We start from the raw sequence: 460,119 nt of genomic DNA, 5'->3' as shown, positions 1-460,119 counted from the left end.
GGGCGCGTCGCCGAGACGGTGAGCCGCCAGCGGACCTCGCCGGACGCCGGGACACGGGCCGTGTCCCCGTCACCGGCCGCCGCCAGGTCGAAGACCCGTCCGAGCATCGGTTCGACGCCGATGGAGCGGTACGGCGCGTTCTCGGGAAAGCCGCCGAGATTGCGCCACAGGGCGACGGAGACGGGCTGGCCTTCGGCCTCGACCGCCAGCCGCAGCACCTCGGGACCGTCCACCACGTGGACCTCGGCGGCGTCGACCACCGCCCCCAGGGCCGTACCGTCGTCCGGGCCGAGCCGGTCGAGCCGCACCCCGTCCGCCTCCGGCCAGGCGCCCGGGATCCAGCGCGCGCCGCCGTCCGGGTAGAGCCGGACCGCCGCGCCCTCGGCCATCCTGGCGCGTGCCCGCCCGGAGACCTCCAGCAGCGCGTGCGCCGCCCACAGGAAGCGGTAGCCGGGCGCGGCGGTGAGCCGGTAGTCGACGACGGTCCGGTGCGGGCTGTCCGTGTCGCGGCTGTCCGTGTGGGGGAGATCCGTGTCGGGGCTGTCCGTACGGATACGGCGCGTGAGACGGAAGTCCGGGCAGTCGACGGACTCCTCGTCGCCGTCGCGGCGCCAGGCCCTGGACCAGGCGTCGCCGTGGTCGGGGGTCCCGCGCACGGTGGGGACGCACTCCTCCAGGCCGCCCGCGTCGGCGAAGGCGTCGCCCGGCCGGACGCCGGCGCGGCGCGGCTCGTCGCGGTGCCACAGCCACTCCCGGCCGCCCGCGACCAGTGAGGTCCAGCGCCCGCCGTGCGCGAGGTCGGTGACAACGCGCGCGGGGTCGGTGACGACACGCGCGGGGTCGGTGACGACACGCGGGACAGGGCCGGGGCTCATCATCCCGCTCACCATTCCGCGAACGAGCCGTCCGCGTGCCGCCACACCGGGTTGCGCCACGCGTGCCCGGTGCGGTCGGCCGCCCGTACCGCCGCCTCGTCGACGGTGATACCGAGGCCCGGCAGCTCGGTCCTGCGCGCCTTTCCGTCGGTGAACCGGAACGGCTCGGTGTCGACGAGGTACGAGAGCAGGTCGGCGTCCCTGTTGTAGTGGATGCCTCTGCTCTGCTCCTGGATCAGGAAATTCGGCGTGCAGTAAGCCAGTTGGAGGCTGGCGGCCAGTGCGATCGGCCCGAGCGGGCAGTGCGGGGCGAGCTGCGCCCCGTACGTCTCGGCGAGCGAGGCGATCCGGTGGACCTCCGAGATGCCGCCCGCGTGCGAGAGGTCCGGCTGGGCGACGGCGATGCCGGCCGCCAGGGCGGGCAGGAACTCGGCCCGCCCGTAGAGCCGTTCGCCCGTCGCGATGGGCACGGGGCTCGCGGCGACCAGTCCGGCCAGCAGATGCCCCTGCTCCGGCAGGAGCGGCTCCTCCGCGAACAGCGGATGCAGCGGCGCGATCTCGGTGAGGACCCGGCGGGCGCTGGCCGGGCTGAACCGGCCGTGGAAGTCGACGGCCACATCCCGGTGCGGCCCGAGGGCCTCGCGCGCGGCGGCCACCCGCTCCACGACCGCCGCCGTCTCGGCGGGGGTGGTGATCGGGGACGTACGGCCCGCCGCGTTCATCTTGACCGCGGTGAAACCGGCCTCGACCTGCTCGGTGATCTCCTCGGCCAGCCGGCCCGGCTCGTCGCCGCCGACCCACGCGTAGACCCGGACCTCGTCCCGTACCGGCCCGCCGAGCAGGGCGTGCACCGGCGCTCCGTACGTCTTGCCCGCGATGTCCCACAGCGCCTGGTCGATACCGGCGACGGCGCTGGACAGGACGGGACCGCCCCGGTAGAAACCGCCCTTGCTGAGCACCTGCCAGTGGTCCTGGATCCGCAGCGGGTCCTGGCCGACGAGATACTCGGCGAGGACGCCGACGGCCGCGCGGACGACCTCGGCCCGCCCCTCGACGACCGGCTCGCCCCAGCCCACCACGCCCTCATCGGTCTCGACGCGGCAGAAGAGCCAGCGGGGCGGAACGAGGAACGTTTCGACGGATACGATCTTCACTTCGCCTGGACGCCTTTCGGGTGGGGGGTGCCATGGACCTTGTCGAGGTCGCGTACCGCCTGGTCGAGCAGGACGCGCATGGCGTGTTCCGCCGCGTCCTGGTCCTTGGCCCGTACGGCGTCGAGGACGGCCCGGTGGCTGGGCACCGGGTCCTCACCGTGCGGGGAGCTGTGCACGATCCGGTCGCGGTGGGCGAGCCCGGACTCGATGACCATCTCCATGCGTTCCAGCAGCTCGTTGTGGGTGGCGGCGAGGAGCGCGCGGTGGAAGGCGAGGTCGGCCTCGACCGCGTGGGCGGCGCCGCCGTCCCCCTCCCCCATCGCCGTCAGCGCCGCCTCCAGCGCGTCGAGATCGGCGTCGGTGCGGCGCTCGGCGGCCAGCCGGACGGCGGCCGGCTCGACGATGCCGCGCACCTCCCCGAGGTTGCGCAGCAGTCCGAGATCGGCGCCCGCGCTCGTGCCGCCGGCGAACTGCCAGCGCAGGACGTCCGCGTCCAGCAGATTCCAGTCCGCGCGGGGCCGGACGAACGTGCCGCGCTTCTGCCGCGCGTCGACCATCCCCTTGGCCGCGAGCACCTTCAGCGATTCGCGCAGAGCGGTCAGACTGACGTCCAACTCGCTCTGCAACGCCACGAGATCGAGTGTCGCCCCCTCGGGAATCTCCCCGCTGAGCACCCGGCGCGCGAGAGTCTCCACGGTCTGGCCGTGCACTCCGCGGCGCGCGTATGGCGTCATGTCGGTCTGCCTTTCTGCTGGTCGGTCCGGGTACGGCGATGGGGTGGCGTGGTGGTCAGGCCGAGGCCTTCACGACACTCCAGCCGCCGTCCACGAGCAGGCTCGATCCGGTGATGTACGAGGCTTCCCCGGCGGCGAGGAAGGCGATCGCGGCGGCGGCCTCCTCCGGGGTGCCGAAACGGCGTGCGGCGGTCTCGGCGACGCTGCGCTCCCGGTCCTCCTCCGGCACCCGGTCCCAGGCGGCGGTGAGGATCGGGCCCGGCAGTACGGCGTTGACCCGCACCTCGGGGCCGTACTCCACGGCGAGCTGTCCGCAGAGCGAGAGCAGCGCGCCCTTGGAGGCGGCGTAGGCCGGGTGTCCCGGGATGCCCTTGTGGGCGTGGACGGAGGAGGTCAGCACCACGGCGCCGCGCTCGGCGCGCAGATCGGGCAGGACGGCCTTGAAGCCGAGGAACGCGCCGGTGAGGTTGACGGCGAGCTGCCGCTCCCAGGAGGCGAGGGTCATCTCGTGCGCGGGGCTGACATCCACGGTGTAGGCGTTGCTGACGAGGACGCCCACGGGGCCGAAGACGTGTGCGGCGGCCACGATCCGGTCCCAGCCGCCCTGGTCCGTGACGTCCGCCGTGACGAACGTGGCCCGGCCGCCCTCCTCGCGGATGCGGGCGGCGACGGCTTCCCCGCGTTCCGCGGCGACATCGGCGAGCACGACACCGGCGCCTTCGGCGGCGAGGCGCCCGGCGGTGGCGGCGCCGATGCCCGAGGCGGCTCCGGTGACCACGGCGACGCGGTCGGTGAAGCGGGCGGCTGCGTTCATGGGGTGGTTCGACTCCTTGGGATGTGGGGGTGCTTTCTCGGCGTCCCGGGCGACTTTAGTGAGCGGGGGGCCGGGTGAGGCGGTGCTAGCGCCGGGTCAGGACGGTCAGCTCCGCGTCGTAGCCGCTGGTCCAGGCGAAGGGGAGGCCGGAGTGCGTCAGGTGGGCCCCGCTGTATTCCACGCCGGCCGCCGCGTCGGTGTAATGGGCCGTCAGGTCGAGCCCGCGGAGGCGCAGCCGGGCCGGGCGGCCCGGCACCAGGGGCGCCCCGTCGAGACGTCCGGTGTTCCAGGCGGTGACGACGACGCGGGCGCCGCCGGGCTCCTCGTACTGGATTCCGCAGGTCGCGTCGGCAGGCGTGTTCAGCAGCCGCACCTCGCCGTGGTGGACGACGTCGCGGATCTCCTTGTAGCGGGCGATCCACCCGGCGGCCTCGGCGCGCCGCTCCGTCGACCAGGTGCGGATGTCGGCCCCGATGCCCAACACCCCGGCCATCGCGTTGACGAAGCGGAAGCCGAGCGAGCGGGGGCGCGGGTCGAAGACGCCGGGCGCGTCGGTGACCCAGGAGCTCATGGTGTGCGGGGCGTGCGCGTGCAGGTAGCCGTACTGGATGGAGAGCCGGTCCAGCGGGGCGGTGTTGTCGCTGGGCCACACCACGTCCGTACGGGCGAGGGTGGCGTGCTCGATCCTGCCGCCGCCGCCCGCGCAGCCCTCCACGGTGACGTGCGGGTGGTGGGCGCGCAGATGGTCCAGGACGCGGAGATAGCCGGCGACGTGCGCGGCGTCGAGGTCCTGTTCCTCGACGGGGCCGCCGCCGGGACGGCCGCGTTCGGTGGGCGGGCGGTTCATGTCCCACTTGAGGTAGCTGATGTCGTGGTCGCCGAGGAGGCGGTCGAGGGTGCTGAGGACGAAGTCCTGGACGTCCGCGCGGCCGAGGTCGAGGAGCAGCTGGTTGCGTACGAGCGTGGCGGGGCGGCCCTCGACGCGGTAGACCCAGTCGGGGTGCGCGGCGTACAGGTCGGACTTCGGGCTGATGGCCTCGGGCTCGACCCAGAGGCCGAAGTCCATTCCCAGGGAACGGATATCGGCGATGAAGTGGTCGAACCCTTCGGGGAAGGACGCCGGGTCCGGATGCCAGTCGCCGAGGCCGCCGTTGTCGTCGGGGCGGCCGGGGAACCATCCGTCGTCGACGACGAACAGTTCGGCGCCCATCCCGGCGGCGATCCGGGCCAGTTCCCGCTGGCTCGCGGCGTCGACGTCGAAGCCGGTGGCCTCCCACGAGTTGTAGAGGACCTTGCGGGGGCGGTTCATCCGGTCGCCGGTGAGGTGGCGTTCGTAGCGGTGCCAGACCCGGGCGAGACCGTCGAGGCCGTCCGGGCTGAAGGCGCAGGCGAGCCGGGGGGTGGTGAGGGTGGCGCCGGGGGCGAGCCGGACCGCGCCTTCGTGGGGCAGGCGGCCCGCGCGGACCCGGAGCGCCCCGCCGGGCTCGGCGTCGGCGGTGATGTGCCAGTTCCCGGACCATTCCAGGGCGATGCCGTACGTGGCGGTGGCGCCCTCGGCGGGCTGCGCGGCGTCCTGGACGGCGAGCCAGGGGGCGTACGCGTGGCCGGGGACCGCCTGGGTGGAGGCCATCTCGAACCGGCCCCGGGTCAGGTCGATCTGGGTGCGCTGGAATTCCTGCGACCACTGGCCGGTGAGGTAGGTGAGGCGGGCGCCGGCCGCGACGGGGACGTTGACGGCGGCCGAGTCGAAGCGTTCCAGGCGCAGTTCGGCCGGCCCGGTGGCGGTCAGCTCGGTCCAGCGGAGGATCACGTCGGTGCCGGGGACGCTCTCGTAGCGGAGCGCCGCTTCCAGCCCAAGGGTCTCGTCGGTGAAGACCAGCCGCAGCGCCCGGTCCTCCTCGTGGGTGGCTCCGGTGAACCGCCACCAGACGCCGCGCTCCTCGCCGGGCCGCTGCGCGACCAGGTCGGCGCCGGTGAACGGCCTTAGCCCGTAAGGGATGTACTCGGCGGGCGCGGCGTCGGCCGGGGTGATGAAGTGCGTACGGCGCGACCAGTCGAGGGGCGACGGGCCGGTCTCGGCGCCGTGCGGCCCCCATGCGGTGAGCTCGGCCCACTGTCCGTCCCCGGCGAGGGCGACCGCGTAGGTGGTGTTCTCGGTACGCAGGATCCACCGGTCGCGCGGGACCGGTTCTTGCGGGGCCGGTTCGTGCGGGGCCCGGTCGTGCGGGGTCACTTGACTGCTCCCAGATTGAGTCCGGCCACGAAGTGCCGCTGGAACCTCAGGAATACGAGGACGGTCGGGGCCGCGGCGATGACCGATCCGGCCGCGATCACGTTCCACATGGACACGTACTGGCCCTGGAGTCCGATGAGCGACGCGGTGATGGGCATCTGGCTGTCCGTCCGCAGCACGGTGATGGCCCAGAGCAGGTCGTTGAAGATCCAGGTGAAGGAGAGGGCACTCAGCGCGGCGAGCGCGGGGGTGGCCAGCGGCATGATGACGCGCCGGTAGATCTGCCAGGGTCCCGCGCCGTCGATGACGGCGGCCTGCTGGATCTCGGGCGGGATGGACCGCATGAAGCCGTGCAGGACGAAGACGTAGAAGCCGACGCCGAAACCGACCTGGACGCCGATGAGCGCGTACAGGCTGTCGTACAGCCCCAGCAGCTCACTCAGCTTGGAGACCGGGATGAGCAGGATCTGCGGCGGCAGCAGATTGCCGCCGAGCATCACCAGGAGCAGCGTGCGACGTCCCGGCAGGTCGTAGCGGCTGAGCCCGAACGCGGCCATGGAGGCGAGGGCCAGGGACAGCAGCACGGTGGGGATGGTGACCAGGAGGCTGTTGATCAGCGCACGCTGCTGGCCGCCGTCCACCCACGCCTGGCGGAAGCCGTCCAGGGTGAAGGAGTGCGGCAGGCTGCCCAGCCCGTTGGCGGCGATGTCGTCGAAGGACCGGGTGCTGGTGACGAGCACGAGGGCGATCGGCAGCAGCCACAGCACGGAGAGGAGACCGGCGCTGAGGTGGAAGCCGGCGGTCGCCCACCTGCGGCGCCGCCCGGGACGGCCGCCGCCGGGGCGGACCGGAGCGGGAGCGGCCCGCCGCTTCTCGGCGGCCGGCGCGGAGGCGTGGGTGACGGCCATCAGTCGGCCTCCCGGAAGGCGCGGACGAGATAGGACGCGATGACCCCGAAGGCCAGCACGAAGATCACGACCGCGAGGGCGGAGCCGTATCCCAGCCGCAGCGACTGGAAGGCGGTGGAGTACATGTACGTGCTGAGCAGTTCGGAGGAGTGGTACGGGCCGCCGCGGGTGAGCGCCCAGACCACGTCGAAGGAGCGCAGCGAGTCGATGACGATGACCGACAGGACGACCGCGTTGACGCTGCTCAGCTGCGGCAGGGTGATGTGCCGGAACTGCTGCCGGCGGGAGGCGCCGTCGACCTTCGCCGCCTCGTACAGGACCGGGTCGATGCCCTTGAGCCCGGCGAGGTAGAGCACCATCACGTAGCCGATCTGGCGCCACAGGGCGGGCACGATCACCGCGTACAGGGCGGTGTCCTGGTCGGCGAGCCAGGCGTGGGTGAGGCTCCCGAGCCCGACACCTTCGAGCAGCTGGTTGATCAGACCGTCCGGCTGGTACATCGCCTGCCACACCAGCGCGGTGGCGACCAGCGAGAAGACGACCGGCAGGAAGAGCGCGGCCCGGTAGAAGCCGACCCCGCGCCGCTCCTGCTGGAGCAGGAGGGCGGCGCCGAGGCCGAGGATCGCGGAGAGACCGCCGAAGAGCAGCAGCCAGAGCACGGTGTCGGCGACGGCGGTACGGAAGACGCTGTCGCCGAGCATCTCGCGGAAGTTGGCGAGGCCGACGAACTCGGGGGCCGAGACGCCGTCCCAGTTGGTGAGGGAGAGGTAGAAGCCCTGGACGGCCGGCCAGAACACCCAGAACGCCTCGGCCAGCAGGGGGACGAGGACGAAGGCGAGGACCACGGGAGGGACCCGGGTGGCGCCCTTGCGCCGGGTCACCCCCCGGGGCCGCCGTCGCGTCGCGGTGAGGACCGCCATGTCACCGGCCCCAGATCTTCTGCGCTTCGCGCTGCCAGGTCGTGAGGATCGAACCGATCTCCTTGGGCTTGGCGAGATAGCGGGTGAGCGCGTTGTCCGCCGAGGGCTGGAGGGCGTCGCTGGAGTCGCGGTTGAAGAACTGGGTGACCTCGGCGGCGCCTTCGATCAGCGCACGGCCCTTCTTCACCAGGGCGGTGCCGCTGTCCTTGGCGTCGGGGTGGGTCGGCAGCGAGGTGCCGGAGGAGCCCTTGAGGTAGATCTCCTGCGCCTCGGCGGTGGCCAGGTAGCGCATCAGCTCCTTGACCTCGTCCGCGCGGTGCGTGCGGGCGCTGGCGAAGTAGCCGTCGGTGGGAGCCTCTTCGGCCGTCGGGACCTTCGGGTCGATGACCGGGAACGGGAAGAAGTCGATGTCGTCCAGCTGGTCCTTCGGGGCGGCGTCGGCGAAGAACGTGCCGATCAGCATCATGCCCGTACGGCCCTGGAGGAGTGCGGTGGTGGCGTCCTGGAAGGGCAGGGCCGTGCCGTTGGGGTCGAAGTACGGCAGGGCCTCGCTCCACCGGTCGAAGACCTTGTGGACCTCGGGGTCGTCGAAGCGGTGCTTTCCCGCGAGCAGCTCGCGGTGGTACTGAGCGCCGTTGATCCGGATGTTGAGGTAGTCGAACCAGGAGGAGGCCACCCAGGCGGTGTTGCCGCCGGCGCCGATCCCGATCGGCGCGACTCCCTTGGTCTTGAGCTTGTCGCACAGGTCGAGGAATTCGTCCCAGGTCTTGGGCTCCTGGACGCCCCACTTGGCGAAGTTCGACTTCCGGTAGAAGACGCCCCACCAGTAGTAGGCGGTGGGGACGAACACCTTCTGGCCGCCCGAGGAGGTGCAGAGCGACTTCAGCGCGTCCGAGTATCCGGAGAGTTCGGGCTTCGTCCAGATGTCGCTGACGTCGAGCAGCAGGTCCTTCCTGGCGTACGAGTCCGCGACGGAGCCGGGGTACCAGGTGAGCAGGTCCGGCGGATTGGCGGAGGTCAGGTAGGTCGGCAGCTGGGTGCGGAAGGTCTCGGAGGCGACGGTGTTGAGCTCGGCCGTCGCGCCGCCGCGCTTGTCGAACGCCGCGACGAGGTCTTCCATCGCCGACTTGGCCTGCGGCGAGGAAAGATTGGACTGCAGGGTGACCGGGCCGCCGCCACCCGACGTGCTCTTGCTGTCCGAGGTGGCGGTGACGCAGCCACTCATCAGCGCGGCGGCACCGACGGCGCCCGCGCCCGCGAGGAACCGGCGGCGGCTGGGTGGTGAGGTGATCATGGAATCTCCCTATACGCCCACGGAACGGAGCCCGGCCCCCTGACGGCCGGGCTCTCGTTCGGCGGATACAGACTGACGGGGCGCCGACCGCACCGTCAAGATTAATTACTAATTTATTTTCGCGGAGGTGCGGGGTGTCACCGTGCGGTCAGAGCCGGCTCTGGTGAACCTGGCCGTCCACCCCGCGGAAGGCCGCCAGCACAGCGCCACCAGGGCCTGCCGTCGCCCCGAGCGCGCCGTCGAAGACGCCGCTCACGTACTCCGTACGCGGGAACCAGCCGCCCCAGCCGTCCGTCCCGTCCGCCGCGTAGGACCGCTGCCAGAGGGTGTAGTCAGCGGCGCGCGCGTAGAGATGGACGGTGCCGCCCGAGGAGACGAGCGTCGGGCTGCCACTGACCGTGCCACCGAGCGAGGACCACGCCGACCAGCTGCCGGAGGTGTCACGGACCCGGGTCCACACGGCGTCGTCGGCGGTGCGTACGGCGAGGTGGGTGCGGCCCGCCGCGTCGGTGACGGCCGAGGGGCGCCCGTACACCGGCAGGCCCTCCGGAGCGCCCAGCGAGGTCCAGCCGCCGCGCGGGCCGCGCGAGGCGATGGTGCCGTCCTCACCCCGGGCGAAGAGCGTCCAGCTGTCCGGGCCTTCGAAGGCGACGCCCGGTGCGTCGGTGAGCGTCCCGCCGAGCTTCTGCCAGGAGCCCCAGCGGCCGCCGCTGAAGACGCGCCGGTACGCCGCGTCGTCCGTGCCCCGGACGAAGACGTCGATACGGCCGCCCGGTGAGGCGTACGCGGCGGGCTGGCCGAGGATCGCGCCGTGCGTCGGGCCGCCCAGGCCGGTGGTGCGGGACGACCAGTGGCCGTCCCGTCCGCTCTGCTCGCGCAGCGAACCGTCCGCACCCCGGGTGAACGCGGTCAGCCGGTCGCCGTCCCGCACCAGCGCGGGGCTCGCCGTGGAACGCGTGCCGAGCGCGGCACCCGGCGCGTCGTCCGTACCCGACAGGGTCAGGAAGGCCGTGCCGTGCGCGGGGACCGTGACCGTGTACGAGCCGGTACGTGTCCCCCGGCTCTTCCTGGCCCGCAGGTCGCGGACCGCGACCCGGCCCGTCAGTCCGGCGTCGGCGAACGTCACCGTGCGCTCCGCCGCCCGCTCGGAGCGGTTGAGGAGGACGACCGCGCGCTTGCCGGCGCCCTGGAGCACCTTGCTGTAGACGTCACCGGTGGCGTCGGTGGCGACCCGTACGCCCTGGATGGCCAGCGGGTCCTGGTCGACGGCGAGGATCTCGGGGTTGCGCAGGGTGTCGGTCATCGACGCCGACAGGGTGCGCGGGTCGGAGCCGATGACCAGCGGGGAAGCCATCTCGGCCCACATCACCAGCTGGGTCGTGGACTCCTCCTCGGTCAGCTCGTACGAGCCGTCCGCCAGCTCGCGGGTCGGGATGAGGTAGTCCGGGTCGTTGTAGTGGCCGGGGCCCTGGGCCTCCGGATGCCAGGCGTTGGCGTCCATGGCGCGCAGGATGTTGGGCCACTGGCCGGCCGTGGGGGTGCCCCAGGCGATGTCGGTGCCGGTGCGCCAGGAGTCGGCAGCCGTCGGCCCGTAGGTGTACGCGTTGTGCGCGTCCTGCGCCGGGGTGTGCGGCAGGCCCCAGTCGTCGGTGAGCGGGTTGCACAGATTGAGCAGCATCCGTCGGCCCGACTTCGCGACGGCGTCGCTGAATTCCTTGAACGCCGGTCCCGGATCGAGCTGTTCGGAGATCCCGCACAGGAAGTCGACCTTGATCGCGTCGATCTTCCAGCCCGCGAACTGCCGGGCGTCCTGCGCGTAGTGGCCACGGCTGCCGAGTCCACAGCTCTTGCCGCCGTCGTAGGTGCCCGCGTCGGTGTAGATGCCGGCCTTCAGACCGCGCTGGTGCAGGTACGTCACCAGCGCGGGGATGCCGGAGGGGAACCGGTCGGGGTGGGCGGTCAGCCGCCCCCCGGCGTCGCGCGGGGTGTCGGCCTGCCAGCCGCCGTCCAGCCAGACGATGTCGTAGCCGCTGTCCCTGAGGCCGCTGCTGACCAGGCGGTCGGCGACGCTCCTGACCTGGTCCTCCGTCGGGGCGCCGAGGCCGTAGTAGGTGTTCCAGCCCATGTACGGGGTGGGGGCGAGGCCGCTGTCGTAGGAGCGCGGGGCGCCCTGGTCGACGGTGCCGGACGGCGGCACGGACCGAACCGCTGCGGTGGCGTGTGCCGAGGGCACCGTCACCGCGACCAGCGCGGCGGCCCCGAGGACCGCCGCTGCCCGCTGGGCACGCACCATCCCTGCACGATGCGAAGTCACTGATGTCTCCCGAGAGTTGGGGTTCAGGAGCGCCGCCCGACCGACCCGAGATCGCGGCAGCGGCGCCACGACGAAGACTGTGACCGGGCGCCCGTACCCTGTCAACGATTATTACTAATTAACTTAAACAAGCCTGGTGGCCAGGTCGGACATGCCCGGTGGCCGGGTGGGAGTACCCCGACGCCTCCTCGGCCCGATGCCGATCACATAGGCTCGTCCGTGATATGAACACCAACCACACATCCCTCGGCCCCAAGGCCGACAAAGAGACGGTGCGCCGCCACAATCTGAGCCTTGTGCTGAGGGCGGTGCGGGACGAGGGCGAGGTGACCCGCGCGGGTGTGGCCGCGCGCGTGGGCCTGACCCGGGCGGCCGTGTCGTCGCTGGTCGAGCAGTTGCTGGAGAGCGGTTTCCTCTCCGAGTCGGGCAAGACGTTCAGCGGGCAGGCCGGGCGCCCCGGCACCGTGCTGAAGGTGACGCGGTCGGGCCCCGCCGGCATCGGCGTCGAGATCAACATCGACTACGTGTCGGTGTGCGTGGTCGACCTGTCCGGCACCGACCGGGTCCGGCTGACCGAACACATCGACAACCGTGGCGCCCAGCCCGGCGAAGTGCTGGCCCGTGGCGCCCGGATCGCCGCCCGCACCCTGGAGTCGGCCGCCGAGCAGGAACTGTTCCCGGTCGGCGTGCAACTCGCCCTGCCGGGGCTGGTGTCGGGCGGGTCGGTCCGGCAGGCGCCCAACCTCGGCTGGAACCGGGTCCCCGCCGAGGAGCTGTTCGCCCGGGCCATGGCCGAGCAGCGGCCCGATGTGGCTCCGCTGCCGGTGAGTTCGGAGAACGAGGCCAACCTGGCCGCCATGGCCGAGCTGTGGTTCGGCGGCCTCGGCACGCTCCGCAGCTTCCTCTATCTGACCGGCGAGATCGGGGTCGGCGGCGCCCTGGTGCTGAACGGCGAACTGCTGCGCGGAGCGCACGGATTCGCCGGCGAGATCGGCCATGTGGTGGTAGACGCGGCGGGCCCGCTGTGCCGGTGCGGTTCACGCGGCTGCCTGGAGCAGTACGCGGGGCAGAGCGCGCTGCTCCGCGCGGCCGGGATCGACGAGAACTCCGGCGTACCGGGCGTGGCCGAGCTGGAACACCGGGCGCGCGGCGGCGACGGGCGGGCGATCGCGGCCGTGGAGCAGGCCGGCGTCATGCTCGGCCGGGTGCTGTCGGGCGCGGTGAATCTCTTCGACCCGGACGCGGTCGTGCTGGGCGGGATCTACCGGGAGCTGATGCCCTGGCTGTCGCCCTCGGCCGACCGGGAGCTGACGGCCCGCGTGGTGTCCGGCCTGTGGCCGCGCGACAGCGGGCGGCTGCGCGCCTCCTCCTCGGCCGGGGACGCGGCGCGCGGCGCGGCGGCGCTGGTCGTACGGGCGGTACTGGCCGATCCGGTGGCATACGTACAGCGCGGGACGGGCTGACGGGCAGCCCGCCCCGCGCCGGGGACGTACGGGTCGTGCGGCCGGACGAGTGGTGCGGCAGCACAGGTGGTGCGGGTGGGGCGGGTCCTGCGGTCAGCGGGCGCCGAGGAGGTGGTCCATGGCGAGCTGGTCGAGCTGCTCGAACGCCATGCCGCGCTCGGCGGCCGCGTCCACGTCGAACTCCTCGAACGCGGTGGTGTCGGCCAGCAGCGAGGCCAGGCCGTCAGCGGCGGTCGGCTGGGCCAGCTGGTCCAGACGCGCGGCGCGCAGCGCCTCCTGGACCTGCGGGTCGGCGCGGAACGCGAGGGCGCGCTCCTTGAGGATCAGGTAGTTGCGCATGCCACCGGCCGCGGAGGCCCACACACCGTCGAAGTCCTCGGTGCGCGGCGGCTTGAAGTCGAAGTGCCGCGCGCCTTCCCAGCCGGAGCTCTCCAGCAGGTCGACGAGCCAGAAGGCGGAGCGCAGGTCGCCGGCGCCGAAGCGCAGGTCCTGGTCGTACTTGATGCCGTTCTGACCGTTGAGGTCGATGTGGTAGAGCTTGCCGGCCCACAGCGCCTGCGCGATGCCGTGCGGGAAGTTCAGCCCGGCCATCTGCTCGTGCCCGACCTCGGGGTTGACGCCGTACAGCTCCGGGCGCTCCAGGCGCTCGATGAAGGCCAGGGCGTGGCCGACGGTGGGCAGCAGGATGTCGCCGCGCGGCTCGTTCGGCTTGGGCTCGATCGCGAACTTGATGTCGTAGCCCTGCTCGACGACGTACTCGCCGAGGAGGTCGAAGGCTTCCTTCATCCGGTCGAGAGCGACCCGGACGTCCTTGGCGCCACCCGACTCGGCGCCTTCACGGCCGCCCCAGGCGACGAAGGTCTTGGCGCCCAGCTCGGCCGCGAGGTCGACATTGCGCAGGACCTTGCGCAGCGCGTAGCGGCGGACGTCGCGGTCGTTGGCGGTGAAGCCGCCGTCCTTGAAGACCGGGTGCGTGAAGAGGTTGGTGGTGACCATCTCGACGGTGATGTTGTTCTCGTCGGTGGCCTGGCGGAAACGCTTGATGTGCGCCTCGCGGTCCGCGTCGGACGAGCCGAACGGGATGAGGTCGTCGTCGTGGAAGGTCACGCCCCAGGCGCCCAGCTCGGCCAGGCGCTTCACGGACTCGACGGGGTCGAGAGCCGGGCGGGTGGCGTCACCGAAGGGGTCCCGGCCCTGCCAGCCCACGGTCCACAGACCGAAGCTGAACTTGTCCTCGGGGGTGGGAGTGTAGCGTTCCGTCATTGCTCTGGCCGCCTTCGATACCTCAGGTCAGCCACACGCCGACCTTTTTGTTTCCTGACATGACTAATAATGCACCCAGGCGCCCGTACAGGAAACCCCCGCGCCCGTCCCTCCGCAGCCGACCCGTCGGATACGGACGATTGCCTCCCGCACCTGATGCCGGGGCGGCCGATCAGGACCCCAGTTCCGGCGCGCGACAGCTTCGCGTAATTTGTTCATGAGACATCCAAAACTGCCGCCCGAAGCCGCTGACGGCGAGCAAACCAGGGAAGAGGTACTCCCCATGTCTACGAGTGTGCCGCACCACCCGGTCGTCATCGGCGTGGACAGTTCCACCCAGTCCACGAAGGCGGCGTTCACGGACGCCGTCACCGGCGAACTGCTCGCCGTGGGCCGCGCCCCGCACCGGGTCACCGGTGAGGGCGGTGCCCGTGAGACGGACCCCGAGGTGTGGTGGAACGCGCTGCGTGAGGCCGTCACCAGCGGGCTCAAGGAGTCGGGCGTCGATCCCGCGGCCGTGACCGGTATCGCGGTCGCCGGGCAGCAGCACGGCCTGGTGGTGCTGGACGGCACGGGCCGCCCACTGCGCCCGGCGATGCTGTGGAACGACACCCGCTCGGCCCCGCAGGCCGCCGGCCTCAGCGAGGCACTCGGCGGAAGCGACGCCTGGCTGCAGCGCACCGGCTCGGTGCCGGTGGCGTCCCTGACCGCCACGAAGTGGCAGTGGCTGCGGGAGAACGACCCCGCCGTCGCGGACGCCACGGTCGCGATCCGCCTCCCGCACGACTTCCTCACCGAGCGACTCTCGGGCGTCGCCGCCACCGACGCGGGCGACGCCTCGGGCACCGCCTGGTACTCGACGGCCACCGGCGCGTACGACCCCGAGCTGCTGACGCTGCTCGGCCTGGACGAGTCGATGCTGCCGGCCGTCGCCCCCACGGGCGGCACCCGGATCGGTTCCCTGACCGCCGGCGCCGCCGCCGAGCTCGGCCTGCCGGTGGGCATCGCCGTCGCCGCGGGGACCGGCGACAACATGGGTGCGGCCGTCGGCCTCGGTTTCGGCGCCGCCGGACTGCTGGACCACCCCGTCCTGAGCCTCGGCACCTCGGGCACGGTGTTCACCACCACGCGCACCCGCCCCGTCGCTCCCCTGCTCAACGGCTTCGCGGCGGCCGACGGGACGTACCTCCCACTGGGCTGCACGCTCAACTGCACGCTCGCCGTCGACAAAATCGCCGAGCTGTTCCGGCTGGACCGCCAGGACGCCGTGCCCGGCGGCGAGACCGTCATGCTGCCGTTCCTCGACGGTGAGCGCACCCCCGACCTGCCGACCGCGGCCGGACTGCTGACCGGCCTGCGCCACGACACCACCCCGCAGCAGATCCTCGGTGCCGCCTACGAAGGCGCGGCCGTCGCGATCCTGCGCGCACTGGACGAGGTGCTGCGTTCCAGCGGGCTCGACCCCGCCGACCCGGAGATCGCGAGCCGCCCGCTGCGGCTGGTCGGCGGCGGCGCGCAGGGCCGGGTGTGGGTGGAGACCGTACAGCGCCTCTCCGGCCGCGGCCTGATCATCCCCGAGAGCGGCGAACTGGTCGCGCTCGGCGCGGCGGCCCTCGCGGCGAGCGCCGCGACCGGCGAGGACGCGGTCGCCATCGCGACCTCCTGGCAGTCCGGCCAGGGCCCGGAGCTCCCGGCGGTGGAGCGGGACGTGGAGACCTGGGAGCGCGTGAGCTCGGTCCTCGACAAGGCGGCCCCGAGCCTGCTGAGCTGATCCGGCGGCCCGTGGTGGCCGGGGGCGTGTGCGCGAGTGGGAGTAAGTCCCGCTAACCGCGCCCGCGCGCACGCCCCGCGCACGCCGAGACGCGGTAGGCCCGGCTCTGTCCACCGGCACGACGGCCACGCCTGCCGCACCTGCCGCACCTGCCGCACCTGCCGCACCTGCCGCACCTGCCGCACCTGCCGCACCTGCCGCACCTGCCGCGACAAGGCTCTCCTTGTCCCCAGGATCTGTCCTGGTCGCGGCGACGAGCGCGCGCCTCCCGGCCTGCGGCCCGGCGACGGCAGACGGATCTGCTCAGACTGCGCGGACACACCCGGTCTCATGCCGGCGCCGCGTCCACCCCATCGGCACTGCCGTCCTGGAGCACCGTCGGCATCCCCTCCACCAACACCACCACCTCGGCCACATCCCCCGTCTGCGGAGCGCCCCACCCACACGGGGTAGGTACCGTCGCCGGTCGTCGCGAAGGCGACCAGCTCGCCGCCGGATGCCTCGTCCTGAGTACGCAGGAAGTACAGGGAATCGGGTATGTCCTCCCCGACACCCGACTCCCCCCGGACAAGGTGCCGCTCGAAGAGCCGATGGAGCGACTCCCAAGCCCCGGCATCGGCGAAGCATCCGGTCGCACCGTCGGTGGCGAAGCCGAAGATCTCGTCCTCCCCGAGCAGCCTGGGATCGCCATCCGGCCCAAGGCACATCTCCCACGACAAGGCGGGGGTCTCGCTGATGCGCAACCGGACCGCCGTGGTGTCCCTACGGGTCACCCAGCCCTGGCTCCACTCACACTCGTAGCCGAAGTGGACCTGTGCTTCTTCGAGTACGTACTCCCCCGGCGGGACAGGGACCGTGATGACGGGCCCTTCGCCGGAGAGGTTGTCCGGCCCGGAGACGGCCAGCAGTCCGCTCGGCACCCGCAGGGTCCCGGTCCGGCGCGGCTCCACGACGGTCATCTCGGGGTGGTACCCGTCGGTCACCCGCGTCCCGGGCCGGAACAGCGCGTCGAGCGGCCCGGGCTGCGCAGGGCGTGGCGGACGCCAGCAGGTGGCGGGGACCTCGGACGCGTCTCCGGACGTCTCCGCCGCGCCTGAGTCGAGCGCCGCCGCCTGGAGCGCCACCGGTCCCGGCAGCCCCCGTCCGCGCGCGGCGACCACCGGCCAGTCTTCGAACCCGGGGCGGACCTGCCAACGCCGTATATCGGCGTCGGGCACCGTGACGAGTTTCCGCCCGTGCTCGCCTTGGGGGCTCCCGCGTGATCGATCCCCTGCCGTCCGGGAACAGCTCTATCGCGGAGCGGGGGCACTCGTCGTCGAACTCCGCCATCTCCGGCCCGGTGTACTGCCACCTGCGGGTACGTCGCCTGAGCAGCCGACTCTGATCGTCCAGCAGCCGCAGGTCCAGTTCGTCGGCGCGGCGGCCCTGGTCGTCGTAGGCCCACAGACCGACGTAATGGTCCCGCCAGGAAACCAGCCGGACCTCCAGCGGAACCTCCCGCCCCGGGATCCGGTACACCACGACGTACGGCAGCCCCGCGACATCCCGCTCCCACGCCGCCCCGGCGGTCAGGGGACACCACAGCGCGCGGGCCTCCAGATCCCACGCGAGGGCGTACGCCACCTCGACGACCGTCCCCGGTCCCTGATCCCCACCCATACAGCCACCGCCCGCTCCGCCTGAACCTGGCAACACAGTGGACACCGCCACTGACAAGGGCCGTAACAGGCAACGTCCGCCCTGTTGGCAGGCGGTGGGTCGCCAAGACAGACTGCCCGGCATGGAGTTGATCGCACGGGGGCGGGACGCTGATGTGTTTGCCCTGGATGAATCCAGGGTGCTGCGACGGTATCGGCACGAGGGGCGGCCGACCGATCTGGAATCGCGCTTGATGGCTCACCTGACCGGGTGTGGGTATCCGGTGCCGAAGGTGTACGAGGTCACCGACACCGACATGGTTCTTGAGCGGCTGACCGGACCGACGCTGCTGGAAGCGTTGGCCCAGCGCCCGTGGCGGGTGCGTGACCTCGGCCGGATGCTGGGCGGCCTCCACGATCGACTCCACGGGCTGCCGGCACCGGCATGGCTGCCCAAGCGGTTCGGCACTGCGGGTGATGACCGGGTGCTGCACTTGGACTTGCATCCGGGCAACGTCATTCTGACCAGGCGCGGCCCCGTGGTGATCGACTGGAGCAATGCGGGCGCTGGCGATCCCGCTGCCGATGTGGCGATGACCATGGTGACCGTCGGCAGCGCCGATGTCCCCGGGCTCGCCGCACGTCTGGGACGGGGCCTGCTTCTGCGAGCTATCCAGGGCGGCTGCGGAACTGATCCCACCCCGCGGGTTCAGGAGGCGGTCAACGCCAAGCTGGCCGACCCGTATCTCACCGCCACAGAGGCAGCGTGGTTGCGGAACCGTGCTGCTGTCTCTGCGGCTCCCTGAGACCGCCCCGGATACGGGCGGTGGACGAGGCCGCCGTGTCCGGCGCTGACGCGATGGCTTGCCCACGGAGGGCCTGGCGCGGGCCGGGCGCATCGGCCAGTGCTACTGGTCCGTGGTTGAGTCCCGCTTCGAGATGGTCGCGCGGTGCGGCGGGCTCGGCACCGCCGCCAACTTGCGTACGTCGATGCGCCGCGCGACCGGCATCACGCCATCGCGTACAAGCGGCGGTTCGGGCCCGAGGCGAATCGATGGCAGGGCGTCCTCGTCCGGCGAGCGACGGGATGCGCCCCAGCGTCGGCCAACGCCAGGGACGAGGAGGCCGGCGACCTCGGCGATGGCCCCAGGGGAGCGCTTGACGCAGCGGCGGACGTTTCTTCGACTCCTTGTGCCGGGCCCCGCCCATCGGTATCGACAGCGACGCGCCCGCCTCGCTCGTGGTCCGCACCCCGTCCTCGACGGACACCCGGTAGCGCGCCCTACTTGGGTTCCTGGAAGCCGCCGATCTTCTGCTCGATCAGTTCGGCCAGTCGTAGTGGGGTGCGATCCTCGAACATCGGACCGATGAGTTGTACTCCCACGGGCAGACCCTCGGGAGACCGGCCCGCTGGTATGGCGGTGGCTGGCAGGCCGGGCATGGTGGCCAGACCGGCCCAGACGAGCTGGTCGAAATACGGGTACTCGACGCCGTCGATGTCGATCCGGCGTTCCCTCGGATCGGGGTTGTGGTCGTGCGGGAACGCGGGAGTGGGCGTGATCGGACACACCACGGCGTCGAACTCGGCGAAGAACTGTCGCCAGCCGTGGCGGTGGAGCTCGCGACGGCTGTTCGCCTCGATCCAGTCGCGGTGGCTGAACGCCATGCCGCGCAGCCGCGCCGCATCGAGACTCTGATCGTCCGCGCTCAGTCCGGCGGCGCGGGTCCGCAGCACCTCGTACGCTTCGACGGGAAAACGCGCGACGGAGCTCGAAAACAGCAACCGCGTGTAGAGCGTCGCGGCTTCGGTCAGATCGGGCAGCAGCGGACTGCGCCGTTCGACGCGGGCGCCGCCGTCGACAAGCGCGTCGGCCACCCGGTCCACGCCCGCCCGCACAGCGGCCCCGGTCGGAATGAGCGGATGCTCGTCGAGGACCAGGACCCGGAAGTCACAGAGCCGCTCGTGGCGCGCGGGCGGCAGACCGCCGACGACGGCGACGCGCGGCCGGATCGGTGTCGGCCCGGGAACTCAGGAGACCTTCATCGGACACCCACGCGTACTTCGAGAGGCTGGGTCCCCGCAGGGCGGGACTTCGACGCGCGGTCGTCGCCGGGACGGCCTGGCACCGGGTCGGCCCGGTCGCGGGAGCCGCCCGGCCTTCGCGGGAGCCGCCACGGCCTGCCAGGTGCCGGCGGCAGACAGGTGAGCAGGGCCGGTGAGCAGGGCCGGTGACCAGGGCCGGTGACCAGCGGAAGGGGCCGGATGCCCTCGGCGGGACCGCTCAGCCGGTCGTCAGGCCGCCCGCCGCCCGGGCCAGGGCGTCCAGGACCGGTCGGATCAGCGGATGGTCCTCGGCGCCCCGGCGTACCGCGGCGAAGACCCTGCGCGTGGCGGCCGGGCCCGCGACCGGGCGGACGACCGTGCCCTTGCCCTCCATGCCCCGCAGCGCGGAGCGCGGGACCAGGGCCACGCCGGCGCCCGCGCCCGCGAGGGCGACGACCGCGCGGAAGTCGTCCGAGGAGTGCACCTGACGCGGCTCGAAGCCCGCGCGTTCGCAGGCGAGCTGCATCACGTCGTGGCAGGGGTTACCGGGGTAGGGGCCGATCCAGTCGCTGTCGGCCAGCTCGGCGAGGGAGACCTCGGCGGCCAGGCCGAGGGGATGGCCCGCGGGCAGGACCGCGTCGAACGGCTCCGCGTAGAGCGGCACCCGGGAGAGCCGCAGGTCGTCCTCGCGCGGGGCGCCCCGGTACTCGACCGCGACGGCCACGTCCGCCTCTCCGTCGAGCACCATGGGCAGGCTCTCGTCGCCCTCGGCGTCCCGTACCCGTACCCGGATACCGGGGTGCGGTCCGGACAGCAGCCGGACGGCGGGAGCGAGCACTTCCGCGATCCCGGTGGCGAAGGCCGCGACCGTGACCTCGCCGGCCGCGCCGCCCGCGTAGGCCGCGAGCTCCGCCTCGGCCAGTTCCAGCTGGGCGAGGACGGTGTGCGCGTGGGTGAGCAGAATGTCGCCCGCCGCCGTGAGCTGTACGCCCCGGCCGCTGCGGGTCAGCAGGGCGTGGCCGGTCTCCTGCTCCAGCGCGGCGAGCTGCTGGGAGACGGCCGAGGGGGTGAGGTAGAGCGCGGCGGCCGCGGCGGTCACCGTACGGTGGTCCGCCACCGCCCGCAGGATGCGCAGCCGTCGAGGGTCGATCACCCAGCCATTTTGCCAGGTCGGAGGCGGATGCGGCGGCCGGGGCAGGTCGACGGGCCGGGCACGGGGCCCGGCCCGTCGGCCGCTCCCAGGGTCAGCCAGGGTCAGCCCCGGCGCGCCCCGGTCAGCTCTTCAGCGCCTCGCGCGCGTCGATGAACGCCGCGACCGCCCGCTCCACGTCCGCCGTGGAGTGCGCGGCGGACAGCTGGACCCGGATCCGCGCCTGGCCCATCGGGACGACGGGGTACGAGAAACCGATCACGTACACGCCGCGCTCCAGCAGCAGTTCCGCCATCCGGCCCGCCTCCGCCGCGTCGCCGATCATCACCGGCGCGATGGCGTGGTCGCCGGGCAGGATCTCGAAGCCCGCCTCGGTCATCTTCGTACGGAAGAGCTTGGTGTTGGCGTTCAGCCGGTCGCGCAGCTCGCCCGCGCTCTCCAGCAGGTCGAGGACCTTGATCGACGCGGCGGCGATGACCGGCGCGAGCGAGTTGGAGAAGAGGTACGGGCGGGAACGCTGGCGCAGCAGCGCGACGATCTCGGCGCGGGCCGCGACGTAGCCGCCGGACGCGCCGCCGAGCGCCTTGCCGAGGGTGCCGGTGATGATGTCGACGCGGTCCATCACGCCGTGCAGTTCGGGGGTACCACGGCCACCGGGACCGACGAAGCCGACAGCGTGCGAGTCGTCGACCATGACCATCGCGTCGTAACGGTCGGCGAGGTCACAGATCTCGGCGAGCGGCGCGACATAACCGTCCATGGAGAACACACCGTCGGTCACGATCAGCCGGCGACGGGCGTCCTGGGACTCCTTGAGCCTGGCCTCCAGGTCCGCGAGATCGCGGTTGGCGTAGCGCAGGCGGCGGGCCTTGGACAGCCGGATGCCGTCGATGATGCTGGCGTGGTTGAGGGCGTCGGAGATGACCGCGTCCTCCGGGCCGAGCAGCGTTTCGAAGACGCCGCCGTTGGCGTCGAAGCAGGAGGAGTAGAGGACCGTGTCCTCCTGGCCGAGGAACAAGGAGAGGCGCTGCTCCAGCTCCTTGTGGATCTCCTGAGTGCCGCAGATGAAGCGCACCGAGGCCATGCCGTAGCCCCAGCGGTCGAGCGCGTCCTTGGCGGCGGCGACGACGTCGGGGTGGTCGGCGAGACCGAGATAGTTGTTGGCGCAGAAGTTGAGTACGTCACCGGGGGTACCGCCCGTGGCGACGGAGACGGAGGCGTTCTGCGGGGTGGAGATCACACGCTCGGGCTTGAAGAGACCGGCGTCGCGGATCTCGTCAAGAGTGGCGCGGAGATCGTCCCGGACGGACGCGAACATAAAGGGGCTCCTTAAGGGGCGGACGAGGGGCGAGTGAGCCGAAGGGGCGCGCCGCTGTCGAGAAGGAGAGCGCGCACAGGTCGTGAGGGCTGTACCGACATGCGACTCCGCCGCGCGAGCGACCGAGCACGGTCGACCGTCGACAGTGGCACACAGCGCCCCGGAGGCGACCCGCGCCCCCGGGATCAGGCGGTCCAGTCGAGGATGATCTTGCCGCTGCGGGCCGTGGACGCCTCGTCGAACGCGGCGTCGAAGTCCTGGTAGCCGTAGCTGCCGGTGATGACGGGGGTCAGGTCGAGGCCGCCTTCGAGCAGGACGGTCATCGCGTACCACGTCTCGAACATCTCACGGCCGTAGATGCCCTTGACCGTGATCATGGAGGTGACGATCTTCGACCAGTCGACGGCGAACTCTTCGGCGGGCAGGCCGAGCATGGCGATCCGGCCGCCGTGCGTCATGTTGTCGATCATGTCGCGCATGGCCTCGGGGCGGCCGGACATCTCCAGGCCGATGTCGAAGCCTTCCTTGAGGCCGAGCTGCCGCTGCGCCTCGGCGATGTTGGTCTTCGAGACATCGAGAGCGAGCGTGGCGCCGACCTTGCGGGCGAGTTCGAGGCGGTCCGGGCTGACGTCGGTGATCACGACATTGCGCGCGCCGGCGTGCCGGGCGACGGCCGCGGCCATGATCCCGATCGGGCCCGCGCCGGTGATCAGCACGTCCTCGCCGACGAGCGGGAAGGAGAGCGCGGTGTGCACGGCGTTGCCGAAGGGGTCGAAGATGGCGGCGACGTCGAGGTTCACCTCGGTGCGGTGCACCCAGACGTTCGAGGCGGGCAGGGCGACGTACTCGGCGAACGCGCCGTCGCGGCCGACGCCGAGGCCGATGGTGCTGCGGCAGAGGTGGCGGCGGCCCGCGAGACAGTTGCGGCACTTGCCGCAGACGAGGTGGCCCTCGCCGCTGACGAGATCGCCGACGGCGATGTCCTCCACGCCCGCGCCGACGGCGGCGACCTCGCCGACGAATTCGTGGCCGAGGACGAGCGGGGTCTTGACGGCTTGCTGGGCCCAGCCATCCCACGCCCGGATGTGCAGATCGGTACCGCAGATGCCGGTGCGGAGCACCTTGATCAGTACGTCACCGGGCCCGATCTCCGGTTCCGGCACGTCCATGAGCCACAGCCCCGGCTCGGCCGTCTTCTTCACAAGTGCCTTCATGGGCGTGGCTCCCGGGTGCTGGTGCTGGTGCTCATCGATGACCACTGGTGGGTGGTCATGCACCAATTTGCCGAGCTCAGGCCGCTTACGTCCATCGAGGATTTCTTAAGCGACCCCACAGCACAGCTTCACGCGGCCGCGCGGCGCCGCCGTCTGCGTTGCCGGGGCCCGGGTGTGCGTGCCGGTGAGTCTCCGGCGAGGGCCAGCTCCGGGGCGGAAACCGGCACGTCCCAGATGGCCCCCGCTGATACGGCCAACCGGGTGACGCCCCGGGCCGGGGCGGCGGCCTCGGGTACGGCCGACAGCAACGCCCCCTGCGTGGATACGGCGGGGATCGGCGTGTCGGGCGCGCCCGCGCCGGCGGTCACGGAGTCAGGGGTGACGGCGTCCGGGGTGACGGCGTCCGGGGTGACCGCGTCCGGGGTGACCGCGTCCGGGCGCTGCGGCGGCACCGTACGCACGGCCGCCTCCAGGGGCAGCCCTGATGCCTGCGGTTGCGCCACGACCTGCGTCTGCGGCTTCGTCTGCGGCTGCGGCTGCGGCTGCGCCTGGGTCGCGGTCGTTCGGGTCAGCAGGACGACCCCTCGCGCCGCCACCACCGCGCCCACGATCGCGGCGGCGACACCGAGCGCACCGCCGTGCAGGCGTTCTCCCAGCAGCGCCAGTCCTATGGCCGACGCGGCGACCGGATTGGCGAGGGTCAGAACCGCGAGGGGGGCGCCGAGGCCGCCGCCTTGATAGGCCCTCTGCGACAGCAGCAGACCGCCCGAGGCGAAGCCCGCGACCAGCAGAGCGACGGCCGCGACCTGCCACAGCGGCAGTGCGCCCGTGCCGCGCGCCGTGGCGGCGACCGTGACCGTCTGGGTGAGGGCCGAGGCGACCCCTGAGGTGATCCCGGAGGACGCCGCGTGGCGCAGCCCGGGACGGGCTCCCGGCCTGGTCAGGAGAGCGACCAGAGCCATGGCCGCGCCCGCGACACCCAGGGCCTGTGGCAGCGTGAGTGTTTCGCTCGGGGCCGCACCCGCCGCCGTCAGCAGGATGACCGCGAGACCGATGAGGGTGAACGCCGTGCCGCGCCACTCACCCCTGCTGACCTGCCGCCCGGCTCGGCGCGCGCCGAGTGGAACGGCCGCGACCAGGGTGAGCGCGCCCAGCGGCTGGACCACGGTGAGCGACCCGTAGGTCAGCGCCGCGACGTGCAGCAGCGCGCCGGTCGCGTTCAGTCCGACGGCCCACCACCAGGCACCGTGGCCGAGCAGACTGATCAGTCCGCTCTTCGGCGCCGTGCGGGCGGCGAGCCGTTCCTGCGCCACGGCCGCCGAGGCGTACGCGACGGCGGAGACCAGGGACAGCGCGATGGCCACCGCTATCGCGCCGCTCACCGGGCCGCCCCTGTCGTGACGGCTCCGACGGCGAGCGACAGTTCAAGTACGAGGGACGGTCGGGCGGAAGACTGCGGCTTCCGTTCGGCGGGCCCCGTGCGGGCGTTCATCACCCGACCCCCTTGCGTGGACGACACGGCGTGCTGGGACGGCGTGGTGGTGCGGCGGCGCGGTCCGAACCGCGCCCTTTCGATACGCCAGTGTACCGATACGGGCTCGTATCGGTACACTGGCGTATCGGTACGTGGCCGTATCGATGCGGAAGACCTACCGGGGAGGATCGATGGGGGAAGGAGAGACGATGACACCGCAGCGCCGCTCCAAGATCACGCCGGAACGGGAGCTGGAGTTCTACGAGGCCGTCCTGGACCTGCTCAGGGAAGGCGGCTACGACACGCTGAGCATGGAGGGTGTCGCCGCTCGCACCCGTTGCGGAAAGTCCACGCTCTACCGCCAGTGGCGTACGAAGCCACAGCTGGTCGCGGCCGCTCTGCGGGGCACCCGCTGCGGCGGCAAGCTGGAGGATGTCGACACCGGCTCCCTCGCGGGGGACCTGCGCGCCGCGGCCCGTTCGATCGCGGCCGGCTCGGGGGACGACACCGCGCTGATGCACGCGCTGAGCCACGCGGCCCTGCAGAATCCGGACCTGCTGCGGGCATTGCGCGAGGCCCTGGTCGAGCCGGAGATCGCGGCGATCGACAGCATGATCCGCCGCTCCGTGGAACGCGGCGAAGTCGCGGCCGACAATCCGGCGACGGAGTTCGTGGCCGCCCAGCTGATCGGCGTCATGCGCGCCCGGCCGATCATGGAAGGCCGGTACGCGGACGAGGCGTATCTCGCGCGCTTCCTGGAGGCCGCCGTCCTCCCGGCACTCGGACTGCGAGCCACCTCGCCCTCATGACCGGCGGGCCGTCGTCCGAGCGGATGACGACGGCACGCCCGCGCCGCACCGTGGGGACGGGGGCGGCGCACCCCCGGCCGGTGGGCCCCTTCCGAGGAAGGGGCCCACCGGCATGTCCAGCCGGTTCGGCCACAGCGATCCGGACGGCGCCGGCGGGCGGTTCGGCCCGCCACCGGAGCACTTCGCGGATGAGCGGCCTCGCGGGGGCGGCGGACGGAAGGAGACACGAGCGGACGGAAACAGACGGAAGCGGCCGGAAGAAGACCCAGAAGCGCCGATCAAGAACTGACAAGCAGTCAATTTCAGCCACACAGTGGCCAATTGCTGAGATGTCGGCGAGCCAAGGTGGGCATATACGCTCCATCCGAACCGCACCGCCCCGCTTCGCGGCACGTCGTGCACCGCGGCACGTCCGCGCGCCGCGTCCGTCCCTCGCCGCACCAGGAGGCAGATCGTGACCTGTGTCTCGGAAAAGATCTCGGTCCAACAGCTTCCGGCTGTGCCCTTCTACTGCCCCGTCCCGTCAGCCAGGCATCCATCCGTCGACGTCCTGAACGATCTGACCGTACGGTGGATGCTCAAGCAGCGGCTCGATACCGACGAGCGCCAGCTCAAGCGCCTCGCCATCTGCGACTTCGGCGGTCTGACCGCCTCGACGATGCCGTACGGTCAGCTCGAACCGCTCACCCTGATGGCCAAGTTCCACGCCGTGCTCTTCTCGCTCGACGACGGGGTGTGCGACGAGTCCGGCGCCACGGCGGATCTGCTGGCGCAGGAGACCTCCCGCATCATGCGCGCCGTGGAGGCCCCGGCCGCGGGATCAGCCGGGGACTCCCCGCACGCGGCCGCGCTGCGCGGGCTCCGGCTGGAGCTGGAGCGGTTCGCCTCCCCCGGCCAGCTGCACCGGATGACGGACGCCATGCGTGTCTACACCTCCGGCCTGGTGTGGGAGGCGTCCTGGCGCCGCAACCCACGCCTTCCTTCGCTGGACGACTACATCACCCTGTGGATGCGCGCCATAGGGATGGCACCGTCCACCGCGATGATCGAGATTGTCGGTGGCTTCTCCGTGGCGGACGAGGACATGCAGGACCCCCGGGTCCGGGCCCTCACCGAGATCACCTGGACGCTGGTCAGCTGGGACAACGACCTCTACTCCCGCAACAAGGAACTGATGCGGGCCGACGACAACCTCAATCTGATCGACGTCATCTGCCAGGAGCAGGACTGCGACCCGCACCACGCACTCGTCCGGGCGGTGGCGATGCGGGACCGCGTCATGGTGCTCTTCGACCGGCTGGCCGGTCAGGTGCTCAAAGAGGCGGACGACGGGCTGCGCCGCTACGTCGAGGGACTCGGTCAGTTCGTCCGGGGGCACCTCGACTGGGCGTCGTCCTGCCCCCGCTACGCCGTACCGTCGGGGCCGAAGGCGACCCCTGGCGGATGGTGGAAGCAGCAGCCGGCCGACGACAGCGCGGAGCCGCTGCCGATTCCCACGATCGCCTGGTGGTGGGACCAACTGGACGCGGGCTGAACGGCGGTGTCCCCGGCTGTCCCGACCGCTCCTCTCCGCCGCACCCGACCCGGCGTCAGCCCCGTCCCGTCCGTCCCACTCGTCGGACCCCTCAGTCCCCCCGCCACCAGCGCGTCACCGCGCGCCAGGCCCGCTGCGGAGCCGCGCCCGTGCGCTGCGCCGGGATCACCGGGGCGGCGGGCGCCGGGACCGGAGGGGGCACGGCGGCCGACGCCGGGTCCGGTGCGGCGGCCGGATCGGTCGCGGAGCCCGGTACGGTTCCCCGCGCCACGGAGCCCGGCGGTACGGGTCCCGGCGGTACGGAGCCCGGCCGCGGCGACTCCACCCGCCACTGCGGCCGGGGCGCGGCGACCGTCGGACTCGGCGGCCCGGTGACGTCCTGCGGCGGGCGGGGAGCGAAGGTCACGGGCAGTTCCACCAGATGGCGCGACATCAGTGAACCGGTCCAGCGCAGTTCGTCCTCCTCCACGGCGAGCTGGAGGTCCGGCAGACGCAGCAGCAACGCGTCGATCCCGGTGTCGGCGATGGCCCGCCCGATGTCCTGCCCCGGGCACTCGTGCGGGCCGCCGCTGAAGGCCAGGTGGGAGCGGTTGCCCTGCATGGAGGCGTTCAGGTCGGGGCGTACCACCGGGTCCACGTTGGCCGCGGCGATGCCGACGACGAGCGCGTCACCGGCCTTGATGCGCTGACCGCCGAGTTCGGTGTCGCCCACCGCCCACCGGCCGAAGATCGTGGTGAACGGGGGCTCGTCCCACAGGGTCTGCTCGACCGCTTCCGGCAGGGTCATATGGCCGCCGCTCAGCTGAGCCCGGAACCGCGGATCGGTGAGTACCATGCGCAGCACGTTGGCGATGAGGTTGGCGGTGGTCTCGTACGCGGCGATCAGCACCAGCCGCAGGTGCTGGCTGACCTCGTCGTCGCTGAGGCCGGCCGGGTGCTCCACCAGCCAGGTCGCGAAGTCCTCCTCGGGCACGGCCCGGCGGCGGGTCACCAGTCTGCCCATCGCCCCCATCACGTACGCGTTGCTCTCGTTGGCCGTCGCGGTGCCCTTGATCATGTCGCGGGCGGCCTGCACCATGCGTTCGCTGTACTCCTCCGGCATGCCGAGGATCTGGGTCATCACCATCATCGGCAGATGCTCGGCGAAACGGCTGACCAGATCCGCCTTGCCGTCCAGGCAGAAGTCGTTGACCAGCCGGTTGCTGAACCGGTTGATGTAACGCCGGACGCCGCGGTGGTCGATGCGGGCGATCGAGTCCGTGACCGCGCCGCGCAGCCGTTCGTGGTCCGCGCCGTCGGCGAAGACGCAGATGGGCTGCCAGCTGAAGACGGGGGCGAGGGGATGGTCGGGCGGCGCGGTGCCGTCGTGGACCGCGCGCCAGCGCCGGGAGTCCCGGGAGAACTGCGACGGGGTACGCGTCATGTGCAGGTTGTCGCTGTGGCCGAGGACGAGCCAGGCCGGAACGTCGCCGTGGAGGAGCACGGGCGCGACGGAACCGTGTTCGGCGCGCAGCTTCTCGTACAGGCCCATCGGGTCGCTCTCGGCCTCGGGCCCGTACAGCCGCCGCAGCCCGTTGGGGCGCAGGCCGTCGGCGGCCGGGCTCTCGGCGGCCGGACTCTTCGAGCTGAGTCCGTTCACCGTGAGGCCGTGGGCCGGGCAGCCGGGGGGCGGTGCCGCGTGGTCGTCCGCCCCGGGGCGGTGGGAAAAGGGGGTCGTCACAGTCACTCCAGGAATGAGGCCGGAAGGTACGGGGACAGGCGCCGGTCAACGGGTCAGCCGGGCGGCGCGGCCAGCGAGTGCAGATAGCGCATCAGCGTCAGCAGGACATCGCGGCTGGACGCCCGCAGCCGTGCGTCGCAGTCCACCATCGGGACCTCGTCGGGCAGGTCCAGGGCGGTGCGGAGCGCCTCGACGGGATGGTGCGGCGCGTCCGGGAAGGTGTTGACGGCGACGACGAAGGGGACGCCACGCTCCTCCAGGCGTCCGATGACGTCGAAGCTGACTTCGAGGCGGCGGGTGTCGACCAGCACGACGGCGCCGAGGGCGCCCTCGAAGAGGCCGTTCCACAGGAACCAGAAGCGCTCCTGGCCGGGGGTGCCGAAGAGGTACAGCACCAGTTGATCGGTGATGCTGATCCGGCCGAAGTCCATGGCGACCGTGGTGGCGGTCTTGCTCTCCACCCCGGCGTTGTCGTCCACCCCCACCCCGGCCTGGGTCATGGTCTCCTCGGTGGTGAGCGGCCGGATCTCGCTGACCGAACCCACCATCGTCGTCTTACCGACCCCGAATCCGCCCACGATCACGATCTTCACGGCGGAGGTGGCCGTGGTGGGCAGGATGTCCTCGCTCCGGGGGCCCGCGATGGTGTCAGCGCTTCTAGAGTCTTTGAAGTCCATGCATCACCGCTTCGAGAAGGGACCGGTCGGGGAGTGCGGCGCGCACGATGGGCGCGCGCGATTCGACCAGCTCGGTCGCGAGCAGATCGGTCAGCAGCGCGGTCACCACGCTGAAGGGGAGGCTGAGGTAGGCCGAGAGTTCGGCCACGGACAGCGGTGCCTGGCACAGCCGGAGAATCGCGGCCTGTTCCGGCTGCACCGTGGGCGACGGTTCGTCCTTGGCCACGATCATGGTGACCAGGTCGAGCTCGGCCCGCTCGGCGCCGTCCGGGCCGCCGGTGATCACGTACAGCCGTTCCGGGTCGCCCACGTCCGCGTCGGGGCGCCGTCGTTCTCGTCGGGGGGTCGTCATCCGGCCTGCCCGTCATGGCGCGGCGGGCTCGTCAGATGGGCGCCGATACGGACCACCATGTCCCGCATCCGGGCCCCCACCAGTCCCGCGTCCACCGTCTCGTCGGCGAGGACCGCGAGATACGCGCCGTCGCCGGCCTCCATCAGGTAGAAGAAGCCGCCCCCGACCTCGATGACGACAAGCCGCATCCGCCCGTCGCTGGACGGGATTTCGGCCGCTACGGCGGCGGCCAGGCTCTGCAGTCCGGCGCAGGCCGCCGCGAGCCGGTCGGCGACGTCCGGGTCGCCGCCGTGCCGGGCGATTCTGAGACCGTCGGCGGAGAGCACCACGATCTGCTGGATCTGCGGTACGCCGTCGGCCAGTTCCTTCAGCATCCAGTCCAAGTTCGCGCGCTGCCCGATCACTTCAGATCTCCCTTGCCCCACGTGTCATCGGATTCGCCACGGTCGCCGGGCTGGGCCGGCGCCTCCCCTGCTCCGGTCGACGGCTCCTGCGGGGCGCCGTTGACCGCCTTGGTGAATGCTTCGAGCCAGATGCCGGGACCGGGCTTCCCGCCCGGGGCCTCGCCCTGGGCCCGGCCGTTGCCCGTCTCCCGGCCGTCCCCCGGGGGACGGCCGGGGACGCCACCGGACGTACCGCCGGGAGCACGGCCCTGGGTATCGGCCGGCACGCCGCTGCGTCGCCCGTTGGCCGGCGTGCGCGTCAGGTTGTGGGATCCGAGCGGAGCGCGGCCGCGGCTGCGCCGCTGCGGCAGTCCGTTCTCGGTCCACTCCGTGACCACCGGGACGTCGTCGCCCATGGCCGCCACGAGCGGGGCCGGCCGCTGGGGTCCGGTGACCGGCCAGGGCACGCGGTCGGCCGGGCGGAGCACATCCTTCGTCGGCAGTTCCATGCCGCTGCCCCGGGGCATCGCCGAGGCGCCGATGCCATGGGCGATACCGGGCGCGGGGCCGGTGGTGACGATGTCGCGGGGCACGACGAGGACGGCGCGGACGCCACCGTAAGCCGACTGACGCAGCGACACCTGGAGGTTGTACATCTGGCAGAGCCGGCCGACCACGGCCATCCCGAGCCGGGGCGTCTCGCCGAGGTCGTTGAGGTCGATACCGGCCTGGGCCTGCGCGAGCATGCGCTCGGCCCGGGTCCGCGCCTCCTCACTGAGGCTGACGCCGCCGTCCTCGATCTCGATGGCGATGCCCGTCTGCACCTCGACCGCCGTGACATGGACGCGGGTCTGCGGCGGGGAGTAGCGGGTGGCGTTGTCGAGGAGTTCCGCGCAGGCGTGGATGAGCGGTTCGACGGCCGTGCCGATGATGGCGACCTTGGCGATCGAGTGCAGGTCGACCCGCTGGTACTCCAGGATCCGGGACATGGCGCCACGCAGCACGCTGAACAGCGGCACGGGCTTGGGCCATTGGCGCCCGGGGCGGGCCTTCCCGAGGACGGCGATGCTGTCGGCGAGCCGGCCGATCAGCGCCGTGCCGTGGTCGATGCGCAGCAGGTCGTCGAAGACCTCGGGGTTGCGGCCGTGGTGCTCCTCCATCTCCCGCAGTTCGCTGGCCTGCTGGTGCACGATGGCCTGGACGCGGCGGGCGATGTTGACGAAGGAACGCTGCGCGGACTCGCGCATGGCTTCCTCGTTGTCGACGATCTCCAGTACGGAGCGGAGCAAGGAGCGCTGCGCGGCCGGGAGTTCTCGGTACCGCTCGTCGCCGTCCACGACGGCGCGCATCACCTCCAGCGGTGATTCGCCCTGCCGGAGACGGAAGATGGCGGCCGGCATCAGCTCCTTGCCGAGCCGTACGGTCTCCTCGTCGTGTTCGGCGATCCGCCGCTCCAGCAGCGCGACGCGGTAGGCGTAGTGCTCGTGGAGCGTACTGACGGCCCTGCTGCGGCGGGCCAGTTCCACGGCGCACCAGGTGACGACGACGGTGGCGACCGTGCCGTACAGCACCAGCGGTATGCGGGCGGCGTCCTCGACGGCGGCCACCACGACGGCCGTTACCGCCACCATCAGCACAGCGGGGAGTACGAGCGCGCGGACGACAGGGGAAGCCTGATCATTAGGGGGTGCTTCGACACGAACCATGTAAGCCCTCTGGCGGTTGTTTCAGGTCGGATAATTCGAACGTTCGAGACACCAGGGAACAAGTGCCTGATTACGTATCAACTCGGCGCGCTCCGCGAGAGCTTAGCCCGACCGGATCACCACATCGGCATATTCACGTAACCGCCTGCACGGACCGCCCCGGCGGGCATACACTCGCCCATTTGCACGGTGTGCGCCCGCGGTGGCACGAAGAGTGACGCCTCTGCCGGCGGCGGATGCCGGCCGGGTGCGGCGAGGCATGTCACGGCAGGTGCGCCGACATGACGACGGGGCCGCCCCGGTCAGGGACGGCCCCGCCTCCGGCCTCACATCCGGCCCGGGCCCCGCTCACCGTGAAGGCCGGTCCCCCTGGTCCATCGGGCGGGCCGTCGGCACACGCAGCCCCTGAGCACGTCGCTCCTCCCGGCGTCGGAAGCGGCGCCGGAAGGTCTCCGCCCATGTCCGTGGTCTCGCCGGGGAAGAACGCGGCTCCGGGTGGGTGAACGAACCGGAGTCCGAGGGCGGGAAGACCCGATCGACGAGCGCGGCGAGCAACCGGTCCAGGACGACGAGCATGTACTTCTCCGATCAGGTCCCGCAGGAGGCGCGGACGTACTTGCCCACCTCGTACGGTCCGCCATGGTCACCGCGGGTGTCCACCAGGTGGGTACGGACCTGGAGGTTGTAGTTGTAGGTGCCCCCACCGGGGCAGCCGATGGTCCAGAGCGTGTCGTTGACGCCTGTGGGCGAGTAGACGAAGCGGCTGTTCGTCCAGGAGGTGTACGCGCGCGGCCCCGACCAGGACGATCGCAGGAACTGGCCCCGCGTGTAGTGGTACAGGTAGCTGCCCGAGCAGAGCTCATGACTGGACGACGACAGATATCTCCCCTTCTTGGCGGTCGGCTTGGCCCAGGTCGAACACAGCCACCCGGCGGCGGCAGCCGACTTCCCGGCGGACCGGGGCAACTCCACTCCCGGCGGTGAGAAGTTCGCGGGGTCGTTGTTCTCCGGGACGGAGGCGTCGAGCACATCGCTCGTCCACTCCTTGCCGGAATCGTCGGCCCCCCAGTGGACGACCACGGAGCCCTCACCCCGGAAGCCCTCCGCCGCCGCGCCATGCGCCTCAGCGGCAGTGGGCGCCGGCGGGAAATCGGCAGCCGGGGCGGAGGCGGCGGTATCCGCGGAGGCTGTCGACAGGCCCACCGTCATGACGGCCGCGATGAGGACGGACAGGGGGCTGGCCATGCGCACGGTGATTCCCTCCCGTTGCTGAACATGTCTTCCGCAGGGCTTTGCTCGCCCTTGACTTGATTGTCGTCACGCGTCCCGTCCTGCGAACCACATGGCGTCAGAAGCCACCTGATAGGTGATTCTCAGCGGTTATCGTTGCCCGCACAGATGAGCGCGGTAAGCCAGAGCGAGGGGGCGGCGGTGGACGGGGGGCGGGCCGGGTGGATACGGGTGCCGGTGGGGGCCGACTCGGCCCGGTGGGCGACGCGGGGCCGCTGCCGCCTGGTGCTGCTCGTCGTGCACAACGTGACCTCGGCGACCCGGCTGCTGGACGTACTACCGCTCTTCCGCGACGACCTGCGCGTCCAACTGCTCGCGACCTGCACCGGATCCTCGCCGTTCCGCTCGGGGGTGGCCGAACTGCTGGCGGAGACCGGCGTACCGGTCGTGCCCTGGGAGCAGGCACGCGAACTCCCGGTCGATCTGGCGATCTCGGCCAGTTTCGGCGGCCAACTGCATCTGATTTCAGGCAAATTGACCGTTCTCTCACACGGCGTCGGGTACAATAAGAGGCTGGCAACACCGGACACCGGACACCGGACACCGGACACCGGACACCGGACACCCTTCGCCCGGCGCCGCACCACCTGTCTTCGGGCTCTCCCCCGAGTGGCTCCTGGTGGACGGCTCCCCCGTCGCGGACGCGATGGTGCTGTCCCATCCCGAACAACTGGACCGGCTGCGCGCAGCCTGCCCGGAGGCCGCACCCACCGCTGTCCTCGCCGGGGATCCCTGTTTCGACCGGCTGCTGGCCGCCGTGCCCTACCGGGAACGCTTCCGCAGGGCCCTCGGCGTGCGGCGCGGGCAGCGGCTCGTTCTGCTCAACTCGACCTGGAATCCGGATGCGCTCTTCGGGGACGGCGGCGGGGAGGACGTCCTGCCCTCGCTCCTGCCCCGGCTGACCGCTGAGCTGCCCGCGGACGAGTACCGGCCCGCCGCCGTACTGCACCCCAATATCTGGCACGGTCACGGCCCCGGACAGATCCGCGCCTGGCTGGACCGGGCCCGGCGGGGCGGCCTGGCTCTGGTGGATCCGCTGGAGGGCTGGCGCCAGGCGCTGATCGCGGCCGACGTGGTGATCGGGGACACCGGATCGGTCAGTTACTACGCCGCCGCGATCGGCAGGCCCGTACTGATAGGCGCGGCATCGCCGGACGGCCTCGACCCCGGGTCGCCGGTGGCCGCGTTCGTCCGGGAAGCGCCCCGGCTCTCGCCGGACGTCCCGCTGCGAACGCAGCTGGACGCGTTGCTGGCCGGGCACCGCCCGCTGCCGGGTCCGGCGGAGCTGGTCTCCTCGGCGCCGGGCGAATCGGCGGCTCTGCTGCGCCGCCACTTCTACCAGCTGATCGGCGTCCCCGAGCCCCCGGAGCCCGCTCTGCTGGACCCGCTACCGCTCCCGCCGTACGAGGGAGTGTCCCGAACGGCTCCCCTGCGCGTGGTGACCCGGCTGCTGGATTCGGGCGAGATCGAGGTGAGCCGGTACGCCGATCCCCGGTCCGAACCTGGTGGGGACGGAGACGCGCATACGGCTGTGCACGAGGACACCCTGGACCCGGGCCGGCTGGCCCTGGCGGATGTGATCTACCGGGACGGGGCAGCGGACGATCCCCGGTTCGGCACGCCCGCGCAGTGGACGGCGGAAGTACTGGCCCGCCGACCGGGCGCTGCCCTCGCGGCCTACGTGACCGGCCCCGGCAGTTGTACGGTCCGCACCCGGAACGGATCGCTCCTGCGGCTCTCCGCCGACCCTGGGGGCGCTGCCCCGGCCGGTCTCCCGGGGGACCCTTCGGCGTATGCCTCAGCTCTGTACGCCCGGCTGTGCGACGGGAAGGAGCCGGAAGAGCTGATGGCGGGCGAGATGGCCGTACGGACCGGTAGTTGGGTACACCGGGTATCGGTCACGCCGCTCGCCGCCGGTTCCACGGGCGGCCCGGTCACTCCTCCCGCGCCCTGAGGCAGCGCTCGCGCAGACCCCGCAGATGGATGAGGTGGTGGGCGGCCTTGTCCTTGTCGAGCGCGTCCATCGCCTCGTCGATCAACGGGAGCGCGGCAGCGGGATCCCCCGCGTCGAGGTAGGTCTCGGCGAGGTCGGTGAGTGTCCTGGCGGTGTTGTACGCCTCGGCGACGGAGCGGAAGAAGCTCAGCGCGGTCTCCAGGCGCTCCTGGGCCTCGGCGAAACGGCCCAGACCGCGCAGGGCCCGGCCGCGGTGCCTTTCCAGCAGGGCCCGGGCCCTGGGCAGATCGCGCTCCCCCTCGTCACCGGGGCCGATTCCGCCGAGGATGACGGATGCCTCGTCGAAGCAGGCGTACGCCTCACGGAAGCGCCACTGCCGGAGCCGCAGAAGGCCGAGCGACTCGACGGCCGAGGCGTGGCCGCGTAGATGCCCGGACAGCTTCTCCGCCTCCGCGGCGGCGGTCAGTTCGGACTCGGCCTCCTCGTACTGCCTCAACTCGACCAGGTCCAGCGCCAGCAGGGAGTGCATGCGTCCGGCCATCCGGGTGCCCCGGTGGCAGGCGTCGGCGACGCGCGCGCCCGCGCGCAGTGCGGGGAGGAGTTCGTCGTGGTGCCCCGCCTTGAGCTGCAGGGGCCAGAGGGCCTGGCAGAGCTGGTACACCGAGTCCGGCAGGCCGAACTCCTCGGCTGCGTAGATGGCTTGGACCAGATTGCCCAGCTCGGCCCGCAGCGCCGTCAGCGCCTCGCCCTCATTGCCGTACGGGCTCGGGGTATGGGCCAGCTCGTCGTAGAGCGGGCCGATCCCCCAGCTCTGCGGCAGGGCGGCGAGCCTGGCCCGGACGGCGAAGCGCAGATACCACCACACCGTGCGGGTCACGGCCGCCGCGCAACCCGCGATGCCCTCCTCCCGGAAGGCGGCTTCCTCGGCATGCGCGCGGACCGCCGGCCGGTAGCGGTAGCGATCGGTGCCGGTCTCCTCCAGCAGCTGCAGAGCGACCAGTTCGCCCAGGCAGCCTGCGGCCTCGGGGGCTGTCATGCCGGTGGTGTGGGCGACGGCAGCGGGGCCGAACGCGGGCCATTCGCGCAGCCCCATCAGCCGGTAGACCCGGGCGGGACCGGGCGCGAGCTCGCTGTACGTCTGCACGACGGCGGTACGGACGGGATCGCCTTCCGCGACGGGCACGGTGGGGGCCTCCTCCGGACGATGCGGATCGGACAGCCGCGGATCGGACAGCCGCGGGGCGGCCGCCCGCAGGGCGTACGGGGAACCGGCGCACCGCTCCAGGAGGCGCGGCAGGACTCCCGCGGCCGCGGCCACGGTCTGTTTCCCCGCGAGGTCGGTGAGCAGCAGGCGGGCGTCCTTGTCGGTCAGCGGTCCGACCGGAACCGGCACGGCGTCCAGCCCGGGCAGCGGACGGCGGGCCACCACCACCGTGAACACTCCGGGGGCGGCGGTGAGCAGCGGCTTGACCTGTGCGGACGAGTGGGCGTGGTCGAGGACGACCAGGAGCCGCCGGTCGGCGACACAGCGCCGGAACGCCTCGCGTCTGTCCGCCTCGGCGGGCGGCACGTCGTCCTGTTCCATCCCGAGCTGGACGAGGAGGCTCCGCAGCACGGTGGCGGTGTCGAGCGCGGTCCCCGGCGAGGCACCCCGCAGGTCGACGTACACCTGTCCGTCCGGGAACCGGTCGGATTTCATGCACCCCCACCGGATGGCGAGGGCGCTGGTACCGATGCCCTCCGGCCCGTGGATCAGCGCGATCCGCGGCAGTCCGTCAGCCTTGCGCGTCGCCTCCCGGTCCAGCCGCTTCATCGGTTCCTGACGGTCCGTGAAGAACCTTGCGGGCGCGGGCAGGGTCGGCCTGGCGTCCGCTCTGCCGGGGCCGGGGGCCGTACGGGCGAACGCCGTCCAGGCATGGGCGAGCGCGGGGTCGTGCCGCACACCGTCGTGGACGAGCCGCGCCACGGCGGCCAGCTCGGCCGGCCCGGTGGGCGCGGTCACCTCCCGGCCGGCGATACGGCGCACCAGGCCACCGGCCGATTCCCAGGCCCATTTCCCCGCCTCATTGGCCATTCCCGCGCCCACGGTGCCCAGCACCGCGGTGATCGCCGCCAGTGAAATGGGATCCAGCATGCCCGCTCCCCCCGCTCCCCGAACTGTCGGGATCCACCGTAGGGCGGATCCCGGCGGAACGGGGAGGGTTGGCGTCTACTCGCACAACCTCGGCGACCGCGCGTCCGGGTCGCGCGTCCGCTCCCCGGTCGGTCCCCGGTCGGTCTCCGGTCGGTCCCGGTCGGTCTCCGGTCGCTCCCCGGTCGGTCTCCGGTCGCTCTGCCGCCGTCCTGGTCGTCCTGCTCTCGTCCTGCTGTCGTCCTGCCGCTGTCCAGCTGCCGGCCTGATCTCGTCCTGTCTGCTCGCCGAGCGGTACCAGGCAGGCTCAGCCCCGCGCGCTGATACTGACTCCATGACCCGACACGGAGAGCTGGGCACGGCCCTGCATCGCTGGCGTGACCGGATCGCACCGGCCGAGGCCGGGCTGCCCGCGGGCGAGCCCCGCCGGGCGCCCGGACTGCGGCGTGAGGAGCTGGCCCAGCTGGCCGGTCTGTCCGTCGACTACATCGTCCGGCTGGAGCAAGGCCGGGCGACCTCGCCCTCGGTGCAGGTGCTCACGTCGCTGTCGCGCGCCCTGCGATTGTCCGACCCCGAGCGCCGGCATCTGTTCCTGCTGGCCGGGCAGTCACCGCCCGCCCTGGGGCAGGTCTCGGACCTCGTACCCGCGAGCGTGCAGCGCCTGCTCGACCAGCTGGCCGGGACGCCGGTCGGCGTCCACGACGCCGCCTGGAATCTGATCACCTGGAATCCGCTCTGGGCCGCGCTCCTCGGGGACCCGTCGGCGGTCTCCGGGCGCGGGCGCAATGCCGCGTGGCAGCACTTCACGGGGCAGCCCAGCCGGATCACGCACACGCCGGAGCAGGAGGCCCGGTACGAGGCGGCCATCGTCGCCGACCTGCGCGCCGCGTCGGTGAACTACCCCACCGATGTGCGTCTGCGCTTCCTCATCGGGGAGCTGCGCCGCGCCAGCAGCCGGTTCGCGGGGCTCTGGAACTCCCGTATCGCCGATTTCCACGACACCGACACCAGGACCGTCCATCACCCGGATGTCGGACCGGTGACGGTGGACTGCGACACCCTCACCGTGCCCGGGTGCGATCTCCGCATCGCGGCCTATTCCGCCGTGCCCGGCACCGCGGCCGCCGACAAGCTCATGCTGCTGGACGTCATCGGCACCCAGACGATGCCCGAACCCGCCCCGCCCCCCGGCGCGGAGCCCGGCCCTGGCGCGGGTCCCGGCACGGGTCCCGGCGCGGGTCCTGGTTCCGGTACCGGCTCCGGCCCCGCCGGGGCGCCCGCCGACCTGTGACCTCAGCTCTCCGGGCCGGCCGCGCGGCCGGCCCCACCGTCCACACCAGCGCGAGCATGTCGCTGGACGGCTATATCGCGGGCCCCGGTGGGTCCGGCTTCGACCGGCTCTTCGCTTGGTACGGCAACGGTGAGGTCCCCGTGCCGACCGCTCAGGACGACAGGACGTTCACGATGTCCCCGGTGAGTGCGGAGGCGTGGCACGCCACCGTCGCGCGCACCGGGGCGCTCGTCGTCGGCCGACGGCTCTTCGATCTCACCTCGGGGTGGGGCGGAAATCACCCGATCGGGTGCCCGGTCGTCGTCGTCACGCACAGCGTCCCGGCGGACTGGCCGCACCGGGACGCGCCGTTCACCTTCGTCACGGACGGCATCGAGAGCGCGGTCGAACGGGCCAAGGCGCTCGCGGGCGACAAGGCGGTCGGCGTCAACGGAGGCACCATCGCGAGCCAGTGCCTGAATGCCCGGCTCCTCGACGAGGTGTGGGTCGATCTCGTGCCCGTCCTGCTCGGTGGCGGAACGCCTTTGTTCGATCGGCTGACGCACGTACCGGTGGAGCTGGACGGTCCGCTGTCGATCGCCCAGGGCACCGGCGTCACCCATCTGCGCTATCGCGTCCGTTACCCGTGACGGTCGTGGGCCGGTCCGGCCGAGTCCGGGTGGCGGCCGGTCGGGGCGGAGATACATCCGGTCGGCTCACGCGCGGTGCGCGGGACGCGGTCCGTTCCTAAGTTGGCTGAATGATCATCAGATCCGCGACGCGCTCCGCGCTCTCCGGGACGGTGGCCCTCGCCACCGGCCTGCTGGTCCTGCTGCCGGCGCCCATCCCGGCCGCCGCCGACTCCCGAACCGATCCGGCCCATGGCGCGCTGCTGTACCGGTCGGGCACGCAGGTACGGCCCCATCCGGGCGCCCGGGCGCTCCCGGGCAATGTGTCCGCCCTGTCCTGGCTGGTCGCCGATGTGCGTACGGGTGAGGTGCTGGCCGCCCACAACGCGCACCGCCGACTGCCGCCGGCCAGCACCCTCAAGACGCTCTTCGCCGTCACCGCCCTGCCGCATCTGTCCGAGCGGGCCCAGCACACGGTCACCGAGGCCGAACTGGAGGGGATCGGTGAGGGCAGCAGTCTGGTGGGCATCGTCCCGGGCCAGTCGTACCACGTGGCCGATCTGTGGCGGGGCGTCTTCCTCAGCTCGGGCAACGACGCGGTGCGTGTGCTGGCCTCGATGAACGGCGGATGGGACGCGACGATCAGCCAGATGCGGGAGAAGGCGAGGCAGCTGGGCGCGAAGGACACCCATGTGGTCTCCCCGGACGGCTACGACGCCGCCGGGCAGGTCTCCTCGGCGTACGATCTGGCGGTCTTCGGCCGCGCGGGCCTGGCCTTCCCGGAGTTCGTCCGCTACACCTCGACCCCCGATGCCCAGTTCCCCGGCGACGGAAGCACCTTCGGCATCCAGAACACCAACCGGCTGCTGAGCGGCGCCGACGGGGTCGAGCGCTATCCGGGCCTGATCGGTGTCAAGAACGGCTACACCTCGGAAGCCGGCAACACCCTGATCGCCGCGGCCCGCAGGGGCGACCGCACCCTGCTGGTGACGGTGATGAATCCGCAGTCGGGCTCGTCCCACGCCGTGTACGAGGAGGCCAGGTCGCTGCTGGACTGGGGCTTCGCCGCCGACGGCCGGGTCACCGCGGTGGGCTCGCTCCAGCCCCCGGCCCCCGCGCGCCCCGTACCGCCGAGCCAGGCGGCCCAGGCGGGTCCGGCCGCGCGGTCCGGCCAGGTCCCCGGATCGGCCGCCGTGGCCCCGCGAGCGGCTCCCGGCGCCCGGGGAACCAGCGCCGCGCGCGCGAAGGACGACGACGGTGCGGGCTCCGGGAGTCTCCTGCCCGTCGCCCTCATCGGTGCGGCCGTTCTCACGGCGGCCGCACTCTTTCTCGTACGGCACACGGCCCGGCGCCACCCGGACGGACGGTGATCTCGGCGGCCCGCCACGGGGACCACCGGTGATCTCGGCGGCCCGCCACGGGACTGCCGGTGAGCCGGGCGGCCACCCACGGACTTACCGGTGAGCCGGGCTGCCCATCCAGGGACTTACCAGTGAGCGGGGCGGGTGAGGGAGGGCGGCAGCTTGGTGGCGGAGTCGCCCTTCGCCGCGTTGACCTGCGTCTGCGTGAGGAAAAGACTCCCGGTCAGATCGGCGCCCCGCAGATCGGCGTCCCGGAAGTCCGCCCCGATCAGATCGGCCAGCCGCAGATCGGCGCCGCGCAGATCAGCGGCGATCAGGTACGCCCCGCGCAGATCGGCACCTCGCAGGTCGGCGCCCTTGAGCCTCGCCCCGAAGAGATCAGCCCCTCTGCGGTTCTTCTTCCTGCCCCGGACCTGGGCGCGCGTCAGTTCACTCGTCCGCAGCAGCAGCGCGTTGACCTCACCCCGGTGTGCTGCCACATCCAGTTCCAGCAGGGCGTCGGGACCGGTCCGCGTGAGGCCTTCGATCACGTCCAGCGCGTCGCGGAGGCCGGCGTGCAGCTGCCGGGCCGGCTCCAGAGTCAGGGCCTCGGTCAGATAGCGGAGCAGTTCGTGGAGCTGCCGCATGACCGGGAGGACGGCGAACATCCGCTCCGCGCTGCCCGGGTCCCCCCGCCAGTCCCGCCCGCCGAAGGTGATCTGCGAGACCTTCTGGCCGGCGCCGAAGCAGTCGTACACCGTGCATCCCTGGAAGCCCTCCGTCCTGAGCCGGCGGTGAATGCCGCAGCGGAAGTCGGTCCGCAGGTGACGGCAGGGCTTCCCGGCCTCCTTGTCGACCGGGAAATCCGCCGAGGCCGAGAAGGTCAGTGCGACGCAGCACAGTCCGAAGCAGTTCTCGCAGTCGGCCCGCAGATCGAGGCGGGGGCCGGGGCCGTCCGCCCGGAGGGACGGGGACGGCGACGGAGACGGGGAACAGGACGGGGGCGCGGGTGCGGGGCCGTCCGTCCAGGTCGACCGTTCGGACCGGTCGGACCGGTCGAGCTTGTCGGACAAGAGTGCGGGTCTCCTGTTGCCTGGTACGGGGTGCGGGCCGTGCGGGGCGACCGTCGCGTCGAGCGTACCCCTCGGCGGACACCGGGCCAGGATCAGGAGCGCAGGTGGTCGGACTCCATCGCCCGGCGGGCCCGCGCCGCCACCCCGTCGGCGCCGCAGCTCTCGGCCAGCTCCAGACCGCAGGCCAGTTCGGCCGGGAAGCTCGCCGCGATGCCGTACTCGACGCGCGCGTAGGCGAGTTCGTACGCACAGGGCGACACTTCGAGATGGGCGACGGCCTGTGCCAGCAGCTCCGTCGCGGCCGGTCCCTCCTTCAGGGACGCCGCACAGCACAGGGCGACCCCGATCGCGCTGTGCGTACCGAAGCGTTCGGCCCGGTCGCGGGCGTACGAGGCGAGCTGGGCCGCGCGGCGCGGGTCCTCCTCGGCGAGCGCCCGTGCGAGGTCGCACGCCCAGGGTGCCATGACAACGTTGTGGCGTCCCCGGGCCGTCAACGCCTCCCCCGCCGCTTCGAGTTCGGTGACGGCCTCCTTCGTACGGCCGAGGGCGAGCAGCAACCGGCCGCGTACGGAGGGCGCGTCGGGGATGACTATCGAGGAGGAGTACGGCATGGCGAACGCGTAGCGCTCGACCGCTTCCTGGGCCTCGTCGACATGGCCTCGCGCGAGCAGGGTGTCGATGAGCATGCAGGCCGCGTCCCAGTGCATCGGCAGCCCGTTCCCGACCCGGTCGGCCAGGCGCAGGCTCTCGCGCAGATACTGCTCCGCCTCGATGAGACGGCCGCGCCTGCGATGGACGTATCCGACGAGGGCATGGGCGAAGGCCAGATGGCCACCGCTCCAGCCGGAGATCTCGAAGGCCCGCAGCGCCTCGTTGAACAGATCCTCCGCGCGGTCGAGCCGGTCGGCGAAGACGTAGGAGAGACCGAGCAGGGCGGACGGTTCGAAGCCCCACTCGGTGTCGGTCCAGCCGACACCGGGAGCCAGCCGGCCTCTCAGCAGCGCGCGTTCGCCGATCTGGACGATTTCCTCGGCGTTCTCGCCGCGCGCCGTGCCGTCGAAGGCGCGCAGCATCAGCAGGACGCGTTCGGTGTTGTCCCGTCCGGTGAGCCCGCCCGCCAGCTCGGCCAGCCGGCGCGAGCGTTCCGGACCGTCGTCCTCGACGGCCCGTACGCCCTCCCACAGGAAGTGCGCGGCCTGGAGCCGCATCCTGCCGGGCCCCTCGGGGGTGCGAGCGTTCTCGGCGGCCACCACCCTGGCGGCTTCCCCGGCCTGATTGTTGTGTGTCAGCGCCTGTGAGAGGCGGAACACCGCGTCCACGCGCAGGGTCTCGCCGAGTTTCCGGGTGTCGAGCGCGGCGCGGAGATGACGGACCGTGGTGGCCGGTGAGGTCAGCAGGGTGGCGCAGCCCAGCTCGTACAGCACATGGGCGCGCACGGTCGGCGTCGGCGGTTCCGCCAGAGCGCGTTCGAGGCAGCGGCGGGCGGCGTCCGGCGCCCCGACGGCGAGGTTCTCCGCCGCGGCCGAGCGCAGCTGGGCGACAAGCTCGGCTTCGCCGTCCGGGTGGACTTCGAGGAGGTGCGGTGCGGCCGCCGCCGCTCCCCGGCCGCTCTCGGTGATCGCCCAGGCGGCGACGCCGTGCAGTGCGGCGCGCATGCTCGGAGGGATGGACCGGTAGACGGCGCCGGCGATCAGCGGATGGACGAACTCCATCGGGTCCTTGCCGACGAGGATGCGGGCCGCCCGCAGCCGTTCCGCGCACTCGGCGGCCTGCGCCCTGCTCAGGTTCGACAGCCGGATCGCCAGATCAAGGGAGATGTCGGTGCCCAGTATCGCGGCGGCCCAGGCGAAGTGGGTGGTGTCGGTGCCGAGTTCCTCCAGTCGCGCGACCAGGCCCTTGCCGCGCGCCGAGGCACCGAGGGCGCGGAGTTCACCGGCGGATTCCTCGACGGGGTGGATATCGCTGTCCCGTACCTTGGCGAGCAGTTCGACGGTCTCGTAGGCGTTGCCGCCGGTCACCGCCCACACCTCGCGGCAGAACGGATCATCCGCGTGCTCACCGAGTGCCGCCCGGACGAGGTCGGCCGTGGCGTCGGAGGTGAGCGCGCTGAGCGTGACCACCAGCTTGGCCGCCGCCCCGAGTGTCCGCAGGTGTCCCTCGGTCTCGCCGACGGCCTCTTCGGTGCGGTACCCGACGACGACGAGGACGGGAAGCCCCCGGCCCGGACGCCCGGCGAAGGATGCCAGCCAGGCGAGGGTCTCCAGGTCGGCCCACTGCGCGTCGTCGACGAGGAGGACGAGCGGGCCATGGGTCTCGGCCAGCCGTTCGACCAGCGTGTCCAGACCGTCCCTGACACCCTGCGGGTCGGCGTGCTGCTCGCCGGGGGCCGTTATACCGAGCGCGGGCCCGACGATGTCGTACCGGTCGCCGAGCAGCTCACGCGCGTCGATGGGCTCACCGGCGGGATCCCCCACCGTCAGGGCGGGGGCGAGCAGTTGCCGCGCCACATGAAAGGGGACGGAGGTGAGGGTCTCGCCACCACGGGCGGACCACACCGTGGCGCGCCCGCCCGCGAGTCTGCGCACCTCGGAGAGCAGCGCCGTCTTGCCGAGTCCCGCCGCGCCCCGGTAGACGAGAAGCCCGCCGGTGGCCGGCTCCCCGCACAGTGTGTCGACGGCACGTGCGGCTGCCGCGATCTCGGAGTCACGCTCCAGCAGTGGGAGGGCTGACGACTGCTCAGGCCGTGGCACCGGCACCCCACTCCTCCTTCTCTCTTCTCTCACCGAATTCACTGAACTTCTCGGCCGTGCCGAAGCTTTCGCGGCTTCTGGACTGTCGAACAGCTCGCGGTCACAGGTGCAGAGCGTAGCCCCGAAGCATCCTGAGCGGATCCGATTCGGCACGAATTCGGCCGTTCGACTGCGAAGCTGCCCTCACCCGAGTAGAAACCGGGAAGCGGCGCGTCCACCAGCGCGTCCAGCGCGTCGAACGGCGTCGCGGGAGCGGAGGAGTGGCTTGACGAAGATGACGGATCCGGTGGTGGCGGCAGGAGCACTGGTCGGCGAACGCTTCCCGGACGCCCGCGCCGCCTTCCTCTGCGGCAGCGTGATCACGGATCGGCGTACGGCGTTCTCCGATCTGGACGTGGTCGTTCTGCTGGACGGCGATCCCGCGCCGTACCGGGAGAGCCTCCGCTTCGCCGGCTGGCCCGTCGAACTCCTCGTACACACCCGGGCGAGCTGGGACGGCTATGTGGAACGCGAGATCCCGGAGCGCCGCTCCCCCCTCCTCCTCATGACGGCGGGCGGCATCCCGCTGCTGGACCGGGACGGCGCGGCGGGCCGCCTGCGGACGCACGCGCGTCACCTGGTCGCGGCGGGGCCTCCGGAGGTGACGGCGGATGAACTGGACGACCGGCGCTACCCGTTGACGGATCTCCTGGACGACCTCGCGGGAACCACCGACCCGGGTGAGCGGCTGTACGTCGTGACCGAACTGGCCCGTCGCGCCGCCGAGTTCATCCTGCTCTCGAACGGATCCTGGCTGGGCTCGGGAAAGTGGCTCGCCCGCCGCCTCGACGAGATCCGTCCGGGTCTGCCCGCCCGCCTCGACACAGCGGTCCAGGAGGCCCTCACCGGCCGGCCCGGCGCGCTGGTCACCCTGGTGGACGAGGCCCTCGCTCCCAACGAATGTTCCCTATAGGTGTTATGGATTCTGTGCATAATCGGCCCCAGTTTGGGTCCAGGCCTGCCGCGCCGCGCGTCCCGACAGCGAACCCTCGCCAAGAGCGCCATGCGTCCACCAACCCGCCGTCCACCAACCCGCCGGAGCCGGTCCGCGCGGTCAGCGGCCAGGTGGTCGAGAAGCGTGAAAGCCGGCGCCGCTCCAGCGCCCTCCCCGGCGACCGGGGCTCCGCGGGTGCCCGGACCGGGCGAGTTCTTCCGGTCGAGCCCGTCCCGGCGACCACCATCTCCGACGGCGCTGCCCGTCTTCATCCGCGGGCCCAAAAACATCCGTTTTTACTGTAGTGAGCCGCGGTCCCGGCCGCAGCCGCAGTCGTCCCGGCCCAGGCCTCCGCCGAAGTGCTTACCCCGACCCGCGCACCGTCCCGTTCGGAGCCGCCCCGCTCCGCTGCGAGGCCTCCCACGTCGGTCTCCGGAGACCGACGCGAGCAGCCGCCCGCACCCGGGGCTCACTGGTCCCTCACACCCGGCAGCGGCACCACGGGCACAGGCGCACGGTGCGATCCCGCCACCGCCGCACGCAGCCGTACGAGCAACCGCGACTCGGCCTGCATTGCCTGGGCGGGAACACATTGCTGTGCGCGGAGGGCCGTCGGCACTCCAGCGGCCAATCCGCGAATCGGCGGCCTGGGCGCCCGACCCGCACCAGCAGCTCGCGGAAGACCCTGAACTTCCAACGGAGGAGTGGCTGATGAGGGTGCCCTGCTCGCCCAGCGTGGCAGGTGGCTGTCGTACTCGGTCGGCATGACCGTCACCGACGCCATCCATCAGGCCGTCCCCAACGTCCCGCCCGCCGCGTGGACGCCCGCTGTCGAACCCGAAGGCGAGATCCGCGAGCAGCGACAGCAGGGCTATAGGCCTGGCCACCACCAGCGCGAACAACCGAAACGGCCCGCCGAAGAAACCGACGGGCCGTCACGAACGATCGAGGCTGCACCGTACACGCCGTATCGATCTGACGATCAGAACGACAAGAGCCGTGGAACGGGAGATTGTTACGCACGGTTCTGTGAGAGCCGGGAGGTGAAATCCTCCTGACTGCTCAGCAGAGGAACTTCTCGCTTACCTGACTGCCCGCCGGACAGTCCGCTTCATGAAAGCGCGAGGCTAACCCGGACCGGCCAAGGGGCCGTTGGGCTGAGAGGCCGTAAAAATCGCCGCCCTGCTGATCTATGCGTCTCAGAGAGTTGTGGATGTTGCTCGATATATACGCTCCGCACTCTCCTGCGACTCCCGTACTCCCCACTGACTCCCCGGGAACCGCACCGAAACGGCCGTCGCCCCACCCCTCTGACCGGGGGCGACGGTTCACCTCACAGATCACGCGTGAATGTGACCCTCTGTTCAGTCATCCTCGGGAAAGAGAAATTCGTGGTCCTGCCGACGGTAAGGCGATGCAAGGCCGACCAGACGGTGTGCCGGCCAGAAATCGGAGCGCTCGCTCAGGCTCAGATCACCGCCTTGACGCAACAGCCAAACGTCTTCGTAGTCGACGTGCAGGGCCGCATCACCTGAAACCTGGGAGAGTAGCCCGGTCGCCAGCCGGACAATGGCGTCCTGCTGGGCGGAGATATCGGCCTCCTTGTCGAGGCGGAACACCACTGAGACCGTCGCGGCAAAAGCGCGACCGCCGATCATCGGGTCTCCCCACGGGAGCGGTTTGGCTGTCACCACCCGGATCCAGGTACCGTATGCCGTCACCGTCCCCACCCCAAGTAGCGTGTCCGGGGTCTCGGTCGCTGAGGCATCGAGCAACCGGAGCGACCGGGCGACCTCATTGAGCTTCTGTGCAACCTCAAGTGAGGTGAGCGGAGTTACGAGGTCGAGGCTGTAGGAAATCGCCATGTTGGCCGCCTTTCTCGGTTCGGTCAGGGGTAGAGGAGGATCACGTTGCCAGCTTTGTCGATCACCTTGACCTCCTTGAGGCCGTCGATCGGCCAGTCGTTCATCTGCTTTCGCATGGCGGCCATGTCGACGGGGCTGTCGGACATGTTCAGCACAATACGATCCGCCTGGCCATCGTCCACTTTCTTCTTGATCCCGCTGTAGATCTTGCGTGGGGTGTCGGCGGTGGGCGAGTAGCAGTCAAAGACCTCGCCCTCGATGCGATAGTCGGGATTTTTTGTCGTGCCGGGCACCTGTGGGTTCTGTTCGACCTGGTAGCCCTTCTTGGCCAGGATCTCGGCCGACTCGTTCTCCCGAGTGAACCCACGCACGGTCGTGGGGTCGGCCTTCTTCGGGATGTTGGTGGGGCGACCACCCGGTGTCGCGTTGGGGTCCACCGGCTTGGAGGGCTGAGTCTCGACGCTGGGAGAACTGCTGCCACCACTACCGCCGTTGCTCTCCATATGGACCCGGTCGGCCCCCATCGCATCCTCGGCGATCTGGCTCGCACCAAGACCGGCCAGGCCCACACCCCCGGCGATGACACCAGCCGAGAGGATGTTCACCGGCACGCCGATAACGGCGCCGGCGACAGTCAGGTCCAGGCCGGCGCCAAGGACCTCACCGCCCGCACCCAAGGTCGCGATCGTGAGCCCGAGCGCCACTTCACCAACGGCGCCCGGGTCGTGCAGCATTGCGTTGCCCACAGAGGCCAGGTCCTCGGCCGCGACCGTCCCGGCATCCGCGAGGAAGTCCCCGACACCGGAGAAGAAGTCGCCGACCTTGTCCAGGAATCCCGGTTTCTCAGGAGCCTTGTCGCGAGCCTTGGCGATCGCGTCCGCTGCCGCGTCGCCCGCGCTGTCGACCTGGCTTCTCGCGGTGATGAGCGTCTGGCGTGCAGACTCGCGCGAACTCTCACCAGGATCCGTGAAGGGCAACTCGTGTCCGGCGTTCGTCTCCGCGTTCTGATGTGCGAACTTGGCCCTGTCCGTCGCGGCTTCGCCGGCGTCCCACTGCCGGATCGCGTCTGCGGCCTGCCCATGCGCCCAGGAAAGCGTCGACTCGTATGCCGAGAGTGCGGTGGCGGCGTCGTGGAAGCAGTCCCCCGCCTCCACCCACTTGCGCGGCTCTCCCTTGAAGGCCGCTCGAAACGCGTCCCCCGCATCCCCCGACCACCCGTCGGTGGTATCGATCCGTTGGAGACCCTCCCCTGCCGAGTGCAAGGTGTCGCCGTAGCTCTTGAGCCATGCACTGGTCGAGGAGATCGCTTCTGGTTCGCCTGGTATGAGGCCCTTCGGGTCGTACGTTTCCCCTAATTCCTGTGCCACTACTTCACCCCCGGATCCTCACCGCTGTCGCTGCTTAGCGTGCCGTCGAGGTCCCTGACAACGTGGTCCTCGACCTCGCGATATGCCTTCACGTTCGCGTTGAGTCGCTGGGAGACCGTCGTAGCATCCTTCGCGAGGTGTTCCACACCGGTCTCCCAGCGAGTGCAGAATTCCCCGAGGACATCGGCAAGGTGTCCATGTCCGATGTCCGCCTTCTTGTGATCGAGATCGCTGACCTTCTTGAACTGCATCTTCGCCAGGGTGTCGGTGATCCCCGAAGCTGCGTCGTCCAAGGCATCCAAGTCGACCTTGAACCCCTCCGCCATGAGCCCTCCTGCTCTGCGCCGTGCACATGGCACCCGAATATCCAGAGTTGGTGGACGACCGTCCGGCCGGTTCAGCTCCGATGCAATGGCATGCACACGGCGAATAGAATACAGGGCGGAGCAGTATCTAACCTCGGACTTTCATGAGTGCGCTCGCCACACCTTGATCAAATAAGCGGAGAGTGCTCCTGCCCTGCAACGATGGAACTTGTCCAGGGGGTCCTGTTGGCTGCACACCGAAAGAAGCACTCCCAGGTGAGCAAGCACATCGCGTTGTACCCGCATGTTCGCGTTGAGGGCAGGGAGAGGGGCGGTCTCGCAGGCCGGGGCGGTGCTGCTGATGCGGAGATCAACAATCACCCGCACAGGACGCGGTGGTCCAGGTGAGTGCGCCCCGTCACGCGCCGTACGACTGACTCCAGCGGTCCGCCGGACCCGGACCGGTTCAACCTCCTCCGGATGGACGGAAGCCCGTACGCGAACTCCCCACCCGGTTGGTGGGATCAGCACAGCGGGGGCAGGGCCCGGTATCAGGTGTCATCTATCTGCCGGGACCTCCGCATCCCCTGTCGCCGTTCCACCCCGGCGACTGCCCGAATTGCGTACCGCCCCGCCCTGTGAGGACCGCGGCATATTCTTCACCTTGGAAGAGCGGTGCCGCACGTGCGCCAGATGTGGAGCTCTCCTCGCACATTTCTTGGTGAATTGCCTAACCGTCTGGCATTCAACCTGAACGTAGGCACCGTCCATACATCTACCGTCCTGGACTCCGCCGGTCATGAAATTCTGACCCACAATTATCTCCACTCTTTGGAACGGTAATGATCCGGAACGATCAGCCAAGTCGGCTGGATGTCAAGAGTTTTGATGCCAGGGGACTTCAAGTCCTTCTTACGGTTGTGGATCCGGAGTTGACGGCCAAGGCTGCCAAAGCACTGCTATGTCTTCTGGTGAATGTGGATGCGCGGAGGCGTAAAGATTTGGTTCGTGTGGTGAGAAAGGACTGGCGGGCGAGAGACGGAGAGTGTATGTGTGGAGTGATCGCGTTCGTGACTGGTACAAGGTGAATCAAGGATGGAGGCGCGATGCCGACGAGGTTCGCGTTTGCCGGGCGGTGTTCGACGGAGGATCAGCAGGACCCCGAGTCCTCGCGCGCCTGGTAGTTGGCCAGGGCCACAACTCTCGTCGCTCCTCGTGATGGGGTGATAGTCACGGAGTTTTTCGACTTCGGGCTCTCCCGGTCGGTCGCGCAATACGCACCGGTCCGGGACACCGAGGACGTGAGCATGGGACACGTCGGAGTGATGCGCCGGAACCCGTCGGACAAGTGAATCTTCTCCGACGACCTTGTCCACACCCCACTCGTCGATCAGGAGACGTTCCATGCCGTCCAGGAACTGCTCGCGGCCCGTGGCCGAGGGCACAAGGAACACAAGGTTCACCGCACCCGGCACCACTACGCGTTCCGGGGCGCTGTGACCTGCGGTCTCTGCTCGCGGAAGATGCAGGGCCAGCAGAGCCACCACGAGGCGTACTACCGGTGCCGCTTCCCCGAGGAGTACGCGCTCGCCAACCACGTCGAGCATCCCCGGAACGTCTTCCTCCGCGAGGCCGACCTGATCCGCCCGCTCGACTCCTGGCTCGGCCGGGCCTTCGCCCCGCACCGACTGGAGGCCACCCTCACGGCCATGGCCGAGGCTGCCGGCAGTGGGCAGGAGGACTGTGGCGCGGAGGTCGAGCGCGTCCACCAAGAACTACGGGAATGCGATGCGAAGCTCGCACGCTTCCGGGCGGCTCTCGACGCCGGAGGAGACCCCGTCGCCATCGCGGGGTGGATGAACGAGATCACGGCACAGAAGGTCAAAGCTCAGGCCCGGCTCCGGGCCGTACCCCGGCAGGCCGCATCGAAGCGGGACATCAAAGCCCTCGTGAGGGGTCTGGGTGATATCGCGGACGCGCTCCACGACGCCACTGCGGAAGAGAAGGCAGCGGTCTATCGAGGCCTCGGGATACGGGGCGTGTACCACCCGGGAAAGCAGCAGGTCAGGGTGGAGGCGAACCTCTACCCTGACCTGATTGCCGGTGCATCACCCCGTGGGGAGATGGTTTGTGTCCGAGGGGGGACTTGAACCCCCACGCCCGATAAAGGGCACTAGCACCTCAAGCTAGCGCGTCTGCCATTCCGCCACCCGGACGAGTGGTCGAACCGCGGGTGTTTGCTCGCGGCGACAAAGACAACAATACCAGGGGTTCCGGGTCGCTCTCACCCGTATATCCGGTGGTCAGCGGTCCGGGAGCGGAGGTGGGCGGGTGCCTACGGCATCAGGTGGTAGTCCGGGAAGTTGCCCGGCGGGCGTTCGTCCGGGGGGCCGTCCGTCACGGCTCGTACGAGGAGGTCTCCGCCGACGAAGGCGCCGCGCCAGGAGTGGCCGAAGCCGCCGAAGAGTTCGTCGCGGTCGCCGCGCGAGCGGGGTTTGCCGTGGCCGGTCTTGAAGGCCCGGATCTGGGGGGCGAGCCGTTCGTAGGTCGCCGGGTCATCGGTGGCCAGGGTGGCTACGAGGGCGCCGTTCGAGGCGTTCATCGCGGCCAGCAGTTCCGCCTCGGTGTCGACCAGGATGATCGTGTCGACGGGGCCGAAGGGCTCCGCGTGGTAGAGCGGGGAGGAGGAGGGCGGCCCCAGCAGGGTGACGGGCGGCAGGTAGGCGCTGGTGTCCTGGCCGGGCAGGAAGCGGGCGTCGGTCAGGTCGCCCTGGTGCAGTGGGACGGCCCCTCGGTCGATCGCCTCGGCCACCTGGTCGGCGAGTTCCCTGGCCTTGGCCGCGTTGATGAGCGGTCCGTAGTCGAGTTCCGGCGGCGGGTCCTCGGGGTGTTCGACCGCGAGGGGGTGGCCGAAGCGGATGGAGTGCACGGCGGGGAGGTACGCCTCCAGGAAGTCCGCGAAGAGCGAGCGCTGGACGACGAAGCGGGGGTAGGCCGTACACCGCTGCTTGCCGTAGTCGAAGAGTTTGGGGACGACGGCGGTCAGAGCGGGCCAGTCGGTGTAGTCCCAGACGCCCCAGGTGTTGAGGCCCTCCTGTTCGAGGATGTGGCGTTTGCCGAGGTCGGCGACGGCGGTGGCGATGCGGGCTCCGGTGTCCCGGCCGCCCACGAAGGAGACGCAGCCGATCTCCGGTGAGCGGACGAGCGCCTCGGAGAGTTCGCCGCCGCTCCCGCTGACCAGGGTGACGGGGATGCCCGCACGGGCGGCGAGCGCGCAGGCCAGGGTCAGACAGGCCACACCGCCGTCGGTCGGGGCCTTGGCGATCACCGCGTTGCCGGCCAGCGCCTGGACGAGCATGGCGTGGACCAGGACCGACATCGGGTAGTTCCAGCTGGCGATGTTGGAGACCGGACCCGTCAGCGGGGTACGGCCGTCCAGCATCGGCCCGATGCCGTCGGTGTACCAGCGCACGCCGTCGATCGCGCGGTCGACGTCGGCCTGGGCGAGCCGCCACGGCTTTCCGATCTCCCAGACGAGCAGCAGGGCGAGCAGTTCGCGGTACTCGGTGAGCGCGTCGAGCGTGGCCGCGACGCGGGCCCTGCGCTCCGGCAGGGGTACATGGCGCCAGGCACGGTGCTCGTCGAGGCAGGCGCGTACGGCCTGCTGGGCGGTGGCGGCGTCCAGGCGTGGCGGCCCCGCGACGGGGCTTCCGTCGACGGGGCTGGTGGCGGGCAGGACGTGCCCTTCGGTCCGCCAGGACCCTGCCCAGAGGTTGAGCGGGCGGTCGTCCCGGAATGCCTCCGGGGCCACGGCGAGCGAGCGCCGCCACGCGTCCGACCAGGACGTTCCCGCTTTGAGGGTGAGCGGGCGGGTGAGCGTGGCGGGTGCCATGGAGGTCTCCGCTCCGGCGGATGGTGAGCTGCCGGGCCGGGCCGGTCCGGCGTGCCCGGTGCCTCGGGGACGGGCGGGTGGCGGGCACGCGCTCCTTGCCCAGTATGGGCGCCGGCCCCCGGCGTCGCGAGACGGCCGGCCCGGGACGACCGCCCGGGAGGGGGCGGCCCAGGAATAGGGGGCTGCCGCGAGACGGCCGGCCCTCCGCGCGGGCTCGGGGGAGCGAGACCGCGCGGAGGGCCGCCGTGGTGTCGGTCAGTGACGCGCCCGGCGATGTTCGCGCGACGGCGCGAAGCCCGCCGGGAACGGCCCTAGTGCTTCTCGCGCAGGCCGTGCAGGTGAGCCGCCGACTTGCGGGCGAAGGCGATGGAGTCGACCGGCTGGTCGTGCTCCACCACCCAGTTGTGGTCCCGGCGGCCGTTCCGGGTCTTGTTCACCGCGGAGATGAAGCGCTTGTAGTCGATGTCGCCGTCACCGACGTCCGTCATGTCGTAGCCGTCACGTGCGAGCTCGTCGTGCGTGCCGTCCTTGACGTGGAAGAGCGGGTAGCGCTCCGGGTGCTTGAGCACGTAGTCGAGCGGCTCGAAGGGGCGCGGCTTGCCCTCGACGGTCTTGCTGAAGCGGAACTGGCCGGTGTAGGCCCAGTAGATGTCCATCTCCAGGTAGACCAGGCTGGGGTCGGTCTCGGCCAGCAGCACGTCGTACAGACGGACGTCCGGCTGGTCGGTGGCGAACGAGAACTCCTCGCCGTGGTTGTGCTGGTAGAACTTCATGCCCCGCGCCTTGGCCGCGGCGCCGTAGGCGTTGAAGTCCGCGGCGGCCCGCTTCCAGGCGTCGACGGTGGAGCCGTAACGGAAGGGGCCCGAGGCCGTTCCGATGTGCGGCAGTCCCAGGGCCTGGGCGTCGTCCAGGACCTTGGTGAGGTTCTGGGCGAAGCTGTAGGCGTCGGGGTTGTTGTCGTCGGCGTAGTTGACGTGGCTGCCGATGCCCTTCAGGCCGTGGTCCCGGGCGAGCTTCTTCAGCTGGGCGAGGGTGATGTCGCCGGTGCCCTGGGTGTAGCCGGCGTACTCGATCTCGTCGTAGCCGAAGCGCTCCAGCTCGTCGAAGACCTTGGCGAAGCCGATCTCGGCGACCTTGTCGCGCACCGAGTAGAGCTGGATGCCGAGGCGGCCGGAGGTCAGGACGGGTACGCCCTTGCCGTGACCGTCACCATGGCCGTGGCCGTGGCCCTTGTCATGACCCTTGCCGTGGTCCTTGCCCTGGGCGGCGGCCGGGAGCGCCGAGGCGCCCACGATGGCGGCGGCGGTGGCACCGGCGGCGACGCCGAGCATGTTCCTTCTGCTGAGCTTCCGGGCGAGCTCGGGGTCGGTGGTCTTCTTGCGGCTCAAGGGGAACTCCTTGTGTGAGTGGGGTCACTGCTTGTCAGCGCTTCTCAGTGCAGACCTGCAAGCTGGAGGAGCAGGGATTTCACATCGGTGGCCGCCACGCGGTCACCGATGGCCTGGGGGGTGGAGCACAGGATGAGCGGACCTTCCTCGTCGCTCGCCGGAAGGCGGCCATGGCTGCCGCGAATGGGCGAGGGGTCGAGGGGGACGACCGCGAGCCGGTAGCGCATGCCGAGCTTCTTGCGGGCGATCGCCTTGGCCGCCTTGAGACGGACGTACGGATCGAGGGGGTCCATGAAGAGTTCGACGGGGTCGTAGCCCGGTTTGCGGTGGATCTCGACCAGCTGGGCGAAGTCGGGCGCCCGGTCGTCGTCCAGCCAGTAGTAGTACGTGAACCACGCGTCGGGTTCGGCGATGGCCACCAGCTCGCCGGAGCGCGGGTGGTCCAGGCCGTGGCTCTTCTTGCCCTCGTCGCCGAGGATCTCGTCGATGCCGGCGAGGTCCTTGAGGGCTTCACGGGTGGCGTCCAGATCCTCCGGGCGCCGTACGTAGATGTGGGCGAGCTGGTGGTCCGAGACGGCGAAGGCCCTGGAGGCCATCGGGTCCAGGTACTCCATGCCGTCCTGGGTGTGGACCTCCAGCAGCCCGGCCCGGCGCAGAGCCCGGTTGATGTCGACCGGGCGCGAGACGCGGGTGATGCCGTACTCGGAGAGCGCGACGACGGTACGGCCGTCGGCGAGGGCGTCGTCCAGCAGCGGTCCCATCGCCGTGTCCAGGTCGGCGGCGGCCTGGTGGGAGCGGGGGTCGTCGGGGCCGTAGCGCTGGAGGTCGTAGTCGAGGTGCGGGAGGTAGCACAGGGCCAGGTCGGGACGGCGGGTGTCGATGATGTGCCGGGTGGCGTCGATGATCCACTGCGAGGAGACGAGGTCGGCTCCGGGGCCCCAGAAGTGGAAGAGGGGGAACGTGCCGAGTTTCTCGGTGAGTTCGTCGTGCAGCGCCACCGGACGCGTGTAGCAGTCGGGTTCCTTGCGGCCGTCGGCGTAGTAGACGGGGCGGGGGGTGACGGTGAAGTCGGTGTCCGCGCCCATCGCGTACCACCAGCAGATATTGGCGACGGTGTAGCCGGGGTACGCGCGGCGGGCCGCGTCCCACAGCTTGTCGCCGGAGACCAGGCCGTTGTGCTGGCGCCAGAGCAGGACGTCCCCCAGCTCGCGGAAGTACCAGCCGTTGCCGACGATGCCGTGCTCGGAGGGGAGTGTCCCGGTGAGGAAGGTGGACTGCGCGCTGCAGGTGACGGCGGGCAGCACGGTGGTCAGCGGGGCCTGGGAGCCGGTGCCGGCCAGCTTGCGGAGGTTCGGCATGTGCCGCAGCAGCTGCGGGGTGAGACCGACGACGTCGAGGACCAGCAGCGGGGTCGGGCCCGCGGCGGGGACGGTGGCGTTCTCGGTCACGGCAGCGGTGGCGTTCTCGGTCACCGCAGCGGTGGCGTTCTCGGTCACGGCAGCTCCTTGAGGCCGAGGTCGACCAGGAGGTCGCGGGCCAGGGTGAGTTCGGCGGCTATCCCGTCGGCGAGCTGCCCGCGTGAGCGGGGGCGCAGCTCGGGAGGGAGCGCCTGCCAGGTGTACGTCTCGACCTCCAGGTGGCGGGTGAGCGGTCGCGGCCCGCCGACGAGCCGGGTCAGCGCGTCCTGGAGTACGGGGAGGGTGGAGGTGAGCGGTGGTGCGGGCGGGGCGTGCAGCGGGACGTGGAAGTGCGCGCGCCAGGGGGCGTCGTCGGGCAGGGCGTCGCCGCCGAGGGCCTCGTCCAGGTCGTCGGTGCCGAGCAGCCCGGCGGTGGTGCGGGTGCGGGTCTGGTGGAGGAAGCGGGGCTCGGCGAACGCGCCGAGAGCGTTCCGTACCTCCGGCAGGTGCGGCTGCTCGGCGTGGAGCGCGGCGGACAACTGCGCCTTGGGGATGGCGATGCGCGCCGCTTCCAGCGCTTTCAGGGCGGTGGCCGGGTCCTCGAAGGAGGTCGCGAGGTGGCAGGTGTCGACGCAGATGCCGATCCGGTGGCTGGCGATGTCGGTGAGCGGGCGGATCGCGTCGGCGGTGGTCTCGACGGTGCAGCCGGGCTCCGGTTCCAGGGCGATCCGGATGGATTTGCCGGTCAGCTCCTCCAGCGCGTCGAGGCGCTCGGCGAGCGTGCTCAGCGCGGCATGCGCGGTGCGGGCCGCTTCGGCGTCGTACGGGGTACGCCAGGCGAGCGGGAGGGTGGAGACGGAGCCTTCGGTGACATCGTCGGGCAGCAGCGCGGCGAGCAGCCGGGCGAGGTCGCTGGTGTACGCGAGGCGCTCGGGGTCGGCCCAGTCCGGCTTGTACACGCGGTACTTGACCTCTTCGGCGCCGAATCCCTCGTAGGGGAATCCGTTGAGGGTGACGACCTCCAGGCCGCGCCGGTCGAGTTCGGCGCGCAGCCCGCGCAGCACCGAGGGGTCGTTGATCAGGGACTGGGCGGCGTCCCTGGCGAGCCAGAGGCCGATGCCGAGCCTGTCCCGGCCGAGGCGCTTGCGTACCGGCTCGCAGTGGTCGCGCAGCTGGGCGAGGACGCCTTCGAGGTTCTCGGCGGGGTGGACGTTGGTGCAGTACGAGAGGTGGACGGTGGAGCCGTCGGGGTGGCGGAAGCGCATGGCCTCACTCCCCGCCGCGGAGGATGGAGTTGCCCTCGTGGAGGGCCTCCGGGGCGGGGACGTCGAGCTGGAGTCTCCCGCTGAGCCCGTAGAACGCGACGGGGTTGCGCCACAGGACCAGGTCGACGTCGTCCTCGGTGAAGCCGGCGGCGAGCATCGCGTCGCCGACCTTGCGGGTCTTGAGGGGGTCGCTCTTGCCCCAGTCCGCGGCGGAGTTGACGAGCACCTTGTCGGTGCCGTGCGCCTTGAGGACGGCGACCAGGCGGTCCTCGTCCATCTTGGTGTCCGGGTAGATGGAGAACCCGAGCCAGCTGCCGCTCTCGGCGGCGTCCTTGACGGTCGTCTCGTTGAGATGGTCGAGGACGACCATCTCCGGCGCCAGCGCGGACTCGCGGATGACGTCGATCGTGCGGCGCAGGCCCGACAGCTTGTCGCGGTGCGGGGTGTGCACGAGCGCGGGCAGGCCGTGGTCGGCGGCGAGCTGCAACTGGGCGGAGAGGGCGAGGTCCTCGGCCGGGGTCATCGAGTCGTAGCCGATCTCGCCGACGGCGACGACACCGTCCTTGACGAGGTAGCGCGGCAGCTCGTCCAGGACGGGCGTGCAGCGCGGGTCGTTCGCCTCTTTGGGGTTGAGGGCGAGGGTGCAGTGGTGCGCGATGCCGTACTGGGCGGCGCGGAACGGCTCCCAGCCGAGGAGCGCGTCGAAGTAGTCGAAGAAGCTCTCGGGCGACGTGCGGGGCTGGCCGAGCCAGAAGGACGGCTCGACCAGGGCGCGGACACCGGAGGCGTACATCGCCTGGTAGTCGTCCGTGGTACGGGAGGTCATGTGGATGTGGGGGTCGAAGATGCGCATCAGGACTCCTCGCCGGTCAGATTCAGCGCGTGGTGCAGGTCGGCGGGTACGGAACGGCCGGCGGCGGTGCGTTCGGCCGCGAAGTCGGCGAGCATCCGGGCCAGTTCGGCGTCCGCGTGGGCCCGGGTGGCCAGGCCCTCGACGGCGTCGAGCGGCACGCCGGTGAAGAGACACTTCAGGATGGCGTGTCTCCAGGCGTGGGGGTCGAGGTGGGCGGCGGCGTACGGCCCGACCGCGGCGGCGACGAGCCGGGTGTCGTTGGTCCGCAGGGCGTCCTCGGTCAGCGGCAGCGCGCCGGGCCCGGTGACGAGGTCCGGCAGGGCGAGCAGTACGGCGCGGCGCTCGGCCGCGCTGCCCCGCTGGTAGAGCCGGGTGAGGGTGGGCAGGCCGGCGCCGGCTTCCCGGAGCAGCAGGGTGCGTACGGCGTCGGCGTGGTCCTGGCCGCAGTGCCGGCCGGCGGTGGCGAAGCGCAGTTCCCAGGGGGCGGTGGCGCGGTCGTCGTCACCGTCCTCGGCCGCTGTCGCCGCCTCGGCGAGTGCGGTGTCGAGCCAGGACGCGGCGGCCGCGTCGAGCTGGGGGGCGAGTTCCTCGCGGGTGGGGGTCATGCCGGTGATGCTCCCTTCGTGCGGAGGAAGTCCAGCGAGGTACGGGCCAGTTCGGACCCGGCGTGGGAGTGGCGGGGCAGTTCGACGACGGTCAGGCCCTGGTAGCCGGTGGCGGCCAGCGCCGCCAGTACGGGCGGGAAGTCGATCTCGCCTTCCCCGAAGGGGAGGTGCTCGTGGACGCCGCGCCGCATGTCCTCGATCTGCACGTGCCGCAGCCAGGGCGCGGCCTCCCGTACGCAGTCGGCGGGCGAGGCGTCCTCCAGGCACTGGCAGTGCCCGATGTCGAGCGTGAGACCGAGCGGGTCCGGGTCGCCGAGGAGGTGTCTGAGCTGGTGGAAGCCGGCGAGGTCCGCGACGAGATGGCCGGGTTCCGGCTCGACCGCGAGCGGGATGTCGGCGGCGTCCGCCGCGTCGAGCACCGGGCCCATCGCCTCTTCGAGCCGCTTCCAGGCGGTGTCGGTGTCGGTGCCCGGCGGGGTGATCCCGCTGAAGCAGTGCACGGCGTGGGCGCCGAGGTCGGAGGCCACCTGGACGGCGGTGACCAGCAGCGCCGTACGGGCCGCGCGGCCCTGGGGGTCCGGGTCGAGCAGGGACGGCCCGTGCTTGCGGCGGGGGTCGAGCACATAGCGGGCGCCGGTCTCGACGGTGACCCCGAGTCCCAGTTCCGCGAGGCGCCGGGCGACCCGCTGGGTGCGGGCGGCGAGTTCGGGGGCCATGGGGTCGAGATGCATGTGGTCGAGGGTGAGCCCGACCCCGTCGTATCCGAGGTCGGCGAGCAGCCCGAGGGCGTCGTCGAGCCGGAGGTCGGTGAGCCCGTTGGTGCCGTAACCGAATCGCAGGCTCATGTCGGGCTCACTTTCCGTGCGAGGGTTCGGGCCAGCGGGACGAGCGCCATGACTCCGGCGGCGACACCGGCGGCCCCGCCGCGCGCGGCCAGCGCGGCTTGCAGCGGGATCATGGCCCGGATCCCGCCGCCGACGGCGCGCTGGGTGAGCGGCGGGGACGGATTGAGGACGGCGTGCAGCAGGGGCCGCCCGGCGGTCCCGACATAGACGGCGGCGAGCGCGCCCGCGACGAGCGCGGCGGGCTCCGTCCGGTGGGCCCTGGTGCCCCGCCCGGGAGCGCCGGCGAACCGGCCCGGAGCAGCAGAGGCCGGGGCCGATGGCGGCTGTGTCCCGGCCGGGGCGGGGACCGGGGTGGTGGTGCGGCCCGCCAGCAGGCCGAGGGCCGCCGTGGCCGCGAGCGCGGCGAGGGGGGCGGCCGTCGAGCCGCCCTGGGTCTCGCGGCGCGAGACCGTGGTGACGGCGACCGTGTGCGCGCCGAGCAGGGCCGCTGACGGCAGGGCGGCACGCGCTCCGCCCCACGGGTCGCGCGAGCCGGTGCCGTGGACGACGGGCGCGGCGGGCGTGGCGGTACGGGACGGTGCCCGGCCGCTGCCCCCGCCCATGGCGCCCGCCCCACGCGCGGTCGCCGTCGCACCCAGCAGCAGGTCCAGGGTTCTGGCCGCGCCCATCGCCAGCGGGCCCGCCGGGGTGTGCTTGAGGCGGGTGTCGTACGCCCAGACCGTGGCCGCCAGGGCCGTACCCACCGCCAGGGCAGGTCGGCCCGCGCCGGCGGCCAGGGCCAGGCCCGCCGCCGTCAGGCCGCCGGCGGCCGCGAGGGCCGCGCGCGGGGAGATCCGGCCCGAGGGGATCGGGCGGTGCGGGCGGTCGATCGCGTCCTCCTCGCGGTCCGCCCAGTCGTTCAGCGCCATACCGGCCTCGTACAGGCAGAGCGAGGCGCCGACGGCGAGCGCGGTGGAGCGGTTGGGGCGTACGCCGAGGGCGGCCGCGCCGGCCAGGGCGTCGCCCGGGACGGTGAAGAGGGCGGACACGCGCAGCAGTTCGGCCCAGGGGCGCAGGCTTTCGCGCAGCCCCGCGCGCAGGCTCACCGTGTCTCCTTCAGCCGGTCGGCGAAGGAGAGGAGCACCTCGAACTGCTCGGCGAGCGCGGCCGGTCCGCCGTCCGGGTCCTTGAAGAAGAAGCCCAGTTCGGGCAGCGGCCCGCTCAGTCCGGCCTCGTGCGCGCGGGCCACCAGCCGGGCGAGGTCGAGCACCAGCGGCGCGGCGAGGGCCGAGTCGCAGCCCTGCCAGATCGTCTGGAGGATCATCCGGGAGCCGAGGAAGCCGTCGAAGGCGATGTGGTCCCAGGCAGTCTTCCAGTCGCCGAGCGCCGGGACGTCGTCGATGTGGACCTCGCCCTCGGGGGCGGTGCCCAGTGTGTCGGCGAGGACGCGTTCCTTGCCGGCGTTCTTGGCCGCCGCCGCGGCCGGGTCGGCCAGCGCCGCTCCGTCCCCGCCGCCCAGCAGATTCGTCCCCGACCAGGCCCGTACGGTCAGGGCCCGCTGGACGAACATCGGGGCGAGCACGGAACGGAGCAGCGTCTGGCCTGTTTTGCCGTCGCGGCCGGCGTGGGGAAGGCCGCCGGCCTCGGCGGCGGCGGTGAGGGCGGCGGTGCGCAGCCCGGTGGAGGGGGTGAAGTTCACGTAGGAGCAGCCTGCGCGGACGGCGGCCGCCGCGTACAGCGAGCTGGCGGGCAGCCGGGGGTCGTCCGGGGCGGGGTGGGGTTCGGTGGAGGAGACGTTGATGACGACGGTCCGCGTGACGCCGGTGCGCCGGGCGAAGTCCGTGATGTCCTCGGCGAAGGCGGCGATGAGTTCCTCGTCGCTCCGGGTGTCGCCGGGGTGGGGGCCGCCGGCCCGTATCTCCTGGTCGGCGGCGGTCAGTTCGGTGTGGACGGCGGAGGGCAGTCCGTGCGGGAGCACGCCGGCCGCGGTCAGCTCCTCCGCGCGCTTGGGCAGCGGGCAGGACGCCGTGTCGTGTCCGCCGAAGACGAGGGAGGAGAGGGCGGCCAGGCCCGACTCCGCGAAGGGCGCGGTCTCGGTGACCATGCCGGTCGGGGGGTGGAGCCCGGCGGTGACCGCCGCGCATCCCGCGACGGCGGTCGTGGCGACGGAGCCGCGCGCCCCGACGAACCAGATTCCGGTGCGTACTGCAGTCGATTCTGTGGCGGTCGTCGTCACGGGGCTGCCTCCCTGCCGTTGGAGTGGTGTGGTGCGGGTGCCGGTGTGGTGGTGGGTTGACGGCGGGCGGGGGGTACGGCGCCTCCCCGCCCGCCGTCAGCTGTGGGGCCGCCCGACTAGGCGGGCAGTTCCTTGAGCTGGATGTTGCGGTAGGACACGTGGTCGTCGGCGCTGTGGTTCTGGAGGCCGATGTAGCCGTCGGACAGGCTGCGTGCCGGGTCCTTGTTGGTGAAGTCGTTGATCTTCACGCCGTTCAGGAAGACCTGGAGACGCTCACCCTGGACCTTGATCTCGTAGCTGTTCCACTGGCCGGGCGGCCGCAGAACCTGGTCCCTGGCCTTGAGGTCGGCCGACTTGAAGGTGTAGACGGCGCCGGTGGTGCGGTCAGGGGCGTCGGTGGCGTCGATCTGCACCTCGTATCCCTTGTCGACCGCGGACCAGGGGTCGTCGGAGGCCGGGAAGCCCACGAAGACACCGGAGTTGTCATCGCCCTGGAGCTTCCAGTCCAGCTTCAGGGAGTACGACTTCAGCTCCTTGGCCTGGTACCAGAGCAGGCCCATGCCGCCCTCGGAGCGCAGTTCACCGTCGACGACGTTGAACTTGCCGGGTCCGGCCTGCTTCCAGCCTTCCAGGGTCTTGCCGTTGAAGATCGACCGGTAGCCCGTGCCGGGCTTGCAGTCGGCCTTGACCTGGCCGGCCGTGTAGCGGAGCCCGCCCAGCAGGTGCTGCCGGAAGGACTCGTCGGCGTAGGACTCCTTGGTGTGACCGAGCCCGGTGTAGAAGGCGCGGCCGCCCTGGTACGTCTGGCACCAGGCGATCGGGTGGTCGCCCTTCATGGTGCCGCCCTGGTAGGTGGTCTCGTCAAGGGTGGCGAGGACCTTGGCCTGCGAACGGGGGTTGGTGCGGTAGTTGTACAGCTCGTCCGTGCGCTGCCACTCGTCACCGAGGTGGGCGGTCGCCGGGTGGTCGTGGTCCTCGACCCGTACGGTCACGGGCTGGATCGCCGGGTGGTTGGCGAAGTAGGCGCCCACCAGGCCGCCGTAGAAGGACCAGTCGTACTCGGTGTCCGCCGCGGCGTGCACGCCCATGTAGCCGCCGCCGGTGGAGACGTAGTTCTCGAACGCCTTCTGCTGGTCGGCGTTGAGGACGTCACCGGTGGTGGAGAGGAAGACGACCGCGTCGTACCTGGCCAGGTTGTTGCTGGTGAACTGGCCGGCCTCCTCGGTGGCGTCGACGGTGATGCCGCTGGTTTTGCCGAGCTCCTTGAGGGCGGCGATGCCCTCGGGGATGGCGTCGTGGCGGAAGCCGGCGGTCTTGGAGAAGACCAGGACGCGCTTCTCGGTCTTGCCGGGCACGGCCGTGGAGATCTGGAAGTCGTCCAGGTCGAAGAGCGCGCCGTTGCCGCTCGCGCCCTTGAAGACCAGGAACAGCTCGGTGGTCTTGCCCGGGACGGAGCGCAGCGGTACGTCGATGTCCTGGAAGATGTCCCAGCTGCCGGTCACCGGGACGGGTGCGGAGCCGAGCAGGTTGCCGTCGGCTGAGCCCGTACGGACTTCGAGGAAGCCGCCGGCGCCGCCGGAGGAGAGCCGGGCGGTGAGCGTCTTGGACCCGGTCAGGCTGTACGGCTTGAAGGAGATCCAGTCGCCGTTGTCGATGTCGCCGACGGTCTTGCCGCCGTTGGCGCTGCTCTTCTCGTACGTCTTGATGCCGGAGGAGCCGTTGAAGTGCTCGGCCTGCCGGTGCCTGGGCTGCAGCTGCGCCTGGGCGTGGCTGGTCAGGGCCTCCTGGCCGCCACCGCCGCCGTCGGTGTATTCGGCGTCGATGACTCCGAAGATGTTGGCGTTGGGGTCGTGCTCGCCGTCGGCGGGCGCCGTGAGGGTGCCCTCGCAGCCGTTGGCCGAGGTGATCGGGTGGCCGTGGTTGTCGTGGCCGAGGATGTACCGGACGATGACCTTGGAGCAGTCGATCGGGCCGTCCTCCGGGTCGGTGACCTTCACCTTGAAGGGCAGCGTGTCACCGAAGTTGAAGAGGGTGCCCTGCGCCGGGACTTCGAGGGTCACCTTGGGCGCGGTGTTGCCGACGACCACCCGGACGGAGGCGGAGCCGGTGCGCTCCGTGGGGTCCGAGACGGTGAGCCGGGCGGTGTAGGTGCCGTTCTTCTTGTACGTGTGGGCGGGGGACGCCTCGGTGGAGGTGGCGCCGTCGCCGAAGTCCCACGCGTAGGTCAGCGGATCGCCGTCGGCGTCCGTGGAGCCGGCGGAGGAGAAGGCGACCTTCAGCGGGGAGGTGCCGGAGGTCTTGTTCACCGCGGCCACGGCGACCGGTGACCGGCCGTCGGTGACGTTCTCGATGCGGTAGAGCGCGGAGTGCTCGTCACCGCCGAACCAGGACAGGCCGTAGTCGAGCACGTAGAGGGCGCCGTCCGGGCCGAACTCCATGTCCATGACCTGGGTGCCGGTCCACGGGAACGGGTTGATCTTCTGGACGGTGCCGTCCTCGTCCTGCTCGATCCGCTTGATCCACTGGCGACCGAACTCTCCGGCGAAGAAGTCGCCGTCGTAGGACTCCGGGAACTTCACCGGGGAGTCCAGGTCGGCGTCGTAGCGGTAGACCGGTCCGGCCATCGGGGACTCGGAGCCGTCGCCGAAGTCGGGCAGGCTGGCGCCGTCGTACGGGATCCACGCGGCCTGCGACGGGGGCAGGTCGGTCAGGCCGGTGTTGTGCGGCGAGGTGTTCCTGGGCGCGGCGCAGTCGAAGGCGGCGCCGGAGGTCCCCGTCGCGAAGTCGAAGTCCTTGTACGCGTCGTTGTTGCCCGTGCAGTACGGCCAGCCGAAGTTGCCGGCCTTCGTCACCCGGGCGAATTCGACCTGTCCGGCCGGGCCGCGGGTCGGGGACGCGGTGCCGGCGTCGGGGCCGTAGTCGCCCACGTAGACGATGCCGGTCTTCTTGTCGACGGAGATACGGAAGGGGTTGCGGAAGCCCATCGCGTAGATCTCGGGCCGGGTCTTCGCGGTGCCCGGGGCGAAGAGGTTGCCCTCGGGGATGGTGTACGAGCCGTCCTCGGCCACCTTGACGCGCAGGACCTTGCCGCGCAGGTCGTTGCTGTTGCCGGCGCTGCGCCGGGCGTCGAACGCCGGGTTGCGGTCGGGCCGCTGGTCGATCGGGGTGTAGCCGTCGGAGGCGAAGGGGTTGGAGTCGTCGCCGGTCGACAGGTACAGGTTTCCGTCGGCGTCGAAGGCGATGTCACCGCCGACGTGGCAGCAGATGCCACGGGAGGTGGTGACGTCGAGGACCTTCTTCTCGCTCGCCTTGTTCAGGGTGCCGTCCTCGTTGAGCGTGAAGCGCGAGAGGCGGTTGTACCCGTCGAAGGGGGCGAAGTCCGCGGCGGTGCCGTTCTCGGGCGCGTCGCCGTCCGGGGTGTTGAGCTTCGGGGCGTAGTAGAGGTAGATCGCCCGGTTCTCGGTGAAGTCGGGGTCGATCCCGACACCCTGGAGTCCCTCTTCGTCGTGGCTGTAGACATCCAGCTTGCCGGAGACCTTGGTGATGCCGTCGGCGTCGGTGATGCGCAGTGTGCCGTCGCGCGAGGTGTGGAGCACCTGGCGGTCCGGCAGGACGGCGAGCGAGATCGGCTCACCGGTCTCGTCGGCGCCCTTGGCGAGGGTCACCTGCTGAAAGCTGGCCTCCGCGGCCGGCGGCTCCGGCTCGTGCGCGGTGGCGGGTACGGCGCTGAGAGTCGATCCCGCGAGGAGCGCACCCGTGAGGAGTGCGAGGAGGGATCTGGCTCTGGGGCGTTTTCTGTGCACGAAAGTCCTCCACAATGGGCTGTTCGTACGGGCGGGTTGCCCTTTGGCGCGGAACTTCGCGCTCCGGCCTCCCGGGGGCGGTGCTCGTCCGGCACCGGGTCCCGGGGGAAGGTGGCTGTGTCACCGACATGCGCCGTCACATCGGGGACCGCCTGTGAGCTGTGCTTCCGAGGTGGACGGTAGCTCTGTTCGTCCGAGACCGAAAGACCTTGCGCAGAAGGGAAGTTGCACTTCTTCCCGTCTCAGGACAAAGCATCTTTCGAGCAGGCCGGAGGGCCCGGCGGCGGAGTTCCTCCGCCGGGCTCTGCGGGCCCTCGTACGGCGGCCCGGGGGTCGGGCCGCCGCACGGTCCTACTCGCCGCCTCCGAAGGCGGCGTCGAAGGATGCCGTCGGCGCGTCGAAGTCGAAGCGCTTCAGGTCGCGCAGGGCCTCGGGAGCCCCTGCCAGCCGGTCCATGCCGGCGTCCTCCCACTCGACCGAGATGGGACCCTGGTAGTCGATCGACCGCAGCATCCGGAAGACGTCCTCCCACGGGACATCGCCGTGCCCGGCGGAGACGAAGTCCCAGCCGCGCCGGGGGTCGCCCCAGGGCAGGTGCGAGCCGAGCCGGCCGTTGCGGCCGTCGAGACGCTTGCGCGCCTCCTTGCAGTCGACGTGGTAGATCCGGTCCCGGAAGTCGTACAGGAAGTTGACCGGGTCCAGGTCCTGCCAGACGAAGTGGCTCGGGTCGAAGTTGAGCCCGAACGCGGGCCGGTGGTCGACCGCCTCCAGCGCTCGCTGCGTGGTCCAGTAGTCGTACGCGATCTCACTGGGGTGGACCTCGTGGGCGAAGCGCACGCCCTCGGCGTCGAAGACGTCGAGGATCGGGTTCCAGCGCTCCGCGAAGTCCTCGTACCCCCGGTCGATCATGGCGGGCGGCACCGGCGGGAACATCGCCACGAGGTGCCAGATCGAGGAGCCGGTGAAGCCGATGACCGTGTCGACACCGAAGGCGGCCGCGGCCCTGGCGGTGTCCTTGATCTCGGCGGCGGCCCGCTGCCTGACGCCCTCGGGCTCGCCGTCGCCCCAGATCCTGCCGGGCAGGATGGCCTGGTGGCGCTCGTCGATGATGCTGTCGCAGACGGCCTGGCCGACCAGATGGTTGGAGATCGCCCAGCACTTCAGCCCGTACTTGTCGAGCAGCTGGTGGCGGCTGTCCAGGTATCCCGGGTCGGCGAGTGCCTTGTCGACCTCGAAGTGGTCACCCCAGGTGGCGAGTTCCAGCCCGTCGTAACCGAAGTCACGGGCGAGCCGGCACACCTCCTCCAGGGGCAGATCGGCCCACTGGCCGGTGAACAGCGTGAACGGACGGGGCATGCGGGCCTCCTAGGCCTGGATTCCCGGAGCCGGGGCTCCGGTCGGCGGCGGTACGGGGGTGTACACGGCGTTCTTCGCCGCACTGTCCTCCACCGCGGCGAGCACCCGCTGCACCTGGAGCCCGTCGGCGAAGGACGGCGCCGGATCGGTCCCGGCGGCGATCGCCTCGACCAGATCGCGGGCCTGGTGGACGAAGGTGTGCTCGTAGCCGAGCGCGTGGCCCGGCGGCCACCACGCCTCCAGGTAGGGATGCTCCGATTCCGTGACCAGGATCCGGCGGAATCCGGACGAGGGCGCGGGCTCGGTGTGGTCGTGGTACTGGAGCTCGTTGAGGCGCTCCAGGTCGAAGGCGAGCGAACCGCGCTCGCCGTTGATCTCCAGATGCAGCGCGTTCTTGCGTCCCGCCGCCATCCGGGTGGCCTCGAAGGAGGCCAGCGCGCCCGAGGCGAGCCGGCCCGTGAAGACGGCCGCGTCGTCCACGGTCACCGGGCCGAGGTCGCCACCGCCGGACGCCGACAGGCCGGCCGATGCCCCGCTGAGCACCGGCCGTTCCTTGACGAAGGTCTCCACGAGCGCGGAGACCCCCACCAGCGGTTCACCCGTCAGGAACTGCGCGAGGTCGACGATGTGCGCGCCCAGGTCGCCGAGCGCCCCGGACCCCGCGTGCTCGCGCTTGAGCCGCCAGGTGAGCGGGAACGCCGGGTCGACCAGCCAGTCCTGCAGGTAGGTGACCCGGATGTGCCGCAGGGTGCCGAGGCGGCCCTCGGCGATCAGCTGGCGGGCGTACGCGACCGCCGGTACCCGGCGGTAGTTGAAGCCGACCATGGCCAGCTGACCGCGTGCTCGCGCGGCCTCCGCGACCCTGACCATGGCCTCGGCCTCGGCCACCGAGTTGGCCAGCGGCTTCTCGCACAGGACGTGCTTGCCCGCCTCCAGCGCGGCGATGGCGATCTCCGCATGACTGTCCCCGGGTGTGCAGATGTCGACCACCTGCACATCGTCGCGAGCGATGAGTGCCCGCCAGTCGGTTTCGGTGGCGGCCCAGCCGTGCTTGTCCGCGGCGGCCCGGACAGCGGCCGGGTCACGTCCGCAGATCGCGGCGAGGGCGGGCCGCATCGGCAGGTCGAAGACGTGTCCCGCCGTGCGCCACCCCTGTGAGTGGGCGGCGCCCATGAACGCGTATCCGACCATGCCGATGCCGAGTGTCGGCGGTGCACCGGCTTCTTTCTCCGACGCTTCCCTGGGGGTCATACGGAGTACTCCTCGTCATATCGCACGGTGGGGGCGGCCTCGACAGGACCTGTCAGCTGAAGCCGGTGGGGAGGTACTGGTCGACGTTCTCCTTGTCGACGACGGCCGAGAAGAGCGCGACCTGGGACGGGATCTCCAGCTCCGCCATACCGCTGATGCCCTTGGCCTGGCCGAGCGCGCGGGCCAGGTCGATGGCGGAGGCGGCCATGGTCGGCGGGTAGAGAACGGTGGCCTTGAGGACGCTGTTGTCGGCCTTGATCGCGTCCATCGCCGCCTTGGAGCCGGCGCCGCCGACCATCAGGAAGCCGTCACGGCCCGCCTGCTGGATGGCGCGCAGCGCGCCGATCCCCTGGTCGTCGTCGTGGTTCCAGCAGGCGTCGAAGCTGGACTGCGCCTGGAGCAGCTGGGCCATCTTGGCCTGGCCGGACTCGACGGTGAAGTCGGCCGCCTGGCGGGCGACCTTCTTGATGTTCGGGTAGTTCTTCAGGGCGTCGTCGAAGCCCTTCGTACGCTGCTGGGTCAGCTCCAGCCCGTCGATGCCCGCCAGTTCGATGACCTTGGCATTGGGCTTGTTCTTGAGCTTCTCGCCGATGTACTTGCCGGCGCTGACGCCCATGCCGTAGTTGTCGCCGCCGATCCAGCAGCGGAACGCCTGCGGGTCGGCGAAGATCCGGTCCAGGTTGATGACCGGGATGCCGGCGCGCATGGCCTTCAGCCCGACCTGGGTGAGCGCCTTGCCGTCGGCCGGCAGGATGACCAGGACGTCGACCTTCTTGTTGATCAGCGTCTCGACCTGGCCGATCTGCGCGGCGGTGTCGTTGGAGCCCTCGGTGATCTCCAGCGTCACCTCCGAGTACTTCGCGGCCCGCGACTTGGCGTTCTCGTTGATCGCGTTGAGCCAGCCGTGGTCGGCCTGGGGTCCGGCGAAGCCGATGGTCAGGGCCTTGCCGGGCTTGTCGTCGGCGGCGGGTGCCGCGTTGCTGGCGGGCGCGGCCTTCGCCGGTTCGTTGCTCGTGCACGCGGTGAGGAAGGCACCGGCGGAGACGGCGGCGGTGCCGAAGAGAAGCCCTCTGCGACTGGTTTCTGGCATGGCGGTTCAACCCTTCAAGGTAGGGCGGTACGACGGGATGCGGGTGCGAGGTGCTGCCTGGGGGGTCAGGCCTCGCCGTGGCGCGCGGTGCGGCGCTGGACCAGTACGGCGGCGACGATGATCGCACCCTTGGCGATCTGCTGGACGTCGCTCTGCAGGTTGTTGAGGGCGAAGATGTTGGTGATCGTGGTGAAGACCAGAACACCGAGGACGGAGCCGACGATGGTGCCTCGGCCGCCGCTGAGCAGGGTGCCGCCGATGATCGCCGCGGCGATGGCGTCCAGCTCGTACAGGTTGCCGTTCGTGTTCTGTCCCGAGCCGGCCAGGATGATCAGCAGGAAGGCCGCGATTCCGCAGCACAGCCCGGAGAGCAGGTACAGGTAGAGGCGCTGCCTGCGGACGTCGATACCGGCGAGCCGGGCGGCCTCCGCGTTGCCGCCGACGGCGACGGTGCGCCGGCCGAAGGTCGTACGGTTCAGCACCAGCCAGCCGACGACCGTGACGGCCGCGAAGACCAGCACGAGCGGCGGGATGCCGAGGACGTACGAGTCGGGGATGCCGAGGTCGAGCACCGAGTCGACGCTGACGATCTGCGTCTTGCCGTCGGTGATCTGGAGGGCGAGTCCCCGGGCGGAGGCGAGCATCGCGAGGGTCGCGATGAACGGCACCATCCCGCCGTACGCGACCAGCAGACCGTTCACCAGTCCGCAGGCGAGACCGACGAGCAGGGCGGTGAAGAGGATGCCGGCGAAGCCGTACTCCTGGGTCGCCAGCGTGGTCGCCCACACCGAGGACAGGGCCACGATCGCGCCGACCGAGAGGTCGATGCCACCGCTGGTGATCACGAAGGTCATGCCGACGGTGACGACACCGATGATCGACGCCTGGGTGAGGACGAGCTGGAGGTTGTTGGTGTCCAGGAACTGATCGGGCTTGGTGATACCGCCCACGATGATCAGTGCGGCCAGCACGCCGAGCAGGGAGAGGTTGCGGACATCGAGACGCATCCCGAGAGCGCGCCAACCCCCCTTCTCCTGGCGCGACTTGCCGGTCCTGTCGGTTCTGCCGGCCGGACCGGCGCTGTCGGACGTCACGGGCTGCGTGTGCGGCTCAGCTGCGGCAGCCGCGTCGGGCCCGCCCTGCTGCGCCTCGGGGGCAGGCTGTTTCATGGCGTCGGGCTCCCTTCCATCACGAGGTCGAGTACACGGTGCTCGTCGAGCTCCTGGGCCGGCGCCCGGTGGACGACCTCACCCTCACGGAGCACCAGCACCCGGTCCGCGAGGCCCAGGACTTCGGGGACCTCGCTGGAGACGAGAAGTACGGCCAGGCCCTCATCGGCCAGCCGGCGGATCACGGCGTACAGCTCGGCGCGCGCGCCGACGTCGACACCGCGGGTCGGTTCGTCCAGCAGCAGCACCCGGCAGCCGCGCAGCAGCCAGCGGGCGAGGACCGCCTTCTGCTGGTTGCCGCCGGAGAGGGTGCGGATCGGGACATCCGGATTGTCGGGCCGCAGGGAGAGTTCCCTGGTGGCCTCCCTGGCCGCGGCCCGCTCCCCCGCGTGGTCGAGCCAGCCGGCCCGCGAGAAGCGCGACAGCGAGGACACCGACACATTGCGGGTGACGGATTCGATCATCAACAGCCCCTGGGCCTTGCGCTCCTCGGGGGCGAGTCCGAGTCCGGCGCGGACGGCGGCGCGTACGCTGCCGGGCCGCAGCGGGGTGCCGCCGACGAGGACGCGGCCCGCGGTGGGCTTGCGCGCCCCGTAGATCGTCTCCAGGATCTCCGAGCGCCCCGAGCCGACCAGCCCCGCGAGGCCGACGATCTCGCCGGGCCGCACTTCGAGGTCGACGGGGGCGAACTCCCCTTCCCGGGTGAGCCCTTCGACCCGCAGGACGGGCTCGGAGCCCGGGACTCCGGCCTGCGCGGGCCGCTCGGGGAAGACGTACTCGACGTTCCGGCCGGTCATCAGCGCGACGACCTCACGGGTCGGCGTCTCCTTCGCGGGCAGCGCGACGGCCACGGTGCGCCCGTCCTTGATGACGGTGACGCGGTCGCCGATGCGGCGGATCTCCTCCAGCCGGTGCGAGATGTAGACGACGGCCACCCCGTCGGCGGTGAGCGTGGAGACGACCCGGAAGAGGTTGTCGACCTCGTCGGGGTCGAGCGCCGCCGACGGCTCGTCCATCACGATGAGGCGTACGTCGTGGGAGAGCGCGCGGGCCATGGACACGATCTGCTGCTGGGCCGCGGAGAGCGAACCGACCAGCCGGTGGGCCTGGATCTCGGGGTGGCCGAGCCGCTTGAGCAGCGCGGTCGCCTCGGACCGCGCGTGGCGGCCCCTGACCACGAAGCCGGCGGTGGTCGGCTCGTGCCCGAGAAAGATGTTCTCGGCGACCGACAGGCCCTCGACCAGGTCGAGTTCCTGATAGATGGTCGCGATGCCGAGCCGCATGGCGGCGATGGGCGACTTGAGCGTGACGGCTTCGCCCCGCCAGGTGATGACGCCGCCGTCGGGCTGATGGGCCCCGGCGAGCACCTTGATGAGGGTGGACTTGCCGGCGCCGTTCTGGCCGAGCAGGCAGTGGACCTCGCCTGCTTCGACCTCCAGGTCCACGCCGTCGAGGGCGCGGACGCCCGGGAACGTCTTGGTGATGCCGGACATGGTGAGCAGAACGGTTTCGGGTGGCGCTGGTGCCATGGCGTATCCCCTCGGCGGATGCGGCCGTTGAGCGGGCAGGGCAGAACAAGGACAGGCGGAACAAGGGCAGGGCGGAGCAAGGACAGGGCGGAGCAAGGACAGGGCGGAGCAAGGACAGGGCGGAGCAAGGACAGGGCGGAGCAAGGACAGGGCGGGACCAGGTGCGGCGGAGCTGTCGTACGGGTGCGGTGCTGCCGGTCGTACGGGTGCGGTGGTGCGGCTCGTGCAGGTGGTGCGGCTCGTGCGTGCTGCGGGTGCGGTGCTGCTTGTACGGGTGCTGCGGCTCGTGCGGGCGGTGCTCTGTGGTGCGGGCAGTGCTCTGTAATGCGGGCGGTGCTCTGTGGTGCGGTTCGTGCGGGTGGTGCCCGGTGGGGCGCTACCGGCCCTCAGGCCGGTGAGAACAGGTGGTCGCTGATGAGCCGGGCCGCGCCGGTGACCCCGGCGGTCGGCCCCAACTCGCCCAGGACGATGGGGAGATTGCCGGTGGCCAGCGGCAGCGACTGCCGGTAGACCTGGGTGCGGACACTGGCCAGCAGCGTGTGGCCGAGGCCGGTCACCCCGCCGCCGATCACCACCAGCCCCGGGTTGAAGAAGCTGACGAGTCCGGCGATGACGTGGCCGAGGCGGTTGCCGCCCTCACGGATGAGGTCGAGCGCGGTCTCGTCCCCGGCGGCGGCCGCCGCGGCGACGTCCACGGCGGTCAGCCGCCCCGTCGTCCCCAGCCGCGCGGCCAGCTCGGGCGACCGGCCGGCGCGGGCCGCGTCCTCAGCGTCACGGGCGAGCGCCGCGCCGCTGAAGTGGGCTTCCAGGCAACCCCTGTTGCCGCAGGCGCACGCGCGGCCGTCCGGCTCGACCTGGATATGCCCGATGTCGCCGGCGCTGCCCGTCGTACCACGGTAGACCTCGCCGCCGACGACGATGCCGCAGCCGATACCCGTACCGATCTTGACGCAGAGGAAGTCGCCCACGGAGCGTGCGACGCCCGCGTGCTGCTCCCCCATCGCCATCAGGTTCACGTCGTTGTCCACCATGACCGGGCAGCCGAGCTCCTGGCTGAGGGCTTCCCGTACGGGGAAGCCGTCCCAGCCCGGCATGATCGGCGGCGCGACCGGGACACCCTCGGGGAAGCGGACCGGACCGGGGACCCCGATCCCGGCGCCGTCGAACTCGTCGGCGAGACCGGAGACCTTGAGCTTGGCCGCCATCGCGAGCACCTGCTCGAAGACGGCGACGGGACCCTCGCGTACGTCCATGGGGTGGTTGAGATGCCCCAGGACCTCCAACTCCGCGTTGGTCACGGCCACATCGATGGAGGTGGCACCGATGTCGACGCCGAGGAAGCGCAGCGCGGGCGCCAGCCGGATGTTGTGGGAACGCCGTCCGCCACGCGACGCGGCAAGTCCGTCGGCGACCACCAGACCGGTCTCCAGCAGCCGGTCGACCTCGACGGCCAGCTTGGAGCGGGAGAGGTCGACCTGATCGCCCAGCTGCGCGCGGGAGTTGGGCCCTCCGTCACGCAGCAGTCTGAGCAGTCGCGCCTGGTGCGCGTTCGCGGGTCGTGCCGTCATGCGTCTCACGCGCCTCTCCCCGCCTGCTCGGCTGTGTTCGTCGGCTTTCGATGGGGAACGTAGCAGCGCTTGCCCGCAGTGGGAAGAAGTTGAGCGGGAATCCGTCCCAACTTTCTCCACACCGTGGACAAAGGGGCGGGCGGAGCCCTCTCTCACCGGGTGGGCGGACTGTCCGCTTCGCGCGCTTACGCGCATGCCGCACCCGGGCCCCGATCGCACCGCGCCCGCGCCGGTGGCCGGCGCGGGCGTTTCGGATCAGCCCTGGTCACGGCCGCCGGCGGCCATCTCCCGGCCCGCCGGAAACCGCCCCGCTCACGGGCAGCGGATGACCTGGCCCGCGTACGAGAGGTTCCCCCCGAAGCCGAACAGCAAGGCCGGCGCCCCCGACGGGAGCTCACCGCGCGCCACCAGCTTGGACAGCGCCATCGGGATCGACGCGGCGGAGGTGTTGCCGGACTCGACGACGTCGCGCGCGATGACCGCGTTGACGGCGCCGATCTTCTGGGCGAGCGGCTCGATGATCCGCAGATTCGCCTGATGCAGCACGACCGCCGCCAGCTCCTCGGGAGCGACCCCCGCACGCTCGCAGACCTTGCGCGCGATCGGCGGCAGCTGGGTGGTCGCCCAGCGGTAGACCGACTGGCCCTCCTGGGCGAACCGGGGCGGGGTGCCCTCGATCCGTACGGCGTGTCCCATCCCGGGCACCGAGCCCCAGAGCACCGGGCCGATCCCCGGTTCCTCGTCGGCTTCGGTCGCCACGACGACCGCCGCTCCGGCTCCGTCTCCGACGAGGACGCAGCTGGTGCGGTCCGTCCAGTCGACGACCTCGGTCATCTTGTCGGCGCCGATGACCAGGACCCGGGACGCGGAACCGGCCCGTACGGCGTGGTCGGCGGTGGCGAGCGCGTGCGTGAAGCCCGCGCAGACCACATTGAGGTCCATCACGGCGGGCGAGCCCATGCCGAGCCGGGCCGCGACCCGGGCCGCCATGTTGGGCGACCGGTCGATGGCGGTGGAGGTGGCGACGAGGACGAGGTCGACGTCCGCCGGGGTGAGGCCGGCGGACGCGAGGGCCTTGGCACCCGCGTGCGCGGCCAGCTCGTCGACCGGTTCGTCCGGGCCCGCCACGTGCCGGGTCTGGATCCCGACCCGGCTGCTGATCCATTCGTCGCTGGTGTCGACCATGGCCGCCAGGTCCTGGTTGGTGAGCACCTTGGCGGGCTGATAGTGCCCGAGCGCGGCGATACGAGTGCCGGTCATGCCCGGGACCCCCTCTGTTGTCGACGTCAGGAATCCTCAAGTCTCGTCAGCGACTCGCCGGTACGGAGACAGGTGAACCGACAGGATTCTTCCGCGCCGCTTGGAGATTCCGCATCATCTGATGAACAGATGTGCGACTTTTGAGGACCAGCTTCACCTCACCGTACGCGAGTGAGGTCTCCGCCCGGCGCAGCTGTGCAAGACAATGAAGCGGGAAGGCCGTGTACGTCTCGCCGCGACATGCCGAACGGGAGCGACCGGATCCGACGAGCGCGCCAAGCAGACAAGAGCCCCGACGACGAGGACTGATCATCATGGGACGGGTCACCGAGCGCCGCCGCACCATCCGGATCAGGGACGGTGCGATCACGACCCGCCCCGACACGCTGGTGGCCGAGGAGCCGCTGGAGATCCGGCTGAACGGCAGACCGCTCGCCATCACCATGCGCACGCCGGGCGACGACTTCGCGCTCGCGGCGGGCTTCCTGGTGAGCGAGGGCGTCCTCGCGGCGGGTGCCGACGTGCGGTCCATCGTCTACTGCGCCGGGGCGAAGGACGACGGCTCGAACACGTACAACGTCGTCGACGTCCAGCTCGCGCCCGGGGTGCCCGTCCCGGACATCACGCTGGAGCGCAATGTCTACACGACCTCGTCGTGCGGCCTGTGCGGCAAGGCGAGCCTGGACGCCGTCAGGACCACCGCCCGCTTCCCGATCGCCGACACCCCCCGGGTCCGGGTCGAGCCGGCGCTGCTGTCCGCCCTCCCCGACCGGCTGCGGGAGGCGCAGCGGGTCTTCGACCGGACCGGCGGCCTGCACGCGGCCGCGCTGTTCTCGGAGGACGGCGAGATGCTGGACATCCGGGAGGACGTCGGCCGCCACAACGCGGTCGACAAGCTGGTCGGACGGGCGCTGCGGCAGGATCTGCTGCCCCTGTCCCGGGCGATCCTGCTGGTCTCGGGCCGCGCCTCCTTCGAACTGGCGCAGAAGGCGGTGATGGCGGGCATTCCGGTGCTCGCGGCCGTGTCGGCGCCCTCCTCGCTCGCCGTCGACCTCGCGGCGGAGACCGGGCTCACGCTGGTGGGTTTCCTGCGCGGCCCGTCCATGAACGTGTACGCGGGCGACGAGCGGATCGCGCTGCGCGCCGAGGTGTGACGCCCCGGGTCATCACCGGCGGCGCCGGTTTTCCACCGGGGCCGGGATCAGTTGCAGGGTCAGGGTGGCCGGCGGTTCGGCGATCCCCGGGCCACCGTCCCGTACCCACGCCAGCAGGTCGTCCGTACTGTCCTGGTCGAGTGCCCAGCCGACCCACGCGGCCCGTCCGCCGCGCCGCCGGCCCTCCGTGGAGGGCTGGACCACGACGACGTTGGCCTGCCCGCACGGTCCGAGGCAGTCGCTCGTACGGACGACCAGGCGCCCACCGGACGCGGCGGCCGCCTCACGCACCCGGCTGAGCTGGCCCTCGTGGTCCGTTCCCGGATGCTTGGCGGCGTTGCCGCAGCAGCAGCCCCGGCAGACGACCAGGGTGCAGGGGCGCGGGCCGAAGGGGCGCAGGGGAGGCCGGGAGGACGCATACGGAGACGGGGACGAAGGCGTGATCACCGGAGCGATCTTGTCAGGCGGCGCTCGCGGCCTGCCGGGCGGGATCGTACGGGCGTACGAGTCGTCCCGGCGGCGCGGAGGACGAGACCGCCTCCGGCCTCCGGCCCCCGACACCCGACCCCCGTCACCCCCGGCCCCCGGCCCCCGCAGGTACGGACCAAGATCCCACCGGGGTAGAGCGCGCGTGACAGCCGCGTACGGATTCGGTGGAGATTCCCGCCCGGCGGACCCACTCTTCGGTCGGAAGCTCCCGCCGACCCCGCCGATTCGGTCCCGTTCCGGGCGCTGACCTGGGGCGATACGGCTCTATGCGGCTCATCTGGGGGCCTGTACGGGCACTGCCGCCGGGCCGCGCGGTGGAGTACCGTCACCGGCGCCGTGCGAGCGCCACAAGGAGCGAGTCATTGCGCGAGTTCACCGTCCCGCCCCTGGCGGCCGCGCCCCACGCCGGGGGGCTCGCGGACGCCGTGTTCGCGCACGCCCTCGATGATCCGCGGCGCGTCGCACTGGGCCGCAAGAACGCGGCGGGCCGCTGGCGGGACGTGACCTCGGCGGCCTTCCGCGACGAGGTGCTCGGGCTGGCCAAGGGGCTCCTCGCGCAGGGCGTCCGGTTCGGGGACCGGGTCGCGATCATGTCCCGTACGCGGTACGAGTGGACGCTCTTCGACTTCGCGCTCTGGGCCGTCGGCGCCCAGTCCGTGCCCGTCTACCCCACCTCCTCCGCCGAGCAGGTCCACTGGATGCTGCACGACGCCGAGGTCTCCGCGTGCGTGGTCGAGCACGAGGACCACGCCATGACGATCGGTTCGGTGATCGACCGGCTGCCCCGGCTCGGCCGGCTGTGGCAGCTGGACGCGGGCGCCGTCGACGAACTGCTCGACGCCGGTGACGGCATCGAAGACGAGGTGGTGCACCGCCACCGCGCGGCGGTCACGCCCGACTCGGTGGCCACCGTGATCTATACCTCGGGCACCACCGGCCGCCCCAAGGGATGCCTGATCACGCACGCCCACTTCATGTTCCAGGCGGACATGGTCCTCGGCCGCTGGGAGCCGGTGTTCCGATCCCGGTCGCGCGAGGAGGCGTCGACACTGCTGTTCCTGCCGCTCGCGCACGTCTTCGGGCGGATGGTCGAGATCGCCGCGGTGCGGGGCCGGGTGAAGCTGGGCCATCAGCCGGCGCTCCAGGCGAGCGCCCTGCTGCCCGATCTGGCCGCGTTCCGGCCGACGTTCATCCTGGCGGTGCCGTACATCTTCGAGAAGGTCTACCAGGCGGCCCGCCGCACCGCGGAGAAGGAGGGGAAGGCCGGCCCCTTCGACAAGGCCGTCGAGGTGGCGCAGCGGTACGCGGAGGCCCTGGAGCAGCGGGCGTTCCGGCAGGGCCCGGGGCCGTCCCCGGCGCTGCGGATGCAGCACCAGTTCTTCGAGAAGGCCGTCTACGGCAAGGTCCGCGACGCGATGGGCGGGCGGGTACGGCACGCCATGTCCGGCGGCTCCGCGATGGACCGGCGGCTCGGACTGTTCTTCGCGGGCGCGGGCGTCACCGTGTACGAGGGGTACGGCCTGACCGAGTCGTCCGCGGCCGCCACCGCCAACCCGCCCGAGCGCACCCGTTACGGCACGGTCGGGCAGCCCATCCCGGGCACTTCGGTGCATATCGCCGATGACGGCGAGGTGTGGCTGCGCGGCGGCCAGGTCTTCTCCGGCTATCTGAACGACAAGGAGGCCACGGACGCCACCCTGCGCGACGGCTGGCTCGCCACCGGCGATCTGGGTGCGCTCGACGAGGACGGCTACCTCACGATCACCGGACGGAAGAAGGAGATCCTGGTGACCTCCGGCGGCAAGAGCGTGTCGCCGGGAGCCCTGGAGGAGCGGGTCCGGGCGCATCCGCTGGTGGCCCAGTGCCTGGTGGTCGGCAACGACCGGCCGTACATAGCGGCGCTGGTGACGGTGGATCGCGAGGCCGTCGACCACTGGCTGTCCGTCCAGGGCAAAGCCCCGCTCCAGCCCGCCGATCTGGTGCGGGACCCGGATCTGGAGAGGGAGGTCCGGCGCGCGGTGGTGGCCGCGAACACGACGGTGTCGCAGGCCGAGTCGATCCGTACGTTCCGGATCCTGGCGCATCCGTTCAGCGAGGAGCGGGGGTTGCTCACGCCGTCGCTCAAGCTCAAACGGAAGGCGATCGAGGCCGCGTACACCGTCGAGGTGGACGCGCTCTACCGTTGAGGCCGCACCGCCCGCTCCTGGCGGGTAGCGGTGGCGGGAATCCGTCCGCCCCCGTGATCGTTGGACGACGGGCAAGCACTCCGACGACGTTAGGATCGACCGCTCGTGAGCAAGGTCCCCAACCTCACCCTCAACAACGGCATCGAGATGCCCCAGCTCGGCTTCGGTGTCTGGCAGGTACCGGACGACGAAGCGGCGCAGGCCGTCGGCACCGCCCTGGAGGCCGGCTACCGCAGCATCGACACCGCCGCCATCTACGGCAACGAAGAGGGCACGGGCAAGGCGCTCGCCGCCTCCGGGATAGCCCGCGAGGAACTCTTCGTCACCACCAAGCTGTGGAACAGCGAGCAGGGGTACGAATCGACCCTGCGCGCCTTCGACGTCTCGCTGGACAAGCTCGGCCTGGACTACGTGGACCTGTACCTGATCCACTGGCCGACGCCCGAGGCCGACCGTTACGTCGACACGTACAAGGCGTTCGAGAAGATCTACGCGGACGGCCGGGCCAAGGCCATCGGTGTCTCCAACTTCCTTCCGGCCTACCTGGAGCGGCTCATCGGCGAGACCTCCGTGGTCCCCGCCGTCAACCAGATCGAGCTGCACCCGCAGCTCGCGCAGGCCGAGTCCCGCGCCTTCCACGCGGAGCACGGCATCGCCACCGAGGCCTGGTCGCCGCTGGGTCAGGGCAAGGGACTGCTGGACGTCCCGACGGTGGTCGCGGTCGCCCAGAAGCACGGCAGGACCCCGGCGCAGGTGGTGCTGCGCTGGCACCTCCAGCTGGGGAACGTGGTGATCCCCAAGTCCGTGACCCCGTCCCGGATCCAGGAGAACATCGACGTCTTCGGCTTCGAGCTGGACGCCGACGACCTGGCCGCGCTCGCCGCGCTCGACGAGGGCAAGCGCCTCGGCGGGCACCCGGCGGAGGTCAACTGACCTTCCCGGTTCAGCTGTCGCGCTGTCGCGCTGTTGGCTGATCGCTGTCGCGTCCGCCCACCCGTACCCGGGTCGGCGGACGCGGCCGTCTCCGGCAGGGCTACGCGCCCGCCCGGTGCTCCTGGGGGCTGATGCCCCGTACCCGCTTGAAGGCAGCGCTCAGCGCGAACGAGCCGCTGTAGCCGACCTTCCGCGCCACCGCTTCGACCGTGGCGTCCGTCCCGCGCAGCAGATCGGCGGCGAGCGCGAGCCGCCAGCCGGTGAGGTACGCCATCGGCGGCTCCCCGACGAGTTCGGTGAAGCGGCGGGCGAGTCCGGCCCGGGAGACACCGCACGCGGTGGCGAGCGCGGCGACGGTCCAGGGGCGGGCCGGATCGTTCTGCAGCAGCCGCAGGGCGCTGCCGACCGCCGGATCGGCCATGGCGCGGTACCAGCCGGGGGCCTCCGCGCCGGGCCGCGAGAACCACGCCCTGAGCACGGCGATCAGCATCAGATCGAGCACCCGGTCGAGCACCACGCTCTGGCCGGGTTCGTCCCGGGATATCTCGTCGTCGAGGACGGGCATCAGCGGCCCGTTCCACGCGTCGGCGGGCAGTTTGAGCAGCGGCGGCAGGGCGTCCAGCAGCCGCCGGCTGACCTCACCGTCCATCTGATATGTCCCGATGAGGACGGTCGTCCCGCCGTCAAGAGCGTTCCCCCAGGTCCGTACGCCCAGATGCATGGACTCGGCGAGTGGCTCGCCCTCCAGGGTGCGGCAGACACCGCCGGGTCCGATCAGCGCGCGGGGCGCGGTCGTCGGAGTGTCAGCGGCGGTGTACGGCTCCGGGCCACGCGCGATCGCGACATCGCCGGGGCGCAGGAGCACCGGGTCCCCGCCGCCGTCCGGGATGATCCATGTCTCGCCCCGGGTGACACTCATCAGACAGAGCGGCGCCCGGTCCTCGATACGGACGGACCACGGCGGGTCCATCACCATGCGCATCAGAAAAGCCCCCCTTGCGCGTGGTCCGTCAAGGAGTCCGGCGAGTACGTCCATGGTCACCAGCGTAAATGCACGGGGGACAGGGCCGACCGGATCACCCGTCAGTTCGCGCCGTGTGCCGGGGCAATCTCCTCGACGCGCCGCGCGAGCGCGAAGTCCCGCTCGGTGATCGCGCCTCCGGCGTCGTGCGTGTGCACGGCCGGAGCCACGGTGTCGTAGCCCAGGGTCAGATCGGAGTGGTGGTTCAACTCCTCCTGGTCTGGCAGATATGCACGACCGAGGGCCGATGGACCACCCGGCCTCAGGCCACCCTGTCCCCTTGGCGTAAAGATGCCCTGCGCATTTGACCGGGCCGGGTCGTGCCTTCGAGTCGCTCTCCTTCGGTAACTTCGATCCCGAGGAGGCAGTGGTCGAGTGGGAATGCCTTCTTGCCGGCGGCAGCTTCGAGGACCTCGTCGAAGCCGGTGAGCCTCGTATCATCGCCGGCCAGGATGATGACGGGTGCGTCGTGTTCGTGATGTCGCCTCGCCTGTCCGCCGCCCTCGCCATGGCTGAGGGGCCCCGGTTGCGTGACGTCGCCTCGTCGTGGGCCGAGCAGTGCGCGGAGGACGGCGAGGTGATCGACCCGGGAACAGCCGACGCGATCGTCGGTGAACTGGCGGCTCTCGTCAGCCGCGCTCGACGCCGGCGCCAGGGCGTCTACTGCTGGGTCGCGTAAGTAGCGCTGTTCCTCGAAGCCGGGCGGCCGTCCGCCGCATGGGCAGTTGCCTAGGCGTGCTGCTTGACTGTCGGTCTGACGTACGAGACGAACGCGGACCATCCCGCAGCGGGGACCCGAAGCACCGCTCCCCGCACGCTCTTCGAGTCGCGCACGTGCACCACGTTCGGCACGACTGCTACTTCGAGGCAGTCGCCACCGCTCGTCCCGCTGAAGCTGCTTTTGAACCACACCAACTGTGCAGGCGCGATCTGTTCACCACCCATGACCCACCCCCTGACGACTGACGTACGAGACGAACACGGACCATCCCTCACTGGGGACACGGAGCGCCGCCCCCAATGGGCTCTTCGAATCTCGCACGTGCACAGCGTCGGACGCGAGCCCGACCTCAACGCAGTCCCCGCCGCCCGAGCCGCTGTAGCTGCTCTTCAACCAGGCCGGATACGTGGCCCCAACCGCCTTTCGCTGAGCGCTCATAGCCCACTCCCTAGCGGCTGGCGTACGAGACGAACGCCGACCATCCCTCGGCGGGAACTCGAAGCGTCGCTCCCCGCAGCTTCTTCGAATCCCGCACGTACACGGCACTACGGACGACGGCTACCTCCACGCACTCGCCTCCGCTGGTGCCGCTGTAGCTGCTCTTGAACCAGACGGGGGCGGAAGGGCTGCTCAGGGGCCGGTCGTTGCTCATAGCTCTCCCATGACGCGCTTGATGAGACGTGCTGACTCCTCAATGTTGAGGGCCTGCGAGCGGAGCATTCCATAGCGCAGCCAGAATTCACTGACTTTATTCGCTTCGGCAATCACGACTCCGGTGTCCTGCGCCTCCACGTATGCGACGTTGCGATGCTCAGCCGTCTCCAGTAGCACCATGGACCCGTTGAGCCCGGAGTGAGCGCCAAGAGCCGTCGGGACGATCCGAATCTGGACGTTGCGCGTCGCCGCACGTTCCAGTAGCCGCTGGAGCTGCCTCTTCATGACGTCCGCCCCACCAACGGGCCTGTGGAGAACGACTTCCTCGATCAGGAAGGACGCCACGGCAGGGGGCTTGTGCCGGTTCAGCAGCTCTTGCCTGTCGAGCCTGGCGGCGAGTCGTTGTTCTGTCGTGTCGATGTCCAGGGGTGGGACGTGAGCCGTGAGCAGGGAGCGAGCCTAATCCTCGGTCTGCAGCAGGCCCGGGACCACGTAGCCGCCGTACCAGAAGAAGCTCAGCGCGTCCGTCTCGATCAAGGCGAAGTTCTGGAAGAACATCGGCAGCCGCGCCAGATCCACGTCATCCTGCAACACCGCCAGCGTCCCGCCCGCCGCCAGCGCCACCTCCGCCGCGTCCGTGAACGCCGACTTCGCCGGCCGTCGTCCCTGTTCGATCGAGGCGACCTGCTCGTACGAGTAGCCCACCGCCTCCGCGAGCGCCTGCTGGGTGAGTCCGGCCCGCTCACGGAAGAGCTTGACCAGCTTCCCGTACCCGACCCAGATCGCCGGGCGGTCGTCCTCCTGGGCCCGCTGCTTTTTCTGACGGCTGCTCGTCATACACCTCACATCCCCACGTACCGATGTGCGAATTCAGTTCATCTGTCAACGCGCCTCATCCGCGCCCGGTCACGGACCGTGACCCGTACAACTCCGTCCCCGGGCCGTACATCCCGTGCGGGTACGGACGTCTCCCCTGGTCAGCGTATCGGCGTGACGCCACGGTTACCCTATGAAGTCACAGACTGCCCTCCATGCCGTCCCCACCGATCTGTTCACCCCCGCCCAGCTCACTCCCCCGCCCGAACTCCCGCCGCTCTACCCGCCGTCCCGCATCCGGCAGACCTGCAGCCATCGGGGTGCCCGCCTCGCCCGGCTTCTCGCGGTCGAGCGGCTGGGCGACTGGGGGATCGCGTGCGGTACGTCCACCGCCGCCGTCATCGCCGCCGTCATCGGGGAGCTCGTCGCGAACGCCGTCACCCACGGCCGCACTCCCGGACGGGACTTCGAGCTGCGGCTGAGTCTCACGGCCGCTGCCGTGCGCATCGAGGTCATCGACACCCGACCCGACCGCTTCCCGCGCGTTCCCCGCGTCATGCCCCCGCCCTCGGCGGACGCGACCGGCGGGCGTGGCCTGCTGCTCGTCGCCGCTTTCGCCGACCGCTGGGGCTGGACCGTCCGCGACCCGTACACGAAGACGGTCTGGGCCGAGGTGGACCGTCCGCGCGACGGCGGGCCCGTCGCCCCGGAGGTCACCAGTACGTCAGCAGCAAGTGATTGACGAGCAGCGCCGTCGTGGCCTGTACCGCCAGCCAGGCTCTGTGGTCCCTGGCCGGGAGCAGGGCGGCGGTGGCCGGGAGCCAGAGGGTGAAGGGGAGCCAGATGCGTTCCGTCTCGGCCTTGCTCATCCCGGACAGGTCGGCGGCCAGCAGAGCCAGCAGCAGGGCTGCCATCAGGAGGGCCGGGCCGCCTGCGCGGCCGCCGTGCCCCGGTCGCCGTACCGATGCCCGGATGGTGGCCGGCGCCCGGACGGTGGCCGGCGCGCGGCGGGCACCGGCGAACGCGGCCGGCCCTGCGGTGACCACCACCGTGGCGAGATTCGCCCACACCCAGTAGCCGTACGGGCGCTCGCGGGCCACGCCCTGGTAGTAGCGGCGCACCAGCAGGTCGTACGCCTCCCACCAGTGGAATCCGAGGGCCAGGAACGCGCCGTTGACCAAGGCGAACCCGAGCAGCGCGAGCGGCAGCGGCCGGGCCGTGCGGGTCGCGAGCAGGACCGTCAGTGCCGGGATCGCCAGCAGCGTCAGACCGTACGACAGGTAGACCGCCAGGCCGAGGAGCAGTCCTGCGCCGAGCGCCGCCGCGTGGCGTGCGCGGGTGGTGCCCGTGGCGGCGAGCGTCAGCAGCGCGAGGGCCCAGGCGGCGACGGCCGCGAAGTAGCCGTCCGCGCAGGCGCCGACCCAGACGGCGGCCGGGGCGAGGACGAGGAAGGGGGCCCCGGCGCGGGCGGTGCGTTCGGCGCCCAGGGCGCGCAGGGTGACGAGTACGGCGGCCACCGTCGAGGTCCCGGTGACGACGCAGAACGCGGCGGCCCAGGCCCCGCCTCCCAGGCCGGCCCGGTCCAGGCCGACGAAGGTCAGGACGGCGGCCGGGGGGTGGCCCGCGATGTGTGTCGGCCAGTTGTCCGGCGAACCGATCAGGATGTGCCGGGTGAAGTCGCGCAGGGTGGCGGGGATGTCGTCGAACCGGTCGACCCCCCGCAGATACTCGTGCCGTGTGGTCAGCCGTCCCACCACGCCCCTCCCCCAGCCGTCGACCAGCGCCAGCGACCACGTCCAGGCCAGCGCGGCGGCCCAGCTCGCCCAGGTCAGCGCGCGCCAGGACAGCCGGGCGGCGAGGGCCGGGCCGTACGCGATCACCAGGGCGGCGGTCACGAGCGCGGGCAGCGTGCCGGGGCCGAGGTGCGGCAGCCATGTGGCCAGCAGCGGAGGCCAGTCGACGTGCAGGGTGGCGTCGGAGCGGTTGATCAGGACTCCGGCCACGGCGGCCACGGCGAAGAGCAGCGCCCCCGCCCCGGCCGCCATCAGGTCGAGGCGCCGGCCGCCCGCGCCGACGGCGCCGACGGCGGCGCCTCGGTCCGGGTCTCCCGCCGCGCGGCGCGATTCCGGTGTACGGGAGGGGCGGGGCAGCATCGTCACGCCCGTCACGTTAGGCCCGCGCCCGTCCGCCCCGCCGTATCCGGCCCGCCATGTCAGCGGATCGTCAGATCCCCCAGCCCGGACCGCCGTCGTCAGACTTTTGTCATGAGTCGCAGCCGGGCGGGACACGCTCCTGGCCCTACGGTCACTGGCATGAACGTGCCCGCCCGACTCACCCCCTCGTGGCGCAGCCCGCTGCGCGGGTCCTGGCTCACCTCGGTCTTCGCCGTGGTGCTGCTGGTCGGTATCCCCGTCCTGTTCGTGACCGGGCTGCTGTCCTACGCCGCGTACAACCCGGATCTGGCCCCGGTCAACGACAAGACGCCGGACAAGGGGGTCCTCGGCTTCTATCTCTTCGCCTGGCCGACCGGTCCGTACTGGCTGTACCGCGTCACGCAGGGCGTGCATGTGACGCTCGGCATCGTGATCGTCCCGGTGCTGCTCGCCAAGCTCTGGTCGGTGGCGCCGAAGCTCTTCGTGCTGCCGCCGGTGCGCTCGCCCGGTCACGCGCTGGACCGGCTGTCGCTGCTGCTGCTCGTCGGCGGTGGGCTGTTCGAATTCGTCACCGGGGTGCTCAACGTGCAGTTGCAGTACATCTTTCCGGGCTCGTTCTATCCGCTGCACTTCTACGGTGCCTGGGTGTTCATCGGCGCCTTCGTCGCGCACGCGCTGCTGCGGCTGCCGCGTACGGTGCGCGCCCTGCGCGGCCGCGATCTGCGGGCCGAACTGCGCACCCCGGTCTCGCGTACGGAGCCGGAACCGCCGGACGAGACCGGCCTCGTCTCCCCCGACCCGGCGCCGCCCACCATCTCGCGCCGGGGCGCGCTGGGGATGGTGGGTCTCGGCTCACTGGCGCTGCTGGTGGTGACGGCCGGGCAGAGCATCGGCGGCTCGCTGCGCCGTACGGCACTGCTGGCCCCGCACGGCCGGGTGCCCGGGTCGGGGCCGAACGGTTTCCCGATCAACAAGGGCATGGCGTCGGCCCGGATCCGGGCGCGGGACGTCGGCCCCGACTGGCGTCTGGTCGTACGGGGCGGTGGCCGGCGGATCGTCCTCACCCGGGCGGAGCTGGAACGGATGCCCCAGCACCGGTCGGCGCTGCCGATCGCGTGTGTGGAGGGCTGGTCGACCGACGACCAGCTGTGGGAGGGCGTCCGGCTGGCCGATCTCGCCGCGCTCGTGGGTCACCGGGACGATCCGCCGGGTGTCTTCGTGGAGTCGACGCAACTGCACGGCGCCTTCCGCGCGGTCGCGCTGCGCGACAACCAGGTGCGCGATCACCGCTCGCTCCTCGCGCTGCGGGTCAACGACGCGGTGCTGTCCGGGGATCACGGCTATCCGGCGCGGATCATCGTGCCGGGCGCCCCGGGCGTGATGAACACCAAGTGGGTGCGGCAGCTCAGCTTCGGGGAGACGGCATGGCCCATGTGATCAAGCCCCGGAGCGGCGGCCGCGGGGGGCGCTTCCGGCGGCTGTACGGGGAGTCGCCGCTGCAGCTGCTGCTGTTGCTGGCCTCGTTCGCGCTCGCCGTCTACGCGGGCATCAGGCTGCTGGCGGGCGACTGGCTCGGGATCCTGGTCTGGTTCGTGGGCGCCGCCGTCCTGCACGATCTGGTGCTGGTGCCGCTGTACGGTCTCGGCGACCGGGGCTTGCGGTACGTGCTGCGGTCCCCGGCGCGGTCCCGGTCCCGGTCACGGTCGTCCCGGTCGCGGTCCCGGTCCCGGTCCCGGTCGCAGTCGGGGCGCCCGGCGCCCACGGCTCCCCGTGGCGCGGTGAATCACCTGCGGGTGCCGCTCTTCCTCTCCCTGCTGTTGCTGCTCGTGTACTGGCCGCTGGTGCTGCGTCTCCCGGGGCCGTACGAGGAGGCCACCGGCCTCAGCGTCGAGGTGTTCCTGGGCCGGTGGCTGCTGATCACGGCCGCGTTCTTCCTGCTGTCCGCCGCCGTGCTGGTGATCCGGCGGCGCACGCGCGGGCGGAGAGCGCCCCGGGCCCGGCCCCGGGCAGGGACGTGACTCCCCCGGCCGCGTCGGTTCGACGGATCAGCGGACCAACGGCGAAGCGCGGGAGATGAACGCCTCGATGGCCTGCCTCGCCCGGGCATCCCCCGCGTCGTGCTCCGCCCGGTCCTGCGCGGTCGACACGTCCCGCGTGCACTGATAGGCGCGCTCGGCCGCGAGGATCACCTCCCGGTCGTCGGTGAGCAGGGTGACCCGGTAGAGCACTTGCCGTGCCGCTGTCCGGAGGCGGTGCGCCTCGTCCCGTACCGCGACGAAGGCTTCGCCGACCGGGTCCTGCTGTTTGCGGTACCAGCGCTCCGTCTGGCCGCGGCGGTACTCCTCCAGCGCCGCGGCGAACGCGCTGTACGTGGCTATGCGCTCCTGCCGGAGCGCTTCGGACCGCGCGAACAACTCACCGCGTCTGGAGGCGAGGCGCTGGAAAAGGTGCGTGACCACGGCACCCAGCAGCGTGCCACCGACCGCTACCACACTTGTCCACAGAGCTTCCACGGCCTCAACCGACCACGAAGGAGACGGGCGCGTGGTCCGTCCCGGGAAGCCGTTACCGAGTTGTCCTGTGCCGCCGCTGATCGGATCGAACAATCAACTGATCGGTCCGGAGCTGTTTTTCGGGCAGCTCGGCTCCCCTCGGCGGACGTTCGGGTGTGTCGGCGTCGGGAAGCTCAGCTGTGAACTGCGACGATTTCCGACATCGCCATGTCCGACTGTTACGGGACATAGCACTCTTTCCTCCGTTCGCCTGCTCCCAGGGATGCCGCAGTGCTGAGACTTCCTTCCTTTTCCCGTCCCCCTCGCTCTTCCGCTTCACCCACCGCTGTCACCACGGGCCGGTTCCGGTCTCTGGTCGGCCCGCTGGCCGCTCTGACGCTGCTCTTCGCCGGGCCCGCCGGTCAGGCCGCCGGTCTGACACCGGCCCTGGGAACGACCGGCCCCGGCATCACGGCCGCTCGGGTGGAACCGAAGGCCCCGCTGAGCGACGCGCGGTGGAACGAGCACGTGGCCACGGTCCAGCGCCGCCTGGACCAGGCCGTGGCCCGTGGCCAGGAGACCGACGTGCGCTACACCGTTCACGGTGACCGCGAGCACTGGCTCCTCTCCCGCGTACGGCTCCAGCGCCAGGTCGCCGACGAGCTGTACGCCCGCGGCGCCGCCGTGCCCGACGAGGGCAGGGCGGTGGTGACCGGCGGGCTGATGGGCGCCGGGAAGACCACGGTCCTCACCCGGTACTCCGGCGTCGATCTCTCCCACTACCTGACGGTGAGCGCCGACGACGTCAAGGACGTCATGTGTGAGCGCCGGATGATTCCCGAGGTCGCGGGGCTGACGCCGCTGGAGGCCAGCACGCTGGTGCAGGAGGAGTCCTCGCTGATCGCGAAGATGGTCGCGTCCCGGGCCTACGCGGAACGCAAGAACATCATCTGGGACTTCTCGATGTCCTCCCGTGGCTCGGTCGAGTCGCGTCTGACGGCCATGCGGACGGCGGGCTACGGCGACATCGACGCCCTCTTCGTCGACATTCCCGTGGAGGCGAGTGTGCTGCGCGCCGACCACCGCCACCGCACGGGCCACGAGGCGTTCCGCAACGGCCGGGGGTGCGGCGGACGTTACGTACCCGCCCAGTTGATCCGGGCCTCCGCCGATCCGGAGTGGGGCAGCGTCAACCGCCGCGCCTTCGAGGAGACCAAGCACCTGTTCGACCAGTGGTCTCTCTACGACTCCTCCGGGGCCACACCCGTACTCGTGGCCGCCGGGACCAAGAAGTAACGCGAGAGGGTATGAGCGAGGTCGCCGATCTCCTCACCGCCCTGCGTACCGGCGGCAAGAGCCTGGAGGAGGTCGCGCGGCGGTTCCGCCGGCTCGACTGGCGTCACCCCCCGGCACCGTCCGGGCCCGTCCCGCGCGAGGGGCCGCGCGATGGGCCGCGCGATGGGCCGCGCGATGGGCCGCGCGATGGGCCGCGCGATCCCGGACCGACGGTCCCGGACTCGTTCGAGGAAGTCGTCCTCGCCTACTCCCGCCATGAACTGACCGACGCGCAGTACGCCGTTCTCCTGGCCGCCGCCACCGGCGGCCAGGAGAACGGCCGGCCCACCTGAACCACGCCGACCGGGCGACCGGGCGGTCGTCATGGACGGCTCGGGTCCTTCCACAGGTCGTCGGCGTGGGGTGGTGCGGGGAGCCGTACGGTGTCCCGGGTGCCGTCCGGCCAGCTCACGTCCACCTCCGTGGCGGCGCGGGGGCCTGCGGACCGGGTGGTGAGCTCCGGCAGCTGATCCTGCCGGAGCGGGGCTCCTCCGAGGTGTACGGCGGCGGCGAGCAGCGTGGCGTACGGCACGGGTTCGTCCGTCCAGAGGACCGGGGTGGCGGATGCCGCGCCCAGGGCGTTGCTGTCGGTGGCGCGGTGGACGCCGGCCGTCGAGAAGCCGCGCAGGGCGATGACGGTGGACCGCAGGCCGCCCGCGCCGGTCACGGTGGCGCCGGGGTGTGCGGCGAAAGTCCCGCCCAGCTCGCGACGCCTGGCACCCCCACTCGCCGCCCGGTCGCCGTGCCACGCGTCGTCCGTGCCGCCCTCGTTCACCGGGAGCGCCCAGCCGCCGAGCCGCAGCCGCCACGGACCGGGGTGCTCGCGCTCCGCCGCGCGGTCGTCCTCCCCCGGCTCCCCGTCCTGCGCCACGTCCTTGTCCTGCGCCGGGTCCACCCGGACGAGGCGGATCTCGACCGAACCGCGCAGCACCGAGCCCACGGTGATCCAGGGGCCGGTGCGGTACTCCGTGTCCGGGCCGCCGAAGGGGTCCCAGCGTTCGTCGGCCGGCCAGTGCGCCCGGCTGCGGGAGACCCCGGTGGCGCCCTCGACCGCGATCCGCTCCAGCGGACGGCGGTGCGCGGCGCGCCCTTCGGCGTCCACCAGCGTGGCGGTCGCGTCGACCGGTCCGCCGGCCGGATCGGCGGGCATCTCCGGCGCCGTGTGGGTGGAGTACGTGAGCCGGGCGTAGGCCGGGTCGTCGGAGTGCGGGCGGGCCGGGTCGGCGTGGTCGCTGCCGTGGTTGACGATCCGTACGACACCGTCCGAGGCGGTGCCCGAGACCAGCCAGCCGGGGGCCCGCAGGGTGTGGGTGAAGTCGCCCCGCTCGATGGCGAGGGGCTGTTCCTCCTCGGTCCAGACGGGGTGGTCGTGCGGGAGCAGCAGGCCGATGAAGCCCTTGCTCGCCCAGTACGGGGAGGCGGGGCCCGAGTAACCCTGGAGGAGGGGGCGGAAGGGACGGTGCCAGCCCAGGGTCAGCAGCCCGTCGTCGTTCACGGCGCCGTGCGAGGTGAAATGGCCAAGTGTGCGCGACGCGAGGCGGCGGGTCTCGCCGGGGGCGAGCGGCGTCGCGTCGAAGAGCGCGCCCGTCCAGACGGGCGCGAGGGCGGCGAACCGGTAGGTGAGCGAGCGGCCCTGGATCAGCGGGGAGCCGTTGGCGCCGACGAGCAGCCGCTGGTCGGCGAGGAAGCGCCGCAGCCGGGCGCGGTAGCGGTCGAGCAGTCCGGGCGGTGCCGTGTCGCCCAGCATCCGGCAGAACCAGAGCGGGTAGAGGTGCATGGCCCAGCCGTTGTAGTGGTCGAAGTTGCGGTGTGCGCCACCGGTGAGCCCATCGGAGTACCACCCCTCGTCCGCGTACCACGTGTCGGTGAGGGCGATCGTGCGGTCCAGGTCGTCCTGGCGCCAGCTGCCGCCGGAGCCGTGTGCGAACGCCTCGGTGACGGCCTGGAACCAGATCCAGTTGTTGCCCGGCATGTCGGTGCCGACCATGGCGCCCAGCCAGGCGAGGGTCTGTTCCTGTACGCGGCCCGGCAGCCGGTCCCAGATCCAGGGCCTGGTCTCGTGCAGGGCGAGCGCGATGGAGGCCGCCTCGACCTTGGCCTGGTTGCTCTCCTCGAAGGAGGGCCAGCGCTCCGGGCTCGCCGGGTCGACGCCCGCGCCGAGCCCGGCCGCGTACCACTCGGCGAGGCCGTCGGGGTCGGCGCCGCCCGCGCCCGCGAGCCGGAAGGCGGCGAGCAGGAAGGACCGGGCGAAGCCCTCCAGGCCGTCGCTCCACACGCCGTTGCGGCTGGGCGTACCCGGCAGCTGGACGAGGCCGTGTCCGGGGGTGGCGTACGGGCGCAGGGCCAGCAGCAGTCGGTCGGCGGTGCGCTCCCAGTGGGCACGGCCGGCTGCCGGGGACGGGGGCGCGGCGGGGGCGGGGGTGGAGGTCGGGGTCACGGAAGGGGTGCGGGCCGGGCTCGCGGACGGGTCGGGGGTCATCGCTGCGGGCTCTCCCGGTAAGAGGGCTTGTCACGGCCGCGCCGGGGGCGCCCACGACCCGCCGGCTCCGCCGTGTCCGGCCGTACGGCCGGTTGATCGAGCGTGGTCATGGCACGAAAGCCCTTTCGCGGAGGCACGGGCGTTTCCGATCGGCACCAGGCGCTGCGGTGACATGTAAATCCAGCGGATCGCCTTACGTCAATGCTTCCAACAGGTACATCGCGCGACGGCGTTACCGTGCCCGGCGGCATCGGAACCCGGCGCCGCCCGGTAGAAAGCGCGTTCTCGCAGGCGGGCGTACGGTGACCCGGCAGCGCGTCCGGCGCCCCTCCGGCAGAGGTGCGTCCCGGTGAAGCGGGGCGGGTTGGCGAAATTTGTGTGTGCGGAGGAATGAGTTCGCCGACCGGGGGCAGGAGCGGTACCTGAACGGTCCGCTGTGTGTTGGAGGGGTGATGTCATGACAACCGGAACTGTGCAGGCTAGGGGGACGGGACAGGCGGAGGATGTCCTGACATCCGCGATCGGCACGCCCCGGACCGGGACGCCGGCCGAGGAGCTGCCGCGCATAGAGGACCCGGGCAAGATCGCGCCGAAGGACGCGCGGGCACTGTCCAAGCTGTTCTTCGACCAGCTGCAGGTCCTCGAAGAGGGCACGCACGAATACCAGTACGCGCGCAACACCCTGATCGAGATGAACCAGTCCCTGGTCCGCTTCGCCGCAGGCCGCTTCCGCAACCGGGGCGGCGGCGACATGGAGGACATCCTCCAGGTCGGCACGATCGGCCTGATCAAGGCGATCGACCGGTTCGATCTGTCCCGCGAGGTCGAGTTCACCTCCTTCGCGGTCCCCTACATCGTCGGGGAGATCAAGCGCTTCTTCCGCGACACCAGCTGGGCCGTTCACGTGCCGCGCCGACTCCAGGAACTCCGCGTCGAGCTGGCCAAGGCGAAGGAACACCTCGCCACGAGCCTGGACCGGGACCCGACCGTCAAGGAACTCTCCGAGCTGCTCGGGATCACCGAGGAAGAGGTCATCGAGGGCCTCGTCGCGACCAACGGCTATACGGCCGGTTCGCTGGACATGCCCACCGGCGACGAGGGGCAGACCGGCGGCAGCGGCCGTACCTTCGCCGACGTCCTGGGCGAAGCGGACCCCGCCATGGAGAAGGTCGAGAATCTGCACGCCCTGGCTCCGCTGCTGGAGCAGCTCGACGAGCGCGAGCGCAGCATCGTGGAGATGCGCTTCGGCCGGGAGCTGACCCAGTCGCAGATCGGCGCGGAGCTCGGCGTCTCGCAGATGCATGTCTCCCGCCTGCTGAACCGCATCATCACGCAGCTCCGCAAGGGGATGCTGATCGAGGAGTGACACCACCGGTGTGAACGGCAGCGGGTCCCGGCCTCCTGAGGAGGCCGGGACCCGCTGCCGTTCACACCTGGGTCAGACCGCGTCAGACCCGCGTCAGACCCGCGTCAGACCCGCGTCAGACGCAGCGTGACCAGTTCGAACGGACGCAGCGACAGCCGCACCGCGCCGTCGTCGAGTTCCGGCCGCCCGGCGTCCGACAGCGGTCGCTCCAGCAGGTCCGTCACCGCGAGACCGCCGACGGCGAAGCTGACGCCGACGCGGACCCTGGCGCGGCCACCGGTCGATTCGTAGAGTCGAACGACCAGGTCACCGCTCTCGTCGTCGGCGAGCTTGACCGCGCTGACGACGACGGCGTCGTTGTCGACGGTGACCAGCGGGGCCACCTCGCCGGCCCCGGTGATCCGGCGCTCCGGCAGGTTGATCCGGTAGCCCTCCCGGACCGCGTCGGCGATCGCCGCGCCGGGCGCCAGGGCGTGCCGGAAACGGTGCACGCCCTGGTCGGTCTCCGGATCGGGGAAGCGGGGTGCCCGCAGGAGGGAGACCCGCACCGTGGTGGTCGTACCGCCGTCCGACTCGCGGACCGTACGGGTCACGTCATGGCCGTATGTCGAGTCGTTGAGCAGCGCGACGCCCCAGCCGGGCTCCTCCACGTGCACGAAGCGGTGGTTGCAGGCTTCGAACTTGGCAGCTTCCCAGCTGGTGTTGGTGTGGGTGGCCCGGTACACATGGCCGAACTGGGTCTCGGAGGCGTACCGCTCGGCGTGCACGTCCAGCGGGAACGCCGCCTTGAGGAACTTCTCGGTCTCGTGCCAGTCGACCTCGGTGTCGATGTCGAGCCGCTTGACGCCGGGCGCGAGGGTCAGCAGCTGGGTGACCTTCGACGCGCCGAAACTGCGCACGACGCGGACACCGGCGGCGCCCCCGTTCCCGGCGCCGTCGCCGTCGCCGCTCTCGATCGGGGCCAGTTCATCGACGTCCGTCAGGTCGGTGACGGTGTTCCGGTAGAACTCGTCGACGTCCCAGGCGTCCCACTGGTTCGGGAAGTCCGGGTGGATCTGGAGCAGGTTGGCCGCCTCGCCCGGCGCCACCGTCTCGCGCTCCGCGCTGATGTCGTACGCCGAGACCACCAGGCCCCGGCCGTCGATCTCGACCTCCAGCAGGCCGTTGCTGAGCAGATAGCCGCCACCCTCGCGCGGCTGCGGTCGTACGCCGCCGCCACCGCCGGCCGGTCCCGCCCCACCCGCCTGGACCCCGCCGCGCGCGTGCGGCGCGGCGTTGAAGAGCAGAGTCGTACCGCCGGACGGGTCGCCGGCGAGGGCGCGCTGCGCCGAGTCGATGATGCCGGTCAGCTCCTCGGCGACGCCCGCGTAGGTCTTCGCCGCCTCGCGGTGCACCCAGGCGATCGACGAACCGGGCAGGATGTCGTGGAACTGGTGGAGCAGCACCGTCTTCCAGATCCGGTCGAGCTGTGCGTACGGGTAGGGCGAACCGGCCCGCACGGCGGCGGTGGCCGCCCACAACTCGGCCTCCCGCAGCAGGTGTTCGCTGCGCCGGTTGCCCTGCTTGGTCTTCGCCTGGCTGGTGAGGGTGGCGCGGTGCAGCTCCAGGTACAGCTCGCCGACCCAGACCGGTGCGTTCGGGTACTCCGCCTCCGCCTTGGCGAAGAACGCGCCGGGGGCCTCCCACTCGACCGTGGCGGAGCCGTCCAGGCTGCGCAGCCGCTGCGCCTTGGCGATCATCTCGCGGGTGGTGCCACCGCCTCCGTCGCCCCAGCCGGTCGGCGCGAGCGAGTGCCTGGCGACACCCTTCTCCTTGAAGTTCCTGGCCGCGTGCGCGATCTCACGGCCCGCCATGGAGCAGTTGTAGGTGTCGACGGGCGGGAAGTGGGTGAAGATCCGGGTGCCGTCGATGCCTTCCCAGCGGAAGGTGTGGTGCGGAAACTTGTTGATCTTGCTCCACGAGATCTTCTGGGTGAGCAGCCACTTCGACCCGGCGGCCTTGATGATCTGCGGCAGTCCCGCCGCGAAGCCGAAGGTGTCCGGCAGCCACGCCTCGTCGTTCTCGATGCCGAACTCGTCCAGGAAGAACCGCTTGCCGTGCACGAACTGCCGGGCCATGGCCTCCGAGCCCGGCATATTGGTGTCGGACTCGACCCACATCCCGCCGGCCGGTACGAAGCGGCCTTCCGCCACGGCCTTCTTGACCCTGGCGTAGACCTCCGGCCGGTGCTCCTTGATCCAGGCGTACTGCTGCGCCTGCGACATCGCGAAGACGAACTCGGGCTCCTCGTCCAGCAGAGCCGTCATATTGGCCGTCGTCCGGGCGACCTTGCGGACCGTCTCGCGCAGCGGCCACAGCCAGGCGGAGTCGATATGGGCGTGGCCGACCGCGCTGATCCGGTGCGCGGTCGTCGGCGCGGGCGTCGCGAGTACGCCCGCGAGCTGCTCCCGCGCGGCGGCGGCCGAGGCGTTCACGTCCTGCAGGTCGACCACGTCGAGGGCGCGGCCGACCGCGCGCAGGATCTCCCAGCGGCGGGCACCTTCGACGGGCAGCTCCAGCATCAGCTCGCCCAGCACCTCCAGGTCCTGGATGAGGTGCCAGACGCTCTCGTCGAACACCGCGAGGTCCATGCGCGTCAGGGTGTACTGCGGCTCGCTGCCCGCCGTGTCCTTGTCGCCCATACGGGTCGGCTCGAAGGCGCGGGAGCCCTGGATGACCGGGTTGGAGGCGGCCTCGACGTGCAGCAGCACCTCCTCGCCGCCCGCCACGGGCGCGCCGATCCGCACCCACTGGTTGCGCGGGTTGAGGCCCTTCACCGGGGAGCCGTCGGGCCGGTGGACCAGGCCCTCGCACTGGAACCCCGGCATGCTCTCGTCGAAGCCGAGATCGAGGACCGCCTCGACGGTCCGGCCGGCCCACTCCTCGGGGACGGTTCCGGAGACCCGGAACCAGCTGGTGCCCCAGGGCGCGCCCCACCGGTCGCCCACCGCGATCGGTTCCGCCGGGCCCGCGAGGCCCTCCGCGACCGGGACGGGCTCGCCCGGCGCGTGCCAGACGGCGACTTCCAGCGGGGTCGATTCGGGGTATAGGGCGGGACGGATGCGTTCGTCGAGGACGCGCTTGAGGCGTGCCTCGACGAGGCTGCGGTCGTCGTGCATGAGGGGAAACTCCTGTATTGCGTGGGGGTGCGAGTGCGGGTACGGGGTACCGGGGACGGTCGGCGCCGACGGCGCCGGAGACGGTGTAACCCTCTCCGACATCGCACTGTTCGAAACGGCGGGCGGCCTCCAGTCGTTTGACGCCCCATCAGTAGGCGCGGAGAGAAACCGCAGGCCGCCATGGCTCCCGGCCCCTTCCCCTGCCGTTCCGACGGGCTCGGTACGCCGGTGGCGCATCCCACCGTGCCGTCCGTGGACGGCCGTTACGCGCTCGTATCGACGCCGACCACGGCCACCGCGCCAACCAGTGGCACACCGACGTGACCTTCGCCCCCGCCCCGCCGGCCTTCTCCGTCCTGCGGGCCGTCACCCTCCCGCCCTACGGCGGCAACACCCTGTGGTCCAGCACGGCCGCCGCCTACGCCGAACTGCCTGAGCCGCTCAAGACGCTGGCCGACAGCCTGCGGGCCGTGCACTCCAACGACTACGACTACGCGGCCCTGCGCCATGACGCCCCGCCCGAGGAGCACGCTCGCCACCACAGGCTGTTCACGTCCACCACCTTCCGCTCCGAGCATCCCGTGGTCCGCGTCCATCCCGAGACCGGGGAACGCGTCCTGCTCCTGGGCAGCTTCGTCCAGCGGATCTCCGGACTGATCGGGCAGGACTCGCGCGCTCGGTTCGAGCTGTTCCAGAGGCATATCGAGCAGTTGAGGGACGCGCGCTATGCCGAGTTCATCTCGCCCTCGGCGCGGGGGCTGTCCTCGGTGACCGCCGGGTCCACCGGGGCCGCCGGGTCCGCCGCGTCCGCCGCGAGTCCGAGCGGCACCTGCGGCCCGTCGCTCTCGCGCAACCAGCGCCGGAGCGCCCGGTGCACCCGCTCGGCGCCGACGAGTTCACCGCTGTCGGGAACCGGCGGGGAGAGCTCCAGCGGTGACAGCAGGAAGGCCCCGGACTGCTCGCCGCCGAGCCCGCCGTGCGACCCGATCTGCTCCTCGAAGGCGTGCACGCGGCCCGTGGCCGGGTCGTACATCGAGTTGACCATGATGTCGGCGACATGCGGGAACGTGTCGGTGCGCCGTACGGCGTCGGCCGCGCCCGGGCCCATGCCGGCGAGCGGGCCGCTGTCGTCCGCCAGGTCGGCGACCGCGACCTCCGTGCCGTTCCGGCCGAGGACCACCGAGCCCCGTTCCTCGGTCCGTACCAGCAGGAAGCCGATCCCCGGATGGTCGGCGAGGGTCCGCAGCAGGGCGGGGTGGCGCCGGTCGAGGCGCTCACGGCTGACGCGCCCCGGCATGTCGGGGAAGGAGACCAGGCCGAGATTCCCGGAGGCGAGGACGATGGGGTCGGAGCCCGGCGCCTGCTGCTCCCCGGTCTCCTCGTCCACCGGCCGGTGGAGCGCGCCGAGTACGGCGTGCCGTGCCGCGTCGCGTGCCTCCGCCCCGCTCTTCGTGCCTTCGGCCTTGCGCGGTACGGGCAGTCCGCAGCCCGCCCTGACGAGGTCCTTGAGGGTCAGTCCGTACGCGCACTCGAAGGTTTCGCCGGGGCTCTGGCCGTGATCGGAGAGCAGCACGATCCGGTACGGGCGCGGCGCGTGCTCGGCGACCTTGGCGATCAGGGCGACCGACCGGTCGAGCTGTTCCAGGACCAGCGTGGCGTCCCGGCTGCGCGGTCCCGAGTGGTGGGCCACCTCGTCGTACGCGACGAGGTCGGCGTAGACGGCCGCGCGTCCGGCCAGCAGGTCCCCGATGACCGACGCGACCACCACATCCCGCTGGACGACGGTGGCGAAGGCGCGGATGAAGGGGTAGAGCCCGCCTCTGCCCACCCGTGGCCGGTCGCCGCGCAGCCGGGCCAGGCTGGACTGGCCTATCTCGCGGCCGATTTCGGAGAGGAAGGAGATCATCGTACGGACGGCGTTGGCCGGGTCGGAGAAGTAGGCGAAGTACCCGGCGCGGGAGCGGTTGGCCCGGCCGCGTCTGGCGGCCATCGACAGCACCAGGGCGAGCTGGTCGGCGCCGCCGCTGAAGAGGTTGCCGCGGCTGGCGCCGTCGAGGGTGAGGAGTCCGCCGTCGCCGGTCCGTTCGATGGCGCGGCGCTGGAGTTCGGCGGCGCTCGCCGGCCGGTTGGTGACCATGATCCGGCCGCTGTCCTTCTCGTACCAGCGGAAGGCGGGGAGATCGTGGTTGGAGCCGTGCAGGATGCCGAGCTGGCTGGCGCCGGTCTGGCTGGACCAGTCGGTGCGCCAGGGTGTCAGCCGGTGGGTCGGCCGCCCGCCCAGCCACTCGGCGACGGTCGGCATGACCCCGTGGGCGACCGCGTCCAGCAGCACCTGGTGCCCGACCCCGTCGAGTTGGAGGAAGAGCGTGCCGGGTGCGCCGCCCCGCCGGCCGTCCTCGCCGCTTCTGCGCCGCCGCCGGTCGGCGAGGCGCGACAGCCTGCGCCGGTAGGCGCCGTCGTCACCGACCGCGAACGCGGTGGAGGTCGCGGACGCGACGGCGGACATCACCGCGGCGACCACCACCGCCGTCTCCGGGTTGGCGACGCCCCGGCCGTCGGGAATGAGCCAGAGCGCGAACAGCAGCAGCGAGCCGTTGAGGAAGAAGACGAGCAGCCCGAGGACCAGGGCGGGGACGAGCAGCAGCGCCCGGACGAGCAGGGGCCACACCAGCGCGCTCAGCAGGCCGAACGCACCGGCGCCCCAGCTCGCGGTGACCGCGGTCCTGGTGATCGTGTCGCCGTCGTCGGACTGGAGCTGGAAGTCCGGCAGGATCCCGGCCAGCACCAGCAGGGTCAGCGACGACACCGCCCACACGACGATCACCCGCAGCAGGGCTCTGCCCGAAAAACGCCATCGCCCCTGGAGCACTCCGCTTTCACCTCACGTCACGGCCCGTATCCGCTCACGGGCTCGGCCCCAGCGTGACACAGCGCCCGGGGCGATCTTGAAGCTGTTCCGCCTTCACCCCGGCGGCCGTCCGGCCCGGGCGGGCATCCCCCGTACGCTGAGTGCGCGGACGGTGCCCGGGGCGGGCGCGCACGCGCGGCGGCGGACGGAGCTGAGGTCGGTTTGGGTACGGTCATCACCTGGTGGGGTCATGCCACCTGCACAGTCGAGGACTCCGGTGTGCGGGTGTTGACGGACCCGCTCTTCGTACGCCGGCTGGCCCATCTGCGCCGCCGTCTCGGTCCCGTGCCGCCGCCCGAGGCCGCGGTCGCCGACGCCGTGCTCATCTCCCATCTCCACGCCGACCACCTCCATCCGCGCTCGCTGGCCAGGCTCGCGCCCGGCACCCGGCTGATCGTGCCGCGCGGCGCGGCACGCTCCGTCCCCGCGCTCAGAAGGCTCGACGCGCGAAGGAATCCGGCCGGGCTGCGGATCACCGAGGTCGACGCCGGTGACGAGGTGCGGATCGGGGCGCTGAGCGTACGGGTCGTCCCCGCGCACCACGACGGGCGGCGGCTGCCCTTCGGACCGCGGCGCTCCCCCGCGCTCGGCTACCTGATCAACGGCGAGTCCCGGACGTACTTCGCCGGTGACACCGGACTCTTCGACGGGATGGCGCGGGCCGTGGGACCGGTGGACGTGGCACTGCTGCCGGTCGGCGGCTGGGGCCCCAAGCTGGGCCCGGACCATCTCGACGCCGGACGCGCGGCGCAGGCGCTGGCGCAGCTGGATCCGGGCGCGGCGGTGCCGGTGCACTACGGCACGTACTGGCCGATCGGCCTGGACGGGGTCAGGCCCCACGAGTTCTACGCGCCGGGCGAGGACTTCGTCCGGGCGGCGGCGCTGCTCGCTCCGAAGGTGGCGGTCCATCTGCTGGGGCACGGCGAGAGCGCCAGACCGGCGGTCGCGCGGTGATGCAACAGCTCTTGGCGCAGCTGCCGGTGGAGTCGACCCAGCAGGCCGTCGGGTATCCGTCGCTCTTCCTGCTGGTGGCGCTGGGCGCGCTGATACCGGTGATACCGACGGGCGCCCTGGTGAGTTCGGCGGCGGTGGTGGCCGTCCGCCATCCGACGCCGCTCCCCATGCTCTACGTCTTCCTCGTGTCGGCCGGCGCCGCTTTCCTCGGCGACCTGGCGCTGTACTGGCTCGGCCGGCGCGGCGTGCGTTCGAAGAACGGTTCGCGGTGGCTGGCCGCGCTGCGGCGCAACGCGCCGCCGGACCGGCTGGAGCAGGCGCAGCGCAAGCTGCGGGAGAACAGTGTGACGGTGCTGGTGCTGTCCCGGCTGGTGCCGGCCGGGCGGATTCCGGTGATGCTGGCGTGTCTGCTCGCGGACTGGCCGCTGCGCCGGTTCGCGCGGGGCGATGTCCCGGCCTGCCTGGCCTGGGCGGCCACGTACCAGCTGATCGGGGTGCTGGGCGGCTCGCTGTTCGAGGAACCCTGGCAGGGCGTGCTCGCCGCGGTCGTCCTGACGGTGGTCATCAGCGGTGTCCCGGCGCTGTGGCGCAGGCTGCGCCGGGCGGGACGGGAAGCCGGGGCTGGCTCGGGCAGCCAGGAGGCGTGAGGCACCGGTCGGCGGGTGAGGCACGGTCGGCGGGTGAGGCACGGTCGGCAGGTGAGGCACGGTCGGCAGGTGAGGCGCCGGTCGGCGGGTCCCCGTTCAGCGCAGTTCGTCGAAGGCCGATCCGAGCACGCTGAGTGCCCCCGCGATGTGCGGTAGTTCCAGGGGTGCCACCGCGGTGAGGGACGCCAGCCGCTGCTGGGGGTCCGAGCCGAGCAGGGGGCCGGTCGACAGGCGGACGCGCAGCGCGCCCAGTTCGTCGCCGAAGCGGTGGCCGCCCGGGACGGCCGTTCCCAGACGTTCGCTCAGATGGTTCTCCAGCTCCATGGAGTCGGTGACGCCCAGTCCGGCCAGCCGGGCGCGCAGCGGTCCGAGGTCGGCGTAGAGATGCCGGCCGGCCTGCGGGGGCCGGGCGAGGGCCCCGGAGGCGAGCACCGCCCGGTGGGCGGCCGCCGCCACCCGCCCGTGCAGTGCGGCGGCGGCCCGCGCCCTGGCCACGACCGGTCCCGGTTCGCCGAGCGCGTGGGCGGCGGCGGCCGCGACAGGGCCGGCGACCAGGGCGCCGAGCGCGGTGAGGATGTCGAGTGTTCTGGCGCGCAGGGCGGTCCCGGCCGGGGTGGCGGGGAAGCGGGCGACGGCCATCGGCCAGGCGGCCGGGAGGAGCGCACCCCCGGCGTCGCAGACCACGACGACCTCGTCGGGCCACATCTCGGCCGGGCTGAGCGGGACCGTCTCGTGCGGCCGGTGCAGGGTGTCGCGCCATGTCTCGTCGCTGATCACGTGCAGGCCCTCGCCGACCGCGGCCTCGCACGCCTCGCGGACCAGCTCCGGCGGGGCGACGGTGGCGGTGGGGTCGTCGGCGAGGGAGAGCAGCAATACCCGCGGATCGCCGCCCTCGGCGCGTACCCGGCGGACCGTCTCCAGCAGGGCGAACGGATCGGGGACGCCGCCCGCCTCGGCCGGGGTGGGAACGCGGTACGCGGGCCGGCCCAGCAGCCGGGCCTGCGGGGTCCACCAGGCGGGGCACGGACGGGGCATCAGCACGTCACCGCCGTACGCGGCGAGCAGGGCGAACAGCAGCGGCTGCGCGCCGGGCGCGGCGGCCACGTCGTCGGGCCCGCAGCGCAGTCCGCGCCGCCACCAGTAGCCGCAGGCGGCCTCGCGCAGGACGGCGCCGCCGCCGGGCGGCTCGGGCGAGGTGCGTCCGGCGGCCGCGCCGCACACGTCGACCAGTTCCGGCAGCGCGGGCAGCGCCATGTCGGGGGCGGGCGGGCCGAACCGGACGGGGCCGCGGCTCTCGGACCCACGGCCCTGGGCGCCTCCCGGCGCCTGAATGCCTCCGCCCGGCGTGTCACCGCCCCACGTGCCACCACCCGGCGCGTCACGGTCCGGCGCGTCACGGTCCGAGGCGCCACCACCCGGCGTGTCGCCGCCTCCCTTGCCACGGTGTCGCGGCCCACAGCCTGCCGAGCCCGTCCGTCGCATCCCGTCACCTCCCACCATCGGCCGTCTCATACGCCCTTTATACGGAGGTTTGACACCTCTTGCCCCCGGACTGTCCACCCGGTCCCGCTCCGGCCCCATCCGTCCGGATGCCGTACGGCCTGCTTGCGCGTGCCACCCCCGGGGTACCCGCGTTCCATGTTCGAGACCTCCGCGTCCCCCGCCCAGGCGACTCCCGGGACCCGCGCCCGGATCGCCGCCCTGCTCACCACCTGGGACGAGCAGGTCTTCCGCTCCGTCGCCACGCGGCACTGGCCGGGCGCGGGTCCGGTGCTGCCCCGGCTGAGCCGTACCGCCAACCACGGACTGCTCTGGTTCGGCGCCGCCGCGGGCATGGCCACGCTGGGGCGCGGGGCCCGTTCACGCCGGGCCGCCCTGCGGGGCGTGGTGTCGCTGGGGCTCGCCTCCGCCGCCGTCAACACCATCGGCAAACGGGCGGTGCGCCGCCATCGCCCGCTGCTCGACACGGTGCCGGTGATACGGCAGCTGAAGCGGCAGCCGTTCACCACCTCCTTCCCGTCCGGCCACGCGGCCTCGGCCGCCGCCTTCGCGACGGGGGTGGCGCTGGAGTCCAAGGGCTGGGGCGCCGTGGTGGCGCCGGTGGCCGCCGCCGTGGCCCTCTCGCGGGTCTACACGGGGGTGCACTACCCGGGCGATGTGCTGGTGGGCGCGGCGCTGGGGGTGGGCGCGGCCTTCGCCGTACGCGGGCTGGTGCCGACCCGTTCGCAGATGCCCTCGCCCGGCCGCCCTTATGCCATGGCCCCCGCGCTGCCGGGCGGCCGGGGCCTGGTCGTCGTGGTGAACCGGGCCTCCGGCTCCTCGGACAGCGCCACACTGGTGCGGGACGCGCTGCCCCTCGCGGAGGTCGTGGAGTGCGAGCCGGAAGAGGTGGAGAGCGAGCTGGAGAAGGCGGCGGGCCGCTGCCGCTCCCTCGGTGTCCTCGGCGGCGACGGAACGATCAACCGGGCCGCGGCCATAGCCGTACGGCACGGTCTGCCGCTGGCCGTCTTCCCCGGCGGCACGCTCAACCACTTCGCGTACGACCTGGGCATCGAGAACGTCCACGACACCATCCGGGCGCTGACGGCGGGCGACGCCGTCCGGGTCGACCTGGGGCGCTTCACCCCCGGGCCCGGCGGCGCGCCGCACGGCCACTTCCTCAACACGTTCAGTCTGGGCGTCTACCCCGAGCTGGTGAAGGTGCGTGAGCACTGGTCGCCGCGCATCGGCGGCTGGCCCGCCGGGGTGCTGGCGGCCCTGAAGGTGCTGCGCGGGGAGCATCAGCTGGAGGCCGAGTTCGACGGCCGGCAGCGGGCGCTGTGGCTGCTGTTCGCGGGGAACTGCATCTACCAGCGGATGGGACCGACCCCCGGCCACCGGCACGATCTGGCCGACGGTCTGCTGGACGTACGGATCGTGCACGGCGGCCGCTCCCCGGGACTGCGCCTGCTCGCCGCCGCGCTGGCCGGCCCGCTGAGCCGGTCGCCCGTTCACGCGGCGGAGCGGATGCGGCGGGTCCGGATCGCGGACATCGCGCCCGGGACACCGCTGGCGTTCGACGGCGAAGTGGCCGAGTCTCCGAGGGAGCTGATACTCGACAAGGCGATCGAGGCGCTCACGGTCTACCGGCCGCAGATGCTGCTGTGACGAGCCCCTGAGCCGTGTCAGCCGTGTCAGCCGGGCCGGGCCGGGCCGCGTCAACTGATCTTGAGCGCGCCACCGGCCTCCCGCCCGCATAGTGGGATGGGCGTCTCATGATGCGGCATCTCGGCGTAGCGTGGCGGGATCGCTCCGGGAGAGGAAGTCCGGCCATGCCGAAGGACGCCGCCGTCTATACGCACGGGCACCACGAGTCGGTGCTGCGCTCGCACCGCTGGCGTACCGCCGCCAACTCCGCCGCGTATCTGATCCCGGAACTACGGCCGGGCCAGGACGTGCTGGATGTGGGCTGCGGCCCCGGGACGATCACCGCCGACCTGGCCGCGCTCGTCGCGCCGGGCACGGTGACGGCGGTCGACGCCTCCGCGTCCGTCCTGGACGCCGCTCGGGAGGCCGCGACCACGGCGGGCGTGGACAATGTCCGCTTCGCGGTCGCCGATGTCCACGCACTGGACTTCCCCGACGACTCCTTCGACGTCGTCCACGCCCACCAGGTCCTCCAGCACGTCGGCGATCCCGCGCACGCGCTGCGCGAGATGCGCAGGGTGTGCCGGCCCGGCGGTGTCGTCGCGGCGCGCGACGCGGACTACGGCGCCTTCACGTGGTTCCCGGACGTACCGGCTCTGGCCGACTGGCGGGCGCTGTACCAGCGGGTGGCACGCGCGGGCGGCGGTGAACCCGACGCCGGACGCCGGTTGCTCTCCTGGGCCCGGCAGGCAGGCTTCACCGAGATCACCGCGACCGCCGCCACCTGGTGCTTCGCGGCCGCCGACGAGCGTGCCTGGTGGAGTGAGCTGTGGGCGGAGCGCACCACGGCGTCGGGTTACGCCGCGCTGGCGGTCGACGGCGGCCATGCCACCCGGGCGCGGCTGGCGGAGATCGCCGGTGGCTGGCGTGAGTGGGGCGCCGCCGAGGACGCCTGGTTCATGGTCCCGCACGGCGAGATCCTCTGCCGGGCCTGAGAGCCCGCCGGGCCGCCGCCCGCCGCCCGGCGACCCGAAGCGATCACGTGTATCGATCACGTGTCCCGTCACCGCCAACTACCCTGACGGGTATGGAAATCCTGGGAACCACGTTGCGCATCTGCGTCGACGACCTGGAGACCTCGGTGGCGTTCTACGAACGCCTCACCGGCAGCTCCGCGCTCCGCTTCGAGCGTGGTGGGGTCTCCGTCGCCGCCGTCGGCTGCTTCCTCCTCATGAGCGGCCCCGCCTCGGAGATCGACGTCCTGCGCAAGGTCACGGCGACCATCGCGGTCGAGGACGTCGACGAGTCGCTCACGGTCCTCACCGAGATCGGCGCCAAGGTCCTGGTGGGCCCGGTACCGACTCCGGCGGGCCGCAATCTGATCGCCGTGCACCCGGACGGTTCGGTCTTCGAGTACGCCGACCGCAGAGCGGTCCCGGAGTCGTAGGTCCTCTCCGGCGGACCGGAAGCCTTGCGCTCAGCCGGCCGACCGCATCCGGGCGTCGTGGCCCGCGCCGCCAGGGGCCCGATATTCCGTGGGCGGAACGGCCTCACCGCCGTACCCTGACCGGTGATCCGGCGGCGGCCGGAGAGACAGATCGACACGCACGACCACGGGCAGAAGGCGGGAAACGGGATGACCACTCAGCACACGTACCGGGTGATCGTGCGCGGGACGTGGGACGGACTCACGGACGAGGCGCGGACCCGGCTGCTCGCGGAGGTGGAGCGGCACGGCCTGGCGCAGATGCGGTTCACTCCGGAGGGCTCCCTCACCTACGACGCCGCGCTCACCCACTTCAGCTACCGGTACGTGGTGGTCTCGGACGCGGCGGACGGTGAGGAGATGGCGGGCGCGCCGGCCGAGGACCGCGCCGAGACCGCGCTCAGGGCCCTGGGCTGCGGACATCGCGAACTGCGCTCCACCGTGACCGACATGGACACCATGAAGATCAACCGCAAGGGCCGCTGACGGTCGGCGGGGGTGGGAGCATCTCCGTGGTGAGCGCCCAGCGCTCGTGGTCGCGCCAGGCGCCGTCGATGAGGAGGAAGTCCGGCGAGTAGCCCTCCAGCCGGAAGCCGGCGCGTCGCACGAGTGCGATGGACGCGGCGTTCAGGGGCTGGATGTTGGCCTCCAGCCGGTGCAGGCCGAGCGGGCCGAAGGCGTGGCGCGCCACCAGCCCCAGCCCCTCGGTCATCAGACCGCGCCCAGCGGCGTGCGCGAAGGCGCCGTATCCGATCGCACCGCTGCGGAAGGCCGCCAGGACGATGTTGTTGATGTTGACGAACCCGGCGATCCGGCCGTCGTCGCGGGCGCAGACCAGATAGCCCGCCTTGGTGGGGTCCTCGATGAGCCGGCCCGCGTAGGCGGCGTACGCCCCGGCGTCCTCGGGTGGGAAGAGCCAGGGGCGGTGCAGGGCCTTGCTCGCGCGGACGAGGGTGGTGAACTCGTCCGCGTCCTCGTGACGGTAGGGGCGGATCAGCGTGCGCGGGCCCTCGGCGAGCGGGGTGGGGAGGCCGGACATCGCGCCAGCTTAAGGGCTGTCACGTGATGCGTGGCGGGGTCAGATCAGCGCGGGTACGTCCAGGGTGAGGGTGGCGCTCTCCGAGTCCAGGACCCCGGGCACACCGAACGGCACGGTCAGTGTCGTCTCGCTGTGGCCGAAGCCCAGCTCCTCCACGACCGGCACCCCCAGGCCGCCGAGCCGGTCGAGCAGCACCGCCCGTACGTCCTCGTACGGGCCGCACTCCGCCCAGGAGCCGAGGCCGATCCCGGCGACGCCGTCCAGCCACCCGGAACGCAGCAGCTGGGTGAGGATCCGGTCGAGGCGGTACGGCTCCTCGCCGACGTCCTCGATCAGCAGCAGCCCGCCGGCCGCCGAGCGGCGGGCGTGCGGCGTGCCGAGGTCGGCGGCGAGCAGGCTGACGCAGCCGCCGAGGGTGACGCCTCCGGCCCGGCCGGGGACCAGCGCGCGGGCCGTGTCCTGGCCGAGGGTCAGGACCGACTCCGGCTCGAAGAGCGTGGCGCGCAGCGACTCCTGTGTCGCGGTGTCCTTGAGGAAGGTCACCGCCGCCGTCATCGGGCCGTGCAGCGTGGCGAGGCCCATCCGGACGGCGAACGCCTCATGGAGGGCGGTGATGTCGCTGTAGCCGACGAAGACCTTGGGTCCCGCCGCCCGCATCGCGGTCCAGTCGAGCAGATCCACCATGCGCTGGACGCCGTATCCGCCGCGCGCGCAGAAGACCGCCGATACGGACGGGTCGCACCACGCCTCCTGGAGGTCACGGGCGCGGTCCTCGTCCGTGCCCGCGAGGTAGCGGAAGCGGGGATGCCGGTCGAGGACATGCGGGGCGACGACGGGGTCCAGATCCCAGCCGCGCAAAATGTCGAGGCCCATGTCGAGCCGGTCCGCGGGCACCGGGCCGCTGGGCGCCACGACGGCGACCCTGGCCCCCGGCCGCAGCCGGGCGGGCCGGGTCAGCGGGGTGAGCGCCGGCGTGCCGGTCATTTCTCCAGCTCCAGCCGGGGGATGTCGGTGCGCGAGAAGCCGAAGGTCTGCGCGTACAGGGACAGTTCCGCCTCCAGGGAGCGGATCAGGGTGTCCACCCTGCGGAAGCCGTGGCCCTCGCCCTCGAAGGCGATGTAGGCGTGCGGAATCCCGCGCCCGGCGATCCGCTCCAGGAACCGCTCGCACTGCGCGGGCGGACAGATGACGTCGTCGAGCCCCTGGAGCAGGAGGAACGGCGCGCTGATCCGGTCCACCTGGTTGATCGGCGAACGGTCGTGGTAGCGCTCGGGGACCTCGGCGAGCGGGCCGATCAGCGATTCCAGGTACTGGGATTCGAAGTCGTGCGTCTCGTCGGTGGCCCAGCCCAGCAGATCGAGGATCGGATAGCTGATGGTGCCGCAGGCGTAGACGTCGGTGGTGGCGAGGGAGGCTGCGGTGGTCCAGCCGCCCGCGCTGCCGCCGCGCACGGCGAGCCGGGCCGGGTCGGCGCTGCCCTCCGTGGCGAGGGCCTGGGCGACGGCCGCGCAGTCCTCGACGTCGACGATGCCCCACTGCCCGCGCAGCCGGTTGCGGTACTCGCGGCCGTAGCCGGTGGAGCCCCCGTAGTTGACCTCGGCGACCCCGATGCCCCGCGAGGTGAAGTAGGCGATCTCCAGATCGAGAACGAGCGGGACCCGGCTGGTGGGCCCGCCGTGGACCCACACCACGTAGGGAGGCAGCTCACCGTCGGGCGCGCTGCCTTCGGGGGTGTGCGGCGGATAGACGTGGGCGTGGATCTCGCGGCCGCCGGGACCGGTGAAGGTACGGCTCCGGGGCTCGGGGTAGTACGCGGGGTCGACGGGGTCGTGGTGCTCCGCGCCGATCACCCGGGCGTGTCCCGTGACGGTGTCCAGCTCCACGATCTCGTATCCGCTGCGCGGACCGGCGCCGACGCCGACCACCCGGGTGCCGAGCACGGCGAGGGTGGCGGACCATTCGGTCCAGGGCCCCGCCGCGTCCACCACGTCACCGGTGGACGGGTCGAGGATGCCCAGCGCGGTGGTGCCGGCGCCGTGGATGACGGCGATCAGCCCGTTCTCCAGGGGGCGGAACCACTGGTAGCCGATCTTCCAGAGCGGGCCGCCGAAATCCTCCTGGCGGCCGGGGCAGAGGCTGGTGCTCGGCGTAACGCCCGGGGCGAGGTCGTCGAGGCGGATGCGCTGCAGCTCCCACCAGTTGCCCGGGTCGGAGACGAAGAGCAGGGAGCCGTCGGGGGCCCACTCCACCTGGGCGACCGATTCGTCGGTGCCTCCCACGACGGGCCGGATCCCCGCGAACGGGCCGCTCTCCGTGACCTCGCCGAGCATCAGCACCGTGCCGTCCCAGGGCATGTCCGGGTGGTCCCAGGCGATCCAGGCGGCGTGTCGGCCGTCCGGGGAGAGCCGGGGGCCGGTGACGAAGCGGTGCCGGTCGTCGGAGAGTTCGCGTACGGCCGCACGGTCCTCGGCGGCCGAGCCGTCCAGCGGGACGGCGGCCACGACCCGCCGTACGTCGGTGGGCTTCTCGCCGGTGAATTCCTCCAGCACGCACCAGATCTCGCCCCGGTCCAGATGGATCCGGGGGTCGGCCCAGCGCAGCCCGCCGCCGGTCGTGGAGACGGGTGTGAGCGGGCGGGGCGCGTCCGGGCCGTCCGGCTCGTACACGTACAGCCGCTGGTCGGGGAAGTGGACGAAGACGACGAGCGGGCCGCCGTCGGGCCGCCCGGTGCCCGCCCAGGGCACCCCGCCGTACTCGATCACCCGGCTGCGGACGTTCCACGGGGCCGGCAGGACCGACTCCTCACGGCCGTCCGCCCGCCGTCGTACGAGCGCGCGGCGGCCTTCCTCGGCCGGGCGCGGCTCGGTCCACCACACCTCGTCGCCGACCGCCCCGACGTACTCGGGGCGCCCGTCGTGCGAGGCGGCCAGGGTGGCGTCGATCGGCGACGGCCACGTTCCGTAGGCCCCCATAGGCTGCATACCCAACTCTCCTAAGCGGACTTCAGATAGTGGTCGAGGACACGGGCGCCGAAGTGCAGCGCCTCCACGGGCACGCGTTCGTCGACGCCGTGGAACAGTGCCTGGTAGTCGAAGCCGGGCGGCAGCTTGAGCGGCGAGAAGCCGTAACCGGTGATGCCGAGCCGGGAGAACTGCTTGGCGTCCGTGCCGCCCGACATGCAGTACGGGACGGTGTGCGCACCCGGGTCGAAGCGCTCGACGGCGGCGCGCAGCTTGGCGAACGTCGGGGTGTCGACGGGGGCCTGCAGCGCGGTCTCCCGGTGGTGGAACTCCCACTCCACGTAGGGTCCGGTCAGCTCGTCCAGGGTGGCGCGGAACTCGTCGTCGCCGCCGGGCACCGTCCGCCCGTCGACATAGGCGGTGGCCTGCCCGGGGATCACATTGACCTTGTACCCGGCCTCCAGGACGGTCGGGTTGGCGCTGTTGCGGATGGTGGACTCGACGAGCGCGGCGGCCGGGCCCAGCTTGCCCAGCAGACCGTCCGGGTCGAAGTCCTCGGCGTCGGTGTCGACGTGGATGCCGTACAGCGCGGCGAGTTCCCGCAGGGCGGCGCGTACGGTCGGGGTGAGCCTGACCGGCCACTGGTGCTCGCCGATCCTGGTGATGGCGGCGGCGAGCCGGCTGACCGCGTTGGCGCGGTTCACCTTGGAGCCGTGGCCCGCCCTGCCGTGGGCGGTGAGCTTCAGCCACGCCGTGCCGCGTTCCCCGGCGCCGACCGGGTAGATCGCCATGCCCGGGCCGGCGTGGAAGGTGAAGGCGCCGGATTCGCTGATGCCTTCCGTGCAGCCCTCGAACAGCCCGGGGTGCTGGTCGGCGAGGAAGCCCGAGCCGTCCTCGGCGCTGGCTTCCTCGTCGGCGGTGTAGGCGATCACGATGTCGCGGCGCGGCCTGACGCCGGTCCTGGCCCAGGCGCGCACGACGGAGAGCACCATCGCGTCCATGTTCTTCATGTCGACCGCGCCGCGGCCCCACACCACGCCGTCCCTGACCTCGCCGGAGAAGGGGTGCACGGTCCAGTCGGCGGGCTCGGCGGGGACCACGTCGAGATGGCCGTGGACGAGCAGCGCGTCGGCCGACGGGTCCGTTCCCTCGATCCTGGCCACCACGTTGGTGCGCCCGGGGGTCCGCTCCAGGAGGGTGGGCTCAAGACCGGCCTCGGCGAGCCGCTCCGCCACGTATTCGGCCGCCGGCCGCTCCCGGCAGGCGCCGTCACCCCGGTTGGTGGTGTCGATACGGATCAGCTCGGAGGTGAAGGTGACCACCTCGTCCAGCGCCGCCGGATCGAGAGAGGCACTCATGTCGGTGGGCGTCATGTCAGCCATACTGCTCCTCCACGGCGGACGAGACGATCGTGGTGACCGCCTTAAAGGTACGAATGGCCTCATACATCGTCCCGCCGGTGTACGCCACCCGCCGTTCACCGGTGACGGCGACTCCGGGGACGACGGTCGCGGCCTGGGAGAGGTGCTCGGCGTCGAACTCCAGCTCCACGGTGAACGGCCCGCCACCGGCAGGGTCGTGACGGACCGCGAGCGCCGTGGCCTCCTTGGCGGCGGCGCGGATGTCGGCGGCGGTACGGGCCGGGGTGCGGCACACCGCCGCGTACCGCGAGACGTGGTCCTTCACCGCGACCTTGCGGGCGCCGGGTGCGTATCCCTCCGCGTCCAGGCAGGTCAGGTCGTCGCCGGTGACCAGCACCACGGGGACGCCGTACTCCGCTACGACGTGGGCGTTCAGCAGTCCTTCGCTCGCCCGCGCCCCGTTCAGCCAGACCCCGGTGATGGAGTTGGCGAGGTAGGTGTGCGCGAGCACGCCTTCCGTACCGGCGCCGGTGTGGTAGCCGACGAAGGCGATGCCGTCGACATCGCCGTGCTGCACACCCTCGACCATCGACAGCGGCTTGTGACGGCCTGTGAGCATCTCGGCGCGCTCGTCGAGCTGTTCCAGCAGCAGATTGCGCATGGACCAGTGCGCCTCGTTGATGAGCACCTCATCGGCGCCGCCGTCGAAGAAGCCGAGGACGGCGGCGTTCACGTCGGAGGTGAACAGGGAGCGGCAGCGCTCCCACTGCGGTGTGCCCGGCAGGACGTCGGCCGGCCAGGTCACCCCCGTGGCGCCCTCCATGTCGGCGCTGATAAGGATCTTCATGGCTGGAAACCGTACGCGTCCCGCCCGGAACAGGCCAGCCCTGTGGAAAACTATCGGTGGTCTAGACCTTTATGAGGGCCCGAACGGCCTATGACCAGCCCTTTCGAGGCCGGCCACCAGGCCGTCCGGGTATCCACCACCGGTTACGCCACCCGCTACGCCGCCGACTGCTCCCGCGCGAGGACGAACCACCTGGCCGGCAGATCGATGCGGGTGCCGTCGGGGAGATTCTCCGTCATGGCGAGCGTGGTGTCTCCGGTCTCCAGGATGGTCAGGCCCGCCGCGCGCAGCAGGTCGGGCACCTCCTCGTCGGTGGCACCGGCCGGCTTGAGCCCGTGCTCGAAGACCCTCCGCAGCTTCTCGGGCGGCCCCTCAGGACCTTCCGCCGCCTGCCGGAGCACCGCCTGCGCGGCGGGCGTCAGCTCGACGACGAAGGCCCTGCCCCGTACTCCGAGCAGCCCGGCGACGGCCGCCGCGACAGCGGGGCGGTCCTGCGGCTCGCTCTGGTGCATCACCGCCCGCATGTAGACGTTGGTGTCACCGATCCGCTGCCGCAGCGCGTCGACGGCGTCATGGTCGACCAGATTCAGCTGTTCGAATTCGGCCACCTTCGCGGTGTCCGCGATGCGCGCGTGCTCGATCGCCGCGTGCGAGAGGTCCACGCCGATCGCCCGGGCGAAGACCGTGGACAGATAGCGGGTCTGGGTGCCGTTGCCGCAGCCCAGGTCCACCACGGGCAGCGAGACATCCACGTGCGGCAGCAGCAGCTCGCTGTGCGGGACCGAGGTGAGCGAAGGGGCGGAGTCCCACATCGCCTCGCCCGGTATGTCGGAGGTTTCCCGCCAGAAACCTTCCCAGGCGTTTCGGTAGCGCTGCGACACGTCCATATGTTCTCCCCAGGTCCGGCCCGCCGAAGGCAGGCTGTCGGGGACCGGACTACCGTTCTCCCGGGGTATCGGGCAAGGGGGGCGTGCGCCTGTCATCCACGGCTCGGCCCCGGACGTACATTTCGAGCCAACGACTGTTCGAACCAGACCGTCTTGCCCTGCGCCGAACTGCTGCTCCCCCACTCGCGGGCCAGGCTGCTCACCACCCGCAGACCCCGCCCGTACTCATCCTCCCGGCCCGCGTTCAGCAGGGCCGCCGGAGCCGGCTCGTCGTCGAGGACCTCGCACAGCAGCGCGTCCGTACGGACCAGGCGCAGGACGACATGACGGGTCCGCGCGTGGCGCAGGGCGTTGGTGACCAGCTCGCTGACCATCAGCTCGGCCGTCTCCACCGCCTCCGCCAGCCCCCAGTCGAGCAGCTTTCCGCGCACCACCCGCCGGGCCCTGGCCACCTCGCGCGGGTGCAGGGCCAGCGGGAACTCGGCCACGTGGTCGTCCGGGATGCCGTTCAGCCTGGCCATCAGCAGGGCCACGTCGTCCTTGCGCCCGTCACGGGTGTTGAGCGCGCGGATGATGGTGTCGCAGGCGTCGTCCATCGAGGCGGCGGGGTGCGCGGCGGACGCGCAGAGCGCCGCCAGGCCGTCACCGATGTCCTCACCCCGCACCTCCACCAGCCCGTCCGTGCACAGCACCAGCCGGTCACCCGGCTTCACGCGCACGGTGGCCGTCTCGAAGGCGACCCCGCCCACCCCTATGGGCGCCCCGGTCGGCAGGTCGAGTACGGCGCTGCTGCCGTCCTCGGCGCGGACGAGCACCGGCGGGATGTGCCCGGCGTTGGCGATCTGGAGCTCGGAGCGGATCGGGTCGTACACCGCGTACAGACAGGTCGCCAGATAGAGCTCGCCGAGCCGCTGCGCCAGGTCGTCGAGATTGCGGAGCAGTTGGGAGGGTGGCATCTCCATGGTCGCCATCGTCTGGACGGCGGTGCGCAACTGACCCATCATCGCGGCCGAGTTGAGTCCGTGTCCCATGACGTCGCCGACGACGAAGGCGGTACGGGAGCCGGGCAGTTTGACGGCGTCGAACCAGTCGCCACCGATCCTGCCGAGCCGGGCACCGGGCAGATAGCGGGTGGCGATGTCACAGCCCGCCATGCGCGGCGCCACCTGCGGCAGCATGCTGTCCTGCAGGGTCTCCGCGACGTTCTCCTGGTAGGTGTACATGCGGGCGTTGTCGAGCACGAGACCGGCCCTGGCGGCGAGTTCGGCGCCGGTCGTCCGGTCCATGTCGTCGAACGGCTCACGCTCGGGACGCCGCATCAGCACCATGAAGCCGAGCACCACGCCGCGCGCCTTGAGCGGCACGAGCAGCAGGGAGCGGTTGTTGATGAGCGGGCGCAGGTCCCGCTTCTCGAACTCTCCCGAGATCCGGTCGCCCGCCTCCTCGCTGAGCCGCGGGATGAGCACCGGCTCGCCCGTGACCATGCACTGGAAGAACGGGGTGTGTTCGGGGAACGAGATGGCCTCGCCGACCGGCACCGTGTCGTCCCAGCGGCCCGGCTCGTCGTTGTGCTCGACCCAGACCCGGTGCCAGACGGTCATCACATCGGGCGGCCCGTCCGGGAACCCCTCACCGGCGAGCACCGCGGCCCGCAGGTGCGTGCCCGCGAAGTCCGTGAAACGGGGCACGGCGGCGCTGGTGACCTCGCGGATGGTGCGTTCCAGATCGAGTGAGGTGCCGATCCGGCCGCTGGCCTCGTTCAGGAATTCGAGGCGCTCACGCACCGCGGCGTATTCGAGGTCGAGTTGCGGCCGGAGCACCGCGCGCCGCTGGGGCGTGGCCCCCGACGCGGCCCCGGATCCGTCGTGCCGTCGGGCCGCCCGCCGCGGCACGCCCCAGTCGGGCGTGACGGGCACCCGCTCGTGGTGGCTGAACTCCAGCACCGGATAGCCGAGTTCGAGTACCTGGGCGACGATCCGATTGGACTCGGCGGGGCTCATGTTCGGCAGGATGTCCGGCAGCCGCCGGGCGAGTGCCTCGTACTCCGGGAACTCCGTGTGCAGGCCGAAGCCGGGGGCGATCCGGAGGGTGCCGGCGTCGTCCGCCTCACCCTCCGGTCCGAGCTGCGCGACGTCGGCGGCGAGGACGAGATGGCGGCCCGCGCCCGGGCCGACCAGCGGATAGGCCCACCAGAGCACATCGAGCCGGTCACGTCCCTCCTCCCCGGAGGCCGTCGCGTCCCCGGAGACCGTCGCGCGTCCGGCGGTCGGGTAGGAGCCGCGGGTGTGCAGCTCCGGTCCCAGATCGTCGTACGACTCCCACGTGCCGTGGGCCGATCCGCGTTCTGCCGTACCCCCGCCGCCTTCGGCGCGCGCGTCGTCTTCCTCGGCGAGCGCCCCGGCGACCGGCATCAGGTCGCAGGCGGACTGACCGACCGCGTCTTCCCGGGAATGGCCGAAAAGCCGCCGTGCGCCGGTCGACCAGTGCGACACCAGGCCGTCACCGTCCACGACGACCACGGCGAGCGGAATCCGGCCGGCCGCGGCGAGCTGCCGCGGCAGACCCTGCGGAATACCACTGTCCATGGGTGGAAGGCTCCTTCCCTGCCGCCAGAATTCGCGGCTCCGCCCTCCACGGTAAGGCCCTTCGCGCTCAATGCGCCGGGCAATCAACTAATAGGTGGTGCGCCCGCGCACACCTATTAATTGACTGAAATTCAGTCAGTCTTCGTGACCCAGCTGGAGATCGCGTTCGGTGCGTCCGCCGCCCGCCATCCGGAGCACCGTGGCGACCGGCGGATAGCCCGCCGCGATCACCGTGTACTCGCCCGACGAGAGGTCGACGAACCGGAAGATGCCGTCGGGTCCGGTGGTGAGGGTGTCCACCACATTGCCCGCCGCGTCGAGCAGGGTGACCCGCGCGTCCTCGACGGGCCGGCCACCGCCCGCCCGTACGGTACCGCGCAGCACCGCCCCGCCCGCCAGCTCGATGTCCTGCCGGGTCTCCCGTGACGCCGGCACGCTGACCGGGAGGGCCGCGGGCCGGAAGGCGGGGGCACTCGCGGCGAGGGTGTACTCCCCCGCCACCAGCTCCGTCATCACGTAACTTCCCTCGCGCCCGCTGCGGGTGGACGCCACGACCTCCCCGCGGACGTCCGTCAGGGTCACGGCGGCGTCGCGCACCGGGGTGCCGTCGGCGGTGACCACGGATCCCGCGAGCCGGCCGGCGCCGCCGAGCACCACGTCGAGCTCGACGGGCCGTTCGCCGACGGTCACCGTGACGGCCTGCGGCTGGTGCCCGCCCGCCGCCGCGATCATCACGTACGAACCGGATCCGGGCACGGTCAGCGCGTACCGCCCGTCCCCGCCGCTCGCCCCGCGCCCGATCTGCTGTCCGTGGACGTCGATGAGCGTCAGGGCGGCGCGCGGCACGATGGTGCCGTCGTGGTGCTGCACGGTGCCGCAGACGGCGACGCCCGAGGTGTACGGGCCGGGCCCGCCGGAGCCCGTGTCGGATGCGGCGGCGCGCGGGGCGGGCACTGCCGCGGACGCGGCGGATTCGGCGGCGGAGGCGTTCTGGGACACCAGCGGTTTCTCCTTGAGGAAGAAGGTGATCAACAGGCCGAGGACGAGCACCGGCACGAGGTAGAGGAAGATCCGCGGCATGGCGTCCGCGTACGCCTGGATGTACGCGTCGCGCAGCGCGGGCGGCAGGGCGTGGACGAGTTGAGGGGTGATGGATCCGGCACTGGGCAGGCCGGCCCCGGCGGGGACGCGGTCGGCGAGCGCGTGGTCGAGCCGGTCGGCGAAGAGCGTGCCGAAGACCGCGGCCCCCACGCTGCCGCCGATCTGACGGAAGTAGTTGTTGGCGCTGGTGGCGGTGCCGATGTCGGACGGCGGCGCGGAATTCTGCACGGCGAGGACGAGCACCGGCATGACCAGCCCGATCCCCAGGCCGAGAACGGCCTGGGCGATGCCGACCTCGACGTGGGACGTGTCCGTGTCCAGCCGGGACAGCAGCCACATCCCCACCACCGCGAGAGCGCTGCCGAGCACCGGGTAGATCCGGTACCGCCCGGTCCGGCTGATGAGCTGCCCGGAGACGATCGAGGCGAGGACGACGCCGCCCATCATGGGGAGCATCAGCAGCCCGGACCCGGTGGCGCTGGCTCCGTCCACCATCTGGAGGTAGGTCGGCAGATAGCTGGCGGCGCCGAACAGCGCCACGCCGACGACGGCGCCCACCAGGCTGGTCACGTTGAAGACCGGATCACGGAACAGCCGCAACGGAATGATCGGTTCTGCGGCGAAACGCTCGACGACCAGGAAGAGCACGGCCGTGCCGACCGCTCCCGCCGCCAGCCCGAGGATGACGCGTGAGCCCCAGGCGTACTCCGTACCGCCCCAACTGGTGAGCAGCACCAGGCAGGTGGAGGCGGCGGCGAGCAGCAGCGCGCCCAGGACGTCGAAGCGCGCGCGGCCGGTGCGCTTGGGCAGTTTGAGTACGACGGTGACGACGGCGAGGGTGACCAGCCCGAGAGGCACGTTGAAGTAGAAGCACCAGCGCCAGGAGACATGGTCGGTGAAGAACCCGCCGAGCAGCGGTCCGGCGACGGAGGCGAGACCGAAGGCCGCGCCGATGAGTCCCATGAAGCGGCCGCGCTGCCGGGGCGGCACGATGTCCGCGATGATCGCCTGGACCCCGATCATGAGGCCGCCGGCCCCGACGCCCTGGAGGGCGCGGAAGGCGATCAACTGATCCATGGTGCGCGACCAGCCCGCCAGCGCGGAGCCGAGCACGAAGACCAGGATCGCGAACTGGAAGACGCCCTTGCGGCCGATGAGATCGCCGAGCTTGCCGTAGACCGGCAGGCCGATGGTGGAGGTGAGCAGGTACGCGGTGATCGCCCAGGACATCCGGTCCAGGCCCTGGAGCTCACCGACGATCTTCGGCAGGGCGGTGGCGACGATCATCTGGTCGAGCGCGGCCAGCAGCAGCGCGAGCATCAGCCCGACGAAGACCAGGCGCACCTGGCGGGGGCTGAGCGGTTCGGCGCGGAGCGCGTCCCCGGCGGCCGGGGGTGGCGAGGGTGGTGGCGGCGGTCCTCCCGCGGCGGGAGCGGGCAGCGCTGCCGTCCGCTCGATGTCCTGCACCACAATGGTCCCGCCCACGTACTGCTCCCCTCGTCGGACCTGCGCGGCGTCATTCTTCGCATTGCACGCCAAGCAGGAGCAAGCGGAATGGTCTCCGCTGAACAGGGTTGAGACGGGGGCGGGTTGAGCGATCGAGCACGTAACGACCGCGCTCATCAGGGCCTTTCCCGCGACGAGTCGTGCGGCGGACGCGCAACGGCGCCGCGGGGAAAACCACTCGAAACGGTGACTCCGGCGGGAGCCCGCCGGAACCGCTCCTACTCGTCCGTCGCGGGCTTCGCGTCGGCGTCGGACTGGGCCTCGGGCACGGCCCTGGACTCGGTCTCCGCGGCGAGCTTGTCGAGCACCAGGTCGTAGATGCGTCCGAGGCCCTTCGGGGCGAACGTCCGCTCGAAGAAGCCGCCGATGCCGCCGGCGCCGTCCCAGACGGTCGTGACGACGGCCTTCGAACGGCCCTCACCGGCCGGAGTGACGGTCCAGGTCGTGACCATCGAGGAATTGCGGTCCTTCTCGACGAGCCGGCCGTCGCTGGGCTCGGTCACCTCCAGCAGGCAGTCGCGCACGCGCTTGCTGGTCGCCTGGAGCTTCCAGTGGACGAGCGTGCCCTCGCCGTCCCCGCCCTCGCGAATCTCGTACTCGCTGAACTGCTCGGGCAGAAGCTTCGCGCGGGTGTGCTCGTAGTCGGCCAGAGCGTCGAACACCGTCTCCGCGTCCGCCGCGATGGTCCGCTCCGTCGTGGCCTCGACCTGCGCCATGGCTCTTCCTCCAGCACTCGTTCTTCGGTGGGGTGCGGCCACCCAACCACCCTCCGGTCCGGCGCCCCAAATCCGGGTCCCGGCGATCAAGGGAACAAGTGTTTCAATCCGAAAGAAGTGCTACCGCGACGGCACCCATGCGCTGGGACAATCCGGCCCAAAGCCCTCCGACAAAGGAACCGACAAAAGACCGGCCGGGGACATCGCGCTCTTCGGTACGGCGGCGCCGCATGTGGCCGAGGACAAGGCCGCCCGTCGCGCCCGGGAGTCCGCGACGACGCGCTCGCGCACGAGATCACGGTGCCGCACCTCGCTTCCCGCCGCATCCACGACGTTCCGCGCATCCACGCCGAACTGCGCATCCACGCCGAACTGCGGCGCCTGGGGCAGCGGGTGAATCGCAAAGGATCTGGTCAGGGGCTCGCGATGTCGAAGCCGTACCGCGGTGTCCCAGCTTGTCGCGCCAGCGTTTTCCACAACGCCCTCTGAGAAGTTGCGCAATCATGCGACCGCCGCGAGGCGGATCGCGCGGGGGCGGTATCGATGGTGGGGTGGGCGGGCCCCCGGGTATGCGGGGCCAGTCGGCCGACTCGCGAACCCCCTGGCCGCCAACGACCCGAAAGCCCGGACAGCCAGACCGTCGTGCCGGGACCTCAGCGTGCCCGAACCAAGCAACACCTCTTTCCTGACCACAGTTGACGGCCATCGACATCTCAGCACCCCAACCGGAACGGCGAGACCGACGAGATATCAATACACTGCTCGATGCGGATACGTGACGATGCGGGGGCATCCCGCAGTGGCCTGATGGGGGGCGGCAAGGTGAGCAGTGTCGGCAAGGAACTGGCCAAGGCCGAGGTGAGGCTCAAGTGGGACCCGAGTCCTCACAACGAGCCACCTCGGCATCTCGACATCATCGCCGCGACTTACTTCGCGGATGATCCCCGCGGCCGGCCTGCCTACGTCGTCCACTACGAGAGCCGCTCACCGGACGGCACGATCAACATGAGCCGGCACAGTAAGACCGGCATGGGCTTCGGGTTCGTCGAGGCGATGACCCTGGAGTTCGACCGGATGTCTTCCGCTTACGGGCGGGTGGTGGTCGGCGTGGCCATCCACCAGGACGACTGCCCCCGCACATTCGGCGACATATCGAACGCCGGGGTGCTCGTCGTCGAGGGATACCGGGAACTGCTGAAGGACGCCTTCGCCCAGGTCGCCGGGGCGACCGCCGCGACGGTCGCCGACTTCGTCAGGAACGCCTCGGGGACATGGGAGTTCCACGAGGCCCTCCAGGGATTCGACAATGACCCCGCAGGCTTCATCGCCGAAATGGGCAGCGTCTCACAACCCTGACGGGGGCCTCGGTGTCGTGAGGCCGTTCGCCGTGGCGTCGGTCATCCGTCCTCGGTCCCGCGGGGGTCTCGGGGCCGTAGCGGATTCGGGCCGAGGGAGGGAGCGCGCCTCTCCTGCCGGAGTCGTGCCCGGTCCGCGAAGCCCGGCCTCGGTCGCCATGGCGGTGATCTGATTCGGGGCTTTCCTCTCGGGAACGCCCTCGGGCCGCCCCGCCGCGTCGCGCGCCGGCCCGGACGGAGATCGGTGCGCCGGCAGCCGTACGGGCGGCACGACACGCGGGGATGGGGGCCGCGCGTCTCCCGGCGGTCGTAGACCGCGGTGCCGACGGCGCTCCCTGACGAAGGACGACTGGAGAGCCCAGGCGGCCGATCGACCGCGGCCTCTTCCGTGCGACAGACCGAGGAGGATCGAGGCGACCACGGCGATCAGATGTTCCCGTCCCGCCAGATTGGGCTTGGCGATCGACTCCCACACCATCGAACCGCCGGTGAGTACGAACACGATCGGGGCGCGCCGGATGACGGCGATGTAGGTGAACAAGCCCACAACGGCGGCGGACGGCCCGGTATCCAGGACCCGTCCGATCTCGGGTGGCAGACCGAACCCCCACCTGCCCGGACCGACGGCGATCATGACCCTCACCGTCAAGGTGCCCGCCAGCGTGGTCACATAGGAGACAGCGAGTGTCCGCGTCCGGCCGAGCGTGAGTTCAGCCAGCGCGAACGCGAGGAACAACTGGGCGATGCCCGCCCACACCGGCAGATCGAGAGCCGGGACGTACAGCGACACCGGAGTGCGCAGCAGAGCCAGCCACAGCGGCAGGTCGGCCGTGACGCCGCCGAGGAGCCACACCGCCCTCGCTCCAGTGGGTCGCTGCGCGAGATCATGGAAGAAGATGACCCCGAAGGCGGCCACGAACGCCAACGACAGACCAGGCAGCCCGCGGCGCCGGAGGTGTCGCACCGGGTCGACAAAGATCCCGTACCACTCGCCGCGCAGCGTGTGCCTGATGAACGCCGCCACCAGCCACAGGACTCCGGTCGGTCGCCCGCGCGCTCTGTCGCCCGGGGCGGGCGGCCCTTCCTCCGCGATCGCTCGGCGCCCACGCGTCAGAGCATCCTCGAAGCCGTCGCGACGCCGCTTGGCCTTTCGGCACAGCGCTCCCCCCAACTGGACACCACCGCCCCGTCGTGCAGGTCCGGATCCGGGTCTCCGGCCGGGGCCAGCTTCTCCCTGAGCGACCTGATCATAGACGCAGCCGGTGCTACGCGGACCTTCGCGGCGCACCCGGTCGGCGGTCACCACAGGATTCGTCTCCGAGCCGCGGAAGCGGCCGCCGGAGCCGGTGGGAAAGCCGTGGACGGCTGTCGATGCCGTCGGCGAGGATGCGCCCATGACGAACCACCTCACCGCGCTCTTCCGGCCGGAACCGGTCGTGGAGATCGAGGCGTTCCCGGTCATCGGCGAAGCGGCTGCGGTCCGATGACCGCGCGGGTCCGCGTGATGACCCTGGACGACTGCGCGGCCGTCGCCACGGTCCGGGTGCGCGGCTGGCGGTTCGCGTACGCCGGGCTGATGCCGCAGCCGTATCTGGACGCGATGAGCGTCGAGGAGGACACCGCCCGTCGCCGGGAGTATCTGACCCGGGGCGACCGGCGGGTGGTCGATCTCGTGGCCGAACGCGACGGCCGGATCGCCGGCTGGGGCTGCTACGGGCCGAGCCGGGACGAGGACGCGCCCGCCGGGGCGGCGGAGGTGTACGCGCTCTACGTGCTGCCGGAGCGGCTCTCCACCGGGGTCGGCCGGGCGCTGATGGACGCGCTGCTGTCCCGGACCGCGTCGGAGGGTTACCCGGCACTGCTGCTCTGGGTGCTCGCGGAGAACGACCGGGCCCGCCGCTTCTACGAGAAGGCCGGCTTCACGCCGGACGGGGCGGCGGAGCCGTACGACGTCGGCGGTGTCGCGGTCCCGGAGGTGCGTTACGCGAGAGCGCTGAGCGCCTCTTCGGCGGCCGGGCCCAGCCGGGGGTGATCGCGGGCGGCTTCGAGGACGGCGCGTGCCCGCGCCTCCCCGAGACGGCCCAGACCTTCGACACAGGCGAGCGCCACCCGCCAGTGGGGGCCGTCCGGAGCCAGCAGCCGCTCCAGCGCGGTGATCAGCGCCGGTACGGACTCGGGGGCGCGCAGTTCGGTGAGCAGCCGTACGGGATGCAGCGCGTACGCCGTGCGCAGCCGGTTGGTCGCGAGCGCGGCCGCCGCCCTCGGAGTACGCGGATCGCCGAGCCGGGCCAGCGCGTACGCGGCGGACACACAGCGTTCCGGGTCGCGGTGGTTGAGGAGCAGCACCAGCGTCTCGAACGCCCGGCGGTCCCCGGCGCAGCCGAGCCGGAAGGCGGCGATCTCCCGCTCCCACAGGGCGTGTTCGCGCTCGACGAGGACCACGGCCAGCTCTTCCGGGTCGTCGGTGGCGAGCAGCCGCTCGCAGCGGGGCACCCCGCCGGATTCAGCGCGCACCCGGTCCGCGAGCGAGCGGAAGTCCTCGTCCATGCCCGCGAGGATATCGGCGCCACCGCACGCGAGTGACGTACCGCACAGGAATCCCGCCCTGGCGCGCTCGTTACTCGTCGGTTAATCTCAGATGAGCGGGGAATTCCCGTGGCTCCCGGTGGCCTGGTGACGCAGCCACCGCGAGTGCTGTCGGTTCAGCACCGTAGGGCTCCGCCCGTACAGCACAGCCCGTCCGGCTCGGCCCGTACGACTCAGCACCGTACGACTCAGCACCGTACGACTCAGCACCGTACGACTCAGCACCGTACGACTCAGCACCGTACGACGCGACTTCCGGAACAGGGTCCGTCGTCTCTCCGCCGCGATCAGCGGTCTGCCGCGCCCCGCACGCCGTGTCCCACGGGTGTGCGCGGGCCCCCTCAGTCGTCACTCATCCCCCTGGAGTCCCGTGATGGACATCCCTCTCTCCACCATCGCCGTCGTCGGTCTCGGCACGATGGGGACCGGCATCGCCGAGGTCCTCGCCCGCGCCGGCCATGAGGTCATCGGCATCGACATCAGTGACGCGGCCGCCGGCCAGGCCGCCGCATCCCTCGAAGCGGCCACCGCGCGGGGCGCCCGGCGCGGGCGGATGAGCGAGGAGGAGCGGCGCACGGCGCTCGCGCGGTTCCGTACGTACTCCGACCTGCGCGCCGCCGCCGATGCCGAGCTGGTGATCGAGGTCGTTCCGGAGTCGTACGAGACGAAGCGGGAGGTCTTCCGGGCGCTGGACGGGATCGTCGGCCCGGGCACCATCCTGGCGACCGGCACCAACGCGCTGTCGGTGACCCGGCTCGCCGCCGATTCGGCGCACCCCGAGCGCGTCCTCGGCCTGCACTTCTTCAATCCCGCCCCGGCGATGAAGCTCGTCGAGGTGGTCTCCTCCGTCCTCACCTCGCCCGCGGCGGTGGCGGCCGTCACCGCGCTCGCCCGGGCACTGGGCAAGGAACCGGTCGCGGTGGGCGACCGGCCCGGTTTCGTCGCGGACGGGCTGCTCTTCGGCTACCTCAACCAGGCCGCCGCGATGTACGAGGCCAGGTACGCCTCCCGTGAGGACATCGACGCGGCGATGCGGCTCGGCTGCGGTCTGCCGATGGGGCCGCTCGCGCTGCTCGATCTGATCGGGCTCGACACCGCCCGTACCGTGCTGGAGGCGATGTACGCGGCGTCGCAGGACCGGCTGCACGCGCCCGCGCCGGTCCTCGGCCGGCTCAGCGACGCCGGACTGACCGGCCGCAAGTCGGGGCGCGGTTTCTACACGTACGAGGCGCCCGGCAGCGGGGTGGTCCTGCCGGACGCGCTCACCCCTTCAACGTCAACGTCACTGTCACCGAACCCGGCCCCGGCCCTGCCGCCCTCCCCGGCCCCGACCGGGGCGCCCGGACGTCCCGTCCGGTCCGTGGGGGTCGCGGGCTCCGGCACGATGGCGAGCGGCATCGCCGAGGTCTTCGCCAGGGCCGGGTACGACGTGGTGCTCGCGGCCCGGAGCCCGGAGAAGGCGGCCGCCGCCACGTCCCGTATCGCGAAGTCCCTCGGCCGCTCCGTGGACAAGGGGAGGCTGACCGCCGGGGCGCGGGAGGAGACCCTGGCGAGAATCACCCCGGCGGGCACGCTCGACGCGTTCGCCGGGGTGGATCTCGCCATCGAAGCGGTGGCGGAGGACCTGGAGATCAAGCGGCAGCTCTTCGCGACGCTCGACAAGGTCTGCCGGCCGGGCGCGGTACTGGCCACCACGACGTCCTCGCTCCCGGTCATCGCGTGCGCCAGCGCCACCTCGCGGCCGCAGGACGTCGTCGGGATGCACTTCTTCAACCCGGCCCCCGCGATGAAGCTGGTCGAGGTGGTCCGTACGGTCCTCACCTCCGACGAGGTACGGGCCACCGCCCACGCGGTGAGCGCGGCCGTCGGCAAGCACCCGGTGGACTGCGGGGACCGGGCCGGTTTCATCGTGAACGCGCTGCTCTTCCCGTACCTCAACAACGCGATCAAGATGGTCCAGGAGCACTACGCGACGCTGGACGACATCGACGCCGCGATGAAGCTGGGCGGCGGCTATCCGATGGGCCCCTTCGAGCTGCTCGACATCGTCGGCCTCGATGTCTCACTCGCCATCGAACGGGCCCTGCACCGTGAGTTCCGCGACCCGGGCCTGGCCCCCGCCCCGCTGCTGGAGCACCTGGTGGCCGCGGGGTGCCTCGGCCGCAAGACGGGGCGCGGTTTCCGCGCGTACGCCCGGCGCTGACCCCGGCACCGACCCGGCACCGACCGCGGTGCCGGTCCCTCACCTGACGCCGCCCCCGACGCCGCCCCCGCACAGCCCCGGCCAGGAGGCGGGACGGGGCGGGCGCGGGCCGCCCGATCCGTCCGGCGGCTCGCCCCTCAGGCGCGCTCTCCTGCGCCGATGCAGTACGTTCACCTCATGTCCCAGCCCGCCAAGCCGTCCCGTACGAGCACCAGGTCCGGTGCCCCGGAGAGTGCCGCCGGCACCCGTGCGGCCGCCCAGCGGCTGAAGATGCGCCGCGAACTGGCGACCGCCGCCATGGAGCTCTTCGCGACCAAGGGGTACGAGGCGACGACCGTCGACGAGATCGCCGCCGCGGCCGGGGTCGCGCGCCGTACCTTCTTCCGGCATTTCCGCTCGAAGGAAGAGGCGATCTTCCCGGACCACGACGACACGCTCGTACGGGCGGAGTCGGTGCTCAACGCCGCCCCGGCCCACGAGCACCCGCTCGACACGGTCTGCCGGGGCATCAAGGAAGTCATGCGGATGTACGCGGCCTCGCCCGCGGTCTCCGTGGAGCGCTACCGCCTGACCCGCGAGGTGCCCACGCTGCGCGAGCGCGAGATCGCCTCGGTGGCCCGCTACGAGCGGCTCTTCACGCGCTATCTGCTGGGCCACTTCGACGAGCGCGACCACGCCGACGGCAATGACGACCCGCTGCTGGCCGAGGTGGCCGCGTCGGCGGTCGTCACCGCGCACAACCACGTCCTGCGGCGCTGGCTGCGCGCGGGCGGCGAGGGCGACGTCGAGGCGCAGCTGGACCACGCCTTCGCGATCGTCCGTGACACGTTCGGTTCGGGCATCGGCGCCGGCCGGACCGTCGGGGGCAAGCCGCAGCAGGTGGCGGCGACCGTGCGTACCAGCGGGGACGTACTGGTGGCGGTGGCCCACACGGACGCCCCGCTGGACGAGGTCATGCGGACCATCAAGCAGGCGCTCAAGGGCGCGTAGGCGCCTCCCCGCACCTCCCCCCGCGCTGGCACCGCGCCCTTTCACGCCCCGCGACCCCACCCACGCGTGCCTCGCGGACACCACCCACGCGCCCCTCGCGAACGACTCGCGCACGACTCGCCGACGCCTGGCCGACGGCGGCCGCACCCACACGCCAGCTCTTACGGCCCCCTCCCGCACGGCGATACGCCCTGCGCCCATCCAGCCACCTAAAGTGATATTCGCCCGCATTCCGGGCGGCGGAGATTGCTCATGCGTGGCATGTGGGTGACAAGTGAGAGAGATTTTTGGCACCCAGTGCCTTGTCAGGTGTCACGGCGTGCCATACGTTGATGATGTCCGGCAGTTCCCGGGGCCCTCTCGCCTGTGCCCCCGGACGCCTGCGTCACAGGCACTCCCCCCCGCACATCCGCCGAACCGACGGCACTCCTCCACCGCACCAGCAAGCAGCCCTCACGCATCACGCACCCTCAGCTTCGCCGGAGGCAACACCGTGAAGGAAATCCTGGACGCGATCCAGTCGCCGGACGCGACATCCGCCGACTTCGCCGCACTGACCATCCCCGGTTCGTACCGCGCGGTGACGGTGCACAAGGACGAGACCGAGATGTTCGCCGGTCTCGCCACCCCGGACAAGGACCCCCGCAAGTCGCTCCACCTCGACGATGTCCCCGTGCCCGAACTCGGCCCGGGTGAGGCCCTGGTGGCCGTCATGGCCAGCTCGGTGAATTACAACTCCGTCTGGACCTCGATCTTCGAGCCCCTGCCGACCTTCGGTTTCCTGGAGCGGTACGGCAAGCTCAGCGACCTCGCCAAGCGCCACGACCTGCCGTACCACGTCATCGGCTCCGACCTGTCGGGCGTCGTGCTGCGCACCGGGCCCGGCGTCAACGCCTGGCACCCGGGCGACGAGGTCGTCGCGCACTGCCTCTCCGTCGAGCTGGAGTCCTCCGACGGCCACAACGACACGATGCTCGACCCCGAACAGCGGATCTGGGGCTTCGAGACCAACTTCGGCGGCCTGGCGGAGCTCGCTCTGGTGAAGTCGAACCAGCTGATGCCCAAGCCCCTCCACCTCAGCTGGGAGGAGGCGGCGGCGCCCGGCCTGGTCAACTCGACCGCGTACCGCCAGCTGGTGTCCCGCAACGGCGCCGGGATGAAACAGGGCGACAACGTGCTGATCTGGGGCGCGAGCGGCGGACTCGGTTCGTACGCCACGCAGTTCGCCCTGGCCGGCGGGGCGAACCCGGTCTGTGTGGTGTCCAGCGACCGGAAGGCGGAGCTCTGCCGGCGGATGGGCGCCGAGGCGATCATCGACCGGGCCGCCGAGGGCTTCACCTTCTGGCGGGACGAGCACCACCAGGACCCGCGCGAATGGAAACGCTTCGGCAAGCGCATCCGCGAGCTGACCGGCGGCGAGGACGTGGACATCGTCTTCGAGCACCCGGGCCGCGAGACGTTCGGCGCCAGCGTGTACGTCACCCGCAAGGGCGGCACGATCGTGACGTGCGCGTCGACCTCCGGCTACACGCACGAGTACGACAACCGCTATCTGTGGATGTCGCTGAAACGGATCGTCGGCTCGCACTTCGCCAACTACCGCGAGGCCTGGGAGGCGAACCGGCTGGTCGCCAAGGGCAGGATCCATCCCACGCTGTCGAAGGTGTACGCGCTGGAGGACACCGGCCAGGCCGCGTACGACGTGCACCGCAACCTGCACCAGGGCAAGGTCGGCGTGCTGGCCCTGGCACCCCGCGAAGGTCTCGGCGTACGCGACGAGGAGCTGCGGGCACGGCACCTCGACGCCATCAATCTGTTCCGGGACGCGCCGGCGGAACGGACCGGCGAGCACGGCCGCGACGTCGCAGGGCGGCGGACGGCCGGTGCGTCCGGGACGTCCGGTGCGGCCGGAACGTCCGGGGGCTCTTCATGACCGACCGCCGGAAGGACCGGCCCTGGCTCATGCGGACGTACGCCGGTCACTCGACCGCCGAGGCGTCCAACGAGCTGTACCGCCGCAATCTCGCCAAGGGGCAGACCGGCCTCTCCGTCGCCTTCGATCTTCCGACGCAGACCGGGTACGACCCCGATCATGTCCTCGCCCGGGGCGAGGTCGGCCGCGTCGGGGTCCCCGTCTCACACCTCGGTGACATGCGGCGGCTGTTCCAGGACATCCCGCTGGAGCGTACGAACACCTCGATGACCATCAACGCCACCGCGATGTGGCTGCTGGCGCTCTATCAGGTGGTCGCGGAGGAGCAGGGCGCGGACCTCGCCCTGCTCCAGGGGACGACACAGAACGACATCGTCAAGGAGTACCTGTCACGCGGGACGCATGTCTTCCCACCGGTGCCGAGCCTGCGGCTGACGACGGACATGATCACGTACACGGTGAACCACCTCCCCCGGTGGAACCCGATCAACATCTGCAGCTACCACCTCCAGGAGGCGGGGGCGACTCCGGTCCAGGAGATCGCGTACGCGATGTCCACCGCGATCGCCGTGCTCGACGCGGTGTTCGCGTCCGGACGGATCCCCGAGGAGCGCAGGGGCGAGGTCGTCGCCCGGATGTCCTTCTTCGTCAACGCGGGGGTGCGCTTCGTCGAGGAGATGTGCAAGATGCGGGCCTTCACCCGTATCTGGGACCGGATCACCCACGAGCGGTACGGCATCGAGGACGCCGCGCAGCGCCGCTTCCGGTACGGCGTCCAGGTCAACTCGCTGGGACTGACAGAGGCCCAGCCGGAGAACAACGTCCAGCGGATCGTCCTGGAGATGCTGGCCGTGACCCTCTCCAAGGACGCCCGCGCCCGCGCCGTACAGCTGCCGGCGTGGAACGAGGCGCTGGGCCTGCCCCGGCCGTGGGACCAGCAGTGGTCGCTGCGCATCCAGCAGGTCCTGGCACACGAGAGTGATCTGCTGGAGTACCCGGACATCTTCGAGGGCTCGCATGTCATCGAGGCCGAGGTGGCGGCTCTGGTGGACGGGAGCCTCACCGAGATCGGCCGGATCGAGGACATGGGCGGTGTGCTGGCCGCCGTCGAGTCCGGCTATCTCAAGTCGCGGCTGGTGTCCTCGCACGCCGAGCGCCGGGCCCGCATCGAGTCCGGCGAGGAGAAGGTCGTCGGTGTCAACTGCTACGAGTCGACGGAGCCCAGTCCGCTCACCGCCGATCTCGACACGGCGATCATGACGGTGGATCCGGCGAACGAGGCCCGGGTGGTGGCCGCCCTGGACAGCTGGCGCGACAACCGCGACGAGACCCGCGCCACCGAGGCGCTGGCCGCCCTGAAGAAGGCCGCCGCCGGCACCGCCAATCTGGTGGCGGCGACCGTGGAGTGCGCGCGGGCCGGGGTGACGACCGGCGAGTGGTCCTGGGCGCTGCGCGACGTCTTCGGCGAGTTCCGCGCGCCGACGGGGGTGAGCGCCGCGCGGGTCGCGGTGAGCGCCGGGGCGGGCACCCCGCTCGCCGCCGTACGGGACAAGGTGACCCGTACGGCGGAAGAGCTGCACTCGGGACGGCTGCGGCTGCTGGTGGGCAAACCCGGCCTGGACGGGCACTCCAACGGGGCCGAGCAGATCGCCGTACGAGCCCGTGACGCCGGCTTCGAGGTGGTCTATCAGGGCATCAGGCTCACGCCCGAGCAGATCGTCGCCGCCGCGCTCGCCGAGGACGTGCACTGTGTGGGCCTGTCGATCCTGTCCGGATCGCACGCGGCGCTGGTCCCCGACGTGCTCGGGCGGTTGCGCGAGGCGGGTGCGGGCGATCTTCCGGTGATCGTCGGCGGGATCATCCCGAAGGCCGACGCCGAGGAGCTTCGGGCGGCAGGCGTGGCCGCTGTCTTCACCCCGAAGGACTTCGGCATCACGGAGATCATCGGCCGTATCGTCGACGCGATCCGCACAGCGAACAAGCTCGAACCCCTGGAGGTCTCCGCATGACGACAATCCCCGTCACCCCCGCCGTCCCCGCCCCCGCGGCTGTTCCGGCGGTGAACCGGCTGCGTCCGCGCCGCTCCTGCCTGGCCGTCCCGGGGTCGAACCCGCGCTTCCTGGAGAAGGCCCAGGGGCTGCCGGCCGACCAGGTGTTCCTGGATCTGGAGGACGCGTGCGCGCCGCTCGCCAAGGAGGGCGCCCGGCACTCGATCGTCGACGCGCTGAACAAGGGCGACTGGACGGGCAAGACGCGCGTCGTACGCGTCAACGACTGGACGACGCACTGGACGTACCGCGATGTCATCACGGTCGTGGAGGGCGCGGGGCAGAACCTGGACTGCGTCATGCTGCCGAAGGTCCAGGACGCCCAGCAGATCGTCGCCCTCGATCTGCTGCTCACCCAGATCGAGAAGACGATGGGCTTCGAGGTCGGGAAGATCGGGATCGAGGCGCAGATCGAGAACGCCAGGGGCCTGGTGAACGTCGACGAGATCGCGGCCGCCTCGCCCCGGCTGGAGACGATCGTCTTCGGGCCCGCCGACTTCATGGCGTCGATCAACATGAAGTCCCTGGTCGTCGGGCAGCAGCCGCCCGGTTACGGCGCGGACGCCTACCACTACATCCTGATGCGCATTCTGATGGCGGCCCGTACGCACGATCTCCAGGCGATCGACGGCCCGTACCTGCAGATCCGCGATGTGGAGGGCTACCGCGAGGTGGCGGGCCGGGCCGCCGCGCTGGGCTTCGACGGCAAGTGGGTGCTGCATCCGGGCCAGATCGAGGCGTCGAACGAGATCTTCTCGCCGTCGCAGGAGGACTACGACCACGCCGAACTGATCCTGGACGCGTACGAGTACTCCACGTCGGAGGCCGGCGGCAGGAAGGGCTCCGCGATGCTCGGCGACGAGATGATCGATGAGGCCAGCCGGAAGATGGCGCTGGTCATCGCGGGCAAGGGGCGGGCCGCCGGGATGCGGCGCACCACGTCGTTCGACGTACCGGAGGCGTGAACGATGCGGTTCGGACGCACGTTTGAGGAGTTCGAGGTCGGTGCGGTCTACAAGCACTGGCCGGGCAAGACGGTCACGGAGTACGACGATCATCTCTTCTGTCTGCTCACCATGAACCACCATCCGCTGCATCTGGACAGCAACTACGCGGAGCGCACGACGGACTTCGGGAAGAACGTCGTGGTGGGCAACTACATCTACTCGCTGCTGCTGGGCATGTCCGTCCCGGACGTCTCGGGCAAGGCCATCGCCAATCTGGAGGTGGAGTCGCTCCGGCACGTCGCGCCGACCTTCCACGGCGACACGGTGTACGGCGAGACGACCGTCCTGGACAAGACGCCGTCGAAGTCCAAGAACGACCGCGGCGTCGTGTCCGTGGAGACGAAGGGCTACAAGCAGGACGGAACACTCGTCTGCGTGTTCCGCCGCAAGGTGATGGTCCCCACCGAGGCGTACATCGCGGCGCGCGGCGGCGAGCAGCCCGGCCGCCCGGAGTTGTCGGAAACGTCAGGGTCTTCGAAGAATCCACGGGAGAAGTGAGATGAGCCGACTCGCCCGGACACCCGGGCTGACCGACGTCCAGCAGGAGATCCTGGCGACCGTCCGGGACTTCGTCGACAAGGAGATCCTTCCGGTCGCCACCGAGCTGGAACACCGCGACGAATATCCGACGCAGATCGTCGAGGGCCTCAAGGAACTCGGTCTGTTCGGGCTGATGATTCCCGAGGAGTACGGCGGACTGGGCGAGTCCCTGCTCACCTACGCGCTCTGCGTGGAAGAGATCGCCCGGGGCTGGATGTCCGTCTCGGGCATCATCAACACCCACTTCATCGTGGCGTACATGCTGAAGCAGCACGGCACCCAGGAGCAGCGGGAGACCTTCCTGCCGCGCATGGCGGCCGGCGAGGTGCGCGGCGCCTTCTCGATGTCCGAACCCGGCCTCGGCTCCGACGTGTCGGCCATCACGTCGAAGGGCGTCAGGGACGGCGACGCGTACGTCCTGACCGGCCAGAAGATGTGGCTGACCAACGGTGGGACGTCGACGCTGGTGGCCGTGTTGTGCCGCAGTGACGAAGGCCATCCCGAGGGCACGCCGCCGCACCGGTCGATGACCACGTTCCTGGTCGAGAAGGAGCCGGGATTCGGTGTCGTACGGCCCGGCCTCACCATCCCCGGGAAGATCGACAAGATGGGGTACAAGGGCGTCGACACCACCGAACTCATCATGGACGGACTGCGCATTCCGGCCAATCGGGTCCTTGGCGGCACCACCGGTCGTGGGTTTTACCAAATGATGGACGGTGTCGAGGTCGGCCGGGTGAATGTCGCGGCTCGTGGTTGCGGCGTCGCGCAGCGCGCCTTCGAGCTGGGTGTCTCATATGCTCAGCAACGTCATACTTTCGGTAAGCCGATCGCCCAGCATCAGGCCATCCAGTTCAAACTGGCCGAGATGGCCACCAAGGTCGAGGCGGCGCACGCGATGATGGTCAACGCGGCACGCAAAAAGGACTCCGGCGAACGAAACGACCTGGAGGCGGGGATGGCGAAGTACCTCGCCTCGGAGTTCTGCAAGGAAGTCGTCGAGGACGCCTTCCGGATCCACGGGGGGTACGGCTTCTCCAAGGAGTACGAGATCGAGCGCCTGTACCGCGAGGCCCCCATGTTGCTGATCGGTGAAGGCACCGCCGAGATTCAGAAAATGATCATCGGCCGCCGCCTGCTGGAGGAGTACCGATTCGAGGGCTAATTAAGGCTTTTGGCCCGATTTTACCGCGAAGAAGATCACACTCTGTTGTCCTCTTCCGCCCTCTTCAAGCCGCCCGACTCGGGTCCTGGCTTGCTCAGTTGCGGCTTGTAACCAGTACCATCGCTGTAAAGCCGCCGCCGTCCCCCGTTGCCAGTGCGGCATCATCCGCTACGAAGGTCATCCATGCCCCACAGCCAAACCTCTGCACCACGCGGCCAGGTCCGCCTCGCGCGCGGAGCATCGCCGTGGCTCCTGCCGACCGTCGCCACCGCAGCGATCAGCCTGGTGCGCGCGCGCCGCTCCAAGCGCGCCGCCGTCGTCGCCGTGCCCGCCACCGCGCTCGCCGCGGGCATGCTGTGGTTCTTCCGCGACCCCGAGCGCGAGATCACTCAGGGCCGGGTCATCTCCCCGGCCGACGGTGTGGTGCAGAGCATCATGCCGTGGAAGGACGGGCGCACCCGGGTCGCCATCTTCATGAGCCCGCTGAATGTTCACGTCAACCGCGCTCCCCTCGCGGGAACCGTGACGTCCGTCGAGCACATCCCCGGCGGCTTCGTCCCGGCGTTCAACAAGGAGAGCGAGAACAACGAGCGCGTTGTCTGGCACTTCGACACCGAGCTGGGCGACATCGAGATGGTGCAGATCGCCGGCGCGGTAGCCCGGCGCATCGTCCCGTACCTGCCCCAGGGGACCAAGGTGGAACAGGGCGAGCGCATCGGCCTGATCCGATTCGGCTCGCGCGTCGACATCTACCTTCCGGAAGGTGTCGATGTCGCTGTCGAGGTCGGTCAGACCACGACCGCAGGGGTGACTCGAATTGACCGTGATTGATCCTGACACGCAAGCCGGCTGGGTCGCGGAGGCCGAGGCCGAAGCGGAGGACGACGCGGAAGACATGCCGCTCTCACTGCGGCTGTCGATAGCGGACACCCTCACGCTCGGTAACGCCACCTGCGGCTTCATGGCCGTGTATTTCACCACCACCGGCATCCTCATCCCCCATCTCACGGGCAGCGACGAGAGCGGCATGGCGCGGCACTCCGCCGCGACGGCCGTGATCCTCATGCTGTGCGCGGCGATCTTCGACCTGTTCGACGGGCTCGTGGCGCGCAAGCTGCGCAGCTCCCCGATGGGCGCGGAGCTGGACAACCTCTCCGACCTGATCAGCTTCGGCCTCGCCCCGGCGTACTTCGTCCTGGTCTACGGCATGGTCGCGGACGACGCGCATCAGCGGGTCTCGGCGCTGGCGGCGATCGTCGTGCTGCTGGCCGTCGTGCTCCGGCTGGCCAGATTCTCCTGCGTGACGCTGAAGGACGGCATGTTCCAGGGCATGCCGAGCCCCTTCGGCGCGCTCACGGTCATCTCGATCGTGCTGCTGGAGCTTCCCTTCGTACCGACGCTCCTCGCGATCATCGGCGTGGCGTGGCTGATGGTGAGCCGGGTCGAGTACCCGAAGCCGCGGGGCGTGCTCGCGGTGGCGATGCTCAGCTGGATCGTGGCCGCGATGGGGCTGCTGGCGGCCTGGGCCTTCGACGCCCCCGGCGGCCAGCTGCTGCTGCAGACCGGCTGCGCGCTCCAGGTGGTGACGGGTGCGGTGATTCCGCTCTTCGCCACGGCACGGCGGGTGAACAACTTCCGCGACAACCGCCGCGAGGCGCGGGCGGCACAGCTGCCCTAGCGGTACAGTCGGCGAGATCAAGAAGGGCCCGGGTGCGACGCGCACCCGGGCCCTTCTCGTACGGTGGCCTCGTACCGTGGCCGCCGACAGGCTCTCAGCGGCGGGACATGTAGAAGTCGAAGGCCTTGTGCAGCAGCTTGTTGAGCGGGAAGTCCCACTCCCCCAGGTATTCGGCGGCCTGGCCGCCGGTGCCCGCCTTGAAGCGGAGCAGCCCGAGCAGGTGATTGCTCTCGGACAGCGTGTCCGTGATGCCGCGCAAGTCGTACACACTCGCGCCCAGTTCGTGAGCGTCGCTCATCATCCGCCACTGGACCGCGTTGTTGGGCTGCACCTCGCGCTTGCGGCTGGTGGAGGCGCCGTACGAGTACCAGATGTGCTCGCCGACGGTGAGCATCGTGGCCGCGGACAGCACCTCGCCGTCGTGGTGGGCGAGATAGAGCCGCATCCGGTCGGGATCCTCGGCGGCGAGCGCGGTCCACATGCGCTGGAAGTACGCCAGGGGGCGCGGGATGAACCTGTCCCGCTGCGCGGTCTCCAGGTAGAGCTCGTAGAAGGCCGGCAGGTCTTCGTACTCGCCCCTGACCACCTTCACCCCGGCTTTCTCGGCCTTCTTGATGTTGCGGCGCCACTGCTGATTGAAGCCCTGCTGGATCTCTTCCAACGACCTTCCCGCGAAGGGGACTTGGAAGACGTATCGCGGCTGGCCCGCGGTGAAGCCGTCCTCGGCGTCATCCTCACCGCGCTGCCAGCCCATCCGGCGCAGCCGGTCGGCCACCTCCAGGGCCCGCGGCTCGACGCTGGTGGGCTCGACGTCCCGCAGCCTGCGGGCCTCCGGATCGGCGATGGCGGCCTTGACCGCTTCCGCCTCCCAGCGGCGGGCGACGACGGGCGGCCCCATTTTCACCGAGAAGACGCCCTGGGATTTCAGATGGTCCAGCATCGGTTCGAGCCACCGCTCCAGGTCGGCGGCGTACCAGTCGATGACGGGCCCCTCGGGCAGGTAGGCCAGATACCGTTTGATCTTCGGCACCGGCCGGTGGAGGACGAGCCCGGCTCCGGTGATCCGGCCCTGCTCGTCGAACCACCCCAGACTCTCCGCCCGCCAGTCCGGCTTGACGTCGCCCCACGAGGGAACCTGCATATGGCTCGCCGAAGGCCTGGCTCTGACGAAGGCCAGGTGTTCCTCACGGGTGATCGTCTTCAGGCGGTAGCCCATGGAGAGTGCTCCTTCTCGCTCGGCGGGCACCACCCTAGGTCCTGTTCGGGCGATCTCGTCGGATCGCCCCGGGACGTCCGGTGCGGTGCGTCGCGAGGCGCTGGAGCGCCGCTCACCGCGCTCGCCGCGCGTACCGCGCTCGCCCCGTCCGGCGCTCAGACCAGGAGGTCCCGGGCGATGTCCGATGCCAGCCGTTCCAGGAGCGGGCCTGCTTGTGCCATACAGACGACCGGGTCCGGCTCCAGGTCGGTGAGGGCGTAGGCGCGGGCGATGCCTGCCGTGGCCAGAGCCTCCGGGGAGAGGGCCAGCCGGCCGCAGACCGCGATGGTCCCGACGCCCCTGGCGCGGGCCGCCGCCGCGACGCCCGCCGGGGCCTTGCCGTGGAGGGTCTGCTCGTCGAGTGACCCCTCGCCGGTGATGACGAGGGTCGCGCGGGCCAGCGCCGGGGCGAAGCCCAGCACATCGAGCATGACCTCGATACCGGGGCGGAAGCGGGCGCCGAGACCGATCAGCGCGCCGTAGCCGATGCCGCCCGCCGCGCCCGCGCCGGGTGACAGCGCGAGGTCGGTGGCGCGAGGGGATTCGTCGGTCTTCGCCAGCACCGTGGCGTAGTGGGCGAGGGCCGCGTCGAGCGTGGCGACCTCCTCCGGGGTCGCGCCCTTCTGCGGCCCGTAGACGGCCGCGGCGCCGGTGGGACCGGTCAGCGGGTTGTCGACGTCGCCGGCGAGGACGATGTCCGTCCCGGCGAGCCGGGAGTCCAGAGCGGAGAGATCGGCGGTCGCGAGATCCCGCAGACCACCGCCGCCGGGACCGACGGGCCGCCCGTCCGCGTCCAGGAAGCGCGCGCCGAGCGCGGCGAGCATGCCCGCGCCGCCGTCGGTGGTGGCACTGCCGCCGACCCCGAGGACGATGGAGCGGGCACCGGCGTCGAGGGCGGCGCGCAGCAGCTCTCCGGAACCGTAGGTGGTCGCGGTGAGGGGCGCGAGGGTTCCCGCCGGGAGACGCCGGAGGCCCGAGGCCTCGGCCATCTCGACGACGGCCGTGCCGTCCCGCAGGGCGTAGGACGCGGTCACCGCGTCCCCGAGCGGCCCGGTGACCCGTACCTCTCGCCGCTCGAAACCGGTCGCCACCGCGGCGGCGACCGTGCCGTCACCGCCATCGGCGACGGGCAGCGCCTCGACCCGTACCCCGGGAGCGGCCCGGCGCAGCCCGGCCGTCACCCGTTCGGCCACCTGAGCGGCCGTGAGCGACCCCTTGAACTTGTCCGCCGCGATCAGCACGCGCGCGGCCTCGGATACTGCTCCGTCCGTCACTTGCATCCCTCTGCCCTCGAACAGGTGTCGCGCCGCCCTGACCTTATCCACAGGAGTGGCTGCCTGCCGCAGGCCGCCGCCAGGGCCTCTCCTACCTGGGTCTGTGGCCGACGCGGCGAGCGCGCGTGCCGGTCGTCGCGACGGGGCGAAGCTCGCCGGGAACGGCACTAGGCTTTCGGCGTGACCGATATCCCTACCGATACCGATGCCGAATACGCCGCCTACATCGCGGGCCTGCCCCGTGTTCTCGCCGGGGCCGCCGTGCTGTTCAGGGATGGTGAGGGGCGCGTCCTGGGTGTCGAGCCCAACTACCGGAAGGGCTGGGCGCTGCCCGGCGGGACCATCGAGTCCGACGACGGGGAGACCCCGCGCGAGGGTGCCCGGCGGGAGACCCTGGAGGAGATCGGCCTGGACATCGCGCCGGGGCGGCTGCTGGCGGTCGACTGGGTGCAGCCTTCGAGCAGGATCCGGCCGCCGATCGCCGTATATCTGTACGACGGCGGGGTGCTGACCGAGGCCCAGCTCGCGGGGATCCGGCTCCAGGAGGAGGAGCTGCTGTCCTGGCGGCTGCTGGACCGCGCCGAGATCCCGGCGTATCTGCTGGACTCGCTCGGAAGGCGGGTGCTCGCGGCGCTCGATGTCCTGGAGTCCGGCGCGGGCACGGTGGAGCTGGAGAACGGCCACCGTCCGTCCTAGGTCCGGTCCGGCCGATCTTCGCCCCGTCGCGACACCAGGGCCGGGTTTGACCTTCAGGTGATCGTCGAAGTCGGCTCCGGGGGTGCCGTGGCGCGCGACGCGGCGGGGTCCGGGACCCGGGAACTCACCCTGTCCGAGGGTGAGTTCCCCTCCTACCGCGAGATGCTCACGGCCCTCGGCCCGCCCCGGCATCGGCTGATCGTGGACTGGCCGGCCCTCCTCGACGCCGTCGGCCGGTGCGGCGAAGCGCCCGCGATCTCGCTGCTGCTCGGCCCGGACCAAGCCGTCGTCTCACGGCCCGACCGTTCCCGCGCCACCACGCTGCGCGCCGTCGGCCTGGGTGATCTGCCCCTGCGGATCGGCTTCGACCCGGCCGTCCTGGCCCCGGCCCTGGAAGCGGGTATCGGCCCCGATGTCCTGCTGGAGGTGTCCGCCGTCACCGAGCCGGTCGTGGTGCGCTCCGCGGACCAAGGGAGTTTCACCACCCTCGTCATGCCGGTCGGCCTCACCCCCACCGCCTGACCTGCCCGGGCAGCCGACCGTTCCGGGAGTGAACAGGGACCCCGGAACCCGTCGTCCGGCTGTGCCTCCAGGGCCGGAGAGCCGGGGCCCCAAGGCGCCCCGGTCCGTCGGTGTTTCGCCGGATCACCCGATCAACTGACCTCTCGCACGGGCTTATTGTCCGTCGAACGAATATCTCCCCCCGCGCGCCCCCGGCGCTTCCCGGCCCGCGCACGGCTGCCCGGCATCATCGGAGGCCCAGGACCGACCGACCCCCGGAGAGATCATGCGAAGGCAGACGCACGGCCGACTGGCGGCCCTGCTCACGTCCCTCATCGTGGTGGCCGCTTCGGCGGCGTCGGCCGTCGCGGCCGGCGCCGGGGCCGCGACGGCGAGGACCGAGAGCGGAAAAGGGGCCGGGAGCGGGACAGGAGCCGGGAGCGGAACAGGGACCGGCGGCGACCGGACCGTACAGCGGCTTCCTGAGCTGCCCACGAGCGTGGACGGCGGCACGTGGCGGTCCGGCCACCTCCAGGGAACAGCTCTCGATCTCCGCAAGGGGCTGATGTACTTCTCCTTCACCGACCTCCTCGTGAAGACGGATCTGACCGGCAAGCCGCTCGGCTCCGTCTCCGGATTCACCGGTCACCTCGGTGACCTGGACTTCAACGAGCGGGACGGCAGGGTCTACGGCTCCCTCGAATACAACACGCCGAAGGGCGCGGAGTTCTACATCGCTCTCTTCGACGCGGACCGCATCACCCGCATGAACATGGACGCCCAGTCCACCGGCGTCGTCTCCACCGTCTATCTCAAGGAGGCCGTCGACGATTACGCGGCCGACATGGACGGCAACGGGGTCTTCGACGGCGCCACCGCCGACACACCCGACCACCGGTACGGCTCCAGCGGCATCGACGGCGTGGCCTTCGGCCCCGACTTCGAGCACGGCGGGGGCTCCGAGCTCACCGTCGCGTACGGGATCTACGCCAACACCACCCGCGAGGACAACGACAACCAGGTCCTGCTCCAGTACGACGTCAGCGGATGGAAGAAGTACGAGCGCCCGCTGACCGAGGACGCCCCGCACACCAGCGGCCCGGACACCCCGGACGGCAAGTACTTCGTGTACACCGGCAACACCGACTTCGGCGTGCAGAACCTGGAGTACGACGGTCACACCGGCAACTGGCTGCTCGCCGTGTACAAGGGCGCCAAGCCGCGGTTCCCGAACTACTCGCTGTTCGTGGTCGACGGCTCGCGGCGCCCCACCTGGGGTCTCGTCCCCGGCCAGGAGCGGCCCGAGCGCGGCCGGATGCTCTCACTCCTCCCCGAGGGACTGCACGACGCGCCGTCCGGGGTGTACGGCTGGCAGGGGGGCGGGCAGTTCGGGCTGATCTCGCTCGACGACGGCCGTTTCTACGTGGCCACGCAGAGCGCGGTCAAGGTCGGCGGGGTCACCCAGCAGACGGGCCGCTCGGTCCTGCAGGACTGGACGGGCGCGACGCCGAACCCGTTCACGCCGGTCAAGGCGCCCTGACCGGCCGGGCAACCGACCCGATCCGACGGCCCTTCAGGTCCTGACCGCCGTTCGCCGCTCCCGGCGCCCCTGCGTAGGCTCGGGGCGCGCTCCCCGATGAAGGAGGCGCTGGACCGGGTCGCGGCGGGCGACGAGGACCCGCGCTGCCGGGTGTGCGGCGGGATCCTCACATCGGCGACGGTGATGTCCGGAGAGCGGCCCGACCCGGAGGTGCCGGCCCAGGCGATGGCGATCGCCAAGGCGTGCGAGGTGTTCGTCGCGGTCGGTACGACCCTCCAGGTGCGGCCCGCCGCCGCGCCGGCGGGGATCGCCGCCGACCACGGCGCACGGCTCGTCGTGGTGAACGCGGAGCCGACGCCGTACGACGACCGGGCCGACGAGATCATCCGGGAGCCGATCGGAAGCGCGCCGCCCGCGCCGCCCGAAACACTGCGGGCCGGCTGACCCCCTCCCGCCTCCCGCCCCCGGCCCGCCTCCCGTCCCCCGCCCGCGTCACGGGCGCGGCCGGTACTCAGAAGAGCGTGGCGGTGGCCGGGACGGCGGGGGCCGCGCCCTCGAAGACCAGGAGCCGCTGCTTGCGGTCGAGGCCGCCGCCGTAGCCGGTGAGACCGCCGGTCGAACCGATCACCCGGTGGCAGGGCACGATGATGCTGATCGGATTCCTGCCGTTGGCGAGTCCGACCGCGCGTGAGGCCCCCGGTTTGCCGATAATCCCGGCCAGCTCGCCGTACGAGCGTGTCTCGCCGTACGGGATCTTCCGTAGCTCCTCCCAGACGCCGAGCTGGAACGGCGTGCCCGCCGGCCGCAGTGGGAGGTCGAATTCGGTCAGCTCGCCGTCGAAGTACGCGCCGAGCTGACGCCGTACCTCTCCGAACGGCCGGAAGTCCGGGTCGCCGAAGGTCTCCTCCGGTGGGCGGTGGCGGTGGTCGACCATGTACAGGCCGCTCAGTACCCCCTCGGTGGCGACGAGGGTCAGCGGTCCGTACGGGCTGTCGATCACGGTGTGCTGTTTGTACGCGACGGGGCCGGGCATGGTGAACGTCCTTACACGGGAAGGTGGTTGATGGCGTGGTCCTCGGCGGCCCACAGGTACTGCACGGCGTACGCGCGCCAGGGCCGCCAGGCGGCGGCGCGCGCGGTGAGCGCGGCGGGGGTGGACGGCATCCCGAGCCCCCGCGCCGACCTGCGGACCCCCAGATCGGTCGGCGGGAACGCGTCGGGGTCGCCGAGCGCGCGCATCGCGATCACCTCGACCGTCCACGGGCCGAATCCGGGCAGGGCGCTCAGCTGCTCCCGCGCCCGGTCCCAGTCGCTGTCGGGGCCGAGTCCGAGTGAACCGTCGGCGAGCGCGCCGACGAGTGTGGTGAGGGTGGTGCGGCGGCCGCGCGGCAGGGCCAGGGCCTCCGGATCGAGGCCGGCCAGCGCCTCGGGCGTCGGGAAGAGGTGGGTGAGCCCGCCCTCGGGATCGTCGACCGGCACACCGTGGGCCCTGACCAGCCGGGCCGCGTGCGTCCGCGCGGCGGCCGTGGAGACCTGCTGGCCGAGTACCGCGCGCACGGCGAACTCCGCGGCGTCGACGGTACGGGGTACTCGCCGCCCCGGGGCCTTGTCGACCAGCGGGGTCAGCGACGGGTCGGCGCGCAGCTGCTCGTCGACGGCCACGGGATCGGCGTCCAGGTCGAGCAGCCGGCGGCAGCTGCTGATGGCGAGGGTGAGGTCGCGCGGGTCGGTGAGGGAGAGCCGGCAGGCGATGTGGTCGGGCCGTGGGCTGAGCGCGACTGTCCCGTGCCCGTACGGCAGGGCGAGCGTGCGCCGGTACGCGCCGTCCCGCCACTCCTCCACCCCGGGTACGGCGGTCGCGGCGAGATGTCCGAAGAGGTTGTCCGGGTTGAGGGGCGCGCGGAACGGAAGGCGCAGGGTGATCACACCCGGGGTGCGGGCCTGGTCGGCCGCGCGTCCGGCTCGGGCGGAGCGGGCGCGCAGCTCGCTCGGGGCCAGCGCGAAGACCTCGCGGACCGTGTCGTTGAAGGCGCGGATCGAGGCGAAGCCGGCCGCGAAGGCGACCTCGGCCATCGGGAGCGTGGTCGTCTCGATGAGGACCCGGGCGGTCTGCGCGCGCTGGGCGCGGGCCAGGGCGAGGGGGCCGGCGCCCAGCTCGGCGAGGAGCTGGCGTTCGATCTGGCGCGCGGAGTAGCCGAGCCGGCCCGCGAGGCCGGGGACGCCTTCGCGGTCGACGACCCCGTCCTGGATGAGCCGCATGGCCCGGGCGACGGTGTCGGCGCGGGCGTTCCACTCCGGGGAGCCGGGGCTGGTGTCCGGGCGGCACCGCTTGCAGGCGCGGAACCCGGCCTGCTGGCAGGCGGCGGCGCTCGGGTAGAACGTCATGTTCTCGGCCTTGGGCGGCACGACGGGACAGCTCGGCCGGCAGTAGATCCCGGTGGTCAGGACCGCGGTGAAGAACCAGCCGTCGAACCGTGCGTCCTTGGACCGGACGGCCCGTACGCAGCGTTCGGTGTCGGTGTACATGTCTCAAGCATCGGGCACGCGGAGCATGTGGGCTGGCGGAAAAACGACATCAGGCTTCGATGGCCAGGGCCGTTTCGAACGCCTCGTACGCCCGTTCGTCGTAGAGCACGAACCGCACCTCCTCGACCTCCGGCGCGGCGGACTCCCTGACCGTACGGACCGCGATCCGGGCACCGTCGTCCATCGGCCAGCCGTAGATGCCCGTCGACACGGCGGGGAAGGCGACGGTGCGCGCGCCCAGCTCCGCCGCGACCCGCAGCGAGGTGCGGTAGCAGGAGGCGAGCAGGTCCGAGCGGTCCTCGTCGCGGCTCCAGACGGGACCGACGGTGTGGATCACCCACCGGGCGTCGAGCCGCCCGGCCGTGGTGGCGACGGCCCGGCCGGTGGCCAGCCCGCGCCCGTACCGCGAGGCGCGCAGCGCACGGCAGTCGGCCAGGATCTCCGGGCCGCCGCGCCGGTGGATCGCGCCGTCGACGCCACCGCCGCCGAGCAGTGAGGAATTCGCGGCGTTGACGATCGCGTCGGCGCGCTGTTCGGTGATGTCTCCGTGGACGAGGGTCAGTTCCGTCATGATTGTGGGCCTCCTCCGCTTGTCCGCTTGTCCGCTTGTCCGCTTGTCCGCTTGTCCGTCGGTCCCGTTTCCCTCCCCCGGCCTCAGCTGTCGCGCAGCCGCCGCCAGACGGCCTTCGCCGCGTTGTGCCCGGACATACCGTGCACGCCGGGGCCCGGCGGGGTCGCGGAGGAGCAGAGGAAGACAGCCGGGTGCGAGGTGGTGTAGGGGAAGGCGGAGATCTTCGGTCGCAGGAGCAGCTGGAGTCCTGAGGCGGCGCCGCAGGCGATGTCCCCGCCGACATAGTTGGCGTTACGGGCGGCGAGCTCGGGCGGCCCCGCCGTGGCACGGGCGAGGACGAGGTCCCGGAAGCCGGGCGCGAAGCGTTCGATCTGCCGTTCCACCGCGTCCGTGAGGTCGCCGTCCCAGGCGTGCGGGACATGGCCGTACGCCCAGAAGACGTGCTTGCCCTCGGGCGCGCGGGAGGGGTCGACCAGGCTCGGCTGGGCGGTGATCAGGAACGGGGTCCCGGGCGCCTGCCCGCCCGCCGCCTGGCGCAGCGCGGTGCCGATCTCCCGGCTGGTGGGGCCGATCTGCACGGTGCCGGCCCTGCGGGGCTCCTCGGCCGTCCAGGGCACAGGACCGTCCAGCGCGTAGTCGATCTTGAAGACGCTCGCACCGTAGCGGTAGCCGTCGTACGCCCTGCCGAGGCCGGCGATCCGGGCGAGAGCGGTCGGTGAGGTGTCGAAGACGTACGCGCGCGCCGGGGGCAGGTCGTCGAGACGCTTGACCTCGTACCCGGTGTGGACCGTGCCGCCGAGGTCGCGGAGGTACGCGGTGAGGGCGTCGGAGATCGACTGGGAGCCGCCGCGCGGCATGGGCCAGCCGCCCGCGTGTGCCGCGAGCGCGAAGATCAGGCCGACGGCGCCGGTCGCGATCCCGCCCAGCGGGGCGATGACATGGGCGACGAGCCCGGCGAACAGCGCTTTGGCCTTCTCGTCGTGGAAGCGGCGCGTCAGCCACGTGGAGGGCGGCAGTCCGGCCAGGCCGAAGCGGGCGAGGGTGACGGGGTCGCGGGGCAGCGCGGTCAGCGGCAGGGACATGAAGTCACGGGCGAGGCTGTCCCATCGGCCGAGGAACGGTGCGACGAGCCGGCGGTACGCGCCGGCGTCGCGCGGCCCGAAGGACGCGGCGGTCTCGGCGACGGAGCGGGACAGCACGGCCGCCGTGCCGTCGTCGAAGGGGTGCGCCATGGGCAGTTCGGCGTGCAGCCAGTCGAGCCCGTACCGCTCCAGGGGCATCGTCTTGAAGACGGGCGAGCCGACTCCCAGGGGATGCACGGCGGAGCAGGGGTCGTGCCGGAAGCCGGGGAGCGTCAGCTCCTCCGTCCTGGCGCCTCCACCCACGGTGTCCCGGGCCTCGAACACCGCCACGGAGAACCCGCGCCTGGCCAGTTCGACCGCGGCGGTGAGTCCGTTGGGTCCGGCACCCACGACCACGGCATCGAGCATCGACGTCACCTTCGGACTCCTCTGTCAGCCGACGGTCAGGAACCCCAGGATATTCACCGGCACCGACAGCCCGAGCGCGGGTACTGTCCGCGACCACGACGCAGCGCCGCGCGGGCATCGCGTGCGGGCGTCGCGTGCGGGCGTCGTGCGGGCGTCGCCGGGGCGGGTCGGGTCAGGCGCCGGCCAGCAGCCGTTCCCGTATCCGCCGCGCCGTCGCCTCGTCACGGGCCGCCGTGAACGGCAGCGCGTTGTCGCCCGTGATACGGAACGGCTCGCCCGTGAGGGTGCTCTGCGCGCCGCCCGCCTCGGCGACCAGGAGCAGGCCGGCGGCGTGGTCCCAGGCCAGTTCCCAGTTGAACGCGACCGCGTCGAGCGCGCCGCGCGCGACGGCCAGGTACTCCAGGCCGGCCGAGCCGCAGGGGCGGGCGTCGATGTTCTCGGTCCGCAGGCCCAGCAGGGCGCGCTTCTGTTCGTCCGTGGTGTAGTCCGGGTGGGACATGGCGACGTCCAGCACCGCCCCGGGCGCGGGTGACCCGGAGCGCAGCGGGACTCCGTTGAGGGTGGCGCCCCGGCCGCGTACCGCCGTCGCCATCTCGTCGAGCACCGGGGCGTACGTCCAGGACGCCAGCACCTCGCCGCCCACGGCGAGGGCGACGAGGGTGCAGAAGCCCGCTTCGCCCCGGACGAACTGGCGGGTGCCGTCGACCGGATCGACGATCCATACCGGCGCGTCGCCGCGCAGCGCGTCGTACACCGCCGGGTCGGCGTGGACCGCCTCCTCGCCGACGACCAACGAGCCGGGGAGGAGCTGGGTGAGGGCGGCGGTGAGGTGCTCCTCGGCGCGCCGGTCCGCGATGGTCACGAGATCGTGCGGGCCGCTCTTCTCGGTGACCTCGTGCGCGGCGAGACGGCGGAAGCGGGGCATGATCTCGGCGGCGGCCGCCGCACGGACCGCTTCCTCGACGGCGGACATCCGGAGTCCGCCGTCCGTACCCGGCAGAGGCAGCGGCAGCGGAGGAGCCGTTCGGACGGGCACCGTGTGCGCGGGCCCCGTGCGCCGAGGCGCCGTCCCGTTCGCAGAGCCGGTCGCGTACACAGAGTCATCGGTCATGTGTCCATCCCATCACGCCCCACTGACACGGCGGGCGCCGGATCGGATGACGATTCAGCGGCCGACGGCGTAACCCTGCATGCCACGGGGGTTCGCGGCGGCCGACAGGATGCCGGTCTCCGGGTCCCTGGCGACCGCGCACAGCCGCCCCTCGGTCCAGGCGTCACCCACGGTGACGTCGTGGCCGCGGCGGCGCAGTTCCCCGATGACCTCCGGGTCCATCCCCGCCTCCACCGTCACGCTGCCGGGCCGCATCGTGCGCGGGAAGAAGGAGCCGGGGAAACTGTCGTTGTGCCAGTTGGGCGCGTCGATGGCGCCCTGGAGGTCGGGTCCGCCGCGTACCGGCGCGCGCAGGGCCAGCGCCAGGAAGAAGTGCAGCTGCCACTGGTCCTGCTGATCCCCTCCCGGGGTGCCGAAGGCGAGCACCGGCACACCGTCGCGCAGTGCGAGCGAGGGGGTGAGGGTGGTGCGCGGGCGGCGGCCCGGGGTGAGGGAGTTCGGCAGGCCCTCGTCGAGCCAGGCCATCTGGAGCCGGGTGCCCAGCGGGAAGCCGAGCTCGGGCACGACCGGGTTGGACTGGAGCCAGCCGCCGCTCGGGGTGACGGCGATCATGTTGCCCCAGCGGTCCACGACGTCGAGATGGCAGGTGTCGCCGCGCGTCCCGCCGTCCTTGGCCACGGTCGGCTCGCCGACGCCCGCCGCCGGGATGCCCATCGGGTCGAAGGCCGGCTTGCCGGAGGCGACGGCGTGGGCGTGGGCGCTGAGCAGGGGCGTACGGCCCTGGGGACTGCCGGGGCGCAGCTCGGACGAGGCCCGCTCGCCGATCAGGGCGCGGCGCCCGGTGTTGTACGACTCCGAGAGCAGCGCGGCCAGCGGCACGTCGTCGGCGTCGCCGTACCAAGCCTCCCGGTCGGCCATGGCGAGCTTGCAGCCCTCGACGAGCAGGTGCACGTAGTCGGCGGAGGCGTACCGGGGCAGGTCGGCGGCGCGGGACGGCAGCAGGGCCAACTGCTGGAGGAAGACGGGCCCCTGGCTCCAGGCACCCGCCTTGCAGAGGGTCCAGCCGTCCCAGTCGTACGTCGCGGGCGCCTCGTACGTCGCGGACCAGCCGGCCAGGTCGGCGGCGGTCAGGGTGCCGGTGTGGCGGGATCCGCTGGTGTCCATGGTGGGGCGGGCGGCCTGCCGCAGCAGCGCCTCGGCGATGAATCCCTCGCGCCACACCGCGCGCGCGGCCTCGATCTGGGCCACCCGGTCGTCCCCGGCCGCCTCGGCCTCGGCGACCAGGCGGCGCCAGGTCGCGGCGAGCACCGGGTTCCGGAACAGCTGTCCGGGAGCCGGGGGCCTGCCTCCGGGGAGGTAGACGTCGGCGGACGAGGTCCACTCCGTCTCGAAGAGTTCGCGGACGGCCTCGACGGTCTGGCCGATCCGTTCGACGGGAGCGTGGCCGTCCTCGGCGTAACCGATGGCGTAACGCAGCACCGTGGCGAGGGACTTGGTGCCGTGGTCGCGCAGAAGCAGCATCCAGGCGTCGAAGGCGGCGGGCACGGCGGCGGCCAGCGGTCCGGTGCCGGGGACGAGTTCGAGGCCGAGCGAGCGGTAGTGGCCGATGGTCGCGCCGGCCGGCGCGGGCCCCTGTCCGGAGAGCACCCGTACCTCGCCGCCGGCGGGGGCGAGGATCATGGGGGCCTCGCCGCCGGGGCCGTTGAGGTGCGGTTCGACGACATGGAGGACGAAACCGGCCGCGACGGCGGCGTCGAACGCGTTGCCGCCGTCCTCCAGGACGGCCATCGCGGACTGCGAGGCGAGCCAGTGGGTCGAGGACACCATGCCGAAGGTGCCCTGGAGAGTCGGCCGGGTTGTGAACATACCGTGTCTCACCTGCGCTTATGTCGAAGTCCAGCGGACCGGTCGGCGCCGCTCACGATGCCACCTGGGGGGTGGGCCGGGGTGCTCGCTCGCCCGATCGCCTGAGCGGCGGGCAGACCGTCGATCGCCCGTCGTCCCCTCCGCCCCGCCTCCGGCAGGACAGGGGCGTAGCGATCGAGCGGACGATCTTCTGATGGCACTGTACGTGTTCATCGATGACCGGGTGGTGCCTCGCCGCCGGATCGGGCGACCCCCGGAACCGGCGGACGCCGACCGCGGCAGCGGGTCGGTGAGCGGGCGCCACCGCCACCCGGCCCGCGCCCGCGAGGTCGCGGAAGTGGAGGACTTCCAGGTACTCGTCGGCGATCTCGTAGCGGTGATCGTGGTCGACCTCGTCGGGCAGGCCGAAGTTGCGTGCGGCGTTGGGCAGGTAGGAGGTCACCGCGTTCCAGGCGACGCGTCCCTTGGTGAGTTTGGTCGTTGTTGGGGGATCTGCACGGCCTCGGAAAGACGGAAGACGGGGGGCGCGGGAAGAATGGAGCCGGCACGGAGGAAGGGCCGGACCGGCGCGCGACACCGCGCGGACGGAACGAGGACGAAGGGCTGGAGCTGTCCGGAGACCCGGAATCTTGGCGCATACGTCCGGCTCATGACGCTAGACGCCGGTGTGCGGTGGCCGGAAGTGGCACGGTCGAGCCGCCATGAAGCGGCAATGTCGCGGCAATAAACGGAACGACCGGCGCCGCCCCTCCCGGGGCGGCGGTGGGTCACCCCGCCGCTGTACCGGAGCCGCCGGCCGCGACCTCCGCGGTGTAGTCGGCGGCGAGGTCGACGAACATCGCGTGCAGCGCCCCGGACGCGGCGGGGACCGAGCCGGCGAGAGGCCGCTGGATCACCAACCGCACGGCGGTGGACACGACGTCGAGAGGCCGGAAGGTGATCATCCCCGCGCGCTCCAGCGGATCCCCGCGCACGCTGAAGTCGGGCAGCACGGTGGTACCGAGACCCTCGGCGACCATCAGCTTCCCCATCTCCGCGCCGTCCGTCGAGTACGAGAAGCTGGGACTGCGCCCGTCCAGGAGCCGGTGGACGTAGCGGTGCATGAGGTAACCCGACCGCATCACGACGAGCGGCTGGCTGAGCAGGTCGTCCACCGAGATCCGCTCCTTCGCGGCGAGCGGACTGTCGGAGCGCACACAGGCCACCGGCCGGCCGCGCAGCAGCTCCGTGGTGTGGAATCCGGGCGGGGTGTCGTCGCCCTGGAGGTAGTTGACGAGACCGAGATCGAGACCGCCCTCCAGCAGCGCGCTGTGCAGCGCGGTCTGCTGGGAGCTGACCACCTCGACCTGCGTCTCCGGATGCGCGGCCCGGAAGGCCCGGATGGTGGGCACGAGCAGCGGCACGGTGGCGGCGTGGACCGTGCCGAGCCGGATCATCCGGCTGGTGTGGTGCTGCTCGTCGGCTGCTCTGCGCAGCCCCTCGACCGCGTCGAGCACACCGGTGATGTGCGGCAGAAGTTCACGTCCCGCCGCGCTGATCTTGGCCCCCGACCGCCTCCGGTCCAGGATGTCCACGCCCAGCTCACGCTCCAGGTTGCGGACGGTCTCACTCAGCGCCGGCTGGGACAGATGCAGGGCCTCGGCCGCCCGGCGAAGAGAGCCGAGTCGGGTCACGGCCTCGATGTATTCGAGCTGTTCTATCCGCATGACCTGGTGTTCTCCGATCGGTGTTGAAGGGAATCCCTATCACCACTTCGCAGATCCCGAATGTACGCGGGCGACGACGACGGCTAATCTCGTGAGCACATGCTTCGGTGAAACAGGTTCGAGAGGTGGTGACGGGCGATGCGGGATCTGTGGGAGCTGACCTGCCGCCGTCACGTGGACCTGGTGCGCGTCTCCAGCGCCCTGTGTCGTCAGGCGCGATAGAACCGGGCCCCGAGCAGCACACCGCGTGTCACACCGACGCGGCACGAGCCCGCCGTTCACAGCACACCGGCAGTGGCTTTCCCGGTCCTCCTGTTGCTCTCCGTATGTCCGGCGGGGCACTCCGTCGGACATACGGATGTTCACCGCTGCCCGCGCTCACCACCGCACCCGCAGATTTCACGAGGTGATTCCGCATGGCCACCGTCCTCTCCGTCTCCGGCAGTCCGTCGGCCGGCTCCCGAACAGCCCGGCTGCTCAGGCACCTGGACGCCGGGCTCACCGCCAGGGGCCATCACGTCGTCCCCCTCGACGCCCGCACCCTTCCTCCCGAGGCGCTGCTCCGCGCGGACTTCGCCCACCCGGCGATCGTCCGCGCGAAGGAGTTGTTCGAGGAGGCCGACGCGGTGATGATCGGCACACCCGTCTACAAGGCGGCCTACTCCGGGCTCCTGAAGTCCCTGCTCGACCTGTTGCCGCAGTACGCGCTGGCCGGCAAGACCGTACTGCCACTGGCCACCGGCGGCAGTACCGCCCACGTCCTCGCCATCGACTACGCGCTCCGGCCGGTGCTGTCCTCCATGGGCGCCCAGCACATCGTCCAGGGCTGGTTCGTCCTCGACCGGCACATCACGGCCCTCGAAGGCGGTGGAGTCTCCCTCGACGCCGAGGCCGAGAGGGGACTCCACCAGGTGATGGACCAGTTCGTGCGGGCACTGCGGCCGGGCAGCGCCCACCCGGTGCCGGCCGCCGCCTGAACCGCCCGCTCACCGCCGTTTCTCCCGACCATCCACCGCACACCGCACGGAGGCCCACCGTGACCGCACCCGTACCGCCCGACGAAGCGGCGCCGGCGAACGCCCATGTGATCGCCGACGACACCGAAGCGCGCTCTGTGGCCGCGGAGTTGGCCGACGAGTTCCGGGCCGGTGCGGCGCGGCGGGACGCGGGGCGCGTCCTGCCGCGCGAGGAGCTGGCACGCCTGTCCGCCAGTGGTCTGCTCGGGATCACCGTGCCCCGCTCGCACGGCGGCGCCGATGTGTCGGCGGGCACGCTCGCGGAGGTCTTCCGGCTGCTGGCGACCGGCGACGCCAGCCTGGCCCAGATACCGCAGAACCACTTCGTCTATGTCAATGTGCTGCGCAGACAGGGCAGCGCGGAGCAGCGGAAGTTCTTCTTCGCCGAGGTGCTCGCCGGGCGCAGCTTCGGCAACGCGCAGTCGGAGGCCGGCACCAAGCATGTCCAGGACATCAGGACCCGGCTGTCACCCGCGGGCGACGGCTCCTATCTGCTGAGCGGTGAGAAGCACTACTCGACGGGAGCGCTGTTCGCGGACTGGATCCCGGTCCTCGCCCGGGCCGAGGAGGACGCGCTGCACGTCGCGTATGTGGCACGCGACGCACCCGGTGTCACCGTCGTCGACGACTGGAACGGCATGGGCCAGCGCACCACGGCGAGCGGCACCGTGCGCCTCGCGGACGTCGGCGTCGCCGCCGACCGGGTCGTACCCCACCACCTCACCTTCCAGGGACCCCAGTTGCACGGTGCGGTGGCCCAGCTGCTGCATGCCGCCATCGATGTGGGCATCGCCTCCGGCGCCCTCGCCGAAGCCGCCGAATTCGTCCGGACGAAGAGCCGGCCCTGGTTCGAGAGCGGCTACGAAACCGCCGCCGAGGATCCGCTGCTGATCCAGCGCTTCGGTGAACTGGCACTGCAGGTGAGGGCTTCGGAAGCGCTTCTGGTCGCCGCGGCGTCCGCCGTGGACGCGGCGTCCGCCGACCTGACGGACGACACAGCGGCCGAGGCCTCGATCGCGGTGTCGGCGGTCAAGGTGCACGCGGCCTCGACGGCCGTCGACACGAGCAGCTCACTGTTCGAGGTGTCGGGGACCCGCTCGGCGCTGGACAGCCTCAACCTGCACCGCCACTGGCGCGACGCCCGTACCCATACGCTGCACGACCCCGCCCGGTGGAAGATCCAGCACATCGGCCGCTACGTGCTCAACGGCACCCGGCCGCCCCGCCACGGTCTGATCTGAGCGGGACTCCGTCCCTCGCAACGCGCCCGCCCGACGCCTCCCGCCGGAGGTGTGTCCTGTCAGAAGAGTCCGGAGAATTCAGTGAGCCTCACCTTCCATTGGTTCCTGCCCACGTACGGAGACAGCCGCCACATCGTCGGCGGCGGTCACGGGCTGCCGGCGGGCGCGGCGGGCGGGCAGCGCCCCGCCGACCTCGGATACCTGAGCCAGATCGGCCGGGCGGCCGAACAGCTGGGCTTCGTGGGGGCGTTGACACCGACAGGGGCCTGGTGCGAGGACGCGTGGCTGACCACGGCGATGCTGGCCCGGGAGACCGAACGGCTGAAGTTCCTGGTCGCCTTCCGCCCCGGCTTCGTCGCCCCGATGCTCGCCGCCCAGATGGCGGCCACCTTCCAACGCCACGCGCCGGGACGGCTGTTGCTCAATGTCGTCACGGGCGGCGAGAGCCACGAACAGCGCGCTTACGGCGACTTCCTCGACAAGGAGAGCCGGTACGCGCGCACCGGTGAATTCCTGGAGATCGTCGGTGAGTTGTGGCGCGGCAAGTCCGTGTCGTTCACCGGTGAACACCTCCGGACGGAGAACGCGCAGCTGGCCCGCGTCCCGGATCCCGTGCCGCCCATCTACTTCGGCGGCTCCTCACCGGCGGCGGGCGAGGTCGCCGCCCGTCACAGCGATGTGTATCTGACCTGGGGCGAGCCCCCGGCGCAGGTCGCGGAGAAGATCGCCTGGATCCGCTCCCTGGCGGCCGAGCAGGGCCGTACCGTACGGTTCGGCATCCGCCTCCACGTGATCACGCGCGACACGGCGGAGCAGGCGTGGGCGGAGGCCCGCCGGCTGCTCGACGGCTTCTCCGAGGAGGCGGTGAAGGCCGTCCAGACCGGCCTGGCCCGCAGTGAGTCGGAGGGCCAGCGGCGCATGCTGGCCCTGCACGGAGGCGACCGGGACGGCTTGGAGGTCTCGCCCAATCTGTGGGCGGGCGTCGGCCTGGTCCGCGGCGGCGCGGGTACGGCGCTGGTCGGCAGCCACGCCGAGATCGCGGAACGCATCACCGAATATCACCGCCTCGGCATCGACGAGTTCATCATGTCGGGCCACCCGCACATCGAGGAGGCGTACTGGTTCGGCGAGGGCGTCCTGCCGCTGCTCGCCAGGTCCGGCCTGTGGACCCACCCGGACGCCCCGGCGTCCGCCGCACAGCACGGCACCGGGATCCCGTTCGCCGCCGGCGTGAAGCCCTGACACGAGCGGTGCCGATCCGGCGCTGCCCGATCGGCACCGCCGGCCCTGTCCGGCGGATCTTCACGGGACAGGACCTGGTGCTCCGACCTGACCGGGTCCCGCACACCTATCCGCGCCGGCGCAACGCCAACGCCCGTCACCGCGACGTTGTGGCCGCGGAACACAAGGAACGCGCCCGCATCCGCAGCGAGAAGGGCATTCGCCGGGGCGGACACCGCCTCGCCGCCGTGACCTGAAGAGCCCGGCGAAACTAGTCCGGTCGCAGAACTGGGTCCTGTCCGGCGTAGGGGTTGCCGCCCAGCCAGACGGTGCCATCGATCAATTCGCGATCCGCGTCCACGTGGCCTCCGTGGCAGGCGACTTCGGTGATCACGTGGAGCAGGATGTGCCGCACGTCAGGCAGTCGCCAGGCCGGCCAGATCCCCACGGGCCAGGCGGCCGACTCCTGTTCGGGCCCGACGCCCGAGATCACGGCGTCGGAGACGCCACCCCGCAGCATCCCCGAGCCGTCGAGGTCCGGATGCCGTCCAGGGTCGGCCAGGATCCGGAAGATGTCCCCCGCCCGGGCCCCGATGCGGCGGGACACCACCACGGGCTCGCCTGTCGTACTCGCCATCCGCGCGCCTCCGTCAACCGCAGAGCATGAAGCCCGACTCCGGCCTGGACGCTACACCGGGGGTACGACAACGCCTCGCCGAGCACGTACGAGCCCTGCCTGTGCCCGAAGACGCCCGTCTCGACATCCGTCCGGCCGCGGGAATCCAGGTGTACTCCTTCACCTTCGGACAGTGCTGCTACGTACCGAACGCCGTCCTTCCAGGCGCTGACACGCACGGAACGCCGTCCTGCGAAGGGCGGCGTTCCGTGTGTGTGGCCACAAGGCAGCCGGAGGTCCTCGCACCGCGGCCACCTGGGCTTCATGACCACGAGATGGCGGTTCCCGGAGCGCGAACCCGGCCGCGACCACCACCACGACCACGCGATCGGGCCGAACTATTGCCATAGCAAAGGTTTCGAGATAGCTTTATAACAAGCTTTCCTCCTGCGGTTCACATCCGGCCGCAGGACGGGCGGCCCCACGCCACAGTTTTCGTGAGGAGTCGATCATGACCGAGTCGCAGAAGCCTCGCCTCTACCAGCACTACATCGACGGCCAGTGGGTCGATTCGTCCAGCGGTGAGCACTTCGACGTGTTCAACCCGTACGACGGATCCGTCTACGCCAGGGCCGCCGCGGGAACCGCGCAGGACGCCGAGCAGGCGGTCACCGCCGCCGACCGTGCCTTCCCCGCCTGGGCCGCCCTGGCCCCGACCGAGAAGCAGCGGCTCTTCCTCCGCGCCGCCGACATCGTCGAGCGCCGCCACGACGAGCTCGCCGCCATCCTCGCCGAGGAGACCGGCTGCTCCATCTTCTTCGCCAAGTTCCAGCAGAACGTGGTGCAGAAGGTCCTGCGGCAGGCCGCCGGCTGGGTTCTGGAGCCGAAGGGCGAGATCCTTTCGACGGACGTGGCCGGTGACTTCTCCATGGCCGTCCGCCGCCCCCTCGGCGTCGTGGCCAGCTTCACCCCGTGGAACGGCGCGAACGTCCTCGCCTGGCGCTCCGTGGTCCAGCCCATCGCCGCCGGCAACACCGTCGTCGTGAAGCCGTCCGAGGAAGCACCGATCTCCGCCGGGCTGATCGTCGCCGAGGTGGCCGAGGAGGCCGGCTTCCCGGCCGGTGTCATCAACGTGATCTCGCACGCTCCCGGAGCCGCCGGCCCGATCGCCGACGTGTTCTACGAGAGCCGTGACGTACGCATCATCAACTTCGTGGGAAGCTCGCGCACGGCCCGCTTCCTGGCCGACCGCGCCGGCAAGACCCTCAAGCGGACCGTGATGGAGCTCGGCGGGTACAACCCCATCCTCGTGCTCGCCGACGCCGACCTCGACTACGCCGTCCGCACCGCCACGTTCAGCGCCTTCTTCCACCAGGGCCAGGTGTGTCTCTGCGCCCGGAAGATCCTCGTCGAGCGCCCCCTCTACGACGAGTTCCTGTCCCGGCTCACCGAGCGCGCCGAGGCCCTGCCGCAGGGTGACCCGCGCGACCCCGCCACCGTCGTCGGCCCGCTGATCAACGAGCGCGCCGTGCAGCTCGTCCAGAGCCGTATCCAGGACGCGGTCTCGAAGGGCGCCCGCGTCGTCACCGGCGGCTCCTACAACGGCCTCGTGCACGAGCCGACCATCCTCGTGGACGTCCCCGACGAGGCGGAGGCCTCCTACGAGGAGACCTTCGGTCCCCTGCTGATCGTGCAGCCCGTCGACAGCGCCGAGGAGGCGCTCGAAGTGATCAACAAGTCGGCGTACGGACTGACCTCCTCGATCCTGACCGGTGACCGGTTCCGCGGCCTGGAGCTCGCCCAGCAGATCAACTCGGGCGCCGTGCACATCAACATCCCCACCATCGACGACGACGTCACAGCTCCCATCGGTGGCGTCAAGGACAGCGGATGGGGTCGCAGCGGACCGCACTCCCGTGACGACTTCACCGACCTGGTCTGGGTGAACGTCCAGAGTGGCGAGCGCCAGCTCCCGCTCTGACGGCACGAACGGAAACACGGAGAGCCACCTTCATGAACGACGTCACCCTGCTCGCCATTTCGGGCAGCCTGCGCGAGCAGTCGCTCAACACGGCACTGTTGCGCGCCGCCCGCAAGCACGCGCCGCCGGGACTCACCATCCAGCTCTACGAGCGCCTCGGCGACATCCCGCCCTACAACCAGGACCTGGACAGCGCGGAGCCCCCCGAGCCCGTCGCGGACCTGCGCGGCGCGATAACCCGCGCCGACGGGCTCCTGATCTCCTCGCCCGAGTACAACTACTCGGTGTCGGGAGTCCTCAAGAACGCCCTCGACTGGGCGTCCCGCCCCGGCGGCGCGTCCAGCCTCGGCGGTAAGCCCGCCGCCGTCATGGGAGCCTCGCCCGGCAACTTCGGCACGGCCCGCGGCCAGATGGCACTCCGCCAGGTGCTCATGGCCACCCGCTGCCAGGTGCTCGTCCAGCCGGAGCTGCTGGTCTTCGGCGCGCATCATCGATGCGACGAGAACGGCGAGTTCACCGACGAGACCACCCTCGCGCTGCTGCGGGAACTGCTCACCGTCTTCCGGGACGAGATCCGGGAGAGCGCGCGATGACCGATATCTCACTGTCCCGGGCGATCGACGTACACAGCCACTTCCTGACGCCCTCCTACCAGGAGGCGCTGCGGGAAGCGGGTCTCGGCCAGGCCGACGGAATCCCCGCCGTCCCGTCGTGGTCCGCCTCCGGTGCGCTGCGGCTCATGGACGAGCTGGGGATCGGCGCGATGGTCCTGTCGGTCTCCTCGCCGGGCGTCCACTTCGGCGACGACGCGAAGGCACGCGCCCTCGCCAGGCAGGTCAACGACGAGGGTGCGGAGATCGTGGCCGGCCATCCGGACCGGTTCGGGCTGCTGGCGAGTCTGCCGCTGCCCGACGTGGCCGGCTCGCTCGCCGAGCTGGGGCACGCCTTCGACGACCTGGGCGCGGACGGGGTGGTCCTGCTGACCAACTTCCGCGGCCGCTACCCCGGCGACCCCGCATTCGCTCCCGTACTCGCCGAACTCGACCGGCGCGAGGCCGCGGTGCTGCTGCACCCGACATCGGCCTGCGGCTGGGAGCACGTCTCGCCGGACCGGCCCCGCCCGCTGATCGAGTTCCCGTTCGACACGACCCGGGCCGTCCTGGACCTCGTGCTCTCCGGGAGTCTGGAGCGCTACCCCGGCATCCGGTTCATCGTCCCGCACACCGGCGGCGTGCTGCCGATGCTGGCCGATCGCATCCAGTCACTGGGCAACGCCTTCGACGTGGAAGGGACGCCCGCCGATGTCGTGAGCCTGCTCAGGCGGCTGTACTACGACACCGCCGGGGCGGCACTCCCCCGGGCGCTTCCCGCCCTCCTCGGCCTGGTGGACCCGTCGCGGCTGCTCTACGGAAGCGACTATCCGTTCACGCCGGCGGGCGTCGTACGGTCGCTGGCCGGGCAGTTGGCCGGGACGGCCGTACTGGAACCGGCGGACCGGGAGGACATGCTGCGGCACACGGCGCGGAACGTCTTCCCGCGCCTGGCCGGAGAGGCCGCCTCCTGACGCGGCCGATGTGAGGAACAGCGGGCATGCGGAACAGCGGGCCGGGTCGTGAACACCAGGGTCACGACCCGGCCCGCCGCAAAAGCTGTCCAGAAAGCTTTGTTATTTTTCACCCCTGTAGGATGGCCAGTTGGCGCCACGCAGGGGCGGGTACGAGAGGACTGAGGATGACTGAGGACCTGGTCGACGCGATCACGGCCGCCTGGCGTGCCGAGATGCCGGCGATCGTCGGACCCGAATTCGAGCTGATCAAGCGCGTGGCGCGGTTGCATCATCTGTTGGAGGACGTACTCGTCAAGCAGTTGGCCCCGTACAGGGTGACCAAGGCCGAGTACGACATCCTGAGCGCACTGCGCTCGGTGGGGAAGCCCTACCGCCTCCGGCCCACCGACCTGTCCGAGCGTCTGCTTCTCACATCCGGCGGTACGAGCAACGCGCTGCGGAAGCTGGCGGCCGCGGAGCTGATCGAGCGCGAACCCGATCCCGAGGACGCGCGTTCGTCCTGGGTACGGCTGACGCCTCTGGGCATCGAGACGGCGCAGGCCGCCGTCGAGGCCGCCGTCGGCGCCCAGCTGACCGTACTGAGCCCGGCCGGTACCGGTGCCGCCGGCAAGGCGGCGGACGATCTGCGCGAGGTCCTGCTGGCACTGGGCGACCGGAAGCCGCACCCGGTCACGCGCACCCGCTGACCCGCTGACCGCCGGCCCGCCGACTCACCCGGGCCTGGAGCCCGCCGGGCCGGTCGCCACCGCCGGGCGACCGGCCCCCGTGGCAACGCCGCCGCAAGCCGGCGCCGCCCGGAAGCCATTACCGCTCGGAAGCCGCCGTCCCCGGGGTGCGTGACGGACAGCTGGCCCGCACGACCGGGATGAGCTGCTGCCCACGCGGAAGGTCTTGCCCCGCAGGGCGGCCGACCGCGTGACGAACATGGCCGGCCCTTCCGGTGCGCACGGAGGAGCGCCGCGCGGGAATCGCCGGGGCACCCCGTGTGATCATGACGGCGCCGGACCACACCGCCGAACCGCGTGCCGACGCCTCACCCGCCCTGGGAGATCCGCTTCTGCCAGTCGACCGCCGCCTGGACCTGGTTGAACGAGAACAGGTGCAGCCCCTCGATCCGCAGGTCCTCGGCCACGAGGTCCCCGCCGAACCCGGCGAGCAGTTCTTCGGGCCGGTACACCCCGCCCAGGAGGAGATGGCCCACCATGCCGTGCTGCCGGGAAAGGAAGCGGACCGAGGATCCGACCCCGATCCTCAGGGAGAGTTCGAGGAGCTTACGGGGGTTCAGGGGAGCCGCCAGGCCGATGCGCAGGGACAGCTCGATGCCCGCCTCGCGTACCGTTCGCAGCCACGTCACCACCGTCCCGGCGTCGAAGCACAGCTGGCTGACCATGTAGTCGGCGTGGACCTGTTTGTGACGCAGCGACTCCACCAGGGCCTCGTCACCGATCGAGGGGTGCCCCTCCGGGTAGCAGCCGACACCGATGCGCGTCAGGCCATGATCGAGATCCGCCAGGGCGTCGAGAAGTGAGGTGGCGTCCGGAAACGCTCCGGAGTCGTCCGTGGCGTCACCGCCGATCACGAACAGCTCCGAGATGCCGAGATCACTCAGGCGGGCGACGATTCCGCGCAGTTGCGCCCTGTCGGCGACCTGCCGCGCGGCGACGTGCGGGACGACGCGGTGCCCCGCCCGCACCGCGACCTCGCTCAGCTCCAGCGTCCGCGTGATCCCGGACTTCGGAGAACACGTGATCGTGACGGTCGAGCCGAGGGGGACACCGCGCAGCTTCTCCTCGGCGCCGCGCAGCGGGATCACCTCGATGGCGGCGGTCCGCGCCAGGGCCGGCACCACGTCGTCGTACAGGGATCGGGGGAGGCTCATGACACGTATCCCTGCTCGTGGAAGGTTCGCCGGAGCGCGCTCTTGATCGGCCCCCTGGCCGGGGTCCGCCCTCACATGGTGAGCGGGGGCGCCGCTGAGCTTCACACCGAGGTCGTACCGGGTCTTCCTCAGCCCGGACGGGCGTCGCCCCGGACCGGCATCGCCCCCGGACCGGCATCGATCACCGGGCCGCCGGCGTGCCGGCCCGCCGCCGTCGACTCAAGCCGCGGTGCGGGCGCTCTCGCTGCCGACCTCGGAGACGCAGGCGTCGAGGAGGCCGGGGAAGCGGTCGTCGAGGTCGTCGCGGCGCAGGGTGTTCATGCGTGAGGTGCCGACGTAGTGCTGGCGGATGATCCCGGCTTCACGCAGGACGTTGAAGTGGTGGGTCGCCGTGGACCGCGCCACCGGGAGGTCGAAGTTTCCGCAGCTGATGTCCGCCGGAGCCTCATTCAGCTGGCTCACGATGCTGCGGCGTACCGGATCGACCAGGGCCTCCAGTACCGCCTGGAGGGCGATCTCGTGGCTGGCGGGATGTTCGGGCACCCGCGTGCTGTTACGTGCCACCGGTTCCTCCTCGTCCATGGCTCCGGGATGACGGGCCTGTCTCCCGGCCAGCATACGTCGACAGTCTTCAAAGGTCGACGACCCTCATAGGTTGATATTCATCGAAGTTTGACGGTCGTCGTCATAAGAGTTCTACTGGTGGAGCGCGGGCGAATCAGCCGCAAGCACGGCATATCGCCCCGCATCCCCCTGCAACGACCTGGAGACACACCATGAACCGCGCTGTCCGCTTCCACGAGACCGGTGGCCCCGAAGTCCTTCGCGTCGAAGACGTGCCCGTTCCCGTGCCGGCCGAGGGAGAGGTCCTCATCAGGACCAGGGCCCTGGGGCTGAACCGGGCCGAGTCCATGTTCCGCGGTGGGGAGTACGGCGTCGATCCCGTCTTCCCGTCAGGGATCGGCTACGAGGCGTCGGGCGAGATCGAGGCCGTCGGGCCCGGCGTCACCGGCTTCGCCACGGGGGACGCGGTCAGCGTCGTGCCCGCCTTCATGATGACCGACTACGTCGTGCACGGTGAGCTCGTCATCGCACCGGCGCACGCGGTCGTCACGCACCCCGAAAACCTCTCCTGGGAAGAGGCGGCCTCGGTCTGGATGATGTTCATCACCGCCTACGGCGGCGTCGTCGACCTGGCGGGCCTGAGCGCCGGAGAGACCATCCTGATCCCCGCCGCGTCCAGCAGCGTGGGTCTCGCCGCGATCCAGATCGCCCGCATGATCGGCGCCCGTCCGGTGGCGCTGACCCGCACCGGCGCCAAGCGCCGGCAGCTCCTGGACGCCGGCGCGGACGCGGTCATCGCGACCGCCGAGGAGGACGTCGTCGCCCGCGTGCGGGAACTCACGGACGGCAAGGGGGTCCGGGTGATCTTCGACCCCGTCGGCGGGCCGGCTCTGGCGCGACTGGTCGAGGCCGCCGCCCCGGACGCCACGATCGTGCTGTACGGGCGCCTGGACGCCGAGCCCGCTCCCCTCGACGTCGGCGCCGTCCTCTTCAAGCGTCTGACGATCCGCGGCTACGAACTGTTCGAGATCACCCTGGACGAGTCGCGCCGCCACCAGGCCGTCGACTTCGTCCGCCGCGGCCTGACCAGCGGGGATCTGACTCCGGTCATCGACAAGACCTTCCCCCTCGACGCCGTCGCCGACGCCCACCGCCACCTCGAAGCCGGCGGACAGGTCGGCAAGGTCGTCGTGACCGTCCCCCGCTGACCCCGGCGGGGCCACCAGCGACGGTGAGCACGCAGCGGAACTCGGCCGAGCACCGGCCGGAAGCCGTTCACAGACAACCACTTCACACCTCCCGGTTCTCCGGTCAGGTGAGCCAGCGGCCCCACGAAGAGTTCCATCGAAGATCCTTTGTGCGCCATCGCAGCGGAGAGTTAGGTCCTTGAGTCATGAAGCAAGCAACATCGATGAAGGAAGCTTCATCATATAGGCGGAAGCCCGCCTGGGCAACCCTGCTCCTCGTCAGCGTGGCGGTCTTCCTCCTCCCGGTCGCCATGACCGGTGCGGGCGTGGCGCTCCCCGAGATCGCCCAGGACTTCCACCCCAGCTCACAGTCGCTGAAGTGGGTGGTCAGCGGTTACAACGTCACCTTCGCCGCGCTCATGCTCGCCTTCGGCACCATCGCCGACCGGGTCGGCCGCCGGCGCATCTTCCAGATCGGCATCACGCTCTTCGGCGCCAGCGCTCTCGTCGGGATGCTCGCCAACTCGGTGATCCTGCTCGACATCACCCGGGTGACCGGCGGTATCGGTGCGGCCGCCACGCTGACAGCCGGCTCCACTCTCGTCGCGTCCCGTTTCGAGGGAACGCAGCGTGTACGCGCCTTCGGCATCTTCGGCACCGCGCTCGGCGCCGGCCTCGCCTTCGGCCCGCTCGTCTCCGCCCTGACGATGGAGTTCATGGGCTGGCGCGGCATCCTGCTCGTCCCGACCGTTCTCGGCCTGCTCGTCGCGGTCTTCACGCCGATGCTGAAGGAATCGCGCAACACGGACAGCAAGCCCGTCGACTGGACAGGAACCGTCACCTTCACCCTCGGCCTCGTCCTCCTGATCTTCGCCCTGGTGGAGGCGCCGACCTACGGCTGGACGTCCGGCCTGGTGATCGGCTCCCTCGTCGCCACCGTCCTCCTGTTCGCCGGATTCGCCGTCGCCGAAAAGCGGCAGCGACACCCGATGTTCGAGCTGAGCCTGCTGCGCAACACGGGCTTCATGGGGGTCAACGCCGCCGCTGTCGCGATGGCCTTCACGCTGCTTCCCCTGCTGGTCCTGCTGCCGACCTACTTCAGCGCCGTCAAGGGATACAGCGCCCTGGGCGCCGGATCCGTGCTGATCATCGTCACCATCCCGACGCTGATCATCCCGCTTCTGGCCCCCGTCATCGCCAAGTTCCTCTCGGTGCGCGTCCAGCTCACGGCGGCGATGGTGACAGCCGCCGGCGGTATGGTCTGGCTCAGCACCATTCAGCCGCACACCAGCATCAGCGCCTTGGTCGGACCGTTGCTGCTCACGGGCGCCGGCTACGGCATGACGCTCGCCATCGTGGATGGCGCGGCCATCTCCAGCGTCGACCTCAAACGCGCCGGCATGGCGTCGGGCATGTTCAACGCCATGCGTCTCACCGGTGACACGGCCGCCGCGGCTGTCGGCGGATCCCTCCTCCTCACCATCACGTCCTCCCACCTCGCCGGCAAGGTCGCCGACCCGGACAAGGTCACCGAGGATCTGAACGGCGGCATCCACACCACCTCGGTCGTCGCCGCGGACGCCTTCACCAGCGCCCTCCATGTGGTGATCTGGATCAGCGTCGCCCTCGCCCTCATCACCGCACCGCTCGTGTGGCGCGCGCTCCGTCCCAAGAAGGTGGCGAGCCCCGTGATCATGAGCGGCGGGCCTTCGTCCACCGGATCCGCCGCTCTCGACGAGAGTCCGGCCGGCTCCGGGCCCACCGCGGAACTGGCCTCCGAGCCCGCCGGCGGCGGGAACCGGTCCGGCGAGACCATGTGACACCACGGCGAGCACCCGGCGCCGAGCCCCGGTGGACGACGGGGCCGGGCGCCGGGCCCCCGCCAGGGGACACCGGACGTGCCCCTCTTCACACACCTGACAGCTAACGTGCCCCTCCTCACACACCTCACAGCTACGGGCCGGACCGCCGCGAGACCTTCGCCACGGCCGCCACCCTGGAGGTCAACGGCGTCCGGCCGGACTCCCCCACAAGGGGCGGAACCACTGCGACGGCAATATCTTGGGCCATGTGCCGGCCCGGAAGGTGCTCGCCGTCCTCGGCATCGCCGGACCGGCATGGGTCACCCCTCCGCGACAGCGCCTCCCCCGAGAACCTCAGGCGGGCCGATGCCGTCGAAAAATCCGCCCGGGACGCCCGTCCGCTCGCGGAGGTCCGTCCCCGCCGGGCATCACGAGACACGTCCTGGACATCGGCGCGCGCAGAGAGGAAGGACCCGTCATGAAAGCCGTGGTGCTCGCGGAGCGTGGCGGCGAGCCCGTCGTCGCCGACTTCTCCGCTCCCCGGCCGTCGCACGGCACCCCGGTGGTGTCCGTACTGGCCGCCGGGATGAATCCGCTCGACGTGGTGATCGCGGGTGGTGGTTTCCCCCGCCGGGTACCGGAACCGCCCGCGGTACTGGGATTCGAGGGCGTCGGCGAACTCGACGACGGGCGCCGGGTGTACTTCACGGAAGCCCCGGCCCCGTACGGCTCGTTCGCCGAGCGGGCGCCGGTGGACGAGGCGTCGCTGATGCCGGTCCCCGACGGGCTCGATCCCGCGACGGCGACAGCCCTGGGCGTGTCCGGCACAGCCGCGTGGACGGCCCTGGAATACCGGGCCCACCTGGCGGCGGGCGAGACGGTCCTGATTCTCGGCGCCGGCGGAGTCGTCGGGCAGATCGCGACACAGGCCGCCCGGCTCCTGGGCGCCGGCCGGGTGGTGGCCGCCGCCCGCGGCGAACTCACCCTGGACACCCGGCACGCCCGAGGCGCTGACGCGGTGGTACGACTCGACCGGCCGCAGACGCTGGAGGAAGCGCTACGCGCCGCCGCACCCGGCGGCTACGACGTCATCATCGACATGATCTGGGGCGAAGCGATTCCCCCGGTCATCAACGCGGCCAACCCCGGGGCCCGCTTGGTCCAGGTGGGCAACGCGGCGTCCGCCACGGTCCCGGTCCTGGCCCCCGCGTTCCGCAACCGCGTGATGTCCCTGCTCGGCCACACCATCTTTCTCACCCCCCTGGACGTCCGCCGGGCGGCATACGAACAACTCACCACACTCGCACGGGCCCGGAAGCTCACCATCGACATCGAGCGCATTCCCCTGGACGACTTCGAGCACGGCTGGAACCTGCTCACAACAGGAACCACCCACCGCAAACTGGTTGTCGTACCCACGGAGTCGTAACCCGCGCGGAGAAGTACGCCACGGATGACGGGGTGGGCGGCCCGGCCGCGCGACGGAGGCGCGGTGGCGAGCACCGGCGGTGGCCCGGGAACGGCGCTGTCAGGTGTCGGATTCGGAACAGAGGGCGTCGAAGACGCTCGCCGCGGCGACGCGGGCGTGGTCCTCGGTGAGCGCGGCGAACCGTTCCACCGTCGCGCGTTCCCCCTCACTGAGCCGGCCTCCGGTCTGCTGGAGTGCGGCCCGGATGCCGGACGCGTTGCGGGCCGCGCGGAACGCCTCGGTCTCGTCCTCGCTGGGCAGGTGTATGTATCCGGCCTCCGCGAGACGGGTCAGTCCGGCGCGGGTCTCGTTTTCGTGCATGCCCAGTTCGCGGATCATCCAGTCCACGTCGCCCTGCGCTCCGGTGAGGTGGTGCAGCCACAGGCAACGGACGTAAAGGCCCAGGTCGGCCAGTGACAGGCGCCTGTCGGTGATCGGATCGTGCTGGACGATCACCGCGTAGGCCTCGCCGGAGTCAGCGTTGACCACCTTGATCGACTTCTTGGTGTCCGGCATGCCGTCCGAAAACCTCTCACATCAGTGCGGGAACAAGGTGAACTCCTCTGCCCGTCATCATGGTTCACCAACTCCAGGATCGCCAGACACTCGCATGATGTGTGCCGGTGAACGCGTTCACGCCGGCTACACCGACGCCCTCCTGGTGGGGCGGCGCCCGGTGTCGTGGGTGTGCGGGTGTGGGGCGCTGCCGAGGTCGCGGTGGTGTCCTCACGTCCCGGGTCGCGCTCGACCGGTCCGGAGGGCGGAGGTATGTGGCACAGTCGATCCGGTGGACGAGCTGCGACCTCAGGACCCCGCGCGCATGGGCGCTTATCAGCTCCTCGCCCGTCTCGGCGCGGGCGGCATGGGCCAGGTGTATCTCGGCCGGTCGCCCGGCGGACGGCTGGTGGCCGTGAAGGTGATCCGCGACGAGATCAGCGATCACCCCGAGTCGCTGGCCCGGTTCCGGCGGGAGGCCGCGACCGTGGAGACCGTACGCAGCGTCCACACCGCCCAGTTGATCGAGGCATCGCTCGACACCTCCCCGTACTGGCTGGCCACCGAGTACGTGGCGGGTCCCACCCTGCGCGGCGCGGTCGCCGCGAGCGGCCCGTTCCCGCCGGACAGCGCGCTGCGGCTGGTCGCGGCGCTCGCCGAGGGGCTGGCCGCGGTCCATGTCCACGGCGTCACGCACCGGGACCTGAAACCGCAGAACGTCATCCTCGCGTCGCAGGGACCCCAACTGATCGACTTCGGCATCGCCCGGGGGCTTGAGCAGACGATTCTCACCCGGGACGGAATGGCGCCGGGGACACCCGGTTACGCGGCGCCCGAGGTCGTCCTGCGCAACGAGGTCGGCCCGGCGGCGGACGTTTTCGCGCTGGGGGCGACGCTCGCCTACACGGCGACGGGCCGGCCCCCGTTCGGCGCGGGCAACGCGGCGGTGGTGAGCTATCGGGCCGTGCACGAGGACATCGACGTGGCGGGGGTACGGCCCGACCTGGCGGCGCTGATCCGGCGGTGTGTCGCCAAGGACCCGGCGGAGCGGCCCGCGCCGGCCGCCGTGATCGCCGCCTGCGCGGTGGACTCGGCGCTGGCGACGGACCCCCATTACCGCTCGCTGTTCCGCGACGCCGAACCCGCGGCCGTACCGGGGCACGTGAACGCACCACCCGTGCCGTACGGTGCGCACACTCCCGCGCTGCCGGAGCCGGAGACCGGGGCACGGACACGGCCGGAGGACCGCGAGGCGGAGCCGGCGGTGGCGACCGTATCCGCGGGGCCGTCCGGCAGCACCCCGTACGGCGGGCCGGACAGTCGGCGAGGCGGCGGCCGGGGCCGGGCCTGGCTCGCGCTGGGTGCGGTGGCACTCGCCGCGCCGTTGACGGTCTGGCTGCTCCCAGGAGCGGACAGCGGGGACTCCGGAAAGGCGCCCACGACCGGGGGCACCGCCTCCGCGCCCGGCACCGCGTCCCGGCCGGCCACCACCGCTCCGGCGGCAGGACCGCCGGACCATATCGTGAACGACCGTGTCTCGCAGGACCGCTGGAGCCTGTCGGAGGATCCGGCGGAGGCGGCGCAGGGCATCGGCTTCTGTGACCTGGCCGGCCTCACCGAGGCCACACCGCCGACCGGCCTGCGGTCCTCCGTCGCGCACACCACCGGCTCGGACACCGCCTCGGTGGCGCTGCGCCCCCAGGGCGCGGGACAGGGAAAGCGGCCCGCGCCGTACTACGTCTCCGTGGGGGTCCGGCCCCCGCACGAGACGGACCGCTCCACCGGCAAGCCCCTTCCGTCCACCGGTACGGGCACCGGGTTCACCAGCAGGCCCGTCGATCTCTACTCCGCCTGGTCCTCGGGCGGGACCATCAAGCTCAGGTATCCCGACGACTTCCGGGCCCACTTCGGCGAACGGACCGTCGACGCTCTCCCGGTGGGCGACGACCTGGGCGACTGGACGGTGATCCTCTATCACGTCGAGGGCGGGCCGGCGAAGTACACACCCGTCGCGTGCAACGGATTCCACGCCTGAGTCGCCCCGGTCGGCCCGCCACCCGGACGGAACAGCTGCCGCACCGGCCACGCGGCAAGGGTCGCGGCGGCAGTGGGGGATCCGGTTTCTTCCGGTCGACGTTCCATCCGTCGTCACCGGGCGGAGCCCGCGCGGGTCCCTCGGGACGGTGCCTGGTCGCTCCCGAGGGGCTCTCGGAACCGGACGGGTGCGCGGAAGCGGGCGCGTCGGGCGGCTCTGCGGAACGTGGTGAGCACCGCCGGGCCCGCCGGGGTGACGCACACGAAGTTGGTGACGGCGCTACCGGTGTCCCAGCCGAGGGAGGTGGCGAGGTCGAAGGCGAGGTAGCGGTGCCACTGCTCGGTGAACGGCAGCCCGGGGAGGTAGGCGATGGAGCTGTGCGGGTCGAGGGAGAAGGGCCACAAGGAGAGGTTGAGCAGGAGGACCTCGCGGCGGCCGCTGGCGCGGGGCAGGAAGCCGGCGGGCATGCCGCCGAAGGCGCAGCCGAACATCTGGTACGGCATCCAGGGCCCGAAGCCGCCCGTGATCAGCGCGGGACGAGTCCCGATGCGGGCCGAGCCGGTACGGTGCCCGGCCCGCATCGCGGACGCCCGTGGTGAGCCCGCGCGCATCCGGAATATGAGCAGAGGTGACGCGGAGTTGCCCGCGCTCTAGGCTGGAGGGTGCAGCTGGTTCGCCCTGTCCGCCAGGCAGGGTGTCGTAAGAGGGAACCCGGTGGAAATCCGGGACTGCCCCGCAGCGGCGAGTGGGAACGACCGCCGTCATACGCACTGGATCCGAGCGGATCCGGGAAGCGACGGCCAGTGGGAATCTGCCTCGGCAGGTGTGCCCGCGAGTCCGAAGACCTGCCCGTTGCCCGTACGTGACCGATCGGGTGCGGATATCCCGGTGACCTCGTGGGCGGGTCGGCGTACATACCAGACGGATGAGCGCGCCGAGGGCGCGACCAGTCGGTCCGGTTCGTCATCCCTTCGCGTCCGCGTCCCGTCTCCGGGAGCTTCAGGAGTCATCTCGCGAAGGAGATTTCCGTGACAGCGAAGCCGACAGCCCCGGCAGCACGGGCCACCGTGTACGGCTACCCCCGCCAGGGTGCGAACCGCGAACTGAAGAAGGCCATCGAGGGTTACTGGAGGGGCCGCGTCACCGTCGGCGCCCTCCGGGAAACGGCAGCCGACCTGCGCCGGTCCAACTGGCGGGAACTGGCGGACACCGGCGTCCACGAGGTGCCCACCGGTGACTTCTCGTATGACGACCACATCCTGGACACCAGTGTCATGGTAGGCGCCGTGCCCCAGCGGCACCGTGCGGCCGTCGAGGCCGATGCCCTGGACGGTTACTTCGCGATGGCCCGCGGCACCCAGGACGTGGCGCCGCTGGAGATGACCAAGTGGTTCGACACCAACTACCACTACCTCGTTCCCGAACTCGGCCCGGACACCGTCTTCACCGCCGATTCCGCCAAGCAGGTGGGCGAGCTGACGGAAGCCCTCACACTCGGGCACACCGCCCGGCCGGTGCTCGTCGGCCCCGTCACGTATCTTCTGCTGGCCAAGCCCGCCCCCGGCGTGGCGGCGGATTTCGCACCGCTGACCCTGCTGGACCGGCTGCTGCCCGTCTACGCCGAGGTGCTCGCCGACCTGCGTGCCGCCGGGGCCGAGTGGGTCCAGCTCGACGAGCCCGCACTGGTCCAGGACCGCACGTCGGCCGAGCTGGACGCCGCCGCCCGCGCCTATCGCGACCTCGGCTGCCTGAGCGACCGGCCGAAGCTGCTCGTCGCCTCCTACTTCGACCGGCTCGGTGAAGCTCTGCCCGTCCTGGCGAAGGCCCCGATCGACGGCCTGGCGCTCGACTTCACGGACGCCGCCGCGGCCAACCTCGAAGACCTCGCGGCCGCCGGAGGGCTGCCCGGCAAGCGGCTCGTCGCGGGCGTCGTCAACGGCCGCAACATCTGGATCAACGACTACGAGAAATCGCTGGCCACCCTCGCCACCCTCCTCGGCCTCGCCGACCAGGTCGACGTGGCCGCCTCCTGCTCCCTGCTGCACGTCCCGCTCGACGCGGCGGCCGAACGGGACATCGACCCGCAGATCCTTCGCTGGCTCGCCTTCGCCCGCCAGAAGACCGCCGAGATCGTCACCCTCGCCAAGGGGCTCGCCCAGGGCACCGACGCCGTCGCCGCGGAGATCGCCGCGAACCGCGCCGACCTCGCCTCCCGCAAGAATTCCCCGATCACCCGCGACTCCGCTGTACGGGCCAGGACCGCGACCATCACCGACGCCGACGGCCGTCGCTCACAGCCTTACGACGAGCGTGCTTCCGCCCAGCGCGCCCACCTCAAACTGCCGTTGCTGCCGACGACCACCATCGGCTCGTTCCCGCAGACCGCCGACCTGCGCACGGCCCGCGCCGACCTGCGCGCGGGCCGGATCGACACGGCCGGTTACGAAGAGCGGATCACCACCGAAATCGGCGAGGTCATCTCCTTCCAGGAGAAGACGGGCATCGACGTCCTGGTGCACGGCGAGGCCGAACGCAACGACATGGTCCAGTACTTCGCCGAGCAGCTCACCGGCTACCTCGCCACCCAGCACGGCTGGGTCCAGTCGTACGGCACCCGCTACGTCCGCCCGCCGATCCTGGCCGGCGACATCTCCCGGCCCGCACCGATGACGGTGCGCTGGACCTCGTACGCCCAGTCGCTCACCGACCGCCCGGTCAAGGGCATGCTGACAGGCCCCGTCACCATGCTCGCCTGGTCCTTCGTTCGCGACGACCAGCCGTTGGGCGACACCGCCCGCCAGGTCGCCCTCGCCCTGCGCGACGAGGTGGCCGACCTGGAAACCGCGGGCACATCGGTCATCCAGGTCGACGAACCCGCCCTGCGCGAGACCCTGCCACTGCGCGCGGCGGACCGGCCCGCCTACCTGGACTGGGCCACCGAGTCGTTCCGCCTGACCACCGGCGCCGTACGCCCGGACACCCAGATCCACACCCACATGTGCTATGCCGAATTCGGCGACATCGTCCAGGCCATCGATGACCTCGACGCCGACGTCATCAGCCTGGAGGCCGCCCGCTCCCACATGCAGGTCGCGCGCGAACTGGCCGCGCACGGCTACCCGCGCGAGGCCGGCCCCGGCGTGTACGACATCCACTCCCCGCGCGTGCCCGACGCGGACGAGGCAGCGGCGCTTCTCCGCAAGGGACTGGAGGCCATTCCCGCCGAACGGCTGTGGGTCAACCCCGACTGCGGCCTGAAGACCCGCGGCTGGCCCGAGACCAGGGCGTCCCTGGAGAACCTGGTCACCGCGGCCCGCATCGTCCGCGCGGAACTGCCCGTCTCCTGATCCTTCGACGGCCGGGAGGAACGCGTCACGCGCCCTCCCGGCCGGTCACCACCCGCCCCGGCCCTCACCGCGTCGCCCGCGCCGGAGAGTGCGGCCGCGACCAGGCCGTCTCCTGCCTCCGCTCCCGTCGCGGCCGCGACGGAGGCCGTCCGTCGTGGCTCTCGATCCTCCGCGCGGCTTCACCACAGGACGTGGAGTCGTTCGGGTACGCGTTTGATGTTGCCCGTACGCCAGACCAACTGGTCCGCGGGCAGGGCCAGTCGCAGGGCCGGGAGGCTTTCCAGGAGCGCGGTGAGTGCTTCCGCGGCGTGCACGCGGGAGATAAGCGAGGCAGGGCAGAAGTGGGGGCCGGCCCCGAAGGCCAGGTGCGGATTGGGCGAGCGGTCGATGTCGAACCGCTCGGGTCCGTCGAACCGCTCGGGATCGAAATTGGCTCCTTCCACACAGACGAGGACCAGTTCCCCGGCCCGGATCAGGACGTCCCCCACCTGTACGTCGCCGAGCGCGATCCGGGGCAGCCCGTCCCCGATGGACAGCGTGCAGCGCAGCAGTTCTTCCACCGCGCTCGGCATCAGCTCGGGCTCGTCCCGGAGACGTCGCATCATCTCCGGGTGTCGTACCAGGGTGAGCACGGCGTGCAGCAGGAACACATACGTGCTCATCGCGCCGGCCCCGAACAGGGAGGTGACGACGGCCGCCAGCATCTCGTCGGTCAAGGTCCCGCCATCGCGGGTCGGGTCGTCCCGCAGCTCGCACAGCCTCCGGATGAGGCCCCGCTGGGATTCGCGGTCGGCGCGGACGTGCCGCAGCACGTAGGCGTAGTCCTTGTCCCAGTTGGCGGTGCACCCTTCGAACACGGCGGGGCTGGTGACAAAGCCGAGGTCCAGGCCGGCCATGAGCCGGCGCCCGTCCTCACGCGGCAGGCCGAGCACTTCGCAGACCATGGCCGCGGCGTAGGGCTCGGCGAAGCGCTCCCGCAGATCGACCGGTGGGCCTTCCTCGACCATGCTGTCGATCAGCTCGTGCGCCCGCTCGCGCATCCACTCGGCCGACGCCGGGCCGGACCGGGGACCGAATGCCCTGAGCACCTCCTGGTGGAGGCCCGCGCTGTTGACGTTCCCCATGGTGTTGACGACCTCCGGGGGGATCGTCAAGGCGTACTGGCGCGGCATGCCCGGAGCGGCCGTCGCGCGCAGGCTGAAGTGTTCGCCGTCCTCAAGGACCTGCCGGGCGAGGGCGTAATTGCTGACGAGCCACGCGTCGTCGCCGGTGAGCGTCCGCACCCGGGCGATCGGGCTTTCCTGCCGTAGCCGCGCGCACTCGGCCGGCACGACGTCGCCCCGCCGGGAGAGCGGCCATTCCACCGGCGCGTACGCCCGGTCGGTCTGGGGGGAGGTGGTGGGTGATGACATGGTGGGCTGCTTTCTGTCCGGGTCGTCTTCTCGCGGTGAACGGGCGGCTCGCGCTGGACGGGCGGCTCGCGGTGAACGGGCGGCCGGGGTGTCAGTCCTGGCAGGCGACGATGGCGTAGCCCTGGTTGTCGGCCGGTCTCAGACCGACCACACGGTCGCTGAACAGCAGGCGCCCCAGCGCCATGACCGTGTGGTAGCAGTGGACGGAGGAAGCCACGCCCAGGATGCTCGGGCTGTCCACGAAGAACGGCAGCTCGGCATCGACGTAGCTCTGCACCACCTGCACCTGCCTGGTGGTGGGGAAGGCTCCGGGGTCCAGCCTCTTGGCGAGGAACTGGTACGCCATCTCGTCCCGCACGGCCCGCAGCTCGGTATCGGTGAGCAGCGCGGTCAGCGCTCGCGCCCGGACCTCCTGATACGCGGGCTCTTCCAGGAAGTCGGACAACGGCCGGGCCCGCACCCGGTCCGCCGGCTTGCCCGCATCCTCCAGAGCGCCCTGAATCCGCCGCCGGACACCCCGCAGTTGCTTGGCCGCGCTTCTGCGCGCGTCCGCGAGCTCGTAGCCGAAGGCTTCACACATCGCGTCGAGATAGAGGTCGGCGTAGATCACGTCGACCACGTCGAAGTGTGCCGCCGCCCAGGAAATCGCGTGGGCCAGGCGCCGGCGGCTGAAGTAACTGTTGCCCGTGCTCACTCCGAAGAGCGCGTGATCCCCCTGCTGGAGGATGACGTCGCTCCGTGCTCCGAGCGGCACGGCGTCCACGGCGTCCACGGCGTCCACGGCGGGATCGGCACGTGACGGTAGTTCGCCTTGAGACATGGAACCTCACCCAAAGCAACGACAATCTTACACAGGGTGATATTCCGCATATGACAGAAGACCATGCGGCGCTTCACCCGAATGAGTGCACAAGGGTTTCCGGCCGCGGAGGCGGATGAGCTCGGCGCACTTCGACGGCATCAGCCGGCGCGGGCCGCCGGGCATCCCCGGTCACGGGGCGTCTCACGCCTCCGTCACCCTCCGGGGCGAGCCTGATCAGGGCGATTCCGTGGCAAGTACACAGAGTGATCGAGGAGAACGGCGACAGTGCGCCCCTGGCCACCAGAGCCCTGCGGGATGAACGACCGGGACGTGAAAGGCCGCGTCGGCGGACGCCCCGGAGACGGCGGAGCGGGTGTGCGACGCCCTGTCCGCACGCCGGACGCCTTCTTTCCCCGTTCCATATCCGTGACCCGCGTGCGAGGGAGAACCATGAGCGAGGCACAGTCCGCAAGTGGCCGGTCGATGACATCCGGGTCAGCGGGAAAGCCGCAGGCGCCCGACGATCGTGACGGCGGCGCGACCGACCTTCGGCGTACCGGAATCCATCCGGATTTCTGGTACCCGGTCGCCGTATCGGGCAGCGTGGCGCGGAGCAAAGCGTTCGCCGCCCGATTCGCGGGTCAGCGGATCGCGCTGTACCGGGGCGGGAGTGGCGCGGTCTACGCGCTGGAGGACCGATGCGCTCACCGTCAGGTGCCTCTGAGCATGGGTGTCGTGGAGGGCGAGACACTGCGCTGCTGCTACCACGCCTGGACCTATCGGGGAAACGGCCGTATCTCACAGATCCCGTATTTGCCCAAGGGTGCCGAGCGGCCGCCGCGTGGTGTGCGCTCCTATCCGGTCAGGGAAGCCTACGGTCTGGTGTTCGTCTTTCCCGGCGACCCGGAGAAGGCCGCCACGACACCGCTGCCCGAGCTGCCGGAGTTCCATTCGGCCCGGCACAGGACCATGGTGTTCTCGCGCACGGTGCGCTGCCATTACTCGTTCATGCACGAGAATCTCCTCGACATGAATCATCAATTCCTGCACCGGGGGATCCTCGGCAGGATTCAGCCCGAATTCCTCGGTTCCGACAGCGACGCGCGATCGGTGGAGGCGCGGTACCTCTTCGTTCCCGCCGGCGGGAAGAAGGACCGTGGCGCCGGCCTGCTGTCCGCCGAAGGGATCGGTGGCGGCAACTCGCCCGACGTCATCACCGTCCGCACCGCGTACCCCTACCAAACGCTCCTGGCCGTGCCCCAGAAGGCCGAACTCCCGGCCTTCTCGCTCTGGGCGGCCTACGTGCCGGTGGACGCCGAGCAGCGCGTCTGTCACACGTACGGTCTGCTCATGATCGCGAAGCCACCGGTCCCGGGAGCCCTCCGCCTCGCCTGGCCGTTGATCCGGCGTTTCACGGAACGGGTGTTCGCCGAGGACCGGATGGCGGTCGAGGCCGAGCAGCGGGCCTGGGACGAGCAGGGCGAGGACTGGAACCAGGAAGTCTTCCCGCTGATCCTCAAGGTCCGCGAGGTACTGCGCGACAACGGCGTCCCGATCCGCCCCGAATCCGCGCTGGGCGGTGCCTCCGCCCTCTGCGGCGCCGCGTCGCCGGCCGACCCGGCCCCGTCCGTGGCCCCCCACGGGGCCGGCTGACCCGACGAGGCTGCCCGGCCACGCCCGCTCCGGACCCATGAGCCGGAAGAACGCCTGCCGCCCGGCCCGGTGAAATGTGCGGATTAAACGATAAGGCGGCGGGGTTATGCCGGGTCGGAGCCGACTCGCAGAAGTGGGTCGGGCGGATGGAGGCATGACCGTGCACGGTGAGTACAAGGTCCCCGGCGGCAAGCTCGTGGTCGTCGACCTGGACACGGACGGCGGCGCGCTGCGGAACGTCCGCGTGGCCGGCGACTTCTTCCTCGAACCGGACGAGGCGATCCTCGCCATCGACGCGGCGCTGGAGGGCGCACCGGCCGACACCGACGCCGCCGGCCTCGCCGCCCGTATCGAGGCCGCGCTCCCCGCAGGCACCGTGATGTACGGCCTGACCGCCGAGGGCGTCGCCGTCGCCGTACGCCGCGCGGTGGCGCGCGCCACCGACTGGACGGACTACGACTGGCAGCTCATCCACGAGGCCCCCGAGTCCCCCGCCCTCCACATGGCGCTGGACGAGGTCATCACCACCGAGGTCGCGGCCGGTCGCCGCCCACCCACCCTCCGGATCTGGGAATGGGCCGCCCCCGCCGTGGTGATCGGCAGCTTCCAGTCCCTGCGCAACGAGGTGGACCCGGAGGGCGCCGCCCGGCACGACGTCACGGTCGTCCGGCGCATCTCCGGAGGCGGAGCCATGTTCATCGAGCCTGGCAACACGATCACCTACTCCCTCTCCGTCCCCGACTCCCTGGTCAAGGGGCTCACCTTCGCCGACAGTTACGCCTACCTCGACGACTGGGTCCTGGGCGCGCTCGGCGACATGGGCGTCAACGCCTGGTACCAGCCGCTCAACGACATCACCACGGACGCCGGGAAGGTCGCGGGCGCCGCCCAGAAGCGCATCGTGAGCGGCACGGGCGCTGTGCTGCACCACGTGACGATGGCGTACGACATCGACGCGGACAAAATGCTCGATGTCCTCCGTATCGGCCGGGAGAAGCTGTCCGACAAGGGCACCAAGAGCGCCAAGAAGCGTGTGGACCCGCTGCGCCGCCAGACCGGCCTGCCACGTGAGGCCGTCATCGACCGGATGATCGACTCCTTCCGAGGCCGTTACGGCCTCACGGCCGGCCAGGTCACGTCCGAGGAGATGACCCAGGCCCGCGAACTGGCCGCGACGAAGTTCAGCACCGCCGAGTGGACGGCCCGGGTGCCGTAGCCGTACGGCACCCGGGCGCTCTGCGGGACCGCCACTCAGGCGGTCCCGGTCCGCCGGGCCGGCAGTGTCAGGGCGACGTACAGCAGCATGGAGGCCGCGAGGCCGACCGCCCAGCCGTAGTCCGCGAGCGGTTCGAGGAAGGGGATCAGGCCGTCCTCGGGGAACGGGCCCTGGCCCGGGGCCGAGTGGGAGCCGCCGACGGCCAGGACACCGCCGACGGCGAAGGCCAGCACCGCCCGGATGTTCCAGCCGTTGGTGTACCAGTAGCGTCCGCCGGCCCGGTAGAGGTCCGCGAGGTCGAGGACGGTGCGGCGGACGATCCAGTAGTCGGCGATCAGAATGCCCGCGACCGTACCGAGCAGGCCGCCCACCAGCCCGAGCCAGGTGAAGATGTACAGCTCCGGGGTGGCGGTGAGCTTCCACGGCATGACGAGGACCCCGACCACACCCGTGATGAGCGCGCCCGTACGGAAGTTGATGACCTTCGGCGCCAGGTTGGCGAGGTCGTACGCGGGCGAGACGACGTTGGCCGCGATGTTCACCGAGATCGTGGCGATCAGTACGGTCACCAGCGCGAAGAGCAGCCCGAAGACGTTGTCGGTCTTGGCGGCGAGCGCGACCGGGTCCCAGACGGCGGCGCCGTACACCGCCTGCGAGCCGGAGGTGACGAAGACCGACAGCAGGGCGAACGCCGTCATGGTCGTCGGCAGGCCGAGCGTCTGTCCCCAGATCTGGGCGCGCTGCCCCGCACCGAAGCGGGTGAAGTCGGGGATGTTCAGCGACAGGGTGGCCCAGAAGGCGATCATTCCCATGAGCGACGGGAAGAAGACGGGCCAGAAGTCCGCGCCCCAGCCCAGCTCGGACGGCTGGTCGAGCAGCGGGCCGACGCCGCCCGCCTTGACGGTGATCCAGACGAGCAGCACCAGCGCACCGACGAGCACGAAGGGCGCGGCCCAGTTCTCGAAGCGCCGCAGGGTGTCCATCCCCCGGTAGATGATGGCGAGTTCGAGTGCCCAGAAGAGGACGAAGCACACCCAGAGGGTCCACGGTTGGCCGCCGACCTCCGACGCCTCCGCCCAGCCGCCGAAGATCTTGCCGAGCAGGACGAAGATGCCCTGTCCGCCGATCCAGGTCTGGATCCCGAACCACGCGCAGGCGACGGCCGCCCTGATCAGCGCGGGCAGGTTGGCGCCGCGCAGCCCGAAGGAGGCGCGGGCGAGCACGGGGAACGGGATGCCGTATTTGGGTCCCGCGTGCCCGGTCAGCAGCATCGGGAACAGCACGATCAGATTGGCCAGCGCGATCGTGAGGACCGCCTGTTTCCAGTCCATGCCCAGGGCGACCAGGCCGGAGGCGAGCATCCAGGAGGGGATGTTGTGCGCCATGCCGACCCAGAGCGCGGCGAAGTTGTACGTGGTCCAGCGGCGGCGCGCGACCGGGACGGGCAGCAGGTCGTCGTTGACGAAACGGGGGTCGTCCGGCACCGCGCCTGGCGGTAGTCCGACGCGGCCCTGGGGATCGGCGGGCGGACCGGTTATCGGCCCTTCGGAGGGAGCGGGCGGTACGGTCGCGGTCATCGCGCGGACCCTTCGTCCGGGTACGGGTACGGGTACGGGTACGGGTACGGGTACGGGTACGGGTACGGGTACGGGTACGGGTACGGGTACGGGTACGGGTACGGATACGGGTTCAGCCGGCCACAGCCACAGCCGGATACGGCCAGGCGCGGGCTCAGTCCTGGAGCGCGGGGATGACCTCCTCGCCGTACACCTCGATCGTCTCTTCCTTCGCGTCGTGCATGGCGTAGACCGCGAACTGGTCGACGCCCAGCGCGCGCAGCGCCTTCAGCTTCTCGATGTGCGCCTCGGCCGGCCCGAGCAGGCAGAACCGGTCGACGATCTCATCGGGGACGAAATCCGCCGACGGGTTTCCCGCCCGGCCGTGGTGGCTGTAGTCGTACCCCTCACGCTGTTTGACGTACGAGGTCAGCGCGTCGGGTACGAGCCCGGAGTGCTCGCCGTACCGGGAGACCAGATCGGCGACATGGTTCCCGACCATTCCGCCGAACCACCGGCACTGCTCCCGCGCGTGCGCCAGGTCGTCGCCGACATAGGCGGGCGCGGCCACGCAGATGGTGACGGAGTCCGGGTCGCGCCCGGCGTCCGAGGCCGCCGTACGGACCGCCTGGACCATCCACTCGGTGAGGAAGGGGTCCGCGAGCTGGAGGATGAAGCCGTCGGCCTTCTGCCCTGCCAGGGCCAGCGCCCTGGGGCCGTACGCGGCCATCCACACCGGCAGCTTCCCCTCCCGGATCCAGGGCAGCCGGATCTCCTGTCCGTCGACCAGGGCCGCCCGCCCCTCCGCCAGATCGCGGATGGCGTCGATCGCCTCGCCCAGCCGGGCCAGGGAGTTGGGCTTGCGGCCGGCGACGCGCATCGCCGAGTCGCCGCGCCCGATGCCGCACACCGTGCGGTTGCCGTACATCTCGTTCAGGGTGGCGAAGGTGGAGGCGGTCACCTCCCAGGTCCTGGTGGACGGGTTGGTGACCATGGGACCCACGGTCAGCCGGGTGGTGTGCTCCAGGATGCGACTGTAGATGACGAACGGCTCCTGCCAGAGCACGGCCGAGTCGAAGGTCCAGCCGTAGCGGAAGCCGTTGCGCTCGGCGCGCCGCATGAGTCCGACGACCGCCGAGGCCGGCGGGTCGGTCTGGAGGACGAGTCCGAAGTCCATGGCCTGGCCACTCCTAGCTTTCGTGAGGCGTGATCAAGGGGAGCCGCTGATCACGTGAGGTACTGGCAGGTCGAGCGGGGGGTGTACTGGCCGTGTCCCGCCCGACCGGTGAACTTCCGCCGGTCGATGACGAGTTCGCCCCGGGACAGGACGGTCTCCACCTGCCCGGTGATCCGCTTGCCCTCGTACGCGGAGTAGTCGACGTTCATGTGGTGCGTCTCGGCGGAGACGGTCTGCTCGGCGGCCGGGTCGTAGATGACGACATCGGCGTCGGCGCCCGGTGCGATGGTGCCCTTGCGCGGGTAGAGGCCGAACATCCGGGCCGGGCTCGCGCAGGCGATCTCGATCCAGCGGCGGCGGGTGAGCCGCCCCTCGACGACGGCCTGATGGAGCAGGTCCATCCGGTTCTCCACCCCCGGCAGCCCGTTGGGGATCTTGGAGAAGTCGCCGCGCCCCAGCTCCTTCTGGCCGCTGAAGCAGAACGGGCAGTGGTCCGTGGAGACCACCTGGAGGTCGTTGGTGCGCAGTCCGCGCCAGAGCGCTTCCTGGTGCTCCCTGGGGCGCAGCGGCGTGGAGCAGACGTACTTGGAGCCCTCGAAGTCCGGTTCCGCGAGGTTGTCGGTGGAGAGGAAGAGGTACTGCGGGCAGGTCTCGCCGAAGACGGGCAGACCCTTGTCGCGGGCGGCCGCCAGCTCGGCGACGGCTTCCTCGGCCGAGACGTGCACGACGTACAGCGGGGCGTCCGCGACCCGCGCGAGCTGGATCGCCCGGTGCGTGGCCTCGGCCTCCAGCAGGACCTTGCGTACCTCTCCGTGGTAGCGCGGATCGGTGCGGCCGGCGGCCAGGGCCTGTTCGACGAGTACGTCGATGGCGATGCCGTTCTCGGCGTGCATCATGATCAACCCGCCGTTGTGGGAGGCGCGTTGCATGGCACGGAGGATCTTGCCGTCGTCGCTGTAGAAGACCCCGGGGTACGCCATGAAGAGCTTGAACGAGGTGATGCCCTCCTGGACGAGGAGGTCCATCTCCTTGAGCGTGTGCTCGTTGACGTCGGCCACGATCATGTGGAAGGCGTAGTCGATGGCGCAGACGCCGTCGGCCTTCGCGTACCAGGCGTCGAGTCCCTGGCGCAGTGCCTGGCCGGGCGACTGGACGGCGAAGTCCACGATGGTGGTGGTGCCGCCCCAGGCGGCCGCCCGGGTGCCGGTCTCGAAGGTGTCGGAGGCGAAGGTGCCGCCGAACGGCAGCTCCATGTGGGTGTGGGCGTCGACACCGCCCGGGATGACGTACTTGCCGGTGGCGTCGATCGTACGGTCGGCGGTCCAGCCCTCGGCGACGTCGGAGCCGTGGGCGGCCAGGGCGACGATCCGGCTGTCCTCGATCAGGACATCGGCATGGGTCTCGTCAGCGGCGGTGATGACGAGCCCGCCACGGATCAGCGTGCGGGTGTGGGTGCTCATGGGATGGGTGGCTCCCTTCGATGGCCGGTCCGGTGGCTGATCCGTCGGCGGGGACGGGACCTGGTTCTAGGCGGTGTGCAGGGCCCGTTCGAGGATCGCGGCGCCCTCTTCCGCCTCGGCGACGGTCAGGGAGAGCGGTGGCGCGATCCGCAGCACGCTGGTGTTGTGGCCGCCGCCCTTGCCGATCAGCAGCCCGCCCTCGCGCGCCGCTTCGAGTACGGCGGCCGCCCGTTCGGGGGATGCCTCGCCCGTGCCGGGCTCGACCAGCTCGATGCCGATCATCAGCCCCCTGCCGCGCACCTCGCGGACGGATTCGACACCGGAGCCGATCGCCCGCAGCCGCTCGATCAGCAGTCCGCCGACCCGGCGGGCGTTGCCCTGGAGGTCGTGCTCCAGCAGATACCCGAGGTTGGCGAGGCCGGCCGCCATGGTGACGGGGCTGCCGCCGAAGGTCGAGATGGAGTTGGCGTCCAGGCAGTTCATGATCTCGGCGCGGGCGACGACCCCGCCGATGGACATGCCGTTCCCGATCCCCTTGGCGAAGGTGAGGATGTCCGGCGGGCCGTTCTGCGCGTGGGCCTGCCAGCCCCAGAAGTGGTCGCCGGTACGGCCCCAGCCGGTCTGCACCTCGTCACTGATCCACAGGATGCCGTGCCGGGCGAGGACTTCGCGGAACGCGGCGTACAGCCCGTCCGGCGGGAGGGTGAAGCCGCCGACGCCCTGCACCGGTTCGGCGATCAGCGCGGCGGGCGCGCGGGTGTGCCCGAGCAGGTCCTCCAGATCGGCGACGCACGCCTCGATGAACCGCTCGTCGGTGAGACCGGCGTACGGGCCGCGGGTGCGGACGCCACCGTGCACGTACAGCGTCTGGAGCGGGGAGAGGCCGGTCGGCGACCAGCCGCGGTTGCCGGTGATGGAGACCGTGGAGAAGGAGCGGCCGTGGTAGCTGTTGCGCATGGCCAGGATCTGGTTCGACGCGCGGTACGTGGTCGCCAGCAGCAGTGCGGTGTCGTTGGCCTCGGTGCCCGAGGTGGTGAAGAAGACCCGGGCGTCCGGGATGCCGGACAGGGTCGCGATCCGCTCGGCGAGGTCGACCATGGGGCGGTTCAGGTAGAGCGTGGACGAGTGGATGATCCGCCCGGCCTGCTCGCTCACCGCCTTGGTGACCTCGGGGAGGGCGTGGGCGGTCATGGTGGTGAGGATGCCGCCGAAGAAGTCGAGATAGCGGTTGCCGTCCGCGTCCCAGACATGCCGGCCCTCGCCGTGGGTGAGCTCGATCGGCTCCTGGTAGTAGAGCGCGAGCCAGTCGGGGAGGACGCCGCGGTGGCGGTCGTGGAGGTGCGTCACGGCTGAACCAGTCCTTCGTACGCGTCGGGGCGGCGGTCCCGGTAGAACGCCCACTGCTGCCGGACCTCGTCGATCACACCGAAGTCCAGGTCGCGTACGAGCAGTTCCTCCGCCTTGTCACTGGCGACCTCGCCGACGAACTGGCCACGGGGGTCGACGAAGTAGCTGGTGCCGTAGAAGTCGTTGTCGCCGTACTCCTCCTGACCGACGCGGTTGATCGCGGCGATGAAGTACTCGTTGGCGACGGCGGCGGCCGGCTGTTCCAGCTGCCAGAGGTAGCCGGACAGGCCCCGGGAGGTGGCGGAGGGGTTGTAGACGAGCTGGGCGCCGTTCAGTCCGAGCTGGCGCCAGCCCTCCGGGAAGTGGCGGTCGTAGCAGATGTAGACGCCCACCCGGCCCACGGCGGTGTCGAAGACGGGCCAGCCCGCGTTGCCGGGCTTGAAGTAGTACTTCTCCCAGAACCCCTTGACCTGCGGAATGTGATGCTTGCGGTACTTGCCGAGGTACGAGCCGTCGGCATCGATCACGGCGGCGGTGTTGTAGTAGAAGCCGGACTGCTCGACCTCGAAGACCGGTACGACGATGACCATCCCGGTCTCCCGGGCCAGCTCGCGCATCCTGGTGACGGTCGGCCCGTCCGGGACGGGCTCGGCCCAGCGGTAGTGCTCCGGCTCCTGCACCTGGCAGAAGTACGGGGCGTTGAACACTTCCTGGAAGCCGATCACCTGAGCGCCCTGCCGGGCCGCCTCGCGGGCGTGCTCCTCATGCTTGGCGATCATGGATTCGGTGTCGCCGGTCCAGGTCGCCTGGACGAGTGCGGCGCGTACGACTGCGGCCACGGGCTGCTCCTTCGGCGGGGGCGTCGATGAGCTTCTACGCACGTAGACGCGGTGCGTAGGAGGAGAACCTAAGCCCCGTCACACACGGGGGCAAGACCATCGTCGTTAACCCGCAGAGTCGATCAAGTTTCACACCCGAGCGGTCGACGTCGGACGTTGTGAATCAAATCGGGCCAGATGAAGCGGTCCGGGCAGAGCGGACCAGACGGAGCGGACCAGCGGCAAGGGACCGGTCTTCGCGTGCTGCCGCCGGCGTGGGCGTGGGAGGTCAGACGTTCGCGATGCCCGCCGCGCGCAGCGCGTGGACGAGGTCGTGCACGCGGGACATCGAGACCGCGCGTGCGGCGTCGAGCAGCTGCGGGACCAGGCGGACCGGATCGGGTGCGGCCACGCGCACCGCGTCCGCCGGCGTACGGGTCTGCACGAAGGCGCTGAGCAACGCCTTCGCCTCGGGCGCGCGCCCCGCCTCGCCCAGCGCGAGAACCGCGTCGGTGATCTCGTCGGCGGGACGAGCCGCCCCCTGGCGCAGCAGATGACCGCAGTCGCCGTCCCGGCCGGCCGCGGCGAGCGCCCCGGCCGCGGCGGCGAGCTGCGCGGGCGGCAGCCACGCCGCTTCCCAGAGCAGCTCGGCCCAGTCGGCGCCGAGCCCGGCGCGGTGCAGTTCGGCGGCGAGCAGGGGCAGCTGTGCCGGGGGCCGCCCGGCGGCTTCGCAGAGCACCACATGCGCCTCGCCGGTACGTCCTTCGGCCCGCAGCCGGATCAGCGCGGCGACGGTCCGGGCGGCGGCCTGCCGGTCCTCCGGCGCGTACGCGGGCGCGGCCTCACCGGTGGGCGCGGCGGGCACCCCGCCGAAGCGGGCTCCGCGCGGGGCGGCGGGCGCGTACGGGGGCGCCCCCGGCGCGGGCTCCGGAACGGCGGCCTCCTCACCGGGGGTGCCGGACTCGCCCGTCCCGTCGGCCTCATCGATCTCCAGCCCGGCGAACCGGGCGCCGCGCGGCGCCCGCCGGGGCGCGGGCACGCGCTTCTTCCCCTTGGACTCCTTGGGTCCCTTGGGCGTCTCCTTGGGCTTCGCCGGGGCCTGCGCCCGGGACCGGGCGGAGTCCTCGGAGACGGCCGGCTCCGTGAGCTCACGGCCGCTCTCCTCCGCCGTTCCCGCCCAGTGCGGGACACCACGCGTGCCGGAAGCGCCCGGCCGTTCGGCCGGGTCCCGGGCGTCCGCCCCGGCGGCTCGCCGGCCCGGTCCTGAGCGGGCGGCGGGCGGCCCCGACTCACCGAAGGCCGCGTCCTCGTCCGGCGCCGGGTCCTCGATCCGGAACCAGCCGTCCGGGGCCGCCGGGCGCGGTGTGGCGGCGCCCCGGCCGGGAGTCGTCAAGGCGTCGATTCTCGAACGGAGTTCGGCGCAGCGGGCGGACGCGCGAGCATGGTCGTCGCGGATCCAGGCGAGGTCGTGTTCGTGCCGCTCCGCGTCGGGCGTACCGGCGGGAGCCGTCCGTACCAGACGGACCAGCTCGTCGGCCCGCCCCGCCGCGAACGCCTGCTCCCGCAGCATCAGCCGCAGCCGCTCCGCGAGTGCCTCACGCCCGCCGGGGCGCCGGTCGTGCGCGGCGACGGACGCGGCGTGCAGCCGGCGCGCCCGCTCCGTCTCCGTCGCGACGGTGTGCGGGTCGCGCCCTGCAGTCAAGTCCTGGATCAGCGATTCGACGACGTCCCAGGGCGGGATCTCCGCTCCGTCGCGGCAGGCGCGCAGGCCGTCGGGGTCGCGGTGCCCGAAGACGCCGTACCAGCCGGCCTCCGGATCGAGCAGCGCCGTCAGCTCCCGTAAGTACCGCGCGAACTCCCTTATCTCCCATGGGAGTTGATGCACCGTCATCGCTGCCCCGTCCCTGCCGCGCCGGAGGGGGGAACTCTCCGGTCCGCAGGCATTCGACCTCAGTCGTGTTACGGGACGACTACGCGCGGTTTTCCGGGAGGGTGCGGTGTGGGCGGGCGCCGCGCCGTGTGCGGCGGCGTGCCCGCCCGGTCGCGGCATCGGAACAGGGCCCGGAAAGGGGCTGGGAGGGCGCCCGGAAGGGGCTCAGAACGAGACGGCGATACCGACCTGCGGACGCTTGCCGCGCCGCGCGATCCTGGCCGGCCAGTCGATCGCCCAGAACTGCCAGGTGTACTTGCGGGAGAGCAGCTTGCGAACGGCGTCCGTCTCCGGCACGTCGAGCAGCCGCGCCGTCCCGTCGACCGCCGACGCCCCCTCGGGGATCCGCCCGCGCACATCGCAGGGCGCCACGGTGACGCGGCCGCTGTTGCGGATCCGTTTGACCTTGCCGGTGCTGGACTTGGTCCAGATGAACAGTTCGCCCCCTTCCACCGCGTGCCAGACGGGGGTGGCGACACCCGTTCCGTCCTTGCGGTAGGTGGTGAGGCTGACGTAGTGGCTGCGAGCGAGCTCGTCCAGGGTGGTCACGAACGGGAGACTACGCGGTCGAACAGTCGACCGGAGCCGGTATCCGGGCAATCCCGCGCGCCACCGTCCCGCTTTCCCTCAGTTACCTGACACTCCGCCAGGTGACTGCGGAGGCCACCCGGGAGGTCAGACGGGCGCCGGGGAGCAGCTCGTCACAAGGTCGTCCATCGACAGGCCCAGCGCCCCGGCCAGCGCCGCCACCGTGAAGAAGGCGGGCGTCGGGGCGCGGCCGGTCTCGATCTTGCGGAGGGTTTCGGCGGACAGTCCGGCGACCGCCGCGACCTCGACCATGCTGCGGGGGCCGCGCGCCTCACGGAGCAGGCGACCGAGCCGCTCGCCGCGCTCGCGCTCTTCCGGAGTGAGAGGGTTGCGTACCATTCCGTCATTCTAATACCGCCCGGGGGAAGATCCACCTTCCCACCAACCGGTATAGTTATTGGAATGGTGGAGATCAAAACCGATGAGTCCCTCGATTCCATGCGCGCCGCAGGACGCGTCGTCGCCCAGGCGCTGGCGGCGGTACGTGAGGCGGCGGCCGTGGGAGTCACGCTGCGCGCGCTCGACGAGACAGCCCGCGCCGTCCTGAGCGAGGCCGGAGCCGGCTCGCCTTTCCTCGACTATCACCCCGACTGGGCGCCGACGCCCTTCCCCGCCGTCATCTGCGCCTCCGTCAACTCCGCGATCGTGCACGGCATCCCCGACAACTACCGGCTGCACGACGGCGACCTGGTGTCCATCGACTGCGGCGCGGTCCTCGACGGCTGGGCCGGCGACTCGGCGATCAGTTTCACGGTCGGCCGCGCCCGCCCGGAGGACCTCCGGCTGATCGACACCGCCGACGAGGCTCTGGAGGCGGGAATCGCGGCGGCCGTCGTCGGCAACCGCATCGGCGACATCGCGCATGCCGTCGGCCGCGTCTGCCGTGGCGCCGGCTACGGCATCCCGGACGGCTTCGGCGGCCATGGCGTGGGCCGCACCATGCACGAGGACCCGGGCGTCCCGAACGAGGGGCGCCCCGGCCGTGGCATGGTCCTGCGGCACGGCATGGTGCTCGCGATCGAACCGATGCTGATCGCGAGCGGTACCGACCGGCACTTCACGGGCCCCGACGGCTGGACGGTCCGCACATTCGACTCCAGCCGCGCGTCCCACGCGGAGCACACGGTCGCGATCACGGACGCCGGTCCGCGCATCCTGACGCGGCTCTGACGTGGCTCTGACGCGTCTCTGACAGGGAGCGGCGACGGGAGTGGCAACGCGACCGCGGACAGATCCGCAGACAGGACCGGGCCCCGTCCTGGCCGTAAGTTCGGCCGGACGGGGCCCGGTTGACATCCTGTCAGGCGTTACGGCTTGCCCGCCGGGCTCACCACCATCGCCGAGCCGCCGCCCCTGCGGACGGTCTCCGCGGCGGCCACCCAGCGGCCGTCCGGCAGCCGCTGCACGCCGGTCGCCGCACCGATCTCCGGGTTCTGGGTGAAGGTGTGTCCCAGCGCCTCCAGCTCCTGGCGCACCGGGCTGTTCCACAGGCCCGGTTCCAGCTCCGTCGCCGCCGCGTTGCGCTGGCTGGCCCGGGGCGCCGCGATCGCGTCGACCAGCGGCAGGCCGCGGTCGAGCTTGCCCGTCAGCGTCTGGAGCACCGTCGTGATGATGGTCGCGCCGCCCGGCGAGCCGACGGCCAGGACCGGCCGGTCGTGCGCGTCGAGCACGATCGTCGGGGAGATGGACGACCGGGGCCGCTTGCCGGGGCCCGGCAGATTCGGGTCGTGGACCGCCGGGTTCGCCGGGGCGAAGGAGAAGTCCGTCAGCTCGTTGTTCAGCAGGAAACCCCGCCCCGGCACGGTGATCGCGCTGCCGCCGGTCGACTCGATGGTCAGCGTGTACGCGACGACGTTGCCCCACTTGTCGGCCGCCGTGAGGTGCGTGGTGTTCTCGCCCTCGAAGGTGGTCGGCGCGGCGGTCCCGCCCGGCGCGCACGGCGTCGGGTCGCTCGGGTCACCCGGCGCCAGCGGGCTCTTCAGTACCGCGTCGTCCTTGATCAGGCAGGCGCGCGAATCGGCGAAGCGCTGCGCGAGCAGTCCCTTCGTCGGCACGTCCTCGAAGGCCGGGTCGCCGACCCAGCGGCCCCGGTCCGCGAAGGCGACCCGGCTCGCCTCGATGAAGTGGTGCAGGTACTGCGTCCGGGTGGCCCGCGAGAGGTCCGTACGCTCCAGGATGTTGAGCGCCTCACCGACGCTCGTCCCGCCGGACGACGACGGCGCCATGCCGTAGACGCCGAGGCCCCGGTAGGAGACCTTCGTCGGCGCCTGACGCTTCGTACGGTAGGCGGAGAGGTCCTTCGCGGTCAGGTCCCCGGAGCGGACGACCCGGGTCGCGGCGGGGTCCACGGGAGGCTTGCGCACCGTACGGACGATGTCGCCGCCCAGCTCGCCCCGGTAGAGCGTGTCTATGCCCTTGCGACCCAGCTCCTCGTACGTACGAGCGAGATCGGCGTTCTTGAAGGTGGACCCGACGACGGGCAGCGCTCCGCCCGGCAGGAAGAGCTTCGCGGAGGCCGGGAAGTCGGCGAACCGGGCCTGGTTGGACGCCGTCTGGGAGCGGAAGGTGTCGTCGACGGTGAAGCCGTCCTTCGCCAGCCGCTCGGCGGGCTTCAGCAGCTGCCCCAGCGACCGGCTGCCCCACGCGTCGAGCGCGGTGTCCCAGGTGGCCGCGGTGCCGGGGGTGCCGACGCTGCGCCCGCTGGTGACGGCGTCGTCGAAGGCGAGCGGCTTGCCGTTCTCCAGGAAGAGCGAGCTGTCGGCGGACTTCGGCGCGGTCTCGCGGCCGTCGACCGTGTGGACCGTACGGGACTTGGCGTCGTAGTAGACGAAGTAGCCGCCCCCGCCGATGCCCGCGGAGTACGGCTCGGTGACGCCGAGGGCCGCGGCGGTGGCCACGGCCGCGTCCACCGCGTTGCCGCCCTTCTTCAGGACCTCGATGCCGGCGGCCGTGGCGTCCGCGTCCACGCTCGCCACGGCTCCCCCGTATCCGGCCGCCACCGGCGTCTTCACCGGCGGCGCGGGGGGCGCAGGGTGCCGCGCCAGCGGCGGCGCGGCCGCACCGACCGACAGCATGGCCGCGGTGACGGCCACGGCCGACACCTTCCGAGCAGTGGAACGACGCATTCGTACCTCCAGTCAAAAACCGTGCGGGCAGAGTAACTTCAGCACCCCTGCCCCGTCAGGACCGTCTCGAACAATGGTGCGCCGTCCCGATACGATGCGCGGCCATGAATGACGACGTACGCAACATCGTGCTCGGCGTGGTCGCCGCCGGCGTCAGCGCCGCGCTGGGCTGGCTCGCCCGTACCCACCTCTGGCACCGCAGACTCCGCAGGAAGCAGGCCTTCTTCGGACTTCCCGGGCACAGCGAGTGCCTGCTCGTCGTCAACCGCGAGGCGGGCGGCGACGGGGCGGTCCACCGCCATGACGTGTTCGCGCTGCTGGAACTCTCCGCCCTGATCAAGGACTGCGGCGCGCACGCCCAGATAGTCCAGCACGACATCGCGCGGCAGGGCTTCGGGGAGCGTACGGAGTTCTGCCTCGGCGGACCGGCCTCGAACCGCCGGATGACCGCTCATCTCAGCTCCCTGCTGCCGGGGGTGAGGGTCAATACGGACGTCGAGCCGGGCCCGGACCGGGGCGCGTTCCGGATCGGCACGGAGATGTACCGCGCCGAGCCGGGTGTCGCCGAGTACGTCCTGCTGGCGCGGCTGACCGCCGGGGAGGAGTCGCGGCCGGTCTTCCTCTTCTGCGGCCAGCGGGCCATCACCAACCAGGCGGCCTCCCGCTATCTGGCCCGTCACCACGAGAAGCTGGCCCGCAAGCACGGCGGCGACTCGTTCTGTCTGCTGCTGAAGGTGGTGAATTCGGCGGCGTACGGCCCCGATGTGGTGGAGCTGGTCGCCGACGTGACCCGGGCGGCCCAGGCTGCCCCGGAGCGGGACACGGCCCGACCGGCACGCAGCTGACCTTCTCCCCGTCCGGCGGCGGACCGTCGTATCCGCCGGTACCGCCGCACGAGAAGTGATCTCCGGCTGCTGCCGGACGGACCATCGCCCCTGAGCTGCCGCCTGCCTGGCAGCAGCGTCCCTGGTTCGGCCGGGAGCGCCCACGGCCTCTGTTCCCGGAGATCGGCACGCGCGTTCCGATGGAGAGCGGCGAGATCACCGTCACCACAGGGATGAAGGTCAAATCGTAGTCGAGATCCGGGGCGGCCGGTCTGCCGGTGGGGGGAACACTCCGGGCCGCTCCGGGACCCAGCGCGGGCCGTGCCGAGGCCGGTTCGAACGGGGCTTCCGGGCAAGGGACTTCGCTTCGGGCGGGCGGGCGGGTGCGTGGCGGCCGCCTGTCGCGGGCCTGAGGGCTCGGCTTCTCGCGGGCCTGAGTACCCGGCTTCTCGCGGGCCTCAGGACTCGGCGGCCTCCGCGTACACCTGGGCCAGCTCGGGCGAACCGGTGGCTGCCCAGCTGAGGCCCGCCTCGACCACCTGGAGCTCCCGTCCGGACGCCAGCCGCACCACAGGACGGCCGCCGGGCCAGACGTGCCAGGCCGCGCCGGGGACCGTACGGACGATCACGGTACCCAGGTAGAGTCCGGCGTCGTTGCCCAGCCAGGGCAACTCCTCCGGGTCGTCGCGCCAGCGCGGCGTCAGCTGGTCGAGCGCCCCCAAGGAGGCCGGTGAGTCGTCCAGTTCGAGGCCGCCGCGCCCTGCCCGGACACGCAGCAGCTCGCACTCGGAGAGCAGCTCGGCCACACCGTCGGGAGCGCCCCCGACGGCGGTGGCGAGCGACGTCCCGCGATAGCCGTCACGCCGCTTGCGCCAGTTGTCCAAGATGTTCATACCGCTCAGCTTGCCCGCTCCCCGTCCGGCACACCACAGGGCGCGCGGAGGCGCGCGGCCCGGACGGGGGCTGTGGTTCGGAGGCCGAGGCCAAGAGATCGAGGCTCAGAGATCGCGGCTCAGACGTCGAGGCTCAGAGGTTGAGGTCGACCACGACCGGGGCGTGGTCCGAGGCGCCCTTGCCCTTGCGCTCCTCGCGGTCGACATAGCTGTCCTTGACGGCCCCGGCGAACGGGGCGTTCCCGTACACCAGGTCGATGCGCATGCCCCTGTTCTTCGGGAAGCGCAGCTCGCGGTAGTCCCAGTAGGTGTAGGGATGGTCGTACTTGAGGGGGCGGGGCACCACATCGGTCAGCCCCTCCTCGCGCAGCGCGGCGAGGGCGGCCCGCTCGGCCGGGGTGACATGGGTGGCCCCCTCGAAGAGGGACGGGTCCCAGACGTCCTCGTCGGTCGGGGCGACGTTGAAGTCGCCGAGGACGGCGAACGGGCGGGTGCCCACCGCGTCGTCCGCCACCGCCTTGCCCAGCGCCTCGAACCAGCGCAGCTTGTACGCGTAGTGGTCGTGGCCGACCTCGCGGCCGTTGGGCACGTAGACCGACCAGAGGCGGACCGGGCCGCAGGTCGCCGCGACCGCGCGCGGCTCCCGTACCCCTTCGTACTCCGGGCCTTCCGGCAGGCCCTTGACGATGTCCGTCAGGCCGACCCGGGAGATCAGCGCCACCCCGTTCCACCGGCCGGTGGCGTGGACCGCCGACTCGTACCCCAGCTCACGCAGCTGGTCCGCGGGGAACTGCTCCTCGGTGCACTTGGTCTCCTGGACGCACAGCACGTCCGTGCCGCTGCTCTCCAGCCAGGGCAGCAGCCGGGGCAGCCGGGCGGTGATCGAATTGACGTTCCAGGTCGCGATGCGCATGGGAGACAGCCTATCGGCGGGGTCCGACAGTCACAGTTCGGTGGACTCCCCCGGCGCGAGACGGCCGTGGTCGGCGCCGCCCAGGGAGCCGATCTGCGTGTCGTAGATCGGCCGGGCCAGGTCCGTGAGCAGCGCGTCGTGGACGTCGAACGCGCGCCGTGGCCTGACCTCCCGTACGTACTCGATCACCTCGGAGATCTTGCTCCACGGTGCCTGCACGGGCAGCAGCAGGGTGTCGACCGGGTGGCCGGGGACGGTCAGCGCGTCGCCCGGGTGGAAGACCGAGCCGTCCACGAGATAGCCCACATTGGTGATGCGGGGGATGTCCGGGTGGATGACGGCGTGGAGTTCGCCGTGCACCTGGACATCGAACCCGGCCGCGGCGAACGTATCGCCGTGGCCGACCGTGTGGACGCGGCCGGGGAAGGCGGCGGAGACCTGCTCGGCGACACTGCGCAGCGTCCACAGCTCCGCCGCCGGATTGGCTTCGAGACCGGCCCGCAGCCGCGCCTCGTCGAAGTGGTCGGGGTGCTCGTGCGTCACGAGGATGACGTCCGCGCCGGTCGCGGCGTCCTCCTCGGAGAAGCCGCCGGGGTCGATGACGAGCGTGCGCCCGTCCTTCTCCAGCCGGACGCAGGCGTGCGTCTTCTTGGTGAGTTTCACGGCTGACCACCTCTCTCGTCGGTCTCGTAGCTCGCGTGGCTCGCGTGGCTCGCGTGGCTCGCGTGGCTCGCGTGGCTCGCGTGGCTCGCGTGGCTCGCGTGGCTCGCGTGGCTCGCGTGGCTCGCGTAGCTCGCGCCGGGCGCCTCTTCCTCCCTGACCATCCTGCTACGCGCCGGGGGTCGTCTCCTCCTGGATCACGGCCCGCGCCACCCGGAACGCGGCGTTCGCGGCCGGCACCCCGCAGTAGACGGCGGTCTGGATCAGCACTTCCTTGATCTCGGCGGGGGTGAGGCCGTTGCGCAGCGCGGCCCTGGTATGGAAGGCCAGCTCCTCCAGGTGCCCGCCCGCGACCATCGCGGTCAGCGTCACGGCGCTGCGGGTGCGCCGGTCCAGGCCCTCCCTGCTCCACACCTCGCCCCAGGCGTAGCGGGTGATCAGCTCCTGGAAGTCGCCGTCGAAGGCGTCGGTGTCCAAGGCGCGGTCCACATGGGCGTCTCCCAGGACCTGCCGCCGTATCCGCAGCCCCGCCTCGTACGGGTCGGGACGCCCGCTGGTCACCGCCTCGGGCTGTTCGGCGGGAGCGATCTCGGCGACCGGACCGACCATCGCGGAGAGCGACGGCGCGGGCATCCGCTCGGGCATCACGGTCAGGCCGGTGGCGGTGTCGGACGGGTTGTACCAGGCGGTGGAGAAGTGGTGGGCCAGCAGGTCCGTGACGGCGGCCGGCTGTTCGACGGGCGCCAGATGGGAGGCGCCGGGGACCAGCGCGAGCCGGGCGTCCGGGATTCCGGCGACCAGGGTGCGTGCCTCGGCGGGGCCGGTGACCTGGTCCTCCGCCCCGACCAGGACAAGGGTCGGCACGGCGATACGGGCCAGCTCGGCCCGGATGTCGAAGGCGGCGAGCGCCTCGCAGGAGGCGATGTAGCAGCCGGGGTCGGTGGTGCGGACCATCTGGACGGCCCATTCGACGATGGCGGGCTGGGCGGCGGCGAAGACCGGCGTGAACCAGCGCTCGGGGGCGGTACGGGCCACCGGGTCCAGGCCGTTGGCGCGGACGATCACGCCGCGCTGGCGGAACTCGTCGGCGGTGCCGAACCGGGGCGAGGCGGCCACCACGGCGAGCGACGCGATCCGGTCGGGGCGGCGCAGCGCCAGTTCGGCACCGATGGCGGCCCCGATGGAACAGCCCGCGTAACCGAAGCGCTGCACTCCGAGCCCGTCGAGCGTGGCCAGCAGCCGTTCCGCGAGTTCGGGGACGCTGGTGGCGGGGTGCGCGGGGGCGCCCCCGTGGCCCGGCAGGTCGAAGCGGAGCACCCGCCACTGGCGGGTGAGTTCGGGTACCTGCCGGTCCCACATATGCCAGGTCGTCCCGAGGGAGGGGCCGAGGATCAGGACCGGGGCGTCCTCGGGACCGTCCATGCGGTATTGCAGGGTCTTGAGGGTCGTCGTCGTCTCACTCACCCGCTCACGCTCCCACACCTCACAATTTCTCACGGGAGAGGGTCGGGACACTCGCCGGAGCGCCCCCTGTATCCGCCGCCGGACGAAGGCCCTCCACATCCGGCTTCACCTACCCGCGCTTCGTCGTCTTGACGTGGGTGTGCCCCGCCCACCGGGCAAGAAGTCGCTCTCCTTCGGCCTCGGCCTCGACCCGGTCAGGACTTCAGGACTTCAGGACTTCAGGGCCACGAGGACCTGCTTCGCCGTGTCGACACTCGACTGCGGGTTCTGGCCGGTGACGAGGTTGCCGTCGACGACGACCTTGCTCGTCCAGGCCGGGCCCGCTTCGATGACCGCGCCCAACTCGCGCAGCTTCGCCTCGACGAAGTACGGGGACCCGTCGCCCAGCCCGCCCTGGTGTTCCTCCTCGTCGGTGAAGGTGGTGAGCTTGCGGCCGGCGAAGACGAAGCCGCCGTCCTCACGGACCGCGCTGAGCAGGGCCGCCGGTCCGTGGCAGAGGGCGGCGACGATCCGGCCGGCGCCGTTGACCTCGTCCAGGAGCCGGCCGAGGCCGGCGTCGTGCGCGAGGTCGGCCATCGGGCCGTGGCCGCCGGGGATGTAGACGGCGTCGTAGTCGGCCGCCGAGACCTCGGCGAGTACGAGCGGCTTGGCCAGTTCGTCCGCCATGGAGTCCAGGTACGACCGGAAGCGCTTCGCGTCGGCCTCCGCCACTGAGCCGCTCTCGTTGAGGCTGATGGGGTCGACGGTGGGGCGTGCGCCGCCCGGCGTGGCGATGTCCACCTGTACGCCGGCGTCACGCAGCACCTTGTGGGAGGCGGCGACCTCCTCGGCCCAGTAGCCGGTGGGGTGCGCCGTGCCGTCGGCGAGCGTCAGCGTGTCCGCTGCGGAGACGATCATCAGGATCTTTGCCATGGCGCGTTTTCCTCGGTTTCCTTGTCGATCACTTGTCGATCCCGGGCGGCCGCGATGACGACCGCCCCTGTGCGGCACTTACCCGCCACAGTGGGGACAACGGCAGCCTCCATCAAAATTCATCCATTAAGCTCGGCCCCGTCATAACTTTCCTTATGGGAAGAGAGTTGCGTGCGCGATCTTGATCTGCTGTCGGCCTTCCTGGAGATCTACCGGGGCGGCTCGATCACCGCCGCCGCGTCCAGGCTGGGACTGACGCAGCCCGCCGTGAGTGGACGGCTCGCGCGGCTGGAGGAGCAACTCGGCGGGCCCCTGTTCGTGCGGTCCCGGCAAGGCGTGAGCCCCACCCCCAGGGGCGACGAACTGGCCCGGCGCGTCGGCCCGCCCATCGACCAGCTGCGGTACGCGTTCGCCGCCGAGGAGGGTCGCTCTGCCGACCTGGGCACCCTGGACATCGGCGGCGCCGGTGAACTGATGGCCGCCCGCGTCCTGCCCGCCCTGGCCCCACTGGCCGACCGGGGCCTGCGGCTGCGCGTCACGCTCGGCCTCGCCGAGGATCTGCTGTCGGCCCTGGCGAACGCACGCCTCGACCTGGTGGTCTCCGCGATCCGCCCGGATCTCAAGACGCTCGTGGTGACGCCGTTCGTGGACGAGGAGTTCCTGCTGGTCGGGCCGCCGGCTCTGGCCCGTACCGTCGATGCCGCGCGGCTGGCCGAGGAGCCGGTGAAGGCGCTGGCACACCTGTCGCTGGTTGCCTACGGCGAGGAGCTGCCGATCATCCGGCGCTACTGGCGCAGCGAGTTCGGCCGCCGCCCGCCCAACCGCGTATCCGTGGTGGTGCCCGACCTGCGCGCCGTGCTCGCCTCGGTGATCGCCGGCGCGGGTGTGTCCGTACTTCCCCGCTACCTCACGGAACCGGCCGTCACCGCGGGCTCGGTCGAGGTACTCCACGAGCCGGAGGCGCCCCCACTGAACACCCTCTACCTGGCCACCCGCCCGGGCGCCCTCGCCAACCCGTCCCTCGCCCTGGTTCACAACCGCCTCAAGGAACGGGCCAGGACGTGGGGTCCGCTCTAGGTGTATTGCCCTTGTCGGGTTGGGGACGTGGCCGGCGGGTGGCTGGCCTCCGAGCGCGGTGTGCTCGCGGTGGTGCTCGTCCTACGGTTGGGGTCCTTCCAGCGGCAGGTGATCGCGGTGGTACGTCGACTCGAACCAGTCCTCGATCACGATGAGCGGGCGCGTCAAGCGGATGTCTCCGATCCGCTGCGACCGTATGAGAAGGCCGAGGTCGGTCAGGGCGAACGATCCGTCGAGAGTGAAGAGGATCGTTCCCCCGTGCTCGGCCGCGTAGTCCTCCAGGAGCCACTGCTCCATCTGCTCGGGATCCCGCCCGGCCAGGGGGACACCGGCGAGGGTGGTCTGGGGTCCGGTGGCCGCCGCGAGCGCGACGCACGCGAGGTGCCCCGCGTCGTCGTAGAAGACGCTCACCCCGGCAGTGGCGAAGTCCTCCTGCGCGTAGGGACCGCCCACCGGTGTCACGGGTTCCTGGAGCGCGTGGGCGACCTCGGCCGGGGACATCCCGAGGCGCAGCGGGCCCACACCGGTGCCCGGAATCAGTTCCCAGTGCTTCCGCTCGCTGTCCTGCGGCACGGCGAGGCGCAACTGGAGGGTGCGGCAGGTGCGTTGCAGTTCTTCGTCGTGGGCGACGCCCCGGTTGCGGCGGGCACGTGTGAGTTCCGCTTGAAGTCGGGGCAGGGCCGGTGCCGCGGCCGGGCCCATGCGGTCCAGGAACGTCACGACGTGGTGCGCGGTCGCCTCGTTTTTCTCCCAGACCTCCAGCAGCGTGCGGATGACGGTGTCGGCCTCCGCCTCACCGGCGATGTCCCACACGGCGATGGCGGCGTGGAGGCGGGTCCACTCGTAGCCGGCGGTCAGCATCTCCTCCAGCCGCGGCAGTGCGGTCGCGGCGGGCGGGCCGATCCGGCCCAGCACGTCGGCGGCATCGCTTTTCCGGTGGCTGCCGAGCAGGTCGTACAGTCGGGGCACGATGTCCGCCGGGTCGCGTTCGAGCGCCCACAGGGCGGCCGTGGCGGCTGCCCGCAGATCCACGTCCTGCGCGTCGGCCGGCGGGCGGACCACGTCCAGGGCCGGTACGGCGTCGGCGCCGAACGACGCGAGCGCCTCCAGCGCGGAGGCGGCGCTATGCCACTGCTCGTGACGGAGCGCGGTGGTGACCGCCTGCGTGAGTGCGGGGACGGCAACGGGGTCGCCGAGTGCGGCCAGCGCCGAGGTCAGGGCCTTGGCGCTGAAGCCGAACTCCTGCTGCGAGTGGTCGACGGCGGCAAGACGCCGGCACAGCCGCGGCACCAGTTCGTCGGCGCCCGAGCGCAGATGGCCGGCGACCTGAACGGCGCGCCAGGCGTCGACGTCCCTGTCCAGTGCCGTCAGCAGCCCGGGAAGGGCGCGTGCGTCGTCGAGGCGTGCCAGTGCCATCACGGCTTCCTGGTGGGCGCGGCGCAGCAGCGGGTCCGACGCCGCCCACATATCCGGTCCGTGCGCGGTGCGATGTGGGGCGGCGAAGGTGGCGAGGGCCTCGCGGGCGACGTCGGTGACGGGCACGAGGGATCCGAGGGTCTCCGCCGCCGCGGCGGCGGTGGAAGGGTCCTCGGGAAGCAGGCAGTCCGCGATGAGCATGACGAGGCGTGCGTGGTTGCCCCGCCAGGTGCCGATCAGGTCCTGGGCCATGCGGATCGCGTCGTAGCGGGTGGCGGGATCCGGACTGCGGAGCTGTTCGGTGAGAAGGATCGTGCGCTCGGGCAGGCGGTGGTCCAGCACTCTGTGGAAGGTGCGCAGCAGGGCGGTGGTGGGTGCGAGAACGCGGTTGTGCCGTTCCATGTCGGCGAACGCGGCGACGATCGGCGGCGGAGCGCCCTCGGATGCCGTTTCGGCGGCGGACGTACACGCGCACGTGCCGGAACCGGCCCCGCGGACCTTCTCATCGGTCTTCGTCCGCGGCGCCGGGGTGAGCCGGCGCAGCAGGTCGATCGCCGTCGGTACCGTGCGGACGCCGATGGCTTCCGGGACGCAACGAGCGCGGTGGACGAGGGCGGCAAGCCTGATATCGGGCTCTGCCTCGGTGTCATCGGCCAGGGCATCGAGCCAGACCGTTGCGGCGGTCCGCGCTGCGGGCAGGCGTAGCGCCAGGTCGGCCATCGTCTCGACGACGAGCAGCCGTTCCACGATCCCGGACTCGGCCGGCAGCCGGCCGCCGAGAATCTCGACCGCGCGGCCGGCGTCGTCGAGGAAGAGGCCCAGGCCCTTGATCGCCGCGCGCCGCACGACCGGATCCGCGTCAGCCGCATAGGCAACGAACGCGTCGGCGCGCTCGCGCATCATCGCCGCACTGTCCGTGCAGGCCGTCGAGACGGTCCCGTCCGGTGCGAATCGGATGCCACCGTCGTCACGTTCGACGGATTCGCGTCCGATGCTGAGCAGCAACGCCACGATCGAGGCACGGTCAGGGGCCGTAGGGTCGTCGGCCAGCGCGAACAGGAACGGCAGACTCGCCGCCGTGCACGCGTACACGTCACCCTGGTGATGGGCCGCACCGTAGAAATCGCCCAGTGCCCTCTCCCGGACCCCGGGGTCGGGTGAGGCCATCGCCCGGAGCCACACCGGAAGTGAACGGCTGGGCCGTAAGCGTGGCTCATCGACGACCAGTTGACGCTGTCCACATCGTTGATCATGTACGGCACTCTGCCGCAGACCACTGACAACGGCTCGCGGTCGACCGGTTCGCGGAGGGGGTTCGGCTCAGTCGAACTCCATCCCCGCGAACGGGTCCGGCTCCCCCGTCCATGGATCCATGCCCTCGTCCCGGAGCCGTTCCTCGTCCCTGAAGTCGAGGAAGCGGGCGGTCTTCTCGCCCCAAAGGGTGGCGTCGCTGAGGGGGCAGGCCGGGAAGTCCGCCCGCAGGAGCCGCGTCAGGAACTCCGCCGTACCGCAGTCATGGAGCGACCAGCCGCCCCACGGTCAGGGGTTCCGCCGGCCGGCCCTGTCGCGGGATCCACACGAAGAGGCTGTCCTCCAGCGATCCGGCCCCGAACCGGGTCACGAACTCCCGGTGGTCGGCGGGAAAACCGGTCACACCGAGGGCGGCCGCAGACCGGTCCACCGTGTCCCCCGCCGGGTACAAGGGCGTCACGGCCCGGGTCAGTTGGTGTTGAGCGTCGTCCACGACTCCCTCTCGCCCTGCGGTATCCCGGTCGGCGGGCCGGACGAGACAGCATCCCCACCGCGGCCGCCACTTCCAACCCCGGCGCCTCCACGCCGACAGAGCCTACGAAGGGCCCCACCCGCGGAAATGGCTCCGGGGCAAACACATCGGGGGCCGCATCGCCCGCGAAGGCCGTGAGGGTCGTCGTCCCGCTCACCCGCGCCGGGTTGGTGAGCGGCGGGCGCGGCGGTGGTCACCGGGGGTGGCCGTTACCACGGATGCGGAGATCACGGGGTGGCGGTGGAGACGACGTAGACGCGGGGGAAACCGGGGTCGGTCAGGTCCACGACGACGTCCTGGCTCGGTCGGGGGTCCTCCTGCCGGTGGCTGATGCCCGCCCAGACGTGCCCGGGGAGGTCGAAGTCCCAGCCGACCGTCCTGCGGTCCCGGGGCGTGATGGTGATCTCGCCGTCCTTGAGCGCGGACCGGCTGCTGCCCATCTCGGTCAGAAAGGTGTCGAGCCGCCCGGAGGTCACGTTGAACTGGACGTACAGCCGGCTGGACTTCCAGTTGCTCGTCTCGTAGTAGCTCACGCGGGTGGCCCCGGCGGGGACCGGCACCTCGAAGATGCGGCGCTTCATGCCGGAGGGACGCAGCGGCTGGAGGTGGGTGGCCGAGGACTCGGCCTCCTTGTCCCGGCCGCTGTCGCGGCTCTGCTCGGCGGAGATCACCAGGTAGCCGGCCGGGACGCCGATGAGCAGCACGATGACGATGGCCGTCAGCCAGCGGCGGCGGATGCGGTGACGGCGGTCCTCGGGTGGCCTGCCGCCCTCGGAGGACGGCGCCGGCGACAGCCCGGTCGCGGTCATGACGGCGGTTCCTGCGTCGTACGGGTGGTACGGATGGCCTGGGCGTACCGCTCGTAGCGCTCGTGGCGTTCCACGCGGCGGCGGTTGGCGCGGCGGAAGCGGCGGGCCACCAGCCGGGCGAGGTCCGCGGCGCCGACCATGCCCGCCTCGGGGCCGAGCTGCGCCTTGACGATCCGGGCCTCGGGGCGGTAGCCGCGCCCGGTGAGATGGCGGCGGAAGGCGTCCCTGGCCGGGCCGATGAGCAGGTCGTCCGCGGCGCTGACGCCGCCCCCGATGACGAAGCAGGACGGGTCCAGGGCGGCGGCCAGATTGGCGATGCCGACGCCGAGCCACTGCCCGATGTCCTGGAACAGCTCGATACACATGGCGTCGCCCTCACGGGCCAGCTCGGTGATCAGCGGCCCGGTGATGTCGTGGACGTTGCCCTTGACGCGTTCGATGATGTTGTACGCGACCGGGGAATCGGCGACGGCCAGCTCCCTGGCCTCGCGTACGAGCGCGTTGCCGGAGCTGTACTGCTCCCAGCAGCCGCGGTTGCCGCAGGGGCAGCGGTGTCCGCCGGGCACGACCTGCATATGGCCGAATTCGCCGGCCACCCCGTACTTGCCGCGCTTGACCTGGCCGTCCTCCAGGATCGCGCCGCCGATGCCGGTGCCGAGCGTGATCATGACGAGGTGTTCCTCGCCGTGTCCGGCACCGAAGCGCCATTCGGCCCAGGCCGCGGTGTTGGCGTCGTTGTCGACCATCACGGGGACGGCGAGCCGGGACGAGATCGCGTCCCTGAGGGGTTCGTCGCGCCAGGCGAGGTGCGGCGCGAACAGCACCCTGGAGCGGTCGGCGTCCACCCAGCCGGCCGCGCCGATGCCGACGGCGTGCACGTCGTGGCGGTCGGAGAGGTCCAGGACCAGTTCCACGATGGTGTCCTCGACGACCCGGGGGCTCTTGGACTTGTCGGGGGTCTCGGTACGGATCTTCTCCAGGATGTTGCCGTCCGGGTCGACGACCCCGGCCATCACCTTCGTCCCGCCGATGTCGATGCCGACGGTCGGCACGCGGGGCGCGGTGAGCAGCGAGCGGCGTTCGCGGGTGCCGACGGTCCGCAGGACGGTGGCGCGGGCGCTGCCGCGGTGCGGGAAATCGCGGTACGTACTCATCGGCCCGGTCCCCTCGTGTCCGTCGGCTCAGGCCTGCCGTTCGTGCCGTACCGAGTGGGGCGGCTGGATGCTCGCACGAGTCGTGTCGTCCCTGTGGGGTCGGGGCCGGCCGGCCCGGGCGGGCGGCGGCGGAGGGCGGCGCCCACCACGGTCGATTCTGCCATCCGGGGCGGGGGGCGGCGCCGCGCGGCCCCGGGGCCGGTGCATCGCGCCGTACCGAGCCGCACAGCGACCCGTATGCCGTGCCCTGCCGTGCCGCGCACCGTGCCCTGCCGTGCCGCTCACCGCCCCGGGTCAGTCCTGGTCCGCCGGAGGCGCGCCGGGGGAGGTGGGGGCGGTGGCCCGCTCCAGTTCGTGGCTCAGCTCCTCCAGCTCGGAACCGCCCGCCATCTGACGGGTCAGCTCGTCCAGCGTGATCGAGTCCTTGGTGTGGCTGCCGGACATCACGCCGCGCTTGAGGAGGACGAACCGGTCGCCGACGAGGAAGGCGTGGTGCGGGTTGTGGGTGATGAGTACCACGCCGAGACCCGCGTCACGGGCGGCGGCGACGTACTTGAGCACCACCCCGGACTGCTTCACTCCGAGGGCCGCCGTCGGCTCGTCCAGGACGAGGACCTTCGCACCGAAGTGGACGGCGCGGGCGATGGCCACGCACTGGCGCTCGCCGCCGGAGAGCGTGCCGATGGGCTGGTCGACGTCGCGCAGGTCGATGCCCATGCGCAGCAGCGCGGAGCGGGTGGTCTCGCGCATCAGCCCGACGTCGAGCCGCTTGAGGGGCCCGGAGCCCTTCGTCGGTTCGGAGCCGAGGAAGAAGTTCCGCCAGACCGGCATCAGCGGTACGACGGCGAGGTCCTGGTAGACGGTGGCGATGCCCCGGTCCAGGGCCTCGCGCGGGGAGGCGAGGGTGGTGGGCTCGCCCTCGATCAGGAAGTCTCCGGCGTCGTGCCGGTGCAGCCCCGCGATGATCTTGATGAGGGTGGACTTCCCGGCGCCGTTGTCGCCCAGGACGCAGCTGATCCCGCCCGCCCGGACCTCCAGTGAGACGCCCTCCAGGGCGCGGACATTGCCGTAGTACTTACGGACGTCCTTCAGCTCGACCAGGGCCGTCACTTCGCCTCCGCGCGCTTTCGCACCCATGCGTTCAGCAGGGTGGCCAGAAGGAGCATCGCTCCGAGGAAGAACTTGAACCAGTCCGGGTTCCACTCCGCGTACACGATGCCCTTGCTGGTCATGCCGAAGATGAACGCGCCGACCGCGGAGCCGATCGCGGAGCCGTAGCCGCCGGTGATCAGACAGCCGCCGATGACGGCCGCGATGATGTAGATCAGCTCGTTGCCGACGCCCTCGCCCGACTGGACGACGTCGAACGAGAACAGCAGGTGCTGCCCGGCGACCCAGGCGGAGAACGCCACGCCCATGTAGAGGACGATCTTGGTCTTCGCCACCGGGACGCCGACCGCGCGGGCGGCTTCGGCGTTGCCGCCGGCCGCGAAGATCCAGTTGCCGAAGCGGGTCCGCAGCAGGATCCAGGTGGCCAGGGCGACCAGCACCGCCCACCAGAGAATGGTGACCTTCAGTTCGACACCACCCAGGGTCAGCTGGGAGGCGAAGAGCTTCCTGGCGGAGGAGAAGCCCTCCATGTCGCCGATGGTCCTGGTCGACACCGTGCCGCTGATCAGCTTCGTGAGACCGAGGTTGAGGCCGGTGAGCATCAGGAAGGTGCCCAGCGTGATGATGAAGCTCGGCAGCTTCGTACGGGTCAGCATGACGCCGTTGAAGAGCCCGAACGCCAGCGTGACCAGCAGCGAGACCAGGACGCCGACCCACACGTTCGCGGTCATCTGATAGCTGAACATCGAGGAGACCAGCGCGGAGCTGGTCACCATCACACCGGCGGAGAGGTCGAACTCGCCGCCGATCATCAGCAGCGCCACCGGCACCGCCATGATCCCGATCGTGGAGGCCGCGTACAGGACGGTCCCGAAGCTGGACATCCGCAGGAACGAGTCCGCCATGACCGAGAAGAAGACGAAGACCGCCAGGGCGCCGACGACCGCGCCCAGTTCGGGGCGGCCGAGCAGCTTCCGCAGCGGCGAGGTGCGCAGCAGGCGTTCGTCGCCGTCCACGGGTCTGTCCGGCCGGTCGTCCACCGGTGGCGCGGTCGCGGTCACCGGGTCCCCCGCTCCGTGTAGGACGCCAGCGCGCCGGCGTCCTTGCGGGTGATGATCTGCGGTCCGGTCAGGACCGGGCGTCCGCCGCCGAGCACATCGGCGTTGTAGCGGTAGAGCCAGAGCAGGTCCACGGCCTCGTACCCCTGGAGGTAGGGCTGCTGGTCGACGGCGAAGCCGAGCGTGCCGGCCTGCAGCAGGCCGGCGACCTTGCCGTTGAGGTCGAAGGTGTCGACCTCGGCCTTGCTGCCCGCCGATCCCTTCGCCTTGACGGCGGCGTCCGCGAAGGGGGCGCCGAGGGTGACGACGGCGTCGATGGCATGGTCGGTCTGGAGCTTCGCCTCGATCGACGCCTGGACGTCGGGCATGTTCGTACCGTCGACGTACAGGTTCTGGAGCTGCCCGCCGAAGGTCTTCTTGGCTCCGGCACAGCGCTGCTCGTGGCCGACGTTGCCCTGTTCGTGGATGACGCAGAGCGCCTTCTTCTTGCCCCGCTTGTCCAGCTCGTCGCCGACTGCCTCACCGGCGACGGTCTCGTCCTGGCCGATATGGCTGAGCGCGCCGAACGCCTGGGACTGCTCGGTGCCGGAATTCACGGTGATCACCGGTATGCCGGCCGCGACGGCCTTGGCGACGACGTCCTTCATGGCGTCGGGCTTGGCGAGCGTCACGATCAGTCCGTCGACCTTCTTGTCGATGTAGGACTGGACGAGCTGCGCCTGCTGCTGCCCCTCGTCGCTGTTCGCGTAGAGGAACTTGATGTTGTCCTTGACGGCCGCCTGCTTGGCGCCCTTCTGGACGATGTCCCAGAAGCTGTCACCGTCGCCCGAGTGCGTGACCATGGCCACGGTCCACTCGGGTGTGTTCACCACGGCCCGTCCCTGGGCGGCGGCCCGCTCGGCCCGTTCCTCGGCGCGCTTGCCGCCGGTGCTGCTGCATCCCGCGAGGGCCGTGGCCCCGAGCACCGCCGCCAGCACGGCGCCGATCGCGCGTACCCCTGTCCGAACCGTTGCCACGCCGCCGTGCCCTTCTCGCTGTCTCGTCGGTGCCGCCGGTGCGCGGTGAGCCCCGGCCCGGCCGCCCAAGTATCCGGTATGACCGCACGGCGCGTACCCATCGGGTACGCGTTCACCGGTACAGGGGGCAACGAGAGGGTTGCGGAGGGGCTACGGACCGGTCACGGGCGGGCCCGTGACCGGGTGGGGTCGAACCGGCCGCCGGACCCCCGCTACGGGCGGACGAGCAGCTGGAACTCGAAGGCGTACCGCGAGGCGCGGTAGAGGTGCGAGCCGAATTCGACGGCGCGGCCGGTGTCGTCGAAGGTGATCCGCTCCATCGTGAGCAGTGGGGCCCCGGCCGGTTCGGCCAGCCGCTCGGCCTCCCCGGCCGTGGCGGCCCGCGCCCCGACGCTCTGCCGGGCGCTGTGCAGGGTGATCCCGGCGGAGCGCATCATCCGGTAGAGGCCGGTGGCCTGCAGCCGGGCGGTGTCGCAGTCGAGCAGCCCGGCCGGCAGGTGGTTGCGGAGATACGCGATCGGCTCGTCGTGCGCGTACCGCAGCCGCTCGATCAGCCGGACCTCCGTGCCTTCCGCCACTCCGAGCGCGGCGGCGATCTCCGCCGTCGCGGGCTCGGCCGTGTTGCGCAGCACCCGGGTGGCCGGGCGCTGACCGGCCGCTTCGAGGTCGTCGTAGAGGCTGCTCAGCTCCAGCGGGCGCCTGACCTGGCTGTGCACGACCTGGGTGCCGACGCCCCGGCGGCGCACCAGCAGGCCCTTGTCGACCAGCGACTGGATGGCCTGCCGGACGGTGGGGCGGGACAGCCCGAGGCGCCCGGCCAGCTGGATCTCGTTGCCGAGCAGGCTGCCCGGCGCGAGCAGGCCTCGCTCGATGCCCGCCTCCAGCTGCTGGGCGAGCTGGAAGTAGAGCGGGACGGGGCTGGTGCGGTCCACGCCGAGCTGGAGCGGAAGGGTGGGCTCCGCCTCCTGTCCGGGCCGCGCGGGTCTCGGGTGATGGGGCACGGCGCCGAGCGTAGCCCCCGGGAATGGCGACCGGAAGTCGTGAAGTTCGATTGTCCGGACAAATGCTTGACACGGTGCGTGGGGGCCGCCACCTTGGGGCCATGCGCATCGGACTCATCGGTACGGGACGGATCGGCACCTTCCACGCGGACGTGCTCAGCCGTCATCGCGAGGTCGGTTCCCTGGTGGTCTCGGACACCGACGCGGCGCGGGCGGCACGGGTCGCGGACCGGACGGGCTCGACCGCCGCCCCCTCCGCCGACGAGGTCTTCGCGTGGGGCGTGGACGCCGTGGTGATCGCCTCCGCCACCTCGGCCCACGCCGATCTGATCAGCCGCGCCGCGCGGGCCGGACTGCCCGCCTTCTGCGAGAAGCCGATAGCGCTGGATCTGCCGGGCACGCTGGGCGCGCTGCGCGAGGTCGAGGCGGCGGGCACGGTCCTTCAGCTGGGCTTCATGCGCCGCTTCGACGCGGGGTATGTCGCGGCGCGCGAGCTCGTACGGTCGGGCGCGCTCGGCAGGCTGCACACCGTACGGGCCATCACCTCGGACCCGGCGCCGCCCCCCGCCGCGTATCTCCCGCTCTCCGGCGGTCTGTACCGCGACTGTCTGGTCCATGACTTCGACATGATGCGCTGGGTCACCGGGCGCGAGGTGGTGGAGGTGTACGCGACAGGCTCGGACGCCGGGCCCGGGATGTTCCGTGAGGCCCGCGACATCGACACCGCGGCCGCCGTGCTGACCCTCGACGACGGGACGCTCGCGACCGCCACGGCCACCCGCTGCAACGGCGCGGGCTACGACGTACGGATGGAACTGGCGGGCGAACTGGACCAGTTCGCGGTCGGCCTCGACGACCGTACGCCGATCACCTCCACCGAACCGAAGGGCCCGCCGCCCTGCGACAACCCGTGGCCGGGCTTCCTGGAACGGTTCGCCCCGGCGTACGAGGCGGAGCTGGACGCCTTCCTGCGGGTCGTGGGCGGCGAGCTGGAGAATCCGTGCGACGGCCGGGAAGCGCTGCACGCGCTGCGGATCGCCGAGGCGTGCGAGCTGTCCCGGCGCGAGCACCGCCCGGTGGCGGTGGCGGAGATCCCGGGCGGCTGACCCGGGTCCTGTCCGGCGGAAGGTGCCGGGGGTGACGCGGGCGGGCCGCTACCAGCGCACCGGCAGCCGGCGCGTGCCACGGATCAGCAGGCCCGGCAGCCAGTCGTACGGGCCGGCCGCCGGGTCGAGCGCCAGGTCGGGGCAGCGCTCCAGCAGGGTCCGGATGGCGATCCGGCCCTCCAGCCGGGCGAGCGGGGCGCCCAGACAGAAGTGGATGCCGTGGCCGAAGGCGAGATGCCCGGGACCCCGGCCGGGCGTCGTGGACCGGCGGATGTCGAAGGTGTCCGGGTCGGGGAAGCGCTCGGGGTCGCGGTCGGCGGACGCCAGCGCGATCAGCACCGTCTCGGCGGCCGGGATCACCGTGTCGCCGTACCGGACCGGCTCGCGGGTGAAGCGCGAGGTGCTGGTCTCCACCGGGCCGTCGTAGCGCAGCATCTCCTCGATCGCGCCGTCGAGCAGGGCGCCGTCCGCGCGCAAAGCGGCCAGTTGATCAGGGTGGTCGAGCAGGGCCCGCACCCCGTTGGAGAGCAGATTGACGGTTGTCTCATGTCCGGCGATCAGCAGGATGAAGGCCATGGCACGCAGTTCTGCCCGGGAGAGCCGGTCGTCGTCCTCGGCGTTGGTACGCAGCAGGGCGGACAGCAGATCGTCACCGGGCCGGGTGCGGCGCTTGTCCTCGACGAGTTCGTCGAGGTAGCCGCTGAGGTCCTCGACGGCCGCGATCGCGCTCTCCTGCCGGGACGGCGCGACGATCTCGTTGGTCCAGGCACGGAAGGTGTCACGGTCCGCCTGGGGGACGCCGAGCAGTTCGCAGATGACGGTGATGGGCAGCGGGAACGCCAGCGCGTCGACCAGGTCTCCCCGCCCGGCCGGCACCATCGCGTCGAGCAGGTCATCGGTGATCCGCTGGACGCGCGGGCGCAGGCTCTCCACGCGCCGGGCGGTGAACTCGCGGGAGATCAGCTTCCGCAGCCGGGTGTGGTCCGGCGGGTCGACGATCAGCACATGCGGGCCCATGACCAGGTCGCCCGGCAGGCCGCCGACGGCGGGCGACTTGGACAGCCGCGGATCGGCGAGTGCCGCGCGCCCCTCCTCGTACCCGACGACCAGCCAGAAGCGCCCGCCGCGCGGGTGACGGACCTCGTGGACGGGTCCCGCTTCGCGCATCCTGGCGTAGGAGGGATAGGGATCGGCGTTGAAGTCCGGACCGAGTTCTTCGAGTTCGATGACCGCCATCGGATCAGCGTACGTCGGCACCCAGCGCCCCGTCGCGCCCCATGGTCCTGTTCGCGTCATACGCCAACAGGGCTTTACAGGAACGGGGTTGAATGCTGTCGGGCCGGTGCGGTGCGGTGCGGTCAGGCTCCCAGCTCCTGGTGGCGGGCGGCCAGCCGGCGCGCGCCCTGTTCGGTGAGGGAGCCGAAGAGCCGCAGCCGTGAGATCCCGCCGTCGGGGAAGATGTCGATCCGTACGTCCGTCGCGATCACGCCCGCCGGCAGCACGAAGCGGTGGTTCGTGTCGGGCTGGAGCCGGGTCCGGGGCAGGATCTCGGTCCACTCGCCGGACACGCCGTCCCGCGAGCCGGTGTCGCGGGAGCCGCCGTCGCGGGAGCCGCCGCCCCTGGAGGTGCTGTCCCTGGAGGTGCTGTCCCTGGAGGTGCTGTCCCTGGAGGCGTTGTCACGGACGGACAGCGCGGCCCATCCGGCGGCGTTGCCCTTCAGGTACGCCGTGTCGATCTCGGCCGCGCGGATCTCCGCCTGGTCCACCAGCCGGTAGCGGATCCAGTCGTGGCCCCGGTCACGGCGCCGGCGGGTCTCCCAGCCGTCGTCCATCCGGCCGGAGCGGCCCGGCTGGATCGTGTTCGTGGCGGGCGAGTAGAAGCGGTCGGAGGCGTCCTCGACCCGGCCGCCGTTCTCCAGGGCGACGAGGTCGAACGTACCGAGGACGCCGAGCCAGGCCGGGTCGGGCGCGACCTCGCCGTACACCCGCAGCCGCGCGATACCGCCATCGGGATGCTGGTTGACCCGCAGGTGGGTGAAGCGCTGTTCGGTGTCGATCACGAAGCCGTTGGCCGCGTGGCCGCCGATGACCGTACGGGGGACGAGCGGGGTCCACTTCGCCTCGTCGCCGAGCAGGTCCTTGGGGGACGGGGAGCCCGGCAGCGAGGTGCCCTCGACCGAAACCGCCCTCGGGTAATTTCCCCGGAAGTGGGCGGTGTCGACGACGATCCCCCGGACCACCCCGGGCGCGCCGAGCCTGACCAGCGCCCAGTCGTGCTCCTCGTCGCCGGGATGCGGCCGGTCGGCGCTGATGCCGCGCCTGCGGCGCGTCTCCCAGCCGTCCATGATCTTGCCCTTGTGACCGAAGCGCTCCGGCTCGAAGGTCGCGGGCCCGGGCCGCAGCATGTTCTCGCGCTCGGCGAAGAACTCGTCGTTGGCGGCGATGACCCCGGCCCCGAGCCGCCGGTCGGCGAGGTCGGGGAGGTGGCTGAAGGGGAAGTCGGCGGTGCGGTAGTCGGCGTACGGGTCGCCGCCGCCGTACGGACCGGCGTCCCCGGTGAACGAGGGGACGGGCAACCAGGCTGTGGACAAGGTCAGTTGTTCCTTTCGAGCAGTCGGCCGGCGGGTTCGGCGAGGACGCCGGCGGACGCGATCCGGGTGCCGCGCAGCCAGGTCGACCTGACGACGCCGTGCAGGGTCTTGCCCGCGTACGCCGTCACCTGGTTGCGGTGGTGCAGCTCCGCGGGGTCGACGGTGAAGGTCTCCTCGGGCGCCAGGACCGCGAAGTCGGCGTCCCGGCCCGCCTCGATGGCGCCTTTACGGGCGAGTCCGGCCAGCGCGGCCGGGGCCGTCGACATCCACCGGGCGACCTCCTCCAGCGAGCGGCCCCGTCTGCGCGCCTCGGTCCAGATCACCGGCAGCCCCAGCTGGAGCGAGGAGATACCGCCCCAGGCGGAGGCGAAGTCCGGGGTCTTGAGCTCCGTCGTACAGGGCGAGTGGTCGGAGACGACGCAGTCGATGGTGCCGTCGATGAGCCCCTGCCAGAGCGCGTCCTGGTTGGCCGCTTCGCGGATCGGCGGGCAGCACTTGAACTCCGTCGCCCCGTCGGGGACTTCCTCGGCGGTGAGGGTGAGGAAGTGCGGGCAGGACTCGACGGTGATCCGGACCCCCGCGCGCCTGGCCGCCGCGATCAGCGGCAGCGCGTCCGACGACGACAGATGCAGCACATGGACCCGGGCGTCGAGCCGCTTCGCGTGCTCGATCAGGCCCGCGATCGCCGCGTTCTCGGCGTTCCTCGGGCGGGAGGCCAGGAAGTCGGCGTAGGCCGGGCCGCCGCGCCGGGGCGCGGTGTCCAGCTCGTGCGGGTCCTCGGCGTGCACGATCAGCAGCCCGCCGAAGCCGGTGATCTCGGCGAGCGAGCGGGCCAGCCCCTCCTGGTCCAGCGCGGGGAACTCGTCGACCCCGGAGGGCGACAGGAAACACTTGAAGCCGAAGACCCCGGCGTCGTGCAACGGCCGCAGATCCTTGACGTTGTCCGGGACGGCACCGCCCCAGAAGCCGACGTCGACATGGGCCTTCGTACGGGCCACCTCCCGCTTGGTGCGCAGATGCGCGGCCGTCGTGGTGGGCGGCAGGGAGTTGAGCGGCATATCCAGCAGCGTGGTGATCCCGCCGGCCGCCGCCGCGCGGGTGGCGGTCCGGAAACCCTCCCACGCGGTGCGGCCCGGGTCGTTCACATGGACATGGGTATCGACGAGACCGGGCAGTACGGCGTCGTCCCCCACGTCCTCCAGCCGGGCGCCGGCCGGCACCTCGGAGTCGTACGGCAGGACGGCGGCGATCCGCCCGCCGGCGACGGCTATCGCCGCGGGCCGCGCTCCCTCCGGAGTGATGACGTGCGTCGACCGCAGCACCAGGCTCACCTCGGACACCGGAGCCCCTCACTTCCACCGAACAGAGTCCACGAATGACATACGGGAAGGAAATTCAACGAAGTGTTGAAGAAGTCTTCACTCCGGATCCGGGCCCGTCAAGACCGCGCTCCCCCGGGCCCCGCGCGCCCCCGGGGTCGCCGCCCGCGCCGGGCGGGCCCGCCCTGACCGGCGCGGACGCCCCGCCGCGTCCCGGATGCCCACGGGTGGGGCCCGGTACGCTGCAGCCTTGCCCGCCCGCCGAAAGGACCGATGACGTGCCGCCGTCCAGCGCCAGCACCACCGACGCCTCCAGATCCGCCTCCGCCGGCGGCGGCGTCCAGTCCCTGGAGCGGGCGTTCGACCTGCTCGAACGGATGGCGGACGCGGGCGGCGAGGTCGGGCTGAGTGAGCTCTCGGTCAGCAGCGGGCTGCCGCTGCCCACCATCCACCGGCTGATGCGCACGCTGGTCGCCTGCGGCTATGTGCGCCAGCAGACCAACCGGCGGTACGCGCTCGGCCCGCGTCTGATCCGCCTCGGTGAGTCGGCCTCCCGGCTGCTCGGCACCTGGGCACGGCCGTATCTGGCCCGGCTGGTCGAGGAGACCGGCGAGACCGCCAACATGGCGCTGCTCGACGGCGACGACGTCGTGTACGTCGCACAGGTCCCGTCCAAACACTCGATGCGGATGTTCACCGAGGTGGGTCGCCGGGTGCTCCCGCACTCCACGGGCGTGGGCAAGGCGCTGCTCGCGCACACCCCGCCGGAGGAGGTACGGGCCCTCCTGGCCCGTACGGGCATGCCGGCCGCCACCGAGAAGACGATCACGACGCCCGACGGATTCCTGGCCGCCCTGGAGCGGATGCGGAGCGCGGGTTACGCGGTCGACGACAACGAGCAGGAGATGGGGGTCCGCTGCCTGGCCGTCCCGGTGCTGGGCGCTCCCACGGCCGCCGCCATCTCCATCTCCGGTCCGGCGGGCCGGGTGACGGACGAGGCCACGGAGAGGATCGTGCCGGTGCTCCAGGAGGTCGCGCGCGATCTCTCCGAAGCACTGGCTAACACGGCGGCGGCGCAGGGCTGAGCACCCGTCACCGCCGGGCCCGGCGCGGCGCCCGGTGCACCGACGCGGGGACCGGGGGCGCGCCGCTCCCTTCCCCGCGCCGGTGCCTCTCCCGGCACCAGGTCCGGACAGGACCTAGGTACGCGGCGCTTCTCCGAAGAGGTCGACCGCGTTCCGTACGCCCATCAGCGCCGACGCGAGCGCGCTCACCGATCCGGTCGAGCCCACGATCAGCAGCAGCGAGCGGCGCATTCTGGGGATCTCCGGGTCACCGCTCACCGCCATCGCGGCCAGAGCGGCCAGCTCGTCCTCGGCGATGGCCCGGTCCCGGAATTCGGCCGGATGACCGGCCAGTTCACGCCGGAGCCGGGAGACGGCGGCGCACAGCTCCAGCACCCTCGGGTCCTCGCCCCGCTCCGCTTTCCCGGCCTGCTCCGGCACCCTCGGCTGCCCAACACTTCGCAGCACAGCACTCCCCCTTGCCCTGGGCACGTCTTCGTCCGTGCCGGTGAATTCGACCTCTGGGGCGGTGGTCAAGCGCCAAGGTCCATGGGCAAGTTAACGCCATCTCTGGCGGTATGCGCCACTCCGCCGACAGAATGGGGCGCCCCTACGGAGGGATCTCCCCGTGATCATGAACGGGACCGCCGCGCGGTGCGCCCCACGCGCCGTCCAGGGATGCGGTATGCAGGGCGCATGGCAGGCACGGAACACCTCCCGACCCCTCCCGTCGCGGGACTGCTGCTCGCCGCCGGCGGCGGCCGCAGGCTGGGCGGGCGCCCGAAGGCGCTCCTGACGCACCGGGGCCGGCCGCTGGTCGAGCACGCCGCGCGCGCCCTGCGTGAGGGCGGCTGCGCTCCGGTGCACGTGGTGCTGGGGGCGGCCGCCGAGGAGGTACGCGACCGGGCCGACCTGCCGGGCAGTGTCCTGGTCGACAACCCCGACTGGCAGGCCGGCATGGGCTCCTCACTGCGCGCGGGGCTCGCCTCGCTGGCCGGCACGGGCGCGCGGGCCGCCCTGGTCCTCCTGGTGGACCAGCCGGGGATCGGCGCGGAGGCGGTGGCCCGGGTGGTGGCCGCTTACCGTTCGCCGGACTCGCTCGCCTCGGCCTCGTACGACGGCGGGCGCGGCCATCCCGTGCTGTTCGGCGCCCGGCGGTGGGCGGAGATCGCGGCGGACGCGCGCGGCGACCGTGGGGCGCGGGCGTATCTGAGGGCCCGGGAGAGCGCCATCGTTCTCGTCGAGTGCGGGGATGTCGCGCGGCCGTACGACATCGACACGGAGGAGGATCTGTCCCACCTTGAGTGAGGTGTGACAGACCGCCGGCTTTCCCGGCCGGACCCTGACATCGGCTCCGGCATCGGTGCTGACAACGAGACCGGCATCGAGACCGGCATCGACGCCGGGCATCAACACCGGCATCGACGCTGGATTCATTGAACTTCCACCATGAGGAAACTAACATCCACTAACCAGAAGCGCCGGACACCCCGGCCGGCGCCCGCGAAGGAGTGACCTCTCATGTCCGCACCAGCGCCGTCCCCGCTGGCCATCGTCGACGCCGAGCCCCTGCCCCGGCAGGACGAGGTACTCACCGAGGCAGCCCTCACGTTCGTGGCCGAGCTGCACCGCCGGTTCACCCCCCGCCGTGACGAGCTGCTCGCCCGCCGCGCCGAGCGCCGCGCCGAGATCGCCCGTACCTCCAGCCTGGACTTCCTGCCGCAGACCGCCTCCGTCCGCGCGGACGAGAGCTGGCGCGTCGCCCCGGCACCGGCGGCGCTGAACGACCGGCGCGTGGAGATCACCGGGCCGACGGACCGCAAGATGACCGTCAACGCCCTGAATTCGGGGGCGCGGATCTGGCTCGCGGACTTCGAGGACGCCTCCGCGCCCACCTGGGAGAACGTGGTCGGTGGCCAGCTCAGTCTGATGGACGCCTACGCCCGCCGTATCGACTTCACCGACCCGGCCTCCGGCAAGTCGTACGCCCTCAAGGCGGCGGACCAGCTCGCGACCGTCGTGATGCGCCCGCGCGGCTGGCACCTGGCGGAGCGTCACCTCCAGCTGAACGGCGAGCCGGTGCCGGGCGCACTGGTCGACTTCGGCCTCTACTTCTTCCACAACGCCAAGCGCCTCATCGAGCTGGGCAAGGGCCCGTACTTCTACCTCCCGAAGACGGAGTCGTACCTGGAGGCCCGCCTCTGGAACGACATCTTCGTCTTCGCCCAGGAGTACCTGGGCGTGGAGCAGGGCACCGTCCGCGCGACCGTGCTGATCGAGACGATCACCGCGGCGTACGAGATGGAGGAGATCCTCTACGAGCTGCGCGACCACGCCTCCGGGCTCAACGCGGGCCGCTGGGACTACCTCTTCTCGATCGTCAAGAACTTCCGTGACGGCGGAGCCAAGTTCGTCCTGCCGGACCGCAACGCCGTCACGATGACGGCGCCGTTCATGCGCGCGTACACCGAACTGCTCGTCCGCACCTGCCACAAGCGCGGCGCGCACGCCATCGGGGGCATGGCCGCCTTCATCCCGTCCCGGCGCGACGCCGAGGTCAACAAGGTCGCCTTCGAGAAGGTCAAGGCCGACAAGGACCGCGAGGCGGGCGACGGCTTCGACGGCTCCTGGGTCGCCCACCCCGACCTGGTGCCGATCGCCATGGCCTCCTTCGACGCGGTCCTCGGTGACAGGCCCAACCAGAAGGACCGGCTCCGCGAGGACGTCTCCGTCGCCGCGGGCGACCTGATCGCCATCGACTCCCTGGACGCCAGGCCCACGTACGAGGGCCTGCTCAACGCCGTCCAGGTCGGCATTCGCTACATCGAGGCCTGGCTGCGGGGATCGGGCGCGGTCGCCATCTTCAACCTGATGGAGGACGCGGCCACCGCGGAGATCTCCCGCTCGCAGATCTGGCAGTGGATCAACGCGGACGTCGAGTTCGAGCACGACGGGCAGACCGTACGGGCCACCCCGGAGCTGGCCCGCCGGCTCGCCGCCGACGATCTCAGCGCGATCCGCGAGGAGATCGGCGAGGAGGCCTTCGCCGCCGGCAGCTGGCAGCAGGCCCACGACCTGCTGCTGACGGTCGCGCTGGACGACGACTACGCGGACTTCCTGACCCTCCCGGCGTACGAGCAGCTGCGCGGCTGACCCGGCCCGCCCCCTGCACCCCACTGCCCCACCGCCCCGCCGCCCCACCCGCCTCTTCACCCCTGCACCCCGCCCCCGCCCCCGCCCCCGCCCCCTGGCAGCCGTACAGGCGCCGGGGGGCGGACGCCGGTGCGATGAGTTCCGCGTACCGGACAGGTCTGCCTTTGCATGGACACGAAACCGAGGACGGACCCGCTCGACTTCGGCCCGGCGTGCCGCGAGGTGGCCGGGCTGCTGGACACCATCACCGACGATCAGCTCACGGAGCCGACGCCATGTCCCGCGTACACGGTGGCCGACCTGCTCGCGCATCTCACCGGGCTGACGGTCGCCTTCCGGGACGCCGCCAGGAAGGACCTGGGCCCGACGACCGATACGCCGCCGAGCCCGGCGGCCCTGCCCCCACTGGCCGCCGACTGGCGGGAGGTACTGCCCCGGCAGCTCGACGGGCTCGCCGCCGCCTGGCGCTCCCCCACGGCCTGGGAGGGCGACACCCGGGTCGGCGGCGTCGACCTGCCGGGCGCGGCGATCGGGCTCTTCGGCCTGAACGAGGTGCTGGTCCACGGCTGGGACCTGGCGCGGAGCACGGGCCAGGCGTACGCCCCAGACGAGAGGAGCCTGCGGGCGCTGCGCGGGATGCTGGCGGCCGGGGCGGCGGGGAATGCGGACAGCCCGTTCGGCCCCCCGGTCGGGGTCCCCGGGGACGCCCCGCTCCTGGACCGCGTGCTCGGCCTGACGGGGCGCCGCCCGGACTGGCGCCCGGACAACTGACCCGGTCGCCCGGACCGGCGACCGGACAGCTGACCCGGGGCGCGCACCGGGAGGCCGCCCGATCGGAGGCCGCCTGACCGGAAGCCGCCTGACCGGAAGCCGAGAAGGGCGGCGGGCGGGGTCATGTCGCGTGAGCCCCGGGAACGACCGGTGAAAAGACGACCGGGGAAAACACGGTGCCGGCTCCGGTGGGGACCTGTCAGGGTGAGGGTGTGGCCATGATCGAGGAGGCGGACGGGTTCGCCACCGTCCGTGCGAGGGGACGGCTTTACGCGTACCGGGTGCGCGGACGGGGACGTGCCGGGGTCGTGCTGTGGACCGGCGGCCGGGGCGACGACCCGGACCAGGTGTTCACCGTGCCAGGGCAGGGACATCGGGCGGTGCCGGTGTTCGTGACCGGACGGCAGGCGCGCGGGTACGCGCGACGGCGGGGGCTGCGGTTGGCCGACACAGCGGTCGACACGCTGGAGCTGGCCCGGCTGTGGCACTGGCTGGACGATCCGGTCGGCCGGAAGGTACCGCCGGGCGCGGTGCTGAATGCCTGGAACTTCTTCGAGGATCTGGCGCGCGGCCTCGACGCGGCACACCGGCTTCCCGAGCAGGGCGCGGTGCACAACAGCGCCTACGAGAAGCTGTTCGGCAACGAGTCCGCCACGTGGGATCCCGGTGAGCGGCACGCCGTGCTGGAGTTGCTCACCGCCGGGGCCGATCTGTGGCATACCTGCCCGGTGATCGGGAAGCCCTGGTGAGTGAGGGCCGCGGGCGTGGCGGCCTCCGGCATGGTTCACCCTCCGTCCACCGCGCATACGGGATGATCCCGGTCGGCTCACGTAATCTCAGGACCTGTCCGATCCGCACCATGGGGAAAAGGTCCGATACGTGATCCACACGCTCCGCCGGCTGCTGCTCGTCCTGGTGCCGGTCGTCCTCGTCATCTGCGCCGCGTGCGCCGCCGCCTCCGGTGCGTCCGCCGGGCTGGCGGATCCGGCGAAGAAGGAGATCGCGATGCGGCTGGTCTCCAGCGCGGAGAACTCCTCGCTGGACTGGCAGCGGCAGTACCGCTACATCGAGGACATCGGAGACGGACGCGGCTATACCGCCGGCCTCGTGGGCTTCTGCTCCGGCTGCGGCGATCTCCTGCAGGTCGTCCAGCGGTACGAGAAGGCCCGGCCGGGCAGCGCGCTCGGGCGTTTCCTGCCCGCCCTGCGCGCGGTCGACGGCACCGACTCGCACGCGGGGCTCGGCCAACCCTTCACCGACGCCTGGAAGAAGGCCTCCGACGACTCCGCCATGCGCGCGGCCCAGGACGCGGAGCGGGACCGGCTGTACTTCAACCCCGCCGTCGCGCGCGCGAAGGCCGACCGGCTGGGCACACTCGGGCAGTTCATCTACTACGACGCGTATGTGATGCACGGCTACGGGGACAGCAGGGGCACGGTCGGTTTCCGTACGATCCGTGAGAACGCCCTGCGCAAGGCCGCGTCCCCCGCGCAGGGGGGCGGCGAGAAGGCGTATCTCAACGCGTTTCTGGACGCGCGGGCCGCCGCCATGCGCAGCGAACCGTCCCACTCCGACACCAGCCGCGTCGACACGGCCCAGCGGGTGTTCCTGCGCGCGGGCAATCTGAACCTCGATACACCGCTCGACTGGAAGGTGTACGGCGACAGTTACCACATCGCCGCCGGGTAGAGCGGCCCGGAGCCGGCGGTCGCAGCACCGCCTGACAGGCCCTCACCTCTTCTTTACATGGAACAGGTGTACGCCGCCTCGAACTGTTGGTAGGAAAGCTTCCTAACAGAAGAGCGAAGCACGTACTCCCCCCACAGGAGGTCAGGTGCCCACCCCTCACATACGCACCACACGTCGACTCAGGCTCCTTCCGCACATTCTGCTCGGCCTGGCACTGGTCGCCGTTCCCACCACGGCGCTGGCGAACACGGCGGCTCCGGGGCCGGCCGGCTCCGGCCCGACCGCCGCCCACCAGGAGGCACGCGTGACAGCCGACGGGCTCGACGACCCGGCGAAGAAGGACATCGCCATGCGGCTCGTCTCCAGCGCGGAGAACTCCTCGCTGGACTGGCAGGCGCAGTACGGCTACATCGAGGACATCGACGACGGCCGCGGCTACACGGCGGGCATCATCGGATTCTGCTCCGGCACGGGCGACATGCTGGACCTCGTCGAGCTCTACACCGATCGCGAGCCCGGCAACCCCCTCGCCCCGTACCTGCCGGCGCTGCGCCAGGTCGACGGCACGGATTCGCACCAGGGGCTCGACCCGGGCTTCACCGGCGCCTGGGAAGAGGCCGCCGGGGACCCCGCCTTCCGAACCGCGCAGAACGACGAACGCGACCGGGTCTACTTCGACCCGGCCGTGGCGCGCGCCAAGCAGGACGGCCTGGGCACGCTCGGGCAGTTCATCTACTACGACGCCATCGTGATGCACGGCGACGGCGACGACGACACCAGCTTCGGCAGCATCCGGCAGCGGGCGCTCGACGTGGCGCGGACCCCGGCCCAGGGTGGCGACGAGACGGAGTATCTGAACGCGTACCTCGATGCCCGGGTCTGGGCCATGAACCAGGAGGAGGCGCACTCCGACACCACCCGGGTGGACACGGAACAGCGGGTCTTCCTCGACGCGGGCAATCTGAACCTGGAACCGCCGCTCGACTGGAAGGTCTACGGCGACAGGTTCCACATCGGGTGAGGCGCCGCGACGGGGCCATGTCCGGCGCGTGGCCCCGTCGCACCCGCCGGTCGCGTCCACGGCGACCGCCGGGTCGCCGCCCTCGCCGCCCTCGCCGCGTGGCCGCGCGCCGGTCACGTAGAACGCCGCGTTCCCGCAACCCTTGACACGTCCCGATCAACCAGAGGACCATCCTGACCGATTCATGACAACGTTGTCGGAACAGTCACGCGAAGGGCAGGAACGGTGTCGGACACACTGGTGCCTCGGACTCATCCAAAACGCCGGACCCCCGAACGACGGCTTCTCGGACGCCGGACCCTCGGCGGCGTCGCGGTGGCCGCCATGGCGGCCCTGGCGATGACCCTGACCGTCCCGCCCGCCTCGGCGGCCCCGGCCGGCCGGGGCGAGGTCAAGGACCCGGTCTCCTATGTCGATCCGCTGATCGGCACGACCAACGCGGGCAACACCTATCCCGGCGCCGTACAGCCCTTCGGCATGCTGGCGTGGAGCCCGCAGAACTCCCGGGGCAGCCAGGTCTCGACCCCCGCCCCGGGCGGTTACGAGTACGGCGCGACGAAGATCCGCGGCTTCAGCCTCACCCACCTCAACGGCGTCGGGTGTTACGGAGCCAACGGCGACATCCCGGTCATGCCGTACGTGGGCGACGTCGACTCCTCACCGACCGCCGACAGCACGGACGCGACGTACGCGGCCACCTTCTCCCACGCCAACGAGACCGCGAAGGCCGGCTACTACCGGGTCGGCCTGGACAGCGGCGCGAGCGCGGAGCTCACCGCCACCGCCCGCACCGGCTCCGGCCGGTTCGGATTCCCCGCCGACCGGCCGGCCAGCATGCTCTTCCGCACCTCCAACTCGGAGAGCGGCAGCGGCGACGCGACCGTCACGGTGGACGCCGCCGCCAGGACGGTGACCGGTTCGGTCAGCGCGGGCAACTTCTGCGGCCCGCAGAGCCCGAACAACCGCCACGACCTGTACACGCTGTACTTCACCGCCCACTTCGACCAGCCGTTCGCCAAGGTCGGGACCTGGACGGACAAGACCCTCAGCCCCGGGTCCACCTCGGCCACCGGCGGAACCGGTTACGGCACGACCGGTGTCCCGGCGGCGGGCAAGGGCTCCGGCGCCTATGTCACGTTCGCCGACGGCACCCGGCAGGTCCAGGCGAAGGTGGCGATCTCGTACGTCAGCGCGCGGAACGCGGAGGCCAATCTGCGCACCGAGAACCCGCCCGGCAAGAGCTTCGACGCCGTGAAGTCGGCGGCGGCCACCGCCTGGAAGCGTGAACTGGACAAGATCAAGGTGAGCGGCGGCACCGACGACCAGCGCGGCACGTTCTACACCGCGCTCTACCACTCGATGCTCGAACCCACCCTGACCAGCGATGTCGACGGCCGGTACCTGGGCGCCGACCGCACGCCGCACCAGCTGGCCAAGGGGCAGAAGGCGCAGTACGGCACCTTCTCCGGCTGGGACCAGTACCGCGCGCAGGTGCAGTTGATGGCCCTGCTCAACCCGAAGGCCGCGAGCGACTACGCCCAGTCCCTCTTCAACTTCGCCAAGCAGCGCGACGGCGAATGGGACCGCTGGCTGCTGGAGAACGGCAAGACGAGCGTGATGTCCGGCGACCCGTCGGCCGCCGCGCTGGCCGGCATCCACGCCTTCGGCGGCGATGACTTCGACGTCAAGGGCGCGCTGCGCTCGCTCATCACGGCCGCGACCGTGCCGACGGCGAACGACTCCGACAGCGCGGGCTGCAACGTCGAGTGCGTCGGGCAGCGGCCCGCTCTCGACAAGTACCTGACGCTCGGTTACGTACCGGCCGACAGCTGCCACTGCTGGGGCGGGGCGGCCGAGACGCTGGAGGACGCGGCGGCCGACTACGGCCTGTCGCGGCTCGCCGCTGCGACCGGCGACCGCGCGAACGAGAAGAAGTTCCTGGAGCGCTCCGGGAACTGGATGAACGTCTTCGACCCCAACGCCACCCCGGGCGCGGGCTACATGCGGGACCGCACGTCCGACGGGACCTGGTCCGGCGGATCGTTCAGCCCGAGCACCGAGAGCGGCTTCGTCGAGGGGACCAGCGCCCGCTACACCTGGATGGTCTACTCGGACGTGGCAGGTCTGGCCCGCGCCATGGGCGGCAACGAGGCGGCGACGGCGCGGCTCGACGCGTTCTTCCGCGCCCCGGACGGCACGTTCGACTTCTCGGCCGAGGACCCGACGCGTTACGACCCGACCAACGAGCCGGACATCAACACGCCGTACCTCTACAACTACCTGGGCGCCCCCTGGAAGACGCAGGAGACGGTCCGCGCGGAACTCGACACACTGTGGACGGACACCCCCGGCGGCATCCCGGGCAACGACGACGCCGGGACGATGTCGTCGTGGTACGTCTTCTCCGCGCTGGGCATGTATCCGCAGGTTCCCAGCCGCGCGGACCTGGTGCTCTCGGCGCCGCTCTTCCCGCACGCCGTGATCCGCACCGGACACGGCAGGACCATCACGGTCAACGCCCCGAAGGCCGGGGCCGACCACCCGTACATCCAGTCGCTGAAGACCAACGGCAGGAAGTCGACCAAGCCGTGGGTCCCCGCCTCGTTCGTCACGAACGGCGGCACCCTGGACTTCACGCTGGGCAGCGAGCCGAACACCTCGTGGGGCAGCGCTCCGGCCGACGCCCCGCCGTCCTTCCGTGAGGGCGGTGTGCCGTTCTTCACCGGGACGAATCCGGGACAGGTGAAGATCGAACCGGGCGGCGCGGCGGCGGAGTCGACGGTCAAGGTGCAGACGCTCCAGGACGCGGCCACCACGGTGCACTGGACGGCGGCACCGCCCGCCGGTCTCACGGTGACGCCGTCCGAAGGTGACTTCACGGTGCCCGGCGGCGGCTCGGCCGACGCGAAGATCGCGGTCTCGGCGGCGGCCGGCGGCCGGCCGGGCTTCTTCTCCGTGCCGGTGACCTTCGCCTCGTCCGGCGGTACGGCGCTGCCGAAGACGTCCCTGGCCGTGACGGTCGCCGCGCGCGACAGTGTGCTGTGGAACCTCAACAACGCGGGCATCTCGGCCGACGACACGAATCCGGCGGCCAACTTCGACGGCCAGGGCTGGAGTTACTCGGCGAAGGCCCTCGCGGTGGCGGGCGCTCGGCCCGGCGGCACCGTCTCGGCCGGCGGCTTCGACTTCACCTGGCCGGATGCGGAGGCCGGTGAGCCGGACAACATCGAGGTGGGCGGCGGCGGCCAGGTGCTCGACGTGTCGGCGTCGTCCGAGGGGGCCACGAAGCTGAGCCTGCTGGGCAGTGCCATCAACGGGTCGACGACCGGGACCGTGACGCTCACGTACACGGACGGCACGACGCGGCAGGCGGAGATCGGCTTCAGCGACTGGACGCTCGGGGGCGGCACCGAGCAGCCGTCGTTCGGCAATACGGTGGCCGTGCACACGGCGTACCGCGATGTGTCGGGCGGTGGCGTGGACCAGGTGGGCACGGACGTCTTCGCCCTCGCGCCGATCGCGCTGACCTCCGGCAAGCGGCTCGCGAGTGTGACGCTGCCGGTCACGGCCGACGGCGGCACGATCCACGTGTTCGCGGTGGCGACCGCCTGACGCCCGCCCGGCCCGCGCCCGGTCGAGGGCGCACGGGACATGAGGGGGTGCCCGGCAGCCGACGAGGCTGCCGGGCACCCCCTCGTCCGTGTCCGCCGGATGCCCGCCGACCCCGACCCCGACCCCGACCCCGACCCCGACCCCGACCAAGGCAACGGCAACGGCAACGGCAACGGCAACGGCAACGGCAACGGCTCATCCGGCCCCCTTGTCGCGGCTTCCCGTGACAAGGCAATCGGTCAACTTCGATCATGGCGACAGCGGCCGGGGAATCCGCTGGTCGGACATCGTCTTACGTCCCGATGAGCGCGGCGCCGCGCCGGCTCCCGCCGCGCGGGACGATTCCCCACAGAAGCCGACCGAGCGGACGCGGCCGACGGGCAGGCTTCGCTGGCCTGAAACATACGGAGCGGCCCGGCCGGACTCCTTGTCGATCTTGCGGACAGCGGCGCCCCGGAGCCACAGTGACTCCATCGCCCGCCCCACCCGAAGGAGTTGGAATGTCCAAGATCATTCGTATCGCCAAGCGCACTCTCGGCATCAGCGGCAACCTGCACGCCGCCACGTGGCCGGCCTACCCCGGCCGCTGATCACAGCCGTCAGGTGAACACCGGCGGAGCCGGGTCGGGCCGTTACGGGCCCGACCCGGCTCCGCATTTTCCGAGGAGGCTCAGCATGCCGCACCTGACGTTCGATCCGAAGATCGAGCAGCTTCTCCGCGAGCACGTGGGCACCGAGGCTTTCCGGGTCGACCCGAGAACGGTCGGCATAGCGGACGGCGCCCTGCTGCGTGAGGCGATGTCCCGCCGCACCATCCATGACTTCGAGAGCTCCGTGTTCCGTCCCGTCGAACGAACACGGGTCGACCCGGAAACGCGCAAACAGGTCATGCGGGCCCTGGCGCAGGACATACGAGCCGCCACAGCCGCCGACTCCGCCGCCTGGACCTCCGACCCCGAGCACCTGCTGGGCATATGGCCCCGAGCGGGCTCCCGGCACCTCGCGCGGCTGCTTTTCCGGCACGACCCCTGGTTCCTGCGGATGCTCGTGCGTACGCCCAACAGCAGAACGGCCATGGGCCTGGCGAAAGCCGCTCTGACGAAAGCCGTACCGACGGGATCCGTGCCGTCCCGCGCCGGCGGCGACATGGCGGAGTCAGCGCTCTCGCGGCTGCTCATGGACCCGGAGGCACCGCACCGCTCCATCGCCCTGCGGCTGTACCGGCGCACCGCCAACGCCCTGTGCTCGGCGGTCGCCGCGCTGCTCACCAACGCGGTGTACCTGGAGTCGGAGCGGCCTTCGGGCGCCCGCACGAGGGACATCTTCCTGGAGACACTGCGCCTGCTGCCTCCCTCCTGGCTCCTCTCCCGGCAGGCGGGCCGGGAATACGCGGACCTCCACCCGCTGATAGGGCCGGGGGACGGTCTCCTCCTCTGCCCGCTGCTCGCCCACAGAAATCCGCTGACCTGGGACGAGCCTTCCGTCTACGCCCCCGCGCGGTGGTCCGCCGTCACCGATCCGGAGTCGCTGACGGACTTCGTCCCGTTCGGCTCCGGGACCGACCGCTGCTGGGCCCGGTCCCAGGTGGTGCAGCTCGCCGAGTACGCGTGGGAGCGGGGCGTGGGCCGCCTCGCGGTGAATCCGTCCCAGCGCGTCGCCCGGGTCGAGGTACGGCCGATCCTCACCGTCGCCCGCCTGGACGTGAATCACGTCAGGGAAGCCCGCTCACCCGCTGTCCGCTGATCCCCTCTCCGCTGAACCCCTGTCCCTGATCGCCGCCCATCGCCCGCCGGGCTCAGTCCCCGGCCGCGATTCGCGCGAGGCGCCGTGCCTCGCTCCGCGTGGAGCGGGCGATGGTGTCCTCGTCCACCCTGGTCAGGCGACCGTCCTCGACGACGGTCCTGCCGTTGACGAGGGAGAGCGTGACCGGCGCGGCGGCGCCGAGGACCAGCGCGGCGACCGGGTCGGCGATGGAGGCGTGGGCGAGCGTGTCCATCTTCCAGAGCACCAGGTCGGCCAGTTTGCCGGCTTCGATCGAACCGATCTCGTCGGCCCGGCCGAGGACCTGGGCGCCGCCGTACGTGCCGAGGCGCAGCGCCTGCCGGGCGTTCAGGGCCGCCTCGCGATGAGCGCCGAGGCGGTTGATCAGCAGGGCGTTGCGCAGCTCGGTGTGGAGTTCGCCCGACTCGTTGGAGGCGGTGCCGTCGACACCGAGGCCGACCGGGATGCCGGCCCGGAGCATGTCGGGGACCCGGGCGATCCCGGCGGCCAGCCGGGCGTTGGAGGACGGGCAGTGCGCGACGCCCGTGCCCGTGCGGGCGAAGGCGGCGATGTCGGAGTCGTTCATATGGACGCAGTGCGCCATCCATACGTCGGAGCCGAGCCAGCCGGTCGACTCGAAGTAGTCGGTGGGTCCCCTGCCGAACAGTTCCTTGCAGAACTGTTCCTCCTCCACGGTCTCGCTGCCGTGGGTGTGCAGTCGGACGCCCTTGTGCCGCGCCAGCTCCGCTGCCTGCCGCATCAGTTCGGTGGACACGGAGAACGGTGAGCACGGGGCGACCGCGATCCGGGTCATCGCGTCGAAGGAGGCGTCGTGGTGCCTGTCGATGGTCTCCTCGGTCGCGGCGAGGGCGCTGTCGAGGGACTCGACCGCGAAGTCGGGGGGCAGCCCGCCGTCCGACTCCCCCCGGTCCATGGAGCCCCGGGCGAGGGTGAACCGTACGCCCGTCTCGGCGGCGGCCCCGATGATCGCGCCGGACAGGTCGCCGGCGCCGCGCGGGTAGACGTAGTGGTGGTCCGTCGCGGTGGTGACACCGCCCCGGGCCATCATCGCGAGGGAGCCGAGTGCGGCGGTGTGCGCCATCGGTTCGTCGATGCGCGCCCAGGTCGGGTAGAGCGCGACCAGCCAGTCGAAGAGGTTCTTGTCGGTGGCGAGTCCCCGGGTGAGCCACTGGTAGAAGTGGTGGTGCGTGTTGACCAGGCCGGGGGTGGCGAGGTGGCCGGCGCCGTCGATCCGGCGGACCACGTTCTCCAGGCGCGCGGGCGCCTTGCCCGTACCGACCGATTCGACGCGGTTGTCCGCGACGACGATGTGGCCCGAGGCGTACTCGGTGTCGTCCGCGTCCACGGTCGCGATGGCGCAGTTCTCGATGACGATGCGCGAAGCCGCCATGGCGTTCCTCTTCCGGGTCAGAGATGGGTCAGGTCCAGCGGGATCCGCGGCTCGGTTCCGTCGCGCAGGACGGTGGCCTCGATCAGGCCGTACGGCCGGTCGGCGGCGAGGTAGACGGCCCCGTCGGCGGTGACGTTCTCGATCCCGAAGGGTTCCAGGTCCACCGGGAAGTGGTGCTTGTTCGGCAGCGCGAACCGGATCTCGTCGATCTCGTCACGGCTGTCGATGACCCGCGCCCCCATCTGGTGGAGGGTCTGCTGGAGCGAGAGGGAGTACGTCTCGGCGAAGGCCTGGAGCAGGTGCTTCTTCGCCTGCCGGTAGGACTCGTCCCAGTCCGGCGCCGGCTCGTCGCCACCGGTCCAGCCGTAGCGCCAGCGGGCGGAGACGTCGGTCGCGAGGATACGGTCGTGCGCCTCCTGGAGTGTGGTGTACCGGTCCCTGGCGAACCCGGAGAATTCGGAGTTCGTCGAGTTCAGCACGGTCAGGTCCGTGAGTCCCGAGATGACCTGCCATCTCTCCCCGTCGTACGTGACCTGGGTGACGCGGGTCTCCTGGCCGGTGCGGACGAAGGAATGCCCGGTCTCCCGCGCCTCGCCGTCCCCCGTGCCGATGCGCTCCCAGCCGTACTCCTCGATCCGTACGCGCGCCTGGTGGATCGGCTCCTGGCCGGCCACGAAGTGCCGGGCGAGCTCGATGCCGAACGCCTCGGCGGATTCGATGCCGCGCTCCCTGGCGAACGCGTACACCGTGTTCTTCATGGTGTCGGTCGGCAGGACATGGGCGTTGTCGCCGAAGTGGTGGACGTCCGCCAGGTCTCCGGAGAGGGAGACCGAGACGTTCAGGTCCTTGATGTGGTGGGTGGCGCCGTCGCGCGTGATCCTGACGACGCGGGTCTCCGCCTTGCCGTACTGGTTCTGGCCGAGCGTCGTGGGCATGGCCGCTAGCTCCCTCGGTATACGGAGTAGCCGAACGGACTGAGCAGCAGCGGTACGTGGAAGTGCTCGCCGGGGCTGACGGTGAACGTGACGGCCACCTCCGGGAAGAACGGCGGACCGCCGTCGTGGGAGACCTTCGACAGGTATGTCCCGGTCTCGAAGTCGAGACGTGCGTGGGTCGTGGACTCCGGCAGCGCCGGGAGGTCCTTGCAGCGCCCGTCCGCGTCGGTCGCCGAATCCCCGAGCGCCACCCACGCGGCGTCGGGACCGGCGCGGACCGCGAGCGCCACGGGGACGCCCCCGGCGGGACGTCCGGTGCTGGTGTCCAGGATGTGGGTGGACACGGAGGCCGTACGCAAGCTCCTCACTTCCCCTCTGCCACGGGATGGCCGGCTTCCATGAGGCGGGCCAGCCGGATGCGGTTGATCTTGCCCAGCTCGGTGCGCGCGATCGCGCGCTCCCGCTCCGGCGTGTTGCGGAGCCGGGCCTTCAGCGCGTCCCGCATCCGCTCGCCGCTCAGGCCGGTGGCGCAGATCAGGAAGACGTGCCCGAAGGTGTCCTGGTAGGCCAGGTTCAGTTCGAGCGTCTCCGCGCGCACCTCGTCGGACGCGTCGCTCATGCCCCGCTGCTCGCGGGAGGAGGCCGGGTCGCCGGGGGCCGGCCGGCCGATCGGCGGATGCCCCGCCATCGCTTCGGCCAGATCGGCGTCGGCCAGCGCACCGGTCGCGGTGTCACTGGCGGCGAGGAGGGAGTCCACGGTGGCGTACGGACGACGGGCGAGCAGCTCGCTCCCCCACGCCGGACTGGCGCACACCTCGTGCAGGGCGGCGAGGGCGACGCTGCCGGGAGAGGTGTTGAAGCGGGCGAGGCCCGGTGTCGAGGTCGAAGTCACGGGCACCTCCGTGGCGGTGCTGGGCGGGCTGCACAGCTAACGCCCTGCGCGGGATCACGTCAACACTTTGTTGAATTTCGTATACCGGTCACGCGCCCGGGGCGCCGTGCTCCCTGTTCAGGTAGTTGTAGACGGTGAAGCGGCTGACTCCGAGGGCGCCCGCCACCGTCTCCACACCGTGCCGTACGGAGAAGGCGCCGCGCGCCTCCAGTATCCGTACGACGGACTGCTTGGACTTACGGTCCAGCTCGGCGAGCGGCATGCCGTGCCGGCGCTCCAGGGCGGCCAGGACGTGGTCCAGGGAATCCGACAGCTGCGGCAGCCGCACGGCCAGCAGCTCCTCGCCCTCCCAGGTGAGCACGACATCGTCGGGCTGGGCCTCGTGGGGGGCCATCAGCTCACCGCCCACGGCGTCGACCAGCGGTTTCACCGCCGCGATGAAGGGGTGGTCGGGGGAGTCGGTCACCGGCCGGCCTCCGTGGCCGCGCCGACGCCGACGGCGCCTTCCGCGCCTTCCGCCAGCACATTGACCTGGAGCGAGACCCGGGTCGCGCCGGCGGCGAGCGACGCGCGCAGCAGGGTGTACACCGCTGCCAGCACGGCGTCGGCACCCCCTTCGGCCGTGGTGCCGAACGGTCCGACATCGACGGCGTCCAGCCCGGCACCCTGGACGGCCTCACGGGCCACCACCGCGTGCGCGGGTGTCTCGTCGAGGTCGAAGGGTTCGGTCGTGAACTCCACACTCAATCGCACTGCGCCTCCACCGCCCTGGGCCGGCCTTCAGGGGCAGGGCGGCGTCCGTGGCCCCGGGCGGCTCGGGGACGACCCTAACCCGCGTCGCGCACCGTCCGGGAGGCGAGGACGCTCACCCGGCCTTCCGCGCCACCGGTACCTCCCGCGCCAGCACGGCACCCCCGGGGGAGATCTCCTCGGCCTGGCGGGCCCCTGACAGGCCGATGCCCCAGCGGGCGTCGGCCGCGCGGGCCGCGTGCTGGGCCTGTTCGCGGCCGGCCCGGCCGAGTCCGAGCAGATCGGCCGCCTGGCGGGGGCTCACGAGGAGCCGTCCGTACGTGGCGCCGGTGGCGGTGTCCTTGGCGGCGGGCCCGAGGGATTCCGCCCGGGCGATGAAACGGGTCCTGGCGTTGGGTCCGGTGCCGGGACCGTAGACCGAGCCGTCCCCGTCGAGCAGATAACCGATGTACGTCACGTCCCGCACCCGCAGGGCGGCCTCCTCGGCGCACTCGCGCACCGCCGTCGCGGCCGGATCCCGGTCCGTGGGCTCGACCGTGCCGCCGGGCAGGACCACATGGCCGTCGCGCGGATCCACCAGGACCACGACACGCCCGTCAGGGGTGAAGGCCCACAGCCAGGCCTGCTTCGCGGGCAGACCGGAGGGCACCGGGGTGTCCGGGTACCAGGGCACGTCGCGGTACGTGGCGGAAGGCCGCGGCACCACCCGCGCGCGGTGGAGTACGGAGGGCGCGCCGACCGGTTCACCGTCCTGGAGGACCTCGGGGCCCGCGCCGTCGATGCGGGCGCGCAGGGCTGCGATCATGCGCCGGGCGTCGAGCGGGAACATCCTGGCGGCGGCCTCGGCGGGAGGCAGGAACAGATACCCGGCGAGTTCGTCCGCCGGCAGCCGGATGCGTTCGATCTCGTGGTCCGCCAACTCCCCGCCGTCCCAGACGAACTGGGCCTCGCCGGGGAATCCGTACACCTCCGCCAGTTCGGGATGGTCGCGGCTGACCCAGTCGACCGCCAGCAGCCGGGTGAGCGCCGGCGTCAGGCCGAGCTCCTCGGTGCTCTCGCGGGCCGCCGCGGCCGACGGGTGCTCGTGCTGGTCCATCCCGCCGCCCGGCAGCAGCAGGGTGCCGGGGCGGTAGACGGGGTCCACGAGGAGGACCCTGCCACGGGTATCGGTGAACAGGACGGCGGAGCCGCCCCAGAAACCGGCCCGGGAGCGCGCGTACTCCGCCGGGTCCATCACCCCCACGGGCTCGCGCTGTCCGGCCGGGAGGGACGCGGCGCGCGCGGCGGATTCACTCAGGCTGTGTGTCATGCGGGGCCTCCAGGCGGGACGGCGGGACGATCCGGGCGCGCCGTGCCGGACGGGATCACGACTGTATCCAGCCTTCGGGCAACGGGTGTTGAGGGCGGGCGAAGACCCGGCGAATCCACACGATCAGGTGGTATGGGACGGGCCCGGCGCCTGCCGCGCACCGGATCGGCGAACTCCCTCCCCCGCGCCTCGCCCGTGGTGGACGATGGACGTACGGAGCACGGTCGAAGGGGGGCCTGATGGCAGAGGGCGTTTCGGTGCGCTGTCCGTCCTGCGGTCGCCACCACACCTTCATGGCGACGGTCCATCCCTGCGCGTGCGGCGCGACGGTCGCGCCGCCGGTGGCCCGTGGCGTACCCGTGGAGCCGGTCACCCACCGCACATGGGCGCAGCAGTGGGTGGCGGTCCGCTGTGGTGCGTGCGGACATCAAGGCCACTGGCCACAGCCGGAGTTGGGGTGCGCGTGCGGCACGACCCTGCGCATCCCGGTGCGCGCGGTGGATGAAGCGGCCGGGGCCGCCGGGGCGGCCACCGACCGGCGGCCCGCGCACATCCCACTGCCGCGCACCACCCCCGCGGCGCGTCCCGCGTTCCGGCCGCCGACGATCCGTACGGCCCGTGACGCGGTGACGGCCGCGGCGCTCTATCTGGGCTGGCTGGGCTTCCGGAGCGTCGTCCAGGCCGACGCGCAGCCGGCCTCCGGCATCGATCTGCGCGGCCCTGACGTGATCGCCCAGGTCGACCCGACCACCAGCCCGGCCTCGATGCGTTCCGTCGAGTGCCTCTGGCTCAACGGACTGAACGCGTCGGCGGTCAGCGTCTTCTTCGCCCTGGCGGGGTACGCGGACGACGCGCGCGCCCGCGCGGACGCCCTCGGTGTCCCGCTCTTCGTCATGGACCTCACGGGCGCCCCGCGACCGGTCAACGGCCCGGCGGACGAACTGGTCGCGGCCGGAGCGTGACGCCTGGCAGGTGACGGGACGCAAGTGACGGGACGCAGGCGGCGGACAGGTACGTGTCCCACCGGCCCTTCGCACGACGGGGGTTACGCCGGTACCCCGTGAGATCGAGCCTTCACCAGGGCGACCCGGCCAGGTGCTGAGCCCGGCCACGGTTCTGGATCCGGCCCCGGCCCTCGGCCCGATCCGTCATCGCAGCTCGCCCTCGTCGTATTCGGCGGCCGAGCCCTGGGCGGTCCGCTCGCGCAGTTCGATCCGGCGGATCTTCCCTGACACGGTCTTGGGCAGCTCGGCGAATTCGATCCGGCGGACGCGCTTGTACGGGGCGAGGACCGCGCGCGAGTGTGCGAAGAGCAGCTTCGCCGTGTCCGGGCCCGGCTCCCAGCCCTCGGCGAGGACGACGTACGCCTTGGGGACGGCCAGCCGGAGCGGATCGGGCGCGGGGACGACCGCCGCCTCCGCCACCGCCTCGTGCTCCAGCAGCGCGCTCTCCAGCTCGAAGGGCGAAATCTTGTAGTCGGATGCCTTGAACACGTCGTCGGAGCGGCCGATGTACGTGATGTAGCCGTCGTCGTCGCGGGCGCCGATGTCGCCCGTCCGGTAGTAGCCGCCGGCCATCGACGCGGCGGTCCGCCCGGGGTCGCCGTGGTACCCGGTCATCAGGCCGACCGGGTGGGCGGAGAGGTCGAGCGAGATCTCGCCCTCCCGCGCGCCGGGCGCGCCGGTGACCGGGTCGAGCAGTTCGACCGTGAAGCCCGGGGTGGGCCGTCCCATGGAACCCGTCTTGACCTTCTGGCCCGGCGAGTTGGCGACCTGCACCGCCGTCTCGGTCTGCCCGAAGCCGTCCCGGATCGTCAGGCCCCACGCGCGCCGTACGGTCTCGATCACCTCGGGGTTCAGCGGCTCCCCCGCCGCGACGACCTCGCGCGGGCGGGTGCGCAGCTGGGAGAGATCGGCCTGGATCAGCATGCGCCACACGGTGGGCGGGGCGCAGAAGCTGGTGACACCCGCGCGGTCCATCTCCGCCATCAGCCTGGCCGGGTCGAAGCGGGTGTAGTTGTGGATGAAGACGGTCGCTTCGGCGTTCCAGGGGGCGAAGAGGTTGGACCACGCGTGCTTGGCCCAGCCGGGTGAGGCGATGTTCAGATGGACGTCGCCCGGCTTGAGCCCGATCCAGTACATCGTGGCCAGGTGCCCGATCGGGTACGAGGTGTGGGTGTGCTCGACGAGCTTGGGGCGGGCGGTCGTGCCGGAGGTGAAGTACAGCATCAGCGGATCATCCGCACGGGTGACGCCGTCCGGCTCGAAGGTCTCCGGCCGCCCGTACGCGTCCTCGTACCGGAGCCAGCCGGGGACGGCTTCCCCTACGGCGGTCCTGGTGAAGCGGCCCGGAATGTCCGCGAACTTCGCGGTGTCCCCGGAGCGGACGATCACATGGCGGGCCCGGCCGCGCTCGACGCGGTCGCGCAGGTCGGTGGGGCCGAGGAGCGGGGTGGCGGGGATGACGACGGCGCGCAGCTTCATCGCGGCGAGGGCGGTCTCCCACAGCTCGACCTGGTTGCCGAGCATGACGACGATCCGGTCCTCCGCCCGTACACCCTGCTCACGCAGCCAGTTCGCGGCCCGGTTGGAGCGGGCGGACATCTCGGCGAAGGTGACGCGGGTACGGGTCCCGTCCTCCTCCGCGATGTGCAGGGCGACGCGGTCGTTGTCCTCCGCGATCCGGTCGAACCAGTCCAGCGCCCAGTTGAAGCGTTCGGGGCGCGGCCAGGCGAAGCCCTCGTACGCCGTCGCGTAATCCTCCCGGTGGGCCAGCAGGAAATCCCGGGCCGCCCGGAACTCGTCCGTCGCACTGCTCGCCGTCATGTGCTCTCCTCATCGCCGACCGTTCACCAGCATCCTGAGCATCCTGCAATTGCTGGTGCCGGTCCCACCACCCCCGGACCGGACCTAGCCACGCGTAAGGCTTCCGTACCGGATGTCGTACGAGGTGGCCGAGGTCATCGTGGCGAGCAGCCGTTCCCCCTCCTCCGACACCTCCGTGCCCTGCCGGCGGCTGAGCTTGCCGAAGGACTCGACGGTCAGGACCGCGCGGTCGCCGGTCTCCGTCAGCCGCCAGATCCCGGCCAGGAAGCCGTCGACGAGAAGCACCCGATGGGCGACGTTGCCGTGGGAGGCGCGCCCCCGGTACGCGGGCGGGACGATCCGGGCGCGGTCGGCGTGCGAGAGGAGCAGATTGTCGAACTCGGGCAGGAAGCGCGGCGGCGCCGGGGTGTTCTCGTCGGGCCTGGGGGCGTCCGGGAGATCGAAGAGTTCCACGCCGTTCTCGTCCTGGAAGACGCTGAGCCGGGGTCGCAGCCGCTCGAAGGCGTCCCGCAGCCGGGTGAGTCCCGACCAGGTCTGCATGTCCTTGACGGAGGCCGGGCCGAAGGCGCCGAGATAGCGCAGGACGGTCGCGTCCGGCGCGGGCACCTGCAGCGCAGGACGGCCGAACCAGTGCTCGGCGGTGGTCAGCGTGACTTGCCCGCTGCGGCCCCACAGCCCGCGCGGGGTGGTCTGGACGAGCGGCAGGAGACAGCGGGCGGCGACGGTGAGCGCCAGTGGATCGGCGTCGGGCCAGCACGTCAGCAGCGCCTCCCTCAGCTCCTTGACCGGTCTGGGCCGCTCTTCGACCAGTTCACGGCTGTACGCGGTGAGCCGGTCCAGGTCCACCCCGGTCAGTCCCTCGCGGAACAGCTTCAGCTCCCTCTCGCGCGCGGCCTGCACCAGCGGGCGGAGGGTGAAGCAGTCGTCGGCGGTGTGCGTGTGGAGGGTGGAGCGCATCGTGACCAGCCGGCCGGTCTCCCGGCCGGCCATCAGCGCGGACAGGTCCCCGGGGACGAAGCCGTCCAGCCGGGCGGCGAGCTGGAAGTACGGCGGTTTGACGTTCTGGGCCTGCAGTCCGAGCAGATGCGCCACGGCGTCCTTCGCGGACCGGCCGTCGCGGCGCAGCAGGAGCTGACGCTCCAGGGTGGCGCGGTTGAGGGCGCGGGTGCCGAGCACGGGGTTCGTCGACTTCGGGGCCATGCCGGGCACGCTACCGACCCTCACCGGTCCTCGGGGGCGGCGGCGGTCCTCGGCGCAGGGGCCGCCGCCGGGGCCGGGCGGGAGTCAGGGTCAGAGGAGTCAGGGTCAGCGCGCGCGGGGCCGGCTCAGCGCGCGCGGGGCCGGGCCCGGGGTCAGGGTCAGGGTCAGGGTCAGGGTCAGGGCGCGAACGCGCGGCGCACGGTCTCGTGCAGCGCCTTCCGGCGCCGTTCGTGCTCGTCCTCGGCGTCGTCCTTGGTGGCGGCAATGGTGACGCTCGCGGGCGACCAGGCGAGGGACATGGCGGTGACCAGGGTCAGGACATCGGTGGGAGCGAGGGCGGGATGGACGAGGCCGGCGCGCTGCGCGGCGGAGATGGACTCCAGTTTCAGCGTGTCGTGCCCCGGAAGGTTGGTGATCAGCTCGCCCGCCGGGACGCGCTCCAGCCGGGACCAGGTCGCCAGCCGCACCAGCTCGGGGTGGACGAGGTAGGCGTCGTACAGGCCGGTCGCGTAGCCGGGCAGGTCTTCGGCGTTCAGCGGCACCGTATTGACGATCATGTCGAGGTGCTCGCCGAAGACGGCGTCGAAGAGCCCTTCCTTGTTCCCGAAGTAGGCGTACAGCTGCGCCTTGTTCGCCCTGGCCTGGGCCGAGATCCGGTCCACCCGGGCCCCGGCGATGCCGTAGGTGGCGAATTCGGCGGTGGCCGCGTCCAGCAGTCGGCGTTTCGTGGCTTCTCCAGCGTTCATGTCCTCATCGTAAACCAACTAGTTTGTTTGACAGCCGTCGCGGCGGGCGTTACGTTCGGGCCACGAGAACAAACAAACTAGTTTGTTTCTGCTCTGGAGGTTCCCCCGTGCTCGCACCCCTGACGCTCGACCCCGCCGCCCGCCCGGCCCCCGCCTTCCTGGGCGGCGGCCCCAAGAAGCTCCTCATCGACGGGGAGTGGGTGCCCGCCCGGTCCGGCGCGACGCTGCCGACGATCGACCCGACCACCGAACAGACGCTGACCTCCTTCGCCGCCGGTGACGCCGCCGACGTCGACCTGGCCGTCGCCGCCGCGCGCCGGGCGTTCGAGGACCCGTCCTGGTCCGCCATCACCCCGTACCGGCGCAGCCGCGTACTCCTCCAGATCGCCGATGTACTGGAGGCGAACGCCGAGGAGCTGGCGACGCTGGAATCGCTCGACATGGGCGGACCGATCGGTCTCACCCGCTGGTTCGTCGACCACTCCGTCGAGGTCATCCGCCACTACGCCGGCTGGCCGACCAAGGTCTACGGCCAGACCGCGCCCTCGGACCCCTCGCAGTTGCACTACACGCTCCGCCAGCCGCTCGGCGTGGTCGGCGCGATCACCGCCTGGAACGGCCCGCTGCTCCAGGTCGCATGGAAGCTCGGCCCCGCACTGGCCACCGGCAACACTCTGGTGATCAAGCCGGCCGACCAGTCCCCGCTGACCGCGCTGCGCTTCGGGGAACTGCTGGCGGGGACCGATCTGCCGCACGGCGTCGTCAACATCGTCACCGGCATGGGCCGTACCGCCGGTGAGGCGCTCATCAACCACGCCGACGTGGACAAGATCTCCTTCACCGGCTCGACCGCCGTGGGCAAGCACATCCTGGAGGCGTCCACCGGCAACCTGAAGCGCGTCACGCTGGAGCTGGGCGGCAAGTCACCGAACATCGTCTTCGCCGACGCCGACCTCAGGACCGCCGCGGCCACCGCAGCCCTCGGCTTCTGCGCCGGGGCCGGCCAGGGCTGCGTCGCGGGCACCCGCATCTTCGTCGAGGAGTCCGTGCGCGAGGAGTTCGCCGAACTGCTCCGCGAGGAGATGGCCGCGTACACGCTCGGCGACCCGTTCCACCCGGACACCCGCATGGGACCGCTCGCCTCGCGCGGGCACTTCGAGCGCGTCACGTCCTACTTCGACGTGGCACGCGAGGACGGCGCCACCCTCCGCATCGGCGGCGAGGTCGACGCGGGCGCCGGGCTGTTCGTCCCCCCGACCCTCATCGACGACGTCACCAACGACATGCGCGTCTCGCAGGAGGAGATCTTCGGTCCGGTCGCCGCGATCATGTCCTTCACCGACGAGGCCGAAGCCGTCCGCCTCGGCAACGACACCGTCTACGGCCTGTCCGCGGGCGTCTGGACCCGCGACCTCTCGCGCGCCCACCGCGTCAGCGCCGCGCTGCGCGCAGGCACCGTCTGGGTCAATACGTACGGTCGGATGACCGCGGGCATCCTCCCCTTCGGAGGCTTCAAGCAGTCCGGCATCGGCCGCGAGCACGGCACGGAGGTGCTCGACGCGTACACCGAGACCAAGACCGTCATGGTCCAGCTCTGAGAGGACCCGCCATGGAGCCCGCCGTACGACAGGCGCTCGCGATCACCAGGTCGTCGTCCGCCGCCGACCGCACGGTCGACATCACCACCACCGGCCGCCGCTCCGGACAGCCCCGCAGGATCGAGATCTGGTTCTACCGCGCCGACGGCAGGAACTACCTGAGCGGGCTGCCCGGCAAGCGCTCCTGGAGCGCCAATCTGAAGGCGCGTCCGGCCTTCACCTTCCACCTCAAGCACGGGGTCGTCGCCGACCTCCCCGCGCGAGCGGTGCCTGTCACCGACGAGGACGAGCGGCGCCGGATCTTCACCGTCCTCGTCGACGACCTGAACCAGCCGCACAACCCCGGCCGCATCAGCCGGCCGACCAGCGTCGAGGCCTGGCTGGAAGGAAGCCCGCTCTTCGAGATCGTCTTCGACGCGTAGCGACCACGGACGAGCGGTGGCAGGCCGGACGAACGGGTGCGGCGGCCACCTGGGTGCGGTGGCCCGGAGCAGACGAGCGGCGGCCCGGAGATTCCTCCGGGCCGCCGCTCGCCGTGGTGTCGGTCCACCCGCGTCAGAAGCCGGGGGGCGGTCCCACCGGGCGGCGGGAAGGCCGTGCCAGGGAGTAGCCGGCGATGGCCGCGAGGGCCCCGAGGATGCCCCCGGCGGCCGTCCAGATCCAGCGGTCCGTCCACCAGCCGGAGGACCAGCCGTCCTCCGGCGCGCTCGCCGCCGCGTCGCCCGGCGCGTCCTCCTCCGCCGACGCGGCGGTGGCGCCGGGGACCAGCGGGGTGGCCAGGGTGCCGCCGACGGCGTGGGCGCCGCCCGCGTTCGCCGTGGTGGCCTCGATCTCCGTCCGGACCGGCAGTCCGAGGTCCTCCTCCTGCGCGTTCACCACGGTCAGGCGTACGTAGTAGCTGCCCGGCAGCGGATCGTCGGCCCACGGCTCGGCCCAGGACCTCACCACGCGCAGCGTGCAGCGCAGCTCCACCGTGGCCGCGTCGGCCGCGACCGCCCGGGTCTGCGCGCCGTACACGCACGGCTGGCGGCGGCGCAGGCCGTCGTAGACGTCGACCTGCCAGGTGGCCGCGCCCTTCCTGGTGGCTGACTCGGGCAGCGTGACCTTGGCGGTCACGGTGGGCCGCTGCCCCGCGTCGACGGGGAACACCCAGTAGAGGTAGTCACCCGTGGAGGCGCCGGCCGTGGCCCGCTGGCCGGGCCGGAACGCGGTGGCGGTACGGAACGACGTGCCGGCCTCGGTCGGTCCTGCGGCGCTGTCGGTCGTGTCGGTGGACGTGGCCGAGGGGCTCGGGGTGCTGTCGGCCTCGGCGCCGCCGGCCGCGCCGAGGAGCAGCGCGCCGGCCAGCAGGGTTCCTGTGAACATACCGGTGATACGCATCAGTTGGTCCTCCATACAGCGACACGCCAGCGGGAGACCCAGCCCCACACGAGGCCGGCGAGCAGGCCGGTGAGGACCAGCAGGCCGAGCAGCCACCAGCCGCGGCCCAGGCCGAACGCGGCGACGTCGGAAGGATCGTCGGGCGAGTCCACCAGGTCGACGGTCAGTTCGATGGGCAGGCCCGGGGTGGTCTTCACCGAGTCGGGCGCCGAGAAGGCGTTGCTGACCTGGAGGCAGACCGTCTCGACGGCCGCCCGCGCCTCCTCGTCGCTGTCGGCCTCCGGCTTGGGGTAGCGCAGGCCGGTGGAGATCACATCGGTGCGTCCGTCGCCGGCTTCGGAGCCGCGGACGATCTCCCTGCCGTGGACGGTCACGGCCCGCAGCAGCACGCCGTAGTCGTCGTCGACGGCACGGTCCGCGCCGACGCTGACCGAGGCGCGCAGTTCCTGGCCGGGCAGGACGTCCACGCGGTACCAGCGGTGCTCGGAGAACTTCTCGCGGTCGCTGTAGAGGCCCGGCTTCAGCTGGGGCGCGTCGGCGCAGCGCGCCGCCCCCTCCGTCGCGACCGGGGTGACGACGGGGTCGGCGGCCCGCTCCACCAACTGGGATACGCGGCCGGAGAGTTCGTCGGCGTGCCGTACGGAGGTGTAGGTGCCGCCGGTGGCCTCGGCGATGCAGGTCAGCTGCCGCTGGGTCTTGGCGTCGGGCACGAGGCCCAGGGTGTCGATGACGAGGTGGATGCCCTTGGCGGCGATGTCGCGCGCGACCTCGCAGGGGTCCAGTGGCGCGCAGGTGTCCTCGCCGTCGGTGATGAGCACGATGCGGCGGGTGGCGTCACCGCCTTCGAGGTCTTCGGCGGCGCCGAGGAGAGCGGGGCCGATCGGGGTCCAGCCCGTGGGGGCGAGGGTGGCGACCGCGGTCTTGGCCTCGGTACGGTCCAGCGGACCGACCGGGTACAGCTGCCGGGTGTCCTTGCAGCCGACCTCGGTGTCCTTCCCTGGGTAGTCGGCACCGAGGGTGCGGATGCCGAGCTGGACCTCCTGCGGCACCGCGTCCAGCACCTCGTTGAACGCTTGTTTCGCCGCCGCCATCCGGGACTGGCCGTCGATGTCGCGGGTCCGCATCGAACCGCTGACATCGATGACGAGATCGACCTTCGGGGCCGGTCTGCCGGTCGGTTCATCGGCCACGGCGACGGGAGGGAGGAGCCCTACAGCCAGGGTGGCCACCAGACCGCACAGCGCGGCTGCCGACCGTTTACTTATGATCATTGCCGGATGATAGTGAGAATTGAGCGACGGAACCAAACGTCATGTGACGATCCGTCAGTTATTCATCAGCCATTCGTCAGCCATCATTCCGCCTGATACTCGGCCTCGCACACGGGCAACTGACCACCCGTCGTATCACCGGGACGCGAAACCTTCGTCATCCGGTCGCCAGCGAGCGGAGGTCGGACCTCCGGCGGTCCTTCGATCTACTTGAGGCCGCGCCGGCCGTCGCCGGGTTCGCGCGCGTACCGTCCAGGACCCTCGATCCGGCGTACGGTCCCGACGCGCCGGCGGCCCCCGGTGAGCCCGGCCCGGCGGGAGACATGGCTGTGCGCCAGGGGCCGCGGACCCCTGGCGCACAGGTGACAGCAGGTCAGCGCCCCTGGTGCCCATGGGCCTTGCGGCCCCAGCTCTTGGTGTCGATCACGTGCCCGCGCTGGTCGCGCAGGGTCGCGGCGTCGCGGTTGTCCCACACGTACCTGAGGCTGCTCTGGTAGACGTCGTGCAGGGTGTCGCGGCCGGCGCCGGTGTGCACCCGGACCGACTGCTTTCCGGCCAGCCGCAGGTTCTTGAAGCGGTAGACGTGACGGCCCTCGTCGGTGAGGGTCCAGCCCCTGAGGTTCACCGCCGCCCGGCCGGTGTTGCTGACCGTCACCCACTCCGCGTTGAGGCTCCGGTTGGAGCGGTTCTCCCGTCCGGGGCTGTCGTACTGGACGGCGCCGAGGACGACGGCCGAGCGGGCCGGGCGCGGGGCCGGCGCGTGGCCTGCGGCGGCGGCCGGGAGGACGGCGGTGGCCGCCAGGGCGGCCGAGCCCATGACGACGGCAGCGGTGCGGGATGCCGAACGGAACATAGAAACCTCCTGCTACGGCACCTCATCAGAGGTGCCGGTGATGCCGGTGTCCGGTCGGTCGCCGGACGTTCACACTGTGGCCCCGCGTCACGTCCCATCGTCGAAAATCCGGCTACAGGTTACAAAATGCGGACATCTGCACACCCGTCACTTCCCCGGCGCGCACTCCCCCGCGCTTCGGTCCCCGGAGCGACCTCCCCCGCGTCTGGGAGCGCTCCCAATGATTGAATGGGGACAGGCCCTATCAGGCCCACCCGTATCGGTTCACCCAGCTGGAGGTCGCACGATGACGAGGAGGGGACCCACGGGCCAGCCCACCCTGGAGGAGGTCGCCGCACTCGCGGGCGTCGGCCGGGGCACGGTGTCCCGCGTCGTCAACAACTCGCCGCGGGTGAAGGACACCACCAGACATCTGGTCGAGCAGGCGATCGCCGAGCTCGGCTACGTACCCAACCGGGCCGCCCGCGCGCTGGCGGGCAGCCGTACGGACGCCGTGGCGCTGGTGATACCCGAGACCGGGAAACGGTTCTTCGCCGAGCCGTACTTCTCCGAGATCGTCCACGGTGTGGGCGACGGCCTCGCCGGTACGGAGCTGCAACTGCTGCTCACCCTGGTCCGCACCGAGGACGAGCGGCAGCGCTTCCTCGACTACGCGCGCGCCCGCCGGATCGACGGCGTCCTGCTGGTCTCGCTGCACAGCAGCGATCCACTGCCCGATCTGCTGGCCGGGATGGGGATGCCGACGGTCCTCTCAGGACGCAGGTCCGGCGAGGAGTCCATGTCCTACGTCGACTCCGACAACGCCGGCGGCGCCCGGGCGGCGGTGCGCCATCTGGCGGCCTCCGGACGGAGCCGTATCGCCACCATCACCGGCCCCCTGGACATGTACGCGGCGCAGTGCCGGCTGCGCGGGTACGAGGAGGCGGTACGGGAGGCCGACGGCGGACCCGGCACCGGCCGGATCGCGCACGGCGACTTCACGGAGGAGAGCGGGCGGCGCGCGATGGCGGAGCTGCTGGAGCGGTGTCCCGGGGTCGACGCGGTCTTCGCGGCCTCCGACGTGATGGCGGCGGGCGCCCTGCACACGCTGCGCGCGGCCGGGCGCCGGGTCCCGGAGGACGTGGCCGTGGTGGGGTTCGACGACTCCCCGATCGCCCGGCACACCGATCCGCCGCTGACCTCGGTGCGCCAGCCCGTGGAGGAGATGGGGCGCACGATGGCCGGGGCGCTGCGGGAGATGCTCCACGCCCCGGCGGCGGAGCGGCGGCAGGTGGTACTGCGAACGGAACTGGTGCGGCGCGGCTCGGGGTGATCCGGACCGGGGGGAACCGGGCCGAGTTGAGACCGGGGTGATCCGGGCCGAGTTGATCCGGGCCGGGGTGGTCCGGCCGGGGCGATCCGGGCCGGGGGGGGGTGTGACGCCGTGCGGCGGAGCCTCAGGCGACCGACCCGATCCGGCCCGTCGGGGTCCCCGCCGGGGTCAGGGGCCCCTCGTGGTGGATGGGGGTGTGCGCACCTCTCAGCGGTACGCCGCTGCCGCCCCGCCGGGACGCGACGATCTCCGCCGCGATCGACAGCGCGGTCTCCTCGGGCGTACGGGCACCGAGGTCCAGCCCGATCGGCGAGTGCAGCCTGGCCAGCTCCAGCTCCGTGACGCCGGTCCGCCGCAGCCGTCTGTCGCGGTCCTCGTGGGTGCGCCGGGATCCCATCGCGCCGACGAAGGCCACGGGGAGCCGGAGCGCCAGTTGCAGGAGCGGCACGTCGAACTTGGCGTCGTGGGTGAGCACGCAGAGCACGGTGCGGCCGTCGGTCTCCGTCGACCCCAGATAGCGGTGCGGCCAGTCGACGACGATCTCGTCGGCGTCCGGGAAGCGCGCCGCCGTGGCGAAGACGGGCCGCGCGTCGCACACCGTCACGTGGTAGCCGAGGAACTTACCGGCCCTGACCAGTGCGGACGCGAAGTCGACGGCACCGAAGACGATCATGCGCGGGGGCGGGACGCTGGACTCGACCAGGAGGGTCAGCGGCCGGCCGCAGCGCGAGCCCCGCTCGCCGATGACGACCGTGCCGGTGCGTCCGGCGTCCAGCATCGCCAGGGCCTCGCCCGCCGCCGTACGGTCCAGCTCCGGATGTCCGCCGAGGGTGCCTTCGTACGATCCGCCAGGGCGTACGAGCAGCGCCCGGCCGCGCAGTTCGTCCGGTCCTTCGCTGACGCGCACGAGCGCCGCCGTCCCGCCCTGGGCGGCCTCGGCCAGCGCGGCGGCGAACACCGGCCGGACGGGTGCGCCCGCGTGGACCGGGGTCACCAGGATGTCGATGATCCCGCCGCAGGTCAGCCCCACGGCGAAGGCGTCCTCGTCGCTGTAGCCGAAGCGCTCCAGGACGGTGTCGCCGTCCTGGAGGGCCTGTCGGCACAGCTCGTAGACGGCCCCCTCCACGCAGCCGCCGGAGACCGAGCCGATCGCCGCGCCGTCGCCGCCGACGGCGAGCGCGGCCCCGGGGCGGCGGGGGGCGCTGCCGCTGACCGCCACGATCGTGGCGACCGCGAAGTCACGTCCCTGCTCGACCCACCGGTTCAGCTCTTCGGCGATGTCCAGCATCTCGGTCTCCTCGGGGTCTCGCCGAGCGGGGATTGCGGGGGACGGTGTCGGGTCCGGGCTTCAGGCGCCGGCGTCAGGCGCCGGTGCGGGCGCGTGCCGGTCTCAGGTGCCGGTGAGGTGTTCGGGGCGTACCGGCGTCCGGTTCAGAGCGAGGCCCGTCGCGTTCCTGATGGCCGCGAGGACGGCGGGGGTGGACGACAGGGTCGGCGCCTCGCCGACGCCGCGCAGACCGTACGGCGCGTGGTGATCGGCCAGTTCGAGCATGTCGACGGGGATGGCCGGGGTGTCGAGGATCGTGGGGATCAGATAGTCCGTGAAGGACGGGTTGCGCACCTTGGCGGTCCTCGGGTCCACGATGATCTCCTCCATGACCGCCATGCCCAGGCCCTGGGTGGTGCCGCCCTGGATCTGGCCGACGACGGACAGCGGGTTGAGCGCCTTGCCGACGTCCTGGGCGACGGCCAGTTCGATGACCTTGACCAGACCGAGCTCCGTATCGACCTCGACGACCGCCCGGTGCGCGGCGAAGGAGTACTGGACATGGCCGTTGCCCTGTCCCGTACGGAGGTCGAACGCCTGGGTCGGGCGGTGGCGCCACTCCAGCTCCAGATCGACCGCCTCGTTTTCCAGCACGTCCGCCAGCCCGGCGAGGACCTCGCCCCCGTCGGTGACGACCTTGCCGTCCTCCAGCAGCAGTTCGGCGGTGGCCCAGGCCGGGTGGTAGGTGCCGAATTTGCGGCGCCCCATCTCCAGGACCTTGTCCCGGACGTTCTCGCAGGCGTGCTTGACCGCGCCGCCCGTGACGTACGTCTGGCGGGAGGCGGACGTGGAACCCGCCGAGCCGACCTGGGTGTTCGCCGGCTGGATGGTGACCTGCGCGACGCCGAGTTCGGTACGGGCGATCTGCGCGTGGACGGTGACCCCGCCCTGGCCGACCTCGGCCATCGCGGTGTGCACGGTGGCCACCGGTTCGCCCCCGATCACTTCGAGGCGTACCCGCGCGGTGGAGTAGTCGTCGAAGCCCTCGGAGAAGCCGACGTTCTTGATGCCGACCGCGTAACCGACGCCCCGGACGACCCCCTCGCCGTGCGTCGTGTTGGACAGGCCGCCGGGCAGCGCCCGTACGTCCGCCGCCTCGCCGGCGGTGAGCCAATGCCGTTCGGGCGGGAGCGGCCTGGCCTTGACGCGGCGCAGCAGTTCGGCGACCGGGGCCGGGGAGTCGACCCGCTGCCCGGTCGGCATGAGCGTGCCCTGTTCCATGGCGTTGAGCCGGCGGAACTCCACCGGGTCCAGGCCGAGTTCCGCCGCCAGCTTGTCCATCTGCGCCTCGTACGCGAAACACGCCTGGACCGCGCCGAAGCCGCGCATGGCCCCGCAGGGCGGGTTGTTGGTGTAGAGCGCGATCGCCTCGATGTCGACGTCCTCGATGACGTACGGGCCGGCGGAGAGGGACGCGGCGTTCCCGACGACGGCCGGGGAGGAGGAGGCGTACGCGCCGCCGTCCAGCACGATCCGGCAGCGCATGTGGGTGAGTTTGCCGTCGCGCGTCGCACCGTGCTCGTACCAGAGCTTCGCCGGGTGCCGGTGGACATGGCCGAAGAAGGATTCGAACCGGTTGTAGACCATCTTGACCGGCTTGCCGGTGCGCAGTGCGAGCAGGCAGGCATGGATCTGCATCGACAGGTCCTCGCGACCGCCGAAGGCCCCGCCGACGCCGGAGAGCGTCATCCGGACCTTCTCCTCGGGCAGGCCGAGCACGGGCGCGATCTGTCCGAGGTCGGAGTGGAGCCACTGGGTGGCGATGTACAGATCGACGCCGCCGTCCTCGCCGGGCACCGCGAGACCGGACTCGGGGCCGAGGAACGCCTGGTCCTGCATGCCGAAGACGTACTCGCCCGAGACGGTCACCTCGGCGCGCAGCGCGGCCCGGCCGGCGTCGCCCCGGACGATCGGCTGCCGGTGCACGATGTTCGGGTGCGGGACATGGCCCATGTAGTGGTCGTCGCGGCCCTCGTGGACCAGTGGGGCGCCCGGGGCGGTCGCCGACGCCTCGTCGGTGACGACGGGCAGCTCGGCGTAGTCGACGCGGATCTTGGCGGCGGCGCGGCGCGCGGTCTCCGGGTGGTCGGCGGCGACGAGGGCCACCGGCTCGCCGTGGTGGCGGACCTTGCCGTGGGCGAGGACCGGGGTGTCCTTGATCTCCAGGCCGTACGTCGTCACGTCGGTGGGGAGGTCGTCGTACGTCAGCACGGCGTACACGCCGGGTGTCGCGAGGGCCTCGGCGGTGTCGATGGAACGGATCCCGGCGTGCGCCGCGGTGGAGCGCAGGGTGTGCCCCCACAGCATGTCCTCGTGCCACATGTCCGAGGAGTACGCGAACTCGCCGGTGACCTTCAGGGTGCCGTCGGGGCGGAGCGTCGACTCGCCGACGCCGCCCCTGGTCCTGGCGCCCTGGGTGAGGCTGCTGGGGGTTCCGGTGGTGGCCACGGGGTCAGACCGCCTCTTCCTGACGGGCGGCCGCGAGGCGGACCGCGTCGAGGATCTTCTCGTAACCGGTGCAGCGGCAGAGGTTGCCGGAGAGCGCCTCGCGGATGTCCGCGTCGGTCGGGGAGGGGTGGCGCTCCAGCATCTCGTCGGCGGCGACCAGCAGGCCAGGGGTGCAGAAGCCGCACTGCACGGCGCCGGCGTCGATGAACGCCTGCTGGATCGGGGACAGTTCGCCGGCGTCGGCGGGCTCGCCGGTACCGCCAGGCGCGCCGGTACCGCCGCCGGGTGTGGCGGTACCGACGCCGGGTGTGGCGGTCGCCGGGTCCGCCTCGATCCCGCGCGCGTCGGCGCGCTGCCTGGCGTACTGGGCCAGCCCCTCGACGGTGACGACCTCGCGCCCCTCGACCTGGCCGGCCGCGACCAGGCAGGAACAGACCGGGACGCCGTCGAGCCGTACCGTGCAGGAACCGCATTCGCCCTGCTCACAGGCGTTCTTGGAGCCCGGAAGGCCCAGCCGCTCGCGCAGGACGTAGAGCAGGCTCTCGCCCTCCCACACGTCGTCGGCCCGGTACTCGCGTCCGTTGACCGTGAAATTCACCCGCATGGTTACGCCACTCCTTCCAGGGCGCGGCCGTCGCCGCGGTACTGCTCCCAGGTCCAGCCGAGCTGGCGGCGGGCCATGATGCCCACCGCGTGGCGGCGGTACGCCGCGGTACCGCGCACATCGTCGATGGGGTTGCAGGCGGCCGAGACGAGATCGGCGAACTGCTTCACGACCGACGGGGGGATGCTTTTCCCGTTCTCCCAGAATCCCCCCTCGTCGAGCGCCGCGTTCAGGAACGCCTCCGCGTCACGCGCCCGGACGGGGGTGGGGGCGGCCGAGCCGATGCCGGTCCGCACCGTGCGGGTCTCCGGGTGCAGGGCCAGACCGAAGGCGCACACCGCGATGACCATCGCGTTGCGGGTGCCGACCTTCGAGTACTGCTGCGGGCCGCTCGCCTTCTTGATGTGCACCGTCTTGATCAGTTCGTCGGCGGCGAGCGCGTTGCGCTTCACACCCGTGTAGAACGCGTCGATCGGGATGCGCCGCGTACCGCGCACCGACTCGGCCTCCACCTCGGCGCCCGCCGCGAGCAGCGCCGGGTGCGCGTCCCCGGCCGGGGACGCGGTGCCGAGGTTGCCGCCGACCCCGCCCCGATTGCGGATCTGCGGCGAGGCGACGGTGTGGGAGGCGAGCGCGAGGCCGGGCAGCGGTGTCCTGAGGTGCTCCATGATGTGGGTGTACGGGACGCAGGCGCCGAGCTCGACGTTCTCGTCGCCGACCGCCCACGCGCGCAGCTCCCCGATCCGGTTCAGGTCGAGCAGGTACCCCGGTCTCCGGTGATCGAAATTGATCTCGACCATGACGTCCGTGCCCCCCGCGATGGGCACGGCGGTGGGGTGCTCGGCCTTGGCGGCGAGCGCCTCCTCCCAGCTGGCGGGGCGGAGGAAATCCATGAGCGGCTCTCTTCCCGGTCGTCCTGACAGACGCTCTGCGCACACACTGTCGCCACCAGTACACAGGGCGCGGGACGGTCAGGCGCAGTCACACAAACCATGAAGGAGTTCGCCGGGCGCCTTTCCGGTCTTGTAGATTCGAACGAAAGACGAGGCTCGGTAACCGAAGGGTTTTCCTCCCGAAACACTCAGCGCCGAAACTCTCGGTCCTCGGACAGGGCCCACGACACGACGAGAAAGATCGGCGGCGACCCGGATGCGGCTGCGCGCACTGCTGGAAACCCAAGCGCTGGGCCTGCGGCTGCTCGGTGGCGAGGACGAGCTGGACCGGAGCGTCCGCGGGGTGATGACCACCGATCTGCGCGACCCGAGCCGCTATCTCTCGGGCGGCGAGCTGGTCCTCACCGGCCTCGCCTGGCGGCGCTCCGCCGAGGACACCGAGCCGTTCGTACGGACGCTCGCGATCGCCGGCGTCGCGGGGCTCGCGGCGGGCGAGGCGGAGCTGGGCGACATCCCGGACGAGCTGGTCGCGGCGTGCGCGCTGCACCGGCTGCCGCTGTTCGCGGTGGACGAGGACGTGGCGTTCGCGACGATCACCGAGCATGTGGTCCGGCAGGTGTCCGGGGAGCGTGCCGGGGACCTGGCCGCGGTCGTCGAACGGCACCGCAGGCTGATGACCTCGGGCCCGGCGGGCGGCGGCCCCGACGTGGTCCTGGACCTGCTCGGCTCCGATCTCGACCTGCGGGCCTGGGTCCTCTCCCCAACCGGCCGGCAGATCGCGGGCGCGGGCGATGCGCTGCCCGTGGCGCGGGCCGCCGCGCTCGCGGGCGAGCATCTGGCGGCCACCCGCACCGGCCGCCGGGGTCCGCACCGGGTGCGTGTCGAGGGGACGGCCTACTCGCTCTTCCCCGTCCACGCGCGCGGCGCCGCCGGCGCCGACGTCGGACGGGAGGGCGTCCTGACGGACTGGCTGCTGGCGGTCGAGGCGGACGCGGGCGACTGGCCGGCGGCCCGGCTCGATCTGCTCCAGGGCGTCACGCAGCTGATCGCGGTGGAACGGGACCGGCGGGACACCGCGCGTACGGTACGGCGCCGGCTAGCCCAGGAGGTCCTCGAACTGCTCCAGACGGACGCCGTGCCCGCCGACATCGCGGCGCGCCTGCGGGTGGCGGCTCCGATACTGCTGCCCGGGGTGGAGCCGGAGCCGTACTGGCAGGTCGTGGTGGCCCAGGTGGAGTGGGCGGGGGACGGCTCGGGCCCGGCCGTCGAGGGCGGTCCGGTGGCGCAGTCGCTGCTGGAGGAGATCCTGGTGGACCCGGCGGCGGAGGGGGCGGATTCCACCGACCGGATCGCGGTAGCCCATACGGGTGATGAGGCGATCGCGCTGGTGCCGCTGACGGCGGTGCGTGCGGTGGCGGCGGTGGCTGACGAGCCGGTCGCCGCCGAGCCGGATGGGGGCACGGGTTCGGGGCCGGGCGGGCCGGCTGCCCAGACCGATCCGGGCGCGGTCGCCGAATCCCTTCCCGGCCAGGAGAGGAAGCCCGCGGAACCGGCCCCCGGCCCCGGCCTGCGGGCGGACGCGCTGCTGGACGCCGTACGGGCACCGCTGTCCTCCGGTCTCGCGGACGACGGACGGCTGACGCTGGGCTTCAGCGCGCCGGTGCACTCGGCGGAGGGCCTGCGTGGCGCCCTGGAGGAAGCCCGCCATGCCCGGCGTGTGGCGGCGGCCCGTCCGGGCAGCGTCAGCGCGGCGGGCCACCATGAGCTGGCCTCGCACGTGCTGCTGCTGCCGTTCGTCCCCGACGACGTACGCCGCGCCTTCACGGCCAGGCTGCTGGACCCGCTGAGGGAGTACGACCGCCGCCACCGCGCGGAGCTGATCCCCACGCTGGAGGCGTTTCTGGACTGCGACGGCTCCTGGACGCGGTGCGCGGCCCGGCTGCACCTGCATGTGAACACCTTGCGTTACCGCGTGGGCAGGATCGAGCAGCTGACGGATCGTGACCTGTCGCGTCTGGAGGACAAGCTGGATTTCTTCCTGGCGCTCCGGATGAGCTGACGTGTGCGGGGCCGTCCCGGGAAGGCGCGCGGCCGACCGCCCACGGGCCGGGCGTCCGCCGCACGACAGCCGCCCGACAGCCTGCCGCCGTGGACCACGGTTGACCGCCGTCACCCGGGCGGGTCCCGAACCGCCCGGGTGCGCTCCTCCTCCCCCGGTACCCCAGGTGAGGGCCCTGCCCAGTGGTTCCCTGGCCCTCAGGTGAAACGACCGTGACGCGGAGGTGATTGTGAAAACTTTCACCTGCCTACTGGCCCGGCATCCCGATCCATGCTGAGATGCGTCTCACACTCAACAGCACAACGGCGCGCTCGGGGAGGGCAATGTGGCGTATACCGCCATGTCTGGTTCCGGAACCACTGCCGGTGACGACCCTCTCCAGACCGCGGTATGGCGGCTGCGCTCGCGCGGCTGCTGGACCGACGCGGCGGCGCTGCTCGCACCGCACGCCGGCGCCGCGGCCCCGGCGCTCCAGCGCGCCTCCCTCCTCGTGGAGCGCTGCCTGTTCACCGGCGGCGGCTGGCCGGACGCCGAGGACGCCCTGCGCGTCGCGGAGGCCATGGCCCGCGAGGACGACGAACGCGGCGCCGCCGCCTGCGAACGCGGTCACCTCGCCTACGCCTCCACCGTTCTCGGCGTACGCGACCGGGCGGACGAGGCGCGCGCCGCCCTCGGCCGGGCGGCCGCCCTCCTCGACCCCACCACCGCCGGCCGCGCGCTGCTCGACTTCCGGCGCGGGCTGATCGCCGAGCATCTCTCCGGCTCGCCGCAGTCCGCCCGTGCGGCGTACCGCCGGGCGCACGCCGCGGCGGCGGCGCACGGCGAAAGTCTGCTGCTCTCCTTCACCTGGCGCCATCTCGCCGGACTCGCCCTGCGGGAGGGCGAGTTGGCGGAGGCCAAACACGGCTTCGGCGAATCCCTGCGGATCCGTGAGGAGCTGGGATACCTGGTCGGTACGGCCCCGGCGCTCGCCGCCCTCGCGGACACCGAGACCGAGCCGGAGGCGACCCGCCTGCGCGAGGAGGCCGGGCGGCTGTTCCGTCTGCTCGGCGGCGTACCGACCTGGCTGGCGCCCCAACTCGCCCCCGAGGGCGCGGTCTGACGTCCCCTCTTCTTCGAGGCCGTCAGGTCACCAGGTCCTGGTCACCTCGTCGCACACGTTCTTTGGCGCCCGGTACCGGGAAGTCCGCCAGGTCCGCGGCGAACAGTGGGTGGATGAGGCCGTCGCCCTTCGGGCAGGCGCCGTCGCCGATCCGGGCCGTTCGGATCGGCTCGGACCGGGCGCGACCATGACGGTGGCGGGTCCGACCTGTCACCAGCCACCGCGAGCACCTCCCCGCGCCGCGCTGATCGGGGGCTTCGATCGCGCGTCGCCGTACGAATCACCCCTCCCGGCGCCCTGACTTCCCGCTTTCACCGCGCCTCCTTTGAACCTCCCTTCATGGAAGGGGCGTTGAAGAATGAAAAGAGTTTTCCGAAGATCGAATGCCGGGATCGGCGCGGCCGATGCGGCGACGGCCCCCGCATCGGCTTTCAGATCAACTCTGTGAAGAACGTGTATCGGTGCGGTCACCTTCGGGGTGGGACAGCTCACGCGGCCCCCACCGGACCCCGGCCGCACGGGTCCGTCACGCTCCGGCATCGGCGGAATAAAAGGTTCACCAAACCCTAAATACTCCCATTCCCCCACCCCTCGGGGGTGTTTCGATGACCCGCCAATGGCCTCCAACAACCCCAAAGAGGGACGCTCGCTGAATTTCCGTCAGAAGCCAGAAACGGAACAGAACGGCACGGACTTCACTCCATCGGGTGATGATAAGATCGCCACGCTTGCCAAGCAGCGGGAAACCCGCTAGGGCAAAAAGGAAAGTCAGCGCATCGGCCCAGAATTCCGCCACCCCGGGGAGAACTATGCCTTTAGCCGGGCCTTTGCAGGCATTCCGGCAGGCGAGCACGCGCGGCCGATTCGCATGTCTGTGACAGCGAACGCAACCGAACGCACCCTCCAGACATTCAGCACCTGGTGGCCCAGCCGTCCGAAGAGAGCCTTATGACGCAATACTTCCAGGATCCAGCGGTTTGGGGTTTGATCGCTGGCACGCCTGTCGCCGCAGCCGCGATTGTCCGCGGTAGAAAATCCATCGCCGAGATACGGAAGGAGAAGGAGGAACTCAAGGCTCACTACGCCAACCTGGAGAGCCACTACGCCGAGGCCGTCGAAGAGGCCAAGGAGCGGGCGGAAGAGTCGACGAAGAACGCTCTGAAAGCGGCCATGCGGACGCTTCAGGGCCTCGCCAGCGAACAGCAGCTGGCCATCTCCAAAATTCAGGACAAGTACGGAGAACTCCAGATTCTCCAGGACCTCCTGGACATCGACCACATGAATTCGCAGTTCGCGCGTCGCGCCCAGTCCATCGCCGTACTCTGCGACGGATGGCTCGGCCGGCAGCGTACGGCGGCCTCGCTCTACGACGTGGTCCGCAGCGCGAAGGGCCGTATCCGCCACTTCACGCGCGTCGAGATCCGCGCCCAGAGCAATTACGCCATCGTCAGCCGCGCCGTCGAACCGGTCGCGCTCACGCTCGCCGAATTGCTGGACAACGCCACCAGTTATTCGGCGCCCGAGACGATGATCGAGATCAATATCCGGCCCGTGCCCAAGGGCGTGTGCATCATCGTCGATGACGCCGGTGTCGGTATGAACGAAGAAGAGAAGAACAGGGCCGCGAAGCTCCTTTCGAGTGAGCGTTCGCCGGGCGTCTCGGGTCTCGGCAATCCGCCGCAGTTCGGATTCACCGTGATCGGCGTGCTCGCCGCCCGCTACGGATTCAGCGTGTCGGTTGATTCCACGTCACCCTACGGCGGTGTGCGTGCGGTCGTACTCCTTCCCGACGACCTCCTGACATCCATGCCCGAGCCCGCACCCGAGCCCGAGGAGAAAACCGCCGTGGCCGCGTCCTCCCCGATGCCGCCCGAAGAGAACGCGGCGGCTCCCTCGACCACGTTCGGCGGTCTGCCGAAGCGTCGTCGCCGGGGCGCGATGTCGATCGTGCCGACCGACGAGAACACGGAGGCCCCGGCTCGTTCCAGCGAGCAGGCCGCCTCCGTCATGGGTGCGTTCCAGCGGGGTACTCAATCGGGGCGTCGTTCCCACCACGCCAGCAGTGAAGGGCATGAGACTCAGTGAATTACGATCTGTCATGGATGCTTGACAGTGCTCTGGAAGTGCCCGAAGCACGCCACGCGATCCTCGTCTCCGCCGACGGCCTGCTCATGGCCCGCTCGAAGGATGTCGGCAAGGACCACGCCGACACCGTCGCCGCCGCGATGAGCGGAATGCAGTCGCTGAGCCGTACGGTGGCCGACTTCTGCGGCAGCCCGGGCAGCCGCCCGCAGTGGCGTCAGACCCTGGTCGAGTTCGACCACGGATGGGTCTTCCTCATCTCCGCCGGCGAAGGTGCCTACCTCGCCGTCTCGGCCTCCCCCGACGTCGACATGGCGGAGATCACCTTCCGTATGCAGCAGCTCGTCGGCCAGCTCGGCAAGGCCTTGACCAGCCCGCCCCGCGAGAATGCCGACACCTCGGTATGACGACATCGGATGAGCCGGAGCTGGAGACGGCGCCCTTAGTGCGTCCGTACGTCATCACCAACGGGCGCAGCCTGCTGGATGACAACGATTTCACACTGATCACGCTGGTCACGGCGTCGCCGGAGGCACCCGGGACGGGGCAGCTCGATCCCGAGAAGCGCCGTCTCCTGGAGCTGTGTTCGGGCGGCTACCTCTCGGTCGCCGAGATAGCCGGTCACACCGAGCTGCCCGTGGGCATCGTCAAGATTCTGCTGTCCGACCTCACGGAGCAGGGATACGTGGTGACACGCGCACCCATACCCGCCGCGAAGCTCGTCGACAGAAACATCCTCGAGGAGGTGCTGCATGGCCTTCAGGCCCGCTTCGGATAACGGCGTCTATGTCCGCGACTCGGTGCGAACCGCTGCGAAGATCCTCGTGGTCGGCCACTTCGCCGTGGGCAAGACGACGTTCATCGGGACCATGTCCGAGATCCCGCCGCTGCGCACCGAAGAGGTGATGACGCAGGCGGGCGAGGGCATCGACGACCTGAAGGGCGCTCCCGGCAAGAAGACGACGACGGTGGCCATGGACTTCGGCCGCCTCACCCTCAGCGAGCAGCTGGTCCTGTACCTCTTCGGGACACCCGGCCAGCAGCGGTTCGTCTCGGTGTGGGAGGACATGACCCGCGGAGCGCTGGGCGCACTCGTGCTGGTCGACCCCCAGCGCCTGGAGGAGTCCTTCCCCGTGATGGACCTGGTGGAGCACTACGGGATCCCCTACGCCATCGCGGTGAACCAGTTCGACGGGACACCGGGCCACTCGCTCGACGAGATACGGGAGGCGCTGGACCTGCTCCCCGAGACCCCGGTCGTCAGCTGCGACGCGCGTGACCAGCGGTCGTCGGCGAACTCACTCATCGCACTGGTCCGTTATCTACAGTCGCGCCTCAACTAGGAGTTCAGGCATGCAATCCCAACCGGAATTTCAGTCTCCGCCGCCGGTCAGCCCGGCGCACCGGAGCGACAAGGGCGTTCCCCTTTACGGCGCCGAATTCGCCGCCGCCCCCGACGCCTTCTACGAGCACCTTCGGCAGTACGGTCCCGCCGCGCCCGTCGAGCTGGCGCCCGGCGTCGACGCCGCGCTCGTCACGGACTACGCGGCGGCGCTCCATGTGCTCCAGAACCCGGACGCCTTCGCGCGCGACTCGCGCCGCTGGCGGGCGCTGAGTGAGGGCCGGGTGCCCGAGGACAGCCCCGTGCTGCCCATGATGATGTACCGGCCGAACTCCATGTTCTCCGACGGGGCGGAGCACCTGAGGCTGCGCCAGGCGGTGACGGAGAGCCTGGCCCGGGTCGACACCCACCGGCTCAGCCGGCACGTGGAGCGGGTCTCCTCGTACCTGATCAGCCAGTTCAGCAACCGGGGCAAGGTCGACCTGGTCACCGACTACGCGCAGTTGGTGCCGCTGCTGGTCTTCAACGATCTCTTCGGCTGCCCGGCGGAGATCGGGGACCGGCTGGTCTTCGGTATCTCCAGCCTGTTCGACGGTGTCGACGCGGAGAAGGCCAACGAGGTCCTGACCGAGGCCCTGCTGGAACTGCTCGCGCTGAAGCGTGCCAAGCCCGGCGACGACATCACGTCGTGGCTGATGCAGCACGAGGCCCGGCTGTCCGACGAAGAGATGATCCATCAGCTGGTGCTGCTCATCGGGGCGGGCACGGAGCCGATGCAGAACGTCATCGCGAACTCGCTGCGGGTGCTGCTGTCCGACGAGAAGTACGCGGGCGGTCAGTACGCGGCCGGTCTGCTGGTCGAGGACGCCATCAACGACGTGCTGTGGAACAGCCCGCCGATCGCCAACTACGCCGTGCACTATCCCCTGTACGACGTCGATCTCTCCGGGGCCAAGCTGGACGCCGGCGATCCGGTGCTCATCAGCTTCGCGGCGGCGAACACCGACCCGAGTCTGTCGGCGAGCCGTCAGACGCTCAGCAAGCGGGCCCACCTGGCCTGGGGCGCGGGTCCGCACGCCTGCCCGGCCAAGGATCCCGCTCTGCTGATCTCCGTGCTGGCCATCGAGAAGCTCCTCAACACCCTGCCGGACATCGAGCTGGGTGTGGCCGCCGACAGTCTGACCTGGCGGCCGGGTCCGTTCCACCGTGCGCTCAACGCGCTGCCGGCCCGCTTTACCCCGGTACGCAAAGAAAGCCGGCCCGCCGGCGCCGCTTATGCGACGAGTGGCCGTACCACCGGATATCCCCCGGTTCAGGAACATCAGGGCAGGCCGGGGAAGGGTAGCTGGTGGAGTGGCTTCCTGACCTGGTGGAAGGTGTGACCTTCGCAACAAACGCGTTTGTTTTCGGATTGTATGAATAGTCTATTTCACGGGTAGGCAAGGGGCGCGAATCTCATGTGATCTCTTGAAAGAAGGAGTCGCTGTGGAGCCGGCCCTGGCTACCCTGTCCGTCGACCGACGCTCTGTCGTTTCACTATTCTCCCGCCTGCGCACGGCGGGCGGGCAGTCCAATCCGCTGCCTTTCTACGCGGAGCTGAGAGCGCTGGGAGACATCTTCCCAGCTCCGTGGGGCGGGCACCTGGTGACCTCCTACACCCTGTGTGACCAGGTCCTGAGGGACAGGTCCTGGCAGGTGCCGGGCAGCGACTGGCGAGCCGGCCAGGACGACTCGGCACGCTGGGGGGCACCCGCTTCCCGTCAAATGGGCGGCACTTTGCCCATGCTCAATCCGCCGGATCACACCCGGATGCGGCGGTCCATGGGCAGTATGTTCGACCGAAAATCCCTGGCCCTGATGAGGGATTCGGTCGACCGTACATCCGAGAGGCTGCTCGACCGTCTCACAGAGGAATTGCGGGACGGCGAGGCCGATTTCAATACACTCGTCTGCGAAGAATTGCCGGTGATTACCATCGGCGAATGGCTCGGCCTTCCGCCGGAGGATTATCCACTGCTGCGGTCGCTCACCCACGACCAGGTATTCACCCAGGAATTGTTTCCCTCCCCGAGTCAGCTCGCGCTGTCCGACAGCGCCACCCACCAGTTGAGGGAGTACTTCACCGCACTGGTACGGGAGCGGCGCAGAGCGCCCGGGGACGATCCGGTCTCGACCTGGATCCGGACCTGGGACGGGCTCGAACCCGATCAGGCCGTCGCCGACGAGGCCGTCTACTCCCTGGCACTCTTCGTGGTCCTGGCCGCGCTGGAGACCACGGCGCACCTGCTGGCCACCATGGTGTGGCTGCTCCTGGAGCATCCCCGCCAACTGGACTGGCTGCGTGGCCATCCCGAGCACATACCGGGGGCGGTCGAGGAGGTACTGCGCTACGACCCGCCGATTCACATGATCAGCCGGATCGCCGGCCAGGACACCGTTCTCGCCGGTACGCACATACGCGAGAACGAGATGGTGCAGCTCATGGTCGGCGCCGCCCATCACGACCCGCGGCAGCACGCCGATCCGGAGATCTTCGACATCCGCCGCAAGGCCGCGCCGCTGAGCTTCGGCGGCGGAATCCACTACTGCCTCGGCGCGCCGCTGGCCCGTCTGGAAGCCACGTCACTGCTGACCGCCCTGCTCAGGCGTCTGCCCGGACTCCGGCTCGTTCATGCGCCCGGATGGGCGCCCCGGGTGGCCTTCCGGCGCCTCACGACGCTCAAGGTCGCCAGGCCCTGACGCACCGGTTCGGCGAGAAGCGGGAGCGAGAAGAAACGAACCGGGAAGCACGGCACAGCACAGAAGGAACAAGGAACCGCATGATGGAAGACTTCAAGGCCCTTCACGTCGCCCGGGAAGGGGCCGTCCTGAAGGTGCTGCTGAACAGCCCCGAGACAGGCAACGCCATCTCCGGGCTGCTGCTCGACGAACTCCTCGCCGTGCTCGGCGCCCTGGACGACGACCCGGGTATCCGGGTACTGGTGCTCTCCGGCGCCGGCGACGACTTCTGTCTGGGCGGGGACCGAAGAGAATTCCCCGATTTACTGGCCACGGATCCCACCGGAGCCGGCCTTCGCGCGCTCGGCAACAAGGCACGACGGGTGTGCGACGCCCTGGCGACCACCGACGCCGTCACCATCGCCCGGCTGCACGGGGGGGTGATCGGGGCCGGTGTGGGACTCGCGGTGTTCTGTGATCTGCGGGTCGGGGCGGACAACTGCCGTTTCCGGCTGCCGGAGCTGGGCCTCGGGGTGCCTCCCGCCTGGGGTGGCATCCTGCCCCGGCTGCTCAACGAGACGGGAGCGGCCAGGATCCGTGAGCTGATACTGACCGCCGACAACTTCGACGCCACGACGGCGGCGGAGCTGTCCATCCTCCACAGGGTCGTCCCGGAGGCAGAACTGGACAACGCGGTCACCCGGTGGACGAAGCCGCTGGTCCGCAGATCGCCCGCCGCACTGCGTACCGCGAAGACGATGCTGAACGCGTACTCGGGCGCCAACCGACTCGCGGACGCCACCCTCTTCGACGCCGAACTGCTGACGTCGGCGGTGGCGGCGGCCGAGGCGGCACGCGCCCGATGAGTCACCGGCCCGGCTGAGGACGGGCTCCCGGTTCGGCGAGGAAGGCACTCGACGGACCGGGACCCGGCCGGACCGGGACCCGGCCGGCCTCGCTCGCGACCGGCCGCGCTCATCGCCGGCCGCGCCCTCAGCCGCCCGCGCCCGTGAAGTGTTCCCGTACCAGCGACCGCACCACCGGCAGGTCCTGGGCGATCAGGGCGTCCAGCAGCGCCGAGTGCTCGGCCGCGTCCGCGACCAGGTCGGCGCGGCGCACGGCCGGGGCACCGGCCGGCGGCCACTGGGAGCGGCGGTGCAGGTCGTCCGCGACCATGACCAGCTGCTCGTTGCCCGCGAGGGAGAGCAGCGCGCGGTGGAAGGCCCGGTCGCGCTCCAGGTAGGCGGGGCGGTCCCCGACGGCCGCGGCCGCGCCCGTCGCGTCCGCCAGGGGACGCAGTTCCGCCCAGCGTTCCGCCGGTACGGAACGGGCCAGGCGCAGCATCACCGGCACCTCCACCAGCGCCCGTACCTCCGCCAGTTCGGCGAGTTCCCGCGCGCTGCGCTCGGTCACCCGGAAGCCACGGTTCGGGACGACCTCGACCGCGCCCTCCAGCGTGAGTTGCTGCATGGCCTCGCGTACGGGGGTGGCGGAGACGCCGAGGCGTTCGCCGAGTGCGGGTGCCGAGTAGACCTCGCCGGGGACGAGGTCGCCGGTGACGAGTGCGTCGCGCAGGGCGGCGAGGACCTGGCCCCGCACGGAATGGCGCCGCACGCTCCGCTGCGCGGGCAACCCGGACGGGTACGGCGACGGCGCGGCGGTCTCGCCCGCTCTGCCCTGCTCCACTCGGGTCCACCTCCGCCGTCCGGTCCGGTCGGTCCGCCGCCTCGCGGGAACCGGACACTGCTGTGCACGATAGGCGGGCGGCGCCGCAGTTCAAACATCGATCACATCGGGTAAGGTAAGGCTTACCTGCAAACGATCGCGATTCGGTGGTCCCCTGCATGACCGTGCCCGCCCTGCTGCCCAGCCTCCTCACCTCGCCGGTGCGGGACGCGTACACCCGTCTGACCGAGGTGTTCCCGGCGCTGCGCATCGACGAGCTGACCGACGGGGAGCGGCCCCCGGCCGGAGGCGGCTGGGTGAGCGCGGCCGAACTCGCGGCCGGCGGCGCGGCCCTCGACACGTTCCTCGCCTGGGACGAGACCCAGGTGGAGCGGGACTACGGACAGCGGGCCCGCCCCGATGTCATCGCCGGCTTCGCCCTGCACCGCTACGCCTGGCCGGCCTGTCTGCTGATCACGGTGCCCTGGTTCACGCTCCGCCGGGTGCCGCGCCTGCCGGTCGGGGACGTCTCCTTCCAGCGGGCACTGGGCCGGATGAGTGTGCGGACCGCCACGTTCGCCTGCCTGCCGGACGACCCGGCGGCCGCGCTTCCCGGCGCCCTGGTCGTGCCGGACGAGGAGGCCCTGCGCGGCGAGGTGCGGGCCGCCGTCGCCGAGCACCTCGGCCCGGTCCTCGAAGGGTTCGCCCCGCGGATGCGGCGAGGCCGGCGGGCTCTGTGGGGCATGGCGACCGACGAGGTCGTCGAGGGCCTCTGGTACGTCGCCCATCTGCTGGGCGAGGAACGGCGCGCGATGGCGGAGCTGGAGCTGCTGCTGCCCGGCACGATCAAGCCGTACGTCGGCGCGGCGGGCTTCCGCGAGCTGACCGGGCCGGGCGGCGAGTCGCTGCCGACCCGCGACCGGGCCAGCTGCTGCCTCTTCTACACCCTGCGCCCCGAGGACACCTGCGTCACATGTCCGCGCACCTGCGACGCGGACCGGATCCGCAAGTTGAGCGCCGACACCTGACCCGGGCAACTGACCGGGGCAACCCGTCAGAGCAACTGACCCCATGTCATCATGCATCCCAAGCCACCCGCTAGGGTGGTATTAATCGAACATGACAGCCGCCTCTCGCGTGGCTGTTCCAGTCGATCGCGCCTATATGTGCGCCACACCACCTCGTTGGTGTTGTCTTGTCCCAAAACCCCCTGAGGGGCACCGCATTTCCGCCAATATGGCGCCCGAAACGCCCTACTGCGATGCAAGGATCACCGCATGCGACTGACGGACATATCGCTGAACTGGCTGCTCCCCGCCGGCGTCCTGCTCGTCGGAATCCTGGTGGCGGCGGCCGTGCTGATGCGCGGTAAGCGCCCCACCGAGAAGACCGGGGCCGAGGACAGCTGGGAACGCAGCGAGGAACGCCGCAGACGCAAAGAAGCGATCTACGGCATCGCCTCCTACGCACTGCTCTTCTGCTGTGCCGCGGTGGCGGCCGCTCTTTCCTTCCACGGACTGGTCGGCTTCGGCCAGGAGAACCTCAACCTCAGCGGCGGCTGGGAGTACCTCGTTCCGTTCGGCCTCGACGGCGCGGCCATGTTCTGCTCGGTCCTCGCCGTCCGCGAGGCCAGCCACGGTGACGCGGCCCTCGGTTCGCGTCTGCTCGTGTGGACGTTCGCCGGCGCCGCCGCCTGGTTCAACTGGGTGCACGCGCCCAGGGGTCTGGGTCACGACGGTGCTCCGCAGTTCTTCTCCGGCATGTCCCTCTCGGCCGCGGTGCTGTTCGACCGCGCGCTGAAGCAGACCCGCCGGGCGGCGCTGCGCGAGCAGGGTCTGGTTCCCCGCCCGCTGCCGCAGATCCGGATCGTCCGGTGGCTCCGGGCTCCCCGCGAGACCTTCGGCGCCTGGTCGCTGATGCTCCTCGAAGGCGTACGCACGCTGGACGAGGCCGTCGAGGAGGTCCGCGAGGACCGTCGGCAGAACGAGTCCAACCGGCACCGCAGGCGCGAGCAGGAGAAGCTGGACCGAGCGCAGATCAAGGCGCTCAACCGGCAGCACCGCGCCTGGGGACGGGCGCGTGGCGGCCGCCAGGTCGCCCTGCCCGCCGGCTCGGTCTCCGCACCGGCCGTCGAGGCCGCCGCGGAGCCTGCCCTATCAGAGCCGGGACAGCTGCCCCACCTCTCTCGGCTCTCACTTCAACCCGCGAGGGGCACTGAGGCCCGCACCGTGGACCTCACCGCCGAGGACGACACGCAGGCACTGCCGCGACTCGACTCCCTGGAGCGCAAGCTCAAGGAGATGGAGCAGCAGTTCGGCTGAGTCCCCAGCAGCGAGCGGCACACAGAACACCCGGACCGGCGTGACGGACAACCGTCACGCCGGTCCGGCGTTTGGCCCGGCCCCCCGGTGACGCCCTGACGCACCGCGCCCGCCTCACGCGTCCTCAGGCGCTCCTAAGCCGCCTCGCCGTCGAGCTCGAACCAGACCAACTTGCCCAGCGGCCTGGCCCGTATCCCCCAGTCGTCCGCGAGGCTCCGCACCAGCGCCAGTCCCCTGCCGTGCGTGGCCTCGTCGGGCACCGGCCGGTGCGGCGGGGGCGGCGCGGGCAGCGCGGCGACGAAGTCCCGCACCTCCACCCGCAGCCGTGACTCCGCGACGGTCGCCGTGACCACGGCGCCGCTCTCCGTATGGACCAGCGCGTTGGTCACCAGCTCGCTCATGAGCAGCTCCGCGACCGCCGCGCAGTCCCGCTCCCGCCAGTGCCGCAGCAGCTCCCGCAGGGCGTGCCGCACCTCCGGAACCGCCGCGAGATCGGCGCCTCCTACTCTGCGCCGTAGACCTGCCATCACTTCTGCCCCCCGCCCGTACCGCTGCCGGCTCCTGTTCTCCTACGCGTGCGTCTGATGCATTCCCGGCCACGCGACGGCCACTCATGTGGATTTCTCGCGTGGGGTCAGGGGCGGGGCGCGCGGGAGCAGGGGCGGAGCACGCGGGGTCAGGGGCGGGGCACGTTGCGCAAGTTGGAGCGGGCGAGCTGGACCATGCGCCCCACCCCGCCGTCCAGGACGATCTTGCTGGCGGAGAGGGCGAAGCCCGTCACCATGTCCGCGCGGATCTTCGGCGGGATGGACAGCGCGTTGGGGTCGGTGACCACGTCGACCAGGGCGGGGCCCTTGTGCTTGAACGCGTCCTTGAGCGCGCCGGCGAGCTGTTTGGGCTTCTCGACCCGCTCCCCGTAGGCGCCGGCCGCGCGGGCGACGGCGGCGAAGTCGGGGTTGTGGTTGGTGGTGCCGTACGACGGCAGCCCGGCCACCAGCATCTCCAGCTCCACCATGCTCAGTGCGGAGTTGTTGAAGAGAACGATCTTCACGGGCAGGTCGTACTGGACCAGGGTGAGGAAGTCGCCCATCAGCATGGAGAATCCGCCGTCGCCCGACATCGAGATGACCTGGCGCTTCCGGTCGGTGAACTGGGCTCCGATGGCCTGCGGAAGCGCGTTCGCCATCGAGCCGTGGCTGAACGAACCGATGACCCGGCGGCGCCCGTTCGGCGAGAGGTAACGCGCCGCCCAGACGTTGCACATACCGGTGTCGACGGTGAAGACGGCATCGTCGTCGGCGAGTTCGTCCAGGACGGCGGCGACGTACTCGGGGTGGATCGGGATGTGTTTCTCGACCCGGCGGGTGTACGCCTTGATCACGCCCTCCAGCGCGTCGGCGTGCTTCTTGAGCATCTTGTCGAGGAATCTGCGGTCCGTCTTGGCCCGCACCCGTGGTGTGAGACAGGTCAGCGTCTCGCGGACGTCGCCCCAGACCGCGAGGTCCAGCTTGGAGCGGCGGCCGAGGCGTTCGGGGCGTACATCGACCTGGACGATCTTGACGTCGTCGGGCAGGAAGGCGTTGTACGGGAAGTCCGTGCCCAGCAGGATCAGCAGATCGCACTCGTGGGTGGCCTCGTAGGCCGCGCCGTAGCCGAGCAGCCCGCTCATGCCCACATCGAATGGATTGTCGTACTGGATCCACTCCTTGCCGCGCAGGGCGTGCCCGACCGGGGACTTGATCCGCTCGGCGAACGCCATCACCTCGGCGTGCGCGCCGGCGGTGCCGCTGCCGCAGAACAGGGTGACCCGCTCCGCCGCGTCGATCATCCGGGCGAGCTTCTCGATCTCCACGTCGCCGGGGCGCACGGACGGGCGCGAGGTGACCATCGCGTGCTCCACCGCCCGCTCCGGGGCGGGCGCGGCGGCGATGTCGCCGGGCAGGGTGACCACGCTGACGCCGCTCTGGCCGATCGCGTGCTGGATCGCGGTCTGCAGCAGCCGGGGCATCTGCTTGGGGCTGGAGATCATCTCGCAGTAGTGGCTGCACTCACGGAACAGCTGCTCCGGGTGGGTCTCCTGGAAGTAGCCGAGGCCGATCTCGCCGGACGGGATATGGGAAGCGAGGGCGAGCACCGGCGCCATGGAGCGGTGGGCGTCGTACAGGCCGTTGATGAGATGCAGATTGCCGGGGCCGCAGGACCCCGCGCAGGCGGCGAGCTTGCCGGTGATCTGGGCCTCGGCACCGGCCGCGAAAGCGGCGGTCTCCTCGTGGCGGACCTGTACCCATTCGATGGCCGGGGTCCGCCGGATGGCGTCGACGATGGGGTTGAGGCTGTCGCCGACGACTCCGTACAGCCGCTCGACGCCGGCCCGGACGAGGATGTCGACGAACTGCTCCGCCACGTTCTGTCTGGCCATGGAAGCGCACCCTTCGCGGTCTCGGGGCTGGAGCTGGGGTCACGGGCCTGTGGTCTCGGCTGTCCTGGCCCTGTCCCCATCAACCCATGCCAGGCGCGGTTACGCCTCCCAGACGCCGACCGCCGTGCGGTCGCCGTACGGGAGGGGTATTCCCTCCACCCTGAGCTGGGTGTCCACGAGAAACGCGGCGAGACCGGGCGGGTCCGTGGGACCCCAGCGCCGGCCCAGCTCGTCGGCGAGGAGGGTCGCCCCGCGCAGCGGCTCGGCGAGACCGGTGCTGCAGAGCAGGAGCGTGTCACCCGGACGGGCCACCGTGGCCCGGAACCGGAACGGGTCCGCCGGTGGCGGAGGCGAAACCTCCCCGTACGGGGCCGAACGCGTCGTGATCCCCAGATCCATGGTGATCCGGTCGACGTCCGGGAGCCCGGCGGGCGGCGTACCCGTCCCCGCGCCCTGCCCGTCCCGGCCGGTGACCGGTGAGGTGGCCGGTGAGGTGGCCGGTGAGGTGGCCGGTGAGGTGGCCGGTGAGGTGGCCGGTGAGGTGACCGGTGAGGGGAGGGCCGGCTCCAGGTCCTGCCAGACGCCGTCCCTGAGCCGGAAGAGTCCGCCGCCTCCGGCCCCGAAGAAGACGCGGGTCCGGCACTCCGGGTCGGTGGTGAGCAGCAGACAGCGCAGGCTCGCGGTGTACTCGTCGGGTTCGGCGCCCAGCTCGGCGGCGCGGGCCCGGAGCTTGCCGTAGGCGCGGTCGGTGAGCCGGTGCAGACCGGACGTGAGGTCTCCCCGGCGCCCGGCTCTGATGTCCTCGGAGAGCTGGGCGTGATGGCGCCCGACGGCGCCGCCGATCCAGTGACAGGCGTCGGTCGCGGCCCGGTGGGAGCCCTCGGCCGCGCGGACCCCGCTCGCCACGGCGACGAGGAGGAGGGCGTCGGTCCCCTCGCCGAAGCGCACGGTGAGCAGCGCGTCCCGCCGGGGTTCGCCCCGGTGGCGCGCCGAGTCACCGCGTACGGACGCGGCCCGCAGGGCGTACGTCCCGTAACGCGCCCCGTCGAGGACGGTGTCGGCGACGACCTCGTCCAGCCGGTCGGCGCGGGCGGGGGCCAGGGCGGTGGGCTCGGGATCGTACGTGGGCGGCCCGTCGCCGAGACGGATGACGGGCGGGCGGGGCGCGGCTTCACGGGGGGAGGCCTCGTGGGGCGCGGGCTCGTGCGGCGCGGGCTCGTGGGGCGCGGGCTCATGCGGCGCGGGCTCGTGCGGCGCGGGCTCATGCGGCGCGGGCTCGTGCGGCGCGGGCTCGTGGGGCGCGGGCGGTGGCTGGGGCTGGGCTCTCGGGCCGGTCACCGGTGTTCGGCCGAACCAGCCCGTCGGTGGCGGTCCTTCGTCGGAGCCGGCGGCGGGTGTGTCCTGCTTCGGCGGCCCCCATGCCTGTCCGGCGGTGGGCGCGGCCGGTCGCTGCGGCAGGCGTACGGGGCCGCCCCGCGCGTCGCCCGAGGGCGGGGGCAGCGGTCGCGCGCCGCCGGGGTCGTGGGTGACCGGCCGCTCCCACCAGGCGCCTGGTCGGCCGGGCACGGCCCCGGAGCCCTCGTCCGCTTCCGTTTCCTTTTCGGAGTCGGTGCCGGGGCCGGGGCCGGAGTCGGGGCCGGTGCCGGAGTCGGGGCCGGAGTCGGGGCCGCTGCCGGTGCCGCTGCCGCTGCCGCTGCCGGTGTCCGTGTCACGGACCGCGACCGCCGCCGAGTCGAAGCGGTCGTCGAGCGTGTCGGACGCGTCCGCCGCCGGTGTGACCGGGCCGGTGTCCGGCGCGGCTTCCTCGTACAGCCGGTTCCACCAGTCGTCGGCTGCCGGACTCTCCCCCTGCTGACTCATGCCCCTATTGTCGACCGCTCCGGGGGCGCGAAACCGGCTGTCGGGAAAATGTGGCCGCCCGCGCCGTGGCGCCCAAAGGGCAGACGCCCGGGGTCTGTTGCCGATCGCCGCCGCCACGTGTCGGCCCCGGAGCCCGCGCGGGGATGATGGGGGCGGTGGGTTGGTGCCGTGGGTGTCCAGGGAGGGGTTCAGGGGTGCTGGGAGCGATAGGTCTCGACGAGAGACAGGAGTCCGCGTACCGGGCACTGGTGGCGATCGGCGCGGCGGAGGTCGCGGATCTGGCGCACCGGCTCGCTCTTCCCGAGCCTGATACGGAACGGGCGCTGCGCCGGCTGGAGGGGCAGGGCCTGGCCGCGCGGTCCTCCTCCCGGGCCGGACGGTGGGTCGCGGCCCCGCCCGCCGTCGCGCTGGGTGCGCTGCTCACCCGGCACCGCCATGGGCTGGAGCAGGCCGAACTGGCGGCGGTGCTGCTCGCCGAGGAGTACCGCGCGGAGGCCGGCGAGCCGGCCGTACACGATCTGATCGAGGTGGTGACGGGTGCCGACGCGGTCGCCCACCGCCTCCTCCAGCTGCGGCTGGGTGCCACCGAGGAGGTCTGCGCCCTGGCCGCCGGGAGACCCGGGCCGGTCACCGGGACGGCCGACCGGGCCGCGGACCGCCAGGTCCCGTGCCGGACGGTCATCGAACGCGAGGTGCTGTCCCTTCCCGCCGGGATCGCCGGGCTGTCCGCCGCGCTCGGCCGTCACGAGCGGCTCCGGGTGACCGAGCGGGTGCCGACGGAGCTGTTGGTGGCCGACCGCGAGCTGGCGATGGTGTCGCTGACGGCGGGGCGCGGGGCCGAACCCACCGCTCTCGTCGTCCACGCCAGCGGGCTGCTGGACTCGCTGCTCGGGCTCTTCGAAGCGGTGTGGCGGGAGGGGCTGCCGCTGCTGCTCGGCGCGGACGGCACGGTCGCGGAGGAGCGGCCCGCGGGTCCGGACGCCACCGATCTGGAGGTCCTGTCGCTACTGCTCGCGGGGATGACCGACGCGAGTGTCGCCAAACAGCTGGACCTGGGGCTGCGGACCGTACAGCGCCGGGTGAAAGGGCTGATGGAACTGAGCGGGGTGACGACCCGGCTGCAGCTCGGCTGGCATGCGTACGAGAAAGGCTGGGTAGCGCGCGACCTGCGCGAATGAGCCCTATCCGGCACGCTGGGCAGATGGAAGTGTGGCTGCTCGTGCTGGTGGGCCTGGTCATGCTGCTCGGCCTGTTCGGCGTGCTGGTCCCCGGTGTGCCGGGGCAGGCGATCGTCTGGGCGGCGGTGCTGTGGTGGGCGCTGACGGACACGTCCCGTCCGGCCTGGGCCGTCCTGATCGGGGCCACCGTCCTCCTGCTGCTGAACCAGGCGCTCAGACCGCTGCTGCCGACCCGCAGGACCCGCAGGACAGGGGCCCCCCGGCGCACCCTGCTGATGGGCGGGGTCCTCGGCATCGTGGGGTTCTTCGTGCTGCCGGTGGTGGGCGGGGTCGTGGGGTTCGTCGGAGGGATCTACGGCGCCGAGCGGATCCGCCTCGGCGGTCACCGGGCCGGCTGGGCGTCGACCCGTACGGTCATGCGCACGGCCGGCTACTCCCTTCTGGTGGAGCTGTTCGCGTGTCTGCTGGTGGTGGGTGCGTGGCTGGGAGTCGTCATCGTGGGCTGAAGGCGGGCGGGCACCGGTGCCCCGGCCCGGGCGCTGCGCCGGACCCGGCCCGCGTGTGAGGCTGGGAGCATGACCGAATTCAGCGAGTCCGAGCGCGTGTACCTCCGGTCCCAGCGGCTGGGCCGGATGGCGACCGTCGACCCCAAAGGACAGCCGCAGGCCAATCCGGTCGGTTTCTTCCCGCAGGACGACGGAACCATCCTGATCGGGGGTCACGCCCTGGGCACCACCAAGAAGTGGCGCAACCTGCGGCACAATCCCCGGGTGGCACTGGTCGTCGACGATGTCGTGAGCGTCACGCCGTGGACCGTGCGCGGCGTCGACATCCGGGGTGAGGCGGAGCTGCTGACGGGCCCGCACGAGCTGGGTCCGCATTTCAGCGAGGAGCTGATCCGTATTCACCCCCGCAAGATCCACAGCTGGGGTCTCGACTGACGGGTGCGTGAGTGGTGCGCCCGCCGGTTCGTGACCCCGCCGGTTGATGACCCCGCCGGGCTCGGCGGGGGCCGGCGGGGACCGGCGTCGCACCTGGCGGGTGCGGCTCGCCGGGCCCCCTGCGCTCCCTCGGCGTCGTCGGTCCCGTCGTTGTTCCGGGGCCGTCGTTGTTCCGGGCCTGTCGTTGTTCCGGGCCTGTCGTTGTTCCGGGCCTGTCGTTGTTCCGGGTCCGTGCGGTTTACCGGAGCCGGCCCCGCTTGGCCGGCCTGCCCGCGCGTCCCTCCGCTTCCCTGCGCTTCCAGCCGCGCAGGATCTCGTCGCGCAGCCGGGCGTCGGTCTTGGCGGCGAGACGCCGGTTCTCCCGCAGCAGCTTGTGGTAACTCTCCAGCCGGCGTACCGACAGCGCCCCGTCCGCCACGGCGGCGTTCACGGCGCATCCCGGCTCCGACGCGTGGACGCAGTCGTGGAAGCGGCACCCCTCGGCGAGCCCTTCGATCTCCGAGAAGACCTGCCCGACCCCGGTCTCCGCGTCCCACAGTCCGACGCCGCGCAGTCCGGGGGTGTCGATGAGCACGCCCCCGCCGGGCAGGACGAGGAGGTTGCGCGTGGTGGTGGTGTGCCGTCCCTTCCCGTCGACATCACGGGCGGCCCGGACTCCCATCACCTCGTCCCCGAGCAGGGCGTTGGCGAGGGAGGATTTACCCGCTCCGGAGACCCCGAGCAGCACACTCGTACCGCCCGACAGCGCGGCCGAGAGCTCCTCGACGCCCTCCCCGGCGACCGAGCTGACCGCCACCACCCGCACCCCGGGCGCGGCGGCGCGGACGTCCTCGACGAGGTGGCCGAGGACGGCGGGGTCGCCGACGAGATCGGCCTTGGTGAGCGCGACGACCGGCAGGGCCACGCTCTCCCGGGAAGGCGCCGACCCGCGCCGCAGCGCGTCCCCGTCCGAGCTGGACATCGCGAGGGCGAGGAACCGCTCGATCCGCCCGAGGTCGAGTTCCACCGCGAGCGAGACGCAGATGACGATGTGATCGATGTTGGTGGCCAGCACCTGGCCCTCGGAACGCTTGGACGATGTCGACCGTACGAACGCGGTCCGGCGCGGCAGAAGCGTCCGTACGTACAGTGGATCACCGGACGGATCGACGGCGGTCCAGTCCCCGGTGCACACGATCCGCATCGGGTCGCGGGGCACGACGAATTCGGTGTCGGCCCGCACGGTGCCGGCCGGGGTGACGACGTCGCAGAGACCACGGTCGACCCGTACGACACGGCCGGGGACCAGGCCCCGCTCGGCGTACGGAGCGAACTCGGCGGCCCACTCCTCGTCCCAGCCGTACCGGGCGAGAGGGTGCGATGCCGGGCGCGATGACGGGTGCGATGACGGGTGCGATGACGACGGTGCCCCCGAAGAGGCGAAAATGATGGACAAGGGGGGAACCCTTCACAAGGGCGGCCCCGGCACGCGCACACGGGCGCGGAGAAATGAGGCAGGTCAGCCGGAGACCACGGAGGTGACATGGATGAACTTCTGGATGAGGGCAGCGCCCGTCTCAACGACAGCCATCGGTCACACCTCCTGGTCGTACGCAGCCGAGCGCGGCGGCCACCGGCCACCGCGCGGAACGGTCACACCCTAGCCCGGCCGCCGAAGCGCGCGCCAAGCTTTTTCCCGGCGTCGGGAACCCGCACCACGAACACGCGCCGCGCCCGGTCGACCGGGCGCGGCGCGTGTTCGTGACGGGTGTTCAGGGTGCGGTGAAAGGGTGGAGCGGAGGAGAGAAGGCGGTCAGAAGCCGAGGCTCCACCGGTCCAGATAACCATCGGCGTTGGAGAAGATGCCGGGGGTCGCGTCCTGGATCCGGAGCTTCCAGGTGCCGTTGGCGGGAATCGCCGAGGCGTCGACGGTGTACGTCGCGTGCAGTTCCTTGCCTTCGTCCCAGACGAAGTTCTTCACCATGATCACGGTGCCGTCCTCGCTGACCAGCTCGATGATCTGGCCACCGATGAAGCCGTGGTAGAGATCGACCGTGACCTTGAGCTCGCTGGAGGCGTTGCCGGTCCGTCCGGCGACGACGAGCGGGGCTTCGACGGTGGCCCAGGCGGGGACGTCGACCCGGGCGGGGTTGACGAAGAAGTCGCCGCCGGAGGCGAGCACGGTGTAGACGAACGGGATCGCGAGGGTCTCCGCCGCGGAGTTCTTGATGCTGATGACCGTGTTGAAGTCACCGGCCACGGTCGGGGTGCCCGAGATCAGGCCCGTGGTGGTGTTGAGGGACAGGCCGGTGGGCAGGCCGGTCACGGAGTACGTCAGGCTGCCCGCGCGGGTCGACGTCGCCTCGATCTGCTGGCTGGTCGACTGGCCGACGGCCACCGGACGGGTGGACGGCGCCTTCGCGGCGATGTGGTTGACGTAGCGGGCACCGACGTTGACGGCCGCCCAGGCGTTGCCGACGGTCTCGTACGCGTCGCTGGTCTTACCGAACAGGTCGGCCGCCGCCTGGAGGGTGGCGGCGCGGGCGCCCGCGTAGTCGGTGTCGGTGGTCATGTAGACGGTCAGCGCCCGGTACCAGACGGTGAACGCGTTGTGCAGACCGAGAGCGGAGACCGGCTTGCCGTCGTAGGTGGGGCTGTCGTAGGCGACGCCGTTGATGGTCTTCTTCCCGCTGCCCTCGGCGAGCAGGTAGAAGAAGTGGTTCGCCGGGCCGGAGGCAAAGTGCGGGTTGAGCGTGGCGGTCTCGGGGGTCCAGTAGTCCTGGGAGGTGCCCTTCTCCTCGGAGGCGTCCTTGGAGGGCTGGTCCAGGTAGCGCAGCGCCTTGCCGGTGCCACGGACGTCGACCAGCTCGCCAATCTGGTAGTCGGGGACGTCCTTCGAGCTGTTGGCGAAGAACTCCACGGCGGTGCCCATGATGTCGCTGGTGGCCTCGTTGAGGCCGCCGGACTCACCGGTGTAGTCGAGGTTCGCGGTGGCGTAGGTGACGCCGTGCGTCATCTCGTGAGCGGCGATGTCGATCGACGTCAGCGGCTTGGCGTTGGTCAGGCCGTCGCCGTAGGTCATGCAGAAGCAGCCGTCCTGCCAGAAGGCGTTGGCGTAGTTCTCGCCGTAGTGGACGCGGGAGTACGCGCCGACGCCGTTGTTGGCTATGCCGTTGCGGCCGAACTGGTCGTGGTAGAAGTCCCAGGTCTTCTGCGCGCCGTAGGCGGCGTCCACGGCCGCGGTCTGGCGGTCGGCCGATGTTCCGTCGCCCCAGACATCGTTGTCGTCGGTCACCAGCGTGCCCGCTCCGCCGCCGGTCAGGTCGTACGTCTTGTGACCGCCGCGCTGGGTGTCGGTCATCTCGTACGCCGTGCCGTTGCGCACGGAACCGATCTGCACCTGCCCGCTGTACTGGCTGTTGCCCACCCCGGCGTGGATCCGCTCGACGCTTTCGAGCTGCTCGCCACTGGCCGCGTCGGTCACGACGTGCAGCTCGCTGGGGGTGCCGTCCTCCTGCACACCGGTGACGACGGATTCCCAGGCCAGAGTGGGCTTCCCGGCCTTCGCCCAGACGACCAGCTTCGGGGTTCCCTCCGGGGCGGCCTCCGCCGTCCCCTCGGTCCGCGCGACGGACACGGCCGACTTCTTCGCCGTGGCGGCCGGGACAGCGGCCTTGGTCGTGGGCACCGAGATCGTGGCCTTGGACGCCTTGGTGACGGTACGGGCGGCGGGGCTCTCGTGGACGATCAGGTCCCCGCCCATGACGGGCAGTCCGGCGAAGGTGCGCTCGTAACGGGTGTGCAGGGTGCCGTCGGCGTCCTTGATGACGTCCTTCGGTATCAGCTTCTCCTGGTCGCCCAGCTTCAGGGAGCGGGCGGTGGCGGCCGCCCCGTCTGCCGCGGCCCTGAGCATCTTCTCCCGCAGGGCGGGAGAGAGTTCGACGGCCGCGGCGCCGGGTCTCGGCTGCGCCGTGAGCTGTCCCGGTACCCGATCCGTGCCGGCCGGGGCGGAGACGGTGGCCGAGGCGGGCAGGGCCGAGACGAGGAGCGCGGCCATGGTGACCGCCGCGGCGGCCGCGGTGCGGCGGCGCACGGAGGCGCGACGGGAACGATGGGACTCGTGAGACGACGTTGCCCTGGTGGGACGGAAGGCGTTCGTCATTCCTGTGGCTCCTTCTGTCCGGTCGCGTGGGGACGGCCGGCGCGACGAGATAGCCGGAGGCCCAAAAGTGGCCCCGGCGTGGCGAGTTGCGACACATATGCGGTGTGCAGATCGTTTCAGCAGGTGAGGTGATTGTCACCAGAGCGGACACCGTTGTCCGAAAGTCGGTCAACTGTTCACGGTCGGCCTCTGGTCGCACGCCATCGATCACGTGCGCCTTTACATGACGGCAACACGCCGTTTCCCAGCCACTTTGGCCGAATTCAGAGCGTGACATCAGGGCATCGGACACCCGGTCGGAGCTCAAGGGCCCAGGTGAGAGCCTGGGCGGGGCCCAGATCGCGCGACCGGGCAGGCGTGGCGGGGGCCCGCACATCAAGCCAGTCGGCCAGTTCGCGGAACGACACGCACCGCACGCCCTCGTGAGGGCGGACCTGGCGCATCACGTCCTCGACGGCGTCCGCGCGGATGCCGCCGTTCCCGTCCTCGAAGTGGTCGCCGATGAACGGCGCGCGGCTGCCGTTGAGGGCAACTCGAAGGCGGTGAGGTACGGCTGTGCGTCAACCGCCCGCGTCGACGCGTCGGAGCCCCTGTAGGCTGCCGCCCCTCCGGGCCCCGCGGGGCCAGCGCTCCTCACCGCCACCTTCCACCCGGTCCCGGCCGGGTGTGTTCTCCGCGCCCCTGCGGGCGCCCGGACGATTGTGTGCCCATGACCCGTCAGCGCCAGACAGCACCCTCGGATTCACCTGAGACCCCGGACGCCCGTGACACCGCCGCCTCCCGCCACGACCGGCGGGACCGGCGCCGCCCGGCCGACGGGCGCGGCGCCGCGCGCGGCGCCGGCCGGAGGCGGCGGAAGGGACGCGGCCGCAAGCGGCTCGCCCTGGGCATATCCGCGGCGGTGACCGTGCTCGCCATCGCCGCCGCGGGCGCCGTCTATCTGAAGCTCAACGGCAACATCGATACCTTCGACGGCAAGGGACTGAGCCCGCAGCGGCCGAAGGCCACCGTCGGAGCCGCCCAGAACATCCTGCTGATCGGCTCGGACACCCGGGCCGGCGCCAACGCCGCGCTCGGCGGCGGAAAGGACGCGGTGGGGCGCTCCGACACGACGATCCTGCTGCACGTCTACGCCGACCACCGGCACGCGGTCGGCGTGTCCATCCCGCGTGACACTCTGGTCGACATCCCGCCCTGCCTGCTGCCCGACGGAAAGTGGACGCCCGTCAGCCAGCACACCATGTTCAACGCCGCGTTCTCCGTCGGCGGGACCGAGGCCGGCAACCCGGCCTGCACCCAGAACACCGTCGAAGCACTGACCGGGCTGCGGATCGACCACACCGTCGTGGTGAGCTTCCAGGGCTTCGCCACCATGACCGAGGCCGTCGGCGGTGTGCCGATCTGCCTGCCCCAGGACATCTACCAGAAGGACCTCAACCCGAACCGCGCCACGCGCGGCAAACTCATCTACCACCAGGGCAAGCAGGAGGTCTCGGGCAAGACCGCCCTGGACTACGTACGCCTGCGGCACGGTATCGGCGACAGCTCGGACATCGGGCGCACCAAACGCCAGCAGGCCTTCATCGGCAGCCTCATCAAGCAGGTCAAGGCCGAGGGATTCAGCCCGACGACCCTGCTCCCACTGGCCAACGCGGCGACCAAGTCCCTCACCGTCGACCCGGGCCTGGGTACGGCCGCGAAGCTGCTGGACTTCGCGATGTCGCTGAAGGACATCGATCTCGCCGACATCCAGTTCCTCACCGCCCCGTGGCGTTACGACGGACCGCGCGTCGCCCTCGTCCACCCCGAGGCCGATGAACTCTGGGCCACCCTCAAGGCCGACCACACGCTGGACGGCAAGGCCACCGGCAAGGACGGGGCGGCCGGCGCGGCCCCGCGCCCCAGCACCACCCCGGTCACCGGGGCCGGGGTCTCCGTGGCGGTCTACAACGGCACCACGACGAACGGACTGGCCTCCCGCGCCGCGGAGTTCCTGCGCGCGCACCGGTTCACCGTGACCGGCACCGCCACGGCCCGGTCGCAGACGCACGCCACCACGGAGATCCAGTACGGGGCCGGGCTCGAAGCCCAGGCCAGGAACCTCGCCAAGCTCTTCCCGGGCGCCGTGCTCGAACCCATCGGCGGCTCCAGCCTCAACCTCGTCGCGGGGCGGGACTACGCCGCCACCCCGACGGACCCGGCCACGCCGGCCGCGCCCGACCCGCTGCCCTCCAGCGTCACCGACCAGGCGCGGTCGGCCGACAAGGACCTGTGTGCCGACCTGTCCTACGGCTGACAGCCCGTCGGGTGGCCTTCGATCCGCCTGCTCAGAGGTCACCCGACGGACTGTGGGAGCCCGCCCGCAGCGCCAGCGCCGCCAGGGCTTCCGGGGCGCCCGCCTGGCCGCGTATGCCCGGGAACGCGTTGATGTCCACGATCAGGGGGGCGCCGCCGCCCGCGTCGATCACGTCGACTCCGTACACGTCCAGCGCGAAGACGGAGCCGACCGTACGCACCAGGCCGAGCCAGCCGCCGGGGAGGTCACCGGGGGCGAGGGGCAGGGTCGGGCCCCGGCCGCCCCGGGCCAGTTCCGATCGGCGCAGGGCGGCGAAGACCCGGCCGTCGATGACCCACAGCTTGTGGTCCCAGCCGCTGTTCGGAGTGAATTCCTGTGCCACCAGGGGCTCCTCGGGCCAGGCCGCGCGCAGTTCGCGCAGGCGGGCGGCGTCGTCGACCCGGGCGACGAGGTCGTGTCGCCGGCTGTGCCGGCTCTTGACGACCAGCGGACGGGGAAGCTCCGCCGCCGTCGCGGGGCCGCCCAGGGTCCAGGTCTCCGCGAAGGGCAGTCCGGCGTTCCGGGCCAGGCCGGCCATCTCCAGGCGGTCCTGGCACCGTGCGGTCGCGGTCGGCGAGTTCAGTACGGGAGCGCCCCGCGCCTCCAGCGCCCGGCCCAGCGCCAGCGCGCGCGGGGTCCGCGCCTTCAGCAAATAGACGTCGGCGGAAGGAACGGCAAGAGGAACGACGGAAGGCTCCTGCGCCGGGTCGTCGCCGCCCTGCCATCCGTCCGGATCGACCGCCACCACCTGGTGGCGGGGTGTCAGCAGCGCGGTGGCCGCGGCCAGCAGCGGGTGATCGGGCCGGGGGGTGATCAGGCCGATCCTCATCTGCTCTCCCCCGCCGTCGCGGTCAGGTGCGGGGGCCCGAGCAGGGCGCCCGGCGCGGGGATCCGCGCCGGGGTCCGGAGGGGTCGCGGTACGGCCCCGCCCGTGCGCGCCAGTTCCAGGACGGCCCGCCCCACACGTACCACCGCGTCGGGCACCCGCCGGAAGCTCGGGAAGTCGTTCACATCGACGATCACCGGCCCGTCGGGGCCGAGCAGCACGTCCACGCCGTACAGATCCAGCCCGTAGACCTCGCCGACCCCGGCGACGATCCCGGCGATCTCGGCGGACAGCGGGACGTGGCGCTCCCGTGCCGGGTGGTCCGGGTGGAGCGGTGAGCGCCGTTCGGTCGCGTACAGCTCGCCGCCGACGCAGTACACCTTGAGGTCGGTCCCGGAGTTGGGCACGTACGGCTGGGCTATCAGCATCCCCTCCCCGGCCAGTTCGGGGGTCAGCCGGGCCAGCCGGTCCGGCGACGGTACGAGCCGGACCGCCCGCCCCGAGCTTCCGTCGGCGGGTTTGACCACCAGCGGGAACTCGGCCTCGGGTATCTCCGCCAGCGACTGCGGCCGGGCCGCCGCGTACGTCGGTGGCATGGGCAGTCCGTGACCGCGTCCGACCACCGCCGCCAGCACCTTGTCCCGTACCCCGCGGATCGAGCGCGCGTCGTTGACCGTCGTCATCCCGACCGCCGCCGCTGCCTCCAGCAGCGTCAGTCCGGGCCCGCCGGACACCGTCTTGAGCACCCAGGCGTCGTGGCTGCCCGCCCGTACGGCCTCGGACAGCCGGACCAGCGAGCTGCCGGGCCTCAGCACGTCGACCCGGTGCCCCCAGGAGGCGAGTTGGCGGATCACCTCGACGGGCATGCCGTCGTGGCGGTACTGCTCCTCGACCAGAAAGCAGAGTCTCATCGTTCCCCGTAACCCCCGGACATCCGGGCTTCCTGTCCGGCAAGCGGTGACACCGGTACCTACCGGGATCATGATCCGCCTCGCTCCGGCCGGGCGGATCACCAGCCCCGGGGTAACGGGGTGACGAAGGTAAGGTCCCGGGGGTGGGGTCCCGTGCCGGATCAGCTCCGGAGGAAGGCCAGCAGGTCCGCGTTGAAGGTGTCCTGGTAGGCGGGAAGCTGTGCCAGGCCGTGCGGGGCGCCGGGGTAGACCTTGAGGGTGGCGTCCTTGACGAGCTGGGCGGACTTCCGGCCGGCGGCGACGATCGGCACGATCTGGTCGTCATCGCCGTGGACGACGAGGGTGGGGATGTCGAAGCGCTTCAGGTCCTCGGTGAAGTCGGTCTCGGAGAAGGCCTTGACGCAGTCGTACGCGCCCTTGAGGCCGACCTGCATGCTCCACATCCAGAACGAGTCGCGAATGCCCTGCGAGACGGCGGAACCGGGGCGGTTGGCACCGTAGAAGCTCTCGCTCAGGTCCTGGTAGAACTGCGAACGGTCGCTCGCGACACCGGCGCGGATGCCGTCGAAGACGTCGATCGGCAGTCCTTCCGGGTTGGCGTCCGTCCTGAGCATCAGCGGCGGGACGGCGCCCAGCAGGACGGCCTTGGCGACCCGGCCGGTGCCGTGACGGCCGATGTAGCGGGTCACCTCGCCGCCGCCCGTCGAGTGGCCGACGAGGATCGCGTCACGCAGGTCCAGGGCCTCGAACAGCTGGGCGAGGTCGTCGGCGTACGTGTCCATGTCGTGGCCCTGCCACGGCTGGCCGGAGCGGCCGTGGCCACGGCGGTCGTGGGCGATCGCCCGGAAGCCGTGATCGGCGGCCAGCCGCATCTGGCCGTCCCAGGCGTCCCCGTTCAGCGGCCATCCGTGACTGAACACGACCGGCTGCCCGGTGCCCCACTCCCGGTAGAAGATGCTGGTGCCGTCCGTGGTGGTGATCGTGGGCATGGCTCATTCCTCCCAGGCATGACATCAGGACATACATGACGGTACGTCAGCTTTGTCCGCATGCCGGGCGCGACAGGGCGGAAGGACGAGGTGCTGGACGGGCTGGACGGGCTGAAGCGGATGGCACCGCCGCCTAACCGCTCCTCCGGCATCTACCGGCCGCTCAGCTCCCCGTCCCGCGCCGGGGCGCCGGCAGCGCACCGTGGTCGAGCTTGCCGTTGGCGGTCAGCGGCAGCGCGTCGAGGGCCACGAACGCCGAGGGCACCATGAAATCGGGCAGGACGGCCGCCGTGTACCGGCGCAGCGCCGCGATGTCGGGGTCACCGCCCTCGCCGGGGACGACGTAGGCGACGAGGCGCCGGTCGCCCGGCCGGTCCTCGCGGACGACCACGGCGGCCCGAGCGACCGACCCGTACCGTACGAGCGTGGATTCGATCTCCCCCGGCTCGACCCGGAAACCGCGCAGTTTGAGCTGCCGGTCGGCCCGGCCGAGGTATTCGATGGCCCCCTCCTGATTCCAGCGGGCCAGGTCGCCGGTCCGGTACATCCGGCTCCCCGGAGGCCCGTGCGGATTGGCGACGAACTGTTCGGCGGTGGCGGCGGTCCGGCCGATGTAACCGTGGGCCAGGCCGCGGCCGGCCACGTACAGCTCGCCGGGAATGCCCGGCGGCAGCGGCCGGAGCCTCTCGTCCAGGATGTAGGCGTGTTTGCCGGGGATGGGTCCGCCGATCGGGACGCTCCCACCGTCGTGGGCGCCGGCTTCCGCCGTGAGCGTGTACGTGGTGGTGAAGCCCATGCTCTCGGCCGGACCGTACCCGTTGACCAGGTGCAGGGCGGGATGGTCGGCCAGGGCGCGGGCGGTGTGCGCGGGCGAGGCCGCCTCGCCGGCCGTCATCGCTTCGCGCAGCTGGGCGAAGACCTGCGGGTGCTCGTCCAGCATCTGGTTGAAGAGCGTCGCGGACAGCTGCAGCGTGGTGACCCGGTGGCGGGCGACCAGCTCCGCGATCTGGTGCGGGTCGGTGTGCTGGCCAGGCTGCAGGACACAGGTGCCGCCGTGCAGCAGCGGACCGAACGCCTCCAGCGCGAAGGCGTCCCAGGACACCGGCGAACTCTGCAGATACGTCTGCTCGGGACCGAAGCGCAGATAGTCGGGCCCGAGGAAGGTGGAGGTCAGCGCGCGGTGCGAGGCGGCCACGCCCTTCGGCGCTCCCGTCGACCCGGACGTGTACATCACGCAGGCCACCGCCTCCGGATGGACCGGGACGTCCCCCGCCGCGCCTGACAGCCCGCTGATGGCGGGCGTCTCCCGGGTCAGGTCGATGACCGTCGCCTCGGTCCGGAGCTGGGTGAGATGGGCCTGCGTGACCAGGGCCGCCGACCGTGTCTGGACGAGCACGGTGTTGAGCCGCTCGGCCGGGAACTGCGGATCGAGCAGGGTGTAGCCGGCGCCCGCCTTCAGGACCGCGAGGAGGGAGGCGATCAGGTGCGGGGACCGCTCCAGATGGATCGCCACCAGGCAGCCCGGCATCACTCCCTGACCGGTCAGATGGCGGGCGAGCCGGTTCGACCAGACGTCGAGCTCCGCGTAGGTGATCCGCTGGTCCTCGTGGACGAGCGCGATCGCGTGCGGGGTCCGGGCCGCCTGTCCGGCGAACAGCCCGTCCAGTCCGGGCCGGTGTTCGTCCGTCACCGTCACCGCCGCCGCGCCCACCCGCTTCCGTTGCCGGTACGGGCTCCGCCCCGGAGGGCGGCCCGGGGCCCGAGGTCCGCTCGGCTGGGACATCTCGACACCTTCCTGGAAGCTCGGGATCCGGGGGCTCCCGGGATCCGCGCGGGGCTTTCGCGGCGGGCCGGGGCTACCCGATCGCGGCCGGAGCGCCTGTGCCGGTGCTCAGCAGCAGGTCACCGGCGTCCAGCGCGTTGACGTGGTACTTGCCGAGGGCGCTGATCAGCAGCCGCAGTTCGAGGGCGACGGACTCCGCCAGCCTCACCAGCCCGGCCTCGCGGTCCTCGTCGACGGCGAGCAGGGCCGCCCTGCCGAGCCCCACGGCCCTCGCTCCCAGCGCGAGCGCCTTGACCGCGCGGCTGCCCTCCCAGACCCGGCCGCTGGCGAGCAGGCAGTGGCTGGTGGGGCCGATACGGAGCAGGCACTCGCCGAGCGGCAGCCCGACGTGCCCGAGGAAGGCGGTCGGCGCCCAGGCGGTACCACCCTCGGCGCCGTCCACGGTGACGGAGTCGGCGCCCGCCGCCCAGGCGGTGGCGGCGGCGTGCGCGACGTCCCGGCCGGGGTGCAGTTTGACCCACACCTTGGCCCGGGGGAAGTTGTTGCGCATCAGCCGGATCTGCTGACGCAGGATCTCCTCGGTGAAGGTGCCCGGGCTGCTGATCCGCAGGACCGAGTCACTGTCCGCGCCGAAGACGGGGTCGGTGGCGTACTGCTCGGTGATCCGCCCGGCGGCCTCCCGGCCGAGGACGGTGAGGCCGCCGAGGCCGGGCTTGGCTCCCTGGCCGACCTTCAGTTCGAAGGCCAGCCGGCCGGTGGCGAGCAGCGGTTCGCTGACCGGGTCGCTGTAGACGAGATTCCACACCTCGGCGTCCGCGTCCTCGGTGCTCTGCTGCACCACCACCCCGCCGTGCTCGTCGTCGGCGGCGTCCGCGTACGCGCCGATCCGGCCGAGCAGCGGTGAGGCCGCCGCGTCCGAGGAGGCGCGGTAGCCGTTGACGGGCACGACGTTCTCGCCGATCACCATAGGGATGCCGAGCCGCCCGGCCTGCCGTCCCGCCGCCTCGCCGAGGTCATGGCTGGCGACCTGCGTCGAGCCGAACGCCGAGACGTACAGCGGCAGCCGGGAGGAGAAGCCGCCCAGCACGGTGTCGAGCACGACATCGCCGTAGAGCGGTTCGCGGCCCAGGTCGATGAGCTTCTTCAAGCGCTCCGGCATGAACACCGGGGGGACGATCCTGGCCCGTTCCAGCAGGTCGTACGGGTCGTGGCCGACCGGCGCGGGGACGGCACCGAGCAGGCCGGAGCCGTACCCCCCGAGCGCCGGGAAGACGCTCGCGGCGCCGTGCCGGGCGCGGTGGCGCACCTGCTCCTCGGGAAATCCGGCGGCGCTGAGCGGCGGGGTCATGCGGACACCACACCGGGCAGCTTCGGGTAGGCGCTGGCCTCCCAGGCGGCGGTGCGGCCGGTGACGTAACGGGTGAAGCGCTCCAGGCCGATGCCGAACCCGGAGCTGGCGGGGATGCCCCGGCGGGCCAGGTCGAGGTACCAGCCGTACTTGGCGGGGTTCTCGCCGGTCTCCCGCATCCGGGTGACGAGGGTGGCGTAGTCGTACTCGCGCTCGCTGCCGCTGGCGAGCTCCCCGTAGCCCTCCGGGGCGATCAGGTCGAAGTTGCGCAGCACCCCGGGGTTGTCGGTGTTCTCGCGGTCGTAGAAGCCGCGTGAGCCCTTGGGGTAGTCGACGACGAAGAACGGGTTGCTCGCCTTGGCGGACAGGATCTCCTCGCCCTCCCAGTCGATCTCGGCACCCGGGTCCTGGGGGTGGCCGAGCGCGACCAGGTCGGCCGTCGCCTCCCGGTGGGTGGTCCGGCCGAAGGCGCCCGCCACCGCCTCGCGGAAGGCGTCCCGGTCGCGGCCGAGCGAGTCGAGTTCGCCGGGCATCTCGCGGACGACCTCGCCGACGACGAACGAGACGAGTTCCTCGGCGAGCGCGATCGCGTCCTCACGGCGGGCGTCGCGTATCTCCACGTCGATCTGGTGGAACTCGGCGAGGTGGCGGTGGGTGACGGCCGTCTCGATCGGTTCGAGACGCACGTTGGGGGCGATGTAGAAGATCTTGGCGAAGGCGAGCAGCGACGCCTGCTTGTAGAGGATGGCGCTCGTCATCAGCTTGTACTTGTGACCGTAGAAGTCCACGTCGACCTGTTTGGAGCCGCGGATGCCGGGGTCGGTGACCGGACCGATGATCGGCGGCAGCAGCTCGGTGAAGCCACGGCCGGTCAGGAAGGCGCGGGTGGCGGCGAGCATCCGGTTCTGGACGCGCAGCGTGGTGCGGGTGGCGGCGGAGCCGAGGTGCTGGTCGGGCGAGGAGGGGAACGGCGGGGAGGCCGTATCGGCGGACCGGGTGGGCTGGTCGGATGTGACGGTCATGGGTGCTACCTCCTGGGGGTGGGGCCGGACAAGCGGGTGAGGGGCCTACGACGCCGGGCGGACGGGGTGGACAGGGCGGACGGGGCGGACGGGGCGGACGGGGTGGACAGGGCGGACGGGGCGGACGGGGCCGATGGGACGGCTGAGGCGGTCGGGACAACTGGGAGCACTGGGACGGCTGGGACGGCTGGGACGGCTGGGACGGCTGGGACGGCGACAGGCTGGGCGGTCGGGACCGTGGCCGGGGACGCGGCAGGGGGCACGGCCGGGGACGCGGCGGCAGGGGGCGGCCCGGTCGGGGACAGGGCCGCCTGGTCGTGCCGTCGCTGGACGAACGAGAGCGCGTCGTACAGCCCGGCGGCGGTCAGCCGCCGGCCGCGCTCGACGACCTGCCCGATGGGCATCGAACCGATCTCGGACCAGGTGAGCCGGCCGTCCGGGCCGATATGGCTTCTGGTCCTGCCCGCGTTGTCGGGGTGCAGGCAGTACGGCACGTCGAGGTAGCCGCGCGCGAACGCCTTGAGCAGGCCCTGGCCGAGGTCGCCGTCGAGATGGAGGACGGCGTCGACGAGCGCCCGTGCCTCGGCGTAGACGGGGTTGTCGGCCGGTGCGACGGCGTCGGCCCGGGCGTCCCGGCCGCGCGGCGGGAGGGCGGCGCGGGCGCGGGCGGCGGCCGCCGAGGCGGTCCGCAGTGCCTCCACGTTCTCCTCGACGGTCGGGATGCGGTGCGCCTCGGCGGCCGTCTTGACGATCAGCCGGGCGGCTCCGGTCCGTACGGCCAGTTCCGCCGAGCGCTCCAGCAGATCCAGCGCGCCCGCCCGGGAACGCGGGTAGAGGCCCATGTACGTGTAGAGGACGACGTGCCAGTCGGTGTCCGGCAGCAGTTCGGCCGCCAGCCGCCGCAGCGCGTGCACGGCCTGCCGGTCCTGTTCGGGGCTGGTCTGCTGGGCGTAGCTGAGGGAGATGCTGCGCAGGCCCGCCCGGTGGAAGAAGAGTGCTTCCAGCGCGCTGATCGCCACCAGCAGTCCCGGCGGGCAGAGCTGGCCGAGCATGCAGCCGCCGAAGGTCTCCAGGTGCGGTTCGGCTCCGGTGGCCCGCAGTCCGGCCAGGAATTCGCAGGTCTCCTGCCAGTTGCGTACGGAGTCGACGAGCGGGGTCCGCCCGTACGGCAGGCAGTACGAGACCGGCCCGCCCTCCGTCGCGTCGAGGCCGAGGAGTGCGAGGGCCGCGACGATCCGCTGGGGGCGGGCGGAGCCGTGCCGGATCTGGACGGGGAAGGTCGCGTCGCGTACGCCGTCCAGCACCCGGCGCGAGGTGTCCGGGTCGTACGAGGTGATCGGGTAGCCGTTGAGCGGGACGCCGGCGTCGAGGGCCCGTAGCGCCGACGGCTCGTCACCGACCCGGGTATAGCTGTCGATGGTGATCGTCCCGGCGACCGGGCCGGCCGCCGCGTCCTTGGTCGCGAGAAGTCCGGACCGCATGCGGGCGGGCACCGAGAAGCCCATCCGGGGCTGCACGACGAGGGCGCCCCTGGCATGGGCGGCGGCGACGAACCGGCCGAAGGAGGCGGGTCGTTCCTGGACGGCCGCCCGGCCCCGGGGCTCGGACAGCACGGTCACCGTACGGCCTCTCTGGAGAGCGAGCCGACGAACGCCTCGAAGGAGGCCAGCCCCACGCTCTCCTCGAAGACGGCGTCGAAGCCGGCCGCGAGCAGATCACGCGCCTGCCCCTCCTCGCCGCCCTCACCCCCCGCGACACCGAGCTTGCCGCCGATGACGACCGGCAGTCCCGCCAGCTCCCAGCGCGAGCGCAGCGCGCCGATCAGCGGCCTGGCGTCGTGGAAGCCGTGGCCGTTGACCGTGCTGACGACCAGCAGGTCGGGCTGATGCTTGCAGCAGGACTCGACGATCTCGTCCTCCGGAATGCACGGACCCAAATTGACGACCGTGTGACCGAGATCCTCGATCAGCAACTGAATGAATACGAGATTCCAGGTGTGCGCGTCGGACGGCAGTCCGGTGACAACGACATCCAGCGGCCCGTATCGATGACGAGTCGTCAATTCCGCAGGCTTCATGATTCGCTTCGTCCACATCATTCGATGACAATGGGAGAAGGAGGTCCTGGCAGGCCCGGAACTTCCCTTCGGCATGAGCGTAGAAGTGCGGCAGTGGTGTTACCGGCGTCCGGGGCGGCAGCCCGGCGGCAGTTGTCACCGGGCCACCGGAGAACCGGCGAAAGCCACGCGCCAGGTGTCCGTACGGCCGGGAGGACGGCGTGCCCGCCCGCCCCGATACGTACCCGTCTCCCCTGCTCAGTGCGGTCTCGTACGAGGAGGCGGGAGGGCGGTCGGCCCGGGAGCGGGAGCCACCGCCGAATACCGTGCGATTCCCGCCGTTTCCCGCCGTTCCCACGATTGCTGCGATTCCCGCGATTGCTGCCACGTGAGTCCGACGATTTTTCCCGTCATGACGCGATGAACCGGTCGAAGAAGTCCCCTTGAGACGGCCGGAGGGCTCTACGCGCCCGCCAGAACCGGGGTATGCGCGGTCGTTTCCGGGGCCGGCTCGGAATGGAGCAGCCGGCGGACGAGGTTGAGCACCATGAACCGCGCGGGCCTGCCGAGATCGGCCCGCGCGGCCGGGGGCTGCCGGATGAGACCGCGCAGGAGCAGAACATGCACATCGCGGGCAGCCTCGGCCGGGGAGATTCCGAGCAGGTCGGCGGCGCTCTGCACCGTCCAGAAACCGGAGGAGAGGTCGGCGCGGGCGTGGGAAGCGGCGTCGGCGCGGTCGGCCAGGGATGCCATCGCACTCAGCAGCGCGGCCGGCTGGGGGCGCAGCCCGGTGACGGCGGCGGCGAGCAGCCGGCCCAGCTCGGAACCGGACCGGGGATCGGGGGTCGCCCCGTCGATGAGGGCCAGCGGCGTGGTCCTCGCTATCTCCAGCAGCTGTTCGGGCGAGTACAGCAGCAGCCAGGAGGCGGCGGCCTCCAGCGCCTGCGGTACGCCGTCCAGCGCGTCGCAGACGTGGGCCACGGTGGTGGTGACGGAGTCCGTGGGCAGCAGGTCGGGGCGCATGTGGCTGACGTAGGACAGCATCAGCTCGACGGCGGGCCGGTCCGCCACGAGGGAGTCCCCGGGCAGCGGGGCGGAGGCGTGGGAGAGGCCCGGTACGGGCAGCGGGGCGAGCGGGAACAACCGTCCACCGGGAGTCTGGTGCGGCTCACGCGCGGTGATCAGGACCTTGAGGCGCTCGCAGGAGTGCAGCAGGTTCAGCAGGGCGGGGCCGACGGTGGGTGACGCCTCCAGGCCGTCCAGGACGAGCAGCGTCGCCTTGTCCCTGATGACCGAGGTCAGTTCGTCGTGGTTCCCGCCGTGGGACACCAGCGCCCTGACCCAGCTCACCATGGCGGACTGCGGGCTGCGGGTGACACCGGCGGACGGGTCGTCGCCGCCGTCCATGGCGACCCACAGGACCGGGATCCGGTCGCGGGCGTGGAGCAGCAGCGCGGCCTCCTGGGCGAGGCGGGACTTGCCCACCCCGGGCAGACCCACGATGGTCAGCAGGCGCTCGTGTTCGGTGGAGAGCAGGCCGGTCAGTGCCTGCAGTTCGGGTCTGCGACCGGTCAGGGGGCGCAGGGGCGTCGGCGGCGGGGCGAGTTCGGCGCTGTACACGTCTCTGAGCGCGTTGCCCGCCGAGGCTCCGTCGACGGCGAGTTCGAGTTCGGCGCGGCGTGCGCCGGTGAGACGCATGGCGTCGGCGAGCAGCCGCAGCGTCTCCCTGCGGGGGTGCTGCACCCGCCCCTGCTCCAGGTCGCGGATGGCCCGCACACTGACTGTCGAGAGTCCGGCCAGCTGTTCTTGGGTGAGCCCGGCGCGCCTGCGTGCACGCTGCAGCATGGCGCCGAGTCCGGCCGATGGGGCGTGAGCGTTCATCGCTGTCTCCTTGGTTCCCGAATGCCGTGTTCTGGTTCTCCGATGCCACGTCGGCGGGACGGCAATGTGCCGGCAAAGACCTCTTCCGGTCTCTTCCGGAATTACCTGTCGCGCGCATTCCGGGACGGGGTTGCTCCGGTCTGCCCACGCTGCGCACACCTTCACTGTGGTGGTGTGCGGTACGGGAGAAGCTTCCGGAACCTCCTTCCCGATCCCCTCCCGGCGCAGTACCGTCCCGATCGGGAACGGCTTAGGATTCCCGAAATGGCGTCACCAGCCAGGGGTTTTGTCTGTCAGGGGGACTGAGTGACAGCGAGCGGAGAGAGACAGCCGCGCTTCAACATCCTTGGTCCGCTGGAAGGTTGGGCGTCCGGGAGCAGGCTCCGGCTGGGGGGAACGATTCAGGAACGGGTGCTGGTCACCCTGTTGCTGGAGCCCGGCAAGGTGATGCCCGTGTCCCGGCTCGTCGAGGCGGCCTGGGCCGAGGATCCGCCCGCGACAGCGGCCCACCAGGTACGCAAGGCCGTCGCCGATCTGCGCCGGCGCATCCCGGACGGCTCCGAGGTGCTCGTCACCGACGGTCCCGGCTACCGCGCGGCCGTGACCGACGCGCAGCTGGACCTGACGGAGTTCTCCCTGCGGGTCCGGGAGGCGAAGGCGGCCACGACCGGAGGGCGCCCCGCCGACGCCGTGGAGGCGCTGCGCTCCGCCCTCGCGCTCTGGCGCGGCCCCGTCCTGTCCGGTGACGGCGGCCCGGTGATCGAAGCGGCGGCCACCGCGCTGGAGGAGCGCCGGCTGGCCGTGGCCGAGCAGCTCTTCGAGCTCCGGCTGAGCCTGGGCGAGACCTCGGAACTCGTGGTCGACCTGCGGGATCTCGTCACGCGCAACCCGCTGCGGGAGACCTTGCGCGGCCAGTTGATGCTGGCGCTGTACCGGTCGGGGCGGCAGGCCGAGGCGCTGGAGGAGTACGGCAGGGTCCGCGAGCTGCTCGTCGAGGAGCTGGGGATCGACCCGGGCCCCCGGCTCACCAAGCTGTACGAGGGAATCCTGCGGGAGAATCCCGAGCTCGCCGCCCCCGAACCACCCGCCCCGTCCGTTCCCGCGCCACCGGCCGTCCCCGTACCGGCCGAGGTGCCCCGCACGCTGCCGTACGACCTGTCGGACTTCACCGGCCGCGACCGGGAACTGAAAGAGCTCCTCGCCTGCGCGGAGCAGGCGGGCGAGCGGGGCACCCGGGTCGTGGCGATCGACGGGATGGGCGGCTGCGGCAAGACCTCGCTGGCCGTGCGGGCCGCGCACCGGCTGTCGGCCGCCTATCCGGACGGTCAGCTCCATCTCGACCTGCGCGGCTACACCCCCGGCGAGCAGCCCGTCACACCGACCGCCGCGCTCGACAGTCTGCTCCGGGCGCTCGGCACCCCGGGCGACCGGGTCCCCGAGGACGCCGCGGGGCGTACCGCCCTGTGGCGGGCGACCCTCGTCGGCAAACGGCTGCTGATCCTCCTCGACAACGCGGCCGATGTCGCCGGCATCCGCCCGCTGCTGCCGACCACCCCCGGCTGCCTGGTGCTGGTCACCAGCCGGGCACGGCTGGTGGATCTCGACGGCGCGGAGTGGATATCCATCGATGTGATGCCGCCCGAGGAGAGCGCCACACTGATGGCGGAGACGCTCGGCGCCCGGCGGGTCGCGGCGGAGCCCGAGGCGGCGGCGGAGCTGGCCCGGCTGTGCGGCCATCTCCCGCTGGCGCTGCGCATCGCGACCGCGCGGCTGCGCAACCGGCCGCGCTGGACCCTGCAGTACCTGGCGGACCGACTGCGCGACGAGACCCGCAGGCTGGACGAGCTGAGTTCCGGCGAGCGGAGCGTGGCGGCGACCCTGCGCCTGTCGTACCAGGCGCTGGACGAGGAGTGCCGTACGGCTTTCCGGATCCTGGCGCTCCATCCCGGCGGGGACATCGACGTCCATTCGGCGGCCGCGCTGCTGGGCGCCGGCACCCGGGACGCCGAGGACATCCTGGAACTGCTGCTCGATGTCCATCTGGTGCAGCAGCCGGAGATCGGCCTCTACACCTTCCATGATCTGGTGCGCAGCTTCGCGCAGAGCCTGCGCGGCGTGCCGACCGAGGAGAACGACGCGGCGGCGGTCGAGCGACTGCTCGGCTACTACCTGACGGCCACCGAGGCGGCGTGCGAGGTCCTTTTCCCGGGACGGCGCCGCCGGCCCACCGGGATCGAGGAATCCGGGGCGGAGCTGCCGGATCTGGGGAGCGCCGACCAGGCGCAGGAGTGGTTCGCGCGCGAGCACACCGGGCTGCTGGCGGCCGTCACGCTCGCCGAGCGGCGGCGCCTGGACCGCCATACGGTCTGCCTGGCCAGGAACGTGGTCTTCCAGCTCAACGCGCGTGGACACCTGGACGAGTTCGGGGATCTGGGGCGCGTCGCGGTGTCCGCCGCCCGGCGGCTCGGGGATCTGGCGCTGCTCGGGGTGAGCCTGTCGAACCTCGGCGTGGCCTGCTGGAAGCTCGGCCGGTTCGCCGAGGGGATCGAGGTGGCGGAGGAGGGCCGTGATGTCGCGGCGCGGCTCGGCGACCGGCACACCGAGGCCCACAGCGAGAGCACGCTCGGTCTGTTCAACAGCCTGCTGGGCCGCTTCCCCGAGGCGCTGTCCCATCTGGAGCGGGCGATCACCCACGAGCGGGAACTGGGCACGGCGCGGGCGGAGGCCGAGAGCCTCACCGTGCTCAGCACGCTGTACGAGCAGTGGGGCCGGTACGAGGAGGCCGCGGACGCGGCCCGCCGCGCGATCGAGCTGGACAGGGAACTCGGCCATCATGAGAACGAGTTGGTGGCCCTCACCGACCTGGCCTTCGCCCTCGCGGGCCTCGGGACGTACGAGGAGGCGGATCGCTGCCTCCAGCAGGCCCGGGAGTTGTGCGACCCGACCAAGGAACCGGGACATGTCGCGATGACGCTGGCGCTGTCGGCCGGTGTCGCTCACCGGCTGGGGCGGCCGGAGCAGGCGGCGGAGCACGCGGACCGCGCGGTGGAGCTCGTACGGTCGAGCGCGTCACCGCTGCGGCGGGCCAAGGTCGAGAACATGGTCGGGCGCCTGCGCCACCAGCAGGGGGAGTACGCGTCGGCGCTGGCGCTGCACACGCACGCGTACGAGCTCGCGTCCGCGTTCAGCTACCGCGCCGAGGAGGCGTACGCCCTGTCGGGAATGGGCCGGGCCGCCGGCGCCCTCGGCGATCCGGAGGTCTCGGCCGAACACCTCGCTGAGGCCGAGAAGCTGTTCGCGGCCATGGGAGTCCCCGAGGACCGCCGCCGCGGCTGACGGCCTGTCGCGCTGTCGGCCTGACGGCCCGTCGGTTCCACGGACCTGACGGCCCGTGGGCGAGGAACAGGAGCGTGCCCCGCACCGGGATCCCGGTGCGGGGCACGCGTTCCGTACGTGGGTGAGGCGGGATCACTTGCCGATGAGGGTCGGGCCCTTGTCCTCGGCGAGCACGTGGTGACCGGCCTGGGGGCCCTGCGTGTGCCCCGCTTCGACCGTCGCGCCGAGACCGAAGGCCAGCGCCGCCGCGAAGATTCCGACCAGTCCAGCAAGCTTGCGTCCCATTGTCCCGCCCCTTTTTCGTGGTGTCCCGCTTTCCGACACCACTGACTTTGGGCCGAGGCGTTCCCGAACGGTTCCCAGGGCGTTACCGCCCCCGGGTCACCGCGCGGGAACACCCCGTACCGGGCAGGGAACGACCAGGTCAGGGGTTTGCCGAGAAGCTCGCACGGCTCTCCTGAACAGTCCTGTCCGCAGTGCCCTGGAGGCAGCAGGCCACGATGCGCGGCCCGCGCGCGGTGAGGACGACCCCGGTACGCGCGGGCCCCGACTCATGGCCGGCCAGATCGAGCAGCGCCCGCACGACGGAGCGCAGCACGGCGGCCTCCGTCTCCGTGGGACCCCCGGGGTCCGGGTCGCCGCGCTGCTCCCGCGCCGTCATACCGACCACGCGGTGCATGCCGTTCCTGGTCATGGTCTCGACGCTGAACTCCGGTCCTTCCAGGGACTCCTCCGAGGTGTACGGCTCCGGCCGGCCACCGGCGCCGGCGCGCTGGGCCCACCGTTCGACGGCGGACAATTCCTGAAGAGGCCGGCGCAGTTCCACGGCGTCACTCGGACAGTCCGGGGGGTGGCCCGGGGAGTGGTCCGGCGGGTGTTTCACGGGATGCTCCTCCTGCAGACAGCTACCCGCTGAGCCTGTCGCGGTCCGATCCCGTTCCGCTCCCACACGGTTCCCGAATAAGTCCGATGAACTGATTTGACCAGAGCAATTCAAGCCACATACGTTTCGCCCTGGCCGGACCCATCCGGGCGGGCCATCTTTCGGTCCCTTGGGGGGGAACGCAGTGAACTGGTACCTCGGCGTACTGAAGAACTACGCAGGATTCAGCGGGCGGGCGCGCCGCAAGGAATTCTGGATGTTCGTTCTGTTCCACATCATCGCCACGCTCATCGTGGTGGCCGTCGACTTCGCCGTGGGGCTGAACAGCATCCTGGTGGGCGTCTACGTTCTCGGCGTGTTCGTTCCCAGCCTCGCGCTGATCGTGCGGCGGCTGCACGACATCGGCAAGTCCGGCTGGTTCTACTTCATCATCCTGATCCCGCTCGTCGGCCAGATCCTGCTGCTCGTGTGGTTCCTGACCGCCGGCAACCCGGAGGCCAACGCGTACGGCGAGAACCCGAAGCTGGTTCCCGCGAAGGCCTGACGTCACGTCGCGAGGGCCCGTCAGCGCCGCGCTGACGGGCCCTCGCCGTTTCTGTCCGCCGTACCCGGTCGCCGGTCAGGTCCCCCGGGCGTCCAGCCAGACGGCCGTGTCCGGCGGGAGCAGGCGGCCGGTCGTCCCGTCGCCCGCCAAGGCGTCGCTGGCGAGCAGCGGTTCGGCCCCGGCGGGCAGCGGCAACGGTGCGCCGGAGAAGTTGATCCGGCACACCAGGCCCGCGCCCTTGCGGAAGGCCAGTTCGCCCCCGGCCGAGGGCAGCCAGGCGAAGTTCTCGTCGCCGACGAAGGCGCGGCGCAGGGTCAGCGCCGTACGGTACAGCTCCAGGAACGAGTCCGGGCGGCCGGTCTGGGCCTCGACCGACCACTCACCCCAGCCGTCTGGCTGCGGCAGCCGGCTGCCGCCGGGGCCGAAGCCGTACGAGGAGCCGGTCCGCGTCCACGGCAGCGGCACCCGGCAGCCGTCCCGGCCTTTCAGGGCGCCTCCCGCGCGCTCCCACATCGGGTCGAGGAGCGCGGACGCGGGCAGGTCGGCCACCTCGGGCAGGCCCAGTTCCTCACCCTGGTAGAGATACGTGGTGCCGGGCAGCGCCAGCGTGAGCAGCGCGGCGGCGCGGGCCCGGCGGCGTCCGCGCGCGTCGTCGACCGCCGGGGTGCGGCCGTCGGTGAGCAGCCAGGCGGGCAGGTCGGTGCCTTCGGGAAGCCCGTACCGGGTGCGGTGGCGTACCACGTCGTGGTTGGAGAGCACCCAGGTCGGCAGGGACCCGGTGGGCGCCGCGCCGGACAGTGAGGTGTCGATGACGCTCCGGAAGGATCCCGCGTCCCAGGGGCAGCGCAGGTGGAAGAAGTTGAACGCCTGGTGCAGCTCGTCGGGCCGGGTGTAGAGCGGCAGCCGGGCGGCGCTGACACCCGCTTCGGCGACCATGATCCGGGGCGGGGCGTAGGAGTCCGTGATCTTGCGCCAGGTGCGGTAGATGTCGTGGACCTCGTCGCGGTCCCAGAACGGGTGGTCCTCCCCGCTGGGCGGGGCGTTGAGGGGCGCGGTGTCGCCGCCCCGGGTGTCGCGCAGCGGCGGGGTGAGGTCCTTGCGCAGTCCGTGCGCCACGTCGATCCGGAATCCGTCGACGCCCAGGTCGAGCCAGAAGCGCAGGGTGCGTTCGAAGTCAGCGATGACCTCGGAGTTCTCCCAGTTCAGGTCGGGCTGCTCGGCGGCGAAGATGTGCATGTACCACTGGCCGTCGGGGACCCGGGTCCAGGCCGCGCCGCCGAATTTCGACTGCCAGTCGGCGGGCGGTTCACTGCCGTCCGGGCCCCGGCCGTCCCGGAAGACGAACCGGTCGCGCGCCTCGGAGCCGGGGGCGGAGACCAGCGCCTCGGCGAACCAGGGATGCTGGTCGGAGCAGTGGTTGGGCACGATGTCGACAATGGTGCGCAGGCCCAGCTCCCGGGCCCGGTCGAGCAGCGCGCGGAAGTCGTCGAGTGTGCCGTGGCGCGGGTCGACGTCCCGGTGGTCGGCGACGTCGTAGCCCCCGTCTGCCAGTGGGGAGCGGTAGAACGGTGTGAGCCAGACGGCGTCCGCGCCGAGGTCCGCGACATGGCCGAGCCGCTCGGTGATCCCGCGCAGGTCGCCCATGCCGTCGCCGTCGGCGTCGGCGAAGCTCGGGACGTAGATCTGGTAGACGACGGACTCCCGCCACCAGTCGCGGTCACTGCCGGGGTCGCTGCCGTGTCCGGCGCCGTTGCCGTACGGGAACGGGTGCTGTGTCACTGGTACCTCTCGTACTGAAATGCGGGGTCCGCCGCGGAACTCAGGGCGTGCGAGTGATTGTCGTACGGTGCGATCATCCCTTGGCCGCACCGGAAGTCAGCCCGGAGACGACGGACCCCGAACTCGGCGGAACTCGACGCCGAACACGACGACTCCACCAACACCGCGCGGGGGCCTCCTCGCTGCTGGGGGTCAGCGCCATCAGGACGGCGGGCGGGCGCTCACGATGGGAACACCCCGAGGACGCCCGGGTTCCTTCCTCGCGGGGACGGCGGTCCGGCAGTTCACCGCCGCCTGGCGGGCCTCGGTGTCCGGGTGAGTCCCCGCGCCGGGGTGCCGGTCCGCTTCACCGGACCGGCCCGGAGGGGCGCTTGGCCGGACCGAGGCGGCCGGCGGCGTACGGGATCGTCCCGCTCGGCAGGCCGGACGTCCCGGAGGTGCGCAGGGAGCGCAGCGCCAGCAGCAGGAAGCCGATGTCGTCGAGGTAGACCGGGTCCGGCACCAGGTCGGTGGGCAGGACCAGATAGACCATGGCCGCCCAGAACATCCACCGGTTCTTGACGGGCACGCCCGCCTTGCGCAGGGCCCGCCTGGCCCGTACCAGCCGGACGGCGAGGGTGATCGCGACTCCCAGGGTGAGTACCACCAGGATCGCGGCAAGGCCGATGAGGATCTGGAGTTCGCTGCTCATGGTGGTCTCTTCCCTCGGGCCGGCCGCTCCTACCCGGGTACGGATACCCCGGGGCGGCCCACCCCAACGGGGTCACCGCCCGTTCCGGTCCGCCGGTCCGGTCCGGTCCGCCCGTCCGGTCCGCCTGCCGGCTCCCCCGGGGCCGAACAGGTGAGCCGGCCGTACGTCTCCGTACCGGCCGGCCCTCCGTCCCTCGCGTCCGGGGTCCCTCGCGTTCGGGGTTCCTCGCGTCCGGGGTCCCTCGCGTCCGGGGTCCCTCGCGTCCGGGGGTCCCTCGCGTCCGGGGGTCCCTCGCGTCCGGGGTCCCTCGCGGCCGGGTCAGCGCCCCAGTTCGCGCTTCAGCTCGTCCTTGTTCATGGTCGAGCGGCCGTGGATGTTACGGCGCTGCGCCTCGGCGTACAGCTGGTCGTACGTCGGGCCCTCGGCCCCGCTGTGCGAGCGCTGCCCGCCGCGCCGGGAGGACGACATGTCCTGGGTGGAGGTCTTGCTCGCCGTGCGGGACTCGCCGGAACGGGCCCGTTCCTTGTTCACGGTCCGCGCGGCGATCTCCTCGGCGCGGCCGGCGCTCTCGCCGCGATCGCGGGCGCTCTCCTTGATGTGCTCGTACTGGCGCTCACGCTTCGGGCTGGAACCTCGCGGCATGGTGATCACTCCTCGCACGGATCATCGGCCCCCTCCGGCCCACCCTCCTACCCGCGTTCGGGCCCGGCAACTGGGTGGATGCCGGCGGCGGCGTGCCCGGGGAGTCCTGACACTCCACGGGCACGCCGCACGCATCGATTCAGCGCCGAACACCATCGCTCACGGCAGGCACCTCCCGTGGCACACGCCCCACCCGCCCCGCAAGAGCGCCTCGCCGGTCCGATCACCCCGCGTCACCCCGCGCGCCGGCATCGTTCGACGCCCCGAACGAGCAGATCCGGCCGCGGACAACAAGAGGGCAATTCGGCGGTACGCCGCTCAAAGGGGCGGCCGCCACCCCGGACGCACGCGGACATCCGTCCCCCCGCCGCGCGGCGGCGCCCGCATCCACCGCGCCCCGCACGCGGCGCCCGCCGCGGATCATGTGTGTTCGTGACGTCCGGACGAGCGGCCGCAGGGCGCCGTACGTCAATCCGCGTGCTCCGCGGGGCTGTCGAAGGTCACGCACCGGTGGCCTTCCCGTTGACGCGGGCTTTGCAGAAGTTCACGCGAGGGCCGCGAGCGGGCCGACGGGACACCTGGGGCGAAAGCGCTTCCCGGACAGGCCGCCGACAGCTTCCGTACGGGCACCGGGGCGGGCAGGGGTCAATCTCCGCCGTGGGTCCGGAAGTCGGCCTTGTCGTGGGCGGCCATCGGAGCCGACGATGCGATCGTGCGATTGACAGGTTCACGATCAAAACCCACGGGTCGTGAACATCGCACACCGGCGGCCCGCCCACCCGACGGGACGCGTCTCCCCCACCTGGAGGATTTTGTGACCTTCAAGCGCTTCTCCCCCCTCGGCGCCGCACCCAGACGCGCCCGGCTCCTCGCCGTCGCCTCCGGACTGGTGACCGCGGTCGCGCTCGCGGCCCCGACCGCCATCGCCCAGCCCGCCCCGCTCCCCGTGGCCGGCGCGGCCCAGCTCGCCGCGGCCGGCTCCGCCGTGCTCGGCGCGGACGTCGCCGGCAGCGCCTGGTACACCGACCAGGCGTCCGGCAAGATCGTCGTCACCGTCGACAGCACCGTCTCCGCCTCGGAGATCAACAGGATCAAGAATTCCGTGGCCGGTACCACCGCGGGCGTCACGATCAAGCACACCGAGGGCACGTTCAACAAGCTCCTCAAGGGTGGCGACGCCATCTACACCGGCGGCGCCCGCTGCTCCCTCGGCTTCAACGTCCGCAGCGGCTCGACGTACTACGCGCTGACCGCCGGGCACTGCACCAGCGCCGGCAGCACCTGGTACACCAACTCCGCCGGCACCTCGCTGCTCGGCTCCAACGCCGGATCCAGCTTCCCCGGCAACGACTACGGGATCATCAGGCACAGCAACTCGGCCAACGCCGAGGGCACCGTGGACCTCTACAACGGCTCCACGCAGGACATCACCACAGCCGCCAACCCCACGGTCGGCCAGCGCGTCTCACGCAGCGGCTCCACCACGGGCGTCCACACCGGTACGGTCAGCGCCCTCAACGCGACCGTCAACTACGGCAACGGTGACATCGTGTCCGGTCTGATCCAGACCAACGTCTGCGCCGAGCCGGGCGACAGCGGCGGCCCGCTCTACGCCGGCGGCACGGCGCTCGGCCTGACCTCGGGTGGCAGCGGCAACTGCAGCTCCGGCGGCACCACGTTCTTCCAGCCGGTCGTCGAGGCCCTGAACGCGTACGGCGTCCAGGTCTTCTGAGACCAGGCCCCCTGATGGCCGGCGGGCCCCGCGCACGGTGCGGGGCCCGCCGGTCCGTTCCGTGGGCGGCGGCCCACGGCGCCGGGGGGACGTGCGCACGGGCTCCGGACCGACCGCGTGAGCCTAATCCCCCCGGTCCTCGCCGTCCTCGGCACCGTCCGCGCCACCGGCGGGCCCGCCGTGCGAAGTGTCCTTGCCGGGCTTGCTGTCCTTGCTCCGGCTCTCACGGTGCTCCCGGTACTCGCGGCCCTTGAAGCGGGACTTCACATCGTCCGGCGGCAGGAATTTGGACCACCTCTCCGGGAATTCCGAGGGCATGTCCGGATCGGTCACGTCGTCGTCCACCGCCTCCGCCGACGCCGCGGCGAGGACCATCAGCTGCGCCGCCTGGGCCGCGCGCAGCCGCTCGTTGGCCGCACGGGCGGCGGCGGTGGCGACGGACGGCCAGACCCGGTCGATGGCAGCGTTGACGGCCGCGCCCACCAGCACCGCGAACGCGGAGATGCCGATCCAGAGCAGAACGGCGATGGGCGCGGCGAGCGAACCGTAGATCGTCGGCCCCTCGACCGCGCTGGTGAGATAGATCCGGAGCAGGAAGCTGCCCAGGACCCACATGGCGAGAGCGATCAGCGCGCCGGGGATGTCCTCCCGCCACGGCGACCGGGCGGGCACGGACACGTGGTAGAGGGTGGTGAGGAACGCGACGGAGAGCAGGATCACCACCGGCCAGTAGAGGACGGCGACGACCTCGGTGCCCCAGGGGATGAATTCGACGACCCGGTCGGGTCCGACGACCGCGAGCGGCAGCACCACCGCGCCGATCAGCAGCGCGACGACGTAGAGCAGGAAGGCGAGCAGCCGGGTGGCGACGATGCCGCGCCGGCCGTCGAGTCCGTACATCACCGTGATGGTGTCGACGAAGACGTTGACGGCCCGGGAGCCGGACCACAGCGCGATCGCGAAGCCGAGGGAGATGACGTCGGGCCGGCCGCCGTGGGTGATGTCGTTGAGCAGCGGTTTGGCGATCTCGTTGACGCCGCGTCCGGAGAGCACCGTGCCCGCCGCCGAGAGGATGTTCTTCTCCAGGGACGCGACCGTGGTCGTGCTGGTCCAGTCGTCCACGTAACCGAGCAGGCCGATCAGTCCGAGCAGCAGCGGTGGCAGCGAGAGCAGGGTGAAGAACGCCGCCTCGGCCGCGAGACCGAGGATGCGGTACTCCATGCACGAGTTGACGGTGTCCTTCAGCAGCAACCAGGTCATCTTCCGCTTGGAGACGTTGCGGTAGAGGACTCGGGCCCGGTGGAGTCGACCCGCTGGTCGCTCAGGTGTTTCTTTTGCTGCCTGCACCTCCTTACCGTATCGGCATGGCAGCCAGCACTCACACAGTGACCAACCAGGTTCCGCCCCTGGTGGGGTATGACGTCTTCACCGCGGACCGGGCACTCACGGAAGCCGTGGAGCGGCACAGCGCGCCGGCCCTGCTCGACGAGACCCGCGCGGAGCTGTCGGCACTCGGCCGCGCCGCGGGATCGGCCGAGGCCCAGGAGTGGGGGGCGCGGGCCAACGAGAACCCTCCGGTCCTGCGCACCCACGACCGCTACGGCGACCGGATCGACGAGGTCGACTTCCATCCTGACTGGCACCACCTGCTGGGACAGGCGGTGTCGGCGGGGCTGACCGACGCCTGGGGCAGGCCCGGTGGCCATCTGCGCCGGGCGGCCGGCTTCCTGGTGTGGACGCAGGCGGAGGCCGGGAACGGCTGTCCGGTGTCGATGACGCACGCGGCGGTCCCCGCGCTGCGCGCCGATCCGGCGCTCGCGGCCGAGTGGGAGCCAAAACTGACCTCCCATCGGTACGAACCGGGGCTGCGGCCCGCCGCCGAGAAGTCCGGCGTGCTCTTCGGGATGGGCATGACGGAGAAGCAGGGCGGCAGCGACGTACGCGCCAACACGACGGCCGCCGAGCCGCTGGGCGCCGAAGGCGAGTACCTGCTCACCGGGCACAAGTGGTTCTGTTCGGCGCCGATGTGCGACGGCTTCCTCGTGCTGGCGCAGGCGCCCGGCGGGCTCACCTGCTTCCTGGTGCCGCGTGTCCTGGCGGACGGGACCCGCAACGTCTTCCGCCTCCAGCGGCTCAAGGACAAGCTGGGCAACCGCTCCAACGCGTCGGCCGAGGTGGAATTCGACTCCACCTGGGCCCGCCGGGTCGGCGAGGAGGGGCGGGGGGTGCGCACCATCATCGAGATGGTGGCGGCGACCCGGCTCGACTGTGTGATCGGCTCGGCGGCGCTGATGCGGCAGTCCGTGGCCCAGGCGGTGCATCACGCCACGTACCGGAGCGCGTTCGGCGGCGAGCTGATCGGCAAGCCGCTGATGCGCAACGTCCTGGCCGATCTGGCGCTGGAGTCGGAGGCGGCGACGACGCTCGCGCTGCGGCTGGCGGCGGCGTACGACACCGTCCAGGACGGCGGCGAGGGCGCGGACCAGGAGCGGGCGTTCCTGCGGCTCGCGGTGCCCGCCGCCAAGTACTGGGTGACCAAGCGGTGTACGCCGGTGGCGGCGGAGGCCCTGGAGTGCCTGGGCGGCAACGGTTACGTGGAGGAGTCCGGCATGCCGCGGCTGCTGCGCGAGTCGCCGCTCAACTCGATCTGGGAGGGCTCGGGGAACGTCCAGGCGCTGGACGCGCTGCGGGCGCTCCAGCGGGAGCCGGAAGCGCTGAACGCCTTCCTCCAGGAGGTGGGCCGGGCGCGCGGCGCCGATCACCGGCTGGACCGCGCGATCAAGGACCTGCTGACGGAACTGGCCGATCTGGAGGGGATCGAGGCGCGGGGCCGCAGGCTGGTGGAGCGGATGGCGCTGGTGCTCCAGGGTTCGCTGCTGGTGCGGTGGGCGCCGCCGGAGGTGGCGGACGCGTTCTGCGCCTCGCGGCTCGGCGGGGACTGGGGCACGGCCTTCGGCACCCTGCCGCACACGCTGGGGCTGGCGGCGATCGTGGACCGGGCGCGGCCGGTGAGCTGAGCGGCGTCGTGAAGCCGGGGGTGGCGACGCGGCGGCCCGAGGCCGGAGGCGGCCACGCGGCGGTGTGAAGGCCTGGAGGCGGTGGCGGAGCGGCCTGAGGCCAGAGGTGGTGGCGCGCCGACACGGCACCACCTCTGGCTCGCTGTCACTTTCAACCACATCTCTGCGGTTTTCCAGAGTTGCAAGCCGTTGCAGGAGATATCCGAACTGCCCCTCCGGGCATATGCCGGAGGGGCACGATGGGTGCATGGTCGATGAAGCACCGCTGAAGGCGGAGAAACCCCGACGGCTGGTGGCGGAGGGACCCCGATGAAGGACGTACCGCTCGACCTGGCCGGGCACCCGGCGATGGACGGCGCGTGGGCAGCCCGTCCGTTCCGTCAGGTGCGGGACGCCGCCCCGGCCGGGGAGCGCCCGCCGACCGCTCCCCGGCCGGTGATCGACGCGTCGTGGCAGCGGATGTTCCGGATGGGGGTGCGCCGCGATCAGGCCACCGGCGGGGTGCCGTTGGAGCGGGACGAGCTGGAGCACCGCCGGCGCACCTCCGCGCTGGCCGACGCCATGCGGACGTTCAGCGAATCCCTCGGCGCGATCGCCGACACCTCGGTCCAGATCATGGTGGTCACCGACGACGAGGGGCGGGTGCTGTGGCGGGAGGGCAGCTCCGGCGTGCTGCGCCAGGCCGGCGGTATCTGTCTGGAGGAGGGCGCGGCCTGGTCCGAGCGCGCCGCCGGCACGAACGCCATCGGTACGGCGCTGGCCGTGCGCCGCCCGGTGCGGGTCCACGCGGCCGAGCATTTCGTGCGCTCCCTGCACGCCTGGACCTGCGCGGCGGCCCCGGTGCACGATCCCCGGGACGGCCGGCTGCTGGGTGTCGTCGATGTGAGCGGCCCGGCGGCCGGCTTCCACCCGACGACGCTGGCGCTGGTCAGTTCGGTGGCCCGGCTCGCCGAGAGCGAGATGCGGGAGCGGCACGGGCGGGCGCTGGGCCGGCTGCGCTCGGTCGCGGCGCCGATCATGTGCCGGCTCGGCGGCCGGGCGCTGGCGGTCGACGGTCACGGCTGGACGGCGGCCGTCACGGGAATGGCGCCCGTGGACCGGCTGCCGCTGCCCAAGTCGTTCCGGACCGGCCGGGCCTGGCTGCCCTCGCTGGGCATGTGCGCGGTCGAACCGCTGCCCGGCGGCTGGCTGATCCGGGTGGACGAGGCGCGGGCGGTGACGGAGGCGCCCGGCCGGGTCGTCCTGGACCTGAGCCGGCCCCGCCGCTGGTCGGTCGCGGTGTCCGGGTCCGCGGGCTCCTGGGTCCAGGAGCTCACCCCGCGCCACGCCGAGCTGCTGTACGTGCTGGCCGTGCACCGGGACGGCCGCAGCGCGGCGGAGCTGGCCTCCGACGTCTTCGGTGATCCCACCCGCGCGGTGACCGTACGGGCGGAGATGTCGCGGGTACGGCGTCATCTGTCGGGTGTGCTGGCGCACCGCCCGTACCGGTTCGCGGAGGAGATCGAGGTGGAGGTGGTCCTGCCGGCCGATCCCGCGGAGCTGCTGCCGCACTCGACGGCCCCGGCGGTGCTGAGCACGCGGCGCCTGCCCTGCCCGTGAGCGGGGCCCCGGTCGGCCCGGGCGGGCCCTCCGGGCTCCGGCCCGGGCCGGGCAGGTCCCCGGGGCTCCCCCTGCTGGACGGCCCCCGGCCGGGGGCGCTTGTCCGGTCCCCCGGCCGGGGGCGCTTTTTCCGGTCCCCCGGCCGGGGGCGCTTTTTCCGGTCCGACCGCCCGGCGTGGTTTTCTGGCGCTCATGAGCATCACTGTGACCACCTGGTCCCTGGAACAGACCTCGCCCGCCGACCTGCGCCCGGCCGGTGAGCCCTCCGGCGACGTGCGGATCGTCCGGGCCGAGGTGCCGTCGCCGGAGTTCAGCCGGTTCCTCTACACGGCCGTCGGCGGGGACATCCGCTGGACCGACCGGCTCGCGCTGACGTACGCGCAGTGGCGGGAGGAACTCTCCCGCCCGGGCGTCGAGACCTGGGTGGCGTACGAGAACGGGACCCCGGCCGGCTACGTCGAGCTGGCGGCGCAGGACGAGGGCGCGGTGGAGATCGTCTACTTCGGGCTGATACCGGCCTTCCGTGGCCGGCGCATCGGCGGCCATCTCCTGTCGTACGGAGTGGCCCGCGCCTGGGACCTCGCCGAACGGTGGCCGGGATCGGCGCCGACCAAGCGGGTCTGGCTGCACACCTGCTCCAAGGACGGCGAGCACGCCATGGACAACTATCTGCGCCGCGGTTTCACGCTGTACGACACCACGGTGACCCAGGAGCCCGAGGTGGCCGCTCCCGGTCCGTGGCCCGGGGCACGCGGGTAACCCCGCACCGGTCGTAGCGCTCGTAGCGCTCGAACTGCATCTCGCGGAGTGGGACAGTCTCGTCCACATCATGGATAGTGGTGGACTGGCCGGAGACCCGCGTGCCACGCTTCCGTCATGTCCAGAGCTGGAATTGCCTTGGTGAGTCGACGACACGTCGATCTCGGCCGCATGTCCAGCGCCATCTGTCCGGCGGGCTGACAGCCACCGTATCGCCGCGATCCCCTTCTTCTCTGTACTCGCCCGCGCACCGTCGTGCCCTCGCGCGCGTGTGCGGCCCAGAGCCGCCCTCCCGCAGTCCCGAAGGACGTGTCCGTCATGGCCGCCACCCCGGAAAAGCCGACCCCAGCGACCCCTGCGAGCCCGCACCGCAAGGTGAGCCGCCACCGCGGCGAGGGTCAGTGGGCCGTGGGTCACTTCACTCCGCTCAACGGCAATGAGCAGTTCAAGAAGGACGACGACGGCCTCAACGTGCGGGCGCGCATCGAGACGATCTACTCCAAGGCCGGTTTCGACTCGATCGACCCCAATGACCTGCGCGGCCGGATGCGCTGGTGGGGGCTGTACACCCAGCGCAAGCCCGGGATCGACGGCGGCAGGACGGCGATCCTGGAGCCGGAGGAGCTGGACGACAAGTACTTCATGCTGCGGGTGCGGATCGACGGCGGACGGCTGACCACCGAGCAGCTGCGGGTCATCGGCGAGATCTCGCAGGAGTTCGCGCGCGGGACCGCCGACATCACCGACCGGCAGAACGTCCAGTACCACTGGATCCGGATCGAGGACGTCCCGGAGATCTGGAACCGCCTCGAAGCGGTGGGGCTCTCCACGACCGAGGCCTGCGGTGACACGCCCCGGGTGATCCTCGGTTCCCCGGTCGCCGGGATCGCCGAGGACGAGATCATCGACGGCACCCCGGCGGTCGACGAGATCCACCGCCGGATCGTCGGCAACCCCGACTTCTCGAACCTGCCGCGCAAATTCAAGTCGGCGATCTCCGGATCGCCCCTGCTGGACGTGGCGCACGAGATCAACGACATCGCCTTCGTCGGGGTGAACCACCCCGAGCACGGCCCCGGCTTCGACCTGTGGGTGGGCGGCGGACTCTCCACCAACCCGAAGATCGGCCAGCGCCTGGGCGCCTGGGTGCCGCTCGACGAGGTCCCGGACGTCTACACCGGCGTCATCTCGATCTTCCGCGACTACGGCTACCGCCGGCTGCGCACCCGCGCCCGGCTGAAGTTCCTGGTCGCCGACTGGGGTACGGAGAAGTTCCGCCGGATCCTGGAGGACGACTACCTGAAGCGGAAGCTCGTCGACGGGCCCGCCCCGGCGCAGCCCGTACAGACCTGGCGTGACCACGTCGGTGTGCACCGGCAGCGGGACGGCCGCTTCTACGTCGGATTCGCGCCGCGCGTCGGCCGGGTCGACGGCGCCACCCTGACGAGGATCGCCGAGCTGGCCGCGGCACACGGCTCCGGCCGGCTGCGGACCACCGTCGAGCAGAAGATGATCGTCCTCGATGTCACGGAGGACCGGATCGACTCGCTGGTGGCCGGCCTGGAGGCGCTGGACCTGCGGGTCAAGCCGTCGCCGTTCCGGCGCGGGACCATGGCCTGCACGGGCATCGAATTCTGCAAGCTGGCGATCGTCGAGACGAAGAAGCGCGGCTCGACCCTGATCGACGAACTGGAGCGCCGGATCCCGGACTTCGACCAGCCGATCACCATCAACATCAACGGCTGCCCCAACGCCTGCGCCCGTATCCAGGTCGCGGACATCGGCCTCAAGGGGCAGCTGGTCCTGGACGACGACGGCAACCAGGTCGAGGGCTTCCAGGTGCACCTGGGCGGCGCGCTGGGCCTGGAGGCCGGTTTCGGCCGCAAGGTGCGCGGTCTGAAGGTCACCTCCGACGAACTGCCCGACTACATCGAGCGGGTGCTCGGCCGCTTCCAGAAGGAGCGCGAGGAGGACGAGCGCTTCGCCACCTGGGCGGCGCGCGCTTCGGCGGAGGCGCTCTCATGAGCGAGCGTGCCGCGCCCTTCTACTGCCCGTACTGCGGTGACGAGGATCTGCGCCCCCACGAGCAAGGTCATGGTGCGTGGGAGTGCGCGGCGTGCAACCGCGCCTTCCAGCTGAAGTTCCTCGGGCTGCTGTCCCGGGGGCTCCGGCGCGGCGACGGAGGGGGAGAAGCCACATGACGGAAGCGACGGCGGCAGCGGGGAGCGGCGACCCGAAGGCGCTGGCCGAGCGGGCGGGCCGGGAGCTGGAGGACGCCTCGGCCCAGGAGATCCTGACCTGGGCCACGGACACCTTCGGCGGGCGTTTCTGTGTCACGTCCTCGATGGAGGACGCGGTGGTCGCCCACCTCGCCTCCCGGGTCCGGCCCGGCGTCGACGTGGTGTTCCTCGACACCGGCTACCACTTCCCCGAGACCATCGGCACCCGGGACGCGGTGGCCGCCGTCATGGACGTCAACGTCATCACGCTCACCCCGCGCCGGACGGTCACCGAGCAGGACGCCGAGCACGGCCCGGAGCTGCACGACCGCGACCCCGACCTGTGCTGCGCGCTGCGCAAGGTCGAGCCGCTCGAAGAGGGCCTGACCGGGTACGACGCCTGGGCCACCGGACTGCGCCGCGACGAGTCGCCCACCCGGGCGAACACCCCGGTCGTCGGCTGGGACGAGAAGCGCCGCAAGGTCAAGGTCTCGCCGATCGCCCGCTGGACGCGGGACGACGTCGACGCGTACGTCACCGGGCACGGCGTCCTCACCAACCCGCTGCTGACGGACGGTTACGCCTCGGTGGGCTGCGCGCCCTGCACCCGCAGGGTCCTGGCGGGCGAGGACGCGCGGGCCGGCCGCTGGGCGGGCCGGTCCAAGACCGAATGCGGACTGCACGGATGACGGGCGGTCGGACACTTCCGGAGGGGCGGCGGTCGAGCGTGACGGGGCGGGACGCCACGGAGCAGGATGCCACGGAGCGGGGCGCCACCATCTGGCTCACCGGTCTGCCGAGCGCCGGCAAGACCACCATCGCGTACGAACTGGCCAGCCGGCTCGGCGCCGAAGGCCACCGCGTCGAGGTGCTCGACGGCGACGAGATCCGCGCGTTCCTCTCCGCGGGCCTCGGCTTCAGCCGCGCGGACCGGCACGCCAATGTCCAGCGCATCGGCTTCGTCGCCGAACTGCTCGCGTCGAACGGCGTCAAGGCACTGGTGCCGGTGATCGCCCCCTACGCGGACAGTCGCGAAGCGGTACGTGAACGGCACCGGGCCGGGACCGGCGCGTATCTGGAGGTACACGTGGCCACACCGGTCGAGGTGTGCTCCGTCCGCGATGTGAAGGGGCTGTACGCGAAACAGGCGGCGGGCGAGATCTCCGGGCTGACCGGCGTCGACGACCCCTACGAGGAGCCGGACTCGCCTGATCTGCGGATCGAGTCGCACCAGCAGTCCGTACAGGAATCGGCCGCGGCGCTGCACGCGCTGCTCACCGAGAGGGGTCTCGCGTGACCACGACCGCCCTGACCGTCGGCGGGGGCACGGACGCCCCGTACGCGCTGAGCCACCTGGACGCCCTGGAATCCGAGGCGGTGCACATCTTCCGGGAAGTGGCGGGGGAGTTCGAGCGGCCGGTGATCCTCTTCTCCGGCGGCAAGGACTCGATCGTCATGCTGCGTCTGGCGGTCAAGGCGTTCGCGCCGGCGCCGGTGCCGTTCACGCTGCTGCACGTCGACACCGGGCACAACTTCCCCGAGGTCCTGGAGTACCGCGACCGTACGGTGGCCGAGCACGGGCTGCGGCTGCATGTCGCCTCCGTGCAGGAGTACATCGACGCGGGCACGCTGCGCGAACGTCCCGACGGCACCCGCAACCCGCTGCAGACGGTGCCGCTGACCGAGAAGATCCGGTCCGAGCGGTTCGACGCGGTGTTCGGCGGCGGGCGGCGCGACGAGGAGAAGGCCCGCGCCAAGGAGCGGGTGTTCTCGCTGCGGGACGAGTTCTCCCAGTGGGACCCGCGCCGTCAGCGGCCCGAGCTGTGGCAGCTGTACAACGGCCGGCACGCCCCCGGCGAGCACGTCCGGGTCTTCCCGCTCTCCAACTGGACCGAGCTGGACGTCTGGCAGTACATCGCCCGCGAGGAGATCGAGCTCCCGGAGATCTATTTCGCCCACGAGCGCGAGGTGTTCCGGCGGCAGGGCATGTGGCTGACCGCCGGTGACTGGGGCGGCCCCCGGGAGAGCGAGCCGGTCGAGCGGCGCGTCGTGCGCTACCGCACGGTGGGCGACATGTCGTGCACGGGCGCTGTCGACTCCGAGGCCACCACGCTGGACGCGGTGATCGCCGAGATCGCCGCCTCCCGGCTCACCGAGCGCGGCGCGACCCGCGCCGACGACAAGATGTCCGAGGCCGCGATGGAAGACCGCAAGCGCGAAGGGTACTTCTAGCGATGACGAGCACCACCGAGCGGTTCGCCGAGGGAATCTCGGCCACCACGCTGCTGCGCTTCGCGACCGCGGGCTCCGTCGACGACGGCAAGTCCACCCTCGTGGGCCGGCTGCTGCACGACTCCAAGTCGGTGCTGACCGATCAGCTGGAGGCCGTCGAGCACGCCTCGCGCAGCCGGGGCCAGGAGGCGCCCGACCTGGCGCTGCTGACGGACGGGCTGCGGGCCGAGCGTGAGCAGGGCATCACCATCGATGTGGCGTACCGCTACTTCGCCACGCCCCGGCGGCGGTTCATCCTCGCCGACACCCCCGGCCACGTGCAGTACACCCGGAACATGGTGACCGGCGCGTCCACCGCCGACCTGGCCGTGGTCCTGGTCGACGCCCGCAACGGGGTGGTCGAGCAGACCCGCCGGCACGCCGCCGTCGCCGCCCTGCTCCGGGTCCCGCATGTGGTGCTCGCCGTCAACAAGATGGACCTCGTCGCCTACGCGGAGCCCGTGTTCGCCGCGATCGCCGAGGAGTTCACCGCGTACGCGGCCTCCCTGGGCGTCCCCGACGTGACGGCGATCCCGATCTCGGCACTGACCGGTGACAACGTCGTCGAGCCCTCCGCGCACATGGACTGGTACGGCGGCCCGACCGTGCTGGAGCATCTGGAGACCGTGCCGGTCAGCCACGACCTGACGGCCTGCCCGGCGCGTTTCCCGGTGCAGTACGTGATCCGCCCGCAGAGCGTGGAACACCCCGACTACCGGGGCTACGCGGGGCAGATCGCCTCGGGTGTGCTGCGGGTCGGCGACGCCGTGACCGTGCTGCCGTCGGGGCGTACGAGCAGCATCGAGGCGATCGACGCGCTCGGCCGGAGCGTCGACATCGCCTGGGCCCCGCAGTCCGTGACCGTGCGGCTCGCGGACGACATCGACATCTCGCGCGGCGATCTGATCGCCCCCAGCGCGGACGCGCCCGGCGTCACCCAGGACGTCGAGGCGACCGTCTGCCATGTGGCGGACCAGCCGCTCACCGTGGGCCGGCGGGTGCTGCTGCGGCACACCACCCGGACCGTCAAGGCGATCGTGAAGGACATCCCTTCCCGGCTGACCCTGGACGACCTGTCCCAGCATCCGGCCCCCGGCCGGCTCGCCGCCAACGACATCGGCAGGGTCACGCTCCGCACCGCCGAGCCGCTCGCGCTCGACGCGTACGCGGACTCCCGCCGCACCGGGTCCTTCCTGCTCATCGACCCGGCCGACGGCACCACACTGACCGCCGGTATGGCCGGCGAGGCGTTCGCGGCCGGATCCGCTCCGGCCGACAGCGGCAGCGACACCACCAGCGACACCGACACCGACACCGACAGCGACGGATGGGATTTCTGATGACCATCGATGTCTACGCGACCTTCGCGAAGGAGGGCGGCCGGGTCGGCAGCGGCGCCCTCGGCGCGGGAACGGGCGGGGTGGCGCGATGTGCGCGATGACGTACGCGCACCGCTCGCGCGCCCGCACCCCCCACGTGCCGTACCCGTACCGCCGAAGACCTGCCGACTTCCCGGCCACGCCCCCGTCCGCCCGAGGGACGTGAGTGCCGGGCCAACGAGGGGAAAACCTCCCGTGCCTGTCTCCCGTACTCGTACCACCGCACCTACGCGTATCACCGCATCGCGGACCGGCTCGCGACGCCGTCTGGCCGCGGCCGCCGCGCTTCCTCTGCTCGCTGTCGTGCTCACTTCCTGCGGCTACGGCTCCGACGCCGACAACGACAAGAGCGGCGCCGGGAAGCCGGCCGTCGCCGAGGGCGCGAAGAAGCTCTCCGCCGACACCGTGAAGATCGGTTACTTCCCGAACCTCACCCACGCGACGGCCCTGGTCGGCATCCAGGAGGGTCTGTTCCAGAAGGAGCTGGGCGGTACGAAGGTGGCGCCCGCCACCTTCAACGCGGGCCCCTCCGAGATCGAGGCGCTCAACGCGGGCAGCATCGACATCGGATTCATCGGCCCCTCCCCCGCCGTCAACGGCTACACCCAGACCAAGGGCAAGAGCCTGCGCATCATCGGCGGCTCCGCCTCGGGTGGGGTGAAGCTCGTCGTCAACCCCAAGAAGATCAAGACCCTGGACGACGTCAAGGGCAAGAAGATAGCCACCCCGCAGCTCGGCAACACGCAGGACGTCGCGTTCCTCAACTGGATAGCCGAGAAGGGCTGGAAGGTCGACGCGCAATCCGGCAAGGGCGATGTCTCCGTCGTCCGTACGGACAACAAGATCACCCCGGACGCCTACAAGTCCGGCGCGATCGACGGCGCGTGGGTGCCGGAGCCGACCGCCTCGAAGCTGGTCGCCGAGGGGGCCGAGGTACTGCTCGACGAGTCCGACCTGTGGCCGGACAAGCAGTTCGTGATCACGAACATCATCGTGTCGCAGAAGTTCCTCGGCGAGCACCCGGACGTGGTCGAGGCCGTGCTGCGCGGCTCGGTGAAGACCAATGAGTGGATCAACGCCAACGAGGACCAGGCGAAGGCGTCCGCCAACGAGGCGCTGAAGACGCTCTCCGGCAAGGCGCTGCCGCCCGAGGTGCTGGACCCGGCGTGGAAGTCGATCCAGATCATCAACGACCCGCTGGCCGCGACGCTCCAGTCGGAGGCGGACCACGCGGTCAAGGCCGGTCTGCTGGAGAAGCCCGACCTGGCCGGTATCTACGACCTGAGGCCGCTCAACAAGGTACTCAAGGCCGAGGGGCTGCCCGAGGTCGCCGACGCCGGTCTCGGCGTCAAGTAACCGTCCCGTCCGCGCCGTTCCCAGGAGGTGACGACCATGGCACCGACCCTCGCCAAGGCCGCCGACAGCACCCCGGCGGTGGATCACGCCGCCCGTATCGCGGGCGTCTCGAAGTCCTTCGCGACGCCCGGCGGGCAGCAGCTCGTCCTGGACGACATCACGCTGGATGTCGCGCCGGGCGAGTTCGTCACTCTCCTGGGAGCGTCGGGCTGCGGCAAGTCCACGCTGCTGAACCTGGTGGCGGGGCTCGACCGGCCGTCCGCCGGTTCCATCGACACACCCGGCGGCCGGCCGGCCCTGATGTTCCAGGAGCACGCGCTGTTCCCGTGGCTGACCGCGGGCAAGAACATCGAGCTGGCGCTGCGGCTGCGCGGCGTGGCGAAGGACCGGCGGCGCGGCGAGGCGGAGCGGCTGCTGGCGCTCGTCCGGCTGGAAGGCGCGCACGGCAAGCGGGTGCACGAGCTGTCCGGCGGCATGCGCCAGCGCGTGGCACTGGCCCGCGCACTGGCGCAGGACAGTCAACTGCTGCTGATGGACGAGCCGTTCGCGGCGCTCGACGCCATCACCCGCGATGTGCTGCACGACGAGCTGACCCGTATCTGGCGGGAGACGCGGCTGTCCGTCCTGTTCGTCACGCACAACGTGCGGGAGGCGGTACGGCTCGCCGAGCGCGTCGTGCTGCTGTCGTCGCGGCCGGGGCGGGTGGCCCGCGAGTGGCGGGTGGACATCCCGCAGCCGCGCCGTATCGAGGACACCGCCGTCGCGGAGCTGTCCGTCGAGATCACCGAAGAACTACGTGGGGAGATCCGCCGCCATGGCCAGCGCTGAGACGACGACGCCGGCCTCGCGGGACGTGTCCCCGCGCGGGGATCTGGCCGGTGTCGAGGCCGGACTCGACGCGCTGGAGACCGTGCCGGCCGGGCGTACGCCGGTGAGCCGGACCCTCGTCGAGAAGGTCCTGCCACCGGTCACCGCGGTGGTGCTGGTCCTGGCGGTGTGGCAGATCCTCGTCTGGGCGAAGGTCACGGACGACTACAAACTGCCATCACCCTCGGCGGTGTGGGACGAGGTGGCCGACGCGTGGGCGCGGGGCACCCTGCTCGGCTACATCTGGACCAGTGTCTCGCGGGGGCTGCTGGGCTTCCTGCTGGCGCTGGTGATCGGCACCCCGCTGGGTCTGCTGGTCGCCCGGGTGAAGTTCGTACGGGCCGCGATCGGTCCGGTGCTGTCCGGGCTCCAGTCGCTGCCGTCGGTGGCGTGGGTGCCGCCGGCCGTGATCTGGCTGGGGCTGAACGACTCGATGATGTACGCCGTCATCCTGCTCGGCGCGGTCCCGTCGATCGCCAACGGCCTGGTCTCCGGCGTCGACCAGGTGCCGCCGCTCTTCCTGCGGGCCGGGCGCACCCTGGGGGCGACCGGGCTGCGCGGCACCTGGCACGTCGTGATGCCGGCGGCGCTGCCGGGCTATCTGGCGGGGCTGAAGCAGGGCTGGGCGTTCTCCTGGCGCTCACTGATGGCCGCGGAGATCATCGCCTCCTCGCCCGATCTCGGCGTAGGACTCGGCCAGCTGCTGGAGAACGGCCGTACGGTCGGCAGTATGCCGATGGTGTTCCTCGCCATATTCCTGATCCTGGTCGTCGGTATCGCCATCGACCTGCTGATCTTCAGTCCGCTGGAGCGGCGGGTCCTGCGGGGCCGCGGTCTCCTCGTGAAGAGCTGATACGCCATGCGCCACGCCGTATCCCCGTACCCCGTACCGCACCACGCCGCAGCGTCGCACCACACCGCAGCGCCGTCGCGTCCCGTACCGCACCCCGTACCGCCGCGTCCCGTCCTGCTGGTCATCGCGCACGGCAGCCGCGACCCCCGGCACGCGGCGACCGTGCACGCGCTCGCCGAGCGGGTGCGGTCGCGGCGTCCCGGGCTGCGCGTGGAGACCGGCTTCCTGGACTTCAACGCCCCGTCCGTCCCTCAGCTGCTGGACCGGCTGGCGCTGGACGGGGTACGGGACGTGGTCGCCCTGCCGCTCCTGCTGACGCGCGCCTTCCACGCCAAGTCCGACATCCCGGCGGTCCTGCGGGAGGCGTCCGCCCGCCATCCGCTGACGCGCGTCCGGCAGGCCGAGGTGCTCGGCCCCTCGCCGCTGCTGACCGGCGCGCTGGAGCGACGCCTTTACGAGGCCGGTCTCAGCCCCGGGGACCGGACCTCGACCGGCGTCGTCCTCGCCTCGGCCGGCTCCTCCGACCCGGAGGCGATCGCGGCGATCACCGCGATCGCCCGGCGGTGGCAGCGGAGCGGCTGGCACACCGTGCGCCCCGCGTTCGCCTCCGCGTCCCTCCCCCGCACCGAGGACGCGGTCCGCGAGCTCCGTGCGGCGGGCGTCCGCCGGATCGCCGTGTCCCCGTACGTCATCGCCCCCGGCCGCCTCCCGGACCGCATCGCCGCCGGGGCCCACGAGTCCGGCGCCGACATCCTGGCCGACGTCCTGGGCCCGGCGCCCGAACTGGCCCGGCTGCTGCTGCGGCGGTACGACCGCGCGGCGGCGGGCCGGGGCACGGCCCTGGCCCTGCTCGCGTGACCTGACGCGCGCGACCGACCGGCGCAGCACCTCGCGGCCGGGCCGGCAGCAACGCCTCGCGACCGCGCCCGCGCAACTCCTTCCGGGCACACCGGAGTGGCGACCCGGCGGCTCAGGACCCGACCAGCAGGGGCCGCAGCCGGGTGGTGGTCAGCCGTTCGGCGAACGGCGCGAGCTTCGTACGGGCCGCCCAGGCCGACGGGAGCGCCACGAGCGTGCCCACGATGAGGCCGGCCAGGACGTCGTGCGGGTAGTGGACGCCGACCCAGACGCGGGACGCCGCCATGAGGAGCGCCGCGACCAGCGCGATCGAGCCCAGGCGGCGGGAGGCGAAGAGCAGCGCGACGGCCGCCGCCGCGGCGAGCGCGGCATGGTTGCTGGGGAAGGACCAGTCGCCCGGCGGGGGGCAGATTTCCAGGGTGGCCGTCCGCAGGCTCCGGCACGGCCGGTCCTCGCGGACCGCCAGCTTCAGCAGGTCGTCGACGCCGAAGGCGAGGAGGGTGATGAGCGGGGCGGCCAGCGCTGTCACGGCCACCGTGGGGGCGCTGCTTCTCGCCCGCCACCAGGCCACGCACATGAGCAGGGCGAAGAGCAGCAGCCCGTACGTGGACCAGGCCGACACGAGATCGTCCAGCCAGCCCGGGGAGCGGCGGGCGAGACCGACCACGTCGAGGTAGAGGGAGCCGTCGACCGACGCTCCGTCGTACGCGAGGATCATCGCTTCGTCTCACTTTCGCGCCGCGCCGGGCGGGAGGAGCGGCACGGTAGGGCCGGTGGCGGCGGTGCGGCGGGCACGGGTGCGGGCACGGTCGGAGGCCCTCTCATAATGGGCGGACAGGGGAAGCCGGGGCACGCCCCGGCCGACTACAATCCAGTAGACGGTCTACTCAACTGTAGACGATCAGGGTGAGGAGCGTTCCATGGCGGACACCGGCGCCGAACGCCGGCCGGCGGGCGAACTGGAAGCCAGCGTCCTGGCGATACTCTGGGCGGCCGGAACACCCCAGACCCCGGGCCAGGTCCAGCGGGACCTCACCCTGCCCCTCGCCAGGACCACCGTGACCACGATCCTTTCCCGCCTGTACGAGAAGGGCACCGTCGGCCGGGAGCGCTCCGGCCGTGGCTACGCCTACTTCCCCACCCAGGACGCGCCGGGACTGACCGCCCGGCGCATGCACCACGAACTCGACCGGGACACCGATCGCGAAACGGTCCTGGCCCGCTTCGTCTCCCAGCTCAGCACCGAGGACGAACGGGTCCTCAAAGAGCTGCTCGAAGCGGGTGACGAGTGATCGTCCTGCTGATCGTTCCCCTGCTCGTCCCCTTCGCCGCACCGCTGCTCGCACACCGCGCCGTCGAGCGGTTCAACCCGGTCACCGCCCTGTGGGCGCTGACCGGGGCGGCGGTCGCGCTCGCGCTCAGCTCCCTGGTGTCGCTCGGCACACTCCTGCTCGCCGGGGCCCTGAAGGTGTCCGTCCTGGCGAGGCTCGGCGAGCTGATCCATCCGCTCGACGTGGCTCCCCGCTCCGTCCTCTACCCGGCGACCGCCCTCGCGACGGGCGCGCTGTCGGTCTGCGCGTGGACCCTCTCGCGCTGGGCCTCGCGGCAGCTCCGTCAGCTCCGCTCGGCCCGGCACGAGGTGGACGCCCGCCCCCTCGCCGGTGATCTGTGCGTACTGGACGCCGCACACGCCGACGCCTACGCCCTGCCGGGCAACCCGGACAGGATCGTGGTCACCACCGGCATGCTGCGCGCACTCGGGCCCGCCGAACGAGAAGTGCTCTTCGCCCACGAACGCGCGCACCTCGCGGGCCGGCACCACTACTTCCTCGCCGCCGCCGACCTGGCGGCCCACTGTCATCCGGGTCTGCGGCGGCTGCGCGGAGCGGTGGCCCTGACCGTGGAACGCGCCGCCGACGAGGCGGCGGCAGCTGCCACCGGCGACCGGCGGCTCACCGCCCGGGCCGTCGCCCGCGCGGCGCTCGCGAGCCGGGGCGCCTCCCCCGCGCGGCCCTTCTTCGCCCCGGCGGCCACCTCGGGACCGGTCCCGAAACGGGTCGAAGCCCTGCTGCGCGCCCCCGCGCGCGGCCGACTCGTCCCCGCACTGCTCGTGCTGCTGATCCTGTGCGCCACGGCGTCGGCGGCGGGAGCTCTGACCGGAGTGGTGAGCCTGCACCGAAGCGTCGAGATCGCCCAGGGCGAGAAGCCGGGGCACTGACCGGGACGAACGGGGGCCGGAGAGCCCCCGGAGAAGCGGTCCCGCCGTGGGGCCGGAGACACGACGGTCGCGACGGCTGTGAAGGCCGGGTACGAAGGAGCGAACGATGAAGGCGGCCCTCCCGGCCGGCACAGGGGTGCCGATGAAGAGGCGTCTGGGCGTATTCGACGCGGTGACGATCGGCCTGGGATCCATGATCGGGGCGGGCGTCTTCGCCGCTCTGGCGCCTGCCGCAGGCGCCTCCGGGTCCGGTCTGCCGCTCGCGCTGGCCGTCGCGGCCGTGGTGGCGTACTGCAACGCGACGTCCTCGGCACGGCTGGCGGCCCGCTATCCGGCCTCGGGCGGCACCTACGTCTACGGCCGGGAGCGGCTCGGCCCTTTCTGGGGTTATCTGGCCGGCTGGGGCTTCGTCATCGGCAAGACCGCGTCGTGCGCCGCCATGGCCCTCACGGTCGGTTCCTACGTCTGGCCGGGACAGGCGCACGCGGTGGCGGTCGCCGCCGTGGTGGTGCTGACAGCGGTGAACTACGGCGGCGTACAGAAGTCGGCGTGGCTCACCCGGTCGATCGTCGCCATCGTCCTGGCAGTGCTCGCCGCGGTGGCCACCGTCTGCCTGACCGCGAGCACGGCGGGGAGCGTGCGGCTGGACATCGGCGCCGACACCAGTGCCGAAGGTGTCCTGCGGGCTGCCGCCCTGCTGTTCTTCGCGTTCGCCGGATACGCCAGGATCGCCACGCTCGGCGAGGAGGTCCGTGACCCCGCGCGCACCATCCCGCGCGCCATCCCGCTCGCCCTGGGCATCACCCTGTTGGTGTACGCGGCTGTCGCCGTCGCGGTCCTGGCCGTACTCGGTCCCGGCCGGCTCGCCGACGCGTCGGCGCCGCTGGCCGAAGCCGTCCGTGCGGCCGGCGCCCCGGGCCTGGTGCCTGTGGTGAGGATCGGCGCCGCGGTGGCCGCTCTGGGTTCCCTGCTGGCGCTGATCCTGGGTGTTTCGCGCACCACCCTGGCGATGGCCCGCGACGGCCATCTGCCCCGCACCCTCGCCGCCGTCCACCCCCGCTTCCGGGTGCCGCACCGGGCCGAACTCGCTGTGGGCGCCGTGGTGGCGGTCCTCGCCGCGACCACGGACGTGCGAGCGGCGATCGGCTTCTCCTCGTTCGCCGTCCTGGCCTACTACGCGATAGCCAACGCGGCGGCCCTGACCCTCACGGCTGCCGAAAGGCGTCCACCACGCATCGTTCCCCTGGTCGGCCTGCTGGGCTGTGCGATCCTCGCCCTCGCCCTGCCCCTGACCTCCGTCATCTCGGGCGCGGCCGTACTGGCGGTCGGGGCCGCAGGCTACGGCCTGCGCGGAGCCGTCACACGCGCCTGACGGCGGATCGGCCGGACGCCCTACGCGCCCTCGGCGGCCGGTGTGTCGCGAACACTCCAGCGAACACCCGCTCGGGCGCGCCGTCGTGGACGCCGCCCGCAGCCGTGGCCTTCTCCTCGCCGACGCGGAGGACTTCGCCTCCTTCCCCGGCGCCGGTGTCCGCGCCGCCGTACGCGGGCGCGTCATCACGGTCGGCGCCCCGGCGCGGCTGCTCGACGGCTTGGGTGACGCGTCCGCGGAGTGGGCCCGGGAGATCGCGGCCGGGCTGGAGAACGAGGGCCGTACGGCAGTCCTGGTCCAGCGCGACGGTGTCCCGATCGGTGTGCTGGCCATCGCCGACCGGCTCCGCTCCGACGCCGCCGCCACCGTCGCCTCCCTGGCCGCCCTGACCGGGGCCGCGCCGGTACTGCTGACCGGCGACAACCCCCGGGCCGCCGGGCGCCTCGCCGACGAGGTCGGCATCACCGCCGTGCGGGCGGGACTGCTCCCCGAGGACAAGGTCACCGCCGTACGGGAGATGGAGAGTGCCGGACGCAAGGTGCTGGTCGTCGGCGACGGCGTCAACGACGCCCCCGCCCTGGCGGCGGCCCACACGGGCATCGCCCTCGGGCGCGCCGGCTCCGACCTCGCGCTGGAAACCGCCGACGCGGTCATCGTGCGCGACGAACTCGCCACCGTGCCCGCCGTGGTGTCGCTGTCCCGCGCGGCCCGCCGTCTGGTGGTGCAGAACCTCGTGATCGCCTCGGTGTTCATTTCCGGCCTGGTCGTCTGGGACCTGGCCGGGCACCTGCCGCTACCACTCGGTGTGCTGGGCCACGAGGGCTCGACCGTCATCGTCGGTCTCAACGGCCTGCGCCTGCTCCGCGACGCCGCCTGGCGCCGCGCGGCCACGCCGGGCGGACATCGTGCGTGAACAAGCGCGACGGGCCGGCGCGGTCCGTACGAGCTCGTCCTCCCGCGGGCCGCTGACACCCGGCCGGCGACACCGGGCACCGGCATCGGTCACCGGCATCGGGCACCGGTCAATGGCGCCGCGTCATGCGATACGCCCAGCGTGCCAAGGGCCTCACCCGCCTGGGCAACCGGGCCGCCACCCGACGGGCCAGCGGCTCGCCCCGGCGGTCGGCCGTCGGTGGCGCGATGCGCTCCGAGCCGGGCTTGCCCACCCAGTCGGGCACGGTCACCTCGTACACCGAGTCCTGGATGCCGGCGTGCCTGTTGCCGAAGTGCGGGAAGGCGAGATGCGGCTTTCTCGGGCGGCCCCGGTGGACCACCTCGGGTTTCCTCTCCGCCTTGATGAAGGCGAGCACGTCCGCCAGCAGGTCGAGCCGCCCCAGGGCGACGCACTCCAGCCGCAGCCGCTCGGCGACCTTGATGTGTCTGGCCACCCCCGGGGTCCAGTACCGCGCCATCAGGGGTGCGGCCAGTTGGACCTTGTGGCGCTGGACATGCCCCGGCTGTTTCGTCACCCCGTGGGCGAACTGCTGCATCAGTCCGACCGTGAACGGCCGGACCATCAGCCGGTCGCGCTTGGGGCCCGCCGGTGCCAGTTCGGCGATGAGCGCCATCAGGGCTCCGGTCGCCTCGAAGCGCGGCGCGTAACCGCCGGTCCTGGTCACGTGCTTGCCGTCCTCGCGGCCGACCAGGTAGTAGCACGTGTAGTCGGAGATGACCGAGACGCCGCCGCCGCGGACGTACGCCTCCATCGTGAAGAGCGCGTCCTCACCGGTCCTCAGCCCCTCGTCGAACCGCAGGCCCAGCCGGGCGATTAGTTCGCGCCGGAAGAGTTTCTGCGCGCTGAGCGTGTAGATGACCCGCGAGTCGTAGATGTCGACGCGATCGGCCGTGCGGGTCCACATCGAGCTCGGAGCGCCTCTGTTCACTCCTTCGACCTTGCCGAGCACCACGTCGGTGCCGACCCGGTCGGCCATGCCGACCATGCGCTCCAGCGCTTCCTCGCCGAGAAAGTCGTCGGCGTCCAGGAAGAAGGCGTAGCGCCCCCGGGCCACGCTCAGGCCCCTGTTACGGGGCCCACTGGGGCCGCCCGAGTTGGCCTGCCGTACCACGGTGGCCGGAACAGGCGTCCGGGCGGCGAATTCCTCCAGATAATCCCCCGTACCGTCGGTCGAGCCGTCGTCGATCGCGACGAGCTCGATGCGGTCGGCGCCCAGCGTCTGGTTCTCCACCGATTCGAGGCAGCGGACCAGATAAGGCATCGCGTCGTACGCGCCGACTATCACGCTCACATCAGGAACAGGCATGTCGCTCCCGGGAGTCCAGGTGAAGACTTCGGATGGCGGGCGTCTTGCCACGATCATCAGGTTAGGTGACACCCGGATCGCTCGCCCGTCGGAGTGAAATCCGCACCGCGAGGGCTGGTACGGCGCCGATTCCGGCGGCCGGAAGGGTCCGGCGACGGGAAGGGGTGGCGGCAGGGAGGGTCCGGCGACGGGAAGGTCCGGCGGCCGGGGAGAGTCCCGGCGACGGGGAAGGTCCGGCCGGGCCCCGGTGTTCGTCCGGGTGCCGTGCCCCGATGGCCGGGTGGGCGGTGCGCGTGCAGCGTGGGCCGTATGACACAGACGTCGGCCGTCAGCACCGGTCAGCGCGGGACCCGTCGCCGGACCGGCGGGGGCCGGCCGTTCACCCGTGACCTCGGATGGGCGGCGGCCGTGGCCGTGGCGTACACGGTCGTCCAGCTGGTGCTCGTCGTGCCCGGATCGGGGCTCGGCTGGGACGAGACGGTGTACGTCAGCCAGGTCCGCCCGGCCGCCGACAGCGCGTTCTTCAGCGCGCCGCGCGCCCGGGGCATCACCTTCCTGGTCGCACCGGTCACCGCGCTGACCTCGTCCGTCGTGGCACTCCGGGTCTGTCTGGCACTGCTGTCCGGCGCCGGGCTCTTCCTCGCGCTCCGGGTGTGGCGGGGCATCTTCCCCGGACGCGTGCTCGCTCTGGCCGGCGCGCTGTTCGCCGGGCTGTGGATCTCCGTGCTCTACGGTCCGCAGGTCATGCCCAACCTGTGGGTCGCCCTCGGGTCCCTCTTCACGGTCGGCTGCTTTCTGCGGGCCGTCCGGGACCGGTCCGACCACGCCGCCCTCGTGGGCGTCGGCGCGGGGCCGGCGTTCGTCGCGCTCATGCGGCCCTCCGACGCCTGCTGGCTCGCCCTGCCGCTCGTTGCCTGCGCGCTCCTCGTCCGCGAGTGGCGGCGTCCGGTCCTGCCGCTGGTGCTCGTCGCGGGGGTGGTGCTCGGCTGCGCGGAGTGGGTGGTCGAGGCGTATGTCAGCTACGGCGGCCTGTTCACGCGGCTGCACCGCGCGAGCGAGATCCAGGGGGACCTGGGCTGGCATCTCGCCTTCGGCGATCAGATGCGCGCGCTCGACGGGCGGCTGCTGTGCCGCCCGTGCGACGTGCCGTGGCGGCGGCCGGTCACCGCGCTGTGGTGGTTCGCCTTCCCGGTGCTCGCGGCCGGCGGCGTGCTGGCCGGGGCCCGGCTCCGGCGTACGGCCGTCGTCCTGGTGCCGACGCTGGCCGGCCTGTCGCTGGCCGTGCCGTACCTGCTGATGATCGGTTACGCGGCGCCGCGCTTCCTGCTCCCGACCTATGCGCTGCTCGCGTTTCCGGTGGCGCTGTGCCTGGCCAGGATCGGCAGGGCGGCGCGGCCGCGCCCCCTGGCCATGGGCGCACTCGCGGCGGTGCTGGCCGCGCACCTGGGGGTCCAGTACACCGTCCTCGACGGCGCGGCCTCGCGTGGGCGGGCCAACCAGGTGCTGTTCGGCCGGGTGGCGGCCGAGCTGGCCCGCCAGGGGATCCGACCGCCCTGCGTGGTCAGCGGGGCGGAGGCCGTCCGGATCGCCTTCCGGGCCGGCTGCGCGTCGCGTCAGACCGGCGGCCACGACGCCGCGATCACCCCGGCGGGGATCGCGGCCGTCGCCCGTGGCCGGCCGGTGGCCGTCGTGGTGGCGGGAAAGGGCGGGCCACCGGCGTACGCCCGCGGCTGGCGCGTCCGGCGTCTCCCGGACCTTCCCGGCCCGCACGACTGCCGCGCCTATCTGTCGCCGTCCGCGCGGCCCTTGCCGGAGCGGCCCCGCTAGCGCGCCCCCCCCCGGCCGCGCGACCGACCCGGGCGCCCGTCGGCAAAAGCAGTACAGCGGGAGGCGCGGCGCGCATCGCCACGGCGGGTCCGGGCGGTCCGCTGCCGGAGCGCCGCAGACCGGCTTCGTCTACAGTGCAGTAGACTGTCTACCGCACTGTAGACATCCGAATCGTCGCGCAGGCCCCCCTTCGACCATCACGGGAGCGAGCCCCTATGGCCCTGTCCGCGCTCACGGCGACGCCCCAGGCCGTGAACCTTCTCGACGCGGGATCACTCCTCTCCGCCTTCGGCGCCCTCGGCATCGCCGTCGTCCTCTTCGCCGAGACCGGCCTGCTGGTCGGGTTCTTCCTGCCCGGTGACTCCCTGCTCTTCACCGCCGGCCTGCTGTCCGTCCCGGGCATGCACGGTGCGGCCCACCTCTCCCTCCCCCAGGTCCTCGTCGCCTCGGCCGTCGGAGCCCTGCTGGGCTCGCAGACCGGTTACTGGATCGGGCGGCGCGGCGGCCGGGCACTACTGGCCCGGAGCCGTTCCCGGAAGCTTCAGGAGGGGGCGGCCCGCGCCGAGGAACTCCTCGACCGGTACGGGCACGCCAAGGCCATCGTGCTGGCCCGCTTCGTACCCGTCGTGCGTACCGTGCTCAATCCGCTGGCCGGCGCCCTGAACGTGCCCGCCCGTCTCTTCACCCTCTGGCAGGTGATCGGCGGGGTGGGCTGGACCGTCGGTCTCGTCCTCGCCGGATACGCCCTGGGCTCCTCGGTCCCCAACGTCGACCGCTACCTGCTGCCGATCGTGGCGCTGGTGGTCGTCGTCTCGCTCATCCCGCTGGCCCTGGAGGTGCTGCGCTCCCGCCGCGCCTCCGCCCGGGGTTCACGCTGATGGGCTTCCGTACGCCCTGCCCGCCCGCCTTCCCGCTGATACGCCGCGCGCACCGCCACCCTCCTCCGTGCACGCGCCGAGAACCGGACGGGAACGCCCCCCTTGCACCAACCCCTCGTCCCCCGTGCGCTCGGCTTCGCCCAGCGCACCCTCACCTGGTCAATGATGGCCGCCTATGCCGCGGCCCTGCTGCTCCCCGGCCCCGGGCTGCGGCTGCGCCACCTCGCCCTGGGCGCGCCCGGTACCCCGACGACGCGGATCACGCTCCCCTCACTGCTGCTGGCACTCGTCCTGTTCAGCGCGGCCCTGCACGTCCCGCTCCGCGCGCTGCCCGCGCTCGCGCGACGGCCCCTGCCGCTCCTCATCGGCACAGCGGTGAACGCCGCGGTCCCGCTGATATCGCTGCCCGCACTCGCACTCGTCCTCCATTTCTCGCCCGACGCCGACGGCGGCAGCGGACTCCTCACCGGCATGGCGCTCGTCGGCGCCATGCCGGTCGCGGGCGGAGCCAGCGTCTGGGGGAGCCGGGCCGGCGGTAATCACAGCCTCGTCGTCGGCATCATCCTGACCTCGACGCTGCTCAGTCCGCTCACGATTCCGCTGACCCTGTCCACCGCGTCCATGCTGGCCCACGGCCACTACGCGCGGGACCTGGGAGGCATGGCCCACGCGGGCGGCGGCGCCTTCGCGGCGGCGGGCGTACTGGCCCCCTGCCTGGCCGGGCTGCTGGTCCAGCGGCTGGTGCCCGACCGCCTGCTCGCGCGCGCTCTGCCGTCATGGAAACTGGGCGCCCTCGCGGGCACCCTCATGCTGACCTACGGCAACGCCTGCGGCGCGCTGACCGGCCAACTCCACCACCCACAGCCCGCGTTCGTCGCCGCGTCCATCGCTGTGGCGGCCGGCACCTGCGTCGCCTCCTTCGCCGTGGGCTGGGCCCTCGCACGCGGTCTGCGCAGCGATCCCCCCGACACGGTCTCCATCACGCTCGCCTCCGGCATGAACAACAGCAGCGCGAGCGCCGTCTTCGCGGCGGCGCACCTGCCCGCCTACCCCCAGGTCCTGATGCCCGTGCTCGCCTACAGCCTCCTGCAGAAGCTGGGAGCCGGGGCGACGGACGCCCTCCTGCACCGGCGGCGGGAACGACGGCCCGCTCCCGGCGGCGCGGCCGAGCGCCCTGAAGGCGCGGCCGCGCGAGGATAGGATCCGGCGGCCCGGCCCGCACATCACCGCCGCCGGCTCACTGGAGCGGGCACACTCCCCGACCGGGATCGCCTCGGTGCGCCACCGCTTCCAGCCCGCGCGCGGCCCGCCACACGGCCCGGCGTTCCCGCCGTGACCACCACCGGCTGATGGCGCGCCCCGTACCGCTCGCCGCTCCCGGGCCCGCGATCCCCCCGAAGGAGCACACGCACATGACCATCGTGGTGCGCGTGGACGACATCGACGTCGTCCGCGACGGGAAACCGCTGCTGGACTCGGTCTCGCTGACCGTACGGAGCGGAGAGCACTGGGCCCTGCTCGGTGCCAACGGCGCCGGGAAGTCGACCATGCTGGGCATGGTGGGGGCGGTGACGCACCGAGCCGCGGCACCGTCGAGATTCTGGGCGAGCGGCTGGGCCGGGTCGATCTGCGGGAGCTGCGGACGCTGCTCGGCCACGTCAATCCCCGCCATCCGCTGCGCTCGCCGCTGCGGGTCGGCGATGTCGTGCTGACCGGACTGACGAACTCCACGAGCCCGTGCCGCGTCGGGCGCCGCGCCCGGAGGAGCGCGAGCGGGCCGAGTGGCTGCTGGCGATGCTGGGGATGGAGGGCAAGGCCGGGAACCGCCGGCCGACACTGTCGCAGGGCGAGCGGGGCCGTACGCTCATCGCCCGCGCCCTGATGCCGAGTCCCCGGCTGCTGCTGCTCGACGAACCGGCCACCGGTCTCGACCTCGCCGCCCGCGAACAGCTGCTCAGCAGTCTGGACACCCTGCGGCTCGAACATCCCGAGCTGGCGACGGTGCTGGTCACCCACCATCTGGAGGAGCTGCCCGCCTCCACCACGCATGCGATGCTGCTGCGCGCGGGACGGTGCACCGGGGGCGGGGCCCGCCGATGAGGTGCTCACCACGGCGCGGGTCAGCGCGTGCTTCGACCATCCGGTACGGATCTCCCGTACGGACGGCCGCTGGACGGCGCGGGCGGAGCGGGTCGGTCCGGTGGCCCCTCCGGTCTGATCACCGTGCCCCGGTCGCGGGACCGCCGGCCGCCTCGGTCAGCCACCGGTCAGCTCGACGAGCTTGACGACGGTGTTCCAGTTGCGGCTGGTGGCGACGGTGCCCCGGAAGAGCGCGGGTCTGGCCAGCGCTTCGGCGAGCTTGGACCTGCCGAGGCCGTGGGGAGCGTAGAGATACAGCGCCCGGTCGCCGAGCCGGAATTCCTCGGGGAGATACGCGGCGGGGTCGAGCGCGGCCAGCCGTTCGGGTCCCACCGGCCGGGAGAAGTAGGTGACATGCAGCTGTTTGGCCTCCAGGGCGGCGGCCGGGAAAGGGCAGTCGTCGGCGATGGCCCGCAGATAGGCGGCGTCGCGCACGAGCACGTCGACGGTGAAGCCGAAGCGCTCCTCGATGGCGTGGCGTACTCCTTCCGCCAGCGCGTCCTCGTCGGTCGCCGCGCTGGTGAAGACGGCGTTGCCGCTCTGCAGATACGTGACGACGTCGCCGTGGCCGAGCCCGGAGAGCAGTTCCCGCAGACCGGCCATCGGGATCCGCTTGTGGCCGCTCACATTGATTCCGCGCAGGAGCGCCGCGTACGTGGTGGTCATCCGCACACGATAGGGCGGCCGCCGCGCCCCGTGGGGCAGGGCGCGGCGGCCGCCGGTCGCCGTGAGCGGCCCGGAGCGCGGTGCTACTCGACGATCTTGAGCAGCCTGTTCGCCGTGCCCGCGGTCGCGTTGGTGATGACGTCGGGAGTGGCGCCGCCGGTCAGGGCCGTGGCGACCTCGGCCGGTGTGGCGTCCGGATGGGCGGCGAGGTAGAGGGCGGCGGCGCCCACGACGTGGGGCGTCGCCATCGAGGTGCCGGAGATGGTGTTGGTGGCGGTGTCGCTGTCGTTCCAGTCCGACGTGATGTTGGAGCCGGGGGCGTAGAGGTCCACGAGCGAGCCGTAGTTGGAGAAGTACGACTGCTGGTCGTCGACGGTGGAGGAGGCGACGGTGAGGGCCTCCTCGACGCGGGCGGGGGAGCTGAGACGCGCGTCGCTGGTCTCGTTGCCGGCCGCGACGGCGAAGGTGACGCCGGAGGCGATGGCGTTGCGTACGGCCGCGTCCAGCGCTTCGTCGGCGCCGCCGCCGAGGCTCATGTTGGCGACGGACGGACCCTGGTGGTTCGCGGTGACCCAGTCGATCCCGGCGACGACCTGCTCGGTGGTGCCGTAGCCGGTGTCGTCGAGGACCCGGACGGAGACGATGTTCGCCTTCTTGGCGACGCCGTGCGCGGCGCCCGCTATGGTCCCGGCGACGTGCGTGCCGTGTCCGTAGCCGTCGTCGGCGGAGTCGTCGTTGTCGACGGCGTCGTAGCCGTAGGCGGCGCGGCCTTCGAAGTCCTCGTGGGTGATGCGGACTCCGGTGTCGATGACGTACGCCGTCACCCCCTCGCCGGCACCCGCCGGGTAGGTGTAGGTGTTGTCGCCGGTGGTGGCCGTCTGGTCGATCCGGTCGAGGCCCCAGGACGGCGGGCTGTCCTGGGTGTCCTGGACGGTGAACGTCCTGTTCCGGACGACCTTGGCGACGGCCGGGTCGGCCGCGAGGCGCTTGGCCTCCGTATCGGTGAGTCCACTGGCGGAGAAGCCGTCGATGGCCGAGCTGTAGTTCCGGTTGAGCCGGCCTCCGTACTCCTCGGCCAGCTCCTTCTTGGCCGCCTTCGTAGCGGGGGCCGTTCCGGCCCGGGCGCCGGCCGCCCGGTCCAGTATCACGATGTAGCTGCCGGCCACGGTGCCCGGGGCGTCGGCTCCGTACACCACGCCCTGGGCCGGGGCCGCGCCCGCTGTGGGGGAAGTGAGCGCGGTGATCGCGGCCGCGGTGGCCGCGGCGGTGAGGGCGGCGGTGAGTTTGCTCCTGCTCGCACGCTGGTGAGGTGCCATGAAGAGGGGTCTCCTCGTCATCATCTGTGGGGGGATCGCCCGTCGGACGGAAGGTCTCCGGCGGACTGGCTCGAAACCCTCGCTGATTGACGCGCTCAGATCAAGTGCCTCCTCCGCTTGTCACGCGCCCGGCGGCTCTCCGTGCGAGGAAACCGGCCAGTGGGCCATAAGTCGGGCCTGTCCGTCAACGCGCCCCGACCGTAAGGGGCTTCGGTCCGGCTTGCGGGGGATGCACCCGCTCCGCGCGGCGGTGGGCGGCACCCGGCGGCCTCCGCCCCACCCGTCGGAGGGTGGGGCGATACGGCTTGTTCAAGCCCCCCTTGTTCCAGCCCCCCTCGTTCCAGCCCCCTCGTTCCAGCCCCCGGCAGCGCCGCCTCGAAGAGACCGGCCGCGCGGGTCGATAAGGTCATGGCCCGCGCCCTGGAGGGGGACGAGACGTCCCGCCCACCGTGATATCGGCCGGGCCTCGGTCGGCCGAGGGGGCCGCGCGGATGCGAGACTTTCCCGGATGACCGACCGGACGCGGACGTGCCGGAAGTACCGGAAGTAAGTGAGCGAGCGATGGACGAGGCGCGGGCGCGGAAGATTCTGGCCGCGGCGGGGCTGGGGCACGGGGCGGAACTGCTCGCCCTGGGTGAGAACGCGGTGTTCGCGACGGACGGGCTGGTCGTCAAGATCGGCCGGGACGCGACGGCGCACCCGGAACTGCTGGAGCGCGCGCGGCGCGAGGTCTCTCTCGCGTCCTGGCTGGCGGAGTGCGGCATTCCGGCCGTACGGGCTGCGGAGCCCGGGGCACGGTCGGTCGACGGCCATCCGGTGACCCTGTGGCACCGGCTGCCGGATGCCACCCGCCCCGCCGGGCCCGGCGATCTCGCCTCGCTGCTACGGCTGGTCCACGCGCTTCCCACGCCCTCCTTCGCACTGCCCCGCCGGGAACTGCTCGACGGGGTGGAGCGCTGGCTGCGGATCGCGGGTGACGCGATCGACCCGGCCGACGCCGACTATCTGCGCGAGCGCCGGGACGGCTTCGCCGAGGCCGCGGCCGGGCTCACCCCGCATCTGCCGCCCGGCCCGATCCACGGAGACGCGCTGCCCCGGAATGTCCATGTCGGCCCGGACGGGCCGGTCCTGGTCGACCTGGAGACCTTCTCCTCGGACTTCCGCGAACACGACCTGGTGGTCATGGCCCTGTCCCGGGACCGGTACGGGCTGGCCGCCGAGGCGTACGACACCTTCACCGCCGCCTACGGCTGGGATGTCCGCGGCTGGGACGGCTGCGCGGTCCTGCGCGGCGCCCGGGAAACGGCCAGCTGTGCCTGGGTGGCCCAGCACGCTCCCACCAACCCCACGGCGCTGGTCGAGTTCCGGCGCCGGGTGGCCTCGTTGCGCGAGGACGACCCCGAGGTCCGCTGGTATCCGTTCTGACGGATCAGGCGGGACGGGACGCGGACGGACGGGACACGGGCGGACGGGACGCGGACGGACAGCCGGCTCCCGCCTCGCGGCCCGCCCCCGCCTCGCGGCCCGCTTGGTGCGGGACGAAGGGCCAGGCGGGCTCGATGTACGCCGAGGGGTTCGACGTACGCCGCAGGTAGCTCTGCAGGGAGGCGGACTGCGCCGCCGCCGCGCGCACTTGCAGGGCCTGCAGGTCCGCCGGCGGCAGCGAGCCTATGGAGCGGTGCCGCTCGCCCATGCGCCGCGCCACACGGACGGCGGCCACCGCGTCGGCCGCCGCGTCGTGCGCGGCGTCCAGCGGCACTCCGTAATGGGCACAGAGCGCCTGCAGCGTGCGCTTCCCCTTGCGGTACTGGTCCGCATGCTTGTCCAGCACCAGTGGATCGATGACCGGTGACGGCGTGGCGCCCAGCCGGACGGCGAGCGGGTCGATGCCGTACCGCCGGCACTCGCGGTCCAGCAGGGACAGGTCGTACCGCGCGTTCATGACCACCAGCGGCGTGCCCGACCGCAGCACCTGGGCGACGGCCTCGGTGATCTCCTCGATGGCGGGAGCGGCCGGCGTCCCGTGCGCGCGGGCCCGGTCCGTGGAGATGCCGTGGATGGCCGCTGCCTCTTCGGGGATCGGCACCCCCGGGTCGAGCAGCCAGGTGCGCTCCTCGGCGGGACGTCCGTCCGGCCCCAGCCTGACGAGCGCGGCGGTGACGACGCGGTCACGCTCGATGTCGGTGCCCGTCGTCTCCAGATCGAATCCGACCAGCGGCTCTCCGTGCCAATCCATCGTGGCCCTCCCTCATGGTGCGGTGGTGCTTCCCCCGTTGGACATTCACCCTGCCACGCGCCACTGACAACGCCGTGGGACAGCCCTCCGGAACGACCCGGAACGACCGGCCCCGGAGCCCCTCGGAAGACCCGCCACGAGCCCCACGGACTTGTCAGGAGACCGGCCGGGAATCCGTCCAGACCGACTCGAACTCCTCGCGGTAGGTCTGGAAGAGGCCGTGTTCCGTGTCCTGCCCCGAGCGGACCACCTCGCGCCCGCCGCCCCGCAGCACGAAGACCGGCGCCTCCATGCCGCGCGCCCGGCGCAGATAGGACTGGACGACGGCGAGACCGTCCGGGCCGTCGCCGTCGACGAGGTACGCGGTGAAGCGCGGCGTCTCGTCGAAGACGTGGATCTCGAAGGCGCCCGGGTCACGGAGCCGGGAGCGCACCCGCCGCATGTGGAGGATGTTCATCTCGACGGAGCGGCTCAGCTCGTTCTTCTTGAGTCCCAGCTCGCGCTCACGGCGCTTGACCGCGCTGCTGGCCGGGTTGAGGAAGACCAGGCGTATCCGGCAGCCCGATTCGGCGAGCCGGATCAGCCGCCGGCCCGAGAAGTTCTGGACGAGCAGGTTCAGACCGATGCCGATCGCGTCGACACGCCGGGCACCCCCGAAGAGATCCTCGGCGGGGATCTGGCGCTGGAGCCGGACCCGGTCGGGGTGGACGGAGACCACGTCCGCGTACCGGTCGCCGACCAGGTCCTCCACGGCGTCGACCCTCAGGCGCGCCGACGACGGCACGCCGCTGCCGCCGCCCAGGATCTCCAGCAGCCGGGACGAGGCACGCTCCGCCTGGGCGAGGACCGCCTCGTTGAGCGCGCGGTTGCGCGAGACGACGTTCCGCGCGACCTCCAGCTCGTCGAGCGCCAGCTCCACGTCACGGCGGTCGTCGAAGTAGGGCTGGAAGCAGGGCCAGTGCTGGACCATCAGCTCCCGGAGCTGCGGGAGGGTGAGGAAGCTCAGGACGTTGTCGTCCGCCGGATCGAGGAGGTAGCCCTTGCGGCGCGAGACCTCCCGTACGGCCACGGCGCGCTGCACCCACTCCTGCCCCGCCGGACCGGCCGCGGCGACCACCCACTCCTCGCCGTGCACGGGGTCGTAGATGGGCCGCAGGACCGCGGCGACGACCGCGCGCAGCCGCTGCTCCACCAGATTGAGCCAGATGTAGGCCCGCCCGGCCCGTTGCGCGCGGGTACGGACCTCGCTCCAGGCGTCCGTGCCCCAGTCCAGTTCCGCCCCGATCTCCATCGGCCGCGCGAGGGAGACCGCTCCGGGCGGGATGTCGCCGGTCTCCCCCTCGTGACCCGGGTCACCGGGGGGTAGCTCCAGCCCTCCCGAACTCACCCGCGCACCACCTTCCCGCCCCCGTCAACGATCAAGGAAGGGTACTCCGCCGACCGGAGGAGGTGCAGCCGGATGGACAGGCTCCTTTCTCAACTCCCTTGTTCAAGGGGGACGTTCCCGGGTGGCGATTCGGGCCGAGTGAGCTGATTCATAGTGATTACGCCCGGTCCGCCACAGGACAGGCAGCCGGGCCGGGACTCCCGGGCCGGATGCCTGTTCCCGGCGACCGCACGGAACGCGAAGTTGACCCCGGACCGGCGCACGGACCGGCCCACGGATCGGGCTGGGACCCGGGTCTCCGCACCGGCCCGATGGCCGCCCGGCCACGCATCCGGCGAGAACCGGCAAGAACCCACCGGGTTCCTAGGTGGAGACCCTTCTTTCGGGGAAGATCTGGCTCAAGAGCCCCGCAGCACCCGGATCAGAAATGGAAGAGTCAATCTATGCAGGTCTGGCCGGGACAGACATATCCCCTCGGTGCCACGTACGACGGCGCCGGCACCAACTTCGCGGTCTACTCAGAGGCCGCCAACCGGATCGAGTTGTGCCTGCTGCACGACGACGGTTCAGAAACGGCGGTGGAGCTGCGCGAGAGCGACGCCTTCGTACGACATGCCTATCTGCCGGGCATCATGCCTGGTCAGCGCTATGGCTTCCGGGTCCACGGGCCGTATGAACCGGAGCGGGGGCACCGCTGCAACTCGGCGAAACTGCTCCTCGATCCGTACGCGCGTGCGATCAGCGGGTCCATCGAGTGGGGCGAGTCGGTGTACGGCTACCACTTCGGCAGGCCGGACTCGCGCAACGACATGGACTCGGCGCCGAACACGATGTCCTCGGTCGTCGTCAACCCGTACTTCGACTGGGGCGACGACCGGCTGCCCAGGACGGAGTACCACCGCACCGTGCTCTACGAGGCCCATGTGAAGGGCCTGACGATGCTCCATCCGGAGCTGCCCGAGGAACTGCGCGGCACCTACGCCGGACTCGCCCATCCGGCGGTCATCGAACACCTGACGGAACTGGGCGTCACCGCACTGGAACTGATGCCGGTGCACCAGTTCGTCAACGACCACCGGCTGGTGGACTCCGGTCTCGCCAACTACTGGGGTTACAACACCATCGGCTTCTTCGCCCCGCACAACACCTACGCGTCCTGGGGCGACCGGGGCGAGCAGGTCCTGGAATTCAAGCAGGCCGTCCGGGCACTGCACCGGGCGGGGATCGAGGTCATCCTCGACGTCGTCTACAACCACACGGCGGAGGGCAACCACCTCGGCCCGACGCTCTCCTTCCGGGGCCTCGACAACGCGCAGTACTACCGGCTCAGCGAGAACGCCCGCTTCTACACGGACACCACGGGGACCGGGAACTCGCTGCTGATGCGCAGCCCGCACGTGCTCCAGCTGATCATGGACTCGCTGCGGTACTGGGTGACCGAGATGCATGTCGACGGCTTCCGCTTCGACCTCGCGGCGACGCTGGCCCGCCAGTTCCACGAGGTGGACCGGCTGTCGTCGTTCTTCGATCTGGTGCAGCAGGACCCGGTGGTCAGCCAGGTGAAGCTGATCGCCGAGCCCTGGGACGTGGGCGAGGGCGGCTACCAGGTCGGGAACTTCCCGCCGCTGTGGACCGAGTGGAACGGGAAGTACCGCGACACCGTACGGGACCTGTGGCGCGGCGAGCCCAGGACCCTGGCGGAGTTCGCGTCCCGGCTCACCGGCTCGTCCGATCTCTACCAGGACGACGGGCGCCGGCCGCTGGCCTCCATCAACTTCACCACCTGCCACGACGGCTTCACCCTGCACGACCTGGTCTCGTACAACGACAAGCACAACGAGGCCAACGGCGAGGGCAACCGGGACGGTGAGAGCCACAACCGGTCGTGGAACTGCGGGGCGGAGGGCGACACCGACGATCCGGAGATCGTGGAGCTGCGCAACCGTCAGATGCGCAACTTCATCGCGACGCTGATGCTGTCGCAGGGCGTGCCGATGCTCAGCCACGGCGACGAGTTCGCGCGCACGCAGAGCGGCAACAACAACGCGTACTGCCAGGACAACGAGGTCTCCTGGGTCCGCTGGCCCGAGCCGGGCGCCGAGACCGACGGCAGCATGCTGGCCTTCACCCAGGCCATGGTGTGGCTGCGCCGGGACCACCCGGTGTTCCGCCGCCGCCGCTTCTTCCACGGGCGGCCGGTGGAGGGGACGCACGACGACCTGTCGGACATCTCGTGGTTCACGCCGGAGGGCTCGGCGATGACCCAGGAGGACTGGCAGGCGGCGCACGCCAAGGCCATGACCGTCTTCCTGAACGGCGGGGCCATCTCGGAGCCGGGGCCGCGCGGTGAACGGATCTCGGACGACTCCTTCCTGCTGATGTTCAACGCGAGCGCCGAGGAGCTGGAATTCGTGGTGCCGGTGAACCACGGCCTGCAATGGCAGATCATGGTGGACACGGCCCGGCCGGAGGGGGTGCCCCGGGGGCAGGGGGAGAAGATCGACGGGGGTGAGCGGATCACGATGATCGGCCGGAGCATGACGGTCCTGATGCGGCCGGCGTAAGTCCGACCGGCGAAGCCGGACGGCACGGACGGGCGGCACGGCGGGCAACGCGGCACCAAGGCGAGCAGCGTGGCGACACGGCGGGCGGCACGGCGGCACGGGAAATCCGATTGCCGTGCCGCCCGTCCGGTGGTGCGGTAGCCGCATGGATCACGATGCGGTGCTGACCACGTTCGACCAGGAGATGCGGCGGGATGCGGGGAGCGACGGCCCGGGAGTGCGGGTCGAGCGGGCCGGCGGGGTGGTCCGGCAGGTGGGCTCCGAGCACGGCTGGAACGGCGTGCTCTGGTCGGACCTGGACGAGGACACGGCGCCGGAGGCGATCGCCGCCCAGGTCGAGCACTTCACCTCACTCGGGCGCACGTTCGAGTGGAAGCTCTACGCCCACGACCGGCCGCCCCGCCTCGCGGAGCTGCTGGCCTCGGCCGGTTTCGTCGCGGAACCCGCGGAAGCCCTGATGGTCGCGGAGGTCCAGGACCTGACCCCCGAGGTGGTGCTGCCCGCAGGGGTACGTCTGCTCCCGGTGACCGACGCGGCCGGGGTGGCCCTCCTGGCGGATGTCCACGAGCAGGCGTTCGACACGGACGGCGGACGGCTCAGGGAGCGGCTGCTGCTCCAGCTCGCCGAGACCCCCGACACGGTTTCCGCGGTGGTCGCCCTCGCGGGTGACGTGCCGGTGAGCGCGGCGCGGATGGAACTGCCGCCGGGCAAGCGGTTCGCCGGCCTGTGGGGCGGCGGCACGGTCGAAGCCTGGCGCGGGAAGGGCATCTACCGCGCCCTGATCGCCCACCGGGCCGGGATCGCCGCCGCGCGCGGCTACCCGTATCTCCAGGTGGACGCGTCCGACGACAGCCGGCCGATCCTCCAGCGCCTCGGATTCGCCCGCCTGAGCACGACCACGCCGTACGTGTACGAGCCGAAGGCGCGGCGGACAGGACCGTAGCCGTAGGCAGGGCGCCCGGGCGCCCGGGACCGGCCGTCCGCATGAGCCGGTGACACATAAGCCGCCGAGCTGGGTACGTACGACCGTATGACGCCCACCGCGACCTACCGGCTCCAGCTCCAGCCGGACTTCCCGTTCTCGGCCGCCGAGAAAGCGGTGCCGTATCTCGCCGCGCTCGGGGTCTCGCATCTGCATCTGTCGCCGGTGCTGGAGGCCGTACCGGGCTCGACGCACGGCTATGACGTCGTCGACCACTCCGCCGTCCGTGCCGAGCTGGGCGGCGAGGAGGGGCTGCGCCGGCTGGCCCGTACCGCCCGGGAGCACGGCCTCGGGCTCGTCCTCGACATCGTGCCCAACCACATGGCAGCCGCGCCCGGCCACAACAAGGCGCTGTGGGAGGTGCTGCGCGAGGGCCGCGACTCCCCGTACGCCCGCTGGTTCGACATCGACTGGGACGCCGGCCACGGGAAGCTGCTGCTCCCCGTGCTGCCGGGCCCCATCGGGGACGAGCTGGACGCGCTGCGCGTCGAGGGGGGCCTCCTCCACCACGGCGACCAGCGCTTCCCCCTCGCACCCGGCACCGAGCACCTGCCGCTGCCCGAGCTGCTCGACGCCCAGCACTACCGGCTCGCCTGGTGGCGGCTGGCCCGTACCGAACTCAACTACCGCCGGTTCTTCACCATCTCCGAGCTGATCGGGGTGCGCGTGGAGGATCCGGTGGTCTTCGCCGCGACCCACGCCAAGATCCTGGAGCTGGTACGGGACGGCGTCGTCGAGGGACTGCGCATCGACCACCCGGACGGCCTCGCCGACCCGGAGCGATATCTGCGGCGGCTGCACGAGGCCACGGGCGGGGAGTGCTGGACGGTGGTGGAGAAGATCCTCGCCGACGACGAACCGCTGCCCGCCGGCTGGCGGGTCGCCGGCACCACCGGTTACGACGCGCTGCGCCATATCGACGGGCTCTTCACCGACCCCGTGGGCGCCGGGGAGCTGGAGCGGCGCTACCGCGAGGCCGCGGGCCCGGCCGCTGACCGGGGCGGGTACTGGGAGGGGACGGTGCGCCGCGCCGCGTACAAGGTGGTCATCCATGAACTGGCCGCCGAGATCGCCTTCCTGGTCCGCACGGCGGAGCGGATCTGCGCCGGCGACCCCGCACTGCGCGACCACGCGCCCTGGGCACTGCGTACGGCGATCCAGGAACTGCTGGTACGGGTCCCCGTCTACCGCCCCTACACGACGGCGGGCGGGCCCGTCCCCGAGGCCGCCGAGGCGGCGGTCTCCCAGGAGGCGGCCCGGCAGGCGAAGGCCGCGTTCGCGGTGGAGCGGGAGGCGGCGGCCGTGGATGTGGTGCGGGAGCTGGCGCTCGGCAGGCTCGGCACCGGCCCCGACCACACGGCGTTCTGCGCGCGCTTCGCACAGACCGCGTCGGCCCTGCGCGCCAAGTCCGTGGAGGACACGGCGTTCTACCGCTATGTGCCGCTGATCTCGGCGAACGAGGTGGGCGGTGATCCGGGGGCACCGGCGGTGAGCCCCGAGCGTTTCCATCTGTACTGCGCCCGGCTGGCGCGCGACTGGCCGGCCACCGGCACCGTGCTGACCACGCATGACACCAAGCGCAGTGCGGATGTACGGGCCGGGATCGCCGCCCTGTCCGAGTGCCCCGAGCAGTGGGGCGAGCTGCTGGAGCGGGTGGCGGGCGTGCCGTCGCCGGATCCGCAGGTGGCGTGGCAGGCGTGGCAGACGGCGGTGGGCTTCACCCCGGGAGGGGACGACCCCCGGACGGGCTTCGGCGCGCCGGGCTTCGGCGCGCCCGGCTTCGGCACGGCGGGATTCGAGGATCCGGGGTTCGAGGAGGCGGGGTTCGAGGAGCCGGGGTTCCGCGAGCCCGGCTTCGGCGAGCCCGGCTTCGGCGAGCAGAGTGCCGGCGAGCACGGGTTCGGCGCCGCTCGGCCGCCCGGCTTCTTCGGCGAGCCCGGCCACGGCCCCGTCGCTTTCGCCGAGCCCGCATTCGCCGAACCGGGCTTCGCCGAACCGGGCTTCGCGGAGAGCGGGCCCGGCGAGGTCCGTCCCGGCGGCCCCGGTGTGCCGGACGGCTCGCGGATGGTGCCCGCCCTGCTGAAGTCCGTACGGGAGGCCGGGCTGCACACCAGCTGGACCGAGGCCGACCCGCTGTACGAGCGGGCGGTGACCGACTTCGTGGAGGCGGGCCCGGCCGGTCCCGCCCGGCGTACGGTCGCGCGGTTCGCCCAGGCCCTCGCCCCGTACGCCCGGGCCAGTGCGCTGGGCGCGGCGCTGGTGCAGCTGACGATGCCGGGGGTACCCGACCTCTACCAGGGCACGGAGCGCGCGTACTTCGCACTGGTGGACCCGGACAACCGGGGGCGGTTCAGGACCGGTCCGCCCGACGGGAAGACGGTGGTGACGACGGCGGCGCTGGCGCTGCGCCGCGCCCGGCCGGAGGTGTTCGGCGAGTCGGGGACGTACGCCCCGCTGGCCGCCACCGGTCCGGCCGCCGCGCACTGCCTGGCCTTCTCCCGATCGGGCGAGGTGATCACGGCCGTCACCCGGCTGCCGCTGCGGCTGGCACGGGCGGGCGGCTGGGGCGACACGGAGCTGGTGCTTCCGGCGGGCCGCTGGGCGGATCTGCTGGCCTCGCCGGGGCGGGAGCTCGCGGGCGGTCCGGTGCCGGTGGCCGAGCTGTTCGCCGACGGCCCGGTGGCACTGCTCAGCCGCCTGGGCTGACGGGCCGGGCGCACGCCGGGACGGATGACCTGGCCGCACGCCGGGAACGGCGATCTGGCCGCTCAGCCGCCCGGGCTGACGAGCAACGTGCGCGGGGCGCGGACGATCAGTCCGGCCGGGGCCGGCCGGAACCCGTCCGCCCAGCGCAGCGCGGGCATGGCGTCGAGGAGGGCGCGCAGCCCGTGTTCGGCCTCCAGGCGGGAGAGCAGGACGGCCGGGCAGAAGCCGGTACCGAAGGTGAGCTGGCCGGAGTCGGTTCGCTCGACATCGAAACGGTCGGGGTCCCTGAACCGGTCGGGATCCCGTCCGGCCGCCCCGATCAGACAGGCGACCCGCGCGCCGGCCGGAAGCGTGCCGCCGCTCAGCCGCACCTCGGCCGAGGCCCGGCGCAGTACGACCTGTACGGGCGGGTCGCGGCGCAGTGACTCCGTCCAGGCGTGCCGGATCAGTCCGGGCCTGGCACGGAGGGCGGCGACGCGCTCCGGGTCGCCGAGCACATTGGCGAGGAAGGAGGCGAGCGCCGTCTCCCGTACGGCGGTCCGCGCGGCGCACGGACCGGCCGGGGCGGCGGCCGCCCGGCCCCGTACGAGCCGCGGTATGTCCCGCGCTTCCCGGCCGCCGAGCCCGTGCCGGCAGCCGGCGCCGGCCGCGGCCGTGGCCAGCGCCCCGGCGGGCAGCCACCGGCAGAACTCCTCCACGAGATCCGCCTGGGCCCGCCCGGCGATCCGCCGCGCCAGAACGAACGCGGTCCGCTCGACCGCCTCCCGCAGCCCCTGCGCCGCGACGCGGGGGTGCGCGGCGCACGGCGGGTCCCCGGGCCGGTCCCCCTGGGTGAATCTCGCGTCGGTCAGAACGGTCGCGACGTCCGCGTAACGGCTGATCAGCCAGACCCCGATGGACGGTTCGTAGGCGAGCGGAAACCGTTCCCGCAGGCTCCGGTAGTAGGGGTACGGGTCCCGGACGGCGCCCCGGCCGAGGAGGCGGGCGACCCCACGCAGTCGGGGGGCCGCGCCCGGCGTCTGCGTGACCGGTACGCACGCGGTCGGTTCGGCCGGCATGTCGTCCCCCTGACCGGGTCGGGCACGCCTCGCTGCGGGCGCGTCTCCCGCACAGCCGACCACCACCCGGGGACCGGCGCAGTCGGCGCGGGCCGTACGGGTGAGGGGGCCCGGTGGCTCAGCTCAGCCGCCGGAGCCCGCGCGGATCGGGGCGGGATGCCTCAGGACGGGCAGAACGGGGCGGGCAGGGCGGGGCTGGACACCTCAGGCCGGGACACCTCAGGGCTGGACACCTCAGGCCGGAACACCTCAGGGCGAGGCGAGGCGGAAGCTCATCTGCCCGAAGCTCACCATGTCCCCGTCCCGCACGACGGCCGCCGTCGTCACCCGCCGGCCGTTGACCGTGGTGCCGTTGGTCGAGCCGAGGTCCCGCAGCACCCACATCCCGCCCCGCGCGCTCAGCTCCGCGTGCCTGCGGGAGACCGTGTCGTGACTGAGGCGCAGCCCGTTCACCGGGTCACGGCCGATGCGCACGGCGTCCTGGCCGGGCAGGGGCAGCAGGAGCTTCGGGAGCCGTTCGGCCTGCCAGGCCCTGCGCAGCCCCTGCGAGAACCCCGACACACGGCTCACCGCGCCGAACAGCCGCCGTGACCAGCGGCCTTGGGTCTCCAGGTGCTCCAGGTCCGCGGTGAGCGGCGTCAACTCCTCGGCGCTGCGGGCGGCGAACGCCAGATCCATCCGGCGCAGGAAGGTGTCGTGCGACAACTTGCCCTGGACCGCGCCTTCCCTGAGCACCGCGAGGACACGGTCACGCTCGGCGTCGGACAGCCGTGCGGGATACGTGTGGAACTCGTAGGAAGACGTCACAGGCGTGATTGTCCTTCCGACGGCCCTGAAGTGTCCAGACCATCCGGGTCACCGCCGGTCCCGGTGTCCGGGCCGCCGGCCGTCACCACGCCTGGCCGACCTGCGCCGGAGGGGCGGGCTCCGCCCCTGCGTACCTCCCGGGCGGGCCCTCGTGGCAGAGCGGCCGCCGCGCCGGGGAACGTCCACCCTGTTCGCCGCGATCACCGGGCCCCGGGCCGACTCTCTTGTCACCATGGGGGGAAGAGTGCCGATGACGACGACAAGAGCGCAGAGGACAGGGGGAACCGCCCGTGCAGTTCGAGGTGTGGGCACCGCAGGCGCGGGACCGGGTCGTACTCCATCTGGAGGACCCGGAGGGCCCGGAGCACGCCGGGCGTTCCATGGAACGTGACCCCGCGCGGGACGGCTGGTGGACCGCCGAGGCGCCGGCCGCCGACGGGACCCGGTACGGCTTCGCACTCGACGGCGGCCTCGTCCTGCCCGATCCGCGCTCCCGCCGCCAGCCGTCAGGACCGGACGGGACGAGCGCCGTCGTCGACCAGGGGGCGTACGCATGGCGCACGCCATGGACGGGCCGTGCCCTGCCCGGTGCGGTCCTGTACGAACTGCACATCGGCACCTTCACCCGCGAGGGCACCTTCGACGCGGCGGCCGCACAGCTCCCCGCACTGGCCGAGCTGGGCATCACCCATGTGGAGCTGATGCCGGTGTGCCCGTTCCCCGGCGTTCACGGCTGGGGGTACGAGGGGGTGTCGCTGTGGGCCGTCCACGAGCCGTACGGCGGTCCCGAGGGGCTCAAGCGCTTTGTCGACGCGGCCCACGGGCTGGGCCTCGGGGTCGTCCTCGACGTCGTCCACAACCACCTCGGCCCGGCCGGCAACTACCTGCCGCAGTTCGGCCCGTACTTCACCGACACGCACCACACCCCGTGGGGCGCCGCCGTCAATCTCGACGCGCCCGGCTCCGACGAGGTCCGCGCGTACCTCCTGGGCAGCGCCCTCGCCTGGCTGCGGGACTTCCGGCTGGACGGGCTGCGGCTCGACGCGGTGCACGCGCTCGCCGACCACCGCGCGCTGACCTTCCTCGAAGAGCTGTCCACCGCCGTCGACGAACTCTCCGCCGATCTGGGCCGGCCGCTCTTCCTGATCGCCGAGTCCGACCTCGCGGACCCGCGCACCACGACCCCGCGCCCGCTGGGCGGCCTCGGGCTCCAGGCGCAGTGGAACGACGACTTCCACCACGCCCTGCACGCCGCTCTCACCGGTGAATCCCAGGGCTACTACGCCGACTTCGCCCGCGAACCGCTCGCCGCGCTCGCCAAGACGCTCACCCGCGTCTTCTTCCACGACGGGACGTATTCGAGCTTCCGGGGCCGGACGCACGGCCGCCCCGTCGACCGTACGAAGACGCCCGGCCACCGCTTTCTCGGCTACGCCCAGACCCATGACCAGATCGGCAACCGCGCGCTCGGCGACCGGCTCTCCGCCACCCTCTCCCCCGGGCTGCTGGCCTGCGCCGCGGCCGCCGTCCTGACCGGGCCGCACACTCCGATGCTCTTCATGGGCGAGGAGTGGGGCGCGGCCACGCCCTGGCAGTTCTTCACCGACCATCCCGACCCGGTCCTCGCCGAGGCCGTACGCACCGGCCGGCGCCGGGAGTTCGCGGCGCACGGCTGGGCGGAGGAGGACATTCCCGACCCGCAGGACCCCGTGACCCGGGACCGCTCCTGTCTGGACCGCTCGGAAATCGACAAGGAACCGCACGCGCGTCTGCTGGCCTGGCACCGCGAGCTGATCGCCCTGCGCCGCGACCAGCCGGACCTGACCGATCCGGACCTGGCGGCGGTCAAGGTGGCCTACGACGAGGCCGCCCGCTGGCTGACGTTCCGCCGGGGCGATCTGCGGATCGTCCTGAACCTCTCCGCGCGGCCGGCCCGCATCCCGCTGGGTGCGGGCGGCCGGATCCTCGCCTCCTGGGACCCGGCCGAGCCGCCGGACTCCGACGGCGTGCTGCGTCTGGCGCCGGAGTCCTGTGCGGTGCTCGCCGAGGGGTGACGCCCGGCGCCCTCCCCGGCGGGCGTCACTCGACGATCGCCATCTCGCGGGGGGTGTTGTTGAGGCGGCGGCCGCCGGTCTGCGTGACCGTGACGATGTCCTCGATGCGGACGCCGAAGCGGCCCGGGAGGTAGATCCCGGGCTCGACGGAGAAGCACATGCCGGGGACCATCGGCCGCTCCTCACCCTCGATCATGTACGGCGGCTCATGGGTGGTGACGCCGATGCCGTGGCCGGTGCGGTGGATGAAGTACTCGCCGTAGCCGGCCTCGACGATGACCGAGCGGGCGGCCCGGTCGACCTCCTGGCAGGCGGCTCCTGGCCGTACCGCCGCGAAGCCGGCCTGCTGCGCCTCGCACACGACCTCATGGACGCGGCGCTCCTCGGCGGTCGGCTCGCCGACGTGGACGGTGCGGGTGGTGTCGGAGCCGTAACCGTGCTTGAGGCCGCCGAAGTCGAGGACGACCATGTCGCCCCGCTCGATGACGCGTTCGTCGGCCTCGTGGTGGGGATCAGCGCCGTTGGGGCCCGAGCCGACGACCGTGAAGTCCACCTGGGAGTGGCCGTGGCCGAGCAGCAGGGCGGCGAGATCGGCGGCCACGTCGCTCTCGCGGCGCCCGGCGAAGCGGACCTTCAGGATGTCGTCGTACGCGGCGTCGGCCGCCGCGCCCGCCGCCTCCAGCCTGGCCAGTTCCCGGGCGTCCTTGACGGCCCGCAGCATGGGGAGCGCCTCGGTGAGGGACACGTACGACGTGCCGGGCAGGGCCTGCTGCAGGGCGAGGAGATGCAGCGCCCAGGCGTTGTCGCTGACGCCGAACCGCCCGGCGGGGTCGAGCAGCGGGGCGGTGACGCCGTACGGGTCCTTGCCGTCCGTCCAGTCGCGCAGGGTGAGCGCCGGCGCCCCCGCGGCCCGCGCGGCGTCGGCCGCCTCCAGTGCGGGCACCACCAGGACCGGGTCCTGGCCCGCCGCGACGACGAGCATCGTGAGCCGCTCGGTCTCGGCGGTGGGCCGGTAACCGGTGAGGTACGTCAGGTCGGGCCCCGGCGCGACCAGCACGCCCGCCAGCCCGGCCTCGGCGGCGGTCCCGGCGGCGCGCGCCATCCGGGCACGGTAGTCGTCCGCGGTGAAGGGCGCGGGGGTGGTGATCTCGGGCGTGGGGCTCTCGGGCGTGGCGGGCATGAGTCTCCTCCGGGGGCCTGCTCAGGACGTGCTCAGGGCTTGCTCGGGGCTTGCTCGGGGCGGGACAGGGCCGGACGGGGCGGGACAGTCCCTAGGCGGGCGGGTCCTTCTCGACCAGGCGTTCCAGCAGGTCCTGGAAGTCGTCGCCGATGACGATCCGCAGGCCCTCGCCGTCCTCGTCCTCGTCGCTGAGCTGCGTGAGCGTACCGCCGCGCCACCAGTAGACGTACGGGCTGATGGCCCCCGGGGTGTCCTCGTAGCCGGAGGCGGCGAAGGACGCCATGGCGCTCAGCGACGGGATCATGGTCGTGTCGCGGATGACGTGGAAGGCGAGCTGGTGGCGGAAGGGCATCGCGACCAGCGCGCCGTCCCCGGTGATGTGCTGCCCCGTGACCTGCCGGACGACCGAGTCCAGCGCGAGGACCCGGCTGGCCGTGTAGAACGAGTCGCCGAGGAGCACCTCGAAGCGCATCCCGTCGGAGTCCTTGACCGCCTCGCGCTTCTCCACGGGCAGTTCCCGGAGGTTGCGCAGAGCCCGGTCGCGCAGCTCCTGGAGCCGGCCGAGCGGCTCCAGCGCCTCGTCGGTGAGCATCATGACGCTCTCGGGGAGGTCGAGCGCGAGGACTTCGTACAGGCCGGGGGCGACGGAGCGCGCGTAGCCGAAGGCCCCGGGGTCGAGGCCGTCCCCGCTGATCACCCGGGGGTAGAGCTGGGCGCGGATCTGGTCGGGCGGGAGGGTCTCCAGCGCGGAGGGGGCGTCCATGGCGCGCAGCACCATTCCGGCGTGCTGCCGGGCCAGCTCGCCCCAGACGACGGGGCCCCGGTGGTCGTTGTGGCAGACGGCGGCGAGGTTGGCCAGGCCGAACTGGCGGTCGGCACTGTCGGTCACCGAGTCCGCGTGGACGGTGACCTCCAGACCGCGCTCCGCGAACGCCACCCGGACCTGGCGGCGGAACCGCGCACCCTCGTCGACCGAGAAGAAGGCGAACGCGGGGTCCCGGGGCGCATCGCGCCCGTCACGCCTCGGCCCTCGTCGGAACATCCCCAAGGCCCTCGCCTCCACCGTGTCCGTGCCCGTCCGCGTGCTCACGACGCGCTTGCCGTCCCGGTCGCCGTCCCCGTGATCATCGTCGTCCTGACGGTCCTCGAAACTCCGAGCCTAGTCTCCGAGTGCGACAACGAGGTCGGCCCGGTCCCGGCCCCGGGCCACCAGACGGGCGTTGACCTCGTCGGATTCCCTGACCCAGCGCTCCGCGTGTGGCCGGTCCCGGCCGAATTCGACATGCCGGTCGACGAGCCGGCGGACGCGCTCCACGGGATCGAGGTCCAGGAACCACACCTCGTCGAGGTGCGTACGGACCGGCGCCCAGGGTCCCTCGTCGTGCAGCAGGTAGTTGCCCTCCGTGATCACGAGTGGGATCTCGGGCGCGACGGGGACGCTGCCCGCGACGGGCTCCTCCAGGGTCCGGTCGAAGGCCGGGGCATAGACGACGGTGCCGGGCTCGGGGGCGCGCAGCCGGGCGAGCAGCGCGGCGTAGCCGGCCGCGTCGAAGGTGTCGGGAGCGCCCTTGCGGTCCGCGCGCCCGAGCCGGTCCAGCTCGGCCTGGGCGAGGTGGAAGCCGTCCATGGGAACGAGTACGGCGAGCCCGCCGAGGCGCTCGACGAGGTGGCCGGCGAGGGTGGACTTGCCGGCGCCCGGCGCCCCGGCGATGCCGAGGACACGGCGCCGCCCGGGCACCGCGAGCCGCCGGGCGCGGGTAGTGAGCTGGTCGATCCTCCGCAGATCCATGGACGGCATTGTTCCATCCTTGCCGGTCCGACAGTCATACGTATAACGTGTCCCGCATGTCATATATCGCCCTGGTCACCCTGGTCGTCGACGACTACGACAAGGCCATCGCCTTCTACACGGACGCCCTCGGCTTCGAGCTGGTCGAGGACACCGACCGGGGCGCCGGCTCCCGCTGGGTCGTGGTCCGCCCGCGCGGCGCCGCGGACGGCGCGGACACCGGTTCCACCGGCCTGCTGCTCGCCCGCGCGAAGGACGACGCCCAGCGCGCGAGCATCGGCGCGCAGACCGGCGGGCGGGTCGGCTTCTTCCTGCACACCGAGGACTTCGCCCGCGACCACGCCCGGATGCTGGCCGCCGGCGTCCGCTTCCTGGAGGAGCCCCGCCACGAACCGTACGGCTCGGTCGCGGTCTTCGAGGACCTGTACGGCAACCGCTGGGACCTGCTGCAGCCGGCGTAGGTTCCGTACGGCGGCGGGCGCGGGGGACGGACAGGGGCCCCGTCCCGCCGGCGGGTCCGACGGGGGAAACCGTCCCGGCGGGGCCGACCGCTGGATGGTGGGTGGTGGGCGACCGCACCGCGCCGGTACGGTCGGCGCGCGAGACCGAACCGGCCGTCCGCCGCCGTCCGTTCACCCTGCGCGGATACTCCTCGGCGGCCGGGTCGCCCTCTCGCGCCTCGACGAGCCCATCCCCGCGACCCTGGTGATCCGCTGACATGACAACCGGCATCCGTCCCTTCCCCCCCGGCCGCTCCGCGGGCTCCGCACGCCACGGCGGCCGAGCCCCGGCGGCCCGGCCGCCGTACCGCCGTCCGAGGACGACCGCCGGAGCTGGCGCATGAGCCTCATACAGCTGCACGGCACCTCGGCTCCGCCAGGACCCGACGGACCGGGGGTCCGGTTCACGGCGGTCACCCCGGGCGTGGCGGAGTCGCTGCTCGCGGAGGCCGGGCAGCTCATCGGGTACGAGCCGCCGCACGGCTCCCCGCCGCACCCGACCGCCGCCGAACTCGCTTCTTTTCCGCAGGCGTTCAGCCACAGCGTGCTCTCCGACGGCAGTCGGCTCGTCGCCCGTGCGGTGGCCACCGGGGCCGGTCCCGACGGGCAGGGAGGCGCCTTCCACGCCCACGCCGTGCACCTGCCCTTCGGAGCACCGCTGTCCGCCGGGGCGCCGCCCATCTCCGCCTGGGGCTCACCGCTGTGGGCCGCCGCCACCCCCGCCGGTGGGATACCGACGCCGCTGGAGGCGCTTCCGGCGTCGGGCAGCATCGACCGACGCGGGCTGGTCGGGTTCGCCGCCGCCCGCGCGCCGTGGCTCGCCCTGTTCTTCGGCGCCCTGCGCGAGACGGCCGGGCACGTTTCGGCCGGGCACGAGGCGACCGGGGAGGGTCCGGCGCCCAGGATCGTGCTCGTCGAGCGGGACAGCGCCGACGTGGCGCGGTGGATCGCGCTGGCCAGTGCCGTACTTCCCCTGGAGGACGCCCACCGGCTGACGTTCACCACGTACACCCGGCAACCCCGGCTCGCCCGGCAGCGGATCATCGGCGTGCTGCCGAACGACGCACGGGACCTCCCCGGGAACGACCGGCGCTACCGCGTGCTCGACGCCACGGGCAGGCCGCCCGCGATGCCGGAGGGCGGCCTCTCCGGCGCCTGGGCGGAGATCGCCGCCGCGATCTGGCTGGACCGGGCTCCTGAGCTGTTCCAGGAGGCGACGGCGCTGCCGGGCGGCCCGTTCGCCCCGGGCCCGCTCGCCGTCGTGATGCTCTGCGCGGGGATCGCACCCAGCGCGACCGTCCGCACCGAGGCGGCCCTGTGGGCGGCCGAGCACGCGCAAGCTCTCGACGGCACGCGGCTGCACCGGCTCGTCGAGGCGCTCTGCGCGCCCGCCGAGGGCCGTACGGCCACGGAAACAGCCGCGCTGACACGGCTGTTCGCGGCACTCGCGGACAGCGCGCCGGCTGCCACGAGCACCCCGCTGGGGTCGCTTGTGCTGACCTCCGCGGTCCGGCTGCCGGATCCCGGGCCCCTGCTTCCCGAGCTGCGCTCCCTGACGCTCCCGCCGGATCTCCAGCGGCACCTCGCCGCTGAACTGGCCCCCGTGCTGCGCGCGAGCACGGACGCACACACCAGCACGGACACCGGCCCCGGTCCCGAGCCGGATGTCGCCCGGCCGGCGGGTCTGCTGCGCGTGGCGGACCTGCTCGGGGTCGACTGTACGGATCTGCTCCCCGGCATCGCGCACCGGCTGGCCAGCTCCCTGCTCGCCGCTCCGGAGGCGTCCTACACCCCCGCCGTACGCGCGATGCTGGAAGACCACTTCGAGCTGCGCACGGCGCTGCTCAGCCACCTCGACGCGCTCGCCGCCGCCGATCCGCCCGCCGCCGTCCGGCTGCTCAGTTCCACATCCCTCGCCCTCACGGGCGCTCAGTCCCTGCCGCATCTGCGGATGTGCGCGGGCGCACCCTGGCTGCCGGCGGCGGGCGGTGACCATCTCGGCGCCTTGCACACCGCGCTGCGCGCCTGCGGCGTCTCGTCGCTCGCGGACCCGCTCGTGCTGCGCACCGGCCTCCGTCTGGTGTGGGACGGCGCGTTGCCGTCGGCTGCCGAGGCCCGGCTCCTGCTCACCGGGACGGGCTCGGACACCCACCGCGCGGCCGGCACCTGGACCGCTCTGGTCGCGGCGGCTCTGGAGGGGCCCGCCGACGACCCCGACGCCCCGGATCTCGCCCACGACCTGCTGCGCTGCTTTCCCGACGAGCTCGACGCGCGGGGGCGCGGCGCGCTGGTGCTGCTGGCGTTCGCCCGGGACCTGCGGGAGGGGGGCCGGACGGCTCCGCCGTGGACGGCGCGGGCGCTGTCGCTGCGCGCCGCCGCCGAGCCGGTGGCACCCGGCGTCCTCGGCCAGGTGTTCGGCGCCCTCTCACTGCTGCTGCTGTCGGAGGAGCGGCCGGAAGGAGAGCTGTACGCGCTGGTGCACAGTGGCGACGCCGATCTTGTCGCCGCCTACGCGGCGGCCGCCCGGCAGGAGCGCGTACGCGACCGGCTGCGTACCGTCCCCGCGTACGTGGCGCACTGTTTCGGCTCGTGGACCGCGCTTCCGGGTGCCAACCGCACCTGGGACAAGACCCGCGCGGCCCTGCTCGACACGGTACTGCGGCCTGTCGTAAGGGCCCTGTCGGCCGAGGAGGTCGCCGCTGTCGAGCGGATCCTGGCGGGCACGGGAGGCCACCGGGCCGAGGAGTTCAGGACCTGGAACAGACCGGGTGCCCTGAGCCGGCTCGGACGGCGCTTCGGCGGCCGCAGATCATGACGGGGCGGTCCGGGACGACCTGATGTGCCGGGGTGGGGATCCCGGGGAACAGGTCGGCCCGCTCTCGCCTCATCCGTGCGGGAGGCGTGAGCGGGCCGGCGGACGTCCGTCAGCTCGCGTCCGGCGTCAGCTGGAGCGAGATGCTGTTGATGCAGTAGCGCTGGTCCGTCGGCGTCGCGTAGCCCTCGCCCTCGAAGACGTGGCCGAGGTGCGAGCCGCAGCGGGAGCAGCGGACCTCGACGCGGGTCATGCCGTGCGAGCGGTCCTCGATCAGTTCGACCGCGTCCGTGTCCTTCGGGTCGTAGAAGGACGGCCAGCCGCAGTGCGACTCGAACTTCGTGTCGGAGCGGAAGAGCTCGGCGCCGCACGCCCGACAGGAATAAACACCCGTGGTCTTCGTGTCCGTATATGCGCCGGTGAACGCGGGCTCGGTGCCCGCCTGGCGGAGTACGGCGTACTCCGCGGGCGACAGCTCCGCGCGCCACTGCTCGTCCGGCTTGTCGATGTCGTACGTCATGCGCTCTCCTCAGTCGGTCAGCCGGGCCAGGATGCGCGGACCGAGGTCCGTGACGTCTCCCGCCCCCATGGTGAGAACGAGATCTCCCCGCCTGGCCATTCCCGCGACGACCTCGGGCACCGTGTTCTTGTCGTGCACCGCCGTGACCTCGGCGCCCGCCGCCACGGCCGCGTCGATGATCAGGGCGCTGGTCACGCCGGGGACCGGGTCCTCGCGGGCCGGGTAGATGTCGAGGACGACCGACGCGTCGGCGAGGGCGAGGGCCTGGCCCATCTCCGTGCCCAGTTCCTGCGTACGGGAGAAGAGGTGCGGCTGGAAGACGACCAGCAGCCGGGATCCTCCGGCCGCCGCGCCGCGCATGGCGTCCAGGTCGGCGGTCATCTCGGTGGGGTGGTGCGCGTACGAGTCGATGACCTGGACGCCCGCGGCCTCGCCCTTGAGCTGGAGGCGGCGCTTGACGCCGGTGTACTTGCCGAGGGCCGAGGCCAGATTGTGCGCCGGGATGCCGAGGGCGACACCGGCGGCGAGGGCGGCGACCGCGTTGTGCGCGTAGTGGCGGCCGGGCACCGAGACGGTGAAGGTCAGGAACCGGCCGTCGAGTACGACAGTGACCTCGCTGGTCAGACCGCGTGCGGTGACCTTGTGGACGCGTACGTCGGCGCCCTCGGCCTCCCCGTACGTGACGACCTTGAGCGTGGACAGGTCGCGCACCCGCGAGGCCAGTTCGACGGCGCCCGGCTGGTCGGCGGCGATCACCAGGGTGCCGCCCGGGACGACCTTGCCGACGAACGTCTCGAAGGACTCGTAGATCTCGTCCATCGAGGCGTAGTTGGCGTGGTGGTCCAGTTCGACGTTGAGGACGATCGCGACCTCGGGGTCGTACTTCTGGAAGCTCCGGTCGCTTTCGTCGGCCTCTGCGACGAAGATGTCGCCATCGCCGTGCCGGGCGTTGGTGCCGGGGCCTTCGAGGTCGCCGCCGATCGCGTAGGAGGGGTCGAGGCCCAGCTCGGTGAGGGCGACGGCCAGCATGGACGTCGTGGTCGTCTTGCCGTGGGTGCCCGCGACCGCGATCGACCGCGCGCCGCCCATCAGCGAGGCCAGCGCGTCGGAGCGGTGCACGACGGGGACGGACAGCTCGGCGGCCCGGGCCAGCTCGGGGTTGTCGGCCCTGATCGCGCTGGAGACGACCACGCACGACGCGTCGTCCGCGAGGTGCGCCGCCGCGTGGCCGATGTGCACGGTGGCACCGAGCGCGCGCAGCGCCTGCGCCGTCTCCGATTCCTTGGCGTCACTGCCGGCGACCTTGGCGCCACGCTGGGCGAGGATCTTCGCGATACCCGACATTCCGGCGCCGCCGATGCCGATGAAGTGCGGCCGTTCCATGGCGGCGGGGATACCGGTACCGGGTGCCATACGTGTTTCTCCCAAGGTGCGAGCGGCGTGCAGCGTCAAGTTGGTCAAGTTATATGTGTCGTCTCAGCCTATTCGCTGTGCGCGAAGAGCTTGAGCACCGGTACGCCGACCTTGTGGCGTGCCCGGGACGCCCAGTCCCGGTGGAAGAACTCCTCCACGTAGTGGGGCTCGGTCAGCACGATCACCTCGTCGGCGCCCGTCTCGTCCACGACCGCCTTGAGTCTGTCCAGCGGATGATCCTCGACGACCTGGCCCCCGGCCCGCGATCCATGGGCGCGCAGCGCCGCCAGGGAGTGTTCGAGCGCCACTTCCGCCGGCCTCCTGGCCTGGTTCCCCTCCGGTTCGCCGCCTTCGCGGGTGGCCTCCCTCAGCTCGCCGAGCGCGACGTCGTCGATGGCGCGCAGCAGGATGTCCGCCTGGTCACCGCGGGGCTGCATGAGGACGATGAAGGAGATCGTCTCGTCCCCGTGGAGAGTGGTGACGAACTCGACGTCCTCGGGTGACAGGGGCTTCTCGATCATCAAAACGCTTGTGAACACGACGGGCGCCCTTCGTCTTCATGGGCCGCTCGGACCCACTGCGGAAACCATCCTTCCCCGTGCCCGCACGGGGTCTGCGAGAGTAAGTGTGCCCAGCGGAAGCAAACCGGAACGGCAAATTCCACCGATTGTCAGATGCGACGGTATCGGGCGAAAAGGAACCCGTCCTGTTCCAGGAGCGACGCCAGGGCCAGGCGGTCGGGGACGGCGAGAGCCGGCCCGCCCGCGATGCGCTGCGCGTTCCCCGACGTGAGCGTCGGAGACATCGTCAGGCACAGTTCGTCCAGGACACCGGAGGCCACGAACTGTCCGAGCAGCCGGGGCCCGCCCTCGGTGAGCAGCCGGACCAGTCCACGCTCCGCCAGGGCGCGTACGGCGCGGGCCGGGTCCGCTCCGGGGCCGTCCCCGGCGATCACCACCTCCACGCCCGCCTTCTCCGCGTCGCGGATCCGGTCGGGGGGCGCCGCCGCGCCGGTCAGGACGAGGGTGGGGACGAGCGGTTCGGTGAAGAGGGGAAGCGAGAAGTCCAGCCGCAGGCTCGCGCTGACCACGGCGATCGCGGGCGCGGGCCCCTGGCCGGCCGCCGCCCGGCGCCCGGCGAAGGCGTCCCTGGCGCGGGCCGGCCGGTAGCCCTCCTGCCGAACCGTTTCCGCACCGACCACCACCGCGTCGGCGAGCCCCCGCAGGGTGCCGAAGATCCGCATGTCCGCGTCGGAGGAGAGGGCCTGGGAACGGCCGTCGTGCTGAGCCGCGCCGTCCAGCGTGGACACCATGTTGGCGCGCAGCCAGCCGCCCCGGCCGGCCGGTGTGCCGCCGGCCCGGCCGCCCCTGTCGGGCGGCGCCGGGTACGCGTACGCCTCCGCCAACTCGTCGAGCGTCCAGTCGCGGTCCGCGTCGGAGGCTGTCTGATCGGTCACAGGGAACAGGCGTCGCATGCCCGGCAGTCTGACACGGCACCCGGAGTCATAGAGTTAAGCAATGTGTCTTCCTCCACCACCTCGGGCCGTCACCCGATAGCCGATACCGGCCCGCTCTCCCTCTGCGCGCGTGAGCCGCGCGTCCCCGCCGACCGGCTGGTCGCGGAGATGGTGCCCCCGCCGCGTTTCGATTCCGTACGTTTCGACACGTACGTCCCCGACCCGAACCAGCCCAGCCAGACCGAGGCCGTCACGGTCCTGAGCGCGTTCGCGGCGGGTCTGGGCGGCGGTGCGCACGCTTCCGGGAGCGGCAGCGGAGGAAAGCGGCGCTGGTTCGGCCGGAAGCCGGAGGTGCCCACCGGGCCGCGCGGGGTGTACCTGGACGGCGGTTACGGCGTCGGCAAGACGCACCTGCTGGCCTCCCTGTGGCACGCCACGCCCGCCGCACCGGAACAGAAGGCGTTCGGCACCTTCGTGGAGCTGACGAACCTGGTCGGCGCGCTGGGCTTCCAGCAGACCGTGCAGACCCTCGGCGGACACCGGCTGCTCTGCATCGACGAATTCGAACTGGACGACCCGGGTGACACCGTTCTCGTGTCGACCCTGCTCGGCAAGCTGGTCGACGCGGGGGTGGCGCTGGCCGCGACCTCCAACACCCTGCCCGGGAAGCTCGGCGAGGGCCGCTTCGCCGCCGCCGACTTCCTGCGGGAGATCCAGGGCCTGTCGGCGCGCTTCCGCCCGCTGCGGATCGACGGCGAGGACTACCGCCACCGGGGACTGCCCGAGGCGCCGCCCCCGTACTCCGACCAGCAGGTGACCGAGGCCGCGTACACCACCGAGAACGCCAGCCTCGACGACTTCCCCGGGCTGCTGGAGCACCTCGCCAAGGTCCATCCGAGCCGGTACGGGGCGCTGACGGAGGGGCTGCGGGCCGTCTGCCTCACCGACGTCCAGGCGGTGCCCGACCAGTCGACGGCGCTGCGGCTCGTCGTCCTCGCGGACCGGCTGTACGACCGTGAGGTGCCGGTGCTCGCCTCCGGGCTGCCTTTCGACCGGCTGTTCAGCGAAGAGATGCTGAACGGGGGCTACCGGAAGAAATACTTCCGGGCGATCTCCCGGCTGACGGCCCTGGCGCGTGACGCGAAGGGCCTGGTCGCCCAGTAAGTTCGGTGCCGTCGCCGTTCGTTCGCGGGTCGTTCCGCGTCCGCACGGCACGTCGCGTCGACACATGTGTCGCGTCAGCACCCGCATCACCCAGAACCGATCAGAAGGGTTCCACCATGGCCACCACGCGCCAGGCGCACACGGTCTGGGAGGGCAACCTCCTCCAGGGCACGGGCACCGTCACCTTCGACTCCTCCGGCATCGCCGACCAGGCGGTCTCCTGGCCCTCCCGCGCGGAGAAGGCGAACGGCAGGACCAGCCCGGAAGAGCTGATCGCGGCCGCGCACTCCAGCTGCTTCTCGATGGCCCTGTCGAACGGTCTGGCCCAGGGCGGCACCCCGCCGACCAGGCTGACCACCCAGGCCGAGGTCACCTTCCAGCCCGGCACCGGCATCACCGGCATCCACCTCACCGTCGAGGGCGATGTCCCGGGCCTGGACGAGGCCGGCTTCGTCAAGGCCGCCGAGGACGCCAAGGCGAACTGCCCGGTCAGCCAGGCACTGTCCGCCACGCCGATCACGCTGAGCGCCTCACTCGCCTGACCCCGATCCGGCCGGCCCTGGCGTCGATCCCGGCGCCAGCGGTCGCCGACCGCGCGGATCCACCGCACGCTCGGAGTAATGATCCGGTCGGAAGGGGTGCGCAGTGGCCAAGAAGGACACGAAAAAGGGCGCGGAGAAGAAGCGGAAGAAGCCGCCGCCCGACCTCCGTGAGCTGCTGCGCGTCCCGCCGGGCGCGCGCTCCGAGCTCTCCTCGTTCGATCCCCGCGCCACCCCGGGCGGCCCCGGGGGCAAGGCGGCCGGCCTGGCCGACATGGCCCGGATGGCGGAACGCCTCGCCGGCCTTCAGGAACGCCTCTACGCGGCCGCCGCGGCGGGCGACCGCCGACGGGTGCTGCTCGTCCTGCAAGGCATGGACACCAGCGGCAAGGGCGGCACGCTCAAGCACGTGGTCAGCGTGTTCAACCCGGCGGGCTGCCGCATCACGGCCTTCAAGGCCCCCACCAAGCAGGAGCGGAGCCACCCCTTCCTGTGGCGTATCCGGCGGGCGCTGCCGCAGGCGGGCGAGATCGGCATCTTCGACCGTTCGCACTACGAGGACGTCCTGGTCGCCCGGGTACGCGAGCTGGTCCCGCACCGCGACCTGGGCCGCCGCTACGGCCAGATCAACCGCTTCGAGAAGGAGCTGGCCGACGAGGGCGTGACGGTGGTGAAGGTCTTTCTCCACATCAGTTACGAGGAGCAGCGCGACCGTCTCCTCAAGCGCCTCGACAACCCGGACAAGCACTGGAAGTTCGCCGCGTCCGACATCGACGACCGCGCCCTGTGGCCCGCCTACCAGGACGCCTACGAAGTCGCCCTGCACCGCTGCTCGACGGACGCGGCCCCCTGGTACCTGGTCCCCTCGGACCGCAAGTGGTACCGGAACTGGGCGATCAGCGCCCTCCTGCTGGAGCATCTGGAAGCGCTGAACCCGAAGTACCCGAAGGCCCGCTTCGATGTCGAGCAGGCCCGCAAGCAGTTGCTCAAGGAAGCGTGAACCGGGTCCCGGGGGCGTCGCGGTGGCTCCGTGACCTCCCGGTGGCTCCGTGACGTACGGAACCTCCTTCGCGACGTACGGGCCCCGCGCGCCGGGGTCCGTACGGGCGCACCGCACCGGGGCGACTTCGGCGCCGATGAGTGCCGTGGAGCTATTCCGCACAGATCATCCTATATTTTCCCTGGGTGACCACATCTGTACGTACGCGTACCGCCCTTGCCGTCCTGGGCGCCGCCCTGGCCGCGCTGTCCGGCTGCGCCGGGGGCGCGGAACGGACCCCGCCCTCCGCCTCCCCCGCCTCTTCCGTCCCGTCCCTCTCGTCCGCCTCGCCCACCACTCCCCTGTCCCCGCACGCCCCGGCACGCCCACAGGCCGCCGTGCAGGGGCCGCCGACCATCGCCCCCGGACCCGGCGGACTGACGCCGGTCTTCAAGCGGGGTACCCCGGCCGCCGGGAAGACCGTCGCGCTCACCTTCGACGCCGATATGACGGCCGATCAGGGGCCCAGGGCGGCGAACGGCGAGCGCTTCGACAACCCGGAGCTGATCGCCCTGCTGCGCCGACTCGACGTGCCGGCGACGGTCTTCATGACGGGACGGTGGGCCGAGGAGTATCCGGCCCAGGCGGAGTCGATCGGCACCGATCCGCTCTTCGAGATCGCCAACCACTCGTACAGCCACTACGCCTTCACCGCCGACTGCTACGGGCTGCCGGTGATCGGCAGGGCGAGGATGACCGCCGACGTACAGCGGGCCTTCGCCGCGTTCCGCACGGCGGGGGCGCGGAACGTGGTGCCGTACTTCCGCTTCCCCGGCGGTTGTTACGACGATGCGGCGCTCCGGGCCCTCGCCCCGGAGAAGGTGACGGCGGTCCAGTGGGACGTGGTCAGCGGTGACGCCTTCGCCACGGACGCGGACGCCGTCGCCGAGCAGGTCCTGGACGGGGTGAAGCCGGGCTCGCTGGTGGTGCTGCACTGCACGCGGAGCGCGGCGCCGGTCACGGAGGAGGCGGTCCGGCGGATCGTTCCCGAGCTGCGCGGCCGGGGCTACCGCCTCGTCAAGGTCTCCGAGCTGATGAGGCGCTGAGCCGGACCGGGAGCCCGGCCCCGGGGGCCCGGCGGGCCCGGCTCAGCCCGGCCCCGGGGGCCCGGCTCAGCCCGAGCACGCCATCCGCTGGGCCTCCTGCCACTCGCAGACGGGGCAGAGCGTCGCACCCTTGACCGTCTCCGGGTACTCGGTGGGCTTCCGGCACAGCACGCACTCCGCGTACACGACACCGTCCTCGTACACGACACCGTCCGCGTGCACGACGCCGTCCGCGTGCACGACGCCGTCGTCGGCGGGCGCCGGAGCCGCGGCCCCGGCCGTTTCCTCTGTCATGCCGTCGAGCGTACTCATCCTCGGCGCGCCGCGAGTCCGCAGGCCACGGCGGCGGCCACGGCCGCCACCAGGAGGGCGGCGGCCAGCGGGACGGCCGGCAGATGGACCGCGCCCGTACGCGAGCCGGTCACCAGCCCGGTGACGGCGTACTTCGCCGGAGATCCGCTGGTCACCAGGGCCAGCAGGGCGAGCAGCACCATCGCCACGATCGACCAGCCCCGGCCGAACGGCAGCGGCCGGCTGGACAGCGCGCCGACCGCGGCGCCGACCAGCAGACAGACCGCGGCGGTGAGCAGCCCCGCCGTCCCGGCGAGCGGCAGCGGCACGTCCACCGTGTGGTCGGCGTTCCTCGGATCACTGATCACGGTGACGACCAGCGTCCCGGCCGTCCCGAGAACGGCGGCGCAGCACACCCCGGCGAGCAGCGACGCCAGATGGGCCCGGGGCGTCCCGGCCACGGCGGCGGTGACGGCACGGGCGGCGGCCGGCTCCTGGGTGACGCAGATCCGGACGAACCAGGCGGTGACGGGCAGCAGCGCGGCCGCCGCGTAACCGAGCGAGTCGAGGATCGGCTGCCCCGACCGCACACCCACCGCAAGGAAGACCCCGTACAGCAGAAGCGGTGGCAGCCAGCGCTGCGAGCGCAGCAGCAGGGCGATCTGGTAGCGCAGCAGGGCGGTCATCGGGAGAGGTGCCTCGCGGTCGGGACGGCGGGGGAAGCGGGCGTGGCGGGCGCGGGTGTGGCGGGCGCGGGGGGTGCGGGCGCGGGGGGTGCGGGCGCCGGGGGTGCGGGCGCCGGGGGTGCGGGCGCCGGGGGTGCGGGTGCCGGGGCCGCCCGTACCTCCCGGATGTGCCAGGGCGGACGGGCCGTCAGCAGCCCCCGCAGCACAGCGTCGGAGTGCGTGGCAGGGACCGTCAGCGTCGCGGAGCCGTCCGGGCCCGGCTCGTACCCGGGGGAACCCGGCAGTCCGCCGGGCGGCGCGGCCCCGGGCGGACCCACGGCCACGATCCGGACGCGGGGTCCCGACGCGGGTACGGAGGCGTCCGGCGCACGCCGTGCCAGGGAGCGGTCGGACACCGCGTACACCTCGTCCGCGAGGCCCCTCAGCCGGCCCGGATCGTGGTCGACGAACACGACCGTGCCGCCCGCCGCGACCCGCTCGGTGACGGCCCGGTCCAGTTCCGTGCGGGCGGCGGCGTCGAGCCCGGTCCACGCCTCGTCGAGCACCAGCAATTCCGGTTCCGCGAGGAACGCCTGGGCGACCGCGACCTTCTGGCTGGTGCCCTTGGACAGCTCGGACATCGGTGTACGGGCATGTCCCGCCGCCCCGAACCGCTCCAGCCACTCGGCGGTGCGCGCCCGCGCGACCGGGCCGCGCAGCCCGTGGATCCGGCCCAGCCGGACCAGATAGCCGGTGGCGGTGAAGGGCAGCGAGACGGGGAACCGCTCGGGGACGTAAGCCGTGCGGGGCCGGCCGGTCAGCCGCCCCTCGGTGGGCGCGTCGATGCCCGCGAGCAGCCGCAGCAGGGTCGACTTCCCGCAGCCGTTGGTGCCCTCGATCCGGATCAGGGTGCCCGGGGACAGGGTGAGATCGATCCCGCGCAGCACCCACCCTCCGCCGAGGCCGTAGCGGCGGCCCACGCCCTGGAGACGCATCGGCATGGCGGGCGGCCTCAGTTCGCGGTCGGTTTCTGCGGAGTGGCCTCGCTCGGCCGGACGATCACGAAACCATCGCCCTGGAGCATCAGCTGGACGGCCTCGCCGGAACCGCCGCGGATCATCGAGCCGACGGACTGCGAGCGGCGCAGCGAGGTGGCGAGCTGGGCGCTCCACCCGACGACGGCGTCCGTGTCGACGCAGACCGGCGCCTGCGGGGTGACGGGGATCACGATGGGGTCGCCCTCGCAGATGACGGCGAGCTTCCCGAATCCGGTGAAGAGGCTGTTGAAAAGTCCGCCGCCCGCCATGCCGGCGCCCTTCACCGTCTTGATCTCGTACGAGAGGGTCGGGTCGAAGCAGAGCACGTTGCGGCCGTTGATGGTGAGGGCGTCGCCCGGCTCCAGGTCGATGATGAAGCAGTTGGCGGCCTCGTGCGCGAACCACGCCTCTCCCTGGCCCCGGACGGCCATCAGCGGCAGTCCCTCGCCGGTGACGGCCCGTTTGATCAGGCCGCCTATCCCCTGGCCCTTGCGCTCGAACTGGAGATTGCCGCGGAAGGCGATCATGGATCCCTGCCGTGCGTGCATCTCGCCGTTGACGGCGTACTTGACCGACTTGGCGTTCTGCAGGGTCATTCCGGGGGCGGTGGCCGCCTGTGCCATGTGCTCCGTGGCAAAGAGATCGCTCTTCATGCCGTGCATAGTGTCCCGGAGGCGGTGATTCCGCCAAGACGCATTCTCCCGGGCCCGCCGGGGGGAGCCCCGGGCGGGCCCGGACTGCCACCAGCTGTCGGGGACTGCCAGGGGGCTGCCGGGGACAGCCGGGAAGGAGTGCGGGAGCGGCTGGCAGACTGGAAGCGTGACCAGCGAGAACACCGCCGAGAATCCCTTCCGGCAGCAGCAGACCGACCGTGACACCGCCCCGCAGTTCGTCCTGCCCCTGGTGATCCGGATGGAGAAGGCCGCGCCGCCGGCCCGTACCGACGCCCTGGAGACGGCGGCCCGCGCGGTGCTCGTCATGCTCTCCGACGAACGGTCGCTCGGTGAGGGCGAGTGGGCCCAGGCCATGCGCGACTGGCAGGACGCCCGGATCCGCAAGGTGGTACGGCGGGCACGCGGCGCGGAGTGGCGCCGGGCCTCGGAGCTTCCCGGCCTCACGGTCACCGGTTCGGGGCCCGCGTCGGAGACCGTGTCGGTCGCCGAGGTGCGGGTCTTCCCGCCCGTCCCGCTCGACGGCTGGCCCAAGGAGCTGGCCAAGCTCCAGGTCTCCGGCACCGACTGCTACGACGCCGTGAAGCCGCCCGCGCCCGACCCGGCGCGACCCGTGCTCTGGCTGAGCCCCGACCTGGACATGTCGGCGGGCAAGGCCATGGCCCAGGCCGGCCACGGCGCCCAGCTGGCCTGGTGGGACCTGTCGGAGACGGACCGCAAGGCCTGGCGCGAGGCCGGCTTCCCGCTCGCCGTGCGCACCGCCGGCGCCGAGCACTGGCGGCAGCTCACGGCCAGTGGGCTTCCGGTGGTCCAGGACGCCGGATTCACGGAGATCGCGCCGGGGTCCTGCACGGTGGTCGCCGATCACCCGGCACTGCGGAGCTGACCGCCGCCGGGCACGGGGCCGCTCCGAACCTCAAATGAACCTCTGAATGTCCTCTTGTACGGATTCGGCACCGTCCGGCAGGGCCATCACACCTCCGTGCCCCGACGCGTCACGGCACGGAGGAGGGGGAGCGGAGCCATGAAGGACACGCCACAGCTGGGGATCGGCATCGGCTGGCGCCCGGAGATCGCGGAGACGGTCGAGGGCCTGCCCGGCATCGACTGGGTCGAGGCCGTCGCGGAGAACCTCTGCCCCGGCCATCTGCCGGAGTCGCTGGAGCGCCTGCGCGAGCGCGGCGTCACCGTCGTACCGCACGGGGTGTCGCTCGGCCTCGGCGGCGCCGACCGTCCCGGCGCGGGGCGGCTGGCGGACCTGGCGGCGCGGGCCGAGGCGCTCGGCTCTCCGCTGGTCACGGAGCACATCGCGTTCGTACGGGCCGGCGGGGCGCTGACCGCGTCACCCGTGCTCGAAGCGGGTCACCTGCTGCCGGTGCCCAGGACCTGGGACGCGCTGCGGGCGCTCTGCGAGAACGTGCGGATCGCCCAGGACTCGCTTCCCGTGCCGCTGGCCGTGGAGAACATCGCCGCGCTGATCTCCTGGCCGGGCGAGGAGATGAGCGAGGGCCAGTTCCTCGCGGAGCTGGTCGAGCGCACGGGGGCCCGGCTGCTGATCGACGTCGCCAACCTCCACACCAACCACGTCAACCTCGGTGAGGACCCGGCGACGGCGCTCGGCGAACTGCCGGTGGAGGCGATCGCGTACGTCCATGTCGCGGGCGGGACCGAGCGCGACGGGGTCTGGCACGACACCCACGCCCACCCGGTCACCCGGCCGGTTCTCGACGTGCTGGCGGAGCTGCGCTCCCGGGTCAGTCCGCCGGGGGTGCTGCTGGAGCGGGACGACGACTTCCCGCCGGCGGCGGAACTGGCGGGGGAACTGGCCCTGATCCGCGAGACGATCACCGCCAGGGGGACCGCCGTGCCCGCGCGGCCGACCGGCACCGGCGCGACCGGCGGCGCCGGCAGCGCTGACACCAGCGGCAGCACCGGCACCAGCGGCGCCGTCACCTGCAGCACCGGCACCAGCACCGGAACCGACTCCGCCCGCGTCCGGCTCGCCCTCAGCCAGACCGCCCTGCTCTCGGCGCTGGTCGCCGGTACGCCCGCGCCCGAGGGCTTCGACTCCCGGCGCCTCGGAGTCCAGAGCCGCGCCCTGACCGCCAAGCGCGCCGGGGTCGTAGCCAGGATCGCCCCGGAGCTTCCCGAGATCCTCGGCGACGGCTTCCGCCCCGCGTTCCTCTCGTACGCGGCGAACCGGCCGATGCGCGACGGCTACCGTCGCGACGCGCTCGACTTCGTTGAGCGGCTGCTGGCCGAGGGGCGGCCGGAGGACGCGGCGGCCCGGCGGCGGCTGGCCCTCTGGTGGCGGGAGCGGGCCGGCTCCCGCCCGCCGCGCCGTGCGACGCGTTTTCTCCGGGTGGCCCGTGCCGCGCTGGTGACGCACGGCCGGGCGGCGGGGGTTCCCGAGCGATCGGCACCATGACCCGGCAGGCACATTCCGGTCCTTCCCGCACCCGGGGAGGCCCCCCGGAGTGGCCCCGCCACGCATCGGGGTCATCGCCCACGACACCGCTCACCGGTCCTTGCGATCCCCCGCGCCGCTGCTGACTCTCGTCCTGCGGTGGATCCGCCCTCCGCACGCACGAAGGGATCGCGATGAGAGCAGTAGCGAAGTACGGGGCGCTGACAGCCCTCGGCTCCCTGGTCCTGTCGGCCCTCGTCGCCGCCCCGGCGGACGGCGCCGACACCTCCGGCGCCACAGGGACCGCCCTGACCACCCCGGCCGTCCTGACCGCGCGGGCCGCGCGGGCCACCGGCGCGGTCAGGACGGCCGCGACCGTCGCCGGGACCCGTGGCGTCGTCCGTGCCGCCCGGCGCGCGGCGGCCACCGGAATCGCCTTCGGCCGCTGCCCCCAGGCCGAGATGCTGCCCGCCCCCATCACCTGCGGCACGGTCGAGGTCCCGCTCGACTACGCCGATCCCGACGGCCGGAAGATCAGTCTCACCGTCAGCCGTGTCCACGCGAGCGGCAAGCCCGATCAGCGGCAGGGCGCGTTGGTCTTCAACCCCGGTGGCCCCGGCGCCTCCAGCATGTACTTCCCGATGGCCGCCCAGCTGCCCGAGTGGAAGCGGATCGCGGGGGCGTACGACCTGGTCGGTTACGCCCCGCGCGGTGTCGCGCGCTCCGCCCCGCTCTCCTGCGAGAACCCGGCGGACTTCACCAGGGCGCCCACGCAGGCCCCGACGCACCCCTCGGAGTCGTACAAGCGGGAGCGGATCGCCGAGGCCCGGGCGTACGCGCGGGGCTGTGCCGAGAACGCCGGTCAGGACCTGCCGTACTACACCTCGCTCAACAACGCCCGCGATCTCGATGTGCTGCGGGCGGCGCTCGGTGAGCAGAAGCTGACCTTCCTGGGCTCCTCGTACGGGACCTACCTCGGAGCGCTGTACGCGACGCTCTTCCCGTCGCACGTGCGGCGGATGGTGTTCGACTCCGCGGTCGACCCGGATCCCCGGCAGATCTGGTACGGCAACAACATGGACCAGTCGGCCGCGTTCGAACGGCGCTGGGCCGACTTCCGGACCTGGGTCGCCAAGCATGACAAGACGTACCACCTGGGCGCCACCGCCGGTGCGGTGCAGAGCAGTTACGAGCGGGTACGGGCCGGTGTCGCCCGGGAACCGGCCGGCGGGAAGGTCGGCACCGGGCAGTTGCAGGCGGCGATGCTGGAGGCCGGCTACTACGACGACTACTGGGCGATGCGGGCCACGGCCCTGTCGGAGTTCCTGAAGGGCAACCCCGACCCGCTGATCGCGCAGGCTTCCCCCCACCCGGTGGCCGCCGCCGACAGCGAGAACGCCAACGCGGTCTACACAGCCGTCGAGTGCAACGACGCGCCCTGGCCGACGCGGTGGGAGGTCTGGGACCGGGAGAACAGCGCGCTCGCGCGCCGGGCGCCGTTCGAGACCTGGGACAACGCCTGGATGAATCTGCCGTGCGCCTACTGGCCGGCGCCCCGGCAGGAGCCGGTCGACGTCCGCACCCGGCCGGGCCAGTTGCCCCCGACGCTGATCCTGGCGGCGGAACGGGACGCCGCCACGCCGTACGCGGGGGCGCTGGAGCTGCGGCGGCGGCTGGCCGGGTCCGTCCTGGTGACCGAGCGGGACGCCGGTACGCACGGAATCGCCGGCGGCACCAACGCCTGTGTCAACGCGTACATGGAGGACTATCTCCTGCACGGGAGAACGCCGGTGCGGCGCGCGGAGTGCGCGCCGCACGCGGAGCCTAACCCGGTGTCGCTGGACGACCGGTCGGGCGGCAGGAAGCTGCCGCCGATCGTCTGATCTTCCGGGCGGGGTGGCCGGGTTCGCCGGAGTGCGGACCGGCCACCAAGTCCGTTACGCCAGCCCGGCCACGAGGTCCGCGACCGACTTGCGGCGGCCCGTGTAGAACGGGACCTCTTCGCGGACGTGCATCCGGGCCTCGGAGGCGCGCAGATGACGCATCAGGTCGACGATGCGGTAGAGCTCGTCGGCCTCGAAGGCCAGCAGCCATTCGTAGTCGCCGAGCGAGAACGACGCGACGGTGTTGGCGCGCACGTCCGGGAAGCCGCGGGCCATCTTGCCGTGGTCCGCGAGCATGCGGCGGCGGTCCTCGTCCGGCAACAGGTACCAGTCGTACGAGCGGACGAACGGGTAGACGCTGACGTAGTCGCGGGGGGTCTCGTCGGCCAGGAAGGCCGGGACGTGCGACTTGTTGAACTCGGCGGGGCGGTGCAGTGCCATGTTCGACCAGACCGGCTCCAGCGCCCGCCCGAGCCGGGTGCGGCGGAAGCGGTTGTACGCGTCCTGGAGCTCGTCGGCGGTCTCGGCGTGCCACCAGATCATGACATCGGCGTCGGCACGCAGCCCGGACACGTCGTACGTCCCGCGCACGGTGACGTCCTTGCCGTCGAGCTGGTCGAACAGCTCCTGGACCTCATCGGCGTACCCGGCCCGGTCCTCGGGCAGCACATCGCGCAGCTTGAAGACGGACCACAGCGTGTAGCGGATGACCTCGTTGAGGTCCTTGGCCTTCTTGCCCGCGTTCGGGGTCTTCTCTGGAGCAGCAGTCATAGGGCTATTCTCCCGCGCCCCGGCCGGTGCCCCGCGCCAGGGTCGACGTGGCGATGATCTCGTCGGCGGCGCGGCGGGCGCTCGCGACGCAGGCGGGGATGCCGACGCCGTCGTACGCCGCGCCGCAGACCCGCAGTCCCGGCTGTTTCGCGACCGACTCCCGGACGCGGGCGACCCGCGCCCGGTGTCCGACGGGGTACTGGGGCAGGCCGCCGATCCACCGGGTCACCTCGGTGGCCACCGGCTTCGCGGCCAGCCCGATCGCCGCGCCGAGGTCGCGCAGGGACACGTCGACGAGGTCGGCGTCGTCGCGGTTCACCTGCTCCTCCTCCCCGTACCGTCCGAGGGACGTGCGCAGGACGAAGAGGTCAGGCGCGGCGTCCGCGACCCAGCCCCACTTGCGGGTGGAGAAGGTGGACGCCTTGATCGAGCGGCCGTCGACGGGCGGCACGAGGAAGCCGCTGCCCTCGGGCAGCGGGTCGAGGTCGGCGCGCCGGAAGGCCATCGTGACCAGGGCCATCGAGGCGTACTCGACCTCGTCGAGGGAGGCGGAGGCGGCCGGGGACTCGTCCGAGAGCAGCGCGGAGGCCGACCCGGCGGGGGTCGCCAGGATCACCCCGTCGGCCGCCAGCGTGCGCCCACCGGTGCGGATCCGCCAGCCGTCGGCGGTACGGCTGAGGCCGAGTACGGGCGTATCGAGGACGATGTCGCCGCCCCCGGCCCGTACGGCGTCGGCGACCGCGCCCGGCAGTCTGCCCACGCCACCCGCGATGCCCGCGAAAACGGCGCCGGCCGGCTGCCGGGCGGCGGCCTTCGCCTGGAGGTCGCGGACGCCCTCCAGCAGCGAGTCGTGGGTCTTGACGGCGTCGAAGAGATGCGGGACGGCCGCCCTCATGGAGATGCGGTACGCGTCTCCCGCGTAGACCCCGCCGAGCAGGGGCTCCACCAGCCGGTCGACGACCTCGCGGCCCAGCCGCTCGGCGACGTACTCACCGACCGAGACATCGTCGCCGACCTCGGTGGGCGGCAGTTCCGGCTCGCGGGCGATCCGGGCCAGACCCTCGTCGGAGAGCAGGCCCGCGAGGGCGGCCGGCTCACCGGGCACACCCATCACATGTCCCGTGGGCATCGGCCGCAGCGCACCGCGCGTCCATACCGAGGCGGTGGAGGCGGTGGGCGGCTGGAGCAGTTCGCCGAGCCCGACTGCTCGGGCCAGGTCGACGGCCTCGGGCCGCCGCGCGAGCATCGCCTCGGCGCCGAGGTCGACGGGGGCGCCCTCGATCTCGCCCGTCCGCAGCTTCCCGCCGAGCCGGCCGGTGGCCTCCAGCAGCGTCACCCTGACCCCGGTGCCCAGCAGCCGGTGGGCGGCCGCGAGTCCCGCGATCCCGCCTCCGATGACGACGACATGCCCGGTATGTGTCTCCGCGTGCTGCGCGTTCGGCTCCATGCCTCCACTCTCTCAAACGCCCCGGGCGCCTCCGTGTCCCGGACCGGACCGTGGACCGTGTCCCCGGCCCGGTCCCCAACCGAGTCCCGACCGTGACCCCTTCGGGACCGGGAAAGGGCAACCCGCGCACCCGTCCCGTACGTCAGAACCCGCACACGGCACAACCGACCGGACCGCCAGACCGCCAGATCGTCCAGGGGGGATTTCATGCGCACCATGCCGGCGTTCGCCGCGGCACTTCTCACCGCCTCACTCGCACTCGGGCTCACCGGATGCGGCGCGGCCGGAGACGGCGGGTCCCGGGCCGACGCCGCCGCGGAGCCGGCGGCCCGGCAGGAGGGCGCGCAGGACTCGGGGGCCGGCGCCGTCGCGCCCGGAGCCCAGGGGAAACCGGCGAAGACGATCACCCCGGCCGGGAACCTGATGATCAGGACCGCCGAACTCACCGTGCGGGTCAGGGACACGGAGAAGGCGCTCGCGGCGGCGCGTCAGGCGGCCGAGGACGCCGGGGGGCTGATCGCGAACGAGGCCACCGAGCGGGACACGGGTGGCTTCGTGGAGTCCCGCATCGTGCTGCGCGTCCCGCAGGACGCCTACGACACCGTCCTGGATCAACTGGCGGGCACCGGAACGCTGGTGGCGCGCAAGGTCAGCGCCAAGGACGTCACCGATCAGGTCGTCGACGTGAACAGCAGGGTCGCCTCGGCGCGGGCGAGCGTCGAGCGCGTACGGAAGTTGATGGACCAGGCCGGCTCCCTGAGCGATGTGGTCTCACTGGAGGCGGAACTGAGCACACGCCAGGCGGCGCTGGAGTCCCTGCTCGCCCAGCAGGCGTCCCTGAAGGACCGCACGTCGCTGGCGACCATCACGCTCACGCTCTCCGAGGTCCCGGTCCACCCGGAGCCGAAGAAGGAGAAGGACCCCGGTTTTTGGGACGCGCTGGGCGGCGGCTGGCACGCGTTCACCGCGACCCTGCGGTGGATCGGCGTGGTGATCGGCGCGGTGGCGCCCTTCGCCGTCGCGTTCGGGCTGATCTTCCTGCTGTGGCGGCTGGTCCGCTCCCGGCTGCCCCGCCGGCCGGGCGCGCACGAGGGTCGCGCCCCGCTTCCGGGCGGGCCGGCCGACGCCGGACGGCCCCCGGCCCACCCGGTGCACCCCGCCCACCCGGTACACCCCGCGCGCCCCGGCCCGTCCGCGCGCCCCGGCCCGTCCGCGCCCGCCGGCCCGTCCGCGCCCGCGGAGCCCGTACAGGAGGCGTCCGACAAGGACCGACCCGCCACACCCGCGTAGCGTTCCTTCTCGACCCGGCAGGGCACGGCAGGGCCGGGCAGGGCGGACACGGAACGGGAGGCCGCGATGGCGGCGGAGCGCATGGTGGTCATCGGTGGCGATGCGGCGGGCATGTCCGCCGCATCGCAGGCTCGCAGGATGAAGGGGCCCGGGGAGCTGGAGATCGTCGCGTTCGAACGCGGCCACTTCACCTCGTACTCCGCCTGCGGCATCCCGTACTGGGTGGGCGGTGACGTCGGGGAACGCGAAGACCTGATCGCCCGCACGCCGCAGGAGCACCGGGACCGCGCCATCGATCTGCGCACGCGCGCCGAGGTCACCGAGATCGACGTGGCCGGGCAGCGGGTCCGGGTGCGGAATCGGGACGAGGTCGGGGGCACGGAGAGCTGGACGGGTTTCGACAAGCTGGTCGTCGCGACGGGCGCGCGCCCGTCGCGGCCCCGGCTGCCCGGGATCGACGCGCCGGGCGTCCACGGTGTGCAGACCCTCGACGACGGCCAGGCGCTGCTGGACAGCCTCGCCGCGACGAAGGGCAGGCGAGCGGTGGTCGTCGGCGCGGGCTACATCGGGGTGGAGATGGCCGAGGCACTGCTGAAGCGCGGCTACGAGGTCACCGTCCTCCACCGCGGCGAGCAGCCCATGTCCACGCTCGACCCCGACATGGGCCGGCTGGTCCACTCGGCGATGAACAACATGGGCATCACGACCATCGGCTCCGCCGCGGTCTCCGGGATCCTCACCGGCCAGGACGGCCGGGTACGCGCCGTGGCCACCGAGGACACCGTGTATCCGGCCGATGTCGTCGTGCTCGGCATCGGGGTCGAACCCGAGACGGCCCTCGCCCGGGAGGCCGGGCTTCCGTTCGGGGCGTACGGCGGGCTGCTCACCGATCAGTCGATGCGGGTGCGCGGCCACGAGAACATCTGGGCCGGCGGCGACTGCGTGGAGGTCCTCGACCTGGTCTCGGGCGCGACCCGGCACATCGCGCTGGGCACGCACGCGAACAAGCACGGCCAGATCATCGGCGCGAACGTGGGCGGCGGCTACGCCACCTTCCCCGGTGTGGTCGGCACGGCCGTCAGCAAGGTCTGCGAGCTGGAGATCGCCCGCACGGGCCTGCGGGAGAAGGACGCCCACCGGGCGGGGCTCCGGTTCGTCACCGCGACCATCGAGTCCACCAACAGCGCCGGTTACTTCCCCGGCGCCGCCCTGATGACGGTGAAGATGCTCGCGGAGCACCGTACGGGCCGGCTGCTCGGCACCCAGATCGTGGGCCGCGAGGGCGCGGCGAAGCGCGTGGACATCGCCGCGGTCGCGCTCACCGCCGGGATGACGGTGGAGCGGATGACGACCCTCGACCTCGGCTACGCCCCGCCGTTCTCCCCGGTGTGGGACCCGGTCCTGGTCGCCGCCCGCAAGGCGACGACGGCGGTCCGGGCGGCGGGGACGCGGTAGGGCCGTCTCCGTGCGCGCGCCGGGGACGGGCGCCGCGCCGCAGAGCCGGGCCGCGACCGGTCCTTCCCGGCGAGGCCGTTCAGCGCTCCGTCCGCGTGTGGACGTACTCGACGAGACGGGTCAGGGCGTCCGGGTCCATGGTCGGCAGCACGCCGTGGCCCAGGTTGAAGATGTGTCCCTCCAGACCGGCCGCCGCGTCCAGCACCTCGCGGGTCTTGGCCTCGACCGCGTCCGTCGGGGCGAAGAGCACCGCCGGGTCGAGGTTGCCCTGGAGCGCCTTGCCGGGACCCACCCGGCGGGCCGCCTCGTCGAGGGGGACGCGCCAGTCGACGCCGACGACGTCCGCGCCCGCCTCGCCCATCAGGCCGAGCAGCTCGCCGGTGCCGACGCCGAAGTGGATGCGCGGGACGCCGTACCCGGCGACCGCGTCGAAGACCTTGGCCGAGGCGGGCAGCACGGAGGCGCGGTAGTCGGCGGGGGCCAGGGCCCCCACCCAGGAGTCGAAGAGCTGGACGGCGCTCGCGCCCGCCTCGATCTGGACCTTGAGGAAGGCGCCGGTGATGTCCGCGAGCCGGTCGAGCAGGTCCGCCCACAGCTCGGGGTCGCCGTACATCATCGCTTTGGTGTGCTCGTGGTTGCGGGACGGGCCGCCTTCCACGAGATAGCTCGCCAGGGTGAAGGGCGCGCCGGCGAAACCGATGAGTGGGGTGGAACCCAGCTCACCGGTCAGCATGCCGATCGCCTCGGTGACGTAGTGGACGTCGTCCGGGGTGAGGTCGCGCAGCCGGTCGAGATCGGCCCGGGTACGGATCGGATCCGCGACGACCGGACCGACGCCGGGCTTGATGTCCAGGTCGACGCCGATGGCCTTGAGGGGGACGACGATGTCGCTGAAGTAGATCGCGGCGTCGACCTTGTGGCGCCGTACGGGCTGCAGGGTGATCTCGGTGACCAGATCGGGCCGCATGCAGGATTCGAGCATCCCGACGCCCTCGCGCACCTTCAGGTACTCGGGCAGCGAGCGCCCCGCCTGCCGCATGAACCAGACCGGCGTGTGCGGCACCGGCTCACGCCTGCACGCCTTCAGGAAGGCCGATTCGTACGTCTTCGTCTGCTCGCCCGAGGGGCTGTCAATGGCGCTCACGCCCAGAATCTTCGCATGTACGGGGAAGCGCTTGCCCCGGGCCGGGTGTCCCTCCCCGCACGGGGCGCGGGTTCCGCCTACTCTTCCCCGCATGGCTGCGGCTCAGGGACAGTTCTCCGATCATTCCAACGGCGCCGAAGGAACGGACAGCGCGGAGGGGGACTCCGTCCCGCCCGCGTTCCGGCAGGCGGTCGAAGCCCTGCGGACGGCGCGGCTGCGTCCCGGGATCGAGATCGACCCGACCCCGCCGCCGAAGCGGCTGGCGCCGCACGCGTATGCCCTGGAGGCGGCGGTCGTCGAGGGCGAGGACGATCTGGCGGACGGCCGGCTCGTCCTGCTGCACGACCCGGCCGGGCACGACACCTGGCAGGGCACCTTCCGGCTCGTGACGCTCGTACGGGCGGAGCTGGAGCCGGAGATGGCCGCGGACCCGCTGCTGCCCGAGGTGTGCTGGTCCTGGCTGACCGGCGCCCTGGAGGCGCGCGGGCTGTCGTACGGGGAGGCGAGCGGCACCGTCACCCGGGCCGGATCGCACTACTTCGGGGGTCTCGCGGAGCGCGGGCCCACGACGCAGATCGAGATCCGGGCATCGTGGACGCCGCGTGAGGGCCGGGGCGGGGTGCCGGACTCGGCGGCCCATCTGGCGGCCTGGTGCGATCTGCTCTGCCAGATCGCCGGACTGCCGCCGGCCGCTCCCGGCGCCGTGCCGGGTGCCGGGGACAGCGGGACCGGCGCGGGTGTGGTGTCGCTGCCGCAGCGGCGCGGCCCGCAGGCGCCCTGACGGACCGCGCACCACCGCACCACCCAGCGCCCCCTGCGGAACCCAGCCGCCCCCGCCGCACCCGCCGCGCTCCTACACGCCCCGACGCGCCCCGCCACGCCACGCCACGCCCCGCCACGCCCCGCCACGCCACGCCCCGACGGAACCTTCCTGACGCCCCCTGACGGGCCTTCACGTCAGGGCCACAGCATGTCCCCAGGACCCTCTCGCGGTGGGACCAGTCGTAGGATGATCGATCACGCGTCCTAATTGCCCGAATTGTTACTCATCAAATCGTGATCTTTCTCTAAAGGCGGGCGGGATTGCTGCCGAAGAGGTCAATGACCCTTCAAGCACGGTTCGCCCCGGCTTCTTCCCCCGGAGCCGGCTCCGTCCCGCACCTTCCCAGGAGGCCTGGTGTCCGTTCTCCTCGAGCAGCCCGCAAGCCTGGTCGCCTACCGCCCGAACAAGCCGACGGCCATGGTCGTCGTGGCCGACCCGCGCGTCCGCTCCACCGTCACCCGCCACCTGTGGGCCCTTGGAGTACGTGACGTCATCGAGGCGTCGTCCATCGCGGAGGCCCGCCCCCGCGTCGGCAACCCACGCGACATCTGCGTAGCCGACGTCCACCTGCCCGACGGTTCCGGGCTGACCCTCCTGTCCGAGACCCGGGCGGCGGGCTGGCCCAACGGCCTCGCCCTCTCCGCCGCCGACGACATCGGCGCGGTGCGCAATGCCCTCGCCGGCGGCGTCAAGGGTTACGTCGTGACCGGTACGCGTACGAACATCGGCCACCCCGGCCGCCCCGGCGCCGCCCCCATCGGCGCCGGTCCGCGCATGCACCGCCGCCCCCCGGGCGCCCCGAGTCACCCGGGCGGTTACCGCGAGCTCTCCGGCCGTGAGGTCGAGGTGCTCAGGCTGGTCGCCGAAGGGCAGTCCAACAAGGCCATCGGCGTCTCGATGGGCCTGTCCGCACTCACCGTCAAGAGCCACCTCGCCCGGATCGCGCGCAAGCTCGGCACGGGCGACCGGGCCGGAATGGTCGCCGTGGCCCTCCGTACCGGAATCATCCACTGACCGTTTCCCGCCCCTCATCGCCCGCCGACGGAACGTTCCGTCGGCGGGCGCCGTCCGTTCACGGATACCCTTGACAGGTGACCGACGCCCAAGACACCGCAGCCGACCCAGCACTGCGAACCACCGGGGGCGCTCCCCCGGCCGACGTCGAACCGGCGCCGATCCCTTTGCTGGAGCCCCGTGAGGGCATTCCCCCGGTGGTCGCCACCGATGAAGCGCTCGCCGAAGTGATCGCCGCCTTCGCGGCGGGCACGGGCCCTGTCGCCGTCGACGCCGAGCGCGCGTCCGGCTACCGGTACGGCCAGCGCGCCTATCTCGTCCAGCTGCGCCGTGAGGGCGCGGGAACGGCGCTGATCGACCCGGTCGGCTGCCCCGACCTCTCCGGCCTCGGCGAGGTACTCGCCGACACCGAGTGGATCCTGCACGCCGCCACCCAGGATCTTCCCTGCCTCCGCGAAATAGGCATGCTGCCCACCCGGCTGTTCGACACGGAGCTGGCCGGCCGGCTGGCGGGCTTCCCCCGGGTCGGGCTCGGGGCGATGGTCGAGAACGTCCTCGGCTTCGCTCTGGAGAAGGGCCACTCCGCGGTCGACTGGTCGACCCGCCCCCTGCCCGAGCCCTGGCTGCGGTACGCGGCGCTCGATGTCGAGCTGCTCGTGGATCTCCGGGACGCGCTGGAGAAGGAGCTGGACCGGCAGGGCAAGCTGGACTGGGCCCACCAGGAGTTCGACGCGATCGCCTCCGCGCCGCCCGCGCCGCCCCGCAAGGACCCGTGGCGCCGCACGTCCGGGATGCACAAGGTGCGCCGCCGCCGGCAGATGGCGGTCGTACGGGAGCTGTGGACCACCCGCGACACGTTGGCCCAGCGACGTGACGTCTCCCCCGGCAAGGTGCTGAGCGACACGGCGATCATCGAGGCGTCGCTGGCCCTGCCCGCCACCGTGCAGGCCCTCACGGCGCTGCCCGGTTTCGGCCACCGGATGGGGCGCCGCCAGCTGGAACAGTGGCAGACGGCGGTCGACCGCGCCAAGGCCCTGCCCGACACCGAGCTGCCTCAGCCCGGCCAGTCCCTGACGGGCCCGCCGCCGCCCCGCTCCTGGGCGGACAAGGACCCGGAAGCCGCGGCCAGGCTCTCGGCGGCCCGCACGGCGGTCTCGGCGCTCGCCGAGCGGCTGAACATGCCGCAGGAGAACCTGATCACACCGGACACGGTCCGCCGCGTCTGCTGGGAGCCCCCGCACGAGCCCACGGTGGAGAACGTGGCGGCGGCCCTCACCGCGCTGGGCGCCCGCGCCTGGCAGGTGGAGCAGGTGGCGCCGCTGCTGAGTGGTGTCGTCTCCTAGCGCGTGACCGGCCCCGGCCGACAGGAATGCGGCTCCCCAGGCCCCTCCTGATCAACCCCCTCCGACCTGCGGAACGCGGTCGGAGGGGGTCTTTTTTCGCTGTCGGCCCCGGCGATCGGCCCGGGTCGTCTCCGACGCGGCGGGGCTCCGGCCGTCGGCCGCCGGCGGAAAGGGCCCCGGCGGCGACCCGGGCCCGCAAAAAAGAGTGGGGACTGGGCAGGGTGGTTACCGGTAAGTAGCATGGGGGTGGAAGCGCGCCGCGAGTGCGTGCCCGCAGCCGTGCCACCCCCGCACCCTGGAGGAGAGCCATCGTGCCTCGTACCGTCAGGGACGTCGTCTTCGTCGACGGCGTCCGCACCCCGTTCGGCAAGGCGGGCCCGAAGGGCATCTACCACGAGACCCGGGCCGATGATCTCGTCGTGAAGGCGATCCGGGAGCTGCTGCGCCGTAACCCGGGCCTCGACCCGGCCCGTATCGACGAGGTGGCGATCGCCGCGACCACGCAGATCGGCGACCAGGGCCTCACCCTCGGCCGTACGGCGGGGATTCTCGCCGGGCTGCCGCAGTCCGTGCCGGGCTATTCGATCGACCGTATGTGTGCGGGCGCGCTGACGGCCGTGACGACCACCGCCGGCTCCATCGCGTTCGGCGCGTACGACATCGTCGTCGCGGGCGGTGTCGAGCACATGGGCCGCCACCCGATGGGCGAGGGCGTCGACCCGAATCCGCGCTTCGTGTCCGAGAAGCTCGTCGACGACTCGGCGCTCTTCATGGGGATGACGGCCGAGAACCTGCACGACCGCTTCCCGCATCTGACGAAGGCGCGCGCCGACGAGTACGCGGTCCGTTCGCAGGAGAAGGCCGCCAAGGCGTACGCGAACGGCTGGATCCAGCAGGATCTGGTGCCGATCTCCATCCGCCGCACGAATCCGGAGGCGGGTGAGACCGGCTGGGGGCTGGCCACCGCCGACGAGCCGATGCGTCCCGGCACCACGCTGGAGTCGCTGGCGAGCCTGAAGACGCCCTTCCGGGCGCACGGCCGGGTCACGGCCGGTAACGCGGCGGGGCTGAACGACGGCGCCACCGCCTCCCTGATCGCCGCCGAGGACTTCGCGCGCGAGCTGGGCCTGCCGGTCAAAATGCGGCTGGTGTCGTACGCCTTCGCGGGCGTCGAGCCCGAGGTCATGGGGTACGGACCGATCCCGGCGACCGAGAAGGCGCTCGCCAAGGCGGGCCTGTCGATCTCCGACATCGGCCTGTTCGAGGTCAACGAGGCGTTCGCCGTGCAGGTGCTGGCCTTCCTCGACCACTACGGCATCGCGGACGACGACGAGCGCGTCAACCAGTACGGGGGTGCCATCGCGTTCGGTCACCCGCTGGCCTCCTCCGGGGTGCGGCTGATGACGCAGCTGGCACGGCAGTTCGAGTCGCAGCCGCACGTCCGCTACGGCCTGACCACCATGTGCGTCGGCTTCGGCATGGGCGCGTCGGTCATCTGGGAGAACCCGCACTTCGACGGAGGAACCAAGTGAGCACCACCGCTGAACTCCTGAAGGGCGCGGCCGAGCTGTTCCCCGACGAGGTCGTGACGCAGGCGCACGTGCGCCACCTCGACCTGCCGGGCGGCGCCGGGCCCTTCGCGCTCATCACGCTCGACAACGGCCTGGACCACACCAAGCCGACCACCTTCGGTCCCCAGTCACTGGCGAATCTCAGCGCCGCCATCGACCAGGTCGAGAAGGAGGCGTCCGAGGGTACGGTCGCCGGGGTCGGTGTCACCGGCAAGCCGTTCATCTTCGCCGTCGGCGCCGACCTCAAGGGTGTGGAGCTGCTCACACGCCACGAGGACGCGCTCGCCATCGGCAGGGGCGGGCACGAGGTCTTCAAGCGGCTCGCCGCGCTGGCCGTGCCGACGTTCGCGTACTACAACGGCGCGGCGATGGGCGGCGGTGTCGAGATCGGTCTGCACTGCCGGTACCGCACCGTCTCGGCCGCGCTGCCCGCCTTCTCCCTGCCCGAGGTCTTCCTGGGTCTCGTCCCGGGCTGGGGCGGCTGCACGCTCCTGCCGAATCTGATCGGCGCGGACCGCGCCGTCTCGGTCGTCATCGAGAACGCGCTGAACCAGAACCGGCAGCTCAAGGGCGGGCAGGTCTACGACCTCGGCATCGCCGACGCGCTCTTCGAGGGCGCGGACTTCCTGGAGCAGTCGCTGATCTGGACCGCTTCCGTGCTGAAGGGCGAACTGGAGGTCGTACGGCCCGAGGTCGACCGGGGCGCGGCCTGGGACGAGGCCGTGGCGCGCGGCCGGTCGATCGCCGACTCCAAGGTGCACGGGGCGGCCCCCGCCGCGTACCGGGCGCTCGACATCATCGCCGCCGCCAAGGACGGCGACCTGCGGGCGGGCTTCGACGCCGAGGACCAGGCCCTCGCGGACCTGATCATGGGCGGTGAGCTGCGCTCCGGCATCTACGCCTTCAACCTCGTGCAGAAGCGCGCCAAGCGGCCCGCCGGGGCGCCCGACAAGTCGCTGGCCCGCCCGGTCACCAAGGTGGGTGTCGTCGGCGCGGGTCTGATGGCCTCGCAGCTGGCGCTGCTGTTCCTGCGCCGCCTGGAGGTCCCGGTCGTCCTCACGGACATCGACCAGGAGCGCGTCGACAAGGGCGTCGGGTACGTCCACGGCGAGATCGACAAGCTGCTGCTGAAGTCCCGTATCAACCAGGACAAGGCCAACCGTCTCAAGGGCCTGGTCTCCGGTGTCCTCGACAAGGCCGAGGGGTTCGCGGACGCGGACTTCATCATCGAGGCCGTCTTCGAGGAGATGGGCGTCAAGCAGAAGGTGTTCGCGGAGGTGGAGGCGGTCGCCCCGGCGCACGCGGTCCTCGCGACCAACACCTCGTCGCTGTCGGTCTCCGAGATGGCGTCGAAGCTGCGCAACCCGGAGCGGGTCGTCGGCTTCCACTTCTTCAACCCGGTCGCGATCCTGCCGCTGCTGGAGATCGTCCGTGGTGAGCGGACCGACGACGCCTCGCTGGCGACGGCGTTCGGGGTGGCGAGGAAGCTCAGGAAGACCGCCGTCCTGGTGAAGGACGCGCCGGCCTTCGTCGTGAACCGCGTCCTCACCCGCTTCATGGGCGAGATCCAGAACGTCATCGACGAGGGCACGCCGGTCGAGGTCGCCGAGCGGGCCGTCGAGCCGCTCGGCCTGCCGATGTCCCCGCTGGTGCTGCTGGAGCTGGTCGGCCCCGCCATCGGTCTGCATGTCTCCGAGACCCTGCACGGCGCGTTCCCGGACCGCTTCACGGTCTCCGAGAACCTGGCGGCGGTCGTCAAGGCGGGCAAGCGCGGCTTCTACGTGTACGACTCCGGCCGGCCGGAGCTGGACCCGGAGGTCGCCGCGCTCCTGAAGCAGGGCGACACCGTCCTGGACGAGGAGCAGGTCCGGGCGCGGGTGCTGGACGCGGTGGCGCGGGAGATCGGCCTGATGCTGGAGGAGGGTGTCGTCGCCGAGGCGCAGGACATCGACCTGTGCCTGATCACGGGTGCGGGCTGGCCGTTCCACCTGGGCGGTATCACGCCGTATCTGGACCGCGAGGGCGTCTCGGAGCGGGTGAACGGCAAGCCGTTCCTCACGCCGGGCGTGGCGAGCGTCCCGGCGTAACCCGACCCGGGCGCCGTGAGGGCCGGTACGGTTGGTGGCTTCCGTACCGGCCCCGCCTGTGGACGCGCCCGCCGGACGGTCAGATCCGCCGCCACGCCTCCAGCGCCAGGCCCGTCTCGGCCTTCTGACGGGCCACCCGCAGCGAGCCGTCCGGGCCGGTACAGGCCAGCACCACCCGTCCCCGCCCGTCCAGGGCGAGCGCGGGGACGCCCACGCACGCCTCGCCGGTCGGGGTCCAGTGGAGGCCCGCCGACTCGTCCTCCGTCGGATAGGCGGCGATGTGCGGGCGGCCGCCGGGGCCGCGATGGGCCAGGATCGTGCAGTCGTGTCCGTCGACGGGGGTACGGAGCAGTGCGAGCGGACCGCTGCCCCGGCCGCCGAGTACGGCGGGTTCGGTGCCGGGCCGCCAGGCGCGGACGGTGTGGTCACCGGGGTCACGCCAGAAGAAGGTCAGCCGCCCGCCGCCGGTCCGCTCGGCGGTGATCGTGCCGGGCGCGACCCGCGCCGCCGGCTCGTCCCCGGCCCCGGCACGCCGCAGCGGGGCGTCGTGCCGCTCGCGCCGCCAGCGCACCACCGTGTCCTGCGCCGGTACGAGGAGGTCGATCAGCCCGTGGTCGGTCACGGCGGCGGCCGCTTCGCCGGTCAGCGCCGTACCCTCCGCGTCGGCACCGCCCCAGGGCAGCCAACGGCCGGTGGGCGACTGGTTCTTGGCCGAGAGCCCGCCGTTCGCGTTGCGCAGGAACAGGTGCATCGAGCCGGTGGTGTCCACGACGGCGGACGGCGGCCCGATGCGTTCGCCCTTCTCGCGGTCGTTGCCGTGCGGATTGCCCAGGGACTGCCAGTCGCGCAGCGGGCGGCCGCTCTGGAACTGGATCGCGTGGACGAGATCCGTGTCACCCGGGCCTTCGGCGCGCGGGCGCCTGCGCATCCCCAGCAGGTGGACGAATCCTCCGGCGCTCTGCGCGACGGAGAGATACGGCAGCAGGCCCCGGACGGGGAACAGTTCGGGCCCGGTCCAGTCGGGGCCGCCCAGCCGGGTCTCCGTCCAGCGGAGCACCCCGTCGGCGGTCGGCGCGTAGGCCGTGAGCCGGCCGTCCTTGCCGCGCAGCAGCCAGCCGGTGGTCCCGGGGAGTGCCTCGTCCGTGGTGATCGCGGGGCGCGTACGGCGCGTGTTCCGGGCCGCGCCGGATCCCCCGCCCGCGCTGTCCTCCGACGACTCCGATGTCCTTCCGGACCGTGGTGTCATGCCCGACCGCCGCCTTCCCGAGCGCAGGAAATCAGAGGGCGATCGTACGCGCCGGGTGCGCGGCGCCCCGGACGGCGCGTCAGCCGGTACGCCGACCGCCGGGCGGGGGCCCGGTTGCCACCGCCGAGCCCGGCGGGTTCCCGGAGCGCCCCAGGCGCGGCGTCAGCGCCCGGCGCGGGCCTTGCCGAGGCGGCTGTGGCCGCGTCCGTAGACGGCGTACACCACGAAGCCGACGGCCATCCAGATCCCGAAGCGGAGCCAGGTCTCGGAGGGCAGGTTGAGCATCAGCCACAGCGAGGCGAGCACGGAGGCGGCCGGCAGGAACGGCACCAGCGGGGTGCGGAACGCGCGGGGCAGGTCGGGGCGCTGCCTGCGCAGGATGACGACGCCGATCGCCACCACGATGAAGGCGAACAGGGTGCCGATGTTGACCAGTTCGGCGAGTTCCGAGATGGAGGTGAAGCCCGCGACGAGGGCCACGATCAGCCCGAGGAGGACGGTGGAGCGGTACGGCGTGCCGAACTTCGGGTGGACGTGGGAGAAGGTCCTGGGCAGCAGCCCGTCGCGGCTCATGGCGAAGAACACCCGGGTCTGGCCGAGCAGCAGGATCATGCAGACCGAGGTGAGTCCGACGGCGGCGCCGAAACTGATCAGGCCGGCCCAGAAGGGGTGACCGACCGCCTTGAAGGCGTCGGCGAGCGGGGCGTCCACGGTGAGTTCGGTGTACTTCTGCATGCCGGTGACGACGATCGAGACGGCGACGTACAGCACGGTGCAGATGATGAGGGAGCCGAGGATGCCGCGCGGCACGTCGCGCTGCGGGTTGCGGGTCTCCTCGGCGGAGGTCGCGACGATGTCGAAGCCGATGAAGGCGAAGAAGACCACGGCGGCGGCGGTGAAGATGCCCATGACGCCGAAGTTGCTGGGGGTGAAGCCGAAGATCACCTGGATCAGCGGGGCATTCAGTCCGCTGCCGCCGCTGACGGGCCGGGACGGCGGGATGAACGGCTGGTAGTTGGAGCTGGTGATGTAGAGCGCGCCGACGATGATGACGATCAGGACCACGGTGACCTTGACGGCGACGATGACGGTGGTGACCCGCGAGGAGAGCTTCACACCGAGGATGAGGATGCCGGTCAGGACGAGTACGAGGAGGAAGGCGAGGAGGTCGAAGCCGAACTTCCCGCCGTGCGTGCCGGAGAGGGCGTCGGGCAGTCCCGCCCCGGCCGTGTCGAGCAGCGAGCGCACATAGCCGGACCAGCCGACGGCGACGACCGCGCAGCCCAGTGCGAGCTCCAGCACGAGGTCCCAGCCGATGATCCAGGCGGGCAGCTCGCCGAGCGAGGCGTACGAGAAGGTGTACGCGGATCCGGCGACCGGCACCGTCGAAGCGAACTCGGCGTAGCAGAGGGCGGCCAGGGCGCAGACGATGCCGGAGACGACGAAGGCGAGCGCGGTGGCGGGTCCCGCGTTCTCCTTGGCCACTTCGCCGGTCAGGACGAAGATCCCCGTCCCGATGATCACGCCGACGCCGAAGACGGTCAGATCGAGCGCGGAGAGGGACTTGCGGAGCGCGAATTCGGGATCCTCGGTGTCCTTGATCGACTCCTCAACCGTTTTGGTGCGGAACGCGCCGTTTCCTGGCGGTTTCGTGCCGTCCCGCTGCGTACTCACCGGCGTACCTCCGTGTGGGCGTCGTTCCGGCAATGATCGGGGCGTCACGGCATCCGATTACCTGGCAACCGCACCATTCACACGAATGGGCCGATCGGATACCCGTGCGGGCGGCCGATCGGCCCATCAGCGAATCGTTCCAGCGGCGGGATCAGTCCCGCGCGACCTCGGTGGGCGAGTCCACCAGCCGGCCGTCCAGCTTCGCGACCAGGCCGGTGACCTGGCGTGCGATGTCCGGTGCGGTCAGCCCGATCTCGGCCATGACCTCCTTGCGGGAGGCGTGGTCGAGGAAGCGCGGCGGGATACCGAAGTCCCGCAGCGGTACGTCGACCCCGGCGTCCCGCAGCGCCTGGGCGACGGCGGAGCCGACCCCGCCGACACGGCTGTTGTCCTCGACGGTGACGACCACGCGGTGCTGCTCGGCGAGCGGGGCGAGCGCCTCGTCGACGGGCTTGACCCAGCGCGGGTCGACGACCGTCGTCGTGATGCCCTGCTTGTCGAGGAGAGCGGCGATCTCCAGACACATCGGGGCGAGCGCTCCGACGGAGACCAGCAGGACGTCGGCCGTGCCCTCGTCGGGCCTGCGCAGCACGTCCATGCCGCCGATCCGGCCGACGGCGGCGACCGCCGGGCCGACCGCGCCCTTGGAGAAGCGGACCACGGTCGGGGCGTCCTCGACCTGGACCGCCTCGCGGAGCTGGGCGCGGACCTGGTCGGCGTCGCGCGGGGCGGCGATCCGCAGACCGGGCACACACTGCAGGATCGACATGTCCCACATGCCGTTGTGCGAGGCGCCGTCCGTACCGGTGACGCCGGCCCGGTCGAGGACGAACGTCACTCCGCAGCGGTGCAGGGCCACATCCATCAGGACCTGGTCGAAGGCGCGGTTGAGGAAGGTCGCGTAGACGGCGAAGACCGGGTGGAGCCCGCCGGTGGCGAGGCCCGCCGCCGAGACCGCGCCGTGCTGTTCGGCGATCCCGACGTCGTACACCCGGTCGGGGAACGCCTTCGCGAACTTGTCGAGACCGACCGGCTGGAGCATGGCCGCGGTGATCGCGACGATGTCCGCGCGCTCCGTGCCGAGCTTGACCATCTCCTCGCCGAAGACCGAGGTCCAGTCCATCCCGGCGGCGGCGATGGGCAGCCCGGTGTCGGGGTGGATGGGACCGATGCCGTGGAAACGGTCCGCCTCGTCCTGCTCGGCCGGCTGGTAGCCGCGGCCCTTCTCGGTCAGGCAGTGCACGATGACGGGCCCGCCGAAACGCTTCGCCCGCAGCAGTGCGGACTCCAGCGCCTCGATGTCATGGCCGTCGATCGGGCCGACGTACTTCAGGCCGAGGTCCTCGAACATGCCCTGCGGGGCGATGAAGTCCTTGAGGCCCTTCTTCGCGCCGTGCAGCGTGTCGTAGAGCGGCCTGCCGACGACGGGCGTGCGCTCCAGCAGGTCCTTGCCACGGGCCAGGAAGCGCTCGTAGCCGTCGGTGGTGCGCAGGGTCGCCAGGTGATTCGCCAGGCCACCGATGGTCGGCGCGTACGAACGCTCGTTGTCGTTGACGACGATGACGAGCGGACGGTCCTTGGCCGCGGCGATGTTGTTCAGCGCCTCCCAGGCCATGCCGCCGGTCAGCGCGCCGTCACCGATCACCGCGACGACGTGGTCGTCCTTCTTCAGGACCTCGTTCGCCTTGGCCAGGCCGTCGGCCCAGCCCAGCACGGTGGAGGCGTGCGAGTTCTCGATGATGTCGTGGTCGGACTCGGCGCGCGACGGGTAGCCGGACAGGCCGCCCTTGCTCTTGAGCTTCGAGAAGTCCTGACGCCCGGTGAGCAGTTTGTGCACGTACGCCTGGTGGCCCGTGTCGAAAAGGACCTTGTCCTTCGGTGATTCGAAGACGCGGTGCAGGGCGATGGTCAGCTCGACGACACCGAGGTTGGGGCCGAGATGGCCACCGGTCTTGGATACGGCGTCCACGAGAAAAGACCGGATCTCTCCGGCCAGCTGGTCCAGCTGCTCCGGGCCGAGCCGGTCCAGATCGCGCGGTCCCCTGATGTGGGTCAGCAACGCCACCCGTGCCTCCTTGCGTTTTGAGCTGGTCGAGCTTGCCGATCTGCCGAGTCTAATGTTCCGCTCCGGCGCTCGGTCAGCGGGCTGTGCGTTGTATGTCACCCGATCGGATGTATGTCGGATGTATGTACGTCATATCTGCGCTCTCCGGACGCAGCCGTGCCCGGCACCCAGGACTCGGGTGCCGGGCACGGCCCGCGGGAACCGCGGTCAGGCGCGACCCGCGGTCTTCTGGGTCTTCCGGGTGACGGCGTCGATGACGACGGTCGCCAGGAGGACCGCGCCGGTGATCATGTACTGGATCGGCGAGGCGATGCCCTGCAGGGCGAGGCCGTACTGGATCGAGACGATCACCAGTACACCGAGCAGCGCGTTCCACGTGCGGCCACGGCCGCCGAAGAGGCTGGTGCCGCCGATGACGGCCGCCGCGATGGCGTTCATCAGCAGGTCGCCACCGCCCGCGCCCTGGTTCGCCGAGGCGATCTTGGAGGCGATGAAGAGACCGCCGACGGCGGCGAACGTACCGGCGATCGCGAAGATCGAGACACGGACCAGCTCGACGTTGATACCGGCGCGGCGGGACGCCTCGACGCTGCCACCGAGCGCGAAGACCTTGCGGCCGTACGAGGTGCGACGCAGCACGAAGTCGGTCAGGACGAGCACCGCCAGGAAGATCACCACAGCAAGGGGCAGCCCCTTGTACTGGTTGAACACGGTGGCCGCGGCCAGGGCCAGCACCGCGAGCAGGGCCGTCCGCAGCAGGATCTCGCTGAGCGGCCTGGAGGGCACGCCGGCCACCTCGCGGCGCCGGTTCTCGAAGAACGACGTCAGGAAGAACACCGCTACCGCGACGACGGCGAGACCGTAGGCGGCCGCGACATCGGTGAAGTAATAGCTGGTCAGCTGGGCGACCAGGCCCTCGGAGTCCAGGTTGATGGTGCCGTTGTCGCCCAGGATCTTGAGCATGAAGCCGTTCCAGAACAGCAGACCGGCCAGCGTGACCGCGAAGGCGGGCACACCGATGCGGGCGAAGACGAAGCCGTGGATCGCGCCGGCGACCGTACCGGTGAGGATGGCGAGGACGAACGCCAGCCACTCCGCCATGCCGTGCGTGACGCTGAGCACGGCGAAAGCGGCTCCGGCGACACCGCTGACCGAACCGACCGAGAGGTCGATCTCGCCGAGCAGCAGGACGAAGACGATACCGACGGCGATCATGCCGGTGCCGACCATCGCCACGGAGATGTTGCTGAGGTTCTCCGCGGTGAGGAAGTTCGAGTTCAGGCTCTGGAAGATCGCCCAGATGATGATCAGACCGACGACCACGGGTATCGAGCCCAGGTCACCGGCGCGCATCTTGCGCTTGAACTCCGACAGGTAGCCGGCGAATCCCTGCTCGCGGACGAGCAGCCGCGGGTCGACCGCGGTGACCGCGCCCTGCGCGGCGGCGGGGGCGTCGACCGGGGCAGCGCCCTGGCCGGTCGGCGTGGAGGTCTTTTCGATCTTCACTTCTGAACCTCCACATTGCGCGACGCGCGACGGGTCACGGCGTTCTCCGTGGCACCCGTGATGGCGGCGATGATCTCTTCCTGCGAGGTGGACGCGACGTCGAAGACGCCGTTGTTGCGGCCCAGCCGGAGCACGGCCACCTTGTCCGCGACGGCCTTGACGTCCGCCATGTTGTGACTGATGAGGAGGACGGCGAGGCCGCGCTCCCGGAGCCTCTCGACGAGGTCGAGGACCTGGGCGGTCTGCTCGACGCCGAGGGCCGCCGTCGGTTCGTCGAGGATGACGAGCTTGGGCTCGCCGAGCATGGAGCGGGCGATCGCCACGGTCTGGCGCTGACCGCCGGAGAGCGAGGCGATCGGGATCCGGACACTCGGGATGCGGATCGAGAGCGTCGTGAGCAGCTCGCGTGAGCGGCGCTCCATCTCGACCTCGTTGAGGACACCCCAGCTGCGGAGTTCACGCCCGAGGTAGAGGTTGCCGACGACGTCGATGTTGTCGCACAGCGCGAGGTCCTGGTAGACGGTCGCGATGCCCAGGTTCTGGGCGTCGTGCGGCTTGCCGATCGAGACGGGCCGGCCGGCCCACTCGATGGTGCCGTCATCAATGGGGTGCACGCCGGCGATGGTCTTCACCAGCGTTGATTTACCGGCACCGTTGTCGCCCACCAGGGCGACCACCTCGCCGGCGTGGACCTCAAGCTCTACGTCGGTGAGCGCCTGGACGGCACCGAATCGCTTGGAGACCCCTCGCAACGCCAACACGGGCGTAGCGGTCACGTGAACCATCTCCTTCGCCGCCTGACCGGCGGGGATGCCGCGCCGGGGGGAGGCGCGGAGGTCGAGCAGAAGAGTACGGAAGGGAGCCGGCCGCGACGAGCGACGGCCGGGGGCCCGTGGTGAGTGTTCCGTCCGGCACCCCGCCCTGGCTGCGGGGCTGTTGATGGGCGGGGTGCCGGACAGGCATCACCCTGAGCAGGTCGCCGGGTGGAACCGGCGGCCGGGCGGACCCGGCGCGGGGACCTACTTCAGGCCGGCCGCGTCACAGGCGGCCTTGTACTGGGCGGTGCAGATCTCCTGGACCGTGTAGACGCCGTCCTTGATGACGGTGTCGTTGATGTTGGCCTTGGTCAGGGAGACGACCGGGACGAGCACCGACGGGACACCCTGGGTGGTGGGGCTGTCCACGGTGGACGTGGCGATCGAGTCGAGCTTCTCGCCCTTGGCGAGCGCGACGGCCATCTGCGCGGCGACGTCGGCCTCGGGGGCGTACGGCTTGTAGACGCTCATGAACTGCTCGCCCGCGAGGATGCGCTGCACACCGGCGAGTTCGGCGTCCTGGCCGGTGACCGGCGGGAGCGTGGCGAAGCCGGCGGCCTTGAGGGCGGTGATGATACCGCCGGCCATGCCGTCGTTGGCGGAGTAGACGCCGATGATCTTGTTCTTGCCGAGGGCGGAGATGGCGCCCTCCATGTTGGCGTTGGCGTTCTCCGGCTTCCACTCCTTGGTGTCGTACGACTTGCCGATGTTCACCTTGCCGTCGAGGACGGAGAGCGCGCCCTTCTTGAACAGCGCGGCGTTGGGGTCGGTGCTGGCGCCGTTCATCATGACGATGTCGCCGGACTTGGCCTTCGCGCCGAGCTGCTCCAGGAGGGCGGTGCCCTGGACCTTGCCGACCTCTTCGTTGTCGAACGAGGTGTAGCCGTCGATCGGACCCTCGGCCAGGCGGTCGTAGGCGACGACCGGAATACCGGCGTCCTTGGCCTTCTTGACCGAGCCGGCGATGGCCTTGGAGTCCACCGCGTCCACGATCAGAACGTTGACCTTGTTCGTAATCATGGTGTCGACCTGCTGGTTCTGCGTGGTCGCGTCCTGCTTGGCGTTGGCGTAGATCACCTTCGCCTTGCCGTCGGTCAGCTCGCCGATCTTCTTCTCGATGAGCGGCTTGTCGAACTTCTCGTACCGGGCGGTCTGGTTCTCCGGCAGGAGCAGGCCAATGGTTATCGAGTCCGTCGAGCTGGGCTTGCTCGACGATTCAGCCTTGTCGCCGGACTCCTTGGCACTGCCACAGGCGGCGAGGGAGACGGCCATCGCGGTGGCCGCGGCGGCCACGGCGGCACGACGCACAGAAGCGTTCACTGAAAAAACCTCCCTGACGAGGCCGCGTCGTTGCGGCCGAGGTGGCTGGAAGTCAACTCCCGTACGGGGGCGGCGTCAAGGAGTTAATACTTAACGAGATGACAACGGTGCCATTCGTTATCTAAGTGAAGGCAGGCGCGTTGACCGAAAGCGAGCTCTCCAAAAGGGTCGAATCACCCATTTCGCTCAGAACGAGCGCGAGCGCGCCGAGCACTTCGGCCCGGCTGCCGAGCGCTCCGGGCAGGACGGCGAGCTGCCGGGCCGCGCTCGGGATGGCGTAGCGGGAGACCGACTCCCGTATCGGCCCGAGGACCAACTCCCCCGCCTCCGCGAGGTCCCCGCCAAGAACGACCCGGCTGGGATTGAGAAGGTTGCACAGGTTCGCCACACCGCTGCCGATGTGGCGGCCGACGTCCGCCACCACCCGGCGGCAGCCCGGGTCGCCGTCCCGGGCGAGCTGCACGACCCGCTCCATCGTCAGATCCACTCCGTGGCTGGACTGGAGGAGCGGCAGGACGTAGCGGGCCGCCGTGAAGGTCTCCAGGCAGCCGCGGTTGCCGCAGCGGCAGACCGGGCCCGACTCGTCCAGCGTGATGTGCCCGATCTCGCCGGCCGTACCGCCGGGGCCGCGGTAGATGTGACCGTCGATCACCAGACCCGCGCCGACACCGCTCGCGACCTTGATGTACGCCAGGTCCCTGACCCCTCGGCCGCTCCCCCAGACGAGCTCGCCGAGCGCGCCGAGATTGGCGTCGTTGTCGACGTACACCGGCACGCCGAGCCGCCCGGCCAGCTCCTCGCTGGGGTTGATCCCGGTCCAGCCCGGCAGGATCGAGGTCGAGCCGAGGGTGCCCGACTCCACGTCGATCGGCCCCGGGACGCCGAGGCCGACTCCGATCACCTTCTGACGGCTGACCCCGGTCTTCACGATCAGCCGTTCGACCAGTTCCTCGGCCCGGCCGAAACCCTGTGCGGACGAGGCGTCCACGTCGAGCGGTTCGGACTCCTCCGCGAGCACCTGGTGGGCGAGGTTGCCGACGGCGACGCGCAGATGGGTGTGGCCGAAGTCCACCCCGACGACGATGCCCGCGTCCCCGCTGAGGGAGACGCTGCGGGCCCGGCGGCCGCCCGCCGAGGTGGGTGTGACCTGAACGGTGCCGCCGTCCTTCAACTCGCGAACGATATTGGAGACCGTGGCCGCCGACAGTCCCGTGGACCGGGCGATCTCCGCCTGGGTGAGCGATCCGGCCATCCGCACCGCACGGACGACCCGTTCGAGGTTGGCCCGGTGCAGAGACGACTGTGACCCTGGAGTCTTCACGACTCATCCACTCCTGCCCTTGGCAGGCGGCACGACCACCGCCCCCGGCCGGGGTCGCGCCTATGAGACCCCGACGTCTCTCCAACTTGTGAACCCTAAGCTCAGCCTTTCCGGTTGCTCCCCGTCAAGACCTTGAGCGAGTACGGCTCGGGCGCACCACGCGAAGAACCGTCCGCCGGCGCGGGCCGGCGGACGGTTCGCCCGTACTCGGTGGAAGGGGGAGGGCCGCCTACTTCAGCGCTCCCGCCGTCAGACCGGCGACGACCTGGCGCTGGAAGACGATGTACGCACCGAGCACCGGCAGCATGGCCATCACCAGCCCGGCGAAGAGCCCCGACCAGTCGCCTTTGTAGCCCTGGCTGTTGGCGAGGGCGACCAGGCCCTGGGTGAGCACCCGGTTTTCCGGCTCGGTGTTCAGCACCGTCGGCAGCAGGTACTGGTTCCACTGTCCGAGGAAGTTGAAGATGCCGACGCTGATCAGGCCCGGTTTCGCCATCGGCAGCATCACCTGGAAGAACGTCCGGGTGTGCGAGGCGCCGTCGATGATCGCCGCTTCCGCGACCGAGGTGGGAAGCGTCCTGAAGAACGCCGTCAGGAAGAAGACGGAGAACGGCAGCGAGTAGGCGATGTAGACGAGGATCAGACCGTGGATGGAGTTCAGCAGGCCCAGGTTGTCCATGACGTAGAACAGCGGGACCAGCGCGAGGATGACCGGGAAGCTCATCCCCCCGATGAACAGGTAGTAGATGAAGCGGTTCCCGGGGAATTCGAAGCGTGCCAGCACATACGCGGCCATCGAGCTGAGCAGCATGGTGCCGATCAGTGAACCGCCCACCACCAGAACGGTGTTGAGGAAGTAGTCGCTCATGTGTGCCTGGGTCCAGGCGCGCGACCAGTTCTCGAAGTGCAGGGTGTCCGGCAGCGACCAGGGCGTGGTGAAGATGGACTTGTCGTCCTTGAAGGACGTCATCACCGCCCACAGCAGCGGCAGCACGACGAGGACGGCCCAGATGACGAGCACGCCGTGCGAGAAGGCGTTGATCACGCCGCCGCTCTTGTTCCCGCCGGGCGCCGGGGCGTCCGTCCCGGCCACGACGGGCGGCGGCGCGACGGCATCGTCCGGCGGCGGGGTGCCGGCCGGCCCGGTGGTGTCAGTGGTCTTCATCAGTACTCCAGCCGCTCACGTCGACCCATGCGCATCACGAGGGCGGAGAACGCCAGCGTGACGACGAGGAGGGCGACACCGATCGTGGTCGCATAGGCCGCCTGGCCGTCCCGGAACGCCTTCTGGTAGACGAGCAGGATGAGCACATTGGTGGACTCGGCGGGCCCGCCCGGTCCCACGGTCATGATCTGGACGACCGCGAAGGACTCCGCGCCCAGGGCGAGGATGCCCATGTAGACCCACCCGGACTGCACGGTGTCCCACAGCAGAGGCAGCGTGATCCGGAAGAAGGTGGTGACGCGGTTCGCGCCGTCCAGCAGGGCGGCCTCGTAGAAGTCCTTGGGGATGGAGGCCATGCCCGCGGAGAAGAGGACCACGAAGAAGCCGACCTGGCTCCAGACCAGGACCGCCATCACGCACCACAGGGCGAGGTCCGGATCGCCCAGCCAGTCGGGCCGCACACTGTCCAGGCCGACCGCGCCGAGCGCGGAGTTGAGCGCCCCGCTGTTCGGGTTGTACGCGAACTGGAAGAGCAGCGCCACGATGGCGATCGAGAGCACCTGCGGGAAGAAGTACACGATCTTGTAGAACGAGGAGCCGCGGACGCCCGCGATGGCGGCCCCCTTCCGGCGGCGGCCGCCGACGTTCAGCATGAACGCGAAGAACAGCGCCAGGCCGAGCACCACCACCGGCAGCAGAAGCGCGAAGGTCAGGCTGTGCTGGAGCGCCTTCCAGAAGGATTCGTCGTCGAGCAGCCTGCTGTAGTTGCCGAGGCCGACCATCGTGAAGTCCGGGCTGAGACCCGACCAGTCCGTGAACGAGTAGTAGATGGACTGGATGAACGGCCAGATGACGAAAAGCGTGTAGATGGCCAGGGGTACGGCCAGGAACCCCACGATGAACCGGTATTTGCCGTGCTGCATGTCTCCCGACCCCGAATCTCCGGCGGGCGCCGCCGTACTGCCTTGGGGGGAACCGGAGGCCCCGGGCGGGGCCTCCGGTCGCGTCACTGGTGCTTGTAGTGCTTGATGGACTGGTCCTTGGCCGCCGCGTCCGCGTACGCCTGGGCGTTCTTGACGGCCTCGGCCGGGGTGATGCGGCCCGCCATCAGCTCGCCGAGCACGCCGGTGCCGATCTTCTCCTTCTGGAGGGCGACGTACCAGTCCTGCAGGCGCGGGTTGAGGACGTTGTCGCCCGCCTTGGTCAGCGCGTCGACACCGGACTGGAGCGCGGTGGACAGGGTGAGGCCGTCGGTGCCGCCGTTGAAGGCGCTCAGCGACTTCACCTTGGAGGTGAAGTTCTTCGACGACTCCTCGCTCAGCATGACGCGGAGCTGCTCCATGCCGCCGTCCGGGTTCTTGGCGTTCTTCGGGACGACGAAGGGCTCACCGCCGGACGCCCAGATGGTGCCGAAGGGGAGCTTGTCCGAGCTGTCCAGGCTGGACGGCGCGGCCACCTTCATCTGGAAGTCCGCCGGCGTGGTCTTCGCCGCCTCGTTCTCCACCCAGGAGCCGTTCGGGATGAACAGCGCCTTGCCCTCGGTCCACGCGGTCTGCGACTGGATGTGGTCGAGACCGGGGGTGCCCTGGAGGATGTAGCCCTTCTTGAAGAGCTCGTAGTACGCCTCGAAGGCGGCCTTCACGGCCGGGTGCTTCCAGGCGCCCGGCTCCAGGTTGTCGATGGCGTCGAGGACCTCGCGGCCACCGATCTTGCCGATGAACGGGTAGAGCGAGAAGGGGATGTAGTACGGGTACTTCCCGGCGTACGTCCAGCCCGCGATGCCCTTCTTCTTGGCCTTCGCGCAGAGGGCCAGCATCGCGTCCCAGTCCTCGGGGTACTGCGCGTCGAGCTTGTCCAGCGCGGTCTGCGAGTACCACACGCCGTACACGGTGTAGGCGTAGTACATGATCCACACGGGGTCGCCGTCGAACTGGCCCATCTCGACGATGCCGGGCCGCAGCGTGTCGCGGACCTTCTTGGCCGGGTCGTCGAAGGACGGGGCGTCCAGCAGCGGCGTGAGGTCGGCGAGCTGCTTCTTGCCGACGAGGACGCCCATGTCCATCTGCTCGGCGCCCGAGTTGTCGATCAGGTCCGGCGGGGTGCCGCCGTTGAAGCGCGGCTGGAGCTGGGACTGGATCTTCTGGGTCGGGGTGAATTTCACCTTCGCCTTCGGAAAGACCTTGTTGTACCCCTTGACGGCGTCCGTGGCGTATTCGGTGCCGAATCCGCCGTCGAAGAGCACGAAGTCCAGCGGTGCGGTCTCGTTCACACCGAGCGGGTTCTTCGCGGACGCCTTGCCCTTTTCGACCTTCTGATCCTTCCCGCTGTCACTGCTCGCGCACGAAGCCAGGAAGCTCATCGTCGGGACGGTGATCACGCCGATCGCGGCGGAACGCTTGATCAGGTCACGACGGCCAAGGCCCTCGCTGTTCTGAGCGGAGGTGGATCCCATGCTCAAGTCCTCGCCTTCTCCAGGACTCAGGCGGTGTACCGGTCGCCCGTCCTTCTCGCCTGAGGCGAAGGGCCCCCGCCACCGCGGTCAAATGAAGCTGGGTCGTGCAGGATGCCGTACTGGACGCGCGGGAGGTCCGGCCCGAACGGCCGGCCGGGGGTGGGCAGAGCCCTCCCCGCCGTCCTCTTTCCCCCTGGTCCTTCGCCACGGTGAACGTCGGCGCCGGATGCCGACAGGTATAGTCCACTTCCCGTTAACTGGGCAAGATCGAGAGGTAGTTGGGGCTCCAGTCTTTCCCTAGTTGAGACCTCGCGGATATACGGGTGGCCCCGGAGCGCCGCCGCCCGGCCATCTTCGCAGTGACTGACTCCACATCAGCTGTCACGTCAACCCCCTTGACACCATCGGCCGCTTGCCTCCTACTGGACCCCGCGAAGATGTGACAACGTTGTCCAACTTGGTTACGCAGGAGGAATGGCCCGTATGCAGCAGAAAACCGGACCCCGGCGCAGACAATGGCATAGCGCCGCCCTGGTGGCGGCCGCCTCGCTGCTTGTCGTGACGGCGCAGTCCGCGGCGATAGCCCAGCCCACGCAACCGCGCCCGGCGGAAAAGGAATTCGCGTCTTCTTTCGAAGAGGACCAGGTCCAGCCGGACTGGCGCAACACCGTCGATGTGGGACGCGACGGAAAGAGGCGGGCCTCCGGCATCGACGGCGGATTCACGTCGGGAATCCCGGGCAATGTGACCGACCAGGTCGTGGGACTGCGGGCGAGCAGCGAGTACGCCGCCTCGGGCGAGACCAAGGAGAATCTGGTCGATGTCCAGCCCACCACGAAGTGGCTGGCGTTCGAGCGGTCCGGCTGGGTCGAATTCGATCTGGCCGCGCCGGTCAAGGTCGTCACCTATGCGCTGACCTCGGCGAACGACCACGCCGAGCGCGACCCCAGGGACTGGACGCTCCAGGGGTCCCTCGACGGCAAGGAATGGCTGGACCTGGACACCCGCAAGGGTGAGACCTTCGGGGCACGCTTCCAGACCAAGTCCTACGACATCGGCGACGCGGCGGCCGCCTACCCGCACTACCGGCTGAACATCACCGCGAACAACGGCGGTACGGACGCCACCCAGCTGGCCGATGTGCAGTTCTCCAACGGCGATACGGGCGCCCCCGCGGCCCAGGACATGCGTACCCAGGTCGACCGCGGCCCGTCCGGTTCGCCCACCGCCAAGTCCGGCATGGGATTCACCGGAAAGAAGGCCCTGAAGTACGCCGGTACGCATCAGCCGGACGGGCGAGCGTATTCGTACAACAAGATCTTCGACGTCAATACGGCCGTGAAGAGCGACACCGCGCTCTCGTACCGGATCTATCCCGCCATGGCGGAGACGGATCTGAACTACCCGGCCACGAACGTGTCGGTCGATCTCGCCTTCACCGACGGCACCTATCTGAGTGACCTGAAGGCGCTCGACGAGCACGGCGGCCTGCTGACCCCGCAGGGTCAGGGCGCCGCCAAGCGCCTCTACGTCAATCAGTGGAACCAGGTCGACGCCCGGATCGGCTCCGTCGCGGCCGGCAAGACGGTCGACCGGATCCTGGTGGCGTACGACTCCGCCAAGGGCCCGGCGAAGTTCCAGGGCTGGATCGACGACATCTCCTTGGCCCCCGAGGCGAAGGAGAAGCCCCTGGCGCACCTGGCGGACTACGCCTCCACCGTCCGGGGCACCAACTCCAGCGGGTCGTTCTCGCGCGGCAACACCTTCCCGGCGACCGCGGTGCCCAACGGCTTCAACTTCTGGACGCCGGTGACCAACGCCGGCTCGGACAGCTGGCTGTACGAGTACAGCAAGGGCAACAACGCCGACAACCTGCCCACCCTGCAGGCGTTCAGCGCCAGCCACGAGCCGAGCCCGTGGATGGGTGACCGGCAGACCTTCCAGCTGATGCCGTCGGCAGCCGCGGGCACCCCCGACGCGAACCGTACGGCCCGGGCGCTGCCCTTCCGCCACGAGAACGAGACCGCGAAGCCGTACCAGTACGGCGTCACGTTCGAGAACGGTCTCAAGGCCGAGATGGCGCCGACCGACCACGCGGCGATGATGCGCTTCACCTACCCGGGTGCGGACGCGAGCGTGGTCCTCGACAACATCACCAACGCCGGCGGGCTCACCCTCGACCCGAAGACGGGTTCCTTCACCGGCTACTCGGACGTCAAGAGCGGCCTGTCGGCCGGCGCGAGCCGGATGTTCGTGTACGGCGTCTTCGACGCGCCGGTCACCGCGAGCGGCAAGCTGACCGGCGGCGGAGGCGACAACGTCACCGGCTACCTGCGCTTCGACGCGGGCAAGAAGCGGACCGTCACGCTGCGCCTGGCCACCTCGCTGATCAGCGTCGACCAGGCCAAGAAGAACCTCGCCGACGAACTCCCCGCCTCGGCCGGCTTCGAGAAGGTCAGGGACCAGGCGCGCAAGGCCTGGGACGACATCCTCGGCCGGGTGGAGGTCGAGGGCGCCAACCGGGACCAGCTGACCACGCTCTACTCCAGCCTCTACCGGCTGTACCTCTACCCGAACTCCTCCTTCGAGAACACCGGTTCGAAGTCCCGCCCGAAGCAGCAGTACGCCAGCCCGTTCTCGGCGGCGACCGGACCGAACACCCCGACCCGGACGGGCGCCAAGATCGTCGACGGCGAGGCGTACGTCAACAACGGCTTCTGGGACACCTACCGGACCACCTGGCCGGCCTACTCCTTCCTCACCCCGAAGAAGGCGGGCGAGCTGGTGGACGGCTTCGTCCAGCAGTACAAGGACGGCGGCTGGATCTCCCGCTGGTCCTCCCCCGGCTACGCCGACCTGATGACCGGCACCAGCTCGGACGTGGCCTTCGCCGACGCGTACGTCAAGGGCGTCGACTTCGACGCCGAAGCGGCGTACGAGGCGGCCCTGAAGAACGCGACGGTGGTCCCGCCCACGTCGGGCGTCGGCCGCAAGGGCATGGAGACCTCGCCGTTCGTCGGCTACGCCTCCACCCAGACCCACGAGGGCCTGTCCTGGTCGATGGAGGGCTACGTCAACGACTACGGCCTGGCCGAGATGGGCGAGGCGCTGTACAAGAAGACCAAGAAGGAGCGGTACAAGGAGGAAGCCTCCTACTTCCGCAACCGCGCCCAGAACTACGTCTCGCTCTTCGACACGAAGGCCGGCTTCTTCCAGGGCCGTAACCTCCAGGGCGACTGGCGCGTCCCGTCCGAGAAGTTCGACCCGCGCGTCTGGGGCTACGACTACACCGAGACGAACGGCTGGGGCTACGCCTTCACCGCCCCGCAGGACTCGCGCGGCCTGGCCAACCTGTACGGCGGCCGTTCCGGTCTCGCGGACAAGCTCGACACGTACTTCGCGACTCCCGAGACGGCCGGGGCGGAGTTCGTCGGCTCGTACGGCGGCGTCATCCACGAGATGACCGAGGCGCGCGACGTCCGGATGGGCCAGTACGGCCACTCCAACCAGGTCGCCCACCACGCCACGTACATGTACGACGCGGCCTCGCAGCCCTACAAGACGCAGGAGAAGGTCCGCGAGGTCCTCTCCCGCCTCTACACCGGCAGCGAGATCGGCCAGGGCTACCACGGCGACGAGGACAACGGCGAGCAGTCCGGCTGGTACCTCTTCTCCTCGCTCGGCTTCTACCCGCTGGTGATGGGCAGTGGCGAGTACGCGATCGGCGCGCCGCTCTTCACCAAGGCGACCGTCCACATGGACAACGGCCGCAAGCTGGTCGTCAAGGCGCCGAAGAACAGCGCGAAGAACCTCTACGTCCAGGGCCTGAAGGTCAACGGCAAGGCCTGGAACTCGACGGCGCTCCCGCACGACGTGCTCGCGAAGGGCGGCACGCTGGAGTTCGACATGGGCGCCAAGCCTTCGGCGTGGGGCACCGGCAAGAACGCGGCGCCGGTCTCCATCACGCAGGACGACAAGATCCCGTCGCCGCGCACCGACGCGCTGACCGGGTCGGGTCCGCTCTTCGACAACTCCTCGCGCACGGAGGGCCCGGTCGATTCCGTGGAGCTGCCGGTGGCTTCGGCGACCCAGGCGGTCCAGTACACCCTGACGTCGTCAACGGCGGCCAAGGCGCCCACCGGTTGGGTGCTTCAGGGATCCGCCGACGGCACGACGTGGAAGACGCTGGACACCCGGTCGGGTCAGTCCTTCGCCTGGGACAAGCAGACCAGGGTCTTCACGGTGGCCAAGCCGGGCACGTACGCGAAGTACCGCCTGGTGAGCGGCGGTCCTGCCACGCTGGCTGAGGTGGAACTGCTCCGGTAGTCCCCTCAGTTGTGTCAGCGGGCCACCGGCGCGAGCCGGTGGCCCGCTTCTCGTTCGCGGCACACACATTGCCTCCGATTGGCTACGCTCAGTGACATGAGCCAAGCCAAGACCCTGGACCCGTACGCCGACCCCAGGGCGTTCTACGGAGCGGAACTCCGCCGCCTGCGCGAGGGCGCCGGGCTGACCCAGGATCAGCTCGGCGACCGGGTGTTCTGCACGGGCTCATACATCGGCCAGTTCGAATCGGCCAAGCGGCCGCCGCAGATGGACATGTCCCGGATGTTCGACGAGGTGCTGCGGAGCGGCGAGCACCTCCAGCGGCTGGCCCGGCTGGCCCGCACGACGAAGGTCGCGGACTACGCCGCGAGCGCGGTGGCGCTGGAGCCGTCGGCACGGACCATCAGCGAGTACTCGCCCCTGGTCGTGCCCGGCCTGCTCCAGACCGAGGGATACGCGCGGGCCATCACGCGCGCCGCGCTGCCCTTCGCTCCGGCGGAGCAGGTGGAGGGGTACGTCCGCACCCGTATCGAGCGCCAGCAGATCCTGGAGGGCGACAGCGCCCCGGCGTTCTGGAGCGTGCTGCACGAGGCGGCGCTGCGCGTCCCGCTCGGCGGCTCCGACTGCATGGGCGAGCAGCTCAGACACCTGGCCGCGCTCGGACGCTCGCACCGGGTCATGATGCAGGTGCTGCCCTTCGCCGCGTCGGCTCACGCGTTCGTGCAGGAAACCTTCTCGCTGATGACCTTCGACGACGCCCCGGTCATGGTCTACTCCGAGGGCGCACATACCGGACAACTCATCGACGAGCCGGCGGTGATCCGGCGTTTTCAGAGGTCCTACGATCTGGTCAGAGCCAACTCGTTGTCCCCGACGGCCTCCCTCGACTTCCTCGAATCGATGGCGAAGGACCACACGAGACGATGACCGCACCTGATCTGAGCGGCGCTGCCTGGAAGAAGTCCTCCTACAGCAACGGCGAGGGCGGCGCGTGCGTCGAAGTCGCCGACAACGTCCCGGACGGGGTCACCGTCCGCGACACCAAGAGCGCCGGGGGGCCGGCACTGGTCTTCAGGTCCGAGGGCTGGGCGCCGTTCGTCGCCGCGATCGGCGACGGCACGCTCTGATCCGCACGACGGCCGGTCCGTCTGCTCGCCCCCTCCTACCCGCCGTGTGCCCGCTCGCACGCACACACGCCCGCACGCACACACGCCCGCCCGCCCGCACACACGGCGAAGGGCCGCACCCCGCGTGGCGCGGGATACGGCCCCTCTTCCTTCTGCCGCCTGCGCCTTGGGCTACTTGCGGATCAGGCTGCGCAGCACGTACTGCATGATGCCGCCGTTGCGGTAGTAGTCGGCCTCGCCCGGGGTGTCGATGCGGACGACCGCGTCGAACTCGACGCCCGTGTCCGTGCTGACCTTGACCGTGCGGGGGGTGGTGCCGTTGTTCAGCTCCGTGACGCCGGTGAAGGAGAAGGTCTCCTCGCCGGTCAGGCCCAGGGACTGCGCCGAGGCGCCCTCCGGGTACTGGAGCGGGAGCACCCCCATGCCGATCAGGTTCGAGCGGTGGATGCGCTCGTACGACTCGGCGATGACGGCCTTGACGCCGAGCAGCGCGGTGCCCTTGGCGGCCCAGTCACGGGACGAGCCGGAGCCGTACTCCTTGCCGGCCAGGACGACCAGCGGGGTGCCGGCCGCCTGGTAGTTCTGGGAGGCGTCGTAGATGAAGGAGACCGGCGCGTCCTCGACGGTGAAGTCGCGGGTGTAGCCGCCCTCGGTGCCCGGCGCGATCTGGTTGCGCAGGCGGATGTTGGCGAAGGTGCCGCGGATCATGACCTCGTGGTTGCCACGGCGGGAACCGTACGAGTTGAAGTCGCGGCGCTCGACGCCGTGCTCGGTGAGGTACGTACCGGCCGGGGTGTCGGCCTTGATCGCACCGGCCGGGGAGATGTGGTCGGTGGTGACCGAGTCGCCCAGCTTGGCGAGCACGCGGGCGCCGGTGATGTCGGCGACCGGGGTCGTCTCCATCGTCATGCCGTCGAAGTAAGGGGGCTTCCGCACGTAGGTGGACTGCGGGTCCCACTCGAAGGTGTTGCCGGTCGGGATCGACAGCGCCTGCCACTGCGCGTCGCCCGCGAAGACGTCCCGGTAGGACTTGTTGAACATGTCCTCGCCGATGGCGCCCGCGACGACGTCGTTGACCTCGGCCTCGGTGGGCCAGATGTCCTGGAGGTAGACCGGCTTGCCGTCCTGGTCGGTGCCCAGGGCGTCCTTGGTGATGTCCACCTTCATGGAGCCGGCGAGGGCGTACGCGACGACCAGCGGCGGGGACGCCAGGTAGTTCATCTTGACGTCGGGGTTGATCCGGCCCTCGAAGTTGCGGTTGCCGGAGAGCACCGAGGTGACGGCCAGGTCGTGCTCGTTGACGGCCTTGGAGACCTCCTCCGGCAGCGGTCCCGAGTTGCCGATGCAGGTGGTGCAGCCGTAGCCGACGAGGTTGAAGCCGACCTTGTCGAGGTAGGGGGTGAGCCCCGCCTTGTCGAAGTAGTCGGTGACGACCTTGGAGCCGGGGGCGAGGGTGGTCTTGACCCACGGCTTGCGGGTCAGGCCCTTCTCGACGGCCTTCTTCGCCACGAGCGCGGCGGCGACCATCACGTACGGGTTGGACGTGTTGGTGCAGGAGGTGATCGCGGCGACGGTGACGGCGCCGTGGTCGATCTCGTACGTCGAACCGTCGGGGGCCGTGACCAGGGTGGGCCGGCTCGGCACGCCGTTGGAGGAGGCCGGGGCGTCGGAGGCCGGGAAGGACTCCTTGCCCGCCTCCTCGTCCTCGGAGACGTAGTTGCGGACGTCCTGCGCGAACTTCTCCTTGGCCTCGGCCAGGATGATGCGGTCCTGCGGGCGCTTCGGTCCGGCGATGGAGGGGACGACCGTGGAGAGGTCGAGCTCCAGCTTCTCGGAGAAGTCGGGCTCGGCCGCCGGGTCGAGCCAGAGGCCCTGCTCCTTGGCGTACGCCTCGACGAGGGCGACCTGCTGGTCGCTGCGGCCGGTCAGGCGCAGGTACTTCAGCGTCTCGTCGTCGATCGGGAAGATCGCGGCGGTGGAACCGAACTCCGGCGACATGTTGCCGATGGTGGCGCGGTTCGCGAGGGAGGTCGCGGCGACACCCTCACCGTAGAACTCGACGAACTTGCCGACGACGCCGTGCTTGCGCAGCATCTCGGTGATCGTGAGGACCAGGTCGGTGGCGGTGGTGCCGGCGGGCAGCTCACCGGTCAGCTTGAAGCCGACGACGCGCGGGATGAGCATGGAGACCGGCTGGCCGAGCATCGCGGCCTCGGCCTCGATGCCGCCGACGCCCCAGCCCAGCACACCGAGGCCGTTGACCATGGTGGTGTGCGAGTCGGTGCCGACGAGGGTGTCGGGGTACGCCTGGCCGTTGCGGACCATGACCGTACGGGCCAGGTGCTCGATGTTCACCTGGTGGACGATGCCGGTGCCCGGCGGGACGACCTTGAACTCGTCGAAGGCGGTCTGGCCCCAGCGCAGGAACTGGTAGCGCTCCTTGTTGCGGCCGTACTCCAGCTCGACGTTCTGGGAGAAGGCGTCCGCCGTGCCGAACTTGTCGGCGATGACGGAGTGATCGATGACCAGCTCGGCCGGGGCCAGCGGGTTGATCTTCGCCGGATCGCCGCCCAGCTCCTTGACGGCCTCACGCATGGTGGCGAGGTCCACGACACAGGGCACACCGGTGAAGTCCTGCATGATCACGCGAGCCGGCGTGAACTGGATCTCCTGGCTGGGCTGCGCCTGGGAGTCCCAGCCGCCGATCGCCCGGATGTGATCGGCGGTGATGTTCGCGCCGTCCTCCGTGCGGAGCAGGTTCTCCAGCAGCACCTTCAGGCTGTAAGGGAGGCGCGCGGAGCCCTCGACCTTGTCCAGCTTGAAGATCTCGTACGACTCGTCGCCCACGCGCAGCGTGCTGCGGGCGTCGAAGCTGTTCGCCGACACGACAGTCTCCTTCATCAATGTGCGCGTACTACCGCCATGCTGCCGCCCCGACTCCTCGCCGATCCGCTAAGGTAAGGCTTAGTTAGGTAGCCCTTACTGGCTGGCGGCTGCGGTACGCCTTCGCAGATATCTCGATGTCGAGATAACTCTAGTACATGAGCGCTGCCCGGTCATGTGCGGGCTCCGTGTCCCGTCTCAGTGAACCTGGGGCACTCTCCGTCATTCCGGGGCATCAGGGCCTACTTCTCAGTCCTTTTCGAGCAATTAGTGCCCTATCCCCATCATTCCGGGGCGCCGCTGGGTCAGCCTACTGAACCGGGCTGACCACCCCCGGGGCCCCGGGCTCACTTCATCGGGACGTGTCGCCCCCGCCGGCCGCGGCGAACCGGAACAATGACAATCTCGCACTCGTCACTGGGGGATTCGTCTGTGAAGGTCGGGCCGGCGCGTTCCGCAGGGGTCCAGTGGGTCGCCCGACATGCCCGGGCCGAGGCCGGCTTTCGGGGTGCGTACTTCAGCGGCTCGACCGTCGGGCTACCGGACGACGCGGAGCTGCCGCCCTCCTCCGACGTCGACATCGTCGTCGTCACCGCCCGTGACGACCCGCCGGCCAAGCCGGGAAAGCTCCTTCACCAGGGGGCCCTGCTGGAGGTCAGCTACCTGCCCTGGACCGAACTCGCCTCCACCGACGACGTCCTCGCCTCCTACCACCTGGCCGGAAGCTTCCGCCGCGACGCGATCATCAATGACCCCACCGGCCGACTGCGCGAGCTCCACGAACACATCGCGCCCCGTTTCACCTCCCGGCCCTGGGTCCGCCGCAGGTGCCAGGATGCCCGCCACCGGATCGAGACCCGCCTCGCCGCGATCGACACCTCGACGCCGTTCCACGAGCAGGTGAACGCCTGGCTCTTCCCCACCGGCGTGACCTGCCACGTGCTCCTTGTCGCCGCCCTGCGCAACCCGACCATCCGCTTGCGCTACAGGGCCGCACGCGATGTCCTCACCGAGTACGGTCACCTCGGCGACTATCCGGAAATGCTCGGCCATCTCGGCTGCTCACACATGTCGGCGCAACGCGTTCAGCACCATCTGCGCGAACTCGCCACGACGTTCGACACCACCGTCCGGGTCGCGAAGTCCCCGTTCTTCTTCAGCAGCGACATCACCCCCACCGCACGGCCGATCGCGATCGACGGGAGCCGGACCCTCATCGACTCCGGCGACCACCACGAGGCGGTCTTCTGGATCATCGCGACCTTCGCCCGCTGTCACACCATCCTGGCCACCGACGCCCCCCATCTGCACGAGGCCCGCGCCCCGGCCTTCCGGGCAGCCCTCGCCGACCTCGGCATCAGCTCCACTCGTGACCTTCTCCGCCGGGCCGACGAAGTCACCCGGTTTCTGCCCAGGCTCTGGGGGACCACCGAGGACATCCTGATCAGCAACCCCGACATCACCGAATAACGACAGCACCCAAGTGCCCTCAGGGTGGTTTCCTGTGGGCACTTGGGCAACGCGGCGAGGCGCCGTGCCAGGCGGTCCGGGCCGGCGGAGATCGGCCGGACAGGACCTAGGGGAACAGCGCGATCCCCACGGCCACCACCACGATGATGGCGAGAATGACGTAACTGCCGGTCCACACGCGGTGGTGCTCCGGCGCCGCACTCCCCGGGACACTGCCGCGGGGCCGGTCCTCCGGAAGTCGCGGGTTTGCCGGCCGGTCACGCATATAGAACTCGCTGTCGGCCATCAGAACCCCCTCGTTGAGGTCGGTGTGCCCTCCCTGATCAAGAGGACCGTCGGTTGATTCTCTTTATATTTACCCACAAATGGCGTAATCATGCACAAAATGGACTCTTGGCCGCCCCGAGGCAGCCCTGCGTTGAGCGGCCCTGGCAGCAGAAGGCTTCGTGACCACGTGCAAGCCTGCGGTCATGGACGCGTGGAACCCGGGAACCCTGGCCTGGACAGAGGTCGACCCTGATCGTCATGCCTTCGACATGAACGAAGCGGAGGCGGCACTCCTCCTTCCGCTCGTGGTAGCGCTGATTCCCCCGGCGGCGGCCATCCGCGGGCCGGGCTGGGATGCCATGGACCCGGTGACCCAGCTGCTGGTGGACCGATACGGACGCTGGGCCTGCGGTTGGAACTGGTCCGTGGGCGAGGGAGACGTCGACGGGGGCGTGATCGGCTCCTGGTGCTGCCCGCCCCATTCCGTGACCACGCCGGAGAATACGGCGTCGCTGGTCATCGAGGCGCTGGAGGAATGGCGCGCGTGGCTCGAAGATCTCTCGGAGCGGTTCGCCGCGCTGGCTCCGCCGGCCGCCGCCTCCGGGGACGAGGGCGACCCCTGGCCGTGGGCGAGGGCCTGCACCCGCCTGGTCACCGTGGTCGCCGACCGGTCGGAGGCCGAGAGCGGCTGGATGCGGCATTGCGCGCAGGTCCTGGAATGGTTCCTCGCCTCGCACGGCTTCGGCGAGTCGGAGGCCGACGCCATCGTCGGGACGGCGATCGGCGGCCGGTTCGACAGCTGGGTGACACCGGCCATCGACGTCGTCGACGCGGTGGCCGATCGCTTCGCCGCCGAGGTGGCGGGTCGGGGATGAACTCCGCCGTGCCGGCGGCGACGGAACCTGACGCGCTGGCCGAGTGGCGCCGGATTCGCGGCGAGATTCCCTGGCCTGACGATCAGGACGTCATCGGCCGCCCGGGACGCGGAACGCGGGACGGAGTGAGGGACGGAGTGAGGGACTTCTTCACGGCGACGCGCGGGCCGCGCGATCCTGCGGGCACCGCGCGCGTGCTCACCGCACTGACGCGGGTGCGTGCGGACGCCGCGAGCGGCCGCCCCCTCACCTTCTCCCTGCTGGCCGGCTGGCAGTGCGTCGTCCTCGGGGTGGAATCCGCCGGGTTCCGCCGCGGACCGGCCTACGCGAAGGGTGGTCGCGAGCGTTACGGAATGACACCGGATGTCCGGCCGGCCTTCGAGCGGTGCCTGGCGGAGAGTACGCGCCCCGGCCTTCGGACAGCCGCCCGTGCGGCACGCGCCTACCTCGACGTCCTCTTCTTCCACCCCTTCGACGACGGCAACGCGCCCGCGGCCATGCTCGCCCTGACTTTCGTCCTCGCCCGCGAGGACGTGCACCTGGGTCAGGCGCACGCTCTCGGGAGCACCCGGTGGGCCGACGACCCGGAAGGCGCCGCCGATCTGGCCCGTCTCCTCGGCGTGCTCATCGCGGCCATCCCCCGACACCACTCGGACCCATACCCCTGATGCGGGCACACATCGGCGTGGAGAGGGCGCACAAGGACACTCCTCGCCCTGCCGTTCGGTCATCTCTCGCCCGGCCGGAACCGTCGTGGGCGCCGACCGAGGGTCACGACGGACGGGAGCGACCGCGTATCGGGAACCCGTGACACCGCGTCATCCGGACTTCCCGGGCACACATGTACCGGCGCTGACGGGACACCCGTACTCCTGACAGAGGAGGCGCGAATGCCGATCACATTCCGTAAGAGTTTCCGGATCCTGCCGGGAGTGCGGCTCAACATCAACAAGCACTCCTGGTCCATCACCACCGGCGGCGGCAAGCACGGGCCGCGGCACACGTCCAGCAGCACCGGGCGGCGGACGACGTCCATGGATCTGCCGGGCCCCTTCGGGTGGCGCAAGACGACCAGGCGCGGCGGCCACTGAGCGGGGGGCGCCGGTCGTACGGGTGCGGGAGCCTACCCGTACGGCGTAGCAGCGGTGGCGCGGGGCCGGGAGCCCCGCCGAACATCGGGCCGTGGGTGGCCGTCCGGGGCGCGTGACGACACGCGTCACTCCGACAGCCCACCCCGGCCCGGTTGTTATCTCACATCTGAGATAACCTGCCTCCATGGCAGACGACTACCTCGTACGCATCGGCAAGCTGATCCGCGACGCCCGGCAGCACCGTGGTTGGACGCAGACCCAGTTGGCCGAGGCCCTGGCCACCAGTCAGAGCGCCGTGAACCGCATCGAGCGCGGCAACCAGAACATCAGCCTTGAGATGATCGCGCGCATCGGCGAGGCCCTCGACAGTGAGATCGTGTCGCTCGGCTACGCCGGACCCATGCACCTGCGGGTGGTCGGCGGACGCCGGCTCTCCGGTGCCATCGACGTCAAGACGAGCAAGAACGCGTGTGTGGCGCTGCTGTGCGGCTCACTGCTCAACAAAGGCCGTACGGTGCTGCGCCGGGTCGCGCGCATCGAGGAGGTGTTCCGCCTCCTGGAGGTGCTGAACTCCATCGGCGTGCGCACCCGTTGGATCAATGACGGTGTGGACCTGGAGATCGTGCCGCCCGCCGAGCTGGACATGGCGGCCATCGACGCGGACGCGGCCCGCCGTACGCGTTCCATCATCATGTTCCTCGGCCCGCTGCTGCACCGGATGGACACCTTCCGGCTGCCGTACGCGGGCGGCTGCGACCTCGGCACGCGGACCATCGAGCCGCACATGATCGCCCTGCGCCGCTTCGGCCTGGACATCGCGGCGACGGAGGGGCTCTACCACGCCCAGGTGGACCACTCGGTCGCGCCCACCCGCCCCATCGTGCTGACCGAACGCGGCGACACCGTCACGGAGAACGCGCTGCTGGCCGCCGCCCGCCATGACGGCACGACCGTGATCCGCAACGCCTCGTCCAACTACATGGTGCAGGACCTGTGCTTCTTCCTCGAAGCGCTGGGGGTACGGGTCGACGGCATCGGCACGACCACGCTGACCGTGCACGGCGTGCCGTCCATCGACGTGGATGTCGACTACTCCCCCTCCGAGGATCCGGTCGAGGCGATGAGCCTGATCGCCGCCGCCGTGGTCACCGAGTCCCAGCTGACGATCCGCCGGGTTCCGATCGAGTTCCTGGAGATCGAGCTGGCGGTACTGGAGGAGATGGGGCTCGACCACGACCGCAGCACCGAGTACGCCGCCGACAACGGGCGTACCCGGCTGGTGGACCTGACCGTACGGCCGTCCAAGCTGGAGGCGCCGATCGACAAGATCCACCCGATGCCGTTCCCCGGTCTGAACATCGACAACGTGCCGTTCTTCGCGGCGATCGCGGCCGTGGCCCAGGGCCAGACCCTGATCCATGACTGGGTCTACGACAACCGCGCGATCTATCTGACGGACCTCAACCGCCTGGGCGGCCGGCTCCAGCTCCTCGACCCGCACCGGGTCCTGGTCGACGGGCCGACCCGCTGGCGCGCGGCCGAGATGATGTGTCCGCCGGCGCTGCGTCCGGCGGTGGTCGTCCTGCTGGCGATGATGGCGGCGGAGGGCACGTCGGTCCTGCGCAACGTCTATGTCATCAACCGCGGTTACGAGGATCTGGCGGAGCGCCTCAACTCGGTGGGCGCGCAGATCGAGACCTTCCGGGACATCTGACGGGTGGGGTGTTGTGCCCCTTGGCGGCAAAGGGGCACAACACCTCAATGTGCCAGCTGACCTGCGGATACCTACCTTCAGGGCCCTCCACTGATCACTGTTGTCTTTCAGCACCTTGTGCAGTGGAAGACCCTGGACCGGTACTACGCCCTCAACCACTTCCCGTGGCGGGCAGACGGCTCGCTGCAGAAGGCCTTCCGGCTCGCGGTGCCGGCCGGGGCCGAGGACGCCTCCTATCTGGTGGTCCCGGGTGACGGCAGCCCGGACAGCGGCCAGGACCTCTATCTGCGCTTCCGCACCACCCCCGGAGGCCTTGAGGAGTTCCTGACCTCGCTGGGCGAGACCACCGGGCACCTGGCGGCCGGGGATGTCGTCCTGGGACAGGACGACATCGACTCCGTCGGGCTGTCCTGGAGGATCGGTTCCGGGGGGCGCTGGGCCGGCCTCTACGCGGGCATCCCCGAGCGGGGCGAGACCGTGGGAACCGCCTTGCCGACCGCCGACGAGAACGAGGTGGCCGCGCCTTTGGTCTACGCGCACGTGACCGTGTAGAGGGCATCCAGGCGTCGCTCTCAAGCCGCCGCCGCGATCAGCGCTCCGCACAGAGGACCCTGACGGCACGTCCGCTCCGCGACGACCTGCGCGACCGCTCACCCGCCTGTGGGGCCAGGTAGCCGCGGGTGTCCTCCACCGAAGCCTCAGTGGAGGACACAGCGGCGTCAGCGTGACTCAGCTGGTCCTTATGGTCTGACCTGGTCACGTCCGGAGATGGTGCTGGGACGTCTGGTGGTTCCTGGGCGCGGCCACGTTCGGCATCGCCAACTCACGGACCATGACGGGAAACGCCAGGTGGCCGAGAAGGATACGAAGAGCATGGCAGGGGAGCGCGCATTGCCGCTCCCGGGCCTTGTACGGGAAAGCGCTGAAGACATCCGCGCCACGCAGGCGGTAGAACGTCCGGCGAAGGGCACGAGGGCGGCGGGTACGTGTTCGTGGACGACCTCGGGGCCGCACTGATCGGACCGCACCTACGGGGTTCCCAGAATCACCGCCGAGCTCCGCGAGGCCAAGAATCCGCGCACATACCGACGCCACAGGGAGCGGGTTCACCTACAAGTCGATGGAGGGGCCGGCCCGGATCCGGCGTGGGAACGCGTACACGCCCCCCGTCCGGCCCTTCCGCGAGAAGCGTCCTTCGTGAATTCAGCACCCTTGCGACCAATCCCGATCGCATTCCGCTCCGAACAACAGACCGGAGTGAGAACGAAAGACCGACGGGGAGGGTCATGAGTACAGCGGTACAGCACGTCGAACGGGACTCGGCAGCTTCGGGCCGACCGGTGTTCGTGGACGCCAGCGGTCGGCGGAACAGGAGATTCCGCCGGGTCGGGTGGACCGTGGCCGCCGCCTGTTCCTGCTACGCCTTCTCTCTCGGGGGGCTGCTGATCGGCGGGGATTCCGGCGCGCCCTGGCTGCCGATACCGGCGTTCGCGGCGGAGGCCAAGGCGCGGGCCGTACCGGCACCGCCGATTCCCGCCGTCCGTGATTCCGTGGCGGCGCCCCAGGAGCCGGTGGCTCAGGAGGAATCACCCACAGGGAGCCCGGCCCGGGCGGCCGCCCTGGGATCGGGGGCCGTCGCCACCGGGCGTCCGTGGACCACCGAGCCGGGCACGCCGGCTCCCGTACAGGGTCGCGAAGCGGCGCACAGCCCTGCGGGCACGACCGGCCCGCGACCGGGGGCGGCGGCGCCGGTGACGGCTGAACCGGCCAAGGAAGAACCGGCAGTCGATGAACCGGTGACAGCTGAACCGGTCAAGAACGAACCGGTGGACGAACCGGCGAAAAACGGCCCGCGGGACGGCTCGGACGGGGCGACCGGCGCCCCCGCCCCGACGCGTCCCGGTCACCCGCTCGGCGACCTGCTCGGCGGTGTTCTCGGGAGCCTGCTGGGCTGACGACGACGACCGGGGGCCCACCTCCTCGCGGCGCTCTCCAGGTGTCCGCCCGACGACCCCTCTCCGCCCCCTTCCCACCGCCCTTTCCAGCGCGTTTACCCTGCGTACAGCCGGTGTACCGCCCCGCCTCACACGAGGACGGGGCGGTCCGTCTGTTGGGCCCGGCAGTGGGTCCGAGGGCCCTGCTTGTGGGCCCTGAGCCCTGCTTAGGCTGCGTCCCGCTCGGGGGAAAAGTCGTGGTCTGGTCGAGGAGTTCATGGTGAAGGGCGCCTACCGGTTTTGGCGTGTCAACGGAACGCGCGGGGTGGCCGGCACCGAGTACGTGGCGATGATCGGGGTCGTCGCTCTGATCGCGGCGGCCATCGTGACCGTGTCCGTACCGGAGCAGGAGATGCGCGGTCTGCAATCGGCAGTCTGCCGGGTGCTGCATCCGGTCGAAGGCGGGACATCCTGTGCCACCGAGGAGGAAGCGGGCGGTGGCGAGGGCGGGGAGGGCGGTGGCGACGGCGGCGGCGGCGGTGAACCCGTCGACCCCGCCAACGACCCGTTCCAGCCCGCCAAGTGCCTGCTGGCCGAGGACCAGACCAAGGACACCGTTGTGATCCAGATCCTCTTCATCAACATCTCGCACGAGGAACAGGTCAAGGTCCAGCAGTGGTCCGACGGCACGGTGACCCTGGAACGCGTGTCCACCACCGCGGGCGGCGTCAAGATGGAGATCTCGGCGGGCATTCCCGGGCTGAAGGACTGGGGCGGCAGCGCCAAGCTGAGCGGCAGCTGGATGCGCGGTAGCGGCAGCGGGGGGCAGTGGCTGTTCAACGGGAACAAGAGCGACAACCCGCAGGCCGACCTGGAGGCCAATCTCGCGGACGCCAAGAAGTTCACCGAGTACCTCAAGGCGCAGGAGAAGTGCAACAACAGGCCGGCCGGCCCCCGCGCCTCCGAGATGGGACTGATCTGCGGCTACTGGGCCAACAAGGAGAAGCCGGACATCCCGCCGGAGGAAGCACCGGACGTCGACATCACCAAGACCACCACCGAGATATCCGGCGCGGTGAGCTTCGGCGGAAAGGTCCGCAAGGACGGTCCCATCGGGACCGGCACATCCGCCAAGGACCTCGGCAAGGGCTCCCTCGAAGCGCTCAGCGGCAAGATGAGCAAGGAGGTCGTCGTGATGCGGATCAACGACGGCCCGGACGCCGGAAAGATCACCTTCATCTACACCTTCGAGATGAAGGGCACCGCCGGCGCGGGCGGGCAGGCCACGGGCAGCCGCATGCAGCAGGTGGCCGTCACCTATGACGCCGCCGCCTACGACCAGGAGGACAAGGACGGCCTCCCCCACCACCCGCAGAAGCTGAAGATCACGTCCAGTCAGGAGTCCGGCGGGGGCGGCGGCGTCAAGGGCAGCGCCGGCGCGAACGCCGGACCGGTCACCATCGACATCGGCGGCGGTGGCGGCGAGTACGAATCGACGCTCCACACCGAGGTCGCCGAGGTCAAGCTCGACAACGACACGGACAGCGCGACCGTCGAGGACTGGCTGCGCGGGAACGGTGAATTCCCAGCCGACGGGGACCTCCCCTCGCCGTCGTCCGCGGCCGAGCCGCTCGGCCCGGACGCGACGGACATCGACCGGCTGCTGCACGAGAAGGCCCAGCTCCAGCGCCTTGAGTACAAGGTGAACACCGACTGGTGGAACGCCTCCCTCGGCATCGGCTTCGGCGTCTCCGTGGGCCAGTTCAGCCTCGGCTTCAAGCTCTTCAACATCGAGGTGAACCACGAGCACAAGTCGCAGGTCATCACGGGCGATCCGACCTACGCCACCGGTCCGCTGAGCGGCGGAGCCCGCCCGTGGGTGGAGTTCACCAACTGCACCAAGACCACGCCCATCACCACCTGACCGGCACCCGGCCATCGAGCCGCCGCACTGTCGGCCGTACTCCCGCATCACGGCGCACCGCGCCCGGGGGTACGGCCGACAGTCGTTTTTGTGCGGGTTACGTGATCGCTTGGGCCCTCAAACGGGCCCGGGGGCCCTGCTGTTGGGCCCCGGAACACTCCTAGGCTGCGCCCTCCCGGGTGAACGGGAAGTGGCGAGGAGTGATCATCTGATGAACACCAAGTGGCGCCGTCGGCGACGCGGCCATGCCAGCAGCGGGGTGGCCGGCACCGAGTACGTGGCGATGGTGGGGGTCATCGCTCTGATCGCCGCCGCGATCGTGACGGTGTCCGTACCGGAGCAGGAGATGCGGGGCCTGCAGTCGGCGGTGTGCCGGGTGCTGCATCCGGTGGCGGGTGACACGGCCTGCGCGACCGACGACGAAGCGGGCGACGGCGGAGACGGCGGAGACGGCGGCGGTGGTGGCGGTGGCGACGGCGACGAACCCGTCGACCCCGCCAACGACCCGTTCCAGCCCGCCAAGTGCCTGCTCTCCGAGGACCAGACCAAGGACACCGTTGTGATCCAGATCCTCTTCATCAAGATCTCCCACAGCGAATCGGTCAAGATCTCGCAGTGGTCCGACGGCACCGTCACCCTGGAACGCGTCACCAGCACCTCGGGCGGCGTCACGATGAGCATCTCGGCGGGCATCCCCGGCCTCAAGGACTGGGGCGGCAGCGCCTCCCTGGGCGGCAGTTACATGCGTGGCAGCGGCAGCGGCGGAGTCTGGATGTTCAACGGCAACAAGAGCGACAACGCGCAGGCCGACCTTGAGGCCAACCTCGCCGACGCCAAGAAATTCACCGAGTACCTCAAGGCGCAGGACAAGTGCAACAGCAGGCCGGCCGGCCCCCGCGCCTCCGAGATGGGACTGATCTGCGGCTACTGGGCCAACAAGGAGAAGCCGGACATCCCGCCGGAGGAAGCACCGGACATCGACATCACCAAGACCAGTACGGACATCTCCGGTTCGGTGAGCTTCGGCAAGACGTTCGGCAAGAACATCGGCTCCAAGGACGCCAAGGCGATGGGCTCGGGCTCCCTGGAAGGTCTCAACGGCAGCATGGCCAAGGAGATCACGGTCCTGCGCACGAAGACCGGTCCCGACGCCGGGAAGGTCACCTTCGTCTACACCTTCGAGATGAAGGGCACGGCCGGGGCCGGCGGGCAGGCGACGGGGACCAAGATGCAGCAGGTCGCCGTCACCTACGACGCGGCCGCCTACGACCAGGAGGACAAGGACGGCGCCCCTCACCACCCGGAGAAGCTGAAGATAGTGACGAGCGAGGAGGCCGGCGAGGGTGCGGGCATCTCGCTCGGCGCCGGGGCGAACGCCGGACCGGTCACGATCGACATCGGCGGTGGCGGCGGGGAGATGGAATCGACGCTCCACACCGAGATAGCCGAGGCGGTCCTCGGCAGCGACGAGGAGAGCAAACTCGTCGAGGACTGGCTGCGCGGGAACGGTGACTTCCCCGCCGAGGGCCAGCTCCCCTCACCGTCCTCCGCGGCCGAACCGCTCGGCGACGACGCCACCGCCATCGACCGGCTGCTGCACGACAAGGCCCAGCTCCAGCGCCTCGACTACAAGGTCAACACGGACTGGTGGAACGCCTCGCTCGGCATCGGCTTCGGAGTCTCCGCCGGGCAGTTCGAACTCGGCTTCAAGCTCTTCGGCATCGACATCACCCACGAGCACCGGGAGCAGACCATCACCGGCAACCCGACCTACGCGAGCGGTCCGCGCAGTGGCGGAGCCCGCCCGTGGGTGGAATTCACCAACTGCACCAAGACCACGCCCATCCCCGCCTGACGCCGGCCGGTCCGGCCGTACCCCGCGGGTCAGTGGCGTGCCACGCCCGCCGGTGTACGGTCACCGGCGGCGCGTGGCACTCCGGCACCGCCGTGCTCGCGGGCCCGGCGCTCCTTGCGGTCCTGGCGGCGCCGTACGACCACCAGCAGCACGCAGAACGCGGTCCACAGCACGCTCTGGACCAGCCACTGGGCCACCGGGAGGCCGGGGCGGATCAGTTCGGTCGCTCCGGCGAGCAGCAGGAAGATGAGCAGCGCCTGGGCCGGCACACTCCGGTCGAGCCATTTCTTCAAGCCGTGCATGGTGTCGAACTCCCTTCGACAGCGGGCCTGTTGTCTCCCTTCGGATACCCCGGGGCCGATCGGGTATGGCCGGACATCGCCGCCGAAGACGTGGATGTACGGATGAACGGGGCATCGCCGCAGGCAGCGGCTTTGCCCCGGCGGCAGTCACGGGGCTCTCAGCCGCCCGTCAGACGGTTCTCAGGCGGTCGTCAGGTGGCCCGGATGAATTCCCTCAGGGCCCAGGAGAGTTGCTCCGGCTGGTCCTCGGCGATCAGCGTGCGGCTGTCCTCGATCTCCAGCAGCCTTCCCCGCGGCAGCAGTTCGGCCAGTCGCCGCCCGTGCTCGCGCGGCATCATCAGATCCTCCGTCGCCCACACCACCAACGCCGGTTTGTCGAACCTCCGCATCCCGGGCACCGCTTCGAGCAGTTCCGTCTTCCGTACGCCGAGGTTGTAGCGGCGGAAGTCACGCCTGATCGCCTTGTCGGTGAGCAGCGGGCGCAGCCACCCGTCGACGATCCGGTCGGGTACGGGCCGCTTGGTGAGGGCGCCGATGCCGACCGGGAGCCGGCGCAGCGGCTTGAGCGCGAGCGACCGGGAGAGCAGGGAGATGGCGCCCGGCACCTTGGCGGCGAGCTGGATCAGCTTTCCGGGCAGGCCGGGCGGGTAGTTGTCGAAGGCTTCGCAGGAGATGAGGACGAGCCGGGCCAGCCGTTCGGGGTGGCGGCCCACCACCGTCTGGGCCCGGCCGCAGTCGCTCTCGACGAGAGTCACCTCCCGCAGATCGAGCCGGTCGAGGAGCTCCACGATGAGATCGGTGACCGCGTCGGGATCGAGGCGGACCTCGGGGCGCATGGGCGTCCGGTGTGATCCGTACGGCAGGTTCGGCGCGATGCAGCGGTGGTCCCTGCCCAGGTCGGCGACGACCTTGCGCCAGACGGTCGCGTCGTGGACCAGCCCGTGCAGCAGGACGACGACGGGTCCGGCGCCCCCGGTGTCCTGGTAGTCGATGGTCCCCGCGGTCAGGTCGATCTCCGGCATGACAGCTCCTCAGGTCATGGCGAGGTTAAGGGTTGTCCCGTCCTCCCCGGTGGATCAGCGCGCTCCGTACGCCCGCCAGGTACGACGGGACGGCCCTGAGCCCTCCGCGACCCGCTGTTCCGCCGACCGGGCCGGACCCGGCCGGGCTTCCCGGGCGACGGGCGCGGCGCGGCGCGGCGCTCAGGGCAGTACGGCGATCCCGTCGAGTTCGACCAGGGCCTGTTCGTCCCAGAGCCTGACGACCCCGATCACGGCCATGGCGGGGTAGTCCCGGCCCGCCAGCCGTCGCCAGACACGGCCGATTTCACCGGCGTGGGCACGGTAGGCGGCGACATCGGTGGCGTAGACCGTCACCCGGGCGAGGTCGCCGGGGGCGCCGCCGGCCGCCGCGAGGGCGGTCAGGAGATTGCCGAGCGCGGTCTCGAACTGCTCGGGAAGGGTCACGCCGACGACCTCGCCGTCCCGGTCGAGCGCGGTCTGTCCGGCCAGCAGGACCAGCCGGCCGCCGGCCGCGGTGACGGCGTGCGAGAAGCCGGTGGCCGGGGAGAGTCCGGCCGGATTGATCCGCTCCAGGCTCATGCGTACAGCTCCTTGGCGATGATCGTGCGCTGGACCTCGGTGGCGCCCTCGTAGATCCGGGGCGCGCGGACCTCGCGGTAGAGGTGCTCCAGCAGATGGCCGCGCTGGAGGGCGCGCGCTCCGTGCAGTTGGACGGCCGCGTCGACGACGTACTGCGCGGTCTCGGTGGCGAAAAGCTTCGCCATGGCGGAGCGGCGCGGCACGTCCGCCCCGCCCGCGTCGTACGCCGAGGCGGCCGCGTACACCAGCAGCCGGGCCGCCTCGGTGCGGGTCGCCATCTCCGCGACCTGGTGCGCGACCGACTGGAGGTCCTTGAGGGGGCCGCCGAACGCGGTGCGGCCCGCCGTGTGCGCCAGGGTCGCGTCCAGCGCGGCCCGCGCCATGCCGACGGCGAAGGCGCCGACGCTGGGACGGAAGAGATTCAGGGTGTTCATGGCGACGCGGAACCCGCCACCCACCTCGCCGAGAACGTCGTCCCTGGTCACCGGTACGCCGTCGAAGACGAGGGAGCCGATGGGGTGCGGCGAGAGCATCTCGATCGGGGAGCCGGTCAGTCCCGGGCGGTCGGCGGGGACGAGGAAAGCGGTGATCCCACGGGGCCCCGCGTCCTCACCCGTGCGGGCGAAGACGGTGTAGAAGTCGGCCTCGGGGGCGTTGGAGATCCAGCGCTTCTCGCCGCTCAGTCGCCAGCCGTCGGCGCCACCGCCGCTGCCACCGTCGGCGCCGCTGCCGCTGCCACCGCCGCTGCCGCTGCCACCGCCGCTGCCGCTGCCACCGCCGCTGCCGCTGCCACCGCCGCTGCCGCTGCCACCGCCGCTGCCGCTGCCACCGCCGCTGCTGCTGCCACCGCTGCTGCTGCCACCGGTGCCGCGACCGGCGCTGTCGCCGCCGTACGGTACGGCCCGCAGGGCGAGCGCCGCCGCGTCCGATCCGGCGCCCGGCTCGCTCAGCGCGAAGGCGGCCACGGCACGCCCCGCGCTCACCTCCGGCAGCCAGCGCCCGCGCTGCCGTGCCGTGCCGGCCTGGACGACGGGGCAGGCACCCAGGCCCTGGAGCGCGAGCGCGGTCTCGGCCTCCGTACAGCCATGGGCGAGGGATTCGCGCAGCAGGCACAGATCCAGCGCGCCTGATCCGAACAGCCGCTTCAGCAGGCCGAGTTCCCCGAGGGCGGCGATCAGGGGGCGGTTCAGCCGGCCGGGCTCGCCCTTCTCGGCGATCGGACGCAGTTGCCGTAGGGCGAGGGAGCGCAGCTCGGCGCACCAGTCGGTCTGTACCGGATCGAGCGAGAATACGGGCATCCGAGCCCCCACTTCCAGCGCGTCTATCGCGGACCGTTGACTGTCGTCATCTTCACGATACGCTCGATGGGCGACGCCACCACGACAGGGGGGCGAACCATGGAGCTGACACCCTCGGCCCACAGAGACACCTTTCCGCGCGACCATCTCCCGCCCGGTGAGCAGTGGCCGCGACTCCTGCTCGAACCACCGGACTCACCTGCCTCACCCGCCTCGCCCGGCTCACCCGCCCCGTCCGTCCCGCCCGGTCCCCGCTATCCCGGCCGCCTCAACTGCGCGGCGGAGCTGCTGGACCGTACGGTCGAGCGGTTCGGCGCCGGCCGGCCCGCCTTCCGTACCCCGGCGGGAGAGGTCTGGACGTACGGGGACCTTCGCGCGCGCGTCGACCGGATCGCGCATGTCCTCACCTCCGGCCTCGGCGTGGTGCCGGGGAACCGGGTGCTGCTGCGGGGACCCACCACCCCGTGGCTCGTGGCCTGCTGGCTGGCGGTGCTCAAGGCGGGCGGCGTGGCCGTGACGGTTCTCGCCCAGCAGCGCTCACAGGAACTGGCCACGATGTGCGCGATCGCGCGGGTCGGCCACGCCCTGTGCGACATCCGCTCGGTGGACGATCTCGTCAGGGCCGAGGTGCCCGGGCTGCGGATCACGACGTACGGCGGGGACGGCCCCGACGATCTGCTGCGGCTCACGGAGGGCGGACCGGAGTCGTACGCGCCGGTCGACACGGCGGCGGACGATGTGGCGCTGATCGCCTTCACCTCGGGGACCACGGGCCGGCCCAAGGGGTGCATGCACTTCCACCGCGATGTGCTGGCCGTGGCCGACACGTTCTCGCGCGAGGTGCTGCGCCCCGAGCCGGGCGACCTCTTCACGGGCAGCCCGCCGCTCGGCTTCACCTTCGGCCTCGGCGGACTGGTGATCTTCCCGATGCGGGCGGGGGCGTCCGCGCTCCTGCTCGAACAGGCCGACCCCAAGCGGCTGTTGGTCGCGATAACGGAGCACCGTGTGTCGGTCCTGTTCACGGCGCCGACCGCCTATCGGGTGATGCTGGAGGAGCTGACCGGGGCGGACGGACGGGCCGAGCCCGCCCCGTACGACCTCGCCTCCCTGCGGCGCTGTGTCTCGGCGGGCGAGAATCTCCCCGCCGCCACCTGGCACGCCTGGCAGCGGCGGACCGGGCTGCGCATCATCAACGGCATCGGTGCGACCGAGCTGCTGCACATCTTCCTCTCCGCCTCCGACGACGCGATCAGGCCGGGAACGACCGGGGTCCCGGTGCCGGGATGGCAGGCGCGCGTGGTGGACCGTTCGGGCACGCCGGTGCCGGACGGGGAACCCGGACTGCTGGCGGTGCGCGGCCCGGTCGGCTGCCGGTATCTGGCGGATCCGCGCCAGCGGGAGTACGTGCGGGACGGCTGGAATCTGACCGGCGACACCTATGTACGGGAGCCGGACGGCTACTTCCGCTATGTCGCACGGGCGGACGACATGATCATCTCGGCCGGTTACAACATCCCGGGCCCCCAGGTCGAGGAGGTCCTCGGGGCTCATCCCGATGTGGCGGAGGCGGCGGTGGTCGGCCGTCCCGACGAGCTGCGCGGCCAGATCGTCGCCGCGTACGTCGTCCTGCGGGACGGGGTCGAGCGCGGCGAGGAGACGGCGCGGGCGCTGCGGGACTTCGTCAGGACGCGGCTGGTGCCGTACAAGTGCCCGCGCGCGATCGTGTTCCTGGACACCCTGCCCCGCACCCCGACGGGCAAGCTCCAGCGCTACCGGCTGCGCGAACCGGGCCCGGCCCGGGGGGAGTGGGGCCCGGCTTGGAGGGATCCGGAGACGGTCCGGAGGGACCCGGACACGGCCTAGAGTGATCGCGTGGCTGAGCAGTACACCCCCCGTTCCCTGATCGTCACCCTGTACGGCGCGTACGGCCGGACACCGGACGAATCCCCGCTTCCCGTGGCCGGACTGATCCGGCTGCTGGGGGCTCTCGGTGTGGACGCGCCCTCCGTGCGGTCGTCGGTCTCCCGGCTGAAGCGGCGCGGCCTGCTCGTCCCGGAGCGTACGGCGGACGGCGCGGCCGGTTACGCGCTGTCGGCCGAGGCCCGTCAGGTGCTCGACGACGGTGACCGCCGGATCTACGCCCGCCCCTCGCCCCGGCTCTCCGACGGCTGGGTGCTGGCGGTGTTCTCGGTCCCGGAGGCCGAGCGTCACAAGCGCCATCTGCTGCGCTCCCGGCTGGGCCGGCTCGGCTTCGGGACGGCGGCGCCCGGTGTCTGGATCGCGCCGGGACGGCTGTACGAGGAGACGCGCCACACCCTGCGCAGGCTGCGGCTCGATCCGTACGTCGACCTGTTCACCGGACAGCACCTGGGCTTCGAGCCGACGGCGGAGGCCGCTGCCCGCTGGTGGGACCTGACCGCGATCGCCGAACAGCACGAGGGGTTCCTGAGCCTGCACGAGCCGGTGCTGCGCGCCTGGGAGAGCCGGGAAGAGGCGGGAGGGGACGGCGCGCCGGAGGAGGGCGCGCCGGAGGACGCCTACCGCGACTATCTGCTCGCGCTGGACTCGTGGCGGCGGCTCCCGTACGCCGACCCGGGCCTGCCCGCCGAGCTGCTGCCCGAGGGGTGGCCCGGGGACCGGTCCGCCGAGGTCTTCTTCCGGCTGCACGCCCGGCTGCGGGACGCGGGCGGGGCGTTCGTACGGGCTCCGCTCAGCGCAGCGTGAGCCGCGGCTTGGGACCGTCCGCCCGGCCGGAGGGGGGCCGGCGGCTGCCCGCGCGGTACGGAGGCGGCCACGGCGCGGCCGGTCCCTCGTACCCCTGGTCGGCGGCGGCGTGCAGCGTCCAGTTCGGGTCGTGGAGGTGGGGGCGGCCCAGGGCGCACAGGTCGGCCCGGCCCGCCAGCAGCAGCGAATTGACGTCGTCCCAGGAGGAGATGGCGCCGACGGCGATGACCGGGACGGACAGGGTGTTGCGGATCCGGTCCGCGAACGGCGTCTGGTAGGACCGGCCGAACTCGGGCCGCTCGTCCGGGACGACCTGGCCCGTCGACACGTCGATCGCGTCGGCGCCGTGCGCGGCGAAGGCGCGGGCGATCTCGACGCCCTCCTCGGCCGACGTGCCGCCCGGCGCCCAGTCGGTGGCGGAGATACGGACCGTCATGGGCCGGTCGTCCGGCCAGTCGGCGCGGATGGCGTCGAAGACTTCGAGGGGGTAGCGCAGCCGCCCATCGAGCGAGCCGCCGTACGCGTCGGTCCGCCGGTTGGTGAGCGGCGAGAGGAAACCGGAGAGCAGGTAGCCGTGGGCGCAGTGGAGTTCCAGCAGGTCGAAACCGCTGCGCTGGGCCCGGCGGGCGGCGGCGGTGAACTGCTCCCGTATAGAGACCAGTTGATGGCGTCCGAGCTGGTGCGGGCGCTGGCTGACGCCCGGCAGGTACGGCAGTGGCGAGGCGGCGGCGAGCGGCCAGTTGCCGGCGGGCAGCGGCTCGTCCCTGCCTTCCCACATGACCCGGGTGGAGCCCTTGCGGCCGGAGTGCCCGAGCTGCACGCCGATGGCCGTACCCGGCGCGTGCGTGTGGACGAAGTCGGTGACACGGCGCCAGCCGTCGCCCTGTTCGCGGGTGTAGAGACCGGTGCAGCCCGGGGTGATGCGGCCCTCGGCGCTGACGCAGACCATCTCCGTCATGACCAGGCCCGCGCCGCCCAGGGCGCGCGCCCCGAGGTGGACGAGATGGAAGGCACCGGGGACACCGTCCACGGCCGTGTACATGTCCATCGGGGAGACGACGACGCGATTGCGCAGGGTGAGGCCGCCCAGCCGGAAAGGCGTGAACATCGGGGGCGTGCCGGGCGGGCAGCCGAAGTCGCCCTCCACCGCGTGGGTGAAGCCGGGGTCACGCAGCCGCAGATTGTCGTGGGTGACCCGGCGGCTGCGGGTGAGCAGGCCGAAGGCGAACTGGCGGGGCGGCTGACCGACGTACGTGGCCAGCTCCTCGAACCAGCGCAGGCTGGCGGCGGCCGCGCGCTGGGTCGACTCGACGACCGGGCGGCGCTCGCTCTCGTACGCGGCGAGGGCGGCCGGCAGGTCCGGCTGCTCCTCGATATGGGCCGCGAGCGCGAGGGCGTCCTCGACGGCGAGCTTGGTTCCGGAGCCGATGGAGAAGTGCGCGGTGTGGGCGGCGTCCCCGATGAGCACCGTACGGCCATGGCTCCACCGGTCGTTGACGACCGTGCGGAAGGCCGTCCAGGACGAGGCGTTCGAGCGCAGCGGGCGTCCGCCGAGCGCCTCCGCGAAGATCTTGGCGCACCGCTCGGCGGACCGGCGCGTGTCGAGGTCCGCGAAACCGGCGGAGCGCCACACCTCTTCGCGCATCTCGACGATGACGGTGCTGCGCGCCGGGGCGTAGGGGTAGCCGTGGAGCTGCATCACCCCGTGGTCGGTCTCGGCGATCTCGAACCGGAACGCGTCGAGGGCGAAGTCGGCGGCGAGCCAGATGTAGCGGCAGCGGTGGGTGGTGACGGTGGGGTGGAAGACCTCGGGACGGGCGTCGCGGGTGAGGCTGCCTGCCCCGTCGGCGGCGATCACCAGGTCGTGCGCGGCGGCGAGTTCGGCGGCCGGCGGGGCCTCGGTGCGCGGGCGGAGCCGTACGCCCAGGGCGGCGCAGCGCTCGTACAGGATCTCCAGGAGCCTGCGCCGGCCGAGCGCGGCGAAGCCGTGGCCTCCGGAGGTGAGGGTCCGGCCCCGGTGGACGATGTCGATGGCGTCCCAGCGGACACACTCCCGCTGGAGCGCGCGGTGGACTTCGGGATCGGCGTGCTCGATACCGCCGAGGGTCTCGTCGGAGAGGACGACGCCGAAGCCGAAGGTGTCCTCGGGGGCGCCCCGTTCCCAGACGGTGACCTCGCGGGCCGGGTCGAGCCGCTTGAGCAGGACCGCCGCGTACAGCCCGCCGGGGCCGCCGCCGATGACCGCGACGCGCAGGGCGCCGGGCATGGCTAGCGCCCCCGCCATGCCGGGGGCCGCTTCGCGGTGAAGGCGGCGTGGAACTCGGCGTAGTCCTCGCCGTGCATCAGCAGGGCCTGGGTGGCGGCGTCCAGCTCGACGGCGGCGGCGAGCGGCATGTCCAGCTCGGCGGTGAGCAGGGCCTTGGTCTGAGCCAGGGCCAGGGCCGGGCCTTCGGCGAGCCGGCGGGCGAGCGCGGCGGCGCGGGCGCCCGCGTGGCCCTCTTCGGCGAGCTCGCTGAGGAGTCCGATCCGCTCCGCCTCGGCCGCGCGCACCGGCTCGCCGAGCATCAGCAGCCGGGTCGCGTGCCCGAGCCCGACGACGCGGGGCAGCAGATAGGCCGCCCCCATGTCGCCGCCGGACAGGCCGACCCGGGTGAAGAGGAAGGCGAAGCGCGCGGAGGGATCGGCGATCCGGAAGTCGGCGGCGAGCGCGAGGACGGCACCGGCGCCGGCGGCGACCCCGTGCACGGCGGCGATCACCGGGAAGGGACACTCGCGGATCGCGCGGACCACCTGCCCGGTCATCCGGTTGAAGTCGAGGAGCTGGGCGGTGTCCATCGCGAGGGTGGCGCCGATGATCTCGTCGACATCGCCGCCCGAGCAGAAGCCCCGGCCCTCGCCGGCCAGTACCAGGGCGCGCACGGAACGCTCCCGGGACAGCTCGGCGAGCAGATCACGCAGGTCGGCGTAGGCCCCGAAGGTGAGCGCGCCCAGCTTCTCGGGGCGGGCGAGGGTGACGGTCGCGACGCCGTTGTCCCGCGTCAGCCGTAGGTGGCGCCACCGCGCGGTCCGGGGCGCGGAGCCGGAAAAGGGACTCATCGGTGCGGCCTCCTTCAGCGGATGCTGCGTGCCGTTCGCCCGGGGCCGTGCTGCTCAGCCCCTCCCCGAAACGGTATCACTCATGCGTGACTGTCGTCACGAGCACGCGATACATCGGCCGAAGGTCCTGTCCGACATGTGGCAGAGGTCCCATATCCGGCGGGCGGCCGCCCCTTGTTTACGCATGTGCTCTCCGTAAAGTTGAAGTCAGTACCTTCTGGGCCACCCGGCCTCTTGCCCCTCGATCGGACTGACCGCCGTGCCCGAACTCTCAGGCTCCACCTCCTGGCGCGTCGCCCTGCCGCACAGCGCGGAAGCGGTGCCGCTCGCACGCGCCCTGGTGCGCAGGGCGTGCGTCGACCTGCACGAGACGACGGACACCGACACGGCGGAACTGCTCACGGCGGAGCTGGTCGCCAACGCCGTGAAGCACACGGAGGGGAACGCGCCCATCCTCCTGGTCGTGGAGGCGCTGCCGACCGGCTGCCAGGTCGAGGTGCACGACCTGGACCCGGCTCCGCCGGGCGGCCTCACTCTCCCGGGGCCGGGGATCATGCCGGATCCGTGGCAGGAACACGGGCGGGGGCTGCTGCTGATCCGTACGCTCAGCACGGCCTACGGCCACCGGGCCACGGAACAGGGCAAGGCGGTCTGGTTCACGCTGCACTGACCGGGCGGCACACGTGCGCCGCCGCCGGTCGCGCGTAACGGCCCGTGGCTCATGACCGGCGGCGGCTCATGACCGGCCCGCGCATGACCGCCGACGGCTCATGACCGGCCCGCGCACGACCGACCCGCGCATGACTATTCGGCGGCGGAGTCCGCGGCGAGCGTGGCCACCAGCACGGCCTTGATGGTGTGCAGCCGGTTCTCGGCCTCGTCGAAGACGACCGAGTGCGCCGACTCGAAGACCTCGTCGGTCACTTCCAGCTCGGTCAGCCCATGGCGCTCGTGGATCGCGCGGCCCACCGCGGTGCCCAGGTCATGGAAGGCCGGAAGGCAGTGCAGGAACTTCACGCCGGGATTGCCGGTCGCGCGCAGCACGTCCATGGTCACGGCGTACGGGCCGAGAGCCGCGATGCGCTCGTCCCAGATGTCCTGCGGCTCCCCCATCGACACCCACACGTCGGTCGCGACGAAATCCGCGCCGGCGACGCCTTCGGCGATGCTCTCGGTGAGGGTGAGCCGGGCCCCGCTCGCCTCGGCCGCCTTCCGGGCCAGGGTGAGGATCTCGTCCGCCGGCCAGTAGGCGCGCGGCGCGACGATCCGTACGTCCATGCCGAGCAGGGCGCCGGTGACCAGGTACGAGTTGCCCATGTTGTAGCGGGCGTCCCCCAGATAGGCGAAGGCGATCTCGGTCAGCGGCCGGTCGCAGTGCTCGGTCATGGTGAGCACGTCCGCGAGCATCTGGGTGGGGTGCCACTCGTCCGTCAGACCGTTGAAGACGGGGACGCCGGCGGACGCGGCCAGCTCCTCGACGGTGCTCTGGGTGTCCCCGCGGAACTCGATGCCGTCGAACATCCGGCCGAGGACGCGGGCGGTGTCCTTCGCCGACTCCTTCTTCCCGATGTGCGAGGACGCCGGGTCGATGTACGTCGTGTGCGCGCCCTGGTCCGCCGCCGCCACCTCGAAGGCGCAGCGCGTGCGGGTCGAGGACTTCTCGAAGATCAGCGCGATGTTCCTGCCCCGCAGCCGCTGGATCTCGGTGCCCGCCTTCTTCGCGGCCTTGAGCTCGGCGGCCAGGTCGATCAGGCCACGGAACTCCTCGGCCGTGAAGTCCAGCTCCTTGAGGAAGTGGCGGCCTGCGAGGTGTATCGCCATGGGACTGCTCCTGGGGCGCGAGAGAGGGTGACGCGTACCGTTGACTCCGGAACTCTATACGATGCTCCGTATTGATATACAGAGCTGACGGCTCTCCTTCTCCCCTCCGCTCCGGCCTCACCCCCACCCGCGCGCCCGCTACACCGCCTCCCGCTCGATCGGGCAGCTCATACAGCGCGGGCCGCCGCGCCCCCGGCCCAGCTCGCTGCCGAGGGTCTCGATCACCTCGATGCCCTGCTCGCGCAGATGCCGGTTGGTGGTGACGTTGCGCTCGTAGGCGACGACGACGCCCGGTTCGACGGCGAGCACGTTGCAGCCGTCGTCCCACTGCTCCCGCGCCGCCGAGTGGACATCCTGGACAGCCGTCAGCACGCGGATCCGGGGCAGGCCCAGGGCCGCCGCGATCGCCCGGTGCATATGCTCCGGCGGGTGGTCGGTGACCTTGAGTTCGCTGCCCCCGCCGCCCGGTTCGATGGTGTACGAGCGGAGCATGCCGAGCCCCCCGTACTGCGTGAAGGTGTCGCCGTCAACCATCGTCATCACGGTGTCGAGGTGCATGAACGCCCGGCGCTTCGGCATGTCGAGCGCCACGATCGTGGTGGCCGAGCCGGCCTCGAAGAGCCCACGGGCCAGCATCTCGACGGCCTGCGGAGTGGTGCGCTCGCTCATCCCGATCAGGACGGCCCCCTGGCCGATGACGAGGACGTCGCCGCCCTCGATGGTGGAGGGATAGTCGTCCTGCCCCTCCGACCAGTGGTGGAAGGCCCCCGCCTGCGGCCCGGTGAAAAGCGGATGGTGCTTGTAGATCGCCTCGAAGTGCACCGTCTCGCGCTGCCTGGCCGGCCAGCGCATGGCGTTGATGGACACCCCGTCGTAGATCCAGGCCGAGGTGTCCCGGGTGAAGAGATGGTTGGGCAGCGGGTCGAGCAGGAAGTCGTCCGGCTCCATCACATGGAACCGGACCGAGGTCGGTTCCGCGTGGCGCTCCAGGAACTCCCGCTTGGTCATCCCCCCGACCAGCGCCTCGACCAGCTCGGCGGTCGGCAGCTTGTCGAAGACCGCCCGGAGATGGTCGGTGGCGAGCGGCCCGTACTCCTTCTCGTCGAAGACCCGGTCCAGGACGAGCTGTCGCGCCGCCGGGAGCTCCAGCGACTCGCGCAGCAGATCGCCGAAGAGATGCACCCGCACCCCCCGGCCGCGTAGCACCTCGGCGAAGGCGTCGTGCTCCTCCTGGGCGCGGCGCACCCACAGCACGTCGTCGAAGAGCAACGTGTCCTTGTTGCCGGGGGTGAGCCGCCTCAGCTCCAGATCAGGCCGGTGCAGTATGACGCGGCGCAGCCGCCCGGTCTCGGAATCGACATGGAATCCCATGCCCCCATCCTCACCGCGCGGAGCACGGTTCACTCGGCGAATCGCACGCGGTGAGGATGAGCACACTCGGGGAGCCGGCCGGACCGGGCGATCTCAGGTCGGGTCGCGTCGGGACCGTTCGTCGGGACCGTTCGTCAGAGCCGGGGGTCGACCGGTTCCGACTCCAGGGCCAGGACCGCGAAGACCGCTTCGTGGACCCGCCACAGCGGCTCGCCGTCCGCCAGCCGGTCCAGGGCCTCCAGGCCGAGGGCGTACTCCCGCAGCGCCAGGGACCTCTTGTGGCCCAGGAAGCGGTTGCGCAGCCGCTGGAGGTTCTCCGGCCGGGTGTACTCGGGTCCGTAGATGATCCGCAGATACTCCCGCCCCCGCACCTTGACACCTGGCTGTACGAGCCTGCCCTTCTCGTCCCGTACGAGTGCCTGGAGCGGCTTGACGACCATGCCCTCACCGCCCCTTTCCGTCATCTCCGACCACCAGTCGACCCCGCTGCGGACCGACGTCTCGTCGCCCGTGTCGACGATCAGCCGCCGGGTGACCTGGAGCAGACCGGTCGGGTCGTGCTCGACCAGCCGGTCCAGCCAGGCCAGCTGCTGGTCGTGCGGGACACCGGCGAGAGAACGCCCCCGGGCCGCCAGCAGCTGGAAGGGCGCGAGGCGCACCCCGTCCAGGCCGTCCGTGGGCCAGCAGTAACGCCGGTACGCCTCCGTGAACGCGGCCGCGTCGGTGGCGCGTTCACGCTGGCCGGCCAGGAGGGCTCCGACCTCGACACCCCGGGACACGGCTGCTTCGAGTGCTTTCGTGACAGCGGGGAGAACGGCACCGGCGGCGGCCCCCACCGCCGCGTACTGGGTACGCAGCAGTCCGGTGGCCTTGAGCGACCAGGGCATCAGCTCCGCGTCCAGCAGCAGCCAGTCCGTGTCGAGTTCCCGCCAGAGCCCGGCGGCGGTGACCGCCGTGCGCAGCCGGTCCAGGATCTCCTCGGTGACCTGGTCGTCATCGAAGAAGGGCCGACCGGTACGGGTGTGCAGCGCGCCGGTCGGTCCGTCCACGCCGAAGCGCTCCCGTGCGGCGGCCGCGTCCCGGCAGACCAGCGCCACCGCGCGCGAGCCCATGTGCTTCTCCTCGCACACGACCCGCGCGACGCCGTCGGCGCGGTAATGGGCGAAGGCCTCGGCGGGGTGCTCCAGGTAGCCCGGCACGGTGGAGGTCGCGGTGGGCGCCATGGTGGGCGGGAGATAGGCGAGCAGCCGGGGGTCGATCGCGAAGCGGCTCATGACCTCCAGCGCCGCCGCGGCGTTCTCCTCGCGCACCGCGAGCCGTGCCATGTGGCGGGTCTCCACGATCCGCTTGCCCCGTACGTCGTCGAGGTCCAGCGGACGGCCCTCCCTGCCCCCGGGTGCCTCGGTGGCCAGCGGCCTGGCCGGCTCGTACCAGACCCGCTCGGCCGGTACGTCGACCAGCTCGCGCTCGGGCCAGCGCAGCGCGGTCATCTTGCCGCCGAAGACCGCTCCGGTGTCCAGGCAGATGGTGTTGTTGATCCAGGAGGTGTTCGGCACCGGTGTGTGGCCGTACACGACGGCTGCCCGGCCCCGGTACTCCTCGGCCCACGGGTAGCGCACGGGGAGACCGAACTCATCCGTCTCCCCGGTCGTGTCGCCGTACAGGGCGTGCGAACGGACCCGGCCGGACGTGCGGCCGTGGTACTTCTCGGGCAGGCCGGCGTGGCAGACCACCAGCTTGCCGCCGTCCAGGACGTAGTGGCTGACCAGGCCGTCGATGAATTCCCGCACCTGCTCGCGGAACGCGTCGTCCTCCTTCTCCAGCTGCTCGACGGTCTCGGCGAGCCCGTGCGTGTGCCGCACGTTCTTGCCCTTGAACCAGCGGCCGAGCTTGTTCTCGTGGTTCCCCGGGACGCACAGGGCGGTACCGGCCGCGACCATGCCCATGACGCGGCGGAGCACGCCGGGGCTGTCCGGCCCCCGGTCGACCAGGTCGCCGACGAAGACGGCGGTACGCCCTTCGGGGTGGACGCCATCGGCATAACCGAGCGCGCTGAGCAGGGTCTCCAGTTCGGAGCGGCAGCCGTGGATGTCGCCGATGATGTCGAACGGGCCGGTGAGGTGGGTGAGGTCGTTGTAGCGCCGCTCCCGCACGACCTCGGCGTCCGCCACCTCGTCCTCGCCGCGCAGGATGTGCACCTTGCGGAAGCCCTCGCGCTCCAGCCCGCGCAGCGAACGGCGCAGCTCGGCGCGGTGGCGCTTGATGACGTGGCGGGGCATCCCGGCCCGGCCGGGGCGGCCGGCGTTACGCGCGGAGCACACCTCTTCCGGCAGGTCGAGGACGATCGCCACGGGCAGGACATCGTGCTCGCGAGCGATCCGCACCAGCTGTGCACGGCTCTCGCGCTGCACGTTGGTGGCGTCCACGACGGTGAGCCGGCCGGCCGCGAGCCGCTTGCCCGCGATGTGGTGGAGCACGTCGAAGGCGTCGCGGCTGGCGCTCTGGTCGTTCTCGTCGTCGGCGACCAGGCCCCGGCAGAAGTCCGAGGAGATGACCTCGGTGGGCTTGAAGTGGCTCCTGGCGAAGGTGGACTTGCCCGAGCCGGTGGCTCCGATCAGCACCACGAGGGAGAGATCGGGCACCGGGAGGACGCGCCGGGCGCCCGCGGTGGCGGTGGTGGCGTCCGTGGTGCTGGTTCCGTCGTTGCCGGTCATACGGTCTTCCCCTCCTCCGTGATGTCGTGCGTCGCGGTGCCGTGCGTCGCGGTGCCGTGCGTCGCGGTTTCCTGCTTCGCGGTTTCCTGCTTCGCGGTGTCCTGCTTCGCGTCGCTCTCGTCCCGCGTGGTGAAGACGGCCATCTGGGTGGGCGGCCCCACTTCGGGGTCATCCGGTCCCACCGGTACGTACGTCACCCCGTAGCCGTGCCGCCGGCCGACCTCGTCCGCCCAGCCGTGGAACTCCTCGCGCGTCCACTCGAAGCGGTGGTCGCCGTGGCGCGTGTGACCAACGGGCAGCGTGTCCCAACGCACGTTGTACTCGACATTCGGCGTGGTCACGATCACCGTGCGCGGCCGCGCGGATCCGAACACCGCGTACTCCAGGGCGGGCAGCCGCGGCGGATCGAGGTGTTCGACGACCTCGCTCAGTACGGCGGCGTCGTACCCCTTGAGCCGCTTGTCGGTGTACGTGAGCGAACCCTGCGTCAGCGTGACGCGGGCGGCCTGCCGCTCGCTCATCCGGTCCAGCCCCAGCCGGCGCGAGGCGATGGTGAGTGCCCGGACCGACACATCCAGGCCCACGATGCCGGTGAAGCGCGGGTCCTTCAGCAGCGCCCGTACCAGCTGCCCCTGTCCGCAGCCCAGGTCGAGCACCGTGCTCGCGCCCGCGTCCCGCAGGGCCGTCATGATCGCCTCGCGCCGCAGGTCGGCGAGCGACGGCTCATTCGCCACGCTTTCCGCGCCCTCTTCGGCCGCGGGTCCGTCCGGCCCGGCGGTGACCTCGTCCACCGCGTTGTCGATCGCCTCGACCCCGATGTCGTCCGCCTCGGCGAGCCGTACCAGCTCAAGGCGTTCCATGGCCTGGCGGGTCAGGCTCCAGCGACGGGCCAGATAGCGGCTGGTGATCAGCTTCTGTTCCGGATGCTCGGCCAGCCAGCCATCACCCGCCCGCAGGAGCTTGTCCACCTCGTCGGGTGCCACCCAGTAGTGCTTGGCGTCGTCGAGTACGGGCAGCAGGACGTACAGCTGGCGCAGCGCGTCGGCGAGCCGCAGTTCGCCCTCCAGGACGAGCCGCACGTAACGCGAGTCGCCCCACTGCGGGAACGTCTCGTCCAGCGCCACCGGTTCCGCGTCCACCGTTGTCCAGCCCAGCGGACCGAAGAGCTGGTGGACCAGCTCGGCGCCGCCGCGCGCGGGCACGGCGGGCAGCTCGATCCGCAACGGCAGGGGGGCGGCGGCGCGCTCGGGGCGTGCGGCGCAGACGCCGCGCAGCGCGCTCTTGAAGACCGTGCTCAGCGCGACCGCGAGGAGCGAGGAGGCCGCGTACGGACGGTCGTTGACGTACTGCGCGAGCGCCACGTCCGGGGCGGAGCCCCGGCCTCGGCCCTTGCCCTTGCCCTTGCGCACCAGGGCGACCGGATCGACCTCCAGCAGCAACGCGGCCGTGCAGCGCTCGGCGGACGCCTCGGGGTAGAGCACATGGGCGGTGCCATGCGAGGTGGAGAACATCTGCGCCCGGTCGGGATGCTTGTGCAGCAGGAATCCGAGGTCGGTGGCGGGACGTTCCGGAGTGCCGGTCGTACTGATCGTCAGGAACACACGGCCGAGTATCGCCCGTCAGATCCGCTGCTACCAGCGCTTTTCGTCGGGCCCGTCGGCTGTCAGGGCGCTGAGCGCGGCGATGCCGGCGGGCCCGACCCGGCAGCATCCGCCGACCAGCCGCGCCCCTCCGGCGGCCCAGGCGCGCACCCTGGCCGGATCGAAGGTGGGCTCTCCGCGCCAGCCCCGGGCGGCCGCGTCCCACCGCTCGCCGCTGTTCGGGTACACGACGACCGGTTTGCCCGTCACCGCCGCCGCGATCGCCACGGCACGGTCCGCGTCCCCCGGTTCGGAGCAGTTGATCCCCACGGAGATCACCTGATCGTCACCGGCGGCCAGGGCGAAGGCGTCGGCGAGCGGCTGGCCGGCCCGGGTGCGGTCCCCCGCGATGGAGTACGAGAGCCAGACCGGCACCCCGCAGCCGGCCGCGGCCCGCAGCATCGCCTCCGCCTCGTCGGTGTCCGGCACGGTCTCCAGTGCCAGCACGTCGGGACCGGCCGCGGCGAGGGTCTCGATCCTCGGCCGGTGGAAGCGCTCCAGCTCGCGCACCGGCCGTCCGTACCGACCGCGGTACTCGCTGCCGTCCGCGAGCATCGCGCCGTACGGCCCGACCGAGGCGGCCACCCACACCTCACGCTCCACGGCGCCGCCCGCACGACGCGCCAGCTCCACACTGCGGGTGAGCAGGGCCGCCGCCTCCTCGCGGGGGATCCCCCGCCGCGCGAAGCCCTCGTAGGTCGCCTGGTAGCTGGAGGTGATGAGGACCTGTGCGCCCGCCCGCACGTACGCCGCGTGGGCGGCCTCGATCTGCTGGGGACCGTCGAGGAGCAACCGCGCCGACCAGAGTGCGTCGGACAGATCGCAGCCCTGTGCCCGCAGTTGATCGGAGAGACCGCCGTCGAGTACGACGGTCCCCTCGGCGAGCGCGGTGGCGAGTGCGCGGACGGGCTGCACGGTTGCTCCTTCACGGGTCAGCTTTCTCAGCTCAGCTGGGACTGGACCTGCGCGGAGATCAGCTCCAGATGGTCGAGGTCGTCCAGGTCCATGACCTGGAGATAGATCCGCGACGAGCCCACGGCCCCGTAGCGTCCGATCTTGTCGACGACCTCGGCGGGCGAGCCCGCGAGCCCGTTCGCCTTCAGCTCCTCCACCTCGCGTCCGAGGGCGGCGGCCCGGCGGGCCACCTCCGCGTCGTCCTTGCCCACGCAGACGACCAGCGCGTTGGAGTACACGAGATCGTCCGCCGCCCGTCCCGCCTTCTCGGCGGCGGCCCGCACCCTGCCGAACTGCCGCTCCGTGTCCTCGATCGAGGCGAACGGGATGTTGAACTCATCGGCGTACTGTGCGGCGAGCCTCGGCGTACGCGTCGCGCCGTGGCCACCGATCAGCACCGGCACCCTGCTCTGCGCGGGCTTGGGCAGCGCGGGCGAGTCGGTCAGCTGGTAGTACGTGCCGTCGTACGAGAAGGTCCGGCCGGCCTCCGTGGACCACAGGCCCGTCACGATGGCCAGCTGCTCCTCCAGCCGGGCGAACTTCTCCTTGGGGAACGGAATGCCGTACGCCTTGTGCTCCTCCTCGAACCAGCCCGCTCCCAGGCCGAGTTCGATCCGGCCACCCGACATCTGGTCCACCTGCGCGACCTGGATGGCCAGCACACCCGGCAGCCGGAACGTGCCGGCGGTCATCAGTGTGCCGAGCCGGATCCGCCGGGTCTCGCGCGCCAGCCCGGCCAGGGTGATCCAGGCGTCGGTCGGCCCGGGGAGCCCGTCTGCGGACCCCATGCGGAGATAGTGGTCGGAGCGGAAAAAAGCGTCGAACCCGAGGTCCTCGGTGGCCTTGGCCACGGTGAGCAGCGTCTCGTAGCTCGCCCCTTGCTGGGGCTCGGTGAAGATTCGAAGATCCATGCATCCATCCTGCACCTTGCCGGGGGCATAACGGCTCCACCCGGTGCCGCGACCGGCGATGTCGCGCGACGGGGCAGAGCTTGCGGGGAACGGCACCAGGTCCGCCGGACAGGGCCTAGAAACCGGCCGGGTCTCCGCTCCGCCCGGAGGCCCGCTCGCGCTCCTGCGCCAGCAGCCGGCGCAGCATCCCGCCCACCCGGTCGTTCGACTCGTCGGCGGCGTCGATCGCCTCCATGCACTGCCAGTACAGCCCCTCCTCGTCGGTGACGGAGGCCACCGCGACCAGCGCGATCCCCACCTCGGCCAGCAGCAGGCCGAGTCCGGTCAGGGCTCCCCGCACGTCCGGCACCCCGGAGAGCTGCCGGGCGCGTATCCCACCGGCCCGGAGCCCGGGCTGGTCCAGCAGCTCAGGACCCTGTCCGCCCGCCTCGCCCAGCTCGCGCGCCGCGCCCCTCAGCTCCTTGGGCCCGCTCAGCGCCAGCTCGTTGCCGATCGCCTGCGCCAGTGCCTGCGCCTGCCATGCCTCCGCGACGATCCCCAGCGCGTCCGCGCTCCCGGCCAGGGCATGGAGACTCATCCCGATGAGCCGTTCCGCATCCATCCGCCGCCCCCGTTCCTCCCACAACCCCGCCCACTCACTCCACTACCCAGAGTGAGCTACCAGAGACAGAAAGGCCAGAGGAAAGCGGAAATCTGTGGACAGCGGGCCGATTGTGTACAAGTCCCTCACTCCACAGAGTGACGATCATGCCGGATCAGGCGAATCCGCCTGATCCGAGGGGGGTTTGGGCGGGTAGCGGACCTCGTTGCGCTCGATCTTCGCGGCGAGCGAGGCCAGCGCGTCGATCCCCAGCACCTCGCAGAACTGCAGCACATACGCCAGTACGTCGGCGACTTCGTCCGTCACCCGGTACGCCGAGTCCGGGTCCTCCATCACCCGCGCCGACTGCTCGGGCGTCAGCCACTGGAAGATCTCCAGCAGTTCCGACGCCTCGACGCTCAGCGCCGCCGCCAGGTTCTTCGGGGTGTGGTACTGCTCCCAGTCCCGGGCCGCCGCGAATGCGGCGAGCCTGCGCTGCAGCCCCGCTACGTCAAGTTCCGTCACGGACGACAGGTCTAGCACCCCGTCACCCGCCCCCGCGATCCGGCGGCCCCCGAAAGCGCGCACCCCGGATCACCCGCCCGCCCGCTCCGCGTCTCCTTGCCCGCGCGCCCGCTCGCCCGCCCCGGTCAGGGAAGCGTGTCCGCCGCGATCCCCTCGACCTCCGTACCGGTCGGGGCGAGCAGGAAGACGTTCTTGTCGACCCGGTGCATCCCGCAGCCGAGCCCGAAGACGACCCCGCTGCTGAAGTCCAGGATGCGCTTGGCCACGTCGGTCTCGGCGGCGGTCAGATCCAGCAGGACCGGGATCTGGGCGAGCAGATGTTCCGCGACCTCCCGCGCGTCGGCGAACACCTGCACCCGCAGAACGATGAAGCGGCGGTTCTCGGCCGCGCGTTCCCGGGGCGGACTTCGCCGGTCGACCCGCGAGGGCCACTCGTCGCGGCCGCGCAGCGGCACGACCTGGGCCAGGCCCTCCCACTGCTCATCGGTGACGTCGTACTTGTCGTACCTGTCATACCTGCTCACCGAACCACCCCCTGCGCACGCTGTGTCTGCATCCGGCCATCCTCGCTCCCCTCACCCGTTCGGCCTATCAGCGACACGGCGGCAACCGCACATCGTTCGTAGGGCCCACGGATCCACCGGTCGCCGGGATCCCGTCGGGACGTGTGCTTCGGCCGAGGGAGCCGGCGCGCCGAAAACCATAATGGAGGCATGGACCAGGACGTGCGGGACTACATCGACGGCATCCCCGCCGAACACCGCCCTCTGTTCGATCGGCTGCACCGGCTGATCCTGGAAGCCCACCCCGAGGCGGCGATCGGCATCTCCTACACGATGCCCACGTACACGGTCGGCGCCCGCAGGCTCCACGTGGGTGCCTGGAAACACGGAGTGTCGCTGTACGGCTGGCAGCGAGGCCGCGACGCCGGTTTCACCACCCGCCATCCCGCGCTCATCTCGGGCAAGGCGACCATCCGGCTGCGGCCCGACGACGCCGCTTCCCTCCCGGACGACGAGCTGCGCGACCTCGCGCGGGCCGCCCTGGACGCCTGACATTCCCATCGACGTGGTCGACGTCACCGTCCTCGGGGCCGGTCGCACTCCGGGCGGGACACGACGGGACCCCGGCCGCCCGGCCGGGGTCCCGTCGTCGCACGCGCGTCCCGCTCCGCGTCAGCGGGGCGCGATGTGCTCCCTCTTCACCTCCAGGCCCGCCGGCGCCTCGATGTGCGCCGTACCGTCACCGTCGACCGTGATGTCCAGACGCCCGCCCGCGACGTCGAGACCCTCGACCTTCAGCGGCCGGTAGGCCTCGGCGAACGCCGGGGCGACCGTGATCGTGCCGTTCGGCACGTCGGCGGAGAGCCCCAGCGCGGACTGGAGGACCGTGACGGACGAGGCCGCCGCCCAGGCCTGCGGACGGCAGGACGCCGGGTAGGGCGCGGGCACCGAGTCGGTCGCCGCGCCGTGGCCGGCGAAGAGCTCGGGGAGCCGCGCGTCGAAGCCGGCGGCGGCGGTGACCAGACCCGCCGAGAGCGACGCGGCGGCCTCCGGGAAGCCGGCCCTGGCCAGCCCGTGGACCGCGATCGCGGTGTCGTGCGGCCAGATGGAACCGATGTGGTAGCCGAAGGGGTTGTACCCCACGGAGCCGCTGCTCAGGGTCCGCAGGCCGTGGCCCGAGTCGAGGTCGGGCGAGGCGAGCCGGGCGGCCAGCAGGGCGCTCTCGTCCTGGTTGAGCAGACCCGTGCCGAGCAGGTGGCCGAAGCCGGACTGGACCGAGTCCACCGGCCGCTTGTCCCGGTCGAGAGCCACGGCCGGGTACGCGCCGCGCTCGTCCTCGACCCAGAACTGGCTGCGGAAGCGGTCCTGCAGCCGGCCGGCCCACTCCTCCCACCGGTCGGCGCCCGGCCGTCCGAAGGCGCGCAGCAGCGCGGCGCCGCCGATGGCCGCCTCGTACGCGTACGCCTGGACCTCGCACAGCGCGATCGGGGACGCGGCCAGGCGTCCGTCGCGGTGCCTGATGGAGTCGCCCGAGTCCTTCCAGCCCTGGTTGGCCAGGCCCTTCCCGGTGTTGTCGATGTACTCCAGGAAGCCGTCGCCGTCGGCGTCACCGTGGTCGCGCATCCAGGCGAGGGCGGACTCGGCGTGCGGCAGCAGCTGTTCGACCTGGTCGGAGGAGAGGCCCCAGCGCCAGGCGTCGTGCAGCAGGGTGATCCACAGCGGGGTGGCGTCGACGGTGCCGTAGTACGAGGGCGGCAGCGCGAAGTCGTCGTCGAACTTCTGGGCGGCGCGGCGCACTTCGTGCAGGATCTTGCCGGGCTGCTCCTCGGTGTCCGGGACGGTCGCGGCGCCCTGGCGGCGGGCGAGCGTGCGCAGCGTACCGGCGGCGAGGTCGGTGCCGAGGGGCAGCAGCATCCGGGCCGCCCACAGGGAGTCGCGGCCGAAGAGGGTGAGGTACCAGGGGGCTCCGGCGGCCAGGAACTGGTCTCCGGGCTGCTGGGGGTCGGTCAGCCGCAGCCGGTCGAGGTCGGCGGCGGACTGGCCCAGCCACTGGTCGAAGCGCCGATCGGCGCTGCGCAGCACCGGGGTGCGCCAGGGCACGCTGTCCGCGGCGGGCGCGGGGAACTGGTCGCCGTCGTCGTGGGCCGCGTCACAGTGCAGGACCGCGGTCCACGACTCGCCGGGCGCCAGCTCGACGTCGTACTCCAGCCGCCCGGCCGCCGGGTCGACGGACACCGGGCGCGGTGCGCTGGTGAGGCGTACGGCGAACGTGTCGCGGGACCAGTCGAGTCCGTCCTCGTGCGCGGTCGCGGCGACCGCGGGAAGGCGGTGTCCGGACTTGACGCGCTCCATCGGCGCGAGGTCGGTTCCGGCGACGACGATCAGCCGGGCGCGGACGTGCTTCGTTCCGGCGTTGCTGACTTCGAGGGTCTCCTGGAGGCGCCCGGGGGTGACCTCGCGGCGGCGGTGCAGGGTGACGGCGGGGTCCGGTGTGACCTCGCCGAGGCCGCGCAGCACACTGCGGAAGGCTGCCTTGTCGGCTCCGTCAAGGACTCCGCGCGCGGGTGCGACGGCGATGCCGTCGGCCTCGACGGTCAGCCGGGCCAGCGCTCTGCTGTCGCCGTGGTAGAAGCCGTCCGCGTCTCCGTCGATCTGCCCGTCCTGGTGGGAGACCGCGAAGCTCGGCGCGTAGAGGGTCACCACGGCGTCGTGCAGGAACGGCTGGAGACCCTCGGCGGAGGGGCCGGCCAGCGCGACGGAGTTCGTTATGTCGTGGGTCTTGACAGTTGTATCCAACAGAGCAGAACCTCTCAAAAGCATTGGAGCGTTCCAAGAACCCTAACGACGACCTCAGGGCGTTGACAACGGCCCTTGGAACGATCCAATAAACTCACAGTCGTCCACCCCTCGTCCAACCGTCCGGAGAGCGTCATGGCCCGCCCACCCAGCACCCCCGCGCCCAAGGCCGGGCCGGTGACGCTGGCCATGGTCGCGCGGCGGGCCGGGGTGTCACCGCAAACCGTGTCGAACGCCCTCAATTCACCCGATCTGCTGCGCTCCGAGACACTGGAGCGGGTACTCCGGGCCATCGACGAGATGGGCTATCGCCCCCACCGGGCCGCCCAGACCCTGCGTACCCGCTCCAGCAAACTCATCGGTTACGGCATACGCCCCACCGCTCCCGGCACGTCGGCCCCGGTCATGGACCGGTTCCTGCACGCCCTCTCCGAGACCGCCGACGAGGCCGGCTACCGGATCCTGCTGTTCGCCTCGCCGCCCGGCAGTGCGGGCCTCGACGGGTACGAGGAGCTTCTCGACCTGCACAGCGTGGACGGTTTCGTGCTGAGCGGCACCGACCGCGGCGACGAGCGCCAGGCCTGGCTGGAGAAGCGCGGCGTGCCGTTCGTGGGCTTCGGCCGGATGTGGTCGGGCCGCCAGGTCGGCGACTGGGTGGACGTCGACGGCGCCGCCGGCACGGACGCCGCGGTCGAACACCTGGTGTCGCAGGGGCATCGCGGCATCGCCTTCCTCGGCTGGCCGCGTGGCTCCGGTGTCGGCGACGACCGTGCCGAGGGCTGGAAGCGCGCCATGCGGCGCCACGGCCTTCCCGTACGCGGCAGACGCGCCGAGAGCGTCGACGAGCTCTCCGCCGCGCGGGACGCGGCGGGCCCGCTGATCGACGGAGGCGCGACGGCCGTGGTCGCCGCCAGTGACATGCTCGCGCTGGGCTGCTACCACGCCCTGCGCGAACGCAAGGCCGTACCGGGCGCCGACCTCGCCGTCGTCGGCTTCGACGACTCCCCCACCGCGGCGCTCCTCTCGCCGGGACTCACCTCCGTCGCCCAGCCGCTGGAGGCCGTCGGACGCGAGTGCGTACGGCTGCTGCTGGCCCGTATGTCGGAGTCCGGCACTCCGTCCGAACGGGTCCTGCTCGAACCGTCGCTCGTCGTCCGCGACAGCACGCCTGCCTTAGGCGGCTGAGCCGGCCGCGCGGCCGCGTCCGCCGCCGACCGCACCCGCACGGGAGCGAGCGCGACCGGACACGACCGGGTGCGACCGAACACCGCCCGCCCTTTCGAGGGCCCCCGTACCACCGGCGCCCCGTCCAGGGCCACCGATTCGCAGCACGCCCCTCCGGGGCGGCTGAGCCGCATGTTGTATCCCTTCTGGAGGAATTCATGGTCACCCGCACGGCCGTCGCCGCCCTCGCCACCTGCGCGGCGCTGCTGACCGCCACCGGCTGCTCGTCCAGCTTCGACAGCGCCAAGGAGCCCGAGCAGGACAAGAGCGGCAAGCAGAAGCTCACCGTCCTGATCGCCACCTCGGGCGACGCCGAGACGAAGGCCGTCAAGGCCGCCGCCGACGCGTACGCGAAGAAGTCCGGCAACACGGTCACCGTCGAGGTCGCCAAGGACATGAACCAGCAGCTGGCCCAGTCCTTCGCCGGGCACAAGCCGCCGGACGTCTTCTACGTCAACTCCGACCAGTTCGCGAACTACGCCAAGGGCGGCTCGCTCCACCCGTACGGCGCCGAGATATCCGACGCCGACGACTTCTCCGAGCAGCTGCGCGGCTCCTTCTCGTACGACGGGAAGCTGGTCTGCCTGCCCAAGGACAGCTCCACCCTCGGTCTGGCCATCAACGCCGATCTGTGGAAGAAGGCCGGTCTGACGGACAAGGACTACCCGAAGACCTGGAAGGACCTGGAGACCGTCGCGGGCAAGCTCACCACCGGTGGCGTCACCGGTCTGGTCACCAGCGACGAGTACCAGCGCCTCGGTGTCTTCCTGCGCCAGTCCGGCGGCTGGGTCACCGACGCCGGCCAGACGAAGATGACCGCCGACTCCCCGGAGAACGTGGCGGGTCTCACCTACGTCCAGAGCCTGCTCAAGAAGGGCTCGATGAAGTTCTCCAAGCAGGTGGACGCGAGCTGGGGCGGGGAAGCGCTCGGCAAGGGCAAGGCCGCCATGACCATCGAGGGCAACTGGCTCGAAGGCGGCATGAAGAACGACTACCCCGACGTGAAGTACACGGTCGTCCCGCTGCCCGCCGGCCCCGCCGGTGAGGGCACGCTCGCCTTCAGCACCTGCTGGGGTGTCGCCGCCGACAGCAAGCACCGCTCGGCGAGCGTCGACCTCGTGAAGGCGCTGACCAGCGCCGACCAGCAGATGGCGTTCGCCGACGCGTTCGGCGTCATGCCGACGCGGACGACCGCGCTGACGACGTACGCGGAGAAGTACCCGGCCGCCAAGGCGTGGGTGGAGGGCAGCGCGTACGCGCAGGGCCCGGTGACGATCGCCGGATTCGACAAGGTGCTGAGCCAGTTCAACACCGACCTGCAGTCGCTGAAGACCGCTGACCCGAAGAAGATCCTCGCCGACCTCCAGCGCAACGGCGAACAGGCGATCGCGAAGGGCAACTGACCCTCATGCCCATCCGCACGATGCGCGCGACACGCACGCCCGGCGCGGACCGTACGACCACTCCCGGCCCGGCCCGCGCCACGCGCGCGGGCCGCGGCCGGGAGGGCGCCTGGGGCTGGCTGTTCGTCAGCCCCATGGTGCTGGTCCTCGGCTCGTTCCTGGTGCTTCCCATCCTCATGGCGCTCTGGGTCAGCCTGCTGCACTGGGACGGACAGTCCAACCCGTTCAGCGGCCAGGCCGACTTCGTGGGCCTCGACAACTACCGGACGCTGTTCACCCAGGACGGTCTCGACCGCACCCTCTTCGCGACCGCCCTGCGCAACAACGCCTACTACGTCCTGCTGACCGTGCCCCTGCAGACCGGTCTGGCGCTGGGCCTCGCCCTGATCGTCAACCAGAAGCTGCTGCGTGGGCGCGGCGCCCTGCGGACGACGTTCTTCTTCCCGTCGGTCACCAGCTCCATCGCCGTCTCCACGGTCTTCCTCTTCCTCTTCCAGGGCAGCGGAGCGGTCAACGCGCTGCTGTCGTGGATCGGGGTGAAGGGACCGAACTGGTTCTCGGACCCGCGCGGGGTGCTCTCCCTGCTTCTCGGCGGCGTCGGGATCGTGGATCCCGAACGGCCCGCCGGGGTGCTGGCAGACCACTCCTTCATGGGGCTCTCGTGGTTCGAATGGCTCTCGGGCCCGTCGATCGCGATGTGCACGATCATCCTGCTGGCCATCTGGACGACGTCCGGCACCTTCATGCTGATCTTCCTGGCGGCGCTCCAGGACATCCCGCGTGAGCTGGAGGAGACGGCGGCCCTGGAAGGGGTCAACCGCCGCCAGCTGCTGCGGTACGTGACGCTGCCCGCGCTGCGTCCCGTGCTGTTCCTGGTCCTCACCCTGGGGCTGATATCCACCTGGCAGGTCTTCGACCAGGTGTACGTGATGGGCCAGGGCGCCCCGGGCAACACGACGCTGACGCCCGCCTTCCTGTCGTACTCCTCGGGCTTCGACAACGCGGACTTCGGCCAGGGTTCGGCGATCGCGTTCGTGCTGCTCGCCCTGATCCTCACCCTGACCCTGTTCCAGCGCTGGGTGATGCGGGAACGCGGCACGCGCACCAGGAGGAACCGATGAGCGCCCCCGGTACGGCCGTACGCGACCGGGCCGAGCGGGCCCGGCTGCGCCGCGCGGCACGCGAGCAGGCACTTCCCGTCCTGGGCCGTGCCCCCCTCGCCCTGCGGGCGGTGGGCTACGTCCTGGTGATCGGGCTGGCCCTGCTCTATCTGCTGCCCTTCATCCTGCAGCTGGTGACCGGGTTCAAGACGGACCCGGACGCGGCCGCGAATCCGCTGTCCCTGCTGCCCACCACCCCGACGACGGCCGCTTACCAGCGGCTGTTCGGGCTGAGTGAGGCCGGGGACGGAGTACCGTTCCTGCGCTGGCTCGGCAACTCGACGCTGGTGGCGGTTCTCGTCACCGCCGGCCGGGTGTTCTTCGACTCGATGGCGGGGTACGCGCTGGCGCGGCTGCGCTTCCGGGGCCGCTCGGTGCTGTTCGGTTTCGTGCTCGCGGTGATGGCGGTGCCCGGTGTGGCGCTGCTGATCCCCAAGTTCCTGGTGCTCAACACCTTCGGGATCTTCGACACGTACACCGGCATGATCCTGCCGCTGATGGTGGACGCGGCGGGCATCTTCATCATGAGGCAGTTCTTCGAATCGGTGCCGCGCGAGGTCGAGGAGGCGGCGCGGGTCGACGGGGCCGGGGTGTTCCGGATCTTCTGGTCGATCGTCCTGCCGATGGCCAGGCCGGCGCTGATCACCCTGACGATCCTGTCCTTCCAGGGATCGTGGAACGAATTCACCCACTTCCTCGTCGCCACCCAGTCCGGGCAGTACGAGACGCTCACCACGGGCCTGGCCCGCTTCGTCTCCGGCGGTCTCGGCGGCGGCACGCAGTACCCGCTGAAGCTGGCCGCGGCGCTGCTCTCCACCCTCCCGGTGGCCGCGCTGTTCTTCTGCTTCCAGCGCTACTTCGTCAGCGGCGCCAATTCGGGCGCCGTCAAGGAGTGAGCACGCGGTGAACGCGAGATGAGCGCGCCCGCTGGGCCCGGCCGGATCCCCGGCCGGGCCCAGCGGCGTCCCGGGCGACCCCGCTCAGGCTGATTGAGCTGATGGGGTGAAACCCCACGCCATGTCGGTGATGTCGGCAATCCGCGGGCCTCCGCCTCGCGAATGTGTCGGTGAGAGTACCCGCGGTGGCGCGGGCGCCGAGAGAGATGGGGCGTGATGGGCGCGGAGCACATCGACACCCGACTGCTGGAAGAACTCACCGAGCAGTCACAGGACCTGAACAGCGATGCCCTGCGGATCACCAGCGGTGCGCTGGCGGACTTCACCGAGGCCGCGGAGCCGCCGGGGCGCTGGTGGCAACGGAGCGGGGTGCTCGCCGGGGCGGCCGGCGCGGCGGCCCTCTTCGGCTCCGGCCGTGCGGCAGCGGCCACGACGAGCAACGACATCATGGCGCTGCAGACGGCCGCGTCGATCGAGAACCTGGCGGTGAGCGTCTACCAGACCGCCGCAGGTCTGTCGTTCATCAAGAACGGCAACAAGACGATCAAGGAATTCATCGCCAAGACCACCCAGCAGCACCAGGCCCACGCCAAGGCGTTCAACGCCGCGGCCACCCAGGCCGGCGGCAAGGCGCAGACGGGCACCGACCCGAAGTACGCGGCCGTGGTGAAGCAGACGCTGCCGACCATCAAGAACACGGCGGGCGTGGTCACCCTGGCCATCAGCCTGGAGGACGTGGCCGCGCAGACGTACACGAAGAACGTCGGCCAGGTCAGCAACGCGCAGCTGCGCAAGCTCTTCGCGTCCGTCGCGCCGGTCGAGGCGCAGCACCGCGCGACCCTGCTGGCCGTGCAGTCCCTGCTCGCCTCGGGCAACGAGAACCTGGTCGCGATCCCGACGGATGTCGCCAAGCTGCCGGCCGCCGTCGGAAGCGTGGGATTCCCCAACGCCTTCTACCCGACCAAGAACGCCTCCCCGATCTCCGAAGGGGCCGTGAAGTGAGCACTGTGCGAGGCGGCTGGGAGCTGCCCATCAGCGAGGGTCAACTCGTCCGGCTCACCGGGGAGATGGACGACGCCCACCGCGCGACCCTGCCGGCGATGCACGCGAGCGCCGTGGATCTCACCGAGCAGATCACCGAGCGGGCCACGGCGGACGGCGCGATGGCAGAGCGCCGGGCCGACGTCGGTCGCCGCCGTTTCCTGCTGGGCGCCGGAGGGGTCGGTGCCGCGTTCGTGCTGGCCGCCTGCTCCGGCAAGGGCTCGTCGCTCGACACGGGTGATGTCGCGGCGTCGGCCTCGGCCTCTTCGTCCTCGTCGTCGTCCCAGTACACCGGTGACCTGCAGATCGTCGCTCTGGCGGTCGCACTGGAGAACCAGGCCGTGGGCGCCTACCAGGCGGCCCTGACCGCCGCCAAGGCGGGCAAGCTCGGTTCCGTGCCGCCGGCGGTGGCGAGCTTCGTCACCACGGCGATGGCCCAGCACCAGCAGCACGCCGATGTGTGGAACGCGGTGCTGACCGGCGCGGGCAAGCCGGCCATCAAGGACGTGCCGCTGTCCGACCAGAAGTCGGTCACCGCCGCCCTCGGCAAGGCGACCAGTGTCACGGACGTCGCCAAGCTGGCCCTGCAATTGGAGGACCAGGCCGCGCAGACCTACCTGTTCGCGACGTACAACGTGAAGAGCACGGCGGGGATCAACACCGCGGCCACCATCGCGCCCGTCGAGGCGATGCACGCCGCGATCCTGCACTTCGTCCTCGGTCAGTACCCGGTCCCGGACGATTTCCTGCCCGTCGACATGGCGGCCAAGCCGAGTCTCCTGACGGTGTGAACCCAGGGGTGCGTGCCCGGCTCCACGGCACCGGCCGTGGGGACCGGGCACGCACCCGTTACCGGGCGGACACCCGGGTCCTGGAGGTGGAGCACCGCCGCGCGGATCTCGTCGCCGCGTGCGGGAAATGGGGGACCGGCCGGTGGCCGCGCGTTCACTCCGGCCGGGCGCACGAGGGGACTCCCCTGGAACAGCATCCCGATCGTGCGGCCCGGCACCTGCCCCGCGGGCCTATCCGGGCCGTCGGGGCCGCCAGGGAAACCTGCGGCTGTGACGTGTGCTCCGGGGCGTGGGCCGCTCCGGGGCGGCGCGCTCAGGCGCATCGTTCCTGCTGGGATCGGCCGAGCGGTCCGGCACAGGACGCGAGCCGTCCTTGGCGTACCGGGTGGCGGCGATCAATGCCACGAGCTGCTCCTCGGTGAAGGCCTCGGAGCCCGGCACATAGGGCACGTACCCCATGAGCACGCCGTCCTCGACGACCTCCGCCCGCAGGCCCTCCGACTCGTCGGTGTCCCAGACCGCCTCGCCGCCCTCGGCGAGCACGATCTGCACCCCGAACTCGTAGACGCCCAGATGGGCCAGGTGAGCCATGACTCCCCGGTCCCGCAGCGACGACACGAGACGGCCGGCACGTTCCTCGTCCATCCGATCGCCATCTCCTCGCGCGTTCAGCTCATGAGCTGGGGGCCGAGTGGGCTCGGTGGACCGGGTGGGTCCGGTGGACCACTGCGTCCCTGTCCGCCCATGGTAGGCCGCCGCCGATCAGCGGGACAGCTGGGCGGGTACGCGCTCGCCGGCCCAGGCGCACACTTCCGGCTCGTCCAGCGAGCGGACCCACAGGTCGACCAGGTCGACGGTCTGTTCGCCGGGCCAGGGACCGACGCCGATGATCCGCATGCCCGCCTGTACGGCGGACCGGATCCCGCAGAGGGAGTCCTCGACCGCCAGGGTGTCGGCGGGCTCGGCACCGCAGAGCCGGGTGGCCGTGAGGTAGACGTCCGGGTGCGGCTTGGGCCGGATCTCGCCGCCGGGGACCACGATGTGGTCGAAGAGGTCGAGCAGGCCGGCGTCGCCGAGGCAGGCTTCGACGACCTCCTTCGGGCAGTTGCTGGCGACGGCCAGAGGGGCGAACTTCGCCGCCGCTTCGACCAGTTGACGGGCGCCGGGCATGGTCATCGGGTTGTCGGCGACCAGCGTGCGGAAATGAGCGAGCAGTCCGTCGGTCATGTCCGCGCCGAGTTCCGGGTGTCCGGCTTCCTCGGCCATGAGACGGCCGCATTCCGTGTAGTGCAGACCCTTGGCGCGCTCGGCGAATCCGGCGGCAGGGGTGAAGCCGTACTCGCGCAGAGCGAGAATACGCGCGTCCTGCCAGTGGCGTTCGGTGTCCATGAGCGTGCCGTCGCAGTCGAAGACGATGGCCGCGGGAGTCCAGGAAAGGATGCGTTGGGCTGTCATCCGATTTCTTTCCGTTCAGGTGTGCCCTGAAAGCGGCAGTAGGTGCCGCCACAACGGTGCGGAACACCGTGTGCGCGTTGGCCGCCGCTCTCGGACGGGTGTGGTCCCCGGCGGGCGCGGCCTGAAGGAAGGCCTTTTTCGGCGACCGCCGAAGAACATAACGATCGCTACGCTAAGGAGCGCGACTCTTGGTAGTCAAGTGACGCCACTGCGTAGGGGACGCTCTTTACCGGTACCGGAGGATGCCGAAAGCCTTCTGTTCGCCGCCCTGGAGAATGCGGAAAACGCAGGTCGCGTGGTGCGGCACACAGAGAACGCGAGCGGGCGGGCTGTATTCGACGAAGCGCGCCGCATTCAGCCGTCCGGCGGTAGGGCGCAACAGCGTGCCGCCGCTCGTCACAGCCGCCGCCTGCCGGGCGGCCTCCAGCAGAACCATGCCGGGGACGTGATCCGTGGCGTGGTCGAAGAAGAACGGATGCCTCGGATCGGCGGGCTCCACCAGGAGGCCCCCGCCGTCGAGTCCGATCACGACATCGTGGGCGCTGGTCACCCCGAGGCCCGCGGAGTCGGGCCGTTCCCGGCGGGCCGCCCCCGACGTGAGGGGGGCGGCGGAGCCGGCGGAGCGCGCCCGCAGGGCGGCGTACTGGGCGGCGCCCAGGAAGCGCGCGCCGCCGCCGGCCCGGGCGAACGGAACGCCGTCGACCAGGAAGGACACGTGGAGCCTCAGGCCGGTGACGGCGTCGCCGCGGCCCCGGCGCACGTCGCTCACCCGCACCAGGCAGGTCACGCCGGTGGCACCGGCGGTGGCCCTCGGCTCCGCCGACGGGTCGATGTCGAAGAACAGATCGGTGATGAGCAGGTGCGACGACGCCGGAACCGCGAAGTACCGCAGGGGGAGGTAGATGCCGAGCTGGCGCAGGGTCTCGACGATCATCAGCGGGCTGTGCAGATCCGCGCCGCCGCGCGGGAAGGTCGGATGGGACCGGGGCCAGGAGGCCGCGGCCTCGAAGACGTCGCTTTCCAGGATCCGGCTTTCCGGGCGCGCACCGCTTTCCGGGCGCACACCGCTTTCCGGGCGCACACTGCTTTCCGGATGCCCGCCGCTTTCACGGCGTCCGCCGCCGTCGAGCATCCGTACGTCGGTGAGCAGTACTTCCGCCACCGAGGCGCGATGCACCATTTCGCGGGCGACCGTGCGCGACCAGGTCAGTGGCCGGACTTCCGGGGCGATGTCGCCAACCGATGTTTCCATGCGATAAGAACATCGCAATTCTCGTGGACCTGCACCCCGTCCCGATCACGCCGTCCGCGAAAAGCACTACATTGCGTGCTGTCATCGCGGACAGTCATCGCGGACAGTCATCAACGGAACGGAATCCGGGGTACACGTGCAGGTTCGGGCGAAGCAGGTTCGGGCGGAAACGACGCGCAGATTTCTCTTGGAAGCGGCGGCACACCTGTTCGATGAACGGGGGTATGCCGGCACCAGTATCAGCGATATCAGCGCGCGGTCCGGCCGCACCAGCGGGGCCATCTACTTTCATTACGCCAGCAAGGAGAATCTCGCCCTGGCCATTGTCGAGGAGCATTTCGGGACCTGGCCGCAGCTCATCGAGCGATATCGGTCACCTGGCCACCCGGCACTCGAAAGGATGGTCGCGCTGAGTTTTGCCGTGGCCAGAGCCTTCCGCGACGATGTCGTCATCCGGGCGGGGGCCCGGCTCTGGGCGGAGCGCAAGGCCATCGATGTCACGCTGCCGGCCCCGTTCATCGGCTGGATCGACACGGTCACCGAACTCCTCGAAGAGGCCCACCGGGAAGGGGAACTCGCCCCCGCCATCGCCCCCGAGGTGGCCGCGCACGGCGTCGTCTCGTCGTTCTTCGGACTGCACACCGTCTCCGACGCCCTGGAGGGGCGCCGGGAGATCGAGGACGGGCTGTACGACCTGTGGCTGCTGCTCCTGACGGCTCTTCAGGCGAATCCCGACCCGGCATGCCTGCTCGCCCGGGTGCTCATGCGGGAGGGACGCCCAAGAACGTGACGTGGACACCGGCGTTGACCTGATGAGTCATCAGGTGCGGGACCGCGCGCGGGTCCTCCCGTAGGGACTCCCCCGCACCGCGCTCCTGCCACCGCCGTCCCCAAACACGACACGTCCCGCCCGCTCCCGGAACACTCCGGGGGCGGGCGGGACGTGATCGTGTGAGGGCGGCTCGGTCGACGAGGCTCAGTTGACGAGGTCGTTCCCGGCCTTCACCGCGTCGGCGCCGGCCTGGACGGCGTCCTTCACCGCGCCCACCTTCTTGCGCGCCTTGCCGCCCAGGGCGCCGTCCACGGCCGGTCCGGCCTGCGCACCGGCGGCCGCGGCGGTCTGCGCGGTGCTGCTCAGGGCGCCCCCCAGGTCGAAGGCCTGAGCGGAGGGGGCGACGGCGGCAAGGAGAGCGGAGCCCGCCGCCGCGGTGGTGAGGAATCGGTACATGTTCATGATCGGTGTAACGCGCGGGAACGCCGGAGGGCACGCCTCCACTTCCTCGGCGGAGGTCTTGTGCTTTGCCGATTGTGCCGATCATCTGCCCGGCTCGGCGGGGTCAGATGTCCGGTCTGGCGAGGTGGGTGACGCTGCCCCCGCGCCACTCGATCAGGAACAGGGTCGCGTCGTCGCTGGTGGCTCCGTCGCGCTCGCGCGTCAGTGTGTGGGACAGGGCCCGCACGGTCTGCTGCACGCTCGTGCACGAGGGGCCGATCCGCTCGATGGTCTCGGTCAGCCGCGCCTCGCCGAACAGCTCCCCGCCGGAGACGTGCTCCTCGATGAGGCCGTCCGTGTAGAACAGCACCCGGTCGCCGCGCTCCAGCCATCGCGTACTGATCTGCGGTGTGTCGCCGCCGAACCCGACCGGCAGGGTGCCGGGACCGTCCAGCACCTGGACGACGGTGTGATCGCGGATCAGCAGCGGTGCCGGGTGCCCCGCGTTGACCCATTCCAGCAGGCCGGTGGCGACGTTCAGCCGCATCATCTGCGCCGTGACGAAGTTCTCCGGGGTGAACTGTGCCTCGATGACACGGTCCATGAAGGCGTACAGCCCGGCGAGCCCGACACCGGAGCGCCTGGCGTGCCGGTACGCCCCGACGGCGGCGGTCGCCAGCATGGCGGCGTTCAGGCCGTGGCCCATGGCGTCGACGATCGCGAGATGCAGGATGTCGTCGTTCAGGGCGTAGTCCAGACTGTCGCCGGCCACGTTGTACGCGGGCTCCATGATCCCGGCGACGGACACCTGGGGGGTGACCATCGTCAGGGGTGGCAGCAGCGACCACTGGATCTCCGCCGCGACGCTCATCGGCTGCCGGCGCCGGGCCTGGAAGAACAGGTCCGTGTACGTGCCCTTGGTGACCACCATGTCGGCGACCAGCCCCGCCAGCCGCCGCAGCAGCCGCCGGTCGTCGTCATCGACGCTGTCCAGGGTCAGTGCCATGACCCCGACCTCATCGCTGCCGTCCAGGAGCGGCAGGTACATCCGCACCCCGTCGTCGAGGGGCTGTTCCACCGCCACCGCGCCGAGGAAACACTCACCGGCCGGAGAATCGTCGATCGGGACGGGCTCCCCGACCAGGAGCCCCTGCCCCGGCAGCGGCACCAGCAGCAACTGCCCGTAGTCCTGGAGCAGGATCGACACGTCCCGTCCCCCGACCAGGCGCACCTCCTCCGCCACCAGCGGCGCGATGAGCTGGGGCGGCATCTCGTGCGCGCGGTCGAGGAGCTGACCCAGCAGCCGCTCACCGAACCCTTCGGACAGGTCCACGGCACCTCGGCGCGCGTTCACCCGCGCCCCCGTCCACGACGGCGCCGGTCCGCGTCCCGTACGAGACGCCCCGTCCCGTGCCGTAGCGCCGTTCCTGGCCTGCTTCCGCGCACAGCGCGAGCGAATCGCATGGGGTCAGTGTGCGACAAATAGTACGTAATTCGCGGAAGCCGCCCTGGCGCCGGACCGAGTCAGAGCAGCCGCCAGAGGTGGTCAGGACTGCCGTTGTCGGCCCACTGCGTGATCTGCGCCCCGTCTGCCCCGGACCGCTGGTCGACGGCCGGCACCTTGCCGCTGCGGACGCCGACCGCGTTGCAGTACTCCCAGCCGGCGACCCCGCCGAAGTCGGGGTGCGCGCCGGCGAGGGAACCACTCGGTGACGGGTCAGTGACCGGAATCCGGGGCGGGAAGAGCGTCCTTGAGGCGTTCCGGCGCCGCCTGCCTCCAGGAGTCGACGAGGATGTCGCGCAGCTCGTCCAGGCCCTCCAGGGCGCCGAGCCGTACCCGCACCCACGCGGAACTCGCCTCGTGCGGCGGCATCCAGAACTTCTCGGGCTCCGCCGCGATCAGCTCGGTCCGCTCATGCCGCGGGCATCGCACGGCGACCGACGACTGATCGTCGGGCACGGTGATGAACATCTTTCCGGCCACCCGGAACGTGGGCATACGCCACGCCTCTTTCTCCAGGGTCTCCGGGAGGGACAGGGCGATACGGCGGACATCATGGGCATCGATCACGGTCACCACGGTAGACGGGCGCCCGGAGGACGCCCGGCACGGTCCGCTCACCGGATCTCCCGTTTCCCGGAGCACCGGGAGCGGCCGGTCAGCCGCCGACGCCGTCGCGTGACGAGAGGGACCGCTCGAAGCACAGCGAGATCCCCGAATCGGCATAGGCACCGAAATTCGGGATCCGGGTGTAGCCGGAGCGGGTGTAGAAGCGCACCGCGTCGGGCTGGCGGTCCCCTGTCTCCAGCCGAAGGCTCGTCCACCCCTGCCCGCGTGCCCAGTCCTCCAGCGTGCGGAGGATGCGCCCGGAGACCCCTGAGCCGCGCCAGGCCGGGTCGACGTACATGCGCTTGACCTCGCCGATCCCTTCGCCGAGGTCGCGCAGTCCTCCGCAGCCCACGGCGGTGCCGTCGTCCTGGCGGGCCACGAAGAACACCGCGATGTCGGCCGCCGAGGGCGCCACTCCGGGCTCGCTGTCCGGGGTGCCGTACCGCACGGCGACCTCGGCCCGCTGTGCGGTACGCAGGGCGGTGGCGTCCGGGTCGGCCCAGGGGACCTGTTCGATTTCCATGCCGCTGATTCTGCTGAGGGTCCGTGCCGCGCGGGTGACCGGGGTGGCACGCCGGTGTGCACGGGAGTGGCCGCGGTGGCCGGGGGAAACGCACGCCGGTAGGGGGTCACCCGGAGGGTCACGACATGGGCCACGGCGCTTTTCGTCTCGCGTGCCGCCGCGTCAGGAACCTCCCGGCGAGGCCGCTGACGGTGAGCAGGACGACCAGGGAGAGCACCCCGTGGCCGGGGAGCAGATATCCGGAGGGAGCGGCCAGCAGGAGAGCGACGAGATCGAACCAGAGTTCGTGGCTGCCGGGCGTGGGCCTGGTGTCCGAGGCGAGCCGGTGACGCCGCGTCTCGTACCGGATCAGCAGGAGGGTCCCGACGGCGAGGACATTGACCCCCGAGTAGACGGCGACCGCGATCCCGCTCTCTCCGCCGTAGGCGCCCAGCAGACCGGCGGCGAACGGCAGCGAGCTGACCATCAGCAGCAGGAACATCGTCAGGCGCACCAGCTCCGTGCGGATGGTGTGGATGGTGCGCATCTCGGCGTGCTGGCGTCGCCAGTAGATGGCGATCACGTAGAAGCTGAGCAGGAAGGACACATAGTGCGGTCCCTGTTCGGCGAGGGCGTGTTCGAGTGCCTGCTCGTCCGGGTGGGCGCCCAGCGCGGGGACGTGCAGGTTGAGCGCGAGCAGGGTCATGGCGATGGCGAACACCGCGTCGGAGAGACCGAACAGCCGTCCGGTGGCGCGCTCGTTGACGGCTTCATCGTCCAGTGCGCTCATGCGGGACCTCCCTGACGGGCGTCACGCACGGTGCCCGTAGACAGTGCTCACGTTGTCCCTCGGCGCCGGTCCGGTCCGCGCGGCCGGACCCGCCGCGAAGGCGCGGAGCACATTCTCGGTGGTGCGCGTGACGAAGGCCCCGGTCCGCGCGTCCATGCCGTGGTCGCGTCCGTTCTCCCCGCTTCCCGCCATGAGGGCCTCGACCCAGCGCATCGTCCCGGAGGCGAAGACGCCCGCGCCGCTCGGCACCGTGTAGTACGCGGAGTCGGAGTGGCTCCTGCGGCCCCGGCAGACCAGCGGGGAGTGGGCGACGATCTCCAGCGGCCTCGGGGTGGGCACGCCGGCGGTGACCCGGTCGTACTCCACCCCGACCAGGTGGGCGAAGGAGTCGCCCGGCTTCACCCCAGTACCCGCGAAGAGCCAGTGGTCCGCTCGGTGGACGACGTAGGGCGCGTCCGCCGGATAGCCCTCGTAGAAGACTCCGGTCAGGGCGGACTCCGGGTCGGCGGCGGGCGGCAGGCGGAAGTCGGTGGTGACCATGGTGCGGTGGTTCATGAGGTAGGGGTCGTTCTGGTAGTCGCTCTTGTAGCAGACCACCGTGCGGCCGTCGCCCGTGTCACCCGGCTCCAGTCTGACCCGGCGGTAGCAGGCGTTGGCGCCCAGGAACGCCAGATTCGTCCCGGCGTCGCGCGCCGCCGTCATGTGCCGGCGCTGCTCAGGGGTCCAGTACTCGTCGTGCCCGAGCGAGAGGGCCGCCGTGGCACCTCGCAGCACCGAGGGGTCGGCGTGGATGTCCGTACCGGTGGTGTACGCGAGCGGAATGCCCAGCCGCTCCGCGAGGACCACCAGGGCGCGCTCGTAGACCAGGAACTTCACGGCGCCGTTGCCGTCGTACGGCCGGTCGAAGGTGACGGACAGCGAACGCGTCCCGTACGCGCCGTCCTTGCCCCGGTAGAGGCTGTAGCCACCCCACGCGTTGTACGCCTGCCAGGTCGCCACCGCGTGCGTCAGTACGGTCCTGCCCGCGCCGCTCGCCGAGCGGACGATCAGCGGGACGTAGCGCTGGTGCCCGTTCTCGGCGTCCAGCCGGAGCAGATACGCGCCCGCCGGCCAGCCCTCGGTACGGACGCCGGTGGTGCGCTCCCAGTCGGCCCGCACCGTCTGCGTGGCGGTGACCAGGCGCGGGCGGCGCTGGACCCGGCCCGCCACCCGGTCCGAGCGCCAGACCAGCCGGGCCCCCGCGCCGCCGTACCAGCCGATCCGGTAGGCCGAGACACGGAAGCCGGGCGCGGTCGTCGACACGTACAGCCCGAAGCCCTCGCCCGGCAGGACACTCACCTGGTCGGCGTAACCGTGGACCGCGTCGGGCGGCCCCACCGAACGGATACGCCAGTCGGGACTGCCCGGCCGGCGCCGCTCCGCTTCGGCGGGCCCGTCGGCGTCGGTGGGGGTGGGCGCGCCGGCCGGTACGCGGGCGGAGGGGGCGGGGCCGTCTGCGTCGGAGGGGGCGGGGCCGGAGGGGGCGGGCTCGGAGGGGGCGGCGAAGGCTCCGGTTCCTTCACCGGTCGCGGGAGCGCGGCTCGTGACCGCCACGGCGGCCCCGACCGCCGCGGCCCCGGCCACCGCGGCGACCCCGAGCAGGCGCCGCCGGTTCAGCCCGCTCCGGACGGCGCCTTCGCCCTCGCCGTCACTGTCGCCGTCACCTTCGCCTTCGCGGTGCTCTGCTTCGTCGTCCATCGAACCCGTCCGCGCACGTCCGCTCGCTGTGCTGTCGCTGAGTGTCGCTGAGTGTCGCTGTGCTGTCGGGTCGACTCTGCCCCGCCGCGCGCCGCCGGGCGACCCGGAAGGTCCGAATGCTCAGCACGCGCCACTCGCCCGCGTGCCGCTCAGCGCACGCGGGCGACGCCGACGTAGAAGCCGCTCAGTTCGGCCGCCGGCGCCGGCTCGTCCTGGTACCAGTGGGTGGCGGTCACCAGTCCGGGATCGACGAGGTCGAGGCCGTCGAAGAACCGCCCGACCTCGGCACGGTTACGCATACGCAGCGGGATCTCGCCCTCCTTGTACGCCTTCGTGACCACCTCCTCGTACTGCGGGTGCTCGTCGAAGGTGGTGTGCGAGAGGAGCAGGTAGCTGCCCGAGGGCAGGGCGTCCACCAGGGTCCGGGTGATCCCGTACGGGTCTTCCCCGTCCGGGATGAAGTGCATCAGCGCGATGAGTGACAGCGCGATGGGCCTGCGGAAGTCCAGGAGCGTCCGGGCGTGTTCGAGGATCACCTCCGGCCGGCGTACATCCGCCTGGATGTAGTCCGTCCTGCCGCCCGGCGCGCTGACGAGCAGGGCCTCGGCGTGCCGCAGGACGATGGGGTCGTTGTCGGTGTACACGACCCGGGCCGCCGGTGTGATCTCCTGGGCGATCTGGTGCAGATTCGGCTCCGTCGGAATGCCCGTGCCGATGTCGAGAAACTGATCGATGCCCTGCCGGGCCACCCAGGCGGTGGCACGGCGCATGAACGCCCGGTTCCGCAGCGCGTTGCCCTTGGCCTCCTCGGGCATCCGCTGCCCGACCTCCTGGTCGACCGCGTAGTTGTCCTTGCCGCCCAGGAGCCAGTCGTACACCCGCGCCGGATGCGGCTTGCTGGTGTCGATCCGGGGCTTCGGTGTACCTACCGTCACAGGACGCTCCTGACGTGCGAGATCGCGGAGAGGAAAAGGCCGTGCCGAGCCGCCCACTCACGCGGGCGGGAAGCGGCAGCCTACGCGATGGAGTCGATCGCCGTTCGAACCTCCGCCCGCCGTACGGGTGTTCCCCGGGCTCGTACCGGGACCGAGACGGCGACGGCGCGGGCCGATTCCCTTGACAGCGGGTCCGTACCGTCGTCTGACAACGGGTCCGTAGCGTCGTCATACGAGGTCGGACAGCAGGACGTCGAGGAGCATCTCCTCTTCGACGCGCACGCCCAGCTCGACGAGAGCCCGCGACAGGTCCGGGTCCCAGGGAGCCTCGGCCGGCGGGCCCGCCAGGAGCGGACCTCCGGAGCCGGCCGGCGCGGCGACCCGGTAGTCGGCCGCCGTGTAGCGCCAGGGCCGCCAGGGGACGCGGCGCAGCAGCCCGGAGGCGATACGCAGCCCGCCCCAGTCGAAGTCTCCGTGGTACAGCAGTGTTGCTCCGCCCTCGTGCAGGTGGCGCAGGAGGGCGACCGCCGCCGCGGACGGCTGGCCCTGAAGACACACCAGAGGCCGGGAGTCCGGGCCGTGTGCGTCGGCCGCGGCGGCGATGACGGCCGGGTTCTCACAGACGCGGACCTCCGGGGCGGACCCGCTCGGTGGCCGGCGAACGAGCTGCCGCAGGGTCAGGACAGCTGGTTCGCCGACGTCGGCCATCCAGTCCAGGGCGGGCGTGCCCCGGAGATTCAGGGTGAGGACGGTCGAGGACAGCTCGTCGCGCAGCAGGCCGGCGGATGCCCACGCCTCCCGGCGCCATTCGGCGCCCGTACCGTCGGGGAAGCCGGTCAGTGTGCGAGCCCCAGCCAGGGTGAGGGTGGCCGACGGAGTGCCGTCATCCAGCGCGTGGGCACTGCCGAAGACACGGGCCGCGAAGGCGGGGAGGGAGACGGGCGGGTCCGCGGGAAGGGCACGGAGAGCGGCAGCGACCTCGCGGAGCAGGGCCTGGGCCGCGGTGGGGGTGCCGGCGAGGCGCCGTATCAGCCCGTCGCCACGGAGCCGCGCGGCCCATGCGGCGAGGGCCGGAATCTCGTCCGCGAGGGCGTCGAGAACGGCGTACGCGACCTGCCAGGCCCGGCTCTCGGCCTGACGGGCGGGACCGGGCGGGACGACCGGCCCGGTGAGCGTGACCACGGCGCCGGCCAGACCGCCGGTGCTGACGCCGGACCTGCGCAGGACGGAGTCCACCTCGTCGAGCCGGACCGTCAGGGAGCGTCCACTGCCCGGATGCCGGCCCAGCAGCCGCTCGGCCGACCTCCTTTGGTCCGGCGTGGGTGCACTGAGGGAGACCTGGCCGCTGAGGGGCTGCTCGCGCTCCATCCGCCGTCGCGCCCGGTCGACCAGCCAGCCGAGTCCGGGATCGCCCAGCAGGCGGCGCAGCCGGTCATCGTCGGCCGGAGGGCCGGTGGATGACCGGCTCACGGGTGGTCCTGCCCGGCCGTCGCCTCCACCGGCGGATCCGCGTGCGGGCTCCGCGATCGCACCGGGTCCTCGCGGCGCTGCCGCCGGGCACCGTCCCACTCCCAGCGGGTGACGAGCACCGCCGCCAATTCGTCGATCCGGGAGAGCTGGGCGATGGCGATGCCGGGCACCTGCGGGTAGCAGGCCCATTCGCGTTCACTGGTCATCACCACGTCCAGGTCGAAGGCGTGCAGCAGACCCAGGCACTTGGCCCGCGAGTCGTCGTCGACACCCGCGAACGCCTCGTCGAGGGTGACCAGGCGCGGCGCGTACGGGCTGCCCGCGCTCGCGTAGTGCGAGGAGGCGGCGGCGAACAGCGGTACGGACATGGCCAGGACCCGCTCGCCGCCCGAGGCCGGGCCGGTGGCCGGGACCCAGCGGCCGTGCTGATGCCGCTCGACCCCGAATTCATGCCAGGAGCGGTAGTCGAGCGCGGCGGTGAGATGTTCGAGCCAGCTGCCGGAGGTGTCCTCGGTCTGCTGTCGGACGATCTGGGCCTGGAGAAACTCGCCCACCGCCGTCCGGTCCTCCGCGTTCCAGGCGTCCGCGGACTGACGCAGCCGCTCACGCGCCTGGGCGAGGCCGGAAGGCGCTTTACGGGAGGCCCGCCAGACCAGCCGCAGTTTCATCCCGGTGGACGTGGGGCGTTCCTCCAGCTCGGCGTTCATGTCCCGCACCTGCCGTTCGGCGGCTCCGATGAGCTCTTGGAGGGTGCCCGCCACTTCGGTGATCAGGTGGGTTTCGAGGATCTCCCGTTCATGGGAGGACAGGATGCGGGTGAGTTCGCCGACCTCCGTGGTGAGTGCCGCGGCGAGTTCGGGCACGCCGCGCTCACGGCCCTGGTAGACGATGTCGACGACCATGCCGTCCTCCACCATGCGTGCGGAAGCGCTGTGTCCGTGCCGGGAGAGGACGTCCTGCAGCGTCTTGAGCTCCTCGCTGAGCCGGCGCTGTACGCGTTCCCAGGCGCCGTCCGAGTCGTCGGCCGACGTCAGTGCGGACTCGATGGCGCGGGCGAGCGCGATCGCCGGGGTGGCCGCCCAGGCACCGTCACCGGCAGCCGGCACCGGAAGGTCCGGCAGGGCGACCGTGATCAGGCCGGTCGCGGTGAATCGCTGGAGCCCGGCGATGGCCTCCGCGCGCGCCTCGGCCGCCGCCGCGAGGCCCTTCTCCAGCTGCTCGATACGGCCTTCCGCCTTGCTCGCCTCCCGCTCCGCCCCGGCGTGACGCTTGCGGGCGAGCCGCTGGTCGGCGTCGCAGACGCCCAGGGCCTCGGCGGTTTCGGCGAGGCGCCGCTGGAGTTCGGCGACAGCCGCGCCGACGGTGGAGCGCAGGGTGCTGTGGCGCTCGTCCGCTGCCGCCGCCTCGCGCCCGGCCTCCTCGGCGCGCAGCGCGAGTTCGGCGGTCCGCTCCCCCGCCTGCGCCGCCTCGGCGCTTTCTTCCTCGGCCTGGCGGGCCGCCTCACCGCGTTCACGCAGAGCCGGCCACACGGCGGCGAGGGCCACGGCGAGGGAGCCGTGTGCCTGGCGTACGGCGGCGAGACCTTCCCGGTCGGCGGGCAGGCCCAGTCCGGCGGTGACCTCGGCGAGTTCGAGGGCGGCCCGCTCGGCCGGCCCGGCCGCCTCGGCGAGTTCGGCGGCGCGCTCCTCGCGCCGCAGGCGAGCCCTGTGTACCGACTGCGCGGACGCGGTCACCTGGGCGTGCGCCCGGGTGAGGGAGCTCTCGTCGGGCACCGCGGCCAGCTCGGTGTCGAGGGTGTGACGACGAACCGCGACTTTTTCGGACCGTGCCGCGACCGAGTCCGACTCCTGCTGAAGCAGGGCGAGTTCGGCGCTCAGCTCGGCGATACGTGCCCGCCGCGCCGCCTCCCGCGCGCCCTCGCCGACGTACTCGGCGGCGGGCTTGGCCCAGCGGCCGGTGAGCGTACCGACGCGGAAGCTCCCGTCGGGTGCCACCCAGGTGTCGGCTCCGCTGTCCTGTCCCGCGCCGATGGCGGCGAGCAGCCGTACCACCGTCGCCTCCCCCACCGCCGCGGCCCGGGCGTCGCCGCCGTCCACGGCCGGCCGCAGCAGGCCGCCGAGCGAGGGCCCGGTCACCGGCCCGGTCGCCGGGGAGAGGAGTACGTCGTGCCCGTCCGTGGCGAGAGCTGAGCCGTCGGGGAGCACCCAGGCGTCCAGCAGCCCGGACGCCTCCAGCGCCGCCTCCAGTCCGGCGCGTTCCTGTTCCGGAAGGCCGTGGCGGAAGTCCACCAGCCGCCACAGCGGCGCGCCGGGGTGGCGCTCGCGCAGGCCCTGGGTGCGGGTGGGCGGAGTCCGGGGGACGCGACGGCCTCCCGCCTCCAGCGCGGTCAGCTCCTGGCGGATCCGCCCGGAGTGTTCCGTCAGTTCCGCCGTCCGGCGTGCCGCCTCTGCCGCCTGGTCGGCCAGCCGCAGCGAGGCGGCGCTGTGAGCGCGGGCCGCGTGCGCGCGTGCCGGGTAGGGCCCGTCGAGATGCCGGATCCACTCCTGGAGTTCGTCGAGCAGTCCGGCCTGGTCGGGGTAGGCCAGCTCGGTCCACGCGCCGCCCTGTTCCCGTACATCGTCCAGCAGAGCCCGCCCGGCCCGCGCGGCGGTCTCCTCCGCACGGCCGTGTGCCGAGGTGGCCTGGTCGTGTTCGGTGTCCGCCTCGTCGAGGCGGACGGAGGCGTGGCGCCGGCTCTCGGCCGCGCGCTCAGCCGCCTCGGCGAGGTCCTCCGCGTGGGCGAGCGCACGAAGCCCTCGGTCGATCGACTCCTGGGCGGCGCGCCGCGGTTCAGGACCGGGAGGCCAGTCGTCCCCGGGCAGCTCGACGCGTGCGGCGGCGGCCGCCTCCCGCGCCTGGCGAAGGCTGTCCTCGGCCAGCCGGCCTGCGGCGAGCAGCCGGTTCTCGGCCGAGCCGAGCCGACCGAGCGCCCGGGTGTGCAGGCGGGCGGCCTGCTCCCGGTCGTCGCAGGCCCGGGCCAGGGCGTGCGCGGTCCGTTCCACCGTCTTCGCCACCTGTTCGAGCTCCCGGGCGCTGCGCATCTCGGGACCCTCGCGCAGGGCGGCGTCCTGGGCCCGCAGGCGTGCCTCGGTCTCCTCCAGGGCCGTGATCGTCTCCTCGGCCGCGGCCCGCTCCTCCTCGGCCCCGCTCCGCTGGGCCTGCGCCACCGTGAGGTCCCGCTGGAGGTGTTCGTACCGGGAGTGCTCACCGCGCGGCAGGCGGGCCCGCCGGCGGGTCGCGATACGGGCGTACCGCCGGTAGTGGTCCAGGAACGCGGACGCGGCCCGCTCGGCGGAGGAGGCGGCCGACAGCTCCTCCTTCTCCTCGTCCAGGGAGCGGAACGCCTCGGCCACATCGGCGATGACGGCCTGGTCCATGGGCGGCAGGGCCTCGGAGAGGGCGCGGGACAGGGCCGCCTCGTTGGGACGCTTGGACAGCTGCGGCTGGCGCAGCTGGATGAGCAGGTCGACCAGGGCGGCGTAGCGCTGCTCGCCGAGTCCGAAGAGTGCCTCATCGACGGCCCTGCGGTAGGCCGTGGCCTGGTCGTAGACCAGGCCGTGCCCGTCGACGGCCTCGACGAGCCGGTCCCGGGACAGGGCCGTACCGGTGGCGTCGAGCAGGCTGAGGGACGCTTCGGCGGGTTCTTGACGGTGGTGGTCGACGCGCTGGCTGGTGAGCGCGTACCAGTGGCGGGCGATCCCCCGCCCGCTGACGGCCTTGAGTCCGCAGAGCAGGGTACGGAAGTGCCGCTCGCCGCTGGTCTCGTCGAGCCTGCCGAACTCGATCCAGGTGTAGCCGAGCCGTTCGGAGTGCGGGTGTTCGCCGCCGAGGAGGAGGTTCCACTCCATCCGCTTGCCCGGGTCCCCGTCGGGCTCGACACGGCGGGAGCTGAGGTCTCCGTCGAGCAGGAAGGGCAGGGTCAGGGCAAGCACCTTGGACTTGCCGGTGCCGTTGTTTCCGCGCAGAAGCAGGCGGCCGTCCCGGAAGTGGAATTCCTCCACGTCGTAGTGGAAGAGGTCGACGAGTCCGATACGCAGGGGCTGCCAGCGGGATCGCAGGGGGGCGGGGAGGCGGGTCACGGCTGGCTGGCCTTTCGCTGCGCGGGCATACGGGCGGTACCGGGTTCGCGTACGACGGTCTCGCCGACCGCGTACCGGGCGAGGGCCGGGCGCGGCGCCACGCCGCCGGCCGTGCGGGAGACGAGCCCGAGCGCGGCGAGCCGGGCGACGGCCTGTTCGACGAGATCGCCTTCCATGCCCGGCTCGCGGGCGGACTTGGCCCAGAACCCTCCGTGCTCGGCGGCGAGTTGACGGACCCTGAGCGCCAACTGGTCGGCACCGACCGGACCGTCCGCCGCGGCCAGGTGCTCGGCGAGGAGCAGCGTGACGTGGCCGTGGGTTCCCTGTTCGGGCATGCGGACGTCGGTGAGATCGTCGTCGGGGTCGACCATCGCGATCCCCTCGGCCCGCACTTCGGCGATCAGTCCGGTCAGCTCGGTGATGCGGGCGGTGAGGAAGCCTCGCTGCCGGCTGAGATAGCCGAGCTCGGCATCGCTCAGCTCGTCGTAGTAGAGCACCGGGTCGTCCAGAAGTCTGCGGGTGAGCGAGTGGCGCATCGCGCGGAAGCGCAGTTCGTCACTGTCGAGTGCGGTCTCGGCGACGAGGTCGGTCAGGCGGTCGGCGAGGGTTTCGGCGTGCAGCGTGGAGGGGCCGCGCCGGGTGGCGAGCAGCCCGGCCAACACTCGCCGTTCGACGTCGTACAGGACATCTCCCGCTCCGCTGACATACGCCTCCTCGTCTCCCGCGACGCGCCGCAGTACACCGAGGCTGAGCAGGAGCCGTACGACGGCGGCGAGGTCGAGACGCTCCTCGCGGCGGTCCAGGGTGAACCGGATCCCCGCCTGCGCGAGCTGGGGGTCGGCGGCGTCGATGACCACCTGGTCGGCGAGGCGGCCGAGGGCGATCTGGGCCTCGCCGCGTTCGAGGGCGGCCAGGGCGAGGCAGAGCAGGACGTAACGGCGGCGGGTGAAGGGGGCGGCCGCGCGGGTGGCCTCCCGGGCGGGGTGTGTCGGGTCCGTGAGGACACCGGGGATTTTGAGCAGGCGGGCCGTCCCGGCGTCCGTCCGGAGGGACCAGCCGGCGTTGCGGTCGAACCATTCCCGCAGTTCGGAGGCGTGTCGGCGGACGAGACGGAACTCGTCGGCGTACCGGCCGTGTGCGAGCAGGAGAGGCTGCTTGAGCAGGGCGCGGGCGGCCTTGCGGAGCTCCGCGGCGTGCTGTCCTTCGAGCACCTCGGCGAGCGGAGTGCCGGTCACTGGTCGCCGCCCCCGTCCGTGAGGTCGATGATCTCGATGAGATGGTCGGGCCCGTGGAACACGCCTCCAGGCGTCCGGATCTCCGCGATGGCGCCGTCGGTGAGCGCGCTGAGCCGGATCTCCATGGAGCCGTCGTTGCTGGTGGCCACGGTGTGCCGCGTGCCGGGGCGCCAGGTGGCCAGGGCGTCGCCGAGCAGCTGGAGGAAGAGGCCGAAGGACACGGGGTCGAGCTCGCCGAGTCCGGAGAGCCGGGTGATTCCACCGGTGACGAGCCGGGCTCGGGCCGCCGCGGTCTCGGCGGCCTGCTTGGCGGCCGCTTCGGCGAGCGTACGGCGCGACTCGTCCCGGTCCACGACCTTGCGTGGTTTGCCACGCCGCTCGTAGCTGCCGGTGCGGCGCAGCTGGGGACTGATCCGCAGCGGCTCGGCCTCGGCCCACGGGGTGGCGGCGGGAACCGGCAGGGCCGCCCGGAGTGCGAGGGTGTCGGCGTCGACGGTGAGGTGGCGGGCGGGGTACAGCCCGAAGGCGGTCCGCCACAGCCGGTGCCGGGCATCGTCGTCGGGAGCCTCGGCGAACCAGCGGGCGAGGGTACGGAAGTCGGCGGACCGGTCCGAGCGCCCGGCCCTGCGTTCGTTGAGTGACCGTACGACGGCCAAGAGCTGGGGGATCGCGCCGAGGGCCCGGCCGCGCAGCAGCCTGGCCTGCGACTCGCGTCCTTCCCGGGTGATGAACCACGAGGCGAGGCCGGTCCAGCGCACGGCCCAGCGCTCGTACGCTTCCCGCTCGGCGTGCCCGGCCTCCTCCGGCGAGGCGTCGACCGCCTCGCGCCCGGCCGCGGCCCGCAGCAGTGTTTCGATGCTCCCCGCCTCCTCGAGTTGCAGGATCAACCGGGCGATACGTCCGCCGAGCGTGATCAGGTCCTGGATGAAGCGCTCCAGGTACTGGATGAGCCGGTCCTTGTAGGCGAGGAAGACTTCCTCGTCGACGTCATGGAGGTCGATGGTCCGTTGCAGGGACCCCATGAAGGCGCGGGCGTTGTCGGCGAGAGCGGTGAAACGGCTGGCCAGCGCATCGAGTGCCAGATGCGTCTTGGTCGGGTCCGGCTCTTCTCCGCCCGCCAGTACGAGGAGGGCCCGCAGCTGGGTGACGATGTCGTGCAGGGCGACCGCCTGCAGGGCGCCTCGCCGCCCGAGCGCCTCGTCGTAGACACCCAGGGCTTCCTCGGCGGCTTCTCCGGCGCGGGTTAGCTGGTAGATGAACCGCTTGCGGTAAAAGTCCTCGACGGCGGTGACGCGGGCGGTGTCGGGATCGGCACGGAGATTTCCCCAGACCACGAGGCGGTCCAGCGCGTTCACCACGGCGTCCGGTTCAGGGGGGCGCGTCTCGGCCGGCAGGGCGGCGTGCACGTCCTCGGGGCGCAGATGTACGGCGAAGCGTTCCTTGGCGGTGACGAATACCCGCATCACCTGCCGGTAGAGATCCGTGTTCTGCACGGTGAGGTGGGCGAAGGAGCTGTACCCGTCGGGCGGGGGTGTCGTGGCGCTGGTGGTGACGGTCATCGCCACTCATTATCCCCGAGCGGAAAGACTCGCGGGCAGGGACGCCTCACTTGGCTGCTCAGCCGGCCGATCCGGCGGCCGATCGCCGCCGTGTTCGCACGGCTACGCCATCGTGCGCCGGTGCGGCAGATCGACCTCGGCGCGGACCGTCTTGCCGACCGGCACCCGGTCGAGCACCGCCCACCGGGCGGCGAGCGCTTCCACGAGCGGCAGCCCCCGGCCGCCGTCGGCCACGGGCGACGGCGGCGTCAGCTCGCCGGGGTGCGGCGGGCGCCGCTCGCCCCGGGGGTCCGAGACCTCGATGCGCAGGACGTGGGCGCCGAGGCTGACACCCAGTTCGAAGTCGCGCCCCGGCACCCGGCCGTGTGTGACGGCGTTCGCGGCGAGCTCGGCGACGAGCAGGGCAGCGGTGTCGGACAGCTCGGAGCCGTACGGGATGTCCCAGGCGTGCAGCCGGTGCAGGGCCAGATGCCGGGCCAGCCGGGCGCCGCGCGGGGTGGAGCTGAACCGCTGGGTGAACGTACGTACGGTGACCGGCGCTCTGCGGATGAGGGATGGCGTCATGGCGCCACTGTGGGCGGGCCGACCATCGGTGCACCAGGTCAGCGACCCGTACGCTGCGTCAGCGTACGGGTACGCGGGGTGGACATGGTGGGTAACTGACCGTGACCATGGGCGGGTTGTGAGGTGTACGGCGGGGCGGGTGTGCGGGAGGAGTCCTGGTATGACGGACGGTACGGGCGAGATCGGCGGGGCGGGCCCTGTCCCGGGTGGTGGTGAACCGGAGGCCCCTGACAGCCTCAAGGCGTTCGGTGAGGTCGTCAAGGCGTTCCGCAAACGCGCGGGCCTGACGCAGGAGGAGTTCGCCCCGAGGGTGCGGTACTCGGTGCCCACGGTCGCCTCGATCGAACAGGGTCGGCGTTTCCCGCAGCGGGAGTTCGTCGAACGGGCGGAGGAGGTCCTGGACGCGTTCGGCGCGCTGCGCGGGGCGGCCCGCCATCTGTCCCGGCAGCCAGGGCTGGCCAGTTGGTTCCGGCAGTGGGCGCGGCTGGAGACGGAGGCGGTGAGCCTCTACACGTACGAATGCCGTCTGCTGCCGGGGCTGCTGCAGACGGAGGCGTACGCGCGCACGCTGTTCGTGAACCAGTTGCCGCCGCTCGGCGACGACCAGATCGAGGCGCAGTGGGTGGCACGGTCGGAACGGCAACGGCTGCTGCGGGAACGGCCGAACACGGCGTACAGCTTCCTCCTGGAGGAGCAGGTGTTCCTGCGGCGGACGGGCGGGACGGAGGTGACGCGGGCGCTGATCGAGCATGTGCTGGAGATCGCCGGACTCCGGAACGTGGAGGTGCAGGTGATGCCGCTGGTGCGGGAGAACCACGCGGGGCTGGACGGTCCCATGCAACTGCTGGAGACGCCGGAGAACCGGTGGTTCGCCTACTGCGAGGGCCAGCGCGGTGGTCTGTTCATTTCTGACTCGAAAGAGATCAGCGTCCTCCAGATGCGGTATGCCAGGATGCGCTCACAGGCTCTCTCCCTCGAAGACTCCGTGAGCCTGTTGCAGCGGATGCGAGGATCGCGATGAGTACGACCGAACTGGCCTGGTTCAAAAGCAGCTACAGCAGCGGCGGTGACGGAGACTGCGTCGAGGTAGCCCTTTCCGTCCACAGTTCCGAGCAGCCCAACACCGTCCACGTCCGGGACTCCAAGATGGGGCAAGGCCCGCGACTGGCCCTCGGCGCGACGGCGTGGACCCGCTTCCTGTCGTACGCGGGGCGTGCCTGAGTGCCTGGTGCGTTTTGTCCGCCCGCTCGGAAGCGTTCCGGGGCGGGCGGACGCCACACAAGACTCGCCGGTGCCTTCATGGGCTCTCCCTGGAAGACTCCGAACCAGCCGCAGTGGATGTGAGGATCGCGATGAGCAGGACCGAACTGGCTTGGTTCAAGAGCAGCTACAGCGGCGGCTCGGGTGACGACTGTGTCGAGGTCGCCCTCTCCTGCCGCGACACCGACCGCGCGGACGCCGTCCACGTCCGGGACTCCAAGGTGCGGCAAGGCCCGCAACTCTCTCTCCGGACGGCGACGTGGAACCGCTTCCTGTCGTACGCGGGGCACGCCTGAGCGCCTGGTACGCACGAGCGTCCCCGCCCCGAAGCATCGTTTCCCAGAGGTTCACGATCGCCTCATGACGAGGCTTCGTACCGTCCCGGTCCGCGACCTAGCGTCAGGAGGTCTCTTTGGTCCGAAGTATTCGAGGTTCACCATGCTCCGCAGGCACGCAGCTGCCGCGCTGGCCGTTGTGCCCGTGCTCGCCTTCCCGGCCGGCGCCCAGGCCGCCAGCGTCCACGACGACCACCGCGTTCCGTCCCAGAAGGCCCACTTCGACCTCCAGGCCCACCGCGGCGGCATCGGCATGACCACCGAGGAATCCCTCCAGGGTTTCGCCAAGGCCATGCGCCTGGGTGTGACCACCCTGGAACTGGACACCCACGTCACCAAGGACCAGAAGGTCGTCGTCAACCACGACCGGCAGATCAGCGCGCAGAAGTGCGCGGACACCGGTCCGGTCAGGGCGGGTGACCCGATGTACCCGTACGTCGGCAAATACATCAAGGACCTGACGCTGGCCCAGATCAAGACCATGGACTGCGGCTATCAGCAGCTGCCCGGCTTCCCCCAGCAGGAGCAGGTCAAGGGCTTCCGCATGGTGGAGCTCAAGGACGTCCTCAACCTGGTCAAGAGCTACCACGCCGACAAGGTCAAGCTGAACATCGAGACCAAGGTCGAGGCCGGCGCCCCCGAACAGACCGCGCCGCGTGAGGTGTTCGTACGCCGCGTCTACGAGGAGATTCACCGCTCGGGCATCGAGAAGCAGGTGACGGTCCAGTCCTTCGACTGGGGTGCCCTGAAGGCGATGCACAAGCTCGCGCCGAAGTACCCGCTGGTGGCGCTGACCAACTACGACTTCCTTGAGGTCGGCAAGCCCGGAGCCTCCCCGTGGCTCGGTGGCATCGACGCCGACGACTACGACGGCGACTTCGTCAAGGCCGCCTCCGCCATCCCCGGCGTCACGACCCTGTCCCCCGTCTACGGCATGCCGCAGAACGGAACGGTCGCGGACCCGGGCTTCACCTTCTACGTCAACAAGAAGATGGTCGCCGACGCCCACAAGCGCGGCCTGACCGTCGTCCCCTGGACCTGTGACGACGGCGCCACCATCGAGGCCCTGATGGACATGGGCATCGACGGCCTCATCACCAACTACCCGGACCACGTACGCGACATCATGGCCAAGCGCGGCATGCACCTGCCCAAGGCATATCCCGCACCCCGCCACCACTGACAGCGGAGCGCGCGGGGCACGGTCCGGGATCTGCCTTGTCGGCTCCCGTGACCGGGCTCCGTGCCGCCTCGCCGCCTTTCCGGGTGTCCCGGTCTGCGACGGGCCGGCTCCAGGACCCGTTTGGTCAGCTGCCGCCCGGCCGCTTCCCCGGCCCGAGTGGGTGACTCTCTCTCAACTCCCCATGGGAAACTCGTCACATGACCCTCAGGCCCGTCGCCCGTGCGGTCGCACTGACCGCGATCGTCTCTCTTGGTTCCCTCTCTCTGTCCGCCTGTGGCAGCGGAAAGTCCGGGGGCGGTGACCAGGCGAACTACGTAACGGGCACGGACGGCATCGCAGCGGTTGCCAAGGGAGAGCGGAAGCCTGTCGGCCCGATCAAGGGCGAGACCCTTCAAGGCAAGCACTTCGACGTCGCCGGCTTGCGAGGAAAGATCGTCGTGATCAATGTCTGGGGCTCCTGGTGCCCGCCATGCCGGGCTGAAGCTCCTTACCTCAACAAGGTCGCCAAGGAAATGAAGAACGAGGGTGTCGAATTCATCGGCATAAACACCCGAGATAGCGACAAGGGTCCGGCCAAGGCATTTGAAGACGATTTCAATATTTTATACCCGAGCCTGTACGATCCGATCGGAAAAATACTCCTGCCGGGATTCCCCAAAGGAACAGCGACCCCTCAGGGCCTTCCACCCACTATCACCCTGGACCGAAATGGCAAGATAGCGGCCAGGGTATTCGGCGCAATCGACGACAACAAATTGCACGACCCCCTGGTCAGCGAGAACTGACCCACCCAGTCCCTCGATCGCTGTTCGCCCTCGAAGCGATCGGCCCGCGGCGGCATCGCGACACCGAACCGCCTCGCGAACCATTGTGAGACACGCGGCCACGACGGCCCTCAGTGGCGAAATTGCGGCCTACAGGAATTTCGCACCACTCTCGACTTTTCACGACGGCTCGCCCGTCAACTGGCGGGCCTTTCAGTTCTGGGGCAGCGCAGCCCGGGTGACCGGTCCAAGAACTCAAGCCAGGCGTGGGCTGCCTCCGGCGGCAGCTCCTCGCGTGCCGGCGGTTCGGGGGGGATGTGGTCGCCGGCTGCTTCGGAGCGCCTCACAGGGACCCGTCGAGCTGTTCGCCGACCCACGCGGCCGGGTTCCACCACGTCACGCCAGCCTTCCTCCCGTAAGGTAAGGCTTTCGATGAGGTGGCGGGGGGCAAGCGTTTTGGATGTCACCGTCCAGTGGATACGGACGTCCTGGACGAAGGAGTCCCGGGGAGGAAAGGCCGCGGCTCGCCGGAACGCGGTCCCGGTCGGCTTTCGTATCCCGGATATGCCGCCTTCGGTCGCGCATGTGGTTCGCCTACATGAGCGAGACGGCTTCGCTCCCTGTGACGGCCAGGAAGACTTGCGGAAGGTAGACGTCCAGCTCCGAAAAGACGACGGTCGGCTGCGTGTCCTTCCCCGGGTCCAGCCCCTGTTTGCCATACCACCTCGGCCACGACGGCCCCCCGCTGTGCGCCTTGTCCCCGGTCAGTGGGTCCGCTGGCAACTCAACTACCGTTTCAGCAGCGCGGCGGGAGTGCGGGGCTGGTCGTACTGGCTAGACACGTTCAACATCGCTTACGGCCCGGTAGAAGCCGATGTGTTCTTGTCTCCGCCCACGATGCTCGTCGATGAGCGAGGACCAGTCCGATAGCCCCACCGGGGAGTGATCACGCACTGCAGAATTCGGCTTTCCCGTCGGAATGGGCGGGGTACCCAGGGTCCGCCGGAAGCTTCTGTGCGACATCACCGGTCCCAACGCCGAGGCGCCCACGTCTGATCGCCGTACCGGCTGAGTACGGTCACCCGTGCCGGTATGAGTACGCGAGCCGTTGCCCGCCGCGCGCGGCACCGGAAGGATGGACACATGCGCCGACTACTGCTCCTCGTACCGCTGTTGCTGTTCACCGCCGGCTGCGGGGTGGTGCAGTCCTCCGAGGGCGAGGCGACGGACGAAGCACGGGAGGTGGCCAGGAAGGCGGGCGAGCGGCTCTACAGCCGGCGTCCGCGCACGGCGGAGGAAGTGGGGCGCTCCGCCTCCGGCATCGACGGGGTGGAGGTACTGCGGCTGACGGGTACGTCGACACACGACGGGGACGGCGTCGACGTGGTCGTCCGCACGACCGGCTCGGCGTACAACGAATGGCTCGACCCTGACGTGGTCACCGTGCGGCGCTGTTTCACGGTGCGGGTGTCGCCCAAGTCGGAGTGGCGTGAGGATCCCCGTGACGTGGACTGCCCGGATAGCCCTGCGCTGACCTTCGCCCCGCCACTCGAACCGCCCCGGCTGCCGTACGAGGAGCTCCGCGCGAAACTTCCCCGGGTGCCGGAGAACGGCCGGGTGGACGAGGCCGAGGTGCGCCGTACGCTCGCTGCCCTGGATCTGCATCCGGCGATCCGTACCGAGGTGAAGGCGGATGGCGGACGGGTCGGCGTTCTCCTGTTGGTCAGGGGCAACGGCTTCGACCCGCAGGACTGCCTTCTTGCCCGCGTGGACCCCGGCGCCACTGAGGTGTGGGTGCCGTCCCGGATCCAGCGGATGCCAGGAGAGGGCGGCTGCACCGTCGACAACGCCTTGGACCCGCAACCGCCACCGCACTGAACGGGGTGCCTGACTCCCTCGGGGCACCGGCCCGCGTACCCCACGGCGACCTTCGGAGTCACACAGCAGCTAAAGGGCTCTGACCCCGGAGAACTCCATCGCGGCCGTATTGGCGCCTTGGACAGTGTCAACGGCATGGCTGAGACGGAGCGTGGCGTCGGCTCCGCACGGCTGCACGACCTGTTCGTCGTCCCGCGGTGGCGCCGTCGCGGCGTCGCGAGCGCGCTGTTCGGTCAGGTCGGGCAGTGGGCCGAAGCACTCCCTGAATACAGCTGTCTGGAGTGGCGGTCCTCGCCTGCGGGCCTGGCCTTCTACGAGCAGATGGGCCCTGTGGGAAATGAGGCCGACGATTCCGCCACGTACCCGTTCTTCGAGATCAAGGCTCGACGCGATCGGTGACTCTCTGACGAACCGGGTTTGACCGTCGGAGAGTTGAGGTCGCGCCGACCGGCCCTTGTGTCGTTGCGAGCCGCACTGTCGAGCTGCTATTTCGGACACGCGGGCACCGGGCCGCACCTCGGCGGAGGAGCACGCCTTATCCGCGCCGGAAGAGACTCCGGGGCCGGCCGAGGCGGTCGACCGGAATGTAGCGGCGCCGCGACGAACCTCGACGTCCGGCTTCACGTACCACCTCTTGGTGGTCTTCACGTTCGTATGTCCGGCCCACCACGCGGGATGTGATCTGGTAGGCCGCTGTTGGCAGGGCCTGTCCTGCGGATATCCGCAGGACAGGCCCTGGCGCGAGGCTCTGCGACTCAGTTGACGTCGTTGTCGTCCGGGCAGAGGTGGAGGGCGAGGACGTTGTCACCGGAGACGGCGACATGGACACTGCCGACAGTCCCGGTGTCGCCGCTGTTGACGAGCCGGAAGTCGGTACTGCCGTTCTCGGCGTTGTGGAATGCCGCGTCGTCCAGGGTGAACGTCGCGGTCTTCCAGGTGTCGGTGCCGGTCTTGGCCACCGAGGCCGAGCGCTTGAAGGCTTCGGTCGTGGAGTCGTACTGCATGCTCCAGCTGCCGGTGCCGTGGTCGTAGTAGTCGACCGTCACCGTCGCCTTGTAGGCACCGCCGGGGACGATGGCGTTGTCGACGTCGAAGTACTCGAACGGCGAACCATCCGTCGTGGAGCGCCCCTCGCGGCCGCCCACGGTGACCGGCGTGGTGTGCCCGTCACCGTTGTCGCGCCGCCGCAGCCCGCATTCGGTGTCGGTCGCACCCAGGGTGTCGCAGGCGGTCGCAGCGCCGTCGGCGGCCGGTACGGTCGCCACGACGGTACCGCCGGGCAGGGTCGTACCGTCGGCCGTACGGAAGGTGACCTTGACCGGGTGGTAGCCCGACGGTGTGCCCTTCGCGACCTTGATCGTGACAGGTGCCTTGGCGGTGGCCGTGTGGCTGAGGTCCAGCGTGCCCGACGACGGGGTCACGCTCACCCCCGCGACATCGGAGGTGGCCGTCCAGCGGACCTTGCCCGCGTGCCCGGCGAGCTCGGAAGCGCCGACGACGGCCGGCAGGCTGGTGCCGCCGGGTGTCACCTGACTACCGGTCGGGGTGACATAGCCGACCGCCGGTACCTCACCGGTCCTGTAGGACGGCGGCGCTGCCTTCGCGCCGGTGGCCCAGTGGGTGTCGGGCCGGGTGGAGAGGCTGATGTCGAGGGTGCCGCCACGCGTGGCGAACGAGGCGGGCAGGCCCGTCGACTCGTACGGCTTGCCGTCCAGCTTCATCCCGGTGATGTACGGCGCGTTGTCGGCGGCGGCCGGCGCGTTGATGGTGATCTTCTTGCCGTTGCCCAGGCTGATCACGGCCCGCTTGAACAACGGGCTGTTGAGGGCGAGGGTCGGGGTGCCGGGGGTGGCCGGCATCATGCCGAGCGCCGCCCACACGTACTCGGAGGACAGGGCGCCGTTGTCGTCGTTGCCCGGCAGGCCGTCCGGCGCCGTGGTGAACAGCTCGGTCTCGAAGCGCCGGGCGAGCTCCTGGGTCTTCCACGGCTGGCCGACGTAGTCGTAGGCCCAGGGCGCCGTGGTGTCGATCTCGTTGCCCGCCCAGTCGTACGGTTCGTTTCCACCGGGATTGAGCTTGGTGAAGAAGTCGTCCAGACGCGGAACGGCCTTCTCCTTGCCGCCCATCGCCGCCACCAGGCCCGCCATGTCCTGCTGGACGGACCAGTTGTACTGGGCGGCGTTGCCCTCGTCGTAACCGTCCTGCCCGAACGCGCCCTCCGGCGGTGTCTGGAAGCCCGGCCCCGCGGGGAAGGCGCCGTTGTCGTCGCGCGGGCGCAGATAGCCGGTCGACGGGTCGTAGATGTTCTGCCAGTTGTTGCCGCGCTTCGCGTACTCGGCCTGCGTCCTGCGATCGCCGATCGAGGCGGCGAGCTGCGAGATGGCGAAGTCGTCGGTCGCCCACTCCAGGGTCTCCGAAGCGCCCTGAAGTCCGTGATCGCCTTGCGAGGTGGCGTTGTTGGGCGCGTAGCCGAGCCGGACGTAGTCCTCGACGCCGGGCCGCTCGATCCAGCCCCAGCCGACACTCTCCGAGCGCGTCGCGCCCTTCTTCATGATGGGCAGCGCGTCGCGGACATTGACACCACGGGCGCCGAACGCCACGTACTGGGCGAACAGCGGTACTCCGTTGTCGCCGTTCATCACGTTGCCGGTCACGTTCTGCGACGGCCATTTCGGCCACCAGCCGCCCTGCTGCTGGGCGTCCCGCAGCAGCGAGTTGGCCATGTCGCCGGTCTCCCGCGGATAGAGCATCGCCTGGAGGGGAGCGAGCGAGCGGTAGATGTCCCAGTCGGAGAAGTGCGCGTACTGGGTGTGGCCCGCGGGTACCTGGCGGATTTTGTCGTCGAAGCCGATGTAGCGGCCGTCCACGTCGTTGAAGACGCTCGGCGACTGCAGCGAGCGGTACAACGAGGTGTAGAAGGTGGTCAGTTCGTCAGCCCTGCCACCGCCGACATCGACCTTCAGCAGCGCGTCACGCCAGGCGGCACGGGTCTGTGCCTGCACCCGCTCGACGTCCCAGCCGGGTATCTCGGAGGCCGAGTTCCTGGCCGCGCCCGCCGTGCTCACGTACGACATACCGACCTTGGCGGTCACCGTGTCGGCGGGCGCCTTGCCTGCCGGGGTGTCGAAGGTCAGATACGCGCCGGAGCCCGGCCCTGTCGCACTCGACGAGCCCGGCGTGACCGTACCGCCCTGCCAGGTGCCGTGCGCGGTGAACGGGCGGTTGAACGTGATGTCGAAGTACATCGTGTACTTGCTGTTGTTGCACAGCCCGTGCGGAGTGGTGGTCCCGGACAGCTCGTGGTCGTTGACCACCCGGACATCGGCTGCCAGGTCACCGCCGAGGCTGGTGCCCGACTTGACCAGCACCTGCGCCTGGCTGCCGGCCGGATAGCGGAAGGAGGCCAGACCGGACCTGGTGGTGGCCCCCAGCTCGGCCCGCACGTTCGAGTCGGCCAGCCTGACGGCGTACGAGCCGGCCGCGGCGTGCTCGTCGTCGTGCGAGAAGTGCTCGGTCCTGGCGGCCGGGTTGTCCCCCACAGGACCGGTAATCGGCAGGATCGGTATGTCACCGAACGAGGAACAGCCGCCCGAGAAGTGGTTGAGGCTGAAGCCTTTGATCGTCTTGGCGTCGTACGAGTAACCGGTGGGACCCGACTCGGTGTCGGGGCTGAACTGCATCATCCCGAACGGCGCCGTCACACCGGGAAAGGTGTTCTCCCAGTCGACGCCCTTCCGGGTGCCGATCAACGGATCGACGTAGCCCGTCGGATCAGCGACTAACTGAACCTGTTCCGCACGTGCCGGGGCGTCGGCGATCGCCGCTGACAACGGGACGGCCGTCGCACAGGCCGCCAGTGCCATCGTCGCGATCCCGAATGTGCTCCATCTGCCGATTGGTCGATGCACCTTGGACCCTTCGTCTACCGCCTGAGCCGGCGCGTCTGTCGGTCGCACGCCGTGAACGCGCCCGTGACATCGTTGTCACGTCCGTCGGCAGTCTGATCCGGCCGTGATCGCCCGTCAAGGGTGCCGGTCGGGCGTACACGGCTGGAGAGCGCTGTCACGTGATGAAGTTCGGGGGCGGCCCTACCGCCCCCGAACGAGGACTACTTGAGGAGCCGCATCGAATTCGACAACGCCCGCGCAGGGGCCTGGAGCGATCATTCACGGCAGGCGCCCGACGACTCGTCGTATCCGCGCACCACTCCCCGACCATCGCCGCACCACGTGGCTCAGAAGCCAACGTTTTGACTGCTCGGCAGAGCCGTTTGCCCGTACCCCCAGCAGGCGAAGAACCTGCTGGACGCTCCACAACCCGCAGCTCCCGCGCGGTCAGAAGCGCGTCCGACCAGCGACTCAAGCGACTGACGAGCCATCAGAGCGAGCGTCGAATGAGCGCCACGAGAGCGAGCGTCACGAGAACGAGCGTCACGGCCGTCGAAGACGACGCACCCCAGGCACACGCCGTCAGCTTCAGAGGGGCAGATCGTCGGGCATTACCCGGAACGCCTTGTGACGGCCCAACGGACGCACCGCGCGGAAGTCGCGACGGTCGAGGGTGAGGACGGCGTCAGTGTCGTAGTCGGCAGCGAGAGCCACGTTCACAGCGTCCGCCAGATCCAGGTCGAGGTCGCGATAGCGAGCGCGCACGGACTGGGCGACCCCCAAGTGGTCTTCCGTGATCTCGGGAACGGCGACGCGGCCACGGCGCATCCAGTTACGGATGTCGTCGACCGCACTGAGCGCCGCTGCGCGACCGAGTTCCCGGGTGGCGACGTGATCGATCTCGGCGAGCAGCAACGGCGACATCACCAGGAGCCCGGCGGCCATGATGGCTTCGTTCGACGCCTGGTGCTCAGGGTGGGTGGAGTCGAGCGCCGCGATGAGCCCGGACGTGCCCGCGATGACGATGATCACGCAGCAGTCCCGGTCTCCCGGCGCACGGCGTCCGCGACGGCGTCACGCACCTCGCGCTTGACGGGGGCGTGTCCGGCCCCCTCGAAAGTGCGGGAGAAGAGGGGCTCGTCCCAGACGCGGTTGGCCATGGCTGCGAGGTGGATACCCTGGCGGATGATCTCCGCCTCACTGATGCCGCGCCGCTTGGCTGCCTCCTTGATGATCGCGAGGTCTTCCGGGTCGGCGTAGACGTTGGTTCGCTTCATGGACATGTACCAAGACTAGCGTATGTACCAGATTGATGTATGCACTCATGCCGCGAATGGCGGCACGGTGCGGGGCCATACCGCAGGGCGCCCCGCCGTACAGCAAGCCAACCGCCATGGTCGTGTCATGGCTGACGACGAACCGAGCTCTCCCCCGGCGACGGCCCCAGCCGCGGCATCTTCCGTCTCGCTCACCTCCGGCATCCTGCGGGCGATCCGGGATCGGGTGGGCGAGCGGAGCGTCTCCGCCTACTTGGAGAAGGCCACGCAGCGGCAGATCGAGCGCGACCGTGAGATCCACGAGCGGTTCACCGCCGCCCGGATCGCGACAGAGAGGTCAGGGCGCATGATCCACGTCCTGTTCTAAAATGGCTCAGACCATCTCAGCGGCCCGACGGGCTTCCGCTCCACCTCAGTGGAACCGAAGGACATGCCCCCACCCGCACGAGCCACTTCGTGCTGCCTGGGGGCACTTCCTTGCTGTTCCGTGAGTCCGCGGCGTCGTTGGCCAACCGCACCCACCTTGAAGGACGACTTGCCGAGCTCCTGAGCGAAAACTTCCTGCACAAACACCGTCATCGCCCCCAGCCCTCCGAAGTGCGTTCCTGGGAACGCAGCATCCCGGCGCTCACCAACGCGCTCATCGAAGCCGGGCTCGGCGAAGTCGAGATGATGCTCGAGTACGCGCTGCCCCTCACCAGCAAGCGCGCGGACGTGATACTTGCCGGCGTTCATCCGAGTACCGGAGAGCCCTCGTACGTGGTGGTCGAGCTGAAGCAGTGGAGCGAGGCCTATCCGGAGGACGACGATCCGCTGCTGTGCCGCATCGACGCCTACCCGGATCCGGTCCTCAACCCGATCGAGCAGGTGCGCGGCTACTGCGACTACCTCATCTCGTTCAACGGTGCGTTGGAACGGATCCCCGACTCTGTCGCGGGAGTCGCCTTCCTGCACAACGCGACCGACTTCGGCGTGGCGGGGCTCCGCGCCGTCGTGGAAGACGATCGGGGCCGGATGTTCACCGGCGACCAGCGCGGAGCCTTCATCGGCTACCTGCGCTCCAAGCTGGCGGCGAAGCCGGGTGCCGAGGCAGCCGACGCCTTGCTGCAGGGTAAGGTCCGACCTTCACGGCAACTGATGGCTGTTGCCGCCGAAGAGGTCCGCAATCGGGAGCAGTTCGTACTGCTGGACGAACAGCGGCTCGCCTACGAAACGGTCATGTCCGCAGTGCGACAGGCCCGGCGGTCCAACCGCAAGCAAGTCGTCGTCGTGGCCGGCGGGCCTGGCTCCGGTAAGAGCGTGATCGCCCTCTCCCTGCTGGGCGACCTCTACCGGCGCGGTGTGCCGGCTCTGCACGCCACCGGTTCGCAGTCCTTCACCAAAACGATGCGCAAGGTCGCGGGTGCCCGCAAGCCCGAGGTCCAACGGCTCTTCCGCTACTTCAACAGCTTCATGGAAGCGGAGCCGAACGACCTCGACGTGCTGGTCTGCGACGAGGCACACCGCCTCCGCAGGACCTCCGCCAACCGGTACACAAAGGCCACGCTGCGGACCGGCCGACCGCAGGTGGCCGAGCTGATGGACGCCGCCCGGGTTCCGGTGTTCCTGCTGGACCAGCACCAGGTGGTGCGTCCGGGTGAAATGGGAACCGTGGAACAGATCCAGGCAGCCGCGGCCGAACAGGGGCTGGACTGCACGGTGGTCACGCTCGACAGCCAGTTCCGCTGCGGTGGCAGCGAGGCCTACCTGCGGTGGGTGGTCGACCTTCTGGGGCTCGAAGGAACCGCGCCCACCCCGTGGGAGCCCGATGACAAGGTGCAGCTCTTGACCGCCGACAGTCCCCGGGAGTTGGAGGGCTTCCTGGCTGCGCGACGGTCCCAGGACTACGGTGCGCGCATCTCCGCGGGCTACTGCTGGAAGTGGACGACAAAGGTCACGTCCAGCATGCACACCCTGCCCACCGACGTGGTCGTCGGCGACTGGGCCAGGCCGTGGAATCTCTTCGGCGACCGCGCCCTGCTCGGCGCCCCGCCGGCGCCCCTCTGGGCCACCGACCCTGCCGGGTTCGGACAGATCGGGTGCGTCTACACCGCCCAAGGCTTCGAGTATGACTGGTCGGGTGTGATCATGGGCCCGGACCTCGTCTGGAGAACCGACCACTGGGTCGTGGACCGCAACGCCTCCAAGGACCCGTCCTTCACCAAGGCCACGTCCGACGAGGATGTGGACCGCCTGGTCCGCAACACCTACAAGGTGCTCCTGACCCGCGGCATGGTCGGCACGGTCATCTACTCGACGGACCCCGAAACGCGCAAGAAGCTCCGCTCACTGATCCCTTCCGCGCTCTGACCCTCGCGAGCACCGGATCGCACCCGATCCGCGGCCAGCACATGCCGCTGTGAAATCCGCACCTCCGCGGCGGCTCAGGAGATAACATGATCGCGCTGCGCACCTTTCCCGGAAGGTACGAGGCTGTGGTTCCTGAGTTCGCCCCGAAGCGCTGTGGGTGAGGAACGGTTGTGCCCGTCGTGTGGTGACACACGACGTGAGCGTGGATGCCCGGTAGGGCGTCCCCCTGCCATTCCGATCTCACTGCTTTGGAGTGGCCATGACCTCGGTCGAGTGCAAGCGTGCGCGTCGTGAACGGATCCGCGAGGTCCTGATCGACATCGCCTCCGCAGTCGTCTCCAACCTGTTGGTGGCGGCCCTGATGGCGATCGCAGGTCTGCTCTTCTAGTGCGGGCCCAGTGGCGGGCCCGGTGAGCCCGCCACCTCTCTCATGCGTCGGCTCTCGTCAGAACAGCCTCATTTCCGGGGTCTGCGATCCCTGACCCTTCTGGCGTTTCCCCTTGCTCTTGCCCCGCCCTCGATTTCGGCCCGGCCTGGGCAGATGAGGTGTGCGTGCCTCCACCGGCAGGTTCTCCCAACTGGGCCGCAGACCATGGATCTCGACCCTGCCCACAAGCTTCTTGAGGTAGTCCCGGGTCTCCTGGTCCGTGGAGTACAGCACGGTGGCACGACTGGCCCGGGTCATCAGCACGTGGTATGCGTGCCGGACGAGGCGCGCGAACTCGTCGTCGTCGACACTGCCGGCCTTCACCTTCGGATCCAACGAACCAGGCTCCGAGACCCGCTTCACGCCCGGCTCCGCGGTCTTGATCTCCTTGCCCCGCCGAAAGACCCACTGGTCACCGCGGCGCACCATGTCATCCCCCATGAGCACACCGCACCAGTCCCATTCGAGTCCCTGTGCGGTGTAAACGCAGCCGATCTGGCCGAGGCCGTTCTCGTGCACGGACCAGATCTTCGACGGTGGTGCGTCGTCCTCGCAGAAGCTGTCGCTGTCCGCGTTCCAAGGCCGGAACCACTCGCCGATACGGACGTCAGCCTCGAGCCTTCGCTCCTTACCCAGCGGCTTCGTCCACGGCCAGCAGTAGCCCGCGACCATGCGCGCGGACGCACCGGCGAACGCTTCCGTGCGAATGATCTCTTCGAGTTCCTCCGGGGTATCCGCCACTTCGATGTGCATCAGTCCGTCAGGGCGCCACTTACCGGGGTCCTCGCCCGTCACGCCGAGCAACGCCTTCACCCAACGGACATAGGCGTCACTGCCCCCGCATCGGAACTGTTTCCTCAACTTGTACTCGACGACAAGAGCGTCGTGCCGTTCAGCCGCTTCCTTGATCAGAGCAACCGTTCCGACTTCGTTCGGTCTCACGGACTGCCCCTCGTCCAGAAAGAACACCGTCAAGCGGGACGCGGCCAGGAGTTCGTCCACCTGCGGGCCCGTGCCCTGCTCCTCGGGCTTCCAGAATCGGCTGGTCGACCGGTTTCGGAGCCGGTGCGCTTCGTCGCAGATCAGCACGTCCAAGAGCGGGTCTGGCGGGGTGACGAACCCGCTGAAGTAGGTGAACGTCTCCCTGAACTGCCGATCCCCGTAGCCGACGTGTTCCTGGAGGGCGCCGTTGAAGGCCCGGCTGCCACTGGCGTATTTGACCGTACGCCCCTGGGCCTCCAGCTCTGCCTTGATCTGCAGGCCGATGGCGCTCTTCCCTGTTCCCGCCCCACCCGTCACGAGAAAGACCACACGCCGTTCATCCGGCACCAGCGCCGGATGGGCCGGATCCGGTAGGACCTTCGACGCGGTCTCCAGAACTTGGTCCGCGACCTTCTTCTGCCGCCCTCGCAGAGTGAAGACGGTGTCGGCTCCGCGCGACCAGATCATGGCATCGAGCAGCGGGGTATTGCGCAAGCCCATGCTCTGCAGCATTCTCTCGGCCATGGAGGCCGCGCCTTCTTCGGCGAAGTTCGTCCTGAGATCGGACAGCAACCGCTCGCGTCGGTCACGCGTGTACACGCGGGCGTAGGATCCTGTTGGCGCATCCACATCGATCAGACTGCGTACGGATTCATCGGTGGCGTTGTGCAAGTACGCGAAACCGCCGCATTCGAAGTCGGCGCCCTGAAAGGGACCCCGGAGGCTGGTGAACGCCTCGTAGTACGCCTCCAATTGGAGCGTCGGATGCTTCTTCCCCTTTTCGATGCCCGGCACGTGGAGAAGTCCCGCAGCCGCCCGTTCCACCCGGCTCACGGTTGACCAGCGTTTCAGCTCGACCAACTGGACGGAGGGCACGTGACGCTCCGGGTGGCGGCCCACCAGAACGACGTCGATGAGGCGGGGATCACCAGGGCAGACCGCCTCATCGATCGTGGCCGCACACTCGACGATCATCTCTACAGTGCCCCGTCCCGCCGCGACCAGGTCGTTCGCGAGGCTCACGAGGCTCTCCGCCCATGCGGAACGCTCCGACTCCGAGGCATCCGCTCCCCGGAAGTACCGCCAACGGGCGGCAAGGTGCGGCACCATCCGGTCTCGCGAATCAAGTGTGAGCAGATCCTGCGCCGACAGTCGCAGAAGGAGCATGGACACGAGGTGGTTCCCCCAGGGCACGAGTGACTCGTGCGGGTGGGGGCATGTCCTGTCCAGGAAGCCCGTCGGGCCGCAATTCGGTTGGGGTGATCCTAGACGGGCCCCGGCCTGCCGAAATACGCGCGGGAACGCCTCAGCACGGGCGGCTAGGCCAGTACAGGCACTCGTACGCCCGGCGGCCACGTCCTCGGATGATCGCGAAATGACCAGCAACCGTCACAGGCCGACTAGCAAGCGTCCGGGGCGGCCACCAACGAACGACTGCGAGCCTAGCCACCACAAGCGGCCATGCCTACATCTGTCCGAATCTTCATCGTCGCCTGCCACCCTCTTCCCCTTCCACCCCCGCCGGGCGGAGTACGACTGGGAGCATGCCCGTGAGGCATTCGCACGGTGGGGAGTTCAGGTGCCACGACAACTCGACGAACGGCAGCAACAGGTGCTGCAATGGGTCGCCAGAGGCTGCACTGAAGGCGTGTCGGAGGGAACCGGGCACAAACTCAGCTGCCAAGCCCTACACAGCCGCGGACTGGTCAAAGTCTCCAAGCATCAGGGGCGATGGTCCATCGCCCTCACCAAGGCCGGCCGGCGATACCCGGACCACGGATCTCATGTGCCCGAACAATCTCCCGAACCTCGCGCCAGCGACCTGCAGCCGTTCCTGCTCGGAAGGAACCCCTACGGTCCCAGCTACTAGCCCCTCCAATTGTCACGGAGCGCATTCGGAGAGAGAAGGTAGAGCTCGGTCCTGACACCGACCGACTCGGTCGCCCACTAGCCTCGAAGTTTCATGACGGTCCGCCGATGGAGTCGGTGGACCGTTTTCGTGCCGTGGGCTGAGAGTGGGTAGGTGGAGGGCCCGAGTGTCGTCTCGGGGAGGCGCCGGGTTCCACTGCTCCGGTGTGGGTCTGCTGTCGTGGGGACGGGAAAGTTGCTGGTCAGC

Annotated in this window: 381 protein-coding genes, 1 tRNA gene, 13 pseudogenes and 1 riboswitch (1 of these 396 only partly in view); of the genes and pseudogenes, 173 read left to right on the top strand and 222 right to left on the bottom strand. The window is 71.4% G+C overall.

Translation table 11 applies throughout. The annotated features are described in order from the left end of the window. From ACIBAE_RS07795 to ACIBAE_RS07755, 9 genes are all read right to left on the bottom strand, one after another. Positions 1-878, bottom strand: the 5' portion of a protein-coding gene (locus ACIBAE_RS07795) for a hypothetical protein (protein ID WP_399282962.1). 7 nt of this gene lie to the left of the window's left edge; the window shows 878 of its 885 coding nt (coding positions 1-878); the start codon lies at positions 876-878; the stop codon falls past the left edge of the window. Positions 879-883: 5 nt separating this feature from the next. Next, positions 884-2,029, bottom strand: a complete 1,146-nt coding sequence (gene dgoD, locus ACIBAE_RS07790; RefSeq protein WP_399282961.1) for a galactonate dehydratase — start codon at positions 2,027-2,029, stop codon at positions 884-886. Further along, a complete protein-coding gene (locus ACIBAE_RS07785) occupies positions 2,026-2,763 on the bottom strand; it encodes a FadR/GntR family transcriptional regulator (RefSeq protein WP_399282960.1) in 738 nt (245 codons plus the stop codon). Before ACIBAE_RS07785 ends, dgoD begins: the two co-directional genes overlap by 4 nt. A 55-nt stretch (positions 2,764-2,818) precedes the next feature. Continuing rightward, positions 2,819-3,577 carry an SDR family NAD(P)-dependent oxidoreductase gene (locus ACIBAE_RS07780; protein WP_399282959.1) on the bottom strand — a complete coding sequence of 253 codons (759 nt, stop codon included), beginning with the start codon at positions 3,575-3,577 and terminating at the stop codon, positions 2,819-2,821. A gap of 85 nt (positions 3,578-3,662) precedes the next feature. Continuing rightward, positions 3,663-5,810, bottom strand: coding sequence for an alpha-galactosidase (locus ACIBAE_RS07775; protein WP_399282958.1), 2,148 nt, complete (start codon positions 5,808-5,810; stop codon positions 3,663-3,665). Further along, positions 5,807-6,718 carry a carbohydrate ABC transporter permease gene (locus tag ACIBAE_RS07770; protein ID WP_399282957.1) on the bottom strand — a complete coding sequence of 304 codons (912 nt, stop codon included), beginning with the start codon at positions 6,716-6,718 and terminating at the stop codon, positions 5,807-5,809. The genes ACIBAE_RS07775 and ACIBAE_RS07770 overlap by 4 nt, the downstream gene beginning before the upstream one ends. Next, the gene (locus ACIBAE_RS07765) at positions 6,718-7,638 is read right to left on the bottom strand and encodes a carbohydrate ABC transporter permease (protein WP_399282956.1); all 921 of its coding nucleotides are present in this window, start codon (positions 7,636-7,638) and stop codon (positions 6,718-6,720) included. The genes ACIBAE_RS07770 and ACIBAE_RS07765 overlap by 1 nt, the downstream gene beginning before the upstream one ends. Position 7,639: 1 nt before the next feature. Further along, positions 7,640-8,932: an ABC transporter substrate-binding protein gene (locus tag ACIBAE_RS07760; RefSeq protein WP_399282955.1), complete on the bottom strand. Its 1,293-nt coding sequence runs from the start codon at positions 8,930-8,932 to the stop codon at positions 7,640-7,642. Positions 8,933-9,080: 148 nt separating this feature from the next. Beyond that, positions 9,081-11,225, bottom strand: coding sequence for a glycoside hydrolase family 27 protein (locus ACIBAE_RS07755; protein WP_399282954.1), 2,145 nt, complete (start codon positions 11,223-11,225; stop codon positions 9,081-9,083). 245 nt (positions 11,226-11,470) lie between these two features. Here ACIBAE_RS07755 and ACIBAE_RS07750 point away from each other — a divergent pair, with 245 nt between their 5' ends. Beyond that, on the top strand, positions 11,471-12,709 hold the full coding sequence (locus tag ACIBAE_RS07750) for an ROK family protein (protein WP_399282953.1): 1,239 nt from the start codon (positions 11,471-11,473) through the stop codon (positions 12,707-12,709). A gap of 93 nt (positions 12,710-12,802) precedes the next feature. Here the strand turns inward: ACIBAE_RS07750 and xylA are convergent, their stop codons facing one another. Next, positions 12,803-13,972 carry a xylose isomerase gene (xylA, locus tag ACIBAE_RS07745; protein WP_399282952.1) on the bottom strand — a complete coding sequence of 390 codons (1,170 nt, stop codon included), beginning with the start codon at positions 13,970-13,972 and terminating at the stop codon, positions 12,803-12,805. 295 nt (positions 13,973-14,267) lie between these two features. Here xylA and xylB point away from each other — a divergent pair, with 295 nt between their 5' ends. Further along, positions 14,268-15,743, top strand: a complete 1,476-nt coding sequence (xylB, locus tag ACIBAE_RS07740; RefSeq protein WP_399283064.1) for a xylulokinase — start codon at positions 14,268-14,270, stop codon at positions 15,741-15,743. A gap of 479 nt (positions 15,744-16,222) precedes the next feature. Here the strand turns inward: xylB and ACIBAE_RS07735 are convergent. Continuing rightward, positions 16,223-16,702, bottom strand: a pseudogene (locus ACIBAE_RS07735) (DUF4241 domain-containing protein); the annotation flags it as partial. 821 nt (positions 16,703-17,523) lie between these two features. Between ACIBAE_RS07735 and ACIBAE_RS07730 the strand changes: the two are divergent. Continuing rightward, on the top strand, positions 17,524-18,186 hold the full coding sequence (locus ACIBAE_RS07730) for a phosphotransferase (RefSeq protein ID WP_399282951.1): 663 nt from the start codon (positions 17,524-17,526) through the stop codon (positions 18,184-18,186). A gap of 476 nt (positions 18,187-18,662) precedes the next feature. Here ACIBAE_RS07730 and ACIBAE_RS07725 read toward each other — a convergent pair. The 5 genes and pseudogenes from ACIBAE_RS07725 to ACIBAE_RS07705 all read right to left on the bottom strand — a co-directional run. After that, positions 18,663-19,370, bottom strand: a pseudogene (locus tag ACIBAE_RS07725) (amidase family protein); the annotation flags it as partial. A 292-nt stretch (positions 19,371-19,662) separates the two neighbouring features. Next, positions 19,663-20,577 (bottom strand): LysR family transcriptional regulator, encoded by a 915-nt coding sequence (locus ACIBAE_RS07720; RefSeq protein ID WP_399282950.1) that lies wholly within the window; start codon positions 20,575-20,577, stop codon positions 19,663-19,665. Between the two features lie 121 nt (positions 20,578-20,698). Beyond that, the gene (locus tag ACIBAE_RS07715) at positions 20,699-21,892 is read right to left on the bottom strand and encodes a glycine C-acetyltransferase (RefSeq protein ID WP_399282949.1); all 1,194 of its coding nucleotides are present in this window, start codon (positions 21,890-21,892) and stop codon (positions 20,699-20,701) included. A gap of 185 nt (positions 21,893-22,077) precedes the next feature. Then, positions 22,078-23,106, bottom strand: a complete 1,029-nt coding sequence (tdh, locus tag ACIBAE_RS07710) for an L-threonine 3-dehydrogenase (RefSeq protein WP_399282948.1) — start codon at positions 23,104-23,106, stop codon at positions 22,078-22,080. 559 nt (positions 23,107-23,665) lie between these two features. Beyond that, positions 23,666-24,488: pseudogene (locus tag ACIBAE_RS07705) on the bottom strand (DMT family transporter); the annotation flags it as partial. 301 nt (positions 24,489-24,789) lie between these two features. Here ACIBAE_RS07705 and ACIBAE_RS07700 point away from each other — a divergent pair. Together ACIBAE_RS07700 and ACIBAE_RS07695 are read left to right on the top strand one after the other, a co-directional pair. Then, positions 24,790-25,389, top strand: coding sequence for a TetR/AcrR family transcriptional regulator (locus ACIBAE_RS07700; RefSeq protein ID WP_399282947.1), 600 nt, complete (start codon positions 24,790-24,792; stop codon positions 25,387-25,389). A 454-nt stretch (positions 25,390-25,843) separates the two neighbouring features. Next, entirely contained in the window at positions 25,844-26,923 is a 1,080-nt protein-coding gene (locus ACIBAE_RS07695; RefSeq protein WP_399282946.1) for a hypothetical protein, read from the top strand. 91 nt (positions 26,924-27,014) lie between these two features. On the opposite strand, the gene ACIBAE_RS07690 is transcribed toward ACIBAE_RS07695, so the two are convergent. From ACIBAE_RS07690 to ACIBAE_RS07660, 7 genes are all read right to left on the bottom strand, one after another. Continuing rightward, positions 27,015-28,643 carry a cytochrome P450 gene (locus ACIBAE_RS07690; RefSeq protein WP_399282945.1) on the bottom strand — a complete coding sequence of 543 codons (1,629 nt, stop codon included), beginning with the start codon at positions 28,641-28,643 and terminating at the stop codon, positions 27,015-27,017. Positions 28,644-28,696: 53 nt separating this feature from the next. Continuing rightward, on the bottom strand, positions 28,697-29,320 hold the full coding sequence (locus tag ACIBAE_RS07685; RefSeq protein ID WP_399282944.1) for a GTP-binding protein: 624 nt from the start codon (positions 29,318-29,320) through the stop codon (positions 28,697-28,699). Beyond that, a complete protein-coding gene (locus tag ACIBAE_RS07680; RefSeq protein WP_399282943.1) occupies positions 29,301-29,672 on the bottom strand; it encodes a DUF742 domain-containing protein in 372 nt (123 codons plus the stop codon). Before ACIBAE_RS07680 ends, ACIBAE_RS07685 begins: the two co-directional genes overlap by 20 nt. Continuing rightward, positions 29,669-30,076 carry a roadblock/LC7 domain-containing protein gene (locus ACIBAE_RS07675; RefSeq protein ID WP_399282942.1) on the bottom strand — a complete coding sequence of 136 codons (408 nt, stop codon included), beginning with the start codon at positions 30,074-30,076 and terminating at the stop codon, positions 29,669-29,671. The genes ACIBAE_RS07680 and ACIBAE_RS07675 overlap by 4 nt, the downstream gene beginning before the upstream one ends. After that, a complete protein-coding gene (locus ACIBAE_RS07670; RefSeq protein ID WP_399282941.1) occupies positions 30,073-31,761 on the bottom strand; it encodes a sensor histidine kinase in 1,689 nt (562 codons plus the stop codon). Before ACIBAE_RS07670 ends, ACIBAE_RS07675 begins: the two co-directional genes overlap by 4 nt. Before the next feature lie 588 nt (positions 31,762-32,349). Next, positions 32,350-33,006 carry a hypothetical protein gene (locus ACIBAE_RS07665; protein ID WP_399282940.1) on the bottom strand — a complete coding sequence of 219 codons (657 nt, stop codon included), beginning with the start codon at positions 33,004-33,006 and terminating at the stop codon, positions 32,350-32,352. Between the two features lie 128 nt (positions 33,007-33,134). Next, on the bottom strand, positions 33,135-33,524 hold the full coding sequence (locus tag ACIBAE_RS07660; RefSeq protein WP_399282939.1) for a hypothetical protein: 390 nt from the start codon (positions 33,522-33,524) through the stop codon (positions 33,135-33,137). Positions 33,525-33,670: 146 nt separating this feature from the next. Between ACIBAE_RS07660 and ACIBAE_RS07655 the strand changes: the two genes are divergently transcribed. Further along, complete coding sequence (locus ACIBAE_RS07655; RefSeq protein ID WP_399282938.1) at positions 33,671-35,005, top strand: hypothetical protein; 1,335 nt, start codon at positions 33,671-33,673, stop codon at positions 35,003-35,005. Here ACIBAE_RS07655 and ACIBAE_RS07650 read toward each other — a convergent pair. Beyond that, entirely contained in the window at positions 34,986-37,139 is a 2,154-nt protein-coding gene (locus ACIBAE_RS07650) for a tetratricopeptide repeat protein (RefSeq protein WP_399282937.1), read from the bottom strand. The two genes, ACIBAE_RS07655 and ACIBAE_RS07650, sit on opposite strands and share 20 nt — an antisense overlap. Before the next feature lie 331 nt (positions 37,140-37,470). Between ACIBAE_RS07650 and ACIBAE_RS07645 the strand changes: the two genes are divergently transcribed. The 3 genes from ACIBAE_RS07645 to ACIBAE_RS07635 all read left to right on the top strand — a co-directional run bounded on the left by ACIBAE_RS07645 (position 37,471) and on the right by ACIBAE_RS07635 (position 40,405). Continuing rightward, positions 37,471-38,427: a helix-turn-helix transcriptional regulator gene (locus tag ACIBAE_RS07645; RefSeq protein ID WP_399282936.1), complete on the top strand. Its 957-nt coding sequence runs from the start codon at positions 37,471-37,473 to the stop codon at positions 38,425-38,427. Beyond that, entirely contained in the window at positions 38,424-39,056 is a 633-nt protein-coding gene (locus ACIBAE_RS07640) for a dihydrofolate reductase family protein (protein ID WP_399282935.1), read from the top strand. Before ACIBAE_RS07645 ends, ACIBAE_RS07640 begins: the two co-directional genes overlap by 4 nt. Positions 39,057-39,166: 110 nt before the next feature. Next, a complete protein-coding gene (locus ACIBAE_RS07635) occupies positions 39,167-40,405 on the top strand; it encodes a D-alanyl-D-alanine carboxypeptidase family protein (protein ID WP_399282934.1) in 1,239 nt (412 codons plus the stop codon). 116 nt (positions 40,406-40,521) lie between these two features. Here the strand turns inward: ACIBAE_RS07635 and ACIBAE_RS07630 are convergent, their stop codons facing one another. Next, positions 40,522-41,307: a pentapeptide repeat-containing protein gene (locus ACIBAE_RS07630; protein WP_399283062.1), complete on the bottom strand. Its 786-nt coding sequence runs from the start codon at positions 41,305-41,307 to the stop codon at positions 40,522-40,524. A gap of 233 nt (positions 41,308-41,540) precedes the next feature. Then, on the bottom strand, positions 41,541-44,204 hold the full coding sequence (locus tag ACIBAE_RS07625) for an ATP-binding protein (protein ID WP_399282933.1): 2,664 nt from the start codon (positions 44,202-44,204) through the stop codon (positions 41,541-41,543). 268 nt (positions 44,205-44,472) lie between these two features. Between ACIBAE_RS07625 and ACIBAE_RS07620 the strand changes: the two genes are divergently transcribed. Together ACIBAE_RS07620 and ACIBAE_RS07615 are read left to right on the top strand one after the other, a co-directional pair. Continuing rightward, positions 44,473-45,150: a nucleotidyltransferase domain-containing protein gene (locus tag ACIBAE_RS07620; protein ID WP_399283061.1), complete on the top strand. Its 678-nt coding sequence runs from the start codon at positions 44,473-44,475 to the stop codon at positions 45,148-45,150. A gap of 713 nt (positions 45,151-45,863) precedes the next feature. After that, positions 45,864-46,028, top strand: a pseudogene (locus ACIBAE_RS07615) (IS1380 family transposase); the annotation flags it as partial. Positions 46,029-46,535: 507 nt separating this feature from the next. Here the strand turns inward: ACIBAE_RS07615 and ACIBAE_RS07610 are convergent. Genes ACIBAE_RS07610 through ACIBAE_RS07600 form a run of 3 tightly spaced genes read right to left on the bottom strand, consistent with a single transcriptional unit; the run spans position 46,536 to position 48,729 of the window. Beyond that, positions 46,536-47,036, bottom strand: a complete 501-nt coding sequence (locus ACIBAE_RS07610) for a SitI3 family protein (protein ID WP_399282932.1) — start codon at positions 47,034-47,036, stop codon at positions 46,536-46,538. Positions 47,037-47,059: 23 nt separating this feature from the next. Then, positions 47,060-48,403 (bottom strand): putative T7SS-secreted protein, encoded by a 1,344-nt coding sequence (locus tag ACIBAE_RS07605; RefSeq protein ID WP_399282931.1) that lies wholly within the window; start codon positions 48,401-48,403, stop codon positions 47,060-47,062. Then, positions 48,403-48,729, bottom strand: a complete 327-nt coding sequence (locus ACIBAE_RS07600) for a WXG100 family type VII secretion target (protein ID WP_399282930.1) — start codon at positions 48,727-48,729, stop codon at positions 48,403-48,405. Before ACIBAE_RS07600 ends, ACIBAE_RS07605 begins: the two co-directional genes overlap by 1 nt. 1,502 nt (positions 48,730-50,231) lie before the next feature. Between ACIBAE_RS07600 and ACIBAE_RS07595 the strand changes: the two genes are divergently transcribed. Next, on the top strand, positions 50,232-50,858 hold the full coding sequence (locus ACIBAE_RS07595) for a hypothetical protein (RefSeq protein ID WP_399282929.1): 627 nt from the start codon (positions 50,232-50,234) through the stop codon (positions 50,856-50,858). Here the strand turns inward: ACIBAE_RS07595 and ACIBAE_RS07590 are convergent. From ACIBAE_RS07590 to ACIBAE_RS07505, 18 genes are all read right to left on the bottom strand, one after another. Then, a tRNA-Leu gene (locus ACIBAE_RS07590) sits at positions 50,840-50,924 on the bottom strand. The two genes, ACIBAE_RS07595 and ACIBAE_RS07590, sit on opposite strands and share 19 nt — an antisense overlap. A gap of 119 nt (positions 50,925-51,043) precedes the next feature. After that, positions 51,044-52,600 (bottom strand): aldehyde dehydrogenase family protein, encoded by a 1,557-nt coding sequence (locus ACIBAE_RS07585; RefSeq protein ID WP_399282928.1) that lies wholly within the window; start codon positions 52,598-52,600, stop codon positions 51,044-51,046. A 311-nt stretch (positions 52,601-52,911) separates the two neighbouring features. Continuing rightward, complete coding sequence (locus ACIBAE_RS07580; protein ID WP_399283060.1) at positions 52,912-53,931, bottom strand: sugar phosphate isomerase/epimerase family protein; 1,020 nt, start codon at positions 53,929-53,931, stop codon at positions 52,912-52,914. Between the two features lie 101 nt (positions 53,932-54,032). Then, positions 54,033-55,436 (bottom strand): nucleotide pyrophosphatase/phosphodiesterase family protein, encoded by a 1,404-nt coding sequence (locus ACIBAE_RS07575; RefSeq protein ID WP_399283059.1) that lies wholly within the window; start codon positions 55,434-55,436, stop codon positions 54,033-54,035. Positions 55,437-55,480: 44 nt separating this feature from the next. Then, a complete protein-coding gene (gene eboE, locus ACIBAE_RS07570) occupies positions 55,481-56,650 on the bottom strand; it encodes a metabolite traffic protein EboE (protein WP_399282927.1) in 1,170 nt (389 codons plus the stop codon). A 4-nt stretch (positions 56,651-56,654) separates the two neighbouring features. Next, the gene (locus ACIBAE_RS07565) at positions 56,655-57,503 is read right to left on the bottom strand and encodes a TatD family hydrolase (RefSeq protein WP_399282926.1); all 849 of its coding nucleotides are present in this window, start codon (positions 57,501-57,503) and stop codon (positions 56,655-56,657) included. Further along, on the bottom strand, positions 57,503-58,108 hold the full coding sequence (locus tag ACIBAE_RS07560) for an EboA domain-containing protein (protein ID WP_399282925.1): 606 nt from the start codon (positions 58,106-58,108) through the stop codon (positions 57,503-57,505). Before ACIBAE_RS07560 ends, ACIBAE_RS07565 begins: the two co-directional genes overlap by 1 nt. Continuing rightward, positions 58,105-58,953, bottom strand: coding sequence for a sugar phosphate isomerase/epimerase family protein (locus ACIBAE_RS07555; protein ID WP_399282924.1), 849 nt, complete (start codon positions 58,951-58,953; stop codon positions 58,105-58,107). Before ACIBAE_RS07555 ends, ACIBAE_RS07560 begins: the two co-directional genes overlap by 4 nt. Beyond that, complete coding sequence (locus ACIBAE_RS07550) at positions 58,950-60,038, bottom strand: SCO3242 family prenyltransferase (protein WP_399282923.1); 1,089 nt, start codon at positions 60,036-60,038, stop codon at positions 58,950-58,952. Before ACIBAE_RS07550 ends, ACIBAE_RS07555 begins: the two co-directional genes overlap by 4 nt. Next, the gene (locus tag ACIBAE_RS07545) at positions 60,035-61,168 is read right to left on the bottom strand and encodes an inositol-3-phosphate synthase (RefSeq protein WP_399282922.1); all 1,134 of its coding nucleotides are present in this window, start codon (positions 61,166-61,168) and stop codon (positions 60,035-60,037) included. The genes ACIBAE_RS07550 and ACIBAE_RS07545 overlap by 4 nt, the downstream gene beginning before the upstream one ends. A 116-nt stretch (positions 61,169-61,284) precedes the next feature. After that, positions 61,285-64,971 carry a ThuA domain-containing protein gene (locus tag ACIBAE_RS07540; RefSeq protein WP_399282920.1) on the bottom strand — a complete coding sequence of 1,229 codons (3,687 nt, stop codon included), beginning with the start codon at positions 64,969-64,971 and terminating at the stop codon, positions 61,285-61,287. A gap of 351 nt (positions 64,972-65,322) precedes the next feature. Beyond that, the gene (locus tag ACIBAE_RS07535; protein ID WP_399282919.1) at positions 65,323-66,327 is read right to left on the bottom strand and encodes a sugar phosphate isomerase/epimerase family protein; all 1,005 of its coding nucleotides are present in this window, start codon (positions 66,325-66,327) and stop codon (positions 65,323-65,325) included. A gap of 9 nt (positions 66,328-66,336) precedes the next feature. Next, positions 66,337-67,578, bottom strand: a complete 1,242-nt coding sequence (locus tag ACIBAE_RS07530; protein ID WP_399282918.1) for a Gfo/Idh/MocA family protein — start codon at positions 67,576-67,578, stop codon at positions 66,337-66,339. Between the two features lie 52 nt (positions 67,579-67,630). Then, entirely contained in the window at positions 67,631-68,668 is a 1,038-nt protein-coding gene (locus ACIBAE_RS07525) for a substrate-binding domain-containing protein (protein ID WP_399282917.1), read from the bottom strand. 65 nt (positions 68,669-68,733) lie between these two features. Further along, on the bottom strand, positions 68,734-69,837 hold the full coding sequence (locus ACIBAE_RS07520) for an ABC transporter permease (protein WP_399282916.1): 1,104 nt from the start codon (positions 69,835-69,837) through the stop codon (positions 68,734-68,736). Then, complete coding sequence (locus ACIBAE_RS07515) at positions 69,834-71,366, bottom strand: sugar ABC transporter ATP-binding protein (protein ID WP_399282915.1); 1,533 nt, start codon at positions 71,364-71,366, stop codon at positions 69,834-69,836. The genes ACIBAE_RS07520 and ACIBAE_RS07515 overlap by 4 nt, the downstream gene beginning before the upstream one ends. Before the next feature lie 386 nt (positions 71,367-71,752). Next, on the bottom strand, positions 71,753-72,934 hold the full coding sequence (locus tag ACIBAE_RS07510) for an ROK family protein (protein ID WP_399282914.1): 1,182 nt from the start codon (positions 72,932-72,934) through the stop codon (positions 71,753-71,755). 312 nt (positions 72,935-73,246) lie between these two features. Beyond that, positions 73,247-74,194 (bottom strand): beta-ketoacyl-ACP synthase III, encoded by a 948-nt coding sequence (locus ACIBAE_RS07505; RefSeq protein ID WP_399282913.1) that lies wholly within the window; start codon positions 74,192-74,194, stop codon positions 73,247-73,249. Between the two features lie 314 nt (positions 74,195-74,508). On the opposite strand from ACIBAE_RS07505, the gene fdhD reads away from it, so the two are divergent. After that, positions 74,509-75,348 carry a formate dehydrogenase accessory sulfurtransferase FdhD gene (gene fdhD, locus ACIBAE_RS07500; protein WP_399282912.1) on the top strand — a complete coding sequence of 280 codons (840 nt, stop codon included), beginning with the start codon at positions 74,509-74,511 and terminating at the stop codon, positions 75,346-75,348. Positions 75,349-75,360: 12 nt separating this feature from the next. On the opposite strand, the gene ACIBAE_RS07495 is transcribed toward fdhD, so the two are convergent. Then, entirely contained in the window at positions 75,361-75,747 is a 387-nt protein-coding gene (locus tag ACIBAE_RS07495) for a (2Fe-2S) ferredoxin domain-containing protein (protein WP_399283058.1), read from the bottom strand. A gap of 452 nt (positions 75,748-76,199) precedes the next feature. On the opposite strand from ACIBAE_RS07495, the gene ACIBAE_RS07490 reads away from it, so the two are divergent. Beyond that, positions 76,200-78,023 carry an AMP-dependent synthetase/ligase gene (locus ACIBAE_RS07490; RefSeq protein WP_399282911.1) on the top strand — a complete coding sequence of 608 codons (1,824 nt, stop codon included), beginning with the start codon at positions 76,200-76,202 and terminating at the stop codon, positions 78,021-78,023. A 105-nt stretch (positions 78,024-78,128) separates the two neighbouring features. Continuing rightward, positions 78,129-78,956 (top strand): aldo/keto reductase, encoded by an 828-nt coding sequence (locus ACIBAE_RS07485; RefSeq protein ID WP_399282910.1) that lies wholly within the window; start codon positions 78,129-78,131, stop codon positions 78,954-78,956. A gap of 100 nt (positions 78,957-79,056) precedes the next feature. On the opposite strand, the gene ACIBAE_RS07480 is transcribed toward ACIBAE_RS07485, so the two are convergent. Further along, positions 79,057-79,992: an AraC family transcriptional regulator gene (locus tag ACIBAE_RS07480; RefSeq protein ID WP_399282909.1), complete on the bottom strand. Its 936-nt coding sequence runs from the start codon at positions 79,990-79,992 to the stop codon at positions 79,057-79,059. Between the two features lie 47 nt (positions 79,993-80,039). After that, positions 80,040-80,215: pseudogene (locus ACIBAE_RS07475) on the bottom strand (4a-hydroxytetrahydrobiopterin dehydratase); the annotation flags it as partial. 66 nt (positions 80,216-80,281) lie between these two features. Between ACIBAE_RS07475 and ACIBAE_RS07470 the strand changes: the two are divergent. After that, positions 80,282-80,656 (top strand): hypothetical protein, encoded by a 375-nt coding sequence (locus tag ACIBAE_RS07470; protein ID WP_399282907.1) that lies wholly within the window; start codon positions 80,282-80,284, stop codon positions 80,654-80,656. A gap of 50 nt (positions 80,657-80,706) precedes the next feature. Here ACIBAE_RS07470 and ACIBAE_RS07465 read toward each other — a convergent pair whose 3' ends face one another. Genes ACIBAE_RS07465 through ACIBAE_RS07445 form a run of 5 tightly spaced genes read right to left on the bottom strand, consistent with a single transcriptional unit; the run spans position 80,707 to position 82,189 of the window. After that, positions 80,707-80,922: a DUF397 domain-containing protein gene (locus ACIBAE_RS07465; RefSeq protein WP_399282906.1), complete on the bottom strand. Its 216-nt coding sequence runs from the start codon at positions 80,920-80,922 to the stop codon at positions 80,707-80,709. Further along, positions 80,912-81,136 (bottom strand): DUF397 domain-containing protein, encoded by a 225-nt coding sequence (locus tag ACIBAE_RS07460; protein WP_399282905.1) that lies wholly within the window; start codon positions 81,134-81,136, stop codon positions 80,912-80,914. Before ACIBAE_RS07460 ends, ACIBAE_RS07465 begins: the two co-directional genes overlap by 11 nt. A 10-nt stretch (positions 81,137-81,146) precedes the next feature. After that, a complete protein-coding gene (locus ACIBAE_RS07455; protein WP_399282903.1) occupies positions 81,147-81,350 on the bottom strand; it encodes a DUF397 domain-containing protein in 204 nt (67 codons plus the stop codon). Further along, the gene (locus tag ACIBAE_RS07450) at positions 81,347-81,802 is read right to left on the bottom strand and encodes a DUF5753 domain-containing protein (protein WP_399283057.1); all 456 of its coding nucleotides are present in this window, start codon (positions 81,800-81,802) and stop codon (positions 81,347-81,349) included. The genes ACIBAE_RS07455 and ACIBAE_RS07450 overlap by 4 nt, the downstream gene beginning before the upstream one ends. Positions 81,803-81,811: 9 nt before the next feature. Further along, complete coding sequence (locus tag ACIBAE_RS07445; protein ID WP_399282902.1) at positions 81,812-82,189, bottom strand: helix-turn-helix transcriptional regulator; 378 nt, start codon at positions 82,187-82,189, stop codon at positions 81,812-81,814. Between the two features lie 172 nt (positions 82,190-82,361). Between ACIBAE_RS07445 and ACIBAE_RS07440 the strand changes: the two genes are divergently transcribed. Continuing rightward, positions 82,362-82,910 carry an ATP-binding protein gene (locus tag ACIBAE_RS07440; RefSeq protein WP_399282901.1) on the top strand — a complete coding sequence of 183 codons (549 nt, stop codon included), beginning with the start codon at positions 82,362-82,364 and terminating at the stop codon, positions 82,908-82,910. On the opposite strand, the gene ACIBAE_RS07435 is transcribed toward ACIBAE_RS07440, so the two are convergent. Beyond that, positions 82,882-84,321, bottom strand: coding sequence for a hypothetical protein (locus tag ACIBAE_RS07435; RefSeq protein WP_399283056.1), 1,440 nt, complete (start codon positions 84,319-84,321; stop codon positions 82,882-82,884). The two genes, ACIBAE_RS07440 and ACIBAE_RS07435, sit on opposite strands and share 29 nt — an antisense overlap. A 159-nt stretch (positions 84,322-84,480) precedes the next feature. Here ACIBAE_RS07435 and ACIBAE_RS07430 point away from each other — a divergent pair, with 159 nt between their 5' ends. Together ACIBAE_RS07430 and ACIBAE_RS07425 are read left to right on the top strand one after the other, a co-directional pair. Further along, positions 84,481-85,758, top strand: a complete 1,278-nt coding sequence (locus ACIBAE_RS07430; RefSeq protein WP_399282900.1) for a molybdopterin-dependent oxidoreductase — start codon at positions 84,481-84,483, stop codon at positions 85,756-85,758. Further along, the gene (locus ACIBAE_RS07425; RefSeq protein WP_399282899.1) at positions 85,746-86,339 is read left to right on the top strand and encodes a hypothetical protein; all 594 of its coding nucleotides are present in this window, start codon (positions 85,746-85,748) and stop codon (positions 86,337-86,339) included. The genes ACIBAE_RS07430 and ACIBAE_RS07425 overlap by 13 nt, the downstream gene beginning before the upstream one ends. Positions 86,340-86,366: 27 nt before the next feature. On the opposite strand, the gene ACIBAE_RS07420 is transcribed toward ACIBAE_RS07425, so the two are convergent. Further along, positions 86,367-86,834 carry a hypothetical protein gene (locus tag ACIBAE_RS07420; RefSeq protein ID WP_399282898.1) on the bottom strand — a complete coding sequence of 156 codons (468 nt, stop codon included), beginning with the start codon at positions 86,832-86,834 and terminating at the stop codon, positions 86,367-86,369. Positions 86,835-87,104: 270 nt separating this feature from the next. Here ACIBAE_RS07420 and ACIBAE_RS07415 point away from each other — a divergent pair, with 270 nt between their 5' ends. Further along, positions 87,105-88,109 (top strand): zeta toxin family protein, encoded by a 1,005-nt coding sequence (locus tag ACIBAE_RS07415; protein WP_399282897.1) that lies wholly within the window; start codon positions 87,105-87,107, stop codon positions 88,107-88,109. An 11-nt stretch (positions 88,110-88,120) separates the two neighbouring features. Continuing rightward, positions 88,121-88,441 (top strand): hypothetical protein, encoded by a 321-nt coding sequence (locus tag ACIBAE_RS07410; protein WP_399282896.1) that lies wholly within the window; start codon positions 88,121-88,123, stop codon positions 88,439-88,441. Positions 88,442-88,470: 29 nt separating this feature from the next. Here the strand turns inward: ACIBAE_RS07410 and ACIBAE_RS07405 are convergent, their stop codons facing one another. Continuing rightward, the gene (locus tag ACIBAE_RS07405; protein ID WP_399282895.1) at positions 88,471-90,627 is read right to left on the bottom strand and encodes a DUF2264 domain-containing protein; all 2,157 of its coding nucleotides are present in this window, start codon (positions 90,625-90,627) and stop codon (positions 88,471-88,473) included. A 457-nt stretch (positions 90,628-91,084) separates the two neighbouring features. Here ACIBAE_RS07405 and ACIBAE_RS07400 point away from each other — a divergent pair, with 457 nt between their 5' ends. Beyond that, positions 91,085-91,993, top strand: a complete 909-nt coding sequence (locus tag ACIBAE_RS07400; RefSeq protein ID WP_399282894.1) for an RNA polymerase sigma factor SigF — start codon at positions 91,085-91,087, stop codon at positions 91,991-91,993. 104 nt (positions 91,994-92,097) lie between these two features. On the opposite strand, the gene ACIBAE_RS07395 is transcribed toward ACIBAE_RS07400, so the two are convergent. Continuing rightward, positions 92,098-95,151, bottom strand: a complete 3,054-nt coding sequence (locus ACIBAE_RS07395; RefSeq protein WP_399282893.1) for an alpha-mannosidase — start codon at positions 95,149-95,151, stop codon at positions 92,098-92,100. 216 nt (positions 95,152-95,367) lie between these two features. On the opposite strand from ACIBAE_RS07395, the pseudogene ACIBAE_RS07390 reads away from it, so the two are divergent. Continuing rightward, positions 95,368-95,861, top strand: a pseudogene (locus ACIBAE_RS07390) (TauD/TfdA dioxygenase family protein); the annotation flags it as partial. Between the two features lie 14 nt (positions 95,862-95,875). On the opposite strand, the gene ACIBAE_RS07385 reads toward ACIBAE_RS07390, so the two are convergent. Beyond that, complete coding sequence (locus tag ACIBAE_RS07385; protein WP_399282892.1) at positions 95,876-98,020, bottom strand: phage holin family protein; 2,145 nt, start codon at positions 98,018-98,020, stop codon at positions 95,876-95,878. 201 nt (positions 98,021-98,221) lie between these two features. Between ACIBAE_RS07385 and ACIBAE_RS07380 the strand changes: the two genes are divergently transcribed. Then, complete coding sequence (locus tag ACIBAE_RS07380; RefSeq protein WP_399282891.1) at positions 98,222-99,013, top strand: MBL fold metallo-hydrolase; 792 nt, start codon at positions 98,222-98,224, stop codon at positions 99,011-99,013. After that, on the top strand, positions 99,013-99,660 hold the full coding sequence (locus ACIBAE_RS07375; protein WP_399282890.1) for a DedA family protein: 648 nt from the start codon (positions 99,013-99,015) through the stop codon (positions 99,658-99,660). Before ACIBAE_RS07380 ends, ACIBAE_RS07375 begins: the two co-directional genes overlap by 1 nt. 96 nt (positions 99,661-99,756) lie before the next feature. Here ACIBAE_RS07375 and ACIBAE_RS07370 read toward each other — a convergent pair whose 3' ends face one another. Next, positions 99,757-100,914, bottom strand: coding sequence for an aminotransferase class I/II-fold pyridoxal phosphate-dependent enzyme (locus ACIBAE_RS07370; RefSeq protein ID WP_399282889.1), 1,158 nt, complete (start codon positions 100,912-100,914; stop codon positions 99,757-99,759). 384 nt (positions 100,915-101,298) lie between these two features. Here ACIBAE_RS07370 and ACIBAE_RS07365 point away from each other — a divergent pair, with 384 nt between their 5' ends. The 4 genes from ACIBAE_RS07365 (at position 101,299) to ACIBAE_RS07350 (ending at position 104,758) form a co-directional block, all read left to right on the top strand. Continuing rightward, a complete protein-coding gene (locus tag ACIBAE_RS07365) occupies positions 101,299-102,807 on the top strand; it encodes a bifunctional phosphatase PAP2/diacylglycerol kinase family protein (RefSeq protein ID WP_399282888.1) in 1,509 nt (502 codons plus the stop codon). A gap of 164 nt (positions 102,808-102,971) precedes the next feature. Further along, positions 102,972-103,781, top strand: coding sequence for a methyltransferase domain-containing protein (locus ACIBAE_RS07360; RefSeq protein WP_399282887.1), 810 nt, complete (start codon positions 102,972-102,974; stop codon positions 103,779-103,781). Between the two features lie 92 nt (positions 103,782-103,873). Continuing rightward, positions 103,874-104,233, top strand: a complete 360-nt coding sequence (locus ACIBAE_RS07355) for a VOC family protein (RefSeq protein WP_399282886.1) — start codon at positions 103,874-103,876, stop codon at positions 104,231-104,233. 189 nt (positions 104,234-104,422) lie between these two features. Beyond that, positions 104,423-104,758: a DUF6204 family protein gene (locus tag ACIBAE_RS07350; RefSeq protein ID WP_399282885.1), complete on the top strand. Its 336-nt coding sequence runs from the start codon at positions 104,423-104,425 to the stop codon at positions 104,756-104,758. Here ACIBAE_RS07350 and ACIBAE_RS07345 read toward each other — a convergent pair. From ACIBAE_RS07345 to ACIBAE_RS07305, 9 genes are all read right to left on the bottom strand, one after another. Continuing rightward, entirely contained in the window at positions 104,739-105,311 is a 573-nt protein-coding gene (locus ACIBAE_RS07345; RefSeq protein WP_399282884.1) for a GNAT family N-acetyltransferase, read from the bottom strand. The two genes, ACIBAE_RS07350 and ACIBAE_RS07345, sit on opposite strands and share 20 nt — an antisense overlap. 39 nt (positions 105,312-105,350) lie before the next feature. Next, positions 105,351-106,295 carry an LD-carboxypeptidase gene (locus tag ACIBAE_RS07340; RefSeq protein WP_399282883.1) on the bottom strand — a complete coding sequence of 315 codons (945 nt, stop codon included), beginning with the start codon at positions 106,293-106,295 and terminating at the stop codon, positions 105,351-105,353. Then, the gene (locus tag ACIBAE_RS07335; protein WP_399282882.1) at positions 106,292-108,292 is read right to left on the bottom strand and encodes a prolyl oligopeptidase family serine peptidase; all 2,001 of its coding nucleotides are present in this window, start codon (positions 108,290-108,292) and stop codon (positions 106,292-106,294) included. Before ACIBAE_RS07335 ends, ACIBAE_RS07340 begins: the two co-directional genes overlap by 4 nt. Before the next feature lie 11 nt (positions 108,293-108,303). Next, positions 108,304-109,653, bottom strand: coding sequence for a M20/M25/M40 family metallo-hydrolase (locus tag ACIBAE_RS07330; RefSeq protein WP_399282881.1), 1,350 nt, complete (start codon positions 109,651-109,653; stop codon positions 108,304-108,306). Continuing rightward, positions 109,646-110,479: a M55 family metallopeptidase gene (locus ACIBAE_RS07325; protein WP_399282880.1), complete on the bottom strand. Its 834-nt coding sequence runs from the start codon at positions 110,477-110,479 to the stop codon at positions 109,646-109,648. The genes ACIBAE_RS07330 and ACIBAE_RS07325 overlap by 8 nt, the downstream gene beginning before the upstream one ends. Positions 110,480-110,634: 155 nt before the next feature. Then, entirely contained in the window at positions 110,635-111,366 is a 732-nt protein-coding gene (locus ACIBAE_RS07320) for a methyltransferase domain-containing protein (protein ID WP_399282879.1), read from the bottom strand. Between the two features lie 92 nt (positions 111,367-111,458). Then, positions 111,459-113,951: a SpoIIE family protein phosphatase gene (locus ACIBAE_RS07315; protein ID WP_399282878.1), complete on the bottom strand. Its 2,493-nt coding sequence runs from the start codon at positions 113,949-113,951 to the stop codon at positions 111,459-111,461. Between the two features lie 135 nt (positions 113,952-114,086). Further along, a complete protein-coding gene (locus ACIBAE_RS07310) occupies positions 114,087-116,537 on the bottom strand; it encodes an MFS transporter (protein ID WP_399282877.1) in 2,451 nt (816 codons plus the stop codon). A gap of 239 nt (positions 116,538-116,776) precedes the next feature. Next, on the bottom strand, positions 116,777-117,274 hold the full coding sequence (locus ACIBAE_RS07305; RefSeq protein WP_399282876.1) for an SRPBCC family protein: 498 nt from the start codon (positions 117,272-117,274) through the stop codon (positions 116,777-116,779). An 807-nt stretch (positions 117,275-118,081) separates the two neighbouring features. Here ACIBAE_RS07305 and ACIBAE_RS07300 point away from each other — a divergent pair. Then, positions 118,082-118,630, top strand: coding sequence for a TerD family protein (locus tag ACIBAE_RS07300; RefSeq protein WP_399283055.1), 549 nt, complete (start codon positions 118,082-118,084; stop codon positions 118,628-118,630). Here the strand turns inward: ACIBAE_RS07300 and ACIBAE_RS07295 are convergent. Next, on the bottom strand, positions 118,619-119,653 hold the full coding sequence (locus ACIBAE_RS07295) for a hypothetical protein (protein ID WP_399282875.1): 1,035 nt from the start codon (positions 119,651-119,653) through the stop codon (positions 118,619-118,621). The genes ACIBAE_RS07300 and ACIBAE_RS07295 overlap by 12 nt on opposite strands. A 459-nt stretch (positions 119,654-120,112) precedes the next feature. Here ACIBAE_RS07295 and ACIBAE_RS07290 point away from each other — a divergent pair, with 459 nt between their 5' ends. Next, positions 120,113-120,661, top strand: coding sequence for a GNAT family N-acetyltransferase (locus tag ACIBAE_RS07290; RefSeq protein ID WP_399282874.1), 549 nt, complete (start codon positions 120,113-120,115; stop codon positions 120,659-120,661). Here ACIBAE_RS07290 and ACIBAE_RS07285 read toward each other — a convergent pair. After that, the gene (locus tag ACIBAE_RS07285) at positions 120,610-121,176 is read right to left on the bottom strand and encodes a HEAT repeat domain-containing protein (protein WP_399282873.1); all 567 of its coding nucleotides are present in this window, start codon (positions 121,174-121,176) and stop codon (positions 120,610-120,612) included. The two genes, ACIBAE_RS07290 and ACIBAE_RS07285, sit on opposite strands and share 52 nt — an antisense overlap. A gap of 412 nt (positions 121,177-121,588) precedes the next feature. Here ACIBAE_RS07285 and ACIBAE_RS07280 point away from each other — a divergent pair, with 412 nt between their 5' ends. From ACIBAE_RS07280 to pssA, 9 genes are all read left to right on the top strand, one after another. Continuing rightward, positions 121,589-123,418, top strand: coding sequence for a 3-hydroxyacyl-CoA dehydrogenase family protein (locus tag ACIBAE_RS07280; RefSeq protein ID WP_399282872.1), 1,830 nt, complete (start codon positions 121,589-121,591; stop codon positions 123,416-123,418). Positions 123,419-123,595: 177 nt separating this feature from the next. Then, positions 123,596-124,408 (top strand): TetR family transcriptional regulator, encoded by an 813-nt coding sequence (locus ACIBAE_RS07275; RefSeq protein ID WP_399282871.1) that lies wholly within the window; start codon positions 123,596-123,598, stop codon positions 124,406-124,408. A gap of 493 nt (positions 124,409-124,901) precedes the next feature. Then, positions 124,902-126,341 (top strand): crotonyl-CoA carboxylase/reductase, encoded by a 1,440-nt coding sequence (gene ccrA, locus ACIBAE_RS07270; RefSeq protein ID WP_399282870.1) that lies wholly within the window; start codon positions 124,902-124,904, stop codon positions 126,339-126,341. Continuing rightward, a complete protein-coding gene (locus tag ACIBAE_RS07265; protein ID WP_399282869.1) occupies positions 126,338-128,350 on the top strand; it encodes a protein meaA in 2,013 nt (670 codons plus the stop codon). The genes ccrA and ACIBAE_RS07265 overlap by 4 nt, the downstream gene beginning before the upstream one ends. Next, on the top strand, positions 128,347-129,354 hold the full coding sequence (locus tag ACIBAE_RS07260; RefSeq protein ID WP_399282868.1) for an HpcH/HpaI aldolase/citrate lyase family protein: 1,008 nt from the start codon (positions 128,347-128,349) through the stop codon (positions 129,352-129,354). The genes ACIBAE_RS07265 and ACIBAE_RS07260 overlap by 4 nt, the downstream gene beginning before the upstream one ends. Positions 129,355-129,357: 3 nt before the next feature. After that, positions 129,358-129,894 carry a MaoC family dehydratase gene (locus ACIBAE_RS07255; protein ID WP_399282867.1) on the top strand — a complete coding sequence of 179 codons (537 nt, stop codon included), beginning with the start codon at positions 129,358-129,360 and terminating at the stop codon, positions 129,892-129,894. A 1-nt stretch (position 129,895) separates the two neighbouring features. Beyond that, positions 129,896-131,101, top strand: coding sequence for an acyl-CoA dehydrogenase family protein (locus ACIBAE_RS07250; protein WP_399282866.1), 1,206 nt, complete (start codon positions 129,896-129,898; stop codon positions 131,099-131,101). 183 nt (positions 131,102-131,284) lie between these two features. Beyond that, positions 131,285-131,932 (top strand): phosphatidylserine decarboxylase, encoded by a 648-nt coding sequence (locus tag ACIBAE_RS07245; protein WP_399282865.1) that lies wholly within the window; start codon positions 131,285-131,287, stop codon positions 131,930-131,932. Next, a complete protein-coding gene (gene pssA / locus ACIBAE_RS07240; RefSeq protein WP_399282864.1) occupies positions 131,925-132,779 on the top strand; it encodes a CDP-diacylglycerol--serine O-phosphatidyltransferase in 855 nt (284 codons plus the stop codon). Before ACIBAE_RS07245 ends, pssA begins: the two co-directional genes overlap by 8 nt. Positions 132,780-132,873: 94 nt before the next feature. Here the strand turns inward: pssA and ACIBAE_RS07235 are convergent, their stop codons facing one another. After that, positions 132,874-133,995: a lipid II:glycine glycyltransferase FemX gene (locus tag ACIBAE_RS07235; protein ID WP_399282863.1), complete on the bottom strand. Its 1,122-nt coding sequence runs from the start codon at positions 133,993-133,995 to the stop codon at positions 132,874-132,876. Between the two features lie 155 nt (positions 133,996-134,150). Continuing rightward, positions 134,151-135,314 (bottom strand): glycerate kinase, encoded by a 1,164-nt coding sequence (locus ACIBAE_RS07230; RefSeq protein ID WP_399282862.1) that lies wholly within the window; start codon positions 135,312-135,314, stop codon positions 134,151-134,153. Positions 135,315-135,488: 174 nt separating this feature from the next. On the opposite strand from ACIBAE_RS07230, the gene ACIBAE_RS07225 reads away from it, so the two are divergent. From ACIBAE_RS07225 to ACIBAE_RS07210, 4 genes and pseudogenes are all read left to right on the top strand, one after another. Beyond that, positions 135,489-136,004 (top strand): NUDIX domain-containing protein, encoded by a 516-nt coding sequence (locus ACIBAE_RS07225; RefSeq protein ID WP_399282861.1) that lies wholly within the window; start codon positions 135,489-135,491, stop codon positions 136,002-136,004. A 57-nt stretch (positions 136,005-136,061) separates the two neighbouring features. Next, on the top strand, positions 136,062-136,526 hold the full coding sequence (locus tag ACIBAE_RS07220; protein WP_399282859.1) for a hypothetical protein: 465 nt from the start codon (positions 136,062-136,064) through the stop codon (positions 136,524-136,526). A 265-nt stretch (positions 136,527-136,791) separates the two neighbouring features. After that, entirely contained in the window at positions 136,792-138,045 is a 1,254-nt protein-coding gene (locus tag ACIBAE_RS07215; protein WP_399282858.1) for a hypothetical protein, read from the top strand. A 75-nt stretch (positions 138,046-138,120) separates the two neighbouring features. Beyond that, positions 138,121-138,489 (top strand): annotated as a pseudogene (locus ACIBAE_RS07210) (Sir2 family NAD-dependent protein deacetylase); the annotation flags it as partial. A gap of 67 nt (positions 138,490-138,556) precedes the next feature. On the opposite strand, the gene ACIBAE_RS07205 reads toward ACIBAE_RS07210, so the two are convergent. The 8 genes from ACIBAE_RS07205 to ACIBAE_RS07170 form a co-directional block, all read right to left on the bottom strand. Further along, entirely contained in the window at positions 138,557-139,078 is a 522-nt protein-coding gene (locus ACIBAE_RS07205; protein ID WP_399282857.1) for a methylated-DNA--[protein]-cysteine S-methyltransferase, read from the bottom strand. An 11-nt stretch (positions 139,079-139,089) separates the two neighbouring features. Next, on the bottom strand, positions 139,090-140,571 hold the full coding sequence (locus ACIBAE_RS07200) for an AlkA N-terminal domain-containing protein (RefSeq protein ID WP_399282856.1): 1,482 nt from the start codon (positions 140,569-140,571) through the stop codon (positions 139,090-139,092). 49 nt (positions 140,572-140,620) lie between these two features. Next, positions 140,621-141,142 (bottom strand): O-acetyl-ADP-ribose deacetylase, encoded by a 522-nt coding sequence (locus tag ACIBAE_RS07195; RefSeq protein ID WP_399282855.1) that lies wholly within the window; start codon positions 141,140-141,142, stop codon positions 140,621-140,623. An 83-nt stretch (positions 141,143-141,225) separates the two neighbouring features. Beyond that, positions 141,226-142,641, bottom strand: a complete 1,416-nt coding sequence (locus ACIBAE_RS07190; RefSeq protein ID WP_399282854.1) for a phytoene desaturase family protein — start codon at positions 142,639-142,641, stop codon at positions 141,226-141,228. A 163-nt stretch (positions 142,642-142,804) separates the two neighbouring features. Further along, positions 142,805-143,605 (bottom strand): inositol monophosphatase family protein, encoded by an 801-nt coding sequence (locus ACIBAE_RS07185; RefSeq protein WP_399283054.1) that lies wholly within the window; start codon positions 143,603-143,605, stop codon positions 142,805-142,807. Positions 143,606-143,797: 192 nt separating this feature from the next. Beyond that, a complete protein-coding gene (locus ACIBAE_RS07180; RefSeq protein WP_399282853.1) occupies positions 143,798-145,609 on the bottom strand; it encodes a gamma-glutamyltransferase family protein in 1,812 nt (603 codons plus the stop codon). A 52-nt stretch (positions 145,610-145,661) separates the two neighbouring features. Next, complete coding sequence (locus ACIBAE_RS07175) at positions 145,662-146,051, bottom strand: hypothetical protein (RefSeq protein ID WP_399282852.1); 390 nt, start codon at positions 146,049-146,051, stop codon at positions 145,662-145,664. Between the two features lie 325 nt (positions 146,052-146,376). Beyond that, positions 146,377-147,315 carry a LysR family transcriptional regulator gene (locus ACIBAE_RS07170; protein ID WP_399282851.1) on the bottom strand — a complete coding sequence of 313 codons (939 nt, stop codon included), beginning with the start codon at positions 147,313-147,315 and terminating at the stop codon, positions 146,377-146,379. Positions 147,316-147,453: 138 nt separating this feature from the next. On the opposite strand from ACIBAE_RS07170, the gene ACIBAE_RS07165 reads away from it, so the two are divergent. From ACIBAE_RS07165 to ACIBAE_RS07145, 5 genes and pseudogenes are all read left to right on the top strand, one after another. Continuing rightward, positions 147,454-147,537 (top strand): putative leader peptide, encoded by an 84-nt coding sequence (locus ACIBAE_RS07165; RefSeq protein WP_399283053.1) that lies wholly within the window; start codon positions 147,454-147,456, stop codon positions 147,535-147,537. 194 nt (positions 147,538-147,731) lie between these two features. Continuing rightward, positions 147,732-148,292 carry an NADPH-dependent FMN reductase gene (gene ssuE, locus ACIBAE_RS07160; protein WP_399282850.1) on the top strand — a complete coding sequence of 187 codons (561 nt, stop codon included), beginning with the start codon at positions 147,732-147,734 and terminating at the stop codon, positions 148,290-148,292. A gap of 59 nt (positions 148,293-148,351) precedes the next feature. Beyond that, positions 148,352-149,572 (top strand): SfnB family sulfur acquisition oxidoreductase, encoded by a 1,221-nt coding sequence (locus ACIBAE_RS07155; protein ID WP_399282848.1) that lies wholly within the window; start codon positions 148,352-148,354, stop codon positions 149,570-149,572. Positions 149,573-149,653: 81 nt separating this feature from the next. Beyond that, positions 149,654-150,814, top strand: a complete 1,161-nt coding sequence (locus ACIBAE_RS07150; RefSeq protein ID WP_399282847.1) for an LLM class flavin-dependent oxidoreductase — start codon at positions 149,654-149,656, stop codon at positions 150,812-150,814. A gap of 98 nt (positions 150,815-150,912) precedes the next feature. Beyond that, a pseudogene (locus tag ACIBAE_RS07145) lies at positions 150,913-151,050 on the top strand (integrase); the annotation flags it as partial. 14 nt (positions 151,051-151,064) lie between these two features. Here the strand turns inward: ACIBAE_RS07145 and ACIBAE_RS07140 are convergent. Continuing rightward, the gene (locus ACIBAE_RS07140) at positions 151,065-151,430 is read right to left on the bottom strand and encodes a DUF664 domain-containing protein (protein WP_399282846.1); all 366 of its coding nucleotides are present in this window, start codon (positions 151,428-151,430) and stop codon (positions 151,065-151,067) included. 490 nt (positions 151,431-151,920) lie between these two features. Between ACIBAE_RS07140 and ACIBAE_RS07135 the strand changes: the two genes are divergently transcribed. The 4 genes from ACIBAE_RS07135 to ACIBAE_RS07120 all read left to right on the top strand — a co-directional run bounded on the left by ACIBAE_RS07135 (position 151,921) and on the right by ACIBAE_RS07120 (position 155,643). After that, on the top strand, positions 151,921-153,390 hold the full coding sequence (locus ACIBAE_RS07135) for an aldehyde dehydrogenase family protein (protein ID WP_399282845.1): 1,470 nt from the start codon (positions 151,921-151,923) through the stop codon (positions 153,388-153,390). 32 nt (positions 153,391-153,422) lie between these two features. Further along, positions 153,423-153,983 (top strand): NADPH-dependent FMN reductase, encoded by a 561-nt coding sequence (locus ACIBAE_RS07130; RefSeq protein WP_399282844.1) that lies wholly within the window; start codon positions 153,423-153,425, stop codon positions 153,981-153,983. Beyond that, positions 153,980-154,954: an amidohydrolase family protein gene (locus ACIBAE_RS07125; protein ID WP_399282843.1), complete on the top strand. Its 975-nt coding sequence runs from the start codon at positions 153,980-153,982 to the stop codon at positions 154,952-154,954. The genes ACIBAE_RS07130 and ACIBAE_RS07125 overlap by 4 nt, the downstream gene beginning before the upstream one ends. Before the next feature lie 167 nt (positions 154,955-155,121). Next, positions 155,122-155,643 (top strand): MarR family winged helix-turn-helix transcriptional regulator, encoded by a 522-nt coding sequence (locus ACIBAE_RS07120; RefSeq protein WP_399282842.1) that lies wholly within the window; start codon positions 155,122-155,124, stop codon positions 155,641-155,643. A 347-nt stretch (positions 155,644-155,990) separates the two neighbouring features. Here ACIBAE_RS07120 and ACIBAE_RS07115 read toward each other — a convergent pair whose 3' ends face one another. After that, complete coding sequence (locus tag ACIBAE_RS07115; protein ID WP_399282841.1) at positions 155,991-156,836, bottom strand: methylenetetrahydrofolate reductase; 846 nt, start codon at positions 156,834-156,836, stop codon at positions 155,991-155,993. A 219-nt stretch (positions 156,837-157,055) separates the two neighbouring features. Continuing rightward, positions 157,056-157,418, bottom strand: a complete 363-nt coding sequence (locus ACIBAE_RS07110) for an ArsR/SmtB family transcription factor (protein WP_399283052.1) — start codon at positions 157,416-157,418, stop codon at positions 157,056-157,058. A 194-nt stretch (positions 157,419-157,612) separates the two neighbouring features. Between ACIBAE_RS07110 and ACIBAE_RS07105 the strand changes: the two genes are divergently transcribed. The 3 genes from ACIBAE_RS07105 to ACIBAE_RS07095 all read left to right on the top strand — a co-directional run bounded on the left by ACIBAE_RS07105 (position 157,613) and on the right by ACIBAE_RS07095 (position 161,818). Then, complete coding sequence (locus tag ACIBAE_RS07105) at positions 157,613-158,608, top strand: zinc-dependent alcohol dehydrogenase family protein (protein ID WP_399282840.1); 996 nt, start codon at positions 157,613-157,615, stop codon at positions 158,606-158,608. Between the two features lie 185 nt (positions 158,609-158,793). Beyond that, positions 158,794-160,407 (top strand): MFS transporter, encoded by a 1,614-nt coding sequence (locus ACIBAE_RS07100; protein ID WP_399282839.1) that lies wholly within the window; start codon positions 158,794-158,796, stop codon positions 160,405-160,407. A 460-nt stretch (positions 160,408-160,867) separates the two neighbouring features. Further along, complete coding sequence (locus tag ACIBAE_RS07095; RefSeq protein WP_399282838.1) at positions 160,868-161,818, top strand: zinc-binding alcohol dehydrogenase family protein; 951 nt, start codon at positions 160,868-160,870, stop codon at positions 161,816-161,818. Between the two features lie 99 nt (positions 161,819-161,917). Here ACIBAE_RS07095 and ACIBAE_RS07090 read toward each other — a convergent pair whose 3' ends face one another. Continuing rightward, a complete protein-coding gene (locus tag ACIBAE_RS07090) occupies positions 161,918-162,373 on the bottom strand; it encodes a hypothetical protein (RefSeq protein WP_399282837.1) in 456 nt (151 codons plus the stop codon). A 271-nt stretch (positions 162,374-162,644) separates the two neighbouring features. Between ACIBAE_RS07090 and ACIBAE_RS07085 the strand changes: the two genes are divergently transcribed. After that, positions 162,645-164,387 carry a protein kinase gene (locus tag ACIBAE_RS07085; RefSeq protein WP_399282836.1) on the top strand — a complete coding sequence of 581 codons (1,743 nt, stop codon included), beginning with the start codon at positions 162,645-162,647 and terminating at the stop codon, positions 164,385-164,387. Between the two features lie 113 nt (positions 164,388-164,500). Here the strand turns inward: ACIBAE_RS07085 and ACIBAE_RS07080 are convergent. Continuing rightward, positions 164,501-164,920: pseudogene (locus tag ACIBAE_RS07080) on the bottom strand (ECF transporter S component); the annotation flags it as partial. Between the two features lie 119 nt (positions 164,921-165,039). Then, positions 165,040-165,255, top strand: a riboswitch (cobalamin riboswitch). Positions 165,256-165,415: 160 nt separating this feature from the next. Here ACIBAE_RS07080 and metE point away from each other — a divergent pair. Next, the gene (gene metE, locus ACIBAE_RS07075; RefSeq protein ID WP_399282835.1) at positions 165,416-167,734 is read left to right on the top strand and encodes a 5-methyltetrahydropteroyltriglutamate--homocysteine S-methyltransferase; all 2,319 of its coding nucleotides are present in this window, start codon (positions 165,416-165,418) and stop codon (positions 167,732-167,734) included. Between the two features lie 179 nt (positions 167,735-167,913). Here metE and ACIBAE_RS07070 read toward each other — a convergent pair whose 3' ends face one another. Then, a complete protein-coding gene (locus tag ACIBAE_RS07070; RefSeq protein ID WP_399282834.1) occupies positions 167,914-169,146 on the bottom strand; it encodes a cytochrome P450 in 1,233 nt (410 codons plus the stop codon). Positions 169,147-169,237: 91 nt separating this feature from the next. Then, positions 169,238-169,927 (bottom strand): tRNA-dependent cyclodipeptide synthase, encoded by a 690-nt coding sequence (locus tag ACIBAE_RS07065; RefSeq protein ID WP_399282833.1) that lies wholly within the window; start codon positions 169,925-169,927, stop codon positions 169,238-169,240. A gap of 504 nt (positions 169,928-170,431) precedes the next feature. On the opposite strand from ACIBAE_RS07065, the gene ACIBAE_RS07060 reads away from it, so the two are divergent. Together ACIBAE_RS07060 and ACIBAE_RS07055 are read left to right on the top strand one after the other, a co-directional pair. Next, on the top strand, positions 170,432-171,601 hold the full coding sequence (locus ACIBAE_RS07060; protein ID WP_399282832.1) for a Rieske 2Fe-2S domain-containing protein: 1,170 nt from the start codon (positions 170,432-170,434) through the stop codon (positions 171,599-171,601). Between the two features lie 160 nt (positions 171,602-171,761). Continuing rightward, a complete protein-coding gene (locus ACIBAE_RS07055; protein ID WP_399283051.1) occupies positions 171,762-172,817 on the top strand; it encodes a biotin/lipoate A/B protein ligase family protein in 1,056 nt (351 codons plus the stop codon). A 35-nt stretch (positions 172,818-172,852) separates the two neighbouring features. Here the strand turns inward: ACIBAE_RS07055 and ACIBAE_RS07050 are convergent, their stop codons facing one another. The 8 genes from ACIBAE_RS07050 to ACIBAE_RS07015 form a co-directional block, all read right to left on the bottom strand. Beyond that, positions 172,853-174,394, bottom strand: coding sequence for an NCS1 family nucleobase:cation symporter-1 (locus ACIBAE_RS07050; protein WP_399282831.1), 1,542 nt, complete (start codon positions 174,392-174,394; stop codon positions 172,853-172,855). 154 nt (positions 174,395-174,548) lie between these two features. Beyond that, a complete protein-coding gene (locus ACIBAE_RS07045) occupies positions 174,549-175,550 on the bottom strand; it encodes a TIGR03842 family LLM class F420-dependent oxidoreductase (RefSeq protein ID WP_399282830.1) in 1,002 nt (333 codons plus the stop codon). Positions 175,551-175,600: 50 nt separating this feature from the next. Next, entirely contained in the window at positions 175,601-177,010 is a 1,410-nt protein-coding gene (gene hydA / locus ACIBAE_RS07040) for a dihydropyrimidinase (RefSeq protein ID WP_399282829.1), read from the bottom strand. A gap of 66 nt (positions 177,011-177,076) precedes the next feature. Next, positions 177,077-178,357, bottom strand: coding sequence for an aspartate aminotransferase family protein (locus ACIBAE_RS07035; RefSeq protein WP_399282828.1), 1,281 nt, complete (start codon positions 178,355-178,357; stop codon positions 177,077-177,079). After that, positions 178,354-179,196, bottom strand: coding sequence for a nitrilase-related carbon-nitrogen hydrolase (locus ACIBAE_RS07030; protein ID WP_399282827.1), 843 nt, complete (start codon positions 179,194-179,196; stop codon positions 178,354-178,356). Before ACIBAE_RS07030 ends, ACIBAE_RS07035 begins: the two co-directional genes overlap by 4 nt. Before the next feature lie 268 nt (positions 179,197-179,464). Next, positions 179,465-181,066, bottom strand: a complete 1,602-nt coding sequence (locus ACIBAE_RS07025; RefSeq protein ID WP_399282826.1) for a hypothetical protein — start codon at positions 181,064-181,066, stop codon at positions 179,465-179,467. Between the two features lie 204 nt (positions 181,067-181,270). Further along, positions 181,271-181,654 carry a PPOX class F420-dependent oxidoreductase gene (locus tag ACIBAE_RS07020; protein WP_399282825.1) on the bottom strand — a complete coding sequence of 128 codons (384 nt, stop codon included), beginning with the start codon at positions 181,652-181,654 and terminating at the stop codon, positions 181,271-181,273. 126 nt (positions 181,655-181,780) lie between these two features. Further along, positions 181,781-182,032 carry a helix-turn-helix domain-containing protein gene (locus tag ACIBAE_RS07015; protein WP_399282824.1) on the bottom strand — a complete coding sequence of 84 codons (252 nt, stop codon included), beginning with the start codon at positions 182,030-182,032 and terminating at the stop codon, positions 181,781-181,783. 63 nt (positions 182,033-182,095) lie between these two features. On the opposite strand from ACIBAE_RS07015, the gene map reads away from it, so the two are divergent. Next, complete coding sequence (map, locus tag ACIBAE_RS07010) at positions 182,096-182,863, top strand: type I methionyl aminopeptidase (protein ID WP_399282823.1); 768 nt, start codon at positions 182,096-182,098, stop codon at positions 182,861-182,863. 137 nt (positions 182,864-183,000) lie between these two features. Here map and ggt read toward each other — a convergent pair whose 3' ends face one another. Continuing rightward, complete coding sequence (ggt, locus tag ACIBAE_RS07005) at positions 183,001-184,818, bottom strand: gamma-glutamyltransferase (RefSeq protein ID WP_399282822.1); 1,818 nt, start codon at positions 184,816-184,818, stop codon at positions 183,001-183,003. A gap of 104 nt (positions 184,819-184,922) precedes the next feature. Here ggt and ACIBAE_RS07000 point away from each other — a divergent pair, with 104 nt between their 5' ends. Next, complete coding sequence (locus ACIBAE_RS07000) at positions 184,923-185,663, top strand: hypothetical protein (protein ID WP_399282821.1); 741 nt, start codon at positions 184,923-184,925, stop codon at positions 185,661-185,663. 437 nt (positions 185,664-186,100) lie between these two features. On the opposite strand, the gene ACIBAE_RS06995 is transcribed toward ACIBAE_RS07000, so the two are convergent. The 5 genes from ACIBAE_RS06995 to ACIBAE_RS06975 form a co-directional block, all read right to left on the bottom strand. Next, on the bottom strand, positions 186,101-186,535 hold the full coding sequence (locus ACIBAE_RS06995; protein WP_399282820.1) for a DUF6278 family protein: 435 nt from the start codon (positions 186,533-186,535) through the stop codon (positions 186,101-186,103). Positions 186,536-186,668: 133 nt separating this feature from the next. Further along, positions 186,669-187,448, bottom strand: coding sequence for an exodeoxyribonuclease III (locus ACIBAE_RS06990; RefSeq protein WP_399282819.1), 780 nt, complete (start codon positions 187,446-187,448; stop codon positions 186,669-186,671). Between the two features lie 30 nt (positions 187,449-187,478). Further along, positions 187,479-188,111: an MBL fold metallo-hydrolase gene (locus ACIBAE_RS06985; protein WP_399282818.1), complete on the bottom strand. Its 633-nt coding sequence runs from the start codon at positions 188,109-188,111 to the stop codon at positions 187,479-187,481. A gap of 165 nt (positions 188,112-188,276) precedes the next feature. After that, on the bottom strand, positions 188,277-189,572 hold the full coding sequence (gene pcaC / locus ACIBAE_RS06980) for a 4-carboxymuconolactone decarboxylase (RefSeq protein WP_399282817.1): 1,296 nt from the start codon (positions 189,570-189,572) through the stop codon (positions 188,277-188,279). Positions 189,573-189,782: 210 nt separating this feature from the next. Beyond that, a complete protein-coding gene (locus tag ACIBAE_RS06975; protein WP_399282816.1) occupies positions 189,783-190,484 on the bottom strand; it encodes a type 1 glutamine amidotransferase domain-containing protein in 702 nt (233 codons plus the stop codon). A gap of 171 nt (positions 190,485-190,655) precedes the next feature. On the opposite strand from ACIBAE_RS06975, the gene ACIBAE_RS06970 reads away from it, so the two are divergent. Further along, positions 190,656-191,561: a LysR family transcriptional regulator gene (locus ACIBAE_RS06970; RefSeq protein WP_399282815.1), complete on the top strand. Its 906-nt coding sequence runs from the start codon at positions 190,656-190,658 to the stop codon at positions 191,559-191,561. Between the two features lie 81 nt (positions 191,562-191,642). Here ACIBAE_RS06970 and ACIBAE_RS06965 read toward each other — a convergent pair whose 3' ends face one another. The 8 genes from ACIBAE_RS06965 to ACIBAE_RS06930 form a co-directional block, all read right to left on the bottom strand. Beyond that, entirely contained in the window at positions 191,643-194,144 is a 2,502-nt protein-coding gene (locus ACIBAE_RS06965; protein WP_399282813.1) for a HEAT repeat domain-containing protein, read from the bottom strand. A 346-nt stretch (positions 194,145-194,490) separates the two neighbouring features. Then, entirely contained in the window at positions 194,491-194,721 is a 231-nt protein-coding gene (locus ACIBAE_RS06960) for a hypothetical protein (protein WP_399282812.1), read from the bottom strand. A gap of 266 nt (positions 194,722-194,987) precedes the next feature. After that, positions 194,988-195,569: a hypothetical protein gene (locus ACIBAE_RS06955; RefSeq protein WP_399282811.1), complete on the bottom strand. Its 582-nt coding sequence runs from the start codon at positions 195,567-195,569 to the stop codon at positions 194,988-194,990. Continuing rightward, complete coding sequence (locus ACIBAE_RS06950; RefSeq protein WP_399282810.1) at positions 195,566-196,723, bottom strand: ROK family glucokinase; 1,158 nt, start codon at positions 196,721-196,723, stop codon at positions 195,566-195,568. Before ACIBAE_RS06950 ends, ACIBAE_RS06955 begins: the two co-directional genes overlap by 4 nt. A gap of 294 nt (positions 196,724-197,017) precedes the next feature. Next, on the bottom strand, positions 197,018-197,860 hold the full coding sequence (locus ACIBAE_RS06945; protein ID WP_399282809.1) for an ATP-binding cassette domain-containing protein: 843 nt from the start codon (positions 197,858-197,860) through the stop codon (positions 197,018-197,020). Next, positions 197,830-198,894, bottom strand: coding sequence for an ABC transporter permease (locus tag ACIBAE_RS06940; protein ID WP_399282808.1), 1,065 nt, complete (start codon positions 198,892-198,894; stop codon positions 197,830-197,832). Before ACIBAE_RS06940 ends, ACIBAE_RS06945 begins: the two co-directional genes overlap by 31 nt. Further along, positions 198,891-199,907 (bottom strand): sugar ABC transporter substrate-binding protein, encoded by a 1,017-nt coding sequence (locus ACIBAE_RS06935; RefSeq protein WP_399282807.1) that lies wholly within the window; start codon positions 199,905-199,907, stop codon positions 198,891-198,893. Before ACIBAE_RS06935 ends, ACIBAE_RS06940 begins: the two co-directional genes overlap by 4 nt. A gap of 212 nt (positions 199,908-200,119) precedes the next feature. Continuing rightward, entirely contained in the window at positions 200,120-200,908 is a 789-nt protein-coding gene (locus ACIBAE_RS06930; protein ID WP_399282805.1) for a GntR family transcriptional regulator, read from the bottom strand. Positions 200,909-201,009: 101 nt separating this feature from the next. On the opposite strand from ACIBAE_RS06930, the gene ACIBAE_RS06925 reads away from it, so the two are divergent. Next, complete coding sequence (locus ACIBAE_RS06925) at positions 201,010-202,014, top strand: Gfo/Idh/MocA family oxidoreductase (RefSeq protein ID WP_399282804.1); 1,005 nt, start codon at positions 201,010-201,012, stop codon at positions 202,012-202,014. A 48-nt stretch (positions 202,015-202,062) separates the two neighbouring features. Here ACIBAE_RS06925 and ACIBAE_RS06920 read toward each other — a convergent pair whose 3' ends face one another. From ACIBAE_RS06920 to allB, 3 genes are all read right to left on the bottom strand, one after another. Further along, positions 202,063-203,250 (bottom strand): cytochrome P450, encoded by a 1,188-nt coding sequence (locus tag ACIBAE_RS06920; RefSeq protein ID WP_399282803.1) that lies wholly within the window; start codon positions 203,248-203,250, stop codon positions 202,063-202,065. A gap of 122 nt (positions 203,251-203,372) precedes the next feature. Then, entirely contained in the window at positions 203,373-204,605 is a 1,233-nt protein-coding gene (alc, locus tag ACIBAE_RS06915) for an allantoicase (protein ID WP_399282802.1), read from the bottom strand. A gap of 2 nt (positions 204,606-204,607) precedes the next feature. Next, on the bottom strand, positions 204,608-205,945 hold the full coding sequence (allB, locus tag ACIBAE_RS06910; RefSeq protein ID WP_399282800.1) for an allantoinase AllB: 1,338 nt from the start codon (positions 205,943-205,945) through the stop codon (positions 204,608-204,610). 257 nt (positions 205,946-206,202) lie between these two features. Between allB and ACIBAE_RS06905 the strand changes: the two genes are divergently transcribed. After that, positions 206,203-207,009 carry an IclR family transcriptional regulator gene (locus ACIBAE_RS06905; RefSeq protein WP_399282798.1) on the top strand — a complete coding sequence of 269 codons (807 nt, stop codon included), beginning with the start codon at positions 206,203-206,205 and terminating at the stop codon, positions 207,007-207,009. Positions 207,010-207,123: 114 nt separating this feature from the next. On the opposite strand, the gene ACIBAE_RS06900 is transcribed toward ACIBAE_RS06905, so the two are convergent. Continuing rightward, complete coding sequence (locus tag ACIBAE_RS06900) at positions 207,124-207,456, bottom strand: DUF5955 family protein (protein ID WP_399282797.1); 333 nt, start codon at positions 207,454-207,456, stop codon at positions 207,124-207,126. 228 nt (positions 207,457-207,684) lie between these two features. Here ACIBAE_RS06900 and ACIBAE_RS06895 point away from each other — a divergent pair, with 228 nt between their 5' ends. From ACIBAE_RS06895 to ACIBAE_RS06860, 8 genes are all read left to right on the top strand, one after another. Next, positions 207,685-208,296, top strand: a complete 612-nt coding sequence (locus tag ACIBAE_RS06895; protein ID WP_399282796.1) for an NTP transferase domain-containing protein — start codon at positions 207,685-207,687, stop codon at positions 208,294-208,296. A 213-nt stretch (positions 208,297-208,509) separates the two neighbouring features. Beyond that, complete coding sequence (aceB, locus tag ACIBAE_RS06890) at positions 208,510-210,141, top strand: malate synthase A (protein WP_399282795.1); 1,632 nt, start codon at positions 208,510-208,512, stop codon at positions 210,139-210,141. Between the two features lie 168 nt (positions 210,142-210,309). Beyond that, positions 210,310-210,912 (top strand): TIGR03086 family metal-binding protein, encoded by a 603-nt coding sequence (locus ACIBAE_RS06885; RefSeq protein ID WP_399282794.1) that lies wholly within the window; start codon positions 210,310-210,312, stop codon positions 210,910-210,912. Positions 210,913-211,124: 212 nt separating this feature from the next. Then, the gene (locus ACIBAE_RS06880) at positions 211,125-211,661 is read left to right on the top strand and encodes a hypothetical protein (protein ID WP_399282793.1); all 537 of its coding nucleotides are present in this window, start codon (positions 211,125-211,127) and stop codon (positions 211,659-211,661) included. 130 nt (positions 211,662-211,791) lie between these two features. After that, the gene (locus tag ACIBAE_RS06875) at positions 211,792-212,601 is read left to right on the top strand and encodes a chitosanase (RefSeq protein ID WP_399282792.1); all 810 of its coding nucleotides are present in this window, start codon (positions 211,792-211,794) and stop codon (positions 212,599-212,601) included. A 145-nt stretch (positions 212,602-212,746) separates the two neighbouring features. Then, a complete protein-coding gene (locus ACIBAE_RS06870; protein WP_399282791.1) occupies positions 212,747-213,622 on the top strand; it encodes a chitosanase in 876 nt (291 codons plus the stop codon). 324 nt (positions 213,623-213,946) lie between these two features. Further along, entirely contained in the window at positions 213,947-217,234 is a 3,288-nt protein-coding gene (locus ACIBAE_RS06865) for a GH92 family glycosyl hydrolase (protein ID WP_399282790.1), read from the top strand. Positions 217,235-217,909: 675 nt separating this feature from the next. Next, positions 217,910-218,977, top strand: coding sequence for a cytochrome P450 (locus ACIBAE_RS06860; RefSeq protein WP_399282789.1), 1,068 nt, complete (start codon positions 217,910-217,912; stop codon positions 218,975-218,977). Positions 218,978-219,029: 52 nt separating this feature from the next. Here the strand turns inward: ACIBAE_RS06860 and ACIBAE_RS06855 are convergent, their stop codons facing one another. The 7 genes from ACIBAE_RS06855 to ACIBAE_RS06825 form a co-directional block, all read right to left on the bottom strand. After that, complete coding sequence (locus ACIBAE_RS06855) at positions 219,030-220,406, bottom strand: 8-oxoguanine deaminase (RefSeq protein ID WP_399282788.1); 1,377 nt, start codon at positions 220,404-220,406, stop codon at positions 219,030-219,032. Positions 220,407-220,423: 17 nt separating this feature from the next. Continuing rightward, positions 220,424-221,341 (bottom strand): factor-independent urate hydroxylase, encoded by a 918-nt coding sequence (gene pucL / locus ACIBAE_RS06850; RefSeq protein ID WP_399282787.1) that lies wholly within the window; start codon positions 221,339-221,341, stop codon positions 220,424-220,426. Positions 221,342-221,346: 5 nt separating this feature from the next. Then, on the bottom strand, positions 221,347-221,709 hold the full coding sequence (gene uraH / locus ACIBAE_RS06845) for a hydroxyisourate hydrolase (RefSeq protein WP_399282786.1): 363 nt from the start codon (positions 221,707-221,709) through the stop codon (positions 221,347-221,349). Continuing rightward, a complete protein-coding gene (uraD, locus tag ACIBAE_RS06840; RefSeq protein ID WP_399282785.1) occupies positions 221,706-222,233 on the bottom strand; it encodes a 2-oxo-4-hydroxy-4-carboxy-5-ureidoimidazoline decarboxylase in 528 nt (175 codons plus the stop codon). The genes uraH and uraD overlap by 4 nt, the downstream gene beginning before the upstream one ends. 88 nt (positions 222,234-222,321) lie before the next feature. Continuing rightward, positions 222,322-222,699 (bottom strand): helix-turn-helix domain-containing protein, encoded by a 378-nt coding sequence (locus tag ACIBAE_RS06835; protein WP_399282784.1) that lies wholly within the window; start codon positions 222,697-222,699, stop codon positions 222,322-222,324. Beyond that, complete coding sequence (locus ACIBAE_RS06830) at positions 222,696-222,986, bottom strand: thiamine-binding protein (RefSeq protein ID WP_399282783.1); 291 nt, start codon at positions 222,984-222,986, stop codon at positions 222,696-222,698. The genes ACIBAE_RS06835 and ACIBAE_RS06830 overlap by 4 nt, the downstream gene beginning before the upstream one ends. A gap of 112 nt (positions 222,987-223,098) precedes the next feature. Further along, the gene (locus ACIBAE_RS06825; RefSeq protein WP_399282782.1) at positions 223,099-224,292 is read right to left on the bottom strand and encodes an NUDIX hydrolase; all 1,194 of its coding nucleotides are present in this window, start codon (positions 224,290-224,292) and stop codon (positions 223,099-223,101) included. Between the two features lie 239 nt (positions 224,293-224,531). Between ACIBAE_RS06825 and ACIBAE_RS06820 the strand changes: the two genes are divergently transcribed. Then, positions 224,532-225,254, top strand: a complete 723-nt coding sequence (locus ACIBAE_RS06820; RefSeq protein WP_399282781.1) for a hypothetical protein — start codon at positions 224,532-224,534, stop codon at positions 225,252-225,254. Between the two features lie 186 nt (positions 225,255-225,440). On the opposite strand, the gene ACIBAE_RS06815 is transcribed toward ACIBAE_RS06820, so the two are convergent. The 3 genes from ACIBAE_RS06815 to ACIBAE_RS06805 form a co-directional block, all read right to left on the bottom strand. Then, complete coding sequence (locus tag ACIBAE_RS06815) at positions 225,441-227,117, bottom strand: AMP-binding protein (protein WP_399282780.1); 1,677 nt, start codon at positions 227,115-227,117, stop codon at positions 225,441-225,443. Positions 227,118-227,201: 84 nt separating this feature from the next. Continuing rightward, the gene (locus ACIBAE_RS06810) at positions 227,202-228,317 is read right to left on the bottom strand and encodes a winged helix DNA-binding domain-containing protein (protein ID WP_399282779.1); all 1,116 of its coding nucleotides are present in this window, start codon (positions 228,315-228,317) and stop codon (positions 227,202-227,204) included. A 176-nt stretch (positions 228,318-228,493) separates the two neighbouring features. Further along, positions 228,494-229,063, bottom strand: coding sequence for a TetR family transcriptional regulator (locus ACIBAE_RS06805; protein WP_399282778.1), 570 nt, complete (start codon positions 229,061-229,063; stop codon positions 228,494-228,496). A 107-nt stretch (positions 229,064-229,170) separates the two neighbouring features. Between ACIBAE_RS06805 and ACIBAE_RS06800 the strand changes: the two genes are divergently transcribed. Further along, positions 229,171-230,661, top strand: coding sequence for an aldehyde dehydrogenase family protein (locus ACIBAE_RS06800; protein WP_399282777.1), 1,491 nt, complete (start codon positions 229,171-229,173; stop codon positions 230,659-230,661). Between the two features lie 11 nt (positions 230,662-230,672). Then, positions 230,673-231,083 carry a nitroreductase/quinone reductase family protein gene (locus tag ACIBAE_RS06795; RefSeq protein WP_399282776.1) on the top strand — a complete coding sequence of 137 codons (411 nt, stop codon included), beginning with the start codon at positions 230,673-230,675 and terminating at the stop codon, positions 231,081-231,083. Between the two features lie 133 nt (positions 231,084-231,216). On the opposite strand, the gene ACIBAE_RS06790 is transcribed toward ACIBAE_RS06795, so the two are convergent. From ACIBAE_RS06790 to ACIBAE_RS06780, 3 genes are all read right to left on the bottom strand, one after another. Beyond that, positions 231,217-232,041 (bottom strand): hypothetical protein, encoded by an 825-nt coding sequence (locus ACIBAE_RS06790; protein WP_399282775.1) that lies wholly within the window; start codon positions 232,039-232,041, stop codon positions 231,217-231,219. After that, positions 232,041-233,312: a VWA domain-containing protein gene (locus ACIBAE_RS06785; protein ID WP_399282774.1), complete on the bottom strand. Its 1,272-nt coding sequence runs from the start codon at positions 233,310-233,312 to the stop codon at positions 232,041-232,043. Before ACIBAE_RS06785 ends, ACIBAE_RS06790 begins: the two co-directional genes overlap by 1 nt. A gap of 373 nt (positions 233,313-233,685) precedes the next feature. Continuing rightward, positions 233,686-234,165 carry a lamin tail domain-containing protein gene (locus tag ACIBAE_RS06780; RefSeq protein WP_399282773.1) on the bottom strand — a complete coding sequence of 160 codons (480 nt, stop codon included), beginning with the start codon at positions 234,163-234,165 and terminating at the stop codon, positions 233,686-233,688. 286 nt (positions 234,166-234,451) lie between these two features. Here ACIBAE_RS06780 and ACIBAE_RS06775 point away from each other — a divergent pair, with 286 nt between their 5' ends. Further along, positions 234,452-235,477: a LacI family DNA-binding transcriptional regulator gene (locus ACIBAE_RS06775; protein WP_399282772.1), complete on the top strand. Its 1,026-nt coding sequence runs from the start codon at positions 234,452-234,454 to the stop codon at positions 235,475-235,477. 124 nt (positions 235,478-235,601) lie between these two features. On the opposite strand, the gene ACIBAE_RS06770 is transcribed toward ACIBAE_RS06775, so the two are convergent. The 4 genes from ACIBAE_RS06770 to ACIBAE_RS06755 all read right to left on the bottom strand — a co-directional run bounded on the left by ACIBAE_RS06770 (position 235,602) and on the right by ACIBAE_RS06755 (position 240,749). Beyond that, positions 235,602-236,765, bottom strand: coding sequence for an XdhC family protein (locus tag ACIBAE_RS06770; protein WP_399282771.1), 1,164 nt, complete (start codon positions 236,763-236,765; stop codon positions 235,602-235,604). Positions 236,766-236,867: 102 nt separating this feature from the next. Beyond that, complete coding sequence (locus ACIBAE_RS06765) at positions 236,868-239,252, bottom strand: xanthine dehydrogenase family protein molybdopterin-binding subunit (protein WP_399282770.1); 2,385 nt, start codon at positions 239,250-239,252, stop codon at positions 236,868-236,870. A 4-nt stretch (positions 239,253-239,256) separates the two neighbouring features. Beyond that, positions 239,257-239,856 (bottom strand): (2Fe-2S)-binding protein, encoded by a 600-nt coding sequence (locus tag ACIBAE_RS06760; protein WP_399282769.1) that lies wholly within the window; start codon positions 239,854-239,856, stop codon positions 239,257-239,259. 2 nt (positions 239,857-239,858) lie between these two features. Then, positions 239,859-240,749 (bottom strand): FAD binding domain-containing protein, encoded by an 891-nt coding sequence (locus ACIBAE_RS06755; protein WP_399282768.1) that lies wholly within the window; start codon positions 240,747-240,749, stop codon positions 239,859-239,861. Between the two features lie 256 nt (positions 240,750-241,005). Between ACIBAE_RS06755 and ACIBAE_RS06750 the strand changes: the two genes are divergently transcribed. The 10 genes from ACIBAE_RS06750 to ACIBAE_RS06705 all read left to right on the top strand — a co-directional run bounded on the left by ACIBAE_RS06750 (position 241,006) and on the right by ACIBAE_RS06705 (position 250,918). Beyond that, entirely contained in the window at positions 241,006-242,808 is a 1,803-nt protein-coding gene (locus ACIBAE_RS06750) for a PucR family transcriptional regulator (RefSeq protein ID WP_399282767.1), read from the top strand. Positions 242,809-243,148: 340 nt separating this feature from the next. Continuing rightward, a complete protein-coding gene (locus ACIBAE_RS06745; RefSeq protein ID WP_399282766.1) occupies positions 243,149-243,910 on the top strand; it encodes a hypothetical protein in 762 nt (253 codons plus the stop codon). A gap of 616 nt (positions 243,911-244,526) precedes the next feature. Next, positions 244,527-244,664 (top strand): hypothetical protein, encoded by a 138-nt coding sequence (locus ACIBAE_RS06740; RefSeq protein WP_399282765.1) that lies wholly within the window; start codon positions 244,527-244,529, stop codon positions 244,662-244,664. 194 nt (positions 244,665-244,858) lie between these two features. Beyond that, positions 244,859-245,995, top strand: coding sequence for an ATP-binding protein (locus ACIBAE_RS06735; RefSeq protein ID WP_399282764.1), 1,137 nt, complete (start codon positions 244,859-244,861; stop codon positions 245,993-245,995). Further along, positions 245,992-246,399, top strand: a complete 408-nt coding sequence (locus ACIBAE_RS06730; RefSeq protein WP_399282763.1) for a roadblock/LC7 domain-containing protein — start codon at positions 245,992-245,994, stop codon at positions 246,397-246,399. The genes ACIBAE_RS06735 and ACIBAE_RS06730 overlap by 4 nt, the downstream gene beginning before the upstream one ends. After that, on the top strand, positions 246,396-246,770 hold the full coding sequence (locus ACIBAE_RS06725; RefSeq protein WP_399282761.1) for a DUF742 domain-containing protein: 375 nt from the start codon (positions 246,396-246,398) through the stop codon (positions 246,768-246,770). Before ACIBAE_RS06730 ends, ACIBAE_RS06725 begins: the two co-directional genes overlap by 4 nt. Continuing rightward, positions 246,745-247,335: a GTP-binding protein gene (locus ACIBAE_RS06720; protein ID WP_399282760.1), complete on the top strand. Its 591-nt coding sequence runs from the start codon at positions 246,745-246,747 to the stop codon at positions 247,333-247,335. Before ACIBAE_RS06725 ends, ACIBAE_RS06720 begins: the two co-directional genes overlap by 26 nt. A gap of 10 nt (positions 247,336-247,345) precedes the next feature. Next, positions 247,346-248,716 (top strand): cytochrome P450, encoded by a 1,371-nt coding sequence (locus ACIBAE_RS06715; protein ID WP_399282759.1) that lies wholly within the window; start codon positions 247,346-247,348, stop codon positions 248,714-248,716. Between the two features lie 103 nt (positions 248,717-248,819). Next, entirely contained in the window at positions 248,820-250,073 is a 1,254-nt protein-coding gene (locus ACIBAE_RS06710) for a cytochrome P450 (protein ID WP_399282758.1), read from the top strand. A gap of 80 nt (positions 250,074-250,153) precedes the next feature. Beyond that, positions 250,154-250,918 carry an enoyl-CoA hydratase/isomerase family protein gene (locus ACIBAE_RS06705; RefSeq protein ID WP_399282757.1) on the top strand — a complete coding sequence of 255 codons (765 nt, stop codon included), beginning with the start codon at positions 250,154-250,156 and terminating at the stop codon, positions 250,916-250,918. 127 nt (positions 250,919-251,045) lie between these two features. Here ACIBAE_RS06705 and ACIBAE_RS06700 read toward each other — a convergent pair. Beyond that, positions 251,046-251,807 (bottom strand): annotated as a pseudogene (locus ACIBAE_RS06700) (GntR family transcriptional regulator); the annotation flags it as partial. 89 nt (positions 251,808-251,896) lie between these two features. Between ACIBAE_RS06700 and ACIBAE_RS06695 the strand changes: the two are divergent. Both ACIBAE_RS06695 and ACIBAE_RS06690 read left to right on the top strand, forming a co-directional pair. Continuing rightward, positions 251,897-252,745: a (2Fe-2S)-binding protein gene (locus ACIBAE_RS06695; RefSeq protein ID WP_399282756.1), complete on the top strand. Its 849-nt coding sequence runs from the start codon at positions 251,897-251,899 to the stop codon at positions 252,743-252,745. Between the two features lie 249 nt (positions 252,746-252,994). Then, positions 252,995-254,038, top strand: coding sequence for a DUF2637 domain-containing protein (locus ACIBAE_RS06690; RefSeq protein WP_399282755.1), 1,044 nt, complete (start codon positions 252,995-252,997; stop codon positions 254,036-254,038). A gap of 134 nt (positions 254,039-254,172) precedes the next feature. On the opposite strand, the gene ACIBAE_RS06685 is transcribed toward ACIBAE_RS06690, so the two are convergent. The 3 genes from ACIBAE_RS06685 to ACIBAE_RS06675 all read right to left on the bottom strand — a co-directional run bounded on the left by ACIBAE_RS06685 (position 254,173) and on the right by ACIBAE_RS06675 (position 258,317). Beyond that, entirely contained in the window at positions 254,173-254,565 is a 393-nt protein-coding gene (locus tag ACIBAE_RS06685) for an ATP-binding protein (RefSeq protein WP_399282754.1), read from the bottom strand. A 149-nt stretch (positions 254,566-254,714) separates the two neighbouring features. Next, positions 254,715-256,457: a pyruvate dehydrogenase gene (locus ACIBAE_RS06680; protein WP_399282753.1), complete on the bottom strand. Its 1,743-nt coding sequence runs from the start codon at positions 256,455-256,457 to the stop codon at positions 254,715-254,717. A gap of 99 nt (positions 256,458-256,556) precedes the next feature. Next, positions 256,557-258,317 carry a protein phosphatase 2C domain-containing protein gene (locus tag ACIBAE_RS06675; protein ID WP_399282752.1) on the bottom strand — a complete coding sequence of 587 codons (1,761 nt, stop codon included), beginning with the start codon at positions 258,315-258,317 and terminating at the stop codon, positions 256,557-256,559. A 194-nt stretch (positions 258,318-258,511) separates the two neighbouring features. Here ACIBAE_RS06675 and ACIBAE_RS06670 point away from each other — a divergent pair, with 194 nt between their 5' ends. From ACIBAE_RS06670 to ACIBAE_RS06660, 3 genes are all read left to right on the top strand, one after another. Continuing rightward, positions 258,512-259,495, top strand: coding sequence for a helix-turn-helix domain-containing protein (locus ACIBAE_RS06670; RefSeq protein ID WP_399282751.1), 984 nt, complete (start codon positions 258,512-258,514; stop codon positions 259,493-259,495). Between the two features lie 23 nt (positions 259,496-259,518). Next, on the top strand, positions 259,519-260,001 hold the full coding sequence (locus tag ACIBAE_RS06665; RefSeq protein WP_399282750.1) for a DUF456 domain-containing protein: 483 nt from the start codon (positions 259,519-259,521) through the stop codon (positions 259,999-260,001). 69 nt (positions 260,002-260,070) lie between these two features. Continuing rightward, complete coding sequence (locus tag ACIBAE_RS06660) at positions 260,071-260,436, top strand: PPOX class F420-dependent oxidoreductase (protein ID WP_399282749.1); 366 nt, start codon at positions 260,071-260,073, stop codon at positions 260,434-260,436. Between the two features lie 238 nt (positions 260,437-260,674). Here ACIBAE_RS06660 and rsgA read toward each other — a convergent pair whose 3' ends face one another. Beyond that, positions 260,675-261,865, bottom strand: coding sequence for a ribosome small subunit-dependent GTPase A (gene rsgA / locus ACIBAE_RS06655; RefSeq protein WP_399283050.1), 1,191 nt, complete (start codon positions 261,863-261,865; stop codon positions 260,675-260,677). A gap of 363 nt (positions 261,866-262,228) precedes the next feature. Then, the gene (locus ACIBAE_RS06650) at positions 262,229-264,577 is read right to left on the bottom strand and encodes a M4 family metallopeptidase (RefSeq protein ID WP_399282748.1); all 2,349 of its coding nucleotides are present in this window, start codon (positions 264,575-264,577) and stop codon (positions 262,229-262,231) included. A 709-nt stretch (positions 264,578-265,286) separates the two neighbouring features. Between ACIBAE_RS06650 and ACIBAE_RS06645 the strand changes: the two genes are divergently transcribed. Further along, positions 265,287-266,873, top strand: coding sequence for an LCP family protein (locus ACIBAE_RS06645; RefSeq protein ID WP_399282747.1), 1,587 nt, complete (start codon positions 265,287-265,289; stop codon positions 266,871-266,873). 31 nt (positions 266,874-266,904) lie between these two features. Here the strand turns inward: ACIBAE_RS06645 and ACIBAE_RS06640 are convergent, their stop codons facing one another. From ACIBAE_RS06640 to ACIBAE_RS06600, 9 genes and pseudogenes are all read right to left on the bottom strand, one after another. Further along, the gene (locus tag ACIBAE_RS06640; protein WP_399282746.1) at positions 266,905-267,741 is read right to left on the bottom strand and encodes a RimK family alpha-L-glutamate ligase; all 837 of its coding nucleotides are present in this window, start codon (positions 267,739-267,741) and stop codon (positions 266,905-266,907) included. Continuing rightward, complete coding sequence (locus ACIBAE_RS06635) at positions 267,738-268,649, bottom strand: RimK family alpha-L-glutamate ligase (protein ID WP_399282745.1); 912 nt, start codon at positions 268,647-268,649, stop codon at positions 267,738-267,740. The genes ACIBAE_RS06640 and ACIBAE_RS06635 overlap by 4 nt, the downstream gene beginning before the upstream one ends. A 161-nt stretch (positions 268,650-268,810) precedes the next feature. After that, positions 268,811-269,638, bottom strand: coding sequence for an alpha/beta fold hydrolase (locus tag ACIBAE_RS06630; protein ID WP_399282744.1), 828 nt, complete (start codon positions 269,636-269,638; stop codon positions 268,811-268,813). Between the two features lie 163 nt (positions 269,639-269,801). Further along, positions 269,802-271,421 carry an amino acid adenylation domain-containing protein gene (locus tag ACIBAE_RS06625; protein ID WP_399282743.1) on the bottom strand — a complete coding sequence of 540 codons (1,620 nt, stop codon included), beginning with the start codon at positions 271,419-271,421 and terminating at the stop codon, positions 269,802-269,804. Positions 271,422-271,494: 73 nt separating this feature from the next. Beyond that, entirely contained in the window at positions 271,495-272,769 is a 1,275-nt protein-coding gene (locus ACIBAE_RS06620) for a glutamate synthase-related protein (RefSeq protein ID WP_399282742.1), read from the bottom strand. Further along, on the bottom strand, positions 272,766-273,791 hold the full coding sequence (locus ACIBAE_RS06615) for an asparagine synthetase A (protein ID WP_399282741.1): 1,026 nt from the start codon (positions 273,789-273,791) through the stop codon (positions 272,766-272,768). Before ACIBAE_RS06615 ends, ACIBAE_RS06620 begins: the two co-directional genes overlap by 4 nt. 302 nt (positions 273,792-274,093) lie before the next feature. Beyond that, positions 274,094-275,401, bottom strand: a pseudogene (locus ACIBAE_RS06610) (methylaspartate mutase); the annotation flags it as partial. Positions 275,402-275,406: 5 nt separating this feature from the next. Next, positions 275,407-275,853: a cobalamin B12-binding domain-containing protein gene (locus ACIBAE_RS06605; RefSeq protein ID WP_399282740.1), complete on the bottom strand. Its 447-nt coding sequence runs from the start codon at positions 275,851-275,853 to the stop codon at positions 275,407-275,409. A gap of 456 nt (positions 275,854-276,309) precedes the next feature. After that, positions 276,310-277,728, bottom strand: a complete 1,419-nt coding sequence (locus ACIBAE_RS06600; RefSeq protein ID WP_399282739.1) for a helix-turn-helix domain-containing protein — start codon at positions 277,726-277,728, stop codon at positions 276,310-276,312. Positions 277,729-278,139: 411 nt separating this feature from the next. On the opposite strand from ACIBAE_RS06600, the gene ACIBAE_RS06595 reads away from it, so the two are divergent. Then, positions 278,140-281,064 carry a BTAD domain-containing putative transcriptional regulator gene (locus ACIBAE_RS06595; protein WP_399282738.1) on the top strand — a complete coding sequence of 975 codons (2,925 nt, stop codon included), beginning with the start codon at positions 278,140-278,142 and terminating at the stop codon, positions 281,062-281,064. Positions 281,065-281,196: 132 nt separating this feature from the next. Here ACIBAE_RS06595 and ACIBAE_RS06590 read toward each other — a convergent pair whose 3' ends face one another. After that, positions 281,197-281,349 (bottom strand): hypothetical protein, encoded by a 153-nt coding sequence (locus ACIBAE_RS06590; RefSeq protein WP_399282737.1) that lies wholly within the window; start codon positions 281,347-281,349, stop codon positions 281,197-281,199. 139 nt (positions 281,350-281,488) lie between these two features. Continuing rightward, positions 281,489-281,947: a hypothetical protein gene (locus ACIBAE_RS06585; protein WP_399282736.1), complete on the bottom strand. Its 459-nt coding sequence runs from the start codon at positions 281,945-281,947 to the stop codon at positions 281,489-281,491. A 184-nt stretch (positions 281,948-282,131) separates the two neighbouring features. Here ACIBAE_RS06585 and ACIBAE_RS06580 point away from each other — a divergent pair, with 184 nt between their 5' ends. Next, entirely contained in the window at positions 282,132-282,491 is a 360-nt protein-coding gene (locus tag ACIBAE_RS06580; protein WP_399282735.1) for a DUF805 domain-containing protein, read from the top strand. A gap of 75 nt (positions 282,492-282,566) precedes the next feature. On the opposite strand, the gene ACIBAE_RS06575 is transcribed toward ACIBAE_RS06580, so the two are convergent. The 3 genes from ACIBAE_RS06575 to ACIBAE_RS06565 form a co-directional block, all read right to left on the bottom strand. Then, positions 282,567-284,270, bottom strand: coding sequence for a glycoside hydrolase family 13 protein (locus tag ACIBAE_RS06575; protein WP_399282734.1), 1,704 nt, complete (start codon positions 284,268-284,270; stop codon positions 282,567-282,569). Between the two features lie 346 nt (positions 284,271-284,616). Next, positions 284,617-284,961: a YkvA family protein gene (locus ACIBAE_RS06570; RefSeq protein WP_399282732.1), complete on the bottom strand. Its 345-nt coding sequence runs from the start codon at positions 284,959-284,961 to the stop codon at positions 284,617-284,619. Between the two features lie 318 nt (positions 284,962-285,279). Beyond that, positions 285,280-285,603 carry a plasmid stabilization protein gene (locus ACIBAE_RS06565; protein WP_399282731.1) on the bottom strand — a complete coding sequence of 108 codons (324 nt, stop codon included), beginning with the start codon at positions 285,601-285,603 and terminating at the stop codon, positions 285,280-285,282. Positions 285,604-286,417: 814 nt separating this feature from the next. Here ACIBAE_RS06565 and ACIBAE_RS06560 point away from each other — a divergent pair. Then, the gene (locus ACIBAE_RS06560; protein ID WP_399282730.1) at positions 286,418-287,335 is read left to right on the top strand and encodes a S1 family peptidase; all 918 of its coding nucleotides are present in this window, start codon (positions 286,418-286,420) and stop codon (positions 287,333-287,335) included. A 123-nt stretch (positions 287,336-287,458) separates the two neighbouring features. On the opposite strand, the gene ACIBAE_RS06555 is transcribed toward ACIBAE_RS06560, so the two are convergent. Then, complete coding sequence (locus ACIBAE_RS06555; protein WP_399282729.1) at positions 287,459-288,682, bottom strand: YihY/virulence factor BrkB family protein; 1,224 nt, start codon at positions 288,680-288,682, stop codon at positions 287,459-287,461. Positions 288,683-288,699: 17 nt separating this feature from the next. Here ACIBAE_RS06555 and ACIBAE_RS06550 point away from each other — a divergent pair, with 17 nt between their 5' ends. The 14 genes from ACIBAE_RS06550 to ACIBAE_RS06485 all read left to right on the top strand — a co-directional run bounded on the left by ACIBAE_RS06550 (position 288,700) and on the right by ACIBAE_RS06485 (position 302,513). Then, positions 288,700-290,352: an acyl-CoA dehydrogenase family protein gene (locus tag ACIBAE_RS06550; RefSeq protein ID WP_399282728.1), complete on the top strand. Its 1,653-nt coding sequence runs from the start codon at positions 288,700-288,702 to the stop codon at positions 290,350-290,352. A 309-nt stretch (positions 290,353-290,661) separates the two neighbouring features. Continuing rightward, positions 290,662-291,951: a GAF domain-containing protein gene (locus ACIBAE_RS06545; protein ID WP_399282727.1), complete on the top strand. Its 1,290-nt coding sequence runs from the start codon at positions 290,662-290,664 to the stop codon at positions 291,949-291,951. Between the two features lie 192 nt (positions 291,952-292,143). Continuing rightward, positions 292,144-292,710 carry a GNAT family N-acetyltransferase gene (locus ACIBAE_RS06540; protein WP_399282726.1) on the top strand — a complete coding sequence of 189 codons (567 nt, stop codon included), beginning with the start codon at positions 292,144-292,146 and terminating at the stop codon, positions 292,708-292,710. Between the two features lie 117 nt (positions 292,711-292,827). Then, positions 292,828-292,911 (top strand): putative leader peptide, encoded by an 84-nt coding sequence (locus ACIBAE_RS06535; protein WP_309471194.1) that lies wholly within the window; start codon positions 292,828-292,830, stop codon positions 292,909-292,911. Between the two features lie 117 nt (positions 292,912-293,028). Further along, positions 293,029-294,735, top strand: a complete 1,707-nt coding sequence (locus ACIBAE_RS06530; protein WP_399282725.1) for a nitrite/sulfite reductase — start codon at positions 293,029-293,031, stop codon at positions 294,733-294,735. After that, a complete protein-coding gene (locus tag ACIBAE_RS06525) occupies positions 294,732-294,911 on the top strand; it encodes a hypothetical protein (RefSeq protein ID WP_399282724.1) in 180 nt (59 codons plus the stop codon). Before ACIBAE_RS06530 ends, ACIBAE_RS06525 begins: the two co-directional genes overlap by 4 nt. After that, a complete protein-coding gene (locus tag ACIBAE_RS06520) occupies positions 294,908-295,618 on the top strand; it encodes a phosphoadenylyl-sulfate reductase (protein ID WP_399282723.1) in 711 nt (236 codons plus the stop codon). The genes ACIBAE_RS06525 and ACIBAE_RS06520 overlap by 4 nt, the downstream gene beginning before the upstream one ends. After that, the gene (gene cysC / locus ACIBAE_RS06515; protein ID WP_399282722.1) at positions 295,600-296,226 is read left to right on the top strand and encodes an adenylyl-sulfate kinase; all 627 of its coding nucleotides are present in this window, start codon (positions 295,600-295,602) and stop codon (positions 296,224-296,226) included. The genes ACIBAE_RS06520 and cysC overlap by 19 nt, the downstream gene beginning before the upstream one ends. Next, on the top strand, positions 296,223-297,161 hold the full coding sequence (gene cysD, locus ACIBAE_RS06510) for a sulfate adenylyltransferase subunit CysD (protein ID WP_399282721.1): 939 nt from the start codon (positions 296,223-296,225) through the stop codon (positions 297,159-297,161). The genes cysC and cysD overlap by 4 nt, the downstream gene beginning before the upstream one ends. A gap of 2 nt (positions 297,162-297,163) precedes the next feature. Then, entirely contained in the window at positions 297,164-298,540 is a 1,377-nt protein-coding gene (locus tag ACIBAE_RS06505) for a sulfate adenylyltransferase subunit 1 (RefSeq protein ID WP_399282720.1), read from the top strand. Between the two features lie 273 nt (positions 298,541-298,813). Next, on the top strand, positions 298,814-299,935 hold the full coding sequence (locus ACIBAE_RS06500; RefSeq protein WP_399283049.1) for an aliphatic sulfonate ABC transporter substrate-binding protein: 1,122 nt from the start codon (positions 298,814-298,816) through the stop codon (positions 299,933-299,935). A 36-nt stretch (positions 299,936-299,971) separates the two neighbouring features. Then, complete coding sequence (locus ACIBAE_RS06495) at positions 299,972-300,763, top strand: ABC transporter ATP-binding protein (protein WP_399282719.1); 792 nt, start codon at positions 299,972-299,974, stop codon at positions 300,761-300,763. Next, positions 300,750-301,655 carry an ABC transporter permease gene (locus tag ACIBAE_RS06490; protein ID WP_399282718.1) on the top strand — a complete coding sequence of 302 codons (906 nt, stop codon included), beginning with the start codon at positions 300,750-300,752 and terminating at the stop codon, positions 301,653-301,655. The genes ACIBAE_RS06495 and ACIBAE_RS06490 overlap by 14 nt, the downstream gene beginning before the upstream one ends. A 6-nt stretch (positions 301,656-301,661) precedes the next feature. Then, positions 301,662-302,513, top strand: coding sequence for a sirohydrochlorin chelatase (locus tag ACIBAE_RS06485; RefSeq protein WP_399282717.1), 852 nt, complete (start codon positions 301,662-301,664; stop codon positions 302,511-302,513). Positions 302,514-302,625: 112 nt separating this feature from the next. Here ACIBAE_RS06485 and ACIBAE_RS06480 read toward each other — a convergent pair whose 3' ends face one another. Next, on the bottom strand, positions 302,626-303,231 hold the full coding sequence (locus tag ACIBAE_RS06480; protein ID WP_399282716.1) for a phosphatase PAP2 family protein: 606 nt from the start codon (positions 303,229-303,231) through the stop codon (positions 302,626-302,628). 202 nt (positions 303,232-303,433) lie between these two features. On the opposite strand from ACIBAE_RS06480, the gene ACIBAE_RS06475 reads away from it, so the two are divergent. The 4 genes and pseudogenes from ACIBAE_RS06475 to ACIBAE_RS06460 form a co-directional block, all read left to right on the top strand. Further along, positions 303,434-303,805 carry a BlaI/MecI/CopY family transcriptional regulator gene (locus ACIBAE_RS06475; protein WP_399282715.1) on the top strand — a complete coding sequence of 124 codons (372 nt, stop codon included), beginning with the start codon at positions 303,434-303,436 and terminating at the stop codon, positions 303,803-303,805. Continuing rightward, positions 303,802-304,731 (top strand): M48 family metalloprotease, encoded by a 930-nt coding sequence (locus ACIBAE_RS06470; RefSeq protein WP_399282714.1) that lies wholly within the window; start codon positions 303,802-303,804, stop codon positions 304,729-304,731. Before ACIBAE_RS06475 ends, ACIBAE_RS06470 begins: the two co-directional genes overlap by 4 nt. 106 nt (positions 304,732-304,837) lie before the next feature. Continuing rightward, positions 304,838-306,103 carry an APC family permease gene (locus ACIBAE_RS06465; RefSeq protein ID WP_399282713.1) on the top strand — a complete coding sequence of 422 codons (1,266 nt, stop codon included), beginning with the start codon at positions 304,838-304,840 and terminating at the stop codon, positions 306,101-306,103. A gap of 49 nt (positions 306,104-306,152) precedes the next feature. After that, positions 306,153-307,016, top strand: a pseudogene (locus tag ACIBAE_RS06460) (HAD-IC family P-type ATPase); the annotation flags it as partial. Positions 307,017-307,125: 109 nt separating this feature from the next. On the opposite strand, the gene ACIBAE_RS06455 reads toward ACIBAE_RS06460, so the two are convergent. Further along, on the bottom strand, positions 307,126-308,364 hold the full coding sequence (locus ACIBAE_RS06455; RefSeq protein WP_399282712.1) for a glycosyltransferase family 2 protein: 1,239 nt from the start codon (positions 308,362-308,364) through the stop codon (positions 307,126-307,128). Between the two features lie 309 nt (positions 308,365-308,673). On the opposite strand from ACIBAE_RS06455, the gene ACIBAE_RS06450 reads away from it, so the two are divergent. From ACIBAE_RS06450 to ACIBAE_RS06435, 4 genes and pseudogenes are all read left to right on the top strand, one after another. Continuing rightward, a complete protein-coding gene (locus tag ACIBAE_RS06450; RefSeq protein WP_399282711.1) occupies positions 308,674-310,191 on the top strand; it encodes a hypothetical protein in 1,518 nt (505 codons plus the stop codon). A gap of 215 nt (positions 310,192-310,406) precedes the next feature. After that, on the top strand, positions 310,407-311,069 hold the full coding sequence (locus tag ACIBAE_RS06445) for a DedA family protein (protein ID WP_399282710.1): 663 nt from the start codon (positions 310,407-310,409) through the stop codon (positions 311,067-311,069). A gap of 102 nt (positions 311,070-311,171) precedes the next feature. Further along, entirely contained in the window at positions 311,172-312,269 is a 1,098-nt protein-coding gene (locus tag ACIBAE_RS06440; protein ID WP_399282709.1) for a bile acid:sodium symporter family protein, read from the top strand. Positions 312,270-312,481: 212 nt separating this feature from the next. Then, positions 312,482-313,287: pseudogene (locus tag ACIBAE_RS06435) on the top strand (ABC transporter ATP-binding protein). 38 nt (positions 313,288-313,325) lie between these two features. Here ACIBAE_RS06435 and ACIBAE_RS06430 read toward each other — a convergent pair. Both ACIBAE_RS06430 and ACIBAE_RS06425 read right to left on the bottom strand, forming a co-directional pair. Beyond that, complete coding sequence (locus ACIBAE_RS06430) at positions 313,326-313,874, bottom strand: DUF1697 domain-containing protein (protein WP_399282708.1); 549 nt, start codon at positions 313,872-313,874, stop codon at positions 313,326-313,328. 83 nt (positions 313,875-313,957) lie between these two features. Next, complete coding sequence (locus ACIBAE_RS06425; RefSeq protein WP_399282706.1) at positions 313,958-315,190, bottom strand: S8 family serine peptidase; 1,233 nt, start codon at positions 315,188-315,190, stop codon at positions 313,958-313,960. A gap of 561 nt (positions 315,191-315,751) precedes the next feature. Here ACIBAE_RS06425 and ACIBAE_RS06420 point away from each other — a divergent pair. Beyond that, positions 315,752-316,615 carry a phosphotransferase enzyme family protein gene (locus tag ACIBAE_RS06420; RefSeq protein WP_399282705.1) on the top strand — a complete coding sequence of 288 codons (864 nt, stop codon included), beginning with the start codon at positions 315,752-315,754 and terminating at the stop codon, positions 316,613-316,615. A 4-nt stretch (positions 316,616-316,619) separates the two neighbouring features. On the opposite strand, the gene ACIBAE_RS06415 is transcribed toward ACIBAE_RS06420, so the two are convergent. Beyond that, positions 316,620-317,426 carry an exonuclease domain-containing protein gene (locus ACIBAE_RS06415; protein ID WP_399282704.1) on the bottom strand — a complete coding sequence of 269 codons (807 nt, stop codon included), beginning with the start codon at positions 317,424-317,426 and terminating at the stop codon, positions 316,620-316,622. Between the two features lie 154 nt (positions 317,427-317,580). Beyond that, positions 317,581-318,813, bottom strand: a complete 1,233-nt coding sequence (locus ACIBAE_RS06410; RefSeq protein WP_399282703.1) for an SAV2148 family HEPN domain-containing protein — start codon at positions 318,811-318,813, stop codon at positions 317,581-317,583. Between the two features lie 443 nt (positions 318,814-319,256). Here ACIBAE_RS06410 and glgX point away from each other — a divergent pair, with 443 nt between their 5' ends. From glgX to treY, 3 genes are all read left to right on the top strand, one after another. Continuing rightward, complete coding sequence (gene glgX / locus ACIBAE_RS06405; protein ID WP_399282702.1) at positions 319,257-321,377, top strand: glycogen debranching protein GlgX; 2,121 nt, start codon at positions 319,257-319,259, stop codon at positions 321,375-321,377. Between the two features lie 145 nt (positions 321,378-321,522). After that, on the top strand, positions 321,523-322,320 hold the full coding sequence (locus ACIBAE_RS06400) for a GNAT family N-acetyltransferase (protein ID WP_399282701.1): 798 nt from the start codon (positions 321,523-321,525) through the stop codon (positions 322,318-322,320). 87 nt (positions 322,321-322,407) lie between these two features. Beyond that, entirely contained in the window at positions 322,408-325,065 is a 2,658-nt protein-coding gene (gene treY, locus ACIBAE_RS06395) for a malto-oligosyltrehalose synthase (protein ID WP_399282700.1), read from the top strand. A 62-nt stretch (positions 325,066-325,127) separates the two neighbouring features. Here treY and ACIBAE_RS06390 read toward each other — a convergent pair whose 3' ends face one another. Both ACIBAE_RS06390 and ACIBAE_RS06385 read right to left on the bottom strand, forming a co-directional pair. Further along, positions 325,128-326,123: a cytochrome P450 gene (locus ACIBAE_RS06390; RefSeq protein ID WP_399282699.1), complete on the bottom strand. Its 996-nt coding sequence runs from the start codon at positions 326,121-326,123 to the stop codon at positions 325,128-325,130. A 249-nt stretch (positions 326,124-326,372) separates the two neighbouring features. Then, the gene (locus ACIBAE_RS06385; protein ID WP_399282698.1) at positions 326,373-326,930 is read right to left on the bottom strand and encodes an FHA domain-containing protein; all 558 of its coding nucleotides are present in this window, start codon (positions 326,928-326,930) and stop codon (positions 326,373-326,375) included. Between the two features lie 290 nt (positions 326,931-327,220). Between ACIBAE_RS06385 and treZ the strand changes: the two genes are divergently transcribed. Further along, the gene (gene treZ, locus ACIBAE_RS06380) at positions 327,221-328,984 is read left to right on the top strand and encodes a malto-oligosyltrehalose trehalohydrolase (RefSeq protein ID WP_399282697.1); all 1,764 of its coding nucleotides are present in this window, start codon (positions 327,221-327,223) and stop codon (positions 328,982-328,984) included. 25 nt (positions 328,985-329,009) lie between these two features. Here the strand turns inward: treZ and ACIBAE_RS06375 are convergent, their stop codons facing one another. From ACIBAE_RS06375 to ACIBAE_RS06365, 3 genes are all read right to left on the bottom strand, one after another. Next, a complete protein-coding gene (locus ACIBAE_RS06375) occupies positions 329,010-330,164 on the bottom strand; it encodes a M24 family metallopeptidase (RefSeq protein WP_399282696.1) in 1,155 nt (384 codons plus the stop codon). Positions 330,165-330,255: 91 nt separating this feature from the next. After that, positions 330,256-331,212: a hypothetical protein gene (locus ACIBAE_RS06370; protein ID WP_399283048.1), complete on the bottom strand. Its 957-nt coding sequence runs from the start codon at positions 331,210-331,212 to the stop codon at positions 330,256-330,258. A gap of 111 nt (positions 331,213-331,323) precedes the next feature. Beyond that, the gene (locus ACIBAE_RS06365; RefSeq protein WP_399282695.1) at positions 331,324-331,953 is read right to left on the bottom strand and encodes a nucleoside/nucleotide kinase family protein; all 630 of its coding nucleotides are present in this window, start codon (positions 331,951-331,953) and stop codon (positions 331,324-331,326) included. A gap of 56 nt (positions 331,954-332,009) precedes the next feature. Between ACIBAE_RS06365 and ACIBAE_RS06360 the strand changes: the two genes are divergently transcribed. Both ACIBAE_RS06360 and ACIBAE_RS06355 read left to right on the top strand, forming a co-directional pair. Next, the gene (locus tag ACIBAE_RS06360; RefSeq protein WP_399282694.1) at positions 332,010-332,414 is read left to right on the top strand and encodes a VOC family protein; all 405 of its coding nucleotides are present in this window, start codon (positions 332,010-332,012) and stop codon (positions 332,412-332,414) included. Positions 332,415-332,793: 379 nt separating this feature from the next. Further along, the gene (locus ACIBAE_RS06355; RefSeq protein WP_399282693.1) at positions 332,794-335,268 is read left to right on the top strand and encodes a GTPase-associated protein 1-related protein; all 2,475 of its coding nucleotides are present in this window, start codon (positions 332,794-332,796) and stop codon (positions 335,266-335,268) included. 109 nt (positions 335,269-335,377) lie between these two features. Here the strand turns inward: ACIBAE_RS06355 and msrB are convergent, their stop codons facing one another. The 4 genes from msrB to ACIBAE_RS06335 form a co-directional block, all read right to left on the bottom strand. Further along, positions 335,378-335,785: a peptide-methionine (R)-S-oxide reductase MsrB gene (gene msrB, locus ACIBAE_RS06350; RefSeq protein ID WP_399282692.1), complete on the bottom strand. Its 408-nt coding sequence runs from the start codon at positions 335,783-335,785 to the stop codon at positions 335,378-335,380. A 9-nt stretch (positions 335,786-335,794) separates the two neighbouring features. Continuing rightward, a complete protein-coding gene (murC, locus tag ACIBAE_RS06345; protein ID WP_399282691.1) occupies positions 335,795-337,198 on the bottom strand; it encodes a UDP-N-acetylmuramate--L-alanine ligase in 1,404 nt (467 codons plus the stop codon). A gap of 68 nt (positions 337,199-337,266) precedes the next feature. Next, the gene (locus ACIBAE_RS06340) at positions 337,267-337,737 is read right to left on the bottom strand and encodes an indole-3-glycerol phosphate synthase (RefSeq protein ID WP_399282690.1); all 471 of its coding nucleotides are present in this window, start codon (positions 337,735-337,737) and stop codon (positions 337,267-337,269) included. Positions 337,738-337,868: 131 nt separating this feature from the next. Continuing rightward, positions 337,869-338,672: a pyrimidine reductase family protein gene (locus tag ACIBAE_RS06335; RefSeq protein WP_399282689.1), complete on the bottom strand. Its 804-nt coding sequence runs from the start codon at positions 338,670-338,672 to the stop codon at positions 337,869-337,871. A 45-nt stretch (positions 338,673-338,717) separates the two neighbouring features. On the opposite strand from ACIBAE_RS06335, the gene zapE reads away from it, so the two are divergent. From zapE to ACIBAE_RS06315, 4 genes are all read left to right on the top strand, one after another. Beyond that, the gene (gene zapE / locus ACIBAE_RS06330; RefSeq protein WP_399282688.1) at positions 338,718-339,818 is read left to right on the top strand and encodes a cell division protein ZapE; all 1,101 of its coding nucleotides are present in this window, start codon (positions 338,718-338,720) and stop codon (positions 339,816-339,818) included. Positions 339,819-339,934: 116 nt separating this feature from the next. Then, complete coding sequence (locus ACIBAE_RS06325; RefSeq protein WP_399282687.1) at positions 339,935-340,360, top strand: OsmC family protein; 426 nt, start codon at positions 339,935-339,937, stop codon at positions 340,358-340,360. Between the two features lie 103 nt (positions 340,361-340,463). Further along, complete coding sequence (locus ACIBAE_RS06320; RefSeq protein WP_399282686.1) at positions 340,464-341,357, top strand: PPK2 family polyphosphate kinase; 894 nt, start codon at positions 340,464-340,466, stop codon at positions 341,355-341,357. A gap of 185 nt (positions 341,358-341,542) precedes the next feature. Next, positions 341,543-342,442 (top strand): polysaccharide deacetylase family protein, encoded by a 900-nt coding sequence (locus ACIBAE_RS06315; protein WP_399282685.1) that lies wholly within the window; start codon positions 341,543-341,545, stop codon positions 342,440-342,442. Between the two features lie 66 nt (positions 342,443-342,508). On the opposite strand, the gene ACIBAE_RS06310 is transcribed toward ACIBAE_RS06315, so the two are convergent. The 4 genes from ACIBAE_RS06310 to ACIBAE_RS06295 are packed head-to-tail and all read right to left on the bottom strand — an operon-like array spanning position 342,509 to position 345,088. Beyond that, complete coding sequence (locus ACIBAE_RS06310) at positions 342,509-342,736, bottom strand: hypothetical protein (protein ID WP_399282684.1); 228 nt, start codon at positions 342,734-342,736, stop codon at positions 342,509-342,511. 14 nt (positions 342,737-342,750) lie between these two features. Continuing rightward, entirely contained in the window at positions 342,751-343,419 is a 669-nt protein-coding gene (locus ACIBAE_RS06305; RefSeq protein WP_399282683.1) for an ABC transporter, read from the bottom strand. Beyond that, on the bottom strand, positions 343,416-344,399 hold the full coding sequence (locus tag ACIBAE_RS06300) for an ATP-binding cassette domain-containing protein (RefSeq protein WP_399282682.1): 984 nt from the start codon (positions 344,397-344,399) through the stop codon (positions 343,416-343,418). Before ACIBAE_RS06300 ends, ACIBAE_RS06305 begins: the two co-directional genes overlap by 4 nt. Positions 344,400-344,410: 11 nt before the next feature. Further along, complete coding sequence (locus tag ACIBAE_RS06295) at positions 344,411-345,088, bottom strand: AIM24 family protein (RefSeq protein WP_399282681.1); 678 nt, start codon at positions 345,086-345,088, stop codon at positions 344,411-344,413. 166 nt (positions 345,089-345,254) lie between these two features. Here ACIBAE_RS06295 and ACIBAE_RS06290 point away from each other — a divergent pair, with 166 nt between their 5' ends. The 3 genes from ACIBAE_RS06290 (at position 345,255) to ACIBAE_RS06280 (ending at position 349,396) form a co-directional block, all read left to right on the top strand. Further along, the gene (locus tag ACIBAE_RS06290; protein ID WP_399282680.1) at positions 345,255-345,992 is read left to right on the top strand and encodes a peptidyl-tRNA hydrolase; all 738 of its coding nucleotides are present in this window, start codon (positions 345,255-345,257) and stop codon (positions 345,990-345,992) included. A gap of 138 nt (positions 345,993-346,130) precedes the next feature. Next, entirely contained in the window at positions 346,131-347,534 is a 1,404-nt protein-coding gene (locus ACIBAE_RS06285) for a DUF692 domain-containing protein (RefSeq protein WP_399282679.1), read from the top strand. 173 nt (positions 347,535-347,707) lie between these two features. Further along, positions 347,708-349,396 (top strand): alpha/beta hydrolase, encoded by a 1,689-nt coding sequence (locus ACIBAE_RS06280; RefSeq protein ID WP_399282678.1) that lies wholly within the window; start codon positions 347,708-347,710, stop codon positions 349,394-349,396. A 54-nt stretch (positions 349,397-349,450) separates the two neighbouring features. Here the strand turns inward: ACIBAE_RS06280 and hemQ are convergent, their stop codons facing one another. Further along, complete coding sequence (hemQ, locus tag ACIBAE_RS06275; RefSeq protein WP_399282677.1) at positions 349,451-350,167, bottom strand: hydrogen peroxide-dependent heme synthase; 717 nt, start codon at positions 350,165-350,167, stop codon at positions 349,451-349,453. Positions 350,168-350,171: 4 nt separating this feature from the next. Then, the gene (gene hemG, locus ACIBAE_RS06270; protein WP_399282676.1) at positions 350,172-351,614 is read right to left on the bottom strand and encodes a protoporphyrinogen oxidase; all 1,443 of its coding nucleotides are present in this window, start codon (positions 351,612-351,614) and stop codon (positions 350,172-350,174) included. A 207-nt stretch (positions 351,615-351,821) separates the two neighbouring features. Here hemG and ACIBAE_RS06265 point away from each other — a divergent pair, with 207 nt between their 5' ends. Beyond that, entirely contained in the window at positions 351,822-352,904 is a 1,083-nt protein-coding gene (locus tag ACIBAE_RS06265) for a DUF4349 domain-containing protein (protein ID WP_399282675.1), read from the top strand. A 66-nt stretch (positions 352,905-352,970) separates the two neighbouring features. Then, on the top strand, positions 352,971-354,359 hold the full coding sequence (locus ACIBAE_RS06260; RefSeq protein WP_399282674.1) for an FAD-dependent oxidoreductase: 1,389 nt from the start codon (positions 352,971-352,973) through the stop codon (positions 354,357-354,359). A 79-nt stretch (positions 354,360-354,438) separates the two neighbouring features. Here ACIBAE_RS06260 and hemE read toward each other — a convergent pair whose 3' ends face one another. Beyond that, the gene (gene hemE, locus ACIBAE_RS06255) at positions 354,439-355,503 is read right to left on the bottom strand and encodes a uroporphyrinogen decarboxylase (protein ID WP_399282673.1); all 1,065 of its coding nucleotides are present in this window, start codon (positions 355,501-355,503) and stop codon (positions 354,439-354,441) included. A gap of 91 nt (positions 355,504-355,594) precedes the next feature. Here hemE and ACIBAE_RS06250 point away from each other — a divergent pair, with 91 nt between their 5' ends. The 5 genes from ACIBAE_RS06250 (at position 355,595) to ACIBAE_RS06230 (ending at position 362,341) form a co-directional block, all read left to right on the top strand. Continuing rightward, a complete protein-coding gene (locus ACIBAE_RS06250) occupies positions 355,595-356,284 on the top strand; it encodes a DUF3000 domain-containing protein (RefSeq protein WP_399282672.1) in 690 nt (229 codons plus the stop codon). A 396-nt stretch (positions 356,285-356,680) separates the two neighbouring features. After that, positions 356,681-357,340: a LuxR C-terminal-related transcriptional regulator gene (locus ACIBAE_RS06245; protein WP_399282671.1), complete on the top strand. Its 660-nt coding sequence runs from the start codon at positions 356,681-356,683 to the stop codon at positions 357,338-357,340. 77 nt (positions 357,341-357,417) lie between these two features. Beyond that, positions 357,418-358,683, top strand: a complete 1,266-nt coding sequence (locus ACIBAE_RS06240) for a ribonuclease D (protein WP_399282670.1) — start codon at positions 357,418-357,420, stop codon at positions 358,681-358,683. 311 nt (positions 358,684-358,994) lie between these two features. Further along, positions 358,995-360,215 (top strand): thiolase family protein, encoded by a 1,221-nt coding sequence (locus tag ACIBAE_RS06235; RefSeq protein ID WP_399282669.1) that lies wholly within the window; start codon positions 358,995-358,997, stop codon positions 360,213-360,215. Beyond that, entirely contained in the window at positions 360,212-362,341 is a 2,130-nt protein-coding gene (locus ACIBAE_RS06230; RefSeq protein WP_399282668.1) for a 3-hydroxyacyl-CoA dehydrogenase NAD-binding domain-containing protein, read from the top strand. Before ACIBAE_RS06235 ends, ACIBAE_RS06230 begins: the two co-directional genes overlap by 4 nt. A 79-nt stretch (positions 362,342-362,420) precedes the next feature. On the opposite strand, the gene ACIBAE_RS06225 is transcribed toward ACIBAE_RS06230, so the two are convergent. The 10 genes from ACIBAE_RS06225 to ngcE all read right to left on the bottom strand — a co-directional run bounded on the left by ACIBAE_RS06225 (position 362,421) and on the right by ngcE (position 375,905). Beyond that, complete coding sequence (locus ACIBAE_RS06225) at positions 362,421-363,587, bottom strand: hypothetical protein (RefSeq protein ID WP_399282667.1); 1,167 nt, start codon at positions 363,585-363,587, stop codon at positions 362,421-362,423. Between the two features lie 162 nt (positions 363,588-363,749). Then, a complete protein-coding gene (locus ACIBAE_RS06220; protein WP_399282666.1) occupies positions 363,750-365,261 on the bottom strand; it encodes an amino acid permease in 1,512 nt (503 codons plus the stop codon). Between the two features lie 151 nt (positions 365,262-365,412). Beyond that, positions 365,413-367,326 carry a 1-deoxy-D-xylulose-5-phosphate synthase gene (gene dxs / locus ACIBAE_RS06215; protein ID WP_399282665.1) on the bottom strand — a complete coding sequence of 638 codons (1,914 nt, stop codon included), beginning with the start codon at positions 367,324-367,326 and terminating at the stop codon, positions 365,413-365,415. A 207-nt stretch (positions 367,327-367,533) separates the two neighbouring features. Then, on the bottom strand, positions 367,534-368,832 hold the full coding sequence (locus ACIBAE_RS06210; RefSeq protein ID WP_399282664.1) for a sugar ABC transporter permease: 1,299 nt from the start codon (positions 368,830-368,832) through the stop codon (positions 367,534-367,536). Next, entirely contained in the window at positions 368,829-369,617 is a 789-nt protein-coding gene (locus tag ACIBAE_RS06205) for an ATP-binding cassette domain-containing protein (RefSeq protein ID WP_399282663.1), read from the bottom strand. Before ACIBAE_RS06205 ends, ACIBAE_RS06210 begins: the two co-directional genes overlap by 4 nt. A gap of 234 nt (positions 369,618-369,851) precedes the next feature. After that, a complete protein-coding gene (locus ACIBAE_RS06200; RefSeq protein ID WP_399283047.1) occupies positions 369,852-370,919 on the bottom strand; it encodes a substrate-binding domain-containing protein in 1,068 nt (355 codons plus the stop codon). A 169-nt stretch (positions 370,920-371,088) separates the two neighbouring features. Beyond that, positions 371,089-372,288, bottom strand: a complete 1,200-nt coding sequence (locus ACIBAE_RS06195) for an ROK family protein (RefSeq protein ID WP_399282662.1) — start codon at positions 372,286-372,288, stop codon at positions 371,089-371,091. A 229-nt stretch (positions 372,289-372,517) separates the two neighbouring features. Then, entirely contained in the window at positions 372,518-373,453 is a 936-nt protein-coding gene (locus ACIBAE_RS06190) for a carbohydrate ABC transporter permease (protein WP_399282661.1), read from the bottom strand. Further along, positions 373,453-374,376, bottom strand: coding sequence for a carbohydrate ABC transporter permease (locus ACIBAE_RS06185; RefSeq protein WP_399282660.1), 924 nt, complete (start codon positions 374,374-374,376; stop codon positions 373,453-373,455). Before ACIBAE_RS06185 ends, ACIBAE_RS06190 begins: the two co-directional genes overlap by 1 nt. An 83-nt stretch (positions 374,377-374,459) precedes the next feature. Continuing rightward, on the bottom strand, positions 374,460-375,905 hold the full coding sequence (ngcE, locus tag ACIBAE_RS06180; protein WP_399282659.1) for an N-acetylglucosamine/diacetylchitobiose ABC transporter substrate-binding protein: 1,446 nt from the start codon (positions 375,903-375,905) through the stop codon (positions 374,460-374,462). 483 nt (positions 375,906-376,388) lie between these two features. Between ngcE and ACIBAE_RS06175 the strand changes: the two genes are divergently transcribed. From ACIBAE_RS06175 to ACIBAE_RS06165, 3 genes are all read left to right on the top strand, one after another. Beyond that, entirely contained in the window at positions 376,389-380,231 is a 3,843-nt protein-coding gene (locus ACIBAE_RS06175; RefSeq protein ID WP_399282658.1) for a GH92 family glycosyl hydrolase, read from the top strand. A 96-nt stretch (positions 380,232-380,327) separates the two neighbouring features. Then, the gene (locus tag ACIBAE_RS06170) at positions 380,328-381,158 is read left to right on the top strand and encodes a Scr1 family TA system antitoxin-like transcriptional regulator (protein WP_399282657.1); all 831 of its coding nucleotides are present in this window, start codon (positions 380,328-380,330) and stop codon (positions 381,156-381,158) included. Beyond that, complete coding sequence (locus tag ACIBAE_RS06165; RefSeq protein ID WP_399282656.1) at positions 381,155-381,358, top strand: DUF397 domain-containing protein; 204 nt, start codon at positions 381,155-381,157, stop codon at positions 381,356-381,358. Before ACIBAE_RS06170 ends, ACIBAE_RS06165 begins: the two co-directional genes overlap by 4 nt. Before the next feature lie 171 nt (positions 381,359-381,529). Here the strand turns inward: ACIBAE_RS06165 and acnA are convergent, their stop codons facing one another. Then, on the bottom strand, positions 381,530-384,244 hold the full coding sequence (gene acnA, locus ACIBAE_RS06160) for an aconitate hydratase AcnA (RefSeq protein WP_399282655.1): 2,715 nt from the start codon (positions 384,242-384,244) through the stop codon (positions 381,530-381,532). A gap of 429 nt (positions 384,245-384,673) precedes the next feature. Here acnA and ACIBAE_RS06155 point away from each other — a divergent pair, with 429 nt between their 5' ends. Beyond that, the gene (locus ACIBAE_RS06155; RefSeq protein ID WP_399282654.1) at positions 384,674-385,711 is read left to right on the top strand and encodes a hypothetical protein; all 1,038 of its coding nucleotides are present in this window, start codon (positions 384,674-384,676) and stop codon (positions 385,709-385,711) included. Between the two features lie 106 nt (positions 385,712-385,817). On the opposite strand, the gene ACIBAE_RS06150 is transcribed toward ACIBAE_RS06155, so the two are convergent. Continuing rightward, positions 385,818-385,997 (bottom strand): hypothetical protein, encoded by a 180-nt coding sequence (locus ACIBAE_RS06150; RefSeq protein ID WP_399282653.1) that lies wholly within the window; start codon positions 385,995-385,997, stop codon positions 385,818-385,820. A gap of 184 nt (positions 385,998-386,181) precedes the next feature. On the opposite strand from ACIBAE_RS06150, the gene ACIBAE_RS06145 reads away from it, so the two are divergent. From ACIBAE_RS06145 to ACIBAE_RS06110, 8 genes are all read left to right on the top strand, one after another. Next, positions 386,182-386,853 (top strand): hypothetical protein, encoded by a 672-nt coding sequence (locus ACIBAE_RS06145; RefSeq protein WP_399282652.1) that lies wholly within the window; start codon positions 386,182-386,184, stop codon positions 386,851-386,853. Further along, positions 386,850-387,521, top strand: coding sequence for a hypothetical protein (locus ACIBAE_RS06140; RefSeq protein WP_399282651.1), 672 nt, complete (start codon positions 386,850-386,852; stop codon positions 387,519-387,521). Before ACIBAE_RS06145 ends, ACIBAE_RS06140 begins: the two co-directional genes overlap by 4 nt. A gap of 222 nt (positions 387,522-387,743) precedes the next feature. Continuing rightward, positions 387,744-387,944 (top strand): DUF4236 domain-containing protein, encoded by a 201-nt coding sequence (locus ACIBAE_RS06135; RefSeq protein ID WP_399282650.1) that lies wholly within the window; start codon positions 387,744-387,746, stop codon positions 387,942-387,944. Positions 387,945-388,128: 184 nt separating this feature from the next. After that, on the top strand, positions 388,129-389,658 hold the full coding sequence (locus ACIBAE_RS06130) for a helix-turn-helix domain-containing protein (protein ID WP_399282649.1): 1,530 nt from the start codon (positions 388,129-388,131) through the stop codon (positions 389,656-389,658). A gap of 117 nt (positions 389,659-389,775) precedes the next feature. Beyond that, complete coding sequence (locus tag ACIBAE_RS06125; protein WP_399282648.1) at positions 389,776-390,210, top strand: hypothetical protein; 435 nt, start codon at positions 389,776-389,778, stop codon at positions 390,208-390,210. Between the two features lie 734 nt (positions 390,211-390,944). Then, on the top strand, positions 390,945-391,613 hold the full coding sequence (locus ACIBAE_RS06120) for a hypothetical protein (protein ID WP_399282647.1): 669 nt from the start codon (positions 390,945-390,947) through the stop codon (positions 391,611-391,613). Positions 391,614-391,917: 304 nt separating this feature from the next. Further along, positions 391,918-393,516 carry a hypothetical protein gene (locus ACIBAE_RS06115; RefSeq protein WP_399282646.1) on the top strand — a complete coding sequence of 533 codons (1,599 nt, stop codon included), beginning with the start codon at positions 391,918-391,920 and terminating at the stop codon, positions 393,514-393,516. Positions 393,517-393,727: 211 nt separating this feature from the next. After that, a complete protein-coding gene (locus tag ACIBAE_RS06110; RefSeq protein ID WP_399282645.1) occupies positions 393,728-395,371 on the top strand; it encodes a hypothetical protein in 1,644 nt (547 codons plus the stop codon). A gap of 29 nt (positions 395,372-395,400) precedes the next feature. Here the strand turns inward: ACIBAE_RS06110 and ACIBAE_RS06105 are convergent, their stop codons facing one another. From ACIBAE_RS06105 to ACIBAE_RS06090, 4 genes are all read right to left on the bottom strand, one after another. Beyond that, positions 395,401-395,673 (bottom strand): hypothetical protein, encoded by a 273-nt coding sequence (locus ACIBAE_RS06105; RefSeq protein ID WP_399282643.1) that lies wholly within the window; start codon positions 395,671-395,673, stop codon positions 395,401-395,403. A 191-nt stretch (positions 395,674-395,864) separates the two neighbouring features. Further along, positions 395,865-396,695 carry an alpha/beta fold hydrolase gene (locus tag ACIBAE_RS06100; RefSeq protein ID WP_399282642.1) on the bottom strand — a complete coding sequence of 277 codons (831 nt, stop codon included), beginning with the start codon at positions 396,693-396,695 and terminating at the stop codon, positions 395,865-395,867. 180 nt (positions 396,696-396,875) lie between these two features. Then, entirely contained in the window at positions 396,876-397,274 is a 399-nt protein-coding gene (locus tag ACIBAE_RS06095) for a RidA family protein (RefSeq protein WP_399282641.1), read from the bottom strand. Beyond that, complete coding sequence (locus ACIBAE_RS06090) at positions 397,271-398,572, bottom strand: acyl-CoA dehydrogenase family protein (protein WP_399282640.1); 1,302 nt, start codon at positions 398,570-398,572, stop codon at positions 397,271-397,273. The genes ACIBAE_RS06095 and ACIBAE_RS06090 overlap by 4 nt, the downstream gene beginning before the upstream one ends. 99 nt (positions 398,573-398,671) lie before the next feature. Here ACIBAE_RS06090 and ACIBAE_RS06085 point away from each other — a divergent pair, with 99 nt between their 5' ends. Both ACIBAE_RS06085 and ACIBAE_RS06080 read left to right on the top strand, forming a co-directional pair. After that, positions 398,672-400,435 carry an AMP-binding protein gene (locus tag ACIBAE_RS06085; RefSeq protein ID WP_399282639.1) on the top strand — a complete coding sequence of 588 codons (1,764 nt, stop codon included), beginning with the start codon at positions 398,672-398,674 and terminating at the stop codon, positions 400,433-400,435. A gap of 9 nt (positions 400,436-400,444) precedes the next feature. After that, positions 400,445-401,296, top strand: coding sequence for a PaaX family transcriptional regulator C-terminal domain-containing protein (locus ACIBAE_RS06080; protein WP_399282638.1), 852 nt, complete (start codon positions 400,445-400,447; stop codon positions 401,294-401,296). Here the strand turns inward: ACIBAE_RS06080 and ACIBAE_RS06075 are convergent. Beyond that, the gene (locus tag ACIBAE_RS06075) at positions 401,283-403,580 is read right to left on the bottom strand and encodes a bifunctional salicylyl-CoA 5-hydroxylase/oxidoreductase (protein ID WP_399282637.1); all 2,298 of its coding nucleotides are present in this window, start codon (positions 403,578-403,580) and stop codon (positions 401,283-401,285) included. The two genes, ACIBAE_RS06080 and ACIBAE_RS06075, sit on opposite strands and share 14 nt — an antisense overlap. Next, entirely contained in the window at positions 403,565-404,392 is an 828-nt protein-coding gene (locus ACIBAE_RS06070) for an enoyl-CoA hydratase family protein (RefSeq protein WP_399282636.1), read from the bottom strand. Before ACIBAE_RS06070 ends, ACIBAE_RS06075 begins: the two co-directional genes overlap by 16 nt. Before the next feature lie 259 nt (positions 404,393-404,651). On the opposite strand from ACIBAE_RS06070, the gene ACIBAE_RS06065 reads away from it, so the two are divergent. Next, positions 404,652-405,062 carry an ATP-binding protein gene (locus ACIBAE_RS06065; protein ID WP_399282635.1) on the top strand — a complete coding sequence of 137 codons (411 nt, stop codon included), beginning with the start codon at positions 404,652-404,654 and terminating at the stop codon, positions 405,060-405,062. 134 nt (positions 405,063-405,196) lie between these two features. Here ACIBAE_RS06065 and argF read toward each other — a convergent pair whose 3' ends face one another. The 9 genes from argF to ACIBAE_RS06020 form a co-directional block, all read right to left on the bottom strand. Then, on the bottom strand, positions 405,197-406,213 hold the full coding sequence (gene argF, locus ACIBAE_RS06060; RefSeq protein ID WP_399282634.1) for an ornithine carbamoyltransferase: 1,017 nt from the start codon (positions 406,211-406,213) through the stop codon (positions 405,197-405,199). Positions 406,214-406,351: 138 nt separating this feature from the next. After that, complete coding sequence (locus ACIBAE_RS06055; protein WP_399282633.1) at positions 406,352-407,584, bottom strand: arginine deiminase; 1,233 nt, start codon at positions 407,582-407,584, stop codon at positions 406,352-406,354. 134 nt (positions 407,585-407,718) lie between these two features. After that, entirely contained in the window at positions 407,719-410,298 is a 2,580-nt protein-coding gene (locus tag ACIBAE_RS06050) for a polynucleotide kinase-phosphatase (protein WP_399282632.1), read from the bottom strand. After that, positions 410,295-411,899, bottom strand: coding sequence for a 3' terminal RNA ribose 2'-O-methyltransferase Hen1 (locus tag ACIBAE_RS06045; RefSeq protein WP_399282630.1), 1,605 nt, complete (start codon positions 411,897-411,899; stop codon positions 410,295-410,297). The genes ACIBAE_RS06050 and ACIBAE_RS06045 overlap by 4 nt, the downstream gene beginning before the upstream one ends. Positions 411,900-411,929: 30 nt before the next feature. After that, positions 411,930-412,853, bottom strand: coding sequence for a homocysteine S-methyltransferase (gene mmuM / locus ACIBAE_RS06040; RefSeq protein WP_399282629.1), 924 nt, complete (start codon positions 412,851-412,853; stop codon positions 411,930-411,932). A gap of 26 nt (positions 412,854-412,879) precedes the next feature. Next, a complete protein-coding gene (locus tag ACIBAE_RS06035) occupies positions 412,880-413,803 on the bottom strand; it encodes an LLM class F420-dependent oxidoreductase (protein WP_399282628.1) in 924 nt (307 codons plus the stop codon). Between the two features lie 115 nt (positions 413,804-413,918). Beyond that, positions 413,919-414,404, bottom strand: a complete 486-nt coding sequence (locus ACIBAE_RS06030; protein WP_399282627.1) for a DUF6099 family protein — start codon at positions 414,402-414,404, stop codon at positions 413,919-413,921. Positions 414,405-414,548: 144 nt separating this feature from the next. Next, positions 414,549-414,908: a nucleotide pyrophosphohydrolase gene (locus ACIBAE_RS06025; RefSeq protein WP_399282626.1), complete on the bottom strand. Its 360-nt coding sequence runs from the start codon at positions 414,906-414,908 to the stop codon at positions 414,549-414,551. A 125-nt stretch (positions 414,909-415,033) separates the two neighbouring features. Continuing rightward, the gene (locus tag ACIBAE_RS06020; protein WP_399282625.1) at positions 415,034-415,432 is read right to left on the bottom strand and encodes a cell division protein SepF; all 399 of its coding nucleotides are present in this window, start codon (positions 415,430-415,432) and stop codon (positions 415,034-415,036) included. A 189-nt stretch (positions 415,433-415,621) separates the two neighbouring features. Here ACIBAE_RS06020 and ACIBAE_RS06015 point away from each other — a divergent pair, with 189 nt between their 5' ends. Beyond that, on the top strand, positions 415,622-415,963 hold the full coding sequence (locus ACIBAE_RS06015; protein ID WP_399282624.1) for an iron chaperone: 342 nt from the start codon (positions 415,622-415,624) through the stop codon (positions 415,961-415,963). 120 nt (positions 415,964-416,083) lie between these two features. Here ACIBAE_RS06015 and ACIBAE_RS06010 read toward each other — a convergent pair whose 3' ends face one another. Further along, complete coding sequence (locus ACIBAE_RS06010) at positions 416,084-418,207, bottom strand: glycogen debranching N-terminal domain-containing protein (RefSeq protein ID WP_399282623.1); 2,124 nt, start codon at positions 418,205-418,207, stop codon at positions 416,084-416,086. A 135-nt stretch (positions 418,208-418,342) separates the two neighbouring features. Between ACIBAE_RS06010 and ACIBAE_RS06005 the strand changes: the two genes are divergently transcribed. The 6 genes from ACIBAE_RS06005 to ACIBAE_RS05980 all read left to right on the top strand — a co-directional run bounded on the left by ACIBAE_RS06005 (position 418,343) and on the right by ACIBAE_RS05980 (position 424,722). Next, positions 418,343-419,392 (top strand): LacI family DNA-binding transcriptional regulator, encoded by a 1,050-nt coding sequence (locus ACIBAE_RS06005; protein WP_399282622.1) that lies wholly within the window; start codon positions 418,343-418,345, stop codon positions 419,390-419,392. A gap of 197 nt (positions 419,393-419,589) precedes the next feature. Next, positions 419,590-420,834 (top strand): extracellular solute-binding protein, encoded by a 1,245-nt coding sequence (locus ACIBAE_RS06000; RefSeq protein WP_399282621.1) that lies wholly within the window; start codon positions 419,590-419,592, stop codon positions 420,832-420,834. 5 nt (positions 420,835-420,839) lie between these two features. Further along, a complete protein-coding gene (locus ACIBAE_RS05995) occupies positions 420,840-421,955 on the top strand; it encodes a carbohydrate ABC transporter permease (RefSeq protein ID WP_399282620.1) in 1,116 nt (371 codons plus the stop codon). Further along, on the top strand, positions 421,952-422,890 hold the full coding sequence (locus ACIBAE_RS05990) for a carbohydrate ABC transporter permease (protein ID WP_399282619.1): 939 nt from the start codon (positions 421,952-421,954) through the stop codon (positions 422,888-422,890). The genes ACIBAE_RS05995 and ACIBAE_RS05990 overlap by 4 nt, the downstream gene beginning before the upstream one ends. A 216-nt stretch (positions 422,891-423,106) precedes the next feature. Then, a complete protein-coding gene (locus ACIBAE_RS05985) occupies positions 423,107-423,892 on the top strand; it encodes a ferritin-like domain-containing protein (protein WP_399282618.1) in 786 nt (261 codons plus the stop codon). Next, a complete protein-coding gene (locus ACIBAE_RS05980; protein ID WP_399282616.1) occupies positions 423,889-424,722 on the top strand; it encodes a ferritin-like domain-containing protein in 834 nt (277 codons plus the stop codon). Before ACIBAE_RS05985 ends, ACIBAE_RS05980 begins: the two co-directional genes overlap by 4 nt. Positions 424,723-424,953: 231 nt before the next feature. Here ACIBAE_RS05980 and ACIBAE_RS05975 read toward each other — a convergent pair whose 3' ends face one another. The 3 genes from ACIBAE_RS05975 to ACIBAE_RS05965 form a co-directional block, all read right to left on the bottom strand. Beyond that, on the bottom strand, positions 424,954-425,367 hold the full coding sequence (locus tag ACIBAE_RS05975) for a hypothetical protein (RefSeq protein WP_399282615.1): 414 nt from the start codon (positions 425,365-425,367) through the stop codon (positions 424,954-424,956). A 117-nt stretch (positions 425,368-425,484) separates the two neighbouring features. After that, positions 425,485-426,177: an HAD family hydrolase gene (locus ACIBAE_RS05970; protein WP_399282614.1), complete on the bottom strand. Its 693-nt coding sequence runs from the start codon at positions 426,175-426,177 to the stop codon at positions 425,485-425,487. A gap of 226 nt (positions 426,178-426,403) precedes the next feature. After that, complete coding sequence (locus tag ACIBAE_RS05965; protein WP_399282613.1) at positions 426,404-427,429, bottom strand: ScbA/BarX family gamma-butyrolactone biosynthesis protein; 1,026 nt, start codon at positions 427,427-427,429, stop codon at positions 426,404-426,406. Between the two features lie 136 nt (positions 427,430-427,565). Between ACIBAE_RS05965 and ACIBAE_RS05960 the strand changes: the two genes are divergently transcribed. Next, positions 427,566-428,219 carry a ScbR family autoregulator-binding transcription factor gene (locus tag ACIBAE_RS05960; RefSeq protein WP_399282612.1) on the top strand — a complete coding sequence of 218 codons (654 nt, stop codon included), beginning with the start codon at positions 427,566-427,568 and terminating at the stop codon, positions 428,217-428,219. A gap of 186 nt (positions 428,220-428,405) precedes the next feature. Here the strand turns inward: ACIBAE_RS05960 and ACIBAE_RS05955 are convergent, their stop codons facing one another. The 12 genes from ACIBAE_RS05955 to ACIBAE_RS05900 all read right to left on the bottom strand — a co-directional run bounded on the left by ACIBAE_RS05955 (position 428,406) and on the right by ACIBAE_RS05900 (position 443,662). Next, positions 428,406-428,663, bottom strand: a complete 258-nt coding sequence (locus tag ACIBAE_RS05955; RefSeq protein WP_399282611.1) for a hypothetical protein — start codon at positions 428,661-428,663, stop codon at positions 428,406-428,408. A 103-nt stretch (positions 428,664-428,766) separates the two neighbouring features. Beyond that, positions 428,767-429,975: a PP2C family protein-serine/threonine phosphatase gene (locus ACIBAE_RS05950; protein ID WP_399282610.1), complete on the bottom strand. Its 1,209-nt coding sequence runs from the start codon at positions 429,973-429,975 to the stop codon at positions 428,767-428,769. 384 nt (positions 429,976-430,359) lie between these two features. Beyond that, positions 430,360-430,713, bottom strand: coding sequence for an MmcQ/YjbR family DNA-binding protein (locus ACIBAE_RS05945; RefSeq protein ID WP_399282609.1), 354 nt, complete (start codon positions 430,711-430,713; stop codon positions 430,360-430,362). A gap of 88 nt (positions 430,714-430,801) precedes the next feature. Continuing rightward, entirely contained in the window at positions 430,802-431,275 is a 474-nt protein-coding gene (locus ACIBAE_RS05940) for a GNAT family N-acetyltransferase (protein WP_399282608.1), read from the bottom strand. 118 nt (positions 431,276-431,393) lie between these two features. Further along, positions 431,394-432,044 (bottom strand): TMEM175 family protein, encoded by a 651-nt coding sequence (locus ACIBAE_RS05935; protein WP_399282607.1) that lies wholly within the window; start codon positions 432,042-432,044, stop codon positions 431,394-431,396. Between the two features lie 21 nt (positions 432,045-432,065). Then, complete coding sequence (locus ACIBAE_RS05930; protein ID WP_399282606.1) at positions 432,066-433,781, bottom strand: N,N-dimethylformamidase beta subunit family domain-containing protein; 1,716 nt, start codon at positions 433,779-433,781, stop codon at positions 432,066-432,068. A 149-nt stretch (positions 433,782-433,930) separates the two neighbouring features. After that, positions 433,931-434,716: an SAM-dependent methyltransferase gene (locus ACIBAE_RS05925; RefSeq protein ID WP_399282605.1), complete on the bottom strand. Its 786-nt coding sequence runs from the start codon at positions 434,714-434,716 to the stop codon at positions 433,931-433,933. A 228-nt stretch (positions 434,717-434,944) separates the two neighbouring features. Next, positions 434,945-436,186 carry a TIGR02679 family protein gene (locus ACIBAE_RS05920; protein ID WP_399282604.1) on the bottom strand — a complete coding sequence of 414 codons (1,242 nt, stop codon included), beginning with the start codon at positions 436,184-436,186 and terminating at the stop codon, positions 434,945-434,947. Continuing rightward, positions 436,183-440,304, bottom strand: a complete 4,122-nt coding sequence (locus tag ACIBAE_RS05915; RefSeq protein ID WP_399282603.1) for a TIGR02680 family protein — start codon at positions 440,302-440,304, stop codon at positions 436,183-436,185. Before ACIBAE_RS05915 ends, ACIBAE_RS05920 begins: the two co-directional genes overlap by 4 nt. Beyond that, positions 440,301-441,539, bottom strand: coding sequence for a TIGR02678 family protein (locus ACIBAE_RS05910; protein WP_399282602.1), 1,239 nt, complete (start codon positions 441,537-441,539; stop codon positions 440,301-440,303). The genes ACIBAE_RS05915 and ACIBAE_RS05910 overlap by 4 nt, the downstream gene beginning before the upstream one ends. Continuing rightward, entirely contained in the window at positions 441,536-443,098 is a 1,563-nt protein-coding gene (locus ACIBAE_RS05905) for a TIGR02677 family protein (protein WP_399282601.1), read from the bottom strand. Before ACIBAE_RS05905 ends, ACIBAE_RS05910 begins: the two co-directional genes overlap by 4 nt. 102 nt (positions 443,099-443,200) lie before the next feature. Continuing rightward, entirely contained in the window at positions 443,201-443,662 is a 462-nt protein-coding gene (locus tag ACIBAE_RS05900; protein WP_399282600.1) for an ATP-binding protein, read from the bottom strand. A gap of 160 nt (positions 443,663-443,822) precedes the next feature. Here ACIBAE_RS05900 and ACIBAE_RS05895 point away from each other — a divergent pair, with 160 nt between their 5' ends. The 8 genes from ACIBAE_RS05895 to ACIBAE_RS05860 all read left to right on the top strand — a co-directional run bounded on the left by ACIBAE_RS05895 (position 443,823) and on the right by ACIBAE_RS05860 (position 449,481). Then, on the top strand, positions 443,823-444,683 hold the full coding sequence (locus ACIBAE_RS05895) for a Scr1 family TA system antitoxin-like transcriptional regulator (protein WP_399282599.1): 861 nt from the start codon (positions 443,823-443,825) through the stop codon (positions 444,681-444,683). Continuing rightward, positions 444,680-444,883, top strand: coding sequence for a DUF397 domain-containing protein (locus ACIBAE_RS05890; protein WP_399282598.1), 204 nt, complete (start codon positions 444,680-444,682; stop codon positions 444,881-444,883). Before ACIBAE_RS05895 ends, ACIBAE_RS05890 begins: the two co-directional genes overlap by 4 nt. Before the next feature lie 131 nt (positions 444,884-445,014). Further along, positions 445,015-445,218, top strand: a complete 204-nt coding sequence (locus tag ACIBAE_RS05885; RefSeq protein ID WP_399282597.1) for a DUF397 domain-containing protein — start codon at positions 445,015-445,017, stop codon at positions 445,216-445,218. Positions 445,219-445,360: 142 nt separating this feature from the next. Then, positions 445,361-446,440 (top strand): glycerophosphodiester phosphodiesterase family protein, encoded by a 1,080-nt coding sequence (locus ACIBAE_RS05880; protein ID WP_399282596.1) that lies wholly within the window; start codon positions 445,361-445,363, stop codon positions 446,438-446,440. A 197-nt stretch (positions 446,441-446,637) separates the two neighbouring features. Beyond that, the gene (locus ACIBAE_RS05875) at positions 446,638-447,225 is read left to right on the top strand and encodes a TlpA disulfide reductase family protein (protein ID WP_399282595.1); all 588 of its coding nucleotides are present in this window, start codon (positions 446,638-446,640) and stop codon (positions 447,223-447,225) included. A 435-nt stretch (positions 447,226-447,660) separates the two neighbouring features. Continuing rightward, on the top strand, positions 447,661-448,134 hold the full coding sequence (locus ACIBAE_RS05870) for a hypothetical protein (RefSeq protein WP_399282593.1): 474 nt from the start codon (positions 447,661-447,663) through the stop codon (positions 448,132-448,134). A 213-nt stretch (positions 448,135-448,347) separates the two neighbouring features. Then, on the top strand, positions 448,348-449,082 hold the full coding sequence (locus tag ACIBAE_RS05865; RefSeq protein ID WP_399282592.1) for a translation initiation factor IF-2: 735 nt from the start codon (positions 448,348-448,350) through the stop codon (positions 449,080-449,082). Positions 449,083-449,217: 135 nt separating this feature from the next. After that, positions 449,218-449,481, top strand: coding sequence for a GNAT family N-acetyltransferase (locus tag ACIBAE_RS05860; RefSeq protein WP_399282591.1), 264 nt, complete (start codon positions 449,218-449,220; stop codon positions 449,479-449,481). Positions 449,482-449,837: 356 nt separating this feature from the next. Here the strand turns inward: ACIBAE_RS05860 and ACIBAE_RS05855 are convergent, their stop codons facing one another. From ACIBAE_RS05855 to ACIBAE_RS05845, 3 genes are all read right to left on the bottom strand, one after another. Beyond that, entirely contained in the window at positions 449,838-452,945 is a 3,108-nt protein-coding gene (locus ACIBAE_RS05855) for a GH92 family glycosyl hydrolase (RefSeq protein WP_399283046.1), read from the bottom strand. 612 nt (positions 452,946-453,557) lie between these two features. Beyond that, positions 453,558-454,001: a PIN domain-containing protein gene (locus ACIBAE_RS05850; protein WP_399282590.1), complete on the bottom strand. Its 444-nt coding sequence runs from the start codon at positions 453,999-454,001 to the stop codon at positions 453,558-453,560. Beyond that, complete coding sequence (locus tag ACIBAE_RS05845; RefSeq protein WP_399282589.1) at positions 453,998-454,252, bottom strand: CopG family transcriptional regulator; 255 nt, start codon at positions 454,250-454,252, stop codon at positions 453,998-454,000. The genes ACIBAE_RS05850 and ACIBAE_RS05845 overlap by 4 nt, the downstream gene beginning before the upstream one ends. A gap of 121 nt (positions 454,253-454,373) precedes the next feature. Between ACIBAE_RS05845 and ACIBAE_RS05840 the strand changes: the two genes are divergently transcribed. From ACIBAE_RS05840 to ACIBAE_RS05830, 3 genes are all read left to right on the top strand, one after another. Beyond that, positions 454,374-454,613: a hypothetical protein gene (locus ACIBAE_RS05840; RefSeq protein WP_399282588.1), complete on the top strand. Its 240-nt coding sequence runs from the start codon at positions 454,374-454,376 to the stop codon at positions 454,611-454,613. A gap of 110 nt (positions 454,614-454,723) precedes the next feature. Then, positions 454,724-456,595: a DNA/RNA helicase domain-containing protein gene (locus ACIBAE_RS05835; RefSeq protein WP_399282587.1), complete on the top strand. Its 1,872-nt coding sequence runs from the start codon at positions 454,724-454,726 to the stop codon at positions 456,593-456,595. 259 nt (positions 456,596-456,854) lie between these two features. Further along, positions 456,855-456,983 (top strand): DUF6408 family protein, encoded by a 129-nt coding sequence (locus ACIBAE_RS05830; RefSeq protein ID WP_266397138.1) that lies wholly within the window; start codon positions 456,855-456,857, stop codon positions 456,981-456,983. A gap of 57 nt (positions 456,984-457,040) precedes the next feature. Here the strand turns inward: ACIBAE_RS05830 and ACIBAE_RS05825 are convergent, their stop codons facing one another. Next, complete coding sequence (locus ACIBAE_RS05825) at positions 457,041-459,170, bottom strand: DNA/RNA helicase domain-containing protein (protein ID WP_399283045.1); 2,130 nt, start codon at positions 459,168-459,170, stop codon at positions 457,041-457,043. Positions 459,171-460,119 lie beyond the last annotated feature (949 nt).

This window comes from Streptomyces sp. NPDC051569, assembly GCF_044454085.1.
Classification (GTDB): Bacteria; Actinomycetota; Actinomycetes; order Streptomycetales; family Streptomycetaceae; genus Streptomyces.
This window is presented reverse-complemented; position numbering and strand designations above follow the sequence as displayed.

What these genes read in the sequence shown, in the direction of transcription:
- ACIBAE_RS07785 (WP_399282960.1), bottom strand. Translation starts at nt 2,763, where the DNA reads ATGACGCCATACGCGCGCCGCGGAGTGCACGGCCAGACCGTGGAGACT.
- ACIBAE_RS07780 (WP_399282959.1), bottom strand. Translation starts at nt 3,577, where the DNA reads ATGAACGCAGCCGCCCGCTTCACCGACCGCGTCGCCGTGGTCACCGGA.
- ACIBAE_RS07770 (WP_399282957.1), bottom strand. Translation starts at nt 6,718, where the DNA reads ATGGCCGTCACCCACGCCTCCGCGCCGGCCGCCGAGAAGCGGCGGGCC.
- ACIBAE_RS07765 (WP_399282956.1), bottom strand. Translation starts at nt 7,638, where the DNA reads ATGGCGGTCCTCACCGCGACGCGACGGCGGCCCCGGGGGGTGACCCGG.
- ACIBAE_RS07760 (WP_399282955.1), bottom strand. Translation starts at nt 8,932, where the DNA reads ATGATCACCTCACCACCCAGCCGCCGCCGGTTCCTCGCGGGCGCGGGC.
- ACIBAE_RS07755 (WP_399282954.1), bottom strand. Translation starts at nt 11,225, where the DNA reads ATGGTGCGTGCCCAGCGGGCAGCGGCGGTCCTCGGGGCCGCCGCGCTG.
- ACIBAE_RS07750 (WP_399282953.1), top strand. Translation starts at nt 11,471, where the DNA reads ATGAACACCAACCACACATCCCTCGGCCCCAAGGCCGACAAAGAGACG.
- xylA (WP_399282952.1), bottom strand. Translation starts at nt 13,972, where the DNA reads ATGACGGAACGCTACACTCCCACCCCCGAGGACAAGTTCAGCTTCGGT.
- ACIBAE_RS07730 (WP_399282951.1), top strand. Translation starts at nt 17,524, where the DNA reads ATGGAGTTGATCGCACGGGGGCGGGACGCTGATGTGTTTGCCCTGGAT.
- ACIBAE_RS07715 (WP_399282949.1), bottom strand. Translation starts at nt 21,892, where the DNA reads ATGTTCGCGTCCGTCCGGGACGATCTCCGCGCCACTCTTGACGAGATC.
- tdh (WP_399282948.1), bottom strand. Translation starts at nt 23,106, where the DNA reads ATGAAGGCACTTGTGAAGAAGACGGCCGAGCCGGGGCTGTGGCTCATG.
- ACIBAE_RS07700 (WP_399282947.1), top strand. Translation starts at nt 24,790, where the DNA reads ATGACACCGCAGCGCCGCTCCAAGATCACGCCGGAACGGGAGCTGGAG.
- ACIBAE_RS07685 (WP_399282944.1), bottom strand. Translation starts at nt 29,320, where the DNA reads ATGGACTTCAAAGACTCTAGAAGCGCTGACACCATCGCGGGCCCCCGG.
- ACIBAE_RS07680 (WP_399282943.1), bottom strand. Translation starts at nt 29,672, where the DNA reads ATGACGACCCCCCGACGAGAACGACGGCGCCCCGACGCGGACGTGGGC.
- ACIBAE_RS07670 (WP_399282941.1), bottom strand. Translation starts at nt 31,761, where the DNA reads ATGGTTCGTGTCGAAGCACCCCCTAATGATCAGGCTTCCCCTGTCGTC.
- ACIBAE_RS07665 (WP_399282940.1), bottom strand. Translation starts at nt 33,006, where the DNA reads ATGGCCAGCCCCCTGTCCGTCCTCATCGCGGCCGTCATGACGGTGGGC.
- ACIBAE_RS07650 (WP_399282937.1), bottom strand. Translation starts at nt 37,139, where the DNA reads ATGCTGGATCCCATTTCACTGGCGGCGATCACCGCGGTGCTGGGCACC.
- ACIBAE_RS07645 (WP_399282936.1), top strand. Translation starts at nt 37,471, where the DNA reads ATGACCCGACACGGAGAGCTGGGCACGGCCCTGCATCGCTGGCGTGAC.
- ACIBAE_RS07635 (WP_399282934.1), top strand. Translation starts at nt 39,167, where the DNA reads ATGATCATCAGATCCGCGACGCGCTCCGCGCTCTCCGGGACGGTGGCC.
- ACIBAE_RS07620 (WP_399283061.1), top strand. Translation starts at nt 44,473, where the DNA reads ATGACGGATCCGGTGGTGGCGGCAGGAGCACTGGTCGGCGAACGCTTC.
- ACIBAE_RS07610 (WP_399282932.1), bottom strand. Translation starts at nt 47,036, where the DNA reads ATGGCGATTTCCTACAGCCTCGACCTCGTAACTCCGCTCACCTCACTT.
- ACIBAE_RS07600 (WP_399282930.1), bottom strand. Translation starts at nt 48,729, where the DNA reads ATGGCGGAGGGGTTCAAGGTCGACTTGGATGCCTTGGACGACGCAGCT.
- ACIBAE_RS07595 (WP_399282929.1), top strand. Translation starts at nt 50,232, where the DNA reads ATGCAGGGCCAGCAGAGCCACCACGAGGCGTACTACCGGTGCCGCTTC.
- ACIBAE_RS07585 (WP_399282928.1), bottom strand. Translation starts at nt 52,600, where the DNA reads ATGGCACCCGCCACGCTCACCCGCCCGCTCACCCTCAAAGCGGGAACG.
- ACIBAE_RS07580 (WP_399283060.1), bottom strand. Translation starts at nt 53,931, where the DNA reads ATGCTCGGCGTCGCCGCCGGTGCCACCGCCGCCGCCATCGTGGGCGCC.
- eboE (WP_399282927.1), bottom strand. Translation starts at nt 56,650, where the DNA reads ATGCGCTTCCGCCACCCCGACGGCTCCACCGTCCACCTCTCGTACTGC.
- ACIBAE_RS07565 (WP_399282926.1), bottom strand. Translation starts at nt 57,503, where the DNA reads ATGCGCATCTTCGACCCCCACATCCACATGACCTCCCGTACCACGGAC.
- ACIBAE_RS07560 (WP_399282925.1), bottom strand. Translation starts at nt 58,108, where the DNA reads ATGACCCCCACCCGCGAGGAACTCGCCCCCCAGCTCGACGCGGCCGCC.
- ACIBAE_RS07555 (WP_399282924.1), bottom strand. Translation starts at nt 58,953, where the DNA reads ATGAGCCTGCGATTCGGTTACGGCACCAACGGGCTCACCGACCTCCGG.
- ACIBAE_RS07535 (WP_399282919.1), bottom strand. Translation starts at nt 66,327, where the DNA reads ATGCCCCGTCCGTTCACGCTGTTCACCGGCCAGTGGGCCGATCTGCCC.
- ACIBAE_RS07530 (WP_399282918.1), bottom strand. Translation starts at nt 67,578, where the DNA reads ATGACCCCCAGGGAAGCGTCGGAGAAAGAAGCCGGTGCACCGCCGACA.
- ACIBAE_RS07525 (WP_399282917.1), bottom strand. Translation starts at nt 68,668, where the DNA reads ATGCCAGAAACCAGTCGCAGAGGGCTTCTCTTCGGCACCGCCGCCGTC.
- ACIBAE_RS07520 (WP_399282916.1), bottom strand. Translation starts at nt 69,837, where the DNA reads ATGAAACAGCCTGCCCCCGAGGCGCAGCAGGGCGGGCCCGACGCGGCT.
- ACIBAE_RS07515 (WP_399282915.1), bottom strand. Translation starts at nt 71,366, where the DNA reads ATGGCACCAGCGCCACCCGAAACCGTTCTGCTCACCATGTCCGGCATC.
- ACIBAE_RS07510 (WP_399282914.1), bottom strand. Translation starts at nt 72,934, where the DNA reads ATGACGGCACGACCCGCGAACGCGCACCAGGCGCGACTGCTCAGACTG.
- ACIBAE_RS07505 (WP_399282913.1), bottom strand. Translation starts at nt 74,194, where the DNA reads ATGACCGGCACTCGTATCGCCGCGCTCGGGCACTATCAGCCCGCCAAG.
- fdhD (WP_399282912.1), top strand. Translation starts at nt 74,509, where the DNA reads ATGGGACGGGTCACCGAGCGCCGCCGCACCATCCGGATCAGGGACGGT.
- ACIBAE_RS07480 (WP_399282909.1), bottom strand. Translation starts at nt 79,992, where the DNA reads ATGGACGTACTCGCCGGACTCCTTGACGGACCACGCGCAAGGGGGGCT.
- ACIBAE_RS07465 (WP_399282906.1), bottom strand. Translation starts at nt 80,922, where the DNA reads ATGGGTGGTGAACAGATCGCGCCTGCACAGTTGGTGTGGTTCAAAAGC.
- ACIBAE_RS07460 (WP_399282905.1), bottom strand. Translation starts at nt 81,136, where the DNA reads ATGAGCGCTCAGCGAAAGGCGGTTGGGGCCACGTATCCGGCCTGGTTG.
- ACIBAE_RS07455 (WP_399282903.1), bottom strand. Translation starts at nt 81,350, where the DNA reads ATGAGCAACGACCGGCCCCTGAGCAGCCCTTCCGCCCCCGTCTGGTTC.
- ACIBAE_RS07445 (WP_399282902.1), bottom strand. Translation starts at nt 82,189, where the DNA reads ATGACGAGCAGCCGTCAGAAAAAGCAGCGGGCCCAGGAGGACGACCGC.
- ACIBAE_RS07440 (WP_399282901.1), top strand. Translation starts at nt 82,362, where the DNA reads ATGAAGTCACAGACTGCCCTCCATGCCGTCCCCACCGATCTGTTCACC.
- ACIBAE_RS07435 (WP_399283056.1), bottom strand. Translation starts at nt 84,321, where the DNA reads ATGCTGCCCCGCCCCTCCCGTACACCGGAATCGCGCCGCGCGGCGGGA.
- ACIBAE_RS07430 (WP_399282900.1), top strand. Translation starts at nt 84,481, where the DNA reads ATGAACGTGCCCGCCCGACTCACCCCCTCGTGGCGCAGCCCGCTGCGC.
- ACIBAE_RS07425 (WP_399282899.1), top strand. Translation starts at nt 85,746, where the DNA reads ATGGCCCATGTGATCAAGCCCCGGAGCGGCGGCCGCGGGGGGCGCTTC.
- ACIBAE_RS07410 (WP_399282896.1), top strand. Translation starts at nt 88,121, where the DNA reads ATGAGCGAGGTCGCCGATCTCCTCACCGCCCTGCGTACCGGCGGCAAG.
- ACIBAE_RS07405 (WP_399282895.1), bottom strand. Translation starts at nt 90,627, where the DNA reads ATGACCCCCGACCCGTCCGCGAGCCCGGCCCGCACCCCTTCCGTGACC.
- ACIBAE_RS07400 (WP_399282894.1), top strand. Translation starts at nt 91,085, where the DNA reads ATGACAACCGGAACTGTGCAGGCTAGGGGGACGGGACAGGCGGAGGAT.
- ACIBAE_RS07395 (WP_399282893.1), bottom strand. Translation starts at nt 95,151, where the DNA reads ATGCACGACGACCGCAGCCTCGTCGAGGCACGCCTCAAGCGCGTCCTC.
- ACIBAE_RS07375 (WP_399282890.1), top strand. Translation starts at nt 99,013, where the DNA reads ATGCAACAGCTCTTGGCGCAGCTGCCGGTGGAGTCGACCCAGCAGGCC.
- ACIBAE_RS07370 (WP_399282889.1), bottom strand. Translation starts at nt 100,914, where the DNA reads ATGGCGCTGCCCGCGCTGCCGGAACTGGTCGACGTGTGCGGCGCGGCC.
- ACIBAE_RS07365 (WP_399282888.1), top strand. Translation starts at nt 101,299, where the DNA reads ATGTTCGAGACCTCCGCGTCCCCCGCCCAGGCGACTCCCGGGACCCGC.
- ACIBAE_RS07360 (WP_399282887.1), top strand. Translation starts at nt 102,972, where the DNA reads ATGCCGAAGGACGCCGCCGTCTATACGCACGGGCACCACGAGTCGGTG.
- ACIBAE_RS07355 (WP_399282886.1), top strand. Translation starts at nt 103,874, where the DNA reads ATGGAAATCCTGGGAACCACGTTGCGCATCTGCGTCGACGACCTGGAG.
- ACIBAE_RS07350 (WP_399282885.1), top strand. Translation starts at nt 104,423, where the DNA reads ATGACCACTCAGCACACGTACCGGGTGATCGTGCGCGGGACGTGGGAC.
- ACIBAE_RS07345 (WP_399282884.1), bottom strand. Translation starts at nt 105,311, where the DNA reads ATGTCCGGCCTCCCCACCCCGCTCGCCGAGGGCCCGCGCACGCTGATC.
- ACIBAE_RS07340 (WP_399282883.1), bottom strand. Translation starts at nt 106,295, where the DNA reads ATGACCGGCACGCCGGCGCTCACCCCGCTGACCCGGCCCGCCCGGCTG.
- ACIBAE_RS07335 (WP_399282882.1), bottom strand. Translation starts at nt 108,292, where the DNA reads ATGCAGCCTATGGGGGCCTACGGAACGTGGCCGTCGCCGATCGACGCC.
- ACIBAE_RS07330 (WP_399282881.1), bottom strand. Translation starts at nt 109,653, where the DNA reads ATGGCTGACATGACGCCCACCGACATGAGTGCCTCTCTCGATCCGGCG.
- ACIBAE_RS07325 (WP_399282880.1), bottom strand. Translation starts at nt 110,479, where the DNA reads ATGAAGATCCTTATCAGCGCCGACATGGAGGGCGCCACGGGGGTGACC.
- ACIBAE_RS07320 (WP_399282879.1), bottom strand. Translation starts at nt 111,366, where the DNA reads ATGGACGTGTCGCAGCGCTACCGAAACGCCTGGGAAGGTTTCTGGCGG.
- ACIBAE_RS07315 (WP_399282878.1), bottom strand. Translation starts at nt 113,951, where the DNA reads ATGGACAGTGGTATTCCGCAGGGTCTGCCGCGGCAGCTCGCCGCGGCC.
- ACIBAE_RS07305 (WP_399282876.1), bottom strand. Translation starts at nt 117,274, where the DNA reads ATGGCGCAGGTCGAGGCCACGACGGAGCGGACCATCGCGGCGGACGCG.
- ACIBAE_RS07300 (WP_399283055.1), top strand. Translation starts at nt 118,082, where the DNA reads ATGGGGGGCGGCAAGGTGAGCAGTGTCGGCAAGGAACTGGCCAAGGCC.
- ACIBAE_RS07290 (WP_399282874.1), top strand. Translation starts at nt 120,113, where the DNA reads ATGACCGCGCGGGTCCGCGTGATGACCCTGGACGACTGCGCGGCCGTC.
- ACIBAE_RS07285 (WP_399282873.1), bottom strand. Translation starts at nt 121,176, where the DNA reads ATGGACGAGGACTTCCGCTCGCTCGCGGACCGGGTGCGCGCTGAATCC.
- ACIBAE_RS07280 (WP_399282872.1), top strand. Translation starts at nt 121,589, where the DNA reads ATGGACATCCCTCTCTCCACCATCGCCGTCGTCGGTCTCGGCACGATG.
- ACIBAE_RS07275 (WP_399282871.1), top strand. Translation starts at nt 123,596, where the DNA reads ATGTCCCAGCCCGCCAAGCCGTCCCGTACGAGCACCAGGTCCGGTGCC.
- ACIBAE_RS07265 (WP_399282869.1), top strand. Translation starts at nt 126,338, where the DNA reads ATGACCGACCGCCGGAAGGACCGGCCCTGGCTCATGCGGACGTACGCC.
- ACIBAE_RS07260 (WP_399282868.1), top strand. Translation starts at nt 128,347, where the DNA reads ATGACGACAATCCCCGTCACCCCCGCCGTCCCCGCCCCCGCGGCTGTT.
- ACIBAE_RS07255 (WP_399282867.1), top strand. Translation starts at nt 129,358, where the DNA reads ATGCGGTTCGGACGCACGTTTGAGGAGTTCGAGGTCGGTGCGGTCTAC.
- ACIBAE_RS07250 (WP_399282866.1), top strand. Translation starts at nt 129,896, where the DNA reads ATGAGCCGACTCGCCCGGACACCCGGGCTGACCGACGTCCAGCAGGAG.
- ACIBAE_RS07245 (WP_399282865.1), top strand. Translation starts at nt 131,285, where the DNA reads ATGCCCCACAGCCAAACCTCTGCACCACGCGGCCAGGTCCGCCTCGCG.
- ACIBAE_RS07235 (WP_399282863.1), bottom strand. Translation starts at nt 133,995, where the DNA reads ATGGGCTACCGCCTGAAGACGATCACCCGTGAGGAACACCTGGCCTTC.
- ACIBAE_RS07230 (WP_399282862.1), bottom strand. Translation starts at nt 135,314, where the DNA reads ATGCAAGTGACGGACGGAGCAGTATCCGAGGCCGCGCGCGTGCTGATC.
- ACIBAE_RS07215 (WP_399282858.1), top strand. Translation starts at nt 136,792, where the DNA reads ATGCGAAGGCAGACGCACGGCCGACTGGCGGCCCTGCTCACGTCCCTC.
- ACIBAE_RS07205 (WP_399282857.1), bottom strand. Translation starts at nt 139,078, where the DNA reads ATGCCCGGCCCCGTCGCGTACAAACAGCACACCGTGATCGACAGCCCG.
- ACIBAE_RS07200 (WP_399282856.1), bottom strand. Translation starts at nt 140,571, where the DNA reads ATGTACACCGACACCGAACGCTGCGTACGGGCCGTCCGGTCCAAGGAC.
- ACIBAE_RS07195 (WP_399282855.1), bottom strand. Translation starts at nt 141,142, where the DNA reads ATGACGGAACTGACCCTCGTCCACGGAGACATCACCGAACAGCGCGCC.
- ACIBAE_RS07185 (WP_399283054.1), bottom strand. Translation starts at nt 143,605, where the DNA reads ATGTCCGCCGTCGAGGAAGCGGTCCGTGCGGCGGCCGCCGCCGAGATC.
- ACIBAE_RS07180 (WP_399282853.1), bottom strand. Translation starts at nt 145,609, where the DNA reads ATGTTCACAACCCGGCCGACTCTCCAGGGCACCTTCGGCATGGTGTCC.
- ACIBAE_RS07170 (WP_399282851.1), bottom strand. Translation starts at nt 147,315, where the DNA reads ATGCGGATAGAACAGCTCGAATACATCGAGGCCGTGACCCGACTCGGC.
- ACIBAE_RS07165 (WP_399283053.1), top strand. Translation starts at nt 147,454, where the DNA reads ATGCGGGATCTGTGGGAGCTGACCTGCCGCCGTCACGTGGACCTGGTG.
- ssuE (WP_399282850.1), top strand. Translation starts at nt 147,732, where the DNA reads ATGGCCACCGTCCTCTCCGTCTCCGGCAGTCCGTCGGCCGGCTCCCGA.
- ACIBAE_RS07140 (WP_399282846.1), bottom strand. Translation starts at nt 151,430, where the DNA reads ATGGCGAGTACGACAGGCGAGCCCGTGGTGGTGTCCCGCCGCATCGGG.
- ACIBAE_RS07135 (WP_399282845.1), top strand. Translation starts at nt 151,921, where the DNA reads ATGACCGAGTCGCAGAAGCCTCGCCTCTACCAGCACTACATCGACGGC.
- ACIBAE_RS07130 (WP_399282844.1), top strand. Translation starts at nt 153,423, where the DNA reads ATGAACGACGTCACCCTGCTCGCCATTTCGGGCAGCCTGCGCGAGCAG.
- ACIBAE_RS07125 (WP_399282843.1), top strand. Translation starts at nt 153,980, where the DNA reads ATGACCGATATCTCACTGTCCCGGGCGATCGACGTACACAGCCACTTC.
- ACIBAE_RS07120 (WP_399282842.1), top strand. Translation starts at nt 155,122, where the DNA reads ATGACTGAGGACCTGGTCGACGCGATCACGGCCGCCTGGCGTGCCGAG.
- ACIBAE_RS07115 (WP_399282841.1), bottom strand. Translation starts at nt 156,836, where the DNA reads ATGAGCCTCCCCCGATCCCTGTACGACGACGTGGTGCCGGCCCTGGCG.
- ACIBAE_RS07110 (WP_399283052.1), bottom strand. Translation starts at nt 157,418, where the DNA reads ATGGACGAGGAGGAACCGGTGGCACGTAACAGCACGCGGGTGCCCGAA.
- ACIBAE_RS07105 (WP_399282840.1), top strand. Translation starts at nt 157,613, where the DNA reads ATGAACCGCGCTGTCCGCTTCCACGAGACCGGTGGCCCCGAAGTCCTT.
- ACIBAE_RS07100 (WP_399282839.1), top strand. Translation starts at nt 158,794, where the DNA reads ATGAAGCAAGCAACATCGATGAAGGAAGCTTCATCATATAGGCGGAAG.
- ACIBAE_RS07095 (WP_399282838.1), top strand. Translation starts at nt 160,868, where the DNA reads ATGAAAGCCGTGGTGCTCGCGGAGCGTGGCGGCGAGCCCGTCGTCGCC.
- ACIBAE_RS07090 (WP_399282837.1), bottom strand. Translation starts at nt 162,373, where the DNA reads ATGCCGGACACCAAGAAGTCGATCAAGGTGGTCAACGCTGACTCCGGC.
- ACIBAE_RS07070 (WP_399282834.1), bottom strand. Translation starts at nt 169,146, where the DNA reads ATGTCATCACCCACCACCTCCCCCCAGACCGACCGGGCGTACGCGCCG.
- ACIBAE_RS07060 (WP_399282832.1), top strand. Translation starts at nt 170,432, where the DNA reads ATGACATCCGGGTCAGCGGGAAAGCCGCAGGCGCCCGACGATCGTGAC.
- ACIBAE_RS07050 (WP_399282831.1), bottom strand. Translation starts at nt 174,394, where the DNA reads ATGACCGCGACCGTACCGCCCGCTCCCTCCGAAGGGCCGATAACCGGT.
- ACIBAE_RS07045 (WP_399282830.1), bottom strand. Translation starts at nt 175,550, where the DNA reads ATGGACTTCGGACTCGTCCTCCAGACCGACCCGCCGGCCTCGGCGGTC.
- hydA (WP_399282829.1), bottom strand. Translation starts at nt 177,010, where the DNA reads ATGAGCACCCACACCCGCACGCTGATCCGTGGCGGGCTCGTCATCACC.
- ACIBAE_RS07025 (WP_399282826.1), bottom strand. Translation starts at nt 181,066, where the DNA reads ATGACGGTGCATCAACTCCCATGGGAGATAAGGGAGTTCGCGCGGTAC.
- ACIBAE_RS07015 (WP_399282824.1), bottom strand. Translation starts at nt 182,032, where the DNA reads ATGGTACGCAACCCTCTCACTCCGGAAGAGCGCGAGCGCGGCGAGCGG.
- map (WP_399282823.1), top strand. Translation starts at nt 182,096, where the DNA reads ATGGTGGAGATCAAAACCGATGAGTCCCTCGATTCCATGCGCGCCGCA.
- ggt (WP_399282822.1), bottom strand. Translation starts at nt 184,818, where the DNA reads ATGCGTCGTTCCACTGCTCGGAAGGTGTCGGCCGTGGCCGTCACCGCG.
- ACIBAE_RS07000 (WP_399282821.1), top strand. Translation starts at nt 184,923, where the DNA reads ATGAATGACGACGTACGCAACATCGTGCTCGGCGTGGTCGCCGCCGGC.
- ACIBAE_RS06995 (WP_399282820.1), bottom strand. Translation starts at nt 186,535, where the DNA reads ATGAACATCTTGGACAACTGGCGCAAGCGGCGTGACGGCTATCGCGGG.
- ACIBAE_RS06990 (WP_399282819.1), bottom strand. Translation starts at nt 187,448, where the DNA reads ATGCGCATCGCGACCTGGAACGTCAATTCGATCACCGCCCGGCTGCCC.
- ACIBAE_RS06975 (WP_399282816.1), bottom strand. Translation starts at nt 190,484, where the DNA reads ATGGCAAAGATCCTGATGATCGTCTCCGCAGCGGACACGCTGACGCTC.
- ACIBAE_RS06965 (WP_399282813.1), bottom strand. Translation starts at nt 194,144, where the DNA reads ATGGCCTCACCCGACCCCGGGGTCCGGGAGAGGGCACTGGGCGATTTC.
- ACIBAE_RS06955 (WP_399282811.1), bottom strand. Translation starts at nt 195,569, where the DNA reads ATGACCGCGACCGGGCTGTCGCCGGCGCCGTCCTCCGAGGGCGGCAGG.
- ACIBAE_RS06950 (WP_399282810.1), bottom strand. Translation starts at nt 196,723, where the DNA reads ATGAGTACGTACCGCGATTTCCCGCACCGCGGCAGCGCCCGCGCCACC.
- ACIBAE_RS06945 (WP_399282809.1), bottom strand. Translation starts at nt 197,860, where the DNA reads ATGGGTGCGAAAGCGCGCGGAGGCGAAGTGACGGCCCTGGTCGAGCTG.
- ACIBAE_RS06925 (WP_399282804.1), top strand. Translation starts at nt 201,010, where the DNA reads ATGCGCATCGGACTCATCGGTACGGGACGGATCGGCACCTTCCACGCG.
- ACIBAE_RS06920 (WP_399282803.1), bottom strand. Translation starts at nt 203,250, where the DNA reads ATGGCGGTCATCGAACTCGAAGAACTCGGTCCGGACTTCAACGCCGAT.
- ACIBAE_RS06895 (WP_399282796.1), top strand. Translation starts at nt 207,685, where the DNA reads ATGGCAGGCACGGAACACCTCCCGACCCCTCCCGTCGCGGGACTGCTG.
- aceB (WP_399282795.1), top strand. Translation starts at nt 208,510, where the DNA reads ATGTCCGCACCAGCGCCGTCCCCGCTGGCCATCGTCGACGCCGAGCCC.
- ACIBAE_RS06885 (WP_399282794.1), top strand. Translation starts at nt 210,310, where the DNA reads ATGGACACGAAACCGAGGACGGACCCGCTCGACTTCGGCCCGGCGTGC.
- ACIBAE_RS06865 (WP_399282790.1), top strand. Translation starts at nt 213,947, where the DNA reads ATGGCGGCCCTGGCGATGACCCTGACCGTCCCGCCCGCCTCGGCGGCC.
- ACIBAE_RS06860 (WP_399282789.1), top strand. Translation starts at nt 217,910, where the DNA reads ATGCCGCACCTGACGTTCGATCCGAAGATCGAGCAGCTTCTCCGCGAG.
- ACIBAE_RS06855 (WP_399282788.1), bottom strand. Translation starts at nt 220,406, where the DNA reads ATGGCGGCTTCGCGCATCGTCATCGAGAACTGCGCCATCGCGACCGTG.
- pucL (WP_399282787.1), bottom strand. Translation starts at nt 221,341, where the DNA reads ATGCCCACGACGCTCGGCCAGAACCAGTACGGCAAGGCGGAGACCCGC.
- ACIBAE_RS06825 (WP_399282782.1), bottom strand. Translation starts at nt 224,292, where the DNA reads ATGACACACAGCCTGAGTGAATCCGCCGCGCGCGCCGCGTCCCTCCCG.
- ACIBAE_RS06820 (WP_399282781.1), top strand. Translation starts at nt 224,532, where the DNA reads ATGGCAGAGGGCGTTTCGGTGCGCTGTCCGTCCTGCGGTCGCCACCAC.
- ACIBAE_RS06815 (WP_399282780.1), bottom strand. Translation starts at nt 227,117, where the DNA reads ATGACGGCGAGCAGTGCGACGGACGAGTTCCGGGCGGCCCGGGATTTC.
- ACIBAE_RS06810 (WP_399282779.1), bottom strand. Translation starts at nt 228,317, where the DNA reads ATGGCCCCGAAGTCGACGAACCCCGTGCTCGGCACCCGCGCCCTCAAC.
- ACIBAE_RS06805 (WP_399282778.1), bottom strand. Translation starts at nt 229,063, where the DNA reads ATGAACGCTGGAGAAGCCACGAAACGCCGACTGCTGGACGCGGCCACC.
- ACIBAE_RS06795 (WP_399282776.1), top strand. Translation starts at nt 230,673, where the DNA reads ATGGAGCCCGCCGTACGACAGGCGCTCGCGATCACCAGGTCGTCGTCC.
- ACIBAE_RS06790 (WP_399282775.1), bottom strand. Translation starts at nt 232,041, where the DNA reads ATGCGTATCACCGGTATGTTCACAGGAACCCTGCTGGCCGGCGCGCTG.
- ACIBAE_RS06785 (WP_399282774.1), bottom strand. Translation starts at nt 233,312, where the DNA reads ATGATCATAAGTAAACGGTCGGCAGCCGCGCTGTGCGGTCTGGTGGCC.
- ACIBAE_RS06780 (WP_399282773.1), bottom strand. Translation starts at nt 234,165, where the DNA reads ATGTTCCGTTCGGCATCCCGCACCGCTGCCGTCGTCATGGGCTCGGCC.
- ACIBAE_RS06775 (WP_399282772.1), top strand. Translation starts at nt 234,452, where the DNA reads ATGACGAGGAGGGGACCCACGGGCCAGCCCACCCTGGAGGAGGTCGCC.
- ACIBAE_RS06770 (WP_399282771.1), bottom strand. Translation starts at nt 236,765, where the DNA reads ATGCTGGACATCGCCGAAGAGCTGAACCGGTGGGTCGAGCAGGGACGT.
- ACIBAE_RS06760 (WP_399282769.1), bottom strand. Translation starts at nt 239,856, where the DNA reads ATGCGGGTGAATTTCACGGTCAACGGACGCGAGTACCGGGCCGACGAC.
- ACIBAE_RS06755 (WP_399282768.1), bottom strand. Translation starts at nt 240,749, where the DNA reads ATGGATTTCCTCCGCCCCGCCAGCTGGGAGGAGGCGCTCGCCGCCAAG.
- ACIBAE_RS06750 (WP_399282767.1), top strand. Translation starts at nt 241,006, where the DNA reads ATGCGGCTGCGCGCACTGCTGGAAACCCAAGCGCTGGGCCTGCGGCTG.
- ACIBAE_RS06745 (WP_399282766.1), top strand. Translation starts at nt 243,149, where the DNA reads ATGTCTGGTTCCGGAACCACTGCCGGTGACGACCCTCTCCAGACCGCG.
- ACIBAE_RS06740 (WP_399282765.1), top strand. Translation starts at nt 244,527, where the DNA reads ATGGCCTCCAACAACCCCAAAGAGGGACGCTCGCTGAATTTCCGTCAG.
- ACIBAE_RS06735 (WP_399282764.1), top strand. Translation starts at nt 244,859, where the DNA reads ATGACGCAATACTTCCAGGATCCAGCGGTTTGGGGTTTGATCGCTGGC.
- ACIBAE_RS06725 (WP_399282761.1), top strand. Translation starts at nt 246,396, where the DNA reads ATGACGACATCGGATGAGCCGGAGCTGGAGACGGCGCCCTTAGTGCGT.
- ACIBAE_RS06720 (WP_399282760.1), top strand. Translation starts at nt 246,745, where the DNA reads ATGGCCTTCAGGCCCGCTTCGGATAACGGCGTCTATGTCCGCGACTCG.
- ACIBAE_RS06715 (WP_399282759.1), top strand. Translation starts at nt 247,346, where the DNA reads ATGCAATCCCAACCGGAATTTCAGTCTCCGCCGCCGGTCAGCCCGGCG.
- ACIBAE_RS06705 (WP_399282757.1), top strand. Translation starts at nt 250,154, where the DNA reads ATGATGGAAGACTTCAAGGCCCTTCACGTCGCCCGGGAAGGGGCCGTC.
- ACIBAE_RS06695 (WP_399282756.1), top strand. Translation starts at nt 251,897, where the DNA reads ATGACCGTGCCCGCCCTGCTGCCCAGCCTCCTCACCTCGCCGGTGCGG.
- ACIBAE_RS06690 (WP_399282755.1), top strand. Translation starts at nt 252,995, where the DNA reads ATGCGACTGACGGACATATCGCTGAACTGGCTGCTCCCCGCCGGCGTC.
- ACIBAE_RS06685 (WP_399282754.1), bottom strand. Translation starts at nt 254,565, where the DNA reads ATGGCAGGTCTACGGCGCAGAGTAGGAGGCGCCGATCTCGCGGCGGTT.
- ACIBAE_RS06680 (WP_399282753.1), bottom strand. Translation starts at nt 256,457, where the DNA reads ATGGCCAGACAGAACGTGGCGGAGCAGTTCGTCGACATCCTCGTCCGG.
- ACIBAE_RS06675 (WP_399282752.1), bottom strand. Translation starts at nt 258,317, where the DNA reads ATGAGTCAGCAGGGGGAGAGTCCGGCAGCCGACGACTGGTGGAACCGG.
- ACIBAE_RS06665 (WP_399282750.1), top strand. Translation starts at nt 259,519, where the DNA reads ATGGAAGTGTGGCTGCTCGTGCTGGTGGGCCTGGTCATGCTGCTCGGC.
- ACIBAE_RS06660 (WP_399282749.1), top strand. Translation starts at nt 260,071, where the DNA reads ATGACCGAATTCAGCGAGTCCGAGCGCGTGTACCTCCGGTCCCAGCGG.
- ACIBAE_RS06650 (WP_399282748.1), bottom strand. Translation starts at nt 264,577, where the DNA reads ATGACGAACGCCTTCCGTCCCACCAGGGCAACGTCGTCTCACGAGTCC.
- ACIBAE_RS06645 (WP_399282747.1), top strand. Translation starts at nt 265,287, where the DNA reads ATGACCCGTCAGCGCCAGACAGCACCCTCGGATTCACCTGAGACCCCG.
- ACIBAE_RS06640 (WP_399282746.1), bottom strand. Translation starts at nt 267,741, where the DNA reads ATGAGGATCGGCCTGATCACCCCCCGGCCCGATCACCCGCTGCTGGCC.
- ACIBAE_RS06635 (WP_399282745.1), bottom strand. Translation starts at nt 268,649, where the DNA reads ATGAGACTCTGCTTTCTGGTCGAGGAGCAGTACCGCCACGACGGCATG.
- ACIBAE_RS06630 (WP_399282744.1), bottom strand. Translation starts at nt 269,638, where the DNA reads ATGCCCACGATCACCACCACGGACGGCACCAGCATCTTCTACCGGGAG.
- ACIBAE_RS06625 (WP_399282743.1), bottom strand. Translation starts at nt 271,421, where the DNA reads ATGTCCCAGCCGAGCGGACCTCGGGCCCCGGGCCGCCCTCCGGGGCGG.
- ACIBAE_RS06620 (WP_399282742.1), bottom strand. Translation starts at nt 272,769, where the DNA reads ATGACCCCGCCGCTCAGCGCCGCCGGATTTCCCGAGGAGCAGGTGCGC.
- ACIBAE_RS06615 (WP_399282741.1), bottom strand. Translation starts at nt 273,791, where the DNA reads ATGACCGTCACATCCGACCAGCCCACCCGGTCCGCCGATACGGCCTCC.
- ACIBAE_RS06600 (WP_399282739.1), bottom strand. Translation starts at nt 277,728, where the DNA reads ATGAACGCTCACGCCCCATCGGCCGGACTCGGCGCCATGCTGCAGCGT.
- ACIBAE_RS06590 (WP_399282737.1), bottom strand. Translation starts at nt 281,349, where the DNA reads ATGGGACGCAAGCTTGCTGGACTGGTCGGAATCTTCGCGGCGGCGCTG.
- ACIBAE_RS06570 (WP_399282732.1), bottom strand. Translation starts at nt 284,961, where the DNA reads ATGAGCAGCGAACTCCAGATCCTCATCGGCCTTGCCGCGATCCTGGTG.
- ACIBAE_RS06565 (WP_399282731.1), bottom strand. Translation starts at nt 285,603, where the DNA reads ATGCCGCGAGGTTCCAGCCCGAAGCGTGAGCGCCAGTACGAGCACATC.
- ACIBAE_RS06550 (WP_399282728.1), top strand. Translation starts at nt 288,700, where the DNA reads ATGGCAGCCAGCACTCACACAGTGACCAACCAGGTTCCGCCCCTGGTG.
- ACIBAE_RS06545 (WP_399282727.1), top strand. Translation starts at nt 290,662, where the DNA reads ATGAAGGACGTACCGCTCGACCTGGCCGGGCACCCGGCGATGGACGGC.
- ACIBAE_RS06540 (WP_399282726.1), top strand. Translation starts at nt 292,144, where the DNA reads ATGAGCATCACTGTGACCACCTGGTCCCTGGAACAGACCTCGCCCGCC.
- ACIBAE_RS06535 (WP_309471194.1), top strand. Translation starts at nt 292,828, where the DNA reads ATGTCCAGAGCTGGAATTGCCTTGGTGAGTCGACGACACGTCGATCTC.
- ACIBAE_RS06530 (WP_399282725.1), top strand. Translation starts at nt 293,029, where the DNA reads ATGGCCGCCACCCCGGAAAAGCCGACCCCAGCGACCCCTGCGAGCCCG.
- ACIBAE_RS06525 (WP_399282724.1), top strand. Translation starts at nt 294,732, where the DNA reads ATGAGCGAGCGTGCCGCGCCCTTCTACTGCCCGTACTGCGGTGACGAG.
- ACIBAE_RS06520 (WP_399282723.1), top strand. Translation starts at nt 294,908, where the DNA reads ATGACGGAAGCGACGGCGGCAGCGGGGAGCGGCGACCCGAAGGCGCTG.
- cysC (WP_399282722.1), top strand. Translation starts at nt 295,600, where the DNA reads ATGCGGACTGCACGGATGACGGGCGGTCGGACACTTCCGGAGGGGCGG.
- ACIBAE_RS06505 (WP_399282720.1), top strand. Translation starts at nt 297,164, where the DNA reads ATGACGAGCACCACCGAGCGGTTCGCCGAGGGAATCTCGGCCACCACG.
- ACIBAE_RS06495 (WP_399282719.1), top strand. Translation starts at nt 299,972, where the DNA reads ATGGCACCGACCCTCGCCAAGGCCGCCGACAGCACCCCGGCGGTGGAT.
- ACIBAE_RS06490 (WP_399282718.1), top strand. Translation starts at nt 300,750, where the DNA reads ATGGCCAGCGCTGAGACGACGACGCCGGCCTCGCGGGACGTGTCCCCG.
- ACIBAE_RS06485 (WP_399282717.1), top strand. Translation starts at nt 301,662, where the DNA reads ATGCGCCACGCCGTATCCCCGTACCCCGTACCGCACCACGCCGCAGCG.
- ACIBAE_RS06480 (WP_399282716.1), bottom strand. Translation starts at nt 303,231, where the DNA reads ATGATCCTCGCGTACGACGGAGCGTCGGTCGACGGCTCCCTCTACCTC.
- ACIBAE_RS06475 (WP_399282715.1), top strand. Translation starts at nt 303,434, where the DNA reads ATGGCGGACACCGGCGCCGAACGCCGGCCGGCGGGCGAACTGGAAGCC.
- ACIBAE_RS06465 (WP_399282713.1), top strand. Translation starts at nt 304,838, where the DNA reads ATGAAGGCGGCCCTCCCGGCCGGCACAGGGGTGCCGATGAAGAGGCGT.
- ACIBAE_RS06455 (WP_399282712.1), bottom strand. Translation starts at nt 308,364, where the DNA reads ATGCCTGTTCCTGATGTGAGCGTGATAGTCGGCGCGTACGACGCGATG.
- ACIBAE_RS06450 (WP_399282711.1), top strand. Translation starts at nt 308,674, where the DNA reads ATGACACAGACGTCGGCCGTCAGCACCGGTCAGCGCGGGACCCGTCGC.
- ACIBAE_RS06445 (WP_399282710.1), top strand. Translation starts at nt 310,407, where the DNA reads ATGGCCCTGTCCGCGCTCACGGCGACGCCCCAGGCCGTGAACCTTCTC.
- ACIBAE_RS06430 (WP_399282708.1), bottom strand. Translation starts at nt 313,874, where the DNA reads ATGACCACCACGTACGCGGCGCTCCTGCGCGGAATCAATGTGAGCGGC.
- ACIBAE_RS06425 (WP_399282706.1), bottom strand. Translation starts at nt 315,190, where the DNA reads ATGGCACCTCACCAGCGTGCGAGCAGGAGCAAACTCACCGCCGCCCTC.
- ACIBAE_RS06420 (WP_399282705.1), top strand. Translation starts at nt 315,752, where the DNA reads ATGGACGAGGCGCGGGCGCGGAAGATTCTGGCCGCGGCGGGGCTGGGG.
- ACIBAE_RS06415 (WP_399282704.1), bottom strand. Translation starts at nt 317,426, where the DNA reads ATGGATTGGCACGGAGAGCCGCTGGTCGGATTCGATCTGGAGACGACG.
- glgX (WP_399282702.1), top strand. Translation starts at nt 319,257, where the DNA reads ATGCAGGTCTGGCCGGGACAGACATATCCCCTCGGTGCCACGTACGAC.
- ACIBAE_RS06400 (WP_399282701.1), top strand. Translation starts at nt 321,523, where the DNA reads ATGGATCACGATGCGGTGCTGACCACGTTCGACCAGGAGATGCGGCGG.
- treY (WP_399282700.1), top strand. Translation starts at nt 322,408, where the DNA reads ATGACGCCCACCGCGACCTACCGGCTCCAGCTCCAGCCGGACTTCCCG.
- ACIBAE_RS06390 (WP_399282699.1), bottom strand. Translation starts at nt 326,123, where the DNA reads ATGCCGGCCGAACCGACCGCGTGCGTACCGGTCACGCAGACGCCGGGC.
- ACIBAE_RS06375 (WP_399282696.1), bottom strand. Translation starts at nt 330,164, where the DNA reads ATGCCCGCCACGCCCGAGAGCCCCACGCCCGAGATCACCACCCCCGCG.
- ACIBAE_RS06365 (WP_399282695.1), bottom strand. Translation starts at nt 331,953, where the DNA reads ATGGATCTGCGGAGGATCGACCAGCTCACTACCCGCGCCCGGCGGCTC.
- ACIBAE_RS06360 (WP_399282694.1), top strand. Translation starts at nt 332,010, where the DNA reads ATGTCATATATCGCCCTGGTCACCCTGGTCGTCGACGACTACGACAAG.
- ACIBAE_RS06355 (WP_399282693.1), top strand. Translation starts at nt 332,794, where the DNA reads ATGAGCCTCATACAGCTGCACGGCACCTCGGCTCCGCCAGGACCCGAC.
- msrB (WP_399282692.1), bottom strand. Translation starts at nt 335,785, where the DNA reads ATGACGTACGACATCGACAAGCCGGACGAGCAGTGGCGCGCGGAGCTG.
- murC (WP_399282691.1), bottom strand. Translation starts at nt 337,198, where the DNA reads ATGGCACCCGGTACCGGTATCCCCGCCGCCATGGAACGGCCGCACTTC.
- ACIBAE_RS06335 (WP_399282689.1), bottom strand. Translation starts at nt 338,672, where the DNA reads ATGCGACGCCTGTTCCCTGTGACCGATCAGACAGCCTCCGACGCGGAC.
- ACIBAE_RS06325 (WP_399282687.1), top strand. Translation starts at nt 339,935, where the DNA reads ATGGCCACCACGCGCCAGGCGCACACGGTCTGGGAGGGCAACCTCCTC.
- ACIBAE_RS06310 (WP_399282684.1), bottom strand. Translation starts at nt 342,736, where the DNA reads ATGACAGAGGAAACGGCCGGGGCCGCGGCTCCGGCGCCCGCCGACGAC.
- ACIBAE_RS06305 (WP_399282683.1), bottom strand. Translation starts at nt 343,419, where the DNA reads ATGACCGCCCTGCTGCGCTACCAGATCGCCCTGCTGCTGCGCTCGCAG.
- ACIBAE_RS06300 (WP_399282682.1), bottom strand. Translation starts at nt 344,399, where the DNA reads ATGCCGATGCGTCTCCAGGGCGTGGGCCGCCGCTACGGCCTCGGCGGA.
- ACIBAE_RS06295 (WP_399282681.1), bottom strand. Translation starts at nt 345,088, where the DNA reads ATGAAGAGCGATCTCTTTGCCACGGAGCACATGGCACAGGCGGCCACC.
- ACIBAE_RS06285 (WP_399282679.1), top strand. Translation starts at nt 346,131, where the DNA reads ATGAAGGACACGCCACAGCTGGGGATCGGCATCGGCTGGCGCCCGGAG.
- ACIBAE_RS06280 (WP_399282678.1), top strand. Translation starts at nt 347,708, where the DNA reads ATGAGAGCAGTAGCGAAGTACGGGGCGCTGACAGCCCTCGGCTCCCTG.
- hemQ (WP_399282677.1), bottom strand. Translation starts at nt 350,167, where the DNA reads ATGACTGCTGCTCCAGAGAAGACCCCGAACGCGGGCAAGAAGGCCAAG.
- hemG (WP_399282676.1), bottom strand. Translation starts at nt 351,614, where the DNA reads ATGGAGCCGAACGCGCAGCACGCGGAGACACATACCGGGCATGTCGTC.
- ACIBAE_RS06265 (WP_399282675.1), top strand. Translation starts at nt 351,822, where the DNA reads ATGCGCACCATGCCGGCGTTCGCCGCGGCACTTCTCACCGCCTCACTC.
- ACIBAE_RS06260 (WP_399282674.1), top strand. Translation starts at nt 352,971, where the DNA reads ATGGCGGCGGAGCGCATGGTGGTCATCGGTGGCGATGCGGCGGGCATG.
- ACIBAE_RS06250 (WP_399282672.1), top strand. Translation starts at nt 355,595, where the DNA reads ATGGCTGCGGCTCAGGGACAGTTCTCCGATCATTCCAACGGCGCCGAA.
- ACIBAE_RS06225 (WP_399282667.1), bottom strand. Translation starts at nt 363,587, where the DNA reads ATGACACCACGGTCCGGAAGGACATCGGAGTCGTCGGAGGACAGCGCG.
- ACIBAE_RS06205 (WP_399282663.1), bottom strand. Translation starts at nt 369,617, where the DNA reads ATGGTTCACGTGACCGCTACGCCCGTGTTGGCGTTGCGAGGGGTCTCC.
- ACIBAE_RS06200 (WP_399283047.1), bottom strand. Translation starts at nt 370,919, where the DNA reads ATGGCCGTCTCCCTCGCCGCCTGTGGCAGTGCCAAGGAGTCCGGCGAC.
- ACIBAE_RS06190 (WP_399282661.1), bottom strand. Translation starts at nt 373,453, where the DNA reads ATGAAGACCACTGACACCACCGGGCCGGCCGGCACCCCGCCGCCGGAC.
- ACIBAE_RS06185 (WP_399282660.1), bottom strand. Translation starts at nt 374,376, where the DNA reads ATGCAGCACGGCAAATACCGGTTCATCGTGGGGTTCCTGGCCGTACCC.
- ngcE (WP_399282659.1), bottom strand. Translation starts at nt 375,905, where the DNA reads ATGGGATCCACCTCCGCTCAGAACAGCGAGGGCCTTGGCCGTCGTGAC.
- ACIBAE_RS06175 (WP_399282658.1), top strand. Translation starts at nt 376,389, where the DNA reads ATGCAGCAGAAAACCGGACCCCGGCGCAGACAATGGCATAGCGCCGCC.
- ACIBAE_RS06170 (WP_399282657.1), top strand. Translation starts at nt 380,328, where the DNA reads ATGAGCCAAGCCAAGACCCTGGACCCGTACGCCGACCCCAGGGCGTTC.
- ACIBAE_RS06165 (WP_399282656.1), top strand. Translation starts at nt 381,155, where the DNA reads ATGACCGCACCTGATCTGAGCGGCGCTGCCTGGAAGAAGTCCTCCTAC.
- ACIBAE_RS06150 (WP_399282653.1), bottom strand. Translation starts at nt 385,997, where the DNA reads ATGGCCGACAGCGAGTTCTATATGCGTGACCGGCCGGCAAACCCGCGA.
- ACIBAE_RS06145 (WP_399282652.1), top strand. Translation starts at nt 386,182, where the DNA reads ATGGACGCGTGGAACCCGGGAACCCTGGCCTGGACAGAGGTCGACCCT.
- ACIBAE_RS06140 (WP_399282651.1), top strand. Translation starts at nt 386,850, where the DNA reads ATGAACTCCGCCGTGCCGGCGGCGACGGAACCTGACGCGCTGGCCGAG.
- ACIBAE_RS06135 (WP_399282650.1), top strand. Translation starts at nt 387,744, where the DNA reads ATGCCGATCACATTCCGTAAGAGTTTCCGGATCCTGCCGGGAGTGCGG.
- ACIBAE_RS06130 (WP_399282649.1), top strand. Translation starts at nt 388,129, where the DNA reads ATGGCAGACGACTACCTCGTACGCATCGGCAAGCTGATCCGCGACGCC.
- ACIBAE_RS06120 (WP_399282647.1), top strand. Translation starts at nt 390,945, where the DNA reads ATGAGTACAGCGGTACAGCACGTCGAACGGGACTCGGCAGCTTCGGGC.
- ACIBAE_RS06110 (WP_399282645.1), top strand. Translation starts at nt 393,728, where the DNA reads ATGAACACCAAGTGGCGCCGTCGGCGACGCGGCCATGCCAGCAGCGGG.
- ACIBAE_RS06105 (WP_399282643.1), bottom strand. Translation starts at nt 395,673, where the DNA reads ATGCACGGCTTGAAGAAATGGCTCGACCGGAGTGTGCCGGCCCAGGCG.
- ACIBAE_RS06100 (WP_399282642.1), bottom strand. Translation starts at nt 396,695, where the DNA reads ATGCCGGAGATCGACCTGACCGCGGGGACCATCGACTACCAGGACACC.
- ACIBAE_RS06095 (WP_399282641.1), bottom strand. Translation starts at nt 397,274, where the DNA reads ATGAGCCTGGAGCGGATCAATCCGGCCGGACTCTCCCCGGCCACCGGC.
- ACIBAE_RS06090 (WP_399282640.1), bottom strand. Translation starts at nt 398,572, where the DNA reads ATGCCCGTATTCTCGCTCGATCCGGTACAGACCGACTGGTGCGCCGAG.
- ACIBAE_RS06085 (WP_399282639.1), top strand. Translation starts at nt 398,672, where the DNA reads ATGGAGCTGACACCCTCGGCCCACAGAGACACCTTTCCGCGCGACCAT.
- ACIBAE_RS06075 (WP_399282637.1), bottom strand. Translation starts at nt 403,580, where the DNA reads ATGGCGGGGGCGCTAGCCATGCCCGGCGCCCTGCGCGTCGCGGTCATC.
- ACIBAE_RS06070 (WP_399282636.1), bottom strand. Translation starts at nt 404,392, where the DNA reads ATGAGTCCCTTTTCCGGCTCCGCGCCCCGGACCGCGCGGTGGCGCCAC.
- argF (WP_399282634.1), bottom strand. Translation starts at nt 406,213, where the DNA reads ATGGCGATACACCTCGCAGGCCGCCACTTCCTCAAGGAGCTGGACTTC.
- ACIBAE_RS06055 (WP_399282633.1), bottom strand. Translation starts at nt 407,584, where the DNA reads ATGGGATTCCATGTCGATTCCGAGACCGGGCGGCTGCGCCGCGTCATA.
- ACIBAE_RS06050 (WP_399282632.1), bottom strand. Translation starts at nt 410,298, where the DNA reads ATGACCGGCAACGACGGAACCAGCACCACGGACGCCACCACCGCCACC.
- ACIBAE_RS06035 (WP_399282628.1), bottom strand. Translation starts at nt 413,803, where the DNA reads ATGGATCTTCGAATCTTCACCGAGCCCCAGCAAGGGGCGAGCTACGAG.
- ACIBAE_RS06030 (WP_399282627.1), bottom strand. Translation starts at nt 414,404, where the DNA reads ATGGATGCGGAACGGCTCATCGGGATGAGTCTCCATGCCCTGGCCGGG.
- ACIBAE_RS06015 (WP_399282624.1), top strand. Translation starts at nt 415,622, where the DNA reads ATGGACCAGGACGTGCGGGACTACATCGACGGCATCCCCGCCGAACAC.
- ACIBAE_RS06005 (WP_399282622.1), top strand. Translation starts at nt 418,343, where the DNA reads ATGGCCCGCCCACCCAGCACCCCCGCGCCCAAGGCCGGGCCGGTGACG.
- ACIBAE_RS06000 (WP_399282621.1), top strand. Translation starts at nt 419,590, where the DNA reads ATGGTCACCCGCACGGCCGTCGCCGCCCTCGCCACCTGCGCGGCGCTG.
- ACIBAE_RS05995 (WP_399282620.1), top strand. Translation starts at nt 420,840, where the DNA reads ATGCCCATCCGCACGATGCGCGCGACACGCACGCCCGGCGCGGACCGT.
- ACIBAE_RS05990 (WP_399282619.1), top strand. Translation starts at nt 421,952, where the DNA reads ATGAGCGCCCCCGGTACGGCCGTACGCGACCGGGCCGAGCGGGCCCGG.
- ACIBAE_RS05985 (WP_399282618.1), top strand. Translation starts at nt 423,107, where the DNA reads ATGGGCGCGGAGCACATCGACACCCGACTGCTGGAAGAACTCACCGAG.
- ACIBAE_RS05975 (WP_399282615.1), bottom strand. Translation starts at nt 425,367, where the DNA reads ATGGACGAGGAACGTGCCGGCCGTCTCGTGTCGTCGCTGCGGGACCGG.
- ACIBAE_RS05970 (WP_399282614.1), bottom strand. Translation starts at nt 426,177, where the DNA reads ATGACAGCCCAACGCATCCTTTCCTGGACTCCCGCGGCCATCGTCTTC.
- ACIBAE_RS05965 (WP_399282613.1), bottom strand. Translation starts at nt 427,429, where the DNA reads ATGGAAACATCGGTTGGCGACATCGCCCCGGAAGTCCGGCCACTGACC.
- ACIBAE_RS05955 (WP_399282611.1), bottom strand. Translation starts at nt 428,663, where the DNA reads ATGAACATGTACCGATTCCTCACCACCGCGGCGGCGGGCTCCGCTCTC.
- ACIBAE_RS05940 (WP_399282608.1), bottom strand. Translation starts at nt 431,275, where the DNA reads ATGGAAATCGAACAGGTCCCCTGGGCCGACCCGGACGCCACCGCCCTG.
- ACIBAE_RS05935 (WP_399282607.1), bottom strand. Translation starts at nt 432,044, where the DNA reads ATGAGCGCACTGGACGATGAAGCCGTCAACGAGCGCGCCACCGGACGG.
- ACIBAE_RS05930 (WP_399282606.1), bottom strand. Translation starts at nt 433,781, where the DNA reads ATGGACGACGAAGCAGAGCACCGCGAAGGCGAAGGTGACGGCGACAGT.
- ACIBAE_RS05905 (WP_399282601.1), bottom strand. Translation starts at nt 443,098, where the DNA reads ATGACCGTCACCACCAGCGCCACGACACCCCCGCCCGACGGGTACAGC.
- ACIBAE_RS05900 (WP_399282600.1), bottom strand. Translation starts at nt 443,662, where the DNA reads ATGACGCCATCCCTCATCCGCAGAGCGCCGGTCACCGTACGTACGTTC.
- ACIBAE_RS05895 (WP_399282599.1), top strand. Translation starts at nt 443,823, where the DNA reads ATGACGGACGGTACGGGCGAGATCGGCGGGGCGGGCCCTGTCCCGGGT.
- ACIBAE_RS05890 (WP_399282598.1), top strand. Translation starts at nt 444,680, where the DNA reads ATGAGTACGACCGAACTGGCCTGGTTCAAAAGCAGCTACAGCAGCGGC.
- ACIBAE_RS05885 (WP_399282597.1), top strand. Translation starts at nt 445,015, where the DNA reads ATGAGCAGGACCGAACTGGCTTGGTTCAAGAGCAGCTACAGCGGCGGC.
- ACIBAE_RS05880 (WP_399282596.1), top strand. Translation starts at nt 445,361, where the DNA reads ATGCTCCGCAGGCACGCAGCTGCCGCGCTGGCCGTTGTGCCCGTGCTC.
- ACIBAE_RS05875 (WP_399282595.1), top strand. Translation starts at nt 446,638, where the DNA reads ATGACCCTCAGGCCCGTCGCCCGTGCGGTCGCACTGACCGCGATCGTC.
- ACIBAE_RS05865 (WP_399282592.1), top strand. Translation starts at nt 448,348, where the DNA reads ATGCGCCGACTACTGCTCCTCGTACCGCTGTTGCTGTTCACCGCCGGC.
- ACIBAE_RS05860 (WP_399282591.1), top strand. Translation starts at nt 449,218, where the DNA reads ATGGCTGAGACGGAGCGTGGCGTCGGCTCCGCACGGCTGCACGACCTG.
- ACIBAE_RS05855 (WP_399283046.1), bottom strand. Translation starts at nt 452,945, where the DNA reads ATGGCACTGGCGGCCTGTGCGACGGCCGTCCCGTTGTCAGCGGCGATC.
- ACIBAE_RS05845 (WP_399282589.1), bottom strand. Translation starts at nt 454,252, where the DNA reads ATGTCCATGAAGCGAACCAACGTCTACGCCGACCCGGAAGACCTCGCG.
- ACIBAE_RS05840 (WP_399282588.1), top strand. Translation starts at nt 454,374, where the DNA reads ATGGCTGACGACGAACCGAGCTCTCCCCCGGCGACGGCCCCAGCCGCG.
- ACIBAE_RS05830 (WP_266397138.1), top strand. Translation starts at nt 456,855, where the DNA reads ATGACCTCGGTCGAGTGCAAGCGTGCGCGTCGTGAACGGATCCGCGAG.
- ACIBAE_RS05825 (WP_399283045.1), bottom strand. Translation starts at nt 459,170, where the DNA reads ATGCTCCTTCTGCGACTGTCGGCGCAGGATCTGCTCACACTTGATTCG.